The sequence below is a fragment of the Rothia sp. SCPM-O-B-18226 (M350) genome (assembly GCF_058213595.1).
This window is the reverse complement of record NZ_JBYQJS010000003.1, coordinates 1-324,123: the sequence shown is the minus strand read 5'-3', so window position 1 is coordinate 324,123 and position 324,123 is coordinate 1. Positions and strand designations below refer to the sequence as shown.

Genomic DNA, 324,123 nt, shown 5'->3' with positions numbered 1-324,123 from the left:
TTCAGGCCCTGAGGGAAGCCGTATAGGGGCTACTATTTAAAGCGTCCAAGTTTCGGGGCGCAGTTCAAAGTTTGCGAGTGCCGGGGGCTTTTCTCTGACTCTACGGGGAAATAGCCCTGCGGGGAAAACGCGCCGCCCGCTCAATACACAATGGCCGCTCAGCACACGGTAGACGGGCTACCTGTCGATGGATTCCGAGAGACGGGCCAGCGCACCCACCACGGCCTGCTTATTCTGGGTGGGCCACATCGGCGGCATGGCCCTCATCAGGTAGCCGCCGTAGCGCTTCGTTGCGAGTCGCGAATCCAGAACCGCCACGACCCCGCGGTCATTCACCGAACGAATCAGGCGACCCGCGCCCTGCGCCATGCGGATAGCCGCGTGATGCGCAGAGACGGCCATGAACCCGTTACCGCGGTGACGGTTCACCGACTCCGTGCGGGCCTGCGCAATCGGATCGTCCGGTCGCGGGAACGGGATGCGATCCATCACCACCAGACGGCAGGAGTCTCCGGGGACGTCAACGCCCTGCCACAGGCTCATCGTACCGAACAGGCACGAGTCAACATCCTCGCTAAACTCCTCCACCAGAGCCTTCAGCGAGGATTCACCCTGCAGAAGAATATTCAGATCGCTGTGCTCACGCATATACTCTGCGGCGCGCTCGGCTGCACGCTTCGAGGAGAACAGCCCCAGGGCACCTCCCTCGGACGCCTCGCACAGCTCGCGAAGTCGCTCCAGCTGGCCCTCGTGCACGCCAAATCCCGGGGGCTTCAGATCCCCGGCTACGTATATGATGCCCTGCTTGCGGTAGTCGAAGGGCGAACCCACATCGATGCTCGTCCAGCGGGGAGCCCCCTCCCCCTGCAAACCCAGGGCGCCGGCGGCCACATCGAAGGAATCGCCCACCGTCAGGGTCGCGCTCGTTAGGATTACGGTGCGGTCGGCAAACAGACCGTCACGCAGCTGCAGGCCAACGCTCAGCGGGGCGATATTCAGGGTCGCCGGGTCGGTATCGGAGGCGGCCACGTAGCGGCCGTTCTCCCAGCCGCCCTGACGCGAAACCCACAGCACATCCTGCTCAGCCGAAGCCTCCAGGATGCGGTTGCTCACCTCGTGCACCTCCGAGACGCGGGAACGGGCCATCTGCAGGCCGGCGTCGGCCTCTTGTCCGTCGGGTTTCGTATCGGAGAGCGCGGCGCGGGCCGCATCGTTCACCGCGGACAGGGCCGTGAGCAGACGACCGTCGAGGCCGTTGAGCAGCCCTTCGGGCAGGCCCTCCAGTGCGGTTTCCAGGGTTCCGGCGGCCATCTCCAGGGCCCCGGAATCGGCCTTAGAGTGTTTCTTCACGCCTCGAGCGGCGCGGCGAACCATCGCAACGGTCAGCGATCCGGAAACCGCACCGGTCACGCGGTCCACCAGCTCGTGGGCCTCGTCGATGATGACGGTCTCGTGCTCAGGCAGAACCTTCATGCCCTCGAAAGCGTTAATGGCCAGCAGGGCGTGATTCGTGATGACGATATCTGCCTCGGCGGCACGACTACGCGCCATCTCGCTAAAGCACTCCTCCACCAGCGGGCAGCGGCGGCCCAGACATTCGGCCGCGCTCACCGAGACCTGAGCCCACGCGCGATCGGACACACCTGGCTTGAGCTCGTCGCGGTCGCCGGTCTCCGTGCGGTCAGCCCACTCGCGCAGGCGCACGACTTCCTCGCCCACGCGGGAGGTCGAAGAAGGCATGTCGAAGAGGGCATCCTGTTCCTCTTCGGGGTAGCCGCCCTCAAGCTTGTGCAGGCACAGGTAGTTGTTGCGGCCCTTGAGCAGGGCCACCTGCGCCTGCGACTCCGGGCGCGGCTCCAGTGCTTGCAGAAGACGCGGAATATCGCGGTTCACGATCTGCGCCTGCAGGGCCAGGGTCGCGGTAGCCACCACGATGGGCTGGTCGGACTCCCCCACGCGAGCGAGAGCCGGAACCAGGTAGCCCAGAGACTTACCGGTGCCGGTGCCGGCCTGCACGAGCAGATGCCGTTGCAGTTCAAGGGCCTGCGCTACGTATGCCGCCATCGTGCGCTGACCTTCACGTTTCTGCCCGCCCGTGGCCTCCACAACCTCGTCGAGCAGGTTCAGGGCATCCTTCGCACCGGGCAGGGTCTCAAGCTCCTGCCCGGTGAATCGGGTGCCCTCGGCTACGGGTACAGTCCCAGAGGCGTTTTTGGGCACGCTGGCGCGTCCCGTCATCTTCTGCGTCACGTTAACCGGATCCTAGCGAGTCTCGGCGCTATCGGCCTCGGCGGTGAGGGCGCGGGCCTCGGCCAGCTCCTCCTCCAGAACCTCCAGCAGGTCGCCCTCCAACACGTACTCGGCCAGGTCCGAGGCGACGTCCTCGCGGACCAGTGCCGTCACGAAGGTGCCGTCCGATACGAAGTCGGTGCTCTTAATCTCTGCGTCCCACTCGTGCAGGCGCGAAATAATCTCGCCGTGGTTGTAGGGAATCAGCAGCTTGACCTCAATCGAGGGGCGCGGAATCGTGTCCGCAATCTTCTGCTTGAGCTCCTCGATGCCCTCGCCGGTGCGTGCCGATACGATGACGTGCTCGGGCTCGCGCTGGCGCATCCGCTCCAGCACGAAGGGGTCGGCCGCGTCGGCCTTGTTCAACACAATGATTTCGGGGATGTGGCGGGCGTCCACCTCGGCAAAGACCTCGCGGACGGCGCGAATCTGGCCCTCCGGGTCCGGGTGAGAGGCATCCACCACGTGCAGGATGACGTCGGCGTCGGCAACCTCCTCCAGGGTGGAGCGGAATGCCTCCACCAGCTGGGTCGGCAGCGAGCGCACGAAACCCACCGTGTCGGAGAGGGTGTAGCCGATGCCGTCGGGGGTCTGCGCCTTGCGCACGGTCGGGTCCAGGGTTGCGAACAGGGCGTTCTCCACGAGCACGCCCGCGTCGGTCAAACGGTTCAGCAGGGAGGACTTACCGGCGTTCGTGTAACCGGCAATAGCCACCGAGGGCACGCGGTTGCGGCGGCGGTTCAGGCGCTTCGTCTCACGCGCCGGCGCCATCGCGGCAATTTCACGCTTGAGCTTGGCCATGCGGGCGCGCAGGCGGCGGCGGTCCATCTCAATCTTGGTTTCACCGGGACCGCGCGAGCCGATACCCTCACCGGAGGCGGCACGGCCACCCGCCTGACGGGACAGGGAGGCGCCCCAACCGCGCAGACGCGGCAGCATGTACTCCAGCTGAGCCAGCTCAACCTGCGCCTTACCCTCGCGGGACTTAGCGTGCTGTGCAAAGATGTCGAGAATCAGGGCGGTGCGGTCGATGACCTTCACCTTGACGATATCCTCGAGGGCGCGGCGCTGGGAGGGAGCCAGCTCGGAGTCGACAATCACTGTGTCGGCGCCGGTGGCCTCCACGATGTCCTTGAGCTCCAGGGCCTTGCCGGAGCCGAGGAAGGTGCCCGGGTCCGGCTTGAGGCGGCGCTGAACCAGGCCGTCCAGCACCTCGGAGCCGGCGGTCTCGGCCAGCGCGGCCAGCTCACGCAGGGAGTTTTCGGCGTCCTCGACGGTGCCTTCGGTCCACAGGCCGGCCAGCACCACGCGTTCCAGGCGCAGCTGGCGGTACTCGACCTCGGTGACGTCCTCCAGCTCGGTGGAAAGGTTAGCTACTCGGCGCAGGGCGCGGCGCTCGGCGAGGTCTTCCTGATCTCCATCGAACTCGGAGTGCTCACGCTGAACATCGGAAATTTCACGCGCGCGGGTGTCGAGCACGCGGCGGCTACCGCGCGTCGGCGCGCTCTCGTGATGCGCGGTGCCCGCGGCATCGTAGGTGGTCAGTGAGGAGGCGGACTGGGAGCGGCCCAGAACGCGGTCCACGGTGCGGCGCAGCTGCTCGTCGCTCGGCAACTTCTCGGCCTCAGATACGGAATTATTCTTAGAAGTCATACGCCTTCCATTCTACCGCCGTTGCCCCGCTCGGGTAGGGGGTTTGGTCACCTGTGCGCTCAGGGCGTGCAGGCGGGCACAGCACCGTTCGGGCCAGGAACGCTGGGCCGTGCGGGCCAGGAGCGTCAGGCGGGATCGGGACGCCGTTCTGCCCCCCGGGAACCGGGCCGGTGCGGGCCTCCCGGTACACTGGATAGCATGAGCGAGCAGCATTACTTTTCTGAGACCCCCGAGACGGAGTTCAAGCCCCGCCCCGTGCAGGTGGAGCTGGCAGGCCGCAAGGTCACCGTCACCACCGCCAACGGCATCTTCAGCCCATCCGGCATCGATAAGGGCACGGCCATCCTGCTTCAGGAGACCCCCGAACCCCGCGGCGAGCGCCTCCTCGATATCGGTTGCGGTTGGGGCCCCATCACCCTGACCCTGGCGATGCTCGCCCCGCAGGCTCAGGTACACGCGGTGGACGTCAACTCCCGCTCTATCAGCCTGACCGAGCGCAACGCCGCCGCGCTCGGGCTGCCGAACGTCACCGTGGGAACCCCCGACTCGGTGGATCCCGAACTGCGCTTTGACACCATCTGGTCGAACCCGCCGATTCGCGTGGGCAAGGAGGTTCTGCACGAAATTCTGCTGACCTGGCTGCCGCGCCTGGCCCCGGAGGGGGACGCGTACCTGGTGGTGCAGAAGAACCTCGGCTCCGACTCGCTGCAGAAGTGGCTGGATGCGAAGCTGGAGGAGCTGTACCCCGGCGAGTTTGAGGTGTCGCGCTACGCAACGGCGAAGGGCTTCCGTATTCTGCTGGTGCACCGCCACGGGGCCTAAACCGCCCGGCGAAAGCCACCCGGCTAAAACCGCTCGGCGAATGTCGCCAACCGTTTAAGACATAGCGGCGGGTGTTTTCTGAAAGGATCTCAGAAAACACCCGCCGCTTTTCTATATCAAGTCTCTGCGCGCTCCGGTTCCGGGGCAGTACCTTAGCTCGTTCCCCTAGCGTAGCACCACGGTCGAAACCATCTGCGCCGGGCCGGCCAGCACCACGTGCTCGAGGTCGTCCGGGCCGAGCACGAAGGTGACGGCCAGGGTACCGCCGGGCACGTGCACGAGCCATTCGTCCGGCGCCTCCTCGCCGCCCCAGAACCGGGTGGCTGCGGCAGCCGCACAGGCGCCGGTACCGCAGGAGAGGGTCTCGCCCACACCGCGTTCGTGCACGCGCATCCGGATAGCGCCCACGTGGGTGCTGCCGTCATTTTCCAGCTCGACCGGCACCACGAATTCGACGTTCGTGCCGTCTGCGGGTGCGGGGTTAACCTGCGGCTGGCTGTACAGGTCCAGGCCGTCCAGCTTGCCCTCGGAGCCGAGCATGACCACAGTGTGCGGATTGCCCATCGAGATGGACAGGCCGGCGCGCGGGGTCTTCAGGCCGCGGGCGGACACCAGGCAGTCCTCGCCTCCCTCGCGGGCGGCGTCACCGTGGATGAAGCTCCAGGGGCCCATGTCGACGGCGTAGCCTTCCTCGGTGCGGGCGACGGTCTTCACTCCGGCGCGGGTGGCAATCTGCACGGTCTGGCCGACCTCAAGCTCGATCAGGCCCTCGGTGCGCAGGTAGTCCACGAAGGCGCGCACGCCGTTGCCACACATCTCGGCGATGGAGCCGTCACCGTTGCGGTAGTCCATGAACCACACAGCGTCGGGGTATTCCTCGAGGAGCTTCTGGCCGCCGCGGGAAGAGGTGCTTCGGGCAGCGCGAATGAAGCCGTCCGCACCGATACCGAAGTGGCGGTCGCAGGCGCGGGCGACCAGGTCGGGGGTGAGGGCAATCTCTGACTTTTCATCCGTCACGAAGATGAAATCGTTGCCGGTGCCGTGACCCTTGGTGAGGGTCAATCCTGCCAGCTCGCCCCAGGTGGAGGGGTTCTCGCTCATATGCTGTCCTTAAACGTCGGGGGCCTGTCCGTCTATGATTTTACCGCGCCGACCGGTTCGAGGGGGTATCTGTTCGGCGGCGGCTCGTTATTGTGGCTTATCGGGTGCTTTCGCGGATGATGGCTTCCGCTTCATCGGCAAGGGTGGGTGAGAGCGCATCCAACCAGTGCACACGCTCATCTCCCCTGAACCAGGTCAGCTGGCGGCGCGCGAACTGGCGGGTGGCAATTGTCGTGTCCTCAATCGCCTGCTCCACGCCGTAGTCTTCGTCCTCAAGGGCGCGGGCAAACTGCGCGTAACCAATCGCGCGGGAGGCGGTCTTCCCCTCCTGCAATCCCTGCTCGTTCAGGGCACGCACCTCGTCCAGCAGGCCGCGCTCGTGCATGAGCTCCACGCGGCGGTGCAGACGCTCATGCAGCAGGACACGATCCATATCCAGACCAATCTGCACGCTCTCGGTCACGTACTCGCGCACCGGCATGAACGCAGAAAACGGGCGGCCCGTCACCTCGAACACCTCCAGGGCGCGAATGATGCGGCGCTCATCCTTCACGCGCGCAGCCGACTCAGGATCGACCTCCGCCAGGCGGGCGTGCAGGACCCCGATGCCCTCGGTGCGCGCCTGCTCCTCGAGGCGCTCGCGCACCCGCGCATCCGTGCCGGGAAACTCCAACTTATCCAGGGCGGCGCGCACATACAGGCCCGAACCGCCCACCAGAATCGGGTAGCGGCCACGGCCGCGAATCTGCTCAATCAGCTCGCGGCTGCGCTCCTGAAACTCCGCTACGGAGGCCTCGTCCCGCACGTCCATAATGTCCAGCAGGTGGTGCGGAACGCCTCGCATCTCCTCCGCGGTGACCTTCGCGGTGCCGATATCCATGCCCCGGTAGAACTGCATGGAGTCGGCGTTAATGCACTCGCCATTCAGGCGCAGAGCCAACTCAATCGCGAGCGCACTCTTACCGGTGCCGGTCGGGCCCACAATAGCGATAACGGGCAGAGTTTCGGAGATAGTCATGCGCCCCATTCTACCGGTTCCCACTGCCCCACTCGCGGTGAGGATGAGGACCCGATGAACGGGGCACACGACTCGCTATGAAAGATTAGGGGCGCAGGCCGATGGTCGGCATGCCCAGGCCCACCGGCGCACCGGGAACCTGGGTGGTGCCGGTACCGCAGGAATCCGCCTGGGAGCGGTCCCACGCGTCGCCGGCGCGGGTGCGGCGCAGGCTGTACTGCTCGGCGGTCGGATCGGAAATCAGGTGGAAGGAGCCGGCCTCGGTAATCGGCACGGTCACCATGTCGCCGGGGCGGGGGGTCTCGCAACCCTCGGGTACCGAGAAGTGCACGAGGCGCTGGTCCGGGCCGCGACCCGAGAGGCGGTGGGTCTGCTCGGCCTTACGACCAGCCTCCGCCACGACCATCAGCTCAACGGTCTTGCCGAGCTGCTTGCGGTTTTCCTCGCCGGCGATGCGGTCCTGCAGGGCAATCAGGCGCTCGTAGCGTTCCTGCACGACCTCCTTCGGGATCTGGTTCTCCATGGTCGCCGCCGGGGTGCCGGGGCGGATCGAGTACTGGAAGGTGAACGCGGAGGAGAAACGAGCCTGCTCCACAACCTTCAGGGTCTCCTGGAAGTCCTCCTCGGTCTCGCCGGGGAAGCCCACAATGATGTCGGTGGTAATCACGGCGTTCGGGATGCGCTCGCGCACCTTCTCCAGAATGTTCAGGAACTTCTTGGAGCGGTAGGAACGGCGCATATCCTTAAGCACCTTGTCGGAGCCGGACTGCAGCGGCATGTGCAGCACGGGCATGACGTTCGGGGTTTCGGCCATCGCGTCGATCACGTCGTCGGTAAACATGGCCGGGTGCGGGGAGGTGAAGCGCACGCGCTCCAGGCCCTCAATTTCACCGCAGGCGCGCAGTAGCTTGGAGAACGCCTGACGGTCGCCGAACTCCACGCCGTAGGAGTTCACGTTCTGGCCCAGCAGGGTCACCTCGATAGCGCCGTCGTCGACCAGCGCCTGAACCTCGGCGAGCACGTCGCCGGGGCGGCGGTCCTTCTCCTTACCGCGCAGCGAGGGCACGATGCAGAAGGTGCAGGTGTTGTTGCAGCCCACGGAGATAGACACCCAGCCCGAGTACACGTGATCGCGCTTGGTCGGCAGGGTCGAGGGGAACACCTCGAGGGATTCGAGCAGCTCGGCCTGCGCTTCGTGGTTGTGGCGGGCACGCTCCAGCAGGGCCGGCAGGGAGCCGATGTTATGGGTACCGAACACGACGTCCACCCAGGGCGCCTTCTCGATGATGGCGTCCTGATCCTTCTGCGCCAGGCAGCCGCCCACGGCAATCTGCATACCCTCATGGCGGCGCTTGACGGGGGCCAGCTGACCGAGGTTACCGTAGAGGCGGTTGGCGGCGTTTTCGCGCACCGCGCAGGTATTGAAAACAACCAGGTCGGGTTCGACGCCCTCCTCAGCGCGAACGTAGCCGTTAGCTTCGAGCAGACCCGACATTCGTTCGGAGTCGTGCACGTTCATCTGGCAGCCGAAAGTGCGCACTTCGTAGGTGCGGGGGCTGGTTTCGGTGGTCTGGGCGGAATCGCTGAGGGTCGAAGTCATGCCCTATAGGGTATCCGATGGGGGATAATGGCTCTATGCAGGTTTCCCTTAGTAGTAACTTTTCGCGTTTTTCACCGAACGATTCCTCTGGCTCTTCCGATGCCCCCGCGCAGCAGGCGGAGGCTCCCGAGGTGCTAAACCCGGAGGAGGTCGCCCCCGAGGCCGAGCGCTCCCCTAGCGCCGAGGCCGGCTCTACCGACGATGCTCTCATCGATGCTCTCATCGAGGAGGCCATCGCCCTCTACACCCCCGTGCCGCCCCAGGCGAGCGCAGACTCCGCCGCGATGCGCCGCAACCTCTCGCGCATGTTGGCCTGGGCGAAGGGCCTGGAGCGATCCGGCGGCCGCGACCTTGCGAGCGTACGGATTCTGGGCACCGGCATGCGCTCGGTCGTGGTGCGTGTGAACTTTGAGGCAGCCGACCCCGCGGAGGCCGCCGAGGCCCTGCCGTCCTCCCTGATTCTTAAGCGCTACCGCCGCAAGGATTCCACGCAGAACGCCGGCGGCTTCGGGTACCTGCGCGAACGCTACGGCCTACCGGCCCTCAACGAGCAGGTGCCCGGGCTCTTCCCGCGGTTCTACGGTGCCGATGCCGAGCTGCGGGTCATCGCGCTCGAGGATGTAAGCGCCGGAACCGCCGAGGGTGAGCAGTACTCGGTCGCCCACGCCCTGACGGAGGGCACCGAACAGCAGGCGCTGGATGCGCTGAACTACTACATTGAGGCGTACCGTTCCCTTGGCGCCAGCGGCATCATGGGTGAGGCCGTGGAAAGCTACCGCGCGAACCTGGCCCGCGCCGACCGCAAGGCGCAATTCCCCGGGGCCATCGCCTCCCCGGCGCTGGCCGAGCGTGGCCTCAAGCGAATTTACGGCGTGGATGAGCAGGAGCACCTCGAGGACCGCGAAGGTTTTGAGCTTCCCGAAGACCTCGAATCGCGCAGCACTCTGCCGCCCGCCGTGGAGGAGCTCTCCTTCCGCTTCCGCCGCGTGGTGCAGCCCTTCTTCACCAAGCGTCCGCCCGTTCCCGAACAGTTCAAGCTCAACCGCGGACGCGTCTACATGCTGTCCTCGGGCGATTTTTCGCCGCAGAACGTGCTTATCGGCCCGGCCGAGGAGGCACCGGTGCGCATCGTGGACGCTGAGGGCACCTGCCTGCATCACCGCGGCTTCCCCTTCGTCGAGGCCATGCTGGGCTTCCCCTCGTCACCGGAATACCCGCGCTACCGGGTGGACCGTCAGCGGGCCCTGCCGGCGCTGTACTCCGCACTCTTCGATGATGCTCCGCTCGAGGCGCACCTGGCCGAGGATCTCGCGGTGTGCACCGCGGTCACGGTGTGCGTGCTCGTGGAGCTCTACTCCGCTTCCCCGCGTGCGGTTCTGCTCCCGATGATTCGCCGCGAGGGCGCGCAGCTGATGCGCCTGCTCCTGCAGATTTCGGGTTCGCAGGATGCAACCCTGGCCGAATGTGCCGAGCGTCTGGACTCACCCGAGTAGGGAACGGCCATAGGCCTTCGACAGGGGGCTTTATAGGGTTTTAAAAGGGTGAGCCCGCCACAGAGTATTTCGGTGGCGGGCTCACCCTTGTGCTCGTCATAGTGCCGAGCGTAGCTGCGCAGTCCTCCTGCCGTCCTCCTGCCGACTTCCTACCGCAGGCCCCTACCAGAGGTCGTCCTCCGCGCCGTAGGCGGCAAGCTCCTCGCGGATTACCGACATCGATACCGAGGAGGAGTAGCCACGGCGCGCAAGCATCCCCAGCAGGCGACGGGTGACCCTATCCTTCTCGGCGCGGTCGCTCAGATCCATGCCGGGGCGTAGCTTCTTGCGCACCAGCTCGGCGGCGTCCTCGCGTTCCTGCTCGTCGGTACGCTGGGCCAGGGCGTTCTCCGCTTCCTCGCCGCGCACCCCGCGCTCTGCCAGCTCGCGGCGCAACGCGGCGCGCGAGAGCTTCTTGGTGCGGCTCTTCTGCCGCACGAAGGTTTCGGCGTATTCGGCGTCGTCGATGAGCTTGGCCGCCTCGAACTTATCGAGCAGCGGCTCGATGAGCTCGGCTTCGAAGCCTTCTGACTGGAGCTTCTTGCGCAGCTGCCCCCTGGTCTTTGCCGAGTAGGCCAGCTGGTTGTACACGATGGTCTTGGCGCGGGTGTAGGGGTCGGCTTCCTCGGCGGCGCGGTCGGCGCGCACCTTCTGCTTCCAGGAGGGGCCCTGCCCGCCCATCCCGGCGGAGCCGTTCCCGCCGTTTCTCGGCGCGCGAACCCCGGAGGCTTGAGAGGCTCGGGGCGCGGCCGGGCGCTTGCCGCTGCCGATACCTTGAGCCTCCTCCTCGGCGATACCCCGAATAAAGGCTTCCTCGGCCGCGGTGAGCTTCTCGTTCAAGCTACTTCCCTCCCTGAATAGGTTGCTCCCCGAGCCGCGACCCGCGGGGCTCTTACGGGTTTCCTCTTCCTCGCTCCGGGCCCCGAATGCGGGCGCGTAGGGCGAGCGCTTCTGCATCTTCTCCCGCTGCGCCGGGCTCATGCGACGGAATCCGCGTTTGTACTCGCTCGGCTTCTGCCGGTTCGAGCGCTTCTTCTGCTGTTTCTCCCGCTGCTGCGCCTGGCGCTCAATCTCTTCTTTTTCCTCCGCGGTGAGCCCCGACCCGATGGATGCGGCCCCGGCCCGGCTCATGCGGCCGGCCGCCATGGAGCGGGGTTCCGCACCTCCAGGCGTGAAGGCCCGCACGGGGGCCTCGTCGATGGAGACGGCCGGCAGGTTCGGATCCGCCCGCAGGCTACGGCGCGGCGAGCCCTCCGAAGATTCCTCGGAGCCTTGCCCTGCTCCCCCGCCCGGTGCGGGTTCAAGGGGTGCCGCGGGTACCGGAAAGTAGCCGGGGTAGTCGTCTCCGAGGTTGCGGGCGATGGGCTCCTCGCGGAAGCCATGGGCCGCCGGATGCCAATCGGGGAACTCTTCGGTTGCCTCTGGGGCCGTCATCTTCCAGGAGGTCTTTTCCCCGGAAACCTTGCGCGGGGCTGCGTTTTTCCGGGTTACGTTTTCCTGCGCAGGTTTTGCCTGCGCCAGTTTTTTGGGCTCGGATCCTACCGCCCGCGATGCTTGGGGCGCGGAGGTCTTCGGAGATGCTTCCGGCGGTGTTTTCGCGGGCCTGTTCGCCCCGGGCTTCTGTTCTACCGGCTTTTGTTCCCCGGATTTTTGTGCCCCGGATTTTTGCGATACGGGCACTTCAGATGCCTGGCGCGGCACGGCGGGCGCGCCAGGCTCCGCGGATGCGTACTGCGGAGCCCCCCAGTCGAGGACGGGCTCGGCCAGGGGCGCGGGCGCTTCGAAGGCCAGTGCCTCGAAGGCTCCCAGCTCGGCCGGGGCAGTGGGTGCTTCAAAGGTGAGGGGTTCAAAGCCTCCGTGAGCCGCGATACCGCCATCCGCCGATTCAAAACCTGAAAAGCCGTCGGTGCCCGACACCGCGCCACCGAGGTTCTGTGCCGGAGAGGACCCGAAGAAAGGCTCGGTTGCGTCCAGGGCGGCGAAACCGGCGTCGTCCTCGCGCATACCGTCACGCTCGCCGCCGCGCGCGTTCTCGTCTTGGCCGAATACGCCTCGTTCCATCTGCCTGTCCCCTCCTCTCTTTCTAACCCGCCGAAGCCCGTGTGCCTCCGGTTGGAGGCGCTCCCCCATTGTATCGAGCCGCACCGCCGCCGGTTCCGGCTTAAACGGCAATCGCCGCGCACCGTGCGAAAAGCACAGCGCACGGCGATTACCACGCGTTGTCGAGCGGGCCGCACATCCTATCGGGAACGGCCCACGGGCGAGGGTTTAGAACTCCTCAGCCAGCTCGTCCAGCGGATCGTTCTCGGTGCCCTCGGCCTCTGCGGCCTCCTCGGCGGGCTCCTCCTCGATGATGCCCAGCTTCACCAGAACCTTGTACTGCAGTTCCTCGGTCAGCTCGGGGTTGTCCTTGAGTAGCTTACGAACGTTTTCGCGGCCCTGGCCCAGTTGCTCACCGTCATAGGTGAACCATGCGCCGGACTTCTTGACGATATCGTTCTCCACGGCCAGGTCGAGAATACCGCCTTCGACCGAGATGCCCTCGCCGTAGAGGATGTCGAACTCTGCCTGCTTGAAGGGCGGAGCCATCTTATTCTTCACAACCTTGGCGCGGGTGCGGTTACCAATCGGGTTCGCGCCGTCCTTCAGGGTCTCAATACGGCGAATGTCGATGCGCACCGAAGCGTAGAACTTCAGGGCCTTACCACCGGTGGTGGTCTCGGGCGAGCCGAAGAACACGCCAATCTTCTCGCGTAGCTGGTTGATGAAGATTGCGGTGGTGCCGGTTGCGGAGAGGCGACCGGTAATCTTACGCAGAGCCTGGCTCATCAGGCGAGCCTGCAGACCAACGTGGGAGTCACCCATGTCGCCCTCGATTTCGGCGCGGGGCACCAGCGCGGCCACGGAGTCGACCACCACGATATCCACTGCGCCGGAGCCGACCAGCATATCCATGATTTCCAGGGCCTGCTCGCCGGTGTCGGGCTGAGAGACCAGCAGCTGGTCGATGTCCACGCCCAGCTTAGCGGCGTAAATCGGGTCGAGGGCGTGCTCGGCGTCGATGAACGCGGCCACGCCGCCGGCCTTCTGCACATTAGCGACGGCGTGCAGGGCCACGGTGGTCTTACCCGAAGACTCGGGACCGTAAATCTCAATCACGCGACCGCGGGGCAGACCGCCGATGCCGAGAGCGGCATCCAGGGCAATGGCACCGGTAGAGATAACCTCGGTGGTGGTGGTTTCCTTATCACCCAGGCGCATCACGGCGCCCTTACCGTAGTTCTTATCAATCTGTGCCATGACGGCTTCAAGTGCCTTGGCGCGACCCTCTTCGGGAACGCGAGCTACGCTCTGAGACTTGGTGCTCTTAGCCACGTTAGTACCTCGTTCTTTGTGGTGTCAGTGATGACGTCAATAATGTTTCTAGGAATCGGCGGGGCTCGTCGCCCCAGCTTTTCGCCTGCCGGTTCCTTCTGAGACTACTCTAGGGTCACGGCCTGACAGGATAAGGCCATTTTCACGATTTGTGGAAAAATCCCGCGGATTTTTCGAAAAATTCTCGATGTGGAAAAGTCTAGCACGAATCGAACAAAATTACGAGGCATTTTCGAATACCTCGCATAAGATTTCGGCAAATATTTTCGAATATTCGAAACCCGCCCAAGGATACCTCAATCGGTTCGCGCACACCTTTCGGGGCCTGGGGCGCACCGTAACCCGGCCGCCACGCTCCCCCGTAGCGCATCCCCGCGGCACTTAGACGCACCGCCATACACCGAGCTAACGCAACGGTTCCTTATCCGGGCCCCAGCGGCGCTCCTGCGGGATCTCCTGTTCCTCGCAGATGGCAAACCAGACCGTCTTCGGATTGACACCGGCATCCAGCGCCTCCGCCGCCGTCCGGTGGCCCAGGGAACCCAACACCAGATCCCGAGCCAGCACCGGGGCGTATCCTGCGCCAAATTCGTGCTCCATGAGCGCCCAAAACTCACTCAGCTTCATCGCGACCTCCTTCATCGTACCCAACGGCAGCGTGCCCATTGGCGGAGCACCCACCCGAGTTCTTCATTCTCACAATTCCGTCTCGCCATTGCTCGACAAAGAACCGATGCCGCACACCCGTTCGGGGTGTACGGCATCGGCCCAATAGCGGTGCGGAGCTTCCGCACCCTCACGTCTTAGAGAGAGACGTAGTAGTCGTTCTTGTAGCGCTCGGACAGCTCAGCCGGAACGGTATCCGGAATCTGAACGCCCTCGGCGACGGCCATACGATCGGCAACCTCGCGCAGCATCTGGGACATCGGGATGTCCAGGGCCTGGCAAATCCAGGCCAGCAGCTCGGAGGAAGCTTCCTTCTGACCGCGCTCAACTTCACTCAGGTAACCGAGGGAAACGCGGGCACGCTGCGAAACCTCTCGCAGGGTGCGGCCCTGACGCTGGCGGACATCGCGAAGAACCTCACCGATGGCCTGGCGGAGGGGAACAACTCGTGCTTCCTCAACGACCGGAGCCACCTGCTTGGGGGTCTCGTCGATTTCCTTCCACTTCGTAATACCGTTGATTGATACGCGCTGCTTAGCCATGAGCTTCTTTATCACTTTCCTGAGTAGTTCCTCCCGACGCGCGGGACTGTACAGAGTTAAGCCTAACTGATTTTTGGGATGCGAGCTACAAAACTCGCTGTTTTCGTCATCTTCTTCAGACTTGTATCCATTCAAACAGACCAAGCTATGTGTTTATTCCCTTGAAGCTGGGAGAAGACTGGGAAATTCTTTGAATCGTAAAATATCCTCCCCGAGTCTTTCCCCTGTGCCTTCCCCAAAGCTTCACGAGCACCGCCTCACGTGCCTCACGTGCCTCACACACCGCCTGGTCATGCCACCGGGACGCGCCGCGGGGCTGGGTCCTAGAGGCTCTCCCTCAAAGAGCCGGAGGCGCTCCCCCGCACCGCGCGGGCCAGTAGCGCAATCGCATCCGCGCTCGCCGCCGCGCGAACCCGGGCGCGATCCCCGTCGTAGTGGCGCTCGAACACCTCACACCCGCCCGGGGCGTGCACCCCGATAAACACGGTGCCCACCGGCTGGCCATCCGCGGGGTCGGGCCCCGCCACACCCGTGGTCGACACCGCGTAATCGGCACCGCACACCCGCGCCGCGCCGGCCGCCATCTGAGCCGCCACCTCCGGGTTCACCGCGCCCTCGGTCGCAAGCAGCTGAGCGTCCACGCCCAGCACCCGCGCCTTCACCTCGTAGGCGTAAGAAATCACGCCGCCGCGATAGTAGGCCGATGCGCCCGGCACCGTGCAGATCGCGCCGCCCACGTCCCCGCCGGTCAAGGACTCAGCAGTGGCCACCTGCACCGGACGCTCCTGGGATGCGCACGAGCGCACCGCATCGCGCAGCAGCAGGGCCGCCGCCTGCGGGGTACCCGAAAAAACCTCAGCGCGCGCCAGCTCGGGCGAAGCCGACTGGGTGCCTTCGTTTAGAAGAGGAACCATGATTCATCCTTTCCCGGCGGCCGGGCCGACCCGACCGCCCGTTCACGCACCCGCTCCTTCCGCGAGCGCCCCGGTGCTCGAGCGCCGCTAACGCTCACCCCGGGTACAGTTCGGGGGAGCGGCATGAGCCACTCCCCCATCAACGTCTATTGAGCGCGCTGCTTCTGCGCGGCCTGGTTCTGCAACCAGGTGCGACGCAGGTTGTAGGCATCGCGCACGTACACCAGGCCGGTCCACACGGTAATCGCCGTGACCGCGCCCATCAGCACCCAGCCCGGCACCAGCCAGCCCAGGCCCAGCTGACCCAGCGGCAGGAGCATCAGCACCAGCGCCACGGTCTGCAGTACCGTCTTGATTTTGCCGCCCTTGCTGGCCGCCATCACGCCGTACTTGATGACGAACAGGCGCATCACCGTGATGCCCCACTCGCGCAGCAGAATCACGATGGTCACCCACCACCACAGCTCGCCCAGGGCCGAGAGCACAATGAACGCGGCACCGGTCAGGAACTTATCGGCAATCGGGTCGGCGATCTTGCCGAAGCTCGTGATGAGGTTGCGGGAACGCGCCAGGTAGCCGTCGGCCCAGTCCGTGAGCATCGCGAGGATGAAAATCACCCAAGCGAGCCAGCGGTGGGTCGGGTCGTCGGCACCAAAGGTACCGCCACTGACCAGCGCCACGATGAAGAAGGGCACCGCGATGATGCGCAGAACCGTCAGCACGTTGGGAACGTTCCAATTCGACGTGCGAGGCTGCACCGCCCGGACCTCACCGGTGGGGGCTGGGGTGTGAGCGTCGCTCATGGGTGCTCCTTTGAGTCGGCGGGCTCGACGGGTGAGCCCGGTGTTGCAGTTTCGATGCGGGCCGCACACCGCGCGAGGCACGCGCACAGCCACCGTCAAATATTGGCACCGAAGGGTATCGGGAACGCACAAACGCCCCGTACGTCCATTATACGGGTGCCTCATCGGGCACCGCCGAACGTGCGGGGCGCTTGTGGATAACGCGTGAGCTTAGCGGCCCGTCAGCTGCCAGGCGTCCTCCGAGCCCTCGTCATCGGATTCGTCGTAATAATCGGTAACCGGCTCCCCCGGATCCACCGCGTTCGCGTACGGGTCGGCCGCCGGGGGCTCCTCACCGCGAATACGCGCCAGGGTGGCCTGCAGGTCGTCGGGGCGGACCAGCACCTCGCGGGCCTTCGAGCCCTCCGAGGGGCCCACCACGCCCTGCGACTCCAGCAGGTCCATGATGCGTCCGGCCTTCGCGAAGCCCATGCGCAGCTTACGCTGCAGCATCGAGGTCGAACCGAACTGCGTGGTAATCACGATTTCGGCCGCCTGCAACAGATCGTCGAGGTCGTCGCCGATTTCCTCGTCAATCTGCTTCTTCGCGGCAGAGACCATCACGTCCTCGCGGTAGATGGTCGGGGCCTGCTTCTTCACGTGCTCAACCACGGCGTGAATCTCGGATTCGGAAACCCACGCACCCTGAACACGCATCGGCTTCGAGGCGCCCATCGGCAGGAAGAGCGCATCACCCTGACCGATCAGCTTCTCCGCGCCGGGCTGATCCAGCACCACGCGGGAGTCAGTGACCGAGGAGGTCGCAAACGCCATGCGGGAAGGAACGTTCGCCTTAATCAGGCCGGTCACCACGTCCACCGAAGGACGCTGGGTAGCCAGCACCAGGTGGATACCGGCGGCGCGGGCCAGCTGCGTGATACGCACGATGGCCTCTTCCACGTCGCGCGGGGCGACCATCATCAGGTCGGCCAGCTCGTCCACGATCACCAGCAGGTACGGGTACTCGTGAATCGTGCGCTTGCTGCCGGGCTCGGGCTGGACCTTACCCTCGCGCACCGCCTTGTTGAAGTCGTCCACGTGCTTGTAGCCGTAGTGGGCGAGGTCGTCGTAGCGGGCGTCCATCTCGCGAACCACCCACTGCAGGGCCTCGGCGGCCTTCTTCGGGTTCGTGATGATGGGCGTAATCAGGTGCGGAATACCCTCGTAGGCGGTCAGCTCCACGCGCTTGGGGTCGACCATCACCAGGCGCACTTGGTCGGGGGTTGCGCGCATCAGAATCGAGGTAATCATCGAGTTCACGAACGAGGACTTACCGGCACCGGTCGCACCTGCGACCAGCATGTGCGGCATCTTGGCCAGGTTGGCCAACACGAAGCCGCCCTCAACGTCCTTGCCCACGCCCATGACCATCGGGTGGTGGTTCGCGTGAGCCTGCGGGGAGCGCAGCACGTCGCCCAGGGCCACGGTCTCGCGGTCGGTATTCGGAATCTCAATGCCGATCGCGGACTTGCCGGGAATGGGCGAAAGGATGCGCACGTCCGGGCTGGCCACCGCGTAGGCGATGTTCTTGCTCAGCGCCGTCACGCGCTCCACCTTCGTGGCCGGTCCCAGCTCAATCTCGTAGCGGGTCACGGTCGGGCCGCGCGAGAAGCCGGTCACGTGGGCGTCCACCTTGAACTGCTCCAGCACGCTGGTGAGGGCCTCGACCACGTGCTCGTTGACCTCGGAGGATTCCTTGGCGGGCGGGCCGGAAACCAGCATCTCCTCCGAGGGCAGCACGTAGGCGCCGCGGGAGGACTGCACAACCTGCTCGCCACGAGCCTGCTCGGTGGTCGCGGTCTGGGTGTTGTTCTGCAGGGGGCGGGACAGGCCGCCGCCGGAGCGCGCCGCCTGCTGGGACGCGCCCTGGTTCGTACTCTGGTTTGCGCCCTGATGCGCGCCGGCCGAATGCATGCGGGTCGGAATCGGAGCCTGACCCGCGGCGGCACCTCGGCCGGCCTCCTGAGCGGGTGCGCCCGCGGGCGGAACCACATCGCGGGGCCTGGTCTGCGGGGCGGGCTCGGAGGGAGCCTGCTGCGAGGAGTCGCCGCCGAAACCATCGTAGGCTTCCACGTCGAAGAGGGGCTCCTCCCCCGGGATGCGGCCGTGCGCCACCGCGGCGCGCTGCACCTGATCCAGGCGGGCGGCGGGAGCCTGAGAGGCCTCCACGTCAAAGAGGTCGGGGCCGCTCGAAGCCGCGGCGGGAGCCTGGTTCAGGCGACCGGGCAGGCGACTCAGGCGGTTCGGCTTGGCGCCGGTGCGCGCGCCGGGAGCGGGGTTAGCGGGCTGCACGGGCATCTGGGTGGTCTCGGGGTGGGCATCGTCCACCACGGCGTTCACGAAGGCCTCGTCACCGGCGTACTCGTCGAGGGGGCCGTCATCGCCCTTGGAAACGCCAAAGCCCAGCCAGCCGCGCAGGCGCGCCATCAGGCCACCGCCCGAAGAAGAGGCTCGGGCCGGCTTCTCGTCGTCACCGTACAGGTAGCTGCGGTCGTGCTCCTCGGCGTTCAGGTCCACGGTCTGAGTTGCATCATCCGAGGAGGAGCGCTCGCGGGTGGTGCCGTTGGGCTTCTCGCCCAGGGCCAGGCCCACCAGGTGCCGGGTGCGGGGCACAATCTGGCGAATCGGGGTGTTGGTCATAACCAGCAACCCTGCGAGCGCCAGCAGCAGGTGAATCAGAATCTCCACCGCCGCGATACCTCCGCTCAGGCGAACGATGGGGGTGCCGAGGATTACTCCCGTGACGCCGCCTCCGGCCCATACGGCCTCGAAACCGTCCGCAAAGGTCGGGTGCCCGGCGTGGCGGGCGAAGAAGAGGGAGGTCGCAATCAGCAGAATCAGGGAGCCCAGAGTCACCCGGTTATTGCGTTTGACCAGGTCGGGGCCTCGGAAGACGCACCAGGCCAGCACGAAGCTGAGCACCGGAATCAGCAGGGCACCCTGGCCGAAGATGCCGCCGAGCATCGTGTGCCAGGCGTCCAGGGGCGCGCGCAGCAGACCGAGAGAGGTGTGGGCGCGCCAGTTGTACCACTCAACGCCGGCGCTGATGAGGCCGAAGAGCAGCAGTACGAGCGCGCCGCCATCACGACGCTGTTCGGGTTCCAGGTCGGTGCGCGCCGTGCCAATCGAGCGCACCGCGCCACCGATAGCGTGAGCGATGCTCAGCCAGACGGAGGCGATGGCGCCGGCGACAGGATTCGTCGCCTCGGCACCGCGACGGGCACCGCCCCTCGAGGAGGTGGTGCGCTTGCGGGTGGTTTTCTTTGACTTAGCGGTCGTACTACGACCCTTTGTGGTCCGTGGAGCCATACCTTTTAGAGTATCAACCTTCCCGTTAATCTAACGATTTCTTCGTTATCAGTGAGCGCAGCGGCTGCGATGGGGCGTCGCACGCGGGTGCTGGGCCCGCCGAAACCCGCCGAGCCCGGCCGGATGCGCAGGGGGCGGGGCCGACACTCGGTATCGACCCCGCCCCCTGCGTTTCAGGTAACCCGTTTCAGCCTCGGCCCGAAAGCCGATGCCACCTGCGGGAGGCGGCCGCGCTGATATTTAGTTCTTAGCGTCCGGAGAGGTGCTCTCGATGACCACGGGCACGATCATGGGCTTGCGGCGCAGGCGGCGAGAGATCCACGCGCCGATGGTGCGGCGCACAATCTGCTGCAGCTGCTGCACGGTGTGCACCTTCTCGGGTGCGCGGTGCAGTGCGTCTTCCAGGGCGGCGGTAATCTTCGGGACGATCTCGTCGAAGACGGCGTCGTCCTCCGCGATACCGCGGGCGTGGATGTCCGGGCCGGTCACCACGCGCTTGGTCGCGCGGTCAATCGCGGTCACGATGGACACGAAGCCTTCCTCACCCAGGATGCGGCGGTCCTTCAGGTCGCTCTCGGTCACCTCGCCGACGGAACGGCCGTCAACGTAGAGGTACTCGCAGGGAATCTCGCCGACCACGGTGGCCACGCCGTCGCGCAGATCCACGACGGTGCCGGACTCGCAGAGCAGCACGTTCTGTGCGGGAACGCCGGTCTCAATCGCCAGGTCGCCGTTGGCAATCAGGTGGCGCACCTCGCCGTGAACGGGCATGACGTTCTTGGGCTTAAGGATGTTGTAGCAGTACAGCAGCTCGCCGGCGGCCGCGTGGCCGGACACGTGAACCTTCGCGTTGCCCTTGTGCACCACGTGGGCGCCCAGCTTCATGAGGGCGTTGATGATGCGGTACACGCTGGTTTCGTTACCGGGAATCAGCGAGGAGGCCAGCACCACGGTGTCGCCCGGCTCAATCTGAATCTTGTGGTCGCCGTTAGCCATACGCGAGAGCGCTGCCATGGGCTCGCCCTGCGAACCGGTGCACATCATCACGATCTGGTCGGGGCGGTAGTCGTCGACCTTCTTCAGGTCCACGAGCACGTTGTCGGGCACCTTCAGGTAGCCCAGCTTCTCGGCGATGGTCATGTTGCGCACCATGGAGCGGCCCACGAGCACGACCTTGCGACCGCGTTCGGCGGCGGCGTTCAGCACCTGCTGCACGCGGTGCACGTGCGAGGAGAAGGAGGCCACGATGATGCGGCCGCGGGCGTCACGGAAGACGTTTGAGAGCACCGGGCCGATGTGCTTCTCGGTCGGGGTGAAGCCGGGAACCTCTGCGTTGGTGGAGTCCGGCAGGAACAGGTCTACGCCCTCCTCGCCCAGGCGGGAGAAGTGGCGCAGGTCGGTGATGCGGCCGTCCAGCGGCAGCTGGTCCATCTTGAAGTCACCGGTGTGCAGAACCTTGCCTGCCTTGGTGCGGATGTAGACGGCCAGCGCATCCGGAATCGAGTGGTTCACTGCCACGAACTCGCACTCGAACGGGCCGAAGCGCTCCACCTGGTGTTCCTTCACCGCGAGGGTGTAGGGCTTGATGCGGTGCTCAGCCAGCTTCGCCTCGACCAGTGCCAGGGTCAGCTCGGATCCGACCAGGGGGATGTCGGGGCGGCGACGCAGCAGGTAGGGAACGGCGCCGATGTGGTCCTCGTGACCGTGGGTGAGCACCATGGCGACCACGTCGTCCAGACGGTCGACAATGTAGCTGAAGTCGGGCAGGATCAGGTCCACGCCGGGCTGGGACTCTTCGGGGAAGAGCACGCCGCAGTCGACAATCAGCAGCTTGCCGTTAATTTCGTACACGGTCATGTTACGACCGACTTCGCCCAGGCCGCCCAGGGGCACAACGCGCAGGGTGCCCTTCTTCAGGCGGGGAGGCAGGGGAAGATTCGCTTCAAAGACGCTCATCGTGTGTCTCCTCTTTCTATTTTCTTACTATCTGTTGTGTCGTGATTCGTTCGAGGGGCTCAGGCGCCGGGCCTTAGCGTGCGGGCCTGCGTTCGCATCCTCGTTCGTCACGGGAAGTCTAGTGATATGCGTTCCGGGGCGAGTTTCGCTCCGAATACGGGTCTGGAGTGTTCCAAATGTTGTGGAGTTTCCGGGGATTCCGAGTGTTCCGGGGTTTCCGTGGGTTACGCGACGTGTTTCTGCGGCCTATCGGTGCCGCGGCGGGTCATGGTCGTTTCGGACACCTCGGGAAATACGCCAGAGCGGACCCCTCGCCGTCGTAACGGCGAGGAGCCCGCGTTGGGGGCCGCGTTCCACGCGTGCTGAAAGCATACGTCACGGTAATTCGCTATGAGCGGCCAAATTACCGCGTGGGCGGCCAAAAGTCTCTCTTAACCTGCTTCACGCCGCCCGGGAACACTAGCCCGGACGTATAAAAGAAGCTAAATAAAAGTTTATGCGTTTTTCAGGGTGTGGGCAAGGCTGGAGGTCATCAGGTCCTCGCGCATGGCGGCCAGCACCTCCGGTTCGGAGAGCACGTGCGGCAGGCGAACGACCGGCTGGCCCAGCACGCCCTGCCAGGCGAGAATCTCCTTGGCGGCCACGCAACCGGGGGCGCGACCCATGGTGGCGCGCACGATCGGAGCCAGCTCCAGGTGCAGGCGCTGCGCTTCCACGAGGTCCTGGGCCACCACCGCGTCAATGAGCGCGCGGAAGAGGTTCGGGGCCACGTGCGCGGTCACAGACACCAGGCCGACGGCACCCATCGCCATCCAGGGCAGGGTCAGGCCGTCGTCGCCGCTGTAGTAGTGCAGATCGGTGGTTGCCATGACCTCGGTTGCGGCACCGAAATCAGCCTTGGCGTCCTTCACGGCGACGATGCTGTCAATCTCGGCCAGGCGGCGGTAGGTTTCGGGGGCAATCGGGATGCCCGCGCGGCCCGGGATGTCGTAAAGCATCACGGGAGTGTCGGTGGCCTTGGCCACGGTGGAGAAGTGGGCGTACACGCCCGGCTGAGTCGGCTTGTTGTAGTAGGGGGTCACGACCAGCAGGCCGTCCACGCCGACCTTCTCTGCACGGTGGGCCAGCTCAATGGTGTGCGCGGTGTCGTTTGAACCCACGCCGGCAATGATCTTGGCGCGAGAGCCGACGGTGTCCTTCACAATTTGGAAGACGCGCTCGTTCTCGTCGTCGGTCATGGTCGAGTACTCGCCGGTGGTGCCGCAGACCACCAGGCCGTCGTGACCGTTATCGACCAGGTAGTTCGCCAGGTCTGCCACCTGCTTCTCGTCCACGGAGCCGTCCTGCGCGAAGGGGGTGACCATCGCGGTCAGCAGGCGGCCGAAGACGGGCTCAACAAAGGTGCCGGGGTTAGATAGGTTCTCAGACATATTTCCAGGGTACCCCCGAAATGCAGGTTTTTACTACATAACGCATAAATTTTCATATAGTGTCGCGCGGCACCCCCCCTCCCCCCGCACGCCGCGGTGGGTTCCCGAGGTGCCTCCCGCGGGCCCCGGCCCGATAGACCGCCCAGGCTCGCCGAACTAATACTCATACGGCAAAAGGGCCGCCCCGGGTACTCTCCCGGCGCGGCCCCTCAACCCTCGGGAGCGCAACCGCTCCTCCCGATGCTTCTAACGCATTTCCTTCGCGGCGCCACCCGAGCGCAACGACCACGCGTTACGCATCGCCGCGCGGGCGCGCTTGCGCTCGCCCACCGCATCGTACATGCAGGCCAGGTTGAACCAGGTCTTCCAGTTCTCAGGCTCCTGCTCAACCGCCGCCGCGAAGGACTCAAACTCCGCCGCGGCCGCCTCGCGGTCCACCTTACCGCTCGGGGTGCGCGGCAAGTTATCCTCCGCCAAGTCCCCCGAATCGGACAGCTGCTGAGCCATCATCTGAATACGCGTTCCAAAGAGAATCTCACGCACCAGGGCCCACGCGCCGAGCACGGGCAGCAGAATCATGCCGAGCCCCAGCACCACGCCGGCCACCGAGCCCGAAAGGAGCAGGGACACGCCACGATCGGCCGTGTACACCAGGTACAGCACCAGCAGCGTGCAGGTCAGCGCGGCGAAGGTCTTGCCGAACCCGCCGGCATCCACGGTCACGAAGACCGCGCTAAAAATCAGCACGCCCAGGATGAAGGCGCGCACCACGATGGGTAGCGGCAGGATGAGCACCGTCACCACCAGCAGAACGCACGCGCACGCCGTCCACAGGCGCAGCGAAGCCCACCAGGGGCCGCGGCTTCGCGCCTCGGCGGGAGCCGGCGAACCCTCGGAAGAAGTCTGTTCAGACATCGTGCCCTCCTAAGACAGGTCCATGTAGGCGTCCAGGCCCACGCTCAGGCCCGGATGCGCCGCCACCTCGCGCACACCCAGCAGCACGCCGGGCATGAATGAGGCGCGGTCGAAGGAATCGTGGCGAATCACCAGCTGCTGGCCGGGGTCGCCCAGCAGAATCTCCTGGTGAGCCACCATTCCGCGCAGACGTACCGCGTGCACGTGCACGCCGTCCACCACCGCGCCGCGCGAACCCAGCGGATCGGATGTCGTGGCGTCCGGGCTCGGACCCACGCCGGCCTCGGCACGGGCGGCCGCCACCTTGCGGGCCGTGTGAACCGCGGTGCCGGAGGGGGCATCCACCTTGTTCGGGTGGTGAATCTCAATGATTTCAACCGAATCGAAGTAGCGGGCGGCCTTGGCCGCAAACTCGGTGGCCAGAATCGAACCGATCGCGAAGTTCGGGGCAATCAGTACGCCCACGCCGGGGTGCTCGCCCAGCAGCTCGCGCAGGGAGTCCAGGCGTTCGGGGGTCCAGCCGGTCGTGCCGACCACCGCGTGCATGCCGTGCTCAACCGCGAAGCGAACGTTGGCCTCGCTCGAATCCGGAACGGTCAGGTCAATCACGATTTCGGCGCCGGAGTCGACCAGCTCCTGCAGGTCGTCACCGCGGCCCAGGGCCGCCACCAGGTCCATATCCTCGGCGGTGTTGACGGCGCGAACCGCCTCCGACCCCATGCGGCCCGCGGCCCCAAGAACCGCTACCTTCCAAATCTTCTCGCTCATGCGCTCTCCTCGCTTCTTCCTGGTGGCTTCTTCCGTGGCGGTAGGCCCGTTGTGGGGCGGCCCGTCACCATTTCTTCTCCTCCATTATCGCCGATGCGCTACCGCGCGACCCTCCGGGGCCTCTTCTCGTCTCTCGGCCGGCCTTCCCGGAGCGCCCGCTCGCGCCCCAATCCCGGCGCTGACGTGCTGGCTCTCGGCGCCATATAAGAATCCCACTACGTCATCTAATGGAATCAAACCTATAATAGGTTGGTATTTAATTTTCAATCCGTCCCTCGGAGTACACAGACCGTATGAAGTCCCTCTTTACCTCCTCTGTACGCCCATATGAAGCAAACCGGCGTTATATTCTGCCTGGTTTGGACGGTTTGCGCGCCATCGCAGTGCTCCTGGTGATCGTGTACCACTTCTGGCCCACGGTCCTGCCCGGCGGCATGATTGGCGTGGATATCTTCTTCGTCATCTCGGGTTTTCTCATCACTTCGCTCCTGCTGCGCGAGGGTGCGCTGAACGGCCGCATCGCGCTCGGTAGCTTCTGGATTCGCCGTGCCCGCCGTCTGCTGCCGGCCATCGCCCTCATGATTCTCGTGCTGGGTCCCGTGAGCCTCATCGTTGGCGGCGATATCCAGGTCAACCTGGGCCGCCAGCTGCTGGGCGCGGCAACCTTCTCCTCCAACTGGATTTCCATCTTCGCCGGAAACGACTACTTCGCGCAGACCTCCCCGGAGCTCTTCACGAACTTCTGGTCCCTGGCGGTGGAAGAGCAGTTCTACGTGGTCTGGCCGCTGCTCATTGTTGGTTTTGGCCTGTTGTTGCGCCGTTCGTGGCGTCGTTTTAGCGTGGTCATGGTGTTGGGCATTATTGCGTCACTGAGCGTTGCTACCGCTCTTCTGATGTCCGGCGCACCCATTAGCCGCGTCTACTACGGCACCGACACTCACCTGTACGGTCTGCTGCTCGGCGCCCTACTGGCGTTTGCGCGCCCCTGGTCGCTGTACCCGCCGTTGCAGCAGTCCGTGCTGTACCGCGTGGCTCAGCCCTTTGGCGTGGTTGCTTTCGCCCGCGTCATGATTAGCTGGCTGTCCCTGTTCGCGCTGATTCCCTACGCGGTTCTCGTGCCCGAATCGGCACCCGGTGCAATCCCCTGGGGCCTGTTCGGCGCTTCCCTGCTGGCTCTCGGCGTGATTCAAGGCATGCTGCCCGATATGCTTGCCGGTGCCTCCGAGGCCCTGCGCCGCCTGCTGAACTTTGCGCCCCTGCGCTGGGTGGGCGAACGCTCCTACGGCCTGTACCTGTGGCACTGGCCGCTGGCCGTGGTCATGCACTACGTACTCGGCGCGGACCGCTCCCCGCTGGTGAACGTCGGCGTGCTGGTGGCGACCTTCGCCATCGCCGAGATGTCCTACCGCTGGGTTGAGACCCCGATTCGACGCCACGGCTTCCGCGGAAGCGCCAACCGCGTTATCGCCTCCTTCCAGAACGCCACTGTTAAGGCCCTGCCCATCGCTCTGACCCTGCTCGTGATTGCGGCCGCCGGTGCAACCGGCGTGGCCGTACGCACCGCGCCGGCCATGACCACCGCCCAGCAGTCCGTTGAGGACGGCAAGCGCGCCGCGGCCGAACGTCTGAAGGCCCGACAGGAGGCGCGCGCCAGCGCCTCCGCGAGCGCTTCGGCCAACCCCACGGCCAAGGACGGAAAGGATGCGAAGGCCACCGCCTCAGCAAGCGCCTCGGCCTCCCAGGAGGCCACCGGCCCCATCGACTCCTCACAGGTGACCGTCGTGGGTGACTCCATCGTGGTGGCGACCTCCCCCGATCTCTACGACAAGATGCCCGAGGCCCAGATTAATGCGGCTGAGGGACGCACCATCGCTAACGCGCTGCCCATTATTAAGTCCATGGGCGCCAACGGTCAGATTCGAAAGACCCTGGTGCTGTCGGTGACTGCAAACTCGACCATTCTGGACGGTCAGCTCGATCAGGTGCTGGCGGCCATGCCCGCCGATTCGAAGCTGGTGCTCGTGACCGGTTACGGCCCGCGCAACCTGAGCTGGATCGAGTACTCGAATACGAAGATTCGAGAGTTTGCTTCCCAACATTCCGACCGCGTGATTATCGCGGATTGGAACTCGGCGATTCGCCAGGCCCTGCAGACCCAGAGCGGTCTGCTCGCTTCCGACGGCGTGCACCCCGAGGCGGCCGGCCAGGAGCTCTACGCCCGGGTCGTGGAGCAGGCCATCGCCAAGGCACAGAAGAAGTAGCGGCGTCGCAGCCACAAAGCGCAAGTACTCGCGTCGAACCGGCTGGCCCGGTGACGCTAACCCGGTGACGGTTCTGACGCGCTGAAAGGCCCGTTGGTCACTCTCATGAGAGTGACCAACGGGCCTTTCGATTTCCCGTAGCTCTATTTCAAACGACAAGGGGCCAATGCCCCGCACGAGCTACCGCACGATGGTCGTAATCATCCGCTGCTCACCCAGGAAGGCGGCGAGATCGCGTACCTCGTCGAGGGAGACGGCGCGAATCTTCTCCAGCAGCTCGTCGGTGCTCGTGAACTGGCCAGAATCCATCTCCGCGCGGCCCAGGCGGGACATGCGCGAGCCGGAGTCCTCGCTGCCGAGCACGGTGGAGCCGGCCAGCTGACCGCGCACCTTCAGCAGCTCCTCCTCGGTGATGCCGGCGGCCGCGAGCTTATCGAACTCGTGGCCCATGACCTCGCGCACCTGCTCAGTCTTGGCAGGCAGGCAGCCGGCGTACATGCCGAAGTAGCCGGCGTCCGAGTAGGCACCGGAGAACGCGAAGGTGCTGTACGCCAGGCCGCGCTTCTCGCGGATCTCCTGGAACAGGCGTGAGGACATGCCCGCACCAAACGCGCTGGTCAGCACGCTCAACGCGTAGCGGCGGTCGTCGCCCGCGATGATGCTCGGGCAACCCATCACGATGTTGGTCTGCTCAAAGCCCTTCTGCACCTCGCGCAGCTCGCTCAGCGGTACGATGCCGCTGTCGGTACGCACACGGCGCGGCGCGGGGGCCACGCCCTCCCGCAGGTCCCAGCCGTAGCGGGTGAGCGACTCCAGCACGAGGCGAACCATGGTGCTGTGCTCCAGGGAACCGGCGGCGGAAATCACCAGGCGATCCGGGGTGTAGTAGCGCTTGTAGTGCTCCCACACGGCGTCACGCGGGACCGCCTGAATCTCCTCGGGGGTGCCGCCGATGGGGCGTCCGAGGGGGTTGGCGCCCATGAGCTGCTCCACGAAGTTCTCGAAGGCGACGTCGGTCGGGTCGTCCTGATCCATCGCGATTTCTTCGAGAATCACCCCGCGTTCCTGCTCCAGGTGGGCGGGATCAAGCAGGGCGTTGGTCACCATATCGGTGATGACGTCCACGGCCATGGGCGCGTCGTCGTCGAGCACACGCGCGTAGTAGCAGGTGTGTTCTTTGGCGGTCAGCGCATTGGATTCTCCGCCCACCGCGTCGAAGGAGGACGCAATGTCGAGCGCCGTGCGGGTACCGGTGCCTTTGAACAGCAGGTGCTCCAGAAAGTGCGTGGAGCCGAGCATGCCGGGAGCCTCGTCACGCGAGCCCACCCCCACCCAGAAGCCGATGGACACGCCGCGCGTGCCGGGCATCTTCTCGGTGATGACGCGCACGCCACCGGGCAGGATGGAGCGGCGCACCTCGTTGCCGCCCGCGCCCTCGTAGATGAGGCGGCCACGCTCGTAGTCGAGCTCCTCGGCAATGGCGTCAAGCTCGACGGGCAGGGAAATAGACATTCAGTGTCCTTCGATGTGAGTTCGGTTAGCTAATCTTTTGTTCGATGGGACGCGGCAGGGTAAAGAGCGGAATCCGGAGCTTTCGTGCGCAGTACCCCAGCAGCAGCGAGGCGAGGATCGCAAAGATCGTACCGCCCACCAGGAACAGAGGTACCGAGAAAAGACCAGACTTCGTCAGTACGAAACGGAAGGCGGCACCGCACACGATGTGCGCGATAAAGATTTCCAGGGAGTGGCGTCCCAGGTAGGCGAGCCAGCCGCTCCACGGAACCCGAGCCAGCAGGTAGGAGAGCGAGAGCACCGTCAGCGAGGATATCACCGTCGCAAGAATACCCATAGCTACCGCACCAACATCATTCGTGAAGTAAGGAATGACGGTAGGCGGAGTAGCCTGAATGTTCATCAGAAGGTAGATGTAGTCGAACAGGCCAACAGCAACGATACCCGCGTGAGCTGCCAAGGGAATGGAGCTCATAATGCGTTGGAATCGTTCATGGCCAAGCGCCACACCAACGAGGAAGAAGAAGAGTAGCGAAAGGCCCTGAGTACCGACATACTCGCCGATGTACCCCCACGAGGCAAGCGCAAGAATCGCTGAGCCAGCAATCGTTAGGGCAGCGATAGCGTTCTTCTGCCATACTCGCGTCACCACAGCAATAATGGTGACAATCATGAGCCAGGGGAAGAACCAAAGCTGACCTTCGGGCTTCCACAGCTCCAGCAGGCTCATAACAGTCGTCTTATCGGAAGAATTAGACGGAAGTACAAGCTTCATACCCACCTGTAGAACCTGCCAAATGACGTACAGGTATCCGAAGAGAACCAGACGTTTCGTCAGGTACGAGGAGGGGGTAGTCTTCAACGCTCCTCGCGACACGAACAGGCCGCTCAGGAAGGCAAAAACTACCAGGTGCCAAAAATAGACACCGTAGTCAAGAACATATTTATAGGGGCGGAAGGCTTCCGTCCCCAGTCCAGATGCCCACATCCCTCGATGAATGTGCCCAAACACAATTGCAATGATTGCGATGCCTTTAGCAATATCAATTGTGCTGTCACGTCGTGTCAACATTCGCTCACTTTCCTTCCAGTGCAAGAGAAATATATTAATCTTATCCCTCTTACTCGCGACAAGGGGCGCCCGGTGCATCCGGCGGGGAGTGAACCGCACCGGGTGCGCCGAACGCCCCTCATCGTTAGACGGGTCGACTACTCGTCGTCGCCGCCCTCAACGACCGGTGCGAGCGAGAGCTTGCCGCGGTCATCAATCTTGGTGATCTCCACCTGGACCTTCTGGCCCACGGAGACAACGTCCTCGGCGTCAACCACGCGCTTGCCGCCGTTGAGCTTACGCATCTCGGAGATGTGCAGCAGGCCGTCCTTACCGGGGGTCAGCGAGATGAAGGCGCCGAAGTCGGTCACCTTCACCACGGTGCCCAGGTAGCGCTCGCCGACCTCGGGAACCTGCGGGTTCGCGATGGCGTTCACGGCGGCGCGGGCAGACTCGGCGGAGGGGCCGTCGGCTGCGCCGATGTACACGGTACCGTCGTCCTCGATGGAGATGTCGGCGCCGGTGTCCTCCTGAATCTGGTTGATCATCTTACCCTTGGGGCCGATGACCTCACCGATCTTGGCAACCGGAATCTTCACGGAGATAATGCGCGGTGCGTACTCGCTCATCTCGTCGGGTGCGTCGATGGCGCTGGTCAGCACATCCAGGATGTGCAGGCGAGCCTCGCGGGCCTGGGTCAGCGCACCGGCCAGCACGGAGGCGGGGATGCCGTCGAGCTTGGTGTCCAGCTGAATAGCGGTCACGAACTCGGAGGTACCCGCCACCTTGAAGTCCATGTCGCCCAGTGCGTCCTCGGCACCCAGGATGTCGGTCAGGGCGGCGTAACGGGTCTCGCCGTTCACCTCGTCGGACACCAGACCCATTGCGATACCCGCGACGGGTGCGCGCAGCGGCACACCGGCGTTCAGCAGGGACAGGGTCGAGGCGCAGACCGAACCCATGGAGGTCGAGCCGTTGGAGCCCAGAGCCTCAGAGACCTGACGGATTGCGTAGGGGAACTCTTCGCGCGAGGGCAGCACCGGGGTGATTGCACGCTCGGCCAGGGCGCCGTGACCGATTTCGCGGCGCTTGGGCGAACCCACACGGCCGGTCTCACCGGTGGAGTACGGCGGGAAGTTGTAGTGGTGGATGTAGCGCTTGGACTTGAGCGGGTGCAGGGAGTCCAGCTGCTGCTCCATCTTGAGCATGTTCAGGGTGGTGATACCCATAATCTGGGTCTCGCCACGCTCGAAGAGGGAGGAGCCGTGCACGCGGGGCAGGACCTCAACCTCGGCGGTGAGCTGACGGATATCGGTCAGGCCGCGGCCGTCGATGCGCACCTGATCGGTGAGGATGCGCTGGCGCACGATGTGCTTGGTCAGGGCGGCGAATGCCACGTCGACCTCGTCGTCGCGCTCTTCGAATTCCTTGCCCTCGCCGGTCAGAGCCTCCTTGAGGTCTTCCTTCAGCTCGGCTGCGGCGGCTTCGCGCTCCTGCTTGCCGGCGATGGAGTACACCTCGACCAGGCGGTCTGCGGCGAATTCCTTCACGGCTGCGTCCACGTCCTCGCCGTGGCCGCCGAAGAAGGGCAGCTCGAGGGCGGGCTTGCCGGCGCGGGCTGCCAGGTCGGACTGAGCCTTGCACAGGGCAGCGATGAAGGGCTTAGCAGCCTCCAGACCCTGAGCGACGACCTCTTCGGTGGGGGCGGTCTGGCCGTCCTCCTTGATGAGCTTCCAGGAGTTGTCGGTGGCCTCAGCCTCGACCATCATGATGGCCACGTCTTCGGTACCGTCGGCCTTGGTGACGATGCGACCGGCCACGGCCATATCGAACACGGCGTTCTCGAGCTGGGAGTACTTGGGGAAGCAGACCCACTGGCCGTCAATCAGGGCCACGCGCACGCCACCGATGGGGCCGCTGAAGGGCGCACCGGAGAGCGTGGTCGATGCCGAAGCCGCGTTAATCGCGAAGGTGTTGTAGATTTCGTCCGGGTTGTAGGTCAGGACGGTCACGACGACCTGCACCTCGTTGCGGATGCCCTTGGTGAAGGCGGGGCGCAGCGGGCGGTCAATCAGGCGGGCTGCCAGAATGGCCTCGGTGCTGGGGCGGCCTTCGCGGCGGAAGTAGGATGCCGGGATCTTGCCGGCTGCGTACATGCGCTCTTCCACGTCCACGGTCAGCGGGAAGAAGTCGAAGCCCTCGCGGGGAGACTTGCCGACCACGGTTGCGGAGAGCAGGGTGGTCTCGTCATCGATGGTGACGAGCACCGAGCCGTTAGCCTGCTTGGCGAGACGGCCGGTTTCAAAGCGCACGTGGCGCTTACCGTAAATGCCGTTGTCGATTTCGACTTCGGCAAACTGGATTTCGGGACCTTCCACGGTTCCTTCTTTCTCTTGGTCAGCCGGTGCGTAGCGCACGAGTCGGCCTTCGATAGGAAACCACGGCACCGCTCCCCCGCCGTCATCGCGCCGGTCGAATCCGGCGGTTCCGGGCAGAGTCCCGCACCGTTCGCTACGTGCTGAGGGGTGTTATTCCGTAATTCGCTACCGAGGACCGCGGCGTGTGCGCTCGCGGCTGGTTATCTGTCATGGTTGGTGGGGCGGGCCCCACCGGACGGTCCGGGCCGTCTGACCCGCGACCGGTTGGGGGTGAGCGCCCCCGAACGCGGCAGTACGGACGTGCTGACGCCCGCGCCTTACGAAGAAGGCGAGGAACAGCTACAGCACGTCCGCACGAACCGCCGCGGGGCGGTTAATCACCGCGTGAAGCGTCAAACGCTCCCGTTTTATCGGCGCAGGCCCAGGCGCTCGATCAGCGAACGGTAACGCTCGATGTCGACGCTCTTGAGGTAGCCGAGCATGTTGCGACGACGACCAACGAGGATCATCAGGCCGCGACGGGAGTGGTGATCGTGCTTGTGGAACTTCAGGTGCTCGGTCAGGTCGGAGATACGACGAGACAGAACTGCAATCTGAACCTCGGGCGAACCGGTGTCGCCCTCGTGGGTTGCGTATTCCTTGATGATTTCCTGCTTGATAGCGGGATCCAGTGCCACTTTTAACTCCTAGAGTTAGTACCGCATACGTCCCGTACGGACGGTTGCCGCCGGGTGGTGGGCTTGCGCCCTCAATACACGACGTCTGCTGCGGACTGCAGACGCGTTCTTTCCATTCTACGCTACCGGGACGCGTTCGCGGAAGAGCGCACAAAAGCCCGGCGGCAGGTAGCTCATCACACTACCGGCCGCCGGGCTTTCGAGGCGAACGTTCACACGGGCGCTACCCGGCAGCCGCTACCGCCGGGTGCCCGATGGGTTGAACGCCTACGCCGCGGCGCGAGCGCGCACCACCACGAGGCGGTAGTAGCCCAGCAGGAACAGGCACCAGATCGCGCCCATCACCAGCGCCAGCTGGGTGTCGGCGAAGAAGCCGAAGAGCACCACGATGAAGATCATGAAGGCCAGGGCCGCGTAGCTCAGCCACAGGGGCTGGCGCACCGGCTGCGCCTCGGTGTCCGCGCCGCTCCGCTTGAACGCGATGTGCGCCAGCAGAATCATGACCCACACGAAGACCGTGGCGAAGGTGGCCAGCGAGGCGACCACATCGAACGCGTTCTCGAAGAGCACATTCACAATCACGCCAACCGCCATGACCAGCACCATGAGCAGGGTGGTCATCCAGGGAGCACCGTTCTTCGTGACCTTCGCGAAGGATGCGGGGGCCAGCTTCTGCTTGGCCAGGCCGTACATCATGCGGCCGGCACCGTACACATCGGCGTTCAGGGCCGAGATGGCGGCGGTAATGATGACCACGTTCAGAATCGAAGCGGCCGCGGGGATGCCCAGGCCCTCAAAGATCTGCACGAACGGCGAGTTCTCCTTCGAGACCGAGTACCAGGGGTACAGGGACATGATGACCGAGAGAGTCAGCACGTAGAAGATGAGGATGCGGAACGGCACCGTGCGAATCGCCTTGGGAATCGAGGTGCGCGGATCCTTCGCCTCACCCGCGGCGATGCCGATGTTCTCGATACCGCCGAAGGCAAACATCACCACGGTGAAGCAGGCGAGGAAACCGGTAAAGCCGTTCGCGAAGAAGCCGCCGTCCAGGGCCCAGAGGTTCGTGACCGAGGGGCCGACTTCCTCGTGCGCCTGCACGCCCACGAAGAGCAGGGCGATGCCGCCGACAATCATGGCGATAATGGCGCTGACCTTCACGAGCGTAAACCAGAATTCTGCCTCGCCGAAGGCCTTGACTTTCGCCAGGTTAATGGCGAGCAGGATCAGCAGCACCGAGACAATCCAAATCCACGAGGGACTGTCCGGGAACCAGAACTTCATGTACACGGCGAAGGCGGTCACGTCCGCGACGGCCACCAGCGCCATCTCTAGGGCGTAGGTCCAGCCGGTCACGAAACCGGCCCAACGGCCCAGGTAGAGGGTCGCGTACTCAGAGAACGCGCCGGCGACCGGGTGTGCCAGGGCGAGCTCACCCATCGCACGCATCACCATGAACACCGCCGCGCCGCCGATGACGTAGGCCAGCAGTACGGAGGGGCCGGCCAGCTGAATCGCGGAGGCGGAACCGTAGAACAGGCCCGTGCCGATGGCCGAGCCGAGGGCGATGAACATAATGTGGCGCAGGGAGAGGCCTCGCGAGAGCTGTCCGCTCTCGGGGCTGCTCAGCGTTACCGATGCGTCCGGGGTCGGGTTGGTTTGTGCCATTTTCCTTTACCTCGTGGGGTTTGCCCGCTTGTGGCGGGTATGTCTTGCGTGTTACGTGCGGCGCCGGATCGACGTCGCGGTATTCACTCCCCATCGAGTGATGGGGCGTTGCGAGAAGGTGTCGCCTTCCGCACCTCGCCCCGTGCGTCACCGCCGCGGCCAAGAAGCCGGGCGGAACGCAAAAGACGGCGGGAAGGCAACGTTGCCTTTCCGCCGTCTTTTCGTCAAAGACTACTTCTGTCGCTTACGTCCAATGACGATAGAGCACAGAGCGGTTGCAGCAGTCACAGTGTAGACTGCAGGCCACGCGCCAAGCTTCTTGGCGAGCGGATGAGCGGCGCCGAACGCGCCGAGGTAGACAGCGGTGAGGAAGGTGGCACGGCCTGCGCCAGCCTTACGCTTCCAATTCTTGTAAGCCACGGCACCGCACAGTGCCAGGACAGCGCCACCGAGCGGGCGGATGCCGGTGCTAGATGCAACCTTGTAGCCACCGAGCAGACCGGTGACGGAGGCGAGAGTCGGGCAGAACTTCACGACATACTCCTCTGTGAGATCGGATAGTTTCCTCATTCATAGTACTCCACGACACACAGAATGTATATTCACCGCGGTTAATATTTCTGCATTTCTTACGGACCGGATACATCAGGTGCCTGATCGCAAAAAGACTGGGACGCAAAAGGACCGGTACAAAAGGACCGGGGCGCAAACCCGTCAGGTTCACGCCCCGGCACTTGCCGCATGCGAGCTCACATCGTGCCGCATGCTCTAGAGCTTTAGAGAGCCAGCTCCAGGTCCTCCAGCTCGGCCTCGGTCCACAGCTCGGCGGCCAGCTGCAGGGCGTAACGCGCCGAGCGGGGGGCCACAACATCCACGGAGAGGTGGAAGTCCTGATCGGCCTCCGGGCCGCACAGATCAGACACGCAACGCACCCCGATAAACGGGATCTCGTAGTTGTGGCAGACCTGCGCAATGGCGGTGGTCTCCATGTCGGTGCTGATGGCGCCCTCGAAGGCCTCGCGGGTGTCCTTCACGTTGTGGGCGGTCACGAAGGAGTTGCCCGCAAGCATCTGGCCGCGGCGCACCTCCCACGGGCTCTCAGCCTGCTCACGCACCGGCTCCAGTGCGGCGAGCGCATGCTCCAGAGCGTCCTGCCACTCATCCGCCTGGCCGTCGTAGCTTTCGGGCATGCCCGGAACCTGGCCGCGCGCGTAACCGAACGCAGTGGCGTCAGCGTCAGTGTAGGTGTAGTTCTCGCCAATCAGCACGTCGCCCACGTTAATGCCGCGCGCCAGGCCACCGGCGGTACCTGCGCTGATGACGCCCAGGCAGTTCGAGGAGTAGCTAATCGCCTCGGTCACGGCGCTCGCCGCATTCACCAGACCAATCTTCGAGCGAACCAGCAGCAGCGGAACCTGGTCCTCGCCCACCCGCAGGTAGCGCGGGTGGAACTGGGCGGCGCCCTCGGTGAAGGAGGGCTGCAGCTCCTCGGTCACCTTCAGGAATGGTGCGAGCTCCTCGTCCATAGCCACCTGAATGATGATGGCGTTGGACATGCCGTCCATCAGCTCAAACATGCTGTTGAACGCCTCAGCCGGGTCAAAGGCGTTCGGGTCAAAGTCCACCGGGTTGAAGGCGGATGCGAAAGCGTCAGGGATCTGTGCGCTCATTACGCCATCACCTGCGCCCACTCATCGCGTGCCGCGAGGAACTCGCGAGCCGCAGCCTGCGCACCCTCGAGGGTGTGGTTGGCGCCCCAACCGCACTGCACCTCGTTCGCCGCCGGAACCTCGGTCGCGTTGAGGATGTCGTTGAGGGTTGCCTCCAGAATCGGGAAGAACTCCTCGGGCTCCAGGCCCAGGGTCAGCGCGTAGAAGCCGGTCTGGCAACCCATCGGGGAGAAATCAATCAGGCGGTCGGTGTGGTTGCGCATGTGCTCGGCGCTCAGATGCTCGATGGAGTGCACGGTCGGCATCTCCAGGTGCGCGGTGTTCGGCTGGGTGAAGCGGATATCGTACTTGATGAGGGTGTCGCCACCGGGCAGCACCTTACGGTCGGCGATGCGCACGTAGGGGGCCTTAACGGCACGGTGGTCAAGGTTGAAGGATTCGACGTTCATTTTTTCCATGACTCTATCTTCTCTTAACTTTGCCGTTTCGCGTCCCCGGGCTCGCGAGGGGCTGAGAACGCTCAAGCACCGGGGCCATGCGGACACTAGGGCTCAGCGGGCGCCGGGGCCCTGCGGGTACGACAAACCCCGGCGGCAGGTACGAAACCTGCCGCCGGGGTTCAAGCGTTCTATGCGTGAGGTGCCGGATGCGACCCGCAGCCTACGCCTCGAGACTCTCCGCCTCGGGCTTCTTCTCGGAATCCTTTTCGCCCCGCACGGAACGCTCCGGCGGGCAGTAGGTCTTCGCATCCTCGGCCAGCACCTCGCGGGTCTTGGCCACGTCATCGTTAATCTGCTCGATCAGCGCCTCCACACCGGTGTAGGCCACCATGGGGCGAAGTCGCTTCACGAACTCGATGAGCACGTGCTGACCGTATAGGTTGAAGTCTTCCACGCGTTCCTCGGGGCGGTCAATCACGTGCGCCTCCACCTGGCGGTGCTCGATGCCGTCAAAGGTCGGGTTCGTACCCACCGAAATGGCGGAGGGGTGGCGGGTACCCGCCTCATCCACGAGCCAGCCGGCGTACACGCCATCCGCGGGCAGCAAGCCTCGCGCCTCAAAGTCCAGGTTCGCGGTCGGGAAGCCCAGCTCGCGGCCACGCGCCAGACCGTGCACGACCTCGCCGGCCATCATGTGATGGCGGCCCAGCAGCTCGGTCGCGGCCGGCATGTCGCCCTCCAGCAGCAGCTGACGGATGCGCGTCGAGGAGCAGCGGGTGTTCTCATCCACCATGAGGTCCTCCACGACCACGACCTCGAAGCCGTACTTCTCCCCCAGCTCACGCATCGTGTTCAGGTCGCCCGAGTTGTTGCGGCCAAAGCGCACGTCGTCACCAATCACCACGTAGCGGGCGTTGAGGCCGTCCACGAAGGTGGTCTTCACGAACTCCTCGGGGGTCTGCTGCGCAAACTCCAGGCTGTAGTGCAGCAGCAGGTAGTCCTCCAGGCCCAGCAGGCACATGTAATGGCGGCGAGCGCCCTGGCTCATGATATCGTGGTGGGCCACCTCGGGGCGGTGCACCTGAATGGGATGCGGGTCGAACGAGACCGCGATGGAGCGCAGACCGTGCTCCTCAGCGAGGGACACCACGCGTGAAATCACGCGGGCGTGCCCACGGTGCACGCCGTCAAAGTTGCCGATGGTCACGACCGAGGGGCCATAGCCGGCGGGGACGTCGCTCAAAGCGGTGTAGAGGGTCACGGGCTCTCCTGAAAAGTTAAATGTACCTCTCCATCCTAGACCACGGGCGGCAGGATGAAGAATTAGCGGGCACTCATCGCTAGAGAATGGAACGGGGGCTCGGCAAGCGCCCCGAAAAAGCCCGGGACGAGCCCCTCTCGGGGCCCTCCCGGGCGCATACGAGCCTACTTGCGGCCCTTGGCAGCCGCGGCGGGCTGGGTTCGGGATGCGTTAAGCATCTCCTGGCGGATTGCGTTGGACTTGTTGATCCAGCCGTACCACACCAGCAGGCAGGGCGGGATGACCAGCTCGGTCACCATCAGCACGATAAGAATCCAGTTCGGGGTGCCGAAGTTCACCCAGGACAGGATGCGGCCCACGCCGCCCAGGAACACCACCAGGCACGAGAAGGCCAGCATGTTCACCCACTTGAACTTCAGGGCGATGAACACGAAGGAGAGGCCCACACCCACGTAGGTCGAGGCGAAGAAGACGTAGTTCGACTGCACCGAGGAGTTAGCGAAATCGGTCGGGGCGTCGGGCACGGCCGACACACCGCCGAAGACCTGCCACAGGCCGTAGGCAATCATGAACAGGCCGTACAGGGCCACGGCCGCACGGAACGCCGCACGGTTCTGCGGCTTTGCCGCCTCCTCGATGCTCTGGGGACGGGCGAAAGCCTCGCGGGTCGCCTTCTTCTCGGCCTTCTTGTCTGCCTTCTTCTCGGCCTTGGAGGCGGTGGGCTTCGCGGAGGCCGAAGGGCTCACGCGCACGCCCTCGGGGGCCTTCGCCGCCGAAATATTGGTCTCCTGCTCGGCGGCACCGGCGGTGCCCTTCACCTGGGGAACCGGGGCGGTGTGCGGTTCGGCCTGCGAGGTCTTCTGCGCGGCCTCGCGCTCTGCGGCCTTTTCTGCGGCGGCCTTCGAGACGTTACGCTCGGAGGGCGTTAGGTTCTCGCTCATGTTCTCTCCTTGAGTTGGGCGCCCCACGCGGGGCGTCTGCGAGTGTTTGGCTGTGTGTAGGGGCCGGGCCCCGAGTGTGAGGGGTTCCCCGAGTGAGCGGGGAGGCGTCGAAAGGCGAGCTATCCGATAGGCGCTCTAGGATAAGTTTCCTAGTCGAAGGAGCGGTTCGCCTCAAAAACCAGCACCGGGGCGGCCTGCACCTTCCCGCGCTGCTTCTTGTTCTCCAGCAGGGCCACCAGGGTGCCGTCAGGGGCAAAACCCGCCACGATACCCTCGACGCTGGCGTGCTGAATCGCGCCCTGCTCGTCGGCGCTCGCGTGGGCGGAGCGCTTGACCACGGTGCCATCGCCGCTGGGGGCGATGCGCCGCCCGTAGGAGATATCGCTCGCCTCGGCTGCACTGAGCTCGCGGGCCCCGAAAATACGGCGGGCAGCCTCTTCCAGGGGTAGCAGGGACAGGTCCTCGAGGGGCCCCTCGGAGGCCTCGCGGCGCGCCGTCAGCTCGGCCAGGTCGGCCGCATCCTGCAGGTGCACCGCGCCCACGCGGGTTCGGCGCAGCGCAGTCAGGTGACCGCCAGTGCCCAGGGCCTTACCCAAATCACGGGCCAGGGCACGAATATAGGTGCCCGAAGAGCACGAAACCGTCACCTTGCAGTCAATCACGGGAACCGAGGTTGCCGCGTGCTCCCCCTCGGGGTCCTCGACGACGTACTCGGCGAAACCGGCAGTTACGGAATGTACCGTGAACTCGCTGATGGTCACCAGGCGGGCGGGAAGCTCAACCTCCTCGCCGCCGCGCACACGCGCGTAGGAACGCACCCCGTTGATCTTGATGGCGGACACCGCGGAGGGAACCTGCATAATCTCGCCGGTTAGAGCTCGCACTGCCTCACCGATGCGCTCTCGCGCACCATCCGCCAGTTGCAGGCCCTCACCCAGCAACGCCTGCACCGCCCGGGGGTGGGCGGCGGTGTGCTCGCCCTCGGCGTCCTCGGTCAGCGTCTCGATGCCCAGGCGAATCGTGGCGTCGTAGGTCTTGTCCTGGCCCACCAGGTAGGTCAGCAGCTTCGTCGCCTTGTTCACGCCCAGAATCAACACACCGGTCGCGGCCGGATCCAGGGTACCGGCGTGGCCGACCCGTCGGGTTCCGGCGATGCGGCGCATCCGCGAAACCACGTCGTGGCTGCTCATCCCGGCGGGCTTATCGATAACCATCAGGCCCGAGGGGCCCTGGGGCTGCTTCTTGGCCACTTAGGCGTCCTCGTCCGCTTCGTCCTCGTCCTTCTTGTAGGGGTCGGCGTCGCCGGCGTACTGCGCGCCCTCGGCGGCGGCGGCCAGCTTGGCGTCGCGCTCGCGGGTCTCGCGCAGCAGGGACTCAATGTGGAAGGCGTTCTCGGGCACCTCGTCGGCCACGAAGGTCAGGGTCGGGGTCAGGCGCGCGGTGATGTTCTTACCCACCTCCGAGCGCAGAATACCCTTAGCCGATTCGAGGGCCTTCTTGGTGTTGGCGGCGTCCTCTTCGGAGCCGAGCACCGTGTAGTAAATGGTTGCGTGCTGCAGGTCGTTGGTCACGCGGGCATCGGTGACGGTCACGAAACCGAGGCGGGGGTCCTTCACTCGGCGCTCGAGGGCCTTCGCCACGATGACCTTGATGCGGTCTGCAAGTCGTGCCGCGCGGGCTGCGTCAGCCATGTGTTTCTCCTTGTCTGCGGTTGATGGGGCCGCCCGGGCCCCGGTTGGTTCCGGTTGGTTCCGGTGGATTTCGAAGCGGGGTGGGCGGTCGCCTCGAGATGTCGGTATCTCGAGGAGGGAATTCTAGATACAAAAATTCTATGGGTTGGGGCAGGATGCGGAAAGCGCCCGCCCCCGCTCCCCCGCTCGCGGGCCTCCGGTCACGGAACCGGGTACCTGCGGGCGGGGTGCGGGTCACGGGCGCATCAGCATGGGAGCCTTAGACGCGCGGCTTCTCGCGCATCTCCCAGGTCTCGATAATGTCGCCTTCCTTGATGTCGTTGAAGGAGCCGAGGCCAATACCGCACTCGAAGCCTTCGCGCACCTCGGTGGCGTCGTCCTTGAAGCGACGCAGCGACTCGATGGTGAGGTTGTCTGCCACCACGGAGCCGTCGCGCACCAGGCGTGCCTTGGCGTTGCGCTTGATGATGCCGTTCTTGACGATCGAACCTGCGATGTTGCCCCACTTGGAGGAGCGGAAGACCTCGCGGATCTCTGCCGAGCCGAGCTCGACCTCCTCGTATTCGGGCTTGAGCATACCCTTGACGGCCTGCTCGATGTCTTCGATCGCACGGTAGATGACCGAGTAGAACTTCATCTCGACACCCTCGCGGTCGGCCAGCTCGGCCACGCGCTCTGCCGGGCGGACGTTGAAGCCGATGATGACCGCGTTGTCCACGGTAGCCAGGTTCACGTCATTCTGGGTAATAGCACCCACACCGCGGTGGATGACGCGCAGCTGAACCTCGTCGCCACCGGCGTCGATCTTCATCAGGGACTCTTCCAGTGCTTCCACGGCACCGGAGACGTCACCCTTGATGATCAGGTTCAGGGTATCCATCTTGCCCTCGGCCACGGCGGCGTCGAAGGACTCCAGGGTGACGCGCTTGCGACGCTTAGCCAGCTGGGCGTTACGGTCGGCTGCCTCACGCTTCTCAGCGATCTGGCGGGCGGTGCGCTCTTCCTCGGTGGAGAGGAAGGTGTCACCTGCGCGCGGCACGGTGGACAGACCCAGCACCTGCACGGGGCGGGAGGGGCCGGCTTCCTTCACAGCCTGGCCGTTCTCGTCGAACATTGCACGGACGCGGCCGTGTGCCACACCGGCAACAATGGCGTCGCCAACGCGCAGGGTACCGGACTGAACCAGGACGGTGGAAACCGCACCGCGGCCCTTGTCCAGGTTGGCCTCGATGGCCACGCCGCGGGCTTCCTTGTTCGGGTTAGCGGTCAGCTCGAGCACGTCGGCGGTCAGGGTGACCGCCTCCAGCAGCTCGTCGATGTTGGTGCCGTTGCGTGCGGAGACGTCCACGAACATGGTGTCGCCACCGTACTCTTCGGGGATCAGACCGTACTCGGTCAGCTGGCCGCGAATCTTATCCGGGGAGGCGCCTTCCTTATCGATCTTGTTCACGGCCACCACGATCGGCACGTTAGCTGCCTGGGCGTGGTTCAGTGCCTCAACGGTCTGGGGCATCACGCCGTCATCCGCTGCGACCACGAGGATGGCCACGTCGGTGACCTTCGCACCGCGGGCACGCATAGCGGTGAACGCCTCGTGACCGGGGGTATCGATGAAGGTGATGGCGCGGTCTTCGCCCTCGACGGTGGTGTGGACCTGGTACGCACCGATGTGCTGGGTAATGCCGCCGGCCTCACCCTCGATAACGTTGGTGTGGCGGATGGCGTCCAGCAGGCGGGTCTTACCGTGGTCGACGTGACCCATGACGGTCACGACCGGGGGACGAACCTCCAGAACGTCCTCGCCCTCAGCCTCAAGCTCTGCCTCGAGGTTGATGTCGAAGGACTCGAGCAGCTCGCGCTCCTCGTCCTCGGGGGACACAATCTTGATGACGTAACCCAGCTCGGCGCCCAGCAGCTCGAAGGTGTCCTCGTCGAGGGACTGAGTCTGGGTAGCCATCTCGCCCAGGTGGAAGAGCACCGTAATCAGCGAGGCCGGGTTTGCGCCAATCTTCTCGGCGAAGTCCATGATGGAGGCGCCGCGACGCAGACGAATCTCGGTCGAGCCGTCGCCGCGAGGAACAACCACGCCACCGGGTGCCGGTGCGTTCAGCTGTTCCTGCTCGTGGCGGCGAGCTGCCTTCGATTTGCGGCCCTTACGCTTGGAGCCGCCGCGACCGAATGCGCCCTGGGCGTTGCCGCGGCCGCCGGGGCCGGGACGGCCCGGACCGCGGTTGAAGCCGCCGTTACCGCGACGTGCGCCGCCGCCGTTACCGCCACCGTTGTTAGAGCCGGATGCGCCGCCACCAACGTTGGATACCTTCGGCATCATCGAGGGGTTCGGGCGTGCACCACCGGAGGAACGCTGTGCACCGGGACGTGCGCCACCGGCGGGACGGGGACCGCCGTTACCACCGGGACGTGCGCCACCGGCGGGACGGGGACCGCCGTTACCACCGGGACGTGCGCCGCCCGCGGGACGGGGGCCACCGTTACCACCGGGACGACCGTTACGTGCCGGGCGGGGACCGCCTGAACGCTGGGAGTCGCCACCATTGCGCTTCATGCCCTGCTGGGGTGCGAAGGGGTTGTTACCGGGGCGCGGGCCGGGCTTGGGGCCGGGCTTCGGAGCGGCAGGCTTGGGTGCTGCCGGCTTCGGAGCGGCCTCGGGGCGGGCCATACCCTGCTGCGGGGCAAAGGGGTTGTTGCCGGGGCGGGGGCCACCGGGCTTGGGTGCTGCAGACTTTGCGGCCGGCTTCGGAGCGGCCGGCTTGGCGCCGGGCTTCGCTGCGGGCTTGGGGGCCGACTGTGCGGCTGCAGGCTTGGGTGCTGCCGGCTTTGCGGCGGCGGGCTTCGCGGCCGGCTTGGGAGCCGGCTTAGCTGCCTTGGCCTCTGCCGCGGGAGCGGACTGCTTGGCGGGGTACTCCGCGCGCAGCTTCTTCAGCACCATGGGGTTCAGGGTGGAGGAGGAGCTCTTAACGAACTCGCCCATCTCCTTGAGCTTGGCGATAACTTCCTTGGAAGGTACGCCTACCTCTTTAGCAAACTCGTGTACTCGAGGCTGAGCCAAATTTTCTCCTATCCCGGTCCGCACCGGGATAGGTGCGGACTCTAATGTGTACGGGGTGCGCGCCGAGGGGCACGCCAATTCGTGAAGTTACCGGTGGGTGAGCACGGGAAGGTACTCATTTCGCGGCACTCATTAGATATCCATCAGTTTTCTGACTCGCTTTCAGATAAGAAGTCGTCAAACTCGTTGACTAACAGGGGCTATACGGTGCCGGGTGCGGCTTCTGGCGAGGACTCGCGCGCCGTCAGGACGGCTCGAATCTGCTCGCAGCAGGCCTTCAACGCGGCGGCGGGTACCGCCCTCTTGAAGGCGCGGGCCAGGCCGTTCTTCTTCTCAAGAGCGGCCACGCACGCTTCGCTCGGGTGAATCCAAGCGCCTCGCCCGGGCATCGTTCCCGCGGTATCGGGTAGATATCGCGGGGTGCCGGCCTCATCGGAGGCGGGCTGAACGCTCACGATGCGCAGCAGATTTCGCCGTTCATCGCGAGTGCGGCACCCAACGCAGGTGCGAATCGGGGGTTCCGGCTGAGCGGAGGCGTCGCTGGGGACCGGTTGGGTCACGGCTCTGCCCTCCTTATGTTCTGTCGGAGCCCGATACGATGCGCGTTTAATGCCTGGGCCGGAGCGAATCCAGGGCGCGCGAGAGCGTCCGGTGTGTTCCGGCACATCTTAATAGTGTATCCCGTTTTTGATTTTTGTGGGTAAAAATGTGAGGTAGGCGCAGGGCGCGGGGTCTCCCCCGGCGCCCTGTGCCTACCTCCCCTCCGCGGTTTACGCGGACGGATGCTAGTCTGCCTTACTCGGCGTCGGCGGCCGCCTCAACGGCTGCTGCCTCTGCCTCTTCACCGGCCTGCTCGGCGGCGGCTTCCTCGGCGAGGCTACGTGCCACGCGCGCGGCGACCTCCTCCTCGGCACGCACCTGGGCGTACTTCGATTCGGAGAGAATGTCGATGCGCCAGCCGGTCAGCTTCGCGGCCAGGCGGGCGTTCTGACCCTCGCGACCGATGGCCAGGGATAGCTGGTCATCCGGCACCACGGCGCGGGCGGAGTACTCGCGCGGGTTCGCGATGATTACCTCGGTGACCTTGGCCGGGGACAGCGCCGCAGCAATGAAGGTTGCCGGGTCGGTCGAGTAGTCAACAATGTCGATCTTCTCGTCGTTCAGCTCGGCGGCCACGGCGCGCACGCGGGCGCCCATATCGCCGATGCAGGCGCCCTTAGCGTTGATGGTCGGGTTCTTTGCCGAAACGGCAATCTTCGAGCGGTGGCCGGCCTCGCGGGCGATGGAGTTAATGGTGACCAGGCCCTCGGAAATCTCGGGGACCTCGTGCTCGAACAGGCGAAGCACCAGGTTCGGGTGCGAACGGGAAATCACGATCGAGGGGCCCTTGGGGCCGCGGCGTGCCTCCACCAGGTAGGCGCGCAGGCGGGTGCCGTGCGGGTACTTCTCGCCGGGAACCTGCTCGTTACCGGGCAGAACGGCCTCGACGGTGCCCAGGTCGACCTGGACCATGCGGGGGTTGTTGCCCTGCTGAACCACGCCGGACACCAGGGTGCCCTCGCGGTCCTTGAACTCGCCCAGCACGGAGGCGTCCTCGGCGTCGCGCAGACGCTGGGACAGCACCTGGCGCACGGTGGCGGCAGCGATACGGCCAAAGTTGTTCGGGGTGTCGTCGAACTCGTCAATCTTCTGGTTGTTCTCATCGAGCTCCGGGGCGAGAATCACGAACTCGCCGGTGGTGCGGTCGATGACGGCACGCGAACCCTTGATGGCGCCGGGCTGCTTCAGGTACGCGAGCAGCAGGGCGTTCTCAACCAGGGTGAAGAGCTCCTCCATGACGAGAGAGCGCTGCTTCGCCAATGCGCGCAGTGCGCCCAGGTCAATAGTTTTAATATCCTCCACGCTTTTCAGCCTTTCCCAGTTAGCACGGCGCCGGGACGCTCTCCGCGCCCCGGCTCCCGAACGGTATATACCCGGCACGGAACAGCCCGTGCCTAGAGCTTTAGTGTCTCTATTCTACCGGTTCAACCGGAGAATTGAAGTCAATTTCGACATGCGCAGAACCGATATTTTCCCACGCAACCAAAGCCGGTTCGTGGTACGACTCCTTCTGCCCCTTCTTGGTGTTCTTCTTACGCGCCAGGACCGGGCCCTCGTCCTGCACCTCGAGGAGGCGGGCCAGGTACTCGGTGCCGTCGGGTGCGGTGACTGCAACCAGGCGGGTGCGGGCGCGCTCCCAGTGGCGGCGCTCCTTCAGCGGGCGGGTTGCGCCCGGCGAGGAGACCTCCAGCTCGTAGGGGAAGAACTCGTCGTTCGCATCCGCACGATCGAGAGCACCCGAAATCGCACCGGAAATCTCCGCGAGGGAATCCAGCGACAGCGAATCGGTACGTTCGGCGGTGTAGTCCACCGTAATCTTCACGGTGCGGTTGGCGGCCGGGCCCGAAATCTTCAGGCCCTCCAGCACGAGCGAGAACTCCTCGAGGACGGGGGCAATCGCCTCGGCGACCTCCTCCTCGCGGATCGCGCGGGTGCCCACGCGTACCGGCGCCTCCACCACGGGCTCACGCTCGGCGCGGGTGCGCGAGGTGTTCACACCGTTCGCGGCGCGGGATGCTGCGCGGCGAGCGCGCGCATTGGGGGCGCTCTTCTTGGTTCCGGAACGCTTCGGCTTGTACGCCACGGTTATTCTCCCTTGACCTCTGCGATGACCTCGGCCACCGCGTTCTCAGCGGACACCTCGCGAGCCTCGCCGCTACGGCGGTCCTTCAGCTCGAGCACGCCGTCCTTGAAGCCGCGGCCAATCACCAGGATGGTCGGAACGCCCAGCAACTCGGCGTCGCCGAACTTCACGCCGGGGCTGGTCTTGGGGCGGTCGTCCAGCAGAACCTGCACGCCGGCGGCCTCGAGGGAGGCGCTCAGCTCGTCGGCGTAGGAGTGAGAAGCCTCATCCTTGCCGGTGACGACGATGTGCACGTCGGCCGGGGCCAGGTTGCGCGGCCAGATCAGGCCCTTCTCGTCGTGGTTGCCCTCGGCGACGGCACCCAGCGCGCGGGTCACGCCCACGCCGTAGGAGCCCATGGTCACGGTCTGCAGCTTGCCGTTCTGGTCCAGAACCTTCAGGCCCAGGGACTCTGCGTACTTGCGGCCCAGCTGGAAGATGTGACCCATCTCGATACCGCGGGCTGCCACCAGCTCGCCGGAGCCGTCCGGTGCCGGGTCACCCTCGCGCACCTCGCAGGCCTCCAGCACGCCGTCGGCGGTGAAGTCGCGGCCGAAGACCAGGTTCACCACGTGCTTGTCCTCTTCGTTAGCGCCGGTCACCCAGCGGGTACCGCGTACCACGCGCGGGTCCACGAAGAAGGGGATGCCGGTTGCGGAAGCTACGGCGGCCTCGTCCTCGGAGTGCGCGCCAAGCAGGGGCGCATCCAGGCTCAGTCCGGGGCCAACGTAGCCCTTGACCAGCTGCGGGTAGGCCTTCAGGTCCTCCTCGCTGGCCGTCTCAACCTCGACCTCGCCGCCGATGCCCAGCAGCGCGCCGATGTTGACCTCGACGCGGCCCAGGTCCACGGAGCGGTCGCCGGGAACGCCCACGGCGAAGACCTTGCGCTCGCCGGAGGGGGTGATGACGGTGCCGAGGAAGCACTTGAGGGTCTGGGAGGCTTCCAGGGTGCCCTCGAGCTTCTCGGAGTGCAGCTCGTTCATGCGCTCGACGAGAGTCTCGATGGTTGCGGAATCGGGGGTATCCACGACGATTGCCGCCGGGGTGGACTCGGTAATCTCGATTTCCTCGGGCACCACGGTGGTCACGGCCTCGACGTTTGCCGCGTAGCCGCCGGCCGAACGCACGAAGGTGTCCTCACCGATGGGGGTCGGGTGCAGGAACTCCTCGCTGCGGGAGCCGCCCATCGCACCGGACTGTGCGGTCACGATGACGATCTCCAGGCCCAGGCGCTTGAAGATGCGCTGGTATGCGGCGCGGTGAGCCATGTACGCCTCGTTCAGGCCCTCGTCGTCGATGTTGAAGGAGTAGGAGTCCTTCATGACGAACTCGCGGCCGCGCAGCAGGCCGGCACGGGGGCGCGCCTCGTCGCGGTACTTGGTCTGAATCTGGTACAGGTAGACCGGCAGGTCCTTGTAGGAGGAGTACAGGTCCTTGACCAGCAGGGTGAACATTTCCTCGTGGGTGGGGGCCAGCAGCATGTCGGCGCCCTTGCGGTCCTTGAGGCGGAAGAGGTTATCGCCGTACTCATCCCAGCGGTTCGTGGCCTCGTAGGGCTCGCGGGGCAGCAGCGCGGGGAAGTGCACCTCCTGCGCGCCGATGGCATCCATCTCTTCGCGAATGATGTTCTCGACCTTGCGCAGTACCTTCAGGCCCAGGGGCAGCCAGGTGTACACGCCGGGAGCGGCTCGGCGAATGTAACCGGCGCGAACCAGCAGCTTGTGGCTGGCGACCTCGGCATCTACGGGATCCTCGCGCAGGGTGCGCACGAAGAGATTGGAAAGGCGAAGTACCACGATTCTCCTTGAAAAGGTCGGTAGGTGAAGTCTGGGTGCCTCTCGCGCGGGCGGCACGCCCGCCGGAGGGCACAGTCGTCTTTAATTCTATAGCGTTTTCGTAAAGCCCGGGAACGGCGGCGCGGTGCCCCGCAACCGTCCGAGCGGCTAATTCTCAAAGATGATGGTCGAGAACCGACCAATCGGCACCCAACCGGTGCCGCTGTACAGGGCCACCGCCGCCGCGTTGTAGTCGTTCACGTAGAGACTCAGGTGCCTGTAGCGGCGCTGCAGCACCCGCGAGGCCGCCGCGAAGAAGGGCTTTGCCAGGCCCAGGCCGCGGTAGTCCGGGTGCATCCACACGCCCTGCACCTGCGCGGTGTCCAGGCTCGCGATGCCCGCATCCGCCTTAAAAATCACGCGGCCGGAGGCGTCCGTCACGATTGCGCACCGCTTCGCGCGAATCAGCCCGTGCAGGCGGGCGCGGTAGCCGTCACCGTAGCGGGCAATCGGGTCGAAGCCCACCTCCTCGGTGAACATGGCGGCCGCCGCGACTAGCAGCCGCTCCTCATCCTCCACGGTGGCCAGGCGCGCGTAGCCGACGCTCTCGACCGGGCGGTCAAGCTCCAGCGGATCCTGCGGGGGCGGCAGGTTCTCCGGCAGGGAGGGCAGGGGCGCCTCGTAGAGGGCAGAGAGGTCCTCCTCCGGGGGCAGGTAGAGTAGCGGTTGCACGGGCCGTTCCGAAAGCACGCGCGTGCGCGGATCGTAGACATCGCTCAGGCTCGGCTGAATCAGGTGTAGCAGCGGAACGCTCGAGGAAGGCTTCTCCGTCTCCTCCGCCATCTGCTGCATCCGCTCCCACAGGGGCATCACGTAATCGCTCTCGCCAAAAATCGAGTCCGTGCGCGCCCCCACCTGCAACAGCAGCTGGGCCAGGGCGTCACGGTGTAGCGCGCCGATGCTCCCCTCCTCGGCGCAATCACCGCCTCCGGGAACCTCCTCGTAGGCGCAGCACAGGCGCACCGGCACCACGTTCGAGCCCAGCAGCACCACGCAGCACAGCGTGTCGCCGCGGGCGCACCCCACGAACCCCTGGTAGTGCTGCAGGGGGATGGGCGGAGCCGACTTGGGCAGCGGAACGGCCGCGTAGTGCTCGATGGGGTACAGGTTCGGAATCGGGTCCCCGAAGAGAATCTCCTCCAGGCCGTCGCGCCAGTGCGTATCCAGGACGAACACCTGGTGTTTCAAGGGGTCGTGCGGCTCGGGAATGGGAGGGGCCTCCTGTGTGTGCCGCGGCCTGCGGCGGAAGGGAGAGCGGGAGAAAAAATGAGTGAACATGAACGGATAACGGGTGAGAGTGAGCGGATACACGCGCCCAAAAGCGCGTACTCCAAGAATACGCTGTCGCCGCCGGGCAAAGCACCTTCGGCGACCTGGTTTCTTCCACGGGGACGAAGAAATCAGCCGGGATGAAGAAAAACAGCGAAGGCGCCCTCGCGTGGAGGACGCCTTCGCGTGCATGAATTTTATGGGTTGGGGGCTAACCGATTAGCTCACCGAAACGGCCGGGGAACCCTCGGGAACGTACTCGCCCGAAGCTTCCATCTCGGCGGCGATGCGGGTTGCCTCCTCAATCAGAGTCTCAACGATCTGGTCCTCGGGTACGGTCTTGATGACCTCGCCCTTCACGAAAATCTGGCCCTTACCGTTACCGGAGGCCACGCCCAGGTCGGCCTCGCGAGCCTCACCCGGACCGTTCACCACGCAACCCATCACGGCCACGCGCAGCGGAACCTTCATGTGCTCCAGGCCCTTGGTCACGTTCTCGGCCAGCTCCCACACGTTCACCTGCGCACGACCGCAGGAGGGGCAGGACACGATGTCCAGCTTGCGGGGGCGAAGGTTCAGCGACTCCAGAATCTTCGAGCCCACCTTCACCTCCTCCACCGGAGGGGCGGAGAGGGACACGCGAATCGTGTCGCCGATGCCCTCGGACAGCAGAATACCGAACGCAACCGAGCTCTTAATGGTGCCCTGGAACGCCGGACCGGCCTCGGTCACGCCCAGGTGCAGCGGCCAGTCGCCGCGCTCAGCCAGCTGGCGGTACGCCTCCACCATCACGACGGGGTCGTTGTGCTTCACGGAAATCTTGAAGTCGTGGAAGCCGTGCTCCTCGAAGAGCGAAGCCTCCCACACGGCGGACTCCACCAGGGCTTCCGGGGTGGCCTTGCCGTACTTCTCCAGCAGACGCTTATCCAGCGAACCGGCGTTCACGCCGATGCGCAGAGAAGTGCCGTGGTCCGAAGCCATCTGCGCGATTTCCTTGACCTGGTCGTCAAACTTACGGATGTTGCCCGGGTTCACGCGCACGGCACCGCAGCCAGCCTGAATAGCGGCGTACACGTACTTCGGCTGGAAGTGGATGTCGGCAATCACCGGGATGCGGGACTGCTTGGCGATGATGGGCAGAGCCTCGGCGTCCTTATCGGTCGGGCAGGCCACACGCACGATATCGCAGCCGGCAGCGGTCAGCTCCGCAATCTGCTGCAGGGTCGCGCCAATGTCGTGGGTCTTCGTGGTCGTCATCGACTGCACGGAAATCGGAGATTCAGAGCCAACACCCACGGAGCCCACCTTGAACTGGCGGGTTTTACGGCGCGGCGACAGAACCGCGGGAGCGGGCTTCGGCATACCAAGGCTGACCGACAAGGTTTTCCTCCATACATGAGTTGTGAAAGACGGTTATGCGTCTTTCTTTCAGCTTTTTATTGTGCCACTGACGCGAAAGAAACCACTAATACGGGTACCCTTACCGCGCGTAACATCACATCTTTTAGGCAGTGCGAAGAGAGCGAAACATCCCCCTTAGAAAAGGGTGATCGGTTTGACGACGTCGGCGATAATCAGCACCACCGACATCAGGATGAACGCACCCGCCACCACGTAGGTCAGCGGCAGAAGCTTCACCGGGTCGAACGGGCCCGGATCCTTACGCCCGGTCAGACGCGCGAAGAAGCGACGCGCACCCTCCCAAAGGGCGCCCAGCACGTGGCCGCCGTCCAGCGGCAACAGCGGAATCAGATTGAACGCGAAAAGCATCAGGTTCATATTCGCCACCAGCGAGACCAGCATCGCGGCCTTCGACTTCAGGTCGATGCGATCGGTGGCCGTCACCTCACCGGCAATGCGGCTCACACCCACCACCGACACGGGCGACTCGGCGCTACGCTCACCACCGGTCACCAGGGTCACCGCCAGATCCCACACGCGCTGCGGCAGCGAAAGCATCGAGGTGCCCACCTTGGCGAGGGTATCCCCCACAATTCCGGGGACCTCGGTAATGGAACCGGGCACCAGCTCGCTCGACGGGGAAACGCCCACGAAACCGCCGCGGGTCGTCGCAATCGAGCCGTCCTCGGCACGCGCGTACTGGCCCTTACCGTCAGAGACCGGGCGAATCATCTCAACCGGGGTCACCGACAGGTCCAGGCGCTGACCATTACGCTCCACCGTCAGGGTACTCGGATGAGAACCCGCCGCACGAATCGCCGAAGACACCGCCTCCCACGAACCCGTCGACGTGCCGTTCACGGCAACCACGCGGTCGCCCACCTGCACGCCGGCAGCCTTCGCGGGCGAGGGGGTGGACTTATCCGTGCACTCGCCGTAGCTAATCGAATCATGGGTCACGCTCACGCTCGGCACGCACTCAGACACCGCCGACACCTTATTCGTCACCTGCGCCGTACCGAAACCGCACACCAAAATAGCCGTGCAGACCACACCAATCAGCAGGTTCATGGTCGGACCGCCCAGCATAATCACCATGCGTTTGAGCACCGGCAGCTTATAGAACAGGCGGTTCTCGTCGCCGGGCTGCATGCGCTCAGCGTCCGCCGCACGCGCCTCCTCAGCCAGGGACGCGAAGGGGCTCGTACTCCCCGAATGACCCTCCGTATGGTGCTCCTTCACCTCGGTGGGGCTCGGCGGGTACATGCCAATCATCGAAATGTAACCGCCCAACGGGATCGCCTTGAAACCGTACTCGGTCTCGCCGCGACGGAAAGAGAACACGGTCTTACCGAAGCCAATCATGTACTGCGGAACGCGCACATTGAACAGCTTCGCGGGCACCAGGTGCCCCACCTCGTGCAGGGCAATCGAGACGGCAATAGCGATTGCCATGAGGATAATGCCCACAGCGTACAGCAGGATTTCCACGCTTTTTCTCGTTTCGGTTCGGGGATACGAAGCTTCTAGGATACTCGCTTAGCCTGTGAAGGCGCCCTCCCCCGCCTCATGTGACTATGCAGGACGGTGTGGGTGGGTACGCTATACCCTTCCTCCGCTCCTGCAGGGAACCCGCCCTCGCTTCGCTTCGGGCACCCTGATGTCACGTTCGGACGACACCGCCCCTCCACCCGCACGCTAGGCTACCCGAGGTGGCGCGCCGTGTTTTCCGGAAGCGCCCTCAGGGTGTCACACGGACGCTCTCCGCAGCGAAGCAAGGAAAGAGCGGAGCGTCCGGGTGACGGGTGCCCCTGCGTAGGCGCGGAGGAAACATGCGGCGTGCCATCCCAACCAGCGAGGCGAGGACGAACACCGCCCCTCCACACGCCCAAGCACTGCTAGGGCGAGCCGGTGCACCTTCCGGCAGCGACATCAGGGTACCCTCTCGGGTGCTCTCCGCAGCGAAGCCAGGACGAACACCAGCCCCTCCACGCCGCATCCCATAGAAATGCGAATACCGCCCCAGAACCGGTTAGTTGCCGGTCATGCCCAGCAGCTCATTCGCGCGAACGCGAGCCCAACGCTCCGCGTTCAGCACCGCCTCCAGCGTCAGGTCAGCGTCGGAGACAGCCTCGGCGCTGCCGGTGTGCTCCTCCAGCACGCGTGCCACCGAATCGACAATGTCGGTAAAGCGAATCGCGCCCGCGTGGAATGCCGCCACGGCTTCCTCATTGGCGGCGTTGAACACTGCCGGGTGGGTGCCGCCAATCTTGCCGGCTTCCTTGATCATGCGCACGGCGGGGAATGCTTCCTCGTCCAGCGGCTCAAAAGTCCAGGATGCAGCCTTCGACCAGTCGCATGCGGGCACCGCGCCGGGGATGCGGTGCGGCCAGGTCAGACCCAGCGCGATGGGCAGAACCATGCTCGGCGGGGACGCCTGCGCAATGGTCGAGCCGTCCACGAACTGCACCATGGAGTGCACGATGGACTGCGGGTGAACCGCCACGTCGATACGGTCCAGGTCCACGCCGAACAGGTGGTGTGCCTCAAGCACTTCGAGTGCCTTGTTGACCATGGTTGCCGAGTTGGTGGTGACGACCAGGCCCATGTCCCAGGTGGGGTGTGCGAGCGCCTGCGCGGGGGTCACGTCGTGCAGCTGTTCACGCTTGTAGCCGCGGAACGGGCCACCCGATGCGGTGAGGATGAGTCGGTCGATTTCTGCGTCGGTTCCGGAGGCGAGCGCCTGGGCGATGGCGGAGTGTTCGGAGTCGACGGGCACCATGGGAATATCCAGGGGCGAGGCGTCCACGGCGGCGCGTACGAGCGGGCCGCCTGCGATGAGGGATTCCTTGTTGGCGAGCGCCACGCGGTAGCCACTGTTGAGGGCGGTGAGGGTCGGTTCCAGGCCGATGGAGCCGGTGATGCCGTTCAGGACGGTGTCTGCCGGGTGCACTGCCGCCTGTACGGATGCTTCGGGGCCGTGGGCGATCTGCGGGGTGTAGCCGGTGACGCCGGCTTCGGAGGCTGCCGCCTCGATGAGTTCGCGCAGGCGCTGCGCGTCTTCGGCGGTGCCGCTGGTGGCGACCAGCTCGGCGCGCACGTGCACGGCCTGGCGGGCGAGCAGCTCGAGGGAGCGGGAACCCGCCGAGAGGGCGACGACCTTCAGCGGTGCGTCGGCTGCGGAGGCGCTGGTGCCCTTGAGCGCGGCGAGGTGGTCGATGACCTCCATGGCTTGGGTGCCGATGGAGCCGGTCGAGCCGAGGAGGGTGACGCGCTGCGGTGTGCGGGTGAGTTCTGTGAGGGCGTCGGTGAGGCGGTCGCGGCTGCCGCCGACGCGTTCTGAGGATCCAAACTTCATGGTTCTAGTGTCTCACGAGCTCGCGGCTTCGCAGGAGCACGCTGGCTCGTCTCCGCATAGACCCTTCCGCGTAGAAGAGATCTCAGCATAGAAGAATCCCCCACCCTGTCGTCCGGGGCGGGGGATTCAACACGTACGTTTTAGAGCAGGTCCTGCAGCAGCTCGATGCAGCGGTCCAAGAAGGCGTCCACCTGCGCCTCGTCGTAACTGACGGTGCCCGATGCCGGGCGGAACATCGCGTGGCGCACGACCGAGGGGTCGAGCGGCTCTTCGCTGTTGAGCTGGGCGTACACGCGGTCGCAGACGGCGTCCACATCGCCAACGAAGTAGCCCATGTAGCGGCGCTTGCTGGGGCGGCGGAAACGCTCACCGGCGGGACGCTCCAGGCGGCCGGCGAGCAGCTCACCGGTCTCCACGAGGGAGCGTTCCCAGTTGTCCAGGCCGTACGCCTCGATGTAGCGGCTGCGCTCGAGCTTGGCGAAGCGCTCCTCAATCTTTTCGAGGGCGCGATCAACCACGTCGAGCTTGTAGCCGCCGGGCTCCTCGCGGAAGATGACCTGACGAATCCGTCGGGAGGTGTAGAGATCTTCGGGGAGCTCGGCTGCTCCGCTGAGCTTTTCGTAGTCCTCGGCGAGGCGGGTGAAGAGGCGGTCTACTTCGCTGCGCTTGTAGCCGGGTTCGGTTTCTCCGGCGCGGGCAAATCCGCCTCCGCGGGTGGTGCTGGCCAAGGTGACTCCTCTCAACGATTGAGCTTTAAGAATACCAACGTCGAGGCCGCATCGTGCAAGAACCTGCGGGCCATGTCTCAGATGCACACCGTGCATCCGCCGCCGCGCGCGCCAACGCCTACCCAGACCGCCCGGATGCGCAGGACCCGGTACGAGCCTCCCGGCACGCAAAGCGGGGTGCCCCTCCCCCGCTGTGGGAGAGAAACACCCCGCTGAGCGTCACGCCCTTAGAGGGGCATCACGAAGGCGAAGATGAGGCAGCCGGCGGCGGCCGCGAACAGAACCGAGTCGAGGCGGTCCATCATGCCGCCGTGGCCGGGTAGGATATTCGACATGTCCTTCACACCCATGCGGCGCTTGAAGACGGATTCCACCAGGTCGCCGGCGGTGGAGGCAATCACCATCACCGCGGCGAAGGGAATACCCCAGAACCAGGGCGAACCCATCACGGCAAAAGCGATGGAAGCAACCAGGGCCGAGCCGACGAAGGAACCGGTCAGGCCCTCCCAGCTCTTCTTCGGCGAAATTCGCGGCGCCATGGGGTGCTTGCCCCAGTTCACGCCGGCGATGTAGCCGAAGGTGTCGTTGCTGATGGCCATGAGCAGGATCATGAGGATTCCCTGCACGCCGTGCTCGCTCCGGAAGTACACCATCGCGGTACCCATCATGAGGGGAATCCACAGCACGGCCAGCAGGCCGCCGGCCCAGGACCTCAGCGGCGACACCCTGCGGTCGGCCCGAGGAGCATACGAAGCCAGCAGAAGCAGCAGCAGGGTCGCGCCCACCGCAAGCCACAGTCCGCCGAATCCCGCGGCGTAACCGCAGGCCACCGACACCGTCGAGAGGACCCCCAGCGGGACGGCGGGGATGCCGTAGCCGCGGCGGGTGTTGAAGACCGTAGCCACTTCCCAGACGCCTATCCCGACGGCCACGGCGGCAAAAGCCACCAGGACCGGCTGGATGAAAAGGCCCAGCACCAGGACGAGGCCGAAGCTCACACCCACGCCAATGGCGGCGGGTAGGTTGCGGCCTGCCTTGGAGGCGGGCTTAGCATTCTCAGAAGTAGTGTTCATTCTCTGTCCCCGGTTGGCGGGGCAGAGCGGCGTGCGCTGCTGTCCCTTCCTTCGCTTCGTTGCGTGTCGTGATGAGGATTTAGACCTCGAGGAGCTCGGCTTCCTTGTGCTTGTACAGAGCGTCGATCTGCTCGACGTGCTTCTTGGTCAGAGCATCCAGATCCTTCTCGGCGCGTGCGCCCTCGTCCTCACCAATCTCGCTGTCCTTGACGAGCTTGTCGATGGAGGTCTTGGCATGGCGGCGCACGTTACGGATCGAGATGCGTGCCTCCTCAGCCTTCTGGTTGACGAGCTTGGTGTACTCCTTGCGGCGCTCGGCGGTCATTTCGGGCATGACCACGCGGATTGCGGCGCCGTCGTTGCTGGGGTTAACGCCCAGGTCGGAGTCGCGCAGTGCCTTCTCGATGGCGGCCAGGGCGGTCACGTCGAAGGGAACGATCTTGACGGTGCGTGCGTCTTCAACGTTGAAGGACACCAGCTGCTGCAGAGGGGTGGGAGCGCCGTAGTACTCGGCGGTCAGGCCGCTGAAGATGGCGGGGTTCACGCGGCCGGTGCGGACCTTTGCGAACTCGGTCTTGGTTGCTTCGATGGTCTTTTCCATCTTCTCGCCGGCTTCGGCAAGGATTTCTTCGATCACGGAAGGATCTCCTTAGTCGTAATTCTGGTGTGCAGAATTGTCGGTGGGGCGCGTTCCTCACCCTCCCGTTTCTCTGCCGCACGCACTCCGGGGCGTCAGACCCCAAATATGCGGAGGAGGCATGAACACATACGAAAGATGATGAACGCCGTGGTTTCTATCAGTTTAGACGGTACCGGCGGGCAGGGCGAGTTAGGCTCTACCCGCTCGGTACCGTGACGTTATTGCGCGCCCGAAAGCGCGGTTTGGCGGGCCGGATGCGCCCCTAGCGGGTGACGAGGGTACCCATCTTCTCGCCCAGAATCGCGCGGGTCACGTTGCCCTCGCCCTGCATGCCGAACACGCGCATCGTCACGTTGTTGTCGCGGCACAGGGAGAACGCGGTCTGGTCCAGCACGCGGATGTTGCGCTGCATTGCCTCGTCGTAGGTGAGGTTGTACAGGCGTTCAGCGTTGGGGTCCTTGTTGGGGTCAGCGGTGTAGATGCCGTCCACACCGTTCTTGGCGACCAGCACCTCGTCGGCGTGGATTTCCAGGGCGCGCTGGGCGGCCACGGTGTCGGTGGAGAAGTAGGGCAGACCCGCACCGGCACCGAAAATCACGACGCGGTCCTTCTGCATGTGGCGGATGGCGCGGCGGGGAATGTAGGTCTCTGCAACCTGCGGCATGGTGATGGCGGACTGAACGCGGGTATCGATACCCTCCTGCTCCAGGAAGTCCTGCAGGGCCAGGGAGTTCATGACGGTGCCGAGCATGCCCATGTAGTCCGCGCGGGAGCGGTCCATGCCGGCCTGCGAGAGCTCGGCGCCACGGAAGAAGTTGCCGCCACCGATCACGATGGAGGTCTCAACCTCGCCGACGGTTGCGGCAATCTGCTTGGCGATGCTGCGAACCACCTCGGTAGAGATGCCAACTTCACCGCCGCCAAAAACCTCACCGGAGAGCTTGAGCAGCACGCGGCGGCGGCCGGTATCATCACGGTGCATCGGGCGGGGATTCGCTTCAGTCATGGTTCCTCCAGTGGCTTTTATTCGAAGAGTTATGAGGGCGGGTTTAGGCCGCCCGGTCCCTATCAAGGATACAGCAAAGCCGGGTAGCCACCACTGGTGACTACCCGGCTCAACGCTATAATCCAAACCTCAGTTTTCGCCCCTTATCGAAGCGAATCGGTTTAGACGCAGAACGTGCGGTCGTTCCTTATGCACCCACGCGGAAACGAGCGAATGCGGTTGCGGTTGCGCCAGCCTCGGACAGGACCTGTGCAACAGACTTCTTGGAGTCCTTTGCGAAGTCCTGATCCAGCAGGGTGTTCTCCTTGAAGAAGCCCTTCAGGCGACCCTCAACGATCTTGTCCAGAATCTTCTCGGGCTTGCCCTCGGCGATTGCGGTCTCGCGAGCAACGCGCTTCTCGGTCTCAACCTGGTCGGCGGGGATGGACTCGGAGTCCAGGTACTTGGGGCTCATTGCAGCAATGTGGACTGCAACGTCGTGTGCGATCTCGTCGGTGTTCTCACCGGAGACAGCCAGCAGAACGCCAACCTGTGCGGGCAGGTCCTTGGAAGTCTTGTGCAGGTACACTGCAACGTTCTCGCCCTCAACGCGTGCAATGCGGCGGACAACGATCTTCTCGCCCAGCAGTGCGCCAGCGTCGGTGGTCAGCTCCTCAACGGTCTTGCCCTCGTAGGTTGCAGCCTTCAGCTCTTCCAGGGTGGAAGCGTCTGCGGCAATAGCAGCCTCGAGCACGTTCTGGCCGAAAGCGATGAAGGGGTCGGACTTTGCCACGAAGTCGGTCTCGGAGTTGACCTCAACCATGTAGCCAACGCCGTTCTCGACGCGTGCAGCCACCAGGCCCTCAGCGGTTGCGCGGCCCTCGCGCTTGGTGATGCCCTTCAGACCCTTAACGCGGATAATCTCGGCAGCCTTCTGCTGGTCGCCGTTTGCCTCGTCCAGAGCCTTCTTGACGTCGAGCATACCTGCGCCGGTCTTCTCGCGCAGTGCCTTGATGTCTGCTGCGGTGTAGTTCGCCATTGTGAACTCCTTGTGTTGCTGTAATAATCGGGAAATTTCCCGGTGGTACTATGGCGGACGGCGCCGCGCCCAGGTCAGGGCGGGCGCCGTCCGAACGTGGTCCCCGCGGGCGGGGGCCACAAAGCATAAAGCTTAGTGGGCTAAGAAAGCTTACTTAGCTGCCTCTTCAGCCTTTGCAGCCTCGTGCTGCTCCAGGAGCTCGCGCTCCCAAGCTGCCATGGGCTCCTCAGCTGCTTCGGTCTTGCCGTTCTTCTTAGCGTTGCGCTCGATCAGGCCGGCTGCAACAGCGTCAGCAATCACGCGGGTCAGCAGGTTGACGGAGCGGATAGCGTCGTCGTTACCGGGGATCGGGAAAGCAACTTCGTCGGGGTCGCAGTTGGTGTCGAGGATAGCAACAACGGGGATGCCCAGCTTCTGAGCCTCGTTAACTGCCAGGTGCTCCTTCTTGGTGTCAACGACCCACAGGAGGGAGGGAACCTTGGTCAGGTTGCGGATACCGCCGAGGGTCTTCTCGAGCTTCTCGAACTCGCGACGCATCAGGAGCAGTTCCTTCTTGGTGTAGCGAGAGCCTGCCACATCGTCGAAGTCAATCTGCTCGAGTTCCTTCATGCGCTCGATGCTCTTGGAGATGGTGCTGAAGTTGGTCAGCATACCACCGAGCCAGCGGTGGTTCACGTAGGGCATGTTCACGCGGGTTGCCTGCTCAGCGATAACTTCCTGAGCCTGCTTCTTGGTGCCGACGAACAGGATGTTGCCACCGTGTGCGACGGTCGACTTAACAGCCTCGTATGCCTTGTCGATGAAGGCGAGGGACTGCTGCAGGTCGATGATGTAGATGCCGTTGCGCTCGGTCAGGATGAAGCGCTTCATCTTGGGGTTCCAACGGCGGGTCTGGTGACCGAAGTGAACGCCGGAATCCAGCATTTCACGCATAGTTACGACGGGCATGTCGTCTCCTTTGTGGTGCCGCGCGGACCTCCCATTCGGGCTAGCCCAACGCGCGCATAGTAGTTATCAGTTTCTCCTGGCGGCGATTAGCGTTCACGGTTGCCCGCTCAGCTCAGGCCCTAACCACCCGGATGGGTGGACCGAAGGTCCCTTATCGGCCCCCTTTTCTAGGGGTGCCGCTCACGCCGCGCGTCGTCAGTGATGCCCCACGGGCTCCCCTCGAGGGAGAGAATATCCGCGCAGGCGCACTGCAATACGAAATTGTACCGTATTTTTTGCGATTAATCCGCAAGAAGAGGCTTAACGCCCTTCCCGGCCGTTCCGCTGTGTTGAGCGGCACTGTGGATCAAGGATTTTCTACCGAAACCGACGGGTTTATCCACATTTCTCGACGCGGTGTGGCGGCTCCATCGGATACATGATGAGCTCGATCTATGAAGACCGCATTGAAGACCCTAGAGCGAGCGCTACGATGCCTTGCCCTCCTGGCCTGCTGCCTGCCGGGTGCGGGCAGCCAGAGCTATATGAACGAAACGGGTGCTGAGGTAGCCGAGGCTGTTGCCGCCTCGGTAACAGAAGCGCCGGGCCCCCACGCTGCGGGCAGTGCAGGTCCACACGCCGTTGAGCTCGTCGCCGGCCGCACACGCTACCGCTCCCCCACCGCGGACTCCGCTCCGCGGGTTATCCACCCCTTCGAGAAACCCGCCCAGCGCTGGAGCGCCGGGCACCGCGGGGTGGATCTGGCCGTGCCCGACCGCGACCGGCACGTCTACGCGCCGGCGCCGGGAAGAGTGGTGTTCAGCGGTACGGTCGTCAACCGAAAAGTGCTGGTCATTGCCCATCCGGACGGTCGGCGCAGCACCTTCGAGCCCATGGACGAGGCGCTCCCGGTCGGCACCGAGGTAACGGCCGGGGATGCCGTCGGCACCGTTGCCGCCCCGGAGAGCGCTGGCGAGAACGGCGAGCGCCCCTACCGGCGATGCTCCGCCCCGTGCCTGTATTGGGGCGTGCGTCAGGGAGGCGCCCGCGGGGACGGCAGCGGACGCGAGGCCGAATACGTGAACCCCATGAGCCTGCTGGGTTCGCAAGATCCCAGTATTTTGCTTCCGGTACCGGGCGGGTACTAGCCCCGGCCGCGGTGATGTTCTCTCCCCCCCTGGGGATTGAAAGACTCCCGCAGGCTGCTGGATACAGCGATGGCCCGTCGCCTCCCTTTGGGAGACAACGGGCCACAAACCTCGCACTGAACTACGCTCCCGGTGGGGAGCTACGTCCGGAGGTTGGTCGCTACCTACTGGAGCACATCGCCGTCAGTATCGCCGAACTGGGTCGGCTGGGCCGGCTGAGCAGGCTGCTGCTGACCGTACTGCGGCTGAGCAGGCTGCTGCGGAGCATCCTGAGCGGGCATGGCAACCGTAGGGTCGGCCTCGCCCTGCGCGGGCTGGGCCGCACCGGACTGTGCTACACCGGGCTGGGCTGCACCGGGCTGGGCTACGGTCTGGGGGCTGAAGACCTGCGTGGGTGAGTCGTCCCCGGCAGCGTAAGCGGCACCCTGCTGCGGCTGGTAACCTCCCTGTGCCGGGTAGGCCGCCTGCTGCTGGTATGCATCCTGAGCCGGAGCACCCTGAGCAGGAGCGGCGTAACCCTGAGCGGCGCCATAGGCTGCGCCAGCAGCACCGGCCGCGGCGGGAGCGGTCGCAGCGTAAGCGGCGGCGGTTGCCTCACGACGCTCACGGCCCTTCGCGCGGGCGGCCGCAATCTTCTTGCGGAAGAGGAACAGCAGAATCAGGCCGGCCAGAACCAGAGCCAGGATAATGCCGTTCACAATCAGGTCGGTCATGCTCAGGCCGGAAGCCGGAATCTGCAGGTCGCGAGTCGCGAACACGCCGCGATCGCTCTTCATGCTCAGCTCGCCGCCGTTGACGGTGAACTCAATGCCCGCCTCCACGTATCGGGGGTTCGCGGTGCGCACCTTCTGCTGATCCAGCGAGGAGAAGGCCGGGGCCTTGAAGGTGAACTCGAAGGGCACCTGGTAGTAGCTACTACCCATCTTCGAAGCCGGGTTGACCTCGGGGCGCACCGTGTAGTCGGAGCCGAAGGGGTGGTAACCGCCCTCGCGAGTCACGGTGATCTTCGAGCCGTTCAGGTAGGAGCCCAGACGCTGGTTGAACTCATCCTGGTCCTTGCCACGAATCTTCACGCTCACGATGGTGGAGTCGCCGTCCTGACGAACCTCGGTCTCGTCATCGCCGCCACCGGCCAGGGAGTCCTTGAGCTTCTGCTCAGCACCGGCGATGTCGCTCGTGGGGAAGGAGTAGAGGATGCGTGCCTCCATCGAGCCGTCCAGACCCAGGGAGGTCGCCATCTTCACGTTCTTCATCGTCACGGTCTTCGAAGAGACGAGGGTGAAGGTGGGCATCGTCTTGTTCGAGGTGCTGGACGAAGAACTGGAGGAGCTCGAGGAAGCGCTGCTGTAGCTGTCACCATCGCTGTTCTTCAGCGAGAGGGCAACGCCGTAGCCCTCCGGGGAGCACAGCAGGGAGCAGTCCAGGGTGCCGGAGACGGTCTTCTCAACCTTGAAGACGTGGGATTCCTCGGTCACATCGCGAGTGAAGGTCAGGTCGGTGGTGCTTGCGCCGAGCACCTTCTTGATCTTATCGCTCAGGTCCTGCGAGGAGGAGGCATGGAAGGTCATGGTGCGACCAATCTCTTCCTTGGCGGCGTTCGTCGAAGCGGAGGGAGCGTAGCTCTTTGCCTCGGAAGCGTCCAGGCCCTTCTTCAGCTCAGCACCGTCGGGCTTGACCTGGTTCAGGAATGCGTCGACCGCAGAGGAAGTCTCGGAGCTCATAATTTCCTTAGCGATGAAGGAAATCACGACATCGTAGCCGCCATCCTTCTCGGACGCCTGAATCAGAACGCCCTTGAAGCCGCGGTCCTGCACATCCTTAGCGGAAATAGTGGAACCGCCGGAGTTCTTCACTTCCTTATCGCCGAACTTCACGGTGGTGTCGCCGTCGCTGCTGAACACGCTGCTCTTACGCGAGGACTCAATCACACCGTCGACCACGAGGGCCTCCGGAACCCAGCCCAGCAGCTCCTTCGAGGTGAAGTTCTCCTTCACCTGGATGCCCTGCACCAGGCCCTGGCTGGAGTTGATGATGCTAATCTGCGGTTCGGTATCGGTGCCGGAAGCCTTCAGGATGCTGGCCACCTTAGAGCGGTACTCGTCAATCGACGAGAAGGGCAGGGTGAAGGTCGCGCGGGCCTTGTCGCCCTCGGACTGGATACCGCCGTACTCAAGGCCGCTAGGCAGGTGCTTGCGGAGGGAGGCGTCCAGAGCCTGGGTGCCGCCCTTGATCTTGTCCTGGTTGTCCTTGAGGTCGAAGGAAACCTGCATGGTGCGAACACCCTTATCGGCGCTTTCGAGGCCAAGCTGGGTCTCAATCTTCGCACCGCAGGCGCTCAGAATCAGGGCCGCAATGGTCAGCAGAACGGCCAGGAGCATCCAGCGCTGGCGGGAGCCACGCTGAACGGAATAAGTCAGAGTCTGCATACGGGTTTCCTTAGTTGAGCATGCGGAAGGTAATGAAGTACACAACCATCACGGCGAGCACCCACGCGGTGCTCAGCAGCGCGTGCATGATGACCGGAGACTTAGCGAAGCGGCCCAGACGGTTCAGACCCAGGTAGATGAGTGCCTCACCCGAGAACACTGCGAAGGACATCACCAGGCCCAGCAGCACAAAGATGAACCCGAAGCCCTCGTTGCTGCTGACACCGCGCATGAAGAGAGCCACCAGGCTCAGAAGAATGTACGTGGGGATTAGGGGCAGGCACGAAACCGCCACTACCTGCATCGAGGACGAGAAGTTCGCCGGAGCCTTACCGATGCGAGCGGTCAGCAGAATCTGCACGCCGCGCAGAACCAGCACCACGGCAGAAACCACGAGGAACACCAGGAAGGCAAGGAAGACCTGACCGAAGGTAATCTTGTAAGCCACCAGGCCGTAGGCATCACGCAACGCGAACTTCACGAAGCCCAGCGACAGCTGGGTGAGGAAGAACGCCGAGATAATGGCCTGCAGAAGGCTGGGGATAGCCCAACCCCACAGGCCGGAGGCGGCCAGACGGGACTGTGCGGGGCCGGGCTTGCCGGCGAAGACCTCCAGGAACGCATCCCAGCTTGCACGCAGAGCCGTCACGAAGGGGTTCGGCGCGGCGGGTGCGTAGACCGCCTGCGCGGGCTGACCGGGCTGAGCACCCGGGTAGGCCTGGCCCTGGACCGGCGGAATCGGCTGGCCGGCGGGCTGCTGAGGCTGCGCGCCCTGGGCGGGAGCACCCTGCTGAGCCGGCTGGGTGGGCTGCGCCGGCTGAGCTGCCTGCGCGGGCTGGCCCGTCAGCGAAGCATCCTGCGTGGGTCGGGCTCCAGCATCGTAGCCGTAGCCCGCTGCGGCAGAATCGCCCTGCTGCGGGTTGTGGGGAGTGTTCTCTGACATTGAGATCCTCTCGTATGGTGTGTCTGTCAATGATGCGAGCCTACCGGTATCTTCCGTACCCAAGGTGCAATCACGGTCTCTCTTTACATGAGACTCTTCCACAGTACCCTATCAACCGCAGGTGCGCTCTCCGCGCGGTCATTTATCTAAACCTAGGGCATGACTAGGGAGGTCACCTCAACGCCTACCGATACGAGCATCCTATATCTCAGACGCAGAAAGCCCCGCCCGTCGACAAGTGGGTGAAGTCGACGGACGGGGCCGTAGGGAGTGCGGGGCTCGAACCCGCGACCAAGGGATTATGAGTCCCCTGCTCTAACCGGCTGAGCTAACTCCCCATCCGGTGCAGGCATCGCCTATTATCTCGCGAGCGCACCATCATCTAGGGTACCCGAAGGCACTCCCAGAGTGAAAAACATTGCGATCCGGTCCTCGGCGCTCCGCTCCCCCGCTCGCCGACCACGACGAAGCGGGCTGGGAACGGGCCGCCCCGGGAGCCCTGAACCGTTCGGGACCGTTAGCGGCGGGAAGCCAGGTAACGCTCGTAGGGCGCGTCGCTCACGTAGAGCTCCTCGAAGGTACGCCAGGTGTTCTCTGCGCTGTGGAATCCCACGATGCGGCGAGATTCGCGGCCCATCTGCTCGCGCTCCTCAGCGGGCAGGGAGATGATTGCCTCCAGCTTCTCCGCCAGGTCCTTCGCGTTATTCGGCTCGAAGAGGTAGCCGTTGACGCCCTGCTCGACCAGGTGGGGCAGGGCCAGGGCGTTAGCGAGAACCACCGGGGTGGAGGCGCTCATTGCTTCCAGCGAGACCAGGGACTGCAGCTCTGCGGTGCCGGGCTGGCAGAAGATGTCGGCCATCTGGTAGACCTCGGGCAACTGATCGTCGGGCACGAAACCGCGGAAAATCACGCGGTCGGCCACGCCGCAGTCATGCGCCTTCTGCTCGAGGGCCTCGCGCAGCTCGCCGTCGCCGGAGATATCCAGTACCACGTGGTCGTACGAGTCGGGCAGCTTCGAGAAGGCCTCGATGAGAACGTCCACGTTCTTCTCCTCGGCCAGGCGGCCCACGAAGGCGATGCGCAGCTCGCCGGGGACCTTGCCGATATCCGTGCCCTCGGCCAGCTCGTAGTCGCTAATTTCGATACCGTTCGAGACGGGCATGACGGGGTGGGTAAAGTGGCCCAGGTCGCGCATTGCATCGGCACCAATCTGGGTGGGAGTCGTGACCACGGCGGTACGAGCGAAGCAGAAGCGCATGTCCTTCCAGGTGCAGCGGTCAATCAGACGCTTGACGGGTGCGGGGAAGGGCAGGAACGGGTCCAGGTTGGCGGGCATGAAGTGGTTGGTTGCGATAACGCGGATACCGCGGCGCTTCGCCTGGAAGATGAGGGCGCGACCAATAATGTAGTGGCACTGCACGTGCACGGCGTCCGGGCGGACCTCGTCAAGAATCTTGCCGACCTCGGACCAGATTTCCCAGGGCACGCAGATGCGGTTGGTCTCGTGGGTCGGGGGCAGGTGCGAGCGTAGACGGTGCTCAACGATGCCGCCCTCGACCTCGGTGCGGTAGCTGGGGCCGGGGATGGGGCTGGCGGCCACCACGTGCACGGAGTGGCCTCGCTTGAGCATGGCGTTTGCGAGGCGGTGCCCGAATTGTGCCGCGCCGTTAATATCCGGCGGGTAGGTCTCTGCGCCAATCAGAATCGTCTTTGCCTGGTCCATGACGGGGCTCCTCATCGGGTGTAGTGTGTCGGTGACTGGGTTGGGTGGCGGCTATCGCCGGAACCGTTCCTGTGTGCCGTATCTGCCTGTGGTCGCCGCGCGCGGAGGGGGCATCCTGTGGTGCACGACATTTGTCCATTCTACCGGGGACTCGCCGCGTTATCCGACCTGCGGGGCGGGTTGACCCCTGGGAATTGCCCCAAAAAGGTAGCTACCGCCCCCGCGGAGGCAGGTTGCGGGTTTCTCTGGGCACGACAACGCCCCGACGGGCGGGGCCTGTCGGGGCGTTGTGTTACTCGACCGGTGGTCGCGCGTGGGCGGTAATTCGCTTAGCGGCGGACCAGGCGGTTGAGGAAGTGCAGGACGGTCGCGATGGATGCGCCCAGTGCTGCGAAGGACTTCCAGCGAGCCTGCAGAACCTCGGGCTTGCGCACGTTCTCTGCCAGGCCGCGGCCGGTTGCTGCTGCACCTGCGGCGACCTCGGAGGGCACTGCCTTGAGAGCGTCCAGAGCCTGCTGGGTGTTGGACTGAACGTCGCCGGTGTAGGACTGCAGGTCGTCGCGCAGGGCGGCCAGGTGCTGACGGCGCTCTGCGGTGCGCTGCTTGAGCTCTTCGAAGGTCGGCGGCTTGGGCTCCTCTTCGCCGCGAGCCTTGCGTTCTTCGGCTTCCTTGCGGGCGCGTTCTGCAGCCTCTTCGGCTTCCTTAGCCTTCTGAGCGGCACGCTCTGCCTGTTCCTTCTTCAGGCGCTCAGCGGACATGGCGGTGCCTTCCTTGAGCACGCCGAGGTCGAAAAGCAGACCGAAGATTGCGGATTCGGGCTTGAAGGGCAGCTGCGCCTTGACCTTCTTGAGGCCGACCAGCGCGCAGATGGCCACGACGATCAGGAAGATGAGGGCAAAAATCAGTGCCGATGCCCAGTACGGCATGACGGTGCCGAGACCGAGGATTGCGGCAGCAACCAGGGCGATGATGAGGAAGAGACCGAAGACGGCGGCAACGCCGAAGAAAGCCGCGCCCTTACCAACGGCAATGCCCTTGGTCTTCAGCTCGTGCTTTGCAATCTGGATCTCGTCCTTGACCTGGCTGGGGCCGAGGGACTTGAAGGTTTTGCCAGCGTCGATGATGTTCGCGACGCCGGACTTAATCCCGCTGATGCCAGCAAAGAACCCCTTGGGTGCCTTGGGATTAGTAGTAGTGGTCATGACCACCTCTCCGTGACTCGTGTTTGGAGGCTTCTGATTCGCACTCCACCTCCTATATTTTAGCCCCTCACTCCAAGTGTTCGTGACCGTTTGAACGGAGGTTACAGCCATCTCTTGGGGTATTTTCGACTTTTTGAGGGGTGAGGTTCAGCCGCGAGCTGAGAAACAGACTGCCCGCGACCTGCGATAAGAGGGCCGGAGGCTGGTACCCACCGGCGGTGGGAACCTGTCTGAGTTCGGCGACGGCGGCGGGCGAAAAATGGTTCGCCGTTCCCTTTCTTCGACTGGACTCGATACAGCGGTGTGACGGTTTTTCCGCGCGCGCGAGGAAACAAAAATCTTTGCCTCGCCGAGGGCGCAAGCCCGAGGGGTTACTGGTTCACGGCTTAGAGAGAATGTTCCGACTGGACTCGAAGGGAGCGCCCCAGCGCTCACGTAGGGTGGAGTGGTTACTGGTTCACGGCTTAGAGGGAACGTTCCGACTGGACTCGAACCAGCGAGGCGAAGATTTTCCGAGCGCGCGAGGAACCAAAAATCTCAACCACCCCGTATGCCACTGTTGCGCTGGACTCGACACAGCGGGGTGACGGTTTTTCCGAGCGCGCGAGGAAGTAAAAAACCGTTATCCCGCCGAGGGCGTAAGCCCGAGGACCCGAAGGGAGCGCCCCAGCGCCTGCGTATGGCGGAGTGGTTACTGGTTCACGGCTTAGAGGGAACGTTCCGACTGGACTCGAACCAGCGAGGCGAAGATTTTCCGAGCGCGCGAGGAACCAAAAATCTTTGCCTCGCCGAGGGCGTAAGCCCGAGGGGTTACTGGTTCGAGCCAGAGGAACGTATATAGCAAGAACCCCGGAACTTCGTTCCGGGGTTCTTGCTATATCTGCTCCCCCGACTGGACTCGAACCAGTAACCCTTCGATTAACAGTCGAATGCTCTGCCAATTGAGCTACGGGGGAATATTTTGTTTTCGTTGCGCGGTTTCCCTTGCAACGAGTAATAACTATACCGGGGGTCTCGGGGCTCCGCAAGCCGAAATATGATGAAGTGCATCACATTTCGTGGTGGCGGTGCGGAATCGCCCGCAAGGCGCCCTGCGAGCCTCCGAGCTACGTCCATCCCCCGTCTCTCTCCTCCTTCCCCTCTCGCCGCATCGGGGGGGGGGGCGAAGATGACACGCGGTCATAGGCGCGTTGGGCTGCGAGTTTAGGCGCGTTGGGCTGTGAGCTGACGGCGGCGCATCTCGAGCTCGAGGAGTTGCCGCTGTACCGCCTCGTACTCCTCATCGTCCGGGTTGGCGCTCAGCTGCTCCAGGCGCATCATCAGGTCGGACTTCTGGCGGGCAATCTGCTGCTCGAACAGGGCGTTGAGCGCGCCGGTCACGAAGCCGGGCAGACGCTCAGCGCTGCTGACGGGCAGGGGCGAGACGGCCAGCTCCGCGATGGCGGGGTGAACCCCCTCCACCGCGCCGGAGCGAACACAGTTGATCCATTCAATACCGGGCGTGGGCGCCATGACGGTTGCGGCGTGAATAATGCCGGCGGCCACCTCTCGGTGGGTGCGGTAGCGGAACTGCACGGTGGCGAGGTTACGCCACTGCTCCACGCTGATGAGCTCGGGGTGCTGCAGGGCAATCTCCAGGGCGGCCTTTTCGAGGCGCGCGACCGGATCGTTAGGGTCGGGGGTGAGGAACTCCTCCGCGGCGGGGGCGCCCTGAGCGGCACCCGGTTCCGCGCCGTTCTGCCCGCCCTGAGCCTGCCCACCCTGAGCCTGCGCGTAGGGGGTGCCGTAGTTCGCGGCGGGAGCGGGCGGATGCGCGGCGGCGTTATAACCCGCGTAGGCGCTCTGAACCGGGTACTCCTCGGGCGGGGGCGCGTCGTAGCCGGGGTCGTAGGGCGCATCCGCGGGGTACGGTCCGGCGGGGCCGCGCTCGGGCAGGCGCTCGTAGCGGGGCGCCGCGGGGGTCTCTTCCCGGTAGCTGCGCTGGGTTTTGGGGTGGTTCTGCGCGTACGCCACGGCGCGCTGAATCTCGTCCAGCTCCAGGCCGAGCTGACCCGACACCTTGCGCATATAGGCGGGGCGCAGGTCGCGGTCCTTGATACCGGCAATAATCGGGGCGATGGCGCGCATCGCCAGCACACGGCCCTCCAGGGTTGCCAAATCGTACTTTGCGAGGGTCGTGTCGATGGCGAACTCGAAGAGCGGGCGACGCGAGGCAATCAGCGAGCGCACGGCGGCGTCCCCCTTGTGCAGGCGCAGGTCGCAGGGGTCCATGCCGTCCTCGGCCACCGCTACGAAGGTCTGCGCGACGAAGCGCTGGTCCTCCTGGAACGCGGCCATGGCGGCCTTCTGGCCGGCGGCGTCACCGTCAAAGGTGAAGATGACCTCTCCGCCGGAGCCGTCGTCGGTAATCATGCGGCGCACCATCTTGATGTGCCCGGGACCGAAGGCGGTACCGCAGGTGGCCACGGCGGTGGTGACGCCCGCCAGGTGCGCGGCCATCACGTCCGTGTAACCCTCCACGATGACGACCTGCTTCTTCTTGGTCATCTCGCGTTTGGCCAGGTCGATGCCGTAGAGCACCTGGGACTTCTTGTACAGCTGCGTCTCGGGGGTATTGAGGTACTTGGGGCCCTGGTCGTCGTCGAAGAGGCGGCGGGCGCCGAAGCCGATGGTCTCCCCCGCGATGGTGCGGATGGGCCAGATGATGCGGCCGCGGAAGCGGTCGTACAGGCCGCGGTTGCCCTCGGAGAACATGCCGGTCGCCTTCAGCTCCTCGTCGGTGAAGCCCTGGGAGCGAAGGTGCTTGAGCAGGTGGTCCCAGCCGCGCGGGGCGTAGCCCACGCCGAAGTGGCGGGTTGCGGCGGGGTCGAAACCGCGGGCGCCAAGGAAGCGTTGCGCCTCCTGCGCGTCCGGCGAGTAGAGGTTGCGTTCGAAGAACTCGGCGGCAATCTTGTGCGCGTCGAGCAGGCGGCGACGCATGCCCGCCTCGTAGCGTTCGCCGGGGTTACCGCCCTCGTAGTGCAGGGTGTAGCCAATGCGGGCGGCCAGACGTTCCACGGTCTCCACGAAGCCGGTGTGTTCCATGGCCATGACGAAGGAGTACACGTCACCGGACTCACCACAACCGAAGCAATGGTACGAACCCACCTGCGGGCGCACGTTGAAGGAGGGCGTGCGCTCGTCGTGGAACGGGCACAGGCCCTTGTACGTGCCGATACCCGCGCTTTTGAGGCTCACGTAGCCTTCAATGATTTCGCGAATATCGGTGCGGGCACGTACTTCGTCGATGTCTTCTTTGCGGATTAATCCAGCCATGAACTCAATTCTACGGTGGTGATGCGTGAGCCCCGGGGACGACCCCGGGGCGGTTGGCTGAGGGTTCAGCCGCGATGGTTCGGACGGGGTTTAGCCGCCCGAGATGTCGAGCTCAGCCTCCACCAGGCCCAGGCGTTCGGCGTCGCCCAGGATGCGCGAATCCAGCCAGCCATCGGGCAGATGCGGCTGCTTGGGGCTGCCGGCGCGACCTCGAGAGCCCTCCACGGCGGCGCCGGGGTAGCCGATGGTGTGGTCGAGCTGGGCCAGCAGCTCGCGGAAGGTCGCTAGGTCGGGCACCTGCGCCATCTTGGCGCGTAGCTCGCCGCCGACCGGATAGCCCTTGAAGTACCAGGCCACGTGCTTGCGGATCTCGCGCAGGCCGCGGGTCTCGTCGCTGAAGGTCTCGACCAGCAGCTCGGCGTGGCGGTAAATCATGTCGGCCACTTCCGAGAGGGTGGGGCGCACGCGCTCTGGGGAGCCCTCGAAGGCGTTCTGCAGGTCGCCGAACAGCCACGGACGGCCCTGGCAGCCGCGGCCAATCACCACGCCGTCCACTCCGGTCTGCTCAACCATGCGCACGGCGTCCTCGGCGGAGAAAATATCGCCGTTGCCCAGAATCGGCACGTCGGGAATCAGCTCGCGCAGCTGGGCGATGGAATCCCAGTCGGCCTTACCCGAATAATGCTGAGCCGCAGTACGGCCGTGCAGGGCAATCGCCGCAACACCGGCATCGCGCGCAATCTTGGCGGATTCGAGGAACGTGATGTGGTCATCGTCGATGCCCTTACGCATCTTAATGGTCAGCGGAATATCGTTGCGGGACGCCTCTTTGACCGCCGTCTGCACAATCGCGGTGAACAGGTCGGTTTTCCAGGGCAGGGCGGCACCGCCACCGCGGCGAGTCACCTTAGGAGCCGGGCAACCAAAGTTCAAGTCAATGTGGTCGGCACGGTCCTCTTCAACGACCATGCGCACAGCCTTACCGACGTTAACCGCGTCCACACCGTAAATCTGGATGGAGCGGATCTTCTCGTCCGGGTCATGCTCAATAATGCGCATGGACTCGGGCTTACGCTCCACCAGGGCGCGCGCAGTCACCATTTCGGTAACGTACAGGCCGCCGCCATATTCACTGCAGAGGCGGCGGAAAGCCTTATTGGTCACGCCAGCCATCGGGGCGAGAACCACGGGGGTATCAACGGTCAGATTGCCCAGTTTCAGGGGCGGAAGGGTAAGACGGGGTGCTTCAGAATTCACCCCTATATTGTGGCATACGGGGGCAAATCGAGAACCGGACTCAGCTGACGGGGTACAGAGCTATCGGGGTACGGCGGCACAGTACAGCAACACAGTACGGCGGCGCGGCACAGACTTAACAATGGTGGTGAGGCGCAGGCACGCGAAAGGGGCGGGAGAGTATTCCACTCCCCCGCCCCTCTCGGCAAGAACCAGCCGGCAGGCTCGGTGCCGAGAATATACTCGGGAATATACTCGGGAACCTACCCGAGAACCTACTCGGTCACGTAAATATAGGTCGGGTCGCCCTCCACCGAGGCGGTACCGGCGCGCAGTAGCACGTCGGTCACCTGAACCAGCGCCTCCATGGCGTCGTCGACCTCCACCGTCACCGGGTACTTAGCGCTCAGCAGGGATAACACCTGCATGATGGCCTCCACGGCGCCCTCGTTCTCAAAGTCGTAGCCCAGCAGCAGCTCGGTTGCGGTGTTCTCATCCACCAGCGCCGCCTCCGGGTCGGTCTCGAAGGGATGGTAGCTCACGGCGAAGGCAACAATCGGGCCCTTCTTACCCTCTGCGGCAGCCTCACGAATATGATCGCGAAGCACCACGGCGCCAAAAGCACGCACCTCATCCGAGAGGAAGTAGCGGTTCACCGTGCCCATACCCACCTCAGCAGGAACATCCCACTGATGCGAACGGCGGTAGAAATTCCACAGCGCAGAAGTCAGCTCCACCGAGCCGGTCGCCAGGTCCTCAATGGCCTGGGTTTCGTTGCCGTCGGCGTCCTCGCGCAAAGACACCGGAGGAATCGCACCCGGCTCCACACGCACCATACGGGAACGCTGAATCAGCTTCATGCCGGTCGCCTGCGCGAACTCCTCACCGTCACTAAACGGCGACAGCTTCACGCGCAGAGCGGTCGTCTGGCCGTGCGCCGCGGCCACCTCTCGCAGGGCGTCCATCAGGGCGGTGCCGATGCCCTGGCGACGGTGGTCTGCCGCCACCTCAATGTAGGACCACAGGCGAGTCGGATGCAGGGTCGAGGCCACCACCGAACCGGCGGCAATCGGCACGCCGGATGCGGTCACCACCAGGGTGCGGCTGAACGGCGCATCCATATCCGGGCCAAAGAGGCCACGCTGGCGCTCCTCAACCTCATTGCGGGCAGAGTTCCAAATCTCAAGCAGGGCAAGGTCATCGCCCTCCTGCCAGGGGCGAATCTCAAATTTTTCGCTGAGGCGTTCAGCCATGTCTGTATGCTCTCCTTCACCTATACCCGTACGTGCCTGAGCCGCCGACGGGTTCCAAGCCGCGGCCCGCCCCGTCCGGCGTGACGACCCGCACTATCGCGTCTAACCAGGGTAGCCTAAATACACTGCGGCGGGTAGCCTCTTTCGCTCTCAGAGGCTACCCGCCGCAACGTAATGGTCAGCGGTTCGCGGGAATACTCCCGCCGCGGGCCGGTACTAGCCGGCCAGGCGTGCTGCCAGGTAGGACTTCACCTGGTCCAGGGCCACACGCTCCTGGCTCATGGTGTCGCGTTCGCGAATGGTCACGGCCTGATCCTCGAGGGTGTCGAAGTCCACGGTGATGCAGAACGGGGTACCGATCTCATCCTGGCGGCGGTAACGGCGACCAATAGCGCCCGCCTCGTCGTAGTCCACGTTCCACAGGCCGCGCAGCTCCTCGGCCAGCTTGGTTGCGGGCTCGGACAGCTCAGACTTCTTGGACAGCGGCAGCACTGCGGCCTTGACCGGTGCCAGGCGCGGGTCGAGCTTCAGCACGACGCGCTTGTCCACGCCGCCCTTGGTGTTGGGGGCCTCATCCTCAACGTATGCGTCGACGAGGAACGCCATCATGGAACGGGTCAGACCGAAGGAGGGCTCAATCACGTAGGGCACGTAGCGTTCGCCGGTGGCCTGGTCGAAGTACTCAAGCTTCGCGTTAGAGTGCTCATTGTGAACGCCCAGGTCGTAGTCGGTGCGGTTCGCGACGCCCATGAGCTCGCCCCACTCCGAGCCCTGGAAGCCGAAGCGGTACTCAACGTCAATAGTGCCGGCCGAGTAGTGTGCACGCTCCTCCTTGGGGACGTCGAAGCGGCGCATGTTGTCCGGGTTAATGCCCAGGTCAACGAACCAGTTCCAGCAGTCCTCAACCCACTCGTTGAAGTACTTATCAGCGTCGTCCGGGTGTACGAAGTACTCGATTTCCATCTGCTCGAACTCACGAGTACGGAAGATGAAGTTACCGGGGGTGATCTCGTTACGGAAGGACTTACCGATCTGGCCGATGCCGAACGGCGGGCGCTTGCGGGAGGCGGTGACCACGTTGTTGAAGTTCACGAAAATGCCCTGAGCGGTCTCGGGGCGCAGGAAGTGCAGGCCCTCCTCATTATCGACCGGGCCCAGGTAGGTCTTCATCAGACCGGAGAAGTTCTGCGGCTCAGTCCACTCACCACGAGTACCACAGTTCGGGCAAGCAATCTCGCTCATGCCCTCGGCGGGGCGGCCCTTCTTCGCCTCAAAGTTCTCCAGCAGGTGGTCCTGGCGCAGGCGCTTGTGGCAGGAGAGGCACTCGACCAGCGGGTCGGTGAAGGTCGCGACGTGGCCGGAGGCCTCCCACACCGCGCGGGGCAGGATGACGGAGGAGTCCAGGCCGACCATGTCCGCGCGGGAGCGGACGAAACGCTGCCACCACTGCTGACGGATGTTTTCCTTCAGCTCCACGCCGAGGGGGCCGTAGTCCCATGCGGAGCGGGAACCGCCGTAGATTTCACCGGCTTGGAAAACAAAGCCGCGGCGCTTTGCGAGCGCAATAACGTTATCGAGGGTGGACTTTTCAGCCATAGTTACTCCTTCTGCCCCGCCACCGGCTGTGGCGTGCGTGAGTTCGGGTTGATGGGGGGGCGCTACCCAGAACGGGGCGCCCGGTGTTCGCGCTCATCGGCGCAATATGCACACTTTTTGATGCAAGACACCAGGGTACCATCACCAACCCGCCCAAGGTATGCTCTTGCCCCTCGCCACTCCCCCAAAATCTCTGGAAGCCAGGACGCACCCGGCGGGATAAACTAGAGGGCATGGAAGAAATTTTTATTCGCGACGACATGATCCGCCTCGGCCAGTTCCTCAAGCTCGCCAACCTCGTAGAGGACGGTGCGCAGGCACGCGAGGTCATTCAGCACGGCCTGGTCAAGGTCAACGGCGACATTGAAGAAGCACGCGGCAAGCAGCTGCACCCCGGAGATACCGTGACGTTCAACGGCGTGACCGTGAAGGTCGCGCACGAGGACTAACCCGACCTCTTATTCCGTTTGAAATAGGGCATTAGAGTGAGGGACAGAATCTGTGACGGGACGGTGCTCGTCCTCGTTCCTACAGGGAACCCGCCCTCGCTTCGCTTCGGGCACCCTGATGTCACTACGGACGACACCGCCCCTCCGCTCGCACCAAGTCGCGTACCTCGGACAGCCGGGGTAGCTATACCCTCCGGAAGCGACATCAGGGTGCCGCCCCGGGCGCTCTCCGCCGCGAAGCAAGGAGAAGCGGAGCGTCCGGGTGCGGCGGGTGCCCCTGCAGGAGCGGAGGAAGGGTATAGCGTCCCACCCACCCCGTCCTGTAGGAACGAGGACGATAACCGCCTTCAGCGCGGAAAATAAGGCTAAACGTAAAGCCCCCGAGTCGTCAGACCCGGGGGCTTTCCATATAGTCGATTTAGGCGTCAGAGCCCTCGGCGGCGCCGGTCGCCTCCGCAACCTTCTGCGCACGAATACGCGGCTCCTGACCCTGCACCTTCACCTCCAGGAACTCGCCCACATGGCGAATCTCCATGGGGCCAACGCCGTGGCCGATACCGGCGTACAGCACCTTGATGCCGTCGGTGTACTTGCGGATCCAGTCGTAGGTGTAGTTCACTATCTCCTGCGGGATGACGGGGTCTTCCTGATCGCGGCCGAAGAACACCGGCAGTTCGGTCTTCTTCAGCTCCTCGTCCTTGAAGTACGGCGAATCCGAGTCCACGGCGTAGCCGGACAGCCCCACCACGGCGGCGAACTCGCCGGGGGCGTGACGCACCATCGAAGTTGCGATGCCCATACCCTGCGAGAAGCCCAGCAGGGTCACCGAAGCATACGGCTCGCGGTTCGCGCGCACCCACTCCAGCACGTAGTCGCTCGCCTGCTCAATAGCGCGCTGGTCGGATTCGAGCTGCTGGTTCAGCGGGTACCACTGGTAGCCGATAGCGTCCGCAGCAATGTAGGCGCCGGTCGAGTCCGCGGAGAACTGGCTGCCAACCGGCTGCGGTGCACGCATGGAGGCGTAGGTGAAGCCCTCCTGCGGAAGGTGCGCCGCCAGAGACAGCAAATCGTGCTCCTGGGAGCCGTAGCCGTGCAGCATGAGCACCAGGTGGGTGCCCGCGCGTTCGTTCTCGGGGCGGGTGTATTCGACGACGTATTTATTTTCGCTCATGAACCCATCTTAGCGAGGACTCCCCCACAAACCTGTACCGCGGGTTCCGCCGCTAGCTTGACCCTCACCTCATGTGTGGCTCTACAGTGATAGAAGAACCAAACCTTTGGAGGATGCCATGGTACCTAAGAATAAGCAGCTCAGCGCTGCTGAGAAAGCAGAAATCATGGGCGAGGGGTTCAGCCTCGCCCACCAGCAGGAAGCGCAGGAGCGTTACGGAAACACAGCCGACTGGGCCGAATACCAGCGCCGTACCGCGACGATGAACAGTGCCGACTGGCAGAACGGCAAACAGCAGGCCGAAGAGGTGGAACAAGCCCTCGTCGAGGCGTTCACCCGCGGCGTGAAGCCGGGCAGTGAGGAGGCGAACGCGCTCGCCGAGCGGCACCGCGCCTCCCTGTTCTTCTTTGAGGTCACCCCCGCCAAGCACGCTATTCTGGCCCGCGGCTACGTTGCCGATCCACGTTTCAAGGCCCACTACGAGAAGCTTGCGACCGGGCTGGCCGAGTGGCTGCGAGAGGTCATCTACGAGAACGCTCGAGCACACGGCGTGGACCCCGAGAACGCGGCCTGGGGTTAAGCCTTCGGGAAAAAGATGCCCGGTAGCTAAGCGCAGGCAGCCGGGCATAAAAATACGCCCGGATCCCCCCATTCGGGGAATACCGGGCGTTCCACGCTGCGTTGGCCGTCGCTGCTAGCGGTATTCGTACTAGGCCGCATCGCCCAGTTGACGGCGATGCTCCTGAATACGGCGGTCTAGGTGCTCAAGATTCAGCTGCAATCCGAGAATTTCGTTTTCAATCTTCACTCGGGCACGTTCCATGACCTCGATGGAGAGGGCGTGGTCGTGCGGGTTGCTCAGAATAGTGCGAATGTCAGCAAGACTCATTCCAGCCTGTCGGCAAGTGGCAATAAACCGAGCCGAAGAAATGGACTCTTCGTCAAATACGCGATTTCCGTGAGCGTCTCGGGGCACCGCGATTAACCCCTCTTTTTCGTAATAACGCAGTGCGTGGGTGCTCACCCCCAACTGCTCTGCTACCTCTTGAATACTTGCCACGGATTACATGCTAGGAGGTTAGAGCGGGTCTAAAGCAAACTGAGCCGTCTTCTCTTTTCGGGCCCCAAAAAGCATGTTCCCGAGGATCTTGAGGCGGGGCACCGCACCCCTTCCAGCGGAATATATTTGTCTGACTAGTGCAAATACTATTTTTGGTGGAACGACCGCGTGCCGCCGGTCCCTCACGTAGAAGGACCGACGGCACGCGCTCCGTCATGAACGGTGTTTTACCGATGTTCTCACCTGGTGGAAGAGCCTATGACGACACTATGAGTACCCCCGGAGTTCCCCGTCCACCGCGGAAATTCTCGGGCAGGCCCCGCATCGGCAAAGCGGTTCTCAGGCGGCTAGGCCACGGTGCGGTAGAGATTCGTAATGGATTCGAGAGCCTCGCGCTCGCGAGTCTTCTCGTCCAGAGGCTCATCCTCGGCCGTGCCCAGGGCGCAAGCCAGGATGCGTTCCACCTGCTTTGCCTCGATGAGGAAGCCATCGTGGCCGTGGTTCGACTCGATGATGTTCACCTCGACCGGGTTGGGCAACGCCTCCGCCAGGCGATGCGACTCGTGCGGGAAGAACAGGCGATCGGTGTTCACCGCGGCAATCGTCCACTCGCAATCGGTGCGGGCCAGCGCCTGCGAGAGCGAGCCGCGACCGCGCGCCACATCGTGCGAGATGAGGGCCTCGTTGACGGCCAGGTAGCTGTTCGCGTCGAAGCGTTCCACCAGCTTGTTGCCGTGGTGATCCAGGTAGCTCTCGATGGCGTAGCGTCCGCGATGCTGACCCAGCAAGCCGCCCTCAACGCTTTCTCCGCGGTTCTCCTCGCGGCCGAAGCGGTGCTCCAGCTCGGCGGGGCTGCGGTAGGTGGTGTGGGCGATGCGGCGGGCCAGGGCGAGGCCCGCGGCCGGCGCGGGGCCGTTGTAGTAGTCGCCGCCGGCAAAGTTCGCGTCGGAGCGAATCGCCAGGTTCTGCGTGTGCGCCCAGGAAATCTGCTCGGCGGTGGCCGAAGGACCGGAGGCGATGACCGCGCATCCGCGCACCAGCTCGGGGTTGGTCGCGGCCCATTCTACGGCGCGTGCACCCCCGAGGGAACCGCCGATGACGTAGCGGAAGCTCGTGATGCCCAGGGCCCGGGCCAGACGCGCCTCAGCACGCACCGAGTCGCGGATGGTGACGAGCGGGAATCGGGATCCCCAGTGCTCACCGGCGCCCGGGTAGCCCTCGGGAATGATGCTGGCCGGACCGGTCGAACCGTAGCAGCCGCCCAGAATATTGGGGGCAACGACGAAGTATCGGTTGGTGTCGATGACCGCGCCGGGGCCCACGATGCCCTCCCACCAGCCGTCGGATTCGATAGCGCGGATGAGGGGCGCGGGCATATCCGGGGTGGGCACGCCGCGGGAGACATGCGTGTCACCGGTGAGTGCGTGCAGGATGAGGATGGCGTTATCGCCGGTCTCGTTGAGGGTACCCCAGGTTTCGTAACCGATGGTCACCTGCGGCAGGGTGATGCCGGATTCAAGTTCAAAATCACCGATGGCCAGCTGACGCAGGTAGCCCTGCGCCTCGGGATGTTCGGTGCGGGTGCCCGCCACGGGAATGGGGGCGGTCACGGGCTGGGCAGTACAGGTTTCGGGGGTGGTCTGAGCGGTCATGGGTCCCTCCGGTGGGTTGTGCAGAGCTGTCCGCGTCGCGGCGGTAAGAACGCGTCGGCCAGTTAGGGGCGGCGGGTCAGAAACGGCAAAGATAACGGATGCGGGGTAATCCCCCGCGGACGGGCTGAGGGGTGCCGGGTGGCGCCTCCTCGGCCCGTCCGCGGGGGCGGGCCGCCGCGTTTAGGAGAGGGTGTCGAAACCCAGCTGCAGGTCGGCGAGAATATCGTCGATATTCTCAATGCCGACGGAGAGGCGCACGAAGTTCGGGTACACGCCAATCTTCTCCAGCTCCTCGGCGGACAGCTGGGAGTGGGTGGTAGAAGCGGGGTGAATCACGAGCGAGCGCACGTCACCGATGTTCGCCACGTTGGAGTGCAGCTTGAGGGCGTCCACGAAGTCGCGGGCCTGTTCCAGGGTTGCGTCCTTGAGGGTGAAGCCGAGCACCGCGCCGGGGCCCTTGGGCAGGTACTTCTGGGCACGCTCGTACCAGGGGGAGGATTCCAGGCCGGCCCAGATGACGCGGTCAACCAGCGGGTTGGCTTCGAGCCAACGGGCGACCTTGGTGGCGTTCTCGATGTGGCGCTCGATGCGCAGGGAGAGGGTCTCCAGACCGATGCCGATGTTAAAGGCGTTGGTCGGCGAGATGGCGGCGCCGGTGTCGCGCAGCAGCGAGACGCGCGCCTTCAGGATGTAGGAGAGGTTCGCACCGAAGGCGGAGTCCTTGCCCAGATCGCGTGCGTAGACCAGGCCGTGGTAGCCGGGGGCGGGCTGGTTGAACTTGGGGAACTTCTCGGGGTCTGCGCCGTAGTCGAAGTTACCGGAGTCCACAATCACGCCGCCGATAGAGGTGCCGTGACCGCCCAGGTACTTGGTGGCGGAGTGGACGACCACGTCCGCGCCGTGCTCGATGGGGCGCAGCAGGTAGGGGGTGGGCACGGTGTTGTCCACGATCAGGGGCACGCCGTTTTCGTGGGCGATCTTGGCGATGGGCTCAATGTCGAGCACGTCGTTGCGGGGGTTGGGCACGGACTCGCCGTAGAACAGCTTGGTGTTGGGGCGAACCGCGGCGCGCCACTCGTCGAGGTTGTCGGGGTCCTCAACGAAGGTGGTTTCGATGCCGAGGTCGGCGAGGGTGTACTTGAGCAGGTTGTAGGTGCCGCCGTACACGGAGGGCGAGGCGACCACGTGGTCACCAGCACCGGCAATGTTCAGGATTGCGTAGGTGATAGCTGCCTGACCGGAGGCCAGCAGCAGCGCGCCAACGCCGCCTTCGAGGGAGGCGATGCGGTTCTCGATGACTTCCTGAGTGGGGTTGTTCAGGCGGGTGTAGATGGGGCCCAGCTCGGCGAGGGCGAAGCGGTTCGCTGCCTGCTCGGCGCTGTCAAAGACGAAGGAAGTGGTCTGGTAGATGGGTAGTGCCCGAGCTCCCGTTGCGGCATCCGGTGCCTGTCCCGCGTGAATCTGGCGGGTTTCGAACTTCCAACCGGCGGGGTTGGCGGGAGTCGGGACGGTAGTGTTGTTGCTCATGCGTGGCTCTCCTAAGGGGATAGTTAGGGGGCCGCATGCCGATTGGTACAGGAATCGTCGTTGAGTTGTCCTGTCACGATTGATGTACCGGTTTCGGTCACATCGGTCCCGCGCTTGCGTCACGCTTGTGCGTGCCGCCCGGTCTTCACCCAGGGCACCCCACCGCGGAGGAGGGTTGCCGGCCAGCTAGCTGGGGCTTGTCGCTGGCGCTCTTGACCTGTCATTAGGGTGTCATAATCGGTTGCGCGGGGTCAAGAGTTTTAGGGGTGCGCGGCACTTTAAGACGCTTCATTGCAAACATGACGTTTTTTAACGCCCGTAACAAAAAACCGCCTGCAACAAAACGTTAGTGACGATGCCTGGGCAATCCGAGGGCGAGGCAATCGAGATGCGGAGGTACCCCCCTAGTAACCCCCATCACTTTTACCTGGGGTTTTTCGGTACACTGGGACTACGCATCCACTCATGCGGGGCTTCGCGCACGTCGCCTACCCCTCGCCTACCCTTCCGGCGCAGAAGCCGGAAAACCGACCTCAAAGGTTGTCCATCATGTCTCTCGTTCTCGATGCGGCGCAGCTTAGCCGCATCTTTGGCACAGGCGAACGCGCCTTCACCGCCGTCGACCGTGTGTCCCTTCGCATCAGCTCCGGCGAGATCCACGCCCTCCTCGGCCCCAACGGCGCGGGCAAAACAACCACCGTGCAGATGTGCTCGACCCTGCTCACCCCCACCAGCGGCACCCTCACCGTGAACGGCATCGACGCCATCGCCCACCCGCAGCGGGCACGCCGTCACGTGGGTCTCGCACTCGGCGGGGATAGCGGCTTCTACCCGCGCGCCAGCGCCCGCGACAACCTGCTCTTCTTCGCCGATGTTGCGGGGGTTTCCGGGCGGAGCCGGCGGCGCGAAGTGGACCACGCCCTAGCCCGCGTGGAACTCACCGATGCGGCGGCGCGACCCTTTCAAGAGTTTTCCCGCGGCATGAAGCAGCGCCTGCACATCGCTCGCGCGCTGCTCGGCTCCCCCGCCCTGCTCCTGCTGGACGAGCCGACCAACGGGCTCGACCCCGATATCGCCCTGACCGTGCGAACCCTCATCCGCTCCCTCGCGGAAGACGGCGCCGCCGTTCTGCTGACGAGCCACCTACTCGGCGAAATCGAGGACCTGGCGCACACCATCACCGTGTTAGGCGCCGGTTCCGTCGCCGTGAGCGGCAGCCTCGAAGACATCGCCGCGCACGCCGGTATTGCCGCCACGACCGTGGTACAGGTCGAGGCCACCGCCACCGAGGGGCTTGATACGCTCCGCGGGCTCCTCGGCGATAAGGCTGCGGTGCTCTTCGCCCCGCGCGGTTCCGGCTGGGAGCTCACCCTCTACTGGCACGGCGAGCGCTCCACGTTCGAGGCGGGAGAGGCGCACCGCATCCTGGCGGAGGGGCTCGCCGCCTCGAACATTGGGGCGAGGACCGAGCCGTACACGCGCCCGGCAACCTTGGAGGAGGCCTACCTGGCGATGGCGGAGGGGCTCAAGCGATGAACGTGAAGACGCGACGCTCGGAAGAGTCCCAGCAGCAGGGTCGACGGTACGACCTGTGGCAGGAGTGCGCCCGCCAGCTGCGGCTCATGGGATTTAGCCTGCGCCAGTTCCTGACGGTCCCGTACTTTATTCAGCTGCTTATCAGCACGGTGCTCGGGTCGGTCATCCTCCAGGCACTCGCCGTGCACGCGGCGGCGCAGAGCTCCGAGGGTCACTCCGTTGACCCGACCCTCGCGTGGACCCGCGCGGGCATCGTGGGCATGTGGTCGGTCTGCATCGTGTCTGCGGGCATTATCAATTTTGAGCGTTTCCGCGGGACCCTCGTGTACCTGTGTTCCGGGTCCATTTCTCCGGTGCGGGTGCTGGCGGCTATCGTTTCGAGCGCCTCCATCGTGGGTCTGGCGGCTTTGCCCCTATCGTGGGCGGTTTGGGCTCTTGTGACGCTCAATCCGCAGGTCACGGACTTTTCTGCGCTCTGGCCGCGCTACGTTCTGGGCGTTCCCCTGTTGTGGCTTGCCTGCCTGTCGGTTACGTTCATGATTGCGGTGTTCTTCGTGGCGACGCCGAACGCTATCGCCTATGAGGAGCTGCTCCTCGTGCCGGTATTTATTCTCTCCGGGGTTCTCTTCACGATGGTTGAGGCGCCCGCCTGGCTGGATGCTGTAGGCACGCTCATTCCCCTGCAGGCGCCGGTGCACCTGCTACTTGGGCGCACCCCCATGAACACCCCGGCGGATGCGCTCCTGCCAGTAATTCAGACCCTAGTCGTGAGCTTCATCTGGGCGTTGTGTGCTTTCCTCTTTGCTCGGAAGGCTCTCGCCTCCGCCCGTCGTCGCGGCACCCTGGGGGCGATGTAGCGTGCGTGCTCTCTCTACTGATTCCCTGCCCGGCGTGGTGCGCCGGGCTCTGTCTACCGCCTCTATCGGCTGGTCATCTTCTATTACCTTCGCAACCCTCGGAACGGCCATCACTACCCTGGTGCTCGTGCCGGGCCTCAATGTGCTTTTTACGGTGCTTTTGGGCGCCGACCTCGCCGCGAACGATACGGTACGCATCGGCTGCGCGACCGCCCTGATTGCCACCCTCAGCTCGGTGGCCGCCGGCATTGTCGCGCGCGTTGCCACCGACCGGTGGATCGGTGTCTTCGAGTACGTGTGCACGGCCCGAGCGGTGGATGCGGGCTACTGGCTGGGTGCGGCGGCGGTGCCCGCGCTGTTGGCCTCCGTGACGGGCCTGAGCAATGTGGGCATCGTGTGGCTGCTCTCCCTCACGTCGCCCCCTACCGGGGCGGCTTCGGGGCTTCTGCTCGGCGCCATCGCGCTGATGCCGGTTGCGGTTCTGGGCGGGGTCTGCCTGGGCATTTTTGCTGCCGGCTTGGGCCTGTACCTGTCGGATCCGTACACGGGATCCAATTTTCTGTCGATTATTCTGCCGGTCAGCGCTGGTGTGATCGTTCCGGTGAGCACCTACCCCGCGTGGCTTGCGTGGGTGTGTTCCTGGGTTCCCGGCTCCCGGCTGGTGCAGGCTCTAGATACCTCTGGCGGTATCGCGGGCGGCGCCGCACCGGATCTGTTCGCGCTCCTGGCGGTAGACACGGCACTGGCGGGACTCTACGCCGCGGCGGGGTTGGGGCTGACTTTCCTTGCCGCCCGCCGCATCCGTGCCGGCGCCCGCGCCTCACTGCTATAAGGCGCGTACCCGAGATAAAAAGAACGAACCTTTTAATCACCCGCTACCCAGGTGCTGCAACCAAGAAAGACCACTCCATTGACTACCTCTCCCGCTGTGTACACGCTCGAGGCCCTCGGCTTCGACCCCTCCTGGCAGGGCGCGGCAATTCGCGCCGCGTTCACCCTCGACGGCACCCTTGATGATTTCGCCCTCGCCCGCGTCAGCGCCGTGCACCGCACCCGCTGCGAGCTACTGACCTGCGAGCGGGGCGAGCTCGTGAAGCTCTCCGCTCCCCTGCGTCCGGTCGAAAACGACTACGGCGAAGAAGAGTACCCCGTCGTGGGCGACTGGGTGCTCGCCCAGCCCATCCCCGGAACCGGCGGTGAAACCCACCCCGCAGAGCATAAGCCCCTCGCGATTCTGCCCCGGCGAAGCTACCTCACCCGCCCCAGCGCCACCCGAGAATCCGCGGATCAGCCCGTCGCCGCCAACGTGGATATGCTCTGCATCGTTGAGCCGTGCTTCCCCGAGCCGTCCATCGGGCGCATTGAACGCTACACCGCCCTGGCGCACGCTTCCGGGGTGCAGGTCGCGCTGATTCTCACCAAGGGTGACCTGGTGACGGCCGAACAGCTCGCCGGCTACGAGGAATCCCTCGCGGGCGGCGTGGATGCGGTGCTCGCCGTCTGCACGGACAACGGCTACGACCCCGCTCCAGTGGCGGAGCTCGTCGCCGGACGCACCGCCGCGTTCCTGGGCCGTAGCGGTGCCGGTAAATCAACCCTGGTCAACGCCCTGCTCAACCCCGGAGCCGACCCCCGCGAAGATACTTCAGAGAACCAGGTGCAGGCTACTTCCGCGGTTCGCGGTGCCGACGGCAAGGGGCGCCACACCACCACCAGCCGCCAGATGATTGTTCTGCCCGGGGTGGCAGACTCCGGTGCAGAATCCTCAGCTGGCACAGTGCTCATCGACACTCCGGGCGTGCGAGCGCTAGCCGCCACGAGCGATAGCGCCGCAATCGACGAAACCTTCGAGGACGTCTCCAGCTACGCTTCCGCCTGCCGGTACAGCGACTGTTCCCACGGTTCCGAACCCGGATGCGCGGTGCAACAGGCCCTCGCCGACGGCACCCTCGACCCCGAACGCTTCGAACGCTACCGCAGGATGATGGCCGAATCCGCGCGCCTGCGCCTGCGCTCCCAGGAACGCGAGTACCGGCAGAGCAACCGCGCCTTCACGAAGGCGAACAAGGCGGGCCGCCGCACCCTCATGTCCATCAAGGGGCGCTCCAACTAGCCGCCGGACGCGCACGTTCCGGCGGGGCTTCCACGAGCTGAGCCGGGCGGCTCCGCGCGGACCGCAATACAGTAGCCTGCCTCACTCTTCGATACACTAGAACTAGGCGTGCCCACAGGCCCCGACACCCCGTCCGCCGAGCGTGCGGCGGGGAACCCGGCGCCTCCGGCACACACCATTCACAAACCCATAACTCATGAAAGAGGTGGCAGCATGGCTGAACAGAACCTCACCCCGCCCGTACCGAAGAAGGTCGAGCACCGCCGCGAACACCACGGCGACGTCTTCATCGACCCGTACGAATGGCTCCGCGACAAGGAAAGCGAAGAGGTCCTCGACTACCTCAAGGCAGAAGCCGAGTACACCGAAGCTGTCACCGCAGACCAGCAGCCCCTCCGCGAGTCCATCTTCAACGAGATTAAGGACCGCACCCTCCTCGCCGACCTGACCGTTCCGAACCGCATCGGCGACTGGTGGTACTACAGCCGCATGGTGCCCGGCGGCCAGTACCCCGTCTTCTACCGCTACCCCGCCCTCAACGAGGGCGACGAGGTGGTGCGTTACACCCCGCCGACCGTCAAGCCCGGCGAGCCGCTCGAGGGCGAAATCGTCATCCTGGACTGCAACGAGTACGCCAAGGATATGGAGTTCTTCTCCCTCGGCAGCTTCCAGCCCTCCCGCAGCGGCAAGTTGCTGAGCATCTCCGTGGACGAGAAGGGCGACGAACGCTACGAGCAGCGCTTCCTCAACATGGAAACCGGCTCCTTCCTCGAGGACACCATCCCCAACATCACGGCCGGTTCCTTCTTCATCAACCACGCCGAGCAGCTCGTCTACATGGTCCCCGACGACTCCTGGCGCCCCTGGCGCGTGTACGTGCACGACGTCGGCCAGGGCACCGAAGACCACCTCATCTACGAAGAGCCCGACAACACCATGTGGCTCTCGGCGGCCATGAGCTCCGACCGTTCCTCCGTAGTGCTCACCAGCTCGAACTCCGAGTACACGGAGGTGCGCCTCATCCCCACCCGCGAACCCAAGGGCGAGCCGACCCTGCTCATCCCCAAGAGCGCAGGCATCGAATACTACGCCGAGCCGCTCAACATTGCCGGCGAGCAGCACCTGCTGATTCAGCACGACTACAATGCGTTGAACTCCGAGCTGGTCCTCGCAGACATGCCGCGCGAAGGTGAAAGCCTCGAAGAGTACGCCGCCCGCTGGGTGCCGGTCATCCGCCACAGCGAGCACGTGCGCCTGGAGGGCTTCACCTTCACTGCAACGCACCTGGTCGTCACCGCCCGCGCGGACACGACCACCCGTATCTTCCTCGCACCGCGTGAGCAGCTGCCCATCCAGTGGCGCCGCCGCCGCCCTGCCGGCGTGACCTTCATGGAACCGGCCGGCTTCGACGAGGAACTGTACACCGCATCCGTGCTGCGTGCGGAGAACTACTCCCCCGTGCTGCGCATCGCCTACACCTCGTACCTGACGCCGCGCCGCGTCTACGACTACTTCCCCATGTCGCAGACCCTGCTGCTGCGCCGCGAAACCCCGGTGCTGGGCGGCTACAACCGTGAGGACTACCGCGCCTACCGCGACTGGGCACCGGCGGCGGACGGCACGCTCATCCCTATTTCGGTGATTCACCGCGCCGACCTGGACATGAGCAAGCCGCACCCGGTCATCCAGTACGGTTATGGCTCGTACGAGTCGTCCATGGACCCGATGTTCTCCATCCCGATGCTGTCGATCCTGGACCGCGGCGTCATCTACGTCATTGCGCATATTCGCGGCGGCGGCGAGATGGGCCGCTCCTGGTACCAGAACGGCAAGAAGCTCGCGAAGAAGAACACCTTCACCGACTTCGTGGACGTCACCAGCTACATTGCGGCGAAACCCTGGGCAGATGAGGCGCGTATCGGCTGCTACGGCGGTAGCGCGGGCGGCCTGCTCATGGGCGCCGTCGTGAACCTCGCCCCCGAAAAGTACGCTGCCTGCCTGGCTGCCGTGCCGTTCGTGGATGCGCTGACCACCATCCTCGACCCGGAGCTGCCGCTGTCGGCGATGGAGTGGGAAGAGTGGGGCAACCCGATTGAGGACCCGGAAGTGTACGCCTACATGAAGTCGTACACCCCGTACGAGAATATCCGCCCGGTCCGCTACCCGGCGATTGCTGCGGTGACGAGCCTGCACGACACCCGCGTGCTCTACGTGGAGCCCGCGAAGTGGATTGCGGCGCTGCGCGATCAGATTGACCCGTCGTCGCCGGTGCCGCTGCTGAAGATTGACATGTCGGGCGGTCACGGCGGTGGTTCGGGCCGGTATACGCGTTGGCGTGAGATCGCGTGGGATTACGCGTTCCTGCTGACTAACCTCGGCGTTACTGAGTAGGCTATAGCCAACCAAGCCACGCTTTAAAAAGAACGCTCCGTCTGTATCTAAGTGATACGGACGGGGCGTTCTTTGCTTATCTCTGCTCCTGTGGCGGTTCGCTACACACTTCCTCCGCACTCTCCTCGCTTCGCTGCGGAGAGCACCCGTGTGACACCCTGATGGCGCTTCCGGAAGGTGTAGCCTCACCGCCTGGTCCGCATAGGCTACGGAGAACGCCCTGATGTCACTACGGACGGCACCGCCCCTCTGCGCTTTCCTCAACGACTAGCCTGCCGCCAGGGTCTGTGCCGGATCAATACGCGAAGCCTTCGCCGCCGGGTACAGACCAGCCAACACACCAACCAGCGCACCAGCGCCCAGGCCCAGCAGAATAGTGTCGGCACTAATAATCGGCGTCCAACGGTTCATCAAAGACACAATCGAAATGCCGTTAACCGCCAGCACAATACCAGCCACAGCACCCAGGATGCCGGTCAGCAGCGCCTCCGCCGAGAACTGCAGCAGAATACCCGAAGGGCGCATACCAATAGCCAGACGCAAACCAACCTCACGGCGACGCTCCATCACCGCAACCAAGAACGTATTCATAATGCCCATCGCACCAATTACGAGGGTAATAACGCTCATTGCTAGAAGCATGGTGCGTTGCTGCTGGTCGACAGCCTCACGAAGGGTCTTCGGCTCCGGCGGCACACTCACGCTATACAGGGCGGGACGTTCCGGCGAGAGCGCGTACGGTGCTTCCTCCGCAATCTGGTTTGCGGCACCGGCAACAGTACTCACCACAATCTGAGTGGAACGCTTACCGGTCTGCGCCGCAGCGGCACCGCCACCGGCAGCGGGCTGCGCTTCTTCAGCATCGGCACCAGGCTTCGCGCCAAGCGGCAAGTAGACCGAACCGTACGACAGAGTCAGCGAGGGATTCTCCCGCACCACACCGATAACGGTGTACGGCTCATCGTGAATATAAACCGTAACTCCGGGGCTATAGGGCAGCGCAAGCTGGCGCATCACGCTTTCGCTGAGCACCACGACCTTATCGTTACGCTCCACGTGCCCCTCATCGAAGGTGCGACCCCACACCAGTTCATGACCCTGCACGCTAAAGATACTGGGCGTTGCCGCAAGGACGGCAGCCGTCACGTTAGCACCGCGCTCGCCAAAGTTGTCGGGACCGCGCTGAATATCCGCGGATTCATCCAGCTGATCCACCAGCGCGGTACCGGTCACTCCGTTCAGCTGACTAACGCGCCGATAATTTTCGCTTGCCGCCAGGCTCAAGAGTTCAGCCCGGCTCATGGATTCGGTGCGGGTAGAGCTAATCGTAAGGTGCTTAGCCCTAAAAATGTCGAAGCTGTCTGCCAGCTGCCCAGAAATGGTGGCGGTCAGACCAACGGTCAGCACAAGCGAAGCGATACCCAGAACCACACCAAGCATGGTGAAGATATTGCGCCTCACCCGGTGCACGGTAGCGTCCCAGGCTTCTTTGAGGGAGGCGAGCGCCCAGGGTGCACGACCACTGCCCTGCGGCTTAGAAACTTGTTCCTCAGCAGAGCTAGGCAGGTTCAGAGACGCGCGGGCGGTCGTTTCTTCCTGCCGCTGTGCATCCTGCTCGATGAGCTGCCCCTCGTGCATACGTAGCACCCGGTCGCAGTGCTCCGCCACGAGCGGGTCGTGAGTAATCACAATCGTGCTTTGCTGGTCACCCGTACATTCTCGGAGCAGATCAATGACTTCGCGGGTGAGCTCTTCATCCAGCGAACCGGTCGGCTCATCACAGAGCAGCAACGCCGGTTCCCCAATGAGCGCACGAGCAATAGCCACACGTTGCTTTTCGCCGCCGGAGAGAGTGGTGATGGGTGCATCCGTCCGGTGGCTCAAACCCAGCAGGGCGAGAGTATCCGCAACCCGTTGTGCTCGTTCCGCTTTGGGCACGCCACGGTAGATGAGCGGTAGCTCAACGTTGCGGTACACGTTCTTATGCTCGATGAGGTGGAACGCCTGGAAGACGAAACCGATGCTGTCCAGGCGCGCTTCAGCTCGCTGTGCCGCGTTGAAGGTTGCGGTGTCTGTACCGTCCAGCAGGTAGCTGCCGGAGGCGGGCGTGCTGAGCAGACCGAGGATGTTCAGCAGGGTTGATTTGCCGCTGCCGGACGGTCCCAGGATTGCGACGACTTCTCCGTAGCGGACTTTCAGGTCAATATTTTTGAGCACGTCAATTCGAGTGTCACCCTGCATAAAGTGCTGGGACACTCCCTGAATATCGACGCTATAGGCTGGTGGGTGCACGTGAGCGGCGCGGGAGTCAGTCATGGCTACTCCCTACTTTTTCTCGCGCATGATTTTGATGCTGTCGCCTTCGTGCAGGTCACCGGTGACGGCGTTCTTGCCGTTGGCGTTGCTGATGACGGTAACGGTTACCTCGCGTTCTTCGCGGGCCTTCGATCCGTTGGAGCTTTCGGGGCCGAGCACGATGACTCGGGTCTGTCCGTCACGGGTGTAGAGCGCCGATGAGGGCACGACCAGGTGCGCTTCGGGGGTTTCTTCGAGGGTGAGTTCCGCGTTGACGGCGCCTCGGAGGCTGTCCGCCTTATCCCCTACGTCGAGGGTGAGGATGCGTTCCCCTTCGGTGCTTCCTGCCGCACCGGCTGCGCCGTTGAGGTTGGAGCCAGCCGCGCCTTCTGCACCATTGGCCTGGCGACCGGCCTGGCTGTTGCCTGCGGCACCGGCGGCTTCGGTGGTGTTCTTGTATCCGAGGGTTGCGACGTACTCAGTATCACCGAGGGAGGGCACGGTTACCTTCTGACCGCTACGGGCTTCGGGGGTGAGCCTGCCGGTGGTTCCGGTGCAGCTGAGGGTCTTGCTACCTTCTGCGATGGTGGCTACGGGACCATCTGCGATAGCGCCGGTTGCGCGGGGGTTGCCGGTGACAACTCCGGAACGGTTGATGATAAGGAAGTAGCGGGCGGGAATAGGCTGGTCAGTCTTGACGTGCGCGTAGCCGAGGCTGTCGAGGAGGTTGTTGAGAGCCTCGTAGGTGTCTTCGGTGATGCGCGCGGGCTGCGGACCCTGGCGTCCCATGGCGGTCAGTGCCTCGTTGAGGAGTGCGGCGTCGGGGCCGCTATCGTCGAGTTTGAGGTCGCGGTAGAGCGCGAAGCCGCCGGTGAGGGTGATGAGAGGTTCACCGTTGACTTCTGCGATGAGGGTGCCGTTGCCGACGGTGTCACCGTGTTTGATGGTGATTGCGGTGTACTGCCCTTCGCCGCTGTAGCGTAGCGGGGTTGAGGTGGCGTAGTTCGCGGTGCAGGTCAGGGGCACGGTGGTGCGCAGTTTCTCGCGGGTGACCGTGGCGGTGATGGTGGAGGGGTCCGGGGGCGCCGCTTCCGCATCTTTTTGGGCGGTGGTTTTGATGTTTTGGGCGCTGATGAGCGTACCCACGGTGATGATGAGAAGCAGGGCGATAATGCCGTAGAGCCAGAGGGTTTTCTTCTGACGGTTGGGGGTGGCGCTCATGGTGTCCCTTCTTTGGGTGCGCGTACGGGAACGCTATTGTCTGTGCCGTTTGGGCTTAGGCGGCGGTGCCGTGTGGGGTTAGTTTGTGCCCGGCACGGGGATACGTGCCGGGCACAATACGCTGTGACGAGGTGCAGCCTCCGTGGCTACTCTGTACGCCTGTTCCTGGTTAGTCCGGTCTGATTAGCCCGGAGAGTTAGCCCAGAATCTTTCGGGCGTTCTCTTCAGCAGTTTTCTTGGCGGTGGTCACCTGCTCGATGAGGCCCTGCTCTTTTTCGAGGAAAGAACTCAGGTAAGCGATAGCCATCTTTCGCTGTTCTGCATCCAGCCCGGTTGCTTCACGGCAGGTCGCATCGTTGATTGCCAGTTCGTGGGTGTCTTGGTTGTTCTGGCGGTACTGTTCGCGAGCCATATCCGGACTGGTGTAGTCGCCTCCGAAGCGTTCTTTCATGCACTGTGCCCACTTCTCGGTGGCAGGCCCAAGGTCTTTGAAGATTGCGTCGTTGTTGAGGTAGTGAACCGCAGTGACGTTGACCTTTTTTATGATCGCACGGGATTCTTCTGAACCGAAGACTGCGCGGGTGGCTTCTTGCTGGCAACCGCCCTTTCCTTCGGTGCCGTTAAGAGCCTGCATTTCAGCGTCGCTCATAGTACGGCTCTGCTCTTCCAGCTCAGCAGTTACCAAAGAGTAGCGCTCTTTGTATCCGCGAGTGCGGGCATCCGCGACGGTGAGAGGTTCGAAACCAGCGGTCTGTAGCAGCGGGATTTCAGTTTCTCCGGCAGGAACCTTGTAGTTCGGGAATCCTCGTTCAGTCATGCACTGGCTCAGGGAGCGCTGGTAGGCACGAGCAACATTGTCAGAAAGTGAGGCGAGGTTCTCTACTTTTTCGATAGCTTGACTATCGGGGCTCTTGGAAGCGCTATACGCCTTCTCAGCGTTAGCGGACGCTGAGGAGTCGGCGCTGGGCTGCCCGGATGCGCAGGAGCTAAGCAGCAGGGTCAGCGGGAGTAGAGCCCCGGCGAGGGTTCGTAGGGTGTTCTGTCGACGCATAGGTGGGCACTTCCTCGTGAAATATAGCTGCATCTTTGTCCGCTCGTTCAGGGGCTCTTCGTTGTTTGCCCTTGAGAGAACATATTTTGAACACTAGCCTACTATGCGCCGGGGGGGGGAGGCAAGAGGGGCGGTGTCGTCCGTAGTGACATCAGGGTGCCCGAACTTAACGCCCCAGCCAGGGCGAGCCGGTGCACCTTCCGGAAGCGACATCAGGGTACCCTCTCGGGTGCTCTCCGCAGCGAAGCAAGGAGAAGCGGAGCACCCGAGAGGGTGGGTTCCCCTGCAGGAGCGCAGGAAGGTGTGCACCGGCACGCTCCAGTAGCGAGGCTGAGAGAGTCTCCGCGCGGTTATCCGAAGCACATGTTCGGAAAACGCGGCCGCACCCGCACAGTACCCCAGCACGGAAAGGCGGTATCGTCCGAAGTGACATCAGGGTGCCCGAAGCGAAGCGAGGGCGGGTTCCCTGTAGGAACGAGGACGAATACCGCTTTCCACGCGGAATCTAAGCGGAACCGTGCATCCCGCACGGAACCTGGCATGGGGTAAAAGCATGAAAGAGGCGCCGCCTCCCACCTCGGGAGACAGCGCCTCTTTCGTTAGAGCCGGGTCAGCAGAAAAGCTTAGCCTTCCACGCCGCACTCAGCCAGGATCAGCTCACGCACGCGGGCGGCGTCAGCCTGACCGCGGGTAGCCTTCATGACCTGACCGACGATAGCGCCGGCTGCCTGAATCTTGCCGGCACGGATCTTGTCGGCGACGTCGGGCATTGCTGCCAGCGCTTCCTGAACGGCTGCGGTGAGTGCGCCGTCGTCGGAGACCACTGCCAGGCCGCGGGCTTCAACGATTTCGGCGGGGGTGCCTTCACCGGCGAGGACGAACTCGAGCACCTGGCGGGCGATCTTGTCATTAATCTTGCCTTCGCCAATGAGCGCTTCGAGGGCGACCACGGTTGCGGGCTCCACGCCGAGGGCGGTGAGCTCAACCTCAGCCTGCTTTGCGCGGCGGGCGATCTCACCCATCCACCACTTGCGGGCTGCTGCAGCGGTTGCACCCGCGGCGACGGTCTCTTCGATGACGTCGAGTGCGCCTGCGTTCACCACATCGCGGAACTCCTCATCGGAGTAGCCCCATTCGTTCTTGAGGCGGCGGCGGCGCTCTGCCGGCGGTTCGGGCAGCTCGGCGCGCAGACGCTCAATCCACTCGCTGTTGGTGACGACCGGGACCAGATCCGGCTCCGGGAAGTAGCGGTAGTCGTCAGCATCGGACTTGGGGCGACCCGAGGAGGTCTCACGAGTGTCTTCGTGCCAGTGGCGGGTCTCCTGGGTGACCTTCTCGCCGCGTTCAAGGATTGCGGCGTGGCGGCGAATCTCGTAGCGGACGGCGCGTTCGACCGAGCGCAGGGAGTTCACGTTCTTGGTCTCGGAGCGGGTGCCGAACTTCTCTGCGCCCTTGGGCATGAGGGAGACGTTGGCGTCGCAGCGGACGTTACCGCGTTCCATGCGGGCGTCGGAGATGCCGAGGGAGCGCACGATGTCGCGGATGGCGGCAACGTAGGCGCGGGCCAGCTCGGGTGCTCGCTCGCCGGCACCTACGATGGGTCGGGTCACGATTTCGATGAGCGGCACGCCGGCGCGGTTGTAGTCGACCAGGGAGAAGGTTGCACCCTGGATGCGGCCGTCGGCACCACCGACGTGGGTAAGCTTACCGGCGTCCTCCTCCATGTGGGCGCGCTCAATCTCGACGGTGAAGATGGTGCCGTCGTCGAGCTCGACGTCCAGGGAGCCGTTTTCGGCGATGGGGCCGTCGGCCTGGGAGGTCTGGAAGTTCTTCGGCGAGTCCGGGTAGAAGTAGTTCTTACGGGCGAAGTAGGACTTATCCGCGATATCGCAGCCCAGCGCCAGGCCGAGCTTGATGGCGGACTCGACGGCGGTCTTGTTCACCACGGGCAGCGCGCCGGGCAGGCCGAGCGAGACGGGGGTGATGTTGGTGTTGGGCGTATCGCCGAACTCGTTGGGTGCGGAGTCGAACATCTTGGTGTTGGTGTTCAGCTCGACGTGCACCTCGAAGCCGAGGACGGGGTCGTACTTTTCGATGGCTTCTTCGAAGCTGAGGACTTCTTCACTCATTACTTGGTTCCCCCAAAGTCAAAGTCGCGGATCAGGGTTTCGGTGTCGGGCAGGCTCTTGTAGAGCGGTGCGCCCCACTTTGCGGTCAGCAGTTCTTCCAGGGCTGCACCGACGCGGTAGAGGCGGGCATCCTCGCGGGCGGGTGCGGTGAACTGGATGCCGACGGGCAGGTTGTTCTCCTCGGAGAGGCCGCCGGGCAGGGAGAGCGCCGGGACGCCCGCCAGGTTGACGGGCACGGTGGCGACGTCGCCCAGGTACATGGCCATGGGGTCGCCCTCGGTCTTCTCACCAAGCTTGAACGCGGTGGAGGGTGCGGTCGGGGAAATCAGCACGTCGCACTTTTCGAAGGCGGCGGCGTAGTCGCGCTGGATGAGGGTGCGCACGCGCAGTGCGGCGCCGTAGTAGGCGTCGTAGTTACCTGCGGACAGCGCGTAGGTGCCGAGGATGATACGGCGCTTCACCTCGTGGCCGAAGCCGGCGGCGCGGGTGGCGGCCATGACTCGCTCGATGGTGACGGGGCCGTCCTCGGGCACGACGCGCAGGCCGTAGCGCACGCCGTCGTAGCGTGCCAGGTTGGAGGACACCTCGGAGGACATGATCATGTAGTAGGCGCTGATGGCCTCGGTGACGGAAGGCAGGGAGACCTCAACGATCTCGGCGCCCGCGGCGCGCAGAGCCTCGACGGATTCGCGGAAGCGCGCGAGCACGCCGGCCTCGAAGCCTTCGCCGTCGCCGCCGCCGAGCTCCTTGATGACGCCGACGCGCAGGCCGGAGAGGTCACCCTTGCGGGCTGCTTCTGCGCCTGCCTTGGCCTCTTCGGCGAAGTTGCCGGGCGTATCGGGCAGAGAGGTGGAGTCGAGCGGGTCGTGACCTGCGATGGCCTCGTGCAGCATGGCGGTGTCGAGCACGGTGCGTGCGACGGGACCAACCTGGTCGAGGGAGGACGCCATGGCGATGACGCCGTAACGGGAGACGGAGCCGTAGGTGGGCTTGACGCCGACGCTACCGGTCAGCGCTGCGGGCTGGCGGATGGAGCCGCCGGTGTCGGTACCCAGGGCCAGGGGCGCCTGGAACGCGGTGACGGCCGCTGCGGAGCCGCCGCCGGAGCCGCCGGGGGCGCGGTCGAGTGCCCAGGGGTTGCGGACCACGCCGAACGCGGAGTGCTCGTTGGAGGAACCCATGGCGAATTCGTCGAGGTTGGTCTTGCCGAGGATCGGCATGCGTGCTTCGCGGACCTTGCGGGTGACGGTGCCGTCGTAGGGGCTCATCCAGCCTTCGAGCATGCGGGATGCCGCGGTGGTGGGCTGACCCTTGGTGACGATGAGGTCCTTAACGGCGATGGGCACGCCGGCCAGCGGGGGCAGTTCCTTGCCCGCCGCGCGGTCTGCATCCACTGCTGCCGCGGTGGCGAGTGCTTCTTCGGCGTTGACGTGCAGGAAGGCGTTGAGGCCGCTCTTGCCGTCTGCGCGGTTATCGCTCAGGGGTGCGCCATCGGTGGCGGCGATGCGGTCCAGGTGCGCCTGGGTGAGTTCGACGGAGGTAATCTCGCCGGCGGCCAGCTTGGCGGCGGCTTCGGCGGCGGTGAGCTGAATCAGTTCGTTCACTTGGTGTGTCTCCTCTTAGTCTTCGTCGAGGATTGCCGGCACGCGGAACTTGCCGTCCTGTGCGTCGGGGGCGCCGGAGAGCGCCTCTTCCTGGGTGAGGGTCGGGACGGGTACGTCTTCGCGGAAGACGTTCTCGAGGGGGATCGGGTGGCTGGTCGCGGGGATGTCGGCAGTTGCTTTCTGCGACATGGTCTCAACGGATGCGACGATGATGTCGAGTTCAGACGCCATCGCGGTGAGTTCTTCATCGGTCATCTCAATGAGTGCCAGCGATGCCAGGTGCTTGACCTGTTCAAAGGTGATGGCAGACATGGTTCTCCCGTAGTTTTGTTTTTTGTTTCTTCTCTAGTGTAGTGGAGGTTGGGTTTCTCGTCTCTTCGGGAGGCGTTCTGCCTACCTATCGGTCGGGGTACCGCCCGGGGGGGGGCGTGCGGCGGCGACCTTCACCGGGTACGTTCGGCTCCGCTACCGGAGGTTAACGCACAACGCCCCGCTCCTTCGGTGAAGGGCGGGGCGTTGTGGTACAGCGTCAGAACGACCGCTTCAGGGGTGAACCTTATGCGGGGATGTTCAGAACCTGGCCGGGGAAGATCAGGTCAACGTTGTAGATGATGTCGGTGTTCGCAGCGGCGATTGCCTGGTAGCCACCTGCAACGCCGAGCTTCGAAGCGATCAGCGAGAGGGAGTCACCGGGAACCACGGTGTAGGTGCCTGCTGCAGCCTTGGGAGCTGCAACGGGTGCGGCTGCGGGAGCCTCAACTGCCGGTGCTGCCGGTGCTGCTGCGGGAGCCTCAACTGCTGCGGGAGCTGCCGGTGCTGCTGCGGGAGCCTCAACTGCTGCGGGTGCAGCCTGAGCTGCAGGAGCTGCGGGTGCAGCCTGTGCCGCGGGAGCGGTGTAGGTCTGCTGGGTCTGCGACTGTGCAGCCACGGTGGTGGTGGGCTCGGTGTAGGTGGGAGCTGCGCCAGTCTTGCCGTAGAGGCCAAGCTTAGCGGAGCATGCGGGCCATGCGCCCCAGCCCTGGATAGCGAGCAGACGCTCGCCTGCCTCGATCTGCTGTGCACGGGTAGCGTTCGCGGGGGAGCCAGACATGCCGACGCCGTTCCAGGACTGCTGGGTGAACTGCAGACCGCCGTAGAAGCCGTTACCGGTGTTGATGGACCAGTTACCACCGGACTCGCACTGTGCCAGTGCGTCCCAGGTAGCACCGTCTACTGCGTTTGCAGCGGGCATCGACATGGTAGCTGCTGCAACGCCACCGATGGCGAGAGCTGCTGCGGTACGACGAATGGAAGTGTTCTTCATAATGCTCCTTGGGGCCGTCCCCGCTCGTTCCGTCCCCGGAACTCTGGCGCGGCGCCGCTCACCCTTTGATAACGAAGTAGGTTACTCATTTTCTGGCTCTACCATGTGAGCGGCTCTCCATCGATTTCATGTCATCGTGAGCGATTCTGCGCTAGTGCGCGGAATCCGGTGGCACTTCCTCGGTGGGGACGTGCGGTAGAACCGGGCATCGTTTCAAGCATTCCAAGCTTGAAACCACATAAGCGATTCCCTGACGAGAATCTTTCTGGTCTCCAAGATAGCCGAGGTTGTGGCGGTTTCCAACCCCGTTTTAGGTTCACAGCGAACGTCCCGACTTCTCCCAGGGTTCTTTAAGGTAAAGAGTGCAGGAAACGTTAATCCCCCGATTGAATCCCGGGGTTTTCGACCCGTTTTCCCCGATATTCCGGGGTTTTCTAGGGGGTTTAGCCGGATGCGCTCCCCCGCCCTCCGCCTCCTTTAACGGATGCCCGCACCGCCCCAATAGGGGATTCGAACAGCGTGTAAAAAAATTTTAAATATTTCTACGCTCTCGGAGTGTTTTAAGCTCTCCAACCCCCAGAAACTGTGGTAATTAAAAGTGCCAAATTTTGGTATTCGGGCCCCGAAGAACACTCTTCGGGGCCCGAACGGCGTACATACATACCTCAAATACCCCGCGACCCACAGTACCGCGGCCCGCGGAGACAGGGGAATACCTCGACGGCTTACGCCTCCGACTCTCCGGAGGTGCTTTCGGAGCCGGTCTCAAGCGCCTCCGGGCCGCCCTCGAGCAGGGCGGTGAAGCCCTCCTCATCCAGCACCCGCAGGCCCAGGGCCTCGGCCTTATCCAGCTTCGAGCCGGCGTTCGCGCCGGCCACCACAAAGTGGGTCTTCTTCGAGACCGAGCCGGAGGCCTTGCCGCCGCGAGAAATAATCGCTTCCTTTGCCCCGTCGCGGGTGTAGCCGTTCAGGGTGCCGGTCACGACCACAGTCAGACCCTCCAGGGTGCGCTCCACCGATTCGTCGCGGCTGTCCTCCATGCGCACGCCAGCGGCGGCCCAGGAGTCCACGATTTCGGCGTGCCAATCCTCAGCGAACCACTCGATAATCGAGTCCGCAATGGTGGGGCCCACGCCGTCCACCGAGGCTAGACGCTCGCGATCCGCCTCGCGGATAGCCTGCATCGAACCGAACTCGGTCGCAAGCGCACGGGCGGCGGTCGGGCCCACGTGGCGAATAGAGAGGGCAACCAGCACGCGCCACAGCGGCTGCTGCTTAGCCTTCTCCAGCTCGGCGAAGAGGTTCAGCGTATTCTTCGTGGGCTTCGGCTCGGGGCGCGCCTTGGTCGGCTTGGTGTAGAAGTAGGGCACGCGCTCCATCTTCCCGGTGCCCACGCCCTTGACCTTCTTCTCACGCTCGATGGTCACCTCGCGCAGGTCCTCGGGGGTCAGGTCGAAGAGGTGCGCCTCGGTGGTCAGCGGAGGGGTGTCCGGGGTTGCGGGGCTGGTGAGCGCCTTGGCGGCCTCGAAGCCCAGCGCCTCAATGTCGAAGGCACCGCGGCTTGCCGCGTAGTACACGCGCTCGGTCAGCTGCGCCGGGCAGGAGCGGGGGTTCGTGCAGCGCAGGTCCACGTCGCCCTCCTTGCCGGGGGCCAGCGGCGAACCGCATGAGGGGCACTCGCTGGGCATGACGAACTCACGTTCGGTGCCGTCGCGCAGGGCGACCACGGGGGCGACGATTTCGGGGATCACGTCGCCTGCCTTGCGCAGCACCACGGTGTCGCCGATGAGCACGCCCTTAGCCTTAACCACGTCCTGGTTGTGCAGGGTGGCTCGCTCCACGGTCGAGCCCGAGACGAATACGGGCTCCATGACGCCGTAGGGGGTCACGCGGCCGGTGCGTCCCACGTCCACGCGGATGTCCAGCAGCTTGGTGTTCACCTCTTCGGGCGGGTACTTGTACGCCACGGCCCAGCGCGGCACGCGAGAGGTGTAGCCCAGCTGCGCCTGGGTTGCGAAATCGTTGACCTTGATGACGATGCCGTCAATCTCGTGCACGAGGGAGTGGCGCTGCTCGCCGTAGCGGTTGATGAAGTCGAAGATGCCCTCGACCGAATCGGTCAGCTCACTGTAGGGGCTCACGGGCAGGCCCCAGGAGGCGAGCAGGTCGTAGGTCTCAAACTGGGTGTCAATCTCCAGGCCGGTACGCGAGCCGATGCCGTGCACGTACATGCTCAGCGGTCGGGAGGCGGTCACCGCGGGGTCCTTCTGGCGCAGCGAACCTGCCGCTGCGTTACGCGGGTTCGCGAAGGGGTTCTTGCCGGCGGCAATCATGGACTCGTTGAGCTTCTCGAAGTCGGCGGAGGAGATGAACACCTCGCCGCGAATCTCGATTTCTTCGAGGTGGCCCTCGCCACTCAGCTGCTGCGGGATGCTCGCAATGGTGCGCACGTTGTGGGTGACGTCCTCGCCGGTGGTGCCGTCACCGCGGGTTGCCGCGCGCACGAGGGTGCCGTTGCGGTAAAGCAGGTTCACGGCCAGGCCGTCGATCTTCAGCTCGGTGAGCCAGCGCGGGGCGGCGCCGGTAAGGTTGCGGACGCTCTCCTCGGTCTTGGTCAGCCAGGCGCGCAGCTCCTCGAAGGAGAAGACGTCCTCGAGGGAGTACATGCGTTCCAGGTGGGTGACGGGCGCGAAGGCTTCGATGGCTTCGCCGCCGACCTCCTGGGTGGGCGAGTCGTTGGCGATGATGAGCGGGTGCTCGGCCTCGATGATTTCGAGGCGGCGGTAGAGAGCATCGTACTCGGCGTCGGAGAGGAACGGTGCGTCCTCGTTGTAGTAGGCGCGGCGGGCGGCGCGAATCTTATCTGTCAGCTCCGCGTATTCGGCGCGCAGGGCATCCGTAATCTTCTCGGAGTTTTCTGCGGGGCTCTCTGCTCGAGTCTCAGCGGGTGCGGTGGTGGGGGCGTTGTTCTCAGTCACCCGTCCAGTTTAACGTGTTGGGGCGCGCTCCTCCCCCGCCGCCGTCACGGCGGGTCCTGCTCGGCCGGTTTCCCGCGGGTAGAGTTCACCCCCGCATCCTGCCGGCACTCGAGCGAGTACCCGCTGAAGGCGGGGGTGCATCAGAACTATGGGTTTAGGCCTCGACGGCATCCGCCACGATGACGGTGATGTTATCGCGGCCGCCCGAGCGCAGCGCCTCGTGCTGCAGCACGTCCGCGGCGTCCTGCGGGTGACGAATCGAGGTGAGCACGCGGGCCATGTACTCGTGCGACAGCTCGCCGGAGAGGCCGTCGGAGCAGAGCATCAGGCGGTCGCCGGGGCGTGCGGGCAGAACCCAGAAGTCCGGTTCCCAGTAGTTGCCGGTGCCCAGCGCGCGGGTAATCACGTTGCGGCGCGGGTGGGTTAGCGCCTCCATGGGCGTAATCTGGCCCTCGTCGACCAGGTACTGCACCTCGGAGTGGTCCGTCGTAATCTGCTCCAGCGATGCGGCGCCCTCGGAGCCGGGCAGCTTCTCCATGCTGGAGTGGTGGATGCCGTCGTCCTCGCGCATCAGGCGGTAGGTACGGGAATCGCCGATGTTGAAGACGACCCACAGGTTCTGCCGGCCGATGCGGGTCAGCCATGCACCGGTCACGGTGGTGCCGCCGGAACGCGAGAGAGCTTCCTTGATCTCCTCGTTGGTTTCGCCGAGGATGTCGTGCAGACGGTCGAGTGCCTGCACGATTTCCTTGTTCAGCTCGGCGTTGATGCGGCGGCGACGCTTGACCGGGTCGCTCTCGTCAATGGCGGCGATGCGTTCGGTGTAGGCCGCCTGCTCGCTTTCGCTGCGGCCGCCGGGCATCGTGAAGAAAGGCGAGTAGGCGAGCTGACGCACGCACAGGCGTGAGGCGACCTCGCCGGCTTCGTGGCCGCCCATGCCGTCCGCGACCACGCAGAGGGAACCGGCGACGACCATCGAATCTTCGTTGTTTTCTCGATGTGCGCCGCGGTGAGTGGCACCGCCGGTACGTAGTTTCAGTTCAGTCATGAGAGGTTGATCTCCATAGTGTAGTGTGCGCGACGGGTCACCGCCACGGGGTCTACGTTACCAAAGCTTCGGACGTTTCGCGTTCCCTGGGATGTGAGGGTGTAATGATTTCCCACCTGTCGGAGTGTGTTTGCCGTCTCATTATCGGTGAGCACGGTTCCCGGTTCGGCCAGGGAAACCAGGCGCGAGGCCAGGTTCACGCTGGAGCCGTACACGTCGCCGCGGTTGGCCAGCACCTCGCCCCAGATGAAGGCGACGCGCACATCCGGCAACTGCGGGTCTGCGCCAATCTTTTCGGAGAGCTGCAGGCTAATCTCGGCTATCGCATCCGGGGTTTCGGTGAGAAAGAACACCTCATCGCCAAGAGTCTTAATGATGCGCCCGCCCAGGGGTGCGATGACGTCCAGGCAACTCTGCTCAAAGCGGTTAATGAGCTGCGAGAGGGCGGCCGCGTCCAGGTTGCGCACCAGGGAGGTGTACGAGACCAAATCCACGAAGCCCACGCCGCGCACGAGCGGCAGGTGGGCGATGCCCGAGCTGGTGGCGCTGTTCTCGCGCAGGCCCAGGCGCAGGATTCCGGCGTACATCTGACGGCGGTAGGCGTAGACGGCCAGGTGCTCGAGCGTCTCGAGGTAGCGGGGGAAATCCAGAAGCAGCTTGCGGCGGGCCTCGTTGTCGTCCACGTCCTCGGTGACCATGATGTTGTGCACCAGGGCCTCAATCTGCCAGGCGACCGTGCGATCGGTCAGCTGGCCCTCGGCGCGAACCAGGGACACCACGTACTCCATGCGAATCGTGCCCTCGTCGTCCAGGGCCCGCAGGTCGGCGAGCATGCGCACATCGGTATCGGTGAAGTAGGGAACGTTCGGGGCGATATCGGGGAACCCCATGTTGCGCCAGATGCGGCGGGCCGCCTCCAGCGGAATCCCGGCAAGCTCCGCGGCCTGCGAGGGGGTGTAGCGGCTGCCTTCGCCGAGCAGGGACTTTTCGAGGGCGCGCACGCCCTCCTTGGAGCGTTCGTCCCGGTAGATGTTGTTTTGGGCGAGGTTCTGCAGAATCTTGAGGTTGAGCATCTGGGTTTCGGGGCCCATGCTCCCGCCGGAGGAACCCGCCGGAGCGGCGTCGCCCGATTCCCGCGGAGAGGGTTCGGGTCGGTAGTGGTTCGCCGTGCTCATAACCGTTACCGGTCCTTTCTTCTCTGCCGGATGAATAGTTCGTTGTTCTGCCCGGGCTTGCGCCATCCGCCGGGGCATTAAATGCCTGCCGCGCGAGCGCTTCCCGCCGGTTAGGGCGCCTTCCGCCGCGGCAAATCGTGCCCTGCACCCCACCCGGCGTGTGGTTCCGGGCTCACCTCTACCCCCATGAGAGGGCTCGGTAGTGGAGTATTTCACAGTTAAGGATACTCCAGTCAGCGTTTTTCCGGCGGGGTTCAGCCGAGGGTCTGTCCCACGAGTCCGCTTTGGCGCGGCGAAACGGTGAAGTTTAGATGTAGCCGGCGCGCAGGGGGTAGTGCTCGCGGTAGGCCGACTCCAGTTCCGCGTCGAAGCGTTCGGGGGCGGGAACGTAGCGCAGACGGTGGTGCACTCCGCGGCACACCACGTAGACCGAACCGTACCCCAGCCAGGACCCCGGAGCGCCCTCACGCACCCAGCGCTGCCCGAGCGAATCCAGGTAGAGAGACTCGTCGCCCGTGCGGGTCACGAGCCCCCGCCGCACCACCAGGCGGTGCGTGGTGATGAGGTACCCGGTGGTCAGCCAGCGCCACCCGATGCGCAGTGCGCCGATGAAGAACGCGGCCGCCGCAATTGTGCCGACCCACCAGAGGATCACGGAGGAACGGGCCGTGGATGCGAAGGCCGCCGCCGCGATGCCGAGCAGCAGGCAGGTGAGGCTGGGCAGCAGCGCCCCCGGGTGCTGGCGGGTCGCGACGATGACGTATTCGCCGGGGTTGAGTTGTCCGCGCAGGCGCATGGCACTCCTCGATTGGTGGTGGGTCTGGTGTTGGCGAGTCGGTCGCCGGGGTCTTCTCGTACCTCTAGTGTGCCGGTCGGAAGTCCCCGTAGCTACCGTTGGCCGGGCGCAGGTGCTCAATATCGCCCACCGCGTAGGGGGCGAGCGTGCCGTCCTCGCGACGAATCAGGATGCGTCCCTGCGCGTCCATGTCCTCGGCCACGCCGCGCACGACGCTGCCGTCGGGCAGGCTCATGGCCACCTCGGCGCCGAGGGTGGAGCACACGGCGCGGGCCGCATCCAGCAGGCTGGGCGCGCCGGTGAGGGGGTCGGCGGCCTCGGGGTCTCCCCCGGCGCGCAGGAAGGCGCGGTAGCGTCGGGCGAAGACGACCAGCAGGCGTTCGAGCACCTCGGTCGAGTCGACGGTGCGTCCCGTGCACAAAAGCAGGCTCGTGGCGGTGGGGACCGGGAGCTGCCCTGCGGTCATATTGGTGTTCTGGCCGATGCCCACGATAATGCTGCGCAGCCCCTCGTTGGCTCCGCTTTCGGGTACGAGCTGGGCGAGTACGCCGCAGCCCTTCGCCCCGTTGGCGATAACGTCGTTGGGCCATTTGAGGTGGGCCTCGGCGCCGTAGTGCCGCCAGATGTCCACGACGCTCAGCCCGGCCACGAGGGTGAGCCAGTGGTAGCTGTCTTCGGGCAGTTCGCGGGTACCGGGTTCGGTCGAGGCGTGCGGGCGCACCACGATGCTCGTGGCCAGGCACGCGCCGGGCGGCGCGGTCCAGGGGCGAGCCAGCCGGCCTCGGCCGTCGCTTTGGTAGAGGGTTGAGAAGACGGAGAGTTCGCCGAGGCTTTCGCGGTCGGTGTCGGTTCCGTTCATGAGCAGTTCGCGGGCCCGGGTGGTGGTGGAGTCCACACTGTCGAAGAGGTGCACGCTCGCGTAGCCGGCATCCAGGGCGGCGGTGCGGGCGCGGGGTGCATCCAGCACGGTGGTATCCAGCACGGTGGCCGGAGTCCGTTCGCTCTCGTTGCTTTCGGTCATGTTCTCCCCCGGTTTGTTCTGGTTTTTGGTTTGTTCTGGTTTTCGTGCTTCGCGCGGCACCCGTCGGCACGTTGCGGCCCGTTCGGTTCTGCCCAAACGGTGCGGGTTCTCACGATATCATCAAGCGGCCGTCCACCGCGCCCCTTCCGCCGCTTTCTTTGCGTGCTCACTGTTCCCGGCGGCGACGAGACGGTACATTAGACAGTGCGGGTGTGTAATGCACCGAAGCAGAAGCGGGGTCCGCCCCGCTCACCCCGAGTTTTAGCCCGAAGGAAGTCCCCATGGCTCACTACGCAATTACCTACGTTTACGCCGCACCCGAGGAGCAGGCCAAGTACCGTCCGGCTCACCGCGAGTACCTGGCCTCCCAGATTGAGGCCGGCAACCTGATTGTTTCCGGCCCCCTGCTCGACGGCGAGGTCGCGACCGGCGCCCTGCTGATTGCGAAGGTCGATTCCGTTGAGGACGCCGAGAAGATTGTGGCTAACGACCCCATGAACGTCGGCGGCGCCGTGGTTTCGCACACCGTGACCGCCTGGAGCCCCGTGTTGGGCACCATCTAGTCGTTTTCCGTCGTCGATACGGACGCTTCCCCTCCCGCGGCTCATAAGGGCCCGCGCGGAGGGGATTTCTGCGTGCACGCGAGTGTATCTAACGATGGGATGTGCGCTCTTCGTCTGGCATGTGTGCCCCAGTTCGCACTATAGTTTAAGGATATGCACTGTTATGCCCGTCCCGTCGTCGGGGAGGGCAAACATCCATCACCGCAACCACTGGCTCCCGTCGCGTCGGGTAGGAGCAGGAACGAGGAATAATGTCCGAGAACCTCCAGCAGGAATACGATCTGAGCACCACCGCCGGTAAGCTCGCCGATTTTTACGCGCGCCGCGAGCGTAGCTACGTGCCCAGCGGTGAGGCAGCCATCGAAAAGCAGCATGCCCGTGGTAAGAACACCGCCCGCGAGCGCATCGAAATGCTCCTGGACGAGGGCTCTTTCGTTGAGTTCGACGCCCTGGCGCGCCACCGCACCACGGCCTTCGGCATGGAGTCGAAGAAGCCTCTCGGCGACGGCCTGGTCTCCGGCTACGGCACGGTGGATGGCCGCCTGGTCGCCGTGTACTCTCAGGATTTCACCGTGTACGGCGGTTCCCTCTCGCAGGTCAACGGCGAGAAGATCGTGAAGGTGCAGAAGTTTGCGCTGAAGAACGGTTGCCCCGTCATCGGCATTAACGACGGTGGCGGCGCCCGTATCCAGGAGGGTGTGGCCTCGCTGGCGATGTTCGCCGATATCTTCCGCATGAACGTGCGCGCCTCCGGCGTGATCCCGCAGATTTCGGTCATTATGGGCCCGTGCGCCGGCGGTGCGGCGTACTCCCCCGCCCTGACCGACTACATCGTCATGGTGGATAAGACCTCCCACATGTTCATCACCGGCCCGGACGTCATCAAGACCGTGACCGGCGAGGACGTGGACATGGAGACCCTGGGTGGCGCGCGTCAGCACAATTCCGTGACCGGCACCAGCACCTACCTAGCCGAGGATGAGGACGACGCCTTCGACTTCGTGCGCGAGCTGCTGGAGTTCCTGCCCTCGAATAACCTCACGGAGTCCCTGCCGCTTGAGCACGATCAGGATCCCGAGGTGACCGTGGACGACCTGGATCTGGATACCCTGATTCCGGATTCGGCCAACCAGCCCTACGATATGCGCGAGGTTATCGAGTCGGTCGTGGACGACGGCCACTTCCTCGAGATGCAGGCGCTGTACGCCCCGAACGTGATGATTGGTTACGCCCGCGTTGAGGGCCGCACGGTCGGTATCGTCGCCAACCAGCCGATGCAGTTCGCCGGCTGCCTGGACATTTCGGCTTCCGAGAAGGCCGCCCGCTTCGTGCGCAATTGCGATGCCTTCAACATTCCGATTCTGACCTTCGTGGATGTGCCCGGCTTCCTGCCCGGCACCGATCAGGAGTTCAACGGCATTATTCGCCGCGGCGCGAAGCTGCTCTACGCCTACGCGGAGGCGACCGTTCCGCTGGTCACCGTCATTACCCGCAAGGCCTACGGTGGCGCGTACATCGTGATGGGTTCGAAGAAGCTGGGCGCCGACATCAACCTGGCCTGGCCCACCGCCCAGATTGGTGTGATGGGTGCGCAGGGCGCCGTTAACATCCTGTACCGCCGCGAGCTGGCTGCGCTGGCCGCCGAGGGCGGTGACGTTGAGGCACGCCGCGCCGAGCTGATCGCCAAGTACGAGGAGGAGCTGCTGAACCCTTACCAGGCGGCTGAGCTCGGTTACATCGACGAGGTGATCGCCCCGAGCGAGACTCGCGTGCGCATCATCTCCTCGCTGCGCGCCCTGCACGATAAGCGTGCGGCCACCCCCGCGAAGAAGCACGGCAACATCCCGCTGTAAACCTCGCGACAATAGCGTTTCTACTCCCATGTATTGGGGTGCCGCCCGCGCCCCGTACCGCACGGTTCGCTCCCTCCGAAACCAGGAGGGTCGAACCGTGCGGGTTCTTAGGTTCTAAGGAGGCGTGCCGATGGCAGGCTACAATCCGCTGAGTTACTTCTCGTTCGGCAAGAAGAAGGATGCGACGAGCACCTCGGCGACCCCCGCCCCGTCGGGTCGAGGCCGCGAGGGCGCGCACACTTCCTCGCGCGGCGCGTCCCGGGCACATTCCGAGGCGGTCGCCCCTTCGCCCCGCGGTCGGGCTGAGGCGCATCACGAGGAGGCCGAGGAGCACGAGCCGTTCCTGAAGGTCACGAAGGGCAACCCGACCGAGGAGGAGCTCGCGGCTCTGACCGCCGTGGTGGCCGCGATGCAGGCGAACGCCGCGCACCAGGAGCAGAACACGCTGGTGGGTGCGGCTTCGCGCATCTTGAACCGTCGTCAGCGTCTGGGCGCCTCGTTGCGTCCGGGCCCCGGTTCGTGGAGGCGCGCGCGCCCCATGTAGGCTTTCTCTCCGATTTAGATTGGTTCCCGCCGATTGTCGAAAGACACGGCGGGAATCATTTATTTTCGGGCTTCTTTATCGAAATAGCACCGTATTCACCGCAAAATACAGATAACCGAGCGGTTCCGTCATAATTCACCCGGATAGGGCATAATGATGCGCTTTAGTGATACGATATACACACAATCATAATAGTGTTGATATACGACAGGGAACGTGTCTAGAAATATGACTAAAAATCACAAGCCCCCTCCGGATGTCTACATCACACTTCTCCTGCCGACGCTCCGGCGCCTGTCGAAAACCTCACCTCGCACAGCCGCCTATATTTGTGAACAGCTACGACAGCAGACAAAGGCCCTCGGCTCGCGGAAGGATCTTCCGGACCTCGAATCCACCGATTTTGCGGCTGCGGTGCGTACCACCCTTAAGATCTTGGTGGCGTTGCGTTACGCCCAGCTCATGCCCCGGCTTACCCCGTGGGAGAAGCGCAAGTACCTCCTCACTCCCCTGGGTGCGGAGCTCACCTGCACCCCGCATCTGCACGGCACCGTGCCGCCGCGCGTGGTCAAGCAGGTTCAGTCGCTGTGCGCGCAAAACCTGACCGCCAAGAGCGCCAAAAAGCTTAAGAAACAGGCCAACGCCCTCCTTCAGGAGGCGCAGACGCGGCGCTCTCTCTTCTCTCATTCCTCCGAGGATTCGGGGCTGGATGCGTTCCTCCCGGCAGAGGCTGAAAGCGTGCAGGAGCAACTCGCCGCGGCCGGCACCCCCGGAGAGGCGGGCTTCGGTGACGGGTCACCACAGGGCACTCCCCTCGACGTGATACTCAAGGCCAGCGAATCGCCGATTATGCACGCCCAGGCTGAATTTGCCGAGCATTTTACGCGGGATTTAATTCAGCATATTTACGCCGTTACCCCGGAATATTTTGAGCATATTGTGGCCGATATTTTTACGGCCCTCGGCTTTATCACCGAGGTGACCGGTGGCGTGGACGATAAGGGCGTCGACGTTATTGCCCGCTATTCCGACGGTCTCGATTTCGCTCCCATTTATATTCAGGTTAAGCACTATTGCGGAACCATGAAGGTCACCCCCAATGAGATTCAGAAGCTGGCCGGGGCGGTTCTTCTACACGGCGGTCTGCAGGGGGTGCTCGTGACCTGCGGTTCGTTCGCCCAGCCGGTTCCCGAGTACCTGCAGGGCCTTCCGGGTGCGCGCAATATTGCGCTGGTCGATCAGCACAAGCTGGTGGAGCTCATGATTCGCCATCGTGTGGGTGTGCGCGAGGGCGAGGGCGAATGTGGCTACACAATTGACGAAGAGTACTTCGAGAAGGGCATAGAACCCTAACCTACCCCGTGCTGGTGGCGCAGCTACCGCGGCCGCTCGCACGGGGATTTACGCCTGCGACACGAGCTTGCGATATACGTATGTATATTCGCCGGATATTTGCCGGCCACGATATGCGCTACGGCAAATTCTTTCGACCCCCGTTTCCCCGCGGTGCCCGTTTATATCTCGGTAGATTTCTCGGTATTTCTCGTCATTAATTCCGGCACCTATCTTCCGCATATTTTCTTCCGCGTATTTCTCGGCCTACCCCGAAATGGGGAGCGCCGCCTTGTACGGCTAGAATAAAGAATGTTATGCGACGCATATTCCTCGCGTTCTCAGAGCAGAGGACAGCTCCGGGTTAGGGAGATAAGCCCCGCAATATTCACTCGGGGGCCGCCCTTACTCGGCCCGAGCGTCGTTCGCGGCGCGTCGCACCACCATAAATTCATACATTTAAATCACGATAAGGAATCCCCCAGTGGCTTTTGTGAATAAAACGATGCTTCACCTCGACCACTCCGACCTGCGTCAGCTGCAGGAACAGACCTCCTGGGAGGTGCTGCCCGAGCAGGCTCGCACCCTCAGCCTCGCGGCCGCTTTCTCGCTTCTGCACCACTTCGAGCGTGCATCCGAGCGGGGCGAGAAGGTTTTCTTCCCCGATACGTACACCCCGGTCGGTGTGGACCTGGGCTTCACCATGACTCAGCGTTTTATCGCCGTCGATGACACCGTGCTCTTCCGCGAGGCCGTCAATAAACTCATCACCGCCCTCGTCAACAGCGACTACCTGGAGGTTTCCCTCAGCCAGCTGCACCCCGGCAACCTGAACTACGCGCTCAGCGAGGCCGGGCGCGAGCTACTCGCCGCCCCCAAGGAGAGCCAGGCCCGCGACCTCGCGAAGATTCTGCCCCTGCAGACCGGCGTCTACCTGTACTACCTGCAGCGCTTCTACCCCGAGCTGCTCTCGCATCTAACGGTCCGCGAGCTGCTGCCGATCGTGCTGAGCGTAACCCCCTCCTACCCCGCGGCCGCCCCCGTTAAGATTCGCGAACTGGTGCTGCGCGAGTGCGGTTTCGTGCAGGGCTGGTACGGCCTGTCCTACCTGGAGCAGCGCATCGTCGAGCCCGCCATCGCCCGGGCGCTGAACCTGCTGACCCGCGCCGGATACCTGCGCACGAAGACCATCCACGAGCACACCGATTCGCCGGTGACCCTGTACTCGCTCTCGCCCGAGGCGAAGGAACTCGTGGCACGCTACCCCGAGCAGGCGGTACCCGCCGCCGAGCTGTCCTCGGTGCTGAAGGAGGTCCCCGAGGACGATGCCGCCGCCGTAACCGCAGAGGATATTCTCGCGACCGAGAAGCTGCTGGTGCACATGGGTGCCCTGCTCTTCGGCGTGCTCAACGATGGCGGCGCGGACGTCGAACTGAGCCTGCCCAGCCTGGAGCAGGTCTTCGAGCGGGACGAACGCCTCAAGGCCGCCGCGGAGAACCCCTACTTCCAGCGGATTGAGGCGCAGGACTACCTCTACGACGTGCTGACCGCGCACCGTTACCTCTCCGAGCGCGACACCGTGTACTCGCTGGGACCGGATTTTGCCCCCGCGCTCGCGCAGGCTCAGGAGCCGAAGGTTGAACGCCTGGTAACCGCGGCCCTGCTCGACCCCACCGCGGTGGACGCGCTGCCCTACCCGCACCAGCTGCTCTACCCGATCCTGAAGATTGTGAGCGAGAGCCCGCGCATCTCGTACTACGACGTGTACGACGAGCTGAAGGCTTCCCTCAACATCCCCTACCTGCAGGGAGAAATCGCGCCGCACCGCTACAAGCTGACCCCACGCCTGCGCAACCGCTTCTCGGTGGCCATGCACGTGCTCAAGGGTGAGCGGCTCTTGAACGCCCTGCGCGAGGGTACGGGCCGCACCTCCCGCAAGAACCCGGAACGCTACGAGCTGAGCGAGTCGGGTCGCGAGCTGCTGGAGCGCTTCCCCGAGGGCGCCCCGGAGGCGGTGACCGCCCGCATGGCGCCCCTGCCGCCGCAATCGCTCAAGCACAAGCTGCCGCAGGATATTGCCGAGGAGCTTGCCGCCCGCGAGCAGGCGGTGCAGGCAGCCAAGGAGGCGCGCGCCGCCGAGCGTCAGGCCCGCCTGGCCGCTCGTGAGCAGTCGCATCGTGCCGAGCCGGTGCCGGGCGCATCCCCCGCGTTGCTGGCCCGCCCGGGTGCCGCCGCGCCCGCTACCCCCTCGGCCTCGGAAGCCCTCGCGGTACCCGTCTCGGTTCCGGCCCCCGCACAAGCAACGGCCCCCGCCGTTTCCGAGGCACCCGCCGCAACCGTGAGCGTCGAGCCCTCCGCAGCCCTTGAGGTCGCCGCGTCCCAGGTGCGTGAGGCTCTCAAGCGCTACCGCGCGGTCTTCCGCCGCGAGGCCCTGGTCCCGGCGCTGGCGGGCGTGAGCGACGAGCGGTTCCGCCGCATCGGGTTCGATCTGTTCCTCATGCGCGGCTACAGCGTTGAGCCATTGGATGCTCAGGGCGTGGACGGCGTGGCGACCCCCGCCAGCGGCGATGCAGAACGCGCGTTCTACATTCGGGCCCTACGTCTGGATTCCGGAACGGTTTCCCCGCGGGAGGTCACCCAATTCTTCCTGGCCGTACACGCCCGAGGCGGTCAGCTCGGCACCTTCATCACGAACACCGCGTTCAGCGATGAGGCCTACGACGAGTTCATCCGCTGCTCGACCAAGTACCCGCAGATTCTGGTGGATCTGGTTTCGGGTAATGAGCTACAGGATCGCCTTATCGCGCACCGCCTGGGCGTGGCCGAAGGAGCCGGCGGTCTGCTCGAGCTGAAGGGCGAGTACTTCACGAGCTAACGGCCCGCGGGGTGGCCGGGCGGAGCCGGGAGGTCCGCATCCGGACGAAAGAGCCGCTATCGAGAGGCCCGTGCACACGAGAATCATCCGTGTGCGCGGGCCCCGTGCTCTCCCGGTGCCCCCCCCCCGACCGGCCGCCCCGTGGCGATGTGTAATAATAGCGCCACAAGAGGGGCATATCGTGGCAGAAGGCACACTGCTGGGTTAGGATATGAACATGAGCACCTACCAGGAACTTCCGAGCATTTACCGTGTGAAGCGCCAGTTGAGCGACGTCGATCAGCTGGCCAACGATTACTTCGAAAAGGTCCTCGACCTTAACCCCGTGCTGGCTACAGAGCTGGGCCGCAAGGGCGTCGAAACCCTCTACCCCGATTACTCCCCCGCCGGTGAGAAGGCGCTACACCGCCTGGACAAGAAAACCCTCAAGAAGATTGACAGCGTTCTGCCCATCGACGACGTCGACCTGGTCACCCTGGACGCCCTTCAGGAGCGCTTGAGCCTGTACCGCGCCCAGCGCAAGGCGGGATTCGGCTATTGGCAGCTCAACAACATCACCTCTGTGCCGCAGGAGGTGCGCTCCGTCTTCGACCTCATGAAGCGCAACTCCCGCGAGGACTGGGAGCACATTATCGGCCGCATGCACCGCGTGCCCGAGGCGCTGGACGGGCTTGTGCTGAGCCTCGAGGCGGCCCGTGCGGACGGCAAGATTTCCCCGCGCCGCCAGGTGGACATCGTCATCGAGCAGACCGCCGCGTACTACGCGCCCGGCGGTTTCTTTGACGAGCTGGCCGCCGAGGTTGCCGCCGCCGAGCCCGAGCTGGCCGAGGCCGCCGCAGAGGGTGCCGAGCGCGCCAAGGACGGCTACCGCCACCTCAATGACTACCTCGTGACGGTTCTGCAGCCCGCCGCCCCCGCCCGCGATGCGGTGGGCCGCGAGGCGTACAGTCTGCACTCGCGTTCTTTCTTGGGCACCACCGTCGACCTGGACGAAACCTACGTCTGGGGCGTGAAGGAGCTGGAGAGCATCATCGCCCGTCAGCGCGAAGTGGCCGAAGAGATTGAACCCGGCGCCAGCATCGAGCGCGCCAAGCAGCTGCTCGACGAAGACCCGAACCGACAGCTGAACGGCACCGACGAGCTGAAGGCGTGGATGCAGAAGCTCGCCGACGCGGCGGTGGAGGACCTCTCCGCCGAGCACTTCGCGATTGGCGGCCCCATGCGCCGCATCGAGTGCTGCATCGCGCCCACCCACGAGGGCGGCATCTACTACACCGGCCCCTCCCCCGACTTCTCGCGTCCCGGCCGCATGTGGTGGTCCGTGCCCGAGGGCGAGGACCGGTTCACGACCTGGCGCGAAACCTCCACCGTATACCACGAGGGCGTTCCGGGGCACCACCTGCAGATTTCCATCGCCACGGCGCTGGCCGGCACCATGAACTCCTGGCGTACCAACATGCTGTGGGTTTCGGGTCACGGCGAGGGCTGGGCCCTGTACGCCGAGCGCCTCATGGAGGAGCTGGGCTACCTGAAGGATCCGGGCGACCGCATGGGCATGCTGAACGCCCAGCGGATGCGCGCGGCCCGCGTGGTCTTCGATATCGGCGTTCACTGCGAGCTGCCGGTGCCCGATGAGTGGACCGAGCGCCTCGGCGTTGAGCCCGGCACGATCTGGACCTCCGAGCTGGGCTACGAATTCCTGAAGCAGAACCTGGACGAGTCCGAGGGTCACCTGCGTTTCGAGTTCCTGCGCTACCTGGGCTGGCCGGGCCAGGCCCCCAGCTACAAGATCGGCGAGCGCCTGTGGCTGCAGCTGCGCGAGCAGGCCCTGGCCCGCGGCGAGGATATGCGCCAGTTCCACACTCGAGCCCTGATGCTCGGATCGGTGGGTCTGGACACCCTGCGTCGTGCGCTCACCGACGAGATGATGCTTCCGCTCGAGGCCGAAGACGACGATGACGACGACTAGGCCGTAGCGCCGCGCCGGTTTTTCGTCACGGTCCCGCCGCAACGGCTGGCTTAACGCCGAAGGCCCCCGCCTCAGCTAGTGAGGTGGGGGCCTTCGGCGTTAGCGGGCTCGGTGCTTCAGCCTCGGCCGAACCCGGCGTGCGTGCCTAGTAGCCGAAGTTTGCCGTGCCGGGATCCTGCGAGGCGGAACCCAGCGAACCGGGGGCGTTCAGGTCAACCAGGTGCGGCGCGAAGCGGCACCAGTAGTCGGTCAGCGCGCCGTTGGATTCGCGGATGCCCACGCCCACGCAGCGTCCGCCGACGACCCACACGCCCAGAACGGGGTGGCTCACCGGCTGGATGATGCCCTCGTAGCGGGGTGCCGGGATGTACTCCTGGTAGACGAACTCGCTCTCGGGGGCGGTGGAGAAGAAGTCGTCCTCCTCGGGCTTGACGAAGACGTTGTAGTCGGGGGCGTAAATCTCCACGCCGTCGCCTTCGCGCCCGAAGATGGGCTTGCGCACCCAGTTGCGCAGGTCGCCGCGATGCCCGGCGTAGGTGGGTACCAGGTTCGGGTGGCCCGGGTACTTATCCCAGAGAGCGGCCAGCAACAGCTTATTGGACAGGAACATCTTCCAGGCGGGCTCAATCCAGCGCTGCACCGCGCCGTGGTAGGCGAAGAGCAGCTGGTCGTAGCCCGAGTCGCTGTCGGTGGCCAGGTCCTCCCAGGGGTAGAGCTTGAAGAGGTTGCTGATGGGTCGGCCCTCGGCGTCCTTCCAGCTTTTGGTCGGCTCGTCAAAGATGATCTCGTCGATGGGCACGAGGATGGTTTCGATGCCGGCCTGCTGGGCGGCGTAGGCGATGAGCCACAGGTTGTTGTAGTCTTCCCGGTTCTCGTCGATGTCCTCGGGCACGTGGGCCAGGTGCAGGACGGGGCGCTGGCCGCTCGTGAGCTCGGGCGCAAAAATCTGTCGCCAGCGGTCCACGAAGGCCTCGCCGATTTCGCCCCAGTGCGCGTAGCCCTGCATGTCGAGGCGCTGATCCTTGGCCCAGGTCTTCTGGCAGACGGCCGCCTCCACGATACCGGTGGGGGTGTCGGCGTTGTACTCCAGCAGCTTGAGGGGTTCGCCGGGCACGCCGGAGTAGATGAAGTCGAAGCGTCCGTAGAAGTCGGGGTCGCGGCGGTTCCAGGACTCGACGGCCAGGTTGAACGCGCCGTGCGGCAGGCCCAGGGTGCCAAAGGCTCCGGAGGCCAGGTAGTCCACGGCGCTCAGGCACATGCGGTGCATTTCTTCGGCCTGGGCGCGGATGGAATTCATCTCTTCCGGGCTGAAGATGTAGGCTGCGTACTCGTTCCAGTAGTGGTCGGGGTCGTCGGGGCCGTCCACGCTGTAGGTGAGGCCTTCTTCGACGATGACCTTCTCCCACTCGGGGCGGCCCAGGGGGAATTCTTCACGGCGCATAGTGGTTTCCTTGCCGGTAGCGGGGGTGATGTACGGGTGCGGATGCGGGAGGGCTTAGCCGCCGGAGCGGCCGCCGCCGGACTTGGAGCCGCCACCGAAGCCGCCCTTGCTGCCGCTGGACTTGCTACCCGACTTGTTCGAGCTGGACGAACCCGACTTGCTACCCGACTTGTTGCTGGAGCTGGTGCCCGACTTAGAGGAGTTGGAGGAGCCGGAGGAACCAGAATTGCTACCGCTACTGCCGTTGCGGCGGGAGTTCGAGACGGTGCCGGTCGTGTTATCGCGCACCGAGGAGGTCTTGCCGGTGTTCTTGGTCGAGGTTTCCTTACCCGACGAAATCGTCGAGGACTTCTTGGCGCTGCGGTAGGAGTCCTCGAATCCACCGCCGCTCGAGGGCACGCCGCTGTACACCGTGCCGTTCGAGGGACGGGTCGTGGAGCCGCCCGAGAGCTTCTCGCCCACGCGCGGAATGTAGTTGCTCGACGCTCCGTTCGAGTTGGCGGCGCTCTGACGGCCCAGGTAGTACCACAGGAAGGCGTTGGAGCCGCTGTGGTGGGTCGTGGTGGAGGAGTTCGAGGTGCCCGAAGAACCGGAAGAACCGGAAGAACCGGAAGAACCGGAAGAACCGGAAGAACCGGAAGAACCCGAAGAGCTCGAGGAGTTCGAGGAATCCGAGCTGGCCGACTCCGAGGGGCTGGCGGTCGTTTCTTGCGCACCTGCCTTCTCACATTCGGAGTCGTCCACGCGCTGACCGGTCGTGGCGTCCTGGCAGACGCGGGCGTACTCGTCGCCGGTGGCGAGGAAGGCGTTCTCCTCCTGATGCATGCTGTTGTAGGCGAAGATGCCGCCACCGATGAGCAGCACGCCGGCGCCGGCCACCGCGATCATCTTGGTCACGCCGGGGCGGGTGGCGCCTAGATTCACGGCGTTCTGCGAGGTGGAGCGGGCGGCGCGGCTCGCGAAATCGGCAATGGAGTTAAGGGGGCCTCGCGAGGTCTTGGGCTGATCAACCCGGTGGGTTCCGCCCGGGCGTTGGGGTGCAGAACTCATGCATCTCTCCTTGAAGGTGTCGTGCGGGGGCGTTCTCGCCGGATGCGCAGCCGGCCGGTGAGTACCTGCCGAGGACGGCCTCGGAGGGGGACCACCGGGCCGTTGCACGGGCCGGAAGAGCGAAAACGGCGCTGGTCCGGGGCCTATCCCGGACGCACATCCAGCATAGCAAGGGAGTCTGGGAGCCACCTTAGTTCGGGGAGCCATCTCACGAGGTTTCACGCGTTGTGCCGGTCTCGTTATGCCCGCGTTCCATTCGAGTTTGCCTGTTGTTTGCTTTTCGGCGTTCCGAAGGCTTCGCAGCCTCGTTCGCGTGGCCTGCTCTCTCGCCGCCGCTCACCCCGGGTGGCTTCGTGCCGGAGGCGCTGTACGAGGAGCAGGTGGCCGACGAGCCGAAGCGCCTGCAGGTGGCCGAGACTCGCTAGACCCGTTAGGTCGGCCAAGTCGGGTGTTCCCGCAGCTCCGCGCGGACGGATTTGAGGCCGCCGGCACGCTAAGCGACCGTCACCATGTTTACGGCGTATCTCGCTCCCCGCGGTTGTGGGGATTGGGATACGCCGTTTGCGTACCCGCCGGGGGTGCCGCACGAATCGCAGGCCTAGACAGCAAGCCCATAATTGCAAACCTAGCCCGCGGCCTGTGCTCGGCCTATCGCGGTCCGTTCGCGCGCTACCTGTACGCCCGTCGCGAGCGCGGCAAGCTTCAAGGTGCACGTGAGGGTAAACTTCCCGCTCCCGGCCTTAAAATAGAGAGCATGACTGCAGTAGACCCCTCCCCCGTCCCTTCCGCCGAGGCCGCGCCGGCACGATTGGTGCTCGCCTCTGCATCCCCCGCGCGCCGTAAGCTCCTGGAGGATTCCCGCATCGCCTTTACGGTGCGCGTCTCCTCGGTTGATGAGGACGCCGCGCTCGCCGCCGCCAACAAGCGGGCACGAGCCGAAGGACGCGAGGGGCTCAGCCCGGCCGAGACCGCTTCCCTCCTGGCGAGTCTCAAGGCCCGCGCGATTGCCGAGGAGCTGGCCGCCGAGGGCGTGCGCGATGCCCTGGTGCTGGGCTGCGATTCCGTCTTCGAGTTCGAGGGTCGGGCCTACGGCAAGCCGCACACCGCAGAGAACGCCCGCGAACGCATCACCGCCATGAGCGGGCACCACGGCACGCTCCACACGGGTCACGCGCTCGTGGATCTGCGGGAGTTCGACCCCGAGAAGCATGCGGAGGCGCCCGCCGTTGCCGAGCTGCGCAGCGCCGTCGTGCACTTCGATGAGCTAAGCCCCGCCGAGGTCGAAGCGTACATCGCCACGGGCGAGCCGCTGTGGGTGGCGGGCTCCTTCACCCTGGACGGCTACGGTTCGGCGTTTATCCGCGGTATCGAGGGCGAGTTCCACACGGTGGTTGGTCTGTCCATCCACGCCCTGCGCGAGCTGCTGCGCCGCCGCGGCGTGGCCGTCACGGACCTGTGGTTACCGCCCGAGGACTAACCCAGCGGACCAGTCCCGAGGACAAAACACCCGCGCGGACGCGCACGCCGGACCGCGCCCCGCACCTCCAACACACGTATTTGAACACTAATCGATATCATGGAACAGTACAATGCGCGATACATTCGCCATTCTTGCCGTTTCTCGATATGCTTTCGGCAGGAGATAAAGGAGAGCTTTAAGTGACTCAGAACCAGGCAGAAGCCGCCAAAAAATTTACCGCGGTCCCCGGCCGACACACCGGCCCGGTCAGCAAGATTCTCATCGCCAACCGCGGCGAAATCGCCGTCCGCGTGATTCGCGCGGCCCGCGACGAGGGCCTGCAGACCGTCGCCGTCTACGCTGATCCCGACCGCGACTCCCTGCACGTGAAGCTGGCCGATGAGGCGTACGCCCTGGGCGGTTCCACCGCGGCACAGTCCTACCTGGTGATGGATAAGCTCATCGAGGTGGCCATCCGTTCCGGTGCCGACGCCGTGCACCCCGGCTACGGCTTCCTCTCCGAGAACGCGCAGTTCGCGCAGAAGTGCATCGACGCCGGCCTGACCTGGATTGGCCCCTCCCCCCAGTCCATTACCCAGCTGGGCGACAAGGTGGCCGCGCGCCACATCGCCCAGAAGGTGGGCGCTCCCCTGGTTCCGGGTACCAAGGATCCGGTCAAGTCCGCCGACGAGGTTGTTGCTTTCGCCGACGAGCACGGCCTGCCGATTGCCGTGAAGGCCGCCTTCGGTGGCGGTGGCCGCGGCATCAAGGTGGCCCGCGACCGCGAGAGCATCGTCGAGATGTACGAGTCCGCCGTGCGCGAGGCAACCGCGGCGTTCGGTCGCGGCGAGTGCTTCATCGAGCGTTTCCTGGATTCCCCGCGTCACGTTGAGACCCAGTGCCTGGCCGATGCGCACGGCAACGTCGTGGTGGTTTCCACCCGCGACTGTTCCCTGCAGCGCCGCAACCAGAAGCTCGTCGAGGAGGCACCCGCCCCCTACCTGAGCGAGGAGCAGACCAAGCGCCTCTACGAGGCCTCCCGCGCGATTCTGCGCGAGGCCGGCTACCAGGGCGCCGGTACCTGCGAGTTCCTGGTCGGCACTGACGGCACCATCTCCTTCCTCGAGGTCAACACCCGCCTGCAGGTGGAGCACCCCGTCTCCGAGGAGATTTCGGGTCTCGACCTGGTGCGCGAGCAGTTCCGCATCGCCCGCGGCGAGAAGATTGAGGAGAAGGACCCCGTGCTGCGCGGCCACTCCTTCGAGTTCCGCATCAACGGCGAGGACCCGGGCCGCTCCTTCATGCCGGCCCCCGGCACCATCGAGAAGCTGAACGTCCCCACCGGCCCCGGCGTGCGCTGGGATTCCGGTTTCGTGGCCGGCGACGTCATCGGCGGCAACTTCGACTCCATGCTGGCCAAGCTGATTGTGACCGGCGCGGATCGCGAGCAGGCCCTGCAGCGTGCCCGCCGCGCCCTGTCCGAGCTGAGCATCGAGGGTATGCCCACCGTCGTCCCGTTCCACCGCGTAGTTCTGGAGGACCCGGCGTTCGTTCCGGCCGAGGGTGAGGACTTCAAGGTGCACACCCGCTGGATTGAGACCGAGTTCAACAACACGATTCCCATGTACGATGGCGCCCCCGGTAGCGTGGATTCCGATGAGGATGAGCGCACCACCGTGGTGGTTGAGGTCAACGGCAAGCGCATGGAGGTGTCCCTGCCCGAGATGGGCGGCGCCGCCAAGCCCGCCGCCAAGCCGGCTTCGAAGAGCCGCAAGTCCCGCTCCTCCCGCGCATCGGCGAAGGCCGGCGGCGACGAGCTGACCAGCCCCATGCAGGGCACCATCGTGAAGGTGGCCGTCTCTGACGGCGATACCGTGGCCGAGGGTGACCTCGTTCTGGTCCTGGAGGCCATGAAGATGGAGCAGCCCATTACCGCGCACAAGGCCGGTAAGGTTTCGGGTCTGTCGGCTAAGCCGGGCGACACCGTCACCTCCGGTGCGGTCCTGGCGACCATCAAGTAGCGACCATCAAGTAGCGTTTGCGAAGCATCCCCGTAGCGAGTTCCTCTCGCGGCGGGGATGCTTGCGTATTGGCTCATCACGCGCGTGGCGCGGCGGCCCCCCCCCGTTCCCCCGCCGAGGATTATCCGGGGATGCGCCGCCCCTAAAAATTACCGTTCGGAGGGCTGCCGTCCAGATAGTGACGGGGCCTGCGCTAACTTTTCTGAACGGTTTATAATAATGCACTTTAGGGGAACCTTTCGTTCCGAACCCGCACACCCGGTTCAATTCCTCCGGCCTCACGCCGCGGCACTATCCCCGCCGCCTAGCACGCCGAGAGCAGCGTCACCGACGCCACCGGTTCTCTTTTGTACGCACAGTCAGTCCATCCTCGGGAGCATCTCTCATGAGCACCACCTTATCCGGCACCAGGGCCTCCGCCGCGCCGGTCGAGAACACGACGCCTCGCAGCCGCGTGATTCTCGCATCGCTCATTGGTACCACCATTGAGTTCTACGATTTCTATATCTACGCCACCGCCGCCGTGGCCGTCTTCCCCGTGCTGTTCTTCCCCTCGAAGGACGCCACGACCGAGCTGCTGGCCTCCTTCGCAACCTTCGGTGTCGCCTTCGTCGCGCGTCCCCTCGGTTCCGTGATTTTCGGTCACTTCGGCGACAAGATTGGCCGTAAGGCAACCCTCGTCGGTGCACTGCTCACCATGGGTATAGCGACCTTCATCATCGGCCTGCTGCCCACCTACCACCAGATTGGCCTCTGGGCACCGACCATGCTGACCATCATGCGCTTCTGCCAGGGCCTGGGCCTGGGCGGCGAATGGTCCGGCGCGGCTCTGCTCGCCAGCGAGTACGCGAAGGACGGCAAGCGCGCCCGCGCCGCCATGTGGCCCCAGCTGGGTGCCCCCATCGGCTTCGTTCTCGCCAACGGCTTCATGCTGATTCTGACCAGCTTCATCGCTTTTAACTCCACCACCGACGCGAAGAACCTCGAACACCCCTTCCTCGTCTGGGGTTGGCGTATCCCGTTCCTGCTCTCCATCGTGATGGTCGCCGTCGGCCTCTACGTGCGTTTCCGCCTGGAGGAGACCCCCGTCTTCGCCAAGGCTGCCGCTAACAACGAGAAGGTTAAGACCCCGCTCGTTGAGGCGTTCAAGGTTGCCTGGTGGCCCATGATTCAGGGTACCTTCATCATGGTTGCCTGCTACGTGCTGTTCTACCTGATGACCGCGTGGGTTCTCTCCTACGGTATCGCCAAGGCAGAGAAGGGTGGTCTGGCCATTCCGTACCACGAGTTCCTCATCATTCAGCTGGTCTCGATTATCGGCTTCGCCATCTTCATCCCGATCTCGGGTTGGCTGGCTGATAAGTACGGCCGCCGCACCCAGCAGCTGTGGACCACCATCGCCATGGCAGTCTTCGGCCTGTGCTTCGGCCCGCTCATCTCCCCCGCCGTCGTCGGCACCGGTGCGAACGTGGACACCGTCGCCGTGACTGTCTTCATCTTCATCGGCATGTGCCTGATGGGTCTGTCCTTCGGTTCCATGTCGGCCTACCTGCCGGAGCTGTACCCCACCAACGTGCGTTACACCGCCAGCGGTATCGCCTACAACGTGGCTTCCATCCTCGGTGCGGCTCTTACCCCGTTCGTGGCGGTTTGGCTGAACTCCTCCTTTGGTGTGGCCGCCGTGGGTGGCTACCTGGCCTTCGCCTCGATTCTGAGCGTCGTCTTCATCCTGCTCACTCACGAAACCCGTGACGTGGATATGAACGCCGTCGGCTCCAAGAAGTAAAGTTCTACGAAGTAGCCGGACGCAATAAGCGGTGGGGGTCGCCTTCCATACCTCATGGAAGGCGACCCCCACCGCTTTTGTGTCTGTTCCCGGATGCGGCTAGAACTTACCGCGGGTATGCAGCTTGCGTGCCGCCTCGGCAATCGAGCCGGACAGCGAGGGGTACACCGTGAAGGTCTCGGCCAGATCGTCCACCGTGAGCTTCTTCTCCACGGCCAGGGCGATTGGGTAAATCAGCTCGGAGGCGCGCTGGCCCACGACCACGCCGCCGATGACGGTACCCGAGTGGCGGCGGGCGAAAACCTTCACGAAGCCGTCACGCATTGCCATCATCTTGGCGCGGGGGTTGGTGCTCAGCTGCAAGGTCACGGCCTCGCCGCGGTAGGAGCCCTCGTGCAGGTCGTTCTCGCTGATGCCGACGGTCGCGATTTCGGGCGAGGTGAAGATGTTCGCCGCAACCTTGTCGGTGCGCAGGGGGCGCACGGCGTCACCCAGGATATGCGCCATCGCGATGCGGCCCTGCATGGCGGCCACGGAGGCCAGCGGGTACACGCCCGTACAGTCGCCGGCCGCGTAGATATTGTTCACGCTCGTGCGGGACACGCCGTCCACCGTAATGTGGCCGCTCGGGGCGTGCTCCACGCCCGCCGCGTCCAGGCCCAAATCTTCGGTGTTGGGAATCGAACCGATAGCCACGAGGCAGTGCGTGCCCGAGACCTTGCGGCCGTCCGAGAGGGTCACGATGACACCCGAGCCGTCCTCGGTGCGCTCCACTGCGGAGGCGCGGGAGCGGGGCATGACGCGCACGCCGCGACGCTCGAAGACGTCTTCCAGCACGCGGGCGGCGTCCTCGTCCTCGCCGGGAAGCACGCGGTCGCGGGAGGATACCAGGGTCACCTTCGATCCCAGACCGTTATAGGCCGAGGCGAACTCGGCGCCGGTCACGCCCGAACCGATCACGATGAGCTCCTCGGGCACCTCGCTGAGGTTGTACAGCTGGGTCCAGGTGAGGATGCGCTCGCCGTCGGGCATGCCCGTGGGCATCTCGCGCGGATGCGTGCCCACCGAAAGCAGCACGAAGTCGGCGTGTAGCGGGTAGACGAGGCCGGCCTCGTCGGTCACCTGCACCGTGTGGCGGTCCAGGAGCTTGCCGGCGCCGTGAATAATCTTCACGCCAGCCGAGGCCAGGGCGCGCTTGATGTCTGCAGACTGCTGCTGGGCCAGGTCGCGCACTCGGCGGTTCACGCGGTCCATGTCTACCCGAAGCTGCGGGGCCTTGCCCTTGGTATTCTCAATGCCCAGGCTTCCGGCTTCGGAAAAGCGGGTCATCATATCCGCCGTGGCGATAAGCGTCTTGGAGGGCACGACGTCCGTTAGCACGGCCGAGCCGCCGATGGCCTTGCGCTCGATAAGCGTCACGTCTGCCTGCGAGGATGCGGCCACCATCGCGGCCTCGTAGCCGCCGGGTCCACCGCCAATAATTACAATGCGCTGGGATGCGTAGTTCACCGTTGAAGTCATGCCTTAATTGTGAGCTATGCCGCCCGTGCGGGGCAAACGCACTCGCCGTGCAGATGTGCCATATTATGACACTCCGAACGGCAAGCTTCATCCACGGTGTGCTTCCCCCGAGGGCGCGGGTCGTGCGGGCCGGGTGCTCCCCCGGCCCGCTGCTTCCCTACCTCGCTATTGCTCAGCCCTGTTACTCTTCGAGGGCCTGCGGCTTCTCCGCGTAAATCGAGTTGATGAACTTCTCGGCCCACTCCAGCATGGGGCGGTCCACCAGCTCCTTGCCGCCAACCGGCATGGTCTTCGGGCGGGGAACCAGGGTCAGCCAGGTGTCCATGCCCTTCGGCTGGGCGTGCGTGGAGCCGGGGTACACGCGCTTCAGGCGCATCTGGCGTGACTCCGGCAGGGGCTGGGCGCTCACCACGCGTACCTTCGGCCCCAGCACCACCATCTCGTGAATACCGGCGGCGCGGGCGTGCATCCTCAGCGTGGCCACGGCCAGCAGGTTCTCCACGGCCTCGGGCAGCTCACCGTAGCGGTCGGCCAGCTCCTCGCGGGCCTCCGCAATCTTCTCTTCGGTGTCGGCCGCCGCGATCTGGCGGTAGGCCTGCAGACGCAGGCGCTCCGAGTCAATGTAGGTGTGCGGAATATGCGCGTTGACGGGCAGGTCGATCTTCGTCTCGACCTCGCGCTCCTCCTTCTCGCCGCGGTAGTTCGCTACGGCCTCACCCACCAGGCGCAGGTATAGGTCAAAGCCCACGCCCGCGATGTGACCGGACTGCTCGCCGCCGAGCAGGTTGCCCGCGCCGCGAATCTCCAGGTCCTTCATGGCCAGCTGCAGGCCCGCGCCGAGCTCGTTATGGGTCGCCACGGCCTTCAGACGCTCGTGGGCAATCTCGCCGAGAGTCTTGTCCACCGGGTACAGGAAGTACGCGTAGGCGCGCTCGCGGCCACGACCCACGCGGCCGCGCAGCTGGTGCAGCTGGCTCAGGCCGTAGTTCTGGGCGTTGTCCACGATGAGCGTGTTCGCGTTCGAGATGTCCAGGCCGGTCTCCACGATGGTCGTGCACACCAGCACGTCGAAGCGGCGTTCCCAGAAGTCCACGATAATCTGCTCCAGGCGCGACTCACTCATGCGTCCGTGCGCGGTGGCGATGCGCGCCTCCGGCACGAGCTTGCCGATTTCGGCGGCCACGTTGTCGATATCGGCCACGCGGTTGTGCACGAAGAACACCTGGCCCTCGCGCATGAGCTCGCGGCGAATCGCGGCGGTAATCTGGCTGTCGGTGCGCGGGCCGACGAAGGTGAGCACGGGGTGGCGCTCCTCGGGGGCGGTGGCCAGCGTCGAGGTTTCGCGAATACCGGTCAGCGACATTTCGAGGGTGCGCGGGATCGGGGTTGCGCTCATGGCCAGCACGTCCACGTTGGTGCGCATCTGCTTGAGCTTTTCCTTGTGCTCCACGCCGAAGCGCTGCTCCTCGTCAATGATGACCAGGCCCAAATCCTTGAAAACGATGCTCTCGGAGAGAATGCGGTGCGTACCGATGACCACGTCCACCGCGCCGGAGGCGATTTCCTCGGTAATCTGGCGGGTTTCTTTCGCCTTCTGGAAGCGGGAGAGCACACGAATCTTCACGGGGAATCCCGAGAAGCGCTCGGTGAAGGTTTCGTAGTGCTGCTGGGCGAGCAGGGTCGTGGGCACGAGCACGGCGACCTGTTTGCCGTCCTGCACCGCCTTGAACGCGGCGCGCACGGCAACCTCGGTTTTGCCGAAGCCCACGTCGCCCGAGATGAGGCGGTCCATGGGGATTTCCTTCTCCATGTCCTCCTTCACCTCGTGGATGGCGGTGAGCTGGTCGGGGGTCTCGTTGTAGGGGAAGGACTCTTCGAGTTCGCGCTGCCAGGGGGTGTCGGGCGCGAAGGCGTGGCCTCGCGAGGCCTGGCGCGCCGAGTAGAGTTTCACCAGGTCGGCGGCGATTTCCTTGACGGCCTTGCGAGCGCGGGACTTAGTCTTGGCCCAGTCGCTGCCGCCCATCTTCGACAGGGAGGGGTTCTCGCCGCCCACGTAGTTGGAGATGAGGTCCAGCTGGTCCGAGGGCACGAAGAGTCGGTCGGGTGCGCCGCCGCGCTTGGAGGGGGCGTACTCGATGACCAGGTATTCCTTCATGGGCTGCACCCCGTTGACGGGTGCGGCGCCGGCCACGGGGCGGGAGGTCATCTCGACGAAGCGGCCGATGCCGTGGCGCTCGTGCACCACGTAGTCGCCGGGGTTCAGGGCGAGCGGGTCGACGGCGTTGCGGCGGCGGCGCGTCTTAAACTTCTGGCCCGATGCGGAGCGCGGCGCGTAGGTGCCGCGGCGGCCGAGCAGTTCGGCCTCGGTGAAGACGGCGAGCTTGGCGTCCTCGAACAGGAAGCCCGCGGATGCGGGTGCCTCGCACACCTCGACGATGCCGTGCTCGAGGTCCCCGGCGGGGTCCTCCTCGAGGCTTACTCGGCGTGCGGCGGGCACGGAGGCGGCCCCCTCCTCCCCGGAATGGAGCAGAGCGATGAGCCGGTCGGTCGAGCCGCGGCCGTTAGTGAGGGCGAGGACGGTCCACTGCTGCTGGATGAGATCGCCGAGGCTTTCGAGCATCCGGCGCACGGAGCCGTTGAATGCGGTGGCGGGCCGGGCGGTTAGGGTGTAGGTGTCGATGCCCTCCTCGATGGCGTCGGCCAGGGCCCCGTTCTGCAGGTTTTCGACGGATTCGATGGCCTCGGCGGCGTCTTCGAGCAGGCTGTCGTCGGTGGTGAGCTCGGTGATGTCCCACCAGCTCAGGTGGGCGGCGAGGGCCTCGGCGCGGGTGCTGTCGATGGTGCGGAATCCGCTGTCGCTCAGGCGCAGCTGGCCCAGGTCGATGGGAGAGACCGCGTCAGCCTCGGCGGCGGTGTCCCAGGCGGCGGCGAGGAATTCCTCGTTGGTGGCGACGAGGTCTTCGGCGCGGGCGCGCACTCGCTCGGGTTCGACGCTGACCACCAGGGATCCGGCGGGTAGTAGCGCGGTGAGGGTGGTCATGGAGTCGACGAGCAGGGGCGTGAGCGATTCCATGCCCTCAACGTAGATGCCGCCGGCAATCTTTTCGAGCATGGATGCGGCGGCCGGGTAGTCGGCCTTCAGGCGCGCGGCGCGGCTCATAACCTCGGGGGTGATGAGTAGCTCGCGGCAGGGCAGCAGGGTGAGTTCGGTGAGCTCTCCTCCCCCGCTGAGGGTGCGCTGGTCGGCCACGGAGAAGTGGCGCATCTCGTCGAGCTCGTCGCCAAAGAATTCGAGGCGCACGGGGGTGGTGGCGGTGGGCGGGAAGACGTCGATGATGCCGCCGCGCACCGCGTACTCGCCGCGCTTGGCGACCAGATCCACGCGGGAGTAGGCGGCGTCGTTCAGGCCGCGCACCACGTCCTTGAAGGGGTATTCCTCGCCGCGGACCAGGTGCACGGGTTCGAGCTTTTCGATGCCGGAGACGATGGGCTGGATGACGGCGCGCACGGGGGCGACCACGATGCGGGGCCGGCTCGCGGCGGGCCCGGTGATGGCTCGTAGCACCTGCAGGCGGCGGCCGATGGTGTCGGATCGGGGCGAGAGGCGTTCGTGCGGCAGGGTTTCCCAGGCCGGCATCATGGCAATGTCTTCTGCGGGCAGGTAGGAGCGCAGGGCGTGGGCCAGGTCTTCGGCCTGGCGGTCGGTGGGGGCAATGACGAGGCTGAGCGCCTCTGGGGTGCCTTCGCGCACCGCGGTGGAGAGGTCGGCCAGCAGGGCCGCGTGGGTTCCGGCGACGGCCCCGATGAGGGTGCGGGCGCTACGCTCGGCGGCGGGTACGGCGGCCGCGGCGCGGATGGCAGCCCAGCGTTCCTGCCGGTTGAGCAGCTTCAGGAGGGGGTACAGCGGTGCGGCGGGGCTCTTCTGTGTCGCGCGGGTGGGGCTCAAGGCTTCTCCTGAATCATGGTGTGTACGGTACGAGCTGAGTGAGTGGGACGAGTCGAACGGGAGGTATTCCCGCTCTTCCCGCCGCTCGTGTGAACAGCTTTTTTATTCTAGAGCGGCTCCACCCTGCGCGGGTATTTCGCTTTCTTCGTTTCGCAGGGCGGCGAATATTTCTTAAATATTCTGCGTGCCAGTTTCTTATATTTCGAGGGTGCCCGGTCTGCGTGATTTTCGGAGTCTTTCTCCCTCCTCAACATTTAGGGCACAAATCACATTTTTCCGGTATGCGCGCAGAGCCTCCGGGCCCCGAATTCTCAGCTTCATCCTGTACGCTAGTCAATACACCGATGAGAGCACTCTCACGCATTCTTCCGAAACGAAGTGTTTTAAAGAATTACCACCTTTTATATGCATTTCGTGATGCGCTGTGCTTCTTTGAGGTCTCAATATCACCGTTTCTTTCGATGTTTCTTCCGGAACGTCGCATCAGAAAGACACATATGACAACCACATACACACAGCGTCCCGACGCCGCGCCCCGCAAGCGGGCGGCGAAAAAGTGGGCCGCATTCGCACTCGCTATGGGTACCGCGTTTGCCGCGGCACCTTTGATTCCCTCTACGCCCGCCTCCGCCGCGATCGGAACCCACGATGGCTCCAGCAGCGATAAGGCGGCTGCTTCATGTTACGAGGTCAAGCAGGTCAACCCCTCGGCCTCTTCTGGCACCTACTGGCTGTACACCCCGGCCATGAGCGGTCCCGCGCAGTTCTACTGCGATCAGGAGACCGACGGCGGCGGCTGGGTCATGGTTGGCCGCGGCCGAGAGGGCTGGACCGAGTCCTACAACGGCACGGGCGACCCGAACCAGCTGCACCAGAACCCGACCGGACCGGCCGCGTTCACCCCGGTCCAGCTCTCGGGCACCACCGTGGATGCCCTGCTGAACGGTATTAAGCCGCAGGACCTCCCCGACGGCATGCGCCTGCACCGTGCGCACAACGCGAAGGGCACCCAGTGGCAGGACGTGTACGTTCAGCGCCCCCAGACGGATCAGTGGACCTGGGCCATGAGCTACGCCCAGCGCTGGGGTACCGTGCGCTTCTCGGGCGCGGGTATTAACCGCACCGCCCACATGGGTCTTTTCGCCTCGCAGATGGCGCCGGGCATCACGACCAGCTCCGTGAAGTTCTTCGCGAACCCGAACCAGGGTTACCAGATTGGTTTTGCGTACGGTGCGCTGGTGAACTTCGGTAGCGAAAACCCGGATTCGTACATCTACCAGAAGCGCGGTTCGGCTGGTTACTCCATCCCCTTCACCCAGGTGTTCCTGCGCCCGAAGCTGACGCAGAACGACCTGCACTTCTCCTCGATCGGTTCGGGTTCCGCGGCAAGCAACCGTCGCGCCCTGCCCAATAGCTACACGATGCCCGTGCGTTGGCGTACGAGCGAGCAGACCGGTACCGGCAAGAAGAACGAGATGAACACCTACGTTCAGGCCATCACCCAGGTGGGCGATACGGTCTTCACCGGCGGCGACTTCAAGTACGTCGAGTCGGCCGGTGGCGAGCGCGTGAACCAGTCCTTCCTGGCCGGTTACAACGTGGATTCGGGCGAGCTGGTTCGTTCCTTCCGCCCGACCTTCAACGGTCAGATTAAGGCGCTTGAGGCCCTGCCGAATAACCGCCTGGCGGTTGGTGGCGAGTTCACCGAGGTCAACGGCGAGAAGGTCAACCACTTCGTGATTCTGGATGCGACCACCGGCCAGATTGACCGTACCTGGGATGTTCAGGTGCAGCGCCGTAACGGCGATGCGGCTCAGGTGAAGACCCTGCTGGTGCAGGACGGTTACCTCTACATCGGCGGTAACTTCACCCATGTTAAGGGCAACACTTCTAAGGCTTACGCATATTCACGTGGTGCCGCTCGTATTAAGCTTTCCAACGGTGCGGTGGACTGGAATTGGCGCCCGAACTTCAACGGCACGGTCAATGGCATTACCGCCGCTTCCGATAATTCGACGGTTCACGCCGCCGGTTACTTTACCGAGCTGAACAATCAGCGCGCTTTCCGTCTGGCCGCGTTGAAGGGCTCCGACGCTTCGAACATTAAGTGGGAGTGGGAACCCTCGCTGAAGCTGAACATTACTGACCGCATTGTGTACGCGTTCCAGTTCGATGTTCAGGATGCCGGCTCGACCGTGTGGACCGGCGGTGCCGACCACCTGATCGCTAACTACTCGAAGAACGGTTACGGCCGTATTTCTTCGTCCATCTCTAAGTACGGTGGCGACTGGCAGGACCTGCACCTGAGCGGTAACACGATTTACGGTGCTTGCCACTGCGGCGACGTCCTCTTCGAGGGCTCGACCGGCTACCACACGTACTGGAAGGAATCGAAGGCCGTTCACCGCATGCGTCTGGTGGCCGCTTTCGATAAGGACAGCGGCGAGGTCATCGGCGAGTTCAGCCCGGTGCTCAAGGGCGCCAGCGGCTACGGCGTGTGGGAGTCCTTCGTGGATTCGCGCGGCAACCTGTGGGTGGGCGGCGACATCAACCGCTCGCTGGGTGCTAACGGTGAGCAGCGTACCGTGGGCTTTGCCCGCTTCGCGGCTCGCGACGTGACTCCCCCGGCTACTCCCTCGAACCTTTCGGCCCGTCGAGATGGTTCGACCGATAAGCTCTCGTGGTCCGGCGTTCGTGAGGGCGGCGTGCGCTACCAGGTGTTGCGCGATGACCGCGTGATTGCCACGGTGAGCGGCACCAGCTACGAGGTGGAGCACACCGACGGCGCCCGCTACTACGTGCGCGCAATCGATGGTTCCGAGAATTACTCGGCCTCTACGGGTGCGGTCCGGGCCTAGCACCCCCGTCGCGGGCTGAATGAGCCTGCGTCTTTCCCGGCTATCGCCTGCGAGAGGTTCCCCGCGGAACTCTCGCAGGCGGCGGCGCACCCGGGGTATCGCTACCCCCCCCCCTGGTTTTGGTTCTTTCCGAGCTTGACGCGGCCCGCAGGGTTCGCATCGGCGGTCAGATCCGTTCCGCATCTTCTTGGCGGCCGCTCCGGCGACATCAGGTGATGCGGTTGAACGCGTTCAGGGGCAGCCGGCGGGTCACCCGCCGACAGGTCCTGAACGTATTCATTCAATTTCCGATAACTACACTCACTGATTCCGATGGTGGACACGCTGTTAGCTCGGGTTGAGCGGCTTTCTTTAAGGCGCTCGCAGCACCGATGCGCAAGAGAGCCGAGCATGAGAAACGCGCCCGCTACCGGTTGAGGTCTCTGAGGAGAGACAATGAATTTTCTTCCGTTGATGCGTCGGGGGCGTTCTCGTTCCCTGACCTCCGGCGGCGACGCCGTTCCCCCCAGTTCTGACGTAGCGTCCCGTTCGAGGTCCCGGGCTTGGGGCGCCGCGGTGGCTTCCGCCGCGATGGTGGTTGCTTCGCTGGGCCCGATTGCTTCGGGTGCGCAGGCCGCCGATGCCGGCTACTATGATGGTTCCTCAAGCGAGCGAGCCGCGGCCAGCTGCTGGGAGGTTAAGCAGAACAAGTCGAACGCCAAGAGCGGCGCCTACTGGCTGTACACCCCGCAGATGAGTGCCCCGGAGCAGTTCTACTGCGATCAGGAGACCGACGGCGGCGGCTGGGTCATGATTGGTCGAGGCCGTGAGAGCTGGACCGAGAACTACAACGGTCGTGGCGATGCCAAGCAGCTGTACCAGAACCCCACCGGTTTTGACGCGGTGCAGTTGCCGGGTCAGACGGTGAACGCGCTGCTGAACGGTACCCGTCCGCAGGATCTGCCCGACGGCGTGCGCTTCCACCGCGCCATGAACGTGAACGGTACCGCGTGGCAGGATTTCAAGGCGACGCGTGCCGCAAGCACCGAGTGGTCCTGGACCTTCCGCGCGACGATGTACTGGTCGAACATTTCGATTACCCATCCGCGACAGTACCGTGGCTACAACTACTACAGTCAGGATAAGACTGAGGGCAATATCTTCCGTTACGGCTATTCGGACGATTACCGTTCCCTGTACTTCGCGGAGAAGCCCTCGCAGGGTTACAAGCTGGGCTTTACCTACGGCCCGAACGCTAGGATTACGGGGTGGTTCCAGAATTACCTGCTGAACAGGACTTCTTCGTATATCTACCGTCCGGCGAACGACCATTCCACGCCCCTGGTCTTTACCCAGATTTTCCTGCGCCCGAAGCTGACGCAGAACGATCTGGCGGCTAAGGGTCTGCACGACTACGGCCAGCAGGGTGCCGAGGCAAGCAACCGCCGCGCGCTACCCAATAGCTACTCCGAGAAGTGGAAGTGGCGTACGAGTAAGACGACCGGTACCGGCAAGAACGGTGAGATGAACACCCAGGTTGAGGCCATTACCGAGGTGGGCGGCGCGGTCTTCACCGGCGGCGACTTTGCCTACGTCGAATCGGCCAGCGGCGAGAAGGTCGACCAGGCTTTCCTCGCGGCTTACGAGGTGGGTACCGGTGAGTTGCGCCGTTCCTTCCGCCCGAGCATCAACGGTCAGGTGAAGTCGGTTGAGGCGCTTCCGAATGGCCTGTTGGCTGTGGGCGGCACCTTCGACACGGTGAACGGTGAGAACCACAACGGCTTCGTGCTGCTGGATCCGAAGACCGGTCAGGTGGCGAAGCAGTGGGATATTCACGTTCAGAGCCGCATCTCTTCCCTACCGGTGCAGGTGAAGACCCTGCACGTCCGCGACGGGTACCTGTACCTCGGTGGCTCCTTCACGCACCTGAAGGGTAACACCTCCCCCACGTACGCCTACTCCAGGAACCTGGCCCGCATCAAGCTGAGCAACGGCGAGGTGGACTGGAACTGGCGTCCGGTCTTCAACGGCACGGTGAACGGTGTGAGCGCTTCCGAGGGCAACAGCCACGTGTACGTGGCCGGCTATTTCACGCAGCTTAACGGCGGTGAGGCTTTCCGCATCGCCAACATCACCAATCCCCGCCAGAGCGGCGGCGACTGGACCCACGATCCCTCGTACGTTCCTTCCAGCGCCCAGACCTGGGACCTGAAGAACGAGCGTAAGATGTGGGGCTTCCAGTTCGACGTTCAGGACGCCGGCACCTCCGTCTGGCTGGGCGGCACCGAGCACATGATTAGCCGCTACGATAAGTCGAGCATGCAGCGTACCTACAGCGCGATTACTCGCGAGGGTGGCGACTTCCAGGATCTGCACCTGAGCGGTAAGACTATCTACGGTGCCTGCCACTGCGGTGACTTCATCTACCAGGGCGCAACCAAGATTGATGCGGAGTGGAAGAACGCCACGGATGCCCAGACGATTCGTTTGGTCGCGGCCTTCGATAAGGACACCGGCCAGGTGCTGCCGGAGTGGGCCCCGATTATGAACGGCGCGCACGGCTACGGCGTGTGGGAGTCCTTCGTGGATTCGACCGGTACCCTGTGGGTCGGCGGCGACATCAGCAAGTCTCTGGGTGCTAACGGCGTGCAGGAAACCGTGGGCTTCGCTCGCTACGCTGCTCGCGACGTGACTCCCCCGGAGACCCCGCAGAACCTGCAGGTGAAGCATAACGGTGCGAAGGATCAGCTGAGCTGGTCCGCTGTGCCGGAGAAGCGAGTGACCTACCAGGTGTTGCGCGATGACCGTCCGATTGCGACGGTGACGGACACGCACTACTCGGTTGATCATCGCGATGGCGCCAAGTATTACGTGCGTGCGGTGGATACCTCGGGCAATTATTCCGCGAGTACCCAGGCCGTGCGGGCAGCATAACCCCTTTTCAGAGCGGATATCGAGTAATATAACGTTTAATTCAACGTGATATTCGCCCTAATGCCCCGGGTTAGTTGTACAACTCACCCGGGGCATTTTGCACATAGTGTATGCATTTCCCTCGGATGCATCATAGTTTTCTCACCTAAAGATATACATTTCCTTCATATGCAGGTTTATACCCAGCAATACCTGTTCTTTATTCTCAAATGTTATGAAAATGCAATCTTTAAAGTCCAGGTATTTTCCCAGCTTGGCGTGATAGCCTTTAGGGGCCGAGCCCCCGGGCGCGGTATTATCCTTCCGGAATATTGACCGTCTCACTCCAACCACCTAAGAGGCTTCCCATGTCTAACCTTTTCTCTGCGGGTTCTTCAAAAGCCCGTCGCCTCGGCGCTCTGAGCACCCTCGCGGTGTCTGCGCTTCTGTTCAGCGCCTGCGCTTCCGAGAACTCCACCGCGCAGAGCTCTTCGTCGGCCACGCCCTCGGCGAGCGCTTCCACCAGCGCCTCCGCAGCTCCGTCTTCTTCGGCTACCGACGCGCAGGCTTCGGCCTCGTCCAGCCGCATCCCCGATCAGGGTTCCTCGGAGGCTAACCCCTCCGCAAGCACTGAGGCTACCTCCTCTGACGGCCAGAAGCTGGAGGAGATTTACACCGGCTCTGAAGACATGAAGAAGGCCTCTCCGGTGCCCACCGATAATGCCGAGGTCAAGAAGACCACCGAGCTCGTAAACTCCTACGAGGACATCCTCTCCAAGGTTAAGCCGGCTCCCTCCGCCGCGGCTTCGCAGGAGGCAACCAGCGAGCCCACCAGCGATGAGGACGCTCAGGCGCAGAACACGGAGAAGGCTCGCGCGGTCCTCGATGAGGACACGATTCGTGCCATCGAAAACATTGCCGTGGATTCCGCCGCCTCCGAGTTTGCGGTGCAGGCCTCCGAATACGCTTTGGCTGGTTGGCACTATGAGGGTTCCTCCACCGTGGTGGGCACGCCCCGCATGGCCGATACCGAGTACAAGGGTCAGCCCGCACGCCTGCTGGAAGTGTGCATGGACTCTTCCTCGGTCAAGATTTACGATGAGAACAATCAGCCCGTCAAGGATGATAGTTCTCCCAAGCGTTCACTCAATATCTATACCCTCGTTCAGGTTAACGGTCAGTGGAAGATTGCAACCCACGATTTCCCGAATAACCCTGATTGCTAGGGACTAATTGAGGTGCCGGTCTGCGCGGTTTTAGCTCAGGCCGGTCTCACCCACAACGCATTAATGATGCTGCGTTTTCGTACAATTTTTAGCATTCACCTGGAGATATTATGAAAGCCCTTTTTGGGATAGCGGGGTCCGGCTTTTCTCGTTCCGCAATAACTCGTTCGACTCTGTGCCTCAGCATTGCAACCGCGTTGGCAATGCCCGCCGCTCTTCCCACACTGACACCGGGTGCCGCGGTCGAGAAGACCGCCGAGCAGACGAACGTTCAGAAAGATTCGTCCTTCTACAACGGCACCACCTCCGAGCGTGCCGCTGCCAGCTGTTGGGAGGCTAAGCAGGCCAATCCCGAGGCAAAGAGCGGCGCCTACTGGCTGTACACCCCGGCTATGAGCGCACCGACCCAGTTCTACTGCGATCAGGAAACCGACGGTGGCGGCTGGGTCAAGATTGCTGAGGGCCGCGACGGCTGGACCGAAGGCTACGAGGGTCAGGGCGACCCGGCTCAGCTGTATAGCTCCGCGGCGCCCGCATCCTCCGGCCTGACGCTCAACCAGGACCAGGTTCGTCCCTACTCTTCGCTGCCCGCGGCCACGACCCCGGTGCAGCTTTCGGGCACCACTATTAGCGAGCTGCTCAACGGCACCTCTCCTCAGGATCTCACCGATGGTTACCGCTTCCGCCGCGTGCTGAACACCTCCGGCACCAAGTGGCAGGAGGTAACCGTGCAGCGCCGTCAGACCTCCGAGTGGACCTGGGCCCTGCGTGCCGACGCTATCTGGTCCAACACCGTAATCCAGAACCCCGACGAGTTCTCCGCGTACAACGAGAACGGTCGCCGGGATTGGGCCAACGGCACCTGGCAGGATCACCTGTTGCGTGGCCAGGATAACGGTTTCAAGGCTCTGCTCTTTGAGGAGATGCCCAAGCAGGATTACCGCATTGGCTTCCGCTACGGTAAGAATTCCCCCATCTCTCAGGACGGTTCCGAACCCTCCATGAGTGATTCGCGCAACTCCTACATCTACACCAACGAGGGTACGACCCAGAGCGCTTTGGGCTACACCCAGATGTTCCTGCGCCCCAAGCTGACCCAGAGCGACCTGAAGCTGACCCAAATTGGCGTGAAGGGCACCGAGGCCAGCCAGCGTCGTAAGCTGCCCAATAGCCGTTCGGCTACCTGGCGCTGGCGCACGAGTTCCGCGACTTCCAGCGGCAAGACCGACGAGATGCACACCTACGTTGAGGCCATCACCGAGGTCAAGCACGACGAGAACTCCTCCACCGTGTTCATCGGCGGTGACTTCAAGTACCTGGAGTCTTCCACGGGCGAGGTCGTGAACCAGTCCAACATCGCGGGCTTCGATCCGAAGACCGGCGAGCTGCGCCGTGACTTCCACCTGACGCTCAACGGCCAGGTCAAGGCGGTTGAGGCCCTGCCGAATAACCGTCTGGCAATCGGCGGCTACTTCACCACGGTAAACGGCCGCCCCTTCTCGGGTTTCGTGGTCGTGGACGCCTCCACCGGTGAGGTTGCCCCCGAGTGGGAAAACGTGAGCATCTCCAACCGCATTAAGGGCAATGAGCTCGTGGTGAAGACCATTCACCGCCAGGGCGACTACGTGTACATCGGTGGCTCCTTCACCCACGTCAAGGAGAGCGATAACTCGGGCGTCGCATACTCCCGCAATATCGCGCGCTTCAAGCTGGGCGCCCCCTCCAATGGTGTGCCCGGTATCGTGAGCATCGACCGCGACTGGCGCCAGGTGTTTAACGGCACCGTGAACGGCATCAGTGCTTCCAAAGATAACTCGCACGTGTACGTGGCCGGTTACTTTACCTGGCTGAACGGCGCCCTGGCGTACCGCGTGGCAGATATTACCGAGAACCTCCAGAAGGGCGGTAACTGGTCTTACCAGAACTCCGAGATTCCCGCCGGTGCGAACGTGAACGACCTGATGCACGAAACGAAGGTCTGGGGCTTCCAGTTCGACGTTCAAGACACCGGATCCGGAGTCTGGGTTGGCGGTACGGAGCACCTCATCTCTCGCTACGACAAGAGCGATATGCGTCCTACCTACACCGCGATTACCCGTGAAGGTGGCGACTTCCAGGATCTGCACCTGGATAAGGAACGTAATACTCTCTACGGTGCTTGCCACTGCGGCGATTTCCTATACCAGAATTCGCACACCAAGCGTGCGCCGCTCCCCGAATCCACCGTGATTCATTCGGTGAAGCTTGTGGCTGCCTTCGACCCGGAGACCGGTAAGATGCTGCCCGAATTCGCCCCCGCCATTAAGGGCGATCACGGCTTCGGCATCTGGGAGTCCTTCGTGGACTCCACCGGCACCCTGTGGGTCGGTGGCGATATTCACCGCACCCTGGGCGTCAACGGTGTCCAGAACACCGTTGGTTTTGCGCGTTTCGAGCAGCGTGACGTGACTCCGCCGGCTACGCCTCAGAACCTGAAGGTGGAGCTCAAGGACGATAAGGACGCTCTGACCTGGGATTCCGTGGCCGATAGCGGCACCGTGCGCTACCAGGTTCTGCGCGACGACCGTCCGATTGCTACCGTCTCGGGCACCTCCTACGAGGTGGAGCACCGCGATGGCGCGCACTACTTTGTGCGTGCCGTGGATGCCTCGAACAACTTCTCGGCTTCGACCGGAGTCCAGATTTCGCCCGTCCGCCCGACCCCCGAGGCCACCGCCTCGGAGAGCCCCATCGAGACTCCCACCGCCAGCCCTTCGGAGAGCCCGGCCGAGAGCCCCAGTGCTGAGGCCACCGCTTCGGAGAGCCCCGCGGAGACTCCCACGGCAAGCCCCACGGCTGAGAACCCGAAGACCGAGGAGCCGCAGCCTGACCCGGCGCCCAAGGAGCAGGTTGTCCTGCCCTACGGCTCCACCTGGAATTACGTTGTATCCGATAGGACACCGAACCGCGCGAAGGCGTGGAAGTACGACTTCCACTTCTCTCTCGAGGATCTGGCCACCACCAGCTGGAACAAGGGCCGCGCCCCCATCGGCCTGGGCGCGGGTAACTTCAACACCCGCGTTCCGATTCGTTACAGCCGCGTGTACAACAACATCTACGCCTACACCACGATTAACCTCACCCGCGATCAGGCAAGCCGCGACCTGAAGCTGACCACCTACGCGGACGATGCCGTTGCGGTGGCGGTCAACGGTCAGGAAGTGGGTCGCGCAGGTTTCGGTACCAAGCTGCCCCTCTGGAACACCGCCGTTGCGACGCGCAGCGTGTCTGCCGAGCAGGCCCAGAAGACCCCGGTGACCTTCACGGTTCCGGCTTCTCAGCTGAAGGCGGGTACGAACCTCATCGCCGTTGAGGTGCACGGCGCTCGAGGCGGTTGGTTCACCCGCACGGGTGTCAGCTTCGATCTGCAGGCCATCGTCACCGCGGCCGCGCAGAACCAGGAAAAGCCTGCCGCCCAGAACGATGAGAACGGTGAGCGAGCCGCCACTGCTGAGAATGCTCAGCAGGGCCGCAGCGTCCGCACCGTGCGTGAGGGCGTGGGCACCCGCGTTCCTCTTTCCGCACGCCGAGGCTAAGCACTCCGTCTAGCGCGGGGCACATTCTGCGGATTCCGCCATGGGGTTTGATTTTCCGAATGATTTCGGAAAATCAAACCCCATTTGTGCGAATAAAATACTTTTTCGTGTTCGTGAGAGTGAATTATTCTCAAATGATTAGAGGCATCTAATTATTCGAGCCCCAGCGATATACCGGGGGTGTTAGTCGCACTCCAGAACGGGATTCGTACCGCTCAAATAGACCGGCGCATATCCCTCTTCACACAAGGGAAAATACACCAAAGGGCTTAGTCAGTGAGTTTTAAGACATATTGCTAGACACCTATCCCGCGAGAAGGTTTCCGCTTTATCTCGTTGTAAAATATCGATATAGTGGTGTACTGAGAAAAGGAGCTAACCACTCATTTCTTAGGCGAGACTTCCGGACTTTCTCGCGCCCATCCCGAAAGGGAGTAATTCGCTCTCCTTCACTCCTCTCACCGATTCAAAGGAATTGTGCATGTCCACCTCCGAGGCACCTCACACCCCGAATTCAACCCCCTCATCGGGATTCGCCACCACCTTCTCCAGCACCCTGCGTTCCCTGGAGGCCGCTCAAAAGCCCGGTATTGGCGTGCCCGCCTACACCCGCTGGGTCAACCGTCGCGTCGCCCGCTACTTTGCCGCCGCCGCCGTGGCCCTGGGCATCACTCCCAACGGAGTCACCGCCATCTCCGCCGCCTGCTCCGCGGCCGGTCTTATCGTGCTCATCGCCTGCCCGCCCTCCGTAGGTGTGGGCATCTGCGTAGCCCTGCTCTTCGCACTCGGTTACGGCCTGGACTCCGCCGACGGCCAGGTAGCCCGCGTGACCGGCGCATCCTCCCCCGCCGGCGAATGGCTCGACCACGTGGTTGACTCGATTCGAGTGCCCTCCGTGCACATGGCCACCCTGCTCTCCTTCTTCCTGTACCCCGCGCACTACTCCTTCAGCGGGTCCCACGCCTTCAACGGCTGGCTTATCGCCATGCCCATGATTTTCACCGCTCTCACCGCGGGCCACTTCATGAGCCAGATTCTTGCCGAGCAGCTGCGCAATAACCGCAAGACCGCCGCTCCCCCGACCGGCGGCCCCCTGCGTTCCTTCGTCAACCTGCACATGGACGCCGGAACCCTCTGCTGGATTTACATCTTCCTCGGCTTTGGCCCGCTCTTCGTGGTCGTGTACGCCCTGCTGCTGCTCGCCAACGCCGCCACGATTCTGGTGTCTATGCGCCGCAAGTACGTCAGCCTGTCCACCCCCGCCGAGTAAGGAGAAAGACCAATGATGCACTTCACCTCTCGCAACCCCGCCGTCTCCGCCGTCATCGCGACCAACGGCAAGCGCCCCGAGCTGCTGCGTGTGGCCGTGCGCTCCATCCTGGACCAGAGCTACCGTGGCTTCGTCGAGGTCATCGTCGTGTTCGACCGCGTTGAGCCCGACCGCCTCGAAGACATCGAGGTCGGCGAAAACCGTGCCCTGAAGATCGTCTCCAACACCCGCACCGGCGGCCTGGCCGGCGGCCGCAACAGCGGCATCCTCGCCTCGACCGGCGCCATGATTGGCTTCTGCGACGATGACGACTACTGGATGCCTTCCAAGCTCACCCAGCAGGTTGCCCTCTGGCGCGAAAACCCCGAGGCCGCGGGTATCTCCTCGGGCATCATCGTGCGCTCCGGCGGCCAGGACATCGTGCGCCTGGCACCCGAGCGCGCAACCTTCGCGGATTTCCTGCGCTCGCGCATCACCGAGATTCACCCCTCCGCCATGCTGTACTCCCGCGAAGATCTGCTCGGTGTCGACGGTGAACCCGCCCGCATCGGCCTGGTCGATGAGGAACTGCCCGCCGCCTACGGCGAGGACTACGACCTACTGCTGCGCGCGACCCGCACCGGCGATATCCTGAGCGTGCCCGAGCCGCTGATTCTGGTGCTCTGGGATCGTCCCTCCTTCTTCTCGGGCAAGTGGCAGTCCATGGTGGACGGGCTGACCTACATCCTGCGTAAGTTCCCCGAGTTCGAGCAGGATCCCAAGGGCCTTGCCCGCATTGCCGGTCAGGTCGCGTACGCTCAGGCATCCCTGGGCAACAATAAGGAGGCGCGCGCCTACGCACGCGCCGCGTTGCGCCGCGACCCCAAGCAGCTGCGTGCCTGGGCCGCCTACGTGGTCTCCACCGGCATTATTAAGCCCGCGACCCTGCTCGAGCTCGTCCAGAAGACTGGCCGAGGCCTCTAACCCGGATACCGCACAGACATGGTTACTTCATCCGTTCCCTCCTATCCGGGTGCCTCACCACTCGTGCTGAAGGACTCCTCGACGAGGCTTCCCAGCGCGATTGCGCGCGCCCGGGTGCGGCTGCGTCCCGAGCCGGTCGCGCAGAAGAAGCTGCCGGCTTGGCCGCTCATGACGTTGCTCTACGGCTTCCCCGCGCTGTGGGCGCTGGGCGTCCTGCAGATCGCTCCGATTGTGCTGGCCGCCGTCATGCTCTTTTACCTCATCATCCGAGGTAATGTGCGGGTGCCCGGCCCGATGTGGGTGTGGGCCGCATTTAGCCTGTGGGTCGTGGTTGCGGCGCTCGCACTGACCCGTTCCACCGACATTATCGGCTGGGGTCTGCGCTTCGTGAACATCCTCAGCGCCGGAGTCTACGCCCTCTACTACTACAACGCTCGGTCTTCCATCAGCCTCAACAGGCTGCTGGGCGGCCTGGCGACCCTGTGGGGCACGCTCATTGTGCTCGGTTACGGCGGCGTGTTCTTCCCCGAGTTCCGTCTGCGCACCCCCATGAGCTTCATCATGCCCTCGGGCTTCATGCAGAACCCGCTCGTGCGCGACTATATGTTGCCTCCCCTGGCGGAGGTGCAGCGCCCCTGGGGTGCCCCCGAAGCGTATGTGCGCCCCTCCGCGCCTTTCCCCTACGCCAATAGTTGGGGTCTGGCCTACACGCTACTCACCCCGGTGATGCTCGCTTGCCTGTTGCGTCTGCGCTCCATCTGGACGCGTATCGCGCTACTCATCGCGATGGCCCTCTCCACGGTCCCCGCGATTGCTACCAGTAACCGAGGCATGTTCATTGGTCTGGGCATCAGCGCCGCCTACGTGCTGCTGCGTCAATTCCTGGCCGCTAATTGGCGCGCCGTGGGTATCGGTGTCGCGGCCATCATGGCCGTTGTGGTGGCTCTCTTCGCCTCCGGTACTGTGGACCACATTCTGGGTCGACAGGATTACTCCGATTCGACGGGTGGACGTGCTGCCCTATACCGGGCTACGTGGAAGGCTACGCTCGAGTCCCCCATCATCGGTTATGGAACCCCTCGCATGGAGCCGAGCATCGGCGTGTCGATGGGTACTCAGGGCTACCTGTGGACCCTCATGTTCTGCTTCGGTTTTGTGGGTCTGGCGCTGTTCCTGCTCTTCATCCTGGGCACGGTGGTGGCGGGGGCGCGCGTGAAGACCGCGGCGGGATACTGGCTGCACAGTCTGCCGGTGGCTAGTTGCGTCGTCTTCATCTTCTACAGCTTCGATATCGCGCAGTTGAGTATCCTGCTGCTCGCCTCGATGGCTTGCCTCCGTTCAATTCGGGAGGGTGAGGGCCTGTGACGAATCCCGCTGAGATAACCTCGGGAGGCGAGCACCCCCGCCGCCGGGCCCGCCTGCGTGAGGAGGCGGAAACCCTGGCCGAGGAGGTCGCGCTAGCCGAAGAGTACGGGTACGATTTCGCCCCCACCGTGGACGACATCCGTTCGGGTCGTTTCCCGGCCACTACGGCCCTGTCGATTGTGCCTCCCGCTCAGGGCTTCGCGCCTGCCGGGGACGATTCGGTTCTCCTCGGGTCCTCCCCCGCCGTTGCTTCGGCCGCATCCGCAGATGCGCGCCCGGGTGGTGCACATCGCGGCGGGCCTCGCCGCATGGTGCAGGAGGGAACCACAAGCGAGGCTACCCCCGCGAGCGCGGTTCAGACGGCAAAGCCGGCGCAGGGCAAGAAGCAGCCCAGCCTCGCCAAGAGCGGTTCGCTAGCTTCGCTGTGCGTAATCTACGGTGCCGGCATCGCGTTCGTGACCACAATGGTGGTTTCCAACGGTATTGGCGCGGCAGGTTCGGGTGAGTTCTTCCGCCTTATGGCTCTCTTCGCCATCGCGATTTCGCTCGTAACCTTCGGCGCTGATACCGGTCTGGTGCGCACCATCTCGGCGCAGCGTGCCCTGGGGCGCTACGGGCTGCTCCCGCAGCTCATCCGCTACGGCCTCGTGCCCTCGCTGGTGACGTCGGTTTTCCTCGTTGTGGGCGTGTACGTGTACTCGTCCCTGGTGCCGATGGCTCCCGAGTATCAAGCGGCTATGCGCGTCAGTTCGGCCTTTGTGCTGGTTGCGGCGCTCATGACGGTTTTCTTCGGGGCGTTGCGCGGTCTGCACCGCGTGGTGACCTTTACGATGCTCCAGAACGTGTTGCTGCCGACGCTGCGCTTTGGCGCGGTGGGACTGGTGGTGCTCTTCTCGGGTCAGCTGATGGACCTGGTGTATGCCTGGACCGTTCCGGTGGCGATTACCGCTATTGTGGCGTTGTGGCTGTTGGAGCGTGCCTTCCCGAATGAGGAACACGTGGAGGTCTTGCCTTCCGAGGATTCCCCGGAGGAGACTTTCCGTTCTTTCTGGAGCTTCAGCTCAGCCCGAGGCGTGGCCACCGTGGTCGAAACAATCCTGGAGTGGATTGACGTGCTGGTGGTGACGGCCTTCCTGGGTGCGGCCGCCGGCGGCGTCTACGGCGCGGTCAACCGTTGCGTCCGCGTGGGCACCATGATTGAGCACACCGGTCGCGTGGTGACCGGTCCGTCGATTAGCGCGGCGCTGGCGACCCGCCAGCTGGATCGAGCTCGGGATATCTTCCTGTCCACCACTCGTGTGCTGACGGCTCTGTCGTGGCCCTTCTACCTGTCCCTGGCGTTCTTCGGACCCGTGCTCTTGCATTTCTTCGGTAAGGGCTTCGAGTCCGGCGCGGGCATCCTCTGGGTAATTTGCCCGGCGGCGATGCTCTCGATGAGTGCCGGTGGCGTGCAGTCGGTGCTGCTAATGAGCGGTAAGAGCCGCTGGCAGCTGCTGAATAAGCTGTCCTCGCTGGCTGTGGCCGTGGTCCTGAACTTCACCCTGGTTCCCGTGTGGGGGCTGTACGGTGCGGTAACAGCCTGGTCTTCGGCTCTGCTCATCGATACGTTCCTGGCCAGCTATCAGGTGTTCCGCCTGGTGGGTATCCGCGCCTCGTGGCGTGAGATGGCTCCCTCGCTGTTCCTAGGGGCCGCGGTACCCACGGCGTGTGCGCTGGTGGCGCTGCTTCTGCTGGGGCAGAGCGTGCTGGGCGTGATTGTGTACGTGGTGCTTCTGGTGCCGGTGTACGGCGGTGTGCTCTTCCGCTTCCGCAAGGCGCTGGGCATCGAGCGATTCCTGTCGGCCCGCCGCGCGAAGTCCGCCGCCTCCTAACCTTCCAAACTTTCTCCGATATTAGTGTCCGTTTTCTCTTCCAAGGATGTCCTCATGGATAACACCTCTCACAGTTCCTCGGTGACGCTGGGTAGCCAGGTTCGCCGTATTCTTCGTCATCCCGTGCTGATCCTGGTATCGGTCGTGGTGTTCGCCCTGGCCGGTGCGGCCTACGGCTACATGACCAACGGCAAGTACACCGCCAAGGCTTCCCTGGTGGTCTACCCGATGGTGGTGGACCCGGCCGGTACCGGTAGCGCCAACTCCTCCAAGGTCGACATTGCCACCGAGTCTCGCGTGGCTTCCTCTCGTGAGGTGGCTACCCAGGCTGCTAAGACCCTGATTAGCGAGGGCGATACTCTCTCCGAGGCGCAGCTGACCAGCCGCCTCATGAACTCCGTGAAGGTGACCGGCACCTCCCAGACCTCGGTGCTGGATATCGAGGTCACCCGCTCCAACCCGGACGACGCCGCACGTTACGCGAACGCGATGGCGAACTCCTACCTGCAGGTCCGTTCCGATGCGCTCAAGAGCAGCGTGGACTCGGCAACCAAGCAGCTGGACGAGCAGATTGCCGCCGCGGAGGGGGACGCGAACCGTAACGCTCTGGTATCCCAGCTGCAGGAGCGTCGCGCTCAGATTCAGCTGACTTCTACTACCGGTGGCCGCGTGATGAGCCAGGCTCAGGTTCCTTCTTCTTCCTCGGCTCTTGGCCCGGTGAAGCTGGGTGTTGTCGGCGCCGTGGCGGGTCTGCTGATCGGCCTTGTTCTGGCGTACGGCCGAGACCGCATGATGCGCAACGTCGGCTACGCTGACCGCCTGCAGGATGCCGGTATCCCCGTGCACGAGCTGGGTTCGACCTCGGAGGCGAACGATGCCTTCATGCTGCTGCGCACTGTGGGTGCTCCCGATGGTGATATCAAGAGCGCCGGCGCCTCCGGCGTGGTGATTCTGCCGGGCACCGACCGCGGCGTGGAGCACCTGTACCAGATGCTGAAGCGCGTCCTGCCCAGCGAGTACGCACGCTTCACCGATTACGCTTCGGTACGCGAGGACCTGACCCGTTACACTCCCGAATCGATGGTGACCAAGAGCGAGGCTCCGCTGGTCATCAGCCTGAGCACCGCCACTCCCCTGTCCACCCAGCTGCGTTTCGTGCAGGCTGCCGGCCTGGCCCTGGTTCCGGTCACCGCAGCTACTTCGCTGAAGTCGGTGCGTGAGCTGTTCCAGCAGCTGGAGCAGTTGGAGGGCGTCACCTCCCTGGCGGTCTTCCTGGACCGCGAGTAGCGTCGGGGCGCACCCGCGCGGGTATTCACTCTATGGTGCGGGGCTCGGCGATTCCGGTTTGTCGAGCCCCGACCGCTCATCACATTTTTGTTTCTCCCTTTGTGGGGTATTAGGAGAATACTTATGACTGAGGCAACCTCCGCCCAGGCTCGGCCCAAACTCCTGTTGGTTTCCAGCAGCGGTGGCCATTTGAAGCACCTGACGGCTACCGCCGCCGCCTGGCAGGATTACGATCGCGTGTGGGTTAGCTTTAAGCAGCCCGACGTGGAATCCTCGCTGGCCGCTGAGAAGACTTATTGGGCGTACTATCCGACGACGCGCAATATTAAGAACGCTATTCGCAACCTTTTCTTGGCGTTTCGAATTTTTCCGAAGGAACGTCCGGATGCGGTGGTTTCCGCCGGTGCGGGTGTCGCGGTCCCGTTCTTTATTGCGGCGAAGCTTTTCCGGGTAAAGACCCTGTACATCGAGTGTTTTGACCGCCCGACTCTGCCGACGATGACGGGTAAAATGCTGTACACCATTGCTGATCGCATCATTGTTCAGAGCGATGAACAGCAGAAGAATTTCCCCGATTCTCGCGTAATTCACCCCATTTTTTAAGAGTGATTAACCTATCCCGAAAATAATACCTTCCAGTGCATAGAGGGTATTATTTTCGGGGTATAGTATTTATTAAACATACAGATACATAAAGGTCGTGCGCTCCGCTGAGGACTCACCATCCACACGAACTAACCACTCGTCAGAGAAGCGTATGCGGGGATTACTCACCATTCTCTCCGGCACGACGCCACCACGTATATCCATACGATGCCCTCCGGATTTTTGCATCGGATATGCGGGGTTACTACCGATAAATACATAGAGAGGAATAGGCGATGTCTATTCAGAACTTCCCCCAGGTCAGTGTCGATACCGCCAAGTTCGACCTGCCTGTATTTACCCCCGCTGTCGCACCGGTTCGCATCCCGACGAAGACATACGATCTGGTGGTTTCTCTTGGCACCGACGTTCACACTTTTGACCGTCTTCTGCGCTGGGTCGAGGCCTACCTTGAGGCTCACCCGCAGGTCACCTGCCTCGTGCAGCATGGCCACACCGCGCCCATTAAGCACGCGGATAATCTGAAGCTTCTTCCCGCGGCCGAGCTGCTGGAATACTACGCCAACGCAAGCGTTGTGCTGGTTCAGGGCGGCCCCGGTTCCATCCAGGATGCGCGCCGCACCGGTGCTCTGCCCCTGGCCGTTCCGCGTCGCGCGGAGTTTGACGAGGTTGTCGATAACCATCAGGTCCCCTTCACCGCTCTGATGGAGAAGCGCGGCCACGCCGTTGTGGTGGAGAGCCGCGAGGACCTCTTCCACAAGCTGGATCTGGCGCTGTCGAACCCCTCTCTCTTCCGCACCGCCGAGCCCTACGTCTCCACTCCGGAAATCTCCGCGGCCCAGCTGGGTGAGGAGCTGCACGACCTGCTGGCCGGTAAGATTCACCGCCGCGATTCCTTCTGGGGCCGTTGCAAGCAGGCCGTTCGCGCGCACCGTGCGGGTAAGGCCGAGATGGCACGCATCGACGCCATGGCTCCCAGCGCCTAGTAAGCGCCCAGTACCGGCGCCTAGCAGCACGGGCTGAATATTTCGGTCCGCTCCCCTATTCGTGCAAGACGCCCCTGAGTCTTGCATCTTAGACCGGCACGCGAACCTCCGACCGAGAACGCGGTGACCTGCGGGTATAGGCCCGTTGCCGCTATCTGCCCACGGCGTATTCTCGGCAGAATTCGCATCGTATTATTAGGTTGCGAAACCCCGCGCACCGTATCCTAGAGAGGAATGATGCGCGGGGTTTATCGCGCACTACGAAAGGAAAATTTCATGGCAGTTCAGGAATCGACCGTCATCAATGCTAGCGTCGACCAGGTCGTCGAGGCTTTCTCCAGCGAGGATTTCGCACGCTTCGTCTGCTCCGAGGTGGGCGTTGAGTTCGGTAGCTTCTCGGTCTCCGGTGACACCTCCGCCGAGTTCACCGCAACCACCGAGCGCACCATCCCGGCCGACCGCGTTCCGGATATCGCCCGCAAGTTCGTGGGCAACGGCGTCTCCATGACCCAGGTGGACAACGTGAGCGCCCCCGCGGCTGACGGTGCGCGCACCGTCGCAACCGAGGTGAAGGTCAACGGTATTCCCGTTTCGGCCAGCGCCACCCAGCACCTGATTCCCGAGGGCGACAAGACGCGTCTGGACGTCAACGGCGAGGTTTCCTGCTCCATCCCGCTGGTGGGCAAGAAGATTGCCGCCGCTGCCGAGCCGCAGGTTGGCCGCGTGCTGAAGGTTCTGGGCACCTCCGCCGAGAAGTGGATTGCTCAGCGCTAATCGTTTCAGCGCTAATCTTTCCCGCCCAGTAGGCCGGCGTACCGCTAGTCCTCACGAGGGTTAAAGAATCCCCGCCACCCGATTGGGTGGCGGGGATTTATGCATCTTGGGGGTCACGAGAGCGGCAGGGTTTTAGGAGGCGATAATCGCCTCGGAGTACTCGCGGTCCCCCAGCAGCTCAGCGAAGCGGTGCATCTCCGCGCGCAGGTCGTGCTCGGCCTCGAGCAGGTCGACGACCTTGCGCAGCTTGGTGCTGGAGGTGTGCTCGGTGTAGGGGAAGTAGTGCACCTCCACGCCCACCTCGGCGAAGCGTTCCTCGAGGGCGCGGCCCTTCTCGGTGCCCTTCCAGTCGTCGCCTTTGAAGAAGATGTTGAAGGGCTTCTGCTTCCAGGTTTCGAGCTTGTCGGGGGTGGTTTCGATGTGCACTTCGTCCACGTAATCGATGTGGCTGACGATGGCGGCGCGCTCCTCGATAGGGATGACGGGGCGGCGGCCCTTGGTGACTTCGAGGACGTCGTCGTGCACGACGCCTGCGATCAGGTAGTCGCAGTTCTCCTTGGCCTTGCGGAGAATCTCGAGGTGACCGTAGTGGAAGAGGTCGTAGGCACCTGCGGCGTAGCCAATAATCATGAGGGGTTCCTTGTGGTTGGTAGCGGCGATGGTCGCTCCGGCGCCCCGAAGGGGTCGGAGGGTGAGGAACGCATCCGCCCCGTTCATGCGGGCGGGGCTGGTCCGAAAAAGGTTCCTCGCGGGGCGCTGGTTAGGCGAACCGCACCTATTATTTTACCAGTCATCTTTTCCCGCGGGGCTCGGATAAAACGCTGAATGAGGCGGACGCGCTGTAGCGTCCGCCTCATTCCGTTGCGATCATCTTTGGGCCGCCCAGCAAGGAGCTGGTGGGAGCCGCGCGGGCTGTGCTAGTCCTCCAGAGCGGCTTCCTTGGCGGCCTCCTCGACGGCTACCCAGGAGAGCATCGCGCACTTCACGCGAGCCACAAACTTCGAAACGCCCGCGAAGGCAGCCATATCGCCGTACTCCTCCTCGTCCAGGGTCACCTGGCCGCGGGAACGCAGCATCTCGCGGAACGCATCCACGTGGCGCTGCAGCTCAGAGAGGGTCATGCCCGGAGCCATATCCGAGAGCACGGAAGCAGCCGCCATCGAGATGGAGCAGCCGTCGCCCTCCCAGGAGACCGACTCAATGGTCTTCTCCCCGTCCTTCAGCTCGTCAGAGAGCACCACGCGCAGGTTGATCTCGTCGCCGCAGGTGGGGTTGTACTGGTGGTTATCAGCGCTCGCATGGCCGGCGGGAACCTCCACGAGGTGCTCGCCGATGCGCTCCTTAGAATGCTCCAGGATGATGTCCTGGTAGAGAGCTTCGAGAGACATTTTGGTCTTCTTCCGTGTGTTGAATCGTCTAGTGAGGATAACGCGGCCGCGCACGGCGGCCCGGGTATGCCCGCCGTGCGCGCCGTAGAGATTAGAGGCCGAAGTAGGGGCGCACCTCGGCGAGAGCCTTCAGGAACGCGTCCACGTCCTCGGTCGTGTTGTAGATGTAGGTGGAGGCGCGGGTCGAGGCGGTCACGCCGGCGCAGCGGTGCAGCGGCTGCGCGCAGTGGTGACCCACGCGCACGGCGATACCCTGCGTATCGAGCAGCTGGCCCACGTCGTGCGGGTGCACGCCGTCAATGGCGAGGGCCACCAGGCCCGCGCGCTGGGCGGGATCGGTCGGGCCCAGCAGGCGCACGCCCTCGATCTTCTGAACGCCCTCAACCAGGCGAGCGCCCAGCTCGTGTTCCCACGCTTCAACGTTCTCCATGCCCAGGTGCTGCAGGTAGCGCACGGCGGCGGCGAAGGCGACCGCCTGCGAGACGCGCTGGGTACCGGCCTCGAACTTGATGGGGGCGGGCATGTACTCGGCGTCCTGCAGCCCGACGCGGGTGATCATGGAGCCGCCGGTCAGGAAGGGCGGCAGGGCGTTCAGCAGTTCCGCGCGGCCGTAGAGGGCGCCAATGCCGGTGGGAGCCAGCATCTTGTGACCGGAGAAGGCGGCAAAGTCGACGTCCAGGGCGTGGAAGTCCACGGGCATGTGCGGTACGGACTGGCAGGCATCCAGCACGACGAGTACGCCGTGCTTGCGGGCCAGAGACACCAGGCGCGGCACGTCGGTAATCGCGCCGGTCACGTTGGAGACGTGGGTGAAGGCCAGGATGCGGGTCTTCTCGTTGACGATATCCTCGGCGGCCTCGTAGTCGATGCGGCCGTCCTCAGTGGCGGGGATGTGGCGCAGGGTGGCGCCGGTGCGCTGGGCAAGAATCTGCCAGGGAATCAGGTTCGCATGGTGCTCAATCTCGGTGGTGACGATTTCGTCACCGGGGCCCAGCGCAAAACGCTCGGCGGGCTTGCCGCCGATGCCCTGGGAGGCGTTACCGATGCTGTAGGCGACGAGGTTCAGTGCCTCGGTGGCGTTGGAGGTCCACACCAGTTCCTCCTCCGTGGCACCCACAAAGCCGGCCACGGTGCGGCGGGCGTCCTCGAAGAGGTCGGTCGCCTCGACGGCAAGGGTGTGCGCGCCGCGGTGTACGGCGGAGTTGGCGTGCAGGTAGAAGTCGCGTTCTGCGTCGAGAACCTGCAGGGGTTTCTGGCTCGTAGCCCCGGAATCCAGGTAAACCAGGGGGTGCCCGTTGACCTCGGTGTTGAGGATCGGGAAGTCCTGGCGGAGCTGACGCACGACGTCGTCGCTCAGGGGAATATTGGCGGGGGTGGAGTATTCAGCCACGGGTACCTTCTTCTCTCGCTCATACGCTCCACGGGGCGGGTATTTTCCCGTCGTGGAGCGTATAACGTCATTCTTTTCTAGCTTATTCCCTTGAGTGGCTCTTGCATAGTTAGGTAGAGCCTAGTTCGCGGGGCGCACAGCGGCGAGGCAATCGGCTAGGACGCGGCCCCGTGGTAGCGCTGCTGGGTAGCCTGTAGGCCCTCCTTGATGAGCATGACGGTTGCATCCGCGGCGTTCGAGATGAGGAACGGCAGAGCCTTCGCCTCGGTACTGCTGAAGGGTTTGAGCACGAAGTCCGCGGTGTCCATGCGTCCGGGCGGACGACCGATGCCGGTACGCACGCGGTAGTAGTCCTTGGTGCCCAGTGCCTTGGTGATATCGCGCAGACCGTTATGGCCGCCCTCTCCCCCACCAATCTTAAGCTTGATGGTGTCGAAGGGGATGTCGAGCTCGTCGTGGACGACGATGATATGCTCGGGGTCGATGCCGTAGAACTTGGCGACGGCGCTGACCGGGCCGCCGGAGGTGTTCATGTAGCCGAGGGACTTCATGAGGATGACCTTGGGGCCACCAAAACCGAGGCGCCCCTCCACCACAACCGCGGAGGCCTTGGAATGCTTCTTGAAGCTGCCGCCAACTTCCTTGGCGAGCTCGTCTAGAACCATCTGACCAATATTGTGGCGGGTTTTCTCGTACTCCGGGCCCGGGTTCCCCAGACCAACAATGAGCCACGCATCAGACATATCTTCGCCCTTTCCACGGCGCTGTAAAAGGTTTTTTAGAAAATTCATGGACTACACCATTCTATGAGTATGGCCCGCTACCACCTCAGAAGAGAGGTAGCGGCGGGCCATCCACAGATCACTGTTGCGCTAGGCGCAGGGCGCGGTCTTAGTGCTTTGAGTTATCTGAGTCGTGAGCTTCGCCAGCCTAATCTGATTCCTCGGAAGCTTCAACGATGTCACCCTCGGGTGCGTTTTCGCCTTCTTCACCGGGCTCGGGAACGTCGAGTTCCTCGGGCTCAGAAACGTTAACGATCAGCAGTTCAGCGTCTGCAACCAGGGTTACGCCTGAGGGCAGTTCAACATCTGATGCCAGAACGTGAGCGCCAGCTTCGCGGCCTTCGATGCTCACGGTCAAAGCTTCGGGTGCCTTCAGTGCGTCAGCTTCAACCAGAAGAACGGTTTCTTCCTGGTTAGCAACGGCGCCAACAGCGGGCTCGCCTTCAACGTGTACAGGAACCTCGATCTCAACGCGCTCGCCGCGCTTAACGGTCAGCAGGTCGATGTGCTGCAGTTCGGGGCGGATTGCGTGACGCTGGATGTCCTTGATCATTGCGAGGTGTGATTCACCTTCGATGTCGAGGTCGAGGATAGCGTTGGGGACGCGGGCAGCCAGGGTGGTTGCGTGGCCGGGGAGTACTACGTGCTTGGGCTCTTCGCCGTGGCCGTAGATGACGGCGGGGATGTCGCCTGCCATGCGGATGCGGCGCGCGTAGCCCTTGCCGAAGTCGCTACGTACGGTAGCTGAAATTTTGATGGTATCTGACATGAGTCGTCCACCCTTTCTTGGTTAGAAGTGATGCGCCAAGTGGAATAGGGACTGGCGCCAGAAATCTCTTTCCAACCAGCCACCGTCAGTTACGGACCTACACGTTTCGTGTATTCCACCGCCTTGGCCAAGACAATATTGTACAGGTTCCCGGCTCTTCTTCAAGGGCCGGGAACCTGTGATATGGCGCTTTTCACGCCTTTTATGCTGTTATCAGCAGATATAGGGTCGAATCCTCAGAGGGTTAGGAGCCCATTTCTGCAAGGTAGGCGGCGAGCGCCTCGCGGTGATCGCGCGGGGTGAAGCCTGCAGCAATCAGCTTGGACAGGTCCATTGCCGAGTTCGTCGGACGGTGAGCGAAGAGCTCAGCGTTGGCGAAGTATTCCTCGGTGGTGGTGTCGCTGACTCGTGCCGGGTCATGGCCGGTACCCTCGTACACCGCGCGGGCGAACTGTGCCCAGTTGATGACCTCGCCGGTGTTCGACACGTTGTAGGTGCCGTATTCCGCGCCCGAGAAGAGCAGGTGCAGAGCAGCAGCTGCCAGGTCCTGGGTGAAGGTCGGGCGACCCCACTGGTCGGCGACCACGGACGGGTCGATGCCGCGCTCTGCCAGGGATGCCATGGTACCCACGAAGTTCTTACCGGCGCCAACAACCCAGCTGGTGCGCAAGGTGTAGTGCTTACGCCATGCGGCAGCGGCAACCTCACCGGCAGCCTTGGATGCGCCGTAGACGCTCAGCGGTGCCAGGGGGTAATCCTCCGGGTATTCCTCGCCCAGGGGCAGGGAACCGTCAAAGACGTAGTCGGTGGATACGTGAACCAGCGGCAGGTTGGCTTCCTCGCAGATGGAGGCAAGGGCGCTCACGCCCAGAGCGTTGGCTGCCCAGGCGTCGCGGCGACCCTCGGGGGTTTCTGCCTGATCCACTGCGGTGTATGCCGCGGCGTTGATGACCGCGCGGAAGGAGCGCCAGCGGAAGGCGTCGCGCCACTGCTCGGGCTTGCCCAGGTCCAGGCGGTCACGGTCGACGGCCACGAAGGGTACGTTCTGCTCGGTGAGCTGGCGAACCAGCTCGGTGCCGAGCTGACCGCCCGCGCCAATAATCAGAATCGGGTCGGCTTCGAGGGGCTTAATCTCGTTCAGGCGCGGGTGCTTGCGGTCCTTCTCGGAGAGCTCAGCCTTTGCCAGGTCGATGGGCCAGTCGATGGCGACGGTTTCATCGGCCAGGTTCAGGAAGCTGTAGCCGGATACTGCATCCGCGGACCAGTGGTCGTTGACCAGGTAGGTGTAGGCGGTGTTCTCTTCCAGGGTCTGGAAGGAGTTGCCCACGCCGCGGGGCACGAAGATGGCGGTGTCCGGGCCCAGCTCAACGGTGACGACCTTGCCGAAGGACTCGCCGGCACGCAGGTCAACCCATGCGCCGAAGATGCGGCCGGTCGCAACCGACACGTACTTGTCCCAGGGCTCGGCGTGGATACCGCGGGTGGTACCCACCGAAGCGTTGAACGAAATGTTGTTCTGCACCGGGTTGAAGTCGGGCAGGCCGGCGGCGACCATCTTTTCGCGCTGCCAGTTCTCCTTGAACCAGCCGCGGTTATCGCCGTGCACCGGCAGGTCGATGATGAGCAGGCCGGGAATCTCGGTCTCGGTAACCTTCAGCTCCTTGGTCATTACTGACCAGCCTTCGCGTACTTAGCCTCGACCTCAGCCTTCAGGGGCTCCCACCAGCCGCGGTTGTCGGTGTACCACTTGATGGTGTCTGCCAGGCCGGACTCGAAGTCGGTGAACTTCGGTTCCCAGCCGAGCTCTGCACGCAGGCGGCTACCGTCGATGGCGTAGCGCAGGTCGTGACCGGGGCGGTCGACAACGTGCTCGAAGTCGTTCTCGTCCTTGCCCATCAGACGCAGGATGGTGCGCAGAACGGTGATGTTGTTCTCTTCGCCGTCCGCACCGATGAGGTAGGTTTCGCCAATCTTGCCCTGCTCCAGGATGCGCAGCACGGCCGAGGAGTGGTCGGATGCGTGAATCCAGTCACGAACGTTCAGGCCCTCGCCGTACAGCTTCGGGGTCAGGCCCGAGAGGATGTTGGTGATCTGGCGAGGAATGAACTTCTCGATGTGCTGGTAGGGGCCGTAGTTGTTCGAGCAGTTCGAGATGGTGGCCTCGATGCCGAAGGAACGAACCCAGGCGCGTACGAGCAGGTCGGAGCCTGCCTTGGTGGAGGAGTACGGGGAGGAGGGGTTATAGGGGGTGGTTTCAGTGAACTTAGCGGGGTCGTCCAGCTCGAGGTCGCCGAAGACCTCGTCGGTGGAGATGTGGTGGTAGCGGGTACCGTGCTTACGGACCGCCTCCAGCAGGCTGAAGGTACCCACCAGGTTGGTGTGAATAAAGGGTTCGGGGTTGGCCAGCGAGTTGTCGTTGTGAGACTCCGCTGCGTAGTGAACAACGGCGTCAGCCTTGCCGACCAGTTCGTCTGCCAGCTCGCGATCCGCGATGTCGCCGACGACGAGCTTGAAACGAGATTCGGGAAGACCTTCCAAAGACGCAGCATTTGCGGCGTAGGTCATCTTATCCAGCACGGTAATCGTGTGATCAGTGTTATCGATGAGGTGGTGAACAAAGTTCGAACCAATAAAACCGGCACCGCCGGTAACAAGAATGTGAGCCATACGGTAGATTTTACCCGGCTAAAGAGCGATTTTTACGCCTCAACAAAGAGATAAACATGACACAATAAGAAGTTATGAAGGGAATTATTCTTGCCGGCGGTACCGGTAGTCGTTTGCACCCCATCACTCAGGGTATTAGCAAGCAGCTCACTCCGGTCTATGACAAGCCGATGATTTACTACCCGCTGTCCACTCTGATGCTTGCGGGTATTCGCGATATTTTGATTATTACCACTCCGGCCGATCAGGAGCAGTTTAAGCGTTTGCTCGGCGACGGTTCTCGTTTTGGTATTAATCTCGAATATAAAGTTCAGCCTTCCCCGGACGGCCTGGCTCAGGCATTTATTCTGGGCGCCGATTTTATTGGCAATGATCCCGTAGCGCTCGTGCTCGGTGACAATATTTTCTACGGCCCCGGTCTCGGCACCCAGCTGGCCACTTACGAGCAGAAGGACGGCGCGACCGTCTTTGCATATCGCGTGGCTGATCCCCGCGCCTACGGTGTGGTGGAATTTGATGAGGACTTCAATGCCCTCTCTATTGAGGAGAAGCCCGAGAACCCCAAGAGCGATTACGCGATTCCGGGTCTGTACTTCTACGATTCGAAGGTCGTAGAGTACGCCCGACAGATTAAGCCTTCGCCCCGCGGTGAGTTGGAAATCACTGACCTTAACCGCGTCTACCTGGAACAGGGTAAACTGAAGGTTGAGGTTTTGCCGCGCGGCACCGCATGGCTCGATACCGGAACCTTTGATTCACTCGCTGATGCCACTAACTTCATCCGCACCGTCCAGAGCCGTCAGGGTCTGTCCGTCGGTTGCCCGGAGGAAATTGCGTGGCGTCACGGTTGGCTTTCCGACGAGCAGCTCCGCGAGATTGCTACCCCCCTCGTCAAGAGCGGTTACGGTAGCTACCTGCTCGGATTGCTCCGCTAAGCTTCACACCGCAACCCAGGGGATATACCGTATCCCTTCACCGCCCGCGGCAGTACTCCACGTCACGGGCACACACTAACTCAAACTTTCTGGAGTATTCTCACTACTATGACCATTTTGGAATTCTTCCGCACCACGAGGGCTAACCTCTGGTTGCTGATTATTGGCATCATCATTGGTGCCGCGGTGGGCTTCGGCTATGCATCCCTGCAGCCGAAGGTGTACGCCGCCTCGTCCTCGGGCTACGTGACCGTGGGCGAGTCCGGTACGGTGGATGTTCTCTCGGGCTCTACAGCCGCTAAGGAGCGTGCTCGCTCCTACGCAGCTATCGTCTCCTCTGAGGCCGTGGCACAGAAGATTAAGCAGAACACCCCTGAGCTCTCCCTAACCACCGGTCAGATTCGTTCTAGCCTCACCGCAACCGCAGGTGACAATGCTGCGCTGATTACCGTAAGCGCCCAGGCTTCTTCTCCGAAGAACGCACAGCTGCTCGCCAACAGCGCTCTGCAGGCTACCGCTGACTACATCAAGGAAATTGAGCAGAACCCCGGTAACGCTCAGGCCCTGGTTAACGGCGATAGCAACGCTGCGGCAACCCCCTCTGCAAGCAGCAATACCGTCCGCGTGATTCCGCTGAACAACGCAAGCGTCAACCCGCCGCTGGTTTCCCCGAACTACCAGCAGAACACTCTGATTGGCGCCGTTATCGGCCTGGTCGTGGTGTACACCGCCATCTTCCTGCGCCGCGCACTGGATCAGCGCATCCGCACCCGTGACGACGCCACCAAGGCAACCGGCGCAAGCATCCTGGGTGTGCTGCCCGTCAGTGAGGACCTGAACGAAGAGAACATCGTGAACGGTGACACCGACGACCACATCGCTCAGGAATCGATTCGTCAGCTGCGTACCAACCTGCGCTTCGTGAATGTTGATACTCCCCCGCGCTCCTTCATCGTCACCTCCGCTGTACCCGGTGAAGGTAAGTCGACCGTGTCGCTCTCGCTGGCTCGCTCCCTGGCCGACGCTGGTTCGCCCGTCATCCTCATTGACGCCGACCTCCGCCGCCCGACCGTGGCTAAGAAGCTGAAGCTCGACGCCAAGGTCGGTCTGACCCAGGTTCTGGCCGGTCAGGTGGAGATTGCAAACGCCGTGCACCAGCTGGGCGATTCGAACCTTTTCGTGCTTCCCGCGGGTCGCATCCCCCCGAACCCCTCTGAGCTTCTGGGCTCGGACAAGATGCGCCAGCTCATCAAGGAACTCTCCGAAGAGTTCATCGTGGTGGTCGACGTTCCGCCGCTGCTGCCCGTGACCGATGCATCGCTGCTTTCCCACTCCGTGGATGGCGTGATTCTGGTCGGTTCGATTGGCCGCAGCCACCGTGAGCAGATGACCGAGGCTTCCAGCATCCTGAAGAAGGTCAACGCAAACCTCTTCGGTCTTGTTCTGAACCGTGCACCCCGTAAGGGCCTGGGTAACTCCTACTACGGCTTCGGTTACGCAAGCACCTACGTGGGCTACGCAACCTACTACGGCTACGGTAAGGACGGCGATAAGAAGTCCTCGAAGTCGAAGTCCTCAGCCCCCAAGGCATAACCTTTCGACCCTCTCCCCACGGGGAGCAACATACGGCGGGAAGGGCAGTGTTTCTGTCCCTCCCGCCGTATACTTATTTGGTATAGACCGGTGCACCGAAAGGTTATTGTGACCACTCACTCCACCAATACCCCGGAGCCGCTCACCACTCCGCTCGCGGCACGGATTCGGCTTGCGCACGCCTACTTCCAGCACATAGCCGATAAGCATTCCATCGACGTTCTGCATATCAAAGGCTATGCGTTCTCGCAGGAAATTTACCGCAAGGGTAGGTACAGCTCCGACGCTGACCTGTTGGTCCGTCCATCGCAGGTGGACCGCTTTGTGCAGATTCTCCTGGCGGATGGCTGGCGTATCCAGGCCCACTTTGAGACGGGCTCAGTGTTCGAGCACGCCATGACCCTCTACCATGCCTCCTGGGGCCTGACCGATATTCATCGATTCTTCCCCGGCCTCGGCCGCCACGGTGACTACGAGAAGACCTTTGACCGTATTTGGGCAGCCCGCCGTACCCGATTCATCGCTCACCGGCCCTGTACGGTCCCCTCAGACCTGGATGCTCGCCTTATTGTGGTGCTACACCGTGCCCGCGCTGCGTCCCGTTACAGCGCGGATATCAACTATCTGGTGAACCGCATGTCCTACGCAGACTGGCAGCGGCTTAAGGAACGTGCCAACGAGCTCGATTCAAACCTGGCCTACAGCGCGGCCATGGGCGGGCTTGAACAGTACCGAGGCGATCGCGACTATCTGCTGTGGCTTTCCGTTTCGCAGGATGTCCCCCACTACGTTCAGTGGATTGGTCGGCTTCGGTCGGCAACCACCCTGCGCGATAAGCTACGCACCCTGAAGAATATCTTCTTCGTCAATAAGGACCACCTGGCCATGCAGCTTGGCCGTACCCCCACGCGTGCCGAGGTGCGTGCCAAGTTCTTTGAACGCTTCGGAATCGAGGTGAAAAAATGACCGCGGAATCCCCTCAGCCCGTGTATGGTATCCCCGAAAATATCGCCTACGTACATTCCGAGGAGTTCGCCAAATACTCCCCCACCGCCACGTATATCGCGAATCTAGACACCGGGGAGCACTCTATCCTGCAGGGCTCGGCCTCCATCATCTGGGGTCTTTTCGAGGAACCCACGAGCGAGGAGGAAGCGATTGAGACCATCTGTGAGCTCTACGAACAGCCCGCAGAGGTTATCGCGCCGCAGATTCGGGCGTTCATCCCAGACCTGCTCTCCAAGAACCTCCTGGAGACTCTCTAGGGCCTCTCTGTAGCTCGAAAAACGGGCACAACGTAAGAAGGCGGGGGTGGTCAGACTTTTTTAGTCTGACCACCCCCGCCTTCTTTGTCTCCATGAACGAGCGGAGAGCACGAACAAGCGGGAGAAGCGCCTTTACTGGTCTTCGGGAAGCGCCTGGATGTAGGACTTCAGCCGGCTGATGAACCGTGCCTCCGAGAAACTATCCACGTACTCACGGATGTAGTCGGCGTCCCAGTCCTTCGGGTTGAAGACCTCCAGGGCCGCCTGCAGCTGCTCCACCGTGGGCTGATCGATGAACACGCCCGTCTTACCCTCCTGAATCGTATCCAGGAAGCCACCTGCGCGGTACGCGATGACCGCCTTGCCGCTCGCTCCGGCCTCCAGCGGAGTGATGCCGAAGTCCTCGTAGGAAATTGCCAGCAGCGCCAGGCAGTGGCGGTAGGCGTAGCGCAGCTGCGCATCCGTCACACCCGAGGCAATCCGAATCGTGTCACCCGCAATCTGCTGCAGGTGTTCCTTCTCGGGACCGTGGCCAATCACCAGCAGTTTCTTGCCCAGGTTATTGCAGGCTTCCACGGCCTTGTCCACATTCTTGTAGGGCAGCAGACGCGAAACAATCAGGAAGTAATCCTCCCCGCTCATGAACTCTTCAAGACCCGGAATCGGCTCCGTCGGAGCTTTAGGGTCCACCGAGTGCGGAGGGAAGAAGATCGGAACGTCCTTCTTGCCGTACACGTTCTCGATGCGCTTCTTAATGACGCTGGCGTTCGCCACGTAAACCGCCGAGCGGTGCGCTGCCCAGTGATCCCACAGCATCAGCGCCGGACGTAGCGTCTTCAGCAGCAGCGGCACGGGACCGGTGCTCTTCTCGCCCAGGTACTGATCGCTCAGGTAGAGCCAGCGAGCCGGCGAGTGGCAGTAGATAAACTTGCGACCCGCGTAGTTGAAGCCGTGCGCCCAACCCGTCGTCGATACCACGGCGCGCTCTGCGGGAACCTTCAGAAGGGAGGAAGCCAGCGGAAGAATCGGCAGTGCCATGCGGTGGTTGCGGCGCAGGTAGCCAATCTTGTTCAGAGGACTCGTGATGATTTTCGCGTCCTTGAACTCGGGGAACGTTCCCTCCGGGTCGTACAGGGTCGTGTAAATCGGGGCGTCCGGGAACGCGCGATGCATAGCCAGGACCACGCGCTCGGCGCCTCCACGCTGAGTCAGGTAGTCGTGAGCAATTGCGATTTCCTCTGTTGCCTCCGGCTTCACAAAGGGTACGTAGCGACGCACCAGGTGCGCCACCTTCTTCAAGCCCTTCGGAATATCTGCCAGCACCGCGTCGGGATTCTTCGGCCCGGTAAACGGAGCGGAGGTCAAGAGCTGAGCGAGTGACATTTTCTTTTCCCTCCTAGAAAACTTTCTGTGCGCGTTCGGGATAGTGAATACCTGCGTAGGATGCAGCCTCAACCTGCAGAGCCACCAGCTTCTCGGCCAGCTTCGCCGGCAGTTTGAGCAGAATCTTATCGCTCGCATCGCCCAGGGTCTTGATGGTCTTCTCGGTTGTGAACCGGGCCAGGGTCTTTACGAGGAAACCCCACGGGCCGCTCGGGTTCGGGGCCGGATGTGCAGCATCTCCGTGCTTACGGACGAAAATCGTGCGGGCAGATCCCGAGTGCAGGGCGCGCAGGGCACGCACCGCGGTGGTGGTGGCCTCAGCATAGTGCTTGACCTCAACCTCGTCAGAAATAATGATGCGGCCGCCGGCATCGTGCACCATCTTGCCCATGTCTACGTCCTCCCAACCATAGAGGCGGTAGGCCGGATCATAGCCTCCGGTACGCTCGTAGAACTCAGCGGAAATCGACGAGTTTCCGTTCCAGTACAGCCAGCGTCCGTCTTCAGCCACGCTCAAGGCGCCCTGCTTGAAGCGCGCATCGCGGAAGTTACCGTACACACGGGAGTACGGGGTGTCCGGGTACACGTTCTTGAGGGTACCGATCACGCCGTCGTAGTCGCGGTGCAGACGAATCTGGTTAGCGACGTAATCGGGAGCCGGCTGCAGGTCGTCATCGCAACGGATGAGGATATCGGCATCAGCCGCGCGGTGGCCGGCGTTCAGCGCCGCCACTCGGCCGCGGTTCTCCTCAAAGACAATCTTGGTCAGGTTCAGCTTGCCCTCGGCGATGTAGCGATCAACCACAGCCTCGCTGTTATCGATATCGCCATCGAGGACCACGATGACCTGGAAGTCCTTCTCCGTCTGCTCGGCAAGCGCATCCAGCGGGTAGTGCAGAATCTCCGCGCCACCGCGAGAGGGGATAATGACCGCAGCCTTGTAACGGTGAGTCGTCATGCTTTTCCTTCGGGTTGAGGTGAGATGAGAGTTTGAGTGAAATATCCCGTGGGGAGGGATCGGGCGTAGGGATTAGCCAGCGAAGCGTTCCAGCACCTCGCCTACGCGCACTTTACCGGCCTCGGGTGAGTAGTTTTCCTGCCAACGCCAGAACAGTTCGGAGGTGCGTTCCGCCAGGTCGGAGGAGTTCTCGCGTAGCTCCTCCCCCAGGCTCTTGATGGCGGCGGCCAGGTCCAGAGGCTGACCGGCCGAGACGATATAGGGGTAGGATTCGCCGCCCACGACCTCGGCTAGGGCGCCGGCATCACTCACAATGACAGGGATGCGGGCGCTCATCGCTTCAGCAACCACAAGGCCGAAGGACTCGGGCGCAATGGAGGGAACCACCAGCATATCGATGGAACCAAAAAGTTTGTCCGGGGTGGTCCAGCCGAGTCGGGTGCTGAAAGACGACACCTGCTTCAGCGCTTCCTCCACCTCGGTACGCTCCTCATCCGAGGCAAACACGGGTTCACCGCCGATAACCAGGTCATAGACGACCTCGTCAGCATTCAAGGCGCTCATGGCCGAGCAGAGGGTCGCGATACCCTTCGAGGGGGTCAGACGGCCCAGGTACCCCACGCGCAGGCGGCGATCGCCCACGCTGTGGTCCAGGGCGGTGGACACGCCGCTCACCCAGTTTGCAAAGACTTCGCTGCCGGGGCAGGAGTGCTCCACATAGCGGCTGGGCACCAGGGTCACGGAAGCTTTGCGGCGGGCGAAAGGCACCAGCTTGGCGTTCAATCCGGCCGGTAGCTGGTGCAGGTGCACGATGCGGTTCTTACGGCCGCCAGTAGCCGCAGCAGGAACCAGACCGTTACACCACAGCAGAACGTCCTTGTGGCGAGCGTGCCAGGCGCGCAGCGCCAGCATGTACTGGGCTCGGTTTTTCGCCGGAAGCACGACGCGGGCGAAGCCCTCATCGGCGGCCGCCTCCACGAGCTGATTGGGCTCGGAGGGGCCGACGATGGTGACCTTATAGCCAAGGCTCCGGGCCGCGCGGGCCACGTTCAGGAGCATGACCTCGCCGCCGCCAATATCGCCGTTATTGGTAGCTATATAAAGCTCTTTCATCGTTATGCTTTCCTCGCCCGCTGACGGATAGAACTGACGTCAAACGATTTAGAAGTAGGTGACTTCTTAGGAATTTCTTGCTGGGCTACAGCGGCAGGAGCTTCCTTCTCGATGAGCTGGCCCTTCTGCTGTGCAGGTTTCTCAGCGTTGCCCTGAACCTTCTGCGTAGCATCTGAAATAGGTTCATGATGTCCGCTGTCCGAAGCGTCTAGATCCTTGTCCGGGTTCAGGTACAGCAATGCAAGACCCACCACGATAGCCCAAGGCACCGTCAGAATCACCTCGCCAAGACGCTGAGAGGTAATAATGATGATCACCATTGCGGCTTCGGCAATAACAATGCGCTGAGCACGCGGCTGCTTCCAGATGAATGCGGCAGAAATCATCAGGGCTACAATCACAATCATATAGATCCATCCAGCCTCCTGGACCAGCGTCATATATGAATTGTGGAAATAGAAGTAACGATTCTGAAGCGGCACCTGAGCGGTACCCAGACCGCCACCATACCAAGGAACCACATCAATCATGCGGTACATGGTCTCATCGATTCGTTCACGCAGAAGGTCACTACCAAGTCGATCCGCGAAGGCACCAGCACGCGCGAAATTATCTTCCAGGTAGTTCACAGCGAGGTAGAACAGCCATGCAAGAACTGCCTTACCGAACAAATTCAGGCGATGAGAAAAGTACAACCACAGGACAGCAAAAGCATATGCGGCAAGAGAGGTACGGGAACCAGTCAACCACAGCATGCCGGAGGTAACAACAAGAGCAGCAATACGGTGGCTTGTCTTGCGGACCATAGCAACAAACAAGAAGCCGAAAATTGCGTAATACAGACCTGACTGATTCTTATCGTTCAACCAACCGGTCAGCGTACCGCCGTAGTTATTCGGTGCGATGCCCGCATAAAATCCAATGAGGTTAAAGATAAGACCCGAAGCCACACCAAAGATGAGGGAACGAATATCAACCCTTTTTTGCGCAATCTGCAATGCCAACAGAAGGACCACAGCCATACGGATTGCACGGCGAATCGCTTCGTCGACAGAAATACCGTTAAAAGCTAGACTTTCAAACAAAGCCCAGCCAACAGCAAACAGGATGATTGAGAAGAACAAGGAGTTATACCTTGTCTCCAAGGTGGCAGGTTTGGTCAGCTTGTACAGCACAAACAGCATCACAACAACAGTACCCACGGGCATAGTCACAATGGGCGTAGGGACGCCGATGAAGATCAGGCCGAAACCAGCCCAAAAATCAAGCATTGACAGCCTTGAGACGCTGCCGACAAGGTACTTTACTTCACCCGCGGTCGCCTGCCCAATGCGATATGCCTGGAGAGAATTAGGATTTTTATCCTGCTGAGAAGCGGCGGCCTCTGTACTTTGGGGGAAAGACACGGTCATTTCTTCTCCAATGTGCGAGTGTAAATATCAGCCGTCTGAGCAGCCATCTGTTCATTCGAAATCCAGGTGAAAGGCTCAGACTCGCCCTTCTGCAGCTGCGCGCGCATAGCCTGCAGAACATCCTGAGTCAGGGTTGCACTCTGGCGGTCCACCAGCTCGTCGGCGCCCAGAATCTCCGGGTTACCGCCCACAGCGGTAGCAACCGTCTTCAGGCCGGCCGCCTTAGCATCCAGCAGAGTGTATGAGCAGTTCTCCCACACCGACAGCTGAACAATCATGTCGCTACGGCCCATCGCCTCAATTGGGTTAACGAAGCCGCTGAAGGTCACCGAATCGCCCAGGTTCAGACGCTGAGCCTGAGCCTGCAACTCGGAAGCCAAATCACCGGAGCCCGCAATCTCAAGGTGAGCCTGCGGGTAATCAGCACGAAGCTGCGCAAAAGCGTCCAGTAGCACGTCGATGCCCTTCTCAGGGGACAGACGAGACAGCGAGAGAATACGCGGACCACCCTCAGAGGGTACGCGCTGCTGCTCAACAGCCGCATGTACCTCGGGGATGTCCACGCCGTTGTACACCAGTTCCACGCCACGAGCGCCCCACTTGGCGCGCATCTGATCGGCGGTAGAACGGGAAACAGCAATTGCTTGGTCGGTACCCCACAGGCGCACACGGTGCACGGTCTCCATGAGCTTAGAACGCCAGGAGCTACCGTGGTACACCGAGTCATTACCGGCAATACCGTGCTCGGTGGTCAGAAGCTTCGGCACGCAGGTGCCGCGCTTGATGACGCTACGGATGCGTAGCGTGTTGACTACAGCGGTCGCGACAACATCCGCATACGCCAGGTGGCTGTGCACAATATCCGGGCGGAGCTGCTCAATAGCCTTCTGCAAAGAAGCAAAGGACGTCTTGAAACCGTAGTCGGGGCCGAAGTCAGCCTTGATAACGGTGACGCCCAGTTCCTCAAGGCGGCTCGTGAGCTTACCCTCGGGTGCGAGAACCACCAGGTTAAAGCCGGGGAGCCCGGCACGTGCCATATCGACAACGTGCCGAGCTACTCCACCAAAATCGGGAACCGGAACGACCCAAAGAGCCGTTGGTGTAGAGGTCATGCCTTAGTCAACTTTCGAGTGAGGAAAGAACGGAAGGATGCAGAAACCTTAGTTTCAATAGAAATATGCACCAGGTAGGCGAAGCAAATCACCAAGACCAATGCAATAATACGTGCCCCCCAGGGACCAGCCACCGGGTAGAACAAATCCACCAGCATATAGCCGACCATAGCGTGGCCCAAGTACAGGGGGTAGGAAATACGTCCCAAGAAATTCAGCGGACCCTTTGCAAGTACCGGAACGTTCTTCAGGTATACAACGATGAAGAACACCAAGCTAATCAGCGCCACACCGATTCCATGAGCAAGATCATGCATCAGCGCTGCGTTGAGGGAAGCCAGAATCGCAAAGTACGGAATGTGCCAGGTGAACTTTCGATCATGACTGTACATGAAGAACATCATGCCCAGACTAAAGAGCGAAGAATGTTCCGCAACCGCAGCCCACACAATCATCTTCGGTGCTCCACCGAGAGAAGCCTCAGGGTGGAAAAGCAGACATAGAGCCGTACCGATAACCGACCAGGTAAGCAGAATCGTAGTCAGCTCCCCACGGTAAATCTTTCCCTTCCTGATAATCAGGTACAGGGCGACCATCACGTAGAACTGCAGTTCCACTGCCAGCGTCCAGTACACCTGATCCACGTTATCCACACGCAGGAAGCGTTGCAGCATTGTCGTGTTGATCAGGGTCTGCGGAATCGTAATATGGCGTCCGGGGTTTCCGTAGATGAAATACACCAGAGCCGATACCGCCAGCGCAAACCAATAGGTCGGGTAGATACGAGAAAAACGCGAAATCACGAACTTCAGTGCCGACCCGCTCTTGATGGCGCTGAGCAGAATCACGAAACCAGAAATGATGAAGAAGAGCTGAACACCCAACTCACCCAGGGCGATGTCATAGGGCGAAGGAGCAGTCCGCGGATAGTTCTCCGTAGCGGGAACACCCAGGTGATAAATCACCACGGTAATAGCAGCCAGGCCGCGGAACCCGTCCAGCTCCCGGAAACGCCCGGGAGTGATGAAGTCCTGATCTAGAACATCATCCTCCCGAGCTTTTACGGTCTGAGACTTGGTCATAGACGCTGATCCTACAGCCACTTCTCGAGGCGGTCCAGGGCGGTGAAGAAGCCTTCACCATTGTTGATGTGGCCCTGCCAGATTTCGGGAATGAAGGATGCCTTCGGGGCCAGCTCACGCAGCTGCTTGCCCAGTGCGGCCCAGTCCACGTCGCCTTCGCCAACCTGAACACCCTCACCGTCAACGCCGACGCCGTCCACCAGGTGCAGGTGAATCGACAGCGGTGCCAGCTGCTCGACAGCCTCCGACAGCGGAATGTTCAGGAAGTTAGAAGCCAGCATGGTGTGGGAGATGTCCAGGCAGAGCGCGGTGTCGTAGGTACGCGAGAACTCCGCGGTATCCTTCGGATCCAGGAACAGGTTGTGGTACTGCTGACCACCCATCAGCCAGGGGTACGGGGGCAGGGTCTGAGCGGCCAGGCGCACGCCGGATGCGTCCAGGTGCTTCAGGGCCTCGCCGATGCGCTCGTACTTTTCGGCACGCTCGGAGACGGGGATGTGCTTGTCCTTGGTAAAGCCACCCATGGTCACAACCATGATCGGGTCCTCATCCACGGTGAAGTAGCGGGTCAGGTCACGGGTGATGTCGATGGTGCGCTGCACCTCGGCGATGGAGCGTTCCCACACCTCGGGATCCTTCGAAGCGAGGTCCACGAGGAAGTCGCCAGCGAAGAGGTCGGGCAGGTGGGTGGTGAAGCCCATGTCCAGCTTGGAGTCGAAGACATCGTCGATGTTGATGTCCAGGTCCTTGTAGGAGAAGTGGAACTCCAGGAAGTCCGGCTTAGCCTCTTCAATCAGCGGCTTGTAGTCGTGGTAGCGGACGGGCAGGCCCCAGGGGCGATCGAACTTGAAATCGCGGCGGGTGACCAGGTCATCCTTCAGGTCGCCCTCGAAGAAGAACGAGCCTTCTTCAACGTCGCGCTGCATGGTACGGCCGACCAGCTGCGGCAGGTGGTTCGGCTGCAGGCCGCGGCCGGGAGACTTCACGGCCACGTCGGCCTCGGTCACGACCTCGCCCTTAGCGATGTGGCGGGTAGCGACCAGGGACTTGGCCAGGTTCACGCGGTTCATCAGCTCACCGGTGGACACCTCGCGGGGAGCGGCAGAACCGATAGCTGCCTCAACCTCGCGAATCTGCTGGACCATGGCCTTGAATTCCTCGGGCAGCAGAGAGACGGTGTGGTCGTTACCCTCAAGGGTCTTGTCGGTGGTGAAGTGCTTCTCGATGATCTTTGCACCGCGAGCAACGGCGGCAATCGGCACGTGGTAGCCACGCTCGTGGCCCGAGTAACCGACCAGGCACTGGCCAATCTCTGCCAGGCGGTCCATGTAGGCCAGGTTCACGTCCTTGAAGGGTGCGGGGTAGGCCGACTGGCACTGCAGCAGGGCGTAGGATGCGCCGGCGTTGCGCAGCAGGGCCACGGACTCGCGAATCTCTTCCTCGCGGCTCATACCGGTGGAAACCAGCATGGGCAGACCGCGGGATGCGACGTCGCGCAGCAGCTCGTGGTTGGTCAGGTCAGCAGAAGCAATCTTCATGCCCTGAATACCGTAGTCGACCAGTGCCTGCACCGAGGGGGCGTCCCAGGGGGTGCACATGATGTCCATGTTGTGCTGCTTGACGTGGTCGAAGACCTCGTACATCTGGTCCACGCTCAGGGAGAAGCGGGAGAGCAGGTCCAGGGTGTACTGCACGCCCAGGTCCTCGCCAGCGGTGGCTGCACCGCGCTGACGGTAGAGGGCGTCCATGTCACGCAGCTGGAACTTCACGGCGTCGGCACCGGACTCAACGGCCAGGTCCACCAGTTCCTTAGCGAAATCAACGCTGCCCTGGTGGTTGTTACCAATCTCGGCGATGATGAAGGCCGGAGAGTCCTCGCTGATGGTGTGCTTACCGATGCGCAGGACGTCCTGCTCATCCATGGCGAGTGCCACGAGGTGGCCGCGCTCGTCGGTCAGCGGAACGTGGTTAATACCCTTGGCGAAGTAACCGCGCAGGGTCTCGGGGTCGGCATCTGCCGGAGCGGTCTGCGGGTTGGTGTTAGCGGCATCCAGGGCGCTGGTCTCCAGGGACGCGGTCGGGTTGGCAATCAGCCAGCGACGGAAATCGCCGTCGGAGAGAGAACCGCGCAGAATACCGGACTCGTTGACCAGGAAGATGATGCGCTGGCCGTTGGCAGAAATCTTCTGCAGTGCGGTAAGAATCGGGTCTTCAGCGAAGACCACATACGGGGCGATATTACGTTCAATAATCATAGGTTTGAACCTTTTCGTTTGAGTGTTCTATTGAATGACTGAGTGCCGGTCAATCCGGGATGGCGACGAAAATGTCGCCGGATGAGGGTTACTTGCTCTCGTTCAGAATCTGAGTGAGCTGATGTTCCGCCACGGAGAAGTCAATCGGCGCGTCGATGTCGACACCCTCAACCTCGTTGAGCATGAACAAGTCAATCGTACCGCCGGGGTAGCCGGCCAGGCGGTTGTGGTGCTCCGTGTATACGGGGGTCTTCGTGATGTACATGGAGCCGTTCTCGCGGTAGCGGAAGGTTTCCTTAGTCAGCTCCTGACGGCGCGGACGGTGCATAATCTCGAAGGCTGCGGTGGGTTCCCCATCGGCGTGCCAGGTCCAAATGAACGGACCGATCGGAATCACGCCGACCATGGAGTCCTTGTCGTTCTCGACAAACTGGCGGACCGCGCGTGCCAGGGTTCCGGGCAGACGCACGGGGCTGGTTGCCTGCAACAGCATGACGGCTTCGGGTGCCCAGCCGTTCTCGGTGTAGAACTCGATGGCGTGCTCGACGACCGGCTCGGTTGCGGTGGTGTCCTCCGCCAGGTGGGCCGGGCGAATGAACGGCACCTCGGCGCCGTACTCGCGGGCGATATCGGCCAGCTCGGCATCATCGGTGGAGACGACAACGCGCAGCTCGTGCTCACCGGCAAGCTCTTCCTTCGCCGCCAGGGCCTGCTCGATGGTCCACGCCACGAGCGGCTTACCCGCAATCGGGCGCAGGTTCTTGCGCGGAATGCCCTTCGAGCCGCCGCGTACGGGAATGACGCAGAGAATACGCATTATGCCTCCAGAGTTTCGATGATGAGTTCAGCGATGCGGCGTGCCGGTTCCTTCTCAGGCTGAACCGGTGCGGGGGTGGGTTCGCTCCCCCACCGGTTCATGCCGTAACGGTCCCAGAATTCCACAAGCCATGCCGGCGGTGCCGGGTGGTATACCCAGGCCGGGATGCCGCGGATAGCCGCCTCCAGCACTCCGGTGGAGAAAATCGACACGACGGGGTTCGGCACCTCGTTCAGCGGGGTGCCGGAACGATCGATGCGGATGCCTTCCTTCTCCCACAGCTTGTGGGTCAGCACCGATAGCTTGTCCTTCTCGCTCGGGTGCGGGCGGTAGATACCGCCGTACTTCTTCAGGAAGGAGTGCGCGGCAAAAGCAAAGGATGCTCGCGGCAGCTCGGCACCGTGCATCTGGCCCAGGAAGATGGGTTCCAGATCGTTCTGCTTCTGCGCCTCGGCGCCGGCGGCTTTCTGCGCGGCCAGGTAGAGTAGCTGAGAACCCACCGCGTGGGTGGTCACGTCGCGGCGACCCGACGCCCAGAACTGGGCGTCAGCTTCGCTGAACGCCAGCAGAGTTGCGCCAACCGGCAGGGGCGGTGCCTGCGGCACGAGCAGACCGTGCTGTACGACCCAGTACTCAGCGCCAATCGCGCGAGAGTACTCGTAGGCGGCCGCGCCGCGGGCCAGGTAGTGGCCGAGGGAAAGGACCACGCGCACACCGGGCAGGAGCCCCTGCAGCTGGTCGCCCGTCACTTCCTGCTCGGTCCAGGCATCACGGCCGTAACGCTCGGTGGCGTACTGGCCGTTGAGGTACTCCGAGGCGTCCTCGGGGACCCACAGGGCCACGCCCACGTTCTCGAGGTACTTGAGCGGCTCCAGCAGGGAGTTACGGCTCGTCGGAGAGAAAGAATCGAGCACGATGAGCACGCGGGGTACGGCGCCGCGGGTGTAGAGAACACCACCAACAGGTGCTTCCTGTTCAGCCGCGCCCCCGCGCAGACGTCCGATAAGGCTGCGGGCCTCGCCCTTAGCCCAACGCAGGGTGTTCTGCCGCTTCTGCCAGGCGGCCCATGCATCAATGTCGAGGGGGTAGGTTAGGCCCATAGTTGCTCCAAAATCTTGACGCGCTGATCAAAGGTGTGCTCGGCCAGGGTTCGCTTCTGACCGGCTTCACGAATCTTTCGCGCCCACTTCGGGTCACGGAAAATGCGGGTACAAATCTCGATGAGCTCATCGATGCTCTCGTACACCAGAACCTCTTCACCCGGAATGTAGTAGCGGTCCACGTCGGGGCGGTCAATCACCTGCAGGGCGCCCACGCCGGGCGCCTCGAAGGTACGCATGGTGAAGCCGTCCTGGTTGTTGTGGATGTTCAGGGTAGCAGGGGAAGACGCCATGATGCCGTAGGCCTCGGAGCGGTCGATGTCGCGGCCGGCGGGAATACCGGAGTCCTTGAACTGCTTGGTGCGCAGAATATCGTAGGGGTGACGCGACCAGGCACGACCGTAGGCACGCACCGGCAGGCCAGCTGCGACGAGGGCCTGCAGGGTCTCCTCGCGGTTGGGGTACTTGGCGCCCACAAAGTTAATGGAGTCCTCGCGGACGGGAACAATCGGGCAGTGGGTGTCGTAGGCGTTCGGCATGTCGAGCACCTCGAATCCCTGTTCACGCAGGTGCTGCGCATCCAGCGGGCTGTAGCTTGCCAGCGCGCCCAGGTGGTGCAGGTCCTCTTCGGTGTAGCTCATACGGCGCATTTCGTCGTACAGCCAGGTGCCGTAGCGAACGCCGGAGGTTTCCAGCAGGTCCCACCATTCGCGGGAGAGCATGTCGCCCTTGATGACCAGCACAATATCGGGACGGAACTCGTTGAAAGCATCGATAGCCTTTCGAGTTGCCTGAGCCGCGAAGCTTTCGGGGCGGTACTTCTCGGGTAGCTCGTGGGCGAGCTTGTTAAGGATGCGCTCGGAGAGGGTACCCGGAGCATCATAGATGTGGGTGCGCACATCGTATCCGTGCACTTCCAGGGATGCCTGAATCGCCTTCCAGTACCCGTGGAATGCGGGTGAGAGTAGTAGAAGTTTGGGCTGAGTCATATGAGGATTGGATCCTGTCGGCGTTTGCTATAAGAACCCGCAGGGCAAAACCGTGCGGTGCTATGTGTTGGAGTGAAGCAGAGAGGCACGTTTCAAGCAGAGCTTGCGCTCAAACATACCTACCAAAATTTTACAACGAAAGCAGAAGATGACACATGCTTACGCAGTGTGTCACCTCCAACGTTTAGCTATGGGGCGCTCCGCACCGGGTGCGGACACTAGAGCTAGTTTTCGCGGCGCTCGGCCTTGGCGATGCGCTCCAGGTCGGCGGCGAGGAACCCGCGAGCATCTACATCCTTATTGCGCAGCGCACGCACAGAGTTCACGAGGAAGTTCGCGTAGCTGGTCGCACGCAGGGCTACGGCCAGCTTCTTTTCCCAGCCCCACTTGTCGGCGTAGATGAAGCGTGCGGTGGTCAGCCACTGGATGCGACGCTCCGAGGGGGAAGATCCGCCGCCCTCGTGGGTAACGGTTACCGAGGGAATCAGGTAGCGGTCCACACCGGCCTGCGAGAGGCGGTACTGGAAGTCCACCTCTTCGCTGTTCATGTAGAAGCGCTCGTCCATGCCGCCGAGGCGGTTGAATACGGCGCGAGGCACGACCATGCAGGCGCCCATAACCCAGTCGACCTTCGCGTCGGAGGTTCCGGTGCATGCCTCAACGTCGTGTCCAACGCCGCGGTGCCACCAGTTGGTCGGCTTGAAGCGAGCCAAGGGGGTGAACCATTCCCAGGCGATGTGTCCGGCGGTGGGGAACTTGCGGGCCACCCACTGCTGCTGGCCGTCGTGGCCAATAATTTGGGGGCTAGCCAGCACCTCGCCGTGGCGTTCCACGGCTGCGAGCATGCGCGAGACGAAGGTGTTATCCAGCTCCAGGTCGCTGTTGAGGATGAACACCCATTCGCCGGTTGCGGCGGCCACGCCGGAGTTCACGGCCTTACCGAAGCCGCCGTTGACGGGGCGGCGAACCACGGTCACGCCCTCAACCTCGGGGAACGGGGTAGGAGAAACGTCATCAGAGACAACGATTTCAATATCGGCGGGGTCAATACCCTGCTGAGCACGCAGCGTGTCGATAATGGCGAGAACCGGTTCCGGCTCACCGTAAAACGGGATGACCGCAGAAACGCGGGGTGAGTGGGTCATAACATGTCCTTTGAGCGAGGGGGGGGCGGGCCGCATCAGTGGATGGGGCCCGGAGGTAAGAAAAGAAGCTGAGGCGTGGAGAAGGGCGATTGCGCCAACGCGTCTGTACTATTCGTACCACTGCGTCGCCACAACCGCCCCGCATCTGTTAGTCCGGCAGCTGGCCCAGGCGAACGAGGTTCGCAAATTCTTCGTTGGCCGCCTGAACTTCCTTGAAAGTTCCCTTATTGGCGATGCGGCCCTGGGAGAGGTACACCAGCTGATCAACGTTACGCACCGTGGAAAGACGGTGAGCCACGATAATCACGGTAATCTCCTTGGAGATGCGGTTAATGGTCTGAGTAATCTTGTGCTCAGTCTCATTGTCCAGCGCACTGGTTGCCTCGTCCATAACCAGCAGGCTCGGGTTGCGGTACATTGCACGCGCAATACCCACACGCTGACGCTGACCACCAGAGAGGCGGTTACCGTTCTCACCAATCGGAGTGTTGATGCCATCTTCCAAGGTCTCGACAACGGGCATCAGCTCCGCCAGCTCAAGGCAGTAGAGCACTCGCTCATCATCGATGTACTGCTTGGGAATGCCGAAGGCGACAGCCTCACGCAGAGTACCGTTACCCAGGTACGGATCCTGAGGAACATAACCAATCTTCTGGTACCAAGCATGCAGGTCAGCGTGGATGTCCTTACCCTGGCTAGAAATCGTGCCGCTCGTCGGGGTCAGCAGACCAAGAATCAAGTCAACCAGAGTAGTCTTACCCGAACCGGAGCCACCCACGAAAGCAACCGAGGTACCAGCCGGCACATCCAGCTGAATGTCTTTGAGAACGTCCTTATCACCATCCGGGTAACGGTAGACCAGGTCGTCAATTTGAACATCCACGGGGTCAATTCCCGAGTTGATGATGGTTGCCGGATCAATTTCATCCTTGAACTCAACCATCTGCAGGCGCTGCTCTTCGGGGCTCATCGAGCGGATAACCTTAGCAACCTCTTCACTAGCGAACTCGTTCGCACGGATACCGCCCAGGGAGGCAATCATACGGGTCGCGTTCGGAAGGATGCGGATACATGCGGTTGCGAAAAGCATCAGGGAGGGAAGACCATCAGCACCCTGAGTCGAAGTCACCAAAGCCAGCAGACCAGCGATACCCACGATGAAAATAATTTCAAGCGAATACTTGGGGAAGTCGTTCAGGAACGAGAGGTTAACATCGCTTTTAACGCTTCGTACTGCGGGCTCGCGGTACTGCTCGATAGCAGCCTTGTGTGCATTCGTAATACGAATTTCGCGGAAACCCCTGATGTCGTCCAGCAGGAAGCGCAAAGCGTCTCGACCCGCACGTGCCGTTATCTCACCATACTTCGCGTTACCGCGGCGCAAGAAGAGCTGCATGATAGCGATGGTGATGCCGAAGTATGCGAAAGCAACCAGCGCAGGAATCGGCATGACGCACAGAATCATGATGAGCAGCACGATGATAGACAGGAAATCGCCCACAAAGTTAATAATTGATCCCACAAAACCGCGGTACGCAAACACCACGTAGGTGCTAATCAGATACGCGGTTTCCTCAGGCTGAGACTTCCTGTGATTGAAGTAGCTATCCTTCATGTAATGGTTGAGGATAGTCGTCGACGTCGCCAGCTGCTGGTAGCCGGTGAACTTCAGGCTCCAACGCTTAAAGAGGAGCGCAGCGATACCCTTAATCACAAAGGCGAGCACCAGGACAATACCCAAATAGAGCACCAAATCAGAACGCTGAGGGTTGCCGAAGATATCAGAAATTACAGCCAGGTAGCCGGTAATTTCAGCACCCATCGCAATATTCATAATGGGAAGAATGGCCGCAACACCGACCATTTCCATTAGCGAAAGAAGGAATAGGCCGATTAGATTCACAATTAGTAGCGTAAAGCTCCGTCCTGGGAAAAAGATACGAAGCTTAGTGTAAATACTCTTCATTGGTCCTCGTTGGTGAGTGTTTGCACTGGCTTCCGAGTGAGAAGAAGCCCAGCATTTCACGCCAATTCTAGCATGTGACCTCTAAACCCTTTCGCTATAAAGTTTGTACTTTAGGTCATCATCACGTCCCCAGGTTGAAGCTTTCAGAGCGACCTACATTGAAGATGTATCGGACGAGGCCTTAGGGAATTCGCCACACTCGAGATTCAGAAACCTTTGAAGAGTCAAGCAACTCGGTATGATAGATACTATTCGTTCAACTTCACCCGACACTTCCGGCTTCCCTGTTCACCGTTGGGTATGTTCAAGAGAAAAGGCTTTTGATGGGCATCTTCAACATCAAGTCCTTGAAGGACAAGTACACCCGGGGCTCCGCAGAGGAGATCACCGACTCCTCCAAGGCCCCCGAAACCACCGCGACTACTGCGCCGGCATCCGCCCCCTCCATTGCGGAAGGGGTCCGCTCACTGATCCAGAACAACCCCGACCTGGCAGGCAAGAACCGCCGCGGTGCCGCCCAGCGCTCCATGGTCCCTTCGGGTTCGCTCCGCGAAGTCATGGGCGAGTATGAGGCTCACTCCCCCGCCGAGGTCGCCGCTCAGACGCCCCTTCCCAAGGCATCCGAGCCTTCCCGCGCCGAAGAAATCTCTGAGGACGGCACCGTCACCATTGATGCGCAGCCGCTGAACCTCACCGAAACCTCGGGTACCGCCGCCGATATCCTCCCCCTGGACGAACCGTCTGCAGAGGGCTCCTCCTCACGCTCCGTTCACGTCGAGGAACACCACGCACCCACCGTCGCTTCGGGTGTTCTGGCCGACACCGCAGAAGAGCCCGCTCCGACAGCCCTCGCGGCACGTGAGGAGACCGCAAGCGCCCCGCAGGGGGAACGCGAACGCACCCCGCTGTTCAAGCTCTCCCCCGGCACCTTCACCCGTAGCGGCGCCCACGACACCGACGGCCCCTTCCAGGCGCTCTTCGTGTGCACCGGCAACATTGCCCGCAGCGCCTCCGGCGAGGTTATTTCCAAGCACCTGGCCGCAGAGTACGGGCTGGAGGACAAGTGGACCTTCGCCAGCGCCGGTACCGGCGCGCTGGTCGGTCAGGGCGTGTACGAGCTCATCGCCAACGAGCTCATCGAGCGTGGCTACAACCCCGAGGGTTTCGCCTCCCGTCAGCTGACCGAGGAGATCATTAAGAACGCGACCATCATCCTGGTCGCGGAGAAGGTGCACGCCGACTGGATCGTGCGCGAGTGGCCCCAGTACCACTCCAAGATCGTGCTGCTCAAGCAGGCTGCTCGCCTTCGTGAGGAAGCGCGCCGTGCCGAGCCGCTCTCCTACCTCTACTCCTACGGTGGCACTCCCCTCGCGAGCGATAAGCTCGAGGACCCCTACCGTCGAGGCCCGGCCGCCGCGAAGAAGGCCGTAGACGAGGTTGAAGAGTCGCTACGCGTGATTCTGCCGTGGCTGGCGCGAGCCCACCGCTAAATCTCCGCAATACAGAATCTGCAGGGGTCTGTCCCTTCAGAAACGTAGAAAATCCCCCGCTACCACAACCGTGGTAGCGGGGGATTTTCTACAGCCTATTCAAGCCCTAGTGATCGAAAATCTCGGTCACGGAGCCCTCGTCAAAGACCTCGCGAATAGCGCGAGCGATGAGGGGCGCGATGGAGAGAACGGTCAGGTTCTCGAAGCGCTTTTCCTCCGGGACGGGCAGGGTGTTGGTCACCACGACCTCGACCGCGCCGCACTCGGACAGACGCTCAACGGCGGGATCGGAAAGAACCGGGTGGGTTGCCGCGATGATAACTTCCTTCGCACCCTTATCCATGAGGACCTTCACGGCGCCGGCGATGGTTCCGCCGGTGTCAATCATGTCGTCAATCAGCACGCAGGTGCGGCCCTCAACGTTACCCACAACGGTCTTGGAGACCGCGTGGTTCGGAACGTTGATGTCTCGGGTCTTGTGCACGAAGGCCAGGGGTGCGCCGTTCAGCAGGGTGGCCCAGTGCTCGGCCACGCGCACACGACCGGTGTCCGGGGACACCACGGTCACGTTCGACAGGTCCTCAACGCGCTCGCGGATGTGCTTAGCCAGCACCGGAATTGCGAAGAGGTGGTCCAGCGGGCCGTCGAAGAAGCCCTGAATCTGCGAGGTGTGCAGATCGACGCACATCAGGCGATCCGCGCCGGCGGTCTTGTACAGGTCAGAAATCAGGCGAGCCGAGATGGGTTCGCGGCCCTTGTGCTTCTTGTCCTGACGAGCGTAGGGGTAGAACGGGGACACCACGGTAATGGAGCGAGCGGAGGCACGCTTGAGCGCATCAATCATGATGAGCTGCTCCATGAGCCACTCGTTAATCGGTGCCGGGTGCGACTGAATCACGAATGCGTCCGCACCGCGCACAGACTCCTCAAAACGGACGTAGGTCTCGCCGTTGGCGAAGGTATATGCGGAGGTGGGCAACAGGTCGTGGTCAAGGGCCTGCGCAATCTCCTCGGCGAGCTTGGGGTGTGCTCGACCGGAGACCACTACAAGCTTGCGCTCACCGGGGTTGGTAATCTCGCTACTCATGGTGTTGTTCTTTCCTCGGATTAGGATTCTGCCGGTTCCTGTGCGCCCGCGGCCTTTGCAGCCTCAGCGGGTTCGGTACCGGCACGGTTCTTCAGAACCCAGCCCTCGATGGTGCGCTGGGAAGTCTCAGAGTAGGCGAGGGCGCCCGCAGGAACATTCTTGCGGATCAGCGCGCCCGCGCCGGAGTAGGCACCGTCACCCACGGTGACCGGTGCAACGTAGATGCCCGCGGATCCCATGCGGGCATGTGCGCCAATAACAGAACGGTTCTTCACCAGGCCGTTGTAGTTGGCGAAAATGGAACCCGCACCAATGTTGGCGCCCTCACCGATGGTGGCGTCGCCAACGTAGGACAGGTGCGGAACCTTCGCGCCGTCACCAATCTGCGAGTTCTTGGCCTCGCAGAAGGTGCCGAGCTTCGAGCCCTTACCCAGGGTCGTACCGGGGCGCAGGTAGGCGAAGGGGCCGACGGTTGCGCCCTCGCCAATCACGGCGCCGAAGCCGTGAGCGCGGATGACGGTAGCGTCTGCCTCAACGGTCATATCGGTCAGGGTGGTGTCGGGGCCAATGGTTGCGCCGGTGGCAACGGTGGTGGAGCCGTGCAGCTGCACGCCGGGCAGGAGGGTCACGTCATTCTCGATGCGCACGGTCACGTCAATCCAGGTGTTCTGCGGATCGACGATGGTCACGCCGCTACGCATGTGAGCCTCGAGGATGCGGTTGTTGAGCATACGGCCCAACTGAGCCAGCTGCACACGGTCGTTGGCACCCTCAACCTCCCAGCGGTCCTCAATGGCCAGGGCGGAGGTACGGTGGCCCTTCGAACGGGCGATGGACAGCACATCGGTAATGTACTTCTCGCCCTGAGCGTTATCGGTGGTCACCTCAAGCAGGGCTTCGCGCAGCACGGCAGCGTCAAAGGCGTAGATACCGGAGTTGATCTCGGTAATCTCGAGCTCTTCGGGGGAGGCGTCCTTCGCCTCGACGATGGCGGTCACCTCGCCAGCCTGGTTACGCACGATACGGCCGTAGGAGCCGGGCTCATCAATGTGGGTGGTCAGGACAGTTACGGAGTTCTTGTCTTCCTCGTGGAAGGCAATCAGTTCGCGCAGAGTCTCGGGGCGCAGCAGAGGAACATCGCCGTAGGTCACCAGCACGGTACCCGAGACGGGGGCCTGCGCATCCAAGGCATTCAGACCGACCTCAACCGCACGACCAGTACCCGGAATCTCATCCTGATCAACGATGGTTACCTCAGGGTCAAACGCAAGCACATGCTCAGCAACCTTATCGCGCTGGTGGCGTACCACAACAGCGAGGCGCTCGGGGTTCAGATCGCGCGCAGCAGCGACAGCGTGCTCAATCATGGATCGACCACCAATGCCGTGCATGACCTTGGGGGTTGCGGACTTCATGCGCGTGCCAGCGCCGGCGGCGAGAACAATCACCGCGGAGGGTGCCAGTTCAGTGTTCACTGAGAAGACTCCTTATACGAGGTTGTAAGAGTGAGAGGTGAGCGCGGAACCGCCGACTCTCATTCAACGATTCCGTTGAGTGCTTACGCTCCGCCACTAGGACTCGAACCTAGACAAACGGCTCCAAAGGCCGCTGTGCTGCCATTACACCATGGCGGATTATTCCCGTGCCGGTGCGGGTACCGCCTCTGGTGGCAGTCGCCATTCACTACCCTAATTTTGGGCAGAGAACAGCGCCGTGCAGGAAATGCTTCCCTCAGTTTATCAAATATCCGCCGTGGGCTCGCCCCACGCACGGCGCAAACGCGGGCTTTCGACGGGTACTTCAGCTATCTTTTCAAACCTTCAACCGTTCCCCCATCGATTACCTCACCGGCACCTGAAAATACCCTCACCCTGTACCCTAGAAGGCGTGGCACATTTACTAGGCGGCGAATCGCTGCATCTTGAGTTTCCTACCCGAACCATTTTCGAGGGCATCACGGTCGGCCTGAACGAGGGCGACCGCATCGGCATTGTCGGCCGTAACGGCGACGGCAAATCCACCCTCATGAAGATTCTGGCCGGCCGGCTCGAACCGGACTCCGGCCGCGTCACCGTGCGCGGCGGCACCCGCATCGGCTACCTGGATCAGTCCGATGTTCTCGACGACGACCACACCGTCGGCTACGCGATTGTGGGCGACACCCCCGAATACGAGTGGGCCTCGCAGGCTCGCATCCGCGACGTCATCTCGGGCCTGGTCTCCGACCTGCCCTGGGATGCGCAGGTCTCGTCCCTCTCCGGCGGTCAGCGCCGACGCGTAGCGCTCGCCTCCCTGCTCGCGCAGGAGTGGGACGTGCTCATGCTCGACGAGCCCACCAACCATCTGGACGTCGAGGCCATCACCTGGCTCGCCGGCCACCTGAAGTCCCGCTGGTCGAAGAACGCCGGAGGCCTCATGGTCGTTACCCACGACCGCTGGTTCCTCGATGAAATCTGCACCGACACCTGGGAGGTGCACGACCGCATCGTCGAGCCCTTCGAGGGCGGCTACGCTGCGTACATCCTGCAGCGCGTTGAGCGTGACCGTCAGGCAGCCGCGGCTGAGGCTAAGCGCCAGAACCTGATGCGCAAGGAGCTCGCGTGGCTGCGCCGTGGCGCCCCCGCGCGTACCTCCAAGCCGAAGTTCCGCATCGACGCGGCCAACGCCCTCATTGCGGACGTTCCGCCCGTGCGCGACACCGTGGAGCTGAAGAAGATGGCGGTCTCCCGCCTCGGCAAGGACGTGGTGGACCTCGAGAACGTCTCGGTCACCTACGACGACCCCTCCCTACCAGGCGGCAAGCGCCCCGTTCTGAAGAAGGTCACCTGGCGTATTGCCCCCGGTGAGCGCACCGGAATCCTGGGCGTGAACGGTGCGGGCAAGTCCACCCTGCTTTCGCTGGTGACCGGCGACCTGAAACCGACCGAGGGACGCGTCAAGCACGGCAAGACCGTGAAGATTTCGACCCTCACCCAGCAGCTGGACGAGCTGAAGGAGGTCGAGAACGACCGCGTCTCCGACGTGATCGGCCGTAAGAAGCGCAGCTACATTGCCGACGGCAAGGAGCTCTCCCCCTCGCAGATGCTCGAGCGTCTAGGCTTCACCAGCGCTCAGCTCTCCACCCCCGTCAAGGACCTTTCGGGTGGTCAGAAGCGTCGCCTGCAGCTGATGCTGATTCTGCTGGACGAGCCGAACGTGCTGATTCTCGACGAGCCCTCCAATGACCTGGACACCGATATGCTCGCGGCCATGGAGGATCTGCTGGATACCTGGCCGGGCACCCTGCTGGTGGTCAGCCACGACCGCTACCTCATGGAACGCGTGACCGATCAGCAGTACGCCGTGATTGACGGTTCGTTCCGCCACCTGCCCGGCGGTGTGGACGAGTATTTGGCACTCTCGGCGGCCGGTGCTGGCGGCTCTGCGGCAGGTAGCGCGCAGGCACGTGCCGCCGCCCCGACCCAGAAGGCTTCGACGCAGGAGGCTGAGGCATCCGCTAAGCCAAAGGTTTCCGGTGCCGAGCTGCGTGCGGCGCAGAAGGAATCCGGTGCGATTGAGCGTCGCCTCGCCAAGCTCGCTACAGAGCAGGAGAAGCTCTCCGAGCAGATGAGCGCGCACGATGCCTCCGACTACGCCGGTTTGGCGGCGCTCGGCGAGCAGCAGCAGGCACTTCAGGATGAGATTGACGAGCTGGAGATGCGCTGGCTCGAACTCTCCGAGCTGCTGGGCTAACGCCTACTGATATAAGGAATGCCGGTTCTAGATTCAATCTAGAACCGGCATTTGCGCATATATTCAGTTCTCCGTTACAGCAGCTACTAACGGTGAATAGATTCGAAAAGCTTTTCCCAACGCCGAACAACATCTTCGGGAGAGAAAGTACGAGACTTTTCAAGACACAAAGCAGACTTTTGAGCCCGCAATTCAGCATCGCTCATAGCCAGACGCATTTGCTCTTGTAGGGCTTCAACGCTGGGTTCCTCAGCAAGGTACCCCACTTCAGGCACCATCTCTCGAAGCGCCCACGAGGAAGGATAGGAAATGAGAGGAGTTCCTACCTGCATAGCATCCAAGAAAGACGTTGGAAGACCTTCGAAATCCGATGCCATAACAGCTAGAGAACTCTCAGCAAAATGCTCAATCACTTCCTCTGCATTGAGCCCCCCCCCAGTTCAACACGCTGAGCGGTTTCTGGATCAAGCTGAGCTAGGTATTTCTCAACGGCGAGGATTTCCTCTTCCAAGCCGTTACCGTTAATACGCAATACCCATTCAGGGAAATCAGCAGCACACGCAGCAAAACTTTCGAGGATACGATTCAGGCCTTTTTCAGGTCCATACCGTCCTACAAATTGGATAACGGGCTTCTTCTCCCCCAGACGCTCCATCTCAGAGATTTCTTCCGAAAGAGGTAATAGGGTTATGAACAGCATCTACAGGGCGGTTCAGCCACTGAGCAAACAGCGTAGCGTCGCCCTCAGATAGCGCTACAAATAAGTCATAAGACGCAGCGACCTTACGGAGAGTCTTTTCCTCATCCAAACGATAGGTACTGTTGTAGCCACTATGAAATTCGTGGATGTACCCGAGGCCCTTTTTAGAATCGGATTGAGCGTACTTCGCCATGTAATCTGCAGTCTTCGCCATAGACGTCAAAACAACAGTATCTTTACCGAAAGACCGCAGGTAGCGGCGGGTCCGGAAAGTGTTATAGCAATCCCACAGGACCGTAAAACACTTCTTAACCGCCAATGCAGCTCCCAGAGGACCGGGATTGGTGTACACCAGTCGGTTATGGGTTGTCTTATTCACCAAAGGACCCAAATTAACCACAAAATCCGGCTCAATAGCGTCCGGATGACCGGCGGTATTGTCGAAGAGTGCCATATAACTGACGTTGTACCCGGCCTCGTCAAAGGCACGCCCCAGAAGCTTATTGACGGTACTAATACCGCCCAGAATGCTATAACGATCCTGCGCAATAATAATGTTTTTAACTTTCCTCCATACTCCCCCTTTTTATAGATAGTAGATAGCAGATAGCGGAAGCGAATGAATATTAGTTTGTATATATGTGTCAAATACTAATGATGCAGAATCGCACTAACCGCGCTCACAACGTGGTTGCCCGCAGCGCGAAGAGTGGAGGCAAGAGCCTCCGCCCGAGCCTGCGAAGAAGTCAGCAGAAGCACCGTCGGACCGGAACCGGACACCAGGGAGGCGTACACGCCCTCGCTCTCGCGCAGGTTCAGCGTCTGCTCCAGCTGCGGGGCGCACGAAAGTGCGGGAGCCTGCAAATCATTACGCAACAGCGACGCCAAGGAGGCGAGCGCCGCCTCCGAACCGTCATAAGAATTCAGGGCTTCCAGAAGCTCTACGGGTTCTAGCAGCTCGCCGGAGGCGGGATACTCACCGGCGGCACGGCCCGCGTCCAGCTGCTTGAATACACTGGGGGTGGAGAGGCCAAACTGTGCGGCGACAATCACCAGGTGCAGGGGCTCCCGAGGCGCCGCAACGTTCTGAAGCTCGGTGCCTGTCCCCTGCCCCAGGGCGAGGGTCTGCCCCAGCGCGGCACGCACGCTGAAGGGGATATCGGCGCCCAGCTGCGCGGCAAGACGTTCATAATCCGTCTGGGTCAGTTGCGCGCCGGTGCGGCCGGTTGCGTGCAGGTAGCGGTCCGTGGCGATGAGAGCCGCCGCCGCATCCGCTGAGCCGCCCGCCATACCGCCTGCCACGGGCACAGCCTTCGCAATATGCAGGTGCAGCGCCGGGGCAGGTTCAATACCGTGCTCCGCAAGAATCAGCGCAGCGGCACGATACACGAGGTTCCGCTCATCCATCGGCACAGCGGCAGGGTCGAACTGCCCCGCCTGCATCCGCTGATCTACCAGGGAGCCGGGCACAATATCCATGCTCAAGCTCAGCCCCGGTGCCTGCCCCTCAGAGACCGTGATGGTCTCCATCAAAGAGACCGCCGCAAAAAGCGTAGTCAACGGGTGGTAGCCGTCCGGACGGACATCCCCCACGGCAAGGTACAGATTGACCTTGCCGGGAGCATCAACCGAAATAGCGACCTGGGAGGCGGTACTCATCAGCGCATACACCTTTCGCGCGGGAACTCGCGTGAGAACGTCAGTGAAAAATTTAGAGCGGGAAGAAGCTACTCCGCTACAGGCTCAGCCGGGACAGTCAGCGAAGCCTCCGCAATGCGGATAAAGCCGTGAATATCCAGCTTCTCACCGCGTTCCGTCGGAGCGATACCGGCAGCCACCAAAATCTGCTCTGCACGCGCACCCGAGCCCGCCCAGGAGCTCAGCGCAGCGCGCAGAGTCTTACGGCGCTGAGCGAAAGCGGCGTCCACAATCGTGAACACCAGGTCGCGGTCAACGGTCGAGAGAGGCTCCTCGCGCATACGGAAACCCACCAGGCCCGAGTTAATCTTCGGTGCAGGCCAGAACACGTTCTTGCCAATCACGCCCGCCTTATACACCTCGGCATACCAATTAGCCTTCACCGAGGGTACACCGTAGATCTTCGAGCCCGGGGTCGCCGAAAGACGGTCGGCAACCTCGTCCTGAACCATCACCAGGGCGTGACGAATGCTCGGGAACTGCGCAAACAGGTGCAGGAGCACCGGAACCGCCACGTTATACGGCAGGTTCGCCACCAGAGCATCCGGAGTGCGAGGCAGCTCGGTGACCTTCAGAGCGTCCATAAGCACCACGTCAATATCGCCCGCCTTCTCGGGGCGGAACTTCTCAATCGTGTGCGGAAGCTGCTGCGCCAGCGGCGGGTCAATCTCAACCGCAACCATATCCTTCGCAGCATCCAGGATGCCGAGGGTCAACGAACCCAAACCCGGGCCAACCTCCAACACCGTCTCCTCCGGTGAAATCTCTGCCGCGTTGACAATACGACGAATCGTATTGGGGTCAATCACAAAGTTCTGCCCAAGAGTCTTCGTCGGACGAATACCGAGCATCTCGGCAAGCTCGCGAATCTCAGCAGGGCCGAGCAGGGGCAGATCGTTCACAGCGTTCCTTCACATAGGTGGATGGTGGGGAGGTTACAGTTTAGATTACCGCGAGAAACGCTGCTTTACCTCATCAAGAGTGGCTTCCAGAACGTTCTTAGCGTTCGTAATACGCTTCTTCGGAGCCAAAGCAATACGCACTCGATCCAGAGGACCAGTACCGTGCTGGAGACTATTCACCTTATCCAGATGACGCTTGCCAGATTCCAAGATGACGCTACTACCCTCCCAGCCGCACAGGCCCGGCTGCACAAAACGCACATCCACACCCCACTGCTGGTACAGCTTGTAATCATCAGCCACAGTACCCGGCACCTTATCCTCAAACTGCTTAAGCAGCAGCTCAGCACCCGAACGGGAAATCAAATACAAGCCAGTGCAAATCAGAGGCCACGTACCGTACGGCTTACCCATACGGTACTTACCGTGCACAAAAGGAGACAGCAGGGACAGGCGGATGTATTCCACCTGCGGGTTCAGCTTGCCGGCATCATTCGCAAAAGAATCGCTAAGGTTCACCAGCTGCACCTGCGGGTACTTCGTGATGATTGCATTCACCACCGCCTCAGCATCCGGAGAAAGAAGGATGTCGTCTTCGGCAATCAGCGCCCAATCAGCATCCGACGCAACAAAGTCACGCCACATATTCACATGGCTGAGCATGCAACCCTTCTCCGCAGGGCTAGGGTCACGATGCCAACGGCTACGGAAAAACTCAACGTCAAATTCTTCATCAGCGACGTGATTATCGCGGTTATCCACCGCAGAATAAGGCACAAAATCCTTCGCGGGCGCGCCCACAGAATAAAACGAGTCGAAACGGTTCGCGCCATCCAGGCCCAGAACATACTTCAGAATCTTTGCCATATTTTTTCCTTTCAATAGCTCATCCAGAAAGCCTAAGCAATAGAAGATTGCGTCGGTTATTGGCGAGCTTTCAGAACATCAGACCCCCTGCACGACAGGAAAGTTCATCATCTTAAAAATCGGTGCGTTAATGGCATGAAGTCTGAATATTGAGCGTGTGATAAATACGCACACTACTGTGCAACGTAGAAAAAATTCTATCATTCACCATGCACCAATCTCAGGTGCCCGCAGGTTAAGACGCGGTATAGCACGCGCCGTACCGGTGTACAACAAAAGAATCCCCTCCCTACCGCATATACACGATAGGGAGAGGATAAATGACAGGGCAGAAGATCCACGTATTCACATTTTTATGTGATGACAGTACCCCAATCCATCTGTGGGTTACCGCCTCTGGATTATCGTCCTAGACGCTGCTTCACATCTTCGAGAGTGGCATCCAGAATGTTCTTCGCGTTCGCAATACGCTTCTTCGGCGCCAGGGCGATGCGCAACCGGTCGATAAAACCGGTGCCATGCTGCGTGCTCTTGAGACTTTCCAGGTGACGAACGCCAGAAGTTTGAATGAGGCTGGTGCCTTCCCAACCGCACAGGCCGGGCTGCACCAAATATACGTCCACTCCCCATTCTCGGTAGAGAGAATAATCATCAGCAACAACGCCGGGAACCGTCTCGCCATAACATTCTACGAGTCGTTCAGCTCCAGAACGCGAAAGAAGATACAAGGCTGCACCGTACAGAGGCTTTGAACCATAGGCACGACCCATACGGTACTTGCCGTACACAAAAGGAGCAAGCAACGAAAGACGGGGGTAATCAACCTGCGGGTTGAGCTTGCCAGCTTCAGAAGCGTAGATATCGCCCAGGTTAACCATCTGCACGTGAGGATACTTTTCGATAATCCTCTCCACTACAGGCTGCAGGTCAGGGGAAATGAGGACATCGTCCTCTGCTAGCAAAGCCCAGTCGGCATCTGAAGCGAGGAAGTCCTTCCACATGTGGTAGTGGCTCAAAGCGCAACCCTTTTCGGCAGGCCTCGGCTCTTTACCGTAACGAGCCAAGAACAGCTTGCTATCGAATTGTGCATCAGTGACGTGATCATCACGGTTATCCACCGCAGAATAACGCTGAAAACCTTGAGCGGGTGCCCCCACCGAGAAGAAAGAATCAAACCGGTTAGCGCCGTCCAGTCCCAGAACGTATTTCAGAATTTTTGCCATGAATTTCCCTTTGCTGTGGCACACCCATACAGTCCTAATCTGAAACGACAGAAGCCATGCATGAGTGCCGAGTATTGACTTGGCACCGACAAACACAGAGCACGCCGAAAATATGCGCGCACGATAACAAATTGCCTAGTCAGTGAGTGATGAATCGTATGTATAAAAATACCCTATCACTCATGTGAAGATAGTACCCGGGAATTGGCGTGCGGCACCCTGTTATGTCTCGCACGTTACGCGATACCTCACGCGCTAAAGCTGAAAATAGCTACACAAAAGCTCCCCTCTGCCATATATGTGACAAAGAGGAGCTTTCTCAAAGAGGCTTAGTTATTTTGCCTTACCCAGGCGCTGCTTCACCTCATCAAGAGTGGCATCCAGAGCGTTCTTAGCATTCACCAAACGCATCTTCGGAGCCAACGCAATACGCACTCGATCCAGAGCGCTCGAACCCTTCTGATTCTCAGCCAGCATCTCCAGGTGGCTCTTACCGGAATCCAGGATCACGCTACTACCCTCCCAGCCGCACAGGCCAGGCTGCACAAAACGCACATCCACACCCCACTGCTGGTACAGCTTGTAATCATCAGCCACAGTACCCGGCACCTTATCCTCAAACTGCTTAAGCAGCAGCTCAGCACCCGAACGAGAAATAAGGTACAGACCCGTGCAGCCCAGGCGGGTCGAACCGTACGGCCTACCCATACGGTACTTACCGTGCACAAAAGGAGACAGCAGAGACAGACGAATATAATCCAGGCGCGGGTTCATAGTGCCCGCCTTGAACGAGTACGCATCGCACAGGTTCACCAGCTGAACCTGCGGGTATTTGGTGATGATCGCGTTCACGACTGCCTCAGCATCCGGAGAAATAAGGATGTCGTCCTCAGCAATCAGAGCCCAGTCAGCATCCGAGGCAACGAAGTCCTCCCACATCTTCACGTGGCTGAGCATGCAGCCACGCTCTGCCGGGGTGGGGTCACGATGCCAGCGGCTACGGAAAAGCTCAACATCAAATTCGTCATCGGTCACGTGGTTATCGCGGTTATCAACCGCAGAATAAGGCACGAAATCCTTCGCGGGCGCGCCCACCGAATAGAACGATTCAAAACGGTTCGCACCATCCAGGCCCAGAACATACTTCAGAATCTTTGCCATAGTGTCCTCCTAAGGCACCAGTCACCGGGTGCCAAACATATAAATCTCGTAGGGACGTTTGCAGCACCAATTTTGAACACGCTATTGAGGCACTATACATACCTAAATACTGCAAATCAGATCATGGCATAGCTGTTTGAGTGAATTGATGATAGTCGCTACAGTCTAGCACGCAGACACGCGCCGCGAGGCGACCCAGGGTAAGCAACCCAGAGTAGCTATCCGTACAGGCTGTACGCACCTACCACTGGCCATACACACGCTCCGAATTTTCGCGGATGAGGCGACATAGTGCTTCCAGCTCCTCACCGCGGTGAGCAGCCATAAAACGCACCGTGTAGTTTGTCATGTACGACGCGTTCGGGCGACCGCGGAAAGGATGCGGGGTCAAAAACGGCGCATCCGTCTCAGCCAGAATCAGCTCCGGGCGAGCCATGGCTAGCGATTCCTGAATACCCTTCGAATTTTTGAAGGTGACCGTGCCCGAGAAGCTCATGTACCAGCCGCGCTCGTTACAGATTTCGGCCAGCTCGGGCCCGCCCGAGTAGCAGTGGAACACGGTCCGCTCCGGCGCGCCCTCCTCGTCCAGGATGCGCACGACGTCCTCGTGGGCGTCACGGTCGTGAATCTGCAGTGCCAGGTTGTGTTTCTTCGCCAGGCGGATGTGCTCGCGGAAGCTGTAGTGCTGCGCCTCCTTACCCTCATCTCCGGTGCGGAAGTAGTCCAGGCCGGTCTCACCGATGGCGCGCACGCGGTCGGCAGCGGCCAGGCGGTCCAGGGTTGCCAGCGCTTCGTCGAGGGTTCCGGCCTGCGCCAGCTCGGGCGCGGTGTTCGGGTGAATCGCGACGGCTGCGAGCACACGCTCATCGGCCTGGGCGGCGGCGACGGCGTAGAGGGAGGAGGGAATATCGCATCCGACCTGCACGATGGCGCCGATGCCGAGCTTCTCACCGGTGTCGAGCGCATCGCGGGCGCTGATTTCTACCTCGCCGTCGAGCAGGTCCATGTGGGTGTGGTTGTCCACGATGGGGTAGGGCAGCGGCTCGGGGGCGGGCGGGAAGAGCAGGTTACGGCTGCGTCCGTTCTCACCGGTCGTGGAGCGGCGGCGGGTGCCCTCCCCTCCCTCGGCGTCGCTAATACCCACGTAGAGCTCCGCCTCGTAGGGGGCGGGGATTTCGCCGGGCACGATGCTCCAGCCCTGCGGCAGCACGGTTCCCTCCAGTTGTGCGGGGGTGGGCAGGGTATACCCCGCCAGGGCTGCGAGGGTGTTCAGGTCCTCCTGGGTGATGGTGTTACCGGTGTGGTTCTGGCACATGGGGAATCCTTCTGTGTGTTTGCGATGCCGCGGGATAGTCCGCGCAGGACAACCCGGGGGGGGCACGCCCCGCGGGGTCACGGCGTCACAGTAATAACTATTCCGGGCGGTTCATTATTCCGAGCGGGCGGCCAGGGCTGCCTCGTACAGCTCGCGCTTGGAGGTGCCGGTCTCGGCGGCCACGGCGGCACAGGCGGCCTTGAGTCGCTCGCCGGCGGCCACACGGTCGAGGACCAGCCGCACGACGTCCTGCGCTTCGGGGGTTTCGGGGGCCTGCGCGCCCTCGACGATAATGACGATCTCGCCGCGAATACGTTCTGACTCAGCCCACTCGGCGAGCTCGGCCAGGGTGCCGCGGCGAACCTCCTCGTGGAGCTTGGTCAGCTCACGGCTGACGGTGCCTCGACGGTCCGCGCCGAAGGTCTGCACAAAGTCAGCGAGGGTCGCGGCGGTGCGGTGCGGGGATTCGTAGAAGATCATGGTGCGTTCCTCCCCCGCCAGCGAGGCGAGGCGACGCGAACGCTCGGAGCCCTTTCGGGCCAGGAACCCTTCGAAGGTGAAGCGGCCGGTGGGCAGGCCGGAGAGCGCGAGCGCGGTCAGCGCGGCGGAGGGGCCGGGCACCACGGTGACGGGCAGGTCCGCCTCGGCAACCGCGGCCGCAGCCACGTAGCCGGGGTCGGAGATGGTTGGCATGCCCGCGTCCGAGAGAAGCAACACGCGCTGGCCATCCTGCACCGCCTGCACGATGGTTGCGCTGCGTCCTTCTTCGTTGTGGTCATGGTTGACGATGACGCGACCGCGGGTGCGCACACCGAGCCCGGAGGCGAGGGTCCGCAGCTTGCGGGTGTCCTCAACGGCGATGAGGTCTGCGGTGGCGAGGGCCGAGCGCAGGCGGTCGGAGGCGTCGGCCAGGTTACCGATGGGGGTGCCGCCGAGGATGAGCACGCCGCCTTCCTCGGAGGTGACGGGCACGTCGGAGTTGGGCGCATCGGCCGTTGAGGGTTCGGAGAGCTCGGCGGATTCTTCGGGGTATTCGGCGGCGGGTGCGGTCATGGCAGGCCTCGTGTCTGTGTCTGGTCTTCGCTTACCACCTAAGTGTAACGCTCGTTTTTTGGGCGGCGGGTGAGGGTAACGCTTTCCCCGCGGCGGGTGCTCCAGGCGTCATATACCCTCGTCACCGGGCGGAAATGGTGCATCATACTGTCTAACCATTTAGGATGGATGGGTGAAGATACCTAAGCTCTCCTCCCCCGAGGCCTCGACCGAGTCGAGCCAGGCCGCCGTCCGCGCAGGACGCTACGGCCTGGATTCCCTGCTCGATGCCCTCGCTGTCGCCTACATCCGGGCCCCGCGCTGGGGCTGGGTGGCTCCCACGCTGATTGTGCTGCTGGCCGGTGTGCTGCGCTTCTACAACTTGGCCCACCCGAACGCCATCGTCTTCGACGAAACCTACTACGCGAAAGATGCCTACTCCTACGTTCACTACGGCTACGAACTGAGCTGGACGAAGGACGCGAACGCATCCTTCGTGGCGGGGCACCCCTCGGGTATCCTGTCGGACTCGCCGGAGTACGTGGTGCATCCGCCGCTGGGCAAATGGATGATTGCCGCCGGCATGGCGATCTTTGGCGATAATAATCCCTTCGGTTGGCGCGTCTCGGCGGCCGTCATCGGTACGCTTTCGGTGGCGCTGATTGCCTACGCAGCGTGGTTGCTCTTCCGTTCCGTAACGGTTTCGACCATCGCGGCGCTGCTGGCCGCTGTGGACGGCCTCATGCTGGTTGAGTCGCGCCTGGCGCTACTCGATATCTTCCAGATGTTCTGGATTCTGGCGACCTTCGTGTGCCTGCTCTTGGACCGCATCCACGCCCGGCGCGTATTGGCCCGCAATATTGCGGAGGCTGCCCGGCAGTACCAGGGGGAGCTCCCTCCGATGTCTTGGGGTCCGGGTATGGGCCTGCGGCTGTGGCGTGTGGCGGCCGGTGTGTGCGCCGGTGCCGCCGTGGGCGTGAAGTGGAACTCTCTCTTCTTTATCGCCGCGATGGGTCTGCTGACGGTTTTCTGGGATATGAATGCCCGCCGCATCGTTGGCCTGCCGAAGTGGGGGCTGATCGCTCTGGTGCGCGATGGCATCCCGGCCTTCGTGCAGATGATTGGTGTGGGTCTGCTGGTGTACCTGAGCACCTGGGCCGGCTGGTTCCAGTCTTCGAATGCGTACTTCCGTCACTGGGCTCAGGAGAACCCGGGCAAGGGCCTTTTGTGGCTCCCGGAGGATTTGCGTTCCCTGTGGGAGTACCACGCCTCCGCTTTCAAGTTCCACTCGGGTCTGAGCACCCCGCACACCTATTCCTCGCAGGCATGGCAGTGGCTGATTCTGGGCCGCCCGACCTCGTACTTCTACGAGTCGCCGAAGCTGGGTTCTGCCGGATGCACGGTAAAGTCATGCTCCGAGGCCATCTTGAACATTGGTAACCCGGCAATCTGGTGGGCGTTTATTCCCGCGATCTTGGTGGGCCTATTCGTGTTCCTGCTCAAGCGGGACTGGCGTTTCGGCGCGCTGCTGCTGGTGTTCGGTGCCGGCTATTTCCCGTGGTTTATGTACCCGACCCGCACGATGTTCTACTTCTACGCGCTGTCCTTCGAGCCGTTCCTGATTCTGCTGCTGGCCGGTGCCCTGGGCCTGTGCCTCTCGGGGGCTCGCGGTTCGGTGGTGAGGGCGCGAGTCGGCGTGACAGTGGTCGTGCTGTACCTGGTGGGTGTGCTCGTGCTGAGCGCGTACTTCATGCCGCTGTGGACAGCTCAGGTCATCCCCTACGAGCAGTGGTACTCGCACATGTGGTTTAAGTCTTGGATTTAGAATCTCGGGCTTAGTCCACGAGGCTTAGTCTGCGGGGCTTAGTCTGCCGACGCCCCAAATACGCGAGGGGGCCGGAACTTATAGTTCCGGCCCCCTCGCTATACGTTCTGGTGCGCGATGCTAGTTCTCGCCCACGCGGGCCGAGGTCAGCTTGACGCGCAGTTCCTGGCGTTCCTGGCGGCGACGCTCCGCCTTAAGCTTGCGATAGGTCGTGGGCCAGGTGCCCACCAGCAGAATCACGATCTGCACGGCCACGATAACCGCCACGGCGATGGCCGCGTCAATCCAGAACTGCGGCGGGTAGAGGCGAATCAGGGTGCTTCGCACCGAGAATTCCCAGTTACCCTGCGGGAAGAACACCTGGTGGAAGGTCGTGAAGAGCCATTCCCAGCCGAAGGCTCCCACGACGCCCAACACCACGATGAGGCCGAGGGTAATCCAGGTGCCGGTGAAGAGGCTACGGCGAATCACCCCGGGGGCGCGCTCGCGCAGCGAGAGGCTGCTGAAGAGCGTGATCAGCACAAATACGGCGACGGCCATCGTGGCGATTAGCAGAACCCACTTCACATCGTGCATGTGGTTGACCTCTGCGTCGGTGAAGGCAAGAGCGTTGTCGGCACCGGTGGTGATGCGCGCGAGGTACTCTCGCGGGGCAAAGTTGTTGATGTAGTCCAGGCCGTAGGAACCCAGGCGCATGCGTTCGATGAGGTAGTAGCCGTAGCTATCCTCGGGGAACCCGGGACGGTGGTACTCGAACCAGAGGAAGGGCGCGGAGGCGACGACGCGAATCGCAATCATCAGCACGCTCAGCGGCACGGCGAGGGCGATGAGCGTGGAACGCAGCCTCAGCAGGCGCGGCTGATCCTGCATGGCGTCCTGGCGTGCCGCGGCGCGTTCCGCAGCCTCGGGTGAGGAGGCGAGCGAAGAGAGCGGCGCGTTGGGGTCGGCGACGGTCCGGTTCTGGCCCGTGCGGGTGGTTTCGGTGCGGTACTTGCGGCTGCTACCCGTGGTGGTTGCGGCCTCGGCGGTGGCGACGCTCGCCGCCTGGGCGGGTGCATCCGCGGCGGGTGCGCTGGAGGCGCTCGCGGGGGTTGTAGCTGTCGCTTCAGCTTCGGCGGCACGCTGCATGGTCTCACGGTTGAGATCGCTGAGCGTGGGGTTCTTGGGGGTGCTCTGAGAGTCACGGACCAGGGGCACGAAACCGGTGGAAACGTTGGTTCGGGTGCGCACGCGCGAACCAACACCCTGCTCGCGCAACTTGCTGCGGGCCGGAACGACGGGAACGGAACCGGTGGGCAGGTCGGGTTCTTCGGCAACGTTCGGAACGTCGGCGGCGATGCGTCCGAAGGCGCCGGTGTTCGGTGCCGGTTCAACAGCCTGACGGTTGGTCTGTCGTTCGGCTTGGCGGGCCTGCAGGAGCTCCTCTGCGTTGGTTCGACGGATGGCCGGGCGCAGGGCTCCCCACATGCCTCGAGGTGTTTCTTTGGTCATGGTCTCGCGTTCTATCGTGAGTGAGTGTCCGTTGAGTGTGTTCGGGCGGGTGAATACTACCTGCCAGTTTCTCACACGCAAAGAACCTTCCGCGGCAATTCGCGGAAGGTTCTTTACATTCTAGTGCTTTAAAGCTTAGCTTTCGGTGTCCACCGCCTGGACAGGTACCTTGTAGACTACGTGCCAGCCCTGCGGTGCGGTGAGTCGGGCGGCGTGCTCGTCGCAGAGGTCGTAGGCGTGAGGGTCACGAAACTCCGAGAGCTCATCGATGGTTGCGGTGGAGTCCGCGTAAGAGTAGTGGAGGGTGACGGTCGCCTCTCGTCGGCAGGTTTGGCGGGAGCACAGTCGCGCAGTCTGCATGTGGGTTGTACCTTCCTGGCTTAGCTCGCCTGCTTGCGTAGTCGGCGGCGTTCTCGTTCTGACAGACCGCCCCAGATGCCGAAGCGCTCGTCATTGTCCATTGCATATTGTAGACACTCTTCGCGTACGGGGCATACACCGCACACCCTTTTGGCGTCCCGGGTGGAGCCGCCCTTTTCGGGGAAGAAGGCTTCGGGGTCGGTCTGGGCGCAGAGCGCTTCGGCTTGCCAGGCGAGCTCTCCGTCGTCTCCTTCGGTTCCGTAGAGTCCAGCGGCGGCAGCCCAAATATCGACGGGGGCGGACTGTCGCCGCTCGGCGTCGGTTAGAAAGGCATCGGCGGCCTGTTCGAGTGATGGTGCAGGGTTCATGCTACGGTGCTGAGCGCCTGATGTGCGTGCCGCGGTTATGCGGTCAGCGGCTAGGTAGGAGCCCATGGGTTTTCCTTCCGTGTTCTCATTGTGAGGATAATGAGTCTGCGGATCCGTCGTGGACGGAATCTTAGTGTGTATGGTGTGGCATGGTTCGCTTCAGCCTCTACGGTCCCCCAAAGCAAACACGCTTATATATCTATTAGACGTGCGACACGCCGTTTCGTCAAACTAGACTTAATGATTATTTAGATGTATATAACGTGACGATTATTTATTGTAATTGCGACTTTTATTTGGTTTGGGAACAAAAATATCGTCTCGCGAACGGCACGAAACCCCTCGTCGGGTTCGTCATCACGCACCTGGTTTCCGGGGCGGTTCCGGGCAGTCGGCTACATTTCGGGGCTCCGGCCCTAATTTTAGAAACCCGCCAATAAATTAAGAGTAGCCATACCTCAGCTATTTTTCGTCCGCACGTTTCCCAATTTATGCAGTTGTGCATATAGGCCCTTACGGACAAAAATTTCACACCCGTAACAAGAAAACTTTACATTAAGCGGTTTTATGACAAGCACTATTTGAAAATATCGCTCCGCGCCGCGTGTTTTTTCTTCTCGTTCCCTGAAAATTTTCTCCTTACCGTTCTATGACGATCTCTCCCCTCGGCCGCGTGGCCGAGATAACCCCCGGCTCTCTCCCCCCCCCCCCGTGCCCGGCGCAATGCCTGCGGTGCGGTAGAGTGAAACCATGGTTACCCTATCCCCCACCGGTCCCGCGGTTCCCGCCTCCCTCAACCGATTCTTTGAGGCCCTCAGCTCCGTGCAGACCCCCGCACTCATCTGGTACTCCGACAACGGCGAGCGCATCGAGCTCTCCGGGCGCGTCCTCATGAACTGGGTCAACAAGACCGCCAACCTGCTCATCGAGGAATGTGACCTCGCCACTGAAGAGGCCTTCGATCTGCAGGCGCCCCTGCACTGGCGTCCTCTGGTGGTCGGCCTAGCCGCCCTGCGCGTGGGCGCAACTCTCGACCGGGACGAGCCCCTGGCCGCCGCGGTATGCACCGAGCAGGACGCGCGCTTCGTCAACGGCCCAGCCTATCTTCTGGCGGTAGACCGCGCTCCCCTGGCCCTCGCCTACTCTGGGGATTTGACTGCTCTGCAAACCTACGCCGATGAAGTGCTCGATTTCTGTGCCCTGGTGCCCAGCATGGGTGACCACTACGAGGGTCTGCTGCCCGACGAGTCTGCCGAAGTGGTCGAGGGCTTCACCTACTCCGAGGCCTACGCGCAGATTCGCCAGCTAGCGGACTCGTACCGTGGCGAGACGCTTTCCGGCGGTCAGCGGGCGTTGGCCCTCATGCTGAGCCCCAGCTACGGTTTTGATTCCTCGGAGGCGACGCTGAGCACCCTGATGCAGGCCTTGGCCATCATGGCTTCGGGGCGCGCCGTGTTCCTGGCCGACCCGGCCGTTGAGTGGAGCGAAGAGCGGCTTGCATCCCTCCTGGAGGCCGAACGCGCCAAGGAACTGCCCTGTAGTTAGGCCCCCGATACGATAAGAGCGTGAAGATAAAGCACCGGCCCCGATACACGAAGTATCGGGGCCGGTGCTTTGTCTTTTATAGGGCTGGTGGGCTCTGAGCGGTGCCGTTTAGCGGCCGCGCTCGGTACCGGACGCGTTCGCCCCGCCGTCCTGAGCCTTGAAGCCTTCCGAGGCTTCGCCGTCCAGGATGGCGGCCGCGTCATCAAACATGCGGCCGAGTTCCTCATGGTCGGTGCCCTCACCCTTGGAGACCTGGTTACGGTGCGAGCCGTACACCCAGAAGCGGTAGAGGAAGTAACGCAGGATGGTGCCCAGGATGGTACCGATGATCGTACCGGAGATGAACGAGGCCTCCGCGGTGCGCAGGTTCAGCACGTAGGTGCTAAAGGCCACGCAGCCGGCCTCAACCATGATGCCCAGCAGGTTGACGATGCCGAATTCGACGGCCTCGCGCTTCCAGTTTTCGGAGCGGGATTCGCGGAAGGTCCACAGGCGGTTCATAAGCCACGAGAAGATGGTGGCCACGATACTTGCGACGACCTTTGCCTTCGTGTGGGACTGCGACATGACGGTCATCATGAGAACCCACACGGTAATGGAATTCACCACAAACGCAGCGCCACCGACGGTTCCGAACTTAAGCACCTCGATGCCGTAGCTGTCCCACAGGGATTTCAGTCGTTCGGTCATGGTGGGTTTAGTCTGTGCGCTCATGCGGGGCCTATCTAACAGGTGGTGTCGGTGGATAGCTTCCGGGTCCGCCAGAGCGGGGCCGCGAGGCAGAGACCGGGCGCCGGGGACTTTTCAAGCTCTTCATATGGTAGTACAGACCGGCCGGGTTATCCCTAGCCGCGCCAGATTTTTCAGTCAATACCCAGCCGGTAGCGGCAGCTTTTCCCCCGCCACAGGCAATCGCCCGCCCACAGTTCACGATACGGTTCATCTAACGTGTACGCCCCGAAGCGAGTACACTTAGGTGATGTGACTTACCCTGTGACTGGACCCGTAATTGGCGTCATCGGCGGAGGCCAGCTGGCCCGCATGATGGCCCCCGCAGCAACTAACCTTGGCATCAACCTGCAGATTCTCGCGGAGGCGCCCACCGTCGGCGCCGTGGCGGCGGTACGCACCGCCCCCGTTGGCGATTACAAGGATCTCGATACCCTCCGCGAGTTTGCCCGCGGCAAGGATGTCATCACCTTCGATCACGAGCACGTGCCCACCGAATTTTTGCGCACCCTCATGGCCGAGGGTGTGAACGTGCAGCCTCAGCCCGACGCTCTGCAGTACGCGCAGGATAAGCTCCTGATGCGCCAGGCCGTCGAGCGCCTGGGTCTGCCGAACCCTCGCTGGGCTAAGGTTTCTACCCTGGACGAGCTTCTTGCCTTCGGCGATGAGATTGGCTGGCCCGTGGTATTGAAGACCCCGCGCGGCGGCTACGACGGCAAGGGAGTGCTTGTGCTGGATTCCCCCGCCGAGGCCCGCGAGCGTAGCTCCGAATGGTTCGAGCAGTTGCCCTCGCGCACCGATTTCTCCGCCCTGCTGGCCGAGGAGAAGGTTCCCTTCACCCGCGAGCTTTCCGCACTGGTGGCTCGTCGTGAGAGCGGCGAGGTGCGCCCCTGGCCGGTCGTTGAGACCATCCAGGTGAACTCCATCTGTGACGAGGTGATTGCCCCCGCGCAGAACCTGGCCCCCGAGATTGCCGAGGCCGCCGCGGCCGCAGCCGTGACCATCGCCTCCGAGCTGGGCGTGACCGGCGTGATGGCCGCCGAGCTCTTCGAGGTGCCCGGCTCCCCCGCAGGCTTCTACATCAACGAGCTAGCCATGCGCCCGCACAACACCGGCCACTGGACCCAGAACGGTTCGGTGACCAGCCAGTTCGAGCAGCATCTGCGCGCCGTGCTGGATCTGCCGCTGGGCGATACCTCCGTGCTGGACGAGGTCGCCGTCATGAAGAACTACCTGGGCGGCGAGAACGAGGACATCTTCGGCGTCTACCCGCTGGCCCTCTCGGCCGAGCCTCGCGCCAAGATTCACTTCTACGGTAAGGAAACCCGACCCGGCCGCAAGATTGGCCACGTCAATATTTCGGGTCGGGTCGATGAGCTTGAGAACCTGCGCCACAGCGCCGCCAACGCCGCATCCATTTTGCGCGATGGCCGCCCCCTGTAGGCGACGGGCCACTCAAATATAGGTCGAGCGCGGGTTCTCTCCGCTGAGAACCCGCGCTCGACGCCCCTAGTGATGGTGGTATTCCACCGCATTGTGAAAGGATATGAGGATTATGTCTCAGTCTCCCTATGATTCCTCCCAGCCCATCGTCGGCATTGTGATGGGTTCCGATTCGGATTGGTCGGTCATGGAGGCCGCCGCCGAGGTGCTGGAAGAGTTCGGCATCCCCTACGAGGCTGACGTCGTCTCGGCGCACCGCATGCCCGAGGACATGATTGAGTACGGCAAGAAGGCTCACAGCCGCGGCATCCGCGTGATTATCGCCGGTGCCGGCGGTGCCGCTCACCTGCCGGGCATGCTCGCCTCGGTCACCGCTCTGCCGGTGATTGGTGTTCCGGTGCGCCTGAAGAACCTCGAAGGCATGGATTCGCTGCTGTCGATCGTCCAGATGCCCGCCGGCGTTCCGGTGGCTACCGTATCCATCAACGGTGCACGCAACGCGGGCCTGCTGGCCCTACGCATCCTGGGTTCGGGCACCGATGCTTTCGCCCGCCAGGTGCACGACGACCTGCACGAGTTCTCGGCTAACCTGCGCCAGTCGGCTATCGACAAGGGCGCCTCCCTGCGCACCCGCGTGGCCGAGGCCAAGGCCAAGGCAGCCGCCGAGCGCGAGGCTGAGGAGAACGTCTCTTCAACCCGTCCGAACTCTGCCCCCGAAGCCTCCTCGGAGCCCCAGGCTTACGTTCCCTAAGCTCGGATACACTAGAAGGATGAGCAATATTCTTCAGTCCGATATTTGGGCACGTTTTCAGGAATCTAATGGTCACACCGTAATCCGCAAGAGCGGTAACGGCTGGTCGTACCTTGCAACCGTTGAGGGCGGCGCCACCGGCCGCTACCTGTACAGCCCGTACGGACCGGTCGCCTCCAGCGCTGTGGCCTTCGACGAGGCTCTCGCGTCATTGAAGGAAGAGGCCGCGAAGCACCGTTGTCTGTTCGTGCGTATCGAGCCTACCGAATCGGCAATCTGGGGTGACCAGGATGCCGTTACATTCCTGGCTCGTCGCGGTGCGGTTCTGGCTCCTCGCCAGGTGCAGCCCTCGCACACGCAGATTATTGACCTCTCGGGCACCGAGGACGAAATCCTCAAGGGAATGAGCTCCAGTTACCGTAATCGTCATCGTAATATCCACAAAAAGGGCGTGACCATCGAGGTTTCGACCGATCCTTCGGATATGTCGATTCTCTTCGGCTTCCTCGAGGAGACCGCGGAGCGTAACGGCTTCAACCGCCAGCAGGACGACTACCTGATGCAGGTTGCTCGCGTGCTGATGCCCGCCGGTGCGGCATCGCTCTACATTGCGAAGCTGGCGGGCGAGAACGGTGAGAGCACCCCGATTGCGGCGGCGTTCGTGTACGATTCGGACGACACCCGCACCTACGCGCACGCGGCGGCTTCCTTCGAGCACCGCAACCTTAGTGCAGGTGTTGTGGTGGTGACGAACTTTATCCTGGACGCTAAGCGTAAGGGTCTGAAGTACGTTGACCTCTTCGGCATTGCGCCGGAGGATCAGCCGGACCACGAGTGGGCTGGTTTCACGAAGTTCAAGAAGTCCTTCGGTGGCGAGTCTGTGGAGTACCCGGGTACCTGGGATGTGCCGGTCACCTCGCTGGGTTACCGTGCCTATACCCTGGCGTACAAGGCACGCCCGGCGGTTCGCGATGCGGTATCTAAGGCCAAGGATAAGCTGCGTTCCCTGCGTTCGCGCTAACGTGTGCCGGTAACGGCGATAAGCATAAGGAGCCGCCCCCGACCGAGTGATTCGGTCGGGGGCGGCTCCTTATGCTTGGGGGCTACCTCAAAGGCTTATGCTTCGCCGGGGCTCTTGGTGTGCGAGAGAATCTCGCGCAGGCGGGAGAGGCGGTGCTCAGCCTCAACGGTGCGCACGGTACCGGAGGAGGAACGCATGACCAGCGACTGGGTGGTCACAACGTTCTTGTTGTAGCGCACGCCGCGCAGCAACTTGCCGTCGGTAATACCGGTTGCGGCGAAGAAGCAGTTGTCGCTGGTGACCAGGTCGTTGGTGGTCAGCACGCGGTCCAGGTCGTGGCCCGCGGCCAGTGCCTTCTCGCGCTCTGCCTCGTCGGTCGGTGCCAGGCGGCCCTGAATCACGCCGCCGGTTGCCTTAATGGCGCATGCCGCGACGACGCCCTCGGGGGTGCCACCGGTGCCGAGCATCAGGTCCACGCCGGTGTTCTCGCGGCAGGCCGCGATAGCGCCGGCGACGTCACCGTCGAGGATGATGCGGGTACGGGCACCTGCATCACGAATCTCCTGGATCAGCTTGGCGTGGCGGGGGCGGTCCAGCACGCAGACGGTCAGCTCGCTGACCTTCTTGCCCTTAGCCTTAGCGACCAGGTGCAGGTTCTGCTTAACGGGCAGGCGCAGGTCCACGAATTCGGCGGCCTCGGGGCCGGTGACCAGCTTCTCCATGTAGAACACGGCGGAGGGGTCGAACATGGTGCCGCCGTCTGCCACGGCAATCACGGAGAGGGCGTTGTCCATGCCGAGCGCGGTCAGGCGGGTGCCGTCGATGGGATCAACCGCGACGTCGAGGGAGGGGCCGGAGCCGTCGCCGACGTTCTCGCCGTTGTACAGCATGGGGGCCTTGTCCTTCTCGCCCTCGCCGATGACCACGGTACCGTTGAAGTTGACGGTGGAGAGGCGGTAGCGCATAGCGTCGACAGCTGCGCCGTCCGCAAGATTCTTTTCGCCCGCGCCAACCCAGGGACCCGCTGCGATGGCTGCGGCTTCGGTAGCGCGCACCAGTTCCATTGCCAGGTTACGGTCGCCGTGGTTATTGTTCGTAGTCATAGACTCACCTTCGAGAATTCTTGACAGCGCCGGTTGGCTGGACCTTTCCAGCACGAAATCACCGGCGATCAGTGCTCCTTTCAGGATAGCGCGCTTACGCACCGCTTTTCTCGTTATGAACGGGTTTTCGGGCGTGTTGGTCATTCAGTGAAAGGATGCGCTCCTCTCACTCCGCGAGGGCGCGTCGCATTAGCTATTTTTTGCATCGTTAGGGCATATTTGAGTTAAGTTCTTTTGGGCGTTGGTGAGGGACCTCTCCATTGAGGCCGCTCGGGTCGCCGAAACCGCATCCCCTGCGCCCAGGTATCAAGGAGAAGACACCATGGCTAAGAAGCCCAACCAGGTTCAGCCGACCCCCGCAGAGGCATGGAAGCGTCTGAAGGACGGCAACCGACGTTTCGTTGAGGGTAGCAACGAGCACCCCAACCAGGACACCATCCGCCGCACCGACCTGGCTGCGGGCCAGTTCCCCTTCGCCTCCATCTTTGGTTGCGGTGACTCCCGCCTGGCGGCGGAAATTATTTTTGACCTGGGCCTGGGCGATGCCTTCGTGGTGCGCACCGCCGGCCACGTGCTGGAGAACGCCGCGCTCGGTTCGCTGGAGTACGCGGTTGAGGAGTTTGAGACCCCCATCGTGATGGTTCTTGGCCACGACTCCTGCGGCGCCGTGACCGCGGCCAGCAAGTCCCTGGAGTCCGGCGAGATGCCGCACGGCTTCATCCGTAACCTGGTGCAGCACATCCTGCCTTCGGTAATGTCCCCGAAGCTACCCGAAAACCCGGTCGTCAACGATATGGTTCGTGAGCACACCCGCCAGACCGCTATCCGCATTATCGAGCAGTCCCACATCATTTCGGATGCGGTGCTTGCGGGTAAGGTCGCCGTGATCGGCGTCTTCTACCATCTGAAGGAGGGTAAGGCCGAGCTCGTGTTCAGCTCGCAGGACCTCGCTCTGCAGGAGGAGAAGAACGATGAACAGAACCCGCCGACCCAGACGCTCCCCGTGGTCGTGAAGACTCCCCCGCGCGTCGTGATTGCCGAGAACCTGGACTAGAGCCCGGATTTATTTCTCCGGAGGGACGATAAAACGGCCCACCGCGAGAACCCACTCGTTCACACGCAAGACCATGTTTTTTCATGGGTAAGCCCCTCCCCTACGGTGTGTTCCCACATTCGCGGGGGTGGGGCTTTTTCCGTGCTCTGAATCCTGCAAAATTTATGAGCGTTTTTCCTTTTCTGGCACCGGATTTTGGCGACGGGGGCCACTTTGAACGCCTATGCTAGAGATATGGCTGAAAACATTGAATACCGCATTGAACATGACACCATGGGCGAAGTTCGCGTTCCGGCTGATGCACTCTACCGTGCACAGACCCAGCGCGCAGTCGAGAACTTCCCGATTTCGGGTCAGACCCTCGAATCCGCCCATATTCGTGCGCTTGCCCTCGTGAAGAAGGCAGCCGCGACCGCCAATGAGGAACTCAAGGTGCTCGACGCTGAGCGCGCCCAGGCTATCCGCGACGCAGCGGATCTGGTAGCAACCGGTAAGTACGACGCCCACTTCCCCATTGACGTCTTCCAGACCGGTTCCGGTACCTCCTCGAACATGAACGCGAACGAGGTTCTGGCAACCCTGGCAACCCGTTCCTTGGAGTCCAAGGGTATTGAGGTTCACCCCAACGACCACGTGAACGCTTCCCAGTCCTCCAACGACGTCTTCCCCACCTCCGTTCACGTTGCTGTGACCGAGGCTCTGGTAAAGGACCTGATTCCCGCTCTCGAGGTGCTCGCTGAGTCCCTGGAGCGCAAGTCCGTTGAGTTCAAGGACGTTGTGAAGTCGGGCCGTACCCACCTGATGGACGCAACCCCCATCACCCTGGGCCAGGAGTTCTCCGGCTACGCCGCAACCGTGCGTTACGGTATTGAGCGTGTGAACGCTTCCCTGCCCCGCGTGGCTGAGGTTCCCCTGGGCGGTACCGCTGTGGGCACCGGCATTAACACCCCGGCAGGCTTCTCCGCTCGCGTGATTGAACTGCTCGCTGAGGAGACCGGCCTGCCCCTGACCGAGGCTCGTAACCACTTCGAGGCTCAGGCTAACCGTGACGGCCTAATTGAGGTTTCCGGTCAGCTGCGCACCCTGGCGTACGGCCTGATGAAGATCAGCAACGACATCCGCTGGATGGGTTCGGGCCCGAACACCGGCCTGGGCGAGCTGCACATCCCCGACCTGCAGCCCGGCTCCTCGATTATGCCCGGTAAGGTCAACCCCGTGATTTGTGAGGCAACCATTCAGGTTGCCGCTCAGGTCATCGGTAACGACGCAACCATTGCCCTGTCTTCCACTAACGGCGCGTTTGAGCTGAACGTGGGTATCCCGGTGATGGCTGCTAACCTGCTGCAGTCGATTCGCCTGCTCGCTAATGTTTCTCGTGTTTCGGCTGAGAAGATGATTGACGGTCTGACCGCTAACGTTGAGCGTTGCCGCTTCCTGGCTGAGGCTTCGCCGTCGACCGTGACCCCGCTGAACAAGCTGATTGGTTACGAGGCTGCTGCGAAGATTGCTAAGTACTCGGTGGCTCACAAGGTGACTGTCCGTGAGGCAGTTGTGGCTCTGGGCTACGTGGAGCGCGGCGAAGTGACTGAAGAGCAGCTGGATGCGGCTCTGGACGTCACCAAGATGCTGGGCAACTTCTAATCTCACCCGCTTGAACCTCACCTGAGGTTCGCGGCTTAACCATAGAGGGAGGGGCGACTCGCCATGACGGCGGGTCGTCCCTCCTTCTGTCTGTGTTCTCTGCCCCGTCATTGAGTTGGCAACAGGTTCTCACTATTGTTCAACAATATTGAACACTTTGAACTGTTTATAGTGGACCAGCGTGTAGATGAGGCAGAGTACAGCCGGGATACTGACGACAAGCGCAGCGTTGAAGGAGCCGAGATGGTCAAGCATCAGTGCTACCGCACCCATGGAGTACAACGTTCCTAGCCCAAACACGGCACCGTCAAGGGAGCTGGCACGCCCCAGTAGCTCATTCGGTGTAATGCAATCACGCAGATTGTTGGAGAAGATGAAAGCTGATGCCCATCCTACGTCCAGGATGAAGAGCAGTGCGCCGAGCACTACGGGGTTATTGCTGATGGTGACCAGCGGTATTCCGAGCAGGGATACGACATTGGCGACCAGTAGCATTCCTCGTGTGTTCTCGAAAGAGAGGAAACGATCGATGATGAGCGCCGCGACGATACCACCGATACCGCTGCAGGCCATAATCATACCTACCACTGAGGCTTCAAAAGTGAGCTCCTCATACAGGCGGTAAATAATAATGAGCGAATACGATGCTGTAGCTGCCGCCAAGAAGAACGTGTAGACAAGGATAAGTCTCTGCGGGGCACCGGAGAACATGTATTGGATACCGTCAAACATGCGGTGAATAAACCCATGTTGTACGGTTTCGCGTTGCTCAGTTTTAGTTTCCATCTCTACGGATGGCAACGTTGCGTATGAAATAGTTGCCGCTCCGAAAAGGAGCACCGGGACGATAAGACCGACCGTTGCACCCGCGACAAGAACAATAAACCCTGCTGTAGGGGGCGCAATGATTGCGGATATTCCCTCGCAAATTTCACGACGTGCATTGTACGAAAGAAGGTTTTCTCGTCCGAGAAGCTGCGGAATATATCCTGCTTCTGAGGCAGCAGCCAGCTCAGAGAAGACACCGCTCACAAATCCTAGTGCGGCGATGGCGAACCATGACAGCATATGCTGCTCAATCATCAACGCCAAGGTAAGGATGCTGAGGATGTTTACTGCCCCGGCAATCACAATCATAGGTTTTCGAGGCAGACTATCCGATAGGGTTGCTAGTGGATATGCCAAGGCGATATTGGGGATTTGCATGGCTACCGCCATCACGCCAGCCAACCCAATTTCGCCTGTACTAGCGAGAATCGCGATGGGTAGGGCGAAGGAATATATTCCTGTACCTACCAGAGAGCCGATAAGGGCTACGTAGATTCTCCAGGGTATTTTATGTGTTGTCATGCTTTGCTCCTTCCAGGACGCATCAAAATAGCGCCCAAGAATTGCGATGAACACAATGAGCCTAGTTCACAGAAAAATGGCATGCCTTAAAGATTTATAGGCAGAGTAAAAGGAAAGCGACTACGCTCACCAGAACATCACGTGAACGAATCTTTCTCGGGTTACTGACTAATACGGGGCCGTCACTCCCAATGTAACCCGTGTCATATATAAAGCATCTCATGCGCACCACCCATAACTCGACACACAGGCACAACTTAAAGTAAAAAAGACAAAAACAAAATAAAACCACGACAAAATTTAGGCCTCCAGCCCCCCAAGCCCACAGAAAAACAGGAAGAACCACCCAATAACATGTAACAAACTGTCATAAAAAATGCTGGGAGGGGCGACTCGCCATGACGGCGGGTCGCCCCTCCTTCTGTATATGCACGCCTCAATCAGCGGCTTTTACTCAGTCCCAGCAGCTGGTCTAGTACTCTTCCGGCGGCACCGACTCCAAACCAAAACGACAGTGACCGTCATAGTTCAGCGCCACATCAATACGGTCCAGCATCCGCTCCGAAAGCAACGCACGCTCCGCCGGGTCAGACACATCTACCCAACGCACCTGCGAAGACTCCTCGTCGTTCACCTTCGCCTCACCAGAAACCCAGCGGCACAAGAACGTATGATCCAAGAACTGGCAGCGGTCACCATTACCGAACTGCATGGCAGGGTCAGCCTTCACCTGCGCCAACTCCAGCACCTCAATCTGCACATTCGCTTCCTCCTGCGCCTCACGCAGGCAGGTCAGTGCGGGGCTCTCCCCCGGGTCCACAATGCCCGTAATCGGGGTCCACGCCCCGTTATCGCTACGGCGCACCAGCAGCACCTTAGAATCCTGCTCACGGTACACCACAGCCGTCGCGCCGGACAGCCACAGGTAATCCGAACCAATCCGCTCACGCAGCTTACGGATATAGGGAGGAGTAGGCATAACATCAACCTTTCAAAAGCCCCGGCAGTTCTGCCGAGAAATAGGTGCTAGGGAGCAGAGCGAACAGCCGCGAACCGCACGAAGAACGAGCCCGCCACTTAGCCGGACGGTCACCCTACTTCGGAATCTACCACAGAGAATACGCAGGAGCCGCCAACGCCACCAGCGCACCCAGAAGCATAAACGGGCCGAAGGCAATGCGGGTGCTACCGCGCGCCTTCGTGAACAGCACCAGAGCCAAAGACACCAGACCACCGGCAAGGAACGTTACCAACGACGCCCAGCCCAGGTTCGCCCAGGACAGGTACCCGAGCACGCCGCCCAGGATACCAGCGAGCTTCACATCCCCGCGGCCCAGCGCGCCAAAAGACAGGATACGCAGAAGCAGGTAGCAGAACCACAGCACCAGACCGGCACCAATCACACGCCAAATATCGGCGGGGCGACCCGCAAAAAGCAAAGACACCGGCAGCGCCGTATAGGTCGCAATAGCCAAAGGAATCAGGATGCGGTGCGGCAGGCGGTGCTCCCGCACATCAATACGCCACAGCCGCAGGGCGCACCACAGAAAATACAGCAGGTAGCTGCCGAGCACCAGAGCGGCAATTGTGGAGGCGCCGCCTGCGTTGTAGAGGCGGGAAAGCTCAGCGAGCATAGAACGTCCATTCTGTAATGCTGGAGGCTGTACTACCGGAGGCTACTAGTCAGGAACAGCCAGCCGAGAAACACGGGTCAACGGCGCTAGACCCTTAGCCTCTAGGAAGCTTCTAGGAACCGAAGCGGCGGGAACGGTTCGCGTAGTCCCGCAGGGCACGCAGAAAATCAACGCGCGTGAAATCCGGCCACAGGGCACGGCAGAAATAAAACTCGGAATACGCGCTCTGCCAGGTCATAAAACCGGACAGGCGCTGCTCGCCCGAGGTACGAATCAGCAGGTCCGGGTCAGGCATATCGGCGGTGTACAGGTGCGAAGAAATATTCTCCACGCTCAGCTGTTCGGCAAGCGATTCCAAGGATGTGCCCTCAGCGGCGGCCTCGCGCAGAACCGAGCGGACCGCATCCACAATCTCCTGGCGGCCGCCGTAACCGACCGCAATGTTCACCCGCACGCCGGATAGGTGCGCAGTCTGCTCAATCGCCCAGTCCAGGCGCTCGTGTAGCTGACGAGGAATCAGGTCAATATTGCCGATGGCGCGCACAGGACCGCACGCAGACTCCACCAGCCGTACCAGGAAGTTATCGATGACCGCCACCAGGCCGGTCAGTTCCTGCTCGGGGCGCTTGAGGTTCTCAACCGAGAGCATGTACAGGCTCACCTGCGGAATCGACAGCTCGGCGCACCAGGCCAGAAAATCAATAATTCGCTCCGCACCGGCGGCGTGGCCCTCACGGGTGCTCAAGCCGCGCTGAGCCGCCCAGCGGCGGTTGCCGTCCACCAGCACTCCAATGTGGGCGGGCAGGATTTCAGGGCTCAGCGAGCGCTCCAGGGCCCGCTCGTAGACGGTCAGCTCCGTGACAGTACCGGGGTTGCTGGCATGACCGTGCACGGTAATCACGGGCAGGGCGTTAGCGCTCATGGCTCGTACCTCATTCGGCTGTCGAAGCGGATGCATCACGGGCTCTACGGTGTGAGAGCCCAAGCTCTAATTCTACGCCCCGGGCGCGCGCCGCGGGGCTCCCCGCGGGTGCGGAAGGGCTGAGAATCGGCTCAAAGTTTGAGCTTCCGGGGGCTCAGACGGGGCCCGGACCCGGAGTGGGTACTCATGCGAAGGCCCCGGCCCCGCTCTCCGTATGCATCACTGGGCGGAACCGGGGGCGCTGAAGAAGCATCGTGGCTGAGCTCTAGATGACGTAGTAGTCGCTCAGGCCCTCGTCCAGGCTAGATTCGGGCAGCTGAACCTCAGCGTGCGAGGCGGCCAGCGTGTAGTCCTCCCAGGGCCAAATATCCTTCAGCTGTTCGCTGGGAACGGCGAAGAACACGCCGTTCGGGTCCACCTGCGATGCGTGCGCGCGCAAAGCCTGATCGCGCTGCTCAAAGTGGTCGGTCACCAGGATGCGGGTCGTAGTCTCGTGGCGAGGCGCCTCCCCCGAGGAGGCGCGGTGCGCGAGGTTCTCAATCCAGCCGCTCAGCAGGCTCTCACCGTGCGTATCGAGCAGATGCTCGTGCAGGGCGAGGGTGCGTTCGGGGTTGAATGCGCGGTCGTAATAGAGCTTCAGCGGGGTCCAGGGCTCTCCCTCACCCACGTAGGCTTCCGGGTCGCCTGCCTTCTCGAATGCTTCCACGGCAACCTTGTGGGTCATGATGTGGTCGGGGTGCGGGTAGCCGCCGATCTCGTCATAGGTGATGATGATGTGCGGGCGGTATTCACGCACCAGACGCACGAGCGGCGCGGCGGCACGGTCCAGGGGCATGGTGCCAAAGCTACCAAAGGGAAGCGACGGCATGGGGTCGCCTTCGGGCAGGCCCGAGTCGAAGAAGCCAATCCAGCGGTGCTCAATACCCATAATCTCGCGGGCAGCCGCCATCTCAGCGCGGCGCAGACCCGGCAGGTCACGGTGCGCACGCGGGCTCTTATCGACCTCCTCATTCAGAATGTCGCCGCGCTCGCCGCCGGTCATCGTCGCCACCATGAAGCGCGCGCCACGGGCGATATACGCGGATGCGGTACCTGCGCCCTTGGAGGACTCGTCGTCCGGGTGTGCGTGCACGGCCAGGATGCGCAGACCGGTGTAGTCCTCCTCCAGCGGCTTAATAGCCTCGACGGGAGGGTGAGTCGGCAGGTTCGCCTTCAGCTGTTCGATGGCTTCGCTCACGGTGGTGTCCTTTGGGTTAGTGCCTGGCGGTGCGGTGGGTGGCGTATTAGGTGCGGGATGCGTCGGCGCCTTCCGGTGATTATCCGAAGGCCACGACGAAAGCATTACGAAACAACGCCGGTGTAACTCCTCGTATGATACCCGGGGTCGGGAAGGTCCACTAGCGCAGATGACGCCGTGTGACATCGTGAAACGTAAGGTCACATCCGGGGGTGTATCCGGAGAAGCGCTGGGGAATCTCAAGTATGCGGCAGCCGCCGTCCGCCCGGCTTTTCTGCCGTCGGCCCGCGCATCGTCGAGGATACGCTCAAAGGTGCGCTCAGAGGGGAAGAAGCGACCGAGCTACCAGCCGAAAACCCTCCGGTGCTCTAAAATAGGTCTGTTGATTCATTCCGTTACCGGCGCCGCCGCGCATTGAACGCGGCACACGGTAGCGGGTTTATTCGTTTCGCACCGGCAACGCCGGCGCACAAGCAAAGGATACGCATGGCTGACAACACCGGTGCATGGCTCACTCAGGACGCCTTCGACCGTCTCACCCAGGAGCTGGAGTACCTCTCCGGCCCGTACCGTCAGGAAATCGTCGACCGCATCGCGCAGGCACGCGACGAGGGCGACCTCCGTGAGAACGGCGGCTACCACGCCGCCCGCGACGAGCAGGCCAAGAACGAGGCACGCATCAAGCAGCTCAAGCACCTGCTGGAGACCGCACAGATTGGCGACGCTCCCGTCGACGACGGCGTTGTGGCCCTGGGCATGGTCATTGAGGCCGAGGTTGCGGGCCGCCACCTGAAGTTCCTGCTTGGTTCCCGCGAGATTGAGGATACCCTCCCCGCCGGTACCGATCTGAAGGTCTTCTCGGAGAAGTCCCCGCTGGGTGCCGCAATCCTGGGCGCTAAGCAGGGCGACGAGGTTTCCTACACCGCTCCGAACGGCAAGGAGCTGAGCGCCAAGATTGTCTCTGTGACCCCCTACCACGCCTAAGTCGAGGCTCATAGATTTGCGGCTGTCGAGGTCCACGGCCCCGGCGCCAACACGCTAAAAGTGCGGGGTGCCGATTCTTCGGAATCGGCACCCCGCACTTTTTATGTCTTCCGCTTCACCGCGTGAAGATTCACGAGCGAGCGGCAACCCACAAAATGTAAGGTCGGCTTAGTAGACGATAATCGGTTTGAAGCCCTCGTACTCCAAGGCAGAAATGACCTGGCGGCAGTGCTCCACACCCTTGGTTTCCATGTCGATGGTGATGGACACATCGCCCATGGAGAGCGAGCCACCCACGCGGGTGTGATCCACACCGGTAACGTTCGCGTCGTTCTCGGAGATGATGCGTGAGATGGTTGCCAGCTCACCCGGGCGGTCAGAGAGCATCATCTTAATGGTCATGTAGCGGCCGGCAGCGGAAAGACCGCGCTGAATCACCTTCAGCATCAGCATCGGGTCGATATTGCCGCCCGAGAGCACGCACACGACGGTGCCCAGGTCGCCGTACTCTTCCTTCAGCTTGCCGTTCATCAGCGCCGCCACGGGCACCGAACCGGCGGGCTCCACCACGAGCTTGTTGCGTTCCATGAGGAAAATGAGGGCGCGGGCGATATCGTCTTCGCTCACGGTCGCCACGTCATCCACCAGCTCCTTGATGATGGAGAAGGGCATCTGGCCGGGGCGACCCACGGCGATACCGTCGGCGATGGTGGAGACCTTCTTCAGGGGCACCAGAGCATCCGCAGCGAGGGACAGCGGGTAGGCCGCGGCGTGCTCAGCCTGAACACCGATAATCTTGATCTTCTTGCCGAGCTCCTGCTCCTTCGCGCGAATCGCCGCGGACAGGCCGGCCAGCAGGCCGCCGCCGCCAACACCCACGATGACGGTATCCACATCGGGCACCTGCTCCAGAATCTCCAGGCCAATCGTGCCCTGGCCCGCGATAATGTCTTCGTTATCGAAGGGGTGCACGAAGACCGCGCCGGTCTCTTCGGCGTAGCGCTTCGCCTCCGCCAGGGCCTCGTCCACGGTCACGCCGTACAGCTCAACCTCGGCACCGTGATCGCGGGTTGCGGTAATCTTCGGCAGCGCCGCGCCCAGCGGCATGTAGATGCGGGCCTTAATGCCCAGGCGGTCAGCCGCCAGGGCCACACCCTGCGCGTGGTTACCCGCGCTCGCGGCCACCACGCCGCGCTTCTTCTCCTCCTCGGAGAGCTTTGCCATGCGCACATACGCGCCGCGCACCTTGAACGAACCGGCGCGTTGTAGGTTCTCACACTTGAAGAACACCTCGGAACCCAGGCGCTGGCTCAGGGCACGCGAATGGGCGACCGGGGTGCGTTCAATAACGCCTTCGAGCAGCTCTGCGGCACGTTCAATATCGGTAATGGTCACGGGCAGGGAGTCGAGATCTACGCTCACGGGTTTTCCATTCTGACGGTGCGTTGTCCCGCGGGCGCGGGACGGTGATGTATTGCTCATCCCATTTTAGAGGATGGGTACAGCGAAGGGGGCTACCCGGTCGCGAGTAGCCCCCTGGCGAGACACCGCCGTAGACGGCATCGCGGCCGGCGGTATCGCCGGGACGAGTTAGCGGTGCGTTATCGAGGATGGCGGGGTGCCCTACGCCAAAACCTCCCGCTCGATGCAGGCCCCTAGTCTTCGGAGGAGTCCGAAGCCTCGGAAGCCCGATTCTCAGGCGCCTCAGCCTTCTGATGGCGCGGCACTCGGGAGGCCAGCTTCTTGACGCTCTCCTGCCGTTCCTGGGCCTTCTCCTCAGCCTGCTCGCGGCGAGCCACCTCGTGCGGGAAGAGGAACTCCTCATCGCGTAGGCTGGGATCGTGTTCCCAACCGCGATTCGCCAGGTAGCGCACCACCGAGTTCACCACGGCCAGCGTCGGCACCGCGAACAGCGCGCCCACGGCACCGAAAATCATGGAGCCGCCGGCCACCGAGAAAATCACGGCCAGCGGGTGCAGTGATACAGCCTTACCCATGATGAGCGGCTGCAGAATATGCGACTCCACCTGCTGCACCAGTAGCACGATGCCCAGCATAATCAGCGCCTGCACCGGCCCCAGGGCCACGAGCGCCAGAAGCACCGCCACGACACCGGAGAACAGCGCACCAATCACCGGGATAAAGGAACCCAGGAACACCAGCACGCCCAGCGGAATCGCCAGGGGCACACCCAGGATGGCGGCGCCCAGGCCGATACCGATGGCATCAATCGCGGCCACCAGAATCTGCACGCGGACGTAGGCGCCCAGGGACTTCCAGCCCGCGCGGCCCGCACCATTCACGGCCTCGCGCGCGTCCTTGGGGAAGAGACCGACGACGAACAGCCAGATGCGTTCGCCCTCCATCAGGAAGAAAAGCAGCGTGAACAGGGTTAGGAGCACACCGGTTGCGACATCGGCAGCGGTCGAACCGACCCGAGACACTCCGTTCAGCACGGTGTTCGGATTGTCCTTAAAAGTGTTCTCAATCTGGTGCAGGAGCTGGTTCAGCTGGTCAGCACCCAAATCGTACCCGAGGCTCTTCAGCCAGTCCACGAGCTGCTGATAGCCCTGCACCGCCTTATTAGCCATCGTGGCGAAACCGCGCACCAGCTGCTGACCGGTCAGCGAAATAATCACGGCGAGAAGCAGCAGCAGACCCAGCTCGGCGATAGCAGCCGCGCCGCCGGCCCGCACGCCCTTCTTCCGCAGGAGCATGACGGTCGGGCTCAGCAGAGCCGCCAGGAGCATGGCCACCATCATCGCGATGACCAGCAGGGAGACGTGCCCCAAGCCCTTCCACACGACCCAGCCCGCGCCGGCAATCACGATGAGGCGCCAGGACCACGCGCCGGCCACGTCCACGGCGAAGGGAACCCGGTAGCCCTCCCCCGCCCGACGTTCTTCGGCACTCGATATATGCTTCACGCTGTCTCTCTTTCTCAAGCCCGCCAGGTTGCTGGGCGAGCCGGTATTCGTGGGGCGCTAAACCCCGCCAAAGCCGCGAAAGCGGCGGCACCGCTACGGTACCGCCGCTTCGTACGAATTTTTAGTCGTTGCTGAAGATGCTTGCCAGGTACATGAGTACGCGCAGAATCTCAACGTACAGCCACACCAGCGATGCGGTCAGGCCGAAAGCCAGGCGCCAGGACTCGCTCTGCGGCAGACCCGCATCCACAGCCTCGGCGGTCGTGGTGTAGTCAATCAGCAGCGAGTAGGTTGCCATCGCAACCGCGATCAGAGCAATCGGCAGACCCAGCGGGATACCACCGATGCTCATGCTATTCAGCGAGAAGCCGAAGAGACCAGCGGTCAGCATGGACACCAGGCCGTAACCCAGGTAGCTGAGCGCACCAATCATGAAAATCTTATTCAGCTTGGGGGTGGTGCGAATCTTGCCGTTGGCGAAGAGAGCCAGGGTCACACCCGCAACCACGATTGTTGCCAGAACCGCCTGGATGGCGGTGCCCGGGTAGCGCAGGTTGACGATGGCGGACAGACCGCCCAGCATCATGCCCTCCATGAGCGCGTAGGCCATGACCAAAACCGGGGAAACCTTCTGCTTGAAGGAGTTCACGAGGCCCAGCACCAGGCCGCCCAGCAGACCCAGGAGCATCAGCACGGGCACGTACCATGCGACCACGGCGCCCACCACGACCAGGCCCAGGTTAATGGCGGTCTTGACCAGCACGTCGTTCATGGTCAGACGCTCACCGGCCGGAACCGGCTCGGAGTAGGTCGGCTCGGAGTAGGTCGGAGCACTGTAATCGGTGTACTGCGGCTGACCGTAGCCCTGCTGGCCATACTGAGCCTGGCCGTACTGGGGCTGGCTCTGCTGACCGTAGGCCTGCTGGCCATACTGGGGCTGACCGTAGCCCTGCTGGCTATACTGAGCCTGGCCGTACTGGGGCTGGCTCTGCTGACCGTAAGCCTGCTGCTGGCTCTGCTGAGCCTGGCCACCGGCGCCGAAGCGACCGAAGCGAGGATCGCCCTGCCCCTGCTTCTTCGTCATTGAATTAATAAGCGGGTTTCCCGCCATCTTTCTCTCCTTGGATAGATAAGTACTACTAATGCGTTTAATTCTAACCGATGGTTGCCCAGCTCACGCTTCTGTTCGTTCTGAGCACGGCATAGTCTCACATAGCGCGACTCCGCGCAGACACCAGACTTTCGTAAGAGGCCGGCGAGAGATGCTAGGAGGCGTCACGCGCATCCAGCGCATCCAGCAAGTCTTCCAGATAGCTCAGAACGGCCTGCTCCTCGTTCGTGCCAATCACCTCATCGGCCAGCTCCTTCACACTCGGCGCGGCATTCCCCGTGGCCACACCGTGTCCGGCGAAGCTAAGCATCCGGCTATCATTCTCGCCGTCGCCGAAGGCGAGGATTCCTTCGGGGCTGTAGCCGAATCGCTCACAGAGATCCTGCAGACCCGTCGCCTTATTCACGCCCGTGCGAACCAGGTCGATTGCCCCGAAGCCGCTAACCAGCGGGGTCACACCCTCGGGCAGCACCTCGCGCAGATGCGCGTTAATGCTTTGGGTCTGCGCCGGAGGGGTCAGCAGCGGGAACTTAATGGGTGCCCCGTGAACCTCCTCAATGGAGTCAACCAGAATCGCACCGGGAAAGAAGAACCCCGCGAAGTCCTCCAGAGTCAGGGTATCGGGAATACTCTGGCCCGTGTCCTCAAAGTAATTACGGATGACGTGCACAATCTGTTCGCGGCGATCCTTCGGTAGGAAGATTCCTTCGGTGGTGCATACGAGTAAGCCAATCTGCTTTAGCCCATCCAGCACTTCGTAGATGGCGGGAACGTCTTCCTCTCGGAAGGGGTGCACCGCCAGCTGGCCGCTATCGTCTGCCAGGTAAGCGCCGTTCTCGGCAATGTAGATGAGGCCTCGGTTCTCAAAGCCGCGCATGTAATCCTGCAGCTTGGCGTAGGTGTTGCCGCTGGCCACCACGAATCGAATACCGCGCGCATCCAGGCGATCGAGAATCGCGGAGAAGCGTTCGGTATCGAAGGTCTTCGCGTCGGTGAGGAAGGTGCCATCCATATCGACGGCGATGAGAGAGGGCTGAGTCTGCATGTTATGCCTTTCTGGCTCTGCTATCCCGTTCAGGGCGGGTGCGCCTACGGCTGTGCTCCTTTAAGGGTCTCATGTTTTTGGGGTTCCGGAAGCCGCCGAGAGGAGGTTTTATGTATTGAGCGCCGTCACAAAACGTCATCTAAAACCCCTCTTTTTGGGATGCAAGTCACTTTTTAGCCCTGTTTTTCACCACTTTTTACACCCTTTTCCGCTATGGACTGAATTTACTTGAAGTGTAAAACTTTACTTGTCAAACTTAAAGGCATGAACAACGACACCATGAAATCCGCCGGCCTACTTATCCTCCGCCTCGTCTTCGGCTTCGTCATGATTATGCACGGCATCCAGAAGGCATTCGAATGGACCCCCGCGGGTACCGTCGCATCCTTCGAGCAGATGGGCATCCCCATGGCAGCCGCAGCGGCATACTTCGCCATGGCAACCGAACTACTCGGCGGCACCATGATTATCCTGGGTGCGGGCACCCGCATCGCGGCAGCAGCATCTGTAGTATCCATGAGCGGCGCCCTCATTTTCGTCCACCTCGCGGCAGGTTTCTCCGCTTCCAAGGGCGGCTACGAATACGTTCTCACCCTTGCCGCAATCGCAGCAGCCTTCTTCTTCACCGGCGCCGGCAAATTCTCCATCGACGCGCTCTTCGCACGCCGCAAGTAGCGTCCACAGATAGACTTTCGACCTCCGACTCGGTGCCCCGCACGGGCAACCAATCACCGGTAGTCGAACCAGGCTTCACCGCCGGGCCGCGCTGATTCCGGCAGCGCGCGGCCCTTATCTACCCGCGGTGAAGAGAGCACCGCCGCGTGCTCGACGATGCCCCCGATAGTATGGGTCGGGGGCATCGTCTCTTTATCCGGAACGTTGTTCTGCCTCCGCATCGAGGCTATAGCGGCAGTGCTACGGCGAAGGGCGGCGGTCCATTTCCCCTCGGGGAATGGACCGCCGCCCTGTACGCGTCACCGTTTGACGGCCGACGAGTGCCCCCACTGGGACTCGAACCCAGAACACAAGGATTTTAAGTCCTCTGTCTCTGCCAATTGGACTATGGGGGCTCGTTTGGTGCACACCAAACATAGAACACCATTATTCCACGAATCCCGGGTAACGCATATCCGCTCCTCGGTACCCAATAGCCCGCACCGGCTCTCGCCCGAGGCGGGGGCAGGTTGGATGACGAAATGCCACCCCTGGGAAACACCGTGAATACAGCGAAGGGCGGCACCGAAGACCGAAGTCCTCGGCGCCGCCCGTTTCACGTCCAAGGCCTAAGCGGCCTCACCGGCTATCGGCCAGCTCGGTTTAGAGCTTTGCCTTGTGCGGTGCGGGAGCGGTACCGGTTGCTTCCTGGAATGCCAGGCGCGGGGAGCGCTGGTGGCGAATCGAGGAGGTGTCGCGACCGAAAATCTGGTTCAGAGCCCAGGTGGTCATAACGCGAACGGTACGCTCGGCGGTGGGGATTGCGGAACCGTGGTAGCCGCGGTGCATCATCCAAGCCAGCGGGCCACCAATGGTCTTGCCCTTGAAGTTTGCAACGCCCTTCCACAGGCCCAGACCTGCCACAACACCGATGGTCTCGTGGTAGTAGTCGGTCAGGGGCTCGCCGCGGCGAGCAGCCAGCAGGTTCTTAGCCAGAACAACAGCCTGGCGGGAAGCGTGCTGAGCGTTGGGGACGCAGAAGCCGCCCACGCCGCCGCCGGAGAGGTCCGGAACAGCAGCGTTATCGCCTGCAGCCCATGCGCCCTCAACCACGCCGTCATCACCGGTGACGCGCAGGTCGGCGCTCACGCGCACGCGGCCGCGCTCGTCAATCGGGAAGTCGGTTTTCTTCAGCATCGGGGACGCTGCCACACCTGCGGTCCAGACCAGGGTGTCGGTGGAGATCTCGCCGGCGGGGGACTTGTCAGCCATGTTGATCAGCTGCAGGTTGCCGTCGGTTGCGTCAGCCAGGGAGGTGTTGAGCAGAACCTCGATGCCGCGGGCGCGCAGCTCTGCGACAACCTTCTCGGCGCGGTCTGCGGGGACCTCGGGCATGATGCGCGGTGCGGCCTCAATCAGCACGAAGTGCAGATCGGAGACAGACAGGCGCTCGTTACGCTCGACAGCCACGCGTGCCATGTCCTCGAGCTCGGAGATGGTCTCGATACCGGCGAAGCCACCGCCCACGATCACGAAGGTCAGGGCGCGACGACGAGCCTCAGCGTCGGTCAGCAGGGATGCGACCTCGATGCGGTCCAGAACCCAGTTACGAACCGAGACGGCCTCTTCGATGGTCTTCATGCCGATGGCCACGTCTGCCAGACCCGGAATCGGGAAGGCACGGGTCACGGCACCGGCGCCCAGCACGATCTCGTCGTACTTCAGCTCGAAGGGCTCGCCATTATCGGTGGGCTCAACGACGGCAGTGCGGTTTGCATGGTCGATGGAGACAACACGGCCGGGAATCAGCTCGGTGTCGCGCAGGTGCTGACGCAGCGGCACGGTTGCGTTACGGCCTTCCATGGAACCTGCCGCAACCTCGGGGAGGAAGGGCTGGTAGGTCATGTAGGGGTTCGGCTCGACGATGGTGACGACGCCACCGGTCTCCTTGATAGCCTTCTGAATCTTCTTAGCAACGGTGAAGCCGACGTAGCCACCACCGACAATCAGGACGCGGGGACGGTCCTGTGCCACCTTAGTGAATGCCATGTTAGTTACTTCCTAGTCTCAGGTACCGGGAGTTCTCATCCCGGTAGGGTGGTATGCGTAGCCTCCGGCTCGTTCCGAAAGCTTTCCTAACAAACGAAGCGGCTCGCCCTGGAAGTCCTTACGCAACGCGAAGTGGCTAGCGGCACGAGCCTGTCTGTTACATACCTGGTTCACCATATATTTTACGCCTTTTGTTTAGGTGAAATCGCATTTATGCCCTCTCGAGGGCACACCTAAGCCAAAAGTTTCGAGGCTTGAACGAGGTTCACACAAGATAAGGCACTTACGGTTAGGCGAACCCTTTCCATTTTTTCGTTCAACGTTCGAATTTTTCGTTACGATTGGGTGCGTTTGAACCCATCAGGTACCGCCATGAGAGAGAATCACCGCGGCCAGCAGAAACTCAGCCGTTCGCGAACGGGCTAAGGCAAGAAATATAACGGACCGGCATTAGCCGCTCCCCCACCCCGCAAAAAGTGCAATCCCGCGGGGCCGTCCCTCGCTACGACGACGAACCGCCGCGCCGGTGAGGCTGGTGATGCGGATGCGGCACGTGCTCCGCCGCGTGATGCGCCTGCTCGCGCACCGCGGTCCCCACCTGACGGGCCGCGTCGCCTGCCCGCACGTGCATCCGGTGCAGACGATGCACCGCACCGGCGGTAATAATCGTGACCCACACCAGGAGCGCGCCCACAATGACCGGCGGCAACCAGCCGCGGTCCTCCGGCGGGCGGCTCGCGTCCGGGGCCGCCTGCTTCACGATGTTCTCGCCCTCTTCGTGCACGGGCGCGGAATCGCTGGGCGACGGTGCACTCACCTGGTGCTTGCGGTGCACCGCAATCCACTCCGACATCGAACCCAGCGGATTCGCCGTCACCGTGGGCGCGGGCAGAGCCATAGCGTCCTGTGGGTTGAACACGCCGTACCCGTACAGCGGGTCACGACCCGTAGCGCCCTCGTCATCGGCTGAGGCAATCAAACGCTGGGCCAGCTGAGCCGCAGACTCCTGCGGGTACTTCTGCTTTAACAGCGCCGCCACGCCCGTCACCAGGGGGGCCGCCGCAGAAGAGCCCGACCACAGCATGTACCCGTTGCCCGGGGCCGCCGCAATCATGTCGGTGCTCGGAGCAACCACGGCAATCGAAATACCCTGCGTCGACGAGCCTTCAGAAACCTGCTTCTTTCGGTCCACGCCGCCGACCGTCAGCACGCCCGGAATCGTCGCGGGAGCACCCACCTGAGTCAGGCCGCTACCGCGGTTACCCGCCGCCGCCACAATCAGCACGCCCTTCTGCTCGGCGTAGGCGAAAGCGTCATCCCAGCTCTGCGGCCAGCTCGTCTTATTCGAGCCAATCGACATGTTGATAATCTGTGCGCCGTGGTCGACCGCGTAGCGCACCGCGGCAGGAATCTGCTCGTCGATGCTCTTACCGCCGGTCGTACCCATGTTCAGCGAAATCGGCAGGATCTTCGCATCCGGGGCCACGCCAATCATGCCGGTCGGCTTACCCGGCTGACCCGCAATCGCGGAGTACCCTTGAGTATCATGGCCGTGGCCGGCAATCAGCGAGGCGACCTCCGTGCCGTGCATCGGCTCCGCGCCCAGGCCCTGCCAGCCGTCCTCGCTGCCCACACCCGAGACATCGGTACCGCGCAGCACGTTGCCCGCCAAATCCGGGTGGTTCCCGTCCACACCCGTGTCAATCACGGCAACCGTCACGCCCTTACCCGTGGCCTGCGACCACAGCGAGGTAATGCCGTACTCGTTCAGCCAGTACTCGCGGTGGCGCACATCGTCGCCGTTGGCGGTATCCGCACCCTGGCTCGGGGCGGCCGTGCTCTTCGGCACCGCCGTGCCCGACGGCGAGGGGGTGGCCGTCACCTCCCTCTTCGGGCTCGGAGAGGCCGTGGCCGAGGAGCTGGGATCGGTCGCGTTGGCCGCGGTCAGCCACGAGGCCGGACCCAGCGGCAACAGGGTCAGCAGGGCGGCAGAGGCCAGCGACCCGGCCGCACGCGAGCGCACCGGGTTCAGGCCCGCCGAACGCAGAACACCCAGGGGGCGACGGATGCACCGCGCGGCACGCGCAAACCGATCCATTCGTTTCTCCTCAACTGAACGACGCAAACTCACCTGGTGAGGCAAGCTCAGCTAGACAATACAGGCCGGCCGACCCGCACCGCGCGGGTCGGCCGTTAGGATTTCCGGCCCGACATCGGGACGGATTTTTGCCAAGGTAACGGGCTACAGCTGGGACAGCGCGATGCCGTCCAGGATGTCGTGCTCGCTCACCGTCACCGAATCCACCGCGCCGTCAGTCAGCTCGTTCAGGCGAGTCAGGATGCGGGCGTAAATCGTTGCACCGGCACCAATCACGTCCACCCGGCCCGGATGCATGTAGCCCAGGGCCTCGCGCTCGGCACGGTCCAGGGAAGCCAGCCAGCGGGAAGTCTTCTGAACGGTCTCGATGGAGAAGGTCTGCGCGTTAATGGCCTCGGAATCGTAGCGGTCCAGGCCCAGGGCGGCCGCCGCAATCGTCGTCGCGGTACCGGCCACGGCCACCACGCGGCGGGCGTTCTGCAGGGGGACGGTCTTGCGGGCCACGTCAAGAGCTTCGTCGGTGTCTGCCTCAACGCGGGCAATCTGCGATTCGGTCGCCGGCGCGTTCACCATGTGACGCTCGGTCAGGCGCACGCAACCGATGTTGACGCTACGGGAAGCCTTCACGCCCGACTCATCCCCCAGCACGAATTCGGTGGAGCCACCGCCCAGGTCGAACACCAGGGTGTCGCCGTCGCCTGCACCCACGGCGCGCACGGCACCCGCGAAGGAGAGCGCGGCTTCCTCGTCGCCGCTAATCACCTCGGGCTCAATGCCCAGGATGTCGCGGATGCCGTTCACGAAGACGTTGCGGTTGCCCGCATCGCGGGTTGCGCTGGTCGCCACGAAACGCACCGAGTCCACGTCGTGGTCACGCAGCAGTACGGCGTACTCGCGAGCCGCCGCGAAGGTGCGGTCCAGGGCCTCCTGCGCCAGCCAGCCGGTCGCATCCACGCCCTGGCCCAGACGCACGATGCGCATCTCGCGCACAACGTCCTTCAGGACGGTCTTCTCGACCCCGTCCACCACCTCAGTGGTGGAATCGGCAATCAGCAGACGGATAGAGTTCGTACCGCAGTCAATCGCTCCAACGCGCACGGTGGGTTCCTTTCAGGACTATCGTCATCATCGTTCGCTGCCCAAGGCAACGCGAGCGCCGCAGGCGAAGCTGTTTTCGCTTCTCGGCGCTCTTTCTATCTATTATGCGCCCGCGCCGTCACGGGCGACGGTGCGGGCGCATCGAAATCAGTATTTAGGCTTCCTCGCGCCAGGCGGGGTCGCAGGAGCATGCCTCGGGGGTCCACCATTCTGCGATAGCGTCCAGGCCGCGGTCACCCATCGGGTTCACGCCGCGACCCACCGACAGGGTGTGGCCGATGACGGCGTGCAGGCACTTCACACGGGTCGGCATGCCGCCGGCCGAGATGCCGTCAATCTCGGGAACCTCGTCGGTACCGCTGATCAGGCGGATGCGCTCACGCTCGGCCAGGTAATTCTTGTGGGCTGCGGCGTAGGCAGCGGCCAGTTCGGCATCCTCGGCGAGGGCGTCGGTCATCTCGTACATGAGGCCGCCAGCCTCCAGGCGGGATGCGGCGGCGGTGATGACCGGGTGCGCCAGGTAGAACACGGTCGGGAAGGGGGTGCCGTTGCTCAGGCGGGGTGCGGTGGCGGCGACCAGCGGGTTGCCGCACACGCAGCGGGCGGGAATCTCGACCACGTCGCGCACCTTGCGGCCCAGCTGTGCGGAGAGAACACGGATGTCCTGCTCGGTGGGCTTCAGGGTTTCAACGGTCACGCCGAAACCGCCGGGGGTACGGTTCTTCAGGTCCTCAATGGTGTTTTCGGTGCTCATAGTCCTTATTCCTGTCCCGTCCGCTCGTGCGGTCCGGGAACGTTAGGGTCGTGGGTTCGTGGCGGGTCGCCGGTCTGCGCGGCGAGCCTCTCGGCCAGCCGCTCGGCGCGGTTTTAGTTCTTTTCGAGGGAGTCCCAGATCTTGGTGGTCCAGGCGTCCTCGGGGGCATTCTTTGCGTTTGCGGAGGTCTTGTCAGCCTTCGAGGAGTCGTCGGTGATGCCGGTGACCACGTAGGGAGTATCCCCGGGGTTGACGTAGTAGAGGCGGCTGCGGGCCTGCTGGCGCACGTAGTTATCGTCGTTCCACCAGGTCTGTTCGGCCTTCAGCTGGGCGTTCTCCTGCTGCAGCTGCGAGATGTGGGTGTGGATTCGGTTCATTTCCCGGTCCTGATCCATGTAGGTCAGCACCGGGTATGCGGTGCCAAGGGCAATCACGCCCACCATAACGGTCATCAGGAAGCTTCGCCCGGAGAACATGTGGGCGGCCACGGGCGTGGCGTAGCCTTCATCTTCACCGTTCTGCCGACGGGCACGGCGCCGCGCGCGCTCCTGCCGGCGGGCCTGCTCCGCGCGTTCGCGTTCGGGGTGACGGCGGTTGAGGCCCACACCGAAGAAGAGCGCGCTGGCCTTCTTCAGCAGGGAGGTGCCGGCCTGGCGGGCCGCCGAGGGTTTCTGGGAATCGGTGGAGGTTTGAGCGGTGCCGCGGTCCTCAGCCGAGGTGCGACCCGTTGCGTTACGCCGGGTCTGCTCGTCTGCTCGCTGGCTCATTAGTTCTCTCCCCCATCGTTGTTCCTACAGCGGTGCGCTTCTACCTATTCTACCCGGGTTTGTGTACCCGCCTGAGCGCTCCTCCCGGGACTGTTTCCTGGCCTATTTCGAGGGGCTCCAGGGCTTTCTGCGCTACCCGGGTAACGGGTGCTCTCCCGGGTACGGCCGGAGGCGGCGCCACCCCGATTGGGGTAGCGCCGCCTCCTTGAGAGCTAACCGCTCACGCGGTCACATGCTTCAGTAGCTTATGCCTTGAAGCGGGGGAATGCGGACTTGCCAGCGTAGACAGCTGCGTCGCCCAGCTCTTCCTCGATGCGCAGCAGCTGGTTGTACTTAGCAACGCGCTCGGAACGTGCGGGAGCACCGGTCTTGATCTGGCCTGCGTTGGTTGCAACAGCCAGGTCGGCGATGGTGACGTCCTCGGTCTCACCGGAACGGTGAGAAACCATGCAACGGTACTCGTGGCGCTGAGCCAGCTCCATTGCGTCCAGGGTCTCGGTCAGCGAACCGATCTGGTTCACCTTCACCAGCAGAGCGTTAGCAGCGCCCTCCTTGATGCCGCGAGCCAGGCGCTCGGGGTTGGTCACGAACAGGTCGTCACCAACGATCTGGACCTTGTCACCGATCTGCTCGGTCAGGGTCTTGTAGCCCTCCCAGTCGTTCTCGTCCAGCGGATCCTCGATGGAAACCAGCGGGTACTTAGCAACCAGGTCAGCGTAGTATGCGCTCATCTCGGCTGCGGACTTCTTCTGACCCTCGAAGTCGTATGCTCCGTCGTTGTAGAACTCGGAGGAAGCAACGTCCAGAGCCAGTGCAACCTGCTCGCCCGGCTTGTAGCCAGCCTTCTCGATTGCCTCAACGATCAGGTCCAGTGCAGCTGCGTTGGACTCCAGGTTGGGTGCGAAGCCACCCTCGTCGCCCAGGCCGGTTGCCAGACCGCGGTCGTGCAGCACGGACTTCAGGGAGTGGTAAACCTCAACGCCTGCGCGCAGAGCCTCGGAGTAGGTGTCGAAGCCGATGGGAGCAATCATGAACTCCTGGATGTCAACGTTGGAGTCTGCGTGAGAACCACCGTTGAGGATGTTCATCATGGGGACGGGCAGAACGTGGGCGTTCGGGCCGCCGAGGTACTTGTACAGGGGCAGGTCTGCAGACTCAGCAGCAGCCTTGGCCACGGCCAGGGAGACGCCCAGGATAGCGTTGGCGCCCAGCTTGCCCTTGTTGTTGGTGCCGTCCAGAGCAATCATGGCTGCGTCAACAGCGCGCTGGTCGGAAGCCTCGATGCCGATGACCTCTTCAGCGATTTCTTCGATAACAGACTTCACTGCGCCCAGAACACCCTTGCCCAGGTATACGGACTTGTCGCCGTCGCGGCGCTCAACAGCCTCCCACTCACCGGTGGATGCGCCCGAGGGCACAGCTGCGCGTGCGAATGCACCGTCTTCGAGCAGAACCTCGACCTCAACGGTCGGGTTGCCGCGGGAATCCAGGATCTGGCGTGCGTGAACTGCGGTAATAACAGCCATGGATTGTTCTCCTTATGAGACGTCAAGGATGTGAACGACACACCCGGTCGTGGCGCGTCGCGTCCCCTAAATTTTAGCAAAACTCCCACACAAACACACTAGTAGCCACCGCTTTTTTAGACCCCTTAGTGAAGGTGTATGGAACCCTTAGTAGCCCTACAGGACGCGGCAATCGACGTGCAGAGAGCCCCCACTCCCCTGCCGACCGCGCGTGTGGGATGTATCCCAAAGCACAACACGACCCCAACCGGCGGGGCGTCACCCACGGTTAATAGCGCGGCTCATCATGCGTATGCTGCGCAATATAGCGGCGAGTGTACGAACGCAGGGCACGCTCAGCGTCCAGGCCGTTGCGCTGAGCGCGGCAGACCAGCGCGAACAAAAGCTCGCCGAACTCCTCCTCGGTGTGCATATAACGCAGGTCGTCGTCCATGCTCGTGGGCTCCGGGGGCAGAATGATGCCGGCCTTCCGTGCCTTCGAGGCGGCTTTCTCAGCCATGGCGAGCGCCGGCAGATGCGGCGGAATACCGTCCAGCGCGCCGCGGTCGCTCTTCTCCTTCTTCTTCAACGCATCCCACGCCGCCTGCTGCTCAGCAGCGGTACGGGGCGCCTCCGAAGAGTTCTCGGACTCAGCCGCGAACACGTCGGGGTGGCGCGCACGAAGCTTCTGCACAAGACCCTCAACCACCTGCACGATGTCGAAGCCCTGCGGGTTTGCCGCGGCGATGTCGGAGTGGAACACGACCTGCAGCAGCACATCGCCGAGCTCTTCACGCAGTAGCGGCATGTTGGGCTCGCCGCCGGTTTCGACCGCCTCGACGACCTCGTAGGATTCCTCCACGAGGTAACGAATCAGGGAGGCGTGGGTCTGCTCGGCGTCCCAGGGGCAACCTCCGGGAGCGCGCAGGCGGGCCATCGTCTCAACGAGCGTCTCGAAGGCCTCTCCGGCTCGACGGGCGGTGTCTTCGCTGCTCCGGGTGGCGGGCAAATCGGGAGTGGCGGGGGTATCAGTCATAGCGGTCTTCCTCATCGAAAGTGTGAATACAGCGCGCCGCGCCGATCCCCACACGGGGAGCCGGCGCGGCGCGACTCAAATGGTTTTAGAGGTTCCAGTGCGACAGGGCGCTCGTCATGTGCGCCGGGATCTTCGAGCCCAGACGCGGGAACATGCGCAGCTCCTCCACGTAGCGTTCAGCATCCAGCGGGCGCGGGTAGCTGACGAAGGCCTGCTCGTTCGCATAGCCGAACGCAGCCTGTACCGGCACGCCGGGGGTGAAGGTGAGGCTCATGGCCAGCGGCGAGCCCTCACCCTCGCTGTACGAGTCGGTCTTCAGAGCGGGAATATCGAGCAGGGTTTCGGGAATCAGCTCGAAGGTGCGTGCCTGCTCCCAGAAGCCGTTGCGTCGCACGTGGGTCAGGGCGTCGTAGTACGAGCCGAGCGCACGCACGCGAATCAGCACGGTCGTGGCGTCCTTCGCGGTGCCGTTCTCGCCGAAGAGGTGCTCGACGACCGGGGCCAGACGCTGGGCGACCTGGGCCTCGGTCAGCACGAGGTTGCCCTCGGCCAGCTGAGTTTCGGAAGGAACCAGCGGGCTCACCGGCTGGGATGCGGGGGTATCCGGCTCCTCGGCGACGGTGGGCAACTCGTTGAGCTCGCTCAGGACCGGGGTCGAGGGGGCAGAGGTCGCTGCCGAAGAAGCAACGGATGCCGCGGATGCTACGGCGCCACCGGCGGCCACGGCCGCTGCCGCGGCGAGCGCACCGGTGACGGCGGGCGCCGGGGCCTCCGCCTTTGCAGGTTCCTCGGAACGGACCTGGGCGGGTTCGGGTTCCTCTGCCTTCGCGGTCTTCGAGGGTTCCTCTGCTTCGTCGGCGGGCACCAACTCGTGGTCGTTCAGGAAGGTGGGCAGTTCGGGCTCAGCCTCGGTGGATGCTACCTCCTCAGCGGTCTTTTCACCCTTTTCGGCGGGAGCCTCGTGAGCGGAGGATTCCGCGGCGGAAGACTCAGCGTTGGAAGCCTCAGCGCCGGAGGCCTCAGCGGCAGGAGCCTCGACCGGTGCCGCGGGCTCCTCGACGGAGACGAACGCGGCAGCCTCGGTGGAGGTTTCCTCGGGTTCCTGCGGCTCGTCCAGCTTCTCCTGGGCGTTGGCGACGATAGCGGCCAGGGCGGCTTCCATCTCTTCGCCGTGGTCGACGGCCTCGGCCTCAGCATCCTCAGCCTCAGCGGCATCGGGCTGGGCGTGCACGGGCTCGGTGTCCTCGTCAGCCTCAGAAACCTCGGGCTGCTCCGGCTGTGCGGAAGTAGCCTCGGCGTCCTGCGAGTTGGAGGTACCGAAAATCGGGTCGTTATCGTAGTCGTGCTCGTACTCGGGCTCGGCGACCGAGGCTTCGCCCGATTCGGAGGCCGAGGCGGCGAGCGCGGCGGCACCGGTCACGGCAGCGCCGGCAACGGCGAGGCCCGCAGGAGCGCTCTGACGCTCGACCTGCTCGGGAGCCTGTTCCTCGCGGACTTCCTCGGAGGGCTGAGCCTCAGCTGCGGGGGTCTCGGACTCAACCTTCGGGGAATCGCCGGACTCGGATGCCTCAGCCTCCGCTGCCTCAGCCTCGGGTGCTTCAGCCTGGTGAGCTTCGGCTGCCTCAGCCGCCTCAGCGGTAGCCACAACCGAGGTCTCCTCGCGGGCGGGGGTTTCGAGCAGGAAGCTCTCGTGGGTGGTCTGCCCATCTACGGCACCCAGGTAGGAGGCGTGCACCTCCAGGCCCTCGCCCAGGCGCGGGTTCAGGGTCACAGCCGCGCGGTTCCAGGTCGCGCCGGCTTCCTGGGCCTCGGTGTACAGGGCTGCGACGGGCGCAAACCAGTCAACGCCGGGCAGCACGATGCCGTTCTCGACCTCGCGACCGCGGTGCAGCAGGCGGTAGTGCATGTCCTCATCCACCTGGCGCAGCTCCAGGCTCAGGGTTCCCGAACCGCGGGTGCGCATGAGCTCAGTCAGCGAGTGGAGGGCGCGCTGCTCGCCGAGGACGGGGAGGTCCGCGGCACCCTCTGCGGGGGCGGTGAGCACAATGGATTCGGCCACAAGCTCGGCGTCATCGGCGCTCAGCTTCTGCTCGGCGGAGGCGGCTTCGTCGGATCCCGGCTCGGATGCGGGGTCCTCGGTGTCCTTCTTTGCCTCGTCCTTAGCAACCTCGAGCTTCTCCTCGGATTCGTTAGAAGGCTCGGCAGGCTCGGAAAGCTCCTCTACCGCAACCGTCTCGCTCACAAGTACCTCCGCCGCAGGTTCGGTCTTTTCGCCTGAGCGGGTAGGCTCGGCGCTGAGGGGTTCGGGCTCGGTAGAACGCTCGGAAGCGGAGTGCTCTGCGACAGGCTGCTTAGCGGCAACGGCCTCGGAATCCTCGGCCTGCTCGACCTCCTCGAAGCTGTCCTCTTCGTTCTCCGGATTCAGACCCAGGCGAGCCGCGTAGACGGCGGCCAGGTCGTCCAGGCCGGCGTTCTTTGCCTCAATGATGGCGGCGCGGGTACGCGCCTCGCGAATCTGCTCAGCCGAGAGGTATTCCTCGGCGGCAGCGTTACGGTCGGTGTCGTCGACGTCGGAGGTAGCCGGGCTTTCCTCCGCGGAGCTCTCCGCGCGGACGGCGCGCAGGTGCTCTTCAAACTGGGAGCGAGCATCCTCGGCAGTGTCGGTCGAGGGCTCTGCCTTCGTGGAGGAGTCGCCCTCGGCCTTCTCGGAGGTTTCATCCTCATCGTCGCGCAGGAAAGCGGGGGTTTCAGGAGCAGCCGGGGCGTCCTCGACGGCCTCGGAGTCGTTGCTCTCCTCGCGGGCTTCGGGAGCCGCGGCGGCCTCGGAGTCCTCGTGCGGGTAGGAGTTCAGAGCCTCCAGGATGCTACGACGCTCCTCTTCATCGGTGGTCTTGCCGGCATCCGAAAGGGAGCCCTCGGTGAACGAGGGGGTCTCCTCGTCATCGTGCAGGAGTGCGCGCTTCAGATCTTCCACGGCGCGGTGCTCTTCGGAACGTTCCTCGTCGCGGTTCTGGCGGGTGCTCTCCGACTTTACGAAACGGCGCAGGGAATCCTCCCACTGCTGCTGTTCCATAATTTTGTCGCTCAGCCCCGAGCCGCGGGACGGCTTGTTTTCCTCGTGCCCGTCCTGTGCCGCGGTGCTCTCCGCCTCGCGCGCCTGTTCATCCCACTTCTTCTTACCGATCCCAAAGAAGCTCATTGGGCGTCCTCCTTCGGCGTGCGCCGTGAATACGCGCGGTGCCCGCCGAACCTCCCTCGCGACCACGCGCGGGTTCACGGGCACAACGCTGATGTCCTCATAATCTCTTTAATTCTATCGTGTGCATAGAGTTTCGCCTCGCTATCGGTCAGATAGCGAGGCGAAACTCTATGAAACGACACAACCTGCCACCCGCACGCCGGCAGAACGCGGGATGCGCGGCTCGGTACCCCGGGGCCTAGCGGGCCTCGTCTCGTACCGGGTTAGCGGCCTTAGCGGCCTTCGCCAGCTCGAAGCGCACGGCACGCAGGGCGGTTGCGGCCATGACGCGCACGCCAATGCCGATGGCCTGCTCACTCGGGGCGTAGTCGCCCTGGTGCAGGTCGTAGGTGGGGTCGCCGGGGGCGCGGGTACCCAGTCGGAACATGGAGCCGGGCACCTCCTGCAGCATCCACGCGAAGTCCTCGCCACCCATGGACTGCTCGACGAGCACGATGGAATCCTCGCCCAGTTCGGCGCGGGCGGCGTTCTCGAGCATGGTGGTTTCCATGTCGGTGTTCACAACCGGGGGCACGCCGCGGATGTGCTCCACGCGGGCGTCCACGCCGAAGGGAACGGCGACCTGTTCGATGACCTCGTCCAGCAGGTTGCCCGCCTGGCGCCACACCTCAACGTCCAGGCAGCGCATAGTGCCGGCCAGGTAGCCCTCGGCGGGAATCGCGTTGGGGGCGACGCCGGCGCTGACCTGGCCCCAAGCAACCAGCACGCCCGAACGAACGTCGGTGCGGCGGGTCAGCACGGCGGGAACCTGCACCGCAATCTGGCTCATCGCGTAGATGAGGTCCTCGGTCAGGTGGGGTCGGGAGGTATGGCCGCCGTGGCCGCTCAGGTGAATCTTCACGGTGTCGGAGGCGCTGGTAATCGCACCGATGCGCGTACCGATTTGGCCGAGGTCCACCTTCGGGTCACAGTGCAGGGCGAAAGCACGCGGAACGTCCTTGAGCAGGCCCTGGGAAATCATCTGTACGGCACCACCGGGTAGCTGTTCCTCGGCCGGCTGGAAGAGGATACGGATGCTGCGGCCCAACGGAGTCTTCTCGTTGAGCTCGTGTAGCGCCAGCGCCACGCCCAACATGACGGTCTGATGAATATCGTGGCCGCAGGCGTGCATCACGCCGGGAACCGTGGAGGAGTAGGGCAGCTCGGTCTGCTCGACGATGGGCAGTGCGTCGATATCGGCGCGCAGAGCCGCGGCGAAGGGGCCGTCTCCGATGTCGACATAGCAACCGGTGCCTTCGCAGGCGATGGGGTTCATGCCGGCTTCTCGCAGTCGGTTCATGAGGCGCTCGGTCGTGACGATCTCGCGGAAGGAAAGCTCGGGGTTGGCGTGCACTTCGCGGCGGAATTGCACGAGGGTGCCCATCATGCGCTCCACCCAATCGTCGAAGACGGGGGTGGACAAATCGTAGCGAGAATTAGCAAAAACCATACACAGTAGAATAACCCTCCCGGTGACGGTTTACCTATCCGTCCCGGCCGTTACCGGCCCTTTAAGAATGTCTGTGACTTTGTGACGGATTTTGAAGACCGCTCGGAGGTTCGTCGGAGGTACAGGCGGCGAGGGCTGCGGGGTTCCGGGGCGTGCTCCTCCCCCTGCCTTCCCTCCCCGCCCCTATCCCGGACACGCGACAAGCCGCCGCCCGGTGAGGGGCGACGGCTTGTCGCAGAAGGCGTTTGGCCTTCAAGAATCCGAGAAGGAACGTTCTAGAGCGAACGGCTCAGGATGGCCTGCTTCACCTCGGCAATAGCCTTGGTGATCTGGATGCCACGGGGGCATGCCTCGGTGCAGTTGAAGGTGGTGCGGCAGCGCCACACGCCTTCCTTGTCGTTCAGGATCTCCAGACGCAGGTCGCCTGCATCATCGCGCGAGTCGAAGATGAAGCGGTGAGCGTTCACGATAGCGGAGGGGCCGAAGTACTGACCGTCGGTCCAGAAGACCGGGCAGGACGAGGTACATGCTGCACACAGGATGCACTTGGTGGTGTCATCGAAACGTGCACGGTCCTCGATGGTCTGCAGACGCTCACGCTCAGGCTCGTTCGAGTCGTTGATGAAGAACGGCATGATTTCACGGTATGCCTGGAAGAAGGGCTCCATGTCAACGATGAGGTCCTTCTCGCAGGGCAGACCCTTGATGGGCTCAACGGTAATCGGCTTGGTCAGGTCAAGGTCCTTGAGCAGGGTCTTGCAGGCCAGGCGGTTACGACCGTTGATGCGCATTGCGTCCGAGCCGCAGATGCCGTGTGCACAAGAACGGCGGAAGGAAACGGAACCGTCCAGCTCCCACTTAATCTTGTGCAGGGCGTCGAGCACGCGGTCGGTGCGGTACATGGTCAGCGGGAACTCGTCCCAGTACGCCTCGGAGGAAACCTCCGGGTTGTAGCGGCGCACCTTGATAATCACGTCGTACGTGGGGATAGAGTCGGAATCGCCGCCGGTCATGCCCTCAAATAGCTTGACGGATTCCGGTTCGGGAAGTTCGTTTTCAGCCATTTTAGTACTTACGCTCCTTCGGCTCGTAACGGGTGTAGACGACGGGCTTGGTGTCGAAACGCAGGCCCTTCACACCCTCAAACTCGGATTCGGGGTCGAGGTAGACCATAGAGTGCTTCATGAAGTTCACGTCATCGCGCTTGGGGTAGTCCTCGCGGTAGTGACCGCCGCGGGACTCCTTGCGGTGCAGCGCACCGACGGACATGACCTTGGCCAGCTGGAGCAGGAAGCCCAACTCGACGGCCTCGAGCAGGTCGAGGTTGAAGCGCTTGCCCTTGTCCTGAATCGAGATGTTCTTGTAACGCTCTTCGAGCTTCTCGATGGTGGCCAGTGCGGCGCGGATGGTCTCCTCGGTGCGGAACACCTGCATGTCGGCCTCCATGGCCTTCTGCAGGTCTGCGCGGATAGCGCCGACCTTCTCGGTGCCCTTGCCTTCGAGGATGCCGTTGAGCATGTTCAGCACGCGATCTGCTGCGTCGTCCGGAACGGGAACGAACTCGGCGGATGCGGCGTACTCGGCGGCCTTGCGGCCGGCACGCTTACCGAAGACGTTGATGTCGAGCAGGGAGTTGGTGCCCAGGCGGTTTGCACCGTGCACGGACACGCAGGCAACCTCACCGGCTGCGTAGAGGCCGGGGACGGTCTCTTCGCTGTTGCGGTACACCTCGGTCTCGTTGTTGGTGGGAATACCACCCATTGCGTAGTGCGCGGTGGGGAACACCGGGATGGGCTGGTGGTGCGGTTCCACGGCCAGGTAGGTACGAGCGAACTCGGTGATATCCGGCAGCTTCTCGTCGATGTGCGAGGGCTCCAGGTGGGTCAGGTCCAGCAGCACGTAGTCCTTGTGGGGGCCACAGCCGCGGCCCTCGCGCACCTCGTTTGCCATGGCTCGTGCCACGATATCGCGGGGTGCGAGGTCCTTAATGGTCGGTGCGTAGCGCTCCATGAAGCGCTCACCGTCAGCGTTACGGAGAATACCGCCCTCACCGCGAGCACCCTCGGTCACAAGGATGCCCAGGCCTGCCAGGCCGGTCGGGTGGAACTGAACGAACTCCATGTCCTCCAGGGGCAGGCCGGCGCGCAGTGCGATGGCCATGCCGTCACCGGTGAGGGTGTGGGCGTTGGAAGTGGTCTTGAAGATCTTGCCGCAACCGCCGGATGCGAAGATTACGGACTTGGCCTGGAAGACGTGCACCTCGCCGGTTGCCAGGTCATAGGAGACAACGCCGGCGGGACGGGGCTTACCCTCTTCGTCCTTGACCAGAATCAGGTCGAGCACGTAGAACTCGTTGTAGAACTCAACGTTGTGACGCACGCAGTTCTGGTACAGGGTCTGCAGAATCATGTGGCCGGTACGGTCAGCTGCGTAGCATGCGCGGCGCACGGCAGCCTTACCGTGGTCGCGGGTGTGGCCACCGAAGCGGCGCTGGTCGATGCGGCCCTCGGGGGTTCGGTTGAAGGGAAGACCCATCTTCTCCAGGTCGAGCACGGCGTCGATGGCTTCCTTAGCCATAATTTCTGCCGCGTCCTGATCGACCAGGTAATCGCCACCCTTGACGGTGTCAAAGGTGTGCCACTCCCAGTTGTCCTCCTCGACGTTGGCCAGAGCGGCACACATACCGCCCTGCGCCGCACCGGTGTGGGAACGGGTCGGGTAAAGCTTGGTCAAAACCGCGGTGCGGACTCGCTGGCCTGCCTCAATAGCGGCACGCATACCGGCACCGCCGGCGCCGACGATCACTACATCGTACTTATGTACCTGCATGATGTTCTTTCTGTGTTTTCGATGTTTGAATTTGTCTGCCGGTTACGTCGTCGTTAGTGTGCCGCGCAGAAGCTGGGGAGCAGGTTGGCCGCTGCGCCCGAGGGGCAGGGGTCAAACGCGAAGATGGTGAGGGTACCAACCAGCAGGACAAATGCGGAGGCAGCGAAGAGGATAACCTTCAGCCACACGCGCAGGCGGTCCTTCTCGGCGTAATCGTCGATGATGACGCGGATGCCGTTGGTGCCGTGCAGCATGGCCAGCCACAGCAGCAACAGGTCCCAGACCTGCCAGAAGGGGTTGGCCCACTTGCCACCCACGAAGCCGAAGTCGATGGCGTGGATGCCGTCGCCGACCATCAGGTTCGAGAAGAGGTGGCCAAAGATAAGAATCACAAGCACGACGCCGGACAGGCGCATGCCCAGCCAGGCGAACATCTCAAAGTTGTTGCGCTTGGAGGAGGAGCGGTTGTACTTCACACCGTCGATGCGGTTATCACGCAGGCGGGGTACGTAGGTGCGGGGCTTAAGCGGAGTAGCCATGGTTTAGTGACCTCCCATGTGCGAGAAAACGATCGGCAGGTGACGGGCGGCGAAGCCGGCAACGGTGAGTGCCCAGAGAATCAGCACAACCCACAGAATCTTGATGTGAACGTAGGTTGCCTTCTGACTGATTTCGACGTTGCCGTCCTTGTTCTTCGCTTGGATGTGCTCCACGTGTGCGTTGGTTGCCTTACCCCAGAAGTCGATGAGGATAATGCGGATACCGTTGAAGGCGTGGTAGACGATGGCTGCTACCAGGGCGGTCTCACCCAGGCCCATGATGGGGTTCTTGTACAGGCCCAGCACACCGTTGTAGGCCTCCGGAGAGATGCGCACGACGGCGGTATCGAGGATGTGGACAAGAAGGAAGAAGAAAATCGCGATACCGGTAATGCGGTGAGCAACCCAGGACCACATGCCCCAACGGCCGCGGTAGAGGGTTCCCTTAGAACCATTCAACACTGAATAACCTCCTGCTGAGACGGCGGGCTCGGGGCGCAAAGGGGCACCGGGCGCCCCCCTGCGAGCCGGTCACGACTATGTACTCGCCGACTGCTTTGTTCGTCTGTTACTTCCAAGATATCAGGTAAATTCACAGCTTATTGACACACTGTTTATAGATTTTTCCCAGCCTATAAACGTGGATTAGGTTATATTTTTTTTGCGATATTACGATTTACCCCGAGTTGATGCGGAAGTAACCTTAACCTAACAATGCACCCCTCCCCCAATGAGAGCCGCCTGACATTTTCTGCCAAATCCTAAAAGAATTCGATATATGACAAATTCACCCGTTATTCTTGAAGCGATGAATACTGCACTCACTCGATTCCGCCCGCTGATTCCCGCCGGCGGTGTTGGCTCGCGTTTGTGGCCCCTGTCCCGCGCGCACGCCCCGAAGTTCCTGCTCGACCTCACCTCGTCGGGCAATTCCCTATTGCGTGACACCTACGACCGTCTCATCGACCTCAGCAACGGTTCCGTCATGGTCGTCACCGGCACCTCGCACGCCAATGCGGTCACCCAGCAGATTCCTGAGCTGCGCGCCGCTGACCTGGTGCTGGAGCCCTCCCCCAAGGACTCGGCTGCAGCTATCGGCCTGGCATGCGCCATCATCCACCGCCGCGAGCCGGACGCCATCATCGGCTCCTTCGCAGCCGACCACGTCATCAGCCCCGTGGACGAGTTCCACCGCGTGGTGACCGAGGCTGTCATCACCGCGGCCACCGACAAGATTGTCACCATCGGCATTACCCCCACCGAACCCTCCAGCGCCTTCGGCTACATTCACGCCGGCGCTTCCCTGGGCATCGAGGATGCTCCCAACGCGCACGCCGTGGACACCTTCGTTGAGAAGCCGGACACCGCCACCGCACAGAAGTACCTGGACTCCGGTGAATACACCTGGAACGCCGGCATGTTCGTGGCACCGGCCGCCCTGATGCTCAAGCACCTCGAGGCCAACGAGCCCGAGCTGTACGCGGGCATCATGGAGATCGCTAACGCCTGGGACACCCCCGAGCGCGAGGCCGTCATGGAGCGGGTGTGGGAGACCCTCCCCAAGACCGCAATCGACTACGCGGTGGCAGAGCCCGCCGCCGCCGCCGGCGACGTCGCCATGGTTCCCGGCTCCTTCAGCTGGGATGATGTTGGAGACTTCGACGCCGTGGCACGCCTGAACTCCGAGAAGAGCGGCGAGCAGCTGACCATCCTTGGCGAGAAGGATAACGTCATTAACCACGGTTGCTCCGGCATTGTTGTAGCCAATACCGATCGCAAGATTTCGATTATTGGCCTGAACGACATCGTCGTGGTTGACACCTCCGATGCCCTGCTGGTCGCACCGCGCTCCAAGGCTCAGGCCGTCAAGGATGCCGTGGGTGAGATCAAGGCACGAGGCCTGAACAACCTCCTCTAAAATTTTGGCCCTAAATTTTTAGCCCCGAGTAGGCGCATGAACCCTACCCGAGCAAAAGATACCTCTAAGAAAACCGGTTCCCTTCTGGTCAGAAGGGAGCCGGTTTTCTGCATCTAAAAAGTTGAAGTCCGGGGGCGCAGTAGCTTTCAGGGGCTTTCGCCCAGTTGGAGGCCCGTGGCATGCCGCAGAAGCCTTGAGAGTGGCGCAAAAGAATTTTCCATACCGTGATATGAACTGCACATCAGACTAAATAAAGAATTATTCTCATGTTAATATTCTGTCATGCACATGACCCGTAAGTTTTTCCTCACCCGCGCCGGCACGCTCGGCGCCGTAGCCGCCCTCGCACTGACCGCATGCGGCTCCCAAGCCACCCAGAACGCACAGACCAACCCCAGCACTTCCACTTCCGCGAGCGCAACCCCCGCCCCCATCACTGAAGGCAAGGGCGCTGCCAGCCGCGTGGCCATCACCTACGACGGTGGCGTGCTCGTCTATGACGCCAAGGACATGAAGCTGCTCGCAGACATCCCCAAGGAAGGATTCCTGCGCCTCTCCGATGCCGGCGATAACCGCCATCTCGTCGTGGCCGACGGCAACAGCTACACCTTCCTGGACACCGGCGTGTGGTCCGTAGCGCACGGCGATCACTCGCACTACTACACCACCGCCCCGTCTCTGTCTTCGCTGTCTCTTGCCGCTGACCACACCGGCCACGTCATCAAGGACAACGGCAGGGTTGCGGCCTTCGCTGACGGCACCGGCTCCTTCGCCGTGTACGACCCGGCGAAGCTGACCCACGATAAGCGCACCGCCTCCTCCCTGGAGACCACCACCGTCACCCTGCCCAAGCCGCACCACGGCTTCGCCATCCCCCTGCCCGATAACCAGTACCTGGTGGCGGTCGGTGACTCGAAGACCCGCACCGGTGCCGCCGTTGTGGACGCTCAGGGCAAGACCGTAACCGAGAGCCCCGCATGCCCCGGCGTGCACGGTGAAGCTATCGCCAAGGACGGCGCGTTCACCATCGGTTGCACCGACGGCGCGCTGATCTACAAGGACGGCAAGTTCACCAAGGTCACCAACCCCGAGGACCCGTACTCGCGTTCCGGTAACCAGGCGGGCAAGGCTGACTCCCAGTACGTTCTGGCGGACTACAAGACCGACAAGGATGCCAAGCTGGAGCGCCCCGAGAAGTTCTCCATCATCGACACCGTCGCGGCAACCCGCACCGTCTACTCCCTGCCTTCTGGCGTGAGCTACACCTTCCGATCGCTGGCTCGCGGCCCCCAGGGTGAGGCACTGCTGCTGACCACCGACGGCAAGCTGCGCGTCTTCGACCCGGCAACCGGCGCCGAGCTGGGCTCCGTACAGCTCATGGAGGCGTGGACCGAGTCTGAGACCTGGCAGGACGAGCGTCCGGCCCTGTGGGTGGACGGTAAGACCGCCTACGTGACCGACCCGGCCACCAAAAAGCTCATCGCAGTGTCCCTATCGAACCCGGTGGCTCCGAAGGAGCTCATGAGCGTGGAACTGCCCAAGACCCCGAACGAGATCCTGGGCGTCTCCTCCTCGAACGCCGCGCCGGTTGAGGCTGAGGCTCACGGTTCTGAAGCTCACGGCTCTGCCTCTTCCTCGGCTTCCGCTGATGCACACTAATCCGGCGAGTCTGGCGAGCCTCACGAGGGCCACTCCCGCTAGGGTTCTCACGCTGAAGCAAGCCTAGCGAAAACATAAAGAGAGATGCGACCGATAGTCTATCGGTCGCATCTCTCTTAGCGTTTTAGGCTGGCTACTACCGCAGCGGCAGAACCCCGATTTCCTCCCAGTTCTGCCCGTCGTAGGAGTAGCAGTGCAGGTGATCCACCGTGAAGGTGCGCCGCTCCGCGGGCAGGGAGTCAAACGCCTCGCGGGCGCTGGCCACCTGTTCCTCGCTCAAACCGTGGCCCAGGGTCACGTGCGGCACGTACGGGAAGGGGGCCGCACCCGTACCGAGCATCCGAACAAGATCCCGGTGAATCCGCTCGAATTCGGCCTTGCCCGCCTCCAGGTTCAGGTACTCCACCTCGGTCACCGGGCGGAAGGAGTGCACCGACCCCCAGCGAGCCTCGAAACGCGACGCACCCAGGTCTTCGGAAAACTGCGGGGAACGCACGGCATCCAGCAGGGAGTCATCCAGCTCCGCCACGTACACGGTCACGTGGGTGCTCATTGACGCGGCCGGGACCCCCGTTGTCTCCCGCTTCCACTCCTCCAGGCGCTGAGCATTCTCACCGCTCACGTGAGCAATAATGCTCAGGTAGCGGCGACCGGGCTTGAGGGTGGGTGATACGGAGGCCTCAGAGGGACTCGATTGCTCGCGGGGTTCTGTCATGGGTGTCGTGCGCTTTGCGTTCGTTGAAGATGAGGAATTGATAAGCGCCCGGTAGCTAGATGCTCACCGAGGGCAGGAAGCCGACCTTCTTGTAGACGTTTTCGATCGTGGCGGTGGCGATCTCGCGGGCGGCGGAGGCGCCCACGGCCAGCAGGCGGTCCAGCTCGGCGGGGTCGTCCATTAGCTCGAGGGTGCGCTCGCGCACCGGAGCCAGGCGGTCCACCACAATATCGGCCAGGTCGACCTTCAGGTGGCCGTACATCTTACCCTCGTAGCGTGCCACAATCTCGTCGATGCTCTCGCCGGTCATGGCGGAGTAGATGGAGAGCAGGTTGGACACGCCGGGCTTGACCTCGCGGTCGTAGGCGATGACGGAGCCGTCGTCGGTCACGGCGGACTTAATCTTCTTCTGGGTAACCTTGGGGGTGTCCAGCAGCTTGATGAGGCCCTTGTCGGATGCCGCCGACTTGGACATCTTCGAGGTAGGTTCCTGCAGGTCGTAAATCTTCGCGGTTTCCTTCAGGATGACCGGCTCGGGCACCACGAAGGTTTCGCCGAAGCGGGAGTTGAAGCGCTGGGCCAGGTTGCGGGTCAGTTCGAGGTGCTGACGCTGGTCCTCGCCCACGGGTACGCCGTCCGCCTGGTAGAGCAGAATGTCGGCGGCCATGAGAATCGGGTAGGTGAACAGACCAACCGAGGCCTTATCGGCGCCCTGCTTCTGCGACTTGTCCTTGAACTGGGTCATGCGGGAGGCCTCGCCGAAGCCGGTGAAGCAGTTCAGAACCCAGGCCAGCTGGGCGTGCTCGGGCACGTGCGACTGCACGAACAGGGGCGCACGGGACGGGTCAATGCCGGAGGCGATGTACTGCGCCGCGGTCAGGCGAGTGCGTTCGCGCAGCTCCTCGGGATCCTGCGGAACGGTGATGGCGTGCATATCCGGAATAAAGAACAGACATTCGTTATTCGGGTCGTTCTGCAGGGCCACCCAGTTGTTCACGGCGCCAATGTAGTTACCCAGGTGCATCGAATCGGCCGAGGGCTGGGCACCAGAGAAGATACGCGTCTTCTGCTGGGAGGCGTTCGGGATGAGGGACTTATCCTGCTTCTTTTCGTCTGCCATAGTTATTTCCTGTGCAGTTACTTCCTGTGCGGTGCTGCGAACGGTGCAGCGTGTATCTCAAAACTTATGTTCGGGGCGCGGTGGCGCTAGGCTCTAGCCATCGATGCGGTAGTCCACCACCAGCGGCGCGTGGTCGCTAAAGCGTTCCTCGTAGGTGGCGGCGCGATCAACCTGCGCCTGCACGGCGCGCTCGGCCCAGGCCGGGGTCGCCATCTGGTAGTCGATGCGCCAGCCGGCGTCGTTATCGAAGGCCTTGCCGCGGTAGGACCACCAGGTGTAGGGCCCGGGCACCTGACCGGCCAGATCGCGCGCCACGTCGCGGTAACCGATATCGCCAAAGAAGCAGTCGAAATAGGCGCGTTCCTCGGGCAGGAAACCCGCACGCTTCTGGTTGGCCTTCCAATTCTTGATATCCAGTTCGGTGTGGCCCACGTTCAGGTCACCCACGATGAGCACGTGATCGGAGTGCTCGGCCAGCTCGGGCATACGCACCAGCATACGCTCCAGGAAGCGGTACTTGTCCTCCTGCTTCTGAGTGCCGACCTCGCCGGAGTGCACGTACGCGCTCACCACGGTCAGGGTCTGCCCGTTCGGCAGAACGTAGTCGGCCTCAACCCAGCGCCCCGAGTCATCAAAGTACTCCTCGCCGATGGTGGAGCGGGTTGCCACGGGCTGATCCTTCAGCACCTCACCAGCCGAGTTCGGGGTGCGGCGGGTAGCCACCAGCACGCCCGCGCGGCCCTTAGCGGCGGCCTCAGCGTGCAGAATATTCCACTGCGACTCGTCGAGGAGCTCACGCACGATGGCGTCGGGCGCGCGAACCTCCTGCAGGCAGAGGATGTCGATGTCTCGCTCGGCCAGCCAGTCGGCCATGTTCTTGCGGTAGGCGGCGCGGATGCCGTTGACGTTGACGCTCGCCACGCGGAGCAGACCGGGCTCACGCGGAACGGGAGGAATCGAAGAATGCATAGTCTTAATTATGCCAGCATGCGCGGAAGTAAAAATTCACCGTGATTCATTTTTCTTTCACAGATGGTTAAAATGTTGGGTGATGAATTCACACTCCTCACATACCCCCGAACCCACCGCCCACTCGCTCTCCACCGATGCTCAGGCCGCAGATCAGGCCTCCCCGAGTACTTCCCCCAACGGTAGCCAGACCTATGAGCTGCCGCCGATTCCGGGACCCAAGTACGAGCAGGTGATTCACTACCTCGAGCAGCGCTACATCATTCCGGGTAAGCCCGGCGATAAGCTCCCGACCGAGCGCACGATTCAGCAGAACTTCGGCGTGAGCCGCCAGACGGTGCGTAGCGCCCTGAAGGTCCTCATCGAGCGCGGCCTGCTCTATAACGTGCAGGGGTCCGGCACCTACGTGGCCGAACGCAGCGAAGCCACGTACATCCCGCGCGTGGACACCTTCGCCGACGATATGCGCCGCCGCGGGTTCGAAGGCTCGACCCGCATGATTGCGACCCGCTGGGTGGATGCCACCGAGGAGATTTCGACCCGACTATCCGTTCCCGTGGGCGAGTCGGTCCTCTTCGTACGCCGTCTGCGCCTGGCCAACCACGAGGTCATCGGCTTTGAGCGCTCGTACTTTGTCAAGGAAGCCGCCAGCAGCATCCTGGACTCCATGATGGCCGGCCTCTCGGGTTCCTCCAGCTCCCTGGATCAGCTGGCCGACACCCCCAACGCCATTAAGCACGCCCGCGTACGCACGGGCGCGGCCCTCTTCACCGACGCCGATGCTGAGGCCTTCAACCAGCAGGTTCCCGTGGGCGAGGCCGCCTTCAAGGTGTGCGTCACCGGCTACACCAAGGAGGGAACGCCGGTCGAATACGCTGAGACCCTATACCTCTCGGACCACTACTTTTACGAGCTACTTCTCTAGCGCCTCTCCCCTGAGACAGGAGGCCGCACGAGACGCGCGAAAGGGCGGTGCCCCGGTAGATTTGCTCTACCGGGGCACCGCCCTTTCGCTACGGGTCTTTCGTTACGGGTCTATGCGAACGTCGCGGGGACCTACGCGGCCTGACGCTCCGCGGTCTCCACCACGTTCACCAGCAGCTCGGCGCGGGTCATCGGGCCCACGCCACCGGGGTTCGGGGACACCCACGAGGCCTTCTCGGCGGCCTCGGGCGAGACGTCACCGAAGAGCTTCTTCTTGCCGGTCTCGGGATCCTCGGCGCGGGAAACACCCACGTCCAGCAGGATTGCGCCCTCCTTGACCTGGTGAGCCTTCAGCACGTGGGGCACGCCCACAGCGGCGACGATGACGTCGGCCTCGCGCAGCACCTCATCGAGGTTCTGGGTGCCGGTGTGAGCCAGGGTTGCGGTGGCGTTCACCTCGCGGCGGGTCAGCAGCAGACCCAGCGGGCGGCCCACGGTAATGCCGCGGCCGAGCACCACCACGTTCTTGCCGTTCCAGTCGATGCCGTGGCGCTTAACGAGCTCAATCACGCCGTTCGGGGTGCAGGGCAGCGGGGAATCCAGCGGCTCCGAAACGTTCAGCACGAGCTTGCCGAGGTTGGTCGGGTGCAGGCCGTCGGCGTCCTTCTCGGGGGCGATGCGCTCGAGCACGCGGTTGGTGTCCAGGTGCTTGGGCAGGGGCAGCTGCACAATGTAGCTGGTGCAGGCCGGATCGTTGTTCAGCTTGTCAATCTCAGCGTCGAGCTCCTCCTGGGTGATATCGCCGGGCAGGTCCACGCGGATGGAGTTAATACCGATCTCCGCGCAGTCGCGGTGCTTAGCGCCCACGTAGGAGCGGGATGCCGGGTCGTCACCGACCAGGACGGTGCCCAGGCCGGGGGTGATGCCCTTAGCCTTCAGCGCCTCGACGCGCTCCTTCAGCTCCGCCTTGATGGCGGCAGCGGTTGCGTTACCGTCTAGAATCTGGGGCATTGTTTTCCTTCCATAGATTGCGGCGGGTTCGCCGAAACGGATGGTCTATGTGTTGGGTTCTTGGGGTCCCGCCGCGCCTCACCGATAGAGCGGGTCCGGGACGGCGGGCGGAGGGCGAAATAACCCCGTCCGCGCATCGGCCACACGGGCGGATGAGCGAACGGGGTCATTCACGGTTCTACCAGTTCTCGCTGCCCTGGTAGAGGGGGTACTTGGCGCAGAGCGCATCCACGCGAGCGCGCAGGGCCGCGATGTCCGGGTTCGGCAGCAGCACGGAGGCGATGATGTCAGCAACCTCGGTGAAGCCCTCGGCGTCGAAGCCGCGGGTTGCCAGCGCGGAGGTGCCGATGCGCAGACCGGAGGTCACCATCGGCGGGCGCGGGTCGTTCGGAACGGCGTTACGGTTGACGGTGATGCCGGCGTCGTGCAGCAGGTCCTCCGCCTCCTTGCCGTTGAGCGCGTGGTGGCGCAGGTCGACGAGCACCAGGTGAACGTCGGTGCCGCCGGAGGCAATCGAAACGCCGGCGTCCTTCACGTCCTGCTCCAGCAGGCGCTTCGCCAGGATCTGCGCGCCCTCAATGGTGCGCTTCTGACGCTCCTTGAAGCCCTCGGATGCGGCAATCTTGAACGCGGTAGCCTTCGCGGCGATCACGTGCATGAGCGGGCCGCCCTGCTGGCCGGGGAACACGGCAGAGTCAATCTTCTTCTTCAGCTCCTCGGTGCAGAGGATGAAGCCCGAGCGGGGGCCGCCCAGGGTCTTGTGCACGGTGGAGGACACCACGTGTGCGTGCGGGACGGGGTTCGGGTGCAGACCCGCAGCCACCAGGCCCGCGAAGTGTGCCATGTCCACCCACAGGTACGCGCCGATTTCGTCGGCAATCGCGCGGAATGCGGCGAAGTCCAGCTGGCGGGGGTACGCGGACCAGCCGGCGATAATCAGCTTGGGGCGCTCGGCCAGGGCCAGCTCGCGCACCTGCTCCATGTCAACGTAGCCGTTCTCGTCCACGCTGTAGGCGACAACGTTGTACAGCTTGCCGGAGACGTTCAGCTTCATACCGTGGGTCAGGTGGCCACCGTGCGCCAGGGACAGACCCATGATGGTGTCGCCGGGGTTCAGCAGCGCGTGCATGACGGCGTTGTTCGCCTGCGCGCCGGAGTGGGGCTGTACGTTCGCGTGCTCCGCGCCGAAGAGCTCCTTCACACGGGCAATGGCGAGGTCCTCAACGATATCGACGTACTCGCAGCCGCCGTAGTAGCGGCGGCCGGGGTATCCCTCAGCGTACTTGTTGGTCAGCACCGAGCCCTGGCTCTGCATCACAGCGCGGGGGACAAAGTTCTCGGATGCAATCATCTCGAGGGTGTTCTGCTGGCGCTTGCGCTCCAGCTCAATGGCTTCTGCTACCTCGGGGTCGAGGTCGGCGAGGGGCATCTCGAGGATCTTCTGCTCGGTCATTACGCTCCTGGGAGTGTTTTTACGGTATCTTCGGTGGCTCGTCATCGGGGTTGCGGCAGTGTCTGCGGCTGAAAACCCTGAATGAAAAAATATGAGCTACACCTCATAATACCGTAAAGCCCGTTCTCCTTCGAGAAGGAAAACGGGCTTTGGGATGCATCATGATGAAGTTTTACGGCACCGGTATGGTACCGGCGCGGGACGCTTGACACGCCCCGGTGGGCCTATCGGCAAGGCGGCGCAGGTCGGTGAGTCCTAAGCCTGGCGCAGGATGGCGGAGGCGTACTCCAGGTAGGCCTCGCGGGCGCTATCCTTCTTACCGCCGGCCACCAGCTGGGTCTGCACCACGTAACCGGTCAGCACAGAGAGCACGGCCGCGCCGATGACGGTCAGCCATTCCTCGAGCTCCTCATCGGTGAAGTCCAGTTCAGCGGCGCCCCAGGCGCGGTAGCGCTCCAGGGCCTGATCGCGCAGGTAGGTTAGCTGCTCGGAAACCACGGCACCCAGCTGCGGCATGGAGACCGCCTCGCCCCAGGTCACCAGCAGGTGACGGCGCACCTTGGGGGTGTCCAGCACCTTCAGGCACCCAAAAACGTAGTCCCAGGGCTGCTCGGCGCGGATGCGGTCGAAGGGAGCCAGGTCCATGCGCGCGGCGGCGAGGATAATCTCATCCTTGGAGGAGAAGTGATTGTAGATGGCTCCAGCAGACAGGCCGGTGGCGGCGATGATCTCGCTCATCGAGGCCTTCTGATAGCCGTGCTTGATGAAACACTCGCGGGCGGTCTCTACAATCTGAGAACGCCTGTTCTTTTTGTATTCTTCGCTGACTTTAGGCACAACCTAATCCTAGCGAATTTTTTGGCGCTCCGCGCGCCTTCCGGGCGCACCTTCCGGGCTGTGGAGCCCCAAAACGTAAAAAATAGAATAAAAATTCCATAAAAAGGCGGGGTGCCCCGAAAATCCGGGGCACCCCGCCTCACTCACGCGCTCAAGCCCGCCCGGCCGTAACCGGCCGCGGCGGTACGCGTAGCCGCAAAATCTTAGTGGAAGAAGTGGCGGGTACCGGTCAGGTACATGGTCACGCCGGCAGCCTTAGCGGCCTCGATAACTTCCTCATCACGAATCGAACCGCCCGGGTGCACAACGGCACGCACGCCGGCGTCCAGCAGAACCTGCAGGCCGTCAGCGAAGGGGAAGAACGCATCGGATGCGGCAACCGCACCGCGGGCACGCTCGTTACCCTCGCCGCCGAGGGTGTTCGCACGCTCAACGGACAGCTTGCAGGAGTCCACGCGGTTCACCTGGCCCATGCCGATGCCCACTGCGGCGCCGTTATCGGCCAGCAGAATGGCGTTCGACTTGGGCGAGCGCAGTGCACGCCACGCGAATTCGAGGTCGCGCAGGGTGGCCTCGTCGGCGGGCTCGCCGGCAACCAGGGTCCAGTTCTTCGGGTCGTCGCCCTCAGCCTGCAGGCGGTCGGCCTCCTGGAAGAGCGCGCCGCCGGAGATGGGGCGGTACTCGATGGCGTCACGGCTAAAGCCCTCGGGCAGAACCAGCAGGCGCAGGTTCTTCTTCTCGCGCAGAATCTCCAGGGCCTCGGGCTCGTAGCCGGGGGCCACGACAACCTCGGTGAAGATGCCCTTGACGGTACGTGCCATTTCAGCGGTCACCGGGCGGTTAGCGGCAATCACGCCACCGTATGCGGACAGCGGGTCGCAGGCGTGAGCCTTCGCGTGAGCGTCCGCAATCGGATCGGCGGCACCGGGGGTTGCCACGGCGATACCGCAGGGGTTGTTGTGCTTGATGACGGCAACGGCCGGCTCATCGAAGTCGTAGGCGGCGCGCAGGGCGGCGTCGGCGTCAACGTAGTTGTTGTAGCTCATGGCCTTGCCGTGCAGCTGCTCGGCCTGTGCAATGCCGGGGGCGGCCGCCGGGTTGACGTACAGGGCGGCGCGCTGGTGCGGGTTCTCGCCGTAGCGCAGGGTCTCGCTGCGCTCGAAGCCCAGGCCGGCGTACGGGGGCCAGAAGTTGGCGTCCTCGTCCTGCAGGAACTGGGATGCGGTCCAGGTAGCCACGGCGGTGTCGTAGGCGGCGGTGTGGGCGAATGCGCCAGCGGCCAGGCGGCGGCGCTCCTCCAGCGAGAAGCCACCGTTCTTAGCGGCCTCAACCGTGCGCTCGTAGTCGGCCGGGTCCACCACAATCGCGACGGCATCGTGGTTCTTTGCAGCTGCGCGAACCATGGAGGGGCCGCCAATGTCGATCTTCTCAATGATGGCGTCCTGATCCGCACCCGAAGCCACGGTCTCGACGAAGGGGTACAGGTTCACGACGACCAGATCGAAGGGCTCGACGTCCAGCTCGCCGAGGGTGTCGATGTGCTCCTGCTTGCGGCGGTCAGCCAGAATACCGGCGTGGATGCGCGGGTGCAGGGTCTTCACACGGCCCTCGAGGCACTCGGGGAAGCCGGTCACCTCGGTCACCTCGGTGACGGGAACGCCTGCGGCCGCAATGGTCGCCGCGGTCGAACCGGTGGACACCAGGGCCACGCCGGCCTCGTGCAGACCGCGGGCGAAATCCTCCAGGCCGGTCTTGTCGTAGACAGAAATGAGGGCGCGGCGCAGGGGCACGCGATCGAGCTCAATAAGAGACACAAATACTCCGATACTTTGCACCGTGCCCGGCACATGCGGCGGCACGGCTGGTGGATGGATGTGAGTCCGCCCCGGTGGGCGGGATGTGCGGGTGGGGTTTACCCCCGCCGTCGCGCCGGGCACGGGGTGCCCCCACTCGGGCGGTGGGGCGCGACGGTACGTCTGTACGGGCGGGGAATCGGAGCGTGCGCTCCACCCGCCGTATGAAAAACTTATGCGGCAGAGTGCTTCTGCGCGAGGTCGGCGATGGTCTGCACGAGCAGGCGGCGCTCCTGCACCTTGATGCGTTCGTGCAGAGTTTCTTCGGTATCGCCGTCGAGCACGGGCACGGCGGCCTGCGCCAGGATGGGGCCGGTATCAACGCCGGCGTCGACGAAGTGCACGGTCAGGCCGGTAATCTTCACGCCGTGGGCCAGGGCGTCACGCACGCCGTGCGCGCCCGGGAAGGAGGGCAGCAGGGCGGGGTGGGTGTTGATAATGCGGTTGCTGAAGCGCTCGACCAGCTGCGCATCCACGATGCGCATGAAGCCGGCGAACACGATGTAATCGGGCTCGTAGGAGGCAATCTTCTCTTCGAGGGCGCGGTTCCACGCCGGGCGGTCTGCGTAGTCGCCGGGCTGCACCAGGAAAGTGGGCACGCCGGCGGCCTGGGCGCGTTCGATGCCCAGGCAGGGCTTGTCGGCGCCAACAGCCGCAATGTCGAGGGGAAGCTCGCCCGCCGCTACGGCGTCGAGAATGGACTGAAGATTCGTTCCGGATCCGGATACCATAACCACAATTCGCACCCAACCAGTATAGCCCATCTCACATGCGTTGCGGGAGCTCGGAGAGAGGGTCGCCCGCGTTAACGGGAGAAGGTATTGCGGCAGCGCTCGGTAGGCCGGGACGGTCGGAAGAGCGGAGGGCTACAGCAGTCCGGACGCGGAAGGCGAACGAACGGCGGCGCGGCGGGCCCCACGCCCGAAGGGACGGTACCCTTAAAGCTATGTCTACTCCCCCGCCGAACACCCCGAACGACCAGCCCCGCAACCCTCAGCAGCAGGCTCAGCCGCAGAGCCCCGCCTCCAACCCGCAGCAGGGACAGCACCAGGGGCCGCCGACCCCCGGCAGGTACAGCGGACAGCACCCCGGCGCACAGTACCCCAGCGCGCCGGGCGCGCATCAGCCCGGCGGAAACCCCGGCAAGCCGCCGATGGACCCGCTACAGCGCCAGCGCATCCTGCTCCGCACGGCCATGGTTCTCGTTGTCTCCGTGCTACTCATCTTCGGGGCGTCCTCCTTCGTGCTCTCCCCCATGCCCTACTTCCTGGGCCTTTTCCTCTTCGCGCTGGTGGGCCTGGGACTGAACGTCTGGGCCATCGTGCGCACCGCGAGCGCGCGCGGCCCCTGGATCTTCTACGTTGCCGCCTCCCTCAGCATCCTCTACAGCCTCATGACCGTGATCGGCGGAATCGGTCTGGCCGTCATGCCGGGGATGCAGGAGTACCGCGAGTGCCGCACGGCCGCGCTGACCGGCACCGATATGTACACCTGCGACCAGATGCTCCAGAACAGCATGGACAGCTTCGCGGGCACCGGCAGCACGGCAGGGGCCTCCTCCCGTTAGCGGCGGCCGGAGCGCACACAGCACGAAACCCGCACGAGTCATCCTCGCGCGGGTTTCGTGCTATTTTTCGAACTATTTCTTCTTCGGGGCCTGCGAGCCGGTAACCTCTTCCCCGGTCGGCAGCGGGGGCAGCTCCACGGTGGAGGCCTCGTCGGTCAGAAGCGGCAGGATGCCGGTCTGGGCGCGCACGCCAAAGATACGGTTCATGGCCTGGTCGGCGGAGAGCACCTCCAGCTCGCGTTCCATGAAGTCACGCTCTCCCCCGGCCTTCTTCTGCGCCTTGCGCTCGCTCTTGGCCGCCTTCTTCTCGCGGCGCTTGCGGGCGCGCTGTTCCGCCGCGGAGGGCTCGGCCTCCGGGGCCTCGGAGGATTCGTGCCCCGAACGGTCGGGAGCGGCATCCTCGGAGCCTTCGGCGGGCTGAACGCCGAAACCGAAGTACGCCATGATGCGCCCGGCACGGCCTCGCGGGCGAGCGGGCTCGGCGCTTTCGGAGGCGTCCTCAGCCTCGGCGGGGCCTTCCCCCGCGGTCTTCGCGGAAGACTTCGAGATTTCCGCGGACTTCGGGGCCGCCTTCTTCTCGTTCTCAGAACCGGTCTCGGACGCGGCGGAAGCGGGCTCGAGTTTTTCGGGCTCGGGGTTCATAAACTCGGGGATGGAGAGGTCGGATTCCACCGGCTCGGGCAGGTCCTCGTCGGGAACGACCTCGGCGAGCGCATCCGCCAGGGCGCGCTCGGCCACGGGGTCGGAAGCCTCCAGGGGGTAGGCGTGCACGGGCTCCTGCGGGTGCACCGGCACGTGGCCGGTGGCTACCTCGTCCACAATCGTGTGCGCCTCGGAGGGCTCCTGCGAATCCTCGTGCTCGGAGTCCTCGTTCTCAGAGTCCTCGGAGCTCGGCTCGCTCTTTCGGGAATCTTCGGCGGCCTTGCGCTCGGCTTCTTCCTCGCGGCGCTTGGCCTCCTCGGCCTCCTCACGGGCGCGACGCTCGGCCTCAGCCTTGCGCTTGGATTCTGCCTTGCGAGCTTCCTCCTCCCGGCGCTTGGCTTCCTCAGCTTCCTCCGCCTCGCGACGCTCAGCCTCGGCTTCCTCGGCAGCTCGGCGTTCCTCACGCTCGGCCGCACGCTCCGCGCGACGCTGAGCCAGGCGCTCCTTCGCGGAAGCACCAAGGCTCATCAGGCGCTCGCCCAGGTTCGGACGCTCATCGGCAAATCGCGGCAGATCGCGGCTGCTATCGGGCACCAGGGCGCGGCTGAGCAGGTTACCCAGAGCCACGCCGAGCCCCACCCACAGAGCCGTGTGGCCCGCAAAGCTCAGCGGCTCGGCACCCACCTCGGTGAAGCGGCCGACGCCCAACGAGCCGTAGGAAATCCAACCCAGCCACAGGGCGGCCAGAGAAGTCAGCAAACCGGTCAGCACGCCCAGCGCAAGCGAGGACAGCAGGGCCGAAAGCGGACGGAACGGCACCTTCAGGGCGACCCACTCGTCCAGGTGATCCTCACCCTCACGCAGGAACCACCAACCGGCAATCGCGCCGGCGGCCACCGGAACCAGCAGACCCAGCAGGCCGGCGCTTCCCAGGGACTCAGGAACCCCGCCCAGGATCGGCAGCATCGGCAGGGACCCGGCATTGCTACTCGTCAGGCCGATCGAGGTACCCGCGCCAAAGGCGAAACCGGCACCGGTCGACCAGGCCATCGCGTAAATCACCAGGTTGGGCAGGAAGCCCAGCTGCAGCAGCGTCACAGCGGTATCACCCACCGGGCCCGCGTGCAGCTCCTGGTAGGTGGCCACCACCTGCGACCACCCGCCCAGAATACCCAGGGCCAGTAGCAGCGCGCCCAGGCCCACGAAGGCCACCGCGGCAACCACCGCCGCGCGCACCACAGCCCACGCGTAGGACCCGGCCCAGCGCGAGTACTGGCTCATCTGCGAAATCTGCTCCGCCGTATCAACACCCACCATGCGCGAAAGCGAACGCGCCTCGCGGTAGCCGCCCCACATCAGGCCGACCACCACGATACCCAGCGGCACCAGCGCGGCGTTCAACACCTGTAGCGGCTTCGGGCTCGGGCTCGCCCAACCGTACACCGCCGAACAAATCAGCGCGTAGGTCACCGAGCCCGAGAGTACCGGAATGAGGAACTCCCCCTCGTACGAGGCGCGCGCCAGCCTGCGACCGGAACGGTAGCAAAATAGCAGCGGCAGAATACTCAGGCCCAGCGGCACCAGGGTCATGGTGCCCGCGGAGGCGCCAAAGACAGCCGAGAGGTCCAGGGGAACGCCGTGAATCAGGAGCCACAGGTGGGCCGACATCGCGGCCACCGACGAGAACTCCGTGCCACCAAAACCGTTCGTTGCCCACACGGCAGCCATGGCGGCCACCACCAGGACACCGGACATCAGGGCGGTCAGAATCAGCTCAACGACGCCCTGAAGCCACAGGGGCATGGGCACGGAATAGCGGGAGATAGGTGAGGTGCTTTTCATCGTCCTTCCATGATGCCACGTTTTGACGACGAAACCCGCCTCCGGAAGGGCCGATGATGGCCCTCGGAGACGGGTTTTTGCACGTCGCATCAGTTTTTGGGTTAGTCCCTCAGCGGGAATATTTACGGCGCCCCTAGTAATCGGTCCAGGGGTTGGATGTGTTCACGCCCCAGGAACGGTACACCTGCGCCTTCGAGGAGACCAGCTCCAGATCGTAGGCGCTCGCGCTTGCGGCCATCAGCCCCTCCAGGGCGGCCGTGGGAAGGGGACCGGCGTCGTCACGCCCCACCGCGTGCTGACCGCGCGGGGCCTGGCGGCCCGCCCACTCGAGGCTCACGCGCGCGTCCACGTTAATGACGTGGTCGCCGAAGCGTTCGAGCAGCTCAGCAATCCAGCGGTCGGTCTCGGGGTAGGGATAGAGGCCTTTGAGCTCACCAATGCTCAACACCGAAATGTACATGTGGCGAAACGAGCGGCGGCGCAGAAACGCCACCACGGCGGGGTCTGGATCCGCCTTACGAATCTCCGCGAGAACGTCGGAGTCCAGGAGCATACCGGAAAAGTTCATACCCCTAATGCTACGCTACGCGCAGACCGGCGATTTCGATGGCGGGAATACCCTCGGGGTTGGGCAGAAGAAGGAAGTTCAGGAACTCGTCGCGCTTAGAAGAAATGCGGGAGTAGTCGTCAATGCTGACCGCGGTGAAACCGCCTCGAGCGGGAACTGCTGCGGCACGCAGGCTGTCCTGGTAGGAGCGGGAGGGGTTCAGAGAGATTACTGCTTCGGTTGCAGAGCCGTTGTACATGTGACAACCTGCGCCGTGAGTGGCGCGATCCTTTCGCGTTGCTCTTGTCTGTACCGGTTACCACCTCTGAGGGTGGTGAATACAAACCGCTTCGTCATCCGAGCCACCCGTGAACATGGGGTTGGCGTTCGACCATAGTCGGAGCTTATCAGTCGAAACTCTTGAAGCTGGCTCCAGCTTACAGCACGTTCTCACCTTAAGTAAAGTGTTCTTCACAAAAGATTCAGGTCACATGTATTTTTGCTTATCAAATTGTTTAGTACCATTCCACGGCGGCCTCGACACGTAATATTTGATCCTCCGCAGCCCCTCGCTTTCACCCCTCCGCGAGCACGCAGACCAATCCCGCGCGGGGCGCGGCGGCCGCTTTCAGCGTGTTCAATTCGCCTCGTTAAACCCTCGGAGCGCGCACGCTCGAGAGGCAATGACCGCCCGCCGGGCGGCACCTCACCCGATGCGAGATAATGGGCAGGTGCCCAACAATCCTTTCCCCGAAATCCCCGTCACCGTACCCCAAATCATTCGACAGGTCGGCCACCGCACCTACCAGCGCGGGGCCGCCTACCAGCGCAACCGCGAGGTCGTGCGCTACAGCTACGACGAGGACAACCGCACCCTCACCGGACTCGTCAACGGAAGCACCCTCGTGCCCTACGAGGTGACGATTCGGTTCTTCCCCCCGCGCGCCGGCTCGGCTGCCTTCGCCGCCCGATGCACCTGCCCGGTCGTCAGCAATTGCAAGCACGCCGTGGCGCTCATGCTCACCGCGCTGGACCGCGCCTCCGTAGCGAAAAAGGCGCTCAGCGAACACCCCGGACCGGTCGGCGTACCCGGTGCCGTAACGAAGGCTACCGCTGCGAAGGTGGCGACAGATGCAAAGGGATTCGCAGGTTCAAAGAGCGCGGACGTTGCGGAGGCGAAGAAATCCGCCGACCCGCTCGCAGCACTGCGAGCCTCCGGTGCACTCACCACCGCGGCGAAACTGCCCGCACCCGATGCAGCGGCTGTCGAGCCCGAAAACCCCCAGGGAAGCTTTGCGCTCAACGAGCTAGGCGCCTCCCCGAGCCTGCAGGCAGAGGCACCCGCCTCCAAGATTTCGGCCTGGCGCAAGAATCTCTCCTCGGTTCTTTCCGCACGTCAGGACCTTTCCGGCATCGATTCGCTACGGGTCAGCGGCGCGCTCGACCTGTCGATGAGCGTCTCGGGATCCTACGCGCGCGGCCGCAACATGCCCGGGGCGACCCCGGCCATCAACCTACTCGCGCGCCCGCTCATGCGCTCCAAAACCGGCCGCTGGGTCAAGGGCGGCCTCACCTGGGACACTTTCGCCTCGAGCGTGGGCGGGCCGGTCGGCCGCCACGACATCTACCCGGAGCACGAGCGTTTCTTCGCCGAGCTCTACTCGATTGCCCGCCCCTGGCAGAACATGTACTCCTCGCACCGCGACTGGATTTCGCTCAGCGCCGCGGGCTCTGCCCTGCTCTGGGATGTGCTCGCACGCGCCGAGGAAATCGGCCTGCCGCTACTAATCAACGGACGCGAGGTGGAGTACGCCATCCTGCCGCCCGCGCGGGTGCGTCTGCGCGCCGCCGCCCTGCCCGAAGACTCCGAAGAGAACCCGGACGGGGGCCTACTCCTCGAGGCCGCGCTGAGCTGGGAGGGGCGCGAGGGCGAGCTTCTGCGACAGCTCTGGCTTCCGGCCGCCCACTGCCACCCCATGGGCACGCCCCGCACCGGCTTCTTCGCGCTCGGCGGGCTTGCGCAGCAGGAGTACGAGCAGGCCGCCAAGGCCGTGCACTGGAAGACCGCCCGGCCGGGCGCGCTGGACGAGGTGGGGCGCGGCGCCTTTGTGCAGTCTGAGCAAACCGTGCAGTCTGAGCAAACCGTGCAGTCGGCGGATTCCGCGCAGCCGGAGCAGGCCGCGCAGTCGGAGCAGGCCGCGGTTCCGAACCTCCCCGAGGGCGTGGAGCTGGCGCTCATCCCCCTGGTCGAGCCGCTCGACGCCGCCTCCGAGGCGCTCATCTCGGCGGGAACCGTCAAGATTCCCGCCTCCGAACGCCCCGCGTTCCAGCGCGATTTTCTGCCGGCTCTCAGCCGCTCCGTACCCGCGCTCACCCCCGACCCGGTTCTGGCCCTGCCTGCCGTCACCCCGCCGCGCCTGGTGCTCGAGCTGACCTTCGACGAGGAGGTTCGCCACGACGCGCAGCTGGGCTGGCACTGGGAGTACCCCCTCAACCCCTTCGAGGCCGACCCCGAACACGAATCCGGCGTTCAGCGCCTGCCGGTCTTCGGGTACCCCGGCGAGGAGGGCGGCGAGGTGCGCGACGAGCGCTTCGAGGCCCGCGTGCTACGCTCGGTACGCTCGGTGCTGGCCGCGCATCCGGCCCTGGCCAGCCTGGAGGAGCGCCGCGTCGAGGGCTGGGAAACCCGCGAGCTGCTGAGCGCCGTACTGCCGAAGCTACGCCGCATTTCCGCCGTTCGGGTGCGTTTCAACGGCACCCCGCCCGAGTTCGTGGAAGCCACCGACGCGCTCATCGAGGTAACCGTCACCGAGGGCAATTCGCGCGACTGGTTCGGGCTGGGCATCGCTGTGAAGGTGAATAACTGGACCGTGCCCTTCGCCCAGATTTTTGAGGCGCTCGACCGCGGGGCGGACCGCATCCTGCTAGGCAACGGCACCTACTTCTCGCTGCGCCGACCCGAATTTAAGACCCTGCGCACCCTCATCGCGGAGGCGCGGGAGCTCGACGAGGCGGGCGGCGAGCTGCGCATCAACCGGCACCAGGCCGGGCTGTTCTCCGAGCTGGAATCGCTGGCGGCCAGCGTGCAGACCACCCGGCGCTGGGATGAGCAGGTGCGCTCCCTGCTGGCGCTCGTGGAGGCCTCCGAGGCCCGCGAAACCGACCCCGCAGACGGTGCGGATAAGCCCGTGGCAAGCCACGATACGCATGACAAGCGCAACAATGGGGGTGTGGTGCGCCCGAACCTAAACCAAGAGTACCCGGTCCCCGCGGGCCTGCGCGCCACCCTGCGCCCCTACCAGGTGGAGGGTTACCGCTGGCTCACCTTCCTGTACGAGCATCGCATGGGCGGCATTCTCGCCGACGACATGGGCCTGGGCAAAACCGTGCAGGCTCTCGCCCTGCTCGCCCACGCCATCGAGGAGCACCGTGCCGCCTCCGAACGTACCACCGAGCGCGGTGAGAGCGTCGAGCCGTTCGCACCCTTCCTCGTGGTTGCGCCTACCTCCGTCATCTCGAACTGGGCGGCGGAGGCCGAACGCTTCCTGCCCAGGGCGAAGGTCGTCACCATTACCGAAACCACCGCCGGCAAGACCCCGCTGGCCGAACGCGTGGCCGGGGCGCACCTAGTGCTGACCAGCTACACGCTGCTGCGCATGGACGAGGACGCGTACGTCTCCTACGCGGCCGGGCTCGGCTCGGAGGAGGGCCCGGGCACCCCCGGCTGGGGCGCGCTCCTGCTGGACGAGGCGCAATTCGTCAAAAATACCGGCACCCGCGCCTGGTCTATCGCCCGCGTCATGCCCGCGCGCACCAAGATCGCCATGACCGGCACGCCCCTGGAGAACAACCTCATGGAGCTGTGGGCGCTGCTGGCGATTGTGGCGGACGGGCTCTTCCCCTCCGCCCGCGCCTTCCGCGACCTGTACGCCCGCCCGGCCGAATCCGGTGAGGACCCCGCGCACGCGGCCGCCACGACCGCTCGCCTGCGCCGGCGCATCCGCCCGCTCATGCTGCGCCGTACCAAGGAGCTGGTGGCGGCGGAGCTTCCGGCGAAGAACGATGTGCGCGTGAACCTGCCGCTGGCCCCCGGTCACCGCCGCATCTACGACACGCACCTGCAGCGCGAGCGCCAGAAGGTTCTGGGCCTGCTGGAGGACATGGACAAGAACCGTTTCACGATCTTCCAGTCGCTGACACTGCTGCGCCGACTGGCCCTGGATGCCGCGCTCATCGACCCGGACGCCTACGAGGGCGTCACCTCGGCGAAGCGCGAGTACCTGGTGGAGCGGCTACCCGAGCTGCTGGCCGGTGGGCACCGCGTGCTGGTGTTCAGCCAGTTCACCGGTTACCTGAAGAGCATCGCCCGGGCCCTGAGCGAGAAGGGCATCGACCACCTGTACCTGGACGGTTCGACCCGCAACCGCGCCGAGGTCATCGAGGCGTTCCGCGCCGGGGCCGCGCCGGTGTTCCTGATTTCGCTCAAGGCCGGCGGTTTCGGTCTGAACCTGACCGAGGCGGACCACGTGTTCATCATGGATCCGTGGTGGAACCCAGCCGCCGAGCAGCAGGCCGTGGACCGTATTCACCGCATCGGCCAGGAGCGTGAGGTGCACGTGTACCGGCTGGTCGCCGAGGGCACGATTGAGGAGAAGGTCATGCAGCTGAAGGCCTCGAAGGCCGCGCTCTTCGATGCGGTGGTCGGCGAGGGCGAGTTCGCCTCCGCGGCGGTCACTGCTGAGGATGTGCGCGAGCTCTTCGCGCTGCCGGATGAGAAGGACGCGGGATAGCGGCCCCTCTCCCCCGCCGCGGCTCGTCATGATTCTTCGCATCGTTAAGCTCGAGGCACAACCGACTCGTCTTCGCCTCGGCCGCGGGCGTAGCATAGAGAACCAATGAACCCCGCGGAGGCCTCGCCTCCCCCGCAGAAAACGAAGGAGCAGCATGAGCTACAACGTACCCAACGTAAAGTTCAACGACGGCCGATCCATTCCGCAGCTGGGCTACGGCGTGTGGCAGGTTGAGGACGAGGTTGCCGAGAAGGTCGTGGCCGCCGCCCTGGAGATCGGCTACCGCCACGTCGACACCGCCGCCATCTACGGCAACGAGGCGGGCGTAGGCCGCGCTATCGCTAACTCCGGCGTGGCTCGCGAAGACATCTTCCTCACCACCAAGCTGTGGAACTCCGACCAGGGCTACGAGAGCGCTTTCGAGGCGTTCGAGGCGTCCCTGGAGAAGCTGGGCACCGACTACGTTGACCTGTACCTGATTCACTGGGCTAAGCCGCAGCAGGGCCTGTACCTGGATTCCTGGCGTGCGCTGATTGAGCTGCAGAAGCAGGGTAAGGTCCGTTCGATTGGTGTTTCGAACTTCCCCGAGGAGCAGCTGCGCGAGATTATCGAGGAGACCGGCGTGGTTCCGGTCATCCACCAGATTGAGCTGCACCCCTACTTCTCGCAGGAGGCGCTGCGCGCCGTTCACGCCGAGTACGGCATCGCAACTCAGGCGTGGAGCCCGCTGGGCAACGGTAGCGATCTGCTGCAGAACCCCGTGCTGGCTGAGATTGCGGAGCGTCACGGCGCAACCCCCGCGCAGGTCGTGCTGGCGTGGCACCTGGCTAAGGGCACCGTGGCTATCCCGAAGTCCGTGACCCCCTCCCGCATTGAGGAGAACCTGGCGTCGGTGAACGTGAAGCTGACCGCCGAGGACATCGCGGCTGTGGATGCGCTTTCCAGCCCCGAGGGTCGTATTGGCGCTGACCCGGCGAACATCGACTTCTAGGGTGTCGTCTGGGCCTAGCGGCTCGAACCTCACCTACATAAAGCCCCGACAGGCACGGATAATGCCTGTCGGGGCTTTTGCGCGCCCTGGTGGCGCGGTTTCTCGAACTTTCGAAGACCGGTTTTGACGAACGCTCGTTCTTGGATTGTTCGGCAAACCGGCAAACTATCTCGGTGAGCGCTCGGTATCTAGCCGTCACCCGCCAGTTTTCGCCGGCTAGCTCTCGTCCTCCACCAGCAGCGAGAGGGAGATGCGGCGGCGGGCCGGGTCGACCTCCACCACGCGCACCCGCACGATGTCGCCGCTACGCACAATGTCGTGCGGGTTCGCCACGAACCCGCGGCTCATCTGCGAGATGTGCACGAGGCCGTCCTGGTGCACACCGATATCCACGAACGCGCCGAAGGCCGCCACGTTCGATACGGTACCCTCGAGCACCATGCCGGGGCGCACATCCTCAAAACGCGAGACGGATTCGGAGAAGCGTGCGGTGCGGAAGCTGCCGCGCGGGTCCAGGCCGGGGCGGCGCAGCTCGGTGAAGATGTCCTGCACCGTGTACACACCGGCGGTGCCCTCCTCTGCACCGTCCTGTCCGCCCTCCTGCACGTAGTCGGCGGGGCTCAGCCCGGCCAGCGGGTCGCTACCGTCCGAGGTACCCAGGGCGCCGGCAACCCAGCGAGCGCCGTTGCGGGCCTGCGCGTCGGCAATAATGCGGCGCGCGAGCGGGTAGGCTTCCGGGTGCACCGCGGAGGCATCCAGAGGCTCCTCGCCGCCACGAATACGAATGAATCCCGCCGCCTGGCGGAAGATCTTCTCACCCAGCCGCGGCACGTTTAGCAGCTGCCGGCGGTTCGCAAAGGGGCCGTGCTCGGTGCGGTAGGCGACGATGCGTTCGGCGGTCGCGGTCCCCACGCCCGCCACGTGCGCGAGCAGCTGCACGGAGGCGCTGTTGAGGTTCACGCCCACGGCGTTCACGCAGTCTTCGACGGTGTCGTTGAGGGCGCGGCGCAGGGCGGACGGCGGCACGTCGTGCTGGTACTGGCCCACGCCGATGGACTGCGGGTCAATCTTGACGAGCTCGGCGAGCGGGTCCTGCAGGCGGCGCGCAATGGAGACGGCACCGCGCACGGTCACGTCGTAGTCGCGCAGTTCGGCGGCGGCCAGGGCCGAGGCGGAGTAGACGGATGCGCCCGCCTCGGAAACGGTCACCTTCTGGGGTGCTTCCACGCCCTCCTCGCGCAGGGCGCGAATGAGTTCGCTGGCAAGCCTGTCGGTTTCGCGGCTTGCGGTGCCGTTGCCGATGGCGATGAGCTCCACGTGCTCCTCGCGGCAGGCGGCGGCGAGTTCGCGCAGCGCCTCCTCCCACTGATTGCGCGGGGCGTGCGGGTAGACGGTGCCCGTGCGCAGGGGCTCGCCCGTCTCGTCGACGACGGCGTACTTCACGCCGTGGCGCAGGCCAGGGTCCAGGCCGAGGGTGCGGCGGTGCCCGGCGGGCGCGGCGAGCAGAATATCGCGCAGGTTGGAGGCGAACACCTCGGTCGCGTTCTGCGCGGCGGTATCGAGCAGGCGGTGGCGGATGCGCTCGGCCAGGCGCGAGCGCAGGTGAGCGCGCCAGGCGGTGCGCACGGTGGCGGCGAGCCAGCCGAGCACGCGGTCCTCGTCGTCCACGGTGTTGAGCACCTGCACGGGGATGCGCAGCGCGGCGGCCACCTCACGCTCGTATGTAGAACGTACGTTCTCGTAGTTTTCGGCGGCAGCCTCGGCTTCGGCGCGGGCGGCCCCGCGCAGGCGACTGAGCGGTGCGGGGGCGGGTGCCACGTCCACCTTCAGGCGCACCACGCCGGCGTCCTTGGCGCGGTGCAGGGCCAGCACGCGGTGCGGCGGGATGGAGCGAATACGGTCCGAGAAGGCGAAATAGTCCGAGAACTTCGCGCCGTCGCTTTCGTGCCCGGCAATGACCCGGGATTCGATGACGCCCTGCTCGCGCAGGCGGGTCAAGAGCTTCTCGCCGAGTACAGGGTCGGTGAGGGCGCGGTCGATCAGAATCGCGCGGGCACCCTCGAGGGCCTCCTCGGCCGTGCGGATGGGCAGCGTCTCGTCCCCGTCCGCGCGGGCCTCGGCGATTTCCTCATCGGTGGTGATGTAGGCGGCGGCGATGGCGTGCGCGTCGGCGAGGGGCACCTCCAGCAGGTCCTCGACGAGGGAGTCGAGCCCGGCAGCGCGGGCCAGCTGCGCGCGGGTCACGCGCTCGCTACGGTAGGGGGCGTAGAGGGCGTTCACGTCTGCGACGGTGGCGGCGTTCATGAGCGAGGAACGCAGCTGCAGCAGGGTGAGCGGGTCGATGAGTCCTTCGTCGGCGCGCGCGGTGAGCGCCTCGAGCACGCGGGCGCGGCGCTCTTCGAGGGCGCGTAGCTGACCCAGGCGGGTCTGGATGGCGCGCAGCTGGGTGTCGGTGAGCGCGCCCGTCGCTTCTTTGCGGTAGCGGGCGATGAAGGGCACGGAGTTGTCTGCGTCGAGCAGTGCCACGGCGGCGCCGATGCGGTGCGGGGCGATGCCGAGCTCTGCGGCGAGTACCGAGACAAGGTGCGAGGAGGGGGCCCGCTCGGCCCGCCCGTCACGGTCCTGTCGGCTACAGTTCGGTTCGGGGTGCGACTCGTTGGCGGATGCGCCGCGCGGCGCGATGCTGCTCGGGAGGGGGTGTTCGCTCATCCCTCCAGTTTCGCATACTTCGCCGACGCTCCGGGAGCCGGGCCGCCGGGACCGCTGTCGGGATCCCCGAGGCCGCCGCCGAGCCTGCCGGGGTAGTATCGACCCCCCGGCCCCAGCCGCCGGCCCCAGCCGCCGGCTCCAGCGCCGGTTCCAGCGCCGGTTCCAGCCGCAGAGCCCGAGTGTATACAGCCGACGGGCGGTTCTGCATCATTTGGGCCTCTGCCGCCGCCCGCGTCATCTTTTGGTTAGTTAGCTGATTATCGGCCCCTCCGCTTGAACGCCTATATAACGTTCAACTATTTTTGAACTAAAAGGATATATTTTTTAAAATTTTTCTCGCTTTTATGCAGATTGGGGGCGGCGCGACCGCCCGCACGACCTTTTCTGCTCGCAGAAATACAGGGTGCGACGGCACGGTACGACGATGCGCCGCCCACCTGCAGAGGAAAGAGGGACCCATGCGCGAACGCACCGCGCTATCAAACGCGCCGGAGGGCTACTTAGATTTTCACGACGAGTACGCGGAACTCATCGCCGAACTCGCGGCGCTGGGGTTCACCCCTACCCAGGTTCTCCGCCGACTCAACTTTCTGTACCCGCACATCAACAAGAAGTACCTGAACTATGCGCTGAGCTCCGGCATCTGGCAGTTTGGCCCGGTCACGGCAGACGCCCCGAGCTACACGGTGCTCGCATGCGGTCTCTGGTACGTTTTCGCGGAAGCCTACGATTTGCCTCCAGAGCCCGAGTACGCGGCGCTGATTCTTGATTGCGATATTATTCACGACCTGCCGTCCGCGCTGGAGGCACGCCACTTCAACAATGAAGACATTGCGCACGTTCTGGCGAAGATTGGGGCAACGCTCAAGTACCTTGCCGCACACCCCTACTCCCAGCTGGAGGAAGAAGCCTACGCGCAGACCCTCGAGGACATCAGGCAGCGCGGCGTGAAAGAAATCGGCATCGAGGGCGGTAGCCTGTACACCCTGCTCGCCTCCAGTATGGAGGGCGAATCCGCGTGGCCTGCCCCCGCACAGACGGTCAACGATTACCTCGGTGACGGCGACTGGTCCCTGGGTATGCTCCGCACCGGCATTTACCCGGCGGAGGCGCTCGAGAACGAGTGGTATATCGACGCCGCGGCGGTACCCGAGGATTTTGCACCGAAGACTCTGAGCCTGTTTTTGAGCTATTGCGCCCGCTACGACCGCGAGCCGACGGCGCTGAACTACGGCTACTGGTCTACCATTCCCACGCTCATTGAGCAGGTGCCACCGCTGGGTGCGGTACGCGCCAAGTTCGGTTCCTGGCAGACGGCCCTGCATCGCGGACGCACGCAGATTGCCCGCGAGCTGCGCCTGTGGACGAAAAACGAAGCCAACGTAGCTGCCGTGGAGTCGGGTGCCGCTGAGGCGAGCGCTGCTGAATCGAGTGCCGCTGAGGAGCTTGAGCTCCTCGACGCTGAGCTGAGTAACGCTGAGTTGGCTAACGCTGAGCTCCCCGAAACAGAACTAGCAGAGTTGGATACCCCGGACGCATCCCCTGCGGACGCTCCCGCGGAACCGGCAGAACCGGCAGAACCCGCACGTCTGAGCGCCCGCGAACTCACCGAGCAGGGCATCGGCGTGGTGCAGACCGCCCACACCGACCTTGCGGCGTACCACCGCACCCAGTGGGAGCAGACGGTGGAAGTCTTCGGCGAACGCCTCGCGCAGCTTGCCTGGAACCGCCGCCTGAGCACCTACTACTTCTTCGACGGAGCCTGCCTGGAAGATGCCGACCCGACCCCCGTGGTGACGGTTTTCCGCTCCCCCACCGGTTTCCTCTGCGAGCTTGAACCCACCGTCGAGGCGCTGCCCGCCTTCGACCCGGAGTTCCTGCAGGAGCACGGCTGGAGGCACCCGGTACCGGTGCATGCGCTGTGGAATCTGCATGCGCTCGACCCGCTGGAGGCAGCTGCCGCCGTCATCGAGGCGATGCGTTCGGGTTGCGGTTGTGAACGCTGGGATTTCTACCGCACCGATGACGACAACGACCCGCTTGCCGAAGAGGCTGAGATGGCTTCCGTCTAAGCAAGCACTCCCGCGAGCCTCTCTGGTTCATCTCTAGAGCCTCTCGGGTTCATCCATGGAGACAGCGAAAGCCCGCGCCCCCACCTCCTGCAAAGGAGGTGGGGGCGCGGGCTTTACGCATGCACGGGATACCAGCTGCGGCAGCCGGCACCGATAGCCGGCGCAGATAGTAGATGCGGCTTAGCGTGCCGAGAAGATCTCGGACGCCTCCACAATCGCAATCTGCGCGGTGCGGGTCGAAATCGCCTCGTGGCGGCGTGCATCCGCGCGGCGCTTGAAGAACCAACCAATGCCCAGAATCGCGAACCAGACGGGCATCGCGAGCAGACCCCTGAGGGTTTCTTCATCCATGGCCAGCACGCCGATGGTGAAGGCGAAGAACACCAGCGACAGCCACGCGGAGAAACGGCCGCCGGGCAGGCGGAACTTCGACTTCGCATGGCGCGAGGGGAACTTCTTGCGGTACATCAGGTAGCTGACCATGATCATCGCCCACGCGAAAATCACGAGTACCGCAGCCACGGTGGTGACCAGGTTGAACGCGCTAGAAATCGAGTCACCCGCGTAGAGCAGCACAATGGAGGACAGCAGCATCACGGCCGAGAGGAACAGCGCGTTACGTGGCACGCCGGCCTTGGAAACCTTACCCAGGAACGCGGGTGCGCTGCGCTCGCGGGCCAGGCCGAAGGCCATGCGCGAGGTCGAGAAGATACCGGAGTTCGCCGAGGAGGTTGCGCTGGTAATCACCACGAAGTTGATGATGTGCGCGGCGATGCCCAGGCCCGCCAGGGTGAACATGGCGACGAAGGGGCTCCTATCGGGGCTGACGAGGCGCCAGGGGGTAACCATCAGGATGGTGACGAGCGCACCCACGTAGAAGACCATGATGCGCACCGGCACGGCGTTGATTGCCCTGGGCAGGGTCTTTTCGGGGTCCTTGGTTTCTGCCGCGGTGGTACCGACGAGCTCCGAGCCCATGAACGCGAAGACGGCAATCTGGAATGCGCCGAGGAAGCCGATGAAGTGGTTCGGGAACATACCGCCGTCGTTCCAGAGGTTTGCGACGGATGCCTGCGCGCCACTGGGTGAGGTGAATCCGATAGCGACCATGGCGCCGCCGACCACAATCAGGGCGACGATGGCGACGATCTTAATCATGGAGAACCAGAATTCGATTTCGCCGAAGTTCTTCACGGACACCAGGTTCAGGGTCAGCAGTACGCCAATGACGGCGAGGGCCGGTATCCAGGCTTGCAGGTCGGGCCACCACATGCGCAGGTAGCCGACGATTGCGATGATGTCCGCAACGGCGGTCACCACCCACATGAACCAGTACGACCAGCCGAGGAAGAAGCCCGCCATGGGGCCGACCAGGTCGGTGGTGAAGTCGGAGAAGGACTTGTAGCGCAGGTTCGACAGCAGGATTTCACCCATGGCGCGCAACACCAGGAAGATGACGGCGCCGATGAGCATATACACGAAAATCACGGAGGGGCCCGCTAGGGAGATAGCGCGGCCGGAGCCCATGAACAGGCCCGTGCCGATGGCACCGCCGATTGCGATGAGCTGGATGTGGCGGTTGCTCAGACCGCGGTGCAGTCGCTCTCCCTGTTCGGGAGCCTCGGGGGTGACGGTGGCCTGGTTATGTTCAGTCACGACGTCCTCTTTTCTGCGGTTGTACCCCGTACCGCATATGCCATGACCTGGAGTAAAAATCTCGAGAAGACGGGAGGCACGGTCAGTGTATGAATATGCGGCCAGTTGCTTGGCGGGGCAGCCCCGGCTTTCGGGGCGGGAGATGGGCTCGACCATGGTTCGCACCGCATCCGGGGCGAGTTCGGACATCGCCCGATGCGGGAACCTATGGGAGCTTTCACACCTGTTTGGATAGATATTCTACACGTTTTGAAAGGTGAATGAAGTATTTTTCAACCTTTGGTGTGTCGCAAATCTATTGTATAGGTCACCATTTAGCCCCCTGACGGGGGTAAATGAACACAGAAAAACCTCGCCCCCGCATCCAGAAAGAACACGGGGGCGAGGCCCAGAACAACGACGAGCGGAGCGCTAGAGGCTACTTCTGAGAGGCTCCTTCATCGACCAGCGCGCGAGCACGCTTGGCGGCATGGCGGCGGGTCAGGATCTCGTAACCGATAGCCAGGGCGATGAACCAGACGGGGGTCAGCGCCAGACCGACAGCGGTATCCGGGTACAGACTCAGGGCGTAAACCATCACCGCGAAGAAGACCAGACCAAACCAGCTCATGCCGATACCCCAGGGCATCTTGTACGCGGATGCCTCATGGCGTTCAGGGAACTTCTTGCGGTAGACCAGGTAGGCAATCAGAATCATGCTCCAGGTGAAGATACCCATCATCGACGCCACGGAGGTCACCACGGTAAACGCCTCCATAATGCCCTTGCCTGCGTACAGCATGACCAGGCTGAACAGCAGCAGCACGGTGGTCAGGTACAGGGCGTTGGCGGGCACGCCGTTCTTGGTGAGCTTACCCAGTGCGGAGGGTGCCGCACCGTCGTGCGCCAGACCGTACACCATGCGGGAGGTGGAGAAGATACCGGAGTTTGCCGAAGATGCCGCGGAGGTCAGCACCACGAAGTTCACCAGCGATGCCGCAACCGCAATGCCCGCCAGGGAGAACATGCCCACGAAGGGGCTCATGGACTTATCCAGCTTGTCCCAGGGGGTCACGGCGAGGATGGTCATCAGCGGCACAGCGTAGAAGAGCGCAATACGGAAGGGCACGGCGTTAATGGCCTTGGGCAGGGTGCGCTCGGGGTGCTTGGTCTCAGCCACGGCGGTGCCGACGAGCTCGGCGCCCACGAAGGCAAAGAGCGCAATCTGGAAGGAGCCCAGGAAGCCGGTCACGCCCTGGGTGAAGATGCCGCTACCGGAGGGGCCGGGATGGTCCCACAGGTGGGCCAGGGAGGCGGTGGTACCGTCGGGGCTGGTGAAGCTGAAGGCAACCATGAGCGCACCAACAATAATGAGGGCGACAATCGCGACGATTTTAATGACCGCGAACCAGAATTCGATTTCACCGAAGTTCTTCACCGAGGGCAGGTTCAGCAGTAGCAGTGCCGTGATGACCACAAGCGCCGGGATGAACTTGGGCATGCCGGGTAGCCAGTATTGCACGTAGCCGGTAATCGCGATGACGTCCGCGATGCCCGTGACGACCCAGAAGAACCAGTACGACCAGCCGACGAAGAATCCTGCGCGCAGGCCGAGGATATCGGTGATGAAGTCGGTAAAGGACTTGTACTTGGGGTTGGAGAGCAGAATCTCGCCCATAGCGCGCAGAACAAAGTAGATGACGCTACCGATAATGGCGTAAACAAAGATGATGGAGGGGCCGGTCAGCGCGATGGTCTTGGCCGAGCCGAGGAAGAGGCCCGTACCGATGGCGCCGCCAATAGCAATCAGCTGGATATGTCGGTAGCTGAGCCCGCGCTGGAGCTTGGAGTGCTCAGCCTCCGAATCTAGGCCGGTGACGGAGTTCTGCGGCGTTGGCTGCTGTGTCACGTATTTCTCTTTTCTGCGTCGGTTGCCCTGTTTTTTACTCGGGGGCTTATCCGGGTGGTTGGTATTCACTCATATTCCTTAACGGCGTACAGGGAGGCGAACCTCCCATTTCCACGGCACGTGCTGTATTTCGGGGCTTGCGGGCCCTGATGACACGGTTTTGCCGGGGCTTGTATCACCGATGAGAAATATACAGAGAATGCATAATCTCAAATTTTACCCCCTCATACCCACACGAGCGCAATGAATCCAACATGGGCGGAAATTTGAGACGATGCGGACACGGGGCGGGTTCACCGTGAGCCATCGGGCACAGGGGTTTCTCGTCCTCCTCCAGCCACCCTTCCACTGTCTCTTTTTTCGGGTTTTCAAAAAATTAAGAAACTTTACCAGTAAAACTTTACAAGGTGAGAAAGTGGGGCTAAAGTAGTAACCATTCAAACGAAAACCTAACCGACCAAGCACAGAACAGAAGGACACCACAATGGGCAAGTTCTCCAACGCAGCAATCCGCCTCACCGCCGGCGCACTCATCCTCGACGCAGGCGTCAAGAAGCTCAAGGCAGACGAGGGCACCTACGCCTTCCTACAGCAGATGGCCGCAACCGGCGTTCCCGCAGTCGCCAAGCTGGATGCAGCAACCTTCGGTAAGCTCATCTCCGGTGCAGAGACCGCCCTCGGCGCAACCCTGCTGACCCCCTTCATCCCCGCACGTCTGGCGGGTGCAGGCCTGACCGCATTCGCGGCAAACCTGTTGACCATGTACTTCCGCAACCCGGACATGCACGACGAGTACTTCCGTCCCACCCAGGACGGCCAGCAGCTCGCAAACAACATCGTGATGCTCGGCGCGGGTCTGGCGCTGCTGGGCTCCAAGAAGTAAGGCCCTCCTCTTAGCTCACTCCTCAAGCAACCTCTCTTTAGTGCGGTGGGAACCTTCCGGTTCCCACCGCACTTTTGTATGCGCGCAGAATTTCTACGCCCGCTGGTTTTCTACGCTTCGCAGACCGGCGCGCGCACCCTATCCGCCCCCCGGTTCACTCGCACCCGGCCAGCCCGGCATCACCCCGCCCAGCGGCCCCGAAACCGCACGGTGTAGCGGCCCTGCGCTATTCTTTTAGGTATGTCTACTGAGAACACGCAGCCTAGCCAGGCACCCGAATCCACCGAAGAGAAGGCTAAGAAGCCGGTTCCCGAGGAATTCTTCCGCCAGCCCTACTCCTTCGTCCGCCGCGGCGACCGCCTCACCGCGCGCCGCCAGAAGGCCTGGGATACCTACTCCCCCACCCACGTGCTGGACATTCCGCGCCTGCGCACCGACACCTCCGTCGCGCCCGAGGCGACCTTCGACCCGGTTAAGATTTACGGCCGCGAGGCCTACCAGGTCGTCGAGATCGGTTCCGGCCTGGGCGAGGCAATCGTGCACCGCGCAGCCGAGGTGCCCGAGGCGAACTTCCTCGCCGTCGAGGTGTACACCCCCGGCATCGCGGACCTGCTGCTGAAGATGGGCAACGCGGGCGTGGAGAACGTGCGTGTGGCTCAGGCGAACGCACCCGAGCTGCTCGACAACATGCTCGAGGAGAACTCCGTGGACGAGCTGTGGGTGTTCTTCCCGGACCCCTGGCATAAGTCTCGCCACCACAAGCGCCGCTTGGTGTCCCCGGCGTTCGCCGATAAGGTTGCGCGTGTGCTCAAGCCCGGCGGCATTTGGCGCCTGGCAACCGACTGGGAGGAGTACGCCCTGGTCATGCGTGAGGTTCTGGAGGCGCACCCCGACTTCGAGAACGTGAACCCCGGCGCCGGTGCGACCGAGGAGGATCCGCAGGGTGGTTGGGCTCCGCGTTGGGAGGGTCGTACCCTCACCAGCTTTGAGCGTAAGGCTCAGGAGGCGGGCCGCCGCGCACACGACCTGGCCTACCGCCGCAAGTAAGCGGAGCAGCGTCAGCGTTAGTACGCGACTTATACGTTAAGGAGGTGAGGCTCCCCGGTCATTCGGGGAGCCTCACCTCCTTGTGTGTGGGTCCAAGTTCATGCGGGGCGGGGGTCTACCCTCCCTCGCGGCGTATGACACAAAGACGCACAAGCCTATATGGGTGGCTGACTAGCGCAAATGAGCTAGAACAGCCGAGCCGTTTATCCCAGTGTAGCGGGTTTAGCCGGTTTAGCGCTGCGGCTTCGCATCATCCGCCGTAGCCGGCTGGCGATGCTGACGATACAGCACCACAGCCGAAGAACGCTGACGAGGCGCCGGGCGGGTGCCGCGGGCAATATGCACCACGTCGCCACTGGTACCGGCTGCGAACACGCGCTCCGCCAAGCCCAACTTCACCTTCGCGTCCTCGATCTGGCTCTGCAGGGCCGCAATCTGTTCCTTCTGCGACTCCAGGAGAGCCTCCAGCTCGATGATTCGGCGAATACCCTCCAGGGAGACGCCCTCCTGCGAGAGCTGCTGAATCCGCTGCAGACGGTTCACGTCACGCTGCGAGTAGCGGCGCGCCTTACCGGGCGCACGCGAAGGCTGGACCAAGCCGATACGGTCGTACTGGCGCAGGGTCTGCGGGTGCATGCCCGCCAGCTCAGCCGCCACAGAAATCACGAAAACCGGCAGGTCCACACTGTGCAACGGCTTGCCGCTACGGGACTTAGATGATGATTCTCGAGATGCCATGGTTTACTTCGCCTTCTTCAACAGATCCTTACGCGGGTTCTCCTGCGGTGCCAGCTTCACGAACTTATCGAATGCTTCCTGCGCCTCTGCGCTCAGCTCGGTGGGCAGTACAATCTCCGGGATAACCAGCAGGTCGCCGTCGCCGCCCTTAGCCTTGAAGCCGCGGCCCTTGGCGCGCAGTCGGCGGCCGACCTGGCCGGGTGCCAGGCGCAGCTTCACGGTGGATGCGTCGGGCAGGGGCACCTCAATCACTGCGCCGTCGACGGCCTCGGCGAGGGTGACGGGTGCGCGCAGGATCAGGTTATTGCCCTCGCGGGAGTACACGGAGTCATCGGAGACGCGCACGGTGACCTTCAGGTCGCCGCCGCGCAGGCCCTTGCCGCGCAGGCGGACCTTCTGGCCGTCCTTAATGCCTGCGGGGATGCGTGCCTCGGTGTGGGAGCCGTCCGGCAGGAACACGGTCACGTTTGCGCCGGTGTATGCCTGGGCCAGGCTGATGCGGGTGCTGGTGGTGCTTTCCTCGGGGGCCGCGTGCTGTGCGCCGCCAAAGCCGCTACCCATGCCGCCGAAGTCGGCGCTGGTGAAGCCGGCGGAGCGACGGCGGCTGCCGCCGGTGCTTCCGCCGAACAGGCCGCCGAGCAGGTCATCAATGTTGATATTGGCGCTGGTGCCGCCGCGGAATCCGCCGAAGGCGTCCGCGCCGGGGTAGCCGCCACTAAAGCCGCCTGCACCGAAGCCCCCCGCACCCATGCCTGCGGCGCCGTAGCGGCGAATCTGGTCGTACTCCTCGCGCTGCTTCTTGTCGGAGAGCACGTCGTAGGCCTCGGAGATTTCCTTGAACTTCTTCTCAGCTGCGGCGTCGCCGGGGTTCAGGTCCGGGTGGTACTTGCGGGAGAGCTTGCGGTACGCCTTCTTAATGTCGCTCTCGCTCGCGTCTTCGCTAACGCCCAGGGCCTTATAAAAATCGTCGGTTATCCAGTTTTCACTTGCCATGTTGTGTTTCTCCTCTCGCGGTGATGCGCCGCCCTCCTCGGTTACGGGACGGCTAGCAGGGCACCACGTTCTTGTCTTAATGCTCTATATAAAAGTTTAGTCTACTTGACTCAATTTTGGAAGGGGGTAGACCAAAATTTAGCGCCCTACAAGGCTTTTTAACCACCGCCGCTACATACCGAGACCACGCACATATCGCAAGCAAACAACAGGGCGGGCACTCCCCCACCAGGGAGAGCACCCGCCCGTCGTTAGTTATTCAGCCAATGCTGAGCCGATCACCTTACGGTGCGACAGCCACAGCCACCTGCGCGGTACGAACCACGCGGTCGTTCACGCGGTAGCCGTAACGCAGAACCATGGAGACATGATCCTCAGCCACCTCGTCGGTGGGCTGCTGCAGAACAGCTTCGTGGATGTTCGGGTCGAAGGCGTCGCCTACTTCACCGAAACGCTCCACGCCCTGCTTGCCGAGCAGCTCTTCGAGCTTGGTAGCGATGGAGGCGAAGGGGCCGTCCTGCAGGTCGCCATGCTTGCGTGCGGCGTCGATATCGTCGAGCACCGGCAGCAGTGCGGTCACCAGTTCACTGGTTACGAAGCCTCGCAGCTGCTCCTTTTCGCGAGCGGTGCGGTTCTTGAAGTTAGTGAACTCTGCCTGCAGGCGAAGCAGGGAGTCCAGGCGCTCCGCGGCGAGTGCCGCATCCGCAGATTCTGCTTCTACGGCGTCCTGGAGCTCAGCCTCGACGGCTTCCGCAGCTTCCTCGGGGCTTTCGACCGATTCAGCTTCGGGGTGGCCTTCCGCTGCGGGGGCGTTGAATGCCTCTTCCAGCGGGTCGGGGGTGGTGTTTTCCTGCTCAGCCATGATTACTTCTTCTCGTCTTCGTCGATAACCTCGGCGTCGACAACGTCCTCATCAGCGGCGGGCTTGGACTCGGATGCCTCAGCCTGTGCTGTTGCGTAGAGTGCCTCGCCCAGCTTGGACTGGGATGCCTGCAGCTTCTCGAATGCGGACTTCACTGCTGCATCGTCGTCGCCCTCGAGTGCCTTCTTCAGCTCGTCGACATCGCCCTGAACCTCGGTCTTGACGTCCTCGGGCAGCTTGTCGCCGTTCTCCTTCAGGAGCTTCTCGACGGAGTATGCGACGGACTCAGCTGCGTTGCGGGTGTCAGCAGCCTCGCGGCGTGCCTTGTCCTGCTCAGCGTGTGCCTCTGCGTCCTTGACCATGCGGTCGATGTCGTCCTTGGAGAGGGAGGTGCCGCCGGTGATGGTCATGGACTGCTCAACGCCGGTGCCCTTGTCCTTTGCGGAGACGTGGACGATGCCGTTTGCGTCGATGTCGAAGGTGACCTCAATCTGGGGCACGCCACGGGGTGCGGGGGCGATGCCGGTCAGCTCGAAGGTACCCAGGTTCTTGTTGTCGCGAGTGAACTCACGCTCACCCTGGAAGACCTGAATGGTCACGGAGGGCTGGTTGTCCTCTGCGGTGGTGAAGGTCTCGGAACGCTTGGTCGGGATTGCGGTGTTGCGCTCGATCAGCTTGGTCATCACGCCACCCTTGGTCTCGATACCGAGGGAGAGGGGGGTGACGTCAATCAGCAGAACGTCCTTACGGTCGCCCTTCAGCACGCCTGCCTGCAGCGCTGCGCCCATTGCCACAACCTCGTCGGGGTTCACACCCTTGTTGGGCTCGCGGCCGGTGAGCTCCTTGACGAGCTCGGAGACGGCGGGCATACGGGTGGAGCCACCGACCAGGATGACCTCAGAAATCTCGGAGATGGACACGCCAGCTTCCTTGATTACGTCGAGCACGGGCTTCTTGGTGCGCTCGAGCAGGTCGTGGGTCAGTTCCTCGAACTTTGCGCGGGTCAGCTTCTCATCCAGGTGGATGGGGCCCTCGGGGGTCACGGACAGGTACTGCAGGGAGATGTTGGTGCTAGAAGCGCTGGACAGCTCCTTCTTAGCCTGCTCAGCTGCTTCCTGCAGACGCTGCAGAGCAATCTTGTCCTTGGACAGGTCAGCGCCGGTGTTTGCCTTCACCTGTGCGAGTAGCCACTCGACGACGCGGTGGTCCCAGTCGTCACCACCGAGGCGGTTGTCACCGCTGGTTGCGCGAACCTGGATGGTGGAGAAGCCGTCATCGTCCTTGCCGACTTCCAGCAGGGAGACGTCGAAGGTACCGCCACCAAGGTCGAAGACCAGGATGAGCTCGTCTTCCTTACCCTTGTCCAGGCCGTATGCGAGTGCTGCGGCGGTGGGCTCGTTGACGATACGCAGGACGTTCAGGCCTGCGATCTCGCCGGCTTCCTTGGTTGCCTGACGCTCAGCGTCGTTGAAGTATGCCGGGACGGTGATGACAGCGTCGGTGACCTTGTCGTTCAGGAATGCCTCTGCGTCACCCTTCAGCTTCATGAGGATACGAGCGGAGATTTCCTGCGGGGTGTACTTCTTGCCGTCAATCTCGGTGGTCCAGTCGGTGCCCATGTGGCGCTTGACGGAGGAGATGGTGCGGTCGACGTTGGTCACTGCCTGACGCTTTGCAACGCTACCAACCAGAACCTCGCCGTCCTTGGAGAATGCAACGACGGAGGGGGTGGTGCGGGTGCCCTCTGCGTTAGCGATGACGACCGGGCCGCCACCTTCCAGTGCTGCTACGACCGAGTTGGTGGTACCGAGGTCAATACCTACTGCACGTGCCATATGTTTATTCACTCCTTAGGTGTTAGTGCCCCGCTTCTTCTAATGCGAGGCGGGTTAGTTTGAAATTTTCGGAGGCGGTCGGTGCTGCGCGTGCCGCTCCGCGTGGGGTGGTCTGCGTGGCTCCTTGAGCCTCATGTACTCAAGTATGCACTCCCCTGGCAGGGGTGTCAATAGAGTTGAGCGAACTTTACTCAACTTTTTTATGCGGAGGGGCGTGAGGGGTGGGTTTTTTGGGGCTCTGGAGGGGTGTTTTGCGGGGGATTTTGGGGGCAGCGGCGAGGCGCGAATGAGGCGTTTTGCCGCGGAATTCCGGGGTTTTTGGACTAGGTGAGGGTGCGGCGCGGCGATTCAGCGCACGGCGGACGCCGCCGGACGGTCGGGGCGAAAAATTTTTTAAAAAAGGTGAGAGAAAGGGCGGAAAACTGAAAAATTGGGGTGCGAGAGGTGCCGGAAGGGTGGTCTGGGCGCACCTCATATAGGGTGTGCGGGGCGATTTTTAGGCGCGATTTTTAGGTCTGGAGGCTAGGCCCCTAGCAGCGTTGCTAGGGGTGCGCTTCGCGCAGGCACCTCACTCAGCTACAGGCACCTGCCTGAGATCTCAGAGATTCACGCCTCTTATATATAGAGGGCCTGGTTACAAGCTCCATCGCTCACTTGATGGGGGGGTATCTCCGCTTATCCGACCCGTAATTCTTCAAGCTTCACCTGTGGCTTGAGACTAGCTGCCTGCCGTATCCTGAATACGACCATATCCTCTCAAAGTAGACAGGAGACTCTATGTCAGATCAAGGCGCTTCGGAGGAACCTCTGATAGCCTCCAGCCAACCGAGCAGTACAGGACGCAATTCATCAGAGTCTGAGCCCGCCACATCAAGTAATAAGCAGGGCGGACAATCCACGCTACTTACTATATTGGGTGCAATAACATTTGTTTCTTGGGTTGTTTATTTTTGCACCGGTGCTGAGCGGAATGATCCAAAGATTCATTGGCTTCCTATTTCCCTCATGTTGACCATTATTTTTGTAACCATATTATTCTTGTGGAAAAAAGTATGGTTTCTCAAAAATGTTTCACAGTTTAACTCATGGATTTTTGGGGTGACAATTATTGGCGGCACTATTGCCTTCTTGCTACCTCTAGCGATAGCAGATAATTTCTCTAGCAATGGAGAAGGCACTGCACTACGTCAAATGCTTATTTACACCACTGGCGGTCTACTCGGTGTCATCACCCTTAGTGAAACGCGGCGCAAAAATGATTTGGAGAAATCTAAATTTACCGAGCAGCAGGATCAATTCAGAAAGCAGTTGGAAGCGCAGAAAGCGAACCTCGAATCACAGCTGGATGCCCAGAAAAAGACCCTCAGTTCACAGCTAGAAGCCCAAAAAGAGAACCTCAACTCACAGCTGGATGCCCAGAAAAAGACCCTCAGTTCACAGCTAGAAGCCCAAAAAGAGAACCTTGAATCACAGCTGAAAGCTCAACATGACAACCTTGAACTTCAGCTTACTTCGCAGGAAAAGAAGGACAAGAGAGACCACAGCCGCGAGGTTCATGCTGAACGTCGTAGCCGCTATACCAAGGCTGTAGAACAGCTAGCTCATGAGAAATCGGCTGTCCGTTTGGGTGGTATATATACCTTGGTGGGCCTTGTCGATGAATGGTTAGAGGACGAGGCTCTTACAAACGAAGAACAGCTTAAAGAGGGACAGACTATTATCAACAATCTCTGCTCCTACATTCGCTCGCCCTTCCTCACCGCGGAAAAAATTGAAGCATATGAAGCTCGTAATGATTTTAACCAGCTTGAGGAATATGAAGCTGCATCTTCTTTCGAAGAATATTCCCCACAGCTCCGGGCTCAATACGAACGTTTTAAAGAATCTGGTAGCTTTAAAAACTTTCAAGATATCACCGCAGACTATGCAAAGTTCCACGAAGAACAGGATGTACGCCGTACCATTTTTGTTGAAATGAGCAAACGTAGCAGCACCTTCACCAAAAATGAAAAGGGAGAAATGGTTCCTAGCCCGAGTACATGGAGCAACTTCGAGTTCGATTTCAGCCGAGCACCAATTTTCTATCCCCTCAATGACCTCACAATTGAGAAAGGTAATTTCTCTTCTTCGAAGTTCCACGCTAAGGCTGATTTCTCTCGTGTAACTTTCACCTGCGATGCAAACTTCAGCGGGACGATTTTCACCAATGACGCTAACTTTATCGATGCAACATTCATCAATAATGCGGACTTTAATAAATCGATCTTCATTGGAGAAGCAAAATTTATCGGAGCTACACCCTTCATCAATGCAAAGGATTTCAGCCGCGTAACCTTCAGCGGCAATGCAGATTTCAATAATGCAGAATTCCATAGTAATGCGAACTTTATGGGTGCGTATTTCGCTCATGAGGCTAACTTCAACGAGGCAACGTTCACAGGTGATGTTAGCTTCCACGACGTAATCTTCACCGGTGAAGCCAAATTTGGAGGGGTGATTTTCAACAAACATACAAACTTTGTCGAAGCCACGTTCAAAGGCGGCGCTGGTTTTAGCAAGATGACCTTCACAGAGTTTGAACCGTGGTTCTTTGAAATGTGTAGGCATGCCCGGTTCTCCGCAGCTATGAATCCTCATGATTATAATTTCTCAGTCACCACGAAGAGTAAACCTGTCAACCTTGGAACAGCTACACTCCTCGGTAAGACGTTCAAAATTCCCCTTGGAACGATACTTTTCGATCCTGATTCAAACGATATAAGTGATCCTGCAAAGTGAATAGAAGAATCTGGGAAAGAAGGAAAATCCTCCTTTAAATAAAGCTCATTCATAGAGAAGCCCCGTCTGCGTATCTCACGCAGGCGGAGCTTCTTCTATAACCAGCGCGAGCGCGCAGGGGTGGGGTCCTCCCCTATGCTGGATATAAGCCAGCACCGGAGCAGGAAGGGCACACCACCATGAACCTAGCAGCACTCTTCGCAAAGCTGCGACAACGCAAAAACACCCCGGAACGCATCCAGCAAAGGCAGGCCAAGCGGCGCAAACGCTACACGCACGCCCTCGAACAATTCCTCGACGGACACCAGCCCGCCGTACGCCTCGGCGGGGTGTACACGCTCGCGGACCTCGCAGACGAATGGCTCACCGACACTTCCCTCCCCGAGCAGGTACGCCGTGAAGAAGCCCAGACCATTATCGACGCGCTGACCGGGTGCATCCGCACGCCCTACCCCCTCGCACAAAAGCGGCAGGTCCTAGAATCAGACGAGGCCACCGAAGGGTACGAAGGCAACTTCGCGCGCGATCAGGTGGCGCTACACGAGGAGCAGTTGGTGCGCCGCACAGTCTTCATGGAACTCAGCCGCCGCCTCGCCACGGTCACCGAGCGCAACGAAAAAGGTAACGGGGAAAGCCAGCGTACGGTGCCGTCGCTATCGCCGATGTGGGCTGATTTGCGCTTCGACTTTGGTGGTGCGCCCATCTTCTACCCGTTGCGGCAGCTGCACTTTCAGAACGCCGGCTTCGCCTCCGCCACCTTCTACGGACAAGCGGATTTCTCTGGTTCAACCTTCCACGGTGACACCAGCTTCTCGGCGGCGCAGTTCACGGCCGACGCATCCTTCCATGGCGCGAACTTCAACGAATGGGTGGGGTTCAGCGCCGCACACTTCGCGGGCGCGGCAGAGTTCAGCGGGGCACGCTTTGCGGACGCGGCAAGCTTCGCAACCGTAACCTTCACCGGCGAGGCCGACTTCTCAGACGTGGTCTTTTCAGCTGCGGCTGACTTCGCGGTAGCCTCCTTCGAGTCTGACGCCGACTTTTCACACTTGAACACCGCGGGCATAGCCAGCTTCGCGGCGATCACCTTTAGCGGAGTGGCAACATTCACCGCCTCCACGTTCCACGATGAAGCGCACTTCGCCGCATCGGTCTTCAACCGCCCCGCGGTGTTCTCCAGGTCGCTGTTCGGCGGGGCCGCACGCTTTGCCGGTATAGTCTCCAAGCAGTCCGCCGTATTCTGGGACACGAGCTTTGCGGGCTCGGCAGACTTTAGCGGGGCGTCCTTCACGCAGAGCGCGTTTTTTTATGAAGCAAGCTTCGCTCAGGCGGCAAATTTCAGTGGGGCGTCGTTTATTGCGCTTCCGAGAACGTCATATGAAGATATGGACTTCGCGCAACGCGCGAACTTCGATAAGGTCACCTTCGCGCAGGATGCCGACTTTAGCAAGGCGAGGTTCACGGCGTTTGTCGGCTTCGGTATGGTGACGTTCGCACGGGCGGTGAACTTCAACGGGACGAGCTTTGAGGGAGCCTACTTCCCGGGTGCGACGTTCGGTCAGCGGGCAGATTTCAGGCAGACTAGCTTCATGTATGTTAAGCCGTCCTTTGAGGATTTGGAGGAGCGACTGCAGGCGGCCCGGTTCTCGGCGCATGCGAATCCTCAGGATTACCTGTTTGAGGCGCGCCTGGAGAGCCCGCACGGTTTCAGCTGCGGCACAGCAACGCTTCTTAATAGAACGTTCGTTCTCCCTGTCGGTGCGGTACTGTACGACCCGGATTCCTGGGACGAAGAGAAGCAGGAGTACACCCGCTTCAGTGAGCCTGCACAGTAAAACCTAGTTCTCCCCCACCGTCGGGGAAGCGTCCATAGGCCCCGTCACGTAAATGTGTGGCGGGGTCTTCATCATGACCGGGCACAACTCATGGCAGGTGGCTTTACCCTATGCTGGAAGGTGAATGTTCCTATCAGAGAGGACAGGAGAACCTAGTGCCCAGCAACAACACATCATCCGCTCCAGAAAGTCAGGTAATCCCAAAAGCTCAGGAGAAGCCTCGGCATATCCAGCACTTTACTAAGCTCCTCATTGGCTCCAGCCTGGGCGGTGGTGCTGCTGCGATTCTTCTGCCCTGGCTTCTCTGGCTGCACTGCGGTATGAGCTCTGGCAGTTCGGATCAGCTGCGCTTGCATCTTCTGTACGTCACTGGCGGTATTATTGCGGTTCTGACTCTTCTGCAAACAAACTGGAAGAACCAGGGTGACCGCCTCAAAATTGATGCCGATATCAAGAAGAATGAACAGGACGCGGAGAAAAACGAACGCGACCATATCCGCGAGGTTCATGCAGAGCGCCGCAGTCGCTATGCCAAGGCTATTGAGCAGCTCGCTGACGATAAATTAGCAGTCCGTTTAGGTGGCATTTATACACTTACTGACCTAGCTGATGAATGGATTTCTGACGTATCCCCAGATAAAGAAAGTCACCGCAAAGAGGGGCAATTTATTATAAATAACCTCTGCGCTTATATCCGGTCACCTTTCCCTCTATCTTTACACAGGAACCTTTTCGAATCAAAAAGCATTAACGACAAGAAAATTCAGATTTATAACAAAAATTTCACCAAAGATAGCTTCGCTGAGGATAGAATAAAATTCTTAGAGGAACAAGAAGTGCGCAGGGTTATTTTTACAGAAATGAGCAAGCGTTTCACTAGAATTAATAAAAAAGGGGTGAAACGCTCTGGCCCCTGGAGCTCATTCGAATTCAACTTTACCAAATCAAAAATTTTTTACCCATTAAATAACCTAATTTTCGAGAACTGCAACTTTACAGGGGCAATATTTTATGGCGATGCCAACTTCACCGATTCAGGATTTGTAGGAAAAGCGCGCTTCACAGCGGCCCACTTCATGGAAAACGCTACATTTAAAGGTGCATATTTTTCAGGAGATGCCGACTTTATCGGGGCACAATTTGAAGAAACTGCATCTTTTTATGGAACCCGGTTTGCACAAAAATCAACATTTAGCTTAACAATTTTTATGGGCCCCACAGATTTTAGAGAATCGGAGTTTCACACCGAGTCGCCTACATTTGGAATCCCTATGGGCAAGCTATCAAATCATGCCCTATTCTCATGCAATATAAATCAAAAATATTACGATTTTAACATTTCAGACAATAGTTCATACCCAATTATTATCGGAAATACTCAGCTCGGAAGAAAGAAATTTGAAATCCCAATTGAGTCTAAAGTTTTTGACCCAAGATCATGGGACAATAAAAACCAGAAATATTCTCGCACAAGCGATCCAGCAAAACTTTCTAAAAAGTCTACTTGTACTATAAAAAGAATATGCAAGAAGATAAAAATGTAGCTTCCCTAATTCACAGAAGGCCCCGCCGGCCCACCGTCGGCGGGGCTTTTGCACGCCCGGTTCTGGTAGCGACAGCCCCGGCGGCGGCAGCCCACCGGCGAGCGCATCCACCCGTCACGGTGCCGCTCACAAAGCCGCCCCAATCACCCGCCGCGCCCGGCCACCCTCTACCCCACCGATACACTAGAACCATGTACCGAATCATGACTGTCTGCACCGGCAACATCTGCCGCTCCCCCGTCGGCGAATACCTCATCCGCCAGCACGCCCAAGAAGCCGGCGTGCCCGTCACCGTCACCTCCAGCGGCATCAGCAACGAAGAAGAAGGCAACCGCATCGACCCGCGCGCCGCCGCGCAGCTCACCGCCCGCGGTATCGACCCGTCCGCGCACCGCGCCAGCGTCTTCACCGTCGAGGACTTCGACCGCAACGACCTCATCCTCGCCATGGACGCACCCCACTACCTGCGCCTCAAAGCCCTCGCCCGCAACGACGAGGACAAAGCCAAGATCCGCATGATGCGCAGCTTCGACCCGAAGGTCACCACCACCCACCTGGACCAGCTCGGCATCTACGACCCCTGGTACGGTAGCGAACGCGACTTCGTGTACACCACCGACCTCATTGACGCCGCCGCACGCGGCCTCATTAACCACCTTAAGCAGGAAGGCGACGCGCAGTGAGTCAGCGTATTCCCCTGAACCAGAACCGCCACGTCACCGGCACCGCCGAAATCCTGGAGCTCTGCAAGGACATGCTGCGCCTGGAGCACGGCATCGGCAACGACTTCGATATGGACACCGCCGAATTCGCCGAATTCCGTGCGCAGTTCCTCGCCGATTTCGCGGAAATCCCGCTGATCATCGGCATTGACGGCCGCAGCGGCACCGGCAAGACCAGCCTCGCCACGCAACTTGAGCAGGAGCTCACCGCCGCAGGGCACAGCGTGCACGTGCTGCACCTAGACGACTTCTACCCCGGCTGGGACGGCCTCTTCGACGGCGTGGAGGCGTGGGACGCACTCTCCGTGCAGCTGACCGAAGGTATTGCCGGAACCTACACCCCGTGGGATTGGGAGGCGGGCGCCCCCGGTGAGGTGCGCACCGTCGACCCGGCGGCTACGCAGGTCATCATCTGTGAGGGTGTCGGCGCGATTGCGGGCGCCTGCGAGGTGCGTATTCTCGCCACCGTCCCGGACGAGGTGCGTTACGAACGCGCCATGGCTCGTGACGGTGACACGTTCCGCCCGCACTGGGAACGCTGGGCGGCGCAGGAGGAGGCGCTGCTCGCCGAAATCCCGGAGGACTATGCGACCGTGGACTTCATCTACGACAGCGCAGCGCAGTAACAGCCGTACGGTAACCGTCGAGAAGGGGCGGTGTTATCCGTAAGCGACATCAGGGTGTCCGAAGCGAAGCGAGGACGGGTGCCCCTGTAGGAGCGAGGATAACACCGCCCCTTTGCTGTGCCCGCGCAGGCAGGCGGTATCGCCTGTAGTGACATCAGGGTGCCCGAGCTCTGCGAGGGCGGGTCCCCTGCAGGAACGAGGGCGAATACCGTCTGCCGAGCAACCCAAGCGCGGAGGAAATATGTGGCGTACCCTCCCCTAACCCCTGTAGGAGCGAGGAGAACACCGTCCCTTCTACGTACCCTCTGCAATCCTGTCTCTCCCAGCTCAAAAAAATATCAAACATTTAACTTACGAAGCCACGCCCAATTCTGCTACCGTGAACAAGTTGTGCTTCCAGCCTGCGCAAGCTCATCCCTGGGGCGGTACCGCCGCATCCACGTCTTGTAGAGCCGCAGGCGCCGTTGCACGCGCATCACACAGAAAGAAAAAACTAAGACATATGTCTTCGAAGTCGACTAAGACCTCATTCGGGCTATCGCCCCTTTTTATCGTAGTTCTGGCGCTGCTGACCGCGATTGCGCCGCTTGCTACGGACATGTACCTGGCGGCGCTTCCTGCAGTCGCGGAGGACCTGAACACCACCAGCACGAACGCATCCCTGACGTTGAGTGCGTTCATGGTGGGTATGGCTCTCGGCCAGCTGGTCGTGGGTCCCCTCTCTGATAAGACGGGCCGCCGCAAGCCGCTGCTGATTGGTGCGGTTATCTGCTTCATTGCGACGGTGGCGTGTGGTTTCGCTCCGAACATTGAGCTGCTGATTTTTGCGCGTTTCATGATGGGCTTCACCGGTTCGATCGGTGCGGTGCTGGCGCGTTCCATCGTGACTGATACGACTCAGGGTCTGGCGACCGCTAAGCTCATGGGCATCATGATGATGATTAACGGCTTCGCGCCGGTGCTTGCGCCGCTGTTTGGTGGCTGGGTGCTGTCGTGGGGTAACTGGCGCGATATTTTCCATGTGCTTGGCGTGGTCACCGCGATCATGATGCTCGGCGTGGTCTTCGTGGTGAAGGAGACTCTGCCCGTGGAGGAGCGCTACCAGGGCACCGCCCTGAGCGTGTACTCGGAGCTACCGAAGGTCTTCAAGATTCGCCGCTACCTGGGTTTCATGCTGACGATGTGCTTCGCGTTTGGTGCGCTGTTCTCGTACATTTCCGGTTCGACGTTTGTGTTGCAGAAGATTCTGGGCATGTCCGAGACTGAGTTCACGATCGTGTTCGGTGTGAACTCGCTGGGCATTGTGCTGTTCAGCGCGATTGCAACGAAGCTGGTGGGTCGTGTGGCGCAGCGTCGCATTGTGAATATCGGCGTGGTTAGCCTGCTGGTGGTGTCTTCGCTGCTGGTGGTTAGCTTCCTTGTCGGTATTTCGCTGGTGCCGACGCTGATTCTGCTGTTCCTGCTGACCAGCTCGTGCGGCCTGATTTTCGGTAATGCTTCGGCGTTGGCGTTGAACGAGGCACGCCACATGGCGGGTAGTGCTTCGGCGGTGATGGGTACGATTCAGGCTCTGCTGGGTGCGTTGGCGGCGCCGCTGGTGTCGTTTGCCGGTGAGCATGAGTACCTGCCGATGGGCTTCTCCATTCTGGGTTTCGCGGTCCTGACGGCGCTGGTGCTGTGGACTACGCCGCGTAAGGATTCGGACTACTCGGCTGACGGCGAGAGCCACGGCGCTGGTGAAGGTCAGGGCGCCCCGGCGGCGGGCCACTAGCCTGTTGTTTTTGTGTAGCTAAAGCCCCGGATGGGCAACCCGCTAAGGGTTGCCCATCCGGGGCTTTGCTGTATTTGTTGTAGTAGTTAGGGAGGCGCCCGCACTCTTCCTTCGCTCCTACAGGGGAACCCGCCCTCGCTTCGCTTCGGGCACCCTGATGTCGCTTCAGGAAGGTACGGCACCTCCTGCCCTTGACCATAGACAGCACAAAGGGACGGTATTATCCTCGCTCGGATAATACCGTCCCTTTGTGTACGCGGTTAGCTCTGCTGCGCCAGGTAGTTCAACAGCGTGGCGGTCAGCTCCGGGTCGTGCGCCAGCGCCGTGCCGTTCAGGTGAGTTACCGGCGCAATCAGACGCACCGACGAGGCCAACCACACACCGTCCGACTCGAACAGATCCTGCGGGTAGAGCGGACCGAAACCCAGCTCCCAGCCAGCTTGGCGCGCCGCCTCGAACACCGCGCCCTGCGTGGTGCCGGGCAGGATGCCGTGGCTCGGCTCGGGCGTGTACAGCACCTTCTTGCCGTCCTCAATCTTGGCAACCAGCACCGAAGAAGTGGCGCCCTCCAGCACGCGACGCTCGTCGGTAATGAAGATAGCGTCATCCGCGCCGCGCTCCTGCACGTACCGCAGGACCGCCATGTTCACGGCATAGGAGAGGGTCTTCGCGCCCGCCAGCAGCCACGGGTAGGCGCTGTTGTCCATCGGCTCGTGACCGCGCGGCAGTAGCATCGCCTTCACGCCCTCGGTGCGGCGCTTCACGATGGATGCGGGCACCGGCGACGCCATAATCAGCGTGTACGGGCCCGGCTGCATGGAGGTCACCGCCTGGGTGGGGCCGCGCGAAATAATAATCTTCACGATGTGCTCTTCACCCAGCGCCGTTTCGGCACCGGCGGTCGCCTCGCGCATGAGGCGTTCCACCGCCGAACGCAGAATCTCGGGTTCCGGGTCGGGCAAATCCAGCATGCGCGCCGACGATTCGAGGCGGGACAGGTGCATGCCGAGCTTACGCACGCGACGGTTGACGGACAGCATGGTCTCGAAGACGCCGTCGCCGCGGGTGAAGCCCTGATCATCAACGCTGATGAGGGGCACGGAGGGATCCACGAAGACACCCTGCGGGTTCTGCTCGTTCAGAAGAATTACGGTACTAGACATAGTTTTATTGTACGTTCGCAGCCGAACCGTAGGCAGGAGGCGCCGTACCTTCCTGTTCGGTAGTAGCGGGTGTAGCCGCATTTTCCGGAAGCGCCCTCAGGGTGTCAGCCCGGACGCTCTCCGCAGCGAAGCAAGGAGAGGGCGGAGCGTCCGGGTGACGGGTGCCCCTGCGTAGGCGCGGAGGAAATATGCGGCACCCCGCCTCCCTGTAGGAACGAGGGCGAATACCGTCTCCCTCTATGTCATCTGTTGGGGAGGGTTGGAGGTGCCGTACCTTCCTGAAGCGACATCAGGGTGCCCGAAGCGAAGCGAGGGCGGGTGCCCCTGTAGGAGCGAAGGAAGAGTACAAGCGCCTCCCTGCCCACGTCCAAAGCAGAGCAAATTAGCCCCAGAGGAACTGAATCGTACCCGCCGCAATAGATGCACCGTACGCAACAGCAATGATGACGGCGGCGGCAATGCTCACGTGCACGTCACGGCGCGAATACGAGGGCACGCGCGCCCAGGTGCGTTCGCCCGCGCCGAAGCCGCGCGCCTCCATGGTGACGGCCAGGCGGGAGCCACGGCGGATGGCCTGCACGAGCAGGGCGAAGCTTTGCCCGCCGAAGGTTTGGGCGCGTCCGGCAAGGGATTGGCCTGCGCCGAGTCCGCGGGCGCGTCGTGCCTGGCCGAGGGCGTTCCATTCGGCGAAGAGGATGCCGACCAGGCGTAGCGCGGCGATGGTGGCGAGCACGAATCGTGCCGGCAGTTTGAAGGTCTGCGCGAGGGAGTCGCCGAGGTCGGTCGGATCGGTGGTGAGCACGAACGCGAGGGTGGGCAGGACCATGGCGAGGGAACGGATCATCATGGCTGCGCCGACGGCTGCGGAGCCGGTGGTGATGGTGTTGAAGCCGAGGTTGAGGATCACGTCGCCGGTTTTGGCGCTGAGCATGGCGACGGACCAGCCGGTGGTGATTACGGCGATGAGGATGGGCCAGAATCGGGCGAGGACGTTGACGGGCCGGAACCCGACGAGGATGAATCCGAGTAGTTCGAGGGCGAAGAGGATTCCGGAGGTCAGCGGGTCGCGCACGATGAGCGCGGCGATGATGAGGGCGAAGGAGACGATGAGCTTGACGCCGGCGTTGAGGTTGCTGAAGTAGCTGGTTCGGTCGATGGTGCCGAAGAAGTCGGTATTCATGCGTTCTCCTTTCCGTTGGTTGTCTGGGGTTCGGAGGGTTCGGAGGCTTCGAGCGCCTCGAGGGTGATGGATTTGCCGCCGAGCGCCGCGGTGTAGTCTTCGTCGTGGGTGATGGAGATGACGGCGGTCCCGTCGGCGAGGAGTTCGCGAATGAGGTCGACGAGCTCGGCCCAGGTGCGTGCGTCCTGCCCGAAGGTGGGCTCGTCGAGAATGAGTATTCTCGGTGCGGTGGCGAGCGCGGAGGCGACCGAGAGTCGTCGTTTTTCGCCGCCGGAGAGGGTAAAGGGGTTGGCGTCGAGCAGGTGGTTGAGGCGCAGGCGGGCCGCCAGGTCGTCGGTGCGAGCGGCGAGCTCGTCTTCGTCGAGGGGAACGCGGTTGAGCGCGGCGAGTCGGCGGGGGCCGAGTTCGAGTTCTTCGCGTACGGTTCCGCGGATGAACTGGTATTCGGGTTCTTGGAAGACGTAGCCGATGCGGCTGAGCATTTGGGCGGGGGTCCAGGTGGGCACGTCCCAGTGGGCGCGCTGGCCGTTCTGACCGTTCTGACCGGCACCGTGGTCGCGGAGCGTGTCGGTGGCGGCGAGGGTGCCGTCGGGCGCGGTGAGTAGCCCGGCGAGGGTGAGCGCGAGGGTTGATTTGCCGGCGCCGTTGGGGCCGAGCACGCTGAGGTGTTCGCCGGCGCGCAGGGTGAGGTTGATGCCGCCGCGCAGCACGGGCAGGTCGACGGGTACGGGCGCGGGGGTGTTGCCGAGGCGTTTGATGGTGCGGCGGCGGGCGCGTCGCTGCTTGGGGGTTGGTTGCGCGCGGGTAATGCTGAGGTTTTCGGCGCGGAGAAGCACCTCGCCGGTTGCAGTATCGCCGCCCGCCGTCTCGCCGATAGCGTTCTGCGGTGCACGCGGCACGTAGTCGGGCACCCACACGCCGGCGTCGATGAGATCCCGACGGGCTTCGGCGAGCACGGTTCCGGGCGCGCCGTCGTGGGTGATGGTTCCGCCCGCGCCGAGCACGATAATGCGGTCCATGTACGGCGCCCAGATGCTCACGCGGTGTTCCACGACGAGCAGGGTCGCACCGGTCGCCTCCGCGGCAGCGAGGATGCTGTCGCGCACCTCCCGCACGCCGGCGGGGTCGAGGTTGGCGGTGGGTTCGTCGAGAATCATGGCGCCGGGGTGCATCGAGAGGATGCCTGCCAGGCCGAGGCGCTGCTTCTGTCCGCCGGACAGGGCGCTGCTGGGGTGGTCGAGGGGCAGGTGGCTGAGCCCGACCGCGGTGAGCGCCTCGGTGACGCGTCCCCAGATTTCCTCGCGGGGTACGCGCAGGTTTTCGGGGCCGAAGGCGGTGTCATTCCCGATGGTGGCCATGACGATGGAGGATTCGGGGTCCTGCTGCATCATGCCCGCGGTGCCGCGCGCTTCTACGGGGTCTTGACCGTTGAGGGTGATGGTCCCGCCTGCGGAGAGGCCGTCGTCATCGTGGAGCACACCGGCGATGGCGTGCAGGAGCGTCGATTTGCCGGCGCCGGAGGTGCCCAGTAGCAGGACTTTTTCACCGGGGTTGATGGTGAGGTTGAGTCCGTTGATGACCGGTTCTGGGCGGCCGGGGTGGTGCCAGCTGAAGTTGTTGAGCTCGATGCGCGCCCCGCGCGGTGTTGCTTCCATAATGCTTTCTTAGCCTAGTGTGCGGCTGCTGTAGTGTGCCGAGTGGTGAGTTACTAGCTGGTGGCTAGTGGCTGGCGATTAGCGGCGGGTGTTGCCGGAAGCCAGCGAGGAGAGCACGCCGGTCTTGGCGAGGTTCTGCACGAGGATCCAGGCCAGGAAGCCCGCGATGACTGCGCCGGAGACGACCGAGCAGACCACGTAGGTGACGGCCTTGACGGGCTCCATGTCGGGGTAGTAAATCAGGATTTCGCTGCCACCCATGAACAGGCCGCTGAGAGCACCGGCCAGAACGGCGATGGCGGCGTTCCAGCGACGGTAGCCGAAGGCGGCGAAGACGATTTCAGCGCCGATACCCTGGATAATACCGGAGATCAGAATCTCGCCGCTCCACGCACCGCCGGTGAACAGCACCGAGATGAGCGCCGCAACGAGCTCGCAGAAGAGGGCAGCGCCGGGCTTGCGGATGAGCAGGCCGCCGAGGGTACCACCGAGCAGCCAGGCGCCGGCGATGAGCGGGCGCAGTTCGGGGGCCGCGACGAGCGCGGTCTTGGCGGCGGGGCTCACGGCGATATCCCAGATCCAGAAGATGATAGCGCAGGCCACGGCGATGACTGCGGCGATAACGATTTCGTTGACTCGCCAGCTTAGGCTGCTGCGGGGGGCCGGACGCTTGGGCGCGGTGGTGTGTGACATGCGGTTTTTCCTTCCGTCGTTGGAAGGGGAATGTCCTCGCCCTCTGCATGGGCGAGGGCACCGAGAAGATTCGACTCCCTACACCGGTACTAACCGGATCAGGTTCGAGGGTCTGCTGTGCACTCTCAGCGCCGCGGTGGCGCTCCCCTGTCATGTTGGCCCCACGGCTGCGGATTGGTTTGCACGCCGGTGCGTAACACAATTGGGGCCAGAAACGATTGTAGACACCCGGAGGCGTTGAAGCTAGTTCGGGTAGTTTTATGTCATACTCCTGTGTATGCGGCGTTTTTGTACGGTGTACACTTTCGGGATTGTTTACTCCGAAAGCGACACGGGCCGGAGAAACCCTATACGCTAGGAATGGCACTCATATTTATCCTTCCTACCCCGAGGGGGTTCGGGGGTGAGGAGCCGCATCATTAACACCAAAGGAGATACATATGAATCCCGTCGCAAAGCTTGCTCTCGCGGGCCTGAACATGGGCGCTGCTGCCCTGGTTGGTAAGGGCCTGGGCGCAGCCTGGACCAAGGCTACCGGTAACCAGCCTCCCGCCATTTCCCACGACTCCGAAGATACTCTGCGTCAGGTCATCCTCTGGACCGTCCTGACCTCCGTCGTGGGCGCCGTTGTCAGCTTCGGTATCGCCCGCGCGCAGCGCCGTTTCTTCAAGTAAAGACCATCCCTGAATGCTTCGTTCAGTGATGCGGGGCGGTGCGTACCCTCGCGGTGCGTACCGCCCGCGCTTTTCTAACGCGTACCAGCCTCCCGCAGTACCGGCCGATGCGACGCCGCTCGGCCATTTGAAAGCCCCTTCATGATGATTCGTTCCTCCCGCCAGCAGAAGCCTGCCCGTCCCGCCGTGGACCACGCTACGAGTCGCCGTTCGGTGACCGCGTGGGTCCTGTGGGATGTCGGTTCGTCGAGTTTCGACTCGATTATGATGACCTTCATCTTCACGGTCTACCTGACCAGCGGTTACTTCGGCACGCCCGAGCAGACCTCTTCGGCACTGTCGCTGGGTCTGACGGTTGCGGGTTTCCTCATCGCGTTTCTCGCCCCGATCACGGGCCAGCGCAACGACAGGTCGGGCCGCGGCATCTTCTGGCTGGGCGTGAACACGGTCCTGCTCGTGGCGTTTATGGCGGCCTGCTTCTTCGTCGCCCCCGACCCAGGCTACCTGTGGTTGGGTGTGTTCCTGGTGTCTGCCGCGAGCGTGTTCAGCGAGTTTGCGTACGTGAACTACAACGCGGTGCTGCCGCGCGTTTCGAACCCGAATAATATCGGCAAGATTTCGGGCACCGGCTGGGCCGCCGGTTACATTGGCGGCATCCTCGCTCTGGCCGTGGTGCTGTGGGGCTTCGTGCTGTCCCCCTCGTCCCTGGGCTTGAGCGAGGAGGGGGCTCTCAACATCCGCGCGGTGACCCTGTTCGCCGCGGCCTGGTGCCTCGTCTTCTGCGTGCCGCTGCTGATTCGGATGCGCACCCGCGAGCGCTTCCTGCCGGAGGTGTTGCCCACCCGCGAGCTGCGTTTCCTGGAGCTGGGCATGGAGCGTCTCTCCCCCGCCCGCCAGGGTAGCCTGCTCGCCTCCTACAAGGCGCTGTGGCGCACCATTAAGCGGCTGAAGATGACGTCCCCGCAGACCCTGTGGTTCCTGATTGCTTCGGCGGTGTTCCGTGATGGTCTGTCCGGTATTTTTACGTTCGGCGGTATTCTTGCGGCGGGCACGTTCGGTTTCAGCACTTCCGAGGTGATTCTGTTCGGTATTGCCGGTAGCGCTGTCGCGGCGGCTGGCGCGATCCTGGGCGGCTACCTGGATGACTACCTGGGCCCGAAGGCAATTATTGTTATCTCGCTGGTCGGCATTATCTTGGCGGCTACCCCGCTGATGTTCTTCCCCGAACCGGGCGTGTTCTGGGTATGCGCCCTGCTGCTGTGCCTGTTCGTGGGTCCGGCGCAGTCGGCCTCCCGCACGTTCCTGGCTCGCCTGGCCGAGCCCGGCACCGAGGGTGAGCTGTTCGGACTGTACTCGACGACCGGCCGCGCCACGAGCTTCCTGGCGCCGATGCTTTTCGGCCTGTTCGTGAGTATTCTGGGCGCCCAGATTTGGGGTGTTGTCGGCATCCTCGTGGTTGTGGTTGCGGGTCTGCTGATGCTGCTTCCGGTAGAGGCTCCCGGGCCCCTGCGGGTGCGGGCCAACCGCCGCGAGAAGGTGAAGTCTTAGCCGCGGCGGGGCCCACGCGGTGCTCACACGTTGAATCCTGCGGGTCAATTCCCGCGGTCAGATTCCGCGCCCCTCACCGGGGTACGGCGAAGGGGCGGGCAGAGTTAATCTGCCCGCCCCTTCGCTATGCGCCATCGGCGCTAGGGTACGCTCATCGAGCTACTCGGTCACCACGTCGTCGTCTGCCTCGGCGGCCGTCTCGGTGGAGCCTTCCGAGGTCACCTCGCGGTTTTCCTCCGCCTCGTCCAGGACCTCTTCGCTGCCGGTTATCTGAGCCCAGGTCGCGTCGTCAATCAGCGGATCGTCAATCACGCGGACCCACAGCATCGAACCAGCCGCCAGAGCGCTCAAATTCTCGTCATACGCCTCCGCAGGCAGACCCTCAAAGATCTCAGCCAGACGCGCAAACAGGTCATCGTACGAAATGTCGCCCTCAGCCTGCAGCCAGCACTCCGCCGCGAACTCCGACAGCTCGTTCAACGCGGTGTCCTGCAGCAGCAGGAACGGGCCGTCCTCACCCACACGCACACCCGAAGTGCCCGGCATACGAGACACCGCAATCGTACCGTTCAAGAACACACCCGGCAGGTGATCCTCAACCGTGTACTTCTCCAGGCTCTCAACCTCATCAGCATTCGGCAGCTCACCGCCATTCAGCAGATCCTGAACCAGCGGCAGAGTATCCTCAACCTCCGAGTACACCAGGCGCCACACGCCACCGCAACGCTCTACCAGCTTGGCCAGCGACACGACGCCCTCGGGGTGCTTCGCCAGGCCCGAGCTCTGCTCGCTCAGGAACACCAGCGCCTCGTGCAGCGGCACGCGTTCCAGGCGCGGCTCCTTGGCCTGCTCGTCACGCGAAATCAGCACGATACGGGTCAGCTTGTAGCCGCGGTCCTCGGGGTCGACTACGTTCAGACCGGCCTCAACCGGGTTCTGCTGTTCCTTCGGTGCATTCGGGTCGACAATCACCGACAACGGCTTCGGGTAGGGGGTCACGAAACCTTCATCCGAAATAATCGCAGTCTCATCCGTCAGGTACGCCAGCTTCGAGCCCAAGAAACGCGAGGCCGTGGTCTTGCCGCTACCCGAAACGCCCACCAGGGCCAGGGCGCGCTTCGACTCGGGGTCACCGATAACCGCCGAATGAAGCATCACGCCGCTACCCACCAGCTGCTCAATCATCGCAACGGTGATGCGGCTCGTCAGGTCCTGCAGGCCCTGCTCCACGCTATCCACGCGCAGCGTGCCAACCTTCATGAACGGGCCCATCAGGGGCTGGGCTATGTCCAGAATCGGGGTGTCAGATACGGGGTGCACCAGCAGCACCTGGTCGTGGTTCGAAACCGCCTCATACGCCTCGTCCGGGGTCTCAAAAAATTCGGGGTTCAGCGGCTCCCAGGCACGCTTAAAACCCTCGATAAAAGCCTCAGACTGGTCAATCAGGTAGACGGAAACCTCCGCGCCCGCCAGGCGCAGAACAACAGGAAGCAGATTCATAACAATCCTTCAAATGAGTGAGAGAATAGCCCCGCACGCGAGTGAACGCACGAGACGCCGGGCGTACGCCCATATGAGGAGGCGCGGGCGACCCAGCCAAGCAGGCCGCCCGCGCCCCAACCCCAAACGGGAATAGACTACGACTCCGTCGGAATCATCGTCTGATGAAAGTTCAAATAACTACGCGAAGCAGTCGGGCCACGCTGACCCTGGTAACGGTTACCGTACGCGCCCGAACCGTACGGGTGCTCGGTCGGGCTGCTCAGACGGAAGAAGCACAGCTGACCCACCTTCGAACCCGGCCACAGCATAATCGGCAGGGTGGCCATGTTCGACAGTTCCAGCGTCACGTGGCCCGAAAAACCGGGGTCGATAAAACCGGCCGTCGAGTGGGTCAGCAGGCCCAGACGACCCAGCGAGGACTTACCCTCCAGGCGGGCGGCCACGTCATCGGGCAGGGTCACCTTCTCATACGTCGAGCCCAGCACGAACTCACCCGGGTGCAGGATGAACGGCTCGTCGGGAGCCACCTCCACCAGACGCGTCAGGTCCTCCTGCGGCTGCGCGGGGTCGATATGCGGGTACTTGTGGTTATCGAACAGACGGAAGAAACGATCAATCCTCACGTCCACACTTGCAGGCTGAATCATCGACTCATCGTACGGATCAAGAACGATGCGTCCATCAGCAATCTCTTGACGAATATCGCGATCTGAAATAAGCACGTTTAAAGGATACCTGGCAGAGCCCGCAGACCGCAGGCTCGAGCCCGGCACGACCCGGGTGGTGCGTCACATTGGGCGGGGTGAAACATTTCACGAACCGGCACGGTACACGCTAGACTGGAGGGGATGCGGCTGTAGCTCAATGGTAGAGCGCACGCTTCCCAAGCCTGATACGCGGGTTCGATTCCCGTCAGCCGCTCTTCCAGAACCTCTCACTGAACGGTGAGGGGTTCTTCTTAAACCACGACGGGAATCGCTTCCAGGCGGAAATACATTCCCTCGCGCGCTCGGGATTTCCGCCTTCCAGCCCGTCAGCCGCTCCAATAGAACGTCACTCTGGATACAAAGGTTTCCGGCCCTGCCGGGAAGTGTCCGGAGTGGCGTTATCAACTTACCTGTCGTAGTTCCGCCGTGAGTCTATTGCTTCCTGTGCTGCGAAAGTAGCGTTCAGTGCTCGTGGAAAGCCGCAGTACACTGAGGCGTGCAGGATAGCTTCCTGAATTTCCTCTTCGGAAATCCCGACATTGAGTGCCGCTCCAACATGAACTTTAAGTTGAGGTTCGCATCCGCCTAATGCAGTCAATACGCCAATGGTTACTAGCTGGCGACTGCGTGCATCCAGACCGGGCCTATCGTAAATATCACCGAAAGCAAATGCGGCGATGTGGTGTCCTAAAGCAGGGTTTGACGTGGAAAGTGATTCGATAACACTCTGACCAGCGTCTCCGTCGATACGGGAGAGAACCTGCAATCCAAGATCACGACGTCGCTGGTTATCGACGGAATCAATATCGTACTGATCACTCATTATGGATGGGAACCTTTCTGATACATTGCTATCTTGAATTCGGTAGCTGCCAGCGATAACTGAAGATCCTCTATTCGTTGTCGAAGGATGTCGCGATGCTCCAGCATCAAATCAAGACGCTCCTGTACTGTTTCTGCACCTTGTTCAACCAAGGAGATGTAATGCTGGAGTTGGGCAATCGACATTCCAGAGACCCGCATTCGGGTAATAAAAACCAAACGCCGTACAGCCGCAGCATCGTAAAGCCGATAGCCGGATGCGTCGCGTCCTACTTTCACCAGCTCTGCGCGTTCGTAATAGCGCAGCGTATGTGCGCTGATTCCCAAATACTCGGCAGTGGTAGCGATATCCCACTGAGTGTTCTCGTCATCTCTGATCAGGTCGCGCAACGCCGCAGTATTTAGCCCTCCGGGTGGATCGATAGCGAGCCTAAGGGCTTGCTCTAACCGTTCTTCCAACATGTCAATTACACTAAACCTTTGAGTGCGCTCGAAGGCAAACTGCTATGGTGCTTCACGTTCTGTGACCAGGGATAGGTGTGGCTGATGTTGGCAAGGTAGCCGTTCAGGAACGGTACGGTAGCGGTTGGTCAAGTCCTGTGGAGTGGTGTAATCGTTTTGTGTCCTTCGGGGTGGGTTATGCGCTGAGTTGGAGTGGGGGTTCCTCCTGTTGGGTGGGTTGGGGTGTGAGTCGTGATTTGGTGAGGATGTCGAGGCTGAGGTAGCGTCGGCCTTCGGCCCATTCGTCGTTTTGTTCGGCTAGGACGGCTCCGACTAGGCGGATGATTGCGTGGCGGTTGGGGAAGATTCCCACGGTGTCGGTGCGGCGGCGGATTTCGCGGTTGAGGCGTTCGTTGGGGTTGTTGGACCAGATCTGGGTCCACACCCCGGTGGGGAAGGACGCGAACGCGAGGACGTCTGCCCTGGCTTGATCGAGGTGATCACACACGGCGGGGAGCTTGTCGTGGACGTAGTCCAAGAGCCGGTCGTATTGAGCGTTGACCGATGCTGCGTCGGGTTGGTCGTACACCGAGTGCAGCATCGCTTTGACGGCGGGCCATAGTGCTTTGGGGGTGACCGACATGAGATTAGCGGCGTAGTGGGTGCGGCATCGTTGCCAAGTGGCTCCGGGCAGGTTGGCGGCGATGGCTTCAACCAGGCCCAGATGGGCGTCACTGGTGACCAGGCGCACGCCGGTCAGGCCTCGGGCGACCAGGTCGGCGAAGAACTCCTTCCAGGCTGGAGCGGTCTCACTGGTAGATACGCGCACCCCAGCACTTCGCGGTGTCCGTCATTGTTGACTCCGGTGGCAACCAGAACCGCGCACGAGACGACGCGTCCTCCTTCGCGTACTTTCATGGTGAGCGCGTCAGCGGCGACGAAGGTGAAAGGCCCGGCATCGTGGAGGGGCCGGTTGCGGAACTGGTCCACGTGTTCGTCGAGGTCTGTTGCCATCCGTGAGACCTGGGACTTGGACAGTCCTGTGATCCCCAGGGTTTTGACGAGCTTGTCCATACGGCGCGTGGATACTCCTGCCAGGTAGCAGTCAGCGACCACTGTGATCAACGCGGTTTCACAGCGTTTGCGCCGTTGCAGTAACCATTCTGGGAAGTAGGTGCCTGAGCGCAGCTTGGGGATCGCCACGTCAATGGTGCCGACCCTGGTGTCCAAGGGCCGGTGGCGATACCCGTTGCGCTGGGTGTGACGCTGCGGATCTTGTTGACCCCACTGGGCCCCGCACACCGCATCAGCGTCCGCTGATAACAACGCGTTGATCATGTGCTGGAGCAAGGAACGCATCAAATCTGGGGATGCCTGGGACAACGCCTCGCCAAGCATGCCAGCAGGGTCGATAATATGAGGAGCGGTCATCGTTGTGCCTCCAAATCGTTTCGAGTCAGAAGTAGAGAGCTTTCTCGAAGGATCACACGGTGACCGCACCCATATCAAACGGGCCGACCACCCACGGTTACACCACTATGCGGGACGCTACTTACTATGATATACTGCTATTATCCTGATTTGAGGAGTCTACCAAATATGCGGCAAGGTATTCTTAAATAAAATTTGATAATGGGCGCAAAAATGATTGCCCCTTGCAGGGGCTTAGTTTTTGTACCCAATTTAAGAATACTTTTGCCTTTTTAGTAAATATCGTGACGGACAGCGGCTCATGTAAGCCGTCATACTTCTGTTTGTCCGAAGTCATGATCCCCAGCGGTAAAAGTATTAGCCGCTGGGGATTTTTGCGCCCATTTGGGCCTTGTATGGAGGATAGACATGAACATTATCAATATCGGGATTCTTGCCCATGTAGACGCTGGAAAGACAACCTTGACGGAGAGCCTGCTATATGCCAGCGGAGCCATTTCAGAACCGGGGAGCGTCGAAAAAGGGACAACGAGGACGGACACCATGCTTTTGGAGCGGCAGCGTGGGATTACCATTCAAGCGGCAGTCACTTCCTTCCAGTGGCACAGATGTAAAGTCAACATTGTGGATACGCCCGGCCACATGGATTTTTTGGCGGAGGTGTACCGCTCTTTGGCTGTTTTAGATGGGGCCATCTTGGTGATCTCCGCTAAAGATGGTGTGCAGGCCCAGACCCGTATTCTGTTCCATGCCCTGCGGAAAATGGACATTCCCACCGTTATCTTTATCAATAAGATCGACCAGGCTGGCGTTGATTTGCAGGGCGTGTATCAGTCTGTTCGGGATAAGCTCTCCGCCGATATTATCATCAAGCAGACGGTGTCGCTGTCCCCGGAAATAGTCCTGGAGGAAAATACCGACATAGAAGCATGGGATGCGGTCATCGAAAATAACGATGAATTATTGGAAAAGTATATCGCAGGAGAACCAATCAGCCGGGAAGAACTTGCGCAGGAGGAACAGCGGCGGGTTCAAGACGCCTCCCTGTTCCCGGTCTATCATGGCAGCGCCAAAAAGGGCCTTGGCATTCAACCGTTGATGGATGCGGTGACAGGGCTGTTCCAACCGATTGGGGAACAGGGGAGCGACGCCCTATGCGGCAGCGTTTTCAAGGTGGAGTATACAGATTGTGGCCAGCGGCTCATCTATTTGCGGCTATACAGCGGAACGCTGCGCCTGCGGGATACGGTGGCTCTGGCTGGGAGAGAAAAGCTGAAAATCACAGAGATGCGTATTCCATCCAAAGGGGAAATTGTTCGGACAGACACCGCTTATCCGGGTGAAATTGTTATCCTTCCCAGCGACAGCGTGAGGTTAAACGATGTATTAGGGGACCCAACCCGGCTCCCTCGTAAAAGGTGGCGTGAGGACCCCCTCCCCATGCTGCGGACGTCGATTGCGCCGAAAACGGCAGCGCAAAGAGAACGGCTGCTGGACGCTCTTACGCAACTTGCGGATACTGACCCGCTTTTGCGCTGCGAGGTGGATTCCATCACCCATGAGATCATTCTTTCTTTTTTGGGCCGGGTGCAGTTGGAGGTTGTTTCCGCTTTGCTGTCGGAAAAATACAAGCTTGAAACAGTGGTAAAGGAACCCACCGTCATTTATATGGAGCGGCCGCTCAAAGCAGCCAGCCACACCATCCATATCGAGGTGCCGCCCAACCCGTTTTGGGCATCCATCGGACTGTCTGTTACACCACTCCCGCTTGGCTCCGGTGTACAATACGAGAGCCGGGTTTCGCTGGGATACTTGAACCAGAGTTTTCAAAACGCTGTCAGGGATGGTATCCGTTACGGGCTGGAGCAGGGCTTGTTCGGCTGGAACGTAACGGACTGTAAGATTTGCTTTGAATACGGGCTTTATTACAGTCCGGTCAGCACGCCGGCGGACTTCCGCTCATTGGCCCCGATTGTATTGGAACAGGCATTGAAGGAATCAGGGACGCAACTGCTGGAACCTTATCTCTCCTTCACCCTCTATGCGCCCCGGGAATATCTTTCCAGGGCTTATCATGATGCACCGAAATACTGTGCCACCATCGAAACGGTCCAGGTAAAAAAGGATGAAGTTGTCTTTACTGGCGAGATTCCCGCCCGCTGTATACAGGCATACCGTACTGATCTGGCCTTTTACACCAACGGGCAGAGCGTATGCCTTACAGAACTGAAAGGGTATCAGGCCGCTGTCGGCAAGCCAGTCATCCAGCCCCGCCGTCCAAACAGCCGCCTGGACAAGGTGCGCCATATGTTCAGTAAGATCACTGGTTGATTTCCGATCCCAACCGAACACATTGAGCTGACGGCACGCTCCCGCAGTTAACCGAACGCCCCCGAGGTCCTATCCGGGCCCCGGGGGCGGCATTTTCCCAGTTGAAGGAATGGTGGAGATGTGTTTCGATGGGTCCGGTGGCCATGCTCCGCCCGCCGCCCGGCACCTCTTCCCAGACTCAGCCGGACGGTCGGTCCGTCTATTCCGTTTTTCTCCTAGGCTAGGCCAGCGGGGCATCGCCCCTCTCTGCGCGCGCCCTCTCGATGAGCCCCGGCGTCAGGTCGAGATCGCCGAGCGGCACGTCCTCCACGCCGTAGGCGTCCAGCAGCGCCGCCGCGTCCTCCCCGAGCATCGCCCTGAAGGCGCGCGCGGGCGTCGCGAAGCCGAGCGCGCCGCGGGGCTCGGAGTTCACGTGCGACATGGCCAGCGCCAGGTCGGCCGGGGCGAGCCGGTCGAACCTGATTCCGGCGCCCTTGGGCAGCAGCTTCCTGATCTCGACGTGGTTGCGCTCGCAGGCGCCCTTCTGGTCGCTGCGCCTGGGGTCGCAGTAGAACAGCCTCGTCTCGCCCGGCCCCTCGCCGAGCAGCGCCGCGATCGCCGCCTCGTCGGAGAACTCGGCGCCGTTGTCGGTGAGGACGGCGCGGAACACGCGGCGCGTCCCGTCGGCGCCGAGGATGGCCCGGACGCCCTCCAGGGCGTCCGCGACGCACCCGGCGGTCTTCTCCTCCAGCGGCAGCGCGAGCTGGAGCCTGCTGGGGCGGTGCAGCAGCGTGAGCAGGCAGGCGGAGTCCTCCCGGGCCCCCTCGACGGTGTCCATCTCCCAGGCCGCGGCGCACGCGTCCTCCCCGAGGGCGAGGAACGCGGCATGCGACCTGCGGGCGGAGTGGCGGGTCGCCGCCCGGCCCGCGGCGCGCTTCCTCGGCCTGTAGCCGACCTTGCGCCTGAGCTCCATGTTGGTCATGCCGTCGTAGCCCGCCGAGACCCAGCGGTAGATGGTCGACGGCGACAGGTCCACCGGGCCGCCGTTGCGCGCCGCCATCTGCTCGGGCGACAGCCCCCGGCGCAGGCAGTCCCTTATCGCCTCCAGCCTGGCCGCCGCGGCGGGCTCGTCGGCGTCTATCCCGCGCCTGGACGAGACGAGGACCGAGTCGGCGCACAGCTGCGCGGCCCGGGCCTCGTAGAAGACGTGGGGGCGGCGCTTGCAGCCGATCGCGCGGTACCGGCCGCACCCGTTGCAGCAGCGCGGCCACGCCGCCAGGCGCGGGCAGGCCGCCGACAGGTCGGCGGAGGCGTCCACGCGCTCGCCGCGCCTGGCCTTCGGCGCCGTCACGAACCTGTGCGACGCCACCTCGGCGCTCACCGTCGAGGGCGACCTGCCCAGCTCCCTCGCGATCTCCCTGCACGACGCCCTGCGCTCCAGCATCCTCTGGACCGTGTCCCGCTCGTGCCTCGTGAGCCTTCCGTAGGCCCTCGGGACCGCCCTTGCGGAGCCGCTCTTCTTCTTTCCGGACATGCCGTCCTCCGATCTCCCGGGGCCGGCCGATCCGGCCCTCAGGGTATCGGGTTCCCACATTCATCCGCACATGTGCGGATGAATGTGGGAGGTGTTCGGATAAAGTTGATAATCAAGGTGAAGTCTCCAGCTCCAGCTACATGGATGTGTTCTATCCGAAGTACCAGGTGACCTGGGATATGATGAACGTTGCCGGTCCGAACAGCATGTTCATGCACTGCCTGCCCGCCAACCGTGGCGAGGAAGTCGTCGACGAGGTCATGGACGATCCCGAGCGCTCCCTGTGCTGGGTCGAGGCCGAGAACCGCAAGCACTCCATTCGCGCCATCCTGGCCACTCTGTGCCCCCAGAGCGAGCCCGACGAGCAGAAGGCTGCGGCATACCGCGCCACCATCAATGAGCGCATGGCCGCTCTCGGTAAGCACGGTCTGTAAGACGTACCAGGTCGGGCGAGCTACGGCTCGCCCGCCTTCGCAGGAGATGGGCGACCTCATGGCCATCGGCGAGGAGAACTGCAAGGTCTCCGACGACAACCGAGTGCATCAAGGGCGCCGACTTCATCTACACCGACGTGTGGTATGGCCTGTACGATGCTTTCTGATGGGCGGCAGCAGATGCTTGTCTCTTGCTGCCCATCATCTGCGCCACTGCGCGTAGGCACTGGCGCCCTGTCTGAAGTTAAACAGACCTTTCGAGTGTGCACGAAGTGATTGCGCCAACAACGAAGCCCCAACCTGCTCGCTAACTCATGGGCAAGCCACCTGAGACTACTCATTTCCCCTACTAGCAATGAAGGCCTGCAACCTGCAGTTTTGCAAACTGCTTGAAAGGCGCCTGCGTTGATTCACTTCCTATTGCAGCTGGCGGCTCGCACACGAAAAGGCACTTGAGTTTCAAAGCGGGCGTTTTCGTCGATATCGAGCCTCCAAAGGCGGCTCTCCGTGCCCCTTGGGACAAAAATAAAAACTCAATACTCTGAGTTTGAAAATGGTTTTTGAAGTTGTCCCAGCTTTTGTCCCCGAAGCCGATGAAACACGACATAGTGTTACTTGGCGGCACTCGGTTTGAGACGGCATCGAAAACTGAGGACAACTGGAATGTCGGGACAGTAAAACTGAAGCCATCGAGTGGGAGTAGGCCGATAGGGTTCTGACCTGCGATTTTGAGTGCCGCACTGTGCCGCTGAGTTTCGTTTCGTACGAGAGTCATGACAAAGCCACCAGCGACGGAGATGAGTAAAAGCGATTAAAGAGCCTCCGTTCCCTGCGTTGGGACGGAGGCTCTTTCTTTGCCGTTTTACTCCCTTGTCTCCGTTCGGGGATTATTTCTTGCTCATTTAGGGCTATTCGCGCTGAAAGATTTTGACTAGCTTGGTGTCCTTTATTTCGTAGACAATGTCTGCGACGTTCTCGACCAGCCTCTTATCGTGGGAGACGAACACTATCGTTCCGGCATAGGCGCTCATCATCTGCTCGAGGGCTTCGGCGCTCTTGATGTCCAGGTAATTTCCAGGCTCGTCCATGAGCAAGATGTTGTATCTGCCCAGCAGCATCTTCGCGAGTAGCAGCTTGATGACTTCGCCTCCCGAGAGAACGCCAACGTCCTTTGTCAGGTCGCGCGGTCCGATTCCCATAGAGGCGAGGATGCCTCGAATTTCGGTCATGCTGTACTCGCAACCATCCTGCATGAACGAGATCGCAGACTGACGGGCGTCGAACTTGTAGCCTGTTTGCTCGAAGTAACCGATCTCTGCCTTGGGAGAGATGTTGATACCGTCGGCGCGTCGAGCGATTGCCTTCAGCAGGCTGGTCTTTCCTGTACCGTTGCCACCGGTGATGGCCACTTTGGCACCGAGCGGTATCTCGAATTTCGCGTGGTCATAGAGCATGCAGTTGCCGAAGCTCAAGCTGAAATCGTCTGCCGAGATGGGAAATTTACTATGCAGTTCCAGGGCCTTGCTCTGGCGGAACCGCACGGCGCGAATGCTATCTGGGGCCTCAATCCCTTCGAGCGCTTCGAGGCGCTTCTCCATGTCCTTAGCCGCCTGGTACATCCTCTTCTGTTTGGTGCCGGTTGCTTTCTGATGCCCCAATCGACCTGCATACTCGTTGCTTTTTTTCGCAGCCTTCCGCTTGGCGTCGACCTGCCGTGCTTTTTTCCGTTGTTTTTCGATGGCGGCTTCGAGGCGATCGCGCTCGCGCATCGCCTCTTCGTATCGAGTCGCCTGAGCTTTGCGCTCTTCTTCTTTCTGTCGCAGATAGTCGGAGTAGTCACCCCAGAATTCGGAAATACCGCCGTCTTTGAGCTCCCAGATCTTGTCTACCACCTGGTCGAGAAAATGACGGTCATGGCTCACGATGAGCAGAGCCCCATCAAATGCCTTGAGTTGTCCGACGAGAAGGCGGATGCCGTCTTGGTCGAGGTGGCTCGTAGGCTCGTCGGCGAAGATCGCGCTTGCATGCTGGGAGAGTGCAGAGGCAATCTTGGCGCGTGTTTCCTCCCCGCCGCTCATCGTCTCCTGCGCCACTCCGGCGACGTTGAGACGGGAGAGCATCTCACCACTGTCCTGAGCCGCATCAAGGTCGAGTTCATCGAGTTGGCCGATGAGGGCAATGCTGCCGAAGCGCCTGACGTCGGCGTCCGCAATGGTAAGATTGCCGCTCAGAATTTTAAGCAGGCTGGTTTTGCCTGCGCCATTGTCTCCCACCAAGCCGATGCGATCGTAGGAGTAGATTTCCAACTCTTCGATATCTAGGATATCGCGGCCGGCATATTCCAAAAAGATGTCTTTAGCTTTGACTATGAGTTCCATAGGTTGAACCGCCTTTTGTGTATTAGCGTTTTACTGGAAGCGCAGCCATGCCAAAAAAGATTGCTCACGTCGATTTTTCGCCTTTGCCCAATTGCCGGCGCGAGCGTTTTGACCTTGCGCAAGCCGGCAAATCCGAAAATGATAGTTGGCGACGAATAAGGAGCGCGATGCGGAATGTCGGTGCAATACCTCGTCGTCGCAAGGGCTTGAAGGCTGACGCTTGAACCGATGGCTGCTGCCTCTTTTTTTCGAATACTTGGGCTATTGAATCTGCCCGGTATCTCTTTTCCCCGCGTTTCGGACGCTCGGAGCAAGCAGCATAGCCATCGCAAGCAGTACCATGGTCGCTCCAGAGCCGACGAACCATAACGGAGCTCCAAGCAGATCCGCAAAAACGGAGGGGGCTGCGAGGCCCATGGGCATGGCCCACGCCATGATGGTTCCGTAGAGGCCGAAAACGCGGCCTAGGTACTCAGGAGGTATCTGCTCCTGCATAAGGGCAGTCTGGGTTCCCGCGTACAACGGGGAGCATGCGCCCATAAGAAAGCTCACCGGCAGGAAAGCAGCGAACAATGACGGGCCGAGCGATCCGGATACGATTGCGGCAATGCCGAAGCCGGCAATCGCGGCGACCATGGTGAACGACCTATTGCGGAACCCTCCCGTGGCCGCCAAAATGCCGGACCCAGCCAGCATGCCTGCAGAAAAAAGGATTTCCACCAAAGCGGCATCCCCCGTGCTACCGCCAAAATGCCCCAAGGTCATTATTGGGAACAATGCCGCGAGCGGAGAGAACGCGAAAGCGAAGACGAACCCGCACCAAAGAAGGGCGAACAGCCCCCTGTACTCCCTAATCAGCTTGTAGCCGTCCGAAATCTCAGAGAAGAGCTCTCGAACCTTATTGGAAAAGGACAAGCTGCGGTCGGCTTCATCGAGGCCCCCTGCGTCTATCTGTGCGGCGAGGACGGCTAAAGAAGCGAAAAGCGCTCCCAGCACGTCGAGGACAATCATAGCGGTAATGCCCGCCACGGGATAAATCACTGCTGCAAGCGCGGCGCCAAGAATGTATCCGCCGGACTGAATCGCCTGAGTCACCCCCGATAGGCGAACGAGATGCTCTGGCGGGGCGAGATGGGGCGTGAGAGATTGGGAGGCTGGTGTGTAGAACGAAGTACCAACTGCACGGAGAAACAGGGCGATGAGAATTAGCCATGCAGGTAAGCTGCCGGCCAACGAGGCAATCGCCAAGGCGGCACCCACCGCGGCAATGAAGAGGTCGGCGCCGATGAGGACACGTTTCAAAGGCAGTCTGTCGACAACGGCGCCCGCAAGGATTCCGAACAAAGCAATCGGCAGAAAGCCTGCCAGCGATGCTAAGGAGAGGAGAGAAGACGACCCTGTCGTGAGGGCGAGATGCCAAATAAGACCCATTTGGAGAATCGAACTCGTCAATGTCGAAACGAGCTCCCCGCCCCATACGAAACAAAGCTTGAATTGCCATGAATGGCACAGCAGAACAGACCTGCCCCGAGAGGTTTCAAATATCATGGTTATGTCCAATCGTGAAATGGCGTGCAGAAAAACAGCGCGACGCCACAACAGCGCCGCTTTCTAGGCGCTCATCCACGTGCGGAAAAGACCAACCACGACACCCCTCCTTTGTTAATTCGGTCTGGCAAACCATGTAATATGTAATATTAACGAGGCTTGAGTTTGCCTGTCAAGAATCGAGCATCGGTAAGGGCAATCCTCTCTGGCCATTCGATTCCTTTTGTATCTTTGGTTGCATAGGTGACCCGCCAGGGCTATTACGCGTGGAAGAGGCGCCTGCCGAGCTGGCCGATGAGGCGCTGAAGATGGCCCTGGTCAGGCGAAACGATCCCAAGGGATGCGTACATCATTCGGATAGTAAGAATGTTGCCAGCAGGTTTTGCGGCAACCGCAAAGGAGCCGTATCCTGCAGCTGGAATCACGTTGCAGCATCCTGACCCGCATTCCGATTGGCGGACGGCCCGCTTCGGCATCCTGACCAGCACAGCGATCGAGCCTTGTCATTCCTTGGATATGCCGGTTGCTCGGGGCGGTCCCGACGGAGGCCCTCGCCTCCCCGGTCCGTGACCCAAGAAGGGCAAGCATGCTGATCTGCATGGCTGGTTCCTCCTTTATGTAGACGACCATGCAAAGAAGGGACAACCGAGGAGGCAGGTTACTGATGCGGGCTCCCGCACGCCCATGACTACCCGACGGGCTGTTTTTCATCTCCGATGCCCGCATTGCAGCATGAACGAATGTGCCTCGACATCTCTGCTGGCATGGTACGACTGGGATCGCACCTCGACGCATCCTTGCGCATACTGCCTTCCAAGTTTCGAAACCGGGAAGGAAAGTGTATGTGAGCGACGATATCGGCGCCGATTCGACGCTCGAGAGGGAGATTGCGCCGATTCTATCCATCGGGGATGCATTCCCGAAGATTCTCATCACTCGCACGAGGCATGAGCCCCATACCCGGGAGGGCGTGCTCGTGCTGAATTTCGCGAGGTGGCTGCTTGGCGGGTCAAGTCCTGTGGAGTGGTGTAATCGTTTTGTGTCCTTCGGGGTGGGTTATGCGCTGAGTTGGAGTGGGGGTTCCTCCTGTTGGGTGGGTTGGGGTGTGAGTCGTGATTTGGTGAGGATGTCGAGGCTGAGGTAGCGTCGGCCTTCGGCCCATTCGTCGTTTTGTTCGGCGAGGACGGCTCCGACCAGGCGGATGATGGCCTGGCGGTTGGGGAAGAAGACCTGGTCCGTGTCCACCATCAACTCGATTCTGTGCAACGAAAAATACAAGGGCGACGCCCTGCTACAGAAAACCTTCACCGTGGACTTCCTATCCAAAACCACCAAAAGCAACGAAGGAGAAATACCCCAGTACTACGTGACCGGCAACCACGAGCCCATCATCGCCCCAGCCGTATGGGACCAAGTCCAGCACGAACTAGCCAGGCGCTCTGGCAGGTCACGCTCCTTTAGCCACCCGTTCGCCTCGAAAATCGAGTGCGGGTGCTGTGGGGGATGGTACGGGCCGAAAACCTGGCACGCTGGCAGCCGCTACGAGCGGCGCATCTGGCGGTGCAACCGCAAATACGATCCCGCCCGGCGACCAGCCATGCGCAACCAAGCACGTAACCGAAGACGAGCTGATTGCCGCGTTCGAGCAGGCCCCCAGTCAGCTCGCACCACCGCCCAGCCCCGAGGTACTCGAAGCTGCCCTCGACCAGCTCGGTAATCCTCACGCACTCGAGGCCAAGCTCGCCCAGGCGATCACCGCACGCGACGCAGTGGTGGACGAAATCAACGCCCTCATCCGCTCTGCAGCCAACACCGACTTCAACCCTGACGCCTTCGAGGCTGACCATGCCAGGCTTGAAGCCGACTACCAGCACCACCTCGACACAGTCGAGTCCCTCGAAAAACAACTACACGAACTCGAGGCCAAACGCGCGGCCATCACCGCGTTCCACCAATACCGCAGTGAGAACCCCGCAATTAGCTACACGCCCGAAGCCTGGCGAGCCCTCGTTGACCATGCCACCATCCACCCTGACGGAACAATCGCTATCGCGTTCAACGACGGATGAGTCTGTAGTTCGGCTGCACCCCCTTGGCCCCAGGTGTATATGACCTCGGGCTTCCCTATCTTCGCAGTCAATCTGCCTTAACGCCCATCATCATGTATGCCATCCAGGTCTACCGTCGATATCCTCCTCACAATTGGAACCAGTGACATTTCTGCAGGGTTGACAAACAGAGAAAGTATGAGTATGTTTATAAACATGCCCACAAAGAATATTTACGTCTCAGAAGCAGATATGGAACTATTTGAACGAGCTGCGCAGCATGCGGAAAGTGTTTCAGCGGCTGTCGTCCAAGCGCTTCAGGACTATTTGACCAACCGACATAACACTGAAAAAGGTTACGGAAGAATAGAACTAGCACTCTACGAAAACGGCTCGCGGAGGAAGGTGATGTTTTACGGCCGAGAGATAGTCCGTGTTGAACGCCCGGCGGATGGCGGCGTCCAAATTAATACAATTTACGAAACAGCAAAAGGGCAGCTCGCTGTTGCAACAAAAATCCGCAGGCTTTTACCTGATGAGGCTAAAGGGAACTACCGAATCTGGGATCATCCTGAGACCTGGTCGCGAGAGTTCTGGTTAATAGGTGACAAAACGCTAGAGGTATATCCAGATATTGCACAGCTGGAGTTGGCGGATGCGTACTTGGCTGAGCAATGTAAATCCGCGCTTTCAGCAAAACCCTACGAGGTATTGGATATTTAACATGCAAGGAATTGAAAATGGCGGCCCCCTCCTTTTGAAACTGGACACGCGGTCACCTGACAGGGCATCGCTTAGTCAGTCGGCTGCGCGGCTCGGCCAGCGACAGGACTTGCTCGGCCGCTGACGGCGAACCGAGTGAGGCACTTGAGGGAGGGCGCCGTGAGGTTGCTCGTCACCTCGGTACATCGGACAAAGTGCGTCATTACTTCCGGGTTATCGGGGAAAATCACCAAAGCATCCCCCATTCAGACGTACTTTGTCCGCGAAAGCCGCGGACACACGGAGGCCAATATAGAACCCGGGTAGACCAGACACAGAAATGCCCGCGAGCGCGGGGCTCGCGGGCATAAAGCGTCCGAAGCCTGGCGAGCCCTCGTTGACCATGCCACCATCCACCCTGACGGAACAATCGCTATCGCGTTCAACGACGGCACGAGCCTGTAGAACGAACGTATCTACAGCCTCAGGTACATGTGACCTGAGGCTTCGTCGTTCTCGCTAATGTCTTGCACCCACCCGCCCTCAGCCTGCACCCACCCCGGGTTTTGTATCCATCGTGACCACCTTTGGTCCACAAGCCTTCTACCCTACGGTAGGAGGCTTTTTATTTTGAGTTAGGTTGAGCGGGTAGAGGCGGTATGTTCCTTGCTCCTGCAGGGAACCCGTCCTCGCTCCGCTTCGGACACCCTGATGTCGCGACGGAACATACCGGCCTCTCCCCATGCCCTTTCTCTTCTCCCTTCCCTGTGGTGCGAGGTAGGGTGCGGATTGTGCGGCCGGGAATGAACCGCGGGCTGCTCGGCTTGGGAAGAGTGTACGCGGAAGCGGGGGGGGAATACTGGAGTGAGGTACCGCAGACAGCTCGCCGGAATATGCGGGTTAATAGCCGGGTGCGGTGGAGGTTCCGTAGGGGCGTCTGGGTGCCTACCCGTGGGCTTGCAATGAAAGGATTCTTTGTAGCGCATGCGAGCGCGGTGCCGCTACACCTTCCTGAAGCGACATCAGGGTGCCCGAGCCCTGCGAGGACGGGTCCCCTGCAGGAGCGAAGGAAGTGTATAGCGTGCCAAGCGCACACACCTCACAACGCTTGAAGGATGTTCAACTCACCACACAGTTGTGCTAACCTAACCACAGAAATTCAATGAGAGAATTGCTCAAAAACATCTACTCGACGACGAATCGTAGACCCGCATGACCCGCGAAACGCACCCCTACACCACCCCCGCACGCCCCCTCGACCTGAACCTCTACCTCGTCACAGGCGACAACCCCCTCGAAACCGTCCGGGCAGCCAAACACGCCACCTGCATCCAAGTCAGGTCCAAACCCATCAGTGCGCGCGAGCTCTACCAGCTCACCGAAGCTATCGCCGGCATCATCCAGCCGCACCAGACGCTCCTCGTCGACGACCGTGTAGACGTCGCCCTCGCGTTGCGTGCCCGCGGCGTGCGCGTTGACGGCGTGCACATCGGTCAAGATGATTTGCCCGTAGCCGACGCCCGCGCCCTCCTCGGCGCCGACGCGGTCATCGGTCTGACCACCGGCACCCGGCAGCTCGTTGAAGAGTCCAACAAAATCGCGCACCTGATCGACTACATTGGCACCGGGCCGTTCCGCCCCAGCCCTACCAAGCAGTCCAACCGCCCGCCCCTCGGCATTGATGGGCTCCGCGAACTTGCCGAGCTGTCCGCCGTACCGACCGTAGCTATCGGCGACATCACCCCCGAAGACTGCCCCGCCATCCGCACCACCGGGGTTGCCGGAATCGCCATGGTCCGCGCCTTCGTCGACAACCCCGCACTGCAGGCATAGCCATGACCATCACCATCATTGGCGGCGGAATCATTGGCCTCACCACCGCGTTTGAGCTCACCGAACGCGGCGAAAGCGTGCACCTCATCGACGCCGAAACCAGCGACTACGGCACCGCCGCCGACGGCACGGCGCTCTACCCCGCCGCCAGCCACTACGCCGGCGGTATGCTCGCGCCCATCGCAGAAGTGCAATTCCAGCAGGATGCGCTCTTCCCGCTCATGACCGCCAGCGCCGACGCCTACCCCTCCCTCATGGGCAGGCTCAGCCGCGCCACCGACCTGCCCACCGGCTACGACACCACCGGCACGCTCATCATCGCAGCCGACCGTGCCGACGCCGAGCACCTGCAACGCACCCGCGTCTACTACCGGGACATGAACCGCCCCGCAGACCCCGTCACCCCCACGCAGGCACGCACCCTCGAACCGCTCCTGGCGCCGCGTATCGCCGGCGCCGTGAGCATCCCCAGTGACCATCAACTGCACCCGCGGCTCATGAGGCGCGCCCTCAAAGACGCCCTCACCCGCCGCGGCGTCACCTTCAGCGCCGAACGGGTCACCGACCCGGACGCGGGCGACATTATCTGCACCGGACTAGGGGCAACACTGCACGGGGACTACCCGCTACGCCCCGTCTACGGGGACATTCTGCGTCTGCGCACCCCGCGGCCCATCCTCAAGCATGTAGTGCGCGGCTACGTGAACTCCCGCCCCGTCTACCTCATCCCCCGCCCTGACGGGGAGCTGTGCATCGGCGCAACCAGCCGCGAAGACCACCGCACGCTGCCCGCCATTGACGGCGTACACCAGCTGCTACGTGACGCGATCCGGCTCGTGCCCGCCGTTGAAGAGTGCGAGCTTCTGGAGGCGAACGTCGGCGCCCGCCCCGGAACCCCGGACGACCTGCCCATCTTCGGGCACCGCACCCGTGCTGACGGCACCCGCCAGCTCGTGTCCACGGGCTATTTCCGCCACGGTATTCTGCTTGCCGCGCTCGCCGGCAAGGTTGGTGCGGAGGTCGCCTGCGGGGCTGAGATTCCGCCCATCATGCAGGCGTGCGACCCGGCACGATTCACCCACTAAACACAGTCCCTGCCGGGTGCACCCCGGCGCCCTCACGAAAGGATTTCGCGTGATCATCACCTACAACGGCGAGCCGCTAATCACGAATGCCCGCACCGTATTTGACCTTGTCCTGGACCAGTTTGGTACCGAAAATGGCGTGGCTGTGGCGCTCAACCGCAGTATCGTGCCGCGTTCCACGTGGCTGGATATGCCGCTGAACGAGGGAGATAGGGTTGATGCCCTCACCGCCGTTCAGGGCGGCTAATTCTCCAGCCTGAACCGGAGAGATACTCACCGGCAAAAAAGAACAGATATTCTCGGTTTTTGTTCCCTAAACCGGGCGCACCGTAGCGCCCCGCACCAACCAGCAAACCCCGTTATCTAGACGTTCCCACAGAGGAGAACTCATGAGCCTCACACCGCTCACCATCGGCGACCGCACCTTCACATCCCGCCTCATCATGGGCTCCGGAGGCGCAACCAGCATGGACCTGCTCGAGCAGGCGCTCATCGCATCCGGTACCGAAATGACGACCGTTGCCATGCGCCGTCACGCCGCAGGAACCCCCATTTTTCCGCTTCTGCAGAAGCTCAATATCGCGCCGCTGCCCAATACCGCAGGGTGCCGCACCGCAGCCGATGCGGTGATGACCGCGATGCTCGCCCGCGAGGCGCTGGGCACTTCCTGGGTGAAGGTCGAGATCATCCACGACGAAGACACCCTGCTACCGGACACCGTGGAGCTGTTGAACGCTTGCGAGCAGCTGGTCGCCGAGGATTTCACGGTGCTCGCGTACACCTCTGACGATCCGGTGGCTGCCGCTCGCTTGGAGGATGCGGGCGTTGCGGCGGTTATGCCGTTGGGCGCGCCGATTGGTACCGGCCTGGGCATTTTGAACCCGCACAATATTGAGCTGATTGCTTCTCGCGCGCAGGTTCCGGTGGTTCTGGATGCTGGCGTGGGTACCGCCTCCGACGCGGCCCTGGCGATGGAGCTGGGTTGTGATGCGGTGTTGTTGGCGTCGGCGGTGAATCGTGCTGAGGATCCGGTGGCGATGGCTCAGGCGATGAAGTTTGCGGTGCAGGCGGGCGCGTTGGCGCGTGAGGCGGGCCGTATTCCGGTGCGTGAGCACGCGAAGGCGTCGTCGCCGTCGGAGGGTTTTGTCTCGTGGATGTAAACCTTTCCCCTACCCCGGTGAATCCGGAGCATGCGCGCCTGGATCGCGAGCGCACGGACCGTCAGCGTCGCCTGCCGGGCTTTGATCAGGATGCGGCGGCGGCTGCCCGCGTGTTGGTGATTGGTGCTGGTGGTTTGGGTTGTCCGGTGGTGCAGGCGTTGGCGGCAGCTGGTGTGGGGTATCTGCATATTGTGGATTCTGATTCGGTGGAGCTGTCGAATATTCAGCGTCAGCCGCTTTTTGGTGTGCCTGATGTGGGTGAGCCGAAGGCGGAGGTTGCGGCGCGCCGTGCCTTGGAGCTGTGCCCGTCATTGACGGTTGAGACGACAATCCGGCATGTGGATGCGTCCTGGATTTTGGATCTTTTTGCCGCGTCGGCACCGGATTGTGTGGTGGATTGTACGGATACGTTTGCGTCGAAGTATCTGATTGCGGATGCTGCGCAGGTTGCGGGTTTGCCGCTGGTGTGGGGCACGGTTTTGCGTTTTGGCGGGTCGGTGAGTCTTTTTGAGCCGGATGGCGCGCATTTACGTGATATTTTTCCGACGATTCCGCAGACGGTGGAGTCGTGTGCGCTTGCCGGGGTGTTGGGAGCTACAACAGCTGTGGTGGGTTCGCTGATGGCGACGGAGGTGCTTAAGCATGTGAGTGGCTTGCCGACGGCGGCGGGCACTCTGCTGACCTATGATGCCCTATCGGGTACGTGTACGTCGTTTGGGGCGGTTCCGGATCCGGCGCGTGTGGTGCCGGTGGATTTGTCAGCGCATGAGGTTCCGCAGGTGCTGTTGGATGTGCGCGAGGTGCCCGAACGTGAGGAAGCGGTGAAGCATGAGGGCTCGTTGCATGTGCCGCTATCGCAGCTGAGCGATGCGGAGGGTTCGCTGCTGCCGGCTGACCGCGTGCCCGCGGAGCTGCTGAGCCTGTTTGAGTCGGTGCGTGATCAGCGTGTGGGCGTTTTCTGTGCCTCGGGTGCGCGAGCGCAGCGCTTTGTGCAGGCGTATGAGCAGCTGGCGGGCGAGTACGGGGTGCGCCTCACGGCTATCTAAGCACATGCAAGGCGTAGCTATCCCTTCCGGAAGCGACATCAGGGTGCCCGAAGCGAAGCGAGGGCGGGTCCCCTGCAGGAGCGGAGGAAGGGCATAGCGCGCCTAATCGTAAGGAAAGCGGTATCGCCCGTAGTGACATCAGGGTGCCCGAAGCGTAGCGAGGGCGGGTGCCCCTGTAGGAACGAGGGCGCATACCGCTTTCCGCTTAACTCGTAGAGACGGTTTCCCCCTGTGCAGGGCGTAAAATCGTGTATAATACGGCGGCACGTCGCGCGGTTTGTTCTGCCTAAAAACTGCCGCTGCCGCCTCCTGTTTTCGCACACTCACTCAAGGATTCCCATGCTCACTTTCCCCACCGTGCCCCTGGTTCTGTGCACGGCCCTCATCGCTCTCACCCTACTCATCAGTGGTATTGCGAAGGCGAAGGACCCGCAGAGCACCGTCACCGGCATCGAAAACCTCGGCCTGCAGAAGATTGCGCCGGCCCGTGCCGTGTCGCTCATCCTGCCGTGGTTCGAGATCGCCCTAGCCGCCGTCCTGTTGCTGTCGCCCGTGCGGCTGCCCGCCGTAATCGCCTCGGGCCTGGCTCTGGTCCTGATGATTTTCTACACGGTGGTGATTGCGCGTGCTTTGGCAACGGGCCGTACGGGAAGCTGCAATTGTTTCGGTTCTGGGTCGACGGCCCCGGTCAGTCGCTACACCCTCTTCCGCAATCTGTCGCTGCTGGTAGCTGCGGCGGGCACCCACGCGGCGGCCCTGGCCGGCGGCGCAGGTGTGCTCTTCACGCTGTTCTCACTGGATGCCTCCGGCTGGCTCTGGGCGGGCGGGGCCGCCCTCATCGCGGCAACCCTGGATGCGGTACGCCGCGGCGACGCCCTGGGTGCGGCGGATGAGCGTCCGCAGGTTATCCTGCCCGAGCCGGTGTACGACGAGAACGGCGAGGAGCTGTACGTGCGCATGCCCATCCCGCTGGGCGCCCTCTATCTTGAGGATGGCCGCCGCACGACCATGCGCGAGATTGCGAAGACTCAGGCGCGCGTGCTTGTGTTCGTCTCGGCGACCTGCGGTGGTTGCGTCAAGTTCCTGAAGACTATGCCGCAGTGGCAGGAGCGTCTGCCGCAGGTGGCCCTGCACCCGGTGTACTCCTCCCTGGAGTCGCTGAATAAGTCGCGCAATAACGGTAGTTTTCCCGAGGGCCTGACCCCGCTGATTGACCGTGAGTCGGCGAGCGCGGCGAACTTCGGTTACGGCGTGCCGCTGGCCGTCGTGCTGGGCTCTGACGGCCTGATGGCCGGAGGCCCGGCGGTTGGTCTCGAGGAGGTCGAGGCGCTGATGGGCGATATTGAGGCGCAGTTCGCCGAGGCTGCTCGTCTGGCTGAGGAGGAGCGCCAGGAGCAGATCCGTAAGGCGTTTGCAGCGGGTCCGTCGAATGTTGAGGGCGACCACCTCTAAACACGCTCCTATCGTCCAGCCCCTGTAGCGCCTCTGTAGCGCTTCCGATAGCCCCGTCCGGCTCTTACTGCCCTTACCGGCAGGTGCCGGGTGGGGCTATGCTAGTACGTAGCGCACACACCGCTTATATGCCGCGGTCACCTTGCCTGGTGGCGGTTGGCGCATCCTCAACCCTGTCAAAGGAGTATTTATGGCAATGCTGAGTTTCAACGCGCCGGGCGAGCGCGAGAAGTCCCTGTGGCTCGTCAAGAAGGAGACCAACCCGAATCACTCGCAGTGGTACATCGACCGCTTCAAGGCCATGGAGGCCGAGGGCAACGATATGGCCGGTGAGTCCCGCATGGTGAACGCCCTGGCGTCGCGCGGCGCGAAGATTCTGGACGCGGGCTCGGGTCCGGGCCGTGTGGGCAAGCAGCTGCACGCCCTGGGCCACCGCGTGACCGGCGTTGACATTGACCCCGAGCTCATCGAAGAGGCACGCCGCGTCTGCCCGGATGCTACGTGGATTACCGCCGACCTGGTGGATCTGCCGGAGGTGCTGGGCATCGAGGGTGATGCCACCGCAGAGAACGGTTTCGAGCTTCTGGTGTGTGCCGGTAACGTGATGGGTTTCCTCGCCCGTTCGACCCGTAAGCCGGTGGTGGAGAACTTCCGCCGCGTGCTGGCCCCCGGCGGCCGTGCGGTGGTGGGTTACGGCTCCGGTCCGGGCCGCGATTACGCGTTCGAGCAGTTCCTGGCCGATGCCCGCGAGGTCGGCCTGAACGTCGATAACACCTACTCCTCGTGGCAGTTGCACCCCTATCAGGAGGGCTCCTCAGAGTTCCTGGTGGCGGTGCTCTCTCGCCCCGAGAACTAGGCTCAGCTTTAAGAGCTAGGCAAGGCTCGCAAAAGGCCCGGCGCCTCCCCCATTGCGGGGTGGGTGCCGGGCCTTTACGCGTCTGCCTAGTGGATCATATAGATGTTGCGGGCGATTTCTTCGGGCAGGAAGGAGGCCGCGAAGAGGATGACCACGACGATGACTGCGAGGATGGTCAGCAGGCTGGACCGCCAGCCGGGGTGCAGCTCGTTGAAGGTGATGAGGCCCTTGTGTTCCTTGTCCATGCTGATGACGTTGATCTGCTTGTAGATGGTGGTTTTGGCCGAGAGCTTCGACGAAACCTCACGCATGGTTTTGCCGTCCCAGACTCGCCCGTCGAGACGCATGAGCTGCTTGCCGTCCTTGTCGACGGCCCACATGGCGGGGAAGCTGCGGTAGCGGATGCGTCCGGCCATGGTTTTGAGGTTTTGGCCGTAGGCCTTCTTGGGGTAGAGCTTCTCCGCGAAGATGGTGTGGCTGATGTCGGCGCGGGGTACGGCGAACCACCCGAAGGTGCGGGCACGTAGCACGTGGGTCTTGGTGATGACGATAATGGTCGGTTTGAGCACCGAGTAGAGGTTGATGCCGGCGATAGTGCCGATGAGCAGCACAAGGATGGTGTACGGCAGCGCGGGTCGTTTGTAGAAGATGAAGGCGAGCGCGGCGACAAGCACGATGGTGCCGGGGATGGACGCCTCGATGCGCCTGCCGTAGGAGCGCATGCGGGGGTGGAATAGTTCGTGGACTTCGCCGTATTTGGCGGGTACTTCGTGAGCGCGTTCTGCCATACACTCCACTTTAGTGTGTGGTCGTCGTGAATCCTAGCCGGACTACCTGCGTTACCCTGGTTCTATGCGTAATTTTTCTCCTGTGGAACGGGTCCTGGCCCTGTGGATGATCGGTGTTGTGGTGGCGGCCTCGATTGCGGCGGCGGCACTGATTATGACGAATAAGCTGGTGTACGGCCCGACCGGCCAGGTGCGGGAGTATTTCCATGCCCTGCGCGTGGGGAACGGTTCGCATGCGCGTGGCCTGTTGAACGCCCAGATTCCTGCCGGGGATGCGGCACTGCTGGACGGCGAGGCGCTGAAGCGTTCGGTCGCCTCGATGTCGCGGGTGGATTACGAGGTCGTTGAGACGAGCGAGGACGGCCGGCAGGCGACGGTGCGCGCGTCCTACACTCTGGACGGGCAGCCGCAGCACACGGATTTCCATCTGCATCATTCGGGTACCCACTGGGGCTTTTTCGATAAGTGGGCTATCGATGGCGATACCCTGCCTACGGTGAAGGTGAATATTCAGGGCGTGGAGGCCGCGACGATTAATAACCGTAAGGTCGCGGTGGACGAGGGCGAGGCGACGTTCCCGGTGTTCTACCCGGGTACGTACGCTGTCTCGTACGATTCGACGGTGTACACGGCTCAGAAGGTGACGGAGACGGTCACGAATAACCAGGGTGAGCACGTGGCGCGCGTCGATTTGAAGCCGAGCGATAACGCGTTGGCTTCGGTTAAGGAGCAGATTAACGACCATCTGCAGAAGTGCGCGGCCCAGAACGCGCTGTACCCGACGGGTTGCCCGTTTGAGTACAGCTTCGGCGGCCGTGTGGATTCGACGGTTCAGTGGACCGTTGAGAAGGTCGCGGATCCGCAGGTGAGCGTGAATGCCTCGGGTGTGTGGTCGGTGCAGCCGATGAAGGGCACGGTGAAGGTGTCGTTTACGCAGCTGGATCTGTACACGGGTGTGCGCTCGCAGGTGCAGAAGGAGATTCCGTTTACGCTGAAGGCCTCGGTGGAGGCGGACGCGAAGGCGGTGCACGTCACCTTCTAAAAACGAGAGCCAGTATGCTCTGAACGCGACATCAGGGTGTCCGAGCGAAGCGAGGACGGGTGCCCCTGTAGGAGCGAAGATGACCCGGCCCTTTCGCGTCCCACAATCCTAAAAGTACAAAGGGAACCGGTACTATCCGCAGCGGTATCAGGGCGGCACAGCAGAAAAGGGTCAGTATTATCCGTAGCGACATCAGGGTGTCCGAGCGAAGCGAGGACGGGTGTCCCTGTAGGAGCGAGGATAATACTGACCCTTGATTCTTTTATAGACCCCTAGTTGATACCGCGCAGGTCCAGGACGAGTTCGCTTTCGTCTGCCTCGTCACCGGTCACGACGACGGGAATACCCCAGTCCTGCTGGTAGAGGTGGCAAGCCGCGTGCTCGGGGATGTCACCGTCGGGGGTGCCGTCGCAGGCGGCGGCGCGGGCGGTGATGTGTAGGACCGCCTCGGTAATCTCGGGGTTGAGCACGAGGGTGCGGGTCAGTCCGGTAGAGGTGCCGGCACCTTCCAGGATGAAGTTCTCGGGGGTGGAGGAGATCTTCAGCTGGGTGGGGTCGCCCCAGCGGGTGTCGAGCTTCTGGCCGGTGGGCACGGTGAATCGTGAGACGAATTCGAGGGTGCCGCCGGTGAGCTTGGTGGAGGGGCGCGCGGTGGTGATAGCGCCTTCGTCAACGTGCTGTGCCTTCGCGGGAATGGAGGCGCGCACGAGCTGGTGCGCGTTGGTTTCCACGATGATGAGGCGCGGGTCCTCGCCGGGTACCTCTTCGACGAGCAGGTCGGAGGGCTCGTCGAGGCCTCGTTCGAGGGTGCCGAGGGTGCCGGTTGCGGGGTCCCAGCGGCGGATGGCGCCGTTGTAGGTGTCGGCGACTGCGATGGATCCGTCGGGCAGTTCGGTCAGGCCGAGGGGGTGCTGCATGCGGGCGGTGTCGGAGTCGCCGTCGACGAAGCCGAAGTCGAACAGGCCCTTGCCGACGGCGGAGGTGACCTGTACGCCGTTGTCGGTGAAGGTGATGTGGCGCAGGCCGCTGGTTTCGGAGCATGCGACCCAGAGGCTGCCGTCGCGTGCTTCGATGATGCCGGAGGGCTGGGCGAACCAGGCGTCGGCGGCGGGGCCGTCGGCGAGGCCTTCGACGCCGGAGCCTGCGAAGATGCTGACGGTGCCGGTGACGGGTTCGTAGCCGAAGAGCTGGTGGGTGCCTGCCATGGCGATGATGAACTGGCCGGCTTCGCGGGAGTAGACGGCGTCCCAGGGCGAGGAGAGCGCGATGTCGGTGGCGGGTACGCCGGCGGGGATGTGGTTGGGGTCGCCGGTGATGGCGTTGTCGCCGTCGATGACGCGCTGCACGCCGTTACCCGCGAGGGTGCGTACTTCGCCGGTGCGCAGGTTGAGGGAGCGCAGGCGGTGGTTGACGGTGTCGGCGACGAGCACGTCGTAGCCGAGCTGCTCGCGCAGGTTCTCGGGTACGAGGGCGAGGCCGGCGGGTTCGTTGAAGCGCGCTTCGGTGCCGGTGCCGTCGACGTGGCCCTTGACGGGGTGGTTCACGGGGTCGTCGCCACCGCCGTAGGTGTTGATGACGGTGTTGAGGTCGGCTGCTACCTGCAGGATGCGGTGGCGTGCGCTGTCTGCGACGAGGTAGGTGCGCTCGCGGTTGCCGAAGAGGTTTGCGGGGCCGAATTCAGTGGGCAGTTCGATGGCTTTGCCGGGGAAGGCGTAGGTGCCGGCTGCCTTGGGGCGGGGCACGTAGGGGCCGTCGCCGCGGTGCAGGGTACCCTTCGCCTCGTGTTCGGCGACGAGTTCGCGTACGAGGGAGGTGAGACCCTGCACGTGGCCTTCGCCGGAGAGGTGCGCGACGATGTAGCCTTCGGGGTCGACGACAACGAGGGTGGGCCATGCGCGGGCGGTGTATGCCTGCCAGGTGGTCAGTTCGGGGTCATCGAGTACGGGGTGGGTGATGTGGTAGCGGTCGACGGCTGCGGCGAGCGCTACGGGGTCAGCTTCGTGCTCGAACTTGGGGCTGTGTACGCCGACGGTGACGAGTACGTCGGAGAATTCTTCTTCGAGGGGGCGTAGTTCATCGAGCACGTGCAGGCAGTTAATGCAGCAGAGAGTCCAGAAGTCGAGAATAACGATTTTGCCGCGCAGGTCCTGCAGGGTGAGGTTTTTGTCGCCGGTGTTGAGCCAGGCGCGGCCTTCGAGTTCGCTGGCGCGCACGCGTACGCTGCGGGTGGTGTTCTCACTCATGGGTTCTCTCTCCTGTTGGGTGCGCCGTGTGTGTGGGCGCGCTGATTTGCTGTCCCCATTATGCCAGCGTGGTGAGGGTGGTTCGCTGGGAGTTGAGCTTTGTGACTTGGGGGCTTAACGACCTGTCATATTAAGTCATATTCCGGGTGGTTCATGGGTATATAAAGCGCCCCGCACGCATCACGTATAGATGCGCGCGGGGCGTTGGTGTCCCTATTGTGGCGGGCTGTTCGGCCCGGTGGTAGGAACTAGTTTTTACTTGGCGCCTGCAACCTCGGAGAGGTCACCAATCTTGGTGGGCTTGACCGGGGTCTTAGCGGTGCCGCTGAAGCCGTCGATACGGCCGGGGGCCTTCGGGGTCTCGATGGTGGAGACGTCGGTCGCCTTTTCGAAGGTCTTGGTGTTCAGCACGGATGCGGTGCCGTCTGCATTGACAACGGTGTAGAGGTTGTCCTTGGGGTTGGTCTTAATCCAGGAGCCGTCCTCTTTCACGACGATGGTTGTACCGTTGGAGTCCATGCTGGTCCACACACCGTTATTCTGGATGGTGACAATAGCACCGTCCTTGGATTCGAAGGCAGCGAGTTTATCGGTGTAGTAGACGGTGCCGTCGCTGGTCTGTGCCTTCTTCACACCGGCCTCGTTCTTGAACTCGTCCAGGGCTTTCTTGCTGGCGGTGTAGCCTGCGGAGGCTGCCTGATCGGCGGATTCCTGGCCCTTCTTGAGCGCTTCGGTTGCTTCGCTGGGCAGACCGCTGGGGGTGCTGATGGTGCCCTGGGTGGTCTTGGTTTCTGCCTTGGTGGTTTCAGTTGCTGCGGAGGTGGTGCTCTTGCTGGTTGCTGCTGCGGAGGTGCTTGCGGGTGCCGAGGCAGTTGCGGAAGCAGTTGCAGAAGCGGACGCGCTTGCCGATGCGGAGGAATTGGAGTTGGTGCCGGAGTTGCCGCCGCAGGCTGCGAGGCCGAGGGCACCGGCAATGGTCAGGGACAGTACAGCAATTGACTTCTTCACTGAATTTCTCTTTTCTGTATGCGCCGCTCTGCGACGGCGCAGTGCGTGGTGTGGTTGACCTGTACTCCAGTGTGCCCGGAGTACGCCTCCATGCTAGCACCGTGACCTGAAAGCTCCCTGAGATGTTGCGGCGCTTCCCCTCCCCCGCTACTTTCACGGCTCTTCTCAGCGTAGCTTGAAGACGCAAAACGCCCCGCACGCATCACGTTCGGATGCGCACGGGGCGTTCAAGCTTTGAAAGGCGCTACGAACGGCTACCCCTGTACGGGTCTGCCTATCCGTGGGTCTTGGCGCTGGTCGGCTTCACGCCTTCCTTCGGGGCGGTGCTGTAGCCGTCCACGGGGGCCGGGGGCTTGGGCAGTTCCAGCGACTTGTAGTCCTGGGAGTATTCACCGGTGACAACGTTCGTGATGGTAGCTTCACCGTTCTCATCAACAGCGATGGTATCGCCGTTGGTCTTGATGACGCTCCAGTCGCCGGATTCGCTGACGCTGCTCAGCGAGCCATCGGGGCTAACGCGGATCCAGCCGCCGTCATCCTTGATCAGGATGTAGTCACCGTTCTTAGCTTCGACGATGGAGGCGCCTTCCTTCGTGTCGGTGTACACGGCGCCGTCAGCGTTGGTGCTCTTCTTAGTGCTGGGGTCCTTCTTGGCCTGTTCAGCGCCCTTCTTGAAGACGTTGTATCGTTGCTTACCGATTCCGACTGCGGCGTTATCACTGGAGCTACTATCGGTGCCCTTAGTATCTGAAGAGCTCTTCTCAGATGCGCTTGCCGAGCCGGATGCCGATGCGCTTGCCTTGGACTCGGAGGATGCGCTCGCAGAAGCGGTAGCCGACGCGCTCGCAGATGCAGACGCGCTCGCGGATGCACTCTGGCTTTCGGCGGGCGCCTTGATGTTGGTGGGGCTACACGCGGCAAGGCCGAGGGTTGCGGCGAGGCTTAGGGACAGAACAGCGATAGATTTCTTCACTGTGTTCTCTTTTCTGGTAGGTTTCGAACTGCGCTGGGCGTCCGGGGTGTCCGTACGGGTGGGAGTTGTTGAGGTGGTTTTTCCGTTTTCAGCCTAGCACCTCATCCTGGCGGTACTCTGCAAGCGCGCAGAAACGCCCCGCACGCATCACGTTCGGATGCACACGGGGCGTCTTTATAAGTCAGACGGGCAGCCACGCTCGGGGAGCGTTAGCGGCCGTTGTCAGCTCGTTACAGCTTACTTGGGCTGTGCGGGCTTGACGGGGTTGACCTTAGCCTGTGCGGGCTTTGCGGGAACCTTCGGAGCCTTCAGGTCTGCCTTCTCGCCGCCAACGATGGAGGTTACTTCACCGGATGCGTCCACGGATGCCTGCAGGCCGGTGTTGGACTGGATGGTCCAGGAGCCGTCAGCCTTAACTGCGACCTGGCCGTTTGCGTCCTGGCGGCTCCAGGAGCCGTCAGCCTGTACAGCGATCTGACCTTCGTCACCCTGAACGGCCCAGCCGCCATCCTCGGAAGCAACAACGTCGCCCTCAACGGCGGAGGAGGAGTTACCCTCGGAGTCCTTGGACTCAGCCTTGGCGCCCTTCTCGTCGGACTCTACCTTGGAGGAGTTACCCTCGGAGTCCTTAGCGTCTACGGATGCCTTGCCATCTGCGCCGACCTTCACGTCTGCGGAGTTGCCCTCGCCGTCGTTAGCCTTGACGGTGACGTTGCCGTCCTTGTCAACCTTCACGTCTGCAGTAGCGGAAGCGGAAGCAGCCGAGGTGGTTGCAGCTGCAGAGGATGCCTTAGCCGATGCGCTTGCGGAAGCAGTCGCAGAAGCAGAAGCAGATGCGGATGCAGTCGCGGTGGTGGTGGAAGAGGACTGGGAGCCACATGCGCTCAGGCCCAGTGCGCCTGCGAAAGCGATGGACAGAACCGCGGTGGTCTTCTTCATTGCGGGGGCGAATGCCATTGTTTCTCCTTGTGGTTGTTAGTATGGTGCGGCTAGTTGGCGACGTATTCGCGTCGTGCGCGGGATCCGTGTGGGTTCCCATAACGATTATCGGTTTAACCAACCGCGTTAATTCTATCGAGTTTGGGTCTGTTTATCCGGGTGCATGGGTGTTTATCCGCATTCTAGCGGGTGGCATAGCCCACGTTTTCGCCCGGTTCGTCAGTCAGCTTCTTAGCGGCGGGGAGTTACGGGCTTGACGGGGTTAGCGACAGCACCAGCGGGCTTGACGGGTACGGCAGGTACCTGGAAGGCGCCCTGGCCGGTCTGTTCCCATGAGCCATCAGCCTTCACTTCAACAACGCCGGGAGCTCCGACGAGTTCCCAGGAGCCGTCTGCCTTAACCTCTACGTTGCCGCTCGGACCGACGCGCTCCCAGGAGCCGTCAGCTCGTACCTCGATGATGTCGCCGTTGGGGGCGTGGTAGGACCAGCCGCCGTCGGTCTTGATCTCGATGAGGGTGTAGCCGTTGGCTGCGCTGACGGTTCCGCTGTCGACGGTCACGGTGCCGTTACCGGTACCGTTCGCGCCACTCTTGGCGGAGGTCTCGCCAGCCTTCTCGTCGACCTTTGCGGAGGATCCCGAGTTGCTGGAGCCGGAGTTGTTCGATGCCGAGCCGCCGTTGACGGTTGCATTGCCGCTAGCGTCGGCGGTCACGCCGGTTCCGTTCGCGCCGTTGACGGTCACATTACCGTTGGCGTCTGCGGTGACCCCGGTACCATCAGCACCGCTGACGGTTACGCCGTTTTCGCTGACGGTGACGGTGCCCTGGGAGCTGCTTGCGGTTGCGCTCGGGGAGGCTGCGTCACTTGCCTTGACGGTGACCTTGCCGTTGCCCGCATTGACTGCTGCGTCGGCGGTGGAGGATGCCTTAGCGGTTGCGGTGGCGGTGGGTGCCGGGTTGGAGGTGTTCTGTGCACCGCAGGCGCTCAGGCCGAGTGCTGCGATTGCTGCCAGGGACAGTGCTGCCGCGCCGGTGCGGAAGCGACGGTTGGCGGTCTGTTCGGAAGTGTGCTGAGCGGGGCGTGCCATGAGGTGGTTCTCCTTGTGCATCCCGGAGGGTCAATCGTCCGGGGTTTGTATGGTTGATTTTCCGGTTGGGTGGGGCCGTTGTGTATGGTGTGTGGCTTTTCCTTCGCCGGTGATTCCAGCTTAGGGTGTGAGTCTAAGATTGAGCTTTAGTTTGCTGTGTTTAAGCTGTGTCCGATCGGCAATGTATAAGTATTTTTCCCAGCGGGGTTTGATAATCGCGATTTCTCGCTCAGCTCATGCATAGCTTTCTGCTCAAATGTATAAATTTTCTTTATTTTTTCTGTAGCCCATCATAGCTTCCCCTGTGAAACCGAGCTACTTTCTGCGTCTTATGCTCGAGTTAAGGGTTAGGGTCTTGAAGACCCACCTTGCGCACGCTCCCCGCCGCACGTGCCCTCCCAATCCGCTAGCTGTACCACTTCGCCAGCCGCACCACCTCGCCTGTACCACCGCCTCCCAGCAACCTGTGCCCCCCCCAGCGCCAAGAGAGAGCATCTGGGCATACTAAAAGACCCCCACCATATTGGTGGGGGTCTTTAGCAGATTCAAAGTCTCAAGAATTACTTCTTCTTAGCGACTGCTGCCTTCAGCTTGGAGCCTGCGGTCAGCTTCACGCCGTGACCGGCGGGAATCTGGATGGTTTCGCCGGTCTGCGGGTTACGGCCGGTACGAGCTGCACGGTCGGTGCGCTCGATTGCCATCCAACCGGGGATGGTGATCTTCTCGCCCTTGGAGACGGAAGACTCGAAAACCTGGAACACTGCGTCGAGGACTGCGTTTACAGTTGCCTGGCTCTTGCCAGACTTCTCTGCAACCTCTGCAACGAGTTCGGTACGGTTCTTAGCCATTAGGGTGCCCCTTCCAGAGACTTAAGGTTTGAGTCTAAAGCGAGTGACCGTCGGTGACGACGGAAAACCGTTTAGGAACTAAAATACCAGATTTACCAGCTGGACTTGGTGATACCGGGCAGCTCGCCGCGGTGTGCCATCTCGCGGAAGCGCACGCGGGAGATACCGAACTTCTGGAAGGTACCGCGGGGGCGGCCGTCGATCTGGTCGCGGTTACGCACGCGAACGGGGGAAGCGTTGCGGGGCAGCTTCTGCAGTGCCACGCGTGCTGCTTCGCGCTCCTCGGGGGTAGCGTTCTCGTCGATCAGGGTCTTCTTCAGCGCGATACGCTTCTCGTTGTAGCGAGCGACGATGACCTTGCGCTGCTCGTTGCGAGCGATCTTGGACTTCTTAGCCATTCTTAGCGCTCCTCTCGGAAGTCAACGTGCTTGCGAACGACGGGGTCGTACTTCTTCAGCACCATGCGGTCGGGGTTGTTGCGGCGGTTCTTACGGGTCACGTAGGTGTAACCGGTGCCAGCAGTGGACTTGAGCTTGATGATAGGACGGAGGTCCTTAGCCTTGGATGCCATTTACTAGATCTTCTCCCCGCGTGCGATGATTTCTGCAACAACGGCATCGATGCCACGAGCATCGATAACCTTGATGCCCTTAGCGGACACGTTCAGGGTTACCTTACGACGCAGCGAAGGAACCCAGTAGGTCTTCTTCTGAACGTTCGGGTCGAATCGACGCTTGTTGCGGCGATGCGAGTGCGAAATGCTGTGTCCAAAGCCGGGAACAGCTCCGGTCACCTGGCAGACTGCTGCCATGTTTCACTCCTTTATTGATTGACTTTTATGACGGTACGCAGTCGATGTTACTCGTGAGCGTCCCGCCACCAATGTAGAAGCACCGGGTTATTCGCCGGGCTAGAGTGTTTGAGATCGTCACGTGGGTGAGAGGCCACGCATCGATCCCCGCCGCGGGAAAAACGGTGAAGCTTATTAGTGTCGAGAGGCGTTTCCACCACTACGAACAGCGTTAAATTCTAGGTAAATACGGGGGTTCGTGCAAGCTTGCACGCCGGATTCTGCCTTAAAAATCCGCGGAATCTCGGTGTTCTGAGCCGATTGCGCCTCGTTTAAGCGAAGCGCTCGATTCGCGGATGCACGCCTGCCGCCGGGCGACAAACATACCTATCCATTCTATCAAAAATGGGTATTTTTGCAAGTCCAGATGTTTTTAAGGGAATCTTTAACGCCCCTAGTCAGGCGTTAATGCACTGATTTAAGAACGGGCGTTCTCTATGTGACCGGGGATAAATTACACCGTTGAAATTCATGTTGTGAGATTAACAGCTTAAGCCGGATTTAAGCCGAAAACAGCCCCGCGTCACCGCTTCTGACGGTGTGCGCAGGGCTGTTAAACAGACTTAAACACGCGCTTAAAGAGCTTTTAACTCTCGTTTTAACGCTTCCGCCCCGGTTTTAAAGGGCAGTTTAAGGGCTCGTCGCGGTGCGGATACGGCCGCTTTGCCCCGCTCCGTTACGGTGTAGATACGACACAAGTATGGGGCAGATACGGCGCAGAGCACTCCCCTACCGATACAGTTCTAGCTAGGGTTCTACGCCGTATCGTGAGCCCCCGCGAGCCTAGTTCTTCAGCCTAATTATTCAGGCTTGCCGCGGGGACCCACTCCGGGTACTTGGGGCTCACACCGTCCCCGGAGCTCGTACCCTTCAGGCGGCGGCCAATCCACGGCAGGGCAAACTCGCGGACCCAGCGTGCCTCCTGCTCAATCTTCTCGCGAGCGGTCAGCTGCACCTCCGGGGGCAGTACCGATTCGGTGACCACACCGGGCAGGCCGAGCTGCGCCAGCACGCGGGATGCGAAGCGTTCGTGGCCGAGGTCGTTCATGTGCAGGCGATCGTCAGCCCACAGACGCCAGTCGAGGAAGTCATTCCAGCGCCAGTAGTCGATAATGTGCACGCCGTGGTCCTCAGCGATACCGCGCAGTAGCTCGTTGTAGGTGGCGGTACGGCCGCGGGTACGGGCGAAGGGGCCCTGGCCCTGTACGTCCAGGCCGGTTACGGTAAGCACTTCGATTCCTTCGCCGCGCAGGGTGGCGAAGGCTTCGTCTACGTGGGTCATGAGCTGGTCAATATCCACGTTGGGTCGCATGATGTCGTTGCCGCCACCGTAGAACGTAACAATGTTGGGGCAGAGGTCGAGGGCTCGAGGCAACTGTTCATCCAGGATGGGGCCGAGCAGGCGTCCGCGGATAGCAAGGTTTGCGTACTGTGCCTGCGGGTCTACTGCGCCGAGACCTTCGGCAACGCGGTCTGCCCAGCCTCGTAGGTTGTTGGGGCGACGGCGGTCAACGTCGCCCACGCCTTCGGTAAACGAATCGCCAATTGCTACGTATCGTACCGATTCGCCGTTGAGCTTGCCGTTGGAGTCTAGGAGCGGGGTCGTCATTGTGTTCTTCTTTCCGGGCCTTATGAAGAATGACCCTTCTATGTAATAAGCCGGCACACCCGTACGGTGTACCGGCCTCATCGCTTAGTGCGTCCTGTTATCCAGTATCCCACGATGGGGGCGGGAATCCCAGATATTGTTTTCTTCCCCTTCCCCTCCGCCGCGATTTATTCAGGTATGGATGCGCCCCGCGGATGCGGGACGACCACGACGCTACCGTCATCGAAGGGATCGGTGACCTCGGCCTTGAGTCCAAAAATCTCGTCGAGGTTGGGACGGGTCAGCACGGCGCCGGCCTCGCCCTGAGCGACGATAGACCCCTCCTTCATGGCGACCAGGTAGTCGGCCACGCGGGCGGCCAGGTTTAGTTCGTGGAGGACCATAATCATGGTCGTTCCGCGCTCCTCATTGAGTTCGGCAAGCAGGTCGAGCAGTTCCACCTGGTGCGCCAGGTCAAGATAGGTGGTGGGCTCGTCGAGTAGCAGAATATCGGTTTCCTGGGCGAGCGCCATGGCAATCCAGACGCGCTGACGCTGACCGCCGGAGAGCTCAGTGACCTGACGCTCCGCCAGAGACATGGTATCGGTGGCTTCCAACGCCCAGGCAACCGCCTCGTCGTCTTCGGCGCTATTGCGCTTGAAGAGGCCCTGGTAGGGGTAGCGGCCACGCGAAACGAGATCGGCTACGGTAATTCCTTCGGGAGCGATGGGATGCTGGGGCATCAGCCCGACCATGCGGGCAAAGCCCTTCATGGAGTATTCGTGGGTGGATTTGCCGTCAAGGGTGAAGTCGCCGTTAAGCGGCTTGAGCAGTCGGGAGACACCACGTAGCAGGGTGGATTTGCCGCAACCGTTGGGACCGATAATCGCGGTAATCTTGCCCTTCGGGAACTCGAGGGAGAGGTCTTTGACGATGGTCTTCTCGCCGTATCCGAGGCTAACGTTCTCCACTCTGAGGGTGCGTTCGGTGATTTCCTTCATCGAGTTCTTTCTGCCATATCCGCGGTCTACACACTTAGATTAGCCTAAGCAAGTTCCAAGTTAGTCTATCCTGACCATTCGTTCAAGCGCAGGCGGTTTTCGCGCGGTTTATGACGTTAAAATGCAGAGTCCCCCGACCCGCTGAACGGTTCGGGGGACTCTACAAGGCGCGGGATACTCTAGGGCCGAGGCTAGAGGTTGACCCTGCCTCCCACGAGCCAGCCGCCTTCTGCAGCACGTTGGAAGACGGTCTGGGCCATGGTGCGGCCGTAGGTCTTACTCACGTGGTTATCGTCCAGGTACACGTAGATATTGCCGATTACGGAGCTACAGGTCCCGTCGGGGCAGTAGACATCCTTCAGATCCACCATGACAGCACCCTGGTTGCGGTACTTGTCGAAGACTTCCTTTGCGGGGTTCTCGGCGGCGTACTTCTCACTGGCCGGACGGGCGCAGGAGCTCTTGTCGCTTCCAGCCTTCTGGCCGCACTCGTAGATGTTGAACTCGAAGCGCGGGTTATCGCGCAGACCGATAACCTGGATACCCGCCTCGGTGAGGCGGCGAACCGTCTCGTCCAGAGCGGGGTCGATCTTCTCCTCGGTGGAACGGGCCTGGGCCGCGGTAGCAACCAGAACCACGGTCTGGGGCTTACGCTTGAGGATTTCCTCGGTCAGCTTGGAGTTGAACTCCGAGCATTCGTGAGTGGCGGTCACGGCACTTGTCGGGTACTGGCAACCACCGAGCAGGTAGGCCTGCAGGTTGGTCTTGGTCTGTTCCGCAATGGGCTTGAAAGCGCTGAGAGCCTGCTCTGCGTGGGAGTTACCCACAACCATGGTCAGCGGCGCATCGTCCGATCCGCTCTTCTGCAGGCTGCAGTAGCTGGCGAGCGCAGCGTCGGAGGGCGCGAAGGCGCCGGTGCAGGTATCGCTGAGCGATTCGTACTGCGCCTTCACATCGCCGCCGGTGGGAATCGGATTATCGATGAGGCCCTGCTGCGCCCCGCCGATAGCGCGCGCACCCGGATAGTTGTCGTTGACGGTCTGAACCTGCAACTCGGCGTTGCGGGTGGACTCGGTGTTCTGCGAGGTTAGCCAGGCCTGCGCGATGAGCAGAGGGCCTCCGGCCACGAGGAAAATAGCCAGCAGGAAGGCCACCTGATCGGCCCAGGTTTTCACGGAGAAGACGGTCTTAAAACGCATCTTCATCATGAGCCAGGGAACGAAGGGGTCCTTACGGTAGCGCAGCGGCTTCTCCACGTAGCGGATGAGCAGCCAAGCCAGGCCGATAGAGACCAGGATAATAACCGCGCCCTCGATAAAGTTCACGCGAGAGGTGCCCACAGCCGTGCTGTAGAGAATCAGGATGGGCCAGTGGACCAGGTACAGGGCGTAGGAAATATTGCCGAGGCTCTGCAGAGGTGCCGAGGAGAGCAGGCGGTCCACGCCCCAGCGGCTATTAGTGCTACCGGCCATGATGACGAGCGCACCGGAGAACACGGGCCACAGAGCCAGGTAGCCGGGGAAAGCTCGCTCAACCGGCAGGATGGCGCCGCAGGTAACCAGGCCGACGATGCCGATCCAGCCCATCACGACGCGTGCGCGTTCGGGTGCCTTCCATTTGAGGGTGAGCATAGCGAGCAGGGTGCCGATAGCAAATTCCCAGAGACGGGTGCGGGTATCGAAGTAAGCAAAACCCTGGTTGCTATTGGTCTCAACGATGGAGAACGTCAGGGAGGCAACAAAGACCGTGTTGAAGACGAAGACCGCGGTCGTGAAGAGGTTCCCACGGTATCGGTGCACAAAGTAGGCGACGGCAGCAAAAAGCAGGGGCCAAATAATGAAGATCTGCCCCTGGATGGAAAGCGACCAGAAGTGCTGGAAGGGTGACTTCGCGGCGGCGTTCTGGGCGTAGTAATCCACGGAGCTAAACGCCAGGTTCCAGTTCTGGTAGTAGAAAAGGGAGCTCGTGGCGTCCTGCATCATCTGCGACCAGCGGCTGGGCGCAAGCACAAAGAATGAGGCAATCGTTGTGCTGGCGATAACGACAGTCGCCACGGGCAGCAGGCGCTGGAAGACGTGCAACCAGTAGTTGAAGAGTTTGAGGGGCTTGCCTTCGTTGATCTTGCGCATGAAGGAGAGCGAGAGCAGGAAGGCGGAGATGAAGAGGAAGACGTCCACACCGCCGGAGACCTTGCCGAACCAGACGTGGTAGAGCACGACGAGTAGCACCGCGAAGGCTCGCAGGCCCTGGATTTCGGGGCGGAACCCTCGCGATTCGATGAATTCTTCGAGGGGGTAGTCGCCGGCTTCGCGCGGGCGGATGCTGCGCGGGGTGGAGGGGCGGGTTCCCTGCGGCGCGGGGGCCTGCGAGGTTCCGGAGGTCTCAGACATACATGTTCCTCGGATGGGTTGTGGATGTGCGGGTGCGGGTCCCTAGACGCTGTGGACACTCGCTACAACAAAATCCTGATATGCCCGAGGGTGGTCGGCGCAAATCAGGATCGTGAGAGCCTCCTACCGGATTCGAACCGGTGACCCTCTGTTTACAAGACAGATGCTCTGGCCAACTGAGCTAAGGAGGCAACCCGTCCAGTGTACCCTATTCCCCTGCCTCGGTTCCGCTTAGCCGTCCTTATCTCAGGCCGGTCTCACGGACCGATGGTCCGACCTTCACCGGTGTCTCATTGAAACTCCGTATCACGCAGAGGCTCCCGGAGCGGTTAAAAACCGGGGGCCCGGCAACCGTTGCCGGTTGCCGGACCCACCGAGGGTACATTACTTCTTCTTGGCCTCAATCTTGCTCTTGAGGAAAGCGCTGAAGTCATTGCTGGCGTACTGGTCACCGTCTACGAAGACGGTGGGGGTACCCTGAATACCGTTGCTTGCGGATTCGGCGTTAACCACGTCCACAAGGGGACGCCACTTGTCTTCGTTCATGTCGGAGCCAATGGAAGCACCGTACTTGGATGCGATATCGGCGATCTGCTGGTTGTTCATGTCGCCGGTGCCCTGGTGTGAGAAGATCTCACGCTGGTAGTTCAGGAAGTTGCTGGTGCTCACCTGGTTTGCCACAGAGTATGCAGCTGCCGCGTTACGTGCGGAGTATGCGGTGGGCGAGGAACGGTCCAGGAAGGTTAGGTTGCGGATTTCCAGGGTGATAGTGCCGTCTTCGACGAGCTTCTGGATTTCTTCACCGTACTTAGTCTCAAACTCTGCACAGTGCACGCAGTTGTAGTCCTGGAAGATGGTCACGCGCACGGGTTGACCGTTCTTGGCGGCCTCTTCAGCCGTCTGCACGCCCGGGGGCAGGGTGTTGACGGCTGCCGCGGTTCCGTTGACCATGGGGGTCACGGAGGAGGTTGAGGTGGCCAGCTGCTTGAAGTCGCGGGTCTCCTGGGTGGAGGAGTTCTTGACGATTCCGTCCTTGGTCAGCACGATACCGCCGTATTCGTTTGCGCTGGCGGGTACGGGGCCGCTCTCCGCAATCTTGTTGTTCTTGTTACCGTTGACCACAACGAAGCCGATGATACCTACGATAACGAGGACCACGGCGAGTACGCCGAGCTGGAGCCAACGGCGGCTTGCCTTGCTGGGGCTCTTTTTAGCCTGCTGCGCCGCAATCTGACGGGCTTTTTCGCGGGCGTCGGTCGACATGCCTGCTCCTTTGGTTGGGAATATGGGTTGGCGGTTCATCCACTTCTTCTAGCCTACTCGGTGGGAGTATGCTTCTGCCCGATAAAGATTCAGATGCCCCTGTGCTCTTCCAAGCTGGGCACGCCTGTATCTCTACCGGGCGTTCTAGAGCTCAGCTTCCTGCCGCGTATAGCAGCTGAAGGTCATGTCGAGCAGTTCCTATCTCGAGGACAGGTTCTGTCTTATCTCTAGTGTGGACGTACCGCGCTACCCGTCTAGCCTACCGAATGGGTGCCTTATCGGCTAGTTAATACTCTGTCTAAGAAGCTGTGAATCGTGTTCTCACGCTCTCAGCATATTTTCTCTGTAAACTTTTGTAGCATCAGGAAGTGCACCTCCCCACTACATACGCCGCAAGGCTCCCATCCGGTTCGGCTCACTACCGCTAGGGGATGTTGTAGACTTCTACTCCCCCAATGAACGGACGGGTGTCAAAGTTCCCCTTCCACTCCACGCTCAGGCCGTGCTTCTCCAGTACAGGGATAATCGTATCCTTCATGAGCTCTACGGAGAGCTTCTTGTGAAGGGCACTGATCTCTTCCTTCTGCGCATCACTCAGCGCGTTCCATTCATTTTCGTCCCTGGGGTAGGCGAGGAACGAACCGAATCCGACGTAGGTGCCGCCGCTCTCTGCGAGGCTTTCGGCGTCCTGCTGGTGGAAGTAGATGTACCCCTTCCATTCACGGCTATTGTCGATTTCATCCCAGATTTCTGCGGAGGCGCAGGTACCGCAACAGGTGAAGTTCTGCCGTGCGATAACCCCTTCTTCTTCCAATGCTGCGAAGGCACGGTTAAGGTTCGAGTTCTTCTGCATCTCGGGGGTAATACCCAGCTCAGCGGCGAATGCACGACGACGCTTGATGAGCTCTTCCACGTAGCCCTCTACACGCTTTTCCCAGAGCTTGCTGTCTTCATTCTGCCCATCGTATTCCAATCCGAATACATCCATCACATTATCGGTGATGGTTTCTACATACAGACCGGTATCGGATTCGCCCATGAACAGGAGGGGCCAGATGGGCCAGAGCAGCTCGGCTTCGTCTTCTTCGTTCAGTCCCCATTCTTTGGGGAGGGGCGGGTCGAGGCGCTCTTCGCTCCAGCGTTCGTAGATGCTCTTCTCATCAGCCATGACGGTTGCTCCTTTGCGTATTCTCCACTCATTCGGTAGAGGTATGGACTGCTCTTGTTGTTAAGGTATCAAGACTTTCTCTACCGTGCCCTCTACCTCGTCATTTGGACGAATCTATGACAGCTTCCAGAGGTTCCCTGTACCGCCTAAGACCTGTCTCCTAGGCTCCAGCCATGCTCCTCAGCTTCTTTGCTTGAAGGAGCAATCTTTCGCTCTAAGAGTTTTTGGGTACACAAAAAGAGGGGAAGACCTCTAAGGTCTTCCCCTCTTGAATAAAAAACCCGCGGCGACCTACTCTCCCACACCCACAAAAGTGCAGTACCATCGGCGCAAAGAGTCTTAGCTACTGGGTTCGGAATGGAACCAGGCGTTTCCCTCTTGCTATAACCACGGAAAATCTAGCGAATAACTTCGTTATTCAAAATTTCCGAATAAAAAGCCTCAGCCTCCAGAAGGAAGCCCAGGGTTA

At 62.6% G+C, this 324,123-nt stretch carries 250 protein-coding genes, 6 tRNA genes, 1 rRNA gene, 3 pseudogenes and 3 riboswitches; of the genes and pseudogenes, 79 read left to right on the top strand and 181 right to left on the bottom strand.

Annotated elements, in window-relative coordinates; genetic code table 11:
- Positions 1–177: 177 nt before the first annotated feature.
- Together AC3E6W_RS06880 and hflX are read right to left on the bottom strand one after the other, a co-directional pair.
- Positions 178–2,238, bottom strand: a complete 2,061-nt coding sequence (locus AC3E6W_RS06880) for an ATP-dependent DNA helicase (protein WP_294617055.1) — start codon at positions 2,236–2,238, stop codon at positions 178–180.
- A 24-nt stretch (positions 2,239–2,262) separates the two neighbouring features.
- Positions 2,263–3,942 carry a GTPase HflX gene (gene hflX, locus AC3E6W_RS06875; RefSeq protein ID WP_070482792.1) on the bottom strand — a complete coding sequence of 560 codons (1,680 nt, stop codon included), beginning with the start codon at positions 3,940–3,942 and terminating at the stop codon, positions 2,263–2,265.
- A 198-nt stretch (positions 3,943–4,140) separates the two neighbouring features.
- On the opposite strand from hflX, the gene AC3E6W_RS06870 reads away from it, so the two are divergent.
- Positions 4,141–4,764 carry a class I SAM-dependent methyltransferase gene (locus tag AC3E6W_RS06870; protein WP_490652679.1) on the top strand — a complete coding sequence of 208 codons (624 nt, stop codon included), beginning with the start codon at positions 4,141–4,143 and terminating at the stop codon, positions 4,762–4,764.
- 165 nt (positions 4,765–4,929) lie between these two features.
- Here AC3E6W_RS06870 and dapF read toward each other — a convergent pair whose 3' ends face one another.
- From dapF to miaB, 3 genes are all read right to left on the bottom strand, one after another.
- On the bottom strand, positions 4,930–5,865 hold the full coding sequence (gene dapF / locus AC3E6W_RS06865) for a diaminopimelate epimerase (protein WP_049344416.1): 936 nt from the start codon (positions 5,863–5,865) through the stop codon (positions 4,930–4,932).
- A gap of 97 nt (positions 5,866–5,962) precedes the next feature.
- A complete protein-coding gene (miaA, locus tag AC3E6W_RS06860; RefSeq protein WP_049344411.1) occupies positions 5,963–6,883 on the bottom strand; it encodes a tRNA (adenosine(37)-N6)-dimethylallyltransferase MiaA in 921 nt (306 codons plus the stop codon).
- 85 nt (positions 6,884–6,968) lie between these two features.
- Positions 6,969–8,483 (bottom strand): tRNA (N6-isopentenyl adenosine(37)-C2)-methylthiotransferase MiaB, encoded by a 1,515-nt coding sequence (gene miaB / locus AC3E6W_RS06855; RefSeq protein ID WP_049344409.1) that lies wholly within the window; start codon positions 8,481–8,483, stop codon positions 6,969–6,971.
- A 35-nt stretch (positions 8,484–8,518) separates the two neighbouring features.
- Here miaB and AC3E6W_RS06850 point away from each other — a divergent pair, with 35 nt between their 5' ends.
- On the top strand, positions 8,519–9,976 hold the full coding sequence (locus AC3E6W_RS06850; protein ID WP_490652678.1) for a hemin ABC transporter substrate-binding protein: 1,458 nt from the start codon (positions 8,519–8,521) through the stop codon (positions 9,974–9,976).
- 162 nt (positions 9,977–10,138) lie between these two features.
- Here the strand turns inward: AC3E6W_RS06850 and AC3E6W_RS06845 are convergent, their stop codons facing one another.
- The 11 genes from AC3E6W_RS06845 to dapB form a co-directional block, all read right to left on the bottom strand.
- Positions 10,139–12,076, bottom strand: coding sequence for a regulatory protein RecX (locus tag AC3E6W_RS06845; protein ID WP_490647806.1), 1,938 nt, complete (start codon positions 12,074–12,076; stop codon positions 10,139–10,141).
- Between the two features lie 207 nt (positions 12,077–12,283).
- On the bottom strand, positions 12,284–13,390 hold the full coding sequence (recA, locus tag AC3E6W_RS06840; RefSeq protein ID WP_049332756.1) for a recombinase RecA: 1,107 nt from the start codon (positions 13,388–13,390) through the stop codon (positions 12,284–12,286).
- 405 nt (positions 13,391–13,795) lie between these two features.
- Positions 13,796–14,017 (bottom strand): DUF3046 domain-containing protein, encoded by a 222-nt coding sequence (locus AC3E6W_RS06835; RefSeq protein ID WP_049344463.1) that lies wholly within the window; start codon positions 14,015–14,017, stop codon positions 13,796–13,798.
- A 176-nt stretch (positions 14,018–14,193) separates the two neighbouring features.
- Positions 14,194–14,598 (bottom strand): helix-turn-helix domain-containing protein, encoded by a 405-nt coding sequence (locus tag AC3E6W_RS06830; RefSeq protein ID WP_049332759.1) that lies wholly within the window; start codon positions 14,596–14,598, stop codon positions 14,194–14,196.
- Between the two features lie 323 nt (positions 14,599–14,921).
- The gene (locus tag AC3E6W_RS06825; RefSeq protein ID WP_049332760.1) at positions 14,922–15,515 is read right to left on the bottom strand and encodes a CinA family protein; all 594 of its coding nucleotides are present in this window, start codon (positions 15,513–15,515) and stop codon (positions 14,922–14,924) included.
- A 143-nt stretch (positions 15,516–15,658) separates the two neighbouring features.
- The gene (gene pgsA, locus AC3E6W_RS06820; RefSeq protein ID WP_049332762.1) at positions 15,659–16,315 is read right to left on the bottom strand and encodes a CDP-diacylglycerol--glycerol-3-phosphate 3-phosphatidyltransferase; all 657 of its coding nucleotides are present in this window, start codon (positions 16,313–16,315) and stop codon (positions 15,659–15,661) included.
- Positions 16,316–16,525: 210 nt separating this feature from the next.
- Positions 16,526–19,663: a DNA translocase FtsK gene (locus AC3E6W_RS06815; protein ID WP_049344402.1), complete on the bottom strand. Its 3,138-nt coding sequence runs from the start codon at positions 19,661–19,663 to the stop codon at positions 16,526–16,528.
- 240 nt (positions 19,664–19,903) lie between these two features.
- Entirely contained in the window at positions 19,904–21,619 is a 1,716-nt protein-coding gene (locus AC3E6W_RS06810) for a ribonuclease J (protein WP_371556028.1), read from the bottom strand.
- 494 nt (positions 21,620–22,113) lie between these two features.
- Positions 22,114–23,049, bottom strand: coding sequence for a 4-hydroxy-tetrahydrodipicolinate synthase (gene dapA / locus AC3E6W_RS06805; RefSeq protein WP_049344398.1), 936 nt, complete (start codon positions 23,047–23,049; stop codon positions 22,114–22,116).
- A gap of 246 nt (positions 23,050–23,295) precedes the next feature.
- Positions 23,296–23,964, bottom strand: a complete 669-nt coding sequence (locus AC3E6W_RS06800; RefSeq protein ID WP_490652677.1) for a hypothetical protein — start codon at positions 23,962–23,964, stop codon at positions 23,296–23,298.
- A gap of 9 nt (positions 23,965–23,973) precedes the next feature.
- A complete protein-coding gene (dapB, locus tag AC3E6W_RS06795; RefSeq protein ID WP_049332771.1) occupies positions 23,974–24,732 on the bottom strand; it encodes a 4-hydroxy-tetrahydrodipicolinate reductase in 759 nt (252 codons plus the stop codon).
- A 293-nt stretch (positions 24,733–25,025) separates the two neighbouring features.
- On the opposite strand from dapB, the gene AC3E6W_RS06790 reads away from it, so the two are divergent.
- The gene (locus tag AC3E6W_RS06790) at positions 25,026–26,993 is read left to right on the top strand and encodes an acyltransferase family protein (protein WP_294617021.1); all 1,968 of its coding nucleotides are present in this window, start codon (positions 25,026–25,028) and stop codon (positions 26,991–26,993) included.
- A 180-nt stretch (positions 26,994–27,173) separates the two neighbouring features.
- On the opposite strand, the gene AC3E6W_RS06785 is transcribed toward AC3E6W_RS06790, so the two are convergent.
- From AC3E6W_RS06785 to rpsB, 27 genes are all read right to left on the bottom strand, one after another.
- The gene (locus AC3E6W_RS06785) at positions 27,174–28,505 is read right to left on the bottom strand and encodes a M16 family metallopeptidase (RefSeq protein ID WP_294647762.1); all 1,332 of its coding nucleotides are present in this window, start codon (positions 28,503–28,505) and stop codon (positions 27,174–27,176) included.
- Between the two features lie 25 nt (positions 28,506–28,530).
- On the bottom strand, positions 28,531–29,577 hold the full coding sequence (locus tag AC3E6W_RS06780; protein WP_049344388.1) for an acyltransferase family protein: 1,047 nt from the start codon (positions 29,575–29,577) through the stop codon (positions 28,531–28,533).
- Between the two features lie 137 nt (positions 29,578–29,714).
- The gene (locus AC3E6W_RS06775) at positions 29,715–31,934 is read right to left on the bottom strand and encodes a polyribonucleotide nucleotidyltransferase (protein ID WP_049344386.1); all 2,220 of its coding nucleotides are present in this window, start codon (positions 31,932–31,934) and stop codon (positions 29,715–29,717) included.
- 407 nt (positions 31,935–32,341) lie between these two features.
- Entirely contained in the window at positions 32,342–32,611 is a 270-nt protein-coding gene (gene rpsO, locus AC3E6W_RS06770) for a 30S ribosomal protein S15 (RefSeq protein WP_049332781.1), read from the bottom strand.
- Positions 32,612–32,878: 267 nt separating this feature from the next.
- The gene (locus tag AC3E6W_RS06765; RefSeq protein WP_490652676.1) at positions 32,879–34,279 is read right to left on the bottom strand and encodes an amino acid permease; all 1,401 of its coding nucleotides are present in this window, start codon (positions 34,277–34,279) and stop codon (positions 32,879–32,881) included.
- Positions 34,280–34,510: 231 nt separating this feature from the next.
- Positions 34,511–34,849: a hypothetical protein gene (locus tag AC3E6W_RS06760; RefSeq protein ID WP_049341701.1), complete on the bottom strand. Its 339-nt coding sequence runs from the start codon at positions 34,847–34,849 to the stop codon at positions 34,511–34,513.
- Between the two features lie 206 nt (positions 34,850–35,055).
- Entirely contained in the window at positions 35,056–35,949 is an 894-nt protein-coding gene (gene mtnN / locus AC3E6W_RS06755) for a 5'-methylthioadenosine/S-adenosylhomocysteine nucleosidase (RefSeq protein ID WP_490652675.1), read from the bottom strand.
- Positions 35,949–36,407, bottom strand: coding sequence for an S-ribosylhomocysteine lyase (locus AC3E6W_RS06750; protein ID WP_049332787.1), 459 nt, complete (start codon positions 36,405–36,407; stop codon positions 35,949–35,951). The genes mtnN and AC3E6W_RS06750 overlap by 1 nt, the downstream gene beginning before the upstream one ends.
- Positions 36,408–36,609: 202 nt before the next feature.
- Positions 36,610–37,650, bottom strand: coding sequence for a bifunctional riboflavin kinase/FAD synthetase (locus AC3E6W_RS06745; protein ID WP_296543689.1), 1,041 nt, complete (start codon positions 37,648–37,650; stop codon positions 36,610–36,612).
- 164 nt (positions 37,651–37,814) lie between these two features.
- Entirely contained in the window at positions 37,815–38,591 is a 777-nt protein-coding gene (locus AC3E6W_RS06740) for a DUF4345 domain-containing protein (protein ID WP_490646375.1), read from the bottom strand.
- Between the two features lie 149 nt (positions 38,592–38,740).
- On the bottom strand, positions 38,741–39,841 hold the full coding sequence (gene truB, locus AC3E6W_RS06735) for a tRNA pseudouridine(55) synthase TruB (RefSeq protein ID WP_490652672.1): 1,101 nt from the start codon (positions 39,839–39,841) through the stop codon (positions 38,741–38,743).
- Positions 39,842–40,282, bottom strand: coding sequence for a 30S ribosome-binding factor RbfA (gene rbfA / locus AC3E6W_RS06730; RefSeq protein WP_049332795.1), 441 nt, complete (start codon positions 40,280–40,282; stop codon positions 39,842–39,844). It abuts the gene before it with no gap.
- Between the two features lie 259 nt (positions 40,283–40,541).
- Positions 40,542–43,349 (bottom strand): translation initiation factor IF-2, encoded by a 2,808-nt coding sequence (gene infB, locus AC3E6W_RS06725; protein WP_490652671.1) that lies wholly within the window; start codon positions 43,347–43,349, stop codon positions 40,542–40,544.
- A 200-nt stretch (positions 43,350–43,549) separates the two neighbouring features.
- Positions 43,550–43,909 (bottom strand): YlxR family protein, encoded by a 360-nt coding sequence (locus AC3E6W_RS06720; protein WP_049332798.1) that lies wholly within the window; start codon positions 43,907–43,909, stop codon positions 43,550–43,552.
- 235 nt (positions 43,910–44,144) lie between these two features.
- On the bottom strand, positions 44,145–45,251 hold the full coding sequence (gene nusA / locus AC3E6W_RS06715; protein ID WP_049332800.1) for a transcription termination factor NusA: 1,107 nt from the start codon (positions 45,249–45,251) through the stop codon (positions 44,145–44,147).
- A gap of 109 nt (positions 45,252–45,360) precedes the next feature.
- A complete protein-coding gene (gene rimP, locus AC3E6W_RS06710; protein ID WP_314082201.1) occupies positions 45,361–46,032 on the bottom strand; it encodes a ribosome maturation factor RimP in 672 nt (223 codons plus the stop codon).
- Positions 46,033–46,034: 2 nt separating this feature from the next.
- The gene (locus tag AC3E6W_RS06705) at positions 46,035–47,867 is read right to left on the bottom strand and encodes a proline--tRNA ligase (RefSeq protein WP_490652670.1); all 1,833 of its coding nucleotides are present in this window, start codon (positions 47,865–47,867) and stop codon (positions 46,035–46,037) included.
- Between the two features lie 147 nt (positions 47,868–48,014).
- On the bottom strand, positions 48,015–49,082 hold the full coding sequence (locus AC3E6W_RS06700) for a GNAT family N-acetyltransferase (RefSeq protein ID WP_490652669.1): 1,068 nt from the start codon (positions 49,080–49,082) through the stop codon (positions 48,015–48,017).
- A gap of 312 nt (positions 49,083–49,394) precedes the next feature.
- On the bottom strand, positions 49,395–50,537 hold the full coding sequence (gene ispG, locus AC3E6W_RS06695) for a flavodoxin-dependent (E)-4-hydroxy-3-methylbut-2-enyl-diphosphate synthase (RefSeq protein ID WP_049332807.1): 1,143 nt from the start codon (positions 50,535–50,537) through the stop codon (positions 49,395–49,397).
- Between the two features lie 174 nt (positions 50,538–50,711).
- On the bottom strand, positions 50,712–52,067 hold the full coding sequence (locus tag AC3E6W_RS06690; protein WP_049344365.1) for a M50 family metallopeptidase: 1,356 nt from the start codon (positions 52,065–52,067) through the stop codon (positions 50,712–50,714).
- A gap of 541 nt (positions 52,068–52,608) precedes the next feature.
- A complete protein-coding gene (gene dxr, locus AC3E6W_RS06685) occupies positions 52,609–53,934 on the bottom strand; it encodes a 1-deoxy-D-xylulose-5-phosphate reductoisomerase (protein WP_490652668.1) in 1,326 nt (441 codons plus the stop codon).
- A 140-nt stretch (positions 53,935–54,074) separates the two neighbouring features.
- The gene (locus tag AC3E6W_RS06680) at positions 54,075–54,662 is read right to left on the bottom strand and encodes a DivIVA domain-containing protein (protein ID WP_070680633.1); all 588 of its coding nucleotides are present in this window, start codon (positions 54,660–54,662) and stop codon (positions 54,075–54,077) included.
- Positions 54,663–54,889: 227 nt separating this feature from the next.
- Positions 54,890–55,735, bottom strand: a complete 846-nt coding sequence (locus AC3E6W_RS06675) for a phosphatidate cytidylyltransferase (RefSeq protein ID WP_490652666.1) — start codon at positions 55,733–55,735, stop codon at positions 54,890–54,892.
- 79 nt (positions 55,736–55,814) lie between these two features.
- Positions 55,815–56,372: a ribosome recycling factor gene (frr, locus tag AC3E6W_RS06670; protein ID WP_049332817.1), complete on the bottom strand. Its 558-nt coding sequence runs from the start codon at positions 56,370–56,372 to the stop codon at positions 55,815–55,817.
- Positions 56,373–56,637: 265 nt separating this feature from the next.
- Positions 56,638–57,381, bottom strand: coding sequence for a UMP kinase (pyrH, locus tag AC3E6W_RS06665; RefSeq protein WP_049332819.1), 744 nt, complete (start codon positions 57,379–57,381; stop codon positions 56,638–56,640).
- 187 nt (positions 57,382–57,568) lie between these two features.
- Entirely contained in the window at positions 57,569–58,399 is an 831-nt protein-coding gene (gene tsf / locus AC3E6W_RS06660; protein ID WP_049332821.1) for a translation elongation factor Ts, read from the bottom strand.
- Between the two features lie 150 nt (positions 58,400–58,549).
- Positions 58,550–59,347, bottom strand: a complete 798-nt coding sequence (gene rpsB, locus AC3E6W_RS06655; protein ID WP_049332822.1) for a 30S ribosomal protein S2 — start codon at positions 59,345–59,347, stop codon at positions 58,550–58,552.
- Between the two features lie 446 nt (positions 59,348–59,793).
- On the opposite strand from rpsB, the gene AC3E6W_RS06650 reads away from it, so the two are divergent.
- On the top strand, positions 59,794–60,474 hold the full coding sequence (locus AC3E6W_RS06650; protein WP_490652665.1) for a M23 family metallopeptidase: 681 nt from the start codon (positions 59,794–59,796) through the stop codon (positions 60,472–60,474).
- 164 nt (positions 60,475–60,638) lie between these two features.
- On the opposite strand, the gene AC3E6W_RS06645 is transcribed toward AC3E6W_RS06650, so the two are convergent.
- The 10 genes from AC3E6W_RS06645 to AC3E6W_RS06600 all read right to left on the bottom strand — a co-directional run bounded on the left by AC3E6W_RS06645 (position 60,639) and on the right by AC3E6W_RS06600 (position 74,168).
- Positions 60,639–62,900: a flagellar motor protein gene (locus AC3E6W_RS06645; protein WP_490652664.1), complete on the bottom strand. Its 2,262-nt coding sequence runs from the start codon at positions 62,898–62,900 to the stop codon at positions 60,639–60,641.
- A 10-nt stretch (positions 62,901–62,910) separates the two neighbouring features.
- Positions 62,911–63,843 (bottom strand): hypothetical protein, encoded by a 933-nt coding sequence (locus tag AC3E6W_RS06640; RefSeq protein ID WP_490652663.1) that lies wholly within the window; start codon positions 63,841–63,843, stop codon positions 62,911–62,913.
- A 264-nt stretch (positions 63,844–64,107) separates the two neighbouring features.
- Positions 64,108–64,181 (bottom strand) — tRNA-Ile (locus tag AC3E6W_RS06635).
- A 179-nt stretch (positions 64,182–64,360) separates the two neighbouring features.
- Positions 64,361–65,566: a glycosyltransferase gene (locus AC3E6W_RS06630; RefSeq protein ID WP_490652662.1), complete on the bottom strand. Its 1,206-nt coding sequence runs from the start codon at positions 65,564–65,566 to the stop codon at positions 64,361–64,363.
- A 329-nt stretch (positions 65,567–65,895) separates the two neighbouring features.
- Complete coding sequence (locus AC3E6W_RS06625; RefSeq protein WP_070824955.1) at positions 65,896–66,768, bottom strand: phage holin family protein; 873 nt, start codon at positions 66,766–66,768, stop codon at positions 65,896–65,898.
- Between the two features lie 883 nt (positions 66,769–67,651).
- Positions 67,652–67,724 (bottom strand) — tRNA-Asn (locus AC3E6W_RS06620).
- 247 nt (positions 67,725–67,971) lie between these two features.
- A complete protein-coding gene (gene dnaG, locus AC3E6W_RS06615; RefSeq protein WP_314871040.1) occupies positions 67,972–70,083 on the bottom strand; it encodes a DNA primase in 2,112 nt (703 codons plus the stop codon).
- A gap of 90 nt (positions 70,084–70,173) precedes the next feature.
- Positions 70,174–71,340, bottom strand: a complete 1,167-nt coding sequence (dusB, locus tag AC3E6W_RS06610; RefSeq protein ID WP_490652661.1) for a tRNA dihydrouridine synthase DusB — start codon at positions 71,338–71,340, stop codon at positions 70,174–70,176.
- Between the two features lie 254 nt (positions 71,341–71,594).
- On the bottom strand, positions 71,595–72,572 hold the full coding sequence (locus AC3E6W_RS06605) for a GNAT family N-acetyltransferase (RefSeq protein WP_490652660.1): 978 nt from the start codon (positions 72,570–72,572) through the stop codon (positions 71,595–71,597).
- A 216-nt stretch (positions 72,573–72,788) separates the two neighbouring features.
- A complete protein-coding gene (locus AC3E6W_RS06600) occupies positions 72,789–74,168 on the bottom strand; it encodes a glycine--tRNA ligase (RefSeq protein WP_490652659.1) in 1,380 nt (459 codons plus the stop codon).
- A 233-nt stretch (positions 74,169–74,401) separates the two neighbouring features.
- On the opposite strand from AC3E6W_RS06600, the gene AC3E6W_RS06595 reads away from it, so the two are divergent.
- A complete protein-coding gene (locus tag AC3E6W_RS06595) occupies positions 74,402–74,617 on the top strand; it encodes an RNA-binding S4 domain-containing protein (protein WP_005508828.1) in 216 nt (71 codons plus the stop codon).
- 418 nt (positions 74,618–75,035) lie between these two features.
- Here the strand turns inward: AC3E6W_RS06595 and AC3E6W_RS06590 are convergent, their stop codons facing one another.
- Positions 75,036–75,788, bottom strand: a complete 753-nt coding sequence (locus AC3E6W_RS06590; RefSeq protein WP_490652658.1) for an alpha/beta hydrolase — start codon at positions 75,786–75,788, stop codon at positions 75,036–75,038.
- Positions 75,789–75,906: 118 nt separating this feature from the next.
- Between AC3E6W_RS06590 and AC3E6W_RS06585 the strand changes: the two genes are divergently transcribed.
- A complete protein-coding gene (locus AC3E6W_RS06585) occupies positions 75,907–76,368 on the top strand; it encodes a TipAS antibiotic-recognition domain-containing protein (RefSeq protein ID WP_490652657.1) in 462 nt (153 codons plus the stop codon).
- A 129-nt stretch (positions 76,369–76,497) separates the two neighbouring features.
- On the opposite strand, the gene AC3E6W_RS06580 is transcribed toward AC3E6W_RS06585, so the two are convergent.
- From AC3E6W_RS06580 to AC3E6W_RS06570, 3 genes are all read right to left on the bottom strand, one after another.
- A complete protein-coding gene (locus AC3E6W_RS06580) occupies positions 76,498–76,848 on the bottom strand; it encodes a MerR family transcriptional regulator (protein ID WP_049332847.1) in 351 nt (116 codons plus the stop codon).
- Positions 76,849–77,195: 347 nt separating this feature from the next.
- Positions 77,196–78,500 carry a homoserine O-acetyltransferase MetX gene (gene metX / locus AC3E6W_RS06575; RefSeq protein ID WP_490652656.1) on the bottom strand — a complete coding sequence of 435 codons (1,305 nt, stop codon included), beginning with the start codon at positions 78,498–78,500 and terminating at the stop codon, positions 77,196–77,198.
- Between the two features lie 180 nt (positions 78,501–78,680).
- Positions 78,681–80,027: a bifunctional o-acetylhomoserine/o-acetylserine sulfhydrylase gene (locus AC3E6W_RS06570; RefSeq protein ID WP_296544023.1), complete on the bottom strand. Its 1,347-nt coding sequence runs from the start codon at positions 80,025–80,027 to the stop codon at positions 78,681–78,683.
- Positions 80,028–80,132: 105 nt separating this feature from the next.
- A riboswitch (SAM riboswitch) is annotated at positions 80,133–80,245 on the bottom strand.
- 331 nt (positions 80,246–80,576) lie between these two features.
- On the opposite strand from AC3E6W_RS06570, the gene AC3E6W_RS06565 reads away from it, so the two are divergent.
- The 5 genes from AC3E6W_RS06565 (at position 80,577) to AC3E6W_RS06545 (ending at position 86,924) form a co-directional block, all read left to right on the top strand.
- On the top strand, positions 80,577–81,563 hold the full coding sequence (locus AC3E6W_RS06565; protein ID WP_490652654.1) for an ABC transporter ATP-binding protein: 987 nt from the start codon (positions 80,577–80,579) through the stop codon (positions 81,561–81,563).
- Entirely contained in the window at positions 81,560–82,420 is an 861-nt protein-coding gene (locus tag AC3E6W_RS06560) for an ABC transporter permease (protein WP_490652653.1), read from the top strand. Before AC3E6W_RS06565 ends, AC3E6W_RS06560 begins: the two co-directional genes overlap by 4 nt.
- A 1-nt stretch (position 82,421) precedes the next feature.
- Positions 82,422–83,252 (top strand): ABC transporter, encoded by an 831-nt coding sequence (locus AC3E6W_RS06555; RefSeq protein WP_490652652.1) that lies wholly within the window; start codon positions 82,422–82,424, stop codon positions 83,250–83,252.
- 78 nt (positions 83,253–83,330) lie between these two features.
- Positions 83,331–84,533 carry a ribosome small subunit-dependent GTPase A gene (gene rsgA / locus AC3E6W_RS06550; protein WP_490652651.1) on the top strand — a complete coding sequence of 401 codons (1,203 nt, stop codon included), beginning with the start codon at positions 83,331–83,333 and terminating at the stop codon, positions 84,531–84,533.
- A 213-nt stretch (positions 84,534–84,746) separates the two neighbouring features.
- Positions 84,747–86,924: a S9 family peptidase gene (locus AC3E6W_RS06545; RefSeq protein ID WP_490652650.1), complete on the top strand. Its 2,178-nt coding sequence runs from the start codon at positions 84,747–84,749 to the stop codon at positions 86,922–86,924.
- A 267-nt stretch (positions 86,925–87,191) separates the two neighbouring features.
- On the opposite strand, the gene AC3E6W_RS06540 is transcribed toward AC3E6W_RS06545, so the two are convergent.
- The 12 genes from AC3E6W_RS06540 to AC3E6W_RS06485 all read right to left on the bottom strand — a co-directional run bounded on the left by AC3E6W_RS06540 (position 87,192) and on the right by AC3E6W_RS06485 (position 103,545).
- Entirely contained in the window at positions 87,192–89,240 is a 2,049-nt protein-coding gene (locus AC3E6W_RS06540) for an ABC transporter ATP-binding protein/permease (RefSeq protein ID WP_490652649.1), read from the bottom strand.
- A gap of 9 nt (positions 89,241–89,249) precedes the next feature.
- On the bottom strand, positions 89,250–90,440 hold the full coding sequence (locus AC3E6W_RS06535; RefSeq protein WP_490652648.1) for a secretion protein HlyD: 1,191 nt from the start codon (positions 90,438–90,440) through the stop codon (positions 89,250–89,252).
- 196 nt (positions 90,441–90,636) lie between these two features.
- Complete coding sequence (locus AC3E6W_RS06530) at positions 90,637–91,491, bottom strand: chromosome partitioning protein ParA (RefSeq protein WP_490652647.1); 855 nt, start codon at positions 91,489–91,491, stop codon at positions 90,637–90,639.
- 623 nt (positions 91,492–92,114) lie between these two features.
- Positions 92,115–93,620, bottom strand: coding sequence for an Asp-tRNA(Asn)/Glu-tRNA(Gln) amidotransferase subunit GatB (gene gatB / locus AC3E6W_RS06525; RefSeq protein WP_049332865.1), 1,506 nt, complete (start codon positions 93,618–93,620; stop codon positions 92,115–92,117).
- Positions 93,620–95,224 (bottom strand): Asp-tRNA(Asn)/Glu-tRNA(Gln) amidotransferase subunit GatA, encoded by a 1,605-nt coding sequence (gatA, locus tag AC3E6W_RS06520; protein ID WP_070483073.1) that lies wholly within the window; start codon positions 95,222–95,224, stop codon positions 93,620–93,622. Before gatA ends, gatB begins: the two co-directional genes overlap by 1 nt.
- Before the next feature lie 15 nt (positions 95,225–95,239).
- Positions 95,240–95,536: an Asp-tRNA(Asn)/Glu-tRNA(Gln) amidotransferase subunit GatC gene (gene gatC, locus AC3E6W_RS06515; protein WP_049332870.1), complete on the bottom strand. Its 297-nt coding sequence runs from the start codon at positions 95,534–95,536 to the stop codon at positions 95,240–95,242.
- Between the two features lie 244 nt (positions 95,537–95,780).
- Positions 95,781–96,527 carry a transglycosylase family protein gene (locus AC3E6W_RS06510; RefSeq protein ID WP_490652644.1) on the bottom strand — a complete coding sequence of 249 codons (747 nt, stop codon included), beginning with the start codon at positions 96,525–96,527 and terminating at the stop codon, positions 95,781–95,783.
- Between the two features lie 725 nt (positions 96,528–97,252).
- Positions 97,253–99,505, bottom strand: coding sequence for an NAD-dependent DNA ligase LigA (gene ligA / locus AC3E6W_RS06505; protein WP_490652643.1), 2,253 nt, complete (start codon positions 99,503–99,505; stop codon positions 97,253–97,255).
- A gap of 154 nt (positions 99,506–99,659) precedes the next feature.
- Positions 99,660–100,553, bottom strand: a complete 894-nt coding sequence (locus tag AC3E6W_RS06500) for a PP2C family protein-serine/threonine phosphatase (RefSeq protein ID WP_070483069.1) — start codon at positions 100,551–100,553, stop codon at positions 99,660–99,662.
- Entirely contained in the window at positions 100,550–101,728 is a 1,179-nt protein-coding gene (locus AC3E6W_RS06495; RefSeq protein ID WP_490652642.1) for an adenylate/guanylate cyclase domain-containing protein, read from the bottom strand. Before AC3E6W_RS06495 ends, AC3E6W_RS06500 begins: the two co-directional genes overlap by 4 nt.
- Positions 101,729–102,035: 307 nt before the next feature.
- Positions 102,036–102,524, bottom strand: a complete 489-nt coding sequence (locus AC3E6W_RS06490) for a PH domain-containing protein (protein ID WP_049343068.1) — start codon at positions 102,522–102,524, stop codon at positions 102,036–102,038.
- Between the two features lie 64 nt (positions 102,525–102,588).
- Entirely contained in the window at positions 102,589–103,545 is a 957-nt protein-coding gene (locus tag AC3E6W_RS06485) for a biotin--[acetyl-CoA-carboxylase] ligase (protein ID WP_490652641.1), read from the bottom strand.
- Between the two features lie 281 nt (positions 103,546–103,826).
- Between AC3E6W_RS06485 and AC3E6W_RS06480 the strand changes: the two genes are divergently transcribed.
- The 6 genes from AC3E6W_RS06480 (at position 103,827) to AC3E6W_RS06455 (ending at position 112,681) form a co-directional block, all read left to right on the top strand.
- A complete protein-coding gene (locus tag AC3E6W_RS06480) occupies positions 103,827–104,108 on the top strand; it encodes a YciI family protein (protein ID WP_490652640.1) in 282 nt (93 codons plus the stop codon).
- A 251-nt stretch (positions 104,109–104,359) separates the two neighbouring features.
- The gene (locus tag AC3E6W_RS06475) at positions 104,360–105,961 is read left to right on the top strand and encodes an acyl-CoA carboxylase subunit beta (protein WP_049332888.1); all 1,602 of its coding nucleotides are present in this window, start codon (positions 104,360–104,362) and stop codon (positions 105,959–105,961) included.
- Between the two features lie 130 nt (positions 105,962–106,091).
- Positions 106,092–106,505: an acyl-CoA carboxylase subunit epsilon gene (locus AC3E6W_RS06470; protein ID WP_490652639.1), complete on the top strand. Its 414-nt coding sequence runs from the start codon at positions 106,092–106,094 to the stop codon at positions 106,503–106,505.
- 414 nt (positions 106,506–106,919) lie between these two features.
- Positions 106,920–107,858: a restriction endonuclease gene (locus AC3E6W_RS06465; protein WP_490652638.1), complete on the top strand. Its 939-nt coding sequence runs from the start codon at positions 106,920–106,922 to the stop codon at positions 107,856–107,858.
- Positions 107,859–108,321: 463 nt separating this feature from the next.
- Entirely contained in the window at positions 108,322–110,712 is a 2,391-nt protein-coding gene (locus tag AC3E6W_RS06460) for a restriction endonuclease (protein WP_490652637.1), read from the top strand.
- 217 nt (positions 110,713–110,929) lie between these two features.
- Positions 110,930–112,681, top strand: coding sequence for a DUF885 domain-containing protein (locus AC3E6W_RS06455; RefSeq protein WP_490652635.1), 1,752 nt, complete (start codon positions 110,930–110,932; stop codon positions 112,679–112,681).
- A 145-nt stretch (positions 112,682–112,826) separates the two neighbouring features.
- On the opposite strand, the gene AC3E6W_RS06450 is transcribed toward AC3E6W_RS06455, so the two are convergent.
- Both AC3E6W_RS06450 and AC3E6W_RS06445 read right to left on the bottom strand, forming a co-directional pair.
- Entirely contained in the window at positions 112,827–114,122 is a 1,296-nt protein-coding gene (locus AC3E6W_RS06450; RefSeq protein ID WP_313967862.1) for a glutathionylspermidine synthase family protein, read from the bottom strand.
- Positions 114,123–114,176: 54 nt separating this feature from the next.
- The gene (locus tag AC3E6W_RS06445; RefSeq protein WP_490652633.1) at positions 114,177–115,172 is read right to left on the bottom strand and encodes a hypothetical protein; all 996 of its coding nucleotides are present in this window, start codon (positions 115,170–115,172) and stop codon (positions 114,177–114,179) included.
- Between the two features lie 269 nt (positions 115,173–115,441).
- On the opposite strand from AC3E6W_RS06445, the gene AC3E6W_RS06440 reads away from it, so the two are divergent.
- From AC3E6W_RS06440 to AC3E6W_RS06425, 4 genes are all read left to right on the top strand, one after another.
- Positions 115,442–115,597 (top strand): hypothetical protein, encoded by a 156-nt coding sequence (locus tag AC3E6W_RS06440; protein ID WP_313967861.1) that lies wholly within the window; start codon positions 115,442–115,444, stop codon positions 115,595–115,597.
- Between the two features lie 329 nt (positions 115,598–115,926).
- Positions 115,927–116,649, top strand: a complete 723-nt coding sequence (locus AC3E6W_RS06435; protein ID WP_490652631.1) for a Maf family protein — start codon at positions 115,927–115,929, stop codon at positions 116,647–116,649.
- Between the two features lie 182 nt (positions 116,650–116,831).
- A complete protein-coding gene (locus AC3E6W_RS06430; RefSeq protein WP_314556396.1) occupies positions 116,832–118,652 on the top strand; it encodes an acetyl/propionyl/methylcrotonyl-CoA carboxylase subunit alpha in 1,821 nt (606 codons plus the stop codon).
- A 385-nt stretch (positions 118,653–119,037) separates the two neighbouring features.
- Positions 119,038–120,438, top strand: coding sequence for an MFS transporter (locus AC3E6W_RS06425; protein ID WP_490652629.1), 1,401 nt, complete (start codon positions 119,038–119,040; stop codon positions 120,436–120,438).
- Positions 120,439–120,537: 99 nt separating this feature from the next.
- On the opposite strand, the gene AC3E6W_RS06420 is transcribed toward AC3E6W_RS06425, so the two are convergent.
- Together AC3E6W_RS06420 and mfd are read right to left on the bottom strand one after the other, a co-directional pair.
- Entirely contained in the window at positions 120,538–121,959 is a 1,422-nt protein-coding gene (locus AC3E6W_RS06420; protein WP_070648899.1) for an NAD(P)H-quinone dehydrogenase, read from the bottom strand.
- Positions 121,960–122,140: 181 nt separating this feature from the next.
- Positions 122,141–125,905: a transcription-repair coupling factor gene (gene mfd / locus AC3E6W_RS06415; RefSeq protein WP_490652628.1), complete on the bottom strand. Its 3,765-nt coding sequence runs from the start codon at positions 125,903–125,905 to the stop codon at positions 122,141–122,143.
- A gap of 497 nt (positions 125,906–126,402) precedes the next feature.
- On the opposite strand from mfd, the gene AC3E6W_RS06410 reads away from it, so the two are divergent.
- From AC3E6W_RS06410 to AC3E6W_RS06355, 12 genes are all read left to right on the top strand, one after another.
- Positions 126,403–128,763 (top strand): fibrinogen-like YCDxxxxGGGW domain-containing protein, encoded by a 2,361-nt coding sequence (locus AC3E6W_RS06410; RefSeq protein WP_490652627.1) that lies wholly within the window; start codon positions 126,403–126,405, stop codon positions 128,761–128,763.
- Between the two features lie 435 nt (positions 128,764–129,198).
- Positions 129,199–131,676 (top strand): fibrinogen-like YCDxxxxGGGW domain-containing protein, encoded by a 2,478-nt coding sequence (locus AC3E6W_RS06405; RefSeq protein ID WP_306539618.1) that lies wholly within the window; start codon positions 129,199–129,201, stop codon positions 131,674–131,676.
- A gap of 347 nt (positions 131,677–132,023) precedes the next feature.
- Positions 132,024–132,881, top strand: a complete 858-nt coding sequence (locus tag AC3E6W_RS06400; protein WP_294618468.1) for an IMS domain-containing protein — start codon at positions 132,024–132,026, stop codon at positions 132,879–132,881.
- 203 nt (positions 132,882–133,084) lie between these two features.
- On the top strand, positions 133,085–136,456 hold the full coding sequence (locus tag AC3E6W_RS06395; protein ID WP_239665928.1) for a fibrinogen-like YCDxxxxGGGW domain-containing protein: 3,372 nt from the start codon (positions 133,085–133,087) through the stop codon (positions 136,454–136,456).
- A gap of 481 nt (positions 136,457–136,937) precedes the next feature.
- The gene (locus tag AC3E6W_RS06390) at positions 136,938–137,726 is read left to right on the top strand and encodes a CDP-alcohol phosphatidyltransferase family protein (RefSeq protein ID WP_490652626.1); all 789 of its coding nucleotides are present in this window, start codon (positions 136,938–136,940) and stop codon (positions 137,724–137,726) included.
- A 12-nt stretch (positions 137,727–137,738) separates the two neighbouring features.
- Positions 137,739–138,689, top strand: a complete 951-nt coding sequence (locus AC3E6W_RS06385) for a glycosyltransferase family 2 protein (RefSeq protein WP_490652625.1) — start codon at positions 137,739–137,741, stop codon at positions 138,687–138,689.
- An 18-nt stretch (positions 138,690–138,707) separates the two neighbouring features.
- Positions 138,708–140,054 carry an O-antigen ligase family protein gene (locus AC3E6W_RS06380; RefSeq protein ID WP_490652624.1) on the top strand — a complete coding sequence of 449 codons (1,347 nt, stop codon included), beginning with the start codon at positions 138,708–138,710 and terminating at the stop codon, positions 140,052–140,054.
- Entirely contained in the window at positions 140,051–141,925 is a 1,875-nt protein-coding gene (locus AC3E6W_RS06375) for an oligosaccharide flippase family protein (protein WP_490652623.1), read from the top strand. The genes AC3E6W_RS06380 and AC3E6W_RS06375 overlap by 4 nt, the downstream gene beginning before the upstream one ends.
- Before the next feature lie 54 nt (positions 141,926–141,979).
- Positions 141,980–143,212 (top strand): Wzz/FepE/Etk N-terminal domain-containing protein, encoded by a 1,233-nt coding sequence (locus AC3E6W_RS06370; protein ID WP_490652622.1) that lies wholly within the window; start codon positions 141,980–141,982, stop codon positions 143,210–143,212.
- A gap of 123 nt (positions 143,213–143,335) precedes the next feature.
- A complete protein-coding gene (gene pssD, locus AC3E6W_RS06365) occupies positions 143,336–143,815 on the top strand; it encodes a PssD/Cps14F family polysaccharide biosynthesis glycosyltransferase (protein ID WP_306539625.1) in 480 nt (159 codons plus the stop codon).
- A gap of 278 nt (positions 143,816–144,093) precedes the next feature.
- Positions 144,094–144,804 carry a glycosyltransferase gene (locus AC3E6W_RS06360; RefSeq protein ID WP_490652621.1) on the top strand — a complete coding sequence of 237 codons (711 nt, stop codon included), beginning with the start codon at positions 144,094–144,096 and terminating at the stop codon, positions 144,802–144,804.
- A 276-nt stretch (positions 144,805–145,080) separates the two neighbouring features.
- Complete coding sequence (locus AC3E6W_RS06355; protein WP_049332932.1) at positions 145,081–145,578, top strand: DUF2505 domain-containing protein; 498 nt, start codon at positions 145,081–145,083, stop codon at positions 145,576–145,578.
- Positions 145,579–145,710: 132 nt separating this feature from the next.
- Here the strand turns inward: AC3E6W_RS06355 and AC3E6W_RS06350 are convergent, their stop codons facing one another.
- From AC3E6W_RS06350 to rfbB, 7 genes are all read right to left on the bottom strand, one after another.
- Entirely contained in the window at positions 145,711–146,208 is a 498-nt protein-coding gene (locus AC3E6W_RS06350; protein WP_070824988.1) for an FAD synthase family protein, read from the bottom strand.
- 287 nt (positions 146,209–146,495) lie between these two features.
- Entirely contained in the window at positions 146,496–146,966 is a 471-nt protein-coding gene (gene sufU / locus AC3E6W_RS06345; RefSeq protein ID WP_049343045.1) for a Fe-S cluster assembly sulfur transfer protein SufU, read from the bottom strand.
- A gap of 91 nt (positions 146,967–147,057) precedes the next feature.
- The gene (locus AC3E6W_RS06340; RefSeq protein ID WP_490652619.1) at positions 147,058–148,356 is read right to left on the bottom strand and encodes an aminotransferase class V-fold PLP-dependent enzyme; all 1,299 of its coding nucleotides are present in this window, start codon (positions 148,354–148,356) and stop codon (positions 147,058–147,060) included.
- Positions 148,357–148,511: 155 nt separating this feature from the next.
- Positions 148,512–149,099, bottom strand: coding sequence for an aminoacyl-tRNA hydrolase (gene pth / locus AC3E6W_RS06335; protein ID WP_049338794.1), 588 nt, complete (start codon positions 149,097–149,099; stop codon positions 148,512–148,514).
- A 187-nt stretch (positions 149,100–149,286) separates the two neighbouring features.
- Positions 149,287–149,907 (bottom strand): 50S ribosomal protein L25/general stress protein Ctc, encoded by a 621-nt coding sequence (locus AC3E6W_RS06330; RefSeq protein WP_005506952.1) that lies wholly within the window; start codon positions 149,905–149,907, stop codon positions 149,287–149,289.
- Positions 149,908–150,151: 244 nt separating this feature from the next.
- Entirely contained in the window at positions 150,152–151,576 is a 1,425-nt protein-coding gene (rfbD, locus tag AC3E6W_RS06325; protein WP_490652618.1) for a dTDP-4-dehydrorhamnose reductase, read from the bottom strand.
- A complete protein-coding gene (gene rfbB / locus AC3E6W_RS06320) occupies positions 151,576–152,574 on the bottom strand; it encodes a dTDP-glucose 4,6-dehydratase (protein WP_049332946.1) in 999 nt (332 codons plus the stop codon). Before rfbB ends, rfbD begins: the two co-directional genes overlap by 1 nt.
- A gap of 74 nt (positions 152,575–152,648) precedes the next feature.
- Between rfbB and rfbA the strand changes: the two genes are divergently transcribed.
- From rfbA to AC3E6W_RS06300, 4 genes are all read left to right on the top strand, one after another.
- Positions 152,649–153,509 (top strand): glucose-1-phosphate thymidylyltransferase RfbA, encoded by an 861-nt coding sequence (rfbA, locus tag AC3E6W_RS06315; protein ID WP_070680477.1) that lies wholly within the window; start codon positions 152,649–152,651, stop codon positions 153,507–153,509.
- A 108-nt stretch (positions 153,510–153,617) separates the two neighbouring features.
- Positions 153,618–155,102: a tyrosine-protein kinase domain-containing protein gene (locus AC3E6W_RS06310; protein ID WP_070824993.1), complete on the top strand. Its 1,485-nt coding sequence runs from the start codon at positions 153,618–153,620 to the stop codon at positions 155,100–155,102.
- Between the two features lie 108 nt (positions 155,103–155,210).
- Positions 155,211–156,068 (top strand): nucleotidyltransferase family protein, encoded by an 858-nt coding sequence (locus AC3E6W_RS06305; RefSeq protein WP_080974951.1) that lies wholly within the window; start codon positions 155,211–155,213, stop codon positions 156,066–156,068.
- Positions 156,065–156,367: a PqqD family protein gene (locus AC3E6W_RS06300; protein WP_490652617.1), complete on the top strand. Its 303-nt coding sequence runs from the start codon at positions 156,065–156,067 to the stop codon at positions 156,365–156,367. The genes AC3E6W_RS06305 and AC3E6W_RS06300 overlap by 4 nt, the downstream gene beginning before the upstream one ends.
- A 132-nt stretch (positions 156,368–156,499) precedes the next feature.
- Here the strand turns inward: AC3E6W_RS06300 and AC3E6W_RS06295 are convergent, their stop codons facing one another.
- The 12 genes from AC3E6W_RS06295 to AC3E6W_RS06240 all read right to left on the bottom strand — a co-directional run bounded on the left by AC3E6W_RS06295 (position 156,500) and on the right by AC3E6W_RS06240 (position 171,555).
- Positions 156,500–157,750, bottom strand: coding sequence for a glycosyltransferase (locus AC3E6W_RS06295; RefSeq protein ID WP_070648883.1), 1,251 nt, complete (start codon positions 157,748–157,750; stop codon positions 156,500–156,502).
- A gap of 13 nt (positions 157,751–157,763) precedes the next feature.
- Complete coding sequence (locus AC3E6W_RS06290) at positions 157,764–158,708, bottom strand: glycosyltransferase family 2 protein (protein WP_490652616.1); 945 nt, start codon at positions 158,706–158,708, stop codon at positions 157,764–157,766.
- Between the two features lie 72 nt (positions 158,709–158,780).
- A complete protein-coding gene (locus tag AC3E6W_RS06285; protein WP_490652615.1) occupies positions 158,781–159,821 on the bottom strand; it encodes a glycosyltransferase family 4 protein in 1,041 nt (346 codons plus the stop codon).
- A 2-nt stretch (positions 159,822–159,823) separates the two neighbouring features.
- Positions 159,824–161,233: an O-antigen ligase family protein gene (locus tag AC3E6W_RS06280; RefSeq protein WP_490652614.1), complete on the bottom strand. Its 1,410-nt coding sequence runs from the start codon at positions 161,231–161,233 to the stop codon at positions 159,824–159,826.
- Positions 161,230–162,345, bottom strand: coding sequence for a glycosyltransferase family 4 protein (locus AC3E6W_RS06275; RefSeq protein WP_296543940.1), 1,116 nt, complete (start codon positions 162,343–162,345; stop codon positions 161,230–161,232). The genes AC3E6W_RS06280 and AC3E6W_RS06275 overlap by 4 nt, the downstream gene beginning before the upstream one ends.
- Entirely contained in the window at positions 162,342–163,427 is a 1,086-nt protein-coding gene (locus tag AC3E6W_RS06270) for an acyltransferase family protein (RefSeq protein WP_070681165.1), read from the bottom strand. Before AC3E6W_RS06270 ends, AC3E6W_RS06275 begins: the two co-directional genes overlap by 4 nt.
- Before the next feature lie 11 nt (positions 163,428–163,438).
- A complete protein-coding gene (locus AC3E6W_RS06265; RefSeq protein ID WP_070648879.1) occupies positions 163,439–165,682 on the bottom strand; it encodes an N-acetylneuraminate synthase family protein in 2,244 nt (747 codons plus the stop codon).
- An 88-nt stretch (positions 165,683–165,770) separates the two neighbouring features.
- Positions 165,771–166,499, bottom strand: a complete 729-nt coding sequence (locus tag AC3E6W_RS06260; protein WP_070648878.1) for an acylneuraminate cytidylyltransferase family protein — start codon at positions 166,497–166,499, stop codon at positions 165,771–165,773.
- Positions 166,499–167,599 (bottom strand): RNA-binding protein, encoded by a 1,101-nt coding sequence (locus AC3E6W_RS06255; RefSeq protein ID WP_490652613.1) that lies wholly within the window; start codon positions 167,597–167,599, stop codon positions 166,499–166,501. Before AC3E6W_RS06255 ends, AC3E6W_RS06260 begins: the two co-directional genes overlap by 1 nt.
- Positions 167,590–168,588, bottom strand: coding sequence for a CgeB family protein (locus AC3E6W_RS06250; RefSeq protein ID WP_049343030.1), 999 nt, complete (start codon positions 168,586–168,588; stop codon positions 167,590–167,592). The genes AC3E6W_RS06255 and AC3E6W_RS06250 overlap by 10 nt, the downstream gene beginning before the upstream one ends.
- 224 nt (positions 168,589–168,812) lie before the next feature.
- On the bottom strand, positions 168,813–169,733 hold the full coding sequence (locus AC3E6W_RS06245) for a glycosyltransferase family 2 protein (RefSeq protein WP_490652612.1): 921 nt from the start codon (positions 169,731–169,733) through the stop codon (positions 168,813–168,815).
- A 148-nt stretch (positions 169,734–169,881) separates the two neighbouring features.
- Complete coding sequence (locus tag AC3E6W_RS06240; RefSeq protein ID WP_246823752.1) at positions 169,882–171,555, bottom strand: ABC transporter ATP-binding protein; 1,674 nt, start codon at positions 171,553–171,555, stop codon at positions 169,882–169,884.
- A 467-nt stretch (positions 171,556–172,022) separates the two neighbouring features.
- Between AC3E6W_RS06240 and AC3E6W_RS06235 the strand changes: the two genes are divergently transcribed.
- Positions 172,023–173,189 (top strand): arsenate reductase/protein-tyrosine-phosphatase family protein, encoded by a 1,167-nt coding sequence (locus AC3E6W_RS06235; protein ID WP_294647143.1) that lies wholly within the window; start codon positions 172,023–172,025, stop codon positions 173,187–173,189.
- A 106-nt stretch (positions 173,190–173,295) separates the two neighbouring features.
- Here AC3E6W_RS06235 and AC3E6W_RS06230 read toward each other — a convergent pair whose 3' ends face one another.
- From AC3E6W_RS06230 to AC3E6W_RS06220, 3 genes are all read right to left on the bottom strand, one after another.
- The gene (locus tag AC3E6W_RS06230; RefSeq protein ID WP_012904032.1) at positions 173,296–174,276 is read right to left on the bottom strand and encodes a ribose-phosphate diphosphokinase; all 981 of its coding nucleotides are present in this window, start codon (positions 174,274–174,276) and stop codon (positions 173,296–173,298) included.
- 20 nt (positions 174,277–174,296) lie between these two features.
- Entirely contained in the window at positions 174,297–175,751 is a 1,455-nt protein-coding gene (gene glmU, locus AC3E6W_RS06225; RefSeq protein WP_490652611.1) for a bifunctional UDP-N-acetylglucosamine diphosphorylase/glucosamine-1-phosphate N-acetyltransferase GlmU, read from the bottom strand.
- Positions 175,752–175,839: 88 nt separating this feature from the next.
- Positions 175,840–175,910 (bottom strand) — tRNA-Gln (locus tag AC3E6W_RS06220).
- 253 nt (positions 175,911–176,163) lie between these two features.
- Here AC3E6W_RS06220 and AC3E6W_RS06215 point away from each other — a divergent pair.
- Positions 176,164–178,008: an ABC-F family ATP-binding cassette domain-containing protein gene (locus AC3E6W_RS06215; RefSeq protein WP_490652610.1), complete on the top strand. Its 1,845-nt coding sequence runs from the start codon at positions 176,164–176,166 to the stop codon at positions 178,006–178,008.
- An 86-nt stretch (positions 178,009–178,094) separates the two neighbouring features.
- Here the strand turns inward: AC3E6W_RS06215 and AC3E6W_RS06210 are convergent, their stop codons facing one another.
- From AC3E6W_RS06210 to rsmI, 10 genes are all read right to left on the bottom strand, one after another.
- Positions 178,095–178,421, bottom strand: a complete 327-nt coding sequence (locus AC3E6W_RS06210; RefSeq protein WP_306539441.1) for a glycosyltransferase — start codon at positions 178,419–178,421, stop codon at positions 178,095–178,097.
- A complete protein-coding gene (locus tag AC3E6W_RS06205; protein ID WP_049343026.1) occupies positions 178,418–178,663 on the bottom strand; it encodes a glycosyltransferase in 246 nt (81 codons plus the stop codon). Before AC3E6W_RS06205 ends, AC3E6W_RS06210 begins: the two co-directional genes overlap by 4 nt.
- 1 nt (position 178,664) lies before the next feature.
- Positions 178,665–179,162, bottom strand: coding sequence for a hypothetical protein (locus AC3E6W_RS06200; RefSeq protein ID WP_490652609.1), 498 nt, complete (start codon positions 179,160–179,162; stop codon positions 178,665–178,667).
- A 197-nt stretch (positions 179,163–179,359) separates the two neighbouring features.
- Entirely contained in the window at positions 179,360–180,367 is a 1,008-nt protein-coding gene (locus tag AC3E6W_RS06195; protein ID WP_490652608.1) for a 4-(cytidine 5'-diphospho)-2-C-methyl-D-erythritol kinase, read from the bottom strand.
- 68 nt (positions 180,368–180,435) lie between these two features.
- Positions 180,436–181,308: a 16S rRNA (adenine(1518)-N(6)/adenine(1519)-N(6))-dimethyltransferase RsmA gene (gene rsmA / locus AC3E6W_RS06190; protein ID WP_049332986.1), complete on the bottom strand. Its 873-nt coding sequence runs from the start codon at positions 181,306–181,308 to the stop codon at positions 180,436–180,438.
- Positions 181,309–181,353: 45 nt separating this feature from the next.
- Positions 181,354–182,175, bottom strand: coding sequence for a glycosyltransferase family 25 protein (locus AC3E6W_RS06185; RefSeq protein WP_314081176.1), 822 nt, complete (start codon positions 182,173–182,175; stop codon positions 181,354–181,356).
- 401 nt (positions 182,176–182,576) lie between these two features.
- Positions 182,577–183,398 (bottom strand): glycosyltransferase family 25 protein, encoded by an 822-nt coding sequence (locus AC3E6W_RS06180; protein ID WP_490652607.1) that lies wholly within the window; start codon positions 183,396–183,398, stop codon positions 182,577–182,579.
- 333 nt (positions 183,399–183,731) lie between these two features.
- On the bottom strand, positions 183,732–184,559 hold the full coding sequence (locus tag AC3E6W_RS06175) for a glycosyltransferase family 25 protein (protein ID WP_070648865.1): 828 nt from the start codon (positions 184,557–184,559) through the stop codon (positions 183,732–183,734).
- A 241-nt stretch (positions 184,560–184,800) separates the two neighbouring features.
- Positions 184,801–185,874, bottom strand: a complete 1,074-nt coding sequence (locus AC3E6W_RS06170) for a TatD family hydrolase (RefSeq protein WP_490652606.1) — start codon at positions 185,872–185,874, stop codon at positions 184,801–184,803.
- 114 nt (positions 185,875–185,988) lie between these two features.
- Positions 185,989–186,927, bottom strand: coding sequence for a 16S rRNA (cytidine(1402)-2'-O)-methyltransferase (gene rsmI, locus AC3E6W_RS06165; RefSeq protein ID WP_314555558.1), 939 nt, complete (start codon positions 186,925–186,927; stop codon positions 185,989–185,991).
- 172 nt (positions 186,928–187,099) lie between these two features.
- Between rsmI and AC3E6W_RS06160 the strand changes: the two genes are divergently transcribed.
- A complete protein-coding gene (locus AC3E6W_RS06160; RefSeq protein WP_490652604.1) occupies positions 187,100–188,731 on the top strand; it encodes a dolichyl-phosphate-mannose--protein mannosyltransferase in 1,632 nt (543 codons plus the stop codon).
- A gap of 120 nt (positions 188,732–188,851) precedes the next feature.
- Here AC3E6W_RS06160 and AC3E6W_RS06155 read toward each other — a convergent pair whose 3' ends face one another.
- The 3 genes from AC3E6W_RS06155 to AC3E6W_RS06145 all read right to left on the bottom strand — a co-directional run bounded on the left by AC3E6W_RS06155 (position 188,852) and on the right by AC3E6W_RS06145 (position 191,016).
- On the bottom strand, positions 188,852–190,222 hold the full coding sequence (locus AC3E6W_RS06155; RefSeq protein WP_371556194.1) for a TIGR01906 family membrane protein: 1,371 nt from the start codon (positions 190,220–190,222) through the stop codon (positions 188,852–188,854).
- Between the two features lie 135 nt (positions 190,223–190,357).
- Entirely contained in the window at positions 190,358–190,582 is a 225-nt protein-coding gene (locus tag AC3E6W_RS06150; RefSeq protein ID WP_049333002.1) for a DUF3499 family protein, read from the bottom strand.
- A 20-nt stretch (positions 190,583–190,602) separates the two neighbouring features.
- Positions 190,603–191,016: a WhiB family transcriptional regulator gene (locus tag AC3E6W_RS06145; RefSeq protein WP_083313072.1), complete on the bottom strand. Its 414-nt coding sequence runs from the start codon at positions 191,014–191,016 to the stop codon at positions 190,603–190,605.
- Positions 191,017–191,700: 684 nt separating this feature from the next.
- Between AC3E6W_RS06145 and AC3E6W_RS06140 the strand changes: the two genes are divergently transcribed.
- A complete protein-coding gene (locus AC3E6W_RS06140) occupies positions 191,701–192,495 on the top strand; it encodes a TIGR03089 family protein (protein ID WP_049342942.1) in 795 nt (264 codons plus the stop codon).
- A gap of 108 nt (positions 192,496–192,603) precedes the next feature.
- Here the strand turns inward: AC3E6W_RS06140 and AC3E6W_RS06135 are convergent, their stop codons facing one another.
- Positions 192,604–193,209 (bottom strand): GtrA family protein, encoded by a 606-nt coding sequence (locus AC3E6W_RS06135; RefSeq protein WP_490652602.1) that lies wholly within the window; start codon positions 193,207–193,209, stop codon positions 192,604–192,606.
- 327 nt (positions 193,210–193,536) lie between these two features.
- Here AC3E6W_RS06135 and AC3E6W_RS06130 point away from each other — a divergent pair, with 327 nt between their 5' ends.
- From AC3E6W_RS06130 to AC3E6W_RS06120, 3 genes are all read left to right on the top strand, one after another.
- Positions 193,537–194,667 (top strand): 5-(carboxyamino)imidazole ribonucleotide synthase, encoded by a 1,131-nt coding sequence (locus AC3E6W_RS06130; RefSeq protein WP_239663108.1) that lies wholly within the window; start codon positions 193,537–193,539, stop codon positions 194,665–194,667.
- 112 nt (positions 194,668–194,779) lie between these two features.
- The gene (gene purE / locus AC3E6W_RS06125) at positions 194,780–195,418 is read left to right on the top strand and encodes a 5-(carboxyamino)imidazole ribonucleotide mutase (protein ID WP_490652600.1); all 639 of its coding nucleotides are present in this window, start codon (positions 194,780–194,782) and stop codon (positions 195,416–195,418) included.
- Positions 195,419–195,437: 19 nt separating this feature from the next.
- A complete protein-coding gene (locus AC3E6W_RS06120; RefSeq protein WP_490652599.1) occupies positions 195,438–196,439 on the top strand; it encodes a lipid II:glycine glycyltransferase FemX in 1,002 nt (333 codons plus the stop codon).
- 95 nt (positions 196,440–196,534) lie between these two features.
- Here AC3E6W_RS06120 and glpX read toward each other — a convergent pair whose 3' ends face one another.
- Positions 196,535–197,542 carry a class II fructose-bisphosphatase gene (glpX, locus tag AC3E6W_RS06115; protein WP_049333011.1) on the bottom strand — a complete coding sequence of 336 codons (1,008 nt, stop codon included), beginning with the start codon at positions 197,540–197,542 and terminating at the stop codon, positions 196,535–196,537.
- A 322-nt stretch (positions 197,543–197,864) separates the two neighbouring features.
- Between glpX and AC3E6W_RS06110 the strand changes: the two genes are divergently transcribed.
- Positions 197,865–198,596, top strand: a complete 732-nt coding sequence (locus tag AC3E6W_RS06110; protein WP_314700432.1) for a carbonic anhydrase — start codon at positions 197,865–197,867, stop codon at positions 198,594–198,596.
- A gap of 234 nt (positions 198,597–198,830) precedes the next feature.
- A complete protein-coding gene (locus AC3E6W_RS06105) occupies positions 198,831–200,237 on the top strand; it encodes a class II fumarate hydratase (protein WP_490652598.1) in 1,407 nt (468 codons plus the stop codon).
- A 132-nt stretch (positions 200,238–200,369) separates the two neighbouring features.
- On the opposite strand, the gene AC3E6W_RS06100 is transcribed toward AC3E6W_RS06105, so the two are convergent.
- The 5 genes from AC3E6W_RS06100 to mca all read right to left on the bottom strand — a co-directional run bounded on the left by AC3E6W_RS06100 (position 200,370) and on the right by mca (position 205,380).
- Positions 200,370–201,641 carry an MFS transporter gene (locus AC3E6W_RS06100; protein ID WP_490652595.1) on the bottom strand — a complete coding sequence of 424 codons (1,272 nt, stop codon included), beginning with the start codon at positions 201,639–201,641 and terminating at the stop codon, positions 200,370–200,372.
- Between the two features lie 418 nt (positions 201,642–202,059).
- Entirely contained in the window at positions 202,060–202,566 is a 507-nt protein-coding gene (locus AC3E6W_RS06095; RefSeq protein ID WP_490652594.1) for an NUDIX hydrolase, read from the bottom strand.
- 127 nt (positions 202,567–202,693) lie between these two features.
- Positions 202,694–203,221: a prepilin peptidase gene (locus AC3E6W_RS06090; protein ID WP_049346792.1), complete on the bottom strand. Its 528-nt coding sequence runs from the start codon at positions 203,219–203,221 to the stop codon at positions 202,694–202,696.
- A 112-nt stretch (positions 203,222–203,333) separates the two neighbouring features.
- Entirely contained in the window at positions 203,334–204,143 is an 810-nt protein-coding gene (gene uppS / locus AC3E6W_RS06085; protein WP_303973363.1) for a polyprenyl diphosphate synthase, read from the bottom strand.
- Positions 204,144–204,408: 265 nt separating this feature from the next.
- Entirely contained in the window at positions 204,409–205,380 is a 972-nt protein-coding gene (mca, locus tag AC3E6W_RS06080; protein WP_070681238.1) for a mycothiol conjugate amidase Mca, read from the bottom strand.
- Positions 205,381–205,866: 486 nt separating this feature from the next.
- Between mca and greA the strand changes: the two genes are divergently transcribed.
- Positions 205,867–206,364 carry a transcription elongation factor GreA gene (gene greA / locus AC3E6W_RS06075; RefSeq protein ID WP_070482912.1) on the top strand — a complete coding sequence of 166 codons (498 nt, stop codon included), beginning with the start codon at positions 205,867–205,869 and terminating at the stop codon, positions 206,362–206,364.
- Positions 206,365–206,532: 168 nt separating this feature from the next.
- Here the strand turns inward: greA and ilvA are convergent, their stop codons facing one another.
- From ilvA to AC3E6W_RS06055, 4 genes are all read right to left on the bottom strand, one after another.
- Positions 206,533–207,786: a threonine ammonia-lyase gene (ilvA, locus tag AC3E6W_RS06070; RefSeq protein ID WP_490652592.1), complete on the bottom strand. Its 1,254-nt coding sequence runs from the start codon at positions 207,784–207,786 to the stop codon at positions 206,533–206,535.
- A 233-nt stretch (positions 207,787–208,019) separates the two neighbouring features.
- The gene (locus tag AC3E6W_RS06065; RefSeq protein WP_490652680.1) at positions 208,020–209,282 is read right to left on the bottom strand and encodes an AI-2E family transporter; all 1,263 of its coding nucleotides are present in this window, start codon (positions 209,280–209,282) and stop codon (positions 208,020–208,022) included.
- A gap of 130 nt (positions 209,283–209,412) precedes the next feature.
- Positions 209,413–210,402 carry a Bax inhibitor-1/YccA family protein gene (locus tag AC3E6W_RS06060; protein ID WP_490652591.1) on the bottom strand — a complete coding sequence of 330 codons (990 nt, stop codon included), beginning with the start codon at positions 210,400–210,402 and terminating at the stop codon, positions 209,413–209,415.
- Between the two features lie 154 nt (positions 210,403–210,556).
- On the bottom strand, positions 210,557–211,447 hold the full coding sequence (locus tag AC3E6W_RS06055; RefSeq protein ID WP_490652590.1) for a Cof-type HAD-IIB family hydrolase: 891 nt from the start codon (positions 211,445–211,447) through the stop codon (positions 210,557–210,559).
- 264 nt (positions 211,448–211,711) lie between these two features.
- On the opposite strand from AC3E6W_RS06055, the gene AC3E6W_RS06050 reads away from it, so the two are divergent.
- Positions 211,712–212,122 carry a DoxX family protein gene (locus tag AC3E6W_RS06050; protein ID WP_049342929.1) on the top strand — a complete coding sequence of 137 codons (411 nt, stop codon included), beginning with the start codon at positions 211,712–211,714 and terminating at the stop codon, positions 212,120–212,122.
- Between the two features lie 321 nt (positions 212,123–212,443).
- Here AC3E6W_RS06050 and AC3E6W_RS06045 read toward each other — a convergent pair.
- The 14 genes from AC3E6W_RS06045 to sdhC all read right to left on the bottom strand — a co-directional run bounded on the left by AC3E6W_RS06045 (position 212,444) and on the right by sdhC (position 229,926).
- Positions 212,444–212,517: transfer RNA gene (locus AC3E6W_RS06045), tRNA-Leu, on the bottom strand.
- A 247-nt stretch (positions 212,518–212,764) separates the two neighbouring features.
- Complete coding sequence (locus AC3E6W_RS06040) at positions 212,765–214,150, bottom strand: NAD(P)/FAD-dependent oxidoreductase (RefSeq protein ID WP_294647347.1); 1,386 nt, start codon at positions 214,148–214,150, stop codon at positions 212,765–212,767.
- Between the two features lie 502 nt (positions 214,151–214,652).
- Complete coding sequence (locus AC3E6W_RS06035; RefSeq protein WP_490652589.1) at positions 214,653–216,248, bottom strand: S8 family peptidase; 1,596 nt, start codon at positions 216,246–216,248, stop codon at positions 214,653–214,655.
- Between the two features lie 144 nt (positions 216,249–216,392).
- Positions 216,393–217,346 (bottom strand): Ppx/GppA phosphatase family protein, encoded by a 954-nt coding sequence (locus tag AC3E6W_RS06030; RefSeq protein ID WP_070648848.1) that lies wholly within the window; start codon positions 217,344–217,346, stop codon positions 216,393–216,395.
- Between the two features lie 154 nt (positions 217,347–217,500).
- Positions 217,501–218,100, bottom strand: a complete 600-nt coding sequence (locus AC3E6W_RS06025) for a DUF501 domain-containing protein (protein ID WP_490652588.1) — start codon at positions 218,098–218,100, stop codon at positions 217,501–217,503.
- 113 nt (positions 218,101–218,213) lie between these two features.
- Positions 218,214–218,867, bottom strand: a complete 654-nt coding sequence (locus AC3E6W_RS06020; protein ID WP_490652587.1) for a septum formation initiator family protein — start codon at positions 218,865–218,867, stop codon at positions 218,214–218,216.
- Positions 218,868–219,112: 245 nt separating this feature from the next.
- A complete protein-coding gene (gene eno / locus AC3E6W_RS06015; RefSeq protein WP_070681259.1) occupies positions 219,113–220,393 on the bottom strand; it encodes a phosphopyruvate hydratase in 1,281 nt (426 codons plus the stop codon).
- Positions 220,394–220,661: 268 nt separating this feature from the next.
- A complete protein-coding gene (locus tag AC3E6W_RS06010; RefSeq protein ID WP_490652586.1) occupies positions 220,662–221,408 on the bottom strand; it encodes a MazG nucleotide pyrophosphohydrolase domain-containing protein in 747 nt (248 codons plus the stop codon).
- Between the two features lie 85 nt (positions 221,409–221,493).
- Entirely contained in the window at positions 221,494–224,607 is a 3,114-nt protein-coding gene (locus tag AC3E6W_RS06005; RefSeq protein WP_490652585.1) for an ornithinee aminotransferase, read from the bottom strand.
- Between the two features lie 238 nt (positions 224,608–224,845).
- Entirely contained in the window at positions 224,846–226,096 is a 1,251-nt protein-coding gene (locus AC3E6W_RS06000; RefSeq protein ID WP_490652584.1) for an amidohydrolase, read from the bottom strand.
- Between the two features lie 275 nt (positions 226,097–226,371).
- The gene (locus AC3E6W_RS05995; RefSeq protein WP_049342924.1) at positions 226,372–227,160 is read right to left on the bottom strand and encodes a succinate dehydrogenase iron-sulfur subunit; all 789 of its coding nucleotides are present in this window, start codon (positions 227,158–227,160) and stop codon (positions 226,372–226,374) included.
- A 1-nt stretch (position 227,161) separates the two neighbouring features.
- Positions 227,162–228,925, bottom strand: a complete 1,764-nt coding sequence (gene sdhA / locus AC3E6W_RS05990; RefSeq protein ID WP_049342923.1) for a succinate dehydrogenase flavoprotein subunit — start codon at positions 228,923–228,925, stop codon at positions 227,162–227,164.
- Between the two features lie 53 nt (positions 228,926–228,978).
- Positions 228,979–229,464: a succinate dehydrogenase hydrophobic membrane anchor subunit gene (locus tag AC3E6W_RS05985; protein ID WP_049333054.1), complete on the bottom strand. Its 486-nt coding sequence runs from the start codon at positions 229,462–229,464 to the stop codon at positions 228,979–228,981.
- Positions 229,465–229,467: 3 nt separating this feature from the next.
- Complete coding sequence (gene sdhC / locus AC3E6W_RS05980; RefSeq protein WP_083298867.1) at positions 229,468–229,926, bottom strand: succinate dehydrogenase, cytochrome b556 subunit; 459 nt, start codon at positions 229,924–229,926, stop codon at positions 229,468–229,470.
- Between the two features lie 346 nt (positions 229,927–230,272).
- On the opposite strand from sdhC, the gene AC3E6W_RS05975 reads away from it, so the two are divergent.
- Together AC3E6W_RS05975 and AC3E6W_RS05970 are read left to right on the top strand one after the other, a co-directional pair.
- Positions 230,273–231,382: a mannose-1-phosphate guanylyltransferase gene (locus AC3E6W_RS05975; protein WP_080975263.1), complete on the top strand. Its 1,110-nt coding sequence runs from the start codon at positions 230,273–230,275 to the stop codon at positions 231,380–231,382.
- Positions 231,383–231,670: 288 nt separating this feature from the next.
- Positions 231,671–233,041, top strand: coding sequence for a hypothetical protein (locus tag AC3E6W_RS05970; RefSeq protein ID WP_490652583.1), 1,371 nt, complete (start codon positions 231,671–231,673; stop codon positions 233,039–233,041).
- Between the two features lie 136 nt (positions 233,042–233,177).
- Here the strand turns inward: AC3E6W_RS05970 and AC3E6W_RS05965 are convergent, their stop codons facing one another.
- The 3 genes from AC3E6W_RS05965 to AC3E6W_RS05955 all read right to left on the bottom strand — a co-directional run bounded on the left by AC3E6W_RS05965 (position 233,178) and on the right by AC3E6W_RS05955 (position 235,845).
- Positions 233,178–233,756 carry a 2'-5' RNA ligase family protein gene (locus AC3E6W_RS05965; protein WP_049342920.1) on the bottom strand — a complete coding sequence of 193 codons (579 nt, stop codon included), beginning with the start codon at positions 233,754–233,756 and terminating at the stop codon, positions 233,178–233,180.
- 55 nt (positions 233,757–233,811) lie between these two features.
- A complete protein-coding gene (gene trpS, locus AC3E6W_RS05960) occupies positions 233,812–234,876 on the bottom strand; it encodes a tryptophan--tRNA ligase (protein WP_049342919.1) in 1,065 nt (354 codons plus the stop codon).
- 93 nt (positions 234,877–234,969) lie between these two features.
- Positions 234,970–235,845: an exodeoxyribonuclease III gene (locus AC3E6W_RS05955; RefSeq protein WP_049333063.1), complete on the bottom strand. Its 876-nt coding sequence runs from the start codon at positions 235,843–235,845 to the stop codon at positions 234,970–234,972.
- A 79-nt stretch (positions 235,846–235,924) separates the two neighbouring features.
- On the opposite strand from AC3E6W_RS05955, the gene AC3E6W_RS05950 reads away from it, so the two are divergent.
- On the top strand, positions 235,925–236,770 hold the full coding sequence (locus tag AC3E6W_RS05950) for a GntR family transcriptional regulator (protein ID WP_049342918.1): 846 nt from the start codon (positions 235,925–235,927) through the stop codon (positions 236,768–236,770).
- A 131-nt stretch (positions 236,771–236,901) separates the two neighbouring features.
- On the opposite strand, the gene AC3E6W_RS05945 is transcribed toward AC3E6W_RS05950, so the two are convergent.
- From AC3E6W_RS05945 to purN, 5 genes are all read right to left on the bottom strand, one after another.
- Entirely contained in the window at positions 236,902–237,780 is an 879-nt protein-coding gene (locus AC3E6W_RS05945; protein ID WP_049333066.1) for a bifunctional methylenetetrahydrofolate dehydrogenase/methenyltetrahydrofolate cyclohydrolase, read from the bottom strand.
- Positions 237,781–237,958: 178 nt separating this feature from the next.
- Positions 237,959–239,233: a serine hydroxymethyltransferase gene (gene glyA / locus AC3E6W_RS05940; RefSeq protein WP_049333068.1), complete on the bottom strand. Its 1,275-nt coding sequence runs from the start codon at positions 239,231–239,233 to the stop codon at positions 237,959–237,961.
- A 255-nt stretch (positions 239,234–239,488) separates the two neighbouring features.
- Entirely contained in the window at positions 239,489–240,070 is a 582-nt protein-coding gene (locus tag AC3E6W_RS05935; protein ID WP_049333070.1) for a TetR/AcrR family transcriptional regulator, read from the bottom strand.
- Positions 240,071–240,273: 203 nt separating this feature from the next.
- Positions 240,274–241,884: a bifunctional phosphoribosylaminoimidazolecarboxamide formyltransferase/IMP cyclohydrolase gene (gene purH, locus AC3E6W_RS05930; RefSeq protein ID WP_070679463.1), complete on the bottom strand. Its 1,611-nt coding sequence runs from the start codon at positions 241,882–241,884 to the stop codon at positions 240,274–240,276.
- Positions 241,885–242,096: 212 nt separating this feature from the next.
- A complete protein-coding gene (gene purN, locus AC3E6W_RS05925; RefSeq protein ID WP_049333074.1) occupies positions 242,097–242,654 on the bottom strand; it encodes a phosphoribosylglycinamide formyltransferase in 558 nt (185 codons plus the stop codon).
- 215 nt (positions 242,655–242,869) lie between these two features.
- Between purN and AC3E6W_RS05920 the strand changes: the two genes are divergently transcribed.
- Positions 242,870–243,490 carry a 4-hydroxyphenylpyruvate dioxygenase gene (locus AC3E6W_RS05920; protein ID WP_490652582.1) on the top strand — a complete coding sequence of 207 codons (621 nt, stop codon included), beginning with the start codon at positions 242,870–242,872 and terminating at the stop codon, positions 243,488–243,490.
- Between the two features lie 72 nt (positions 243,491–243,562).
- On the opposite strand, the gene AC3E6W_RS05915 is transcribed toward AC3E6W_RS05920, so the two are convergent.
- The 3 genes from AC3E6W_RS05915 to AC3E6W_RS05905 form a co-directional block, all read right to left on the bottom strand.
- On the bottom strand, positions 243,563–245,974 hold the full coding sequence (locus tag AC3E6W_RS05915) for a cell division protein PerM (protein ID WP_490652581.1): 2,412 nt from the start codon (positions 245,972–245,974) through the stop codon (positions 243,563–243,565).
- A 133-nt stretch (positions 245,975–246,107) separates the two neighbouring features.
- Entirely contained in the window at positions 246,108–246,542 is a 435-nt protein-coding gene (locus AC3E6W_RS05910) for a PIN domain-containing protein (RefSeq protein ID WP_490652580.1), read from the bottom strand.
- A 10-nt stretch (positions 246,543–246,552) separates the two neighbouring features.
- Complete coding sequence (locus tag AC3E6W_RS05905; protein ID WP_049342913.1) at positions 246,553–246,780, bottom strand: hypothetical protein; 228 nt, start codon at positions 246,778–246,780, stop codon at positions 246,553–246,555.
- A 35-nt stretch (positions 246,781–246,815) separates the two neighbouring features.
- Positions 246,816–246,947, bottom strand: a riboswitch (SAM riboswitch).
- Positions 246,948–247,204: 257 nt separating this feature from the next.
- Here AC3E6W_RS05905 and AC3E6W_RS05900 point away from each other — a divergent pair.
- Entirely contained in the window at positions 247,205–251,311 is a 4,107-nt protein-coding gene (locus tag AC3E6W_RS05900; RefSeq protein ID WP_490652579.1) for a DEAD/DEAH box helicase, read from the top strand.
- Between the two features lie 154 nt (positions 251,312–251,465).
- The gene (locus AC3E6W_RS05895) at positions 251,466–252,302 is read left to right on the top strand and encodes an aldo/keto reductase (protein ID WP_490652578.1); all 837 of its coding nucleotides are present in this window, start codon (positions 251,466–251,468) and stop codon (positions 252,300–252,302) included.
- Between the two features lie 216 nt (positions 252,303–252,518).
- On the opposite strand, the gene AC3E6W_RS05890 is transcribed toward AC3E6W_RS05895, so the two are convergent.
- A complete protein-coding gene (locus tag AC3E6W_RS05890) occupies positions 252,519–255,011 on the bottom strand; it encodes a helix-hairpin-helix domain-containing protein (protein ID WP_490652577.1) in 2,493 nt (830 codons plus the stop codon).
- A gap of 458 nt (positions 255,012–255,469) precedes the next feature.
- On the opposite strand from AC3E6W_RS05890, the gene AC3E6W_RS05885 reads away from it, so the two are divergent.
- Positions 255,470–257,083: a dehydrogenase gene (locus tag AC3E6W_RS05885; RefSeq protein ID WP_490652576.1), complete on the top strand. Its 1,614-nt coding sequence runs from the start codon at positions 255,470–255,472 to the stop codon at positions 257,081–257,083.
- Between the two features lie 180 nt (positions 257,084–257,263).
- On the opposite strand, the gene AC3E6W_RS05880 is transcribed toward AC3E6W_RS05885, so the two are convergent.
- Together AC3E6W_RS05880 and AC3E6W_RS05875 are read right to left on the bottom strand one after the other, a co-directional pair.
- Positions 257,264–258,739: an amino acid permease gene (locus tag AC3E6W_RS05880; protein WP_490652575.1), complete on the bottom strand. Its 1,476-nt coding sequence runs from the start codon at positions 258,737–258,739 to the stop codon at positions 257,264–257,266.
- Between the two features lie 418 nt (positions 258,740–259,157).
- The gene (locus tag AC3E6W_RS05875) at positions 259,158–260,627 is read right to left on the bottom strand and encodes an amino acid permease (RefSeq protein ID WP_490652574.1); all 1,470 of its coding nucleotides are present in this window, start codon (positions 260,625–260,627) and stop codon (positions 259,158–259,160) included.
- Positions 260,628–261,111: 484 nt separating this feature from the next.
- On the opposite strand from AC3E6W_RS05875, the gene AC3E6W_RS05870 reads away from it, so the two are divergent.
- A complete protein-coding gene (locus tag AC3E6W_RS05870; protein WP_490652573.1) occupies positions 261,112–261,510 on the top strand; it encodes a hypothetical protein in 399 nt (132 codons plus the stop codon).
- Between the two features lie 240 nt (positions 261,511–261,750).
- Positions 261,751–262,557 (top strand): tRNA (guanosine(46)-N7)-methyltransferase TrmB, encoded by an 807-nt coding sequence (trmB, locus tag AC3E6W_RS05865; RefSeq protein ID WP_490652572.1) that lies wholly within the window; start codon positions 261,751–261,753, stop codon positions 262,555–262,557.
- Positions 262,558–262,788: 231 nt separating this feature from the next.
- Here trmB and AC3E6W_RS05860 read toward each other — a convergent pair whose 3' ends face one another.
- The 4 genes from AC3E6W_RS05860 to dnaK all read right to left on the bottom strand — a co-directional run bounded on the left by AC3E6W_RS05860 (position 262,789) and on the right by dnaK (position 266,985).
- Positions 262,789–263,295 carry a heat shock protein transcriptional repressor HspR gene (locus AC3E6W_RS05860; RefSeq protein ID WP_070679434.1) on the bottom strand — a complete coding sequence of 169 codons (507 nt, stop codon included), beginning with the start codon at positions 263,293–263,295 and terminating at the stop codon, positions 262,789–262,791.
- Positions 263,296–263,298: 3 nt separating this feature from the next.
- The gene (locus AC3E6W_RS05855; RefSeq protein ID WP_490652571.1) at positions 263,299–264,288 is read right to left on the bottom strand and encodes a DnaJ domain-containing protein; all 990 of its coding nucleotides are present in this window, start codon (positions 264,286–264,288) and stop codon (positions 263,299–263,301) included.
- A gap of 283 nt (positions 264,289–264,571) precedes the next feature.
- Complete coding sequence (locus AC3E6W_RS05850) at positions 264,572–265,150, bottom strand: nucleotide exchange factor GrpE (RefSeq protein WP_070688380.1); 579 nt, start codon at positions 265,148–265,150, stop codon at positions 264,572–264,574.
- A 2-nt stretch (positions 265,151–265,152) separates the two neighbouring features.
- A complete protein-coding gene (gene dnaK, locus AC3E6W_RS05845; protein WP_490652570.1) occupies positions 265,153–266,985 on the bottom strand; it encodes a molecular chaperone DnaK in 1,833 nt (610 codons plus the stop codon).
- 777 nt (positions 266,986–267,762) lie between these two features.
- Here dnaK and AC3E6W_RS05840 point away from each other — a divergent pair.
- From AC3E6W_RS05840 to AC3E6W_RS05815, 6 genes are all read left to right on the top strand, one after another.
- Positions 267,763–269,763, top strand: a complete 2,001-nt coding sequence (locus tag AC3E6W_RS05840) for a pentapeptide repeat-containing protein (protein WP_490652569.1) — start codon at positions 267,763–267,765, stop codon at positions 269,761–269,763.
- 179 nt (positions 269,764–269,942) lie between these two features.
- The gene (locus AC3E6W_RS05835) at positions 269,943–271,598 is read left to right on the top strand and encodes a pentapeptide repeat-containing protein (protein WP_490652568.1); all 1,656 of its coding nucleotides are present in this window, start codon (positions 269,943–269,945) and stop codon (positions 271,596–271,598) included.
- A gap of 155 nt (positions 271,599–271,753) precedes the next feature.
- A complete protein-coding gene (locus AC3E6W_RS05830; RefSeq protein ID WP_490652567.1) occupies positions 271,754–273,142 on the top strand; it encodes a pentapeptide repeat-containing protein in 1,389 nt (462 codons plus the stop codon).
- 203 nt (positions 273,143–273,345) lie between these two features.
- Positions 273,346–273,825, top strand: coding sequence for a low molecular weight protein-tyrosine-phosphatase (locus tag AC3E6W_RS05825; RefSeq protein WP_239663104.1), 480 nt, complete (start codon positions 273,346–273,348; stop codon positions 273,823–273,825).
- Complete coding sequence (locus AC3E6W_RS05820; RefSeq protein WP_049342897.1) at positions 273,822–274,490, top strand: nucleoside/nucleotide kinase family protein; 669 nt, start codon at positions 273,822–273,824, stop codon at positions 274,488–274,490. Before AC3E6W_RS05825 ends, AC3E6W_RS05820 begins: the two co-directional genes overlap by 4 nt.
- Before the next feature lie 502 nt (positions 274,491–274,992).
- Entirely contained in the window at positions 274,993–276,261 is a 1,269-nt protein-coding gene (locus AC3E6W_RS05815; RefSeq protein WP_490652566.1) for a multidrug effflux MFS transporter, read from the top strand.
- A gap of 260 nt (positions 276,262–276,521) precedes the next feature.
- Here the strand turns inward: AC3E6W_RS05815 and AC3E6W_RS05810 are convergent, their stop codons facing one another.
- The 4 genes from AC3E6W_RS05810 to AC3E6W_RS05795 all read right to left on the bottom strand — a co-directional run bounded on the left by AC3E6W_RS05810 (position 276,522) and on the right by AC3E6W_RS05795 (position 280,952).
- A complete protein-coding gene (locus AC3E6W_RS05810; protein WP_303955304.1) occupies positions 276,522–277,424 on the bottom strand; it encodes an aminotransferase class IV in 903 nt (300 codons plus the stop codon).
- 382 nt (positions 277,425–277,806) lie between these two features.
- Entirely contained in the window at positions 277,807–278,604 is a 798-nt protein-coding gene (locus AC3E6W_RS05805; RefSeq protein WP_490652565.1) for an energy-coupling factor transporter transmembrane component T family protein, read from the bottom strand.
- Positions 278,601–280,259, bottom strand: a complete 1,659-nt coding sequence (locus AC3E6W_RS05800) for an ABC transporter ATP-binding protein (RefSeq protein WP_490652564.1) — start codon at positions 280,257–280,259, stop codon at positions 278,601–278,603. Before AC3E6W_RS05800 ends, AC3E6W_RS05805 begins: the two co-directional genes overlap by 4 nt.
- Before the next feature lie 78 nt (positions 280,260–280,337).
- A complete protein-coding gene (locus AC3E6W_RS05795; protein ID WP_049342892.1) occupies positions 280,338–280,952 on the bottom strand; it encodes an ECF transporter S component in 615 nt (204 codons plus the stop codon).
- A 58-nt stretch (positions 280,953–281,010) separates the two neighbouring features.
- Positions 281,011–281,111, bottom strand: a riboswitch (TPP riboswitch).
- Between the two features lie 281 nt (positions 281,112–281,392).
- Between AC3E6W_RS05795 and AC3E6W_RS05790 the strand changes: the two genes are divergently transcribed.
- Positions 281,393–281,626, top strand: a complete 234-nt coding sequence (locus tag AC3E6W_RS05790) for a DUF4235 domain-containing protein (protein WP_049334047.1) — start codon at positions 281,393–281,395, stop codon at positions 281,624–281,626.
- Between the two features lie 141 nt (positions 281,627–281,767).
- Positions 281,768–283,174, top strand: coding sequence for an MFS transporter (locus tag AC3E6W_RS05785; RefSeq protein WP_049342891.1), 1,407 nt, complete (start codon positions 281,768–281,770; stop codon positions 283,172–283,174).
- A gap of 159 nt (positions 283,175–283,333) precedes the next feature.
- On the opposite strand, the gene AC3E6W_RS05780 is transcribed toward AC3E6W_RS05785, so the two are convergent.
- Together AC3E6W_RS05780 and dcd are read right to left on the bottom strand one after the other, a co-directional pair.
- The gene (locus tag AC3E6W_RS05780) at positions 283,334–284,674 is read right to left on the bottom strand and encodes a P-loop NTPase family protein (RefSeq protein WP_049342890.1); all 1,341 of its coding nucleotides are present in this window, start codon (positions 284,672–284,674) and stop codon (positions 283,334–283,336) included.
- 137 nt (positions 284,675–284,811) lie between these two features.
- Entirely contained in the window at positions 284,812–285,399 is a 588-nt protein-coding gene (dcd, locus tag AC3E6W_RS05775) for a dCTP deaminase (protein WP_049334044.1), read from the bottom strand.
- A 128-nt stretch (positions 285,400–285,527) separates the two neighbouring features.
- Between dcd and AC3E6W_RS05770 the strand changes: the two genes are divergently transcribed.
- A tRNA-Gly gene (locus tag AC3E6W_RS05770) sits at positions 285,528–285,598 on the top strand.
- Positions 285,599–285,790: 192 nt separating this feature from the next.
- Here the strand turns inward: AC3E6W_RS05770 and AC3E6W_RS05765 are convergent.
- From AC3E6W_RS05765 to AC3E6W_RS05755, 3 genes and pseudogenes are all read right to left on the bottom strand, one after another.
- Complete coding sequence (locus AC3E6W_RS05765) at positions 285,791–286,207, bottom strand: carboxymuconolactone decarboxylase family protein (RefSeq protein WP_049357953.1); 417 nt, start codon at positions 286,205–286,207, stop codon at positions 285,791–285,793.
- Positions 286,207–286,668: a MerR family transcriptional regulator gene (locus AC3E6W_RS05760; protein ID WP_049342889.1), complete on the bottom strand. Its 462-nt coding sequence runs from the start codon at positions 286,666–286,668 to the stop codon at positions 286,207–286,209. The genes AC3E6W_RS05765 and AC3E6W_RS05760 overlap by 1 nt, the downstream gene beginning before the upstream one ends.
- A gap of 175 nt (positions 286,669–286,843) precedes the next feature.
- Positions 286,844–288,078 (bottom strand): annotated as a pseudogene (locus AC3E6W_RS05755) (IS256 family transposase).
- A gap of 408 nt (positions 288,079–288,486) precedes the next feature.
- Here AC3E6W_RS05755 and tet(W) point away from each other — a divergent pair.
- Positions 288,487–290,409, top strand: a complete 1,923-nt coding sequence (gene tet(W) / locus AC3E6W_RS05750) for a tetracycline resistance ribosomal protection protein Tet(W) (RefSeq protein ID WP_063856422.1) — start codon at positions 288,487–288,489, stop codon at positions 290,407–290,409.
- A 220-nt stretch (positions 290,410–290,629) separates the two neighbouring features.
- Here tet(W) and AC3E6W_RS05745 read toward each other — a convergent pair whose 3' ends face one another.
- Positions 290,630–291,922: an IS30 family transposase gene (locus tag AC3E6W_RS05745; RefSeq protein WP_005987407.1), complete on the bottom strand. Its 1,293-nt coding sequence runs from the start codon at positions 291,920–291,922 to the stop codon at positions 290,630–290,632.
- Positions 291,923–292,068: 146 nt separating this feature from the next.
- Here AC3E6W_RS05745 and AC3E6W_RS05740 point away from each other — a divergent pair, with 146 nt between their 5' ends.
- Positions 292,069–292,356, top strand: coding sequence for a Rossmann-fold NAD(P)-binding domain-containing protein (locus AC3E6W_RS05740; protein WP_204371245.1), 288 nt, complete (start codon positions 292,069–292,071; stop codon positions 292,354–292,356).
- A 908-nt stretch (positions 292,357–293,264) separates the two neighbouring features.
- Here AC3E6W_RS05740 and abc-f read toward each other — a convergent pair.
- From abc-f to AC3E6W_RS05725, 3 genes and pseudogenes are all read right to left on the bottom strand, one after another.
- Positions 293,265–294,734, bottom strand: a complete 1,470-nt coding sequence (gene abc-f / locus AC3E6W_RS05735; RefSeq protein WP_005987409.1) for a ribosomal protection-like ABC-F family protein — start codon at positions 294,732–294,734, stop codon at positions 293,265–293,267.
- A gap of 261 nt (positions 294,735–294,995) precedes the next feature.
- Positions 294,996–296,282 (bottom strand): MFS transporter, encoded by a 1,287-nt coding sequence (locus tag AC3E6W_RS05730; RefSeq protein ID WP_005987410.1) that lies wholly within the window; start codon positions 296,280–296,282, stop codon positions 294,996–294,998.
- Positions 296,283–297,338: 1,056 nt separating this feature from the next.
- A pseudogene (locus AC3E6W_RS05725) lies at positions 297,339–297,536 on the bottom strand (transposase); the annotation flags it as partial.
- Between AC3E6W_RS05725 and AC3E6W_RS05720 the strand changes: the two are divergent.
- From AC3E6W_RS05720 to AC3E6W_RS05675, 10 genes and pseudogenes are all read left to right on the top strand, one after another.
- Positions 297,484–297,660, top strand: a pseudogene (locus tag AC3E6W_RS05720) (recombinase family protein); the annotation flags it as partial. The pseudogenes AC3E6W_RS05725 and AC3E6W_RS05720 overlap by 53 nt on opposite strands.
- Before the next feature lie 118 nt (positions 297,661–297,778).
- Entirely contained in the window at positions 297,779–298,351 is a 573-nt protein-coding gene (locus AC3E6W_RS05715; RefSeq protein WP_049342888.1) for a hypothetical protein, read from the top strand.
- A gap of 183 nt (positions 298,352–298,534) precedes the next feature.
- Positions 298,535–299,053 carry an EXLDI protein gene (locus AC3E6W_RS05710; protein ID WP_204372029.1) on the top strand — a complete coding sequence of 173 codons (519 nt, stop codon included), beginning with the start codon at positions 298,535–298,537 and terminating at the stop codon, positions 299,051–299,053.
- A 1,191-nt stretch (positions 299,054–300,244) separates the two neighbouring features.
- Positions 300,245–300,865 carry a thiamine phosphate synthase gene (locus tag AC3E6W_RS05705; protein ID WP_005509014.1) on the top strand — a complete coding sequence of 207 codons (621 nt, stop codon included), beginning with the start codon at positions 300,245–300,247 and terminating at the stop codon, positions 300,863–300,865.
- Between the two features lie 2 nt (positions 300,866–300,867).
- Positions 300,868–301,950 (top strand): glycine oxidase ThiO, encoded by a 1,083-nt coding sequence (thiO, locus tag AC3E6W_RS05700; RefSeq protein WP_049342887.1) that lies wholly within the window; start codon positions 300,868–300,870, stop codon positions 301,948–301,950.
- Positions 301,951–301,999: 49 nt separating this feature from the next.
- Positions 302,000–302,197: a sulfur carrier protein ThiS gene (thiS, locus tag AC3E6W_RS05695; protein WP_049342886.1), complete on the top strand. Its 198-nt coding sequence runs from the start codon at positions 302,000–302,002 to the stop codon at positions 302,195–302,197.
- A gap of 142 nt (positions 302,198–302,339) precedes the next feature.
- Entirely contained in the window at positions 302,340–303,110 is a 771-nt protein-coding gene (locus AC3E6W_RS05690; protein WP_005509016.1) for a thiazole synthase, read from the top strand.
- Positions 303,101–304,156, top strand: a complete 1,056-nt coding sequence (locus AC3E6W_RS05685) for a ThiF family adenylyltransferase (RefSeq protein WP_371584912.1) — start codon at positions 303,101–303,103, stop codon at positions 304,154–304,156. Before AC3E6W_RS05690 ends, AC3E6W_RS05685 begins: the two co-directional genes overlap by 10 nt.
- 339 nt (positions 304,157–304,495) lie before the next feature.
- Complete coding sequence (locus AC3E6W_RS05680; protein ID WP_371584913.1) at positions 304,496–305,608, top strand: MauE/DoxX family redox-associated membrane protein; 1,113 nt, start codon at positions 304,496–304,498, stop codon at positions 305,606–305,608.
- Between the two features lie 190 nt (positions 305,609–305,798).
- Complete coding sequence (locus tag AC3E6W_RS05675; protein WP_049342883.1) at positions 305,799–306,464, top strand: class I SAM-dependent methyltransferase; 666 nt, start codon at positions 305,799–305,801, stop codon at positions 306,462–306,464.
- Positions 306,465–306,550: 86 nt separating this feature from the next.
- Here AC3E6W_RS05675 and AC3E6W_RS05670 read toward each other — a convergent pair whose 3' ends face one another.
- Positions 306,551–307,252 carry a hypothetical protein gene (locus AC3E6W_RS05670; protein WP_049342882.1) on the bottom strand — a complete coding sequence of 234 codons (702 nt, stop codon included), beginning with the start codon at positions 307,250–307,252 and terminating at the stop codon, positions 306,551–306,553.
- Between the two features lie 64 nt (positions 307,253–307,316).
- Between AC3E6W_RS05670 and AC3E6W_RS05665 the strand changes: the two genes are divergently transcribed.
- Entirely contained in the window at positions 307,317–308,294 is a 978-nt protein-coding gene (locus AC3E6W_RS05665) for a zinc ribbon domain-containing protein (protein ID WP_049342881.1), read from the top strand.
- Between the two features lie 272 nt (positions 308,295–308,566).
- Here AC3E6W_RS05665 and AC3E6W_RS05660 read toward each other — a convergent pair whose 3' ends face one another.
- From AC3E6W_RS05660 to rrf, 16 genes are all read right to left on the bottom strand, one after another.
- Positions 308,567–310,537 (bottom strand): NHL domain-containing thioredoxin family protein, encoded by a 1,971-nt coding sequence (locus AC3E6W_RS05660; RefSeq protein ID WP_490652563.1) that lies wholly within the window; start codon positions 310,535–310,537, stop codon positions 308,567–308,569.
- 255 nt (positions 310,538–310,792) lie between these two features.
- Positions 310,793–311,545, bottom strand: a complete 753-nt coding sequence (locus AC3E6W_RS05655; RefSeq protein WP_303987197.1) for a preprotein translocase subunit SecD — start codon at positions 311,543–311,545, stop codon at positions 310,793–310,795.
- Positions 311,546–311,819: 274 nt separating this feature from the next.
- Positions 311,820–312,518 (bottom strand): transcriptional regulator, encoded by a 699-nt coding sequence (locus AC3E6W_RS05650; RefSeq protein ID WP_485039296.1) that lies wholly within the window; start codon positions 312,516–312,518, stop codon positions 311,820–311,822.
- Positions 312,519–312,755: 237 nt separating this feature from the next.
- Positions 312,756–313,475, bottom strand: coding sequence for a hypothetical protein (locus tag AC3E6W_RS05645; RefSeq protein ID WP_490652562.1), 720 nt, complete (start codon positions 313,473–313,475; stop codon positions 312,756–312,758).
- 213 nt (positions 313,476–313,688) lie between these two features.
- Positions 313,689–314,546: a hypothetical protein gene (locus AC3E6W_RS05640; RefSeq protein WP_490652561.1), complete on the bottom strand. Its 858-nt coding sequence runs from the start codon at positions 314,544–314,546 to the stop codon at positions 313,689–313,691.
- Positions 314,547–315,106: 560 nt separating this feature from the next.
- Positions 315,107–315,394, bottom strand: coding sequence for an HU family DNA-binding protein (locus tag AC3E6W_RS05635; protein ID WP_005506733.1), 288 nt, complete (start codon positions 315,392–315,394; stop codon positions 315,107–315,109).
- A 92-nt stretch (positions 315,395–315,486) separates the two neighbouring features.
- Complete coding sequence (gene rpsN, locus AC3E6W_RS05630; RefSeq protein ID WP_005506731.1) at positions 315,487–315,792, bottom strand: 30S ribosomal protein S14; 306 nt, start codon at positions 315,790–315,792, stop codon at positions 315,487–315,489.
- Positions 315,793–315,794: 2 nt separating this feature from the next.
- Positions 315,795–315,965, bottom strand: a complete 171-nt coding sequence (gene rpmG / locus AC3E6W_RS05625; RefSeq protein ID WP_004005967.1) for a 50S ribosomal protein L33 — start codon at positions 315,963–315,965, stop codon at positions 315,795–315,797.
- Between the two features lie 3 nt (positions 315,966–315,968).
- Positions 315,969–316,205 (bottom strand): 50S ribosomal protein L28, encoded by a 237-nt coding sequence (gene rpmB / locus AC3E6W_RS05620; protein ID WP_004005966.1) that lies wholly within the window; start codon positions 316,203–316,205, stop codon positions 315,969–315,971.
- An 835-nt stretch (positions 316,206–317,040) separates the two neighbouring features.
- A complete protein-coding gene (locus tag AC3E6W_RS05615; RefSeq protein WP_490652560.1) occupies positions 317,041–317,853 on the bottom strand; it encodes an SGNH/GDSL hydrolase family protein in 813 nt (270 codons plus the stop codon).
- 167 nt (positions 317,854–318,020) lie between these two features.
- Entirely contained in the window at positions 318,021–318,833 is an 813-nt protein-coding gene (locus tag AC3E6W_RS05610; protein ID WP_049334025.1) for an ABC transporter ATP-binding protein, read from the bottom strand.
- Positions 318,834–319,024: 191 nt separating this feature from the next.
- The gene (locus tag AC3E6W_RS05605; RefSeq protein WP_490652559.1) at positions 319,025–321,223 is read right to left on the bottom strand and encodes an acyltransferase family protein; all 2,199 of its coding nucleotides are present in this window, start codon (positions 321,221–321,223) and stop codon (positions 319,025–319,027) included.
- 117 nt (positions 321,224–321,340) lie between these two features.
- Positions 321,341–321,414 (bottom strand) — tRNA-Thr (locus tag AC3E6W_RS05600).
- A gap of 193 nt (positions 321,415–321,607) precedes the next feature.
- A complete protein-coding gene (locus AC3E6W_RS05595) occupies positions 321,608–322,486 on the bottom strand; it encodes a DsbA family protein (protein WP_490652558.1) in 879 nt (292 codons plus the stop codon).
- Between the two features lie 424 nt (positions 322,487–322,910).
- The gene (locus tag AC3E6W_RS05590) at positions 322,911–323,654 is read right to left on the bottom strand and encodes a DUF6891 domain-containing protein (RefSeq protein WP_490652557.1); all 744 of its coding nucleotides are present in this window, start codon (positions 323,652–323,654) and stop codon (positions 322,911–322,913) included.
- 278 nt (positions 323,655–323,932) lie between these two features.
- Positions 323,933–324,049, bottom strand: a 5S ribosomal RNA gene (gene rrf / locus AC3E6W_RS05585).
- Between the last annotated feature and the right edge of the window lie 74 nt (positions 324,050–324,123).

Excerpts from the sequence above, each read along its gene's own strand:
- AC3E6W_RS05785 (WP_049342891.1), top strand. The coding sequence starts at position 281,768 with ATGATGATTCGTTCCTCCCGCCAGCAGAAGCCTGCCCGTCCCGCCGTG.
- abc-f (WP_005987409.1), bottom strand. The coding sequence starts at position 294,734 with ATGGAACTCATAGTCAAAGCTAAAGACATCTTTTTGGAATATGCCGGC.
- AC3E6W_RS05635 (WP_005506733.1), bottom strand. The coding sequence starts at position 315,394 with ATGGCTAAGAACCGTACCGAACTCGTTGCAGAGGTTGCAGAGAAGTCT.
- AC3E6W_RS06150 (WP_049333002.1), bottom strand. The coding sequence starts at position 190,582 with ATGCAGACTGCGCGACTGTGCTCCCGCCAAACCTGCCGACGAGAGGCG.
- AC3E6W_RS06250 (WP_049343030.1), bottom strand. The coding sequence starts at position 168,588 with ATGACTCAGCCCAAACTTCTACTACTCTCACCCGCATTCCACGGGTAC.
- AC3E6W_RS06640 (WP_490652663.1), bottom strand. The coding sequence starts at position 63,843 with ATGTCAGAGAACACTCCCCACAACCCGCAGCAGGGCGATTCTGCCGCA.
- AC3E6W_RS06300 (WP_490652617.1), top strand. The coding sequence starts at position 156,065 with ATGACCGCGGAATCCCCTCAGCCCGTGTATGGTATCCCCGAAAATATC.
- AC3E6W_RS05690 (WP_005509016.1), top strand. The coding sequence starts at position 302,340 with ATGAGCCTCACACCGCTCACCATCGGCGACCGCACCTTCACATCCCGC.
- AC3E6W_RS06475 (WP_049332888.1), top strand. The coding sequence starts at position 104,360 with ATGTCCGAGAACCTCCAGCAGGAATACGATCTGAGCACCACCGCCGGT.
- AC3E6W_RS06625 (WP_070824955.1), bottom strand. The coding sequence starts at position 66,768 with ATGACCACTACTACTAATCCCAAGGCACCCAAGGGGTTCTTTGCTGGC.
- rsmI (WP_314555558.1), bottom strand. The coding sequence starts at position 186,927 with ATGACCGCACCCGCCGCCGAATACCCCGAAGAATCCGCCGAGCTCTCC.
- AC3E6W_RS06585 (WP_490652657.1), top strand. The coding sequence starts at position 75,907 with ATGGTACCTAAGAATAAGCAGCTCAGCGCTGCTGAGAAAGCAGAAATC.
- rpsN (WP_005506731.1), bottom strand. The coding sequence starts at position 315,792 with ATGGCTAAGAAGTCCAAGATCGCTCGCAACGAGCAGCGCAAGGTCATC.
- AC3E6W_RS05975 (WP_080975263.1), top strand. The coding sequence starts at position 230,273 with ATGAATACTGCACTCACTCGATTCCGCCCGCTGATTCCCGCCGGCGGT.
- AC3E6W_RS06205 (WP_049343026.1), bottom strand. The coding sequence starts at position 178,663 with ATGGAGCGTCTGGGGGAGAAGAAGCCCGTTATCCAATTTGTAGGACGG.
- AC3E6W_RS05895 (WP_490652578.1), top strand. The coding sequence starts at position 251,466 with ATGAGCTACAACGTACCCAACGTAAAGTTCAACGACGGCCGATCCATT.
- gatB (WP_049332865.1), bottom strand. The coding sequence starts at position 93,620 with ATGAGTGAAGAAGTCCTCAGCTTCGAAGAAGCCATCGAAAAGTACGAC.
- AC3E6W_RS05810 (WP_303955304.1), bottom strand. The coding sequence starts at position 277,424 with ATGTCTAGTACCGTAATTCTTCTGAACGAGCAGAACCCGCAGGGTGTC.
- sdhA (WP_049342923.1), bottom strand. The coding sequence starts at position 228,925 with ATGCAGGTACATAAGTACGATGTAGTGATCGTCGGCGCCGGCGGTGCC.
- pgsA (WP_049332762.1), bottom strand. The coding sequence starts at position 16,315 with ATGAGCGACGCTCACACCCCAGCCCCCACCGGTGAGGTCCGGGCGGTG.
- AC3E6W_RS06195 (WP_490652608.1), bottom strand. The coding sequence starts at position 180,367 with ATGAGTACCGCCTCCCAGGTCGCTATTTCGGTTGATGCTCCCGGCAAG.
- AC3E6W_RS06760 (WP_049341701.1), bottom strand. The coding sequence starts at position 34,849 with ATGAGGAAACTATCCGATCTCACAGAGGAGTATGTCGTGAAGTTCTGC.
- AC3E6W_RS06355 (WP_049332932.1), top strand. The coding sequence starts at position 145,081 with ATGGCAGTTCAGGAATCGACCGTCATCAATGCTAGCGTCGACCAGGTC.
- dapA (WP_049344398.1), bottom strand. The coding sequence starts at position 23,049 with ATGTCTGAGAACCTATCTAACCCCGGCACCTTTGTTGAGCCCGTCTTC.
- AC3E6W_RS05920 (WP_490652582.1), top strand. The coding sequence starts at position 242,870 with ATGTCTACTCCCCCGCCGAACACCCCGAACGACCAGCCCCGCAACCCT.
- AC3E6W_RS05965 (WP_049342920.1), bottom strand. The coding sequence starts at position 233,756 with ATGACAGAACCCCGCGAGCAATCGAGTCCCTCTGAGGCCTCCGTATCA.
- AC3E6W_RS06800 (WP_490652677.1), bottom strand. The coding sequence starts at position 23,964 with ATGTCTGAACAGACTTCTTCCGAGGGTTCGCCGGCTCCCGCCGAGGCG.
- rfbD (WP_490652618.1), bottom strand. The coding sequence starts at position 151,576 with ATGACCAAGGAGCTGAAGGTTACCGAGACCGAGATTCCCGGCCTGCTC.
- dapB (WP_049332771.1), bottom strand. The coding sequence starts at position 24,732 with ATGAGCGAGAAGATTTGGAAGGTAGCGGTTCTTGGGGCCGCGGGCCGC.
- AC3E6W_RS05905 (WP_049342913.1), bottom strand. The coding sequence starts at position 246,780 with ATGTACAACGGCTCTGCAACCGAAGCAGTAATCTCTCTGAACCCCTCC.
- AC3E6W_RS05745 (WP_005987407.1), bottom strand. The coding sequence starts at position 291,922 with ATGTCCGGAAAGAAGAAGAGCGGCTCCGCAAGGGCGGTCCCGAGGGCC.
- tsf (WP_049332821.1), bottom strand. The coding sequence starts at position 58,399 with ATGGCGAACTACACCGCAGCAGACATCAAGGCACTGCGCGAGAAGACC.
- AC3E6W_RS05605 (WP_490652559.1), bottom strand. The coding sequence starts at position 321,223 with ATGTCTGAGACCTCCGGAACCTCGCAGGCCCCCGCGCCGCAGGGAACC.
- AC3E6W_RS06280 (WP_490652614.1), bottom strand. The coding sequence starts at position 161,233 with ATGACCGTGTCTTTCCCCCAAAGTACAGAGGCCGCCGCTTCTCAGCAG.
- AC3E6W_RS06830 (WP_049332759.1), bottom strand. The coding sequence starts at position 14,598 with ATGGCTAAGCAGCGCGTATCAATCAACGGTATTACGAAGTGGAAGGAA.
- AC3E6W_RS05955 (WP_049333063.1), bottom strand. The coding sequence starts at position 235,845 with ATGCATTCTTCGATTCCTCCCGTTCCGCGTGAGCCCGGTCTGCTCCGC.
- AC3E6W_RS06120 (WP_490652599.1), top strand. The coding sequence starts at position 195,438 with ATGAGCAATATTCTTCAGTCCGATATTTGGGCACGTTTTCAGGAATCT.
- AC3E6W_RS06500 (WP_070483069.1), bottom strand. The coding sequence starts at position 100,553 with ATGACTGAACTGAAACTACGTACCGGCGGTGCCACTCACCGCGGCGCA.
- AC3E6W_RS06435 (WP_490652631.1), top strand. The coding sequence starts at position 115,927 with ATGACTGCAGTAGACCCCTCCCCCGTCCCTTCCGCCGAGGCCGCGCCG.
- AC3E6W_RS05780 (WP_049342890.1), bottom strand. The coding sequence starts at position 284,674 with ATGAATCTGCTTCCTGTTGTTCTGCGCCTGGCGGGCGCGGAGGTTTCC.
- AC3E6W_RS05610 (WP_049334025.1), bottom strand. The coding sequence starts at position 318,833 with ATGAAGGAAATCACCGAACGCACCCTCAGAGTGGAGAACGTTAGCCTC.
- AC3E6W_RS06815 (WP_049344402.1), bottom strand. The coding sequence starts at position 19,663 with ATGGCTCCACGGACCACAAAGGGTCGTAGTACGACCGCTAAGTCAAAG.
- AC3E6W_RS05855 (WP_490652571.1), bottom strand. The coding sequence starts at position 264,288 with ATGGCAAGTGAAAACTGGATAACCGACGATTTTTATAAGGCCCTGGGC.
- eno (WP_070681259.1), bottom strand. The coding sequence starts at position 220,393 with ATGGCTGTTATTACCGCAGTTCACGCACGCCAGATCCTGGATTCCCGC.
- AC3E6W_RS06835 (WP_049344463.1), bottom strand. The coding sequence starts at position 14,017 with ATGAAGCTGAGTGAGTTTTGGGCGCTCATGGAGCACGAATTTGGCGCA.
- AC3E6W_RS05660 (WP_490652563.1), bottom strand. The coding sequence starts at position 310,537 with ATGAGTGAGAACACCACCCGCAGCGTACGCGTGCGCGCCAGCGAACTC.
- AC3E6W_RS06600 (WP_490652659.1), bottom strand. The coding sequence starts at position 74,168 with ATGGCTGAAAAGTCCACCCTCGATAACGTTATTGCGCTCGCAAAGCGC.
- AC3E6W_RS06170 (WP_490652606.1), bottom strand. The coding sequence starts at position 185,874 with ATGTGCCAGAACCACACCGGTAACACCATCACCCAGGAGGACCTGAAC.
- AC3E6W_RS06675 (WP_490652666.1), bottom strand. The coding sequence starts at position 55,735 with ATGAACACTACTTCTGAGAATGCTAAGCCCGCCTCCAAGGCAGGCCGC.
- dnaG (WP_314871040.1), bottom strand. The coding sequence starts at position 70,083 with ATGGCTGGATTAATCCGCAAAGAAGACATCGACGAAGTACGTGCCCGC.
- AC3E6W_RS06450 (WP_313967862.1), bottom strand. The coding sequence starts at position 114,122 with ATGCGCCGTGAAGAATTCCCCCTGGGCCGCCCCGAGTGGGAGAAGGTC.
- miaB (WP_049344409.1), bottom strand. The coding sequence starts at position 8,483 with ATGACTTCGACCCTCAGCGATTCCGCCCAGACCACCGAAACCAGCCCC.
- trmB (WP_490652572.1), top strand. The coding sequence starts at position 261,751 with ATGTCTACTGAGAACACGCAGCCTAGCCAGGCACCCGAATCCACCGAA.
- AC3E6W_RS06560 (WP_490652653.1), top strand. The coding sequence starts at position 81,560 with ATGAACGTGAAGACGCGACGCTCGGAAGAGTCCCAGCAGCAGGGTCGA.
- AC3E6W_RS06535 (WP_490652648.1), bottom strand. The coding sequence starts at position 90,440 with ATGAGCGCCACCCCCAACCGTCAGAAGAAAACCCTCTGGCTCTACGGC.
- AC3E6W_RS05970 (WP_490652583.1), top strand. The coding sequence starts at position 231,671 with ATGACCCGTAAGTTTTTCCTCACCCGCGCCGGCACGCTCGGCGCCGTA.
- AC3E6W_RS06630 (WP_490652662.1), bottom strand. The coding sequence starts at position 65,566 with ATGGACCAGGCAAAGACGATTCTGATTGGCGCAGAGACCTACCCGCCG.
- AC3E6W_RS06565 (WP_490652654.1), top strand. The coding sequence starts at position 80,577 with ATGTCTCTCGTTCTCGATGCGGCGCAGCTTAGCCGCATCTTTGGCACA.
- AC3E6W_RS06230 (WP_012904032.1), bottom strand. The coding sequence starts at position 174,276 with ATGAGTAGCGAGATTACCAACCCCGGTGAGCGCAAGCTTGTAGTGGTC.
- AC3E6W_RS05615 (WP_490652560.1), bottom strand. The coding sequence starts at position 317,853 with ATGACGACCCCGCTCCTAGACTCCAACGGCAAGCTCAACGGCGAATCG.
- AC3E6W_RS06780 (WP_049344388.1), bottom strand. The coding sequence starts at position 29,577 with ATGTTGACACGACGTGACAGCACAATTGATATTGCTAAAGGCATCGCA.
- dxr (WP_490652668.1), bottom strand. The coding sequence starts at position 53,934 with ATGAAGTTTGGATCCTCAGAACGCGTCGGCGGCAGCCGCGACCGCCTC.
- AC3E6W_RS06405 (WP_306539618.1), top strand. The coding sequence starts at position 129,199 with ATGAATTTTCTTCCGTTGATGCGTCGGGGGCGTTCTCGTTCCCTGACC.
- AC3E6W_RS05760 (WP_049342889.1), bottom strand. The coding sequence starts at position 286,668 with ATGTTGGAAGAACGGTTAGAGCAAGCCCTTAGGCTCGCTATCGATCCA.
- AC3E6W_RS06145 (WP_083313072.1), bottom strand. The coding sequence starts at position 191,016 with ATGGGCTCCTACCTAGCCGCTGACCGCATAACCGCGGCACGCACATCA.
- AC3E6W_RS06060 (WP_490652591.1), bottom strand. The coding sequence starts at position 210,402 with ATGGCGGGAAACCCGCTTATTAATTCAATGACGAAGAAGCAGGGGCAG.
- AC3E6W_RS06545 (WP_490652650.1), top strand. The coding sequence starts at position 84,747 with ATGGCTGAACAGAACCTCACCCCGCCCGTACCGAAGAAGGTCGAGCAC.
- AC3E6W_RS05790 (WP_049334047.1), top strand. The coding sequence starts at position 281,393 with ATGAATCCCGTCGCAAAGCTTGCTCTCGCGGGCCTGAACATGGGCGCT.
- AC3E6W_RS06185 (WP_314081176.1), bottom strand. The coding sequence starts at position 182,175 with ATGGCAAAGATTCTGAAGTATGTTCTGGGCCTGGATGGCGCGAACCGT.
- AC3E6W_RS06605 (WP_490652660.1), bottom strand. The coding sequence starts at position 72,572 with ATGGCTGAACGCCTCAGCGAAAAATTTGAGATTCGCCCCTGGCAGGAG.
- AC3E6W_RS05815 (WP_490652566.1), top strand. The coding sequence starts at position 274,993 with ATGTCTTCGAAGTCGACTAAGACCTCATTCGGGCTATCGCCCCTTTTT.
- AC3E6W_RS05840 (WP_490652569.1), top strand. The coding sequence starts at position 267,763 with ATGTCAGATCAAGGCGCTTCGGAGGAACCTCTGATAGCCTCCAGCCAA.
- metX (WP_490652656.1), bottom strand. The coding sequence starts at position 78,500 with ATGACCGCTCAGACCACCCCCGAAACCTGTACTGCCCAGCCCGTGACC.
- AC3E6W_RS05870 (WP_490652573.1), top strand. The coding sequence starts at position 261,112 with ATGGGCAAGTTCTCCAACGCAGCAATCCGCCTCACCGCCGGCGCACTC.
- AC3E6W_RS06010 (WP_490652586.1), bottom strand. The coding sequence starts at position 221,408 with ATGACTGATACCCCCGCCACTCCCGATTTGCCCGCCACCCGGAGCAGC.
- AC3E6W_RS06455 (WP_490652635.1), top strand. The coding sequence starts at position 110,930 with ATGAGCACCTACCAGGAACTTCCGAGCATTTACCGTGTGAAGCGCCAG.
- AC3E6W_RS05730 (WP_005987410.1), bottom strand. The coding sequence starts at position 296,282 with ATGATATTTGAAACCTCTCGGGGCAGGTCTGTTCTGCTGTGCCATTCA.
- AC3E6W_RS06380 (WP_490652624.1), top strand. The coding sequence starts at position 138,708 with ATGGTTACTTCATCCGTTCCCTCCTATCCGGGTGCCTCACCACTCGTG.
- AC3E6W_RS06750 (WP_049332787.1), bottom strand. The coding sequence starts at position 36,407 with ATGGAAAAAATGAACGTCGAATCCTTCAACCTTGACCACCGTGCCGTT.
- AC3E6W_RS06095 (WP_490652594.1), bottom strand. The coding sequence starts at position 202,566 with ATGCCTACTCCTCCCTATATCCGTAAGCTGCGTGAGCGGATTGGTTCG.
- AC3E6W_RS06005 (WP_490652585.1), bottom strand. The coding sequence starts at position 224,607 with ATGAGCTTCTTTGGGATCGGTAAGAAGAAGTGGGATGAACAGGCGCGC.
- AC3E6W_RS05665 (WP_049342881.1), top strand. The coding sequence starts at position 307,317 with ATGCGTAATTTTTCTCCTGTGGAACGGGTCCTGGCCCTGTGGATGATC.
- AC3E6W_RS05590 (WP_490652557.1), bottom strand. The coding sequence starts at position 323,654 with ATGGCTGATGAGAAGAGCATCTACGAACGCTGGAGCGAAGAGCGCCTC.
- AC3E6W_RS05670 (WP_049342882.1), bottom strand. The coding sequence starts at position 307,252 with ATGGCAGAACGCGCTCACGAAGTACCCGCCAAATACGGCGAAGTCCAC.
- trpS (WP_049342919.1), bottom strand. The coding sequence starts at position 234,876 with ATGGCAGACGAAAAGAAGCAGGATAAGTCCCTCATCCCGAACGCCTCC.
- AC3E6W_RS06880 (WP_294617055.1), bottom strand. The coding sequence starts at position 2,238 with ATGACGGGACGCGCCAGCGTGCCCAAAAACGCCTCTGGGACTGTACCC.
- miaA (WP_049344411.1), bottom strand. The coding sequence starts at position 6,883 with ATGACTATCTCCGAAACTCTGCCCGTTATCGCTATTGTGGGCCCGACC.
- AC3E6W_RS06140 (WP_049342942.1), top strand. The coding sequence starts at position 191,701 with ATGGTTACCCTATCCCCCACCGGTCCCGCGGTTCCCGCCTCCCTCAAC.
- AC3E6W_RS05595 (WP_490652558.1), bottom strand. The coding sequence starts at position 322,486 with ATGTCGACCGACGCCCGCGAAAAAGCCCGTCAGATTGCGGCGCAGCAG.
- rbfA (WP_049332795.1), bottom strand. The coding sequence starts at position 40,282 with ATGGCTGACGCAGCCCGCGCGGCACGACTTGCAGACCGCATCAAGGTC.
- AC3E6W_RS06595 (WP_005508828.1), top strand. The coding sequence starts at position 74,402 with ATGGAAGAAATTTTTATTCGCGACGACATGATCCGCCTCGGCCAGTTC.
- AC3E6W_RS06090 (WP_049346792.1), bottom strand. The coding sequence starts at position 203,221 with ATGCTCGCTGAGCTTTCCCGCCTCTACAACGCAGGCGGCGCCTCCACA.
- AC3E6W_RS06275 (WP_296543940.1), bottom strand. The coding sequence starts at position 162,345 with ATGACCTCTACACCAACGGCTCTTTGGGTCGTTCCGGTTCCCGATTTT.
- pth (WP_049338794.1), bottom strand. The coding sequence starts at position 149,099 with ATGTCTGATGCGTGGCTCATTGTTGGTCTGGGGAACCCGGGCCCGGAG.
- AC3E6W_RS06130 (WP_239663108.1), top strand. The coding sequence starts at position 193,537 with ATGATGGCCCCCGCAGCAACTAACCTTGGCATCAACCTGCAGATTCTC.
- AC3E6W_RS06385 (WP_490652625.1), top strand. The coding sequence starts at position 137,739 with ATGATGCACTTCACCTCTCGCAACCCCGCCGTCTCCGCCGTCATCGCG.
- purN (WP_049333074.1), bottom strand. The coding sequence starts at position 242,654 with ATGGTATCCGGATCCGGAACGAATCTTCAGTCCATTCTCGACGCCGTA.
- AC3E6W_RS06295 (WP_070648883.1), bottom strand. The coding sequence starts at position 157,750 with ATGTCACTCGCTCAGCTCTTGACCTCCGCTCCGTTTACCGGGCCGAAG.
- AC3E6W_RS06135 (WP_490652602.1), bottom strand. The coding sequence starts at position 193,209 with ATGAGCGCACAGACTAAACCCACCATGACCGAACGACTGAAATCCCTG.
- AC3E6W_RS06370 (WP_490652622.1), top strand. The coding sequence starts at position 141,980 with ATGGATAACACCTCTCACAGTTCCTCGGTGACGCTGGGTAGCCAGGTT.
- AC3E6W_RS05850 (WP_070688380.1), bottom strand. The coding sequence starts at position 265,150 with ATGGCTGAGCAGGAAAACACCACCCCCGACCCGCTGGAAGAGGCATTC.
- AC3E6W_RS06020 (WP_490652587.1), bottom strand. The coding sequence starts at position 218,867 with ATGAGCCAGCGAGCAGACGAGCAGACCCGGCGTAACGCAACGGGTCGC.
- AC3E6W_RS06285 (WP_490652615.1), bottom strand. The coding sequence starts at position 159,821 with ATGAAAGAGCTTTATATAGCTACCAATAACGGCGATATTGGCGGCGGC.
- AC3E6W_RS06310 (WP_070824993.1), top strand. The coding sequence starts at position 153,618 with ATGACCATTTTGGAATTCTTCCGCACCACGAGGGCTAACCTCTGGTTG.
- pssD (WP_306539625.1), top strand. The coding sequence starts at position 143,336 with ATGACTGAGGCAACCTCCGCCCAGGCTCGGCCCAAACTCCTGTTGGTT.
- ispG (WP_049332807.1), bottom strand. The coding sequence starts at position 50,537 with ATGCCGAAGCCCGCTCCCGCGGTTCTGTCGCCGCGCCGTAAAACCCGC.
- AC3E6W_RS05680 (WP_371584913.1), top strand. The coding sequence starts at position 304,496 with ATGCTCACTTTCCCCACCGTGCCCCTGGTTCTGTGCACGGCCCTCATC.
- thiO (WP_049342887.1), top strand. The coding sequence starts at position 300,868 with ATGACCATCACCATCATTGGCGGCGGAATCATTGGCCTCACCACCGCG.
- AC3E6W_RS05645 (WP_490652562.1), bottom strand. The coding sequence starts at position 313,475 with ATGGCATTCGCCCCCGCAATGAAGAAGACCACCGCGGTTCTGTCCATC.
- AC3E6W_RS06480 (WP_490652640.1), top strand. The coding sequence starts at position 103,827 with ATGGCTCACTACGCAATTACCTACGTTTACGCCGCACCCGAGGAGCAG.
- AC3E6W_RS05765 (WP_049357953.1), bottom strand. The coding sequence starts at position 286,207 with ATGAGTGATCAGTACGATATTGATTCCGTCGATAACCAGCGACGTCGT.
- AC3E6W_RS06445 (WP_490652633.1), bottom strand. The coding sequence starts at position 115,172 with ATGAGTTCTGCACCCCAACGCCCGGGCGGAACCCACCGGGTTGATCAG.
- glpX (WP_049333011.1), bottom strand. The coding sequence starts at position 197,542 with ATGACTACGAACAATAACCACGGCGACCGTAACCTGGCAATGGAACTG.
- AC3E6W_RS06360 (WP_490652621.1), top strand. The coding sequence starts at position 144,094 with ATGTCTATTCAGAACTTCCCCCAGGTCAGTGTCGATACCGCCAAGTTC.
- AC3E6W_RS05860 (WP_070679434.1), bottom strand. The coding sequence starts at position 263,295 with ATGGCATCTCGAGAATCATCATCTAAGTCCCGTAGCGGCAAGCCGTTG.
- AC3E6W_RS06265 (WP_070648879.1), bottom strand. The coding sequence starts at position 165,682 with ATGATTATTGAACGTAATATCGCCCCGTATGTGGTCTTCGCTGAAGAC.
- AC3E6W_RS06025 (WP_490652588.1), bottom strand. The coding sequence starts at position 218,100 with ATGAGCACCGAAAACACCATTGAGGACCTGAAGAACCGTACCCCCGGC.
- AC3E6W_RS05675 (WP_049342883.1), top strand. The coding sequence starts at position 305,799 with ATGGCAATGCTGAGTTTCAACGCGCCGGGCGAGCGCGAGAAGTCCCTG.
- AC3E6W_RS05640 (WP_490652561.1), bottom strand. The coding sequence starts at position 314,546 with ATGGCACGCCCCGCTCAGCACACTTCCGAACAGACCGCCAACCGTCGC.
- AC3E6W_RS06040 (WP_294647347.1), bottom strand. The coding sequence starts at position 214,150 with ATGGCATTCACTAAGGTGGCACAGGACCGTCCCCGCGTCCTGATTGTC.
- AC3E6W_RS06395 (WP_239665928.1), top strand. The coding sequence starts at position 133,085 with ATGCCCGCCGCTCTTCCCACACTGACACCGGGTGCCGCGGTCGAGAAG.
- AC3E6W_RS05915 (WP_490652581.1), bottom strand. The coding sequence starts at position 245,974 with ATGAAAAGCACCTCACCTATCTCCCGCTATTCCGTGCCCATGCCCCTG.
- AC3E6W_RS06645 (WP_490652664.1), bottom strand. The coding sequence starts at position 62,900 with ATGCAGACTCTGACTTATTCCGTTCAGCGTGGCTCCCGCCAGCGCTGG.
- AC3E6W_RS06240 (WP_246823752.1), bottom strand. The coding sequence starts at position 171,555 with ATGGGTGCTGAAATTACCGGCTACCTGGCTGTAATTTCTGATATCTTC.
- AC3E6W_RS06845 (WP_490647806.1), bottom strand. The coding sequence starts at position 12,076 with ATGGAACGAGGCGTATTCGGCCAAGACGAGAACGCGCGCGGCGGCGAG.
- AC3E6W_RS06260 (WP_070648878.1), bottom strand. The coding sequence starts at position 166,499 with ATGCGTATTCTCTGCGTCATTCCCGTACGCGGCGGCTCGAAGGGCATT.
- AC3E6W_RS05900 (WP_490652579.1), top strand. The coding sequence starts at position 247,205 with ATGACCGCCCGCCGGGCGGCACCTCACCCGATGCGAGATAATGGGCAG.
- AC3E6W_RS06200 (WP_490652609.1), bottom strand. The coding sequence starts at position 179,162 with ATGGCACTCTTCGACAATACCGCCGGTCATCCGGACGCTATTGAGCCG.
- AC3E6W_RS05800 (WP_490652564.1), bottom strand. The coding sequence starts at position 280,259 with ATGGAAGCAACACCGCGCGGGGCGCGCATCGAGCTCAACAACTTCAGC.
- AC3E6W_RS06420 (WP_070648899.1), bottom strand. The coding sequence starts at position 121,959 with ATGACTTCAACGGTGAACTACGCATCCCAGCGCATTGTAATTATTGGC.
- rfbA (WP_070680477.1), top strand. The coding sequence starts at position 152,649 with ATGAAGGGAATTATTCTTGCCGGCGGTACCGGTAGTCGTTTGCACCCC.
- AC3E6W_RS06740 (WP_490646375.1), bottom strand. The coding sequence starts at position 38,591 with ATGAGCGAGAACCTAACGCCCTCCGAGCGTAACGTCTCGAAGGCCGCC.
- AC3E6W_RS06175 (WP_070648865.1), bottom strand. The coding sequence starts at position 184,559 with ATGGCAAAGATTCTGAAGTATGTTCTGGGCCTGGATGGTGCGAACCGT.
- AC3E6W_RS05945 (WP_049333066.1), bottom strand. The coding sequence starts at position 237,780 with ATGCCCCAGATTCTAGACGGTAACGCAACCGCTGCCGCCATCAAGGCG.
- AC3E6W_RS06000 (WP_490652584.1), bottom strand. The coding sequence starts at position 226,096 with ATGGTTTTTGCTAATTCTCGCTACGATTTGTCCACCCCCGTCTTCGAC.
- AC3E6W_RS05825 (WP_239663104.1), top strand. The coding sequence starts at position 273,346 with ATGACTGTCTGCACCGGCAACATCTGCCGCTCCCCCGTCGGCGAATAC.
- AC3E6W_RS05710 (WP_204372029.1), top strand. The coding sequence starts at position 298,535 with ATGTTTATAAACATGCCCACAAAGAATATTTACGTCTCAGAAGCAGAT.
- mtnN (WP_490652675.1), bottom strand. The coding sequence starts at position 35,949 with ATGAGCGCACAGATCCCTGACGCTTTCGCATCCGCCTTCAACCCGGTG.
- AC3E6W_RS06400 (WP_294618468.1), top strand. The coding sequence starts at position 132,024 with ATGTCTAACCTTTTCTCTGCGGGTTCTTCAAAAGCCCGTCGCCTCGGC.
- rpmB (WP_004005966.1), bottom strand. The coding sequence starts at position 316,205 with ATGGCAGCAGTCTGCCAGGTGACCGGAGCTGTTCCCGGCTTTGGACAC.
- AC3E6W_RS06245 (WP_490652612.1), bottom strand. The coding sequence starts at position 169,733 with ATGACCCACTCACCCCGCGTTTCTGCGGTCATCCCGTTTTACGGTGAG.
- AC3E6W_RS06850 (WP_490652678.1), top strand. The coding sequence starts at position 8,519 with ATGCAGGTTTCCCTTAGTAGTAACTTTTCGCGTTTTTCACCGAACGAT.
- AC3E6W_RS06390 (WP_490652626.1), top strand. The coding sequence starts at position 136,938 with ATGTCCACCTCCGAGGCACCTCACACCCCGAATTCAACCCCCTCATCG.
- AC3E6W_RS06235 (WP_294647143.1), top strand. The coding sequence starts at position 172,023 with ATGGGCATCTTCAACATCAAGTCCTTGAAGGACAAGTACACCCGGGGC.
- AC3E6W_RS05985 (WP_049333054.1), bottom strand. The coding sequence starts at position 229,464 with ATGGCTACTCCGCTTAAGCCCCGCACCTACGTACCCCGCCTGCGTGAT.
- AC3E6W_RS06590 (WP_490652658.1), bottom strand. The coding sequence starts at position 75,788 with ATGAGCGAAAATAAATACGTCGTCGAATACACCCGCCCCGAGAACGAA.
- AC3E6W_RS05885 (WP_490652576.1), top strand. The coding sequence starts at position 255,470 with ATGCGCGAACGCACCGCGCTATCAAACGCGCCGGAGGGCTACTTAGAT.
- AC3E6W_RS05805 (WP_490652565.1), bottom strand. The coding sequence starts at position 278,604 with ATGAATACCGACTTCTTCGGCACCATCGACCGAACCAGCTACTTCAGC.
- AC3E6W_RS06785 (WP_294647762.1), bottom strand. The coding sequence starts at position 28,505 with ATGTCTATTTCCCTGCCCGTCGAGCTTGACGCCATTGCCGAGGAGCTC.
- rpsB (WP_049332822.1), bottom strand. The coding sequence starts at position 59,347 with ATGCCCGTCGTAACTATGCGTGAAATGCTGGATTCCGGCGTTCACTTC.
- purE (WP_490652600.1), top strand. The coding sequence starts at position 194,780 with ATGTCTCAGTCTCCCTATGATTCCTCCCAGCCCATCGTCGGCATTGTG.
- AC3E6W_RS05795 (WP_049342892.1), bottom strand. The coding sequence starts at position 280,952 with ATGTCACACACCACCGCGCCCAAGCGTCCGGCCCCCCGCAGCAGCCTA.
- gatC (WP_049332870.1), bottom strand. The coding sequence starts at position 95,536 with ATGTCTGCCATCACCTTTGAACAGGTCAAGCACCTGGCATCGCTGGCA.
- AC3E6W_RS06570 (WP_296544023.1), bottom strand. The coding sequence starts at position 80,027 with ATGAGCAACAACACTACCGTCCCGACTCCCGCCAACCCCGCCGGTTGG.
- AC3E6W_RS06425 (WP_490652629.1), top strand. The coding sequence starts at position 119,038 with ATGAGCACCACCTTATCCGGCACCAGGGCCTCCGCCGCGCCGGTCGAG.
- hflX (WP_070482792.1), bottom strand. The coding sequence starts at position 3,942 with ATGACTTCTAAGAATAATTCCGTATCTGAGGCCGAGAAGTTGCCGAGC.
- AC3E6W_RS05995 (WP_049342924.1), bottom strand. The coding sequence starts at position 227,160 with ATGGCTGAAAACGAACTTCCCGAACCGGAATCCGTCAAGCTATTTGAG.
- AC3E6W_RS06870 (WP_490652679.1), top strand. The coding sequence starts at position 4,141 with ATGAGCGAGCAGCATTACTTTTCTGAGACCCCCGAGACGGAGTTCAAG.
- AC3E6W_RS06180 (WP_490652607.1), bottom strand. The coding sequence starts at position 183,398 with ATGGCAAAAATTCTGAAATACGTTCTGGGACTGGACGGCGCTAACCGG.
- AC3E6W_RS06035 (WP_490652589.1), bottom strand. The coding sequence starts at position 216,248 with ATGGATCGGTTTGCGCGTGCCGCGCGGTGCATCCGTCGCCCCCTGGGT.
- glyA (WP_049333068.1), bottom strand. The coding sequence starts at position 239,233 with ATGACCGAGCAGAAGATCCTCGAGATGCCCCTCGCCGACCTCGACCCC.
- AC3E6W_RS06790 (WP_294617021.1), top strand. The coding sequence starts at position 25,026 with ATGAAGTCCCTCTTTACCTCCTCTGTACGCCCATATGAAGCAAACCGG.
- AC3E6W_RS06530 (WP_490652647.1), bottom strand. The coding sequence starts at position 91,491 with ATGCGTCGACAGAACACCCTACGAACCCTCGCCGGGGCTCTACTCCCG.
- AC3E6W_RS06350 (WP_070824988.1), bottom strand. The coding sequence starts at position 146,208 with ATGATTATTGGCTACGCCGCAGGTGCCTACGACCTCTTCCACTACGGT.
- dapF (WP_049344416.1), bottom strand. The coding sequence starts at position 5,865 with ATGAGCGAGAACCCCTCCACCTGGGGCGAGCTGGCAGGATTGACCCTC.
- AC3E6W_RS05910 (WP_490652580.1), bottom strand. The coding sequence starts at position 246,542 with ATGAACTTTTCCGGTATGCTCCTGGACTCCGACGTTCTCGCGGAGATT.
- AC3E6W_RS05890 (WP_490652577.1), bottom strand. The coding sequence starts at position 255,011 with ATGAGCGAACACCCCCTCCCGAGCAGCATCGCGCCGCGCGGCGCATCC.
- AC3E6W_RS06105 (WP_490652598.1), top strand. The coding sequence starts at position 198,831 with ATGGCTGAAAACATTGAATACCGCATTGAACATGACACCATGGGCGAA.
- dnaK (WP_490652570.1), bottom strand. The coding sequence starts at position 266,985 with ATGGCACGTGCAGTAGGTATTGACCTCGGTACCACCAACTCGGTCGTA.
- sufU (WP_049343045.1), bottom strand. The coding sequence starts at position 146,966 with ATGTCTCTCGAAGCTCTCTACCAGGACATCATCCTGGAGCATTCTAAG.
- AC3E6W_RS06485 (WP_490652641.1), bottom strand. The coding sequence starts at position 103,545 with ATGACCGAAAGCAACGAGAGCGAACGGACTCCGGCCACCGTGCTGGAT.
- AC3E6W_RS06255 (WP_490652613.1), bottom strand. The coding sequence starts at position 167,599 with ATGGGCCTAACCTACCCCCTCGACATTGATGCATGGGCCGCCTGGCAG.
- rpmG (WP_004005967.1), bottom strand. The coding sequence starts at position 315,965 with ATGGCATCCAAGGCTAAGGACCTCCGTCCTATCATCAAGCTCAAGTCC.
- AC3E6W_RS06155 (WP_371556194.1), bottom strand. The coding sequence starts at position 190,222 with ATGACCAAAGAAACACCTCGAGGCATGTGGGGAGCCCTGCGCCCGGCC.
- AC3E6W_RS06495 (WP_490652642.1), bottom strand. The coding sequence starts at position 101,728 with ATGAGCACGGCGAACCACTACCGACCCGAACCCTCTCCGCGGGAATCG.
- AC3E6W_RS05835 (WP_490652568.1), top strand. The coding sequence starts at position 269,943 with ATGAACCTAGCAGCACTCTTCGCAAAGCTGCGACAACGCAAAAACACC.
- AC3E6W_RS06510 (WP_490652644.1), bottom strand. The coding sequence starts at position 96,527 with ATGAAGAACACTTCCATTCGTCGTACCGCAGCAGCTCTCGCCATCGGT.
- AC3E6W_RS06810 (WP_371556028.1), bottom strand. The coding sequence starts at position 21,619 with ATGAGCGTCTTTGAAGCGAATCTTCCCCTGCCTCCCCGCCTGAAGAAG.
- pyrH (WP_049332819.1), bottom strand. The coding sequence starts at position 57,381 with ATGACTGAAGCGAATCCCCGCCCGATGCACCGTGATGATACCGGCCGC.
- AC3E6W_RS06050 (WP_049342929.1), top strand. The coding sequence starts at position 211,712 with ATGAACAACGACACCATGAAATCCGCCGGCCTACTTATCCTCCGCCTC.
- AC3E6W_RS05705 (WP_005509014.1), top strand. The coding sequence starts at position 300,245 with ATGACCCGCGAAACGCACCCCTACACCACCCCCGCACGCCCCCTCGAC.
- greA (WP_070482912.1), top strand. The coding sequence starts at position 205,867 with ATGGCTGACAACACCGGTGCATGGCTCACTCAGGACGCCTTCGACCGT.
- AC3E6W_RS06270 (WP_070681165.1), bottom strand. The coding sequence starts at position 163,427 with ATGACCAAGTCTCAGACCGTAAAAGCTCGGGAGGATGATGTTCTAGAT.
- AC3E6W_RS06110 (WP_314700432.1), top strand. The coding sequence starts at position 197,865 with ATGGCTAAGAAGCCCAACCAGGTTCAGCCGACCCCCGCAGAGGCATGG.
- AC3E6W_RS06540 (WP_490652649.1), bottom strand. The coding sequence starts at position 89,240 with ATGACTGACTCCCGCGCCGCTCACGTGCACCCACCAGCCTATAGCGTC.
- AC3E6W_RS06490 (WP_049343068.1), bottom strand. The coding sequence starts at position 102,524 with ATGCGCCTGCGCGGACAACTCAACCCCGGCGAATACGTCATCGTCGCG.
- rfbB (WP_049332946.1), bottom strand. The coding sequence starts at position 152,574 with ATGGCTCACATTCTTGTTACCGGCGGTGCCGGTTTTATTGGTTCGAAC.
- AC3E6W_RS06410 (WP_490652627.1), top strand. The coding sequence starts at position 126,403 with ATGACAACCACATACACACAGCGTCCCGACGCCGCGCCCCGCAAGCGG.
- AC3E6W_RS06055 (WP_490652590.1), bottom strand. The coding sequence starts at position 211,447 with ATGCAGACTCAGCCCTCTCTCATCGCCGTCGATATGGATGGCACCTTC.
- uppS (WP_303973363.1), bottom strand. The coding sequence starts at position 204,143 with ATGAGCGCTAACGCCCTGCCCGTGATTACCGTGCACGGTCATGCCAGC.
- AC3E6W_RS06290 (WP_490652616.1), bottom strand. The coding sequence starts at position 158,708 with ATGACGACTCACCGTTACAAGGCTGCGGTCATTATCCCCTCTCGCGGT.
- AC3E6W_RS06765 (WP_490652676.1), bottom strand. The coding sequence starts at position 34,279 with ATGGCACAAACCAACCCGACCCCGGACGCATCGGTAACGCTGAGCAGC.
- AC3E6W_RS06470 (WP_490652639.1), top strand. The coding sequence starts at position 106,092 with ATGGCAGGCTACAATCCGCTGAGTTACTTCTCGTTCGGCAAGAAGAAG.
- AC3E6W_RS06330 (WP_005506952.1), bottom strand. The coding sequence starts at position 149,907 with ATGTCAGATACCATCAAAATTTCAGCTACCGTACGTAGCGACTTCGGC.